This window comes from Roseateles sp. L2-2, from assembly GCF_050613215.1.
Lineage (GTDB): Bacteria > Pseudomonadota > Gammaproteobacteria > Burkholderiales > Burkholderiaceae_C > Roseateles > Roseateles noduli.
The window spans coordinates 4,845,007-5,296,539 of record NZ_CP192509.1 but is presented as its reverse complement, the minus strand read 5'-3'; the positions used below and the strand labels follow the sequence as shown (position 1 = coordinate 5,296,539).

Annotated in this window: 398 protein-coding genes, 14 tRNA genes, 6 rRNA genes and 4 pseudogenes (2 of these 422 cut by a window edge); 251 read left to right on the top strand and 171 right to left on the bottom strand. The window is 68.5% G+C overall.

Translation table 11 applies throughout. The annotated features are described in order from the left end of the window. The 11 genes from ACQZ13_RS23680 to tatC form a co-directional block, all read left to right on the top strand. Positions 1–12: the end of a response regulator gene (locus ACQZ13_RS23680; protein ID WP_067276757.1), read on the top strand. It extends 678 nt beyond the left edge of the window; only the last 12 of its 690 coding nucleotides appear in the window; its start codon lies beyond the left edge, outside the window; the stop codon is at positions 10–12. Between the two features lie 101 nt (positions 13–113). After that, positions 114–752 carry a nucleoid occlusion factor SlmA gene (gene slmA / locus ACQZ13_RS23675; RefSeq protein ID WP_088406075.1) on the top strand — a complete coding sequence of 213 codons (639 nt, stop codon included), beginning with the start codon at positions 114–116 and terminating at the stop codon, positions 750–752. A gap of 56 nt (positions 753–808) precedes the next feature. After that, positions 809–1,693, top strand: a complete 885-nt coding sequence (locus ACQZ13_RS23670; protein WP_431048337.1) for an ATP-binding protein — start codon at positions 809–811, stop codon at positions 1,691–1,693. Beyond that, positions 1,686–2,171, top strand: a complete 486-nt coding sequence (locus ACQZ13_RS23665; protein WP_431048336.1) for an NUDIX domain-containing protein — start codon at positions 1,686–1,688, stop codon at positions 2,169–2,171. The genes ACQZ13_RS23670 and ACQZ13_RS23665 overlap by 8 nt, the downstream gene beginning before the upstream one ends. Positions 2,172–2,229: 58 nt before the next feature. After that, positions 2,230–2,622, top strand: a complete 393-nt coding sequence (hisI, locus tag ACQZ13_RS23660) for a phosphoribosyl-AMP cyclohydrolase (RefSeq protein ID WP_331618164.1) — start codon at positions 2,230–2,232, stop codon at positions 2,620–2,622. A 110-nt stretch (positions 2,623–2,732) separates the two neighbouring features. After that, the gene (locus tag ACQZ13_RS23655; protein WP_431053370.1) at positions 2,733–3,098 is read left to right on the top strand and encodes a phosphoribosyl-ATP diphosphatase; all 366 of its coding nucleotides are present in this window, start codon (positions 2,733–2,735) and stop codon (positions 3,096–3,098) included. Positions 3,099–3,108: 10 nt separating this feature from the next. Further along, positions 3,109–3,513 carry a DUF4870 family protein gene (locus ACQZ13_RS23650; RefSeq protein WP_088406071.1) on the top strand — a complete coding sequence of 135 codons (405 nt, stop codon included), beginning with the start codon at positions 3,109–3,111 and terminating at the stop codon, positions 3,511–3,513. A 42-nt stretch (positions 3,514–3,555) separates the two neighbouring features. Next, positions 3,556–3,903, top strand: a complete 348-nt coding sequence (locus ACQZ13_RS23645; protein ID WP_431048335.1) for a histidine triad nucleotide-binding protein — start codon at positions 3,556–3,558, stop codon at positions 3,901–3,903. Between the two features lie 205 nt (positions 3,904–4,108). Continuing rightward, positions 4,109–4,339, top strand: a complete 231-nt coding sequence (gene tatA, locus ACQZ13_RS23640) for a Sec-independent protein translocase subunit TatA (RefSeq protein ID WP_431048334.1) — start codon at positions 4,109–4,111, stop codon at positions 4,337–4,339. Positions 4,340–4,350: 11 nt separating this feature from the next. Further along, on the top strand, positions 4,351–4,836 hold the full coding sequence (gene tatB, locus ACQZ13_RS23635) for a Sec-independent protein translocase protein TatB (protein ID WP_088406068.1): 486 nt from the start codon (positions 4,351–4,353) through the stop codon (positions 4,834–4,836). Beyond that, positions 4,833–5,627: a twin-arginine translocase subunit TatC gene (tatC, locus tag ACQZ13_RS23630; RefSeq protein WP_088406067.1), complete on the top strand. Its 795-nt coding sequence runs from the start codon at positions 4,833–4,835 to the stop codon at positions 5,625–5,627. Before tatB ends, tatC begins: the two co-directional genes overlap by 4 nt. A gap of 82 nt (positions 5,628–5,709) precedes the next feature. Here the strand turns inward: tatC and ACQZ13_RS23625 are convergent, their stop codons facing one another. After that, the gene (locus ACQZ13_RS23625; RefSeq protein WP_088406066.1) at positions 5,710–7,155 is read right to left on the bottom strand and encodes a S41 family peptidase; all 1,446 of its coding nucleotides are present in this window, start codon (positions 7,153–7,155) and stop codon (positions 5,710–5,712) included. A gap of 346 nt (positions 7,156–7,501) precedes the next feature. Here ACQZ13_RS23625 and ACQZ13_RS23620 point away from each other — a divergent pair, with 346 nt between their 5' ends. Next, a complete protein-coding gene (locus tag ACQZ13_RS23620; RefSeq protein ID WP_431048333.1) occupies positions 7,502–7,843 on the top strand; it encodes a cupin domain-containing protein in 342 nt (113 codons plus the stop codon). Between the two features lie 62 nt (positions 7,844–7,905). On the opposite strand, the gene ACQZ13_RS23615 is transcribed toward ACQZ13_RS23620, so the two are convergent. From ACQZ13_RS23615 to ACQZ13_RS23600, 4 genes are all read right to left on the bottom strand, one after another. Then, positions 7,906–7,980 (bottom strand) — tRNA-Arg (locus tag ACQZ13_RS23615). 115 nt (positions 7,981–8,095) lie between these two features. After that, positions 8,096–12,325: a translocation/assembly module TamB domain-containing protein gene (locus ACQZ13_RS23610; RefSeq protein ID WP_431048332.1), complete on the bottom strand. Its 4,230-nt coding sequence runs from the start codon at positions 12,323–12,325 to the stop codon at positions 8,096–8,098. Positions 12,326–12,329: 4 nt separating this feature from the next. Continuing rightward, a complete protein-coding gene (locus tag ACQZ13_RS23605) occupies positions 12,330–14,237 on the bottom strand; it encodes an autotransporter assembly complex protein TamA (RefSeq protein WP_431048331.1) in 1,908 nt (635 codons plus the stop codon). A 26-nt stretch (positions 14,238–14,263) separates the two neighbouring features. Beyond that, on the bottom strand, positions 14,264–15,457 hold the full coding sequence (locus ACQZ13_RS23600; protein WP_431048330.1) for a vWA domain-containing protein: 1,194 nt from the start codon (positions 15,455–15,457) through the stop codon (positions 14,264–14,266). Positions 15,458–15,588: 131 nt separating this feature from the next. Between ACQZ13_RS23600 and ACQZ13_RS23595 the strand changes: the two genes are divergently transcribed. Both ACQZ13_RS23595 and ACQZ13_RS23590 read left to right on the top strand, forming a co-directional pair. After that, a complete protein-coding gene (locus ACQZ13_RS23595; protein ID WP_088406061.1) occupies positions 15,589–16,881 on the top strand; it encodes an EAL domain-containing protein in 1,293 nt (430 codons plus the stop codon). Between the two features lie 243 nt (positions 16,882–17,124). Next, positions 17,125–17,931, top strand: a complete 807-nt coding sequence (locus ACQZ13_RS23590; RefSeq protein ID WP_431048329.1) for an MHFG family PEP-CTERM protein — start codon at positions 17,125–17,127, stop codon at positions 17,929–17,931. Here ACQZ13_RS23590 and ACQZ13_RS23585 read toward each other — a convergent pair. The 4 genes from ACQZ13_RS23585 to ACQZ13_RS23570 all read right to left on the bottom strand — a co-directional run bounded on the left by ACQZ13_RS23585 (position 17,897) and on the right by ACQZ13_RS23570 (position 21,816). Continuing rightward, positions 17,897–20,047 carry a S9 family peptidase gene (locus ACQZ13_RS23585; RefSeq protein ID WP_431048328.1) on the bottom strand — a complete coding sequence of 717 codons (2,151 nt, stop codon included), beginning with the start codon at positions 20,045–20,047 and terminating at the stop codon, positions 17,897–17,899. The two genes, ACQZ13_RS23590 and ACQZ13_RS23585, sit on opposite strands and share 35 nt — an antisense overlap. Continuing rightward, positions 20,047–20,655 carry a GNAT family N-acetyltransferase gene (locus ACQZ13_RS23580; protein ID WP_431048327.1) on the bottom strand — a complete coding sequence of 203 codons (609 nt, stop codon included), beginning with the start codon at positions 20,653–20,655 and terminating at the stop codon, positions 20,047–20,049. Before ACQZ13_RS23580 ends, ACQZ13_RS23585 begins: the two co-directional genes overlap by 1 nt. 71 nt (positions 20,656–20,726) lie before the next feature. Next, complete coding sequence (locus tag ACQZ13_RS23575; RefSeq protein WP_431048326.1) at positions 20,727–20,951, bottom strand: hypothetical protein; 225 nt, start codon at positions 20,949–20,951, stop codon at positions 20,727–20,729. A 22-nt stretch (positions 20,952–20,973) separates the two neighbouring features. Then, positions 20,974–21,816 (bottom strand): AAA family ATPase, encoded by an 843-nt coding sequence (locus tag ACQZ13_RS23570; RefSeq protein ID WP_088406056.1) that lies wholly within the window; start codon positions 21,814–21,816, stop codon positions 20,974–20,976. A gap of 87 nt (positions 21,817–21,903) precedes the next feature. On the opposite strand from ACQZ13_RS23570, the gene ACQZ13_RS23565 reads away from it, so the two are divergent. The 6 genes from ACQZ13_RS23565 to ACQZ13_RS23540 all read left to right on the top strand — a co-directional run bounded on the left by ACQZ13_RS23565 (position 21,904) and on the right by ACQZ13_RS23540 (position 28,507). Then, a complete protein-coding gene (locus ACQZ13_RS23565; RefSeq protein WP_431048325.1) occupies positions 21,904–22,656 on the top strand; it encodes a c-type cytochrome in 753 nt (250 codons plus the stop codon). A gap of 146 nt (positions 22,657–22,802) precedes the next feature. Beyond that, positions 22,803–24,071 carry an HD-GYP domain-containing protein gene (locus tag ACQZ13_RS23560; RefSeq protein WP_431048324.1) on the top strand — a complete coding sequence of 423 codons (1,269 nt, stop codon included), beginning with the start codon at positions 22,803–22,805 and terminating at the stop codon, positions 24,069–24,071. A gap of 197 nt (positions 24,072–24,268) precedes the next feature. Beyond that, positions 24,269–25,201 carry an SDH family Clp fold serine proteinase gene (locus ACQZ13_RS23555; protein ID WP_431048323.1) on the top strand — a complete coding sequence of 311 codons (933 nt, stop codon included), beginning with the start codon at positions 24,269–24,271 and terminating at the stop codon, positions 25,199–25,201. 262 nt (positions 25,202–25,463) lie between these two features. After that, positions 25,464–27,074: an ABC transporter substrate-binding protein gene (locus ACQZ13_RS23550; RefSeq protein ID WP_431048322.1), complete on the top strand. Its 1,611-nt coding sequence runs from the start codon at positions 25,464–25,466 to the stop codon at positions 27,072–27,074. Beyond that, positions 27,071–27,922, top strand: a complete 852-nt coding sequence (locus tag ACQZ13_RS23545; protein ID WP_431048321.1) for an urease accessory protein UreD — start codon at positions 27,071–27,073, stop codon at positions 27,920–27,922. The genes ACQZ13_RS23550 and ACQZ13_RS23545 overlap by 4 nt, the downstream gene beginning before the upstream one ends. 180 nt (positions 27,923–28,102) lie before the next feature. After that, entirely contained in the window at positions 28,103–28,507 is a 405-nt protein-coding gene (locus ACQZ13_RS23540; RefSeq protein WP_431048320.1) for a GFA family protein, read from the top strand. A gap of 432 nt (positions 28,508–28,939) precedes the next feature. On the opposite strand, the gene mdoH is transcribed toward ACQZ13_RS23540, so the two are convergent. The 5 genes from mdoH to ACQZ13_RS23515 form a co-directional block, all read right to left on the bottom strand. Beyond that, the gene (mdoH, locus tag ACQZ13_RS23535) at positions 28,940–31,117 is read right to left on the bottom strand and encodes a glucans biosynthesis glucosyltransferase MdoH (protein ID WP_431048319.1); all 2,178 of its coding nucleotides are present in this window, start codon (positions 31,115–31,117) and stop codon (positions 28,940–28,942) included. Between the two features lie 11 nt (positions 31,118–31,128). Next, on the bottom strand, positions 31,129–32,637 hold the full coding sequence (locus ACQZ13_RS23530; RefSeq protein WP_431053368.1) for a glucan biosynthesis protein G: 1,509 nt from the start codon (positions 32,635–32,637) through the stop codon (positions 31,129–31,131). Between the two features lie 244 nt (positions 32,638–32,881). Continuing rightward, positions 32,882–34,243: a sigma 54-interacting transcriptional regulator gene (locus tag ACQZ13_RS23525; RefSeq protein ID WP_431048318.1), complete on the bottom strand. Its 1,362-nt coding sequence runs from the start codon at positions 34,241–34,243 to the stop codon at positions 32,882–32,884. Positions 34,244–34,265: 22 nt separating this feature from the next. Next, the gene (locus ACQZ13_RS23520) at positions 34,266–34,829 is read right to left on the bottom strand and encodes a hypothetical protein (protein ID WP_431048317.1); all 564 of its coding nucleotides are present in this window, start codon (positions 34,827–34,829) and stop codon (positions 34,266–34,268) included. Beyond that, a complete protein-coding gene (locus ACQZ13_RS23515; protein WP_431048316.1) occupies positions 34,826–36,274 on the bottom strand; it encodes an ATP-binding protein in 1,449 nt (482 codons plus the stop codon). The genes ACQZ13_RS23520 and ACQZ13_RS23515 overlap by 4 nt, the downstream gene beginning before the upstream one ends. 57 nt (positions 36,275–36,331) lie before the next feature. On the opposite strand from ACQZ13_RS23515, the gene ACQZ13_RS23510 reads away from it, so the two are divergent. The 4 genes from ACQZ13_RS23510 to ACQZ13_RS23495 all read left to right on the top strand — a co-directional run bounded on the left by ACQZ13_RS23510 (position 36,332) and on the right by ACQZ13_RS23495 (position 40,842). Next, a complete protein-coding gene (locus ACQZ13_RS23510) occupies positions 36,332–37,222 on the top strand; it encodes a LysR substrate-binding domain-containing protein (RefSeq protein ID WP_431048315.1) in 891 nt (296 codons plus the stop codon). 314 nt (positions 37,223–37,536) lie between these two features. Further along, positions 37,537–38,733 (top strand): CaiB/BaiF CoA transferase family protein, encoded by a 1,197-nt coding sequence (locus ACQZ13_RS23505; RefSeq protein ID WP_431048314.1) that lies wholly within the window; start codon positions 37,537–37,539, stop codon positions 38,731–38,733. A gap of 109 nt (positions 38,734–38,842) precedes the next feature. After that, positions 38,843–39,784: a hydroxymethylglutaryl-CoA lyase gene (locus ACQZ13_RS23500; RefSeq protein WP_431053366.1), complete on the top strand. Its 942-nt coding sequence runs from the start codon at positions 38,843–38,845 to the stop codon at positions 39,782–39,784. Between the two features lie 62 nt (positions 39,785–39,846). Continuing rightward, positions 39,847–40,842, top strand: a complete 996-nt coding sequence (locus ACQZ13_RS23495) for a Bug family tripartite tricarboxylate transporter substrate binding protein (RefSeq protein WP_431048313.1) — start codon at positions 39,847–39,849, stop codon at positions 40,840–40,842. Positions 40,843–40,919: 77 nt separating this feature from the next. Here ACQZ13_RS23495 and ACQZ13_RS23490 read toward each other — a convergent pair whose 3' ends face one another. From ACQZ13_RS23490 to urtA, 6 genes are all read right to left on the bottom strand, one after another. Next, complete coding sequence (locus ACQZ13_RS23490) at positions 40,920–46,466, bottom strand: TcdA/TcdB pore-forming domain-containing protein (RefSeq protein WP_431048312.1); 5,547 nt, start codon at positions 46,464–46,466, stop codon at positions 40,920–40,922. 113 nt (positions 46,467–46,579) lie between these two features. After that, positions 46,580–47,284 carry an urea ABC transporter ATP-binding subunit UrtE gene (gene urtE / locus ACQZ13_RS23485; RefSeq protein WP_431048311.1) on the bottom strand — a complete coding sequence of 235 codons (705 nt, stop codon included), beginning with the start codon at positions 47,282–47,284 and terminating at the stop codon, positions 46,580–46,582. Between the two features lie 111 nt (positions 47,285–47,395). Further along, positions 47,396–48,232 (bottom strand): urea ABC transporter ATP-binding protein UrtD, encoded by an 837-nt coding sequence (urtD, locus tag ACQZ13_RS23480; protein WP_431048310.1) that lies wholly within the window; start codon positions 48,230–48,232, stop codon positions 47,396–47,398. Next, positions 48,229–49,392: an urea ABC transporter permease subunit UrtC gene (urtC, locus tag ACQZ13_RS23475; RefSeq protein ID WP_431048309.1), complete on the bottom strand. Its 1,164-nt coding sequence runs from the start codon at positions 49,390–49,392 to the stop codon at positions 48,229–48,231. The genes urtD and urtC overlap by 4 nt, the downstream gene beginning before the upstream one ends. Before the next feature lie 18 nt (positions 49,393–49,410). Further along, positions 49,411–51,009, bottom strand: a complete 1,599-nt coding sequence (gene urtB, locus ACQZ13_RS23470; protein ID WP_431048308.1) for an urea ABC transporter permease subunit UrtB — start codon at positions 51,007–51,009, stop codon at positions 49,411–49,413. Beyond that, a complete protein-coding gene (urtA, locus tag ACQZ13_RS23465; RefSeq protein WP_431048307.1) occupies positions 51,009–52,304 on the bottom strand; it encodes an urea ABC transporter substrate-binding protein in 1,296 nt (431 codons plus the stop codon). The genes urtB and urtA overlap by 1 nt, the downstream gene beginning before the upstream one ends. A 127-nt stretch (positions 52,305–52,431) precedes the next feature. On the opposite strand from urtA, the gene ACQZ13_RS23460 reads away from it, so the two are divergent. Both ACQZ13_RS23460 and ACQZ13_RS23455 read left to right on the top strand, forming a co-directional pair. After that, positions 52,432–53,100, top strand: a complete 669-nt coding sequence (locus ACQZ13_RS23460; RefSeq protein ID WP_431048306.1) for a prolyl hydroxylase family protein — start codon at positions 52,432–52,434, stop codon at positions 53,098–53,100. Between the two features lie 145 nt (positions 53,101–53,245). Next, complete coding sequence (locus tag ACQZ13_RS23455) at positions 53,246–54,280, top strand: hypothetical protein (protein WP_431048305.1); 1,035 nt, start codon at positions 53,246–53,248, stop codon at positions 54,278–54,280. 75 nt (positions 54,281–54,355) lie between these two features. On the opposite strand, the gene ACQZ13_RS23450 is transcribed toward ACQZ13_RS23455, so the two are convergent. Both ACQZ13_RS23450 and ACQZ13_RS23445 read right to left on the bottom strand, forming a co-directional pair. Then, positions 54,356–55,249 carry an NAD(P)/FAD-dependent oxidoreductase gene (locus ACQZ13_RS23450; protein ID WP_431048304.1) on the bottom strand — a complete coding sequence of 298 codons (894 nt, stop codon included), beginning with the start codon at positions 55,247–55,249 and terminating at the stop codon, positions 54,356–54,358. Continuing rightward, positions 55,239–55,709 carry an Rrf2 family transcriptional regulator gene (locus tag ACQZ13_RS23445; RefSeq protein WP_431048303.1) on the bottom strand — a complete coding sequence of 157 codons (471 nt, stop codon included), beginning with the start codon at positions 55,707–55,709 and terminating at the stop codon, positions 55,239–55,241. Before ACQZ13_RS23445 ends, ACQZ13_RS23450 begins: the two co-directional genes overlap by 11 nt. A gap of 148 nt (positions 55,710–55,857) precedes the next feature. Between ACQZ13_RS23445 and ACQZ13_RS23440 the strand changes: the two genes are divergently transcribed. Further along, a complete protein-coding gene (locus tag ACQZ13_RS23440; RefSeq protein ID WP_431048302.1) occupies positions 55,858–56,079 on the top strand; it encodes a hypothetical protein in 222 nt (73 codons plus the stop codon). Between the two features lie 28 nt (positions 56,080–56,107). Here ACQZ13_RS23440 and ACQZ13_RS23435 read toward each other — a convergent pair whose 3' ends face one another. The 4 genes from ACQZ13_RS23435 to ACQZ13_RS23420 form a co-directional block, all read right to left on the bottom strand. After that, positions 56,108–57,115, bottom strand: coding sequence for an AraC family transcriptional regulator (locus tag ACQZ13_RS23435; protein ID WP_431048301.1), 1,008 nt, complete (start codon positions 57,113–57,115; stop codon positions 56,108–56,110). 52 nt (positions 57,116–57,167) lie between these two features. Continuing rightward, the gene (locus ACQZ13_RS23430; RefSeq protein ID WP_431048300.1) at positions 57,168–57,989 is read right to left on the bottom strand and encodes an oxidoreductase; all 822 of its coding nucleotides are present in this window, start codon (positions 57,987–57,989) and stop codon (positions 57,168–57,170) included. A 128-nt stretch (positions 57,990–58,117) separates the two neighbouring features. Further along, positions 58,118–59,203 (bottom strand): response regulator transcription factor, encoded by a 1,086-nt coding sequence (locus tag ACQZ13_RS23425; protein ID WP_431048299.1) that lies wholly within the window; start codon positions 59,201–59,203, stop codon positions 58,118–58,120. 65 nt (positions 59,204–59,268) lie between these two features. Beyond that, positions 59,269–62,754 (bottom strand): hybrid sensor histidine kinase/response regulator, encoded by a 3,486-nt coding sequence (locus ACQZ13_RS23420; RefSeq protein ID WP_431048298.1) that lies wholly within the window; start codon positions 62,752–62,754, stop codon positions 59,269–59,271. 64 nt (positions 62,755–62,818) lie between these two features. On the opposite strand from ACQZ13_RS23420, the gene ACQZ13_RS23415 reads away from it, so the two are divergent. Genes ACQZ13_RS23415 through ureC form a run of 4 tightly spaced genes read left to right on the top strand, consistent with a single transcriptional unit; the run spans position 62,819 to position 65,867 of the window. Beyond that, complete coding sequence (locus tag ACQZ13_RS23415; RefSeq protein WP_067283776.1) at positions 62,819–63,121, top strand: urease subunit gamma; 303 nt, start codon at positions 62,819–62,821, stop codon at positions 63,119–63,121. A 54-nt stretch (positions 63,122–63,175) separates the two neighbouring features. Beyond that, positions 63,176–63,835: a HupE/UreJ family protein gene (locus ACQZ13_RS23410; protein WP_431048297.1), complete on the top strand. Its 660-nt coding sequence runs from the start codon at positions 63,176–63,178 to the stop codon at positions 63,833–63,835. An 8-nt stretch (positions 63,836–63,843) separates the two neighbouring features. After that, on the top strand, positions 63,844–64,149 hold the full coding sequence (locus ACQZ13_RS23405; RefSeq protein WP_431048296.1) for an urease subunit beta: 306 nt from the start codon (positions 63,844–63,846) through the stop codon (positions 64,147–64,149). Continuing rightward, entirely contained in the window at positions 64,149–65,867 is a 1,719-nt protein-coding gene (gene ureC, locus ACQZ13_RS23400; protein WP_431048295.1) for an urease subunit alpha, read from the top strand. The genes ACQZ13_RS23405 and ureC overlap by 1 nt, the downstream gene beginning before the upstream one ends. Here ureC and ACQZ13_RS23395 read toward each other — a convergent pair. Then, a complete protein-coding gene (locus tag ACQZ13_RS23395) occupies positions 65,852–66,748 on the bottom strand; it encodes a LysR family transcriptional regulator (RefSeq protein WP_431048294.1) in 897 nt (298 codons plus the stop codon). The genes ureC and ACQZ13_RS23395 overlap by 16 nt on opposite strands. A 136-nt stretch (positions 66,749–66,884) precedes the next feature. Between ACQZ13_RS23395 and ACQZ13_RS23390 the strand changes: the two genes are divergently transcribed. From ACQZ13_RS23390 to ACQZ13_RS23375, 4 genes and pseudogenes are all read left to right on the top strand, one after another. Next, entirely contained in the window at positions 66,885–67,280 is a 396-nt protein-coding gene (locus ACQZ13_RS23390; RefSeq protein ID WP_431048293.1) for a tautomerase family protein, read from the top strand. Positions 67,281–67,380: 100 nt separating this feature from the next. Then, a complete protein-coding gene (locus tag ACQZ13_RS23385; protein WP_431048292.1) occupies positions 67,381–68,241 on the top strand; it encodes an NAD(P)-dependent oxidoreductase in 861 nt (286 codons plus the stop codon). A 16-nt stretch (positions 68,242–68,257) separates the two neighbouring features. Beyond that, a pseudogene (locus ACQZ13_RS23380) lies at positions 68,258–69,006 on the top strand (SDR family NAD(P)-dependent oxidoreductase). A 15-nt stretch (positions 69,007–69,021) separates the two neighbouring features. Beyond that, positions 69,022–69,417 (top strand): tautomerase family protein, encoded by a 396-nt coding sequence (locus ACQZ13_RS23375; protein WP_431048291.1) that lies wholly within the window; start codon positions 69,022–69,024, stop codon positions 69,415–69,417. Between the two features lie 74 nt (positions 69,418–69,491). Here the strand turns inward: ACQZ13_RS23375 and ACQZ13_RS23370 are convergent, their stop codons facing one another. Further along, the gene (locus ACQZ13_RS23370) at positions 69,492–70,439 is read right to left on the bottom strand and encodes a GlxA family transcriptional regulator (RefSeq protein ID WP_431048290.1); all 948 of its coding nucleotides are present in this window, start codon (positions 70,437–70,439) and stop codon (positions 69,492–69,494) included. 214 nt (positions 70,440–70,653) lie between these two features. Here ACQZ13_RS23370 and ACQZ13_RS23365 point away from each other — a divergent pair, with 214 nt between their 5' ends. The 6 genes from ACQZ13_RS23365 to ACQZ13_RS23340 all read left to right on the top strand — a co-directional run bounded on the left by ACQZ13_RS23365 (position 70,654) and on the right by ACQZ13_RS23340 (position 76,099). Continuing rightward, the gene (locus ACQZ13_RS23365) at positions 70,654–71,451 is read left to right on the top strand and encodes an SDR family NAD(P)-dependent oxidoreductase (protein ID WP_431048289.1); all 798 of its coding nucleotides are present in this window, start codon (positions 70,654–70,656) and stop codon (positions 71,449–71,451) included. 89 nt (positions 71,452–71,540) lie between these two features. Further along, entirely contained in the window at positions 71,541–72,416 is an 876-nt protein-coding gene (locus ACQZ13_RS23360) for a type 1 glutamine amidotransferase domain-containing protein (protein ID WP_431048288.1), read from the top strand. Between the two features lie 72 nt (positions 72,417–72,488). Beyond that, on the top strand, positions 72,489–73,148 hold the full coding sequence (gene ureE, locus ACQZ13_RS23355; RefSeq protein WP_431048287.1) for an urease accessory protein UreE: 660 nt from the start codon (positions 72,489–72,491) through the stop codon (positions 73,146–73,148). Next, entirely contained in the window at positions 73,114–73,845 is a 732-nt protein-coding gene (locus ACQZ13_RS23350) for an urease accessory protein UreF (RefSeq protein ID WP_431048286.1), read from the top strand. The genes ureE and ACQZ13_RS23350 overlap by 35 nt, the downstream gene beginning before the upstream one ends. Further along, entirely contained in the window at positions 73,842–74,531 is a 690-nt protein-coding gene (gene ureG / locus ACQZ13_RS23345; protein WP_431048285.1) for an urease accessory protein UreG, read from the top strand. The genes ACQZ13_RS23350 and ureG overlap by 4 nt, the downstream gene beginning before the upstream one ends. Before the next feature lie 89 nt (positions 74,532–74,620). Then, on the top strand, positions 74,621–76,099 hold the full coding sequence (locus ACQZ13_RS23340; protein ID WP_431048284.1) for a hypothetical protein: 1,479 nt from the start codon (positions 74,621–74,623) through the stop codon (positions 76,097–76,099). Positions 76,100–76,196: 97 nt separating this feature from the next. On the opposite strand, the gene ACQZ13_RS23335 is transcribed toward ACQZ13_RS23340, so the two are convergent. The 3 genes from ACQZ13_RS23335 to ACQZ13_RS23325 form a co-directional block, all read right to left on the bottom strand. Continuing rightward, on the bottom strand, positions 76,197–77,753 hold the full coding sequence (locus tag ACQZ13_RS23335; protein WP_088408791.1) for a tripartite tricarboxylate transporter permease: 1,557 nt from the start codon (positions 77,751–77,753) through the stop codon (positions 76,197–76,199). A gap of 13 nt (positions 77,754–77,766) precedes the next feature. After that, positions 77,767–78,192 carry a tripartite tricarboxylate transporter TctB family protein gene (locus ACQZ13_RS23330; RefSeq protein WP_431048283.1) on the bottom strand — a complete coding sequence of 142 codons (426 nt, stop codon included), beginning with the start codon at positions 78,190–78,192 and terminating at the stop codon, positions 77,767–77,769. Positions 78,193–78,373: 181 nt separating this feature from the next. Continuing rightward, positions 78,374–79,318: a LysR family transcriptional regulator gene (locus ACQZ13_RS23325; RefSeq protein ID WP_431048282.1), complete on the bottom strand. Its 945-nt coding sequence runs from the start codon at positions 79,316–79,318 to the stop codon at positions 78,374–78,376. A 100-nt stretch (positions 79,319–79,418) separates the two neighbouring features. Here ACQZ13_RS23325 and ACQZ13_RS23320 point away from each other — a divergent pair, with 100 nt between their 5' ends. After that, entirely contained in the window at positions 79,419–80,255 is an 837-nt protein-coding gene (locus tag ACQZ13_RS23320; protein WP_431048281.1) for an NAD(P)H-dependent oxidoreductase, read from the top strand. Positions 80,256–80,262: 7 nt separating this feature from the next. Here the strand turns inward: ACQZ13_RS23320 and ACQZ13_RS23315 are convergent, their stop codons facing one another. From ACQZ13_RS23315 to ACQZ13_RS23295, 5 genes are all read right to left on the bottom strand, one after another. After that, positions 80,263–81,129, bottom strand: coding sequence for a cyanophycinase (locus ACQZ13_RS23315; RefSeq protein WP_431048280.1), 867 nt, complete (start codon positions 81,127–81,129; stop codon positions 80,263–80,265). Positions 81,130–81,134: 5 nt separating this feature from the next. Beyond that, entirely contained in the window at positions 81,135–81,737 is a 603-nt protein-coding gene (locus ACQZ13_RS23310; protein ID WP_431048279.1) for a hypothetical protein, read from the bottom strand. A 15-nt stretch (positions 81,738–81,752) separates the two neighbouring features. After that, entirely contained in the window at positions 81,753–82,187 is a 435-nt protein-coding gene (locus ACQZ13_RS23305) for a Panacea domain-containing protein (protein ID WP_431048278.1), read from the bottom strand. A gap of 52 nt (positions 82,188–82,239) precedes the next feature. Then, positions 82,240–82,327: transfer RNA gene (locus tag ACQZ13_RS23300), tRNA-Ser, on the bottom strand. A 95-nt stretch (positions 82,328–82,422) separates the two neighbouring features. After that, the gene (locus tag ACQZ13_RS23295; protein ID WP_431048277.1) at positions 82,423–83,253 is read right to left on the bottom strand and encodes a symmetrical bis(5'-nucleosyl)-tetraphosphatase; all 831 of its coding nucleotides are present in this window, start codon (positions 83,251–83,253) and stop codon (positions 82,423–82,425) included. A 99-nt stretch (positions 83,254–83,352) separates the two neighbouring features. Here ACQZ13_RS23295 and ACQZ13_RS23290 point away from each other — a divergent pair, with 99 nt between their 5' ends. The 5 genes from ACQZ13_RS23290 (at position 83,353) to ACQZ13_RS23270 (ending at position 90,331) form a co-directional block, all read left to right on the top strand. After that, complete coding sequence (locus ACQZ13_RS23290; RefSeq protein ID WP_088408785.1) at positions 83,353–84,654, top strand: hemolysin family protein; 1,302 nt, start codon at positions 83,353–83,355, stop codon at positions 84,652–84,654. Further along, a complete protein-coding gene (locus ACQZ13_RS23285) occupies positions 84,651–85,394 on the top strand; it encodes a SapC family protein (protein ID WP_431048276.1) in 744 nt (247 codons plus the stop codon). The genes ACQZ13_RS23290 and ACQZ13_RS23285 overlap by 4 nt, the downstream gene beginning before the upstream one ends. A gap of 141 nt (positions 85,395–85,535) precedes the next feature. After that, positions 85,536–86,915, top strand: coding sequence for a lyase family protein (locus ACQZ13_RS23280; protein WP_431048275.1), 1,380 nt, complete (start codon positions 85,536–85,538; stop codon positions 86,913–86,915). Positions 86,916–87,398: 483 nt separating this feature from the next. Next, positions 87,399–88,133, top strand: a complete 735-nt coding sequence (locus ACQZ13_RS23275) for an N-acyl amino acid synthase FeeM domain-containing protein (RefSeq protein WP_431048274.1) — start codon at positions 87,399–87,401, stop codon at positions 88,131–88,133. Between the two features lie 179 nt (positions 88,134–88,312). Continuing rightward, the gene (locus tag ACQZ13_RS23270; protein WP_431048273.1) at positions 88,313–90,331 is read left to right on the top strand and encodes a hypothetical protein; all 2,019 of its coding nucleotides are present in this window, start codon (positions 88,313–88,315) and stop codon (positions 90,329–90,331) included. Here ACQZ13_RS23270 and egtD read toward each other — a convergent pair. Both egtD and egtB read right to left on the bottom strand, forming a co-directional pair. Beyond that, positions 90,275–91,189 carry an L-histidine N(alpha)-methyltransferase gene (gene egtD, locus ACQZ13_RS23265; RefSeq protein WP_431048272.1) on the bottom strand — a complete coding sequence of 305 codons (915 nt, stop codon included), beginning with the start codon at positions 91,187–91,189 and terminating at the stop codon, positions 90,275–90,277. The genes ACQZ13_RS23270 and egtD overlap by 57 nt on opposite strands. Further along, positions 91,186–92,457, bottom strand: coding sequence for an ergothioneine biosynthesis protein EgtB (gene egtB, locus ACQZ13_RS23260; protein WP_431048271.1), 1,272 nt, complete (start codon positions 92,455–92,457; stop codon positions 91,186–91,188). The genes egtD and egtB overlap by 4 nt, the downstream gene beginning before the upstream one ends. Before the next feature lie 292 nt (positions 92,458–92,749). On the opposite strand from egtB, the gene ACQZ13_RS23255 reads away from it, so the two are divergent. After that, positions 92,750–93,649, top strand: coding sequence for a helix-turn-helix domain-containing protein (locus tag ACQZ13_RS23255; RefSeq protein ID WP_431048270.1), 900 nt, complete (start codon positions 92,750–92,752; stop codon positions 93,647–93,649). Here ACQZ13_RS23255 and ACQZ13_RS23250 read toward each other — a convergent pair. Then, positions 93,621–94,010: a VanZ family protein gene (locus tag ACQZ13_RS23250; protein WP_088408775.1), complete on the bottom strand. Its 390-nt coding sequence runs from the start codon at positions 94,008–94,010 to the stop codon at positions 93,621–93,623. The two genes, ACQZ13_RS23255 and ACQZ13_RS23250, sit on opposite strands and share 29 nt — an antisense overlap. Before the next feature lie 63 nt (positions 94,011–94,073). After that, positions 94,074–94,859, bottom strand: a complete 786-nt coding sequence (locus ACQZ13_RS23245; protein WP_431048269.1) for a siderophore-interacting protein — start codon at positions 94,857–94,859, stop codon at positions 94,074–94,076. Between the two features lie 58 nt (positions 94,860–94,917). Here ACQZ13_RS23245 and ACQZ13_RS23240 point away from each other — a divergent pair, with 58 nt between their 5' ends. The 6 genes from ACQZ13_RS23240 (at position 94,918) to ACQZ13_RS23215 (ending at position 100,065) form a co-directional block, all read left to right on the top strand. Beyond that, positions 94,918–95,373 (top strand): MarR family winged helix-turn-helix transcriptional regulator, encoded by a 456-nt coding sequence (locus ACQZ13_RS23240; RefSeq protein ID WP_431048268.1) that lies wholly within the window; start codon positions 94,918–94,920, stop codon positions 95,371–95,373. 95 nt (positions 95,374–95,468) lie between these two features. Further along, positions 95,469–95,544, top strand: a tRNA-Thr gene (locus tag ACQZ13_RS23235). A gap of 195 nt (positions 95,545–95,739) precedes the next feature. Beyond that, complete coding sequence (locus ACQZ13_RS23230; protein WP_431048267.1) at positions 95,740–96,477, top strand: PEP-CTERM sorting domain-containing protein; 738 nt, start codon at positions 95,740–95,742, stop codon at positions 96,475–96,477. A 61-nt stretch (positions 96,478–96,538) separates the two neighbouring features. Then, a complete protein-coding gene (locus ACQZ13_RS23225) occupies positions 96,539–97,954 on the top strand; it encodes an alanine racemase (protein WP_431048266.1) in 1,416 nt (471 codons plus the stop codon). A 37-nt stretch (positions 97,955–97,991) separates the two neighbouring features. Next, the gene (locus tag ACQZ13_RS23220; RefSeq protein ID WP_431048265.1) at positions 97,992–98,699 is read left to right on the top strand and encodes an alpha/beta fold hydrolase; all 708 of its coding nucleotides are present in this window, start codon (positions 97,992–97,994) and stop codon (positions 98,697–98,699) included. Next, positions 98,692–100,065, top strand: coding sequence for a DUF2130 domain-containing protein (locus tag ACQZ13_RS23215; protein WP_431048264.1), 1,374 nt, complete (start codon positions 98,692–98,694; stop codon positions 100,063–100,065). Before ACQZ13_RS23220 ends, ACQZ13_RS23215 begins: the two co-directional genes overlap by 8 nt. Positions 100,066–100,169: 104 nt before the next feature. On the opposite strand, the gene ACQZ13_RS23210 is transcribed toward ACQZ13_RS23215, so the two are convergent. The 3 genes from ACQZ13_RS23210 to prfB all read right to left on the bottom strand — a co-directional run bounded on the left by ACQZ13_RS23210 (position 100,170) and on the right by prfB (position 105,190). Beyond that, a complete protein-coding gene (locus ACQZ13_RS23210) occupies positions 100,170–101,189 on the bottom strand; it encodes a class 1 fructose-bisphosphatase (RefSeq protein ID WP_088408768.1) in 1,020 nt (339 codons plus the stop codon). A 73-nt stretch (positions 101,190–101,262) separates the two neighbouring features. Then, positions 101,263–104,010 (bottom strand): aminopeptidase N, encoded by a 2,748-nt coding sequence (pepN, locus tag ACQZ13_RS23205; protein ID WP_431048263.1) that lies wholly within the window; start codon positions 104,008–104,010, stop codon positions 101,263–101,265. Positions 104,011–104,085: 75 nt separating this feature from the next. Continuing rightward, positions 104,086–105,190 (bottom strand): peptide chain release factor 2 gene (prfB, locus tag ACQZ13_RS23200; protein ID WP_431048262.1). Its coding sequence is split into 2 segments (ribosomal slippage): positions 104,086–105,108 and positions 105,110–105,190, totalling 1,104 coding nucleotides; the frame shifts between segments, so codons are not numbered across the junction. Positions 105,191–105,287: 97 nt separating this feature from the next. Between prfB and ACQZ13_RS23195 the strand changes: the two genes are divergently transcribed. Then, the gene (locus ACQZ13_RS23195) at positions 105,288–105,689 is read left to right on the top strand and encodes a DUF4212 domain-containing protein (protein ID WP_431048261.1); all 402 of its coding nucleotides are present in this window, start codon (positions 105,288–105,290) and stop codon (positions 105,687–105,689) included. Between the two features lie 134 nt (positions 105,690–105,823). Here the strand turns inward: ACQZ13_RS23195 and ACQZ13_RS23190 are convergent, their stop codons facing one another. Then, positions 105,824–106,684 (bottom strand): plasmid replication/partition related protein, encoded by an 861-nt coding sequence (locus ACQZ13_RS23190; protein ID WP_431048260.1) that lies wholly within the window; start codon positions 106,682–106,684, stop codon positions 105,824–105,826. A 224-nt stretch (positions 106,685–106,908) separates the two neighbouring features. Here ACQZ13_RS23190 and ACQZ13_RS23185 point away from each other — a divergent pair, with 224 nt between their 5' ends. Continuing rightward, positions 106,909–107,403 carry an acyl-CoA thioesterase gene (locus ACQZ13_RS23185; RefSeq protein WP_431048259.1) on the top strand — a complete coding sequence of 165 codons (495 nt, stop codon included), beginning with the start codon at positions 106,909–106,911 and terminating at the stop codon, positions 107,401–107,403. Positions 107,404–107,585: 182 nt separating this feature from the next. Here ACQZ13_RS23185 and ACQZ13_RS23180 read toward each other — a convergent pair whose 3' ends face one another. The 3 genes from ACQZ13_RS23180 to ACQZ13_RS23170 all read right to left on the bottom strand — a co-directional run bounded on the left by ACQZ13_RS23180 (position 107,586) and on the right by ACQZ13_RS23170 (position 109,535). Further along, positions 107,586–108,512 (bottom strand): alpha/beta fold hydrolase, encoded by a 927-nt coding sequence (locus ACQZ13_RS23180; protein ID WP_431048258.1) that lies wholly within the window; start codon positions 108,510–108,512, stop codon positions 107,586–107,588. 87 nt (positions 108,513–108,599) lie between these two features. Further along, complete coding sequence (locus ACQZ13_RS23175) at positions 108,600–109,085, bottom strand: hypothetical protein (protein ID WP_431048257.1); 486 nt, start codon at positions 109,083–109,085, stop codon at positions 108,600–108,602. Between the two features lie 45 nt (positions 109,086–109,130). Continuing rightward, positions 109,131–109,535, bottom strand: a complete 405-nt coding sequence (locus ACQZ13_RS23170; RefSeq protein ID WP_431048256.1) for a hypothetical protein — start codon at positions 109,533–109,535, stop codon at positions 109,131–109,133. Positions 109,536–109,601: 66 nt separating this feature from the next. On the opposite strand from ACQZ13_RS23170, the gene ACQZ13_RS23165 reads away from it, so the two are divergent. Continuing rightward, on the top strand, positions 109,602–110,144 hold the full coding sequence (locus tag ACQZ13_RS23165; protein ID WP_431048255.1) for a hypothetical protein: 543 nt from the start codon (positions 109,602–109,604) through the stop codon (positions 110,142–110,144). Between the two features lie 14 nt (positions 110,145–110,158). Here ACQZ13_RS23165 and ACQZ13_RS23160 read toward each other — a convergent pair whose 3' ends face one another. Beyond that, the gene (locus ACQZ13_RS23160) at positions 110,159–110,731 is read right to left on the bottom strand and encodes a GNAT family N-acetyltransferase (protein WP_431048254.1); all 573 of its coding nucleotides are present in this window, start codon (positions 110,729–110,731) and stop codon (positions 110,159–110,161) included. Positions 110,732–110,792: 61 nt separating this feature from the next. On the opposite strand from ACQZ13_RS23160, the gene ACQZ13_RS23155 reads away from it, so the two are divergent. Next, a complete protein-coding gene (locus tag ACQZ13_RS23155; protein ID WP_088408762.1) occupies positions 110,793–111,287 on the top strand; it encodes a GNAT family N-acetyltransferase in 495 nt (164 codons plus the stop codon). Between the two features lie 28 nt (positions 111,288–111,315). Here the strand turns inward: ACQZ13_RS23155 and arsC are convergent, their stop codons facing one another. Then, positions 111,316–111,666 (bottom strand): arsenate reductase (glutaredoxin), encoded by a 351-nt coding sequence (arsC, locus tag ACQZ13_RS23150; RefSeq protein WP_431048253.1) that lies wholly within the window; start codon positions 111,664–111,666, stop codon positions 111,316–111,318. A 188-nt stretch (positions 111,667–111,854) separates the two neighbouring features. On the opposite strand from arsC, the gene ACQZ13_RS23145 reads away from it, so the two are divergent. Then, complete coding sequence (locus tag ACQZ13_RS23145; RefSeq protein ID WP_431048252.1) at positions 111,855–113,621, top strand: acyl-CoA synthetase; 1,767 nt, start codon at positions 111,855–111,857, stop codon at positions 113,619–113,621. A 187-nt stretch (positions 113,622–113,808) separates the two neighbouring features. Here the strand turns inward: ACQZ13_RS23145 and ACQZ13_RS23140 are convergent, their stop codons facing one another. The 4 genes from ACQZ13_RS23140 to ACQZ13_RS23125 form a co-directional block, all read right to left on the bottom strand. Then, the gene (locus tag ACQZ13_RS23140; RefSeq protein ID WP_431048251.1) at positions 113,809–114,651 is read right to left on the bottom strand and encodes a hypothetical protein; all 843 of its coding nucleotides are present in this window, start codon (positions 114,649–114,651) and stop codon (positions 113,809–113,811) included. A gap of 112 nt (positions 114,652–114,763) precedes the next feature. Further along, a complete protein-coding gene (locus tag ACQZ13_RS23135; RefSeq protein ID WP_431048250.1) occupies positions 114,764–115,453 on the bottom strand; it encodes a hypothetical protein in 690 nt (229 codons plus the stop codon). Then, positions 115,440–115,682 (bottom strand): helix-turn-helix domain-containing protein, encoded by a 243-nt coding sequence (locus ACQZ13_RS23130; RefSeq protein ID WP_088408757.1) that lies wholly within the window; start codon positions 115,680–115,682, stop codon positions 115,440–115,442. The genes ACQZ13_RS23135 and ACQZ13_RS23130 overlap by 14 nt, the downstream gene beginning before the upstream one ends. A 38-nt stretch (positions 115,683–115,720) precedes the next feature. Beyond that, on the bottom strand, positions 115,721–116,272 hold the full coding sequence (locus ACQZ13_RS23125; RefSeq protein WP_431048249.1) for a DUF2975 domain-containing protein: 552 nt from the start codon (positions 116,270–116,272) through the stop codon (positions 115,721–115,723). Positions 116,273–116,488: 216 nt separating this feature from the next. On the opposite strand from ACQZ13_RS23125, the gene ACQZ13_RS23120 reads away from it, so the two are divergent. After that, positions 116,489–117,547 carry an aldo/keto reductase gene (locus ACQZ13_RS23120; RefSeq protein WP_431048248.1) on the top strand — a complete coding sequence of 353 codons (1,059 nt, stop codon included), beginning with the start codon at positions 116,489–116,491 and terminating at the stop codon, positions 117,545–117,547. A 220-nt stretch (positions 117,548–117,767) separates the two neighbouring features. On the opposite strand, the gene ACQZ13_RS23115 is transcribed toward ACQZ13_RS23120, so the two are convergent. Next, positions 117,768–118,877 carry a DNA alkylation repair protein gene (locus ACQZ13_RS23115; RefSeq protein ID WP_431048247.1) on the bottom strand — a complete coding sequence of 370 codons (1,110 nt, stop codon included), beginning with the start codon at positions 118,875–118,877 and terminating at the stop codon, positions 117,768–117,770. A gap of 146 nt (positions 118,878–119,023) precedes the next feature. Here ACQZ13_RS23115 and ACQZ13_RS23110 point away from each other — a divergent pair, with 146 nt between their 5' ends. From ACQZ13_RS23110 to ACQZ13_RS23100, 3 genes are read left to right on the top strand one after another with little or no spacing between them, the layout of a single operon-like run. Beyond that, on the top strand, positions 119,024–119,527 hold the full coding sequence (locus tag ACQZ13_RS23110; protein ID WP_431048246.1) for an aminoacyl-tRNA deacylase: 504 nt from the start codon (positions 119,024–119,026) through the stop codon (positions 119,525–119,527). A gap of 6 nt (positions 119,528–119,533) precedes the next feature. Then, positions 119,534–120,262 carry a glycerol-3-phosphate 1-O-acyltransferase PlsY gene (gene plsY / locus ACQZ13_RS23105; protein WP_431048245.1) on the top strand — a complete coding sequence of 243 codons (729 nt, stop codon included), beginning with the start codon at positions 119,534–119,536 and terminating at the stop codon, positions 120,260–120,262. Next, complete coding sequence (locus ACQZ13_RS23100) at positions 120,259–120,609, top strand: RidA family protein (protein ID WP_431048244.1); 351 nt, start codon at positions 120,259–120,261, stop codon at positions 120,607–120,609. The genes plsY and ACQZ13_RS23100 overlap by 4 nt, the downstream gene beginning before the upstream one ends. A 120-nt stretch (positions 120,610–120,729) precedes the next feature. On the opposite strand, the gene ACQZ13_RS23095 is transcribed toward ACQZ13_RS23100, so the two are convergent. The 4 genes from ACQZ13_RS23095 to ACQZ13_RS23080 all read right to left on the bottom strand — a co-directional run bounded on the left by ACQZ13_RS23095 (position 120,730) and on the right by ACQZ13_RS23080 (position 124,886). Continuing rightward, positions 120,730–121,380, bottom strand: a complete 651-nt coding sequence (locus ACQZ13_RS23095; RefSeq protein WP_431048243.1) for an L-threonylcarbamoyladenylate synthase — start codon at positions 121,378–121,380, stop codon at positions 120,730–120,732. A gap of 120 nt (positions 121,381–121,500) precedes the next feature. Further along, complete coding sequence (locus tag ACQZ13_RS23090; RefSeq protein WP_431053364.1) at positions 121,501–122,370, bottom strand: 3',5'-nucleoside bisphosphate phosphatase; 870 nt, start codon at positions 122,368–122,370, stop codon at positions 121,501–121,503. Positions 122,371–122,471: 101 nt separating this feature from the next. Continuing rightward, positions 122,472–124,310: a bifunctional diguanylate cyclase/phosphodiesterase gene (locus ACQZ13_RS23085; protein WP_431048242.1), complete on the bottom strand. Its 1,839-nt coding sequence runs from the start codon at positions 124,308–124,310 to the stop codon at positions 122,472–122,474. Between the two features lie 114 nt (positions 124,311–124,424). Continuing rightward, a complete protein-coding gene (locus ACQZ13_RS23080; protein WP_431048241.1) occupies positions 124,425–124,886 on the bottom strand; it encodes a host attachment protein in 462 nt (153 codons plus the stop codon). Positions 124,887–125,037: 151 nt separating this feature from the next. On the opposite strand from ACQZ13_RS23080, the gene ACQZ13_RS23075 reads away from it, so the two are divergent. Both ACQZ13_RS23075 and trxC read left to right on the top strand, forming a co-directional pair. Beyond that, positions 125,038–125,721, top strand: a complete 684-nt coding sequence (locus ACQZ13_RS23075) for a hypothetical protein (RefSeq protein WP_431048240.1) — start codon at positions 125,038–125,040, stop codon at positions 125,719–125,721. Between the two features lie 111 nt (positions 125,722–125,832). Beyond that, positions 125,833–126,291: a thioredoxin TrxC gene (gene trxC / locus ACQZ13_RS23070; RefSeq protein ID WP_088408746.1), complete on the top strand. Its 459-nt coding sequence runs from the start codon at positions 125,833–125,835 to the stop codon at positions 126,289–126,291. Between the two features lie 13 nt (positions 126,292–126,304). Here trxC and recJ read toward each other — a convergent pair whose 3' ends face one another. Next, positions 126,305–128,053, bottom strand: coding sequence for a single-stranded-DNA-specific exonuclease RecJ (gene recJ, locus ACQZ13_RS23065; protein WP_431048239.1), 1,749 nt, complete (start codon positions 128,051–128,053; stop codon positions 126,305–126,307). Further along, on the bottom strand, positions 128,050–128,982 hold the full coding sequence (locus ACQZ13_RS23060) for a hypothetical protein (RefSeq protein ID WP_431048238.1): 933 nt from the start codon (positions 128,980–128,982) through the stop codon (positions 128,050–128,052). Before ACQZ13_RS23060 ends, recJ begins: the two co-directional genes overlap by 4 nt. Positions 128,983–129,045: 63 nt before the next feature. On the opposite strand from ACQZ13_RS23060, the gene ACQZ13_RS23055 reads away from it, so the two are divergent. Further along, positions 129,046–129,924 (top strand): UDP-2,3-diacylglucosamine diphosphatase, encoded by an 879-nt coding sequence (locus ACQZ13_RS23055; RefSeq protein ID WP_431048237.1) that lies wholly within the window; start codon positions 129,046–129,048, stop codon positions 129,922–129,924. 134 nt (positions 129,925–130,058) lie between these two features. Beyond that, positions 130,059–132,119 (top strand): polyphosphate kinase 1, encoded by a 2,061-nt coding sequence (gene ppk1, locus ACQZ13_RS23050; protein WP_431048236.1) that lies wholly within the window; start codon positions 130,059–130,061, stop codon positions 132,117–132,119. A 15-nt stretch (positions 132,120–132,134) separates the two neighbouring features. Here the strand turns inward: ppk1 and ACQZ13_RS23045 are convergent, their stop codons facing one another. After that, entirely contained in the window at positions 132,135–133,649 is a 1,515-nt protein-coding gene (locus ACQZ13_RS23045) for an exopolyphosphatase (protein WP_431048235.1), read from the bottom strand. A 138-nt stretch (positions 133,650–133,787) separates the two neighbouring features. On the opposite strand from ACQZ13_RS23045, the gene ACQZ13_RS23040 reads away from it, so the two are divergent. After that, positions 133,788–134,717, top strand: a complete 930-nt coding sequence (locus tag ACQZ13_RS23040) for a dienelactone hydrolase family protein (RefSeq protein ID WP_431048234.1) — start codon at positions 133,788–133,790, stop codon at positions 134,715–134,717. Positions 134,718–134,802: 85 nt separating this feature from the next. Then, the gene (locus ACQZ13_RS23035) at positions 134,803–135,579 is read left to right on the top strand and encodes a ZIP family metal transporter (protein WP_331617335.1); all 777 of its coding nucleotides are present in this window, start codon (positions 134,803–134,805) and stop codon (positions 135,577–135,579) included. Between the two features lie 50 nt (positions 135,580–135,629). Here ACQZ13_RS23035 and ACQZ13_RS23030 read toward each other — a convergent pair whose 3' ends face one another. The 4 genes from ACQZ13_RS23030 to ACQZ13_RS23015 form a co-directional block, all read right to left on the bottom strand. Continuing rightward, positions 135,630–136,082, bottom strand: coding sequence for a universal stress protein (locus tag ACQZ13_RS23030; RefSeq protein ID WP_431048233.1), 453 nt, complete (start codon positions 136,080–136,082; stop codon positions 135,630–135,632). 195 nt (positions 136,083–136,277) lie between these two features. Next, the gene (locus ACQZ13_RS23025) at positions 136,278–137,141 is read right to left on the bottom strand and encodes a sulfurtransferase (RefSeq protein WP_431048232.1); all 864 of its coding nucleotides are present in this window, start codon (positions 137,139–137,141) and stop codon (positions 136,278–136,280) included. An 87-nt stretch (positions 137,142–137,228) separates the two neighbouring features. Then, the gene (locus ACQZ13_RS23020) at positions 137,229–138,125 is read right to left on the bottom strand and encodes a DMT family transporter (RefSeq protein ID WP_431048231.1); all 897 of its coding nucleotides are present in this window, start codon (positions 138,123–138,125) and stop codon (positions 137,229–137,231) included. A 129-nt stretch (positions 138,126–138,254) separates the two neighbouring features. Continuing rightward, positions 138,255–139,385, bottom strand: coding sequence for an aromatic ring-hydroxylating oxygenase subunit alpha (locus ACQZ13_RS23015; RefSeq protein WP_431048230.1), 1,131 nt, complete (start codon positions 139,383–139,385; stop codon positions 138,255–138,257). Positions 139,386–139,642: 257 nt separating this feature from the next. On the opposite strand from ACQZ13_RS23015, the gene xseB reads away from it, so the two are divergent. From xseB to dxs, 3 genes are read left to right on the top strand one after another with little or no spacing between them, the layout of a single operon-like run. Continuing rightward, on the top strand, positions 139,643–139,900 hold the full coding sequence (xseB, locus tag ACQZ13_RS23010) for an exodeoxyribonuclease VII small subunit (protein WP_421034480.1): 258 nt from the start codon (positions 139,643–139,645) through the stop codon (positions 139,898–139,900). 27 nt (positions 139,901–139,927) lie between these two features. Further along, the gene (locus ACQZ13_RS23005; RefSeq protein ID WP_431048229.1) at positions 139,928–140,788 is read left to right on the top strand and encodes a polyprenyl synthetase family protein; all 861 of its coding nucleotides are present in this window, start codon (positions 139,928–139,930) and stop codon (positions 140,786–140,788) included. 58 nt (positions 140,789–140,846) lie between these two features. Next, a complete protein-coding gene (gene dxs, locus ACQZ13_RS23000) occupies positions 140,847–142,811 on the top strand; it encodes a 1-deoxy-D-xylulose-5-phosphate synthase (RefSeq protein ID WP_088408733.1) in 1,965 nt (654 codons plus the stop codon). Positions 142,812–142,885: 74 nt separating this feature from the next. Here dxs and ACQZ13_RS22995 read toward each other — a convergent pair whose 3' ends face one another. Further along, a complete protein-coding gene (locus ACQZ13_RS22995) occupies positions 142,886–143,821 on the bottom strand; it encodes a LysR family transcriptional regulator (protein ID WP_431048228.1) in 936 nt (311 codons plus the stop codon). A gap of 121 nt (positions 143,822–143,942) precedes the next feature. On the opposite strand from ACQZ13_RS22995, the gene lysA reads away from it, so the two are divergent. The 3 genes from lysA (at position 143,943) to ahpF (ending at position 147,753) form a co-directional block, all read left to right on the top strand. Beyond that, positions 143,943–145,205: a diaminopimelate decarboxylase gene (gene lysA / locus ACQZ13_RS22990; protein ID WP_431048227.1), complete on the top strand. Its 1,263-nt coding sequence runs from the start codon at positions 143,943–143,945 to the stop codon at positions 145,203–145,205. 220 nt (positions 145,206–145,425) lie between these two features. After that, the gene (gene ahpC / locus ACQZ13_RS22985) at positions 145,426–145,989 is read left to right on the top strand and encodes an alkyl hydroperoxide reductase subunit C (RefSeq protein ID WP_067283909.1); all 564 of its coding nucleotides are present in this window, start codon (positions 145,426–145,428) and stop codon (positions 145,987–145,989) included. Between the two features lie 210 nt (positions 145,990–146,199). Continuing rightward, on the top strand, positions 146,200–147,753 hold the full coding sequence (ahpF, locus tag ACQZ13_RS22980) for an alkyl hydroperoxide reductase subunit F (protein ID WP_431048226.1): 1,554 nt from the start codon (positions 146,200–146,202) through the stop codon (positions 147,751–147,753). A 239-nt stretch (positions 147,754–147,992) separates the two neighbouring features. On the opposite strand, the gene rarD is transcribed toward ahpF, so the two are convergent. After that, the gene (gene rarD, locus ACQZ13_RS22975) at positions 147,993–148,847 is read right to left on the bottom strand and encodes an EamA family transporter RarD (protein WP_431053362.1); all 855 of its coding nucleotides are present in this window, start codon (positions 148,845–148,847) and stop codon (positions 147,993–147,995) included. Positions 148,848–149,064: 217 nt separating this feature from the next. On the opposite strand from rarD, the gene ACQZ13_RS22970 reads away from it, so the two are divergent. Together ACQZ13_RS22970 and ACQZ13_RS22965 are read left to right on the top strand one after the other, a co-directional pair. Next, complete coding sequence (locus ACQZ13_RS22970) at positions 149,065–149,334, top strand: MoaD/ThiS family protein (RefSeq protein ID WP_431048225.1); 270 nt, start codon at positions 149,065–149,067, stop codon at positions 149,332–149,334. A 98-nt stretch (positions 149,335–149,432) separates the two neighbouring features. Next, positions 149,433–150,515: a WD40/YVTN/BNR-like repeat-containing protein gene (locus tag ACQZ13_RS22965; RefSeq protein ID WP_431048224.1), complete on the top strand. Its 1,083-nt coding sequence runs from the start codon at positions 149,433–149,435 to the stop codon at positions 150,513–150,515. A 10-nt stretch (positions 150,516–150,525) separates the two neighbouring features. Here ACQZ13_RS22965 and ACQZ13_RS22960 read toward each other — a convergent pair whose 3' ends face one another. Continuing rightward, complete coding sequence (locus tag ACQZ13_RS22960) at positions 150,526–151,230, bottom strand: pseudouridine synthase (RefSeq protein ID WP_431048223.1); 705 nt, start codon at positions 151,228–151,230, stop codon at positions 150,526–150,528. Between the two features lie 300 nt (positions 151,231–151,530). Beyond that, entirely contained in the window at positions 151,531–151,989 is a 459-nt protein-coding gene (locus ACQZ13_RS22955) for a YchJ family protein (RefSeq protein WP_431048222.1), read from the bottom strand. A gap of 37 nt (positions 151,990–152,026) precedes the next feature. Between ACQZ13_RS22955 and ACQZ13_RS22950 the strand changes: the two genes are divergently transcribed. The 3 genes from ACQZ13_RS22950 to ACQZ13_RS22940 all read left to right on the top strand — a co-directional run bounded on the left by ACQZ13_RS22950 (position 152,027) and on the right by ACQZ13_RS22940 (position 156,205). Continuing rightward, positions 152,027–154,459, top strand: a complete 2,433-nt coding sequence (locus ACQZ13_RS22950; protein ID WP_431048221.1) for a UvrD-helicase domain-containing protein — start codon at positions 152,027–152,029, stop codon at positions 154,457–154,459. Between the two features lie 139 nt (positions 154,460–154,598). Then, the gene (locus tag ACQZ13_RS22945; RefSeq protein ID WP_088408724.1) at positions 154,599–154,916 is read left to right on the top strand and encodes a helix-turn-helix transcriptional regulator; all 318 of its coding nucleotides are present in this window, start codon (positions 154,599–154,601) and stop codon (positions 154,914–154,916) included. Then, complete coding sequence (locus tag ACQZ13_RS22940) at positions 154,913–156,205, top strand: HipA domain-containing protein (protein WP_431048220.1); 1,293 nt, start codon at positions 154,913–154,915, stop codon at positions 156,203–156,205. The genes ACQZ13_RS22945 and ACQZ13_RS22940 overlap by 4 nt, the downstream gene beginning before the upstream one ends. A 123-nt stretch (positions 156,206–156,328) precedes the next feature. Here ACQZ13_RS22940 and ACQZ13_RS22935 read toward each other — a convergent pair whose 3' ends face one another. The 4 genes from ACQZ13_RS22935 to ACQZ13_RS22920 all read right to left on the bottom strand — a co-directional run bounded on the left by ACQZ13_RS22935 (position 156,329) and on the right by ACQZ13_RS22920 (position 160,978). Beyond that, positions 156,329–158,554: a PhoX family protein gene (locus ACQZ13_RS22935; protein ID WP_431048219.1), complete on the bottom strand. Its 2,226-nt coding sequence runs from the start codon at positions 158,552–158,554 to the stop codon at positions 156,329–156,331. 205 nt (positions 158,555–158,759) lie between these two features. Next, positions 158,760–159,587 carry a BPSS1780 family membrane protein gene (locus tag ACQZ13_RS22930; RefSeq protein ID WP_431048218.1) on the bottom strand — a complete coding sequence of 276 codons (828 nt, stop codon included), beginning with the start codon at positions 159,585–159,587 and terminating at the stop codon, positions 158,760–158,762. Beyond that, a complete protein-coding gene (locus ACQZ13_RS22925; RefSeq protein ID WP_431048217.1) occupies positions 159,584–160,567 on the bottom strand; it encodes a homoserine kinase in 984 nt (327 codons plus the stop codon). Before ACQZ13_RS22925 ends, ACQZ13_RS22930 begins: the two co-directional genes overlap by 4 nt. Positions 160,568–160,621: 54 nt before the next feature. Continuing rightward, a complete protein-coding gene (locus tag ACQZ13_RS22920; protein ID WP_431048216.1) occupies positions 160,622–160,978 on the bottom strand; it encodes a hypothetical protein in 357 nt (118 codons plus the stop codon). 123 nt (positions 160,979–161,101) lie between these two features. On the opposite strand from ACQZ13_RS22920, the gene polA reads away from it, so the two are divergent. The 24 genes from polA to ACQZ13_RS22800 all read left to right on the top strand — a co-directional run bounded on the left by polA (position 161,102) and on the right by ACQZ13_RS22800 (position 196,393). Continuing rightward, positions 161,102–163,879, top strand: a complete 2,778-nt coding sequence (gene polA / locus ACQZ13_RS22915; RefSeq protein ID WP_431048215.1) for a DNA polymerase I — start codon at positions 161,102–161,104, stop codon at positions 163,877–163,879. A gap of 122 nt (positions 163,880–164,001) precedes the next feature. Next, a complete protein-coding gene (locus ACQZ13_RS22910) occupies positions 164,002–165,261 on the top strand; it encodes a lipoprotein-releasing ABC transporter permease subunit (protein WP_431048214.1) in 1,260 nt (419 codons plus the stop codon). After that, positions 165,254–165,973, top strand: coding sequence for an ABC transporter ATP-binding protein (locus tag ACQZ13_RS22905; protein WP_431048213.1), 720 nt, complete (start codon positions 165,254–165,256; stop codon positions 165,971–165,973). Before ACQZ13_RS22910 ends, ACQZ13_RS22905 begins: the two co-directional genes overlap by 8 nt. A 47-nt stretch (positions 165,974–166,020) precedes the next feature. Beyond that, complete coding sequence (gene purU, locus ACQZ13_RS22900) at positions 166,021–166,911, top strand: formyltetrahydrofolate deformylase (protein WP_431048212.1); 891 nt, start codon at positions 166,021–166,023, stop codon at positions 166,909–166,911. Positions 166,912–166,950: 39 nt separating this feature from the next. After that, on the top strand, positions 166,951–167,784 hold the full coding sequence (locus ACQZ13_RS22895; RefSeq protein WP_431048211.1) for a TatD family hydrolase: 834 nt from the start codon (positions 166,951–166,953) through the stop codon (positions 167,782–167,784). Continuing rightward, the gene (locus ACQZ13_RS22890; RefSeq protein WP_431048210.1) at positions 167,777–168,313 is read left to right on the top strand and encodes a DNA-deoxyinosine glycosylase; all 537 of its coding nucleotides are present in this window, start codon (positions 167,777–167,779) and stop codon (positions 168,311–168,313) included. Before ACQZ13_RS22895 ends, ACQZ13_RS22890 begins: the two co-directional genes overlap by 8 nt. Positions 168,314–168,353: 40 nt before the next feature. Next, entirely contained in the window at positions 168,354–169,187 is an 834-nt protein-coding gene (locus tag ACQZ13_RS22885) for a spermidine synthase (RefSeq protein ID WP_431048209.1), read from the top strand. A 179-nt stretch (positions 169,188–169,366) separates the two neighbouring features. Further along, positions 169,367–171,091 carry a GspE/PulE family protein gene (locus tag ACQZ13_RS22880; protein WP_431053360.1) on the top strand — a complete coding sequence of 575 codons (1,725 nt, stop codon included), beginning with the start codon at positions 169,367–169,369 and terminating at the stop codon, positions 171,089–171,091. Positions 171,092–171,314: 223 nt separating this feature from the next. Further along, the gene (locus tag ACQZ13_RS22875; protein WP_431048208.1) at positions 171,315–171,782 is read left to right on the top strand and encodes a tripartite tricarboxylate transporter TctB family protein; all 468 of its coding nucleotides are present in this window, start codon (positions 171,315–171,317) and stop codon (positions 171,780–171,782) included. A gap of 10 nt (positions 171,783–171,792) precedes the next feature. Next, positions 171,793–173,301 (top strand): tripartite tricarboxylate transporter permease, encoded by a 1,509-nt coding sequence (locus tag ACQZ13_RS22870; RefSeq protein ID WP_088408712.1) that lies wholly within the window; start codon positions 171,793–171,795, stop codon positions 173,299–173,301. 579 nt (positions 173,302–173,880) lie between these two features. Further along, positions 173,881–175,409: ribosomal RNA gene (locus ACQZ13_RS22865) — 16S ribosomal RNA — on the top strand. Positions 175,410–175,589: 180 nt separating this feature from the next. After that, positions 175,590–175,666 (top strand) — tRNA-Ile (locus tag ACQZ13_RS22860). A gap of 18 nt (positions 175,667–175,684) precedes the next feature. Then, positions 175,685–175,760: transfer RNA gene (locus tag ACQZ13_RS22855), tRNA-Ala, on the top strand. Between the two features lie 305 nt (positions 175,761–176,065). Further along, positions 176,066–178,946: ribosomal RNA gene (locus ACQZ13_RS22850) — 23S ribosomal RNA — on the top strand. Between the two features lie 168 nt (positions 178,947–179,114). Beyond that, positions 179,115–179,227 (top strand): 5S ribosomal RNA (rrf, locus tag ACQZ13_RS22845). Positions 179,228–179,617: 390 nt separating this feature from the next. Beyond that, positions 179,618–181,146, top strand: a 16S ribosomal RNA gene (locus ACQZ13_RS22840). A gap of 180 nt (positions 181,147–181,326) precedes the next feature. Further along, positions 181,327–181,403, top strand: a tRNA-Ile gene (locus ACQZ13_RS22835). Between the two features lie 18 nt (positions 181,404–181,421). Further along, positions 181,422–181,497, top strand: a tRNA-Ala gene (locus ACQZ13_RS22830). Positions 181,498–181,802: 305 nt separating this feature from the next. Then, a 23S ribosomal RNA gene (locus ACQZ13_RS22825) occupies positions 181,803–184,683 on the top strand. 168 nt (positions 184,684–184,851) lie between these two features. Beyond that, positions 184,852–184,964 (top strand): 5S ribosomal RNA (gene rrf, locus ACQZ13_RS22820). Together the 16S, 23S and 5S rRNA genes with 4 tRNA genes alongside form the textbook arrangement of a ribosomal RNA operon. A 586-nt stretch (positions 184,965–185,550) precedes the next feature. Next, complete coding sequence (locus ACQZ13_RS22815) at positions 185,551–190,932, top strand: alpha-2-macroglobulin family protein (protein WP_431048207.1); 5,382 nt, start codon at positions 185,551–185,553, stop codon at positions 190,930–190,932. 2 nt (positions 190,933–190,934) lie between these two features. Then, a complete protein-coding gene (gene pbpC, locus ACQZ13_RS22810) occupies positions 190,935–193,211 on the top strand; it encodes a penicillin-binding protein 1C (RefSeq protein WP_431053358.1) in 2,277 nt (758 codons plus the stop codon). A 52-nt stretch (positions 193,212–193,263) separates the two neighbouring features. After that, a complete protein-coding gene (locus ACQZ13_RS22805) occupies positions 193,264–193,569 on the top strand; it encodes a hypothetical protein (RefSeq protein ID WP_431048206.1) in 306 nt (101 codons plus the stop codon). Between the two features lie 205 nt (positions 193,570–193,774). Further along, the gene (locus tag ACQZ13_RS22800) at positions 193,775–196,393 is read left to right on the top strand and encodes a chemotaxis protein CheW (RefSeq protein ID WP_431048205.1); all 2,619 of its coding nucleotides are present in this window, start codon (positions 193,775–193,777) and stop codon (positions 196,391–196,393) included. A gap of 9 nt (positions 196,394–196,402) precedes the next feature. Here ACQZ13_RS22800 and ACQZ13_RS22795 read toward each other — a convergent pair whose 3' ends face one another. Further along, complete coding sequence (locus ACQZ13_RS22795; protein WP_431048204.1) at positions 196,403–197,008, bottom strand: GNAT family N-acetyltransferase; 606 nt, start codon at positions 197,006–197,008, stop codon at positions 196,403–196,405. Positions 197,009–197,361: 353 nt separating this feature from the next. Here ACQZ13_RS22795 and ACQZ13_RS22790 point away from each other — a divergent pair, with 353 nt between their 5' ends. Beyond that, entirely contained in the window at positions 197,362–197,859 is a 498-nt protein-coding gene (locus tag ACQZ13_RS22790; protein WP_431048203.1) for an SET domain-containing protein, read from the top strand. Between the two features lie 113 nt (positions 197,860–197,972). On the opposite strand, the gene ACQZ13_RS22785 is transcribed toward ACQZ13_RS22790, so the two are convergent. Both ACQZ13_RS22785 and alaS read right to left on the bottom strand, forming a co-directional pair. Then, positions 197,973–198,725, bottom strand: a complete 753-nt coding sequence (locus ACQZ13_RS22785) for a UPF0149 family protein (protein WP_431048202.1) — start codon at positions 198,723–198,725, stop codon at positions 197,973–197,975. A gap of 145 nt (positions 198,726–198,870) precedes the next feature. After that, positions 198,871–201,504 (bottom strand): alanine--tRNA ligase, encoded by a 2,634-nt coding sequence (gene alaS / locus ACQZ13_RS22780; RefSeq protein ID WP_431048201.1) that lies wholly within the window; start codon positions 201,502–201,504, stop codon positions 198,871–198,873. 255 nt (positions 201,505–201,759) lie between these two features. Between alaS and ACQZ13_RS22775 the strand changes: the two genes are divergently transcribed. Further along, positions 201,760–203,238 carry an NAD-dependent succinate-semialdehyde dehydrogenase gene (locus ACQZ13_RS22775; protein WP_431053356.1) on the top strand — a complete coding sequence of 493 codons (1,479 nt, stop codon included), beginning with the start codon at positions 201,760–201,762 and terminating at the stop codon, positions 203,236–203,238. A gap of 72 nt (positions 203,239–203,310) precedes the next feature. Here the strand turns inward: ACQZ13_RS22775 and ACQZ13_RS22770 are convergent, their stop codons facing one another. Continuing rightward, a complete protein-coding gene (locus ACQZ13_RS22770) occupies positions 203,311–204,207 on the bottom strand; it encodes a LysR substrate-binding domain-containing protein (RefSeq protein WP_431048200.1) in 897 nt (298 codons plus the stop codon). A 222-nt stretch (positions 204,208–204,429) separates the two neighbouring features. Between ACQZ13_RS22770 and ACQZ13_RS22765 the strand changes: the two are divergent. From ACQZ13_RS22765 to ACQZ13_RS22720, 10 genes and pseudogenes are all read left to right on the top strand, one after another. After that, positions 204,430–204,741: pseudogene (locus ACQZ13_RS22765) on the top strand (type II toxin-antitoxin system RelE/ParE family toxin); the annotation flags it as partial. Between the two features lie 64 nt (positions 204,742–204,805). Further along, a complete protein-coding gene (locus tag ACQZ13_RS22760; protein WP_431048199.1) occupies positions 204,806–205,048 on the top strand; it encodes a helix-turn-helix domain-containing protein in 243 nt (80 codons plus the stop codon). Between the two features lie 110 nt (positions 205,049–205,158). Next, a complete protein-coding gene (locus ACQZ13_RS22755; protein ID WP_431048198.1) occupies positions 205,159–206,367 on the top strand; it encodes an MFS transporter in 1,209 nt (402 codons plus the stop codon). A gap of 96 nt (positions 206,368–206,463) precedes the next feature. After that, a complete protein-coding gene (gene dkgB / locus ACQZ13_RS22750) occupies positions 206,464–207,297 on the top strand; it encodes a 2,5-didehydrogluconate reductase DkgB (RefSeq protein WP_431048197.1) in 834 nt (277 codons plus the stop codon). A gap of 150 nt (positions 207,298–207,447) precedes the next feature. Further along, positions 207,448–207,957 carry a hypothetical protein gene (locus ACQZ13_RS22745; protein ID WP_431048196.1) on the top strand — a complete coding sequence of 170 codons (510 nt, stop codon included), beginning with the start codon at positions 207,448–207,450 and terminating at the stop codon, positions 207,955–207,957. 48 nt (positions 207,958–208,005) lie between these two features. Further along, positions 208,006–208,080: transfer RNA gene (locus ACQZ13_RS22740), tRNA-Gly, on the top strand. 34 nt (positions 208,081–208,114) lie between these two features. Next, the gene (locus ACQZ13_RS22735; RefSeq protein ID WP_431048195.1) at positions 208,115–208,540 is read left to right on the top strand and encodes an HD domain-containing protein; all 426 of its coding nucleotides are present in this window, start codon (positions 208,115–208,117) and stop codon (positions 208,538–208,540) included. Positions 208,541–208,571: 31 nt separating this feature from the next. Further along, positions 208,572–209,390, top strand: a complete 819-nt coding sequence (locus ACQZ13_RS22730) for a hypothetical protein (protein ID WP_431048194.1) — start codon at positions 208,572–208,574, stop codon at positions 209,388–209,390. A gap of 115 nt (positions 209,391–209,505) precedes the next feature. After that, positions 209,506–210,708: an MFS transporter gene (locus ACQZ13_RS22725; protein WP_431048193.1), complete on the top strand. Its 1,203-nt coding sequence runs from the start codon at positions 209,506–209,508 to the stop codon at positions 210,706–210,708. Positions 210,709–210,738: 30 nt separating this feature from the next. Beyond that, on the top strand, positions 210,739–211,656 hold the full coding sequence (locus ACQZ13_RS22720) for an aspartyl/asparaginyl beta-hydroxylase domain-containing protein (RefSeq protein WP_431048192.1): 918 nt from the start codon (positions 210,739–210,741) through the stop codon (positions 211,654–211,656). A 15-nt stretch (positions 211,657–211,671) separates the two neighbouring features. Here ACQZ13_RS22720 and ACQZ13_RS22715 read toward each other — a convergent pair whose 3' ends face one another. Next, positions 211,672–212,493 (bottom strand): dioxygenase family protein, encoded by an 822-nt coding sequence (locus ACQZ13_RS22715; RefSeq protein ID WP_331613054.1) that lies wholly within the window; start codon positions 212,491–212,493, stop codon positions 211,672–211,674. Between the two features lie 232 nt (positions 212,494–212,725). Here ACQZ13_RS22715 and ACQZ13_RS22710 point away from each other — a divergent pair, with 232 nt between their 5' ends. Next, complete coding sequence (locus ACQZ13_RS22710) at positions 212,726–215,218, top strand: ABC transporter permease (protein ID WP_431048191.1); 2,493 nt, start codon at positions 212,726–212,728, stop codon at positions 215,216–215,218. A gap of 216 nt (positions 215,219–215,434) precedes the next feature. Here ACQZ13_RS22710 and folD read toward each other — a convergent pair whose 3' ends face one another. The 3 genes from folD to ACQZ13_RS22695 all read right to left on the bottom strand — a co-directional run bounded on the left by folD (position 215,435) and on the right by ACQZ13_RS22695 (position 219,713). Further along, on the bottom strand, positions 215,435–216,292 hold the full coding sequence (gene folD / locus ACQZ13_RS22705; RefSeq protein ID WP_331616065.1) for a bifunctional methylenetetrahydrofolate dehydrogenase/methenyltetrahydrofolate cyclohydrolase FolD: 858 nt from the start codon (positions 216,290–216,292) through the stop codon (positions 215,435–215,437). A gap of 122 nt (positions 216,293–216,414) precedes the next feature. Beyond that, the gene (locus ACQZ13_RS22700; RefSeq protein ID WP_067268997.1) at positions 216,415–217,047 is read right to left on the bottom strand and encodes a response regulator transcription factor; all 633 of its coding nucleotides are present in this window, start codon (positions 217,045–217,047) and stop codon (positions 216,415–216,417) included. Then, positions 217,044–219,713 carry a PAS domain-containing sensor histidine kinase gene (locus ACQZ13_RS22695; protein WP_431048190.1) on the bottom strand — a complete coding sequence of 890 codons (2,670 nt, stop codon included), beginning with the start codon at positions 219,711–219,713 and terminating at the stop codon, positions 217,044–217,046. Before ACQZ13_RS22695 ends, ACQZ13_RS22700 begins: the two co-directional genes overlap by 4 nt. 335 nt (positions 219,714–220,048) lie before the next feature. On the opposite strand from ACQZ13_RS22695, the gene aceE reads away from it, so the two are divergent. Genes aceE through ACQZ13_RS22675 form a run of 4 tightly spaced genes read left to right on the top strand, consistent with a single transcriptional unit; the run spans position 220,049 to position 227,223 of the window. Continuing rightward, positions 220,049–222,778, top strand: a complete 2,730-nt coding sequence (gene aceE, locus ACQZ13_RS22690) for a pyruvate dehydrogenase (acetyl-transferring), homodimeric type (protein WP_431048189.1) — start codon at positions 220,049–220,051, stop codon at positions 222,776–222,778. A gap of 24 nt (positions 222,779–222,802) precedes the next feature. After that, positions 222,803–224,452 carry a dihydrolipoyllysine-residue acetyltransferase gene (gene aceF / locus ACQZ13_RS22685; protein ID WP_431048188.1) on the top strand — a complete coding sequence of 550 codons (1,650 nt, stop codon included), beginning with the start codon at positions 222,803–222,805 and terminating at the stop codon, positions 224,450–224,452. Between the two features lie 15 nt (positions 224,453–224,467). Further along, on the top strand, positions 224,468–226,303 hold the full coding sequence (gene lpdA / locus ACQZ13_RS22680) for a dihydrolipoyl dehydrogenase (RefSeq protein ID WP_431048187.1): 1,836 nt from the start codon (positions 224,468–224,470) through the stop codon (positions 226,301–226,303). Between the two features lie 35 nt (positions 226,304–226,338). Then, positions 226,339–227,223 (top strand): delta(1)-pyrroline-2-carboxylate reductase family protein, encoded by an 885-nt coding sequence (locus tag ACQZ13_RS22675; protein ID WP_331615940.1) that lies wholly within the window; start codon positions 226,339–226,341, stop codon positions 227,221–227,223. Positions 227,224–227,343: 120 nt separating this feature from the next. Here the strand turns inward: ACQZ13_RS22675 and ACQZ13_RS22670 are convergent, their stop codons facing one another. Further along, positions 227,344–228,210, bottom strand: coding sequence for an HDOD domain-containing protein (locus ACQZ13_RS22670; protein ID WP_431048186.1), 867 nt, complete (start codon positions 228,208–228,210; stop codon positions 227,344–227,346). Between the two features lie 220 nt (positions 228,211–228,430). On the opposite strand from ACQZ13_RS22670, the gene ACQZ13_RS22665 reads away from it, so the two are divergent. The 4 genes from ACQZ13_RS22665 to ACQZ13_RS22650 all read left to right on the top strand — a co-directional run bounded on the left by ACQZ13_RS22665 (position 228,431) and on the right by ACQZ13_RS22650 (position 231,671). Then, complete coding sequence (locus ACQZ13_RS22665) at positions 228,431–229,054, top strand: transglutaminase-like cysteine peptidase (RefSeq protein ID WP_431053354.1); 624 nt, start codon at positions 228,431–228,433, stop codon at positions 229,052–229,054. Between the two features lie 22 nt (positions 229,055–229,076). Next, complete coding sequence (locus ACQZ13_RS22660) at positions 229,077–231,005, top strand: bifunctional diguanylate cyclase/phosphodiesterase (protein ID WP_431048185.1); 1,929 nt, start codon at positions 229,077–229,079, stop codon at positions 231,003–231,005. A 109-nt stretch (positions 231,006–231,114) separates the two neighbouring features. After that, positions 231,115–231,384, top strand: a complete 270-nt coding sequence (locus ACQZ13_RS22655) for a hypothetical protein (RefSeq protein WP_431048184.1) — start codon at positions 231,115–231,117, stop codon at positions 231,382–231,384. Next, the gene (locus ACQZ13_RS22650; protein ID WP_331613914.1) at positions 231,381–231,671 is read left to right on the top strand and encodes a type II toxin-antitoxin system RelE/ParE family toxin; all 291 of its coding nucleotides are present in this window, start codon (positions 231,381–231,383) and stop codon (positions 231,669–231,671) included. Before ACQZ13_RS22655 ends, ACQZ13_RS22650 begins: the two co-directional genes overlap by 4 nt. Here ACQZ13_RS22650 and ACQZ13_RS22645 read toward each other — a convergent pair whose 3' ends face one another. Further along, positions 231,672–232,220 carry an NUDIX hydrolase gene (locus tag ACQZ13_RS22645; protein WP_088409023.1) on the bottom strand — a complete coding sequence of 183 codons (549 nt, stop codon included), beginning with the start codon at positions 232,218–232,220 and terminating at the stop codon, positions 231,672–231,674. A 52-nt stretch (positions 232,221–232,272) separates the two neighbouring features. On the opposite strand from ACQZ13_RS22645, the gene maiA reads away from it, so the two are divergent. Then, a complete protein-coding gene (maiA, locus tag ACQZ13_RS22640; RefSeq protein ID WP_431053352.1) occupies positions 232,273–232,911 on the top strand; it encodes a maleylacetoacetate isomerase in 639 nt (212 codons plus the stop codon). Continuing rightward, complete coding sequence (pgeF, locus tag ACQZ13_RS22635) at positions 232,901–233,701, top strand: peptidoglycan editing factor PgeF (RefSeq protein WP_431048183.1); 801 nt, start codon at positions 232,901–232,903, stop codon at positions 233,699–233,701. Before maiA ends, pgeF begins: the two co-directional genes overlap by 11 nt. Here the strand turns inward: pgeF and ACQZ13_RS22630 are convergent. Further along, the gene (locus tag ACQZ13_RS22630) at positions 233,621–233,995 is read right to left on the bottom strand and encodes a hypothetical protein (RefSeq protein WP_431048182.1); all 375 of its coding nucleotides are present in this window, start codon (positions 233,993–233,995) and stop codon (positions 233,621–233,623) included. The two genes, pgeF and ACQZ13_RS22630, sit on opposite strands and share 81 nt — an antisense overlap. A gap of 158 nt (positions 233,996–234,153) precedes the next feature. Between ACQZ13_RS22630 and phaC the strand changes: the two genes are divergently transcribed. From phaC to ACQZ13_RS22610, 4 genes are all read left to right on the top strand, one after another. Next, positions 234,154–235,911 carry a class I poly(R)-hydroxyalkanoic acid synthase gene (gene phaC / locus ACQZ13_RS22625; protein WP_431048181.1) on the top strand — a complete coding sequence of 586 codons (1,758 nt, stop codon included), beginning with the start codon at positions 234,154–234,156 and terminating at the stop codon, positions 235,909–235,911. A 113-nt stretch (positions 235,912–236,024) separates the two neighbouring features. Then, a complete protein-coding gene (locus tag ACQZ13_RS22620) occupies positions 236,025–237,212 on the top strand; it encodes an acetyl-CoA C-acetyltransferase (protein ID WP_088408985.1) in 1,188 nt (395 codons plus the stop codon). A gap of 130 nt (positions 237,213–237,342) precedes the next feature. Continuing rightward, entirely contained in the window at positions 237,343–238,080 is a 738-nt protein-coding gene (gene phbB, locus ACQZ13_RS22615; protein WP_431048180.1) for an acetoacetyl-CoA reductase, read from the top strand. A gap of 102 nt (positions 238,081–238,182) precedes the next feature. Further along, positions 238,183–239,130, top strand: a complete 948-nt coding sequence (locus ACQZ13_RS22610) for a glycine betaine ABC transporter substrate-binding protein (RefSeq protein ID WP_431048179.1) — start codon at positions 238,183–238,185, stop codon at positions 239,128–239,130. 79 nt (positions 239,131–239,209) lie between these two features. On the opposite strand, the gene ACQZ13_RS22605 is transcribed toward ACQZ13_RS22610, so the two are convergent. Then, on the bottom strand, positions 239,210–240,016 hold the full coding sequence (locus tag ACQZ13_RS22605; RefSeq protein ID WP_088409025.1) for an IclR family transcriptional regulator domain-containing protein: 807 nt from the start codon (positions 240,014–240,016) through the stop codon (positions 239,210–239,212). Positions 240,017–240,099: 83 nt separating this feature from the next. Here ACQZ13_RS22605 and ACQZ13_RS22600 point away from each other — a divergent pair, with 83 nt between their 5' ends. The 10 genes from ACQZ13_RS22600 (at position 240,100) to ntrC (ending at position 251,230) form a co-directional block, all read left to right on the top strand. Then, positions 240,100–240,912, top strand: coding sequence for a TIGR00266 family protein (locus ACQZ13_RS22600; RefSeq protein ID WP_088409026.1), 813 nt, complete (start codon positions 240,100–240,102; stop codon positions 240,910–240,912). 340 nt (positions 240,913–241,252) lie between these two features. Continuing rightward, positions 241,253–242,281 carry a YncE family protein gene (locus tag ACQZ13_RS22595; RefSeq protein WP_431048178.1) on the top strand — a complete coding sequence of 343 codons (1,029 nt, stop codon included), beginning with the start codon at positions 241,253–241,255 and terminating at the stop codon, positions 242,279–242,281. Between the two features lie 110 nt (positions 242,282–242,391). Beyond that, entirely contained in the window at positions 242,392–243,261 is an 870-nt protein-coding gene (locus tag ACQZ13_RS22590; RefSeq protein ID WP_431053350.1) for a polysaccharide deacetylase family protein, read from the top strand. 31 nt (positions 243,262–243,292) lie between these two features. Continuing rightward, a complete protein-coding gene (locus ACQZ13_RS22585) occupies positions 243,293–244,345 on the top strand; it encodes a sterol desaturase family protein (RefSeq protein ID WP_431048177.1) in 1,053 nt (350 codons plus the stop codon). An 11-nt stretch (positions 244,346–244,356) separates the two neighbouring features. Further along, the gene (locus ACQZ13_RS22580; RefSeq protein ID WP_431053348.1) at positions 244,357–245,283 is read left to right on the top strand and encodes an EI24 domain-containing protein; all 927 of its coding nucleotides are present in this window, start codon (positions 244,357–244,359) and stop codon (positions 245,281–245,283) included. Continuing rightward, positions 245,280–246,074, top strand: coding sequence for a competence/damage-inducible protein A (locus ACQZ13_RS22575; RefSeq protein ID WP_431048176.1), 795 nt, complete (start codon positions 245,280–245,282; stop codon positions 246,072–246,074). The genes ACQZ13_RS22580 and ACQZ13_RS22575 overlap by 4 nt, the downstream gene beginning before the upstream one ends. 242 nt (positions 246,075–246,316) lie before the next feature. Beyond that, positions 246,317–247,735 (top strand): type I glutamate--ammonia ligase, encoded by a 1,419-nt coding sequence (gene glnA / locus ACQZ13_RS22570; protein ID WP_088408990.1) that lies wholly within the window; start codon positions 246,317–246,319, stop codon positions 247,733–247,735. A 228-nt stretch (positions 247,736–247,963) separates the two neighbouring features. Continuing rightward, entirely contained in the window at positions 247,964–248,506 is a 543-nt protein-coding gene (locus ACQZ13_RS22565; RefSeq protein WP_431048175.1) for a hypothetical protein, read from the top strand. A gap of 69 nt (positions 248,507–248,575) precedes the next feature. After that, positions 248,576–249,691, top strand: a complete 1,116-nt coding sequence (gene glnL / locus ACQZ13_RS22560) for a nitrogen regulation protein NR(II) (protein ID WP_431048174.1) — start codon at positions 248,576–248,578, stop codon at positions 249,689–249,691. A 42-nt stretch (positions 249,692–249,733) separates the two neighbouring features. Continuing rightward, positions 249,734–251,230: a nitrogen regulation protein NR(I) gene (gene ntrC / locus ACQZ13_RS22555; protein WP_088408992.1), complete on the top strand. Its 1,497-nt coding sequence runs from the start codon at positions 249,734–249,736 to the stop codon at positions 251,228–251,230. A gap of 378 nt (positions 251,231–251,608) precedes the next feature. Here ntrC and ACQZ13_RS22550 read toward each other — a convergent pair whose 3' ends face one another. After that, positions 251,609–252,622 (bottom strand): MBL fold metallo-hydrolase, encoded by a 1,014-nt coding sequence (locus ACQZ13_RS22550; protein WP_431048173.1) that lies wholly within the window; start codon positions 252,620–252,622, stop codon positions 251,609–251,611. A gap of 55 nt (positions 252,623–252,677) precedes the next feature. On the opposite strand from ACQZ13_RS22550, the gene def reads away from it, so the two are divergent. Further along, entirely contained in the window at positions 252,678–253,214 is a 537-nt protein-coding gene (def, locus tag ACQZ13_RS22545; protein ID WP_431048172.1) for a peptide deformylase, read from the top strand. A 210-nt stretch (positions 253,215–253,424) separates the two neighbouring features. Further along, a complete protein-coding gene (locus tag ACQZ13_RS22540) occupies positions 253,425–255,491 on the top strand; it encodes a DUF6600 domain-containing protein (RefSeq protein WP_431048171.1) in 2,067 nt (688 codons plus the stop codon). Between the two features lie 70 nt (positions 255,492–255,561). On the opposite strand, the gene ACQZ13_RS22535 is transcribed toward ACQZ13_RS22540, so the two are convergent. From ACQZ13_RS22535 to ACQZ13_RS22510, 6 genes are all read right to left on the bottom strand, one after another. Then, complete coding sequence (locus ACQZ13_RS22535) at positions 255,562–256,320, bottom strand: DUF481 domain-containing protein (protein ID WP_431048170.1); 759 nt, start codon at positions 256,318–256,320, stop codon at positions 255,562–255,564. A gap of 188 nt (positions 256,321–256,508) precedes the next feature. Next, positions 256,509–257,831: a fumarylacetoacetase gene (fahA, locus tag ACQZ13_RS22530; protein ID WP_431048169.1), complete on the bottom strand. Its 1,323-nt coding sequence runs from the start codon at positions 257,829–257,831 to the stop codon at positions 256,509–256,511. A 55-nt stretch (positions 257,832–257,886) separates the two neighbouring features. Continuing rightward, positions 257,887–259,251, bottom strand: coding sequence for a homogentisate 1,2-dioxygenase (gene hmgA / locus ACQZ13_RS22525; RefSeq protein WP_431048168.1), 1,365 nt, complete (start codon positions 259,249–259,251; stop codon positions 257,887–257,889). Continuing rightward, a complete protein-coding gene (locus ACQZ13_RS22520) occupies positions 259,248–259,511 on the bottom strand; it encodes a DUF2783 domain-containing protein (protein ID WP_431048167.1) in 264 nt (87 codons plus the stop codon). Before ACQZ13_RS22520 ends, hmgA begins: the two co-directional genes overlap by 4 nt. Continuing rightward, complete coding sequence (locus ACQZ13_RS22515; protein WP_431048166.1) at positions 259,502–261,280, bottom strand: FAD-dependent oxidoreductase; 1,779 nt, start codon at positions 261,278–261,280, stop codon at positions 259,502–259,504. Before ACQZ13_RS22515 ends, ACQZ13_RS22520 begins: the two co-directional genes overlap by 10 nt. An 87-nt stretch (positions 261,281–261,367) precedes the next feature. Next, positions 261,368–262,321 carry an MBL fold metallo-hydrolase gene (locus ACQZ13_RS22510; RefSeq protein ID WP_431048165.1) on the bottom strand — a complete coding sequence of 318 codons (954 nt, stop codon included), beginning with the start codon at positions 262,319–262,321 and terminating at the stop codon, positions 261,368–261,370. A 117-nt stretch (positions 262,322–262,438) separates the two neighbouring features. Between ACQZ13_RS22510 and ACQZ13_RS22505 the strand changes: the two genes are divergently transcribed. Next, positions 262,439–263,323, top strand: coding sequence for an IclR family transcriptional regulator (locus ACQZ13_RS22505; protein WP_431048164.1), 885 nt, complete (start codon positions 262,439–262,441; stop codon positions 263,321–263,323). A gap of 27 nt (positions 263,324–263,350) precedes the next feature. Here the strand turns inward: ACQZ13_RS22505 and ACQZ13_RS22500 are convergent, their stop codons facing one another. Beyond that, positions 263,351–263,749 carry a GFA family protein gene (locus ACQZ13_RS22500; protein ID WP_431048163.1) on the bottom strand — a complete coding sequence of 133 codons (399 nt, stop codon included), beginning with the start codon at positions 263,747–263,749 and terminating at the stop codon, positions 263,351–263,353. Between the two features lie 132 nt (positions 263,750–263,881). Between ACQZ13_RS22500 and ACQZ13_RS22495 the strand changes: the two genes are divergently transcribed. Further along, positions 263,882–264,355, top strand: coding sequence for a DUF4275 family protein (locus tag ACQZ13_RS22495; protein WP_431048162.1), 474 nt, complete (start codon positions 263,882–263,884; stop codon positions 264,353–264,355). Positions 264,356–264,391: 36 nt separating this feature from the next. Here the strand turns inward: ACQZ13_RS22495 and ACQZ13_RS22490 are convergent, their stop codons facing one another. The 5 genes from ACQZ13_RS22490 to ACQZ13_RS22470 are packed head-to-tail and all read right to left on the bottom strand — an operon-like array spanning position 264,392 to position 268,290. Further along, positions 264,392–264,697 carry a hypothetical protein gene (locus ACQZ13_RS22490; protein ID WP_431048161.1) on the bottom strand — a complete coding sequence of 102 codons (306 nt, stop codon included), beginning with the start codon at positions 264,695–264,697 and terminating at the stop codon, positions 264,392–264,394. Positions 264,698–264,727: 30 nt separating this feature from the next. Next, positions 264,728–265,429 carry a hypothetical protein gene (locus ACQZ13_RS22485; RefSeq protein WP_431048160.1) on the bottom strand — a complete coding sequence of 234 codons (702 nt, stop codon included), beginning with the start codon at positions 265,427–265,429 and terminating at the stop codon, positions 264,728–264,730. Positions 265,430–265,449: 20 nt separating this feature from the next. Further along, the gene (locus tag ACQZ13_RS22480; protein ID WP_431048159.1) at positions 265,450–266,055 is read right to left on the bottom strand and encodes a hypothetical protein; all 606 of its coding nucleotides are present in this window, start codon (positions 266,053–266,055) and stop codon (positions 265,450–265,452) included. Between the two features lie 23 nt (positions 266,056–266,078). Further along, complete coding sequence (locus tag ACQZ13_RS22475) at positions 266,079–268,055, bottom strand: AAA family ATPase (protein ID WP_431048158.1); 1,977 nt, start codon at positions 268,053–268,055, stop codon at positions 266,079–266,081. After that, positions 268,048–268,290, bottom strand: coding sequence for a hypothetical protein (locus ACQZ13_RS22470; protein WP_088409008.1), 243 nt, complete (start codon positions 268,288–268,290; stop codon positions 268,048–268,050). Before ACQZ13_RS22470 ends, ACQZ13_RS22475 begins: the two co-directional genes overlap by 8 nt. Positions 268,291–268,664: 374 nt before the next feature. Here ACQZ13_RS22470 and ACQZ13_RS22465 point away from each other — a divergent pair, with 374 nt between their 5' ends. Together ACQZ13_RS22465 and ACQZ13_RS22460 are read left to right on the top strand one after the other, a co-directional pair. Further along, a complete protein-coding gene (locus tag ACQZ13_RS22465; protein WP_431048157.1) occupies positions 268,665–268,847 on the top strand; it encodes a hypothetical protein in 183 nt (60 codons plus the stop codon). A 10-nt stretch (positions 268,848–268,857) separates the two neighbouring features. After that, positions 268,858–269,703, top strand: a complete 846-nt coding sequence (locus tag ACQZ13_RS22460; protein WP_431048156.1) for an SPFH domain-containing protein — start codon at positions 268,858–268,860, stop codon at positions 269,701–269,703. An 18-nt stretch (positions 269,704–269,721) separates the two neighbouring features. On the opposite strand, the pseudogene ACQZ13_RS22455 reads toward ACQZ13_RS22460, so the two are convergent. Both ACQZ13_RS22455 and ACQZ13_RS22450 read right to left on the bottom strand, forming a co-directional pair. After that, a pseudogene (locus ACQZ13_RS22455) lies at positions 269,722–270,543 on the bottom strand (tellurite resistance TerB family protein). Positions 270,544–270,675: 132 nt separating this feature from the next. Beyond that, the gene (locus ACQZ13_RS22450) at positions 270,676–271,260 is read right to left on the bottom strand and encodes a lactonase family protein (RefSeq protein WP_431048155.1); all 585 of its coding nucleotides are present in this window, start codon (positions 271,258–271,260) and stop codon (positions 270,676–270,678) included. 755 nt (positions 271,261–272,015) lie between these two features. Between ACQZ13_RS22450 and ACQZ13_RS22445 the strand changes: the two genes are divergently transcribed. Then, positions 272,016–272,267, top strand: a complete 252-nt coding sequence (locus tag ACQZ13_RS22445; protein ID WP_431048154.1) for a hypothetical protein — start codon at positions 272,016–272,018, stop codon at positions 272,265–272,267. 21 nt (positions 272,268–272,288) lie between these two features. Next, positions 272,289–272,543 carry a hypothetical protein gene (locus tag ACQZ13_RS22440; protein WP_431048153.1) on the top strand — a complete coding sequence of 85 codons (255 nt, stop codon included), beginning with the start codon at positions 272,289–272,291 and terminating at the stop codon, positions 272,541–272,543. Positions 272,544–273,361: 818 nt separating this feature from the next. Here the strand turns inward: ACQZ13_RS22440 and ACQZ13_RS22435 are convergent. Genes ACQZ13_RS22435 through ACQZ13_RS22420 form a run of 4 tightly spaced genes read right to left on the bottom strand, consistent with a single transcriptional unit; the run spans position 273,362 to position 278,249 of the window. Beyond that, positions 273,362–274,465, bottom strand: coding sequence for a tetratricopeptide repeat protein (locus ACQZ13_RS22435; protein ID WP_431048152.1), 1,104 nt, complete (start codon positions 274,463–274,465; stop codon positions 273,362–273,364). Between the two features lie 9 nt (positions 274,466–274,474). Next, positions 274,475–275,833, bottom strand: coding sequence for an NRAMP family divalent metal transporter (locus ACQZ13_RS22430; protein ID WP_431048151.1), 1,359 nt, complete (start codon positions 275,831–275,833; stop codon positions 274,475–274,477). Positions 275,834–275,881: 48 nt separating this feature from the next. Next, a complete protein-coding gene (locus tag ACQZ13_RS22425) occupies positions 275,882–277,525 on the bottom strand; it encodes a phosphoethanolamine transferase (RefSeq protein ID WP_431048150.1) in 1,644 nt (547 codons plus the stop codon). Between the two features lie 43 nt (positions 277,526–277,568). After that, positions 277,569–278,249, bottom strand: a complete 681-nt coding sequence (locus ACQZ13_RS22420; protein ID WP_431053346.1) for an arylesterase — start codon at positions 278,247–278,249, stop codon at positions 277,569–277,571. Between the two features lie 13 nt (positions 278,250–278,262). Between ACQZ13_RS22420 and ACQZ13_RS22415 the strand changes: the two genes are divergently transcribed. After that, positions 278,263–278,958, top strand: coding sequence for an ABC transporter ATP-binding protein (locus ACQZ13_RS22415; protein WP_088409016.1), 696 nt, complete (start codon positions 278,263–278,265; stop codon positions 278,956–278,958). A 12-nt stretch (positions 278,959–278,970) separates the two neighbouring features. Here the strand turns inward: ACQZ13_RS22415 and ACQZ13_RS22410 are convergent, their stop codons facing one another. From ACQZ13_RS22410 to ACQZ13_RS22375, 8 genes are all read right to left on the bottom strand, one after another. Then, complete coding sequence (locus tag ACQZ13_RS22410) at positions 278,971–279,531, bottom strand: DUF2062 domain-containing protein (RefSeq protein WP_431048149.1); 561 nt, start codon at positions 279,529–279,531, stop codon at positions 278,971–278,973. Between the two features lie 98 nt (positions 279,532–279,629). Then, entirely contained in the window at positions 279,630–280,427 is a 798-nt protein-coding gene (locus ACQZ13_RS22405; protein ID WP_431048148.1) for a peptidylprolyl isomerase, read from the bottom strand. A 72-nt stretch (positions 280,428–280,499) separates the two neighbouring features. Next, positions 280,500–280,850, bottom strand: coding sequence for a BolA family protein (locus tag ACQZ13_RS22400; protein WP_431048147.1), 351 nt, complete (start codon positions 280,848–280,850; stop codon positions 280,500–280,502). Then, the gene (locus ACQZ13_RS22395) at positions 280,847–281,494 is read right to left on the bottom strand and encodes a septation protein A (RefSeq protein ID WP_431048146.1); all 648 of its coding nucleotides are present in this window, start codon (positions 281,492–281,494) and stop codon (positions 280,847–280,849) included. Before ACQZ13_RS22395 ends, ACQZ13_RS22400 begins: the two co-directional genes overlap by 4 nt. Positions 281,495–281,529: 35 nt before the next feature. Next, positions 281,530–281,985 (bottom strand): peptide-methionine (R)-S-oxide reductase MsrB, encoded by a 456-nt coding sequence (gene msrB, locus ACQZ13_RS22390; protein ID WP_431048145.1) that lies wholly within the window; start codon positions 281,983–281,985, stop codon positions 281,530–281,532. Further along, positions 281,982–283,529: a protein adenylyltransferase SelO gene (locus tag ACQZ13_RS22385; protein ID WP_431048144.1), complete on the bottom strand. Its 1,548-nt coding sequence runs from the start codon at positions 283,527–283,529 to the stop codon at positions 281,982–281,984. Before ACQZ13_RS22385 ends, msrB begins: the two co-directional genes overlap by 4 nt. 337 nt (positions 283,530–283,866) lie before the next feature. Then, positions 283,867–285,411 carry a methyl-accepting chemotaxis protein gene (locus ACQZ13_RS22380; protein ID WP_431048143.1) on the bottom strand — a complete coding sequence of 515 codons (1,545 nt, stop codon included), beginning with the start codon at positions 285,409–285,411 and terminating at the stop codon, positions 283,867–283,869. Between the two features lie 257 nt (positions 285,412–285,668). Further along, complete coding sequence (locus tag ACQZ13_RS22375; RefSeq protein WP_431048142.1) at positions 285,669–286,064, bottom strand: 2Fe-2S iron-sulfur cluster-binding protein; 396 nt, start codon at positions 286,062–286,064, stop codon at positions 285,669–285,671. A 33-nt stretch (positions 286,065–286,097) separates the two neighbouring features. Between ACQZ13_RS22375 and ACQZ13_RS22370 the strand changes: the two genes are divergently transcribed. From ACQZ13_RS22370 to ACQZ13_RS22350, 5 genes are all read left to right on the top strand, one after another. Beyond that, positions 286,098–288,104, top strand: a complete 2,007-nt coding sequence (locus ACQZ13_RS22370; RefSeq protein ID WP_431048141.1) for a M3 family metallopeptidase — start codon at positions 286,098–286,100, stop codon at positions 288,102–288,104. A 7-nt stretch (positions 288,105–288,111) separates the two neighbouring features. Continuing rightward, on the top strand, positions 288,112–288,645 hold the full coding sequence (locus ACQZ13_RS22365; RefSeq protein WP_431048140.1) for a YgjP-like metallopeptidase domain-containing protein: 534 nt from the start codon (positions 288,112–288,114) through the stop codon (positions 288,643–288,645). Positions 288,646–288,721: 76 nt separating this feature from the next. Next, on the top strand, positions 288,722–289,807 hold the full coding sequence (locus tag ACQZ13_RS22360; RefSeq protein WP_431053344.1) for a tRNA dihydrouridine synthase: 1,086 nt from the start codon (positions 288,722–288,724) through the stop codon (positions 289,805–289,807). Next, positions 289,804–292,101 (top strand): alpha/beta fold hydrolase, encoded by a 2,298-nt coding sequence (locus ACQZ13_RS22355; RefSeq protein WP_431048139.1) that lies wholly within the window; start codon positions 289,804–289,806, stop codon positions 292,099–292,101. The genes ACQZ13_RS22360 and ACQZ13_RS22355 overlap by 4 nt, the downstream gene beginning before the upstream one ends. After that, entirely contained in the window at positions 292,098–292,478 is a 381-nt protein-coding gene (locus ACQZ13_RS22350) for a translation initiation factor Sui1 (protein WP_431053342.1), read from the top strand. The genes ACQZ13_RS22355 and ACQZ13_RS22350 overlap by 4 nt, the downstream gene beginning before the upstream one ends. Before the next feature lie 73 nt (positions 292,479–292,551). On the opposite strand, the gene ACQZ13_RS22345 is transcribed toward ACQZ13_RS22350, so the two are convergent. Next, on the bottom strand, positions 292,552–293,208 hold the full coding sequence (locus ACQZ13_RS22345; RefSeq protein WP_431048138.1) for a class I SAM-dependent methyltransferase: 657 nt from the start codon (positions 293,206–293,208) through the stop codon (positions 292,552–292,554). A gap of 176 nt (positions 293,209–293,384) precedes the next feature. Between ACQZ13_RS22345 and ACQZ13_RS22340 the strand changes: the two genes are divergently transcribed. Beyond that, positions 293,385–293,651: a hypothetical protein gene (locus ACQZ13_RS22340; protein ID WP_431048137.1), complete on the top strand. Its 267-nt coding sequence runs from the start codon at positions 293,385–293,387 to the stop codon at positions 293,649–293,651. Positions 293,652–293,666: 15 nt separating this feature from the next. On the opposite strand, the gene ACQZ13_RS22335 is transcribed toward ACQZ13_RS22340, so the two are convergent. Then, on the bottom strand, positions 293,667–294,233 hold the full coding sequence (locus tag ACQZ13_RS22335) for a DinB family protein (protein WP_431048136.1): 567 nt from the start codon (positions 294,231–294,233) through the stop codon (positions 293,667–293,669). A gap of 69 nt (positions 294,234–294,302) precedes the next feature. Here ACQZ13_RS22335 and ACQZ13_RS22330 point away from each other — a divergent pair, with 69 nt between their 5' ends. Beyond that, positions 294,303–294,548, top strand: a complete 246-nt coding sequence (locus ACQZ13_RS22330) for a DUF3297 family protein (RefSeq protein WP_088409104.1) — start codon at positions 294,303–294,305, stop codon at positions 294,546–294,548. A gap of 3 nt (positions 294,549–294,551) precedes the next feature. Here the strand turns inward: ACQZ13_RS22330 and ACQZ13_RS22325 are convergent, their stop codons facing one another. The 7 genes from ACQZ13_RS22325 to ACQZ13_RS22295 all read right to left on the bottom strand — a co-directional run bounded on the left by ACQZ13_RS22325 (position 294,552) and on the right by ACQZ13_RS22295 (position 303,564). Then, positions 294,552–295,964 carry a sensor histidine kinase gene (locus tag ACQZ13_RS22325; RefSeq protein WP_431048135.1) on the bottom strand — a complete coding sequence of 471 codons (1,413 nt, stop codon included), beginning with the start codon at positions 295,962–295,964 and terminating at the stop codon, positions 294,552–294,554. Next, complete coding sequence (locus ACQZ13_RS22320; RefSeq protein WP_431048134.1) at positions 295,961–297,310, bottom strand: sigma-54-dependent transcriptional regulator; 1,350 nt, start codon at positions 297,308–297,310, stop codon at positions 295,961–295,963. Before ACQZ13_RS22320 ends, ACQZ13_RS22325 begins: the two co-directional genes overlap by 4 nt. Positions 297,311–297,415: 105 nt before the next feature. Next, positions 297,416–298,648, bottom strand: a complete 1,233-nt coding sequence (locus ACQZ13_RS22315) for an ABC transporter permease (RefSeq protein ID WP_431048133.1) — start codon at positions 298,646–298,648, stop codon at positions 297,416–297,418. A 20-nt stretch (positions 298,649–298,668) separates the two neighbouring features. Beyond that, complete coding sequence (locus tag ACQZ13_RS22310; RefSeq protein ID WP_431048132.1) at positions 298,669–299,982, bottom strand: ABC transporter permease; 1,314 nt, start codon at positions 299,980–299,982, stop codon at positions 298,669–298,671. Positions 299,983–299,999: 17 nt separating this feature from the next. Beyond that, positions 300,000–301,454, bottom strand: coding sequence for a TolC family outer membrane protein (locus tag ACQZ13_RS22305; protein ID WP_431048131.1), 1,455 nt, complete (start codon positions 301,452–301,454; stop codon positions 300,000–300,002). A 23-nt stretch (positions 301,455–301,477) separates the two neighbouring features. Continuing rightward, on the bottom strand, positions 301,478–302,209 hold the full coding sequence (locus ACQZ13_RS22300) for an ABC transporter ATP-binding protein (RefSeq protein WP_431048130.1): 732 nt from the start codon (positions 302,207–302,209) through the stop codon (positions 301,478–301,480). 86 nt (positions 302,210–302,295) lie between these two features. Continuing rightward, positions 302,296–303,564 carry an efflux RND transporter periplasmic adaptor subunit gene (locus ACQZ13_RS22295; protein WP_431048129.1) on the bottom strand — a complete coding sequence of 423 codons (1,269 nt, stop codon included), beginning with the start codon at positions 303,562–303,564 and terminating at the stop codon, positions 302,296–302,298. Between the two features lie 334 nt (positions 303,565–303,898). Between ACQZ13_RS22295 and ACQZ13_RS22290 the strand changes: the two genes are divergently transcribed. Further along, positions 303,899–304,405, top strand: a complete 507-nt coding sequence (locus ACQZ13_RS22290; RefSeq protein WP_431048128.1) for a hypothetical protein — start codon at positions 303,899–303,901, stop codon at positions 304,403–304,405. Positions 304,406–304,426: 21 nt separating this feature from the next. On the opposite strand, the gene ACQZ13_RS22285 is transcribed toward ACQZ13_RS22290, so the two are convergent. After that, complete coding sequence (locus tag ACQZ13_RS22285) at positions 304,427–306,256, bottom strand: glutamine--tRNA ligase/YqeY domain fusion protein (protein ID WP_431048127.1); 1,830 nt, start codon at positions 306,254–306,256, stop codon at positions 304,427–304,429. Positions 306,257–306,515: 259 nt separating this feature from the next. On the opposite strand from ACQZ13_RS22285, the gene ACQZ13_RS22280 reads away from it, so the two are divergent. After that, entirely contained in the window at positions 306,516–308,459 is a 1,944-nt protein-coding gene (locus tag ACQZ13_RS22280; protein ID WP_431048126.1) for a hypothetical protein, read from the top strand. Positions 308,460–308,501: 42 nt separating this feature from the next. Here the strand turns inward: ACQZ13_RS22280 and ACQZ13_RS22275 are convergent, their stop codons facing one another. From ACQZ13_RS22275 to ACQZ13_RS22250, 6 genes are all read right to left on the bottom strand, one after another. Continuing rightward, positions 308,502–309,377, bottom strand: coding sequence for a LytR/AlgR family response regulator transcription factor (locus tag ACQZ13_RS22275; protein WP_431048125.1), 876 nt, complete (start codon positions 309,375–309,377; stop codon positions 308,502–308,504). A gap of 30 nt (positions 309,378–309,407) precedes the next feature. Further along, entirely contained in the window at positions 309,408–310,568 is a 1,161-nt protein-coding gene (locus tag ACQZ13_RS22270) for a sensor histidine kinase (protein ID WP_431048124.1), read from the bottom strand. Positions 310,569–310,590: 22 nt separating this feature from the next. Then, the gene (locus ACQZ13_RS22265; RefSeq protein WP_431048123.1) at positions 310,591–311,109 is read right to left on the bottom strand and encodes a DUF6622 family protein; all 519 of its coding nucleotides are present in this window, start codon (positions 311,107–311,109) and stop codon (positions 310,591–310,593) included. A gap of 127 nt (positions 311,110–311,236) precedes the next feature. Beyond that, positions 311,237–313,615 carry a hypothetical protein gene (locus ACQZ13_RS22260; protein ID WP_431048122.1) on the bottom strand — a complete coding sequence of 793 codons (2,379 nt, stop codon included), beginning with the start codon at positions 313,613–313,615 and terminating at the stop codon, positions 311,237–311,239. A 76-nt stretch (positions 313,616–313,691) separates the two neighbouring features. Next, on the bottom strand, positions 313,692–314,429 hold the full coding sequence (locus ACQZ13_RS22255; RefSeq protein WP_431048121.1) for a hypothetical protein: 738 nt from the start codon (positions 314,427–314,429) through the stop codon (positions 313,692–313,694). Between the two features lie 82 nt (positions 314,430–314,511). Next, positions 314,512–316,137 (bottom strand): helicase HerA-like C-terminal domain-containing protein, encoded by a 1,626-nt coding sequence (locus tag ACQZ13_RS22250; protein ID WP_431048120.1) that lies wholly within the window; start codon positions 316,135–316,137, stop codon positions 314,512–314,514. Positions 316,138–316,242: 105 nt separating this feature from the next. On the opposite strand from ACQZ13_RS22250, the gene ACQZ13_RS22245 reads away from it, so the two are divergent. The 9 genes from ACQZ13_RS22245 to rng all read left to right on the top strand — a co-directional run bounded on the left by ACQZ13_RS22245 (position 316,243) and on the right by rng (position 324,231). Further along, positions 316,243–316,968 (top strand): YebC/PmpR family DNA-binding transcriptional regulator, encoded by a 726-nt coding sequence (locus ACQZ13_RS22245; protein WP_431048119.1) that lies wholly within the window; start codon positions 316,243–316,245, stop codon positions 316,966–316,968. After that, positions 316,965–318,248 (top strand): phosphoribosylamine--glycine ligase, encoded by a 1,284-nt coding sequence (gene purD / locus ACQZ13_RS22240; protein ID WP_431048118.1) that lies wholly within the window; start codon positions 316,965–316,967, stop codon positions 318,246–318,248. Before ACQZ13_RS22245 ends, purD begins: the two co-directional genes overlap by 4 nt. Positions 318,249–318,298: 50 nt before the next feature. After that, on the top strand, positions 318,299–318,997 hold the full coding sequence (locus tag ACQZ13_RS22235) for a 1-acyl-sn-glycerol-3-phosphate acyltransferase (protein ID WP_431048117.1): 699 nt from the start codon (positions 318,299–318,301) through the stop codon (positions 318,995–318,997). After that, entirely contained in the window at positions 318,994–319,929 is a 936-nt protein-coding gene (gene hemF / locus ACQZ13_RS22230; RefSeq protein ID WP_431048116.1) for an oxygen-dependent coproporphyrinogen oxidase, read from the top strand. The genes ACQZ13_RS22235 and hemF overlap by 4 nt, the downstream gene beginning before the upstream one ends. Positions 319,930–319,957: 28 nt before the next feature. Then, positions 319,958–320,614, top strand: a complete 657-nt coding sequence (gene nadD, locus ACQZ13_RS22225; RefSeq protein ID WP_431048115.1) for a nicotinate (nicotinamide) nucleotide adenylyltransferase — start codon at positions 319,958–319,960, stop codon at positions 320,612–320,614. Then, positions 320,615–321,532 (top strand): ribosome silencing factor, encoded by a 918-nt coding sequence (gene rsfS, locus ACQZ13_RS22220; RefSeq protein WP_431048114.1) that lies wholly within the window; start codon positions 320,615–320,617, stop codon positions 321,530–321,532. A 4-nt stretch (positions 321,533–321,536) separates the two neighbouring features. Beyond that, a complete protein-coding gene (gene rlmH, locus ACQZ13_RS22215) occupies positions 321,537–322,007 on the top strand; it encodes a 23S rRNA (pseudouridine(1915)-N(3))-methyltransferase RlmH (protein WP_431048113.1) in 471 nt (156 codons plus the stop codon). A gap of 7 nt (positions 322,008–322,014) precedes the next feature. After that, the gene (locus ACQZ13_RS22210; RefSeq protein WP_431048112.1) at positions 322,015–322,623 is read left to right on the top strand and encodes a Maf family protein; all 609 of its coding nucleotides are present in this window, start codon (positions 322,015–322,017) and stop codon (positions 322,621–322,623) included. 114 nt (positions 322,624–322,737) lie between these two features. Continuing rightward, on the top strand, positions 322,738–324,231 hold the full coding sequence (rng, locus tag ACQZ13_RS22205) for a ribonuclease G (protein WP_088408925.1): 1,494 nt from the start codon (positions 322,738–322,740) through the stop codon (positions 324,229–324,231). Here rng and ACQZ13_RS22200 read toward each other — a convergent pair. Both ACQZ13_RS22200 and ACQZ13_RS22195 read right to left on the bottom strand, forming a co-directional pair. Next, positions 324,210–324,809 carry a hypothetical protein gene (locus tag ACQZ13_RS22200; RefSeq protein ID WP_431048111.1) on the bottom strand — a complete coding sequence of 200 codons (600 nt, stop codon included), beginning with the start codon at positions 324,807–324,809 and terminating at the stop codon, positions 324,210–324,212. The genes rng and ACQZ13_RS22200 overlap by 22 nt on opposite strands. Then, the gene (locus ACQZ13_RS22195) at positions 324,806–325,693 is read right to left on the bottom strand and encodes a tripartite tricarboxylate transporter substrate-binding protein (RefSeq protein ID WP_431048110.1); all 888 of its coding nucleotides are present in this window, start codon (positions 325,691–325,693) and stop codon (positions 324,806–324,808) included. The genes ACQZ13_RS22200 and ACQZ13_RS22195 overlap by 4 nt, the downstream gene beginning before the upstream one ends. A gap of 317 nt (positions 325,694–326,010) precedes the next feature. Between ACQZ13_RS22195 and tolB the strand changes: the two genes are divergently transcribed. From tolB to ACQZ13_RS22110, 17 genes are all read left to right on the top strand, one after another. Continuing rightward, positions 326,011–327,336 carry a Tol-Pal system beta propeller repeat protein TolB gene (gene tolB / locus ACQZ13_RS22190; RefSeq protein ID WP_431048109.1) on the top strand — a complete coding sequence of 442 codons (1,326 nt, stop codon included), beginning with the start codon at positions 326,011–326,013 and terminating at the stop codon, positions 327,334–327,336. A gap of 279 nt (positions 327,337–327,615) precedes the next feature. Continuing rightward, the gene (pal, locus tag ACQZ13_RS22185; RefSeq protein WP_431048108.1) at positions 327,616–328,149 is read left to right on the top strand and encodes a peptidoglycan-associated lipoprotein Pal; all 534 of its coding nucleotides are present in this window, start codon (positions 327,616–327,618) and stop codon (positions 328,147–328,149) included. Between the two features lie 15 nt (positions 328,150–328,164). After that, positions 328,165–328,968 (top strand): tol-pal system protein YbgF, encoded by an 804-nt coding sequence (gene ybgF / locus ACQZ13_RS22180; protein WP_431053340.1) that lies wholly within the window; start codon positions 328,165–328,167, stop codon positions 328,966–328,968. A 55-nt stretch (positions 328,969–329,023) separates the two neighbouring features. Next, positions 329,024–329,836, top strand: coding sequence for a tRNA threonylcarbamoyladenosine dehydratase (locus ACQZ13_RS22175; RefSeq protein ID WP_431048107.1), 813 nt, complete (start codon positions 329,024–329,026; stop codon positions 329,834–329,836). 96 nt (positions 329,837–329,932) lie between these two features. Next, positions 329,933–330,008: transfer RNA gene (locus ACQZ13_RS22170), tRNA-Lys, on the top strand. Positions 330,009–330,056: 48 nt separating this feature from the next. Further along, positions 330,057–330,132: transfer RNA gene (locus tag ACQZ13_RS22165), tRNA-Lys, on the top strand. Between the two features lie 164 nt (positions 330,133–330,296). Next, positions 330,297–330,372, top strand: a tRNA-Lys gene (locus ACQZ13_RS22160). 188 nt (positions 330,373–330,560) lie between these two features. Then, positions 330,561–331,655 (top strand): iron-sulfur cluster carrier protein ApbC, encoded by a 1,095-nt coding sequence (apbC, locus tag ACQZ13_RS22155; RefSeq protein WP_431048106.1) that lies wholly within the window; start codon positions 330,561–330,563, stop codon positions 331,653–331,655. 389 nt (positions 331,656–332,044) lie between these two features. Beyond that, on the top strand, positions 332,045–335,113 hold the full coding sequence (fdnG, locus tag ACQZ13_RS22150; protein WP_431048105.1) for a formate dehydrogenase-N subunit alpha: 3,069 nt from the start codon (positions 332,045–332,047) through the stop codon (positions 335,111–335,113). 9 nt (positions 335,114–335,122) lie between these two features. Continuing rightward, the gene (gene fdxH / locus ACQZ13_RS22145; protein ID WP_331617409.1) at positions 335,123–336,103 is read left to right on the top strand and encodes a formate dehydrogenase subunit beta; all 981 of its coding nucleotides are present in this window, start codon (positions 335,123–335,125) and stop codon (positions 336,101–336,103) included. A gap of 17 nt (positions 336,104–336,120) precedes the next feature. Continuing rightward, complete coding sequence (locus tag ACQZ13_RS22140) at positions 336,121–336,741, top strand: formate dehydrogenase subunit gamma (RefSeq protein ID WP_431048104.1); 621 nt, start codon at positions 336,121–336,123, stop codon at positions 336,739–336,741. Further along, positions 336,738–337,745 carry a formate dehydrogenase accessory protein FdhE gene (gene fdhE / locus ACQZ13_RS22135; protein WP_431048103.1) on the top strand — a complete coding sequence of 336 codons (1,008 nt, stop codon included), beginning with the start codon at positions 336,738–336,740 and terminating at the stop codon, positions 337,743–337,745. The genes ACQZ13_RS22140 and fdhE overlap by 4 nt, the downstream gene beginning before the upstream one ends. 2 nt (positions 337,746–337,747) lie before the next feature. Then, complete coding sequence (gene selA / locus ACQZ13_RS22130) at positions 337,748–339,229, top strand: L-seryl-tRNA(Sec) selenium transferase (protein ID WP_431048102.1); 1,482 nt, start codon at positions 337,748–337,750, stop codon at positions 339,227–339,229. After that, positions 339,226–341,337, top strand: coding sequence for a selenocysteine-specific translation elongation factor (selB, locus tag ACQZ13_RS22125; RefSeq protein ID WP_431048101.1), 2,112 nt, complete (start codon positions 339,226–339,228; stop codon positions 341,335–341,337). Before selA ends, selB begins: the two co-directional genes overlap by 4 nt. A 37-nt stretch (positions 341,338–341,374) precedes the next feature. Next, positions 341,375–341,470, top strand: a tRNA-Sec gene (locus ACQZ13_RS22120). A 41-nt stretch (positions 341,471–341,511) separates the two neighbouring features. Then, positions 341,512–342,399: a putative selenate ABC transporter substrate-binding protein gene (locus tag ACQZ13_RS22115; RefSeq protein ID WP_431048100.1), complete on the top strand. Its 888-nt coding sequence runs from the start codon at positions 341,512–341,514 to the stop codon at positions 342,397–342,399. A gap of 50 nt (positions 342,400–342,449) precedes the next feature. Beyond that, positions 342,450–343,352 (top strand): putative selenate ABC transporter substrate-binding protein, encoded by a 903-nt coding sequence (locus ACQZ13_RS22110; protein ID WP_431053338.1) that lies wholly within the window; start codon positions 342,450–342,452, stop codon positions 343,350–343,352. Here the strand turns inward: ACQZ13_RS22110 and ACQZ13_RS22105 are convergent. After that, positions 343,345–343,509 carry a hypothetical protein gene (locus tag ACQZ13_RS22105; RefSeq protein WP_431053444.1) on the bottom strand — a complete coding sequence of 55 codons (165 nt, stop codon included), beginning with the start codon at positions 343,507–343,509 and terminating at the stop codon, positions 343,345–343,347. The two genes, ACQZ13_RS22110 and ACQZ13_RS22105, sit on opposite strands and share 8 nt — an antisense overlap. Here ACQZ13_RS22105 and ACQZ13_RS22100 point away from each other — a divergent pair. Genes ACQZ13_RS22100 through ACQZ13_RS22085 form a run of 4 tightly spaced genes read left to right on the top strand, consistent with a single transcriptional unit; the run spans position 343,448 to position 347,396 of the window. Continuing rightward, positions 343,448–344,278 carry a putative selenate ABC transporter substrate-binding protein gene (locus ACQZ13_RS22100; protein WP_431053336.1) on the top strand — a complete coding sequence of 277 codons (831 nt, stop codon included), beginning with the start codon at positions 343,448–343,450 and terminating at the stop codon, positions 344,276–344,278. The two genes, ACQZ13_RS22105 and ACQZ13_RS22100, sit on opposite strands and share 62 nt — an antisense overlap. A 15-nt stretch (positions 344,279–344,293) precedes the next feature. Continuing rightward, positions 344,294–345,106, top strand: a complete 813-nt coding sequence (locus tag ACQZ13_RS22095; RefSeq protein ID WP_431048099.1) for a phosphonate ABC transporter ATP-binding protein — start codon at positions 344,294–344,296, stop codon at positions 345,104–345,106. Further along, the gene (gene phnE, locus ACQZ13_RS22090) at positions 345,103–346,806 is read left to right on the top strand and encodes a phosphonate ABC transporter, permease protein PhnE (RefSeq protein ID WP_431048098.1); all 1,704 of its coding nucleotides are present in this window, start codon (positions 345,103–345,105) and stop codon (positions 346,804–346,806) included. Before ACQZ13_RS22095 ends, phnE begins: the two co-directional genes overlap by 4 nt. Positions 346,807–346,817: 11 nt before the next feature. Continuing rightward, positions 346,818–347,396, top strand: coding sequence for a nitroreductase family protein (locus tag ACQZ13_RS22085; protein WP_431048097.1), 579 nt, complete (start codon positions 346,818–346,820; stop codon positions 347,394–347,396). Between the two features lie 12 nt (positions 347,397–347,408). Here the strand turns inward: ACQZ13_RS22085 and ACQZ13_RS22080 are convergent, their stop codons facing one another. Together ACQZ13_RS22080 and ACQZ13_RS22075 are read right to left on the bottom strand one after the other, a co-directional pair. Next, on the bottom strand, positions 347,409–347,837 hold the full coding sequence (locus tag ACQZ13_RS22080; protein ID WP_431048096.1) for a CBS domain-containing protein: 429 nt from the start codon (positions 347,835–347,837) through the stop codon (positions 347,409–347,411). Between the two features lie 173 nt (positions 347,838–348,010). Beyond that, positions 348,011–348,541 (bottom strand): DUF962 domain-containing protein, encoded by a 531-nt coding sequence (locus ACQZ13_RS22075; RefSeq protein ID WP_431048095.1) that lies wholly within the window; start codon positions 348,539–348,541, stop codon positions 348,011–348,013. Between the two features lie 137 nt (positions 348,542–348,678). Here ACQZ13_RS22075 and ACQZ13_RS22070 point away from each other — a divergent pair, with 137 nt between their 5' ends. Next, a complete protein-coding gene (locus tag ACQZ13_RS22070) occupies positions 348,679–349,443 on the top strand; it encodes a YceI family protein (protein WP_431048094.1) in 765 nt (254 codons plus the stop codon). Here the strand turns inward: ACQZ13_RS22070 and ACQZ13_RS22065 are convergent. From ACQZ13_RS22065 to moaA, 3 genes are read right to left on the bottom strand one after another with little or no spacing between them, the layout of a single operon-like run. Then, positions 349,440–350,015: a GNAT family N-acetyltransferase gene (locus tag ACQZ13_RS22065; RefSeq protein WP_431048093.1), complete on the bottom strand. Its 576-nt coding sequence runs from the start codon at positions 350,013–350,015 to the stop codon at positions 349,440–349,442. The genes ACQZ13_RS22070 and ACQZ13_RS22065 overlap by 4 nt on opposite strands. Then, entirely contained in the window at positions 349,990–350,631 is a 642-nt protein-coding gene (gene mobA / locus ACQZ13_RS22060; protein WP_431048092.1) for a molybdenum cofactor guanylyltransferase MobA, read from the bottom strand. Before mobA ends, ACQZ13_RS22065 begins: the two co-directional genes overlap by 26 nt. Then, positions 350,631–351,779, bottom strand: coding sequence for a GTP 3',8-cyclase MoaA (moaA, locus tag ACQZ13_RS22055; protein ID WP_431048091.1), 1,149 nt, complete (start codon positions 351,777–351,779; stop codon positions 350,631–350,633). Before moaA ends, mobA begins: the two co-directional genes overlap by 1 nt. A gap of 171 nt (positions 351,780–351,950) precedes the next feature. Here moaA and ACQZ13_RS22050 point away from each other — a divergent pair, with 171 nt between their 5' ends. Then, entirely contained in the window at positions 351,951–352,913 is a 963-nt protein-coding gene (locus ACQZ13_RS22050; protein ID WP_431048090.1) for a carbohydrate kinase family protein, read from the top strand. Between the two features lie 57 nt (positions 352,914–352,970). On the opposite strand, the gene ACQZ13_RS22045 is transcribed toward ACQZ13_RS22050, so the two are convergent. The 3 genes from ACQZ13_RS22045 to ACQZ13_RS22035 form a co-directional block, all read right to left on the bottom strand. Continuing rightward, positions 352,971–354,173, bottom strand: a complete 1,203-nt coding sequence (locus tag ACQZ13_RS22045) for a multidrug effflux MFS transporter (RefSeq protein WP_431048089.1) — start codon at positions 354,171–354,173, stop codon at positions 352,971–352,973. A gap of 167 nt (positions 354,174–354,340) precedes the next feature. Continuing rightward, the gene (locus tag ACQZ13_RS22040; RefSeq protein ID WP_431048088.1) at positions 354,341–355,231 is read right to left on the bottom strand and encodes a hypothetical protein; all 891 of its coding nucleotides are present in this window, start codon (positions 355,229–355,231) and stop codon (positions 354,341–354,343) included. Positions 355,232–355,355: 124 nt separating this feature from the next. Continuing rightward, positions 355,356–355,967, bottom strand: coding sequence for a phenylacetic acid degradation protein PaaY (locus ACQZ13_RS22035; protein ID WP_431048087.1), 612 nt, complete (start codon positions 355,965–355,967; stop codon positions 355,356–355,358). 151 nt (positions 355,968–356,118) lie between these two features. On the opposite strand from ACQZ13_RS22035, the gene ACQZ13_RS22030 reads away from it, so the two are divergent. The 11 genes from ACQZ13_RS22030 to paaZ all read left to right on the top strand — a co-directional run bounded on the left by ACQZ13_RS22030 (position 356,119) and on the right by paaZ (position 366,753). Next, complete coding sequence (locus tag ACQZ13_RS22030; protein ID WP_431048086.1) at positions 356,119–356,991, top strand: enoyl-CoA hydratase-related protein; 873 nt, start codon at positions 356,119–356,121, stop codon at positions 356,989–356,991. After that, positions 356,991–357,458, top strand: a complete 468-nt coding sequence (paaI, locus tag ACQZ13_RS22025; protein ID WP_431048085.1) for a hydroxyphenylacetyl-CoA thioesterase PaaI — start codon at positions 356,991–356,993, stop codon at positions 357,456–357,458. The genes ACQZ13_RS22030 and paaI overlap by 1 nt, the downstream gene beginning before the upstream one ends. A 58-nt stretch (positions 357,459–357,516) precedes the next feature. Beyond that, positions 357,517–358,827: a phenylacetate--CoA ligase PaaK gene (gene paaK, locus ACQZ13_RS22020; protein ID WP_431048084.1), complete on the top strand. Its 1,311-nt coding sequence runs from the start codon at positions 357,517–357,519 to the stop codon at positions 358,825–358,827. Positions 358,828–358,838: 11 nt separating this feature from the next. Beyond that, positions 358,839–359,840 carry a 1,2-phenylacetyl-CoA epoxidase subunit PaaA gene (gene paaA, locus ACQZ13_RS22015; RefSeq protein WP_067269204.1) on the top strand — a complete coding sequence of 334 codons (1,002 nt, stop codon included), beginning with the start codon at positions 358,839–358,841 and terminating at the stop codon, positions 359,838–359,840. Positions 359,841–359,901: 61 nt separating this feature from the next. Further along, positions 359,902–360,207 (top strand): 1,2-phenylacetyl-CoA epoxidase subunit PaaB, encoded by a 306-nt coding sequence (paaB, locus tag ACQZ13_RS22010; RefSeq protein ID WP_088408956.1) that lies wholly within the window; start codon positions 359,902–359,904, stop codon positions 360,205–360,207. Positions 360,208–360,217: 10 nt separating this feature from the next. Then, entirely contained in the window at positions 360,218–360,991 is a 774-nt protein-coding gene (paaC, locus tag ACQZ13_RS22005; RefSeq protein WP_431048083.1) for a 1,2-phenylacetyl-CoA epoxidase subunit PaaC, read from the top strand. Then, on the top strand, positions 360,988–361,590 hold the full coding sequence (gene paaD / locus ACQZ13_RS22000) for a 1,2-phenylacetyl-CoA epoxidase subunit PaaD (RefSeq protein ID WP_431048082.1): 603 nt from the start codon (positions 360,988–360,990) through the stop codon (positions 361,588–361,590). The genes paaC and paaD overlap by 4 nt, the downstream gene beginning before the upstream one ends. 9 nt (positions 361,591–361,599) lie before the next feature. Continuing rightward, positions 361,600–362,679, top strand: a complete 1,080-nt coding sequence (gene paaE / locus ACQZ13_RS21995) for a 1,2-phenylacetyl-CoA epoxidase subunit PaaE (protein WP_431048081.1) — start codon at positions 361,600–361,602, stop codon at positions 362,677–362,679. Positions 362,680–362,700: 21 nt separating this feature from the next. Next, a complete protein-coding gene (locus ACQZ13_RS21990) occupies positions 362,701–363,363 on the top strand; it encodes a TetR/AcrR family transcriptional regulator (protein WP_431048080.1) in 663 nt (220 codons plus the stop codon). 144 nt (positions 363,364–363,507) lie between these two features. After that, complete coding sequence (locus ACQZ13_RS21985) at positions 363,508–364,635, top strand: ABC transporter substrate-binding protein (protein WP_431053334.1); 1,128 nt, start codon at positions 363,508–363,510, stop codon at positions 364,633–364,635. A gap of 69 nt (positions 364,636–364,704) precedes the next feature. Next, complete coding sequence (gene paaZ, locus ACQZ13_RS21980; protein ID WP_431048079.1) at positions 364,705–366,753, top strand: phenylacetic acid degradation bifunctional protein PaaZ; 2,049 nt, start codon at positions 364,705–364,707, stop codon at positions 366,751–366,753. Positions 366,754–367,001: 248 nt separating this feature from the next. Here the strand turns inward: paaZ and ACQZ13_RS21975 are convergent, their stop codons facing one another. Then, positions 367,002–367,913 (bottom strand): LysR family transcriptional regulator, encoded by a 912-nt coding sequence (locus ACQZ13_RS21975; protein ID WP_431048078.1) that lies wholly within the window; start codon positions 367,911–367,913, stop codon positions 367,002–367,004. 127 nt (positions 367,914–368,040) lie between these two features. On the opposite strand from ACQZ13_RS21975, the gene ACQZ13_RS21970 reads away from it, so the two are divergent. The 5 genes from ACQZ13_RS21970 to nadB all read left to right on the top strand — a co-directional run bounded on the left by ACQZ13_RS21970 (position 368,041) and on the right by nadB (position 372,726). Then, the gene (locus ACQZ13_RS21970; protein WP_431048077.1) at positions 368,041–369,459 is read left to right on the top strand and encodes an aldehyde dehydrogenase family protein; all 1,419 of its coding nucleotides are present in this window, start codon (positions 368,041–368,043) and stop codon (positions 369,457–369,459) included. 100 nt (positions 369,460–369,559) lie between these two features. After that, positions 369,560–369,727 carry a hypothetical protein gene (locus ACQZ13_RS21965; protein WP_377156579.1) on the top strand — a complete coding sequence of 56 codons (168 nt, stop codon included), beginning with the start codon at positions 369,560–369,562 and terminating at the stop codon, positions 369,725–369,727. 133 nt (positions 369,728–369,860) lie between these two features. Then, positions 369,861–370,235 carry a response regulator gene (locus ACQZ13_RS21960; protein WP_088408962.1) on the top strand — a complete coding sequence of 125 codons (375 nt, stop codon included), beginning with the start codon at positions 369,861–369,863 and terminating at the stop codon, positions 370,233–370,235. Between the two features lie 56 nt (positions 370,236–370,291). Beyond that, on the top strand, positions 370,292–371,065 hold the full coding sequence (locus ACQZ13_RS21955) for a YkgJ family cysteine cluster protein (protein ID WP_431048076.1): 774 nt from the start codon (positions 370,292–370,294) through the stop codon (positions 371,063–371,065). Between the two features lie 47 nt (positions 371,066–371,112). After that, positions 371,113–372,726, top strand: coding sequence for an L-aspartate oxidase (gene nadB / locus ACQZ13_RS21950; RefSeq protein WP_431048075.1), 1,614 nt, complete (start codon positions 371,113–371,115; stop codon positions 372,724–372,726). A gap of 115 nt (positions 372,727–372,841) precedes the next feature. Here the strand turns inward: nadB and ACQZ13_RS21945 are convergent, their stop codons facing one another. From ACQZ13_RS21945 to ACQZ13_RS21935, 3 genes are all read right to left on the bottom strand, one after another. Continuing rightward, the gene (locus ACQZ13_RS21945) at positions 372,842–373,129 is read right to left on the bottom strand and encodes a late competence development ComFB family protein (RefSeq protein WP_067269232.1); all 288 of its coding nucleotides are present in this window, start codon (positions 373,127–373,129) and stop codon (positions 372,842–372,844) included. 463 nt (positions 373,130–373,592) lie between these two features. Then, the gene (gene nadA / locus ACQZ13_RS21940; protein WP_431048074.1) at positions 373,593–374,705 is read right to left on the bottom strand and encodes a quinolinate synthase NadA; all 1,113 of its coding nucleotides are present in this window, start codon (positions 374,703–374,705) and stop codon (positions 373,593–373,595) included. A 12-nt stretch (positions 374,706–374,717) separates the two neighbouring features. Continuing rightward, positions 374,718–375,563, bottom strand: coding sequence for an AraC family transcriptional regulator (locus ACQZ13_RS21935; RefSeq protein WP_431048073.1), 846 nt, complete (start codon positions 375,561–375,563; stop codon positions 374,718–374,720). Positions 375,564–375,632: 69 nt separating this feature from the next. Between ACQZ13_RS21935 and ACQZ13_RS21930 the strand changes: the two genes are divergently transcribed. The 6 genes from ACQZ13_RS21930 (at position 375,633) to rraA (ending at position 380,668) form a co-directional block, all read left to right on the top strand. Next, positions 375,633–376,898, top strand: a complete 1,266-nt coding sequence (locus ACQZ13_RS21930) for an MFS transporter (RefSeq protein WP_431048072.1) — start codon at positions 375,633–375,635, stop codon at positions 376,896–376,898. Between the two features lie 184 nt (positions 376,899–377,082). Continuing rightward, positions 377,083–377,556 (top strand): Panacea domain-containing protein, encoded by a 474-nt coding sequence (locus tag ACQZ13_RS21925; protein ID WP_431048071.1) that lies wholly within the window; start codon positions 377,083–377,085, stop codon positions 377,554–377,556. Next, positions 377,553–378,023: a hypothetical protein gene (locus ACQZ13_RS21920; RefSeq protein ID WP_431048070.1), complete on the top strand. Its 471-nt coding sequence runs from the start codon at positions 377,553–377,555 to the stop codon at positions 378,021–378,023. The genes ACQZ13_RS21925 and ACQZ13_RS21920 overlap by 4 nt, the downstream gene beginning before the upstream one ends. A gap of 112 nt (positions 378,024–378,135) precedes the next feature. Then, positions 378,136–379,860: a thiamine pyrophosphate-binding protein gene (locus tag ACQZ13_RS21915; protein ID WP_431048069.1), complete on the top strand. Its 1,725-nt coding sequence runs from the start codon at positions 378,136–378,138 to the stop codon at positions 379,858–379,860. 36 nt (positions 379,861–379,896) lie between these two features. Further along, positions 379,897–380,127, top strand: a complete 231-nt coding sequence (locus tag ACQZ13_RS21910) for an RNA-binding S4 domain-containing protein (protein ID WP_431048068.1) — start codon at positions 379,897–379,899, stop codon at positions 380,125–380,127. A 4-nt stretch (positions 380,128–380,131) separates the two neighbouring features. Continuing rightward, entirely contained in the window at positions 380,132–380,668 is a 537-nt protein-coding gene (gene rraA / locus ACQZ13_RS21905) for a ribonuclease E activity regulator RraA (protein WP_431048067.1), read from the top strand. A 33-nt stretch (positions 380,669–380,701) separates the two neighbouring features. Here the strand turns inward: rraA and ACQZ13_RS21900 are convergent, their stop codons facing one another. The 6 genes from ACQZ13_RS21900 to mfd all read right to left on the bottom strand — a co-directional run bounded on the left by ACQZ13_RS21900 (position 380,702) and on the right by mfd (position 389,026). After that, positions 380,702–381,541, bottom strand: a complete 840-nt coding sequence (locus ACQZ13_RS21900) for a hypothetical protein (protein ID WP_431048066.1) — start codon at positions 381,539–381,541, stop codon at positions 380,702–380,704. A gap of 102 nt (positions 381,542–381,643) precedes the next feature. Beyond that, positions 381,644–383,482 carry a putative bifunctional diguanylate cyclase/phosphodiesterase gene (locus ACQZ13_RS21895; RefSeq protein WP_431048065.1) on the bottom strand — a complete coding sequence of 613 codons (1,839 nt, stop codon included), beginning with the start codon at positions 383,480–383,482 and terminating at the stop codon, positions 381,644–381,646. A gap of 55 nt (positions 383,483–383,537) precedes the next feature. Continuing rightward, the gene (gene serB, locus ACQZ13_RS21890) at positions 383,538–384,260 is read right to left on the bottom strand and encodes a phosphoserine phosphatase SerB (RefSeq protein ID WP_431048064.1); all 723 of its coding nucleotides are present in this window, start codon (positions 384,258–384,260) and stop codon (positions 383,538–383,540) included. Between the two features lie 127 nt (positions 384,261–384,387). Continuing rightward, positions 384,388–384,969, bottom strand: coding sequence for a PIN domain-containing protein (locus tag ACQZ13_RS21885; protein ID WP_431048063.1), 582 nt, complete (start codon positions 384,967–384,969; stop codon positions 384,388–384,390). Beyond that, positions 384,956–385,375, bottom strand: a complete 420-nt coding sequence (locus ACQZ13_RS21880; RefSeq protein ID WP_431048062.1) for a hypothetical protein — start codon at positions 385,373–385,375, stop codon at positions 384,956–384,958. Before ACQZ13_RS21880 ends, ACQZ13_RS21885 begins: the two co-directional genes overlap by 14 nt. A 183-nt stretch (positions 385,376–385,558) precedes the next feature. Beyond that, a complete protein-coding gene (gene mfd, locus ACQZ13_RS21875) occupies positions 385,559–389,026 on the bottom strand; it encodes a transcription-repair coupling factor (RefSeq protein ID WP_431048061.1) in 3,468 nt (1,155 codons plus the stop codon). Positions 389,027–389,303: 277 nt separating this feature from the next. Here mfd and ACQZ13_RS21870 point away from each other — a divergent pair, with 277 nt between their 5' ends. Then, positions 389,304–392,198 (top strand): filamentous hemagglutinin N-terminal domain-containing protein, encoded by a 2,895-nt coding sequence (locus tag ACQZ13_RS21870; RefSeq protein WP_431048060.1) that lies wholly within the window; start codon positions 389,304–389,306, stop codon positions 392,196–392,198. Between the two features lie 311 nt (positions 392,199–392,509). Further along, a complete protein-coding gene (locus ACQZ13_RS21865) occupies positions 392,510–393,979 on the top strand; it encodes a ShlB/FhaC/HecB family hemolysin secretion/activation protein (protein ID WP_431048059.1) in 1,470 nt (489 codons plus the stop codon). Between the two features lie 30 nt (positions 393,980–394,009). Here ACQZ13_RS21865 and ACQZ13_RS21860 read toward each other — a convergent pair whose 3' ends face one another. Next, positions 394,010–395,068, bottom strand: coding sequence for an RNA methyltransferase (locus ACQZ13_RS21860; protein WP_431048058.1), 1,059 nt, complete (start codon positions 395,066–395,068; stop codon positions 394,010–394,012). 175 nt (positions 395,069–395,243) lie between these two features. Between ACQZ13_RS21860 and ispD the strand changes: the two genes are divergently transcribed. The 3 genes from ispD (at position 395,244) to ispF (ending at position 397,308) form a co-directional block, all read left to right on the top strand. Then, positions 395,244–395,993, top strand: a complete 750-nt coding sequence (gene ispD / locus ACQZ13_RS21855; RefSeq protein WP_431048057.1) for a 2-C-methyl-D-erythritol 4-phosphate cytidylyltransferase — start codon at positions 395,244–395,246, stop codon at positions 395,991–395,993. Continuing rightward, positions 395,990–396,745: a type I methionyl aminopeptidase gene (gene map, locus ACQZ13_RS21850; RefSeq protein ID WP_431048056.1), complete on the top strand. Its 756-nt coding sequence runs from the start codon at positions 395,990–395,992 to the stop codon at positions 396,743–396,745. The genes ispD and map overlap by 4 nt, the downstream gene beginning before the upstream one ends. A gap of 71 nt (positions 396,746–396,816) precedes the next feature. After that, positions 396,817–397,308, top strand: a complete 492-nt coding sequence (ispF, locus tag ACQZ13_RS21845; RefSeq protein ID WP_431048055.1) for a 2-C-methyl-D-erythritol 2,4-cyclodiphosphate synthase — start codon at positions 396,817–396,819, stop codon at positions 397,306–397,308. 78 nt (positions 397,309–397,386) lie between these two features. Here ispF and ACQZ13_RS21840 read toward each other — a convergent pair whose 3' ends face one another. Both ACQZ13_RS21840 and ompR read right to left on the bottom strand, forming a co-directional pair. Next, positions 397,387–398,712, bottom strand: a complete 1,326-nt coding sequence (locus ACQZ13_RS21840) for an ATP-binding protein (RefSeq protein WP_088405158.1) — start codon at positions 398,710–398,712, stop codon at positions 397,387–397,389. Between the two features lie 4 nt (positions 398,713–398,716). Further along, positions 398,717–399,445 carry an osmolarity response regulator transcription factor OmpR gene (gene ompR, locus ACQZ13_RS21835; protein ID WP_088405159.1) on the bottom strand — a complete coding sequence of 243 codons (729 nt, stop codon included), beginning with the start codon at positions 399,443–399,445 and terminating at the stop codon, positions 398,717–398,719. Positions 399,446–399,681: 236 nt separating this feature from the next. Here ompR and ACQZ13_RS21830 point away from each other — a divergent pair, with 236 nt between their 5' ends. Further along, positions 399,682–400,422 carry an SIMPL domain-containing protein gene (locus ACQZ13_RS21830; protein ID WP_431048054.1) on the top strand — a complete coding sequence of 247 codons (741 nt, stop codon included), beginning with the start codon at positions 399,682–399,684 and terminating at the stop codon, positions 400,420–400,422. Positions 400,423–400,425: 3 nt separating this feature from the next. Here ACQZ13_RS21830 and ACQZ13_RS21825 read toward each other — a convergent pair whose 3' ends face one another. Next, the gene (locus ACQZ13_RS21825; RefSeq protein ID WP_431048053.1) at positions 400,426–401,196 is read right to left on the bottom strand and encodes a 3-hydroxybutyrate dehydrogenase; all 771 of its coding nucleotides are present in this window, start codon (positions 401,194–401,196) and stop codon (positions 400,426–400,428) included. A gap of 48 nt (positions 401,197–401,244) precedes the next feature. Here ACQZ13_RS21825 and ACQZ13_RS21820 point away from each other — a divergent pair, with 48 nt between their 5' ends. The 4 genes from ACQZ13_RS21820 to ACQZ13_RS21805 all read left to right on the top strand — a co-directional run bounded on the left by ACQZ13_RS21820 (position 401,245) and on the right by ACQZ13_RS21805 (position 404,848). Continuing rightward, positions 401,245–402,111 carry an alpha/beta fold hydrolase gene (locus ACQZ13_RS21820; RefSeq protein ID WP_431048052.1) on the top strand — a complete coding sequence of 289 codons (867 nt, stop codon included), beginning with the start codon at positions 401,245–401,247 and terminating at the stop codon, positions 402,109–402,111. A gap of 45 nt (positions 402,112–402,156) precedes the next feature. Next, positions 402,157–404,430: a RelA/SpoT family protein gene (locus tag ACQZ13_RS21815; RefSeq protein ID WP_431048051.1), complete on the top strand. Its 2,274-nt coding sequence runs from the start codon at positions 402,157–402,159 to the stop codon at positions 404,428–404,430. A 128-nt stretch (positions 404,431–404,558) separates the two neighbouring features. After that, positions 404,559–404,635: transfer RNA gene (locus tag ACQZ13_RS21810), tRNA-Val, on the top strand. Between the two features lie 136 nt (positions 404,636–404,771). Beyond that, positions 404,772–404,848, top strand: a tRNA-Val gene (locus ACQZ13_RS21805). Positions 404,849–404,875: 27 nt separating this feature from the next. On the opposite strand, the gene ACQZ13_RS21800 is transcribed toward ACQZ13_RS21805, so the two are convergent. Further along, positions 404,876–405,721 carry a glycosyltransferase family 25 protein gene (locus ACQZ13_RS21800; protein WP_431053332.1) on the bottom strand — a complete coding sequence of 282 codons (846 nt, stop codon included), beginning with the start codon at positions 405,719–405,721 and terminating at the stop codon, positions 404,876–404,878. Positions 405,722–405,903: 182 nt separating this feature from the next. Here ACQZ13_RS21800 and ACQZ13_RS21795 point away from each other — a divergent pair, with 182 nt between their 5' ends. After that, complete coding sequence (locus ACQZ13_RS21795; protein WP_431048050.1) at positions 405,904–407,058, top strand: diguanylate cyclase domain-containing protein; 1,155 nt, start codon at positions 405,904–405,906, stop codon at positions 407,056–407,058. 5 nt (positions 407,059–407,063) lie between these two features. On the opposite strand, the gene ACQZ13_RS21790 is transcribed toward ACQZ13_RS21795, so the two are convergent. Continuing rightward, entirely contained in the window at positions 407,064–407,591 is a 528-nt protein-coding gene (locus ACQZ13_RS21790) for a Csu type fimbrial protein (protein WP_431048049.1), read from the bottom strand. Between the two features lie 210 nt (positions 407,592–407,801). Here ACQZ13_RS21790 and ACQZ13_RS21785 point away from each other — a divergent pair, with 210 nt between their 5' ends. From ACQZ13_RS21785 to phaR, 3 genes are all read left to right on the top strand, one after another. After that, positions 407,802–408,833, top strand: coding sequence for a LacI family DNA-binding transcriptional regulator (locus ACQZ13_RS21785; protein ID WP_431048048.1), 1,032 nt, complete (start codon positions 407,802–407,804; stop codon positions 408,831–408,833). A gap of 214 nt (positions 408,834–409,047) precedes the next feature. Beyond that, positions 409,048–410,049, top strand: a complete 1,002-nt coding sequence (locus ACQZ13_RS21780) for a tripartite tricarboxylate transporter substrate binding protein (protein ID WP_431048047.1) — start codon at positions 409,048–409,050, stop codon at positions 410,047–410,049. Between the two features lie 152 nt (positions 410,050–410,201). After that, a complete protein-coding gene (gene phaR / locus ACQZ13_RS21775; protein ID WP_431048046.1) occupies positions 410,202–410,795 on the top strand; it encodes a polyhydroxyalkanoate synthesis repressor PhaR in 594 nt (197 codons plus the stop codon). Between the two features lie 29 nt (positions 410,796–410,824). Here phaR and ACQZ13_RS21770 read toward each other — a convergent pair whose 3' ends face one another. After that, a complete protein-coding gene (locus ACQZ13_RS21770) occupies positions 410,825–411,292 on the bottom strand; it encodes a GFA family protein (protein WP_431048045.1) in 468 nt (155 codons plus the stop codon). Between the two features lie 60 nt (positions 411,293–411,352). Then, complete coding sequence (locus ACQZ13_RS21765) at positions 411,353–413,140, bottom strand: ATP-binding protein (RefSeq protein WP_431048044.1); 1,788 nt, start codon at positions 413,138–413,140, stop codon at positions 411,353–411,355. 254 nt (positions 413,141–413,394) lie between these two features. Between ACQZ13_RS21765 and rimO the strand changes: the two genes are divergently transcribed. After that, the gene (gene rimO / locus ACQZ13_RS21760) at positions 413,395–414,819 is read left to right on the top strand and encodes a 30S ribosomal protein S12 methylthiotransferase RimO (protein WP_431048043.1); all 1,425 of its coding nucleotides are present in this window, start codon (positions 413,395–413,397) and stop codon (positions 414,817–414,819) included. A gap of 75 nt (positions 414,820–414,894) precedes the next feature. On the opposite strand, the gene ACQZ13_RS21755 is transcribed toward rimO, so the two are convergent. Continuing rightward, positions 414,895–416,040 carry a hypothetical protein gene (locus ACQZ13_RS21755; protein ID WP_431048042.1) on the bottom strand — a complete coding sequence of 382 codons (1,146 nt, stop codon included), beginning with the start codon at positions 416,038–416,040 and terminating at the stop codon, positions 414,895–414,897. Positions 416,041–416,123: 83 nt separating this feature from the next. Between ACQZ13_RS21755 and ACQZ13_RS21750 the strand changes: the two genes are divergently transcribed. Further along, on the top strand, positions 416,124–417,335 hold the full coding sequence (locus tag ACQZ13_RS21750; RefSeq protein WP_431048041.1) for a PLP-dependent transferase: 1,212 nt from the start codon (positions 416,124–416,126) through the stop codon (positions 417,333–417,335). Here the strand turns inward: ACQZ13_RS21750 and smpB are convergent. Further along, positions 417,332–417,853 (bottom strand): SsrA-binding protein SmpB, encoded by a 522-nt coding sequence (gene smpB / locus ACQZ13_RS21745; protein WP_431053330.1) that lies wholly within the window; start codon positions 417,851–417,853, stop codon positions 417,332–417,334. The two genes, ACQZ13_RS21750 and smpB, sit on opposite strands and share 4 nt — an antisense overlap. A 67-nt stretch (positions 417,854–417,920) precedes the next feature. Between smpB and ACQZ13_RS21740 the strand changes: the two genes are divergently transcribed. Both ACQZ13_RS21740 and ACQZ13_RS21735 read left to right on the top strand, forming a co-directional pair. Beyond that, on the top strand, positions 417,921–418,385 hold the full coding sequence (locus tag ACQZ13_RS21740; protein ID WP_431048040.1) for a type II toxin-antitoxin system RatA family toxin: 465 nt from the start codon (positions 417,921–417,923) through the stop codon (positions 418,383–418,385). After that, positions 418,372–418,695, top strand: a complete 324-nt coding sequence (locus ACQZ13_RS21735; protein WP_431048039.1) for an RnfH family protein — start codon at positions 418,372–418,374, stop codon at positions 418,693–418,695. The genes ACQZ13_RS21740 and ACQZ13_RS21735 overlap by 14 nt, the downstream gene beginning before the upstream one ends. Before the next feature lie 164 nt (positions 418,696–418,859). Here ACQZ13_RS21735 and ACQZ13_RS21730 read toward each other — a convergent pair whose 3' ends face one another. Further along, positions 418,860–419,387 carry a DUF4124 domain-containing protein gene (locus ACQZ13_RS21730; protein ID WP_431048038.1) on the bottom strand — a complete coding sequence of 176 codons (528 nt, stop codon included), beginning with the start codon at positions 419,385–419,387 and terminating at the stop codon, positions 418,860–418,862. A gap of 63 nt (positions 419,388–419,450) precedes the next feature. Here ACQZ13_RS21730 and guaB point away from each other — a divergent pair, with 63 nt between their 5' ends. The 3 genes from guaB (at position 419,451) to guaA (ending at position 423,867) form a co-directional block, all read left to right on the top strand. Further along, entirely contained in the window at positions 419,451–420,923 is a 1,473-nt protein-coding gene (gene guaB, locus ACQZ13_RS21725) for an IMP dehydrogenase (RefSeq protein ID WP_331613582.1), read from the top strand. Positions 420,924–420,929: 6 nt separating this feature from the next. Further along, positions 420,930–422,201, top strand: a complete 1,272-nt coding sequence (locus ACQZ13_RS21720; RefSeq protein WP_431048037.1) for an MFS transporter — start codon at positions 420,930–420,932, stop codon at positions 422,199–422,201. A gap of 61 nt (positions 422,202–422,262) precedes the next feature. Continuing rightward, positions 422,263–423,867: a glutamine-hydrolyzing GMP synthase gene (gene guaA, locus ACQZ13_RS21715; RefSeq protein WP_431048036.1), complete on the top strand. Its 1,605-nt coding sequence runs from the start codon at positions 422,263–422,265 to the stop codon at positions 423,865–423,867. 67 nt (positions 423,868–423,934) lie between these two features. Here the strand turns inward: guaA and ACQZ13_RS21710 are convergent, their stop codons facing one another. The 3 genes from ACQZ13_RS21710 to ACQZ13_RS21700 are packed head-to-tail and all read right to left on the bottom strand — an operon-like array spanning position 423,935 to position 424,949. Then, positions 423,935–424,435: a type II toxin-antitoxin system VapC family toxin gene (locus ACQZ13_RS21710; RefSeq protein WP_431048035.1), complete on the bottom strand. Its 501-nt coding sequence runs from the start codon at positions 424,433–424,435 to the stop codon at positions 423,935–423,937. After that, positions 424,422–424,640, bottom strand: a complete 219-nt coding sequence (locus ACQZ13_RS21705) for an AbrB/MazE/SpoVT family DNA-binding domain-containing protein (protein ID WP_431048034.1) — start codon at positions 424,638–424,640, stop codon at positions 424,422–424,424. Before ACQZ13_RS21705 ends, ACQZ13_RS21710 begins: the two co-directional genes overlap by 14 nt. A 24-nt stretch (positions 424,641–424,664) precedes the next feature. Next, positions 424,665–424,949 (bottom strand): hypothetical protein, encoded by a 285-nt coding sequence (locus tag ACQZ13_RS21700; protein WP_431048033.1) that lies wholly within the window; start codon positions 424,947–424,949, stop codon positions 424,665–424,667. A gap of 177 nt (positions 424,950–425,126) precedes the next feature. Here ACQZ13_RS21700 and ACQZ13_RS21695 point away from each other — a divergent pair, with 177 nt between their 5' ends. From ACQZ13_RS21695 to ACQZ13_RS21685, 3 genes are all read left to right on the top strand, one after another. Next, entirely contained in the window at positions 425,127–425,867 is a 741-nt protein-coding gene (locus tag ACQZ13_RS21695) for an NIPSNAP family protein (protein ID WP_431048032.1), read from the top strand. A gap of 75 nt (positions 425,868–425,942) precedes the next feature. Next, on the top strand, positions 425,943–426,155 hold the full coding sequence (locus ACQZ13_RS21690; protein WP_431048031.1) for a hypothetical protein: 213 nt from the start codon (positions 425,943–425,945) through the stop codon (positions 426,153–426,155). Positions 426,156–426,195: 40 nt separating this feature from the next. After that, positions 426,196–426,750 (top strand): 2'-5' RNA ligase family protein, encoded by a 555-nt coding sequence (locus tag ACQZ13_RS21685; RefSeq protein WP_431048030.1) that lies wholly within the window; start codon positions 426,196–426,198, stop codon positions 426,748–426,750. A gap of 21 nt (positions 426,751–426,771) precedes the next feature. On the opposite strand, the gene ACQZ13_RS21680 is transcribed toward ACQZ13_RS21685, so the two are convergent. Then, entirely contained in the window at positions 426,772–427,953 is a 1,182-nt protein-coding gene (locus ACQZ13_RS21680; RefSeq protein WP_431048029.1) for a DUF72 domain-containing protein, read from the bottom strand. 48 nt (positions 427,954–428,001) lie between these two features. Between ACQZ13_RS21680 and tadA the strand changes: the two are divergent. From tadA to ACQZ13_RS21615, 13 genes and pseudogenes are all read left to right on the top strand, one after another. Next, positions 428,002–428,529, top strand: a pseudogene (gene tadA / locus ACQZ13_RS21675) (tRNA adenosine(34) deaminase TadA); the annotation flags it as partial. 212 nt (positions 428,530–428,741) lie between these two features. Beyond that, positions 428,742–429,740: an LD-carboxypeptidase gene (locus ACQZ13_RS21670; RefSeq protein ID WP_431048028.1), complete on the top strand. Its 999-nt coding sequence runs from the start codon at positions 428,742–428,744 to the stop codon at positions 429,738–429,740. A gap of 231 nt (positions 429,741–429,971) precedes the next feature. Then, entirely contained in the window at positions 429,972–432,224 is a 2,253-nt protein-coding gene (locus ACQZ13_RS21665; RefSeq protein ID WP_431053328.1) for an ABC transporter substrate-binding protein, read from the top strand. Then, the gene (locus tag ACQZ13_RS21660; RefSeq protein WP_431048027.1) at positions 432,224–433,207 is read left to right on the top strand and encodes an ABC transporter permease; all 984 of its coding nucleotides are present in this window, start codon (positions 432,224–432,226) and stop codon (positions 433,205–433,207) included. The genes ACQZ13_RS21665 and ACQZ13_RS21660 overlap by 1 nt, the downstream gene beginning before the upstream one ends. A gap of 43 nt (positions 433,208–433,250) precedes the next feature. Continuing rightward, positions 433,251–434,723: an ABC transporter permease gene (locus tag ACQZ13_RS21655; protein WP_431048026.1), complete on the top strand. Its 1,473-nt coding sequence runs from the start codon at positions 433,251–433,253 to the stop codon at positions 434,721–434,723. Between the two features lie 13 nt (positions 434,724–434,736). Continuing rightward, the gene (locus ACQZ13_RS21650) at positions 434,737–436,662 is read left to right on the top strand and encodes an ABC transporter ATP-binding protein (protein WP_431048025.1); all 1,926 of its coding nucleotides are present in this window, start codon (positions 434,737–434,739) and stop codon (positions 436,660–436,662) included. 530 nt (positions 436,663–437,192) lie between these two features. Then, the gene (locus ACQZ13_RS21645) at positions 437,193–439,904 is read left to right on the top strand and encodes a TonB-dependent receptor (RefSeq protein ID WP_431048024.1); all 2,712 of its coding nucleotides are present in this window, start codon (positions 437,193–437,195) and stop codon (positions 439,902–439,904) included. A gap of 93 nt (positions 439,905–439,997) precedes the next feature. Beyond that, complete coding sequence (locus ACQZ13_RS21640; protein ID WP_431048023.1) at positions 439,998–440,723, top strand: 2OG-Fe(II) oxygenase; 726 nt, start codon at positions 439,998–440,000, stop codon at positions 440,721–440,723. Positions 440,724–441,309: 586 nt separating this feature from the next. Beyond that, on the top strand, positions 441,310–441,948 hold the full coding sequence (locus tag ACQZ13_RS21635) for a hypothetical protein (protein WP_431048022.1): 639 nt from the start codon (positions 441,310–441,312) through the stop codon (positions 441,946–441,948). A 101-nt stretch (positions 441,949–442,049) separates the two neighbouring features. Next, on the top strand, positions 442,050–442,901 hold the full coding sequence (locus tag ACQZ13_RS21630; protein ID WP_088405197.1) for a MotA/TolQ/ExbB proton channel family protein: 852 nt from the start codon (positions 442,050–442,052) through the stop codon (positions 442,899–442,901). A gap of 28 nt (positions 442,902–442,929) precedes the next feature. Next, positions 442,930–443,358 (top strand): ExbD/TolR family protein, encoded by a 429-nt coding sequence (locus ACQZ13_RS21625; RefSeq protein WP_067269350.1) that lies wholly within the window; start codon positions 442,930–442,932, stop codon positions 443,356–443,358. Between the two features lie 12 nt (positions 443,359–443,370). After that, positions 443,371–443,802 carry an ExbD/TolR family protein gene (locus ACQZ13_RS21620; protein ID WP_197507166.1) on the top strand — a complete coding sequence of 144 codons (432 nt, stop codon included), beginning with the start codon at positions 443,371–443,373 and terminating at the stop codon, positions 443,800–443,802. Positions 443,803–443,886: 84 nt separating this feature from the next. Next, positions 443,887–445,137, top strand: a complete 1,251-nt coding sequence (locus ACQZ13_RS21615) for a hypothetical protein (RefSeq protein WP_431048021.1) — start codon at positions 443,887–443,889, stop codon at positions 445,135–445,137. Between the two features lie 126 nt (positions 445,138–445,263). Here the strand turns inward: ACQZ13_RS21615 and ACQZ13_RS21610 are convergent, their stop codons facing one another. The 7 genes from ACQZ13_RS21610 to ACQZ13_RS21580 all read right to left on the bottom strand — a co-directional run bounded on the left by ACQZ13_RS21610 (position 445,264) and on the right by ACQZ13_RS21580 (position 450,082). After that, positions 445,264–446,022 (bottom strand): 3-hydroxyacyl-CoA dehydrogenase, encoded by a 759-nt coding sequence (locus tag ACQZ13_RS21610; RefSeq protein ID WP_431048020.1) that lies wholly within the window; start codon positions 446,020–446,022, stop codon positions 445,264–445,266. Positions 446,023–446,125: 103 nt separating this feature from the next. Continuing rightward, positions 446,126–446,779: an adenylate kinase gene (adk, locus tag ACQZ13_RS21605; protein ID WP_088405200.1), complete on the bottom strand. Its 654-nt coding sequence runs from the start codon at positions 446,777–446,779 to the stop codon at positions 446,126–446,128. 147 nt (positions 446,780–446,926) lie between these two features. Further along, positions 446,927–447,685, bottom strand: a complete 759-nt coding sequence (kdsB, locus tag ACQZ13_RS21600) for a 3-deoxy-manno-octulosonate cytidylyltransferase (protein WP_431048018.1) — start codon at positions 447,683–447,685, stop codon at positions 446,927–446,929. Further along, a complete protein-coding gene (locus tag ACQZ13_RS21595; protein WP_431048016.1) occupies positions 447,682–447,885 on the bottom strand; it encodes a Trm112 family protein in 204 nt (67 codons plus the stop codon). The genes kdsB and ACQZ13_RS21595 overlap by 4 nt, the downstream gene beginning before the upstream one ends. Then, on the bottom strand, positions 447,866–448,924 hold the full coding sequence (gene lpxK, locus ACQZ13_RS21590) for a tetraacyldisaccharide 4'-kinase (RefSeq protein ID WP_431048014.1): 1,059 nt from the start codon (positions 448,922–448,924) through the stop codon (positions 447,866–447,868). Before lpxK ends, ACQZ13_RS21595 begins: the two co-directional genes overlap by 20 nt. A 49-nt stretch (positions 448,925–448,973) precedes the next feature. Beyond that, positions 448,974–449,387, bottom strand: coding sequence for an ExbD/TolR family protein (locus ACQZ13_RS21585; RefSeq protein ID WP_088405204.1), 414 nt, complete (start codon positions 449,385–449,387; stop codon positions 448,974–448,976). Then, positions 449,384–450,082 (bottom strand): MotA/TolQ/ExbB proton channel family protein, encoded by a 699-nt coding sequence (locus tag ACQZ13_RS21580; protein ID WP_088405205.1) that lies wholly within the window; start codon positions 450,080–450,082, stop codon positions 449,384–449,386. Before ACQZ13_RS21580 ends, ACQZ13_RS21585 begins: the two co-directional genes overlap by 4 nt. A 328-nt stretch (positions 450,083–450,410) precedes the next feature. Between ACQZ13_RS21580 and xseA the strand changes: the two genes are divergently transcribed. Continuing rightward, positions 450,411–451,533: the 5' portion of an exodeoxyribonuclease VII large subunit gene (gene xseA / locus ACQZ13_RS21575; RefSeq protein WP_431048011.1), read on the top strand. 242 nt of this gene lie beyond the right edge of the window; 1,123 of the gene's 1,365 nt are visible here — the first part of the coding sequence; the start codon lies at positions 450,411–450,413; its stop codon lies beyond the right edge, outside the window.

Sequence of the window (451,533 nt, the reverse complement as noted above, 5' to 3'; positions counted from 1 at the left end):
CTCAGGGACTGAGCAACCGGGAGCCAGGGGGCAGGGCGCCGTACGGCGTCCGGCATCGCCGTCAAGACGGTGTTCCGGCTGTGCCAGAATCGCCGCACACTTCGGCCCCCTCCATGCACCCCAGCTCCTCGGACACCCCGGACTCCGCCGCCGCCAAGCCGGCGGAGCTGCCTCGCAAGCGGCTCAAGCCGGGCGAGCGCCGGGTGCAGATCCTGCAGACGCTGGCCAGCATGCTGGAACAGCCCGGCGCGGAGCGGGTCACCACCGCGGCGCTGGCGGCGCGGCTGGAGGTCAGCGAAGCGGCGCTCTACCGCCATTTCGCCAGCAAGGCCCAGATGTTCGAGGGCCTCATCGAATTCATCGAGACCAGCATCTTCTCGCTGCTCAACCAGATCGCCGAGCGCGAGACGGACGGGCTGGCGCAGGCGCAGCGCATCGTCGCGGTGCTGCTGCAGTTCGGCGAGCGCAACCCGGGCATGACCCGCGTGATGGTGGGCGACGCGCTGGTCTACGAGAACGAGCGCCTGGTCGCGCGCATGAACCAGTTCTTCGACAAGGTCGAGTCCTCGCTGCGGCAGGGGCTCAGAACCGCCGCCGAAGCCTCGGGGTCGACCACGCCGACCGTCGAGGCGCAGGCGCAGGCCTCGGTGCTGGTGAGCTTCATCATCGGCCGGCTGCAGCGTTATGCGCGCTCCGGCTTCAAGCGCCTTCCGACTGAACAGCTGGATGCCGCGATGCGAATGCTCGCCTGAGCTTTCGCGATGCCAGCCGCCCGGAACGCCTCGGGCCTCGACCTACACTCGGCGTCATGTCCGACGCCCTTGATGCCCTGCTGCGGCGCGCCGACGCGCTGCTGACCCGCCTGGAGGCCGTGCTGCCCCAGCCCCTGACGTCGCCCGACTGGGACGCCGCCGTCGCCTTCCGCTACCGCAAGCGCGGTGCGAGCGCCCGGCTGGAGCCGGTGAAGCACCTCTCCGCGATCCGCCTGGCCGACCTCAAGGAGGTCGAGCCGCAGAAGGAGCGTCTGCTGCGCAACACGCGCCAGTTCGTGCAGGGCCAGCCCGCCAACAACGTGCTGCTGACCGGCGCGCGCGGCACCGGCAAGAGCTCGCTGATCAAGGCCTGCCTCAACGAGTTCGCCGGACAGGGGCTGCGTCTCATCGAAGTCGACAAGGGCGACCTGGTCGACCTGCCGGACCTGGCCGACCTGATCGCCGACCGGCCGGAACGCTTCGTGATCTTCTGCGACGACCTCAGCTTCGACGAAGGCGAGGCCGGCTACAAGGCGCTGAAGTCGATGCTGGACGGCTCCGTCGCCGCGGCCACCGACAACCTGCTGATCTACGCGACCAGCAACCGCCGTCACCTGCTGCCCGAGCAGATGAAGGACAACCTGGCCACGACCTATTCGGAGCGCGACGGCAACGTCGAGGTGCATCCGGGCGAGGCCGTGGAGGAGAAGATCTCGCTGTCCGAGCGCTTCGGGATGTGGATCAGCTTCTACAGCTTCAGCCAGCAGGAATACCTGGCCATCGTGGCGCAGTGGCTGACGCATTTCGGCCTGGACGCGGCCCGCATCGAGGCCGCCCGCCAGCCCGCCCTGGTCTGGGCGCTGGAGCGCGGATCGCGCTCGGGCCGTGTCGCCTACCAGTTCGCCCGCGATCTGGCGGGGCAGGGGCAAGTTCATGACTGACAAGAACGAATCCGCGAATCCGCACAGCCCTTCCGCCGCGAGCGATCGCGTCCCCGTGGACGTGGCCGTCGGCGTGCTGGTGCGTCGCGAACCCAACGGCCGCGAGACCGAATTCCTGCTGACCTCGCGCCCCGAAGGCAAGGTCTATGCCGGCTACTGGGAGTTCCCGGGCGGCAAGCTCGAAGCGGGCGAGACCGTCGAACAGGCGCTGCGCCGCGAGCTGCACGAGGAACTCGGCATCACCATCGGCGCGGCGACGCCCTGGAAGATCGAGCTGATGGAGTACCCGCATGCCAAGGTGCGCCTGCACTTCTGCAAGGTGTACGAGTGGCAGGGCGAGTTCGAGATGCGCGAGGGTCAGGCCATGAGCTGGCAGCACCTGCCGGTGCAGGTGCAGCCGGTGCTGCCGGGCACGATCCCGGTGCTGCAGTGGTTCGCCGCCGAGCGTTTCCATGTCGGGGCGACCCATGTCGTCTGAAGGCACGACCGATGGCGTGACCGATGTCGCCGCGGCGACCGCGGACTACACTGCCGCGATGGACTGGCTGGATCAGATCAAGTGGGACCGCGACGGGCTGGTGCCCGTCATCGCCCAGGAGCAGGGCTCGAACGACATCCTGATGTTCGCGTGGATGAATCGCGAGGCGCTGGCCCGCACCGCCGAGGTCGGCGAGGCGGTCTACTGGAGCCGCTCGCGACAGCGCCTGTGGCACAAGGGCGAGGAGTCCGGCCATGTGCAGCAGGTCCACGGCATCCGGCTGGACTGCGACAACGACGTGGTGCTGCTGAGCGTCACGCAGCACGGCCATGAGCCGGGCATCGCCTGCCACACCGGCCGCCACAGCTGCTTCTTCCAGAAGCTGGAGAACGGGCAGTGGACGGCGGTCGAGCCGGTCCTCAAGGACCCGGCGAGCATCTACAAGGCGTGAGCGACATGGCTTCCTCAGACACTTCCGCCACTGCAGGTTCGTCCGACTCGTCTGACTCGCCCGACTCGGTCTTCCCGCCCGACAGCCCGTCCCCCGCCGTGACGGCGCCGCTGACCGATCCGGCCAAGGCGCCGCTGAACGGCACGGACGTCCTGGCGCATCTGGGCGATGTCGTCGCCCAGCGCCGCGCCGAGGGCGATCCCGACAAGAGCTACGTCGCCAAGCTGTTCGCCAAGGGGCTGGACCAGATCCTGAAGAAGGTCGGCGAGGAAGCGACCGAGGTCGTGATCGCGGCCAAGGACGGCGCGCCGGACAAGCTGGTCTACGAGGTTGCCGACCTCTGGTTCCATTCGATCGTCGCGCTGGCGGCGCTGGACCTGCGACCCGAGCAGGTGCTGGCCGAGCTGGCCCGTCGCGAAGGCCTGTCCGGTCTCGAGGAATTCGCCCGCCGTAGCCCCTCCCCGGGCGCCGCATGAAGGAGCACGCATGACCCAATCGTTCGATCCGCCGCGCCCGCCCGACGTCGTGCTCGATCCCGAGCGCGAAGCCAGCCTGCGCACCATCGGCATCATCAGCTACGCGCTGCACGCGGTCGTGGCTATCGGCGCGCTGCTGCCCGGCGTGCAGGCCAGCATCGTGCTGCTGATCGTCGCGGTGATCGTCGACCTGGTGAAGCGCGACGAGGCCGCCGGCACCTGGCAGGCCACGCACTTCTCCTGGCGGCTGCGCAGCGTGCTGTGGTGCGGCATCCTGTACGTCGTCACGATCCCGCTGTGGTTCCTGCTGTTCGTTCCCGGATGGATCGCCTGGTGCCTGATCTCGATCTGGTTCCTCTACCGCATCGTGCGCGGCTGGCTGGCCATGAACGACCGCCGGCCCATGCCGCGCTGACCGATCCCGCGGATCTTCATCGACCCTTCAGCGTCTCCGACCATGAGCCACGACCCCAACTGCCTGTTCTGCAAGATCGTCCAGGGCCAGATTCCCGCGAAGAAGGTCTACGAGGACGACGATGTGGTCGGCTTCCACGACATCCATCCGTGGGCGCCGGTGCATTTCCTGCTGATTCCCAAGCAGCACATCGCCAGCATGGCCGACCTGCAGCCGGAGCACGCGCCGCTGCTGGGCAAGATGTCGGTGCTGGTGCCCCGGCTGATGAAGGAACTCGGTGTCACCAACGGTTTCCGGACCGTGATCAACACGGGTTCGGATGGCGGCCAGGAGGTGTTCCACCTCCACATGCACGCTGTCGGCGGCCCGCGTCCCTGGTTGAAAGGTTGAGCGCCGCCCTCATCTGGGGGCCTGACTGTGTGTTGCCGCTGCGGGCCGGGAGGGCCGGAGCGATCGGTTTTCCGATCCCGGACGTTCGTCCAGCGGTTGGTTACGGGCCCATAAGCCGCTGAAGCGGGGAGGGGCGGGCGTTGTTTGCCGACATGCCTGTCATGCGCGCACCGTAGAATTTCGGCTTCCGACTCTGGAGATTGTCATGGGTGGTTTGAGCATTTGGCACTGGCTGATCGTGCTGGTCGTCGTCATCGCCGTCTTCGGCACCAAGAAGCTGCGCAACGTGGGCGGCGACCTGGGCGCTGCCGTGAAGGGTTTCAAGGACGGCATGAAGGACGGCACCTCGTCCGACGCGCCGCCGCAGCAGGTGGCCAACGCCAACAAGGCGGCTGATCCGAACACCGTCGACGTCGACGCCAAGACGCGCAACTGAGCGCGGCCCGCATGGTCGATTTCGGCTTTGACAAGCTGGTGCTGATCGGCGCCGTGGCGCTGGTCGTGCTCGGCCCTGAACGCCTGCCGCGCGTCGCGCGGACGGTGGGCACGCTGCTGGGCAAGGCACAGCGTTACGTGTCCGACGTCAAGGCGGAGGTGAACCGGTCCATCGAGCTGGAGGAACTCCAGAAGATGAAGGGCCAGTTCCAGACTGCCGTCAACGACGTGCAGTCCAGCGTGCAGGAGCAGATGGACGCGGCCAACCAGTCGCTGCAGTCCACCTGGTCCGACCTGTCCGTGGACGGGACGAACGCGGACGGCAGCATCGGCGGCTACGCCAGCCCGGTGCCGGTCTACGAACGTCCCAAGAAGAACTGGCGCCTCAAGCGCGGCGCCACGCCGGTCTGGTTCAAGCAGCAGCAGGGCGTGCGTCGCCACGCCCAATCCGGCGCGGCCCGCGTGGCGCGCTTCCGTCCTTCCCGCCGAGCCCCATGAGCAGCCCCCAAGAAGACGAACTGGCCGGCACCGAACAGCCCTTTGTTTCCCATCTGATGGAGCTGCGCGACCGGTTGATCCGGGCGTTGCTCGCGGTCGCGGTGGCCTTCGGCGTCCTGTGCGCCTGGCCCGGTCCGGGCGGTCTCTTCGACCTGCTGGCGGTGCCGCTGGTCTCGCACCTGCCGCAGGGCAGCTCGATGATCGCGACCAACGTGCTGTCGCCGTTCCTCGTGCCCTTGAAGATCACCTTGCTGGCGGCCTTCCTGGTGGCCTTGCCGGTGGTGCTCTACCAGGTCTGGGCCTTCGTCGCGCCGGGCCTGTACTCGCACGAGAAGCGGCTGGTGATGCCGCTGGTGGTGTCGAGCACCTTGCTGTTCTTCGCGGGGGTGGCGTTCTGCTACTTCTTCGTCTTCGGCAAGGTCTTCACCTTCATCCAGAGCTTCGCGCCCAAGAGCATCACGGCGGCGCCGGACATCGAGGCCTACCTGGGCTTCGTGATGAACATGTTCATCGCCTTCGGCGCGGCCTTTGAAGTGCCGGTGGTCGTGGTCGTGCTGGCGCGCATGGGCATCGTCACGGTGGCGCAGCTCAAGCAGTTCCGCGGCTACTTCATCGTGCTGGCCTTCGTCATCGCGGCGGTGATCACGCCGCCGGACATCGTCTCCCAGCTCGCGCTGGCGATCCCGATGTGCATCCTCTACGAAGTCGGCCTCTGGGCCGCCAACGCCTTCGCGAGATACACCAAGGCCCCTGACGCTGAAGCTGAAGAGAGCAACGGCACCACCGGTTGATCTGAACGGCGCCTTCTAGCGAGGGCCAAGAAAAAACGCCCGATGCAAGCATCGGGCGTTTGTCCTTGGAGGCTGGGAAGACTTATTCGGTCTTCGCTTCCGCCTTGCGTTCCTGCGCGACCTTCGAGACCGCGACCGGCTTGCCTTGCAGCTGGTTCAGGGCCTGGCGCAGCGGGAAGTCCTCGGCGCTGCCGAACTCGGGCAGCGGCTTCGGCGCTTCGGCGCGCTTGGCGTAGTCGGCTTCCAGCTTCTGGCGGCGTTCCTCGCGGATCTTCTCCAGTTCCTTGGAGCGGGTCTCTTCCGTCTTCTCGTCCGAGCCGTGGAGATGCTTCTCCAGGTCGGCTTCGCGCATGCGCAGTTCGGCGAACACGTTGCCTTCGGCGGTCTCGTCCAGCGGGATGTCCGGCACGATGCCCTTGGCCTGGATGGAGCGGCCGCTCGGCGTGTAGTAGCGGGCGGTGGTCAGCTTGACCGCGGTGTCCGGGCCCAGCTGGCGCACGGTCTGCACCGAGCCCTTGCCGAAGGTCTGCAGGCCCATCACGGTCGCGCGCTTGTGATCCTGCAGCGCGCCGGCGACGATCTCGCTGGCCGAGGCCGAGCCTTCGTTCACCAGCACCACCATCGGCACGTTCTTGATCGCGTCCGGCAGGCGGCGCAGCGGATCGCCGGAACCGCGGCGGGCGTAGAAGTCCGGATCGGCGCGGTAGCTGGCCTTGGATTCGGCGAGCTGGCCGTTGGTCGACACCACCTCGACGCCCTTGGGCAGGAAGGCCGCGGAGATCGCCACCGCGCCTTCGAGCAGGCCGCCCGGGTCGTTGCGCAGGTCCAGCACGACGCCCTTGATCTTGGGGTCCTGCTTGTAGAGCTCGGCCAGCTTCTGGGTGAAGTCCTCGACGGTGCGGTCCTGGAACTGGCTCACGCGGACCCAGGCGTAGCCCGGTTCGACCAGCTTGGCGCGCACGCTCTGCACGCGGATTTCCTCGCGGGCGATGGTGACGGGGAAGGTGCGGCTTTCCGACTTGCGGTAGATCGACAGCGTGACCTTGGTGGCCGGTTCGCCGCGCATCTTCTTGACCGCCTGGTCGAGCGTCAGGCCGCGGACCGCGGTGTCGTCGATCTTGCTGATCAGGTCGCCGCTCTTGAGGCCGGCGCGGAAGGCGGGGCTGCCTTCGATCGGGGAGACGATCTTGACCAGGCCGTCTTCCATGCCGATCTCGATGCCCACGCCGACGAACTTGCCGGAGGTGCTTTCGCGGAATTCCTTGAAGCTCTTCTTGTCGAAGAACTGGGAGTGGGGATCCAGGCCGCTGACCATGCCGGAGATGGCATCGTTGATCAGTTTCTTCTCGTCGACGGATTCGACGTAGTCGGACTTCACGATCCCGAAGACGGCGGCGAGCTGCTGCAGTTCCTCGAGCGGAAGGGGGCTGGTGGTGCTGCGGGCATTGGCCTGCAGCTGCATTGTCGTCATGACACCGGCCATCGCACCCAATGCGACCCAGCCCGCGACTTTCAGTTTGGCGCCCATGATGAAAAACCTTGAATCAGTACAGCCTGGCTGCTTGGCGCCGCATGGTCCGTCCCCGTTGCGCGGGACGGAACAAAGGCGTTCCCAGTATATGTGTCCGGCAAAAATCCGGCCCGGCATCAACAACCGGTTTACCCCGCATTTACGCGTATCGCGGGCATCTTGCGCCCATTCGACAAGCGCCGACACGCGCGATGGCAACGGCTCGTGACCGTGGGAATGACTTCCGGCAGGGTGGTGCCGGGTCGGGGGTGCGATCGGGCACGGTCGGTGCCATGATCGATGCAACGCCAGCCGCGGCGCGACCCTGTCGTGCCGCAGTCGCCCGCCCACCAGGAGGAGTTCCATGGCCCTGCCGCATGCCGCCCCCGCCCAGCCTGTCGACGTCGCGCCGCTGGGCGCCGCGTTGAGTACCACGCCGTCCTCGGCGCTGTTCAAGTCGGAGGGCCTGGAAGTGATGCGCATCGTCCTGCCCAAGGGCAAGTCGCTGCCGGCGCACAAGGTCGACGGCGAGATCACGCTGCACTGCCTGGAAGGCGAACTCGAACTCAGCGTGCAGCGCGACGGCGCGGAGCAGCGCCATGCGCTGCGCGCGGGGCAGCTGTGTTATCTCGAAGGGGGCGTCGTGCACGCGGTGACCGGCGTGGTGGACGCGTCGGCGCTGGTGACGATCGTGCTGAAGCGATAGCTCTGAAGCGATAGCCCTGAAGCGGCAGCGCTGAGAAGCGCGCCGGAACCAACGCGAGGCGTTGGTCCCTCCGACAGGAATCGAACCTGTATTTGCCGCTTAGGAGGCGGCCGTTCTATCCATTGAACTACGGAGAGCCCGCGTGAACCGGCCTCAGAAAGGCCGGTCCGCGAAAGCGGCGGATTCTCGCATGGAAGCCGCGACCGTCAGTGGCGCGAACGGCGACAACGCGCAGGCGCATGGCTCGCGTCGCTACTCCCACTTCCACTGCCAGATCACGTCCAGGCCCTGCTGGTACTCGTTGGCCTGCGCCCGCAGCGTGAACCGCTGCGCCAGCTTGTAGATCACCTGCCAGGAGCCGGTGGTCGCGTTCAGCCCGCGCTCGTAGGCGACGAAGACGTTGCGGCTGACCTGCTTGCCCAGCCGCACCACGGTGCCGCGCGCGTCGTCGCCTTCGCCGCTGAAGGACAGCTCGTCCAGGCCGATGTTGTGGATCAGCTTGTCGCTGGCGCTCTCGCCGTCGCCGCTGATCAGCGCCATCGCGGCGCGCTGCATCAGCGCGGTGTCGCTGCGGCCCAGGTTGTCCGGCGAGCGTCCCAGCACCAGCCAGGACAGCTTGTTGGTCTCGCTCATGTCGGGCTCGGAGTAGAGCTTGATCCTCGGGCTGCTGGCCGTGCCGGTGACCGTCACGCCGACCCGCACCGCTTCGTTCTCCATGTCCGGCCGGATCGCGAGCACGTCCAGCCGCGGGTTGTCCAGCGGCCCGACGAAGCTGAAGATGCCGCGCTCCACGACCAGCTTCTGGCCGTAGGCGTTGAAGGTACCGCCTTCGCTGCGGACCTCGCCGGTCATCTGAGGCCGCGGCTGGCCGTCCTGCGCCAGGTGCAGCAGGCCGCGCAGCTTCGTATCGATGCCGTAGCCCTTGAGCTGCAGGCGTCGACCGAGGTCGAGATCCAGGTCGAGCTTGAGCCGCATCGGCTTGCCGCTGCCGTCCACGGCCTTGGGCGGCGCGTTCTGGCGCACCACCTGAACGTCGCTGTCGAGCTGCGGCGCGTCGCCGCGCGAGAAGTCGAACAGGCCTTCGACAACGACGAACTGTCCCTTCAGGTCCAGCAGCTGCGCGCTGGCCTTGAGCTGCGCGGCGCCGGTCGCGACGACGCGCCGGTCCACCCGCTGCAGCAGCGCGAAGGTGTCCGCCTTGAGCGACAGCTCCGCGCTCGGCTGCGCGCCGAAGCGCAGCGTGCCGTCCATGTTGACCGTGCCGTTGCCGGCGCGGGCAGTGAACTTCTCCAGCTTGGCTTCGCGGCCGCTCATCGTGAGCGCCAGTTCGCCCTGCTGCATGTCCACGCCCATCAGCGGATTGCGCAGCGACAGCTTCTGCGCGCCGGCCTGGCCGCGGACTTCCGGCGCGCCCAGCGTGCCGCCGAAGTTCAGCGTCGCGGCGAGGCTGCCGCCCAGGCGCCAGCCCGCCGGCAGCCACGGGCCCCAGTTGCCCATGTTGTCCACCTTGGCCTCGATGCCGCCTTCGAGCTTGGCGCCTGGCGTCGGCAACGCATGCGCGTTGGCCGTACGGAAGGTCACCGCGCCGCCGATGGCGCCCATGTTCTCGCCGGCCACGCCCTGCACCAGATGCCACACGCCCTGGTCCGCGAGCACGCCCAGGCGCAGGTCGGTCAGCGCGAGCCGCTGCGTGCTCACTTCGTCGGTGACGGTCAGGTCGCCCTTGGTGCGCTCGATCATCGCGTCCACCGTCAGCCCGCGCGCGTCGCGGCGCGACTTGAACCGGCCTTCGATCTGCAGGTCGCCGCCCCAGCCGAAGTCAGGCTGCAGCTTGTTCAGCACCGGTGCGGCGGCGATCGGCTCCAGCGCGGCCTGCACGTCCCACTCGCCGGACGGCAGGTGGGGCAGGGTCGAGCTCTGCCACACCATCCGGTCCCAGCGCAGGCCGGCGCCGAGCAGCTCCATCCGTCCCGGCGCCAGCGTCGCCTGACGTGGAGCGAGTCCCGGATCCAGTCGCAATGCGAGCGCCAGCGGACCGGCCTTCAGCAGCGGCGTGGGCTGCTGGCTGGCCTCCAGCGCGAGGGTCAGTCCGCGCGCCTGCCAGGCCGCGCCTTGGCGCCAGGCCTGCAGCGGATCGGTTTCCAGCGCGCCGTCCAGCGCGAGCCGTGCCCGCGCGCCCTGCGGATCCAGCGGCACCGTCTGCGCGAGGGCGGAGCCGTTCGCGCTCGCCGCCTGGGCCCGCGCCATCACCTTGGTCGGCGCCGGCTGCGTCAGCACCGGTGGCAGCGGCACCTGGCCCTGCATCGTCAGCGTCAGGCGGTGCTGGGCCCAACTGCCGGAAAGCTCCAGCTGCAGCTCGTCGAGCCGCGTGCTCTGCTGCGGCAGCCGCAGGTTGCGCAGTTGCGTGGTCCACGCCAGCTTTGCGTCCTTGAGGCTGGACAGCGTCCATTGGCCTGAGGCGTTGTCCAGCTGCAGCGCCGGCCGGCTGCCGGAGTTCGCCGGCAAGCCCGGCACGCCGGAGAGCCCGAAACCCTGGAGTTGCCACTTGCCGTCGCTGCCGTACTGCGCCTGACGCGCGCCGGGCTGGATCAGCACGACGGTCGCCTGCGCCTGAGCGCTGCCGACGATGGTGGCCTGCGGGAACTGCGCGCGCAGCATCGGCTGCAGGCTGGCGAGCTTGGGCGCGTTCACGTTGATCGACAGGTCGACCTGCTCGCGTCGCGCCGCGGCGTTGATGCGGCTGCGCGCCTGCAGCGTCGCGTCGGCCAGGCGCAGGTCGGCGAGCAGGTCCGGTGCCGCGGTGCCGTTGCGGCTGTAGCGGATCTGGCCGCTGAGCGGCAGGCCTTGCCATTCGCTGGGCTGCAGGTCGACGTCGGCCTTGCCTTGCGGCCACAGGCTGCCGCGCACCGACTGTAGCGCGGCCTTCAACCGACCGTTGAGCGCCTGCGGTGCCGCACCAGCGGGCAGCGGATCGGGGCTGAGCCGGCGCGGGTCCAGGCCCTGCACCGACGCTTCCACGCGGGTCTTCCAGCCCGACGCGAAGTCGAGCGCCTCGTTCAAGGTGAACTCGCCCTCGGCGTTCAGCGTGGCGGGGCCGGAGCGCGCCTGCAGGCGCTGCAGGTCGATCGACCGGGTGCGCAACTCGGCGGCCAGGGTGACGGACAACGGCGCTTGCAGCTTCCCTTGTCCGAGCTGGCCGGCGAGGTCGCCTTCCACCTGCAGGGACTGGTCCTTGGAGGCCGCCGCGATGCTCGCCTTCGTGCTGAGCTTGAGTTCGCCGCGCGCCTGGACCAACGGCCAGCGCGCGTCGATCTGGCGGCTGTCGAGGCCGGTCAGCTTCAACGTCAGCACGCTGCCGTCGGCCTGGCTGGTCTGGCCGACCGCCTGCAGTCGGCCACCGCCGGCGACCAGCGCGTCCAGACGCGGCAGGCGCAGCCGGGTCCAGTTCGACGGATCCAGCAGCAGGTCCAGTTGCAGCTGACGCAGCGGCAGCCGATCCTGATCGAGGCGACCGGCGGCGCTGTTGTCCAGGTCCGCCTTCACGCTGAGCGACTTGTCCGCGTTCGGCGTCATCGTGACCTTGCCGGTCAGCCCGGTGTGCGGCACGCCCTCGGTGCCGGGCAGCAGCGCGGCGAGGTCCAGGTCCTTCGCCTGCGTCTCCAGCTGCGCGACGGGGAAGGGCGCGAACGCCTGCAGGCGCGCCTGCACCTGCAGCCGCTGCTTCGCGGCTTCGAGCGAGCCCTTCAGCGTCAGGCCCGCGATCGGACCGTCGAGCCGGAACGGCGCGGTCCAGGGCAACTCGCCGCTCGGCTGGCTCAGCGTCCAGCGGCTGGTGAGCTTCAGGTCTTCCTGCGTCGCGATCGTCGCTTCGCCGGCGAGGGTCAGCTGTTGCCAGCCCAGCGACTTCACGGTCAGCGCATGCAGCTTGCCGCCGTCGGTGCCCAGCGACGCGCTGCCGCGCAGGCCGCGCAGCGGCTGCGCCAGGCCGGGCGCGAAGACTTCGCCGATCTCCAGGTCCGCGATGGTGATCGCGACCGGCGACAGCAGGCTCAGCGGCGGCTTGGCCGGTTCGGTCGACGTGCTGGGCGCGACCTGCACCCGCAGGCGCGCGACGGCCAGCCGGTCCGCCCGGACCTCGCCCCACAGCAGCGGCGATCGGTTCCAGACCAGCCGGACGTTCCGCCACTGCAGCTGTTCGAGGACGATGCGGTCCTCGGTCCCGGGCAGGACGAGCTCGGCGCGATCGACGTCGAAGTCGCCCAGCAGGCGGCCGCGCGCGTTCTGCAGCGACAGGCCCGGCACCTTGGCCAGCACGTAGGCGGTGCCGCCTTCGGTCTTCAGCGCCCAGGTCAGCGCGAGCGCGACCAGGCCGATCAGCACCGGCACCGCGAGCAGTACCCACAGCAGCCCGCGGCCGCGACGACGACGGCGCGGCGGCGCGTCAGCCGGAGGTGAAGAGGAATCGTCGCGCGGGTCGCTCATCGGATTACAGGTTGATGCCGACGCTGAAATGCAGGCGCCACTTGTCGACCAGGTTGCCCTTGGCGAAGTCGAAGCGCAGCACGCCGACCGGGCTGCGATAGCGCAGGCCGGTGCCGTAGGCCCAGGCGGGGTGGTAGTCGCCCCAGTTCTGCGCGGCCTGGCCGGCGTCGATGAACACCGCGCCCATCAGCTGCGGGATGCGCGGGGTGAGCGGATGCGAGACCTCGACGCTGCCGTTGAGCATCACGCGGCCGCCGGTCTGCGCGCCGGTGGAGTTCACCGGTCCCAGGTCGTTGTAGCCGTAGCCGCGCACGCTGTCGTCGCCGCCGGTGCGGAAGCGCAGCGCCTCGGGCAGGCCCAGCTTGCCCTTGGCCAGGATCTGTCCGCCTTCGAGCCGTGTCGAGAACAGCCAGCGTCCCGACAGCGGCGTGTACCAGTACACCTTGCCGGTCGCCCGCGCGAACGGGCCGTTCTTCTCCGACGAGCTGTCCGCCCAGCCGCCGCCGACCGTGGCGGTGGCGCTCCAGCCCTTGGTCGGCAGCACGCGCGAATCCAGGCGCCGCCAGGTCATCTGCTGGTTCAGCGACACCGCGCCTGCCACCGTCGTCGGCGTCTCGGGCTTGTGTTCCCAGGCGCGTATCACCTCGATGTAGGTGAGCCGGTCCTCGGGATCCGTCTCCTTCGCGTAACCGAAGCGCGTGCTGAGGTTGAGGTTGACCTGGTCGTTGTCGTCGATGCGCTCGACCTTCACCAGCGCCAGGCTGCGCTGCATGTTGGGCTGCGGGTGCGAGCTGATTTCCGTGTCCAGCGCCTGGCGCACGCGCGACAGCTCCAGCTTGCTACGCTCGCGGATGTTCAGGCCGAAGGGCTTGCGGTGCGTGTATTCGATGTTGGCGCTCGGGCCGTCGACGGTCCGGTAGCCGACGCCCAGCACCACCTGCTGGCGTGCGGCCTCGCGGATCTTCACGGTCACCGGCACCTCCACGGTCTCGGCGCCGGGCGGCGGCGTGACGCTCTCGGGCTGGATCTCGACGCTGGCGCTGTCGAACAGCTGCGTGCCCACCAGCCGCTCCTGGAAGTCCAGCAGCAGCCGCTCGTTGTAGGGCTGGTGCAGCTGATACCCGGCCAGCCGGCGCACGCTTTCCTCGGGCTGGTGGTTCAGGCCTTCGACGGTCAGTTCGCCGAGCGTGAACAGCGGCCCGCTCTCCAGCGTCACGGCGATGTCGACCTGGTTGTCGTCGGCCTGCACGACGGCCTCGCTGTGCGTCATCCGGGCCAGCGGATACCCCTGCGCCCGTGCCCGCGTCAGCAGCGCGTTCTTCGCCGCGGCCCAGTCGCCCTGGCTGAAGCCCGTCTGCGGCGGCAGCAGCCAGCTCTGCGTCAGCGTGCGGTCCAGCGCCGTCGCCAGCTTGTCGCCGCGCTCGGCGGCGGTCTTCAGCGGGCCTTCGACGCGCAGGTCCATCTGCCGGACCAGCGCGCGCGGGCCGGTCTCGACGATCAGCCGCAGGTTGCGCACGCCGTCGGACAGGTCGCCCACTTCCTCGGTCCGGACCTTGGCGTTGAAGTAGCCGGCGGTCTCCAGCAGCTTGGTCGCCTGCTCGGGCGCGACGGCGGCCAGCCGGCGCAGCTCGCCGGCGGTCAGGCGCATGTCTTCCGGCGTGTCGCGGAAGCGCGCCAGGTCCAGGTGTTCCATCAGCAGCGAGCGCAGCTCGGGCGGGGCCTCGATGGTCAGCTCATAGGCCGAGATCTTGCGCGTGCTGGTCACGTACGGGTTGTTCGCGTCGGCCTCTTCCGTCACGGCGACCTTCACCTGCGCCTTGCGGTCGGTGGGCAGCAGCGAGCAGCCGCTGAGCAGCGCGAGCGCCGCGACTGCCGCCAGGATCGGCCGCCCGCATCGCGACCATCGACTCACCAGGAGGGGCCTCGGGGTCGTCGCCGTCATCGATTGAGCACGCGCATCGCCTGTTCGAGGCCGCCCATGGTGAGCGGCATCATGCGTTGCTGCATCAACTGCTGGATCAGGGAGATGCTCTGGCGGTACTGCCAGACCCCGGCCGGTTCCGGATTGATCCAGACGTGCTTGTTGAAATGGGCGGTCAGCCGCTGCAGCCATTCGGCACCGGCTTCCTCGTTGTTGTACTCGACGCTGCCGCCGGGCTGGAGGATCTCGTAGGGGCTCATGGTGGCGTCGCCGACGAAGATCAGCTTGTAGTCCCGGTTGTACTTGTGGATCAGGTCCCAGGTCGAGGTCTTCTCGCTGAAGCGGCGCCGGTTGTTCTTCCACACGAAGTCGTAGACACAGTTGTGGAAGTAGAAGAACTCCAGGTGCTTGAACTCGCTCTTGACCGCGGAGAACAGCTCCTCGACCCGATGCACGTGTTCGTCCATCGTGCCGCCGACGTCCATCAGCAGCAGCAGCTTCACCTTGTTGTGCCGCTCCGGGATCATCCGGATGTCCAGCATCCCGGCGTTGGCCGCCGTCTTGTGGATGGTGTCGTCCAGGTCGAGTTCCAGCTCCGAACCTTCGCGCGCGAAGCGGCGCAGCCGGCGCAGGGCCACCTTGATGTTGCGGGTACCCAGCTCGATGTTGTCGTCGTAGTCCTTGTAGGCGCGCTGGTCCCAGACCTTGACCGCGCTGCGCTGGCCGCCGGGGCCGCCGATGCGTACGCCGCGGGGATTGGCCCCGCCGTTGCCGAACGGACTCGTGCCGCCGGTGCCGATCCAGCGGCTGCCGCCTTCATGGCGTTCCTGCTGTTCCTCGAGCCGCTGGCGCAGCGTGTCCATCAGCTCGTCCCAGTCCAGCGCCTTCAGCTGTGCGAGCTGCTCGGGCGTCAGTTCGCGTTCGAGCTGCTTGGTCAGCCATTCCTGCGGCAAGGCCTTGAACAGGTCGCCCATCAGCTCGACGCCCTTGAAATAGGCGGCGAAGGCGCGGTCGAACTTGTCGAACAACGCTTCGTCCTTGACCAGCGAGGTCCGGGCGAGCGCATAGAACTTGTCCACCGTCGGGCCGCTGCCGCCGACGTCGGTGTCGTCGAGCACCCCGGCCTTCATCGCTTCGAGCAGGGTCAGGTACTCCTTGACGGAGACGGGCAGCTTGGCGGCGCGCAGCGTGTAGAAGAACTGGATCAGCATGGGCCTCCCCCTAGACTCCGGGGCATCAGGGCATTATCCATGCCGACCGGCGGGCCGCAGGCGTAGCATCGGCACCAAATACGGGCCCGCGGTCGCGGGACCGCGGAGCCTCCAACGTTGGGGTCGGGCGAATGGATCACGGGCAGGGCAGCGGCGACGACAACGCCGAGGTCGAAGGCATGCTGGAGGCGCTGTACGGCGCCATCGGCGAGGAACGCGGCCGTTGGGTCGGCAGCTTCCAGAATTACCGGCTGACCAGCGCGTTCCAGCCGGTCTACAGCTATCCGCACCGGCGGCCGGTGGGTTATGAGGGCTTGATCCGCGTCGAGGACGAACGCGGCCGCCCCATCGCCCCCGTCACCGCCTTCGAGGGTGTCGGCAACTTCGAGCAGCAGATCTGGCTGGACCGCCTGTGCCGGCTGCTGCACGTGCACAACTTCGTTGCGCAGCGGCAGCCCGACTGCTGGCTCTTCCTGAACATCCACCCTGCCGTCTTCATGCATGCGGCGCTGCAGGTACGCATGCTCGCGCGCGCCGTCGAGGTCGTGCATCAGCTCGGCCTGCCCACGCACCGCCTCGTCTTCGAGGTCACCGAGGCCGTCATGGCGCGCGACGACAGCTTCGAGGAGGCGGTCGAGGCTGCGCGCGCCACCGGCTGCCTGCTGGCGCTGGACGACTTCGGCGTGGGGCATTCCAACTTCGACCGCATCTGGCGGATCCGTCCCGAGATCGTCAAGCTGGACCGTTCCCTGCTGATGCGGTCGCGCGGATCGCGGCGCATGGCGCGGGTGCTCTCGCAGATGGTGGCGCTGCTGCACGAGTGCGGCTCGCTGGTCCTGCTGGAGGGCATCGAGACCGTCGAGGATGCGCAGCTCGCCATGGATGCCGACGTGGATCTGGTGCAGGGTTTCGCCTTCGGGCATCCGGCGCCGTTCCTGCGCGACGGGGAGGGCGTCTCCGCGCTCGAGGACGTCTGGAGCCTCTTCAACGAGCGCCAGGCGCAGCTGCGCCGCGATCACCTGGACCGGCTCACGCCGTTCCGCACGGCGTTGGCGCTGTCGCTGCAGGCGGTGCAGCAGGGCCGGCCACTGGCCGAGGCCTGCCAGCCTTTCCTTCAGCTGGACGGCGCGCAGATGTGCTACCTGCTTGACGACGATGGGCGTGAGATCGGCGCGCGTGCGGTGCCGGCCTCGGGTCCGGCGGCGATCGATCCGCGTTTCCTGCCGATGGAGCGTGCGGGCGATGCGCGCTGGGCGCGTCGGCCCTACTTCCGCCGTGCCGTCGAGACGGTCGGCGAGATCCAGACCACGCGTCCCTACCTGAGCCTGCATGGGGCCAGGATGTGCGTGACGGTGTCTGTCGCCTACTGGCAGGACGGACGCCTTCGCGTCCTGTGCGGTGATCTGGACTGGGACGAGGTCTAGCCCCGCAAGTCACTCGCACTCCCCAGGCCCGCAGTCAGCGGGTGAGTGTGGGGCCGGAATGGGGCTGGGGGTTCGCGGACGCGATGCCCCCTGCCCCGTGGAGTGCCCGCGCTTGGCGACGCGCAGTCGAGCGTCCCCGACGGTACGCAGTACGGCTGAGGCAAGGCCTGTCCCCGGGTCCGGGACTTGCCAAAGTAGGGCGGGTCCAACTTCGGCGAGGTCCTGCGGGGCCGCTGTCCTCCCATGTCACGACTGCAGTACCTGCTGGCCGCGCTCGCGGCTGGGGCGCTCCTCGCCCATGTGCCCGCGAGGGCTGCGGCGCCTGCCGCCTGTTCATGGGACCGGCCGGGGCACGACAGCTTCATGGGGGACGTGCCGTCGGCGGTCGATCGCTACAAGGACATCGCGCCGGAGGTGCGTGAGCGTTTGAAGGCGCGCATGCGGGCGCACGACTACGACGACATTGTCGAGATCTCGCGCGATCGCATCGCGGGCAACGCCGGCTACGAGCCGGAGATTCGCGACATGCATTTCGGCCAGGGCCGTGTCTGCGCGAGTGTGAGTCGTGATCGCTGGTCCGACGAGCAACGCGAGCGTGCGCTGGTCTATTGCGAGGGCACGGCCTGCGTGATGGTGCCGACGGTGTGCCGCAACGTGAGCCGCATCGCGCGGGTGCCGGGCGGCGGGGGAGGTCCTGTGCCGCCGCCGGGGGAAGGCGAACTGCCGTTCGATCCGCCGGGTGCTGGCGCACCCACGCCGGTGCCGGAGGCTGTGCCGCCGCTCACGACCTTGCCCCCGTCGCTGTTGACCGGCGTCCCCGCCGTGCCGCCGGGGGCGTTCGCGAGTCCGCCGGTCTCGTTCGCGCCGCCGTCCGCAGGACCGCCGCCTCCGTTCATGCCCGCGCCGCCGCTGTTCACGCTGCCGCCGCGCGTCACGGAGGTCCCGCCCCCGGCGGTGCCGGAGCCCTCGACGTTCGCGATGGCGGCGGCGGGTCTCGCGTTGCTGGCGTGGCTCGTCAGGCGCGCTTCTTCTTCGCGACGGTCTTTGTGACCGCCTTCGTGACCGCCTTGGATTTCGCCTTGACGCGCGTCTTGCTGCCTGCCGTGTCGTGGCGCTTGAGCCAATCGAAGAACTCGCCGTACCAGAGCTTGGAGTTGCGCGGCTTCATGACCCAATGGTTCTCGTCCGGGAACCAGACCAGCCGGGCATCGACACCCTGCGCCTTCAGCGTGTTGTAGTAGGCCAGGCCCTGCGCGTCGGGCACCCGGTAGTCGAGCTGGCCGTGGATGACCAGCGTCGGCGTGTTGAAGTGCTGCGCGTAGCCGATCGGGCTCTGCGCCGAGACCTTCGCCGGATCCTTCCAGTACGCCGTGCCCAGTTCCTTGGCGTGCCACAGGTAGGCGTCGTTCGCGAACATCGCCGTCCAGTCGAAGCAGCCCGCGTGGCAGATGTAGGCCTGGTAGCGGCCGGCCGGCACGTGGCCGTTCATCCACGCGACCATGTAGCCGCCGTAGCTGCCGCCGGTGGCGAAGACCCGCGCCGGATCGGCCCAGGGCTGCTTGAGCAGCAGATCGGTCGCGATCTCCACGTCCTGCAGTTCCAGCTCGCCCCAGCGTCCGGTGATCGAGTCGGCGAAACGGTTCCCGAAGCTCGACGAGCCGTGGTAGTTCACGCAGGCGACGACGTAGCCCTGCGCGGCCATCGCCTGATGGTTCCAGCGCCAGTGCCAGCTGTCGCCCATCGCCGTGTGCGGACCGCCGTGGATCAGCTGCATCAGCGGGACCTTGGTCTTCTGCTTCGGATCGAAGCCCGGCGGGTGGTAGAGCCACATCTGGACCAGCTCGCCGAGCGCGCCTTCGTACCAGAGCTCCTCGACCTCGCCGAAGCGCACGCCGGCCAGCGCCGCGTCGTTGAAGGACTCGATGCGGTGCAGCACCTGCTCTTGCGCGTCGCCTTCGCGATCGACGACGGACACCTGCGGCGGGAAGGACGCGCTGTCGTGCAGCACGACCAGCGTGCCGGCTTCCAGCGCGAACGCGCCGACATGGCCGCCTTCGCACAGCGGGAAGGCGTGCAGCGTCTTCACGTCGAAGCGGTAGAGGTGGCGGCGGCCCTGCTCCTCGGCGCAGAAGAGCACGCCCAGGTCGTCTTCATCCCAGCGCAGCGGCGCGGCCACGTCCTGGTCCCATTCTTCCGACAGCACGGCCCAGTTGCCGTGCGTGTCCAGCACCGCCAGCTGCTGCGGCATCGTGTGCTTCAGGCCCTGGTGGGTCGCGATGAAGGCGATGTGCTGGCCCGCGTGGCTGTAGACCGGTGCGACCAGGTCCCAGCCCGGCTCGTGCAGCAGCACCTGCGTGCGGCCGGAGCGCACGTCGATCTCGGCCAGCGCGTTGCGGTGTTCCAGCGTCTTGGGCGTGATCGGATCGAAGCTGAACACGATGCGACGGCCGTCGGGCGAGATGTCGAAGGTGTCGGCGTCGGGCTCGGCACGGCTGAGTTCGAAGTCGGTGCCTTCGAACAGGTCGCGGACCTCGCCGCTGGCGATGTCGAGCACGTGCAGGTGCGGCACGCGGTTCATCGGCAGCGAGTGGTCCCAGAAGCGGTAGAAGCCCTCTTCGGTCACATACGCGCTGTCCTTGCGGTCCTTGTCCGCCTTGCGGCGCTCTGCCTGCGCGGCCTGGCCCTTCAGGCCCGGGTCGACCCAGGACACGAAGGCCAGACGCTGGCCGTCCGGGAACCACTTGAAGGATTCCACGCCGAAGGGCAGCTGCGTGACGCGGCGCGCTTCGCCGCCGTCCGGCGGGATCACGTAGAGCTGCGGCGCCTCGTCCTTGTCGCCTTCCTGCTCGCGGCGCGCGATGAAGGCGACGGCGTCGCCGGTCGGGCTCCAGCGCGGCTGGCCGTCCTTCTCGCCGGCGGAGGTCAGCGGACGCGGCTCGCCGCCCAGCGTCGACAGCAGCCACAGCGAGGTCGCGCCCTTGTTCTTCTCCATGTCGTGGCGCGTGACCGGCACCACCGCCTGCGCGCCGTCCGGCGACAGGCTGGGCGCACCGATGCGCGCCAGCGCCCACAGCGCGTCGACGTCGAAGGTCTTCAGTCCAGTGGATTGCCTTCTCGCGAGCGCCTTGGCGGGCGCTTTCGCGGGAGTCTTCTTCGAGGTGGCCATCAAGCGCTCCGGGGTTTGTCGAGTTGCCATTGCAGGTGGGTCTGGATGGTCGGCCATTCGGCCGCGGTGATGCTGTAGACGGCGGTGTCGCGCGGCAGCCCGTTGGGCATGAGCACGTGCGAGCGCAGGACGCCGTCGAGTTGCGCGCCCAGGCGCTCGATCGCGCGGCGGCTCTGCGTGTTCAGGCGGTTGGTGCGGAACTCCACCGCGATGCAGTCCAGCGTCTCGAACGCATGCCGCAACAGCAGCAGCTTGCACTGCGTGTTCAGGCCGCTGCGCTGGTTGGACGCGCGGGTCCAGGTGGAGCCGATCTCGACGCGGCGGTTGGTCGCGTCGATGTTCATGAAGGTGGTCATGCCGGCGACGCGGCCGTCGGCGTCGAAGACGGTGAACGGGTTCATCGAGCCCGCGTCGCGCAGGCCCAGCCGGCGGTCGATCTCGGCGCCCATGCGGTCCGGGGCGGGCACGGTGGTGTACCAGAGCTTCCAGAGTTCGCCGTCGGCGACCGCGTCGACCAGCGCCTCGCGGTGGTCCTGCGACAGCGGCTCTAGCCGCGCATGCGGGCCGGTCAGCGAAGCCGGCGCGGTGAAGGGGTTGGGTGCGGTCATGGATGGCGCCGACCCTCGGCCGGCAGTGCGAGGAAGAAGGTGCGGTGCAGGGAAGGACGGGGAGGAAATCCTCAGCCCTTGTTGCCGAGCAGCAGCCGGCGCAGCGCCCAGCGGCAGCCGCCCATCCCGACGAGGATCGTCAGCAGGCCCAGGATCTGCGTCGGTCCCCAGCCGGGTTCGCCGATGAATTCCCAGCCCAGCGCGCGACCGGCCAGCAGGCCGATCACGCCGCCCCCGACGAACCCGAGCGCATCGGCCAGCGCGGCGCGCCAGGCGGTGTTGAAGTCTTGACTCATGCGCGGATCGTACGGGCGGCGGTCAACGGTTGCGGCTCTGCATGTAGACGAGTTTCTCGAACAGGGTCAGGTCCTGCTCGTTCTTCAGCAGCGCGCCCACCAGCGGCGGGATCGCGACCTTGTCGTCCTGCGTCTGCAGGGCTTCCAGCGGGATGTCCTCGGCCAGCAGCAGCTTGAGCCAGTCGATCAGTTCCGAGGTCGAGGGCTTCTTTTTCAGCCCCGGCAGCTTGCGCACGTCGTAGAAGGTCTTCAGCGCGGCGGCCAGCAGGTCCTTCTTCAGCCCGGGGAAGTGGACGTCGACGATGGCCTGCATCGTGTCCGCCTCGGGGAACTTGATGTAGTGGAAGAAGCAGCGGCGCAGGAAGGCGTCCGGCAGCTCCTTCTCGTTGTTGGAGGTGATGAACACCAGCGGCCGGTGCTTCGCCCGGACCCATTCGCGGGTCTCGTAGACGTAGAACTCCATCCGGTCGAGCTCGCGCAGCAGGTCGTTGGGGAACTCGATGTCGGCCTTGTCGATCTCGTCGATCAGCAGCGCCACCGGGGTGTCCGACGCGAACGCTTCCCACAGCGTGCCCTTGACGATGTAGTTGGCGATGTCGCGCACCTTGTCGTCGCCCAGCTGACTGTCGCGCAGCCGGCTCACCGCGTCGTACTCGTACAGGCCCTGCTGGGCCTTGGTCGTGCTCTTCACGTGCCACTGCAGCAGCGGCAGCCCCAGGGCCTTCGCGACCTCCTCGGCCAGCAGCGTCTTGCCGGTGCCCGGTTCGCCCTTGACCAGCAGCGGCCGCGTCAGCGTGATGGCCGCGTTCACCGCCAGCATCAGGTCGGGCGTGGCGACGTAGTCCTGGGAACCTTGGAATTTCATGAGGGGCTTCTCTAGCGCAGGGGTGAAAACCAGTATATAGGGCCCCCCCTATAATCGCGCCGCCCCAAATCCTAGAAGATCGGGACCATGAGAAGACAACTGCAGATCTCCCTCGCGTTGATGCTGGCCGGTAGTGCGTTTGTTGTAGCCGCTCAGTCCAACGCTTCTTCGTCGCCCGCGCCGGGACAAGCGCCGTCGACGACCAACCCTGGCGCTTCAGCCGCCGCAACACCTGCCGCAACACCTGGCCCTCAAGCCGCACCTGGCCCCCAGGCCAACGTGCAGGCCAAGGTGGCCATGTGCATCGGCTGCCACGGCATTCCCGGGTATCAGGCGACCTTCCCCGAGGTCCACAAGGTACCGATGATCGCGGGCCAGAACGCCCAGTACATCGCCAATGCGCTGGCGGCTTACGCCAAGGGCGACCGCAAGCACCCGACGATGCGGGGCATCGCCCTGCCGCTGGGCGAGAGGGACATCTCCGAGATCTCCAACTACTACGCCGGCCTGGCCAAGGTCGATCCGGTGCCCGCGACGGTCGAGGCGCCGGCCGACATCAAGAAGCTGCTGGACAAGGGCGCCTGCGCGAGCTGTCACGGCGCCAACTTCAGCAAGCCCATCGACGGGACCTATCCGAAGATCGCCGGCCAGCACGCCGACTATCTTTACGTGGCCTTGAAGTCCTACCAGATCGAGGGCAAGCCGTATCACGGACGCAGCAACGCGGTGATGGCAGGCCAGGTCAAGCAATTCAGTCACGCGGAACTGAAGCTTCTGTCACAGTATCTGGCGGGTTTGCCGTCCGAACTACGTACAGTCCCGCAATCGCGGTTCCGCTGAAACGTGGCAGGCTGTCAGCCGGCCCCGGGTTCCAGCGAAAAGTAGTAGCCAAACCGCCCACCGGGGCGGTTTTTTCATGGTTGATCTGACTGTGCGTGCGCCAAGGAGGGCGCCATACTGTGTTGTCCTGGACGAAAACGCCAGTCATGCTGAAGAAGATCCCCACGGCCCAGGTGAAGCTGGGCATGTATCTGCAAGGGATGGAAGGGTCGTGGCTGTCGCACCCTTTCTGGAAGACGAAATTCGTCCTCACCGATCCCGAGGATCTGAAGGCGCTGAAAGCGAGCGGCGTGCCGTTCTGCTGGATCGATGCGTCCAAGGGTCTGGATGTCGATGCGCCCGAGGTGCCGAAGGCGACCCTGGCGCCGCCGGCGGCCGCGCCTGCGCCCGTGGCGCCCGCCGCACCGGAGCCGGTCGCCGCGCCGGCGGTCGTTGCCGCCGCCCCCCGACTTGAATTGAGCACCGCGCCCGCCTCGATGGGCGAGGAGCTGGAGCGCGCCACGCAGGTGATGCAGCGCTCCAAGCGCGCGGTGATGCACCTGTTCGGCGAGGCCCGGCTGGGCAAGGCGATCGACGCGGAGCAATGCCTGCCCCTGGTGGAGGAGGTGGCGAGCTCGGTGGTCCGCAACCCGTCGGCGCTGATCAGCCTGGCGCGGCTCAAGACCAAGGACGACTACACCTACATGCACTCGGTGGCGGTGTGCGCGTTGATGGTGTCGCTGGCCCGGCAGATGGGCCTGGACGAGCCGCAGACGCGCGAGGCCGGCCTGGCGGGGCTGCTGCACGACGTCGGCAAGATGATGATGCCGCTGAACGTGCTGAACAAGCCGGGCGCGCTGACCGACGACGAGTTCGCGATCATGCGCGACCACCCGACGCGCGGCTTCGAGATGCTCAAGGAAGGCACGTCGGTGCCGGAGGCGGCGCTGGACGTGGCGCTGCGGCACCACGAGAAGATGGACGGCTCGGGCTACCCCGGCAAGCTGGCGGGCGAGCAGATCAGCCTGCTGTCGCGCATGGGCGCGGTGTGCGACGTGTACGACGCGATCACCTCGAACCGGCCCTACAAGAACGCGTGGGATCCGGCGTCGTCGCTGGCGCGCATGGCGCAGTGGACGGGGCATTTCGATCCGCGGGTGTTCCAGGCCTTCGTGAAGTGCGTGGGCATCTATCCGGTGGGGACGCTGGTGAAGCTGCAGTCGGGCCGCCTGGGCGTGGTGCTGGAGCAGAACGCCACGGCGCTGACGGCGCCGCGGGTGCGGGTGTTCTATTCGACCAAGTCGCAGATGCCGATCCCGACGCTGGTGCTGGACCTGTCCGCGCAGAATGCCGGCGACCGCATCGTCGGCCGCGAGGACCCGGCGACCTGGGGCTTCCAGCGGCTCGACGAGCTCTGGCAGGCGCCGGCGAAGTGACGCCACACGGACGCCGCGCAGCCTCGGGAGAGGCTGCGTGCGCAGTCCCCGCAAGTCTCGGTAGTCATCGATGACTCAGAGCGGTAGCGCTCCTCAATGTCTGAGGCGAAAGTCTCCTAGTTCAGGCAATGGTTCGCCTGAACCGTCCGCAGGAAGATGCAGACCTCGCGCTGATGAATGGCGCTGGAGGTCACTTGATGGCAGTCCTGTTGAAAGAGGCGAGCCCCGCCGACGAAGTGCCGGCACGTCCGCGGAAATCCGAGCCGCTGCAACCACCGTTTGATGTCGTGACTTATGCGGGTCCGGTCACCGTCGAGGGCTATGAGCGACTGAGCACAGTCCTCGAACAGCAACGCACGAACGACCAAGTCCTTGTCGTGCTTGAGACGCCTGGCGGTGATCCGCATGCGGCATTCCGCATCGCCAGGGCCCTGGGGTTCCACTACCAACGTGTCGAGGCCCTTGTGCCGCGTTACTGCAAGAGTGCGGGAACGCTGATCGTGCTCGGCGCGTCGGTGTTGCATATGGGCGATCGTGGCGAGTTGGGCCCCATCGATATGCAGATTCCGAGGGTGGGTGAATTTTCGATTCGCGGCTCCGGACTCGAGTTCGGCGGCGTTCTGGATCAGTTGCTGCCGCATCAGATTCAAAGCTTCGCCATTGCGGTGCGCGCCATCTCGGCCCAGGGCCTGTCCAACGAAGCGGCAGTCAATGCAGCTTCACTGATGACTGCGCGCATGTTCCGACCGGTGCTCGAAAAGGTCGATCCTCGTCGACTCGTCGAGGTGACGCGCGCGATGGCCATTGCCGCCGCGTATGGCGAGCGTCTGGCGCAGAAGGGCGGCAACATCGATGCAGATGGCATCAATGAACTGATGCGGCGATATCCATCGCACGCGTTCGCGATCGATCGCAAGGAGGCGCGGCGCCTGTTCTTCGACGTCCGGGAGCCGATCGGTGCAGTCGCCGAGATTGCCACACGGCTCGGGCATTCGATGGCTTCGCTCAACACGCTTGCTGCGCCGACGGTCCAGCTGTTTCGTTTTCCTTTCATTGACAAGGAGGATTCACATGTACTCGAAGGAACCCATGCACGAGGTTTTTGCCCGCTCGCGCCAGCTGATGTTTGAAGCCATGTTGAGGATGTATCCCGGTCTGTTTGACATGCACCGAACCCGGCCGCCCATGCCGGCGCCGTCGCCGACGCCGTGGGAAGCTCGATCGTGGTCGGAGGAGGAGGCCGCGCGCAGGGCCTGGCACTACGCCCAAAATTTCGCTGTCCCCTCTCGCGTGCTGCCCGATGAGCAGTGACCCGTCCGGAAAGACCCCGACCTCCCGCTGAGCCTGCGCTCCCTACACTCCCCGACATCACACGACGTCGGGGAGCGCGGGATGACACGAAGGCTCATGCTGCTGGCGCTGTGCGCCGGCGTGGTCGGCGGCACCCTCGTGGGCGCGCTCGGCGGGGCATCGGCGGCCCACGCGCAGACGCTGCGCTGGGCCAGCCAGGGCGACGCCCAGACGATGGATCCGCACTCGCAGAACGAGAGCCTCACCAACGGCATGAACTCGCAGGTCTACGAGCGGCTCACCGCCCGCGACCGCCAGCTCGCCATCGTGCCGGGTCTTGCCACCGAATGGACCCAGGTCAGTCCGCTCGTCTGGCGCTTCAAGCTGCGCCCCAACGTCAAGTTCCACGACGGCTCCCCGTTCACCGCCGACGACGTCGTGTTCTCGCTGCAGCGCGCCAAGGCGCCGACCTCGCAGGTCGCCGTCTACGCCAATGCCGTCGGCACCGCGCGCAAGATCGACGATCTGACCGTCGAGATCACCCAGCCGCGCTTCAATCCGATCTTCCTGCAGCACCTGGACCTGCTCTTCATCATGAGCAAGTCCTGGAGCGAACAGCACAAGGTGACGAAGCCCCTCAGCTTCAAGGACAACGAGGAGAGCTTCGCCGGCTTCAACATGAACGGCACCGGCCCTTTCATGCTGGTGCGCCGCCAGCCCGGCATCCGCACCGTCTACAAGCGCAATCCGAACTGGTGGGGCCGTTTCGAGGGCAACGTGCAGGAGGTGCAGTTCACGCCGATCTCCAACGACGCGACGCGGCTCGCCGCGCTGGTATCGGGCGAGGTCGACCTGCTGCTCGATCCGGCGCCGCGCGACGTGCCGCGGCTGCGCGCCACGCCCGGCGTGCAGGTGATCGAGGGACTGGAGAACCGGCTGATCTTCGTCGGCATGGACCAGGCGCGCGACACGCTGGTCTACGGCCGCTCGCCCAACGGCAAGAACCCGTTCCAGGACCTGCGCGTGCGGCGCGCGATGTACCAGGCCATCGACATCGAGGCCATCCACAAGCGCCTGATGAACGGCCTGTCGCAGCCCACGGGCGGCTTGACGCCGTCGCCGCTGGGCGCCTTCAACGATCCGGCGCTGGAGACGCGCCTGCCCTTCGACCTCGCCGCCGCGCGCAAGGCGATGGCCGATGCCGGATATCCCGAAGGCTTCGAGGTGACGCTGGACTGTCCCAACAACCGCTACGTCAACGACGAGGCGATCTGCCTCGCGCTCGCGTCGATGTGGGCGCAGATCAAGGTGAAAGTGAAGGTCAACGCGATGCCGCGCGTCCTCTACTTCCCCAAGCTGGAGCGCTACGAGACCAGCCTCTACCTGATGGGCTGGGGCGGCGCGATCACCGACGCGGAGACCATCCTGACGCCGGTCTACCGCAGCGACGACAAGCCTTCCGGGGCGGGCTACTACAACTACGGTCGGTCGAAGAATCCGAAGTTCGATCAACTCGCGGGCGCGTCGTCGGTGGAGGCGGATCCCGTCAAGCGCGAGCAACTGATCCGTGCCGCCCTGCAGGAATACCGCGAGCAGATCCATGTGATCCCCCTCCATCGGCAGGCTGCGCCGTGGGCGGTGCGACAAGGCGTGAAGGCCGTGCACCGCGCCGACAACTGGCTGGACTACGCCTGGGTGACACTGCCGAAATGACAGGGACCCTTGAGAAGCAATGGCTGGCGCGTCTGCGCGCCGATTACCGGACCGAACGAGGCCGCTGCGTCGTCAGTCACGAGCATGAAGGGCCGCTGCGGCTGTTGAAGAGCCTCTATCCCGAAGGCGACGCGATCTGCCACAGCGTGCTGGTGCATCCGCCCAGCGGGTTGGTCGGCGGCGACACCTTGGACATCGCGGTGACGGTGGGCGAGGGCGCCCACGCGCTGGTGACCACGCCGGGTGCGACGCGTTTCTATCGAAGTCCGACGAGGACGTTGGCCACCCAGCGCGTGCAGGCGTCGTTGGGCGACCGCGCCCGCCTGGAGTGGCTGCCGCTCGAGGCCATCGCCTATCCAGGCTGCGAGGCGCTCAACGAGGCGCGCTTCACCCTCGCGCCGACGGCGGAGCTGTTCGCCTGGGACATCACCGCGCTCGGGCTGCCCGGCGCGGGTCAGCCGTATTCGGCGGGACGTTTCCAGCAACATCTGGAGATTCCGGACGTCTGGCTCGAACGCGGACTGCTCGACGCGGGCGACGCGCTGCTGATGGACGGCGCACTGGGCCTGGCCGGCCATCGATGCCTCGGGACGCTGGTGTTCGCGGCCGGCGCCGCGATCGAACGCGGCCGCCGCGAAGAGGCGCTCGACGCCGTCCGTGCGTTGATCGACGCCGATCCGTTGCGACTCACGGCCGGAGCGACGGCGGCCCAGGACGGCGTGCTGGTCGTGCGCGCGCTGGGACCGGTCGTCGAGCCGGTGTCGCTGCTGCTGCGCCGCTGCTGGGCGGCCTGGCGTCAGGTCTTGTGGGGTCTGGACGGCACCTCGCCGCGCCTCTGGGCGATGTAGGCCGCGCGCCCGGCGCGACCGCTTCACCATGCCAGGGCAATTGCCCGGCCCGCACGCATCCCCCACTCTGGGGACGCCCCTCGATGTCGATGTGGCAACGATGTCTCAGAGTTGTAGCCAGCGCACCAGGGCAGCGCTTAGCATGGCCTCTCCACAGACGGTCTCCAGGGAGGTGATCGCATGGCTTCACGTACCGCTTCGTGCAGTTGCGGCCAATTGAAGATCGTGGTGCAGGGAGAGCCGCTGGGAACCGGCCTCTGCCATTGCCTGGCGTGCCAGCGTCGCACGGGCAGTGTCTTCGCGACGCTGGCGGCCTTCGCCGAACCTTATGAGGTCGTCGGCATCGCCACCGAGTTCGTGCGCGCCGGCGACCAGGGCGCACGCTTCCGCTTCCACTTCTGCCCCGTCTGCGGGAGCAACGTCTTCCACACGGAAGAAGGCGTGGAAGGCTCCGTCGGCGTCGCCGTCGGCGGGTTCGGAGATCCTTCGTTCCCGCCGCCCCAGGACTCGGTCTACACCTGCCGCATGCACGGCTGGGTCCGGTTGCCGGAGGAGGTCAGAACCTATGACAAGGACACGATGTAGCGGGGAGAGTCAGGCGAAGAGCGCCGCATGACTGCCTAGAGCCCGCGCGCTTTGCGCGCCCCTCACCCCAACCCCTCTCCCGCAGTGCGGGAGAGGGGCCAACGGGCACCGAGCCTCCATCGACTACTCCTGAGCGGTGGAGGCTCCCTCTCCCGCACTGCGGGAGAGGGCTGGGGTGAGGGCCAGCGGCCGTGGCAGTACTGAGGCCTTCTTGCTCCCTCTCCCGCTTGCGGGAGAGGGCTGGGGTGAGGGCCAGCGGCCGTGGCAGTACTGAGGCCTTCTTGCTCCCTCTCCCGCTTGCGGGAGAGGGCTGGGGTGAGGGCCAGCGGCGGAGGCAGTACGCATCCACCGGTCCCGGGCGCCGCGCTTCCGCCATGACTCGTCGGCGGGGCGCCCGGGCCGATGGGGCGTTCCTGTGTTCCTCGTTTCCGATCAGGCGGCCAGACGCAGGTCCGGCCGGACTTCGGTGAACGTGGCCGGGCGCAGCGGCTGGGCCAGGCGCAGCAGGTGGTGCGGCTCGCTCAGGAAGCGCATGCGGTCGGCGTTGCTCATCGCGTCGACGACGCCCGGCTGCGCCGTCAGCTCGCCCAGGCGACGGGCGCGCACTTCGGCGCGCTTGCCCAGACCGACGTCGCGGCGACCCATCGCCTCGGCCGCCAGAGCGGTCAGGCGGCGGCTTGCCAGCAGGTCGGCGAAGCCGGGGAGGCGGCGCTCCTGGCGACCATAGGCCCAGGCGTTGCGCAGCACCGTCGGCGTGCGGCTTTCTTCCGGGATCACCAGCAGGCCGGCGCGGCGCATGCGCTCGCCCAGGCTGGCACGGCTCGACAGCACCGTGATCGGCGCGGCCAGCAGCAGCGGCAGGGCGATAGGCGCGATCCAGATCAGCGTCGACGGGCTCAGCGCGCCGATCAGCGCGGTGATGGCCAGCGTCACCAGGCTGATGCGGCCGTAGGCGGCGAAGGCCTCGCGCCAGGACACGTCCTCGGCGGCCCGCGGGGGCGACTTCCAGTCCAGCGAGATGCCCGTCAGCGCGACCACGCAGAAGATCGAATGCGCGACCATCCGCAGCGGCGCCTGCAGCAGCGACATGCCGGCTTCGGTGGCGCAGGAGGCCACCAGCTTCAGCGAGCCGCCGTACTGCGACTGCTCGCCGCGCAGGATCAGCGCGGCCACCGACAGCAGGCGCGGCAGGACCAGCATGCCGATCGTGCCCAGCCACAGCGCGGCCACGCCCGGGGCCAGCGAGCCGTCTTCCAGGAAGGGCTGGAAGGCCTCGTTGCCGCCGACGTTCCAGAGCAGCACGCCCAGGCCGACGTAGAGCAGCCACAGCGGCGCGGCCAGGTAGGACAGCGCGCCCGTCACCAGCATCGCGCGGTGGACGCCGTGCAGACCCGGTTCGGCGATCAGGCCGGCGTTCTGGATGTTGCCCTGGCACCAGCGGCGGTCGCGCTGCAGCTCGGCCAGCAGGTGCGGCGGCTGTTGCTCATAGCTGCCCGGCAGGTCGGCCACCAGCCACACCTGGTAGCCGGCGCGGCGCATCAGCGCGGCTTCGACGAAGTCATGGGACATGATGTCCTTGCCGCGCAGCGGCGCCAGCGCGCAATGCTTCATGAAGGGCTTGACGCGGATGATCGCGTTGTGGCCCCAGTAGTGGGCCTCGCCCAGCTGCCAGAACTGCATGCCGGCGGCGAACAGGCGACCGGTCACGCGGCTCGCGAACTGCTGTGCGCGGGCGTGCGGCGTGTCGTGGCCGCAGACCTGGTTGGCGGCTTGCAGGATGCCGGCGCGCGGATGCTTCTCCATCAGGCGCACCAGGCCCAGCAGGCAGTCGCCGCTCATCACGCTGTCGGCGTCCAGCACCACCATGTAGCGGTAGTTGCGGCCCCAGCGGCGGCAGAAGTCGGCGACGTTGCCGGCCTTCTTCTTCACCCGGCGCTGGCGCCAGCGGTAGTGGATCCGGCCGCGGCCGGCGAACTGCGCGCGCAGTTCGGCCCAGGCGGCCAGCTCCTGCGTGCGACGCTCGGGGTCGGAGCTGTCGGAGAGGATGTACACGTCGAACAGGCGCAGCGCGCCGGCCGCCGCGAGCGACTCGCAGCTGGCGCGCAGGCCGGCGAAGACGGTGGTGACGTCCTCGTTGCAGATCGGCATGACGAGCGCGGTGCGCGCGTCGGCGCCCAGCGCGTCATTGCCGGCGTCCTTGATGCTGATGGCGTGCCTGTCGCCGCGCAGCATGACCCAGAAGCCCATGACCGCGGTGACGCAGCCGGCGCTGACCCAGGCGAACAGCAGCGCGAACAGCCCCAGGTGCACGCACTGCAGTGCGAAGGCCCACGGATCGGACGCCCAGCCGCGATGCGTCTGCCAGAGCACCGCGGTCGCGAGCGCGGTGGCGCCGACGATCGACAGCTTCAGCGCGTTGCGGCGGTTCCTGGCGGCGGTCTCCCAGGCCTCGGGCGGCTCGGCGCCGGGCAGGGCGTCGACCGGCGGATTGCGCTGGCCCCAGGGACGGGGCACCATCGCGCCGCGCTTGATCGCCGGGGCGCTCGGACCGACCGGCCCGGGGGCGGCGGCGGCGGGGTGCACGGTGGCGGTGTGCGTGGATTCGATCATGTCGTGCTCCTTCACTGGGGAGGAAGAATCAGGCTCCAGGTCTCGGTGAGGACCTGTTGCTTCGTCTGGAGGAAGCCGCGCAGCTCGGTCGACTGACCGGGGCGGAGCTGCTTGATGCGGACGGCCATGCGCCAGCCGCCGGTGACCGGGTTCGGATAGGCGTTGACCTCGGTGACCTCGCCGTTGCCGTTGGTGCTGGCGACAGCCTTGACCTCGGCGCCGGCCGGCAGCGCGGCCAGCGACGGACCTTCGAAGTCGACGATGAACTGCTGCTCGTTCTTGTCGAGCTTGGCGTAGCTGTAGCCGGTGCGGGACTGCACGGCCCAGGCGCCGGGCGGGCGCTGCTGCTGCTCGCCCTGCAGGTGCAGGCGGTACGAGTAGTCCAGCGGCTGGCCCGGGGCCGGCTGCTTGGCGGGCACCCAGTAGGCGACGATGTTGTCGTGCGTCTCGTCGGGCGTGTGCAGCGACATCAGCTCCACGCGGCCCGGACCCCAGTCGCTGGTCGGCTCGACCCAGGCGGAGGGGCGCATCTCGTAGCGCGCCTCGGTGTCCTCGTAGTTGGCGAACTTGCGGTCGCGCTGCATCAGGCCGAAGCCCTTCACGCCGGGCAGGGTGAACGAGGTGGTCAGCGTGCCGTTCGGGTTGATCAGCGGACGCCAGATCCATTCGCCGGTCGAGCTCGCGACCATCAGGCCGTCGCTGTCGTGGACTTCGGGTCGGAAGTCGCCCTTCTGCGGCTGGTTCTCGCCGAACAGGTACATGCTGGTCAGCGGGGCCATCGCCAGCGTGGCGACCGGCGAGCGCATGAACAGGCGTACGCGGGTCTCGACCACGGTCTCGGCGCCGGGCTTGATCACGAAGGTGTAGACGCCGCTGGCGCGCTGCGAGTCCAGCAGCGCATGCACGGTCAGCGACTTGGCATCGGCGGCGGGGCGCTCGATCCAGAACTCGGTGAAGCGCGGGAATTCCTCGCCCTTGCCGCCGACGGTGTCGATGGCCAGGCCGCGGGCCGACAGGCCGTAATGCTGGTTGGCGCCCAGGACGCGGAAGTAGCTCGCGCCCAGGAAGACGGCCAGTTCGTCCTTGTACTTGTCGTTGTTCAACGCGTAGTGCGCGCGGAACCCGGCGTAGCCGACGTCGCCCCACTTCTGCGGCGACAGCTGGCTGTTCTTGCCGTAGTCGAAATCCTCGCGCTTGAAGGGGACAGGTCTTGCCTGGCCGCCGACGATCTCGTTGATGCGCACGGCCTGGGTCTGGTAGTGGCCCAGGTGGAAGAACATCAGCTCGAAGGGCAGCTTCTCCTCGCGCCACAGCGCGCGCGCCGGCTTGAACCGGATGTCGCGCATCTGGTCGTAGTTCAGGTTCTTGAGCTCGGTCGGGAGCGTGTCCGGCGGCGCGACGTAGGGCTTGGCCGCGAGCGCCTTGGCGCGCTCGGCCACCTCGTCGAAGCCGAAGGCGTGCGCCGCGGCGGTGGCCGCCAGCAGCGCGGCGCCGACCGCGAGTCCGAAGAACGACCCCATCCACCGACGCTGGCCGGCCTGAAGGCGGGCACTGGCCGCCTGGATGAGGATCCGAGAGGAGGGGGTGTGAATATTTCTCATGTGACACACCTACTGCAAGGCCTGTGCCACATGGGAAATCTGTTTTAAATCAACAACTTACGTCGTTGGTGCGGTGCCGCACACGGGAATTTCTGTCGCCGGAGGGCGACGCGATTGCCGCCGGTTCTTCCAAGTGCTTGATTTGAAAGGGATTTTCTTGTCGCTATTCAGCGACAGGCCCGTCGGCGCGGAACATGGAGGGGTCCAGCCCGTTGCGCTGCAGCAAGCGGTAGAACTCGGTCCGGTTGCGGTCGGCGAGCCGCGCGGCATCGGCCACGTTGCCGTCGGTGAGCTTGAGCAGACCCACCAGGTACTCGCGCTCGAAGCGCTGTCGCGCCTCGGCGTAAGGAAGTACTTCGATGCTGGGCGAGCGCAGCGCGCGCTGCACCAGTGAGAGCGGGATCAGCGGTGAGGTGGCCAGCGCGCTGACCTGCTCCACGACGTTGTGGAGCTGGCGCACGTTGCCCGGCCAGGCGGCCATGGTGAGCGCCTTCAGCGCATCGGGCGCGAAGCCGTTGAGGCGCTTGTCGTACTTGGTCGCGAGCTTCTGCAGGAAGTGCTGCGCCAGCAGCGGGATGTCCTCGCGGCGCTCGTCCAGCGTGGGCAGCGTCAGGCTGACGACGTTGAGGCGGTAGTAGAGGTCCTCGCGGAACTGGCCCTCGGCCAGGGCGGCTTCGAGGTCGCGGTGGGTCGCGGACAGGATGCGGACGTCGATGGGCACCGCGGCGCTGGCGCCGACCGGGCGCACCTGGTGCTCTTGCAGCACGCGCAGCAGCTTGACCTGCAGCGGCAGTGGCATGTCGCCGATCTCGTCGAGCAGCAGCGTGCCGCCGTCGGCGGCCTGGAACAGGCCGCGATGGTTGGCCAGCGCACCGGTGAAGGCGCCCTTGACGTGGCCGAAGAGCTCGGACTCCAGCAGCGGCTCCGGGATCGCGCCGCAGTTGACGGCGACGAAGGGCCGCTTGGCGCGCGGGCTGGCCGCGTGGATCGCGCGGGCGAGCAGCTCCTTGCCGCTGCCGCTCTCGCCGCGGATCAGCACCGGCGCCTGCGAGGCGGACACCAGCCGCGCCTCGGCCAGCACCTCGGCCATCACGTTGGAGCGGCTGACGATGGACTCGCGCCAGAGTTGGTCGGGGCTGTCGTCCTGGTGGACGGCGGTGAGGGTCAGGGCTTGCGCGATGGTGTCGAGCAGCGCGCGGCCGTCGAAGGGCTTGGTCAGGTAGGTGTAGACGCCCTGCGCGGTGGCGGCGACGGCGTCGGGAATGGTGCCGTGGGCGGTCAGCAGGATCACGGGCAGGGCGGGGTGGCGCTCGCGGATCGTGTTGAACAGCGCCAGGCCGTCCATGCCGGGCAGTTGCACGTCGCTGAGCACCAGCGCGGGCCGCTGCACGTCGAGCTTGGCGAGCGCCGCCTCGGCGCTGCCGACGGCGGTGACGTCGTAGCCGGCGGCTTCCAGCCGCATCTGCAGCAGCTTCAGCAGGTCGGCGTCGTCGTCGACGATGAGGAGTTTCGCCCCGCCGCTCATGCGCAGTCCTTGTCCGGGACGCTCATGGCTTGTCCAACGCCGAACGCGGGCCGCCCAGGCTGCGTTCGATCGCCTTCAGCGCTTCCAGCTTGCGGTTCGCGTCGTCCAGGCGGCGCTGCAGGTCCTCGCGGGCCAGGCGGCCCTTGTCGAGCTCGCCTTCCATCCGGCGCTGCTCGGCGACGCGGTCGACGAGGAACTGGGCCATCGGGCGCCATTCGTCGGCTTCGGGGCGCGCGTCGCGCAGGACCTGGTCGAGCAACGTCTGGGCGCGGAAAGTCTCGCCGTTGGCGTGGCTGAACATCAGCGCGAGCGCGAGCTGCACGGCGGTGCCGGGCGGCAGCGAGGCGTCGTCGCGCGGGGCGACTTCCTGCGCGAGCTCCAGCGGGCTCATCTGGCGCAGCCGGTCGTTGAGGTTGAGCACGATGCGCGCGGCGTTGTCGGTCGGCGCGACGACAGGCACCTGCACCGGCACCTGGACGCGCACTTCCTTGATGACGGTCTTGGGCGGCTGCTGGGCGCAGCCGGTGGCCAGCAGCGCGATGATCGTGGCGGCGGCGAACGGGAGGGCCCGGGCGGCGGACGTCATGCGTTCGAGGACTTCAGGAACCGGGGCGTGTGGGCGCATGGCAGCGTGATTCTGAAATGGGCGCCTTGGTCGGCGGGCAGCAGGTCGATGTGACCGCCGTGGGCGGCGATGTATTCGGTGACGATGGACAGGCCGATGCCGGTGCCCTTGAGCGCGTCGTCGGGTTGGCGTTCGCCGCGGTAGAAGGGTTCGAAGATGCGGGCCTGGTCCGTCGGCGCGACGCCGGGGCCGTTGTCGCGCAGGTCGATGGTGAGCTGGCCGCCCTGGCGCGCGAGGGCGATGTCCACGCGCCCCCCGGGCGGGGCGAAGCGTATCGCATTGGAGAGGAGGTTGCCGACGGCGGCCGCGATCTTGGCCGGGTCGACCTCCGCCTCGAGCGGTCCGCCGGAGAGGCTCACTTGCAATCCGCGTGCCTGCCATTGCAGCCGCTGGTGGTCGATCGTGCCCTGGATCAGGGACATGAGCTCGGTGCGCTGCGGCTTGAGGTCGCGCGCCTCGAAGGCGGCGGCGTTGAAGCGCAGCAGGTCCTCGATCTGGCGCTGCAGCACGGCGGTGTTGTCGCGCAGGATGCGGGTCACCTCCTTCTGCTTCTCGTTGAGCGGGCCGGCGACCTCGTCCTCCAGCAGTGCGGTGCCTTCGCGCAGGGCGGCCAGCGGGGTCTTGAGCTCGTGCGAGACGTGCCGCAGGAAACGCGCCTTGTCGGCATCGAGCTCGGCCAGCCGCAGCCGCAGCCAGTCCAGGCGCTGGCCGATGACGCGCAGGTCGGCGGGGCCGCGGATCTCGATGCGGTCGTCCAGGCGGTTCTCGCCCAGTCCCTTGATGGCGCGGGCGAGGTGGCGCAGCGGCCGGGTCAGGAAGATGCCGAACACCAGCGACAGCAGCGCGGCGATGCCGATGGCGCCCAGCACCTGCTGGCCGAGCAGCACGCGGCCGTTCTCCAGCTTGTCCTGCAGCACGCGGTTGCTGGTCTCGGCGTGCTTGCGCACGTCGTCGGCGAGGCCGCCGGTCAGGCCGCCCAGTTCGCGGAAGCGCGTCATCAGGTCGGTCTCGCGCTTGCGGGGGTTGGCGCCGCGGGGCGTGTCCATCAGCGCGCGGATCTCGTCGAGCTTGGTTTTCCACGCGTCCAGCGGCGCGGGGGCCAGGCCTTGCGTGCGCAGCAGGCCGAGCAGGCGTTCGGCGTCGTCGGCGTCCTCCGCAAAGCGCTGGCGGAGCACGTGGTCCTCCAGGACGGCGTACTGCCGGGCGGCGCGTTCCATGCTGACGCCGCGGTCGCCGAGCTGCTGGACCTCGGCGCTCATGCGCGCGGCGCGCACGACGGCCTCGCGGCTCTGCACGGTCAGGCGTTCGAGCGTCAGCAGGCCGCCCAGCGACGCGGCGGCGAGCAGGCCGGCGATCGACAGGAAGCCGATCAGCAGCATCTGGCGGAAGGAAATGCGGTTCAGCATCGGGCGGCATGTTAGCCGTCGCCCCGGGACGCCCGCCGGACGGATACTTCGCCGGCCATGAATCTGCATCGTGTCGATCTCGTCTCGCTGTCGCTCTTCAGCCTGGTGGCCCGCACGGGCAGCATCAGCAAGGGGGCGGCACTGGCTGCGCTGGCGGTGGGCGCCGCGAGCAAGCGCCTGAGCGACCTGGAGCATTCGCTGGGCACGACGCTGCTGGAGCGCCATTCGCGCGGCGTCACGCTGACGGCGGCGGGCCTTGCGCTGCAGCAGCATGCACAGCGCATCCTGAGCGACGTGGACCAGATGACGGCCGACCTGTCCGACTACGCGTCCGGCCTGACCGGCGTCGTGCGCCTGTGGGCCAACACCTCGGCGGTGACGCAGTTCCTGCCGGAGCAGGTGTCGGCCTTCGTGCGCGACAACCCGCGCATCCGGATCGAGCTCGAAGAGGCGGACAGCCATGAGATCGTCGTGGCGGTGCTGGACGGACGCGCGGACCTGGGCATCTTCGCGGACCGCACGCCGGCGCTGGGCCTGCACGTCCTGAACTACCGGCACGACCGGCTGGTGCTGGTGGCGCCGGTCGGACATCCGCTGACGAAACGCAGGACGGTGCGCTGGGAGCAGGCCGTCGAACACGACTTCGTGACGCTGGCGAAGGCGACCTCGCTGCAGAAGCGCCTGGAGATGGAGACCGAGAAGCTCGGCCGACGCCTGAAGAACCGCATCCAGGTCCGCAGCTTCGACGCGATGTGCCGCATGGTGGCTGCAGGCATGGGCATCGCCGTGCTGCCGGACGTGGCGGTCGAACCGCTGCTCAAGCCGCTGAACCTGCGACGCGTGGGGCTCGACGAGACCTGGTCCGACCGCACGCTGCTCATCGGGGTGCGCGACCTGGATGCGCTCCCGAGGCATGTGCGGGTGTTCATCGATCACCTGTGCTTGTAGTCACCGCTCGGCGTTTCCCTTACTCCCTCTCCCGCTTGCGGGAGAGGGCAGGGGTGAGGGCCAGCGGCGGTGGAAGTACCAAAGCCTTCTTGCTGACTGCCCAGACCGCGCGCGCTGCGCGCGCCCCTCACCCCCACCCTCTCCCGCAAGCGGGAGAGGGAGCAAGAACAGACGCGAGTAGGTTCGCCCAGCTGACCTAGGTGGCAACCCCAGCCCGCTTTCGCGATCCGTGAAAGCTGGCGCCGTCACTCCGGCATTCCCACCGGAGGCGGTCCTTCCCAGAATCCGTCTCCATTACAAGGAGACATTGAGCCATGGAAGGTCTGCAGGCCCTGCACGGGTTGCGCATCGTCGAGATGGGGCAACTCATCGCCGGTCCGTTCGCCGGGAAGACGCTCGGCGACTTCGGCGCCGACGTCGTGAAGATCGAAGCCCCCGGCAGCGGCGACCCGCTGCGCAACTGGCGCATGATCCAGGACGGCACCTCCGTCTGGTGGCAGGTCCAGTCGCGCAACAAGCGCTCCATCGCCCTCGACCTCCGCCAGAAGGACGGCCAGGACGTCGCCCGCGCGTTGATCGCCGAGGCCGACGTCCTGATCGAGAACTTCAGACCTGGCACCCTCGAAGGCTGGGGCATGTCCTACGAGGAACTCGCGAAGACCAACCCCGGCCTGATCATGCTGCGCATCAGCGGCTACGGACAGACGGGACCCTATCGCGACCTGCCCGGCTTCGGCGTGATCGGCGAAGCGATGGGCGGCCTGCGCCATCTGACCGGCGAACCCGGCCGCGTGCCCGTGCGCTGCGGCATCTCCATCGGCGACACGCTCGCCGCACTGCACGGCACCATCGGCGTGCTGACTGCCCTCTATCACCGCAAGGTCAACGGCGGCCGCGGCCAAGTCATCGACGTGGCGCTCACCGAAGCCGTGCTCAACGTCATGGAGAGCCTGGTCCCCGAGTACAGCGCCTTCGGCGCCGTGCGCGGCCCGGCCGGCTCCGCGCTGCCCGGCATCGCGCCGTCGAACGCGTATCCCTGCGCGGACGGCGTGGTGCTGATCGCGGGCAACGGCGATTCGATCTTCAAGCGGCTGATGCAGGTCATCGGCCGCGAGGACCTCGCCAACGACGAGGCGCTCGCCAACAACGCCGGCCGTGTCGCCCGCGTCGAGGAGATCGACGCCGCCATCGGCGCCTGGGCCGCGACGCGCACCGTCGAGGAAGTCCTCGCGCCGCTGGGCGAAGCCAGCGTGCCCGCCGGCCGCGTCTATACCGCCAAGGACATCGTCGAGGACCCGCACTTCCGCGCCCGCGACATGATCATCAAGCAGCAGACGCGCGACGGCCACGAGCTCGACGTGCCCGGCATCGTGCCCAAGCTGATGGGCACCCCCGGCGCCGTGCGCCGCCCCGCGCCGCGACTGGGCGGCGACACCGACGAGGTGTTGCGCGAGATCGGCCTCACCGACGAGCAGATCGCCGCGCTCCGCGACCGCAAGATCGTTTCCTGAAGGCTCCGTGATGACCGCTTCCTCTTCTTCCTCCGCATCCGGCGCCATCGCGGGCGCCACTGCCCGCGTGCCTTCCGACGTCTGGACCGGCGCCGGCCGGCGCATCTTCATGCAGGACGTCGGCACCCGCGACGGCCTGCAGGCCGAGACCACCTTCGTGCCGACCGCCGACAAGATCGCGCTGGTCGACGCGTTGTCCGAGGCGGGCCTGGCCAAGGTCGAAGTCACGGCCTTCGTCTCGCCGAAGGCCATCCCCGTGCTGGCCGACGCCTCCGAGGTGATGGCCGGCATCGTCCGCAAGCCGGGCGTGATCTACACGGTGCTGGTGCCCAACGTCCGCGGCGCGGAGCGCGCCATCGAGGCCCGCGCCGACGAGCTCAACCTGGTGATGTCCGCCAGCGAGAGCCACAACCTGTCCAACCTGCGGATGACGCGCGAGCAGTCCTTCGCCGGGCTGGCCGAGGTTGCCGCGATGGCGCACCAGGCCGGCATCGCGGTGAACGTGTCGCTGTCGTGCTCCTTCGGCTGCCCGATGGAGGGCGACGTCCCGTTCGAGACGGTGCTGGGCTGGTGCGGCCACTTCCTCGAGGACCTGGGCGCCCGCGGCGTGACGCTGTGCGACACGACCGGCATGGCCTACCCGACGCAGGTCGTCGCGCTGGTGCGCGCCTTCCGCGAGCGCTGGCCCGAGGCCCAGCTCACGCTGCACTTCCACAACACGCGCGGCATGGGCCTGGCCAACGTGATCGCGGCGATCGACGCCGGTGCGGACCGTTTCGACGCATCGCTGGGCGGCATCGGCGGCTGTCCGTACGCGCCGGGCGCGACGGGCAACGTCTGCACCGAGGAGATCGTCCATGCGCTGCAGTGCATGGGCTGCGACACCGGCGTGGACCTGGAGCGCCTGATCGCCGCGGCCAAGCGTCTGCCCCCGCTCATCGGCCATCCGGTGCCCAGCCAGATCGTCAGCGCCGGCCGCCGGCTGGACCTGCACCCGCGGCCGCGCGATTTCGACGCGATCCGCGAACGCGCGCTCGCCCGCGACGCCTGAACCCTTTCCCGCCTCACCCCAACGACAACGCCGCCACGAGCGGCTTCCCCGGAGACAAGACCATGAACCGAATCCGCCGCCGCCTCGCCGTGGCCGCTCCCGCCGTAGCGCTGATCGCCACGGCCGCCGCCGCGCTGGCCCCGATGACCGCCGCGCACGCGCAGTCCTATCCGAACAAGCCGATCACGATGCTGGTGGGCGCCGCGCCCGGCGGCACCACCGACATCGCCGCGCGCATGCTGGCCGAGCCGTTGGGCAAGGCGCTGGGACAGACGGTGGTGGTGGACAACCGCTCCGGCGCCAGCGGCGCGCTGGCCGCCGTCGCGACCAAGCGCGCGGAGCCCGACGGCTACACCATCCTGATGCAGTACTCCGGCTACCACGTGATCACGCCGCACATCCAGAAGGGCGCGTGGGAGCTGAAGGACCTGCGCCCGGTCGCCAACGTGCTGACCGCGCCGCAGCTGATCGTCCTGCGTGAGGGCGTGCCCGCGAAGACCACCGCCGAGTTGATCGCCTACGCCAAGAAGAACCCCGGCAAGCTGTCGTTCGCGTCCTCGGGCAACGGCTCGCTGCAGCACGTCACCGGCGTGATGCTGGAGCAGCAGGCCGGCATCCAGATGATCCACGTGCCGTACAAGGGCACGGGCCCGGCGCTGCAGGATCTGCTGGGCGGCCAGGTCGACCTGACCTTCGGCACGCCGCCGCCGTTCATGCCCTTCATCGCGGCGGGCAAGCTGCGCGCGGTCGCGGTGACGGGCAAGGAGCGTCTGTCCTCGCTGCCCGACGTGCCGACCGCCACGCAGGCCGGCCTGCCCAACCTGGACGCGGGCTCGTGGTTCGCCGTGTTCGCGCCGGCCAAGACGCCGCAGGCAGTCGTCGACAAGCTGACCAGCGAGATCCAGAAGATCATGGCCACGCCCGAGTTCAAGAAGAAGGCGGCGGAGCTGGGCGCCACCGCGGACTACATGAACCCGCAGCAGCTGCAGGCGCATTCGGACGCGGAGTTCCAGCGCTGGGGCAAGGTGATCTCGTCGGCGAAGATCCAGGCGGATTGAGGCGGCGTGACGCGGCTTGATCCAGCCTGAGTCCAGCCTGAGGGGAGGGCGTCGCCCAGCACTCCCCCCATGAGGGTTCATGAGGCGGTGAAGCTGTGCCGGTTCGTTGACGGGAAGTCCGGACCGGCGCCCGCCCAGGACGGAAGTTCCTGCTCCGGCAGGAAGCGCAAGACCGTATCCGTCGATGCGGCGGGCGGCATGGCGGCGACGTAGTCGCTCAGCAGGGCGGCCTGCAGCTTGAACGTCCCCGCCGTGACGCGCCCCTGCGCGTCCGTCGTCAGGTTCGGGACGCGGAGACGACTGTCCGCGCGCTCGTCGATCGACCAGTCGAACGATGATGGCGTGCCGAAGGCGTCCTGCGCGGCCATCATGTCCAGCAGATTGTTGTTGTTGAGCCTGCCGAACGCCCAGCCTCCCGCATCGCCACGCAGGCGGACCATCAGCGCCGCGTCCTGCGGCGCCTTGGCGGCGTCGTTGCCCGGGGCGTCCGGATCGAAGAACCCGGACAGCCGTTCCTCGTCCCAGCCGTCGCTGCTGCGGGCGACCAGATCGCCGCCGTCGCGCTGCAGGGCCATCCTGCCCGCGTGCAGCGTCAGGATCGGCGTGTCCAGCCACTGGTGTGTCGTGGGCAGCGGCTGTCCGCTGCCGGAACGGTGCAGGAGGACCGTCAGTCGCGGATCCGCGATGAGGGCGTGCCCCGACGCGTGATCGCCGACCCGCAAGGCGTCGCGGACGCGGATCAACGGTGAGGACGGGCGAGCCGCGTCGAACAGCAGCAGGTCGCGGCCGTTGAACGCGGAACGGAGGTCGGCGTCCGTCCCTTCGTCCACATGCAGACGGCGACGCGCGTCATCGCCTTCCGGCAGGATGACGACCTCATCGACCCCCTGCATCCCGAGGGCCGCCGAGAGGTCGACGTCTCGACCGTTGCCCTGGAGCAGGATGCGGCGGGGCGATGTCGAGAGGAAGTTCAGCGACTGCACGTCGCCGGCATCGATGCCGTGGCGCCGGCCCAGATGGAACATCGTGTTCAGATGTTCCTTCAATGAGACGAGCAGCATGCGTCCCCGCTGCTCGAAGCGGTTGCCCTCGAGATCGACGAGGGTCTGCGCCTCTCCGGCGATGCTGAACGATGCGTAGGGGCGGCGGGCGACCGGGCCGTCCGCGGTACTGACGTCGGACGGGTCCGGCGCGACATGGAAGACCGACAGGGGATCCTCCGGCGAGCGGGAACCGCCTGGCCCCTGCAGATCAAGACCGTCCAGCAGGCCCTGCGCGCGGAGATCGCCGATCAGCTGCGCCGGCGTCCAGGCGTCGCGGTGCGCCATCCATCGGCTGACCCAGTCAGCCCCTGCATCGGTCAGCTGCAGCGCATTGCGCTCGAACACGCCGGTGTCCCAGTTCAAGGTGAAACTGACGGCCTTCACATGGTGGTTGCCCGCCCCCTGGACGACGGGTCGGCCCCACGGATCGATCGTCGCCGGGTCGGTCATCCGCAGCCAGCGATCCGCCCCGATCGGACTCATGGGATCGGGATCGTGGATCCACAGGTTCTGTTCTCCCCGCAGGACGGCACGGCCGCTGCCGAGGTCCACATAGCCGTCCAGCGGCACGTAGCGGCCTTGCGTATCCGGCGGCAGGTCCGTCGGCGTGATCTTCGCTTCGCCGGGACCCGGAGGTCCCCAGGCGAAGCCCCGTGCCGCCAACAGCACCATGCCCTCGGGCTGCTGCGGCAATGCCAGCGACGTCAATCCGCCTTCGCGTGCCGTCTTGCGCAGCGCGTGAAGGTGGGTGGCCGCTTCGACGAACGGGTCCTGGGGCGACGGGTTGCGCCCCACGTCGACGACCAGCGCGGCGCTCTGGCGACGCAAGTCCACGCGCACGCTCAGTGTCGGGAACCGGGTGTCGACGATCGCCACGGGCGCGTCGGGCATCGACTCGAACCGGAACGTCTGGCCGTCCAGGCGCAAGCCCGCCCCGGTGCCGGCCGCGTCGCCGTCGAGGAACTCGAAAGGCTTGCCGCCGTCGCTCAGCGCGCCGTCGAGGACGAAGGTCCATTGTTCGCCGGGGCGCCCGGAAGGGATGAGGGTGATCGGGGGACGGGCGAGGCCGTCGCCGGGCAGCGCCAGCACGGTCGCTCCGCCGCCGCCGACGATGCGGTAGTCGACCAGGGACGGATCCATCGGATGGATCGTCCGATCCGCCACGCCGTCGTTGTTCTTGAAGGTGAAGGTCATGGCGTCGAGCTGCGTCCGCGATGGCAGCGCGAGCGTGCGCGTCGCGTCGTCCAGCACGACCGTGACCGTGTGGCGCCGATAGGCGTAGTGCCAGACATCGGCTGACCTGGCCATGCTCATCGAGGCGACGTAGTCGCCGATGAACCGGTCGCCGCTGCGCTGACGGAGGCGGTCCAGCAGGGCGTCGTCGAGCGTCGCGGCGCCCGGACGGCCATTGGAATAGGCTTCGAAGTCGATGTCGACCACGGGGGGCGCCGCCAGCAGCAGGATGTTCGCCGGGTCGCGTTGCGCCTGGGTGAGCGTCGCGACCGGGTCGGCCTGACGGCCGGGTTTCCACAGCATGGTCCACAGGTCCAGGTTCTCGCCGTGGCGCCAGAACGAGCCTTGCTTGTCGGCGTCGTCGTCGGAGAAGACGCTGAGTACCCGCCTGGCCGAGGACTGGCCGATGGTGGCGTTGGCGAAGCCGACCTCGCCACGGACGAAATCGATGCGATCGACGGGGGCCCACGGCGCGACGTGGAGCAGGCGGGACGGCGTCGACGAGCCCGGCGACCGGATCGGCTGCAAGGGCGTGTCGTAGCCGGCGTCGATCCTGTGCAGCGGCTGCAGGTTGTGCCTCAGGCGATCCTTCTCGGTGCCGACGGCATGCACGAGGCCCGTGACGCCGATGGCGATCCCCGCGACCGGCGTGGCGAGGTCGGAGAGCACCGCGCCCAGGGCGCCGACGCCCGCCAGACCGGCCACCGTACCGCCTCCCATCAGGAGCAGGCCGGCGCCGTCGAATCCGAGCTGGACGCCGGCGGCGGTGACGGCGGAAGCGTCCGTCGAATCGACGGCGTCGATCAGGGTGGCGACGTCCATCCCCACCATGGCGCCCTGAGCCAGGGCGCCCAGGCCGCGCAGTCCCCGCGCCAGCGCGCGTCCGGCCTGAGCCACGCCGGAGGCGACGGCCGGATCGGCGCTTCGCATCGCCGCATGGACCATCTCCGCCAGCGTCGTGACGTCCGCCGTCAGGAAGGCGCCGCCCTGGGACAGGCCGATGTACATCAAGGCGGCCTGATGGGCCGTGCCGCCGCGCGATTGCCGCGACAGTTGACTGAACGCCAGGGCGAGCAGACCGATGTTGAGACCGTCGGGCGCCTCGGCGCCCAAGGGGTCGACGTACGCCGTCGCGCCGGCGCCCGAGGCCCCCTCGACCAGCCCGGACAGGCCCGTCATGTAGGCCGCCATGAGACGGGCGTCATCCGCGACGTCCAGGGCGCGCGTGGTCATCGCGCCGGAGCGTTCATCGAAGAAGCTCAGGTACGGGCGGCCGAGGTCGATGCGCGAGGGCATCAGATGGTGTCGGGCCGAGGGACGCAGGCGATCGGCGATGCGACCCGCGCGGCCGAGGATCGCGCATCCCTCGTTGCCGCCGGCGAAGTACTCCAGCACGGTCGTGTCCGCCTCGGTCTGGCCGGGTGCGGCGGGATACTTGTCGCGGCGTGCGACGCGGCCGGTCGCGGGATCGATGCTGTAGATCCAGGTCGTCTCGGGCGCATGCCGCTTCAACGGCGCGCCGTCGAAGCGAAAGGTCTTCCGCGCGAGCCTGGGGCGGATGAACACCCTCGGCGCCAGCAGCAGGAATCTGGTGCTCAAGCTGAGGATGTCCGAGTACGCCGTCACCTGCGCGCGCGGTGTCAAGACGCCCTGTTCGATGCCGGCATTGAGCAGCAGCTCCGCATAGGAGTCGCGGACGGCGGGCGTCTCCAGCGCGCAGGAGATCAGGGTGACCGCGCCGGCCGGTCGGGAGAGGCCCAGCGCGTCCAGCGCGTTCTTCACGCGCCCGACGAGTTCGGACGGGGCATAGTGGGACAGTTCCCGGGCGCCTGACTCTCCCAGATGGCCGTGACCGGCAATCTCGAGCTTCACCTGGTGGTCAGGCGCCAGTCGCGCGAGCACGGCCTCGCCGGCCACGATGCGCTGACCGCCCTGCCGGTCGATCTGGATCCAGACGGCCTCGTCGGGATAGCGGTATCGGGTCAGCCAGGACTCGGCGCCGTCCGCTTCCATCTGCAGGTAAAGGCGCAACGTGCGGACCGTCGCCGCGCGCACGCGAGGCTCAAGGAATCGGTAGGCGCTGGCGTCCCACCACTGATCGACGGGTGTTTTATCGGGAGAACGGCTGACGACCGTCGCCGACAGCACCTCCTGGATGGCCGGGCGATCGGCGAGCCAGGCCCCCGTGGTCGATTTCCGGGCGACGACCAGGCGGCCGACCCGGATCGCGTCGCCGTCCAGGCTGACATCGAGCCGGTGGACGGGCCGCCGGGCGAGGAAGAATCGACCCAGGACGAAGTCGCGCAGCAGTTGGAACTGCTTGTCCTGGGCGGCGAGTTCCCCTGTCGAGTGGGTCGCGGGCAAGGGGGCGACGTGAAGGTCGGCCGTGGACTCGCGGGGCCCGGATGCGAACGACCAACGTCCGGCCTCCCGCTCCGCGGGCGTCGGGTCGATCGGCTTCAGCGATTGCTCGAGCAGTTCCGAGGCGGCGATGGGTGTCTTGTTCCCGCCTGTCGCACCCAAGGCGGAGCGCAAGGCCGGCCCATCCGGCGCCTGTGGTGATCCCGGGACCGAGTCCGAATCGATCAGTCGAGGAAGCGGGACCACGCCGAGACCTGCCAGGCGCCGCTGTGCCCGGTACGCGGCCCGGAGCGACTCGAACTCCGCAGCCTGCGCCGGCGACCTGGACTGCCAAAGGGGGCGTGCACGCGCGACATCGATGGTGAACGGTTGCTCGCAGAGCGTTGCCTTGAGCGCCTGGAGGCGCTCGCCCATGCCCGCGGTCGCCGAAGCGGGACTGGCCCGGATGGCGGAGGCCGTGGCCGCGCTGACCAGTTTCAGCAGCATGCCTTCGGACAGCGGCAGGATCACCTGGGTGGGTTGGGCCCGGGACAGGGACAGGGACAGTGTGTTGTCCGATGTGAATCGACACACCCGCGGCTTCTTGTCGCCGCTCTCGCGCAGCCGCAGCATGCTGTCGAGCATTCGCGCCGCGATTGCGACGTGGGAGAAATCGCCGCTGCGGACGGCGGTCATGATCGAGTCGACCACGGGTGTCAACAGCGCCGTCCACATGTCGCGGAAGTTTTCCGATGGCAAGCCGGCGACCGGCGGCATTTCGCGCATCGTGAAGTCGATGGCCCAGCTCACGAGCGCGTCCTTCGTGCCGTCGGCGAAGCTGATCCCGTCGGGCGGCGTGCCGTCGCCGCGGGGCAGGTGTTCGCGCGCGAACAGCAGCAGCAGTCCGCCGTGCGGATCGAGTGCGGTATCAGGCAGGGACCGCTTGACAGGCTCCACCCGGGGCAGGGCATCGAGCAGACGTGACAGGATCGGGGAGCTGGCGGGCATGGCGGGCTCGGTCGTTGTGGAGCCCCTTCAGTGCCCTCGAGGGCGTCAGGTCTTGCCCGATGTCCTTGCGACGCTCAAAAGAAATCCTGTCTCGATCGTCGATCCGATGGACCTCAGATCGCCACCAAGCCCCGGATCTCCGCCGTCTGCATGTCCGCGTTGTTCCCCCGGGCAATGACGCTGCCGCGTTCGAGCACGAGGAACTCGTCGGCCAGTTCCGCCGCGAAGTCGTAGTACTGCTCGCACAGCAGGATCGCGACCGGATGGCCGTCGAGGCCCTCGTCGGCCAGGCGTCGGATGACGCGGCCGATGTCCTTGATGATGCTGGGCTGGATGCCTTCGGTGGGCTCGTCGAGGATCAGCAGCTTCGGCGACGCCGCCATCGCCCGCGCGATCGCGAGCTGCTGCTGCTGACCGCCGGAGAGGTCGCCGCCGCGTCGCCTGAGCATCTGCTTCAGCACCGGGAACAGCGTGTACAGGTGCTCCGGGACGGGCGTGCCGCCCGGCTTGCCCGCCAGGCCCATGCGCAGGTTCTCCTCGACGGTCAGGCGGGCGAAGATCTCGCGCCCCTGCGGCACGTAGCCGATGCCCGCCCGCGCGCGCTGGTACGGCGTCGCGCGCGTGATGTCCGCACCGGCCAGCATGACGCTGCCCGCGCGGATGGGCACCAGGCCCATCAGGCTCTTCAGCAGGCTGGTCTTGCCGACGCCGTTGCGGCCGAGCAGCACCGTGATGCGGCCCGGCGACGCGCTCACCGACACGTCGCGCAGGATGTGCGAACCGCCGTAGTACTGTTGAATGGACTCAGCGATGAGCATGGAAAGGCATCTCGTCGTTATCAAACCAAGCGGACCCCATGGAGCCGGCTCTGCCGGGCCATCGGGGGCGCCCCCTTGAGGGGGCCGGCGAAGCCGGTAGGGGGGTGGGCCCTATCTCCCAAGGTACACCTCGATCACACGTTCATCGGCTTGCACTTGAGCGAGCGTGCCCTCGGCCAGCACCGAGCCCTCGGCCAGCACCGTCACCTTCTCCGCGATCCGGTCGACGAAGCCCATGTCGTGCTCGACGACGATGATGCTGTGCTTGCCCTTCAGCGTCAGGATCAGCTCCGCGGTGCGTTCGGTCTCCTGGTCGGTCATGCCGGCCACCGGCTCGTCCAGCAGCAGCAGCTTCGGGTCCTGCACCAGCAGCATGCCGATCTCCAGCCACTGCTTCTGTCCGTGGCTCAGCAGGCCGGCCGGGCGCGTCATCTGGTCGTCGAGGCGGATCAGCGTCAGCACCTCCGCCAGCCGGTCCCGCTGCGCGCCGCTGAGCACGCCCCACAGCGACGCCCGCAGCGCGCGCGAGCCCTGCAGCGCGAGTTCGAGGTTCTCGTAGACGCTGAGCGCCTCGAACACCGTCGGGCGCTGGAACTTGCGGCCGATGCCGAGCTGCGCGATCTCGGCCTCGCTGTGGCGCAGCAGGTCGATCGTTCCGCCGAAGAACACCGTGCCGGAGTCGGGCCGGGTCTTGCCGGTGATGATGTCCATCATCGTGGTCTTGCCCGCGCCGTTCGGTCCGATGATGCAGCGCAGCTCGCCGGGCGCGATGTCGATGGACAGGCCGTTGATCGCGCGGAAACCGTCGAAGCTGACGGACACGTCCTCCAGGTACAGGATGCGGCCGTGCGCCAGGTCCAGCTGGCCCGGCAGCACGACGCGGCCGTAGCCGGGACCGCTGGCGGCGCGCAAGCGCTCCTGGCCTTGTTCGAGCAGGTCGGGGCTCATGCCTTCGTCTCCACGGTCTTCTTGCCGAACTTGCGCCTGACCAGTCCCGCGATGCCGTCCGGCATGAACAGCGTGACCGCGACGAACAGCGCGCCCAGCAGGTACAGCCAGTACTCGGGCGCGAACTGGGTCAGCCAGCTCTTCGCGCCGTTGACGGCGAAGGCGCCGACGATCGGACCGACCAGCGTGCCGCGTCCGCCGACCGCGGCCCAGACGGCGATCTCGATCGAGTTGGCGACGCTCATCTCGCCGGGGTTGATGATGCCGACCTGCGGCACGTACAGCGCGCCGGCCAGGCCGCAGATCAGCGCCGACAGCACCCACGCGGCCAGCTTGTAGGGCAGCGGCGAGTAGCCGCAGAACATCAGCCGCGACTCCGCGTCGCGCACCGCGCTCAGCACGCGACCGAACTTCGCGCGCGTCAGCCAGCGCAGGCCGAGATAGCAAGCGACCAGCGCGACCGCGCTCAGCACGAACAGCGTCATGCGCATGCCGGGCGTGGTGATCGACAAGCCCAGCAGGCGCTTGAAGTCGGTGAAGCCGTTGTTGCCGCCGAAGCCGCTCTCGTTGCGGAAGAAGAACAGCATCGCGGCGTAGGTCATCGCCTGCGTGATGATCGAGAAGTACACGCCCTTGATGCGCGAGCGGAACGCGAAGAAGCCGAAGACGAAGGCGATGCCGCCGGGGACGAGCAGCACCAGCAGCATCGTCGCGAGGAAGCTGTCGCTGAAGGCCCAGTGCCAGGGCAGTTCCTTCCAGTCGAGGAACACCATGAAGTCCGGCAGCGTGCTGCGGTACTGGCCGTCGGTGCCGATCTGGCGCATCAGGTACATGCCCATCGCGTAGCCGCCCAGCGCGAAGTACAGCCCGTGGCCCAGCGAGAGGATGCCCGCGAAGCCCCAGATCAGGTCCATCGCCAGCGCGCACATCGCGTAGCAGCAGAACTTGCCGAGCAGGCTGATCCAGTAGCCGTCGACATGCAGCGCATGGCCCGCGGGCACCAGCAGGTTCAGCGACGGAAGCAGCACGCAGGCGACGGTCAGCGCGGCCAGCACGGCGATCCAGCCGGTGCGGCCGAGCAGGGCGGGACGTTGCGGCAGCAGCAGCGTCACGGGGGGCGCCGCATGCGATGTGGCGGAAGCGGAAGACGTCGCGGTCATGAGGGGATCCCTGCGCATTCAGGACTCCTGCGCGCGGCCCTTGACCGCGAACAGGCCCTGCGGCCGCTTCTGGATGAAGACGATGATGAAGAGCAGCACGGCGATCTTGGCGAGCACGGCGCCCACGACACCTTCCAGCGCCTTGTTGGCCAGGCCCAGTCCGAGCGCCGCGAGCACCGTGCCGGCGAGCTGTCCGACGCCGCCCAGCACGACGACCATGAAGGCGTCGACGATGTAGCTCTGGCCGAGGTCCGGGCCGACGTTGCCGACCTGGCTGAGCGCGCAGCCGGCCAGGCCCGCGAGTCCGGAGCCGAGCGCGAAGGCGTAGGTGTCGACGCGCGCGGTGGGCACGCCCATGCAGGAAGCGATCGGGCGGTTCTGCGTGACGGCGCGGACGAACAGGCCCAGCCGCGTGCGCGCGATCAGCAGCGACATGCCGCCCAGCACGACGAGCGCGAAGACGATGATGACGAGCCGGTTCGCCGGCAGGGCCAGTCCCGGCAGAAGCGCGAGTGAACCGCCCATCCACGACGGGCTTTCCACCGCGACGTTCTGCGCGCCGAAGAGCGAGCGGACCGCCTGCATCAGCACGAGGCTCAGCCCCCAGGTGGCGAGCAGCGTCTCCAGCGGCCGGCCGTAGAGCCAGCGGATGACGGTGCGCTCCAGCGCCGCGCCGACCAGCGCGGAGGCGAGGAAAGCGGCGGGCATGGCGACGATCAGGTAGGCGTCGAACCAGCCCGGCAGCCATTGGCGGAAGGCGACCTGCACCAGGTAGGTGGCGTAGGCGCCGATCATCATCAGCTCGCCGTGCGCCATGTTGATGACGCCCATCAGGCCGTAGGTGATGGCCAGGCCGAGCGCGACCAGCAGCAGGATGCTGGCCAGGCTGATGCCGGTGAACAGCGCGCCCAGACGTTCGCCCCAGGCGAGGGTGTCCTCGACGTCGCGCAGCGAGCGCTGCAGCGCGCGCTTGACGTCGGGGTCCTGCTCGTCGGACAGGCGTTGATTGAGCAGCAGCCGCGTCTCGGGGCTGTGCGATTCGCCGAGCAGCTTCGCGGCGGCCAGGCGCTTGGCGGCATCCGGGCTCGCGGCGAGCGCGGCGGCGCGGGCGAGCTTGAGCGCGTCGAGGACGGCGGCGTCCTGCTCCTTCGCGATCGCGGTCTCCAGCAGTGCGACGCGGGCGTCGTCGCCGCCGGCGTCCATCAGCGCCTTCGCGGCGGCGAGGCGTTCGGTCTTGTCGGCGCTCGACAGATGGAGCGCGGCGAGCGCGCCGTCGAGTTCGCCGCGCAGGCGGTTGTTGAGCATCACGTCCTCGAGCGAGGACTGGGCATCCGGCGTCAGCGTCACCGCCGCGCCGGTCGCGGCGTCGACGACGCCGTTGTCGGTCGCGATCAGCACGCGCTGATCGGGACCGAGCTTCACGCGTTCGTCCGCCAGCGCCTGCAGCAGCACGGCGGTGCGCGCGTCCGGCGCCGCGACGAGCTTGCCGAGCGCGGCGATGCGGTCATCGGTCTCGCCCTGCGCGACGGACAGCGCCTGCGGCTGCGTGAGCGCCTGCGCGAGCGGCGCGAGGCCGCTCAGCGCCAGGATCCATCCGAGGAGCAGGGCGCGCCGCATCACTTCTTCGCCGGCTCGTCGGGCTTGCCTTCATTCCCGGCGATGTACGGGCTCCACGGCTTGGCCTTGACCGGCGCGGGGGTCTTCCACACCACGTTGAACTGCCCGTCCGCGCGGATCTCGCCGATGAACACCGACTTGTGCAGGTGATGGTTCTTCTCGTCCATCTTGGACGTGATGCCCGACGGCGCGCTGAAGGTCTGGCCGGCCATCGCGGCGATCACCTTGTCGGTGTCGGTCGACTTGGCCTTCTCCACCGCCTGCTTCCACATGTTGATCCCGATGTAGGTGGCCTCCATCGGATCGTTGGTCAGCGGCTTGTCCTTGTGACCCGGCAGGTTCTTGGCCTTCGCATAGGTCGACCACTTCTTGATGAACGCGTCGTTGGTCGGATTCTTGATCGACATGAAGTAGTTCCACGCCGCCAGATGGCCGACCAGCGGCTTGGTGTCGACGCCGCGCAGCTCTTCCTCGCCGACGGAGAACGCCACCACCGGCACGTCCTTGGCCTTCAGCCCGGCGTTGCCCAGCTCCTTGTAGAACGGCACGTTGGAGTCGCCGTTGATCGTCGACACCACCGCCGTCTTCCCGCCGGCCGAGAACTTCTTGATGTCGGCGACGATGGTCTGGTAGTCGCTGTGGCCGAACGGGGTGTACTTCTCGTCGATGTCGGAGTCCTTCACGCCCTTGCTCTTCAGGTAGGCGCGCAGGATCTTGTTGGTGGTGCGGGGGTAGACGTAGTCGGTGCCCAGCAGCACCCAGCGCTTGGCGCCGCCGCCGTCCTTGCTCATCAGGTAGTCGACCGCGGGGATCGCCTGCTGGTTGGGCGCGGCGCCGGTGTAGAAGACGTTCTTGCTGAGTTCCTCGCCCTCGTACTGCACGGGGTAGAAGAGCAGGCCGTTGAGTTCCTCGACCACCGGCAGCACCGACTTGCGGGACACCGAGGTCCAGCAGCCGAAGATCACCGCGACCTTGTCCTGGGTCAGCAGCTGGCGGGTCTTCTCCGCGAACAGCGGCCAGTTGGAGGCCGGGTCGACGATCACCGGCTCCAGCTTCTTGCCCAGCACGCCGCCCTTGGCGTTGATCTCGTCGATGGCCATCAGGACGGTGTCCTTGAGCACCGTCTCCGAGATCGCCATGGTGCCCGACAGGCTGTGCAGCACGCCGACCTTGATGGTGTCGGCGGCGAAGGCGGGCAGGGCGGCGAGGTTCAGGCCGGTCAGCGCGCCGGCCACGGCCAGGGTCTTCAGGGCAAGGCGGCGCTGCGGGCGCGGGGATTTCGGGTGCGAGGACATGGGGAGCTCCGGTGGATGAAGGAAGACTTCGACGGACTTCGCAGGACTTCAGGAAGTGACCGGATGCTAGGAAGGAGGGGACGCGGGGCATATACGGCACATGGCGTACATGCGGTCAGAATGGGTCATGCACATCCAGACCCACAACGATCGCGTGTTCACCGTTCCGGGTTTCCTCTCCCCGGAGGAATGCACCGAGGTGATCGCGCTGGCGGAGCAGAGCGGCTTCGACGCCGCGACGGTCCGGCTCGAGGCGGGGCAGCAGCTGCTGGCCCACATCCGCAACAACGAGCGGACGACGGTGGCCAGCGCCGCCTGGGTCGACCGGCTGTGGGCCCGGCTGCGGCAGCTGCCGCTGCCCGAGCTCGACGGCGCGCGCGCGGTGGGGCTGCCGCGGGCGTTGCGCTTCTACAAGTACACGGCGGGTCAGCGCTTCCGGATGCACAAGGACGGGCCGTGGCGCGAGGACGGGCTGGTGAGCCGGCTCAGCTTCCTGGTCTATCTGAACGAAGGCTTCGAAGGCGGCGAGACGGGTTTCCGGGACTTCGCGGTGCGGCCGAAGACCGGCGGCGCGCTGGTCTTCGTCCACGACACCTGGCATGAGGGCGCGCCGGTCACCTCGGGCACCAAGTACGTGCTTCGCTCGGACGTGATGTACGCGCCCAAGGTCGATGCCGCGGAGTCGAGGTTCGATTCGAAGTACGACTCCGGGTATGACTCCCGGTTCGATTCGACCTTCGGCGGGAGCGATCGCGGGGATGTCGGCGGGAGTGTCGGCGGTGGTGACCGCTCGTAACACCTCTAAGAAGTGTGCGTGCACCGCCGGACACGTCATGTCGTTGATGCAACATGCTGCCCCTTCCCGGGACGAGGTCGAGACCTCGGGGAACGAAGGCTGAAGAACAACTCCGAACAACAGGAAAGAACCAGGAGGTACCGCAATGACGATGACTGCGATGACTGGAACAACAACGACCCGTGCGATCGCGCGGATGGCCCAGGTGGTGCTGGCGGCGCTGACGCTGCTGGTGGCGATGCTGACGGGCACCTCGGCCTGGGCGGCGCGCGACGACGGCCAGTGGCAGATCCTGAACGCGCGCTACGGCACGTCGCAGCGCAACATGGACGTGACCGGCACGCTCCGGGAACTGGCGCGGCGCGACGACCGGGTCCGCGTGACCAACGAGCTGTTCGGCAACGATCCGGCCTACGGCCAGACGAAGACGCTGCGCATCTACGCGCGCAACCGCAACGGCGACAACCGCACCTTCGAGTTCCGCGAGGGCAGCGTCATCGACGGCAACGACTTCACCGGCTGGCGCGGCGGCGACTGGGGCCAGGGCGGCGGCGGCAACTGGGAAGGCGGCGGCGGTCGTGACGACGGCGCGTACGCGATCCTGGGTGCGCGTTACGGCGCGGCGGAAGGCAGCATCGACGTGACCGGCCGCCTGCGCGAGCTCGCGCGTCGCGACGCCAAGGTGCGCGTGACCAACGACCTGTTCCGCGACGACCCGGCGGTGGGCCGCACGAAGACGCTGCGCATCTATGCCCGCGACCGCAGCGGCCAGGTGCGGACCTTCGACTACCGGGAAGGCTCGTGGATCGACGGCGGCCAGTTCACCGGCTGGGGCCGCGGCGACTGGGGCCAGGGCGGTTGGAACGGCGGCTGGGACGGCCGTCCGGGCAGCCCGACCAACCCCGGCGGCTACAACCCCGGCGGTCAGGGTCCCGCACAGGATCAGCGGCTGAACATCGTGCGCGCCACCTACGGCGCCGGCGGGCGCTCGGTCGACGTGACGGACCGCCTGCGCAACATCAGCCGCGGCGGCGTGCTCGACGTCCGCGTCGACAACGACCTGGTGGGTCGCGATCCGGCCTACGGCGAGCAGAAGACGTTGCGCGTGACCTTCACGGTCGGTCGCAGCCGGGAGCAGACCCGGGAAGTGCGCGAGGGCGATCGGATCCGGTTGCCGTGAGCGTCTGTTGAGCGCCTGTTGAGCGCCATGGATCGCGAATGAGTGACGAGGGCCCCGGAAGGGGCCCTCGGCGTTTCAGAACATCGTCGAGCGGTGCGCGCCGAAGCCGGCCATCGCGCCGTCGGACACGGCGAGGGTCACGCTGCCAGCCGCGCGGGCGGCGTCGCCGCAGGCGAAGACGTGGGGCACGCTGGTGTCCTGCATCGGGCCGACCTTGATGAACGGGCCCATCGGGCCGTCCTCCATCACGCAGCCGAGCTGCGCGGCGATCGTGCTCGACGGCGTCGTGCGCGGCTGGGTGAAGAGGCCGTCCATGGTCAGCGTCCGGCCGTCCCGCAGCACCACATCGGCGAAGCCGTCGATGCGGACGATCGGCGTGGGCTCGACACGCGTGCCGCGGCGGGCGAACTCGTCGAGGTCGTCGGCGCTGGGCTCGTAATTGCCGTTCAGGAACAGCGTGGGCACGCCCCAGTCCGGCAGCATCATCGCGTGGTGCTGCGCCAGCGGCGATGCGGCGACGATGCCGATCCGGCCCTGGTCCAGCTCGTAGCCGTGGCAGTAGGGGCAATGGAAGACGCTGCGCCCCCAGCGCTCGGCGAGTCCAGGCACGGGAGGCAGCTCGTCGCGCACGCCGGTGGCGAGGATCAGCCGGCCCGCGCTGACGGCGACGTCGCCGACACGGAATTCGATCCGGCCATCCGGTGCCACGCGACCGTCGTCGGCGAGCCCGGACATCCACTGCACGGTCGGATAGAGCCGCAACTGACGGCGAGCCTCCTCGGCGATCGCGCCGGGCGCGCGGCCATCCTGTGTCAGAAAACCGTGCGCCTGTCCGTCGTGATCGTCGACGCATTGGTTGCGTCGCTGCCCCGCGTCGACGACGAGCACCTGCCGGCGCGCCCGCGCCAGTTGAAGCGCGGCGGCCATGCCGGCGTAGCTGCCGCCGATGACGGCGAAATCAATCTTCATGGTGGTGCTCCTCTAGGCGATGAGGCGCATGGCCGAGTTCGACCATGCGCTGGTGGAAGTCGCGGGACAGCGTGGCGAGGGTCACCGCGCCCAGCCGCTTCAGCAGCAGGGCTTCGGCTTCCTGCACGGCGGTGCCGAGCGCGTCGTTGACGGCGCGGGCGACGAGGCACTCCGGGTGTTCCTCTCGGAAGCCGAGGGACACCAACGACGGGCCGCCGAGCGCTTCATGCACGTCGCGCAGGGTGATGCGCTCCAGCGGGCAGGACAGCACCCAGCCGCCGCCGTGGCCTTTCGCGGAGGCGACGAAACCCGCCTCGCGCAGGCCGCCCATCAGGCGGCGCAGCACGACGGGGTTGGTCTGCATCGCGGCGGCGAGCGCCTCGGACGTCGACGGCCCGTCGCCCTCGGCCATGTGCAGCAGCACGTGGAGGACGTCGGACAGCTGGCTGTTGGATTTCATGCAACATTATGAGTTGCATGATGAAGTCATAGTCGTCAGTGGGGACTAAACGCGAGCGCTGCAGTTCCCAAAAATCTGCTATTTCTTTCCGAGTGTGCGCATGAGGCAATCGACGACTTCTTTGATCCGAATCTTGAGGAACCAGGGTATGAAGCGCAATCAACGAAAGAAAGAAGCAAAGGGAACGGAAGAGCCGCAACTCCGTTGCAGGGTCACCATCGTCAGTGAAGAGGAGATGTGGGCTTACAAGCGTGCCAAGCAAGCGAAGGACTACGCCAACGTCAGGTCCGGCAGGATTGACGGGATGGCCATGGGTTGGTTCTCCGAGGAACGCATGAAGACGGTGGAGATTCCCAACTCGCCCTATTGATCGGAGGTGCGCCGGGGAGGCGCGTCCTTCACTCCTGCTGCTGAGTCTGCTCCCGCCACTGCGCCGGCGTCCTTCCCTCCCACCGTCGGAACGCGCGCTGGAACGAATTGGCTTCTTCGAAGCCGAGGAAGAACGCGATCTCGCCGGGCGTGAACGCGGTGTCCGCAAGCAGGCGTCGCGCGGTTTCGAGGCGGACGTGATCCAGCACCGTCTGATAGCTGGTGCCGGCCTCGCCGAGGCGGCGCTGCAGCGAGCGGGCGCTCATGTTGAGTTCGCGCGCGAGGGTGTCGATGGTGGGGCGATCGCCTCGCATCATCCTCATCAGCACGGAGCGGGCCTGCGTCTCGATGTCGGGTTCGCCCATCGCGTCGAGCTGCGCGTCGAGCGCCGGTACGAGCACCGCGAGCAGGTCCTCGTTGCGCGTGACGAAGGGGAGATCCAGCGCCGCCGTGTCGTAGACCAGCGCGTCGCCCACGCAGCCGGTCCGCACCTCGCAACCGAAGTACGCGGCGTAGGCCCCGATATCCGGCGGCGTCCGGACCAGCTCCAAGCGGCGAGGCGCGACCGTCCGGCCGGTGCCCACACGCGCCAGCGCGTGCGCCGCCGCGAAGGCCGCATCGCTGATGATCTGGGGGCAGGGCTCTTTCGCCAGGATCCAGTGGAAGCTCAGGCGGGCCAGATCGTTGTCGCCATCGCGCTCGACGCGCACTTCCTCAGGACAGCACAGGCCCTTGTAGCGCGCGAGCCGAGCGAGTGCGTCGCCGAAGGTCGCCGAATGCAGCGCCGCCACCGAAACGGCCTCCAGCTGCGACGGACCGACCTCGCCGCCGATCTTCAATCCGATGAGCGGGTCGCCCGAGAGCTCCGCGACCGCGCGCCAGAAGGCGAAGAACTGCCGCGTGTCCAGGCTGGTGCCAGGTCGCCGGTTGAATCCCGCCGGGATGCCCGCCCGCGCCGCGACGACGTCCACGTCGAGGCCGAGCGCCGCCAGCCGCGCCGACACGGACGCCACCATCGGAATGTGGGTCGCTCTCATCGCACCTGCCTCATCGCATCTGCCTCATCGGATCTCTCCTATCGGATCTCTCTCATCGCATCGCCATCCTGATCATGCGGTCGAAGAGCCGGTCGGACAGGACATAGCGCAGGAAGAGCATCGGTGCGGCAAGGAAGCCGCCGTGGTATCGCGCCTTCGGGCGTTTCGCCTTGAGCGCCTTGATCACCAGGTCGCTGATCACCTTCGGTCCGGGGTTGTTGGTGATCTGCTTCTGCAGGTCGTTGAACTTGTTGGCGAGCCCGGCGTACGCGCCGGTGCCGGAGTGCCGCAGCGCTTCTTCCGAAGCGATGCCGGCCCATTCCGAAGCCACGCCGCCCGGTTCGATGACGACCACGTCGATGCCGAACTGTGCCACCTCGTTGCGCAGCGCGTCGGAGTAGCCTTCCAGCGCGAACTTCGAGGCGTGGTACCAGCCGCCCATCGGCGAGGCGAGCTTGCCGCCTATCGACGAGATGTTGATGATCTTCCCGCGACCCTGCGCCCGCATGGCGGGCAGGCAGAGCTGCACCAGCCGCGCCGCGCCGAACAGGTTGGTCTCCATCTGACGGCGTCCCTCCGCCAGGGGCACGTCTTCGAGCGCGCCGTACTGGCCGTAGCCGGCGTTGTTGATGAGGACGTCGATGCGCCCCTGCTCCGCGAGGATCCGTTCGACCGCGGACGACATCGAGTCGTCGTCGGTCACGTCCATGGTCAGCGTCCTGCCGCCGGCCGCGCGGACCGCTTCAAGCCGGTCGAACCGGCGGGCGGTGGCGTAGACGAGGTAGCCCTCGGCGATCAGGCGCAGGGCGAAATCCTTGCCCATGCCGGAGGAAGCGCCGGTGACGAGGGCGACGGGTTGTTGTTGGGGACGCATGTCGAGGGACGGGAGGTTGACGTGCCGCCATGGTCCGCGAGCGACGACCCGCGCGCCAATCCGATCCCGCCAGCCTGTCATCCGATCGCGCCAGCCGATCGCGCCGACCGATCACCCCACGACCTTCGTCACACCTCCCACTGCGGATGCATCTCCCTCACCCGTGTGAGCGCCATCGAGGCGGCCGCCGTGCGGGTCTCCACGCCCAGCTTCGCATGGATGCGCTCCAGGTGCTTCTTCACCGTCGCCGGGCTGGCGCCCAGGATCTCGCCGATGTCGCGGTTGATCTTGCCCTTCACGACCCAGTAGAGGACCTCGGCCTCGCGCGCCGTCAGGCTGAAGGCCAGCCCCAGCGAGCGGATCACCGCGACGTCCGACACCTCGCGCATCACGATCAGCCAGTCGCCGCCGGCAGCCGCGCCGACCGCGGGACCCGCCGGACCAGCCGGACTTGCTGGACTTGCTGGACTTGCCGCAGTCCCTCCGCCGGAGGTCTCCTCGCCGATGCAGTGGTGCAGCCGGAAGCTCAACCGCCGCGCGCCGAGCTCGGCGCACAGGCGGGCCGGCTCCTGCGGCGGCATGCCGTCCGCGGGGGAATGGGCCGCCATCTCGTCGAGCGTCCTGCGCAGCCACGCCAGCACCGGCGCCGGCGTCTGCGGCGCGATCGTGCCGTAGTAGAGCTGCAGCAGCTCGCGCGCCAGCGGCGTCTGCCACAGCAGCCGGCCCGAGGACGCGCGCACCGCGATGCTCGCGTAGCCGAAGGCGTCCAGCGCCTGGCGCGTCTGCCGCGCCTGCCGCGCGCCCTGCAGGTGGACCTGCATGCGCGCCAGCACCGCGCGCGGATCCAGCGGCTTGGTCACGTAGTCGACGCCGCCGGCCTGCAGCGCGGCGACCAGGTGCTCCGTCTCGGTCAGCCCCGTCATGAAGATGATGGGGATGTGCGCCGTCGAGGGATCCGCCTTCAGCCGCCGTGCGACCTCGAAACCGTCCATGCCCGGCATCATCGCGTCCAGCAGCACGATGTCGGGACGCCCCTGCTGCACGCAGGCCAGCGCGGCCTCGCCGCTGGTCGCCGCCAGCACGATGTAGCCGTGCTCGTCGAGCGCATCGTGCAGCAGCGACAGGTTGTCGGGCACGTCGTCCACCATCAGGACGCGATCGCCTTGCTGCTGGTCCAGCAGCGCGGCCACGGCGGAGGGGAGGGGAGGATTCATCGCAGATCGTCCAACATCGGTCGCGGTCGGGTCCGCGGGCATGGCGCGCGTCGTCATGCCCGTGCTCACGCGGGGTTCTCGCTGCGCGCGAGGGCGCGCAGCATCGCTTCAAACTGGAACTGCCGCGCCAGCGCGCGTTGGGCCTCGCAGAAGGGTGTCCACACGGCGTCGGCCGCCTCGATCGCGTCGAGCTGCTGCAGCACGCCGCGGTAGTAGCCGAGCTGCAACGCTTCCCGCAGTCCGGTCAGACGGTCGGCCGGCGGCGTCTCGACCGGTGCGGCCGGCTGCGGATCGGGCGCCGCGCGTTCGGGGCCGACGCGCCAGGACAGCGACAGTTGCTCGGTCAGCCAGTCCAGCAGCAGCTCGTGCCGCACCGGCTTGAGGATGAAGTCGCGCGCGGCGATGCCGGCATCGTTGTCCTGACCGCGTTCGAAGGCGTTCGCCGAGACCACCGCCACCGCCGGCGCGTTCACGCCGAGATCGCCCAGCATGCGCCGCAGCCGCCGGATCGTTTCCCAGCCGTCGATGCCGGGCATCGCCAGGTCCATCAGCACCGCGTCCGGCACCCATCCCGCCGCGACGAGGTCCAGCGCGTCGTGGCCGCTCGACGCGTCGCGCACGGTGAAGCCGAGCGGCTCCAGCAGCTCGATCAGCAGCTGGCGGTCGTCCGATTCGTTGTCGACGATCAGCACCCGAGGCGAGACGCCGTCCAGGCCGAGGCGTTCCTTCGCCGCGCGACGCATGCGCGGCGTGTCCCAGATGCGGCCGTGCAACTCCGGCAGGAACAGCCGCACACGGAAGGTCGAGCCGCGTCCGGGCTCGCTGGTCGCCGACATCTCGCCGCCCATCAGGGCCGTCAGCATCTTGGAGATCGTCAACCCCAGCCCCGCGCCCGGCGCGCCGCCGGCGCCGCTCGAGCCGCGGGCGAAGGGCTCGAAGATGCGCTCCAGTTCCGCCGCGTCCATGCCGGGGCCGGTGTCGGCGATCTCCAGCGTCGCCATCTCGCGGCCGTGCCGCACGCGCAGCGTGACCTCGCCCTCGGTGGTGAACTTGATCGCGTTGCCCAGCAGGTTGATGAGGATCTGGCGCAGGCGCTGTTCGTCCGCGCGCACCCACTCGGGCAAGGTGCCTTGCGGCTCGAAGCGGAAGCTTAGGCCCTTCGCCGCGGCCTGCGGCTCGAACATGTCGGCCAGCTCGCGCAGCAGCTCGTCGAAACGCACCGGCGCCGGTTCGAGACTCAGCCGGCCGGCCTCGATGCGGGCGATGTCCAGCGTGCCGTCGATCAGCTGCATCAGGTGCTCGCCGCCGCGCTTGATGACCTGCACCGCCTGGCGCCGCTGCGGCGGCAGCGAGGCGTCCGCCGCCATCAGCTGTGCATAGCCGAGGATGCTGTTCAGCGGCGTGCGCAGCTCGTGGCTGATGGTGCTGATGTAGCGGCTCTTGGCCTGGTTGGCGGCCTCTGCCGCGGCCTGCGCGCGCTCGGCTTGCAGGCGGGCGCCCTGCAGCGCCTCGTCGGTGCGGCGGTGGGAGGCGATCTCGCGCATCAGCGCCTGCGTCTGGCGCTTGGATTCCTCCTGCGCGACCTCGCGGCTCTGGTGCGCCAGCACCAGCCACCACGCGACCGTGCCCGCCACCAGCAGCAGCGCGAAGAACGCCTTCAGCATCCCTGCCTTGAGGCTGGCGCGCAGCGCGTCCTGGGCGGCGATGTCGATCAGCGGCAGTTGCGGCAGCTGCTGCAGCTGCTGGTGGTAGAGCAGCCCGAAGAGCGTCGCCAGCAGCGGCGTGAGCACGAGCATCAGCAGCAGGTAGTGACCGAGGCCGGTGTCGATGTAGCGCCAGCTGCGCTGCGGCAGCACGCGGCGCAGCGCGGCGGTCCACTGCGCGGACAGGCTCGCATGCGGCTTGCACAGGTCGCCGCAGCGCGCGTCCAGCGTGCAGCACAGCGAGCAGATCGGACCGCGGTAGGCCGGGCAGTGCGCCATGTCCGGGCCTTCGTAGTCGCGCTCGCAGATGACGCAGCGCCGCACGGCGCCAGCGCCCTCGGTCTGGAATCCGGCGGCCTGGATCTCCGACAGCGGGCGCGCGAGGTAGTAGCGTCCTTTCGTCGCCCAGGCGATCAGGGGCGCGGTGACCAGCGCGGTCACCATCGCGATCGCCGCGGACCACGCCTGCGCCAGCGTGCCCATCAGCCCGAGGTGCGCCGCCACCGACAGCACCGACGCCAGCGCCATCGCGCCGACGCCGACCGGGTTGACGTCGTACAGGTGGGCGCGCTTGAACTCGATGCCCGGCGGCGAGAGCCCGAGCGGCTTGTTGATCACCAGGTCGGCGACGACGGCCATGATCCAGGCGATGGCGATGTTGGCGTAGAGGCCGAGCACGTGCCCGAGCGCCTCGAACACGTTCATCGACATCAGCATGAAGGCGATCAGCGTGTTGAACACCACCCAGACGACGCGGCCCGGGTGGCTGTGCGTCAGCCGGGAGAAGAAGTTGCTCCACGCCAGCGAGCCCGCGTAGGCGTTGGTGACGTTGATCTTGAGCTGCGAGACGACGACGAACAGCGCCGTCACCGCGACCGCCCAGCCGTACTGCGGGAACACGTACTCGTAGGCGGCGAGGTACATCTGGTTGGGGTCGACGGCGCGCTCGGCGGGCACCGCGTGGCTGACGGCGAGGTAGGCCAGCAGCGCGCCGCCGAGCATCTTGAGCACGCCCAGCACGATCCAGCCCGGCCCGCCGGCCAGCACGGCGGCCCACCAGCGGAACCGGTTCTCCTTCGTCTGGCGGGGCATGAAGCGCAGGTAGTCGGCCTGCTCGCCCATCTGGGTGATGAGCGCCACGCCGACGGTCAGCGCCGCACCGAAGGCGTGCAGGTCGAAGGCCGCCGTGCCCGACTGCGACCCAATCTGGGTCGTGATGCCGTCGAATGCACCAGGATGAAGCCAGCCCACCCAGGCGAAAGGCAGCACCAGCAGCGCCAGCCACAGCGGCTGGGTCCACAGCTGCAGCCGGCTGATGGCCGAGATGCCGTGCGTCACCAGCGGGATGACGACCAGCGCGCAGATCAGGTAGCCCCACTGCGGCGGGATGTCGAGCGCCAGCTCCAGCGCATAGGCCATCACCGCCGCTTCGAGGGCGAAGAAGATGAAGGTGAAGCTCGCGTAGATCAGCGAGGTCAGCGTCGAGCCGATGTAGCCGAAGCCCGCGCCGCGCGTCAGCAGGTCCATGTCCACGCCGTGGCGCGCCGCGTAGACGCTGATCGGCAGACCGGCCAGGAAGATGATCAGCCCCGTGGCCATGATCGCCAGCGCCGCGTTGGTCCAGCCGTACTGCAGCAGCAGCGTCGCGCCGACCGCCTCCAGGATCAGGAAGGACGCCGCCCCGAAAGCGGTGTTGGCCACCCGCCAGGTCGACCAGCGCCGGAACCGGTGCGGCGTGTAGCGCAGCGCGTAGTCCTCCAGCGTCTCCCTCGCCACCCAGGCGTTGTAGTCCCGCCGCAGCTTGATGATGTGCTGCGGGGCGTCTTGGGAGGGAAGCGGCGCGTCCATGGGCCACCAGGAAACGCATGAAGCGTGCCCGCACCGGCATGGGGCTTGCTAGAGCAGCAGGACCATGGAACTGACGCCTCGCGAAAAAGACAAGCTGCTGATCTTCACCGCCGCGCTGCTCGCTGAGCGGCGCAAGGCGCGGGGTCTGAAGCTCAACTATCCGGAAGCCGTCGCCTTCCTCAGCGCCGCCGTCATGGAAGGCGCCCGCGACGGCAAGACCGTCGCGCAGATGATGAAGGAAGGCCGCGAGCTCCTCACCCGCGACGACGTCATGGACGGCGTGCCGGAAATGATCCCCGACATCCAGGTCGAGGCGACCTTCCCCGACGGCACCAAGCTCGTCACCGTCCACCAGCCGATCCCCTGATCCCGGATCTCCGATCTCCGAGCCTCTGACCCACCGACTCCCCTGAGGACAGCGATGACCGCACGATTCCTTCCCGTGTCCTTCACCGACGCCGCCGTGACCGCCGTCCAGGCGCTCGCCCTGACCGTCGCCGCCGTGCTGCCCGTCTTCGTCTTCGCCCACACCGGCGAAGGCGTCCCGCACGACCACGGCACGCTGAGCACCGGTGCCGCGTTCGGCGCCGGCTTCTCCCATCCGTTCACCGGCCTCGACCACCTCGCCGCGATGCTCGCCGTCGGCCTGTGGAGCGCGCTGACGCAGACCGGCCGCCGCATGCTGGCGGCCCCGTTCGCCTTCGCCGGGCTGCTGCTGGCGGGCGCGCTGGTCGGATTCGCGCTCGCGGACGAAGGCTTCCAGGTGCCAGGTGTTGAGCCCATGGTCGCCGCCTCGGTCCTCGTGCTGGGCCTGGTCGCCGCCGCGCGCTGGCGTCTGGGCGCGACGATGTCCGCCGCGCTGGTCGGCGCCTTCGCCGTCTTCCACGGCCTGGCGCATGGCGCCGAGCTGCAAGGCGGCGCCGCGCTCGCCGGCATGGTCCTGGCGACCGCGCTGCTGCATGCGGGCGGTCTCGCCCTGGGCTTGAAGCTGCGTTCGCTCGCGCCGGTCTGGTCGCGCGCCGCGGGCGGCGCGATCGCGCTGCTTGGCCTGGGGCTGCTCGCCCGCATGGTGGTCGCATGATGCCCGGCATGACCCCTGGCGAGCTGCTGGTCGACGACGGCGAGCTGATGCTCAACCCAGGCCGCCGCACGCTGACGCTGACCGTGGTCAACGGCGCGGACCGGCCCATCCAGGTCGGTTCCCACTACCACTTCGCCGAAACCAACGGCGCGCTGGTCTTCGACCGCGAAGCCGCGCGCGGCATGCGCCTGAACATCGCGTCCGGCACCGCCGTGCGCTTCGAGCCCGGCCAGCAACGCACCGTGGAGCTGGTCGACTACGCCGGCAGCCGCGAGGTCTGGGGTTTCCGCGGCCTGATCCAGGGAGCGCTCTGATGGCCCGCATCGGCAGACGCGCCTACGCCGAGATGTTCGGCCCCACGGTCGGCGACCGTGTCCGGCTGGCCGACACCGCGCTCGTGATCGAGGTCGAGCAGGACCTGACGCTGCGCGCCGGTGGTTACGGCGAGGAGGTGAAGTTCGGCGGCGGCAAGACCATCCGCGACGGCATGGCGCAGTCGCAGCGCACGCGCGCGCAGGGCGCCGTCGACACGGTGATGACGAACGCGCTGATCCTCGACCACTGGGGCATCGTCAAGGCCGACATCGGCCTGAAGGACCACCGCATCGTCGCGATCGGCAAGGCCGGCAACCCGGACACGCAGCCGGGCGTGGACATCGTCATCGGCCCCGGTACCGAGGTCATCGCCTGCGAGGGGGCGATCGTCACGGCGGGCGCCATCGATTCGCACATCCACTTCATCTGCCCGCAGCAGATCGAGGAAGCGCTGGCCAGCGGCGTGACGACCATGCTGGGCGGCGGCACCGGTCCCGCGACCGGCACCTTCGCCACCACCTGCACGCCGGGACCGTGGCACATCGAGCGCATGCTGCAGGCCGCCGACGCGTTCCCGATGAACCTGGGCTTCCTCGGCAAGGGCAACGCCAGCCGGCCCGAAGGCCTGGTCGAGCAGATCGAGGCCGGCGCGATCGGCCTGAAGCTGCACGAGGACTGGGGCACGACGCCGGCGGCGATCTCCAACTGCCTGGACGTGGCCGAGGTCACCGACACGCAGGTGGCGATCCACACCGACACGCTCAACGAGAGCGGCTTCGTCGAGGACACGGTGGCCGCCTTCAAGGGGCGCACCATCCACACCTTCCATACGGAGGGCGCCGGCGGCGGCCATGCGCCGGACATCCTGAAGGTCGTCGGCGAGGCCAACGTGCTGCCCAGCTCGACCAACCCGACGCGGCCCTACACGATCAACACGCTCGACGAGCACGTCGACATGCTGATGGTTTGCCACCACCTGGACCCCGCGATCGCCGAGGACCTGGCTTTCGCCGAGAGCCGCATCCGCAAGGAGACCATCGCGGCCGAGGACATCCTGCACGACCTCGGCGCGATCAGCATGTTCAGCTCGGACTCGCAGGCGATGGGCCGCGTGGGCGAGGTGGTGCTGCGCTGCTGGCAGACCGCGCACAAGATGAAGCAGCAGCGCGGCCAGCTGCCCGGCGACAGCGATCGCCACGACAACGGCCGCGTGAAACGCTACGTCGCCAAGCTGGCGATCAATCCGGCAATCGCGCACGGCGTCAGCCACGAGGTCGGCAGCATCGAGGTCGGCAAGTGGGCCGACCTGGTGATCTGGAAGCCGGCATTCTTCGGCGTCAAGCCCTCGCTGATCCTCAAGGGCGGCGTGATCGCGATGGCGGCGATGGGCGATCCCAACGCGTCCATCCCGACGCCGCAGCCGGTGCACTACCGGCCGATGTTCGGCAGCTTCGGGGGATCGCTGGCGCGCGCCTCGCTGAGCTTCGTGTCGCAGGCGGCGATCGCGGCCGGCGCGCCGCAGCGCTACGGTCTGGCCAAGACCGCGGTCGCGGTGAAGGGCATCCGCGGCGTGGGCAAGAAGGACATGGTCCGCAACGACTACGCCCCGCGGATGGAGGTCGATCCCCAGACCTACGCGGTGCGCGCCGACGGCCTGCTGCTGCACTGCGAGCCCGCCTCGGTGCTGCCGATGGCGCAGCGCTACTTCCTGTTCTGAGGCGGCTCCACCAGCGCCCGGTGGAAGACTTCGAGCGCCTGGCCGAGATTGCCGAGCGCCTGCGCATGGACCAGCCACAGGTCCAGCGTCAACGAGAAGTCGGCCGCCTCCACGACGGAGAGCCCCGGCAGGTGGCTGCTGGCGGCCAGCAGGCTGCGCGGCGCCAGTCCCAGCCCCATCCCCGCGGCGACGAGGCGCAGCTGCGTTTCGGTGCCGTGCACGTCGACCCCCAGGCGCAGGGGCTTTCCGACGCCCTCCATCGCGCGCTGCAGCGCGGCGCGATAGCCGCAGCCCTGCGGATTGAGGATCCATTCGGCGTCGGCCAACCGGCCGATGCTTGAGCGGTCCGGAACGACCGGCGCGTCCTTGCTCTGCACGATCAGCACGTCGAAGGTGGCGATGTGTTGCGCGGCCATGCCCGCCGGCGGCACGCTCCCCGCCGGCAGCATGAGGACCGCCGCGTCGAGCTCGCCCTGTGCGACCGACTTCTGGAGCGTCGTGCTCCAGTCCGTGCGGCACCTCAGATCCAGGGCCGGGAAGCTGGTCCTCAGGCGCATGGCGATCTCGAACAGCGCGACGTCCGCGATGACCTGAGGCAGACCGATCCTGAAGGTGCCGGTGGGCGCCTCGCCGTCCCGGGCGATCCGCTTCAGGCGATCGATGTCGCGCAGGATGGCCCCGCCCGATTGATGGATGCGCCGCCCCACGGCCGTGGCCGTCGGCGGTCGCGTCGACCGGTCGAGCAGCGGCGTGCCCAGCATGTCCTCCAGCTGCTGGACGCGGCGCGACACCGCCGACTGCGTGAGGGACAGCCGGTCCGCCGCCTTCGTCAGCGAACTCGTGTCCACGACGGCGATGAAGGCTTTGAGTTCGTCGAGCATGGCGGTTCCCGGTGTCGCTGCAGTATGCGTGCGACGCATTCTATGCATGAGAACTATTCGATTGATCGATGCTAAGCGGCTGCGTATGGTTCAGCCATCGACCCGCCACGCGGTCTTCAGCAGCATCGAGTCCACCATGCCCCTCGTCCGAATCAACATCGCCAGGACGGCCTCCGTCGACACCGTCCGTGCGATCAGCACCGTCGTCTACGACGCGATGACCCGCGTCGCGGGCGTCCCCGCCAACGACAAGTTCCAGATCGTCACCCGGCACGCGGAGGACGAGCTGATCTATCCGGCGCAGGGCTACCTCGGCATCACCTACACGCCGGACATCGTCTTCATCCAGGTCACCTGGAACGCCGGCCGGACGGTCGAGGTGAAGCAGGCCTTCTACAAGGCGGTCGCCGAAGGCATCGCCGGGAAGACCGGGCTGCGCATCCAGGACGTCGTCATCAACCTGGTCGACGTGGCCCGCGAGGACTGGTCCTTCGGCAACGGCGAGATGCAGTACGCGCCCAAGACGGCCTGAGCCGGCATGGCCGGAAAACCATGTCGATGCGACATGGTCCGGAAGGATCGGGTCCGATAAGTTCGACCGCATCCAATCGTCATTGCCAAGGAACCGTTTCATGTCACAGATCGCCTTGCTCGGCGTGGGCGCGATGGGATCGCGCATGGCCCTCAATCTCCTGAGAGCCGGCCATCGCGTGACCGTGTGGAACCGCCGCCCCGCCGCGGCGAAGGCGCTCGTCGAGGCCGGCGCGCGCTGGGCGGGAACCCCGAAGGACGCCGCTGCCGGCGCCGAATTCGTCATCGCGATGGTGCGCGACAACGAGGCCTCCCGGCAGGTCTGGATCGAGCCGGAGACCGGTGCCGCGGTGGGCATGCAGGCGGGAAGCATCGCCATCGAGAGCTCGACGCTGACCCCGGCATGGACACGGGAACTGGGCGCGACGCTGGCCGCGCGCGGGATTCCGCTGCTCGACGCGCCTGTCGTCGGGAGCACGCCCCAGGCAGAGCTGGCGCAGCTGATCTATCTCGTCGGCGGGGACGCCGCGATCTATGCGCGCTCGCAGGACGTCCTGACGGCGATGGGATCCAGCCTCCACCACGTCGGCCCCCTGGGCTCGGGCGCCATGGCGAAGCTCGTCACCAACGCCCTGCTGGGCGTGCAGGTGACGACCATCGCCGAATTGATCGGGCTGCTGAAGTGGTCCGGCATCGACGCGTCGCGCGTGCTGGCGGCCGTGTCCAGGACGCCCGCCTGGAGCGCCGTGGCGGGCCGCGTATCCGACCTCATGCTGGGCGAGAACCACGCCCCGCAGTTCCCCATCGAACTCATCGACAAGGACTTCGGCTATGTGCTGTCGGCCGCCGCCGACACCTCGGACGTGCCGACGATCGCGGCAGCGGGCGAGGTGTTCCGCACCGCGATGGCCAGGGGCCTCGGCCGCGACAACATGACCGGTGTCATCAAGCTGTTCACGTAGACCAATGGAAGCAACCATGAAGCTGGAAGGAAAGATCGCCCTCGTCACCGGAGCGAACTCCGGGATCGGACTGGCCACGGCCAGGACCTTGATCGCGCAGGGCGCCGCACGCGTCTATCTGACGGGACGGCGGGCGCAGGAACTCGAAGCGGCGGCCGCGTCCCTGGGCGAGCGCGCCGTCGCCGTCGTCGGCGACGTCACCCGGCCCGCCGACCTGGACCGGCTCTACGAGCGGGTGAAGGCGGAGTCGGGCCGTCTCGACATCGTCTGCGCCAACGCCGGCTTCGCCGCGTGGCGCCGCTGGGCGGCCTGACCGAGGAGCACGTGGACGGGCTGCTGGACACCAACGTCAAGGGCGTGGTCTGGACCGTGCAGAAGGCGCTGCCGCTGATGGGTCCGGGCGGATCCATCATTCTTCTGGCCTCGATCGTCGCCAGCAAGGGCTTCGCCAACTGGAGCATCTACAGCGCGACGAAAGCCGCGGTGCGGTCCTTCGCCCGGACCTGGGCCTCCGACCTGAAGGGGCGCGACATCCGCGTCAACGCCGTCAGTCCAGGCGTCATCAAGACGCCGGGCCATGAAAAGACGGGCCTGGCGCCTGAGCAGTTCGACGGCTTCTTCGACTACGCTGCATCCATCACGCCGCTGTCGCGCACCGGGCGTGACGACGAGGTCGCGCAGGTCATCGCCTTCCTGGCCTCCGACGAGAGCAGTTTCGTGACCGGCAGCGAGTTCTTCGTCGACGGCGGCGTCGCGCAGGTCTGAACTCTGGAGACACCCATGCCCTATCTGCAGCTCGATGTGAACGACCATTACCCGGCCGAGACCAAGCGTCTGCTGGCCAGGAAGATGAGCGAAACCTACGCGGAGATGATGTCCGTCGACATCCGGCGGATCAGCGTCGCCATCCGTGAACTCGGCGAGGGCGGGGTCTGGCGCATCCCCGAGATCGGCGAGGAGCCGACGCCCGTGGCGCTGATGATGCTGGACATCCGCAAGGGGCGGCCGCCCGAACTGCGGATGCAGGTCGCCAAGGCGCTGTGCGCCCATTGCATCGAGGTCCTCGGGCTGCGGGAAGATCGGCTCAACGTCGAGTTCACGCAGCACACCGGCGATGAGATGTACCACCCGACACTGGGCGGCTACAGCCCGGACTGGACGCCGGACGAGGCCTGATCGGTCCGTCGCATCGGATCGCGACGACCGTCGCTTCAGACCGCCGCTTCAGACCACCGCTTCAGACCACCGCTTCAGACGGTCATCTCCGGCGGGAGCGACAGGCGCTGGATCGCCTGGGGCGGCTGCCCGAAGGCGCGCAGGAACGCCTGGCGCATGCGCTCGCGATCGCCGAAACCCGTCTCGCGCGCGATCACCTCGATCGGATGGCGGGTCGTCTCCATCATGAGGCGCGCGGCTTCCACGCGCAGCCGCTCGACCGCCTTCGCCGGCGATTGGCCTGTCTCCTCGCGGAACACGCGGCTGAACTGACGCGGACTCAGACGGGCCGCCTCGGCCAGCGCCTCGACCGACAGATCGCCGGCCAGGTTCTCCTTGACGAAGTTCAGCGCGAGCTGGACGCGGTCCGACTTCGCATCCAGCTCCAGCAGGGCTGAGAACTGCGACTGGCCGCCGCCGCGGCGTTGATACACGACCAGCTTGCGCGCGACGGAGCGCGCGATCTCCGATCCCAGATCCTTCTCGACGATGGCGAGCGCCAGGTCGACGCCGGCGCTCATGCCGGCCGAGGTCCAGATCGGTCCGTCCACGATGAAGATCCGATCCTCCTCCAGCCGCACGTCGGGGTACTGCTGACGGAAGGCCTGGGCGTGGTACCAGTGCGTCGTGGCGCGTCTGCCTTCGAGCAGGCCCGCCGCCGCGAGCACGAAGGCGCCCGTGCACACCGAGGTCACGCGCCGCGACTGCTCCGGCGCCGTGGCCAGGAAGTCCAGCAGGCTCTGCGGCGGCAGCCGGCACTCGTTGTCGCCGGTCACGATGAGCGTGTCGTAGGTGCGCGCGCGCAGCTTCTCGGTGTGCACCGAGAAGCCTTGCGAGCAGGTCGTGAGACCGCCGCGTTCCGACACCAGCGTGAATTCATACGCCGGCGTTTCGCTCATCAGGTTGGCGTACTCGAACACCGTGAGCACCGCCAGGCCGAGCGCCTGGAAGTTGGGATAGACGAGCAGTCCGATGGAATGCATGAGCCATCAATCGCGATGAAAGCAGCCACTGTATTTCACCGCTGAGCCCTCAGGGAACGCCTGCAGAGATCGCCCCCGTCCCGCCTGGGGGTGATGCCGGTGGCATGGCCGGATTCATTGCATCAATGACATTGAGGAAATGAGCCCCGGTCACCAGAATTCTTCCCAGGGCCAGACAAACCGTCGCCTCCAACCCACCTGAAAGAGCACTGACATGAGCACCACTTCCAAGGGCACCGCCGTCATCACGGGCGCCTCCGCCGGCATCGGCGCGATCTACGCGGACCGCCTCGCGCGCCGCGGCTTCGACCTGATCCTGGTCGCCCGCAACGAAGCCCGCCTGAACGCGCTGGCCTCGCGGCTGAGCGCCGAGACCGGCCGCTCGGTGAAGGCCGTCGCGGCCGACCTGAACGACAAGTCCGACCTCGCCCGGATCGAGACGCTGCTGAAGCAGGACGGCAGCATCTCGCTGCTGGTCAACAACGCCGGCGTCGGCTCGGTCGCCTCGCTGCAGACCGCCGACGTGGACGCGATGGAATCGATGATCGACCTGAACATCACGGCCCTCACGCGTCTCACGTATGCCATCGGCCCCGTCTTCTCCGAGAAGGGCAGCGGCACGATCGTCAACATCTCGTCGGTCGTCGGCATCGCGGCCGAAGTGCTGAACGGCGTCTACAGCGCGTCCAAGGCCTATGTGCTGGCCTTCGGACACTCGCTGCAGAAGGACCTCGGCAGCAAGGGCGTGCGCATCCAGACGGTGCTGCCGGCCGCGACCGCGACCGAGTTCTGGGACGTCGCCGGCTACGCGGCTCAGAAGGCCTCGCCCACCACGATGACAGCTGAAGACCTGGTCGACGCCGCACTCGCCGGCCTGGACCAGGGCGAGCTGGTGACCATCCCGACGCTGCATGAGGGCGAGGAATGGGCGCGCTGGGAAGCGCACCGCCGCACCTTCAAGTTCTCCAACGCCAAGCCCGCGCCGCGCTACGTCGACGGCGGACAGGCCTGACCCCGCAGTCCCCGGAAGTTCCCGGAAGTTCCCGGAAGTTCCCGCAGTTCCTCCCGTCCATTCGCCATCCACCCATAGAGAGACCCATCATGAAACTGTTCAAACTCGGTGCCGCGCTGCTGGCCGCCTTCACCACCTTCGCCGTTCCCCATGCCGCCAGCGCCGCCACCGCGGCGTCCAAGGGCAAGGTCCTCGTCGTCATGTCCAGCGCGAACTCGCTGGACCTGAAGGACGGCAGGAAGTACTCGACCGGCTACTACCTGAACGAGTTCGTCGTGCCTTATCGCAAGCTCGTGGAAGCGGGCTACGAGCCGGTCATCGCCAACCCCAAGGGCGACGTGCCGGTGATGGATCCCAACTCCAACAACAAGATGTTCTTCGGCGGCGACGAAGCGGCCCGCTCGGACGCCTTCAAGTACGCGCAGGGCGTCGACCTGCTGAAGAAGACGAAGACGCTGGCCTCCGTCGTGGCCGAAGGCACCTCGGGCTACGTCGGCGTTTTCGTGCCGGGCGGCCACGCGCCGATGGCGGACCTGCTGACCGACAAGAACCTCGGCAAGATCCTCACCAGCTTCCACGACACCGGACGTCCCACCGGCATCATCTGCCACGGCCCCATCGTGCTGCTGTCCGCGCTGGGCGACGCCGAGGGCTTCGTGAAGTCGATGATCGCCAACGACGGCAAGGCCAACTCGTTCGCCAAGGGCTGGCCGTATGCCGGCTATCGCGTCACGGTCTTCTCGACCGGTGAAGAGCAGGCGCTCGAAGGCCCCGGCGGACTGGGCGGCAACGTGCAGTTCTATCCGGTCAACGCCTTGGCCGAAGCCGGCGCGCACGTGGACTCGGTCGCGAACTGGCATTCGAACGTCATCGTCGACCGCGAGCTGATCACGGCCCAGCAGCCGTTCTCCGCCGCCGAGTTCGGCGACGTGTTCGTGGCCCGGCTGAAGGCCGCCAAGCGCTGAGCATCGGCGGATCGGCGCATCGAAGCGGACAGGTCGCGCGAGCGGCCTGTCGCTTCTGCATAATCCGTCCGGATGATCCAAGTCTCCAAACTGCTCGCCCAGGGCGCCGGCCTGGCCCCCGTGCTGCTCAAGCGCGCCGCCGCCGTCACGCTCGATTGGGACACGCGCCAGAAGAGCCGCTTCCAGGCCACGGACAGCCAGGGCCGCGCGCTCGGCGTCTTCCTCCCGCGCGGCACCACGGTGCGCGGCGGCGACGTGCTGGTGGCCGAGGACGGCTCGCTGGTGCGCGTCGTGGCGGCGCCGCAGGCGCTGCTGCGCATCACGGCCTGCACGGCGCACGGCTCGCCGTTCGACCTGATCCGCGCGGCGTATCACCTCGGCAATCGCCACGTGCAGATCGAGTTGAAGCCGGACCACCTGAAGATCGAGCCCGACCACGTGCTCGCCGACATGCTCCGCGCGATGCACCTGATCGTGAACGAGGTCGAGGAGGGTTTCGAGCCCGAAGCCGGTGCCTACGCGGCTGGCGGCCATGGCCACGCCCATGCGCACGACCACGGGCATTCGCACGACCGTGGGCACTCACACGACCACGTTCATGCGCACGAGAAGGGCCATGGCCACTCGCAGGATCACTCGCACGATCACAAGCCCGCGGCCAGGAAGACCATCGCGATCCAGGCCGCTCCGGCGCCCCATGTGCACGGGCCGGGCTGTGGTCACGACCACTGAACCGGTCGTCGATCCCGTTCCGCCGCTGCTGCGGCTGACGTGGCTCGCGTCCCCGGCGCTGCCGATCGGGGCGTTCTCGTATTCGGAAGTGCTGGAAGCGGCGGTCGAGCAGGGCCTCGTCCATGACGACGCCAGCGCCGGCGCGTGGCTGAGCCAGCAGCTGCGGCTGCTGGCGCGCGGCGACCTCGCGGCGATCGCTCAAGGCATCAACGCCTGGCGTGCCGGTGACGAGCCCGCGCTGCGCGAGCTCGCCCGCTGGCTGCGCATGACGCGCGACGGCGCCGAAGCGCGTCTGCAGAGCGAGCAGATGGGCCAGTCGCTGCTGGTCTGGCTGCGCGGCCAGCCGATGGCGACGCCCGCGCAGCTTGCGTTGCTGACGGCCTGCGGCGAGGGACATCCGATGCCCTATGCCTTCGTGATGTCGCTGGCGCTGGCCACGATCGACGTCCCCGTCGACCAGGCCCTCCACACCCAGGCCTTCGGCTGGGCCGAGAACCAGGTCCAGGCCGCGCTCAAGGCCGTGCCGCTGGGCCAGACGGCCGGCCAACGCGTGCTGACGCGGCTGGCCTCCGAGATCCCTGCCGCGGTGGCCGAGGCCATCGCCACGCCGCCCGCGCGGCGGCAGCTGTTCGCGCCCATGCTCTCCGTCCTCGCGGCGCGCCACGAAACCCAGTACTCCCGATTGTTCCGATCATGAGCACGACCTCCGCCACCACCTCCGCCGCCACGTCCAGCGCTTCCGCGCTCCATCACATCCCTGGCCGCACGAAGCGGCTGCCCCCGTTGCGCGTGGGCATCGGCGGCCCGGTCGGGTCGGGCAAGACGACCCTGCTGGAGATGCTCTGCAAGGCGATGCGCGAGAAGTGGGACCTGGTCGCGATCACCAACGACATCTACACGAAGGAAGACCAGCGCCTGCTGACCATCAGCGGCGCGCTGCCCGCCGAGCGCATCCTGGGCGTGGAGACCGGCGGCTGCCCGCACACGGCGATCCGCGAGGACGCATCGATCAACCTCGAGGCGATCGACCGCATGCTGGCGCAGTTCCCCGAGGCGGACGTCGTGTTCATCGAGTCCGGCGGCGACAACCTCGCCGCGACCTTCAGCCCGGAGCTGAGCGACCTGACGATCTACGTCATCGACGTCGCCGCCGGCGAGAAGATCCCGCGCAAGGGCGGCCCCGGCATCACGAAGAGCGACCTGTTCGTGATCAACAAGACCGACCTGGCGCCGCACGTGGGCGCCAACCTCGACGTCATGCGTGCCGACACCCAGCGCATGCGGCCGACGCGGCCCTTCGTGATGACCAACCTCAAGACGCTGAGCGGCCTGGACGAGGTGGTCGCCTTCATCGAGCACAAGGGCATGCTGGGCACGACCTGACCCCCGCGGCGTCGGTCCGGCGGCGCCCGTCGCCCGACCACGCCCGAAGGAGGGAAGAACCCGTCCGGTGACCGCCGGACTGAACGGCGATGCATCCTTCCGCATCGTTCGCATCGTTCGCGTCGACGCTGTCGTCGAGTTCCTCATGGGGCGACGACACCCGCCCGATCCTGCCGTCGACGCCCGGCCGCGCGACATCCGGTGTCGAGGCCGGCAGCCCGCCGCTGTCGCCCGTGTCCACGCTATCCGCGTTATCCACGGTGTCCGACGCCGCCCTGATCGATGTCGCGCTCGACGCCCTCGGTCCGCGCGACGCGGGGGCGGCCGTGGTGATCGTGCGTCAACTGGTCGACGGCCTGGACCTGCGCGTCGGACGCGGCACCGCGGACGAGGGCGTGGATCGCTTCATCCTCGACGGCGACGGCCGCGGTCTCCCGGCCGCCCTGCGCGAGGCCGCGGCGCAGGCGCTCGACCAGGAGCGCGACGGCTGCCGCCCGAGCGGCCGGCTGCGGGCCTTCATCGCGGCGATCGGCCGGGCAGCCTGCAACCTGGCGCACTGCGGCGCGCGCAACTTCGCCTCGGTCGCGCTGCCGACGATGGTGCGCCAGGCCATCGGCCGGGCGCTGGATGTCGCGCTGACCCACGGCGCGTCCGAGACGGCGCGCACCTGGCTGTCCTGTGGCGCGCTGGCCGTGCCGGTCGTCGGGCAGGCGCTGCTGCTGATCCGCGACGAGGCGCGCGGCGAGGCGACGCGCTACTCCCGCGCCACGCGCGTGGCGATGATGGCGGTGCCGGCGGGCGCCTGCGTGCTCGGCGCGACGACGGGCACGCTGCTCTACGCCGGCACGCGCTTCGCGGAAGCGGTGCTGTATCCGCTCATGCGCGACAGCATCCAGGCGCGCTGGCCCATGGCCGCCGAGCCCGACAGCGGGCCGACGCGCGGCTCGCTCGCCTTGGCGGGGCTCGCCTACGCGGTCAACCAGCTGCTGGTGAGCCGGGTGTTCTCCGCGGCGCCTGACGTGGATCTGGCGGCGCGGACGCTGCTGCCGGGCGGCATCGCGCTGCGCGGCCTGTCCAACTGGGGCGGCGAGGCGCTCGATCTGTGGACCCTGCTGATGATGCACCACGTCTGCCGCCACGGCACCGCGACGCAGGTCCGCATGCGCGCCGGCCGGGGCAGCCTGCCCGAGGCGATGCGCACCACCCTCCACTGGGACACGATGGCCGCACGGGGATGCTTCGTCGCGTCCCTCAACCAGCTCTACGACTCCCTGCTGGACGACAGGACGCTGGCGCGCTGGATCCGGGGCTATTTCGGTGCCGATGCCGCGGTCGCGGCGGACTGGTTGACCGAGCTGATCGTCGGCGCCCTCACGGCGCTCAGCTACCTGTTCTGGACCGATCCGCTGAACTCCCACGGCGTGGAGCTGCAGACGCTGGACGAGCACCGCCGCGGCCTGCGGCCGCCCCTCCAGTACGCGGGCAACAACGCCGAACCGGCGCTCGCGACGGACGAGCACGCCGGCGCGGTCGCCCTCACGGGCTTCCGCCGTCCGACACCGCCGTAAAAAAGCCGCCGGGCGCGATCGCGGCCGGCGGCTGAAGGTGGCTGGTGCGCCCGAATGCGCACGAACGCGGCGCGGGCGCCGCGTCGATGGGGATGAATCAGGCCACCTGCGGCGTCACCCCGCCGCCGTCCTTGCCCTTGGTGTCGTCGTCGTCGCGACCGCCCGCGGACTTCGCGCCCTTGCGGTTGGCCAGGATGAAGGCGATGAACTGCCACGCGATGAAGAAGGCGATGATCGCCAGCAGCGTCGCGCTGATCGGGCGCTGCACGAAGACGTCGAAGTGTCCCCGGCTGATCAGCATCGCGCGGCGGAAGTTCTCTTCCAGCATCGGGCCCAGGATGAAGCCCAGCATCAGCGGCGCGGGGTCCATGTCCAGCCGCATGAAGATGTAGCCGGCCAGGCCGAAGGCCGCGGTGACGAAGATGTCGTCCAGGTTGTTGTTGACGCTGAAGGTGCCGATGCAGCAGAAGAACAGGATCGACGGGAACAGCACGTTGTACGGGATCTTGAAGACCGACAGCCAGTAGCGCACCAGCGGCACGTTCAGCACGACCAGGAACACGTTGCCCACCCACATCGAGGCGACCAGGCCCCAGAAGATGTCGGGGTGTCCGCCGATCATGTTGGGACCCGGCTGGATGCCCTTGATGATGAACGCGGCCATCATCAGCGCCATCACCGGGTTCTCCGGGATGCCGATGGACATCAGCGGGATGAAGCTGGTGCGGGCGGCGGCCTCGTCGGCCGCGGCCTGGCCGGCCACGCCTTCGATGGCGCCGTCGCCGATCTCGTCGCGGTACTTGCTGACCTTCTTGTCCACGGCGTAGGCCGCGAACTGGGCGATCGTCGGGCCGCCGCCGGGCAGGATGCCCAGCACCGAGCCGATCACGCTGCCGCGCAGGGCGCTCGGGATGATGCGCTTGAACTCGGGCCAGGTCGGCATCAGGTGGATCTTGCCGTTGAAGGGCGTGCGCTCGTTCTTGGCGTCCAGGTTCTTGGAGATCTCCGCGATGCCGAAGCAGCCCAGCGCGATGCTCACCAGCCCCACGCCTTCCGCGAGGAAGGGCATGTCGAAGGTGTAGCGCTCCATGCCGGAGTTGACGTCGGTGCCGATCTGGCCGAACAGCACGCCGATCAGGCACATCGCCAGGCCGTTGAGCAGGCTGCCGGTGGTCACGAAGCTGACGCAGAGGAAGCCCAGCAGCATCAGCGAGCAGTAGTCGGCCGGGCCGAACAGGAAGGCCACCTCACCCAGCGTCGGCGCCAGGCAGGCCAGCACGACGATGGCGACGGTGCCGCCGATGAAGCTCGAGATGCCCGCGGTGAAGAGGGCCAGGCCCGTCTTCCCTTTCAAGGTCATCTGGTATCCGTCGATGCAGGCCACGATGGAGCTCGCATGCGGGATCTTCATCGTGATGGCGCTGACGCTGTCGCCGTACTGCGCGCCGTAGTAGATGCCGGCGAGCATGATCAGCGCGCCGTTGACGGGGATGGAGTAGGTCAGCGGCAGCAGCACGCTGATGGTGGCGAGCGGGCCCAGGCCGGGCAGCAGGCCGACGAGGGTGCCGACCACGCAGCCGATCGCGCAGAACATCAGGTTCTGCCAGGTCAGCGCGTGCTCGAAGCCGAAGGCGAGGTTGTGGAGGATTTCCATGGTCGTCGGTGCCTTACAGCAGCGGCAGGTTGAGGCCGAGGAACTTCTGGAAGGCGAAGGCGATGGCCAGCAGGCCGATCGAGATCACCACGTTGCGTTTCCAGGAGTAGTTGCTGCCGGCGGCGGTCGCGATGAAGACCATCACGACGATGCCGGCGGACATGTTGACGAAGCGCGAGGTCAGCGAGAACGCGGTCAGCGCGGCCAGGATCAGGCCGATGTTCTTGACCTGGAATTCCAGGCCGGGGCCGCCGGCGACGATGCCGCGCACGATGGTGGAGATGGCCACCAGGCCCAGCAGGATGCTGATCATCAGCGGGAACATGCCGGCGCCGGCATGGTCCATGCGGCCGATGGGATAACGCAGCGCGCCCAGTCCGAAGAACAGGGCCACCGCGGCGAGGAACAAGCCTCGGGCAAGCGAACGGTTGAGGGTCATGGCACACCGGGGAGGTATCGAGATGTGCCCATGGTTCCGGCGCGGCTCCCGCGTGTCGTACGCATTTCTGCGCAGCGCAGGGCTGTCGACGGGGGCTCGACAGCTTTCAGACAGCTTCAAGTTAAGAATCTGTTTGGCATACGTTGTATGAGTGTTTTGACGACGTCGAAGCGTCGTTGATTCACGACGTCGTCACGTCCTTGCGAGGGCCGACGACCGCCAGCACCTGCTCGCGCAGCCAGCGTTGGGCGGCGTGACCCTGGTTGCGTTCGTGCCAGACCATGGCGATGTCGAAGCCCTCGATCGGCAGCGGCGGGGGCAGGACTTGCAGGCCGGCGGCGCGTCCCTTGACGAGACGTTCAGGCACCAGCGCCACGAGGTCGGAGCGGCTGACGATGTCGGGCACGAAGAGGAAGGACGCGGCGGACAGCACGACCTGGCGCTTCAGGCGGAGTCCGGCCAGCGCCTGGTCGACGGGCGTCGAGAACGCGCCGCCCGCGGGCGAGACGATCACCTGTTCCAGCTTGGCGAAGGCCTTGGCGCTGAGCTTGGCCGTCGCCTTCCCGTCCGCCTTGCCCTCCAGCGCCGGATGGCCGCGGCGGGCGATGAGCACGTAGCGCTCGTGGAACAGCGCGCGCATGCGCAGGCTGGGCGCGGCCTCGATCGGCTGCATCAGGCCGAGGTCGACGTCGCCGCGCGCCATCTGCGCGGCGTGCTGGGCCGGGTCCATGTGGCGCACGGCGATACGCACGCCGGGTGCTTCCCGACGCAGCCGCAGCACCAGCGGCTGCAGCACGCTGGTCTGCAGGTAGTCCGAGGCTGCGATCGTGACCGTGAGGTCGGCGGTGGCCGGGTCGAAGTTCAGATGCGAGCTCGCCACGCCGCGCACCTGGTCCAGCGCCTGGCGCAGCGGCTCCAGCAGCGACAGCGCCTTGGCCGTCGGCGTCATGCCGCGCTGCGCGGGCAGCAGCAACGGATCCTCGAAGACGTCGCGCAGCCGCGCGAGCTGCGCGCTCACGGCCGGCTGGCTGAGGTTCAGCCGCGCGGCGGCGCGCGTGACGTTGCGCTCGTTGAGCAGCGTTTCGAGCGTCACGAGCAGGTTCAGGTCGAGGCGGCTGGTATCCATGCGATCGATAGTAGGACAGAGAAGACGTGATTTCACGGATGAGTCGCGGATCGTCAGACTGCGTTCATTCCCGATCCACTTCGACTGCCTGGAGCCTTCCATGACCCGTTCCGCCGATACCGACTTCGCCGATGCCGACACCTCCGATCGCAAGAGCGTGCGCAAGACCGTGCTGATCGTCCACGCCCAACCGGAGCGGACTTCGTTGACGCGCACGCTGGTCGACGTCGCCGAGCAGACGCTGCGCGCCGCCGGTCACGAGGTGCTTCAGTCCGACCTCTACGCGATGGGCTGGAAGGCCGTCTACGACGAGCAGGACTTCCCGGTGCGCACCGACGCCGACCGCCTGGACTTCGTGCGGGAGTCGGGTCACGCCTTCGAGCAGGGGCACCAGCCGGCCGACGTCGTGGAGGAACAGCGCAAGCTGCTCGCCGCGGACCTGGTGATCCTGCAGTTCCCGCTGTGGTGGTTCGGCATGCCCGCGATCATGAAGGGCTGGATCGATCGGGTCTGGGCGCGCGGCCTGGCCTACGGCCGCAACGGCCAGGGCAACCGGGTGCGTTACGGCGAAGGCGGTTTCGAGGGCCGGCGCGCGATGGTGTCGGTCACGACCGGCGGTCCGGCGGCGGACTACGGTCCGCGCGGCATCAACGGGCCCATCGATCAGCTGCTGTTCCCGATCACGCACGGCACCTTGTTCTATCCCGGCATGTCGGTGCTGAAGACGCACGCGGTGCACGGCGCGGGGCGGATGACGCCGGAGGCGGTCGAGGCGGTCTCAACCGCCTGGCGCGAGCGACTGGCCCATGTCTTCGATGAAGCGCCGGTGGCCTTCCGCGCGCAGAACGGCGGGGACTATCCCGACGGGCACGAACTGGGGGTCGAGGTGGCACCGGGTGTCACCGGCTTCGCGGCGCACGTGGCCGCTGTCGCATGAGCGCTCGTCAGTCGCGCAGCGACGCCGAGGCGGCGATCGCGTGCAGCACACGCAGCAGATGCGGCGGCACGGCCGGATCGTCGAAGCGCAGCGAGCTGCCTGCGGCGAGCAGATAGAAGCCGAGGTTCTCCAGCGCGATGACGCCGGCGGGCTCGCGTCGATCGCTGGCGCGGCCGACGTCGATGACGGTCGCCGCGCCGCTGCCGACGAGTTGCAGGCCGACATCCGGGCGGACGAGCAGGGCGGTGTCCTCGTCGATGCCGACGCCGAGCCGGCGCGGATCGAGCGACACCAGACGCAGGAGCCGCGCATGGCGCTTGCGCTGGGCGAAGTGCTGATCGATGACGAGCGCGGGCATCAGCCCGAGCGCGCGATGCAGCGGTTGCGGCGGTCCGGCGAACTGCTCGTCGAGATCGCCGACCGGCATGTGCGCGCCCAGCGCCGACGCGCCGGCGCTGGTGCCGGCGATGGCGAGTTCGCCGGCGCGATGGCGTTCGCGGATGAGCGCATGCAGCGGCGTGTCGGCGATCACGTCGACCAGACGTTCCTGGTCGCCGCCGGTCATGAACAGCAGATTGGCTGACCGCACGGCGTCGAGCGTATCGGCGGCACCAGCTGCTTCGCGATCGCGCGGATCGACCCAGCGCGGCGTCGCACCGAGCGTTCGGAAGGCGGGTTCGTACTGGGACCAGAGCAGATCGGGCTCGCCGCTGGCGGTGCTGAGGACGACGACCTGCAGCGGCTCGGCCGCAGAACGCCCGTCATGACACGCCGCGATCAGTTCGCGCAGCACCGTCCCCGGCGTCAGCCGGTCCTCGTTGCCGCCGATGAGGGCGAGCAGGGCAGGGGCGTGGAGCGTGGGACGGGTCGACATGACTCTCAATGGGGCTCGGTGGGATACAGGGAATGTTCGCGGTCCCACCACACGAAGTGGAAGTGCGCGTCGACGATGAATCCCCACGCGCGACGCTTCTGGCCGCTGAGACGGAACCGGAAGACCGAGTCGAATTGATCCAGGTCCAGGCTCACCCAGCGTTGCTGGGCTTCTTCAATCAGGTCACCCACTTCGTGCAGGTGATGCATCTTGTGACCGGAGCCTGAAGCGAGCTTGTCGATCTCGCCCCACGTGAGTCCTGCGAGGTCGCGCATCGGAGGGTGGATCGTCTCGTCCCACTCTTCCTCCGACCAGGCGCGGGGTTCACCCCAGGACCAGTGATCGTCCTTGTCCGCGCGCGTGGTGCACCACGTCATCCGGGCATGGAAGCGACTGCCGTCCTCGCGCGTCTTCGGCGCGCGCGCAGCGACCGTCGCAGCGCGGGCAAGATGAGGCGCCAAGCGGGGCGCGGCATTGGGCGCCGGCGCCACCGCATGACGGGGAGAGTCTGCCGTCGGCACCCGGGCGAGCATCGCCGGTTTGCCTGCCTCGAACCTGGCTTGGGCGGCGGCCTTCCTGCGGGCGCGTTCCTCGCTTTTCTTGCCCATCGAGCCATCAACCCATCAAAGGGACGAGTAGTACTCGTGCATCGCGCCTTGGCTGATCACCGTGGTGGACGCCTCTCCGACCGGCGTGTCGCCGCGGGCGTTCTTCCAGGGATCTTCCTGGTGCGTCAGATTGCTGAGCCACTGCGCGGTCTTGTCGCCGTAGAAGGCGAGGACCCGATCGATGTTGCCGCGCTCCTCCGGCGACAGCCGTGCGCTGTCGGCCGTCTGGAACAGGGTGGCATCGACCTTGAACATGCCGCGGTGCTTCTGATAGAGGCTCGGCAGGACGGGGCCGTTGGCCCAGGCCTGGAAATCCTCGTCGAGCAACGGCGCTTCTTCCCACACCAGGTTCCAGGCCTGCGCGTAGAACATCAGCTTCTGCAGCTTCATGGCCGAGACCTCACCCGTTTGCTCGGTGATGTACTTGGCAACGTCGAATGTGGAGGCCATCGATGAGCTCCTCAACTGCGGGCTGGAAGGCGGGACGCGTTCGAAAAGTGAGTGGCGGAAGCGGTGAGATTCGAACTCACGGACGGTTGCCCGTCGCTGGTTTTCAAGACCAGTGCCTTAAACCACTCGGCCACGCTTCCTTCAGTGCGGCCGACAGACACATCGAGCCACGTCTCCTGTCACAGGAGAAGTCGACATTCTAAGCGTGCCCGGAGAGGCCGCCGACGAGTGCCGCTCAGTCCGCGCCCGGCTTCTTCGCCTGCACACATTCCACCTGGATGATCTCCTGCGCCTGGCCGTCCGCCACGCGCGCGGCCGTCAACTGGCCGCCCCAGACGCAGCCGGTGTCCAGCGCCAGCAGGTCCGGCCGCTGCACCAGCCCCAGCGTCGACCAGTGCCCGAACGCGATCGGATGCCCCGCCGTGCGCCGCTCCGGCACTTCGAACCACGGCATGAAGCCTTCCGGCGCCGTGCCCAGGCCCTCCTTGGTCTTGAAGTCCAGCTTGCCCTTCGCGTTGCAGAAGCGCAGCCGCGTCAGCACGTTGATGATGAAGCGCAGTCGCGGCACGCCCGTCAGCTCGTCCTTCCAGCGATCCGGCTCGTTGCCGTACATCTGCGGCAGGAACTCCGCCAGCTCCGGCCCGCGCAGCAGCGCGTGGACCTCTTCCGCCAACGCCAGCGTCTGGTCCGCGTCCCACTGCGGCACCACGCCCGCGTGCACCATCAGCCAGCCCTGCGAGCGCATCGCCAGCCGCTGCCGGCGCATCCACTCCAGCAGCGCCTCGCGGTCCGGCGCCTGCAGGATCGCGTCCAGGGTGTCCCCTTTGTGCGGGGCTCGCACCGCCGCCGCCGTCGCCAGCAGGTGCAGGTCGTGGTTGCCGAGCAGGCATTGCGCCGCGTCGCCCAGCGACTGCAGCCGACGCAGGGTCGTCAGGGAATCGGGGCCGCGGTTCACCAGATCCCCCAGGAGGTAGAGCCGGTCGCGGGACGGGGAGAAATCGATCTTTTCCAGGAGACGCGCCAGCGCGTCGCAACAGCCTTGGAGATCGCCGATGAGGTAATGCATAGCGGGATTTTGCGGTGCCGATGTCACACAGGCTCTGCTAACCTTGCCGACCTTGTGTTTTGGGCGCGACTCGGGGTTAGTACCCGGTCCGCGCTGTCAATGGATACCGCCCTAGTTCTCTTCCTGATCCTGCTCAACGGTCTGTTCGCCATGTCGGAGATGGCCCTCACGGCGTCCCGCAAGGCACGCTTGCAAGTGATGGTGGAAAGCGGGGAGGGCGGCGCGCAGGCCGCCATGGACCTGCACGAGAACCCCACCAAGTTCCTCTCCACCGTCCAGATCGGCATCACCTCCATCGGCGTGCTCAACGGCATCGTCGGCGAGGCCGCTTTCTCCGGACCGCTGGCCGACGTGCTGCGCGCCAGCACGCCGCTGAGTTCCCGCGCCGCCGACATCACCGCCACCGGCCTGGTCGTGCTGGTGCTGACCTTCGTGACCATCATCTTCGGCGAACTCGTGCCCAAACGCCTGGGCCAGATGTACCCGGAGAACGTCGCCCGCCTGGTCGCGCCGCCGATGGAGATCATGTCGCTGGTGACGCGGCCCTTCGTCAAGCTGCTGAGCTTCTGCACCGAGTTCACGCTGAAGCTGCTCGGCATGGGCGGCCGCGCCAACCGCGCGGTGACGGAAGAGGAGATCGCCGCCAGCCTCGAGGAAGGCCTGGACGCCGGCGTGATCGAGGAACACGAGCACCAGATGGTGCGCAACGTGTTCCGCCTGGACGAGCGCCAGATCGGCTCCATGATGATCCCGCGCGCCGAGATCGCATGGCTGGACATCACCGACCGTCCCGACCAGATGCTGCAGATCCTGCGCGCGCACGGCTACAGCCGCTACCCGGTCTGCCGCGGCGGCCTGCACGACGTGGTCGGCACGGTCAGCGCCCAGAACCTGCTGGCGCGCTCGCTGGCCGGCGAATCGCTGGACCTGTCGACCGGCCTGGAGCCGCCGGTCTTCGTGCCCGAGACGCTGTCCGGCATGGAACTGCTCGCGCACATGCGCGGCGCGGAAACGCCGCTGGTGTTCGTCGTCGACGAGTACGGCGAAGTGCAGGGCGTCGTCGCGATGCGCGACGTCCTGGAAGCGATTGCGGGCGAGTTCAACTCGTCCGACGGCGAGGACGCCTGGGCGGTCCAGCGCGAGGACGGCAGCTGGCTGATGGACGGCCTGATCCCCGTCACCGAACTGAAGGACCGCCTCGATTTGAAGGAACTGCCCGAAGAGGACCGTGGACGCTACAACACCCTGGCCGGCATGGTGATGCTGCTGCTGGGGCGCTTGCCGCGCACGGCCGATGTGGCGGAGTGGGACGCGTGGAGATTCGAGGTGGTCGACCTCGACGGCAAGCGTGTGGACAAGGTGCTGGTCTCGCGACTGGCGGACGATGGAGTGAATCAATGAGCAACCCCCCGATGTATGAAAACCTGGTCCCCGTGGACCGGGTGCAGCACAAGAACACGCGCATGAAGGTCGGCGCGCCGGTGCTGGACCGCGTGACGCAGCTGAACTCGCTGTTCGTCGCCGTGGCCGAATTCGCCGACGCGAGCCTCGAGTACCCGGTGGTGTTCGTGCGCGTCGGCCAGGCCGTCGACGGCCAGCGCCCGGCGGTCGCGCCGCTGGCCGTGTTCGGCCTGCGCCAGGGCAGCAACCTGTTCATCAAGGACGGCCAGTGGACCGGCCGCTACGTGCCCGCGTACATCCGCCGCTGGCCCTTCGCGATGGCCCGCATCGAGGAGAGCACCTCCGACATGGCGCTGTGCCTGGACATGGGCTCGGGCGCGTTCTCCGAGACCGACGGCGAGCCGCTGTTCAAGGAAGACGGCGAAGCCACCGAACTGCTGCTCAACGCCAAGCAGTTCTGCGAGGACTTCGAGCGCGAGGCCGAGCGTACCCGTCAGGCCTGCGAGCTGCTGCAGGACCTGGACCTGCTGCAGGACATGCGCTTCGAGGCGCAGCTGCCCAGCGGCGAGAAGCTGGACGTGGACGGCTTCCTGACCATCAATGAGAAGGCCCTGGCCGAGCTGCCCGACGCCAAGATCGTCGAGCTGCACCGCAACGGCCTGCTGGAGGTCATCACGATGCATCGCCTGTCGCTGCGTCTGATGAGCCGTCTGGCCCAGATGTACGTGCCGGCCAACTGAGCCTGGACGGCTTGCCGGAGCGCCTCTGATCGAGGGGCTTGCGGCGGGCGATCACCGGCTGAGACAAACCCCAAGCGGGTTTGCTTGAGTACGGCGTACGAGCGAGCCTCGATAGCATCCGAAGTCCTTAAAGGACGTTGGATGCTGTTCGAGGCTTTTTTGTCGTCCACTGCGATGGAATCGGTGTTCTCGCCGACCGCGGTGGTCCAGTCGATGATGGATGTGGAGGCCGCGCTCGCCCGCGCCGCGGCCCGCACGGGGCTGATCCCCGCGCCCGCGGCCCAGGCCATCGCGAGCCTGTGCCGCGCCGAGCTCTACGACGTGCCGGCCCTGATCGCCGCCGCGCCGCACAGCGGCAATCTGGCGCAGCCGGTCGTGCAGCGCCTGCGCGAGACGGTCGCGCTGTTCGATCCCGCCGCCGCGGTCTATGTGCATCGCGGCGCGTCCGCGCAGGACCTCATCGACACCGCCATGGTGCTGCGCACCCGCGAGGCGCTGCGGCTGATCGACGACGACCTGCAGCAGCTCTGCGGGAAGCTGCTGGACCTGGCCGAGCGCCACGCCGCGGTGCCGATGCTGGGCCGCACGATGATGCAGCCGGCGCAGGTGATCAGCCTGCGCTTCAAGCTGATGAACTGGCTGATGCCGCTGCTGCGCAGCGCCGAGCGCCTGCGCGAGCAGGGCGAGGCCTCGCTGCTGCTGCAGTTGGGCGGCGCGGTCGGCACGCTGGACGCGATGGGCGATCGCGCCGACGACATGCTCGCCGCCGTCGCGGCCGAGCTGTCGCTGCCGCGCCCCGACATGTGCTGGCACACGCAGCGCGACCGCTGGCTTCGTCTCGGGCTGGAGGTCGGCCTGCTCTGCGGCAACCTCGGCAAGCTGGCGCAGGACTTCGCCCTGATGGCGCAGGCCGAGGTCGACGAGCTCAACGAGCCGCCGGGCGAGGGCTTCGGCGCCTGCCTGTCGATGCCGCACAAGAAGAACCCCGTCGCGGCCCTGCAGGCGATGGCGGCGGTGCAGCGCGCCCCGCAGCGGGTCGCCGGGCTGATGGGCTGCATGACGCCGGAACACGAACGCGGCCTCGGCCAGCACCAGGCCGAACTGGCCGAATGGAGCGGCCTGCTGGGCGGCGCGCACGCCGCGGTGCAGGCGCTCAACCGCGCGCTGGCCCAGCCCGTCATCCGCGCCGACCGGATGCGGGCGCATGTGCTCGAACGTCAGGGGCTGGTGGCCAGCGAGCGCCTGGAGCACCTGCTGATGCCGCGCTTGGGCCGCCAACGGACCGGGGCGATGATCCGCGACCTGATCCATCGGGTGCGCCAGGGCGAGGGGTCGCTGGAACAGCTCCTGCGAACCGCTTTGGACGTCGGCGACCTGCCGGCGACATCCATTTCGCCCGTCGAACTCTCTGCCATGTTCGACCTGGATGCCATCGCCGCGCAGGCGGATGGCCGCGTCGACACGCTCATGACCGAGGCGCGCGAGCGCATCGACGGGCTGGCTGCCCGACCCTGTGCCTGAGCCTGGCGTGATGCTTTTCACGCGCCTCGCCTGACGCATCGCGATACGAACTCGTTGATCGTGCTACGTACATCCGGCCCGGGAAACGACAAATATCCCCAGATCGCGTATGGATTTCAGCAAAAAAGTGGGCAAACGTGTCCCATGAATTCGGCATTTGAACCCAATGCATCTGGTTACACCTGCAACAAGTATGGCGCCGGGAGGCGTGCCGCGGTGGGGCGGGGAATCCGGGAAATGCACGTGGTGGCGAGGGACTGCGTCGCGGACCTCAAGCAGGCTCTTTATGTAACGGAATTCCCTCAAATGCGGGGTTTGGACTCCGCAAGGGATTGACCCCTGTTCGAACCCGGGACAGACCCGTAAGACGAAGGTCGCATTTGTTAACTATCGTAGCGGCCTGCAGTAATTACTTTGAGTGGGCCATAGACTCGCCCTTGATAACCAAGCAGTCTGGAGTTGGGAATGAGCGACGAATCTCGCATGTCGAACATTGAAATGGAAGCGCCCGCAAGCCCCTTGCAGGCGCTGCAGTCCATTGGTTCGGAGATGTCGTTTCTCCGCTCCGACTCCGTGGAGCTCGTTTCCCGCGACACCGAGTTCGGACGCATCGAGATCCGTGCCCTGATGGACGGCACCGGCCACGCCCTGCTGGAGCGCCGGTACGCGTCACGGGGTTACAGGCTGAGCCGCTCGGCGGACGTGACGCTGGGCGCCTATTTCGAGGGCCGTCTCGTGTCCACGCTGGGGTTGCGGCGTGACGGCGGCAACCTGGCCGCGGACCAGAGCTTCCCGGCTGAGATGGCCGGCATGCGCCGCCAAGGCTGGCAGCTGTGCGAATTCACCCGGCTGGCCGCCGATCCGGACGGCCCGTCCAAGCTGGTCCTGGCCAGCCTGTTCCATCTGGCCTACCTGCACGCGGCGCACCACTGGGGTGCCGAGTTCCTGGTGATCGAGGTCAACCCGCGTCACAAGGCCTTCTACCGCCGCATGCTGGACTTCCAGCCGCACGGCGAGGAACGGCTGCACCGCAGCGTCGGCGCCCCGGCGGTGCTGATGAGCCTGTCGCTGGCCTACGGCGCCACGCAGGTCAGGAAGTACGGCGGCTCGCTGAACGAGGACAACCGCTCGCGCACGCTGTTCCCCTACTTCTTCGCGACGAAGGACGAACCCGCGCTGCTGGAAAAGCTCGCGGACGTGTACGGCTACGACGCCTGATCGCGAACGGACAAGGACGCCATGCGGACCTGCATGACACATGCAGGGGGGGGCGTGATGTTGTCTGAGTCTTCCCGGGCCGTGAGGCTGTCGGTCTGAGGGCTCCCCTCCCGCCTGTCATCGGCTGACACTTTGTCGCATGACATCGCCGCCGGCGGTGCGTGCGGAGGTGTGTGGAGATGATCGGTCAGACGGGTGCTCTTTCCTCGCGCGGCGAATGCCGCGGCATGCTTCCCGAAGAACGGTTGGCGACACCGGCCGCTGGCGATGCGCTGGACGAAGGCAGGCGCGTGGATCTTGCGTGGGTCGCCGCGGGATTGCGGCAACTCGGCCCCTTCGTGCCCGAGGCGACCCGTGAAGCCGGCCTGGCCTGGCTGACCTCGCTGTCCAGGCGCCTGAACGCGCCGGCGGCGCCTCGATGGCGCGCGGCCCAGGGCGCTGAACTCCAGATGATGTGCGCGCACATCCAGCAAGGACGGGCGGCGGCCGGTCTGGTCGAGGCGGACCCGGACGCGCTGCGGACCGCACGCGAGCGGTTCGCCGAGGTCCTGATCGAGGCCGTGGGGCACGACGGGCCTCCGGCGGCGTCGTGGCCGCCCACGCTGGGCCGCTGGATGGCGGACGATCCACCCGCGCTGACGGCGGCGCTGAACGCGCTCGATGCGGCGCGGCATCTTCCGAGCAGGAGGCTCCGCGACAGCGCCTCCGTCGCCTGCGCGATGCTCGCGGATATCGCCATGGATGGCCAGCGGTCGACCCGGTGCGCGGACATGGCGGGCGACCTGCCGCGCACCGCGATGGATCTCCTCGTGCATCTGTCCGCGCTGATCGAGCGGGTGCGGCGCGTGCAGCTGGCCGATGTCCGGCTGGCGGCGCTCAGTCAGCGGGCGGCGCGCCTGTTCCTGAACCATCGGATGTCGATGGCGCGTGTGGCAGGGCTGCTTCGCGATGCCTTGCAAGGGATGGTGGCGATGCGACCGACCCTGCCCGCCGAGGAGCGAGCGCTGGCGGCGGCGATCACCGAAACCATGCGACTGCTGACGGACATGTCCGGCTGGCTGGGCGATGCGGGTGTCGAGCGCGGGCGGCTGCACGACAACCCTCACGGACGTGTCTTCGACAGCCTCGTGGCACTGGCGTTGATCCGCAAGCCGCCGGAGCCCGTGATGGCGGCGGTCGCGACGATGTGCGCCGGCTTCGGACGCGAGCTGATCGAGGATCCGCTCGCCGGCGAGGCCTGTCTGGAACTGTGCCGGGACTGGCGGCACGACCCTCGAGGCTGGATGCCTGCTGCCCCGGGATTGCCGTCGCTGCTCGGCGGCCAGGACGGCGCCCTTGCCGCGTTGCGCAGGGTGCTCGCCTACCTGGATCGTCCGATGGACCGGGGTGCGGACCGCGGCCTGGAGGTGGTCGCCCGGGTCTACCTGCTCGTGTACCTGTCGGTGGCGCGGGGGCGGGTGGCGACGCGGCTGAAACTTCCCGGAGCTCTACCGGCCTACCTGGGCGCCAGCGCCGACCGGATGGTCGACCTGATCCTTCCGCTGCGCACGCGCGAGCCCGACAGCGGCCCGCAGGGCAAGGGGCACGGCATCGGCATCACCTTGGCGCACCAGCCGCCTGCCGCGCAAGATCCCCGGTACCGGGCGGTCGAACGTGCCGCATGGACCTGTCGACCGGGCGAGCCTCAGGCCGACGGCGGGCGCAGGTTCTCGCCGGTGGTCGATGTCCAGCACCGGCACGGTCAGCCCTTCGCCAGCGGGTTGTCCGGATGCACGTCGGTGCTGCTGCACCTGTTCGCGCATCTGCGCGACGAAGGTCTGCTGGCGCGCGATGTCCATGCCGCCGATGTGCTCCTCGCCGCGGCGATGACCTTGATCCACGACGGCGGTCATTCGCTGTTCGAGGTGTTCTGGGTCGGCGATCGGCTCAGCGGGCGTCTCGCGCCGACGCTGGGCATCCCCCGGGTCGACCCGAGAGAGGACCGCAGTGTGGCCGTCGCGGATCTGAACCGGGTCGCGGGCCTGTTCCAACGGGAGACCGCAAGCGCCGTGCGGGGCGCGATGGCGACCGCCTGGCGGGGAACGCTCGATCACTTCGAGCGGCATCATCCCCGGGGCGAGGACGCTTCCCGCGAGCGGGCGTCAAGCCTCCAGCCAATGAAGGCTGAACCAGCGCTGTTCGTCCGTCCAGTGCGCTGAGGGCTTGAAGCCGGCCTCCCGCGCCAGCGCCTGGAAGCTTTCCACGCTGTACTTGTAGGAGTTCTCCGTGTGCAGGCTCTCGCCCGGCACCAGGGTGTAGCGGCGGCCCTGCAGCTGCAGGTGCTGCTCGCCGCGCGGCAGCAGGTGCATCTCGATGCGGTGCTTGCGCGGGTCGTAGAACGCGTAATGGTCGAAGCCGGTCGGGTCGCACTCCAGCTTCAGCTCGCGTTGCGCGTGGCGCAGCAGGTTGAGGTTGAAGCGCGCCGTCACGCCTTGCGCGTCGTTGTAGGCCGCGTGCAGCCGCGCCGGATCCTTGATGAGGTCCACGCCGATCAGCAACGCGCCGCCGTCCAGTTCCTCGCGCAGCAGGCGCAGGAACTCCAGCGCTTCGTCGGGGTTGAAATTGCCGATGCTGGAGCCCGGGAAGAAGCCCACGCGACGGCCGTCCGCCGGCGCGTCGGGCAACACATGCATGCGGGTGAAGTCCGCCACCACCGGCAGGATGCGCAGCGCGGGCTGTTCGCGCTGCAACGATTCGCAGGCGGCCAGCAGATGCGGGCCGGAGATGTCCACCGGCACGAAGCTGTGCAGCTGCTGCGCGCGTTCCAGCAGCAGGCGCACCTTCACCAGCGCGCCGGCGCCGTACTCGATCAGCTGCGCGCCCGGGCCCATGCGCGTCGCGAACTCGGCGGCGTGCCGTTTCAGCAGCGCGAGCTCGGTGCGGGTCGGGTAGTACTCGGGCAGTTCGCAGATCTGTTCGAAGAGCGTTGAGCCCTGGGCATCGTAGAAATACTTGGGCGAGATCTCGTGGTCGGGGCCGGCGAGCGCGGCGTGAAGGTCCTCGGCGAAACTGCTCATGCGTGGGTCTCCGCGCGCGGTCGCGCATCGCGGGCCAGTCGCAGCCCGGTGAACTGCCAGCGCGCGGCCGGCGGGAAGAAGTTGCGGTAGGTGCGGCGCGTGTGGCCGGGCGGCGTCGCCAGACTGCCGCCGCGCAGCACCAGCTGGCCGACCATGAACTTGCCGTTGTATTCGGAGGCCGCGCCTTCCATCGGACGGAAGCCCGGATACGGGTGGTAGGCCGAGCGGGTCCACTGCCAGGCCTGGTCGTCAAGTTGGGCGATGCCGGGCAACGCCGAGGCCGCTTCCCATTCGGGCTCGCTCGGCAGGCGCGCGCCGGCCCATTCGGCGTAGGCGGTCGCTTCGTAGAAGCTGAGCTGCATCACCGGCGCGGCGGGATCCATCGGACGCAGGCCATGCAGGCCGAACACCGACCAGCGGGAGCCGGCGCCGTCGCTGTCGTCGACGCCGTCCTCGACCCAGTACAGCGGTGCTTTCCAGCCCTGCTGCTGCACGGTGGCCCAGCCGTCCGACAGCCACCAGCGCGGCTCGCGATAACCGCCGTCGTCGATGAAGCGCTGGAAGTCGCCGCAGGTCACCAGGCGGCTGGCGATCTCGAAGGGCTCGAGCCAGACGCGATGCCGCGGGCCTTCGTTGTCGAAGGCGAAACCTGTCTCCGCCTCGTCCTGTCTGTCGACGTCCCGGCCGATCTCGACGAGACCGCCGTCATGGCGCAGCCATTCGCTCGTGCCGTGCGCGATCGGCGCAGGCGGCGCGTCGATCAGCGCCGGCCGCCACGGGTGGCAGGACAGCAGATGCAGTGCGTCGGTCAACAGCAGCTCCTGATGCTGCTGCTCGTGATGCAGGCCGAGCTCCAGCGTCGGGGCGATCTCTTCCCACGCCGTGTCGCTGCAGCGCGCGATCAGCTGCTGGATGTGCGTGTCGACATGGCGCCGGTAGGCGCGCACCTCGTCCAGCGACGGGCGCGTCAGCAGGCCGCGCTGGGGGCGCGGATGACGCGGCCCGAGGCCCTCGTAATACGAGTTGAAGAGGAAGTGGAAGGACTCGTCCAGGGGTTGGTATCCGGACAGATGCGGGCGCAGCAGCAGCGCCTCGAAGAACCAGCTGGTGTGGGCCTGGTGCCATTTGGCCGGACTGGCGTCCGGCATCGACTGCGCGGCCTGGTCCTCGGCGGACAGCGGCTCGGCCAGCGTCAGCGTGTGGCGCCGGACCGCTTCGAAACGGCGCGCGAGATCGCGCCGCGGCAGCGGCAGATCGTGATCCGACATGCAAGCAACTCCTGCGGCCCCGGGGGGAGGAAGGGCCGGACGACAACGGTAGCCGATTTGCCGTGTCCACGCCCGGCGCGGGCCGCCTGGCGGGCCCGGACGGGACGGCTCAACTGCCACCCGATGTCAGGTAGGGCAAGGCGGGTACCCGCGCCGTGTGCGACAGGCGCCGTCACGAGTGGCGAGAAGCGGCGAGGTGCCAGGGGGCGCGCCAGCTCGCCGCGGGAGCGATTCATCGCGGCGTCACGCCGCGCGGGCAGGCTCACGGCGACACGGCTCACAGCCCCCTCCCATGACCATGACGCCGCCCTCGATGTCTTCATCGCTGCCTCCCTTGCCGCATCCGGCCTCCGCATCTCCGGTGTCGCCGGCCGTGCTGCCTGCTGCCGGCCTTCCGCTGCACGCAGGACTGGGCGACGTCGACGGTCTGCCGTTGTCCTGGCTGCAGGACCGCGTGCTCGCCGAGCGGCTGCTGGAAGCGCTCTGGAGCGCCCGGCAGCCCGCCACCCCGGCGCAGTTCTTCGTCTGGAGCCAGAGCCGCCTGCAGCCGCTGCTGCCGCATCGCCTGATGGTCTGCGTCGGCGATCAGCCACCGTCGCCGCGGCTGGCGGCGCAACTCTTCCACCTGAAGCCGATCGGCGAGGTGCTGCAGACGCAGCTCGAATCGGCGGACCACGGCCTGTGGCTGCACCTGATCCGCCGCTGGGGCGACGGACGGCGGCCGCTGCACGTCGACCTGGCGCGGGAATCGGAAACGGCGCTGTTCCAGCCGCTGCTGGAGGCGGGCCTGCGGGAACTGGCGTTGCACGGCGTCGCCGCCGACGGCGAGCGGCCGCAGAGCCTGTTCCTGTTCGCGGTGGAGGGATGGAGCGACGACCACCTGCGTCGCCTGGAGCTGCTGACGCCGGCGCTGCATGCGGCGTGGCGGCGGGCGCGGCTGCAGCCGCGGGGGCAGGCCTTGCCGCGTCGCGCGGGTTCGCTGGTGACGCCGCGCGAGCAGCAGATCGTGGAGGGCCTGCGCGCCGGCCTGAGCAACGAGGGGATCGCGATCCAGCTGGGCATCAGCATGTTCACGGTCAAGAACCACGTGCGCAAGATCCTGCGCAAGCTGGGCGCGAACAACCGCGCCCAGGCGGTCGCGATCGCGATGTCGCGCCGCGAGCTCAGCGAGCCGGAGTCGCCCGCGGCGTGAACAGCCGCAGCACCAGCGCGTGCGCCGCGACGCCGATGACGGCGCCGATCATGTCGGCGAGCACGTCCTGCGCGTCGGCATCGCGGCCGGGGATCTGCGACTGGACCAGTTCGATGCCCACGCCGTAGGCCAGCAGCATCGCCAGCACGATCCAGCGGCGGCGCGGGCCGGCGGCCAGGCACTGCATGCCGATGAAGGCCAGCGTGCCGAAGGCGGTGAAGTGGTTCGCCTTGTCCCAGCCGAGGTCGGCCGCGGGCGGCGGGTGGGGCGAGAACGCCAGCCAGCTGGCGCCGACGACCACCGCGACGAAGAGCAGGCGCCAGGCGTTGCGCCAGCGCGGGTCATGCAGGACTTCAGACATGCGGGGCAGTGTGCCACGCACGTGTGAAGCGAAAGTGAGGCGACGGCCGCCTCACGGGCCGCCTCACTCCAGATGCTCGTGATGGTGGCTCGCGCCGCGCTTCCAGTAGGCCGACGCGCGGATCGCGTGGCGGTCGTGGCCCTTCTCCTCGACGAGGATGCGCCGCACCGCGGCCATCGCCGCGGCCTCGCCGGCGCACCAGGCGTAGCCCTCGCCGGACGGCAGGCTCAGCGCACGGGCGGCGGCCAGCAGCGCGTCGTCGCCGTCGACCCAGCGCAGGTCGAGCGCGGCGGGCGTGCTGAACGCGCGGCGGTCGCTCTCCGGCACGTTCAGCAGCGCGATGACGCGTGTGCCGGCGGGCAGTTCCTCCAGGCGGCGCGCGACGGCGGGCAGGGCGGTCTCGTCGCCGACCAGCAGGTGCCAGGCGAAGTCGGTCGGGATGATGAAGGACCCGCGCGGCCCGCCGACGGTCAGCGTGTGGCCCGGCTGCGCCTGCGCGGCCCAGGCGGCGGCGGGGCCGTCGCCGTGCTGGGCGAACTCGATCACCAGCTCGCGCGCGGCGTTGTCGAAGCGGCGCGGCGTGTAGTCGCGCATCACCGGCGCGCCGTCGGCGTCGGGCGCGAAGATCAGCTTCACGTGGTCGTCGAAGGAGGCGCTGACGAAGTCGACCAGCGATTCGCCGGTCAGCGTGACGCGGCGGAAGTTGGGCGTCACGTCGTCGACGCCGGTCACCGTCAGCTCGCGGCGCTTGAGTTCGTGGCGCACGCGCTGGACGCGACTCGCGGCGGGCTCGGCGGCCGGAGTGTTCGTGGCGATCGTGGCGGGGGTGTTCAGGGGATCGGGCTTCATTGCGGTGAGGTTTGATATCGTTGACAATGTCATCCATCTTGCGACGGAACGATTGACAATGTCAACCAACACCACTGGCCGAAGGGGCAAGGACGAGGACGTGCTGGAGCTGGTGCATTCGGTGATGCACCGCTACCGCTCGCTGCAGTACCGCTTCCTGCGCGACGGTCCGCAGGACATCACGCACATGGAAGGCAAGGTGCTGTTCTTCTTCGACCGGCACCCGGACGCCACGCAGAGCGACCTGGCCCAGCACAGCGGTCGGGACAAGGCGCAGCTGGCGCGGCTGATCAAGACGCTGCGGGACAAGGGACTGCTGGACGCGAAGACCGACGAGGCGGATCGCCGGCAGGTGCGGCTGAGCGTCAGCGAAGCGGGCATGACGGTGCAGCGCGAACTCAAGCGCCAGGCGAAGCAGGTGTCGGTGCAGGCGCTGGCCGGACTGAGCGCCGAGGAACAGGCGCAGCTCGCCGCGCTGCTCAAGCGCGTGCAGGCGAATCTGGGCGAGGAGTGAATCGACGGCGGCGTTGTCTGCGTGCGACGTCGGCGCGGAAATTGTCGACGTCGAAAATCTGCGCTATAGTCGCAGACTCTGTTGTTCGCGACAGCGCCGATGTAGCTCAGTTGGTAGAGCAGCGCATTCGTAATGCGAAGGTCGGGAGTTCGACTCTCTTCATCGGCACCAATCTGAAAAGCCGCTTGGGATTTCCCAAGCGGCTTTTTCTTTGGCCTTCCCATTTTTGGCCTTCTCTCTGGCCTCTTCCTTTGCGTTCTCATTTCCGGGGACAGGTCTCATCACTTTTGTGGATGCCTGGCCGCCGGCCCGCTTCCTAGCATCCGCCGTCGCGCATGTCGCGCGTTGCGATCAAGGGGGAGTGGCATGAAACGAGCATTGGGCGTCGCGCTGGTGAGCGCGGCCGCGGCCCTGTCGGCACACGGCGCCGCCGTGGTGAACGGCAACTTCGAAGGCGGCACGCTGAACGGGTGGTACGCCACCGGGGCCAACGTCAACGGGTCCTCGACCGCCATCGTCAACGCCGGCAACGGCTATCCGGCGCTGGCCGGCAGCAACTCGGCGCTGATCGTCGCGATGTCGACCTGGCCCCTGAGCCAGAACGTGACCTGCGCGTCCGACATCTGGAACGTCGCCTGTCCGCTGCCAGTGCCGTTCAGCCCGTCGGGCGCGGGCGCGCCGACCTTCTTCTCGCAGAACGTCGCCGGACGTTTCCTGCGCGGCGGCTTCATCGCGCAGGACGTCAACGTCGCCGCGGGCGACACGCTGGACTGGCTGTCGCAGCGGCTCGGCGAAGTGGCCTCGGGCACGGTGGGCAATCCCGGCAACGTCGACAACGCCTTCTTCGTGGCCTACAACGGCAGCACCGAGGCCGTGGTCGACCTGCGCGGCAACGTCTCGTCCTACACCTTCGCGCAGGGCGGGCTGTGGTCGATCTTCTTCGGCGTGCAGCAGACGGAGGACCCGTATGTCTGGAGCGCGCTGAAGGTCGATTCGATCGCGTTCCGCGCGGCCGAGGTGCCGGAGCCCGGCTCGCTCGCACTGGCTTTTGCCGCGGGCGGGGCGCTGTTCTGGCAGCGACGCCGGCAGCGTTCGGCGCGCTGAGCTGCGATCGGCGGGCGCGTCGCGCCACCGTGGCGCGCCGACGGTGGCAACATGGCGCGCCATGAGCCCACACGACCACGACCCTGACGATAGTCCCGGCGCCGCGCCGGTGATGCTTGCGCTCGCCGCCCTGGAGGCTGAGCCGCTGCCGGGCACGCTCAAGGGCCTGCCCGCGATCGCCGAGGGCATGCCGCTGGGCGGCCTGGGCGCGCTGGGGCTCTCGCTGCTGGCCGGCGACCTGCCGCTGCCGGCGGCGATCCTGAAGGACTCGGCGCTGACCCACAACGCGCGCTGGATGCGCGAGTTCACCGCGCGCGCCGGCGTCAGCCTGGCGCCGCACGGCAAGACGACGATGGCACCGCAGTTGTTCCAGCGCCAGTTCGACGAAGGCGCCTGGGGCATGACGGCGGCGACCGCGGCGCATGTGCGCACCTACCGGCGCTTCGGCGTGCCGCGCGTGCTGCTCGCGAATCAGCTCATCGGCAAGGCGGACCTGGAGCTGGTCTTCCGCGAGCTGGAGGCGTCGCCCGAATTCGATTTCTACCTGCTGGTCGACTCCGCCGCGGGGCTGGACGTGCTCCGCCGCGCCGCCGCCGAACGCGGGTTGGCGCGGCCGCTCCAGGTGCTGCTGGAAGTCGGCACGCCCGGCGGGCGCACCGGCGTGCGCACGCTGGAGGACGGGGTCGCGCTGGGGCGCCTCATCCGCGACGCCGCGCCGGCGATCGTGCTGCGCGGCGTGGAGGCCTTCGAAGGCGTCTACAGCGGGGACGACACGGCGCGCGTGGAACTGGGCGCGCTGACGATGATCGAGACGGTGGCGGAGCTGACGCGCCTGGGCTGCGCCGAGGGCTGGTTCGCCGCGGGCGAGGTGCTGCTGACGGCGGGCGGCTCGGCGTTCTTCGACATGGCGGCGAAGACGCTGGCGTCGGTCGAGGCCGCCGGCACCGGCCACGCGCTGCGCGTGGTGCTGCGCAGCGGCTGCTACCTCAGCCACGACAGCCTGCAGTACGAGCGCATGCAGGGCCGCATGCGCCAACGTGCCGGCGCGCTGTGGGGCGAGGGCTCCGGCCTGCGCAACGCCATCGAGGTCTGGGCGTACGTGCAGTCGGTGCCCGAGCCCGGCCGCGCGATCTGCACGGCGGGGCGCCGCGACCTCAGCTACGACGCCTGCCTGCCGCAGCCGCTGTGGTGGTACCGGCCGAGCCTGCATGATGCACCGCGGGCGACGCCGGCTCATTGGGCGGTCACGAAGCTCAACGACCAGCATGCCTATGTCGATGCGAAGGTCGACGGCGCGAATGGCGCGAATGGCGCGAATGGTGGGGACGGCGCTGACAGCGGGGCGCTGCTGTTGCAGGTCGGCGACCTGATCGCCTTCGGTGTCGGCCACCCGTGCACGACCTTCGACAAGTGGCCGCTGCTCTACACGGTCGACGACAGCTACCGCGTCATCGGCGGCGTGCGGACGTTCTTCTGAAGTCGTCCTGGCGTGCGCCTGAAGTGGTCCTGAATCGATGACCGCGCTCGTGATGCTGCCCGGCATGGACGGGACCGGGGAATTGTTCGAGCCGTTCCTGCATGCGCTGCCGTCGACCTTGCGACCGGTGGTCGTGCGCTATCCCGCGGACCGCTGGCTCGATGACGACGCGCTTCTGGCGCACGTGCGCAACGCGCTGCCTGACGACGAACCGTTCATCCTGCTCGGAGAATCGTTCTCCGGACCGGTCGCGCTGAAGCTGGCGGCCGAGCACCCGCCCGGCCTTCGCGGCGTCGTGTTGGCCGCGTCGTTCGCGCGATATCCGAATCGAGCGCTGGCGCTGTTCAGGCCGATGACAAGCTGGATGCCGATGCACCTGCTCCCGAGAGGCGCGATGAGCGTGCCGCTGCTGGGCGGCTTCGCGACCGCCGCGCGGCAGGAGGCGCTGCATCGTGCGGTGAGCCGCGTGGCGCCCGCCGTGATGGCGCGTCGAGCGCGGCAGGTGCTGTCCTTCGACGCGACGGCGGCGGTCGAACAGATCGACGTGCCAATCCTCTGCCTGCGGGCATCGCGCGATCGCGTCGTCGCCGCCAGCGCGGCCACTGAAGTCGCCCGCCGCAACCGCCGTTGCGCCGTCGTCGATATCGAAGCGCCGCATATGCTGTTGCAATGCGCGCCTGCCGCTGCGGCGCAAGCCATTGGCGACGTCTTTGAAGAACAAGAGAAGGGGAGTCCCCATGCATGACATCATCTGCCCGCACTGCCACAAGGCCTTCAAGATCGACGAGGCGGGTTACGCCGACATCCTCAAGCAGGTGCGCGACACCGACTTCGAGAAGCAGCTGCGCGAGCGCCTCGCGCTGGCCGAGCAGGACAAGCGCAACGCCGTGGAACTCGCGCAGGCGAAGACCGCCGGCGAGCTGCAGAAGGCCACAGCGCTCAAGGACGGCGAGATCCAGGAACTGAAGGCCAGACTCGACGCCGGCGAGGTGCAGCGCAAGCTGGCGGTGAGCGAGGCGCTCGCGGCACTGGAGAAGCAGGCGCAGCAGTCCGCCGCGGCCAAGGACGCCGAGATCCAGAGCCTGAAGGCCAGGCTCGACGCGGCCGGCGTGACGCAGCAGCTGGCGATGTCGCAGGCGGTCGGCGCGGTGGAGAAGGAACGCGATCAGTTGCGCAGCGGTCTCGAACGCGCGGCGTTGGAGAAGCAGCTCGCCGAGAAGTCGCTCAAGGACAAGTACGAGACGCAGATCAAGGACCGCGACGACGCCATCGAGCGCCTGCGCGACATGAAGGCGCGGCTGTCGACCAAGATGGTCGGCGAGACGCTCGAGCAGCATTGCGAGACCGAGTTCAACCGCATCCGCGCCACCGCATTCCCGCGCGCCTACTTCGAGAAGGACAACGACGCGCGCTCGGGCAGCAAGGGCGACTACATCTTCCGCGACACCGACGAGGCGGGCACCGAGATCGTCTCGATCATGTTCGAGATGAAGAACGAGAACGACCGCACCGCCACGAAGAACCGCAACGAGGATTTCCTCAAGGAGCTCGACAAGGACCGCGTCGAGAAGGGCTGCGAGTACGCGGTGCTGATCTCGCTGCTGGAGCCCGAGAGCGAGCTCTACAACACCGGCATCGTCGACGTGTTCCACCGTTATCCGAAGATGTATGTCGTGCGGCCGCAGTTCTTCCTGCCGATGATCACGCTGCTGCGCAACGCGGCGATGAACTCGCTGAAGTACAAGACCGAGCTGGCGCTGGTGAAGGCGCAGAACATCGACATCACCAATTTCGAGACCCAGCTCGAAACCTTCAAGTCGGCGTTCGGGAAGAACTACGAGCTGGCCTCGCGGCGCTTCCAGACCGCGATCGACGAGATCGACAAGTCCATCGACCACCTGCAGAAGACCAAGGAAGCGCTGCTCGGCACCGATCGCAACCTGCGCCTGGCCAACGACAAGGCGCAGGACGTCACGATCAAGAAGCTGACCAAGGGCAATCCGACGATGGCCGGGAAGTTTGCCGAACTCAGGAATGACGACAGGCCCGCGGCCGCCGAGCGCGGCAACGACAGCAGCGACGACAAACGCGGCGACGGCAGTCTGTTCTGAGGGCTGAGCGCCGACGGCGACCAGAAACACGAAGGCCGCTCATCGAGCGGCCTTCTGCAGGGTGGACATGAGGGACCCGGCCCAGGCCGGATCACCGCGTCACATCACTTGGCTTTGTCGGCCTCCAGGTGGTACTGCGTCACCCGCTCGACCTCGTTCTTCGAGCCCAGCACGACCGAGACGCGCTCGTGCAGCTTGCCCGGCTGCAGGTCCATGATGCGCTGGCGGCCGTTGGTCGCCGCGCCGCCGGCCTGCTCGACCAGGAAGGCCATCGGGTTGGCCTCGTACATCAGGCGCAGCTTGCCGGCCTTGTTCGGCTCGCGCTTGTCCCACGGATACAGGAACACGCCGCCGCGCGTCAGGATGCGATGCACGTCCGCCACCATCGACGCGATCCAGCGCATGTTGAAGTCCTTGCCGCGCGGACCCGTCGTGCCGGCCAGGCACTCGTCGATGTAGCGCTTCACCGGCTCGTCCCAGTGACGCATGTTGGACATGTTGATCGCGAACTCCTTGGTGTCCGCGGGGATCTTCACGTCGTCGGCGGTCAGCACCCACGAGCCCTGCTCGCGGTCCAGCGTGAACATGGCCACGCCGTCGCCCACCGTCAGCACCAGCGTCGTCTGCGGTCCGTAGACGCAGTAGCCGGCCGCCGCCTGCGCGGTGCCGGGCTGGTGGAAGTCCTCTTCGCTGATGCCCTTGGCGCCCTCGGGCTTCTTCAGCACCGAGAAGATGGTGCCGATCGACACGTTCACGTCGATGTTGCTCGATCCGTCCAGCGGATCGAACATCAGCAGGTACTCGCCCTGCGGGAAACGGTTGGGCACCAGGTGGATGCTCTCCATCTCCTCCGAGGCCATCGCGGCGAGGTGGCCGCCCCACTCGTTGGCTTCGATCAGCACCTCGTTGGCGATGATGTCCAGCTTCTTCTGGACCTCGCCCTGCACGTTCTCGGACCCGGCCGTGCCCAGCACGTCGCCCAGCGCGCCCTTGTTGACGCTGATGGCGATGCGCTTGCAGGCCCGCGCGACCACCTCGATCAGCAGCCGCAGCTGCTGGGGGATGTGGCCGTGCAGACGCTGCTGCTCGACGAGGTATTGGGTCAGGCTGACGCGTTGACTCATGAAACGACTCCGATGGTTGCAAATCTCGTGCGCCGCGGAACGGCCCGGCGCGCGGACCGCTCCGGGCGCGGAATCAGGGCTGCGCCGCCGGCTCGCCGGTCGCCGCTTCGGACGCTGGCGCCGGAGCGGCCGCCTGCGTGTCCGACGCCAACGCGCGCTGGATGATCTCGCGCACGTCGTTGGACAGGTCCGGCTTGGCGGCGACGCGGGCGATGGCTTCGCGGGCGGCGCTGCGGTACGGCTGGGCCAGCGCGGTCCAGCGGTCCATCACGCGTGCCAGTCGGCCGGCGACCTGCGGATTGATCGCGTCCAGCGCCAGCACCTGCTCCGCCCAGAAGACGTAGCCCGCCGCGTCGGCGCGGTGGAAGGCGGCCGGGTTGAACATCGCCAGCGAGAAGATCAGGCTGCGCGCGCGGTTCGGATTCTTCAGCGTGAAGTCGGCGTGCTTCATCAGCTGCTTGACCTTGGCGAAGGTCTTGCCGTCGCGCTCGGCCGCGCGGCCTTGCAGCGCGAACCACTTGTCGATGACCAGCGCCTCGCCCTTGAACTGGGCGTGGAAGCGCGCGAGCGCGCTGTCGGCCAGTTCCGCATGCGCGTTCACGAGCGCGGACAGCGCGCCCATGCGGTCCGTCATGTTGGTCGCGTCCTTGAAGCGCTGGTACGCACGCCCCGGCCACACGCCGTCGCCGCCGCGGGTGGCATTCAGGACCAGCATCGCCAGCGACAGGTTCACCAGCGCGCGCTTGCCGCTCTGCACCGGATCCGGGTTGTAGCCCGTGGTCACCTGATGCGCGTCGAAGGCCCAGGCCCAGTCGGCCTGCAGCGCCGAGGCCAGCTGCGTCTGCGCCGCCTCGACCGCGGCGTGGACGGCCTGCGGATCGACGACGTCGAGCTGCTCGGCGATGTAGGCCTCGTCGGGCAGCTGCAGCGCCAGCGTCTTGAAGGCGGGATCCAGTTCCGGATGACGCAGCACGGCGCGCATCGCGTCGATGTAGGCGGCGTCCAGCACCAGCGGCTGGCCCGAGCGCACGGCGCCCAGGATGCGGTTCAGCGCCAGGCGCTGGCTGGCTTCCCAGCGGTTGAAGGCGTCGCTGTCGTGCTTGAGCAGGACCAGCAGCTCGGCGTCGCCGAGGCCGTCGTCCAGCACCACCGGGGCGGAGAAGCCGCGCAGCAGCGACGGCACCGGCTCGGACGGAACGTTGACGAAGACGAAGGACTGCTCAGCCTGGTCCAGCACCAGCACGCGCTCGGTGTCGGTGGCGCCGGCGGCGCCGTCTTCACCTTGCTGCATCAGCGGCAGCGCCTGGCCGTCGCGCGACAGCAGGCCCAGCGAGACCGGGATCACCTGCGGCAGCTTGGCGGCCTGACCGGCAGCCGCAGCGCTCGATTGCGTCAGCGTCAGCGTCCAGGTCTGGGCGGCGGCGTCGTACACGCCGCGGGCCTGCAGGCGCGGCGTGCCGGCCTGCGCGTACCAGCGCTTGAACGCGTCCAGGCGCGTCGTCAGCGGCGAGCCCGGGTTCGCGTCCGCGATCGCCTGCGCGAAGTCGTCGCAGGTCACGGCCTGGCCGTCATGGCGCTCGAAGTACAGCGCCATGCCCTTGGCGAAGCCGTCGCGGCCGACCAGCGTCTGGTACATCCGGACGACTTCCGCGCCCTTCTCGTAGACGGTGGCGGTGTAGAAGTTGTTGATCTCGACGTACTCGTCGGGACGGACCGAGTGGGCCATCGCGCCGGCGTCCTCGGGGAACTGGCGGGCGCGCAGCGCGCGCACGTCCTCGATGCGGCAGACCGCGCGCGCGCTGGGCGTGGCGGCCATGTCCTGGCTGAACTCCTGGTCGCGGAAGACGGTCAGGCCCTCCTTGAGCGAGAGCTGGAACCAGTCGCGGCAGGTGACGCGGTTGCCGGTCCAGTTGTGGAAATACTCGTGCGCGACGATGGACTCGATGCGGGCGAAGTCCGCGTCGGTCGCGGTGGCGGGGGAGGCCAGCAGCGCGGAGGTGTTGAAGATGTTCAACCCCTTGTTCTCCATCGCGCCCATGTTGAAATCGGACACGCCGACGACCATGAAGCGCTCCAGATCCAGCGGCAGGTTGAAGCGCGCCTCGTCCCACACGACGGAGGCGATCAGCGAGTTCATCGCGTGTTCCGTCTTCTCCAGATCGCCCTGGCGGACGTACACCTGCAGCAGATGGTCCTTGCCGCCGCGGGTGCGGATGCGCTGCTCGCGCGCGACCAGGTCGCCGGCCACCATCGCGAAGAGGTAGCTGGGCTTGGGGAAGGGGTCGTGCCACTTCGCCAGGTGACGGCCGTTGTCGAGTTCGGCCGACTCGACCAGGTTGCCGTTGGACAGCAGCACCGGGAATCTGGCCTTGTCGGCGCGCATCGTCACCGTGTAGACCGCCATCACGTCGGGGCGGTCCAGGAAGTAGGTGATGCGGCGGAAGCCTTCGGCCTCGCACTGCGTGAAGAAGCTGCCGCCGGAGGTGTAGAGGCCCGACAGCGTCGTGTTCTTCTCGGGGCAGCAGGTGTTGCGGATCTCGAGCGTGAAGTCCGCGTCGGGCACGTTGTCGATGATCAGCTCATGGCCTTCCTGGCGGAAGGACACGCTCTCGCCGTCGATCAGGACGCGCAGCAGGTTGAGCTCTTCGCCATGCAGGCGCAGAGGGCCGTGAGGCACCGCGGCGTTGCGTTCCAGGCGCATCTTGCTGGCGACCAGCGTCTTGACCGGATCGAGGTCGAAGCACAGGTCGACGGTGCGGATCCAGAAGATCGGCGCGACGTAGTCGGCGCGGCGGATCAGGGTGGCAGTGCCTTCACGCATGGCGGGCTTCCTTGTAGGAATGAAGAAGCCCCGGGCCGGGGATGGCGCGCCGGGGCGTTTGTCTCAATGTTTTTCTCAGACGCCTTGCTTCAAGGACGCCGTGATGAATGCGTCGAGGTCGCCGTCCAGCACCTTCTGGGTGTTGGAGATCTCGACGTTGGTGCGCAGGTCCTTGATGCGGCTCTGGTCCAGCACATACGAGCGGATCTGGTGGCCCCAGCCCACGTCGGTCTTGCTGTCCTCGAGCTTCTGCTGTTCGGCCATGCGCTTCTTCATCTCATGGTCGTACAGGCGCGAGCGCAGGCGCTTCCAGGCGACGTCGCGGTTGCTGTGCTGGCTGCGGCCGTCCTGGCACTGGACGACGATGCCGGTCGGGATGTGGGTCAGGCGCACCGCCGAGTCGGTCTTGTTGATGTGCTGACCGCCCGCGCCTGACGCGCGGTAGGTGTCGGTGCGCACGTCCGACGGGTTGATGTCGATCTCGATCGAATCGTCCACTTCGGGATACACGAACAGCGAGGCGAAGCTGGTGTGGCGGCCGCCCGAGGAGTCGAACGGGCTCTTGCGCACCAGGCGGTGCACGCCGGACTCGGAACGCAGCAGGCCGAAGGCGTACTCGCCTTCCACCTTGATGGTGGCGCTCTTGATGCCGGCGATCTCGTCGTCGGTCTGCTCTTCGACGTCGGCCTTGAAGCCCTTGCGCTCGCAGTACTTCAGATACTGGCGCAGCAGCATGCCGGCCCAGTCGCAGGCTTCGGTGCCGCCGGCGCCGGCCTGGATGTCGATGAAGCAGTTGAGCGGGTCGGCCGGGTTGCTGAACATCCGGCGGAACTCGAGTTCCTCGACCTTCTCGGCCAGCTTGACGGACTCGGCCTCGATGGTCTGGATGCCGGCGACGTCGTTGTCGTCCTTGGACATCTCGAACAGTTCGAGGTTGTCGGTGATGTTGGACGTCAGGTGGTTGATCGTCTCGACGACCTGTTCCAGCGTGCGCTTTTCCTTGCCGAGCTCCTGGGCCCGCTTGGGGTCGTTCCAGACGTTGGGGTTCTCCAGGGCGGCGTTGACTTCATTCAACCGCAGCGCTTTGCGGTCGTAGTCAAAGGTACCCCCTTAGCGCGTCGGTACGCGCTTGCAGATCGGTCAGCGTGTTGCCGATCGCATTGATGTGTTCGATTTCCATGATTCGCTCGAAGCGTTCGAAGGTGGAGCCCCCGGCAGGGGGCCCGAAGCCGGGTATTTTCTCATGCTGGGACGGAGGGGCTCCCTAAGATGGCGGGATGCGCCAGAAACCGCCTGTCCCCGATGCGGGTTACCCGTCCGGCACCCCTCCCGGTACCCCCGTCGGCACCCCCTCCGGCATGTTCCGCGCCCGGCGCCGCTGGGTGCGGCGCGGGAACTGGCGGCTGACGCTGATGCTGCTCGTCGTCTGGGCGCTGGTGACGTTCGCGGTGGCGTATTTCGCACGCGCGCTCAGCTTCGACTTCTTCGGCTGGCCGTTCAGCTTCTGGGTGGGATCCCAGGGCGCGCTGATGGTCTACGTCGCAATCGTCGTCATCTACGCGATCGTCATGAACCGCCGGGAGGCGGACGCCGGGGTGCAAGACCCGGCACCGTATTTCGATGAGATGGAGGCGAAGCGCCCGGAGAAGGAGCGCTCGGGACCGATCACGGGGTTCTGAGGGACCGCCTACCTGCCTGGGCCTGGGCGTTGGCCGCCGAGGTATGAGGCCCCGGAGTCAAGCTCCGAAACCTCACACCTCACCGTCCCCAACCACCGCCGTCCTTCCCCGGTTTTGCTACCGAGGACTGCGGGTCAGAAGGGGGAGCCTTCCTGCTTGGCGGCGGCAAGTTGCGCCTGCAGCTCCGCGACTTGCGCGCGCAGCTTGATGTTCTCGTCCTGCAGCGCGCCGACCTGCGCGCGCAGGAGGGCGACCGCCGGATCGGCTTCGAGTTCACCATCCTCGTTGGTCGGCACGTCCAGCAGCGCGACCGCAACCTCGGCCACCGCATCGCCCGCGGCCTTCTTGCCGACCTTGGACTCGCGCACGCGCTTGGCAGCCTGACGCAGTTCCTTCTTGCCGCCGGCGGCGGCCGCGGCCTGTTCCTCGGCGGGCAGGTCGGCGATCACGGCGGCCGCGCTGATCGAGACTTCGCCCGACTTCACGGCGGCGACGAGTTCCGGCGCGGCGGCCTTCTGGATCTTCTCGATCTGCGTGACGGTGGCGCTGCTGATGCGCGCGGCGCGCGCGATGGCTTCGCGGCTCTTCAGCGGCGGAGCGTCGGGCACGGGCGTGGCGGACGCATCGGCGGCGGGCGCCTCGGGCGCGGGGTCGTTGAGGACGGCCAGCCGGCGCGCTTCCATGATCTCCTTCTTGCGAAGGGCGAGCACGCCGCGCTGGAAGTCGGAGACGCTGCGGCGGCCCAGATGCTGGTCGATCATCCACAGGTGGACGTCTTCCATGGACTTGAAGCGGGTGTTCTGGACCGTCTGGAAGGGGATGCCGTGCTTGGTGCAGATGCCGTGGCGGTTGTGACCGTCGACCAGGATGTCGCCCCAGAGCACGAGCGCGTCGCGGCAGCCTTCGGCGAGGATGCTGCGCTCCAGCGCGGCGTGTTCGTCCTCGGTGAGGGGATCGATGTAGGCCTTGAGTTCTTCGGTGACGATGATGTTCATGGGGACGGGCAGCGGGACGGCGGGGAGGCGGAGCCGACCGGGCGGGACCCGGTCGACGAGGTGTTCAGGAGGGGCGGTTTGTGCGAAATGCGCGCAGGTCGCGCGGGCGACGGACGACGCCGGAAAAGGGCGGCATTCTGCCTAACTCGCGACGCTAACCTGTCGCACCCCGAGCACGAGCGTCGGATATCCCACGGAACCCACCCCCAGATGAGCGCCCCCCGATGAGCGAGATGACCGAGATGAGCGAAGCGATCCCTGCGCCGTCCGATCCGCTGTCCAGCGGCTGGGACTACGCGTCCCCCCATCGGCTGACGGTGAGCCCCCAGGCGGCGGACATCGACGGTCTGAATCACACCAACAACGCGGTCTACGTGAAGTGGTGCGAGCAGGTGGCGTGGTCGCACTCGGTGGCGCTGGGGCTGGACATCGAGGACTACCGGCGGCTCGACCGCGCGATGGCGATCCGGCACGGCGGCTACGACTACCTGCTGCCGTCCTTCGAAGGCGAGGCACTGGTGCTGGGCACCTGGCTGACGTCCGGGGACGGGAAGCTGGCGATGGAACGCCGCTTCCAGCTGCGCCGCGCGAGCGACGGCCAGACGCTGATGCGCGGCCGCTGGGAGCTGGTCTGCATCGACATCAGCGGCGGCCGCCCGAAACGCATGCCGCCGGAATTCATCGCGGCGTATCAGGCAGCGGTGGTGTCGCAAGACTAGGCGCAAACCTCGCTCTTGCCCCCTCTCCCGCTTGCGGGAGAGGGTAGGGGTGAGGGCCAGCGGCCGTGGCACTGCACCGACCCCGCCCCTTGCGGGGCCCCTCACCCCCGCCCTCTCCCGCAAGCGGGAGAGGGAGTGAGAATGCACCGCGCTGACCTGGAGACCCGGTCGCCTTCCCTCGGCTAGCCGAGAAACTCCTGCACCGCCTGGGCGAGCGTCTCAGGCTGGTCGTGATGCATCATGTGCGCCGCCTGCTGGAGCGTGACGCGCTGCAGGTCCTTCACGACGCCGAGCCGGCTCTCGAAATCCTCGCGCGGATAGCGATCTCCCCACCACTGCGAGAGCTTGGTCTCGCTACCCTCGACCCACAGCGTGGGCGCCTCGATGCGCGACCAGCAGGCGAGGGCCTCGGCCTTCTTGTAGAGCACGGGATTGGTCCGCTTGTGCGCGGGGTCGCCGAGGATGTGCCAGCGGCCGTCCTCGCCCAGCTTCGACCAATGCGGCGCGAGCCACGCGGCCTTGTCGGAGGAGAGCCGCGGATTCGTCTTCATCAGCCGCTGCGCGACGCCCTGGACGCTGTCGTAGGTCTTGAGGCTCTGCGGCTCCTTGAGCTCGTCGAGCCAGCTCGCGAGCCGCGTCGGCGCCATCTCGGGCGTCGTCTCCGGCAGCCCGAATCCTTCGAGATTCACGAGCTTGCGCAGCCGCTGCGGCCGCACGCCCGCATAGGTCATCGCGATGTTGCCGCCCATGCTGTGACCGAGCAGGTCCACGGGCGCGTCCGGACTGACGGCATCGAGCAGCGCATCCAGATCGCCGAGGTAGTCCGGGAACCAGTACGCGTCGCTGCCATTGGAGTCGGTGAGCCCGAAGCCGCGCCAGTCGATGGCGACGACGCTGCGGTCGTCCCGGAACGCGTCGACCATGAACTGGAACGACGCACCGACGTCCATCCAGCCGTGGACCATCACGAGCAGCGGCCGTTGCCCGTCCGGCTCGGGACCCCAGCGCAGCACGTGGTGGCGCAGGCCGCGCAGCTGCATGGACCCGCTGCGATGCGGACGGCGGACGGTGTACTCGGAAGCGGGCGCGGAACTCGTCTCGGTGCTCATGGGGCGACTTTAGTGCGACGCGGGTCGGCGCGCTTTCGCCATGGAGACAATGGCGAGCCTTGAGCCCAGCCAGGGTGCCGCAGCGCTCTACTCAAACGTGTCGCACTCTGGGGAAGATTCATTCGCCCCGGCGGCTCGGCGTTGAAATTTGGCAAAGCATCCCGGCGGCAATGTGGGAATCAGCGATGGAAGGCTCCCGGGGCAAACTGGATCCGAGCCTGCACGCAGCTCGTCGTTGCTGTATGTGCATCGGGTTCGTTTGGCGCCGTCATGGACAGCAACGAATGCCCCTCGCGAATACTCGAACCGCCCGATCAGTTGAGAGCCGGTCTTTGTGCGCCCCCAGATGGACTGGCAGCCGGAGAAACGGTCCCCGGCGTCCTTCGCTCGCGGATAGACAAGCAGTAGCTCGCCCATGTGCGCCTCCTCGCCTGCCGTCGGCGGAGGCTCCGACATCTTGCACGTGTCGGGCGCAGCGTTGGCCGAATGCGCAACAGCGACGATGACTGAAGCGGTCAAGGTGCGTGAGAACATCGGGCCGAGGGGCATGACGAGCTTCAGGATCTTCTTCATGGAGCGATTCTAGAAATCCCTTCGAGCACTTCCCTCACTGAACTGTCACGTGGGAAAGCCCTCACCCCAGGTGATGTCCGGCACGAACGCCAGGAACCTGTCTCGATCGGCCCGTTGGGCGAAGAGCCACTCGTTGAAGCCGAAGTCGTAGTCGGTCTTTTCAATCCAGTGGGATCGCCATCCCCCTTCATGGCTGTGATCGCCGGTCTGGCGGCACACGGGATAGTAGGACTGGTACTGGTAGCACGGGCCACGAGCCGGCCCGAACTGCTCCCAGCACCAGCGGTTCGCGAAGTCCATTTCCGGGTACGCCACCTGGAGCACAACGCTGTACGGAAACTCTGCCAAGCGAAGACGGCGTTCCTCGGTCTCCGCATCGCGCGCCGCCTGGGCGTCGGCTGTGCCCACGGGGTAGACCTCGTCGAGGAATTCTTCGAATGTGGAGAGCATGGAGTCGGCAGTTTAGGCAAACTCGGCCGACCTATGAAGCATTCAAGTAGAACGATCGGACTCGCGATGGTGCTGCTCGCGCCGTTCTCCGCAATGGCATCGACGGATGCGCTCTGCGGCGCCGACGAGACCACCAAGTACAACTGCCTGATGGGAGAAAACGTGGCCTCTTTGTGCGCCGCACCGGATAGCGGCGAGACGCAGATGTTGACCTATCGATTCGGGACCAAGGAGAAGGTGGAGCTCGAATACTCCGCTACACCGGACAACGGCAAGACGTTCTTCGCGTTCTCGCAGCAGATCGATCCGCGAGCTCGGATCAACCAGGTCTGGTTTGATCGCGGTTCTGTCCGCTATCTGATGACCGAATGTTCAGGCGGAAACTGCGTCAGCGATGGACGTCTGTCGGTGCTGCGTGGCGACAAGGTCGTGATGAATGCGGAATGCCGCAATCCTCTCTCTGCCCCGCCGTCCTTCTCGCGAGATCTCGTGCAGTTCGGACCGCGTCGCGAGGACGCGCGATCCCTCAGTCGACTGCTGAAGTGGGAAGAGGCTGCAAACCCGGTCGAAGAGCTCTATCAGACCGAGTCGAAGAAGCGCGGCGACTGAAAGCTCTCAGCACGTCATGCGCGCACCGACGCATACACGCTGGTGCTTCGAGACACGCCGTCCGGCGTGATTCGATCGTTGCGCAACGTCCCTTCGAACTGCATGCCGATCGCTTCGCAGACCGCTCGGCTTCCCACATTGGCCTCATCAGGAAATGCCTCGACGCGTCGTGCGCCGAGCCGGTCGAACGCGTAGCGCTTCAGCTCGGAAGCGGCCTCCGCCATCAGACCTTGGCGCTGCCGACTGGTGCGGCACCAGAAGCCGAGTTCGAACTTGGGAATGGTCCAGTCGATCGAGTGCAGGCTGAGACTGGCCACCAGCGCGTCCTCCGCATCGAACGCCAGGTACACCAGCGACGAGCGTTTGACGAACGCCGCAGCGCTTTCCCTGCAGTACATCTCGGAGGCCTCGACCGACGGCTCGAACACCGCCCAGGGCAGCGACGCCGGCCAGGCGCGCAGCGCGGCCAGCGTTTCGACGACGGCCTCGTGGACCAGCGCGCCGTCGCCGGCTCTGGGCGTGCGAAGCAGCATCCGGTCGGTCTTCAGTTCTGAAGCGACTTCGCGCAGGAGGGGATCGAGAGGCATGGGCGGCGGTCGAAGCTGGCGAAAATGAGTCCCGTATCTTCACCGAGTCCGGAACGTTTCAATGACCGCCACGCCTGACGCCTACCTCCTCCGCCCCGCGCGCCCCGACGACCTGACCGCGATCGTCGGCCTGATCGGCGAACTCGCCGATTTCGAGCACCTCACGCACCTGATGGACGTGACGCCGGAAAAGCTGCTCCCGCATCTCTTCGGCGAGCGCCCCGTCTGCGAGGCCATGGTCGCCGAACACGAGAGCGGCACGGTCGTCGCCTTCGCGTTGACCTTCACCAACTTCTCGACCTTCCTCGGCAAGCCGGGGATGTACCTCGAAGACCTGTACGTGCAGCCCGCGCATCGCGGCGCGGGCCTGGGCAAGCGCATGCTGACGCGCCTGGCGCAGATCGCGATCGAGCGCGACTACGGCCGCTTCGAATGGTGCGTGCTCGACTGGAACGAGAACGCCATCCGCTTCTACGAGAAGATGGGCGCGACCATCATGCCGGACTGGCGGCTGTGCCGTCTGGCGGGCGACGCGCTGGCGCGCTTCAAGGGCTGATCGGATCAGCCGGCCGCGCGCCGGCCGGTCACTTCAACCAGTCGTTCAGCAGCTCCGGCGGGCGCGCGATCAACGCGCGGTCGTCCTGGACGACGATCGCCCGCTGCAGCAGCTTCGGGCGGTCCGCGACGGCCTGAAGCAGCTGCGTGTCGGTCAGCGAGGCGTCCGCGAGATTGAGCTCGCGATAGTCGTCCTCGTTGTCGCGGACCATCGCGCGCACCGGCGTGCCGAGCTGCCGATGCAGCGTCTGCAGCTCGGGCAGCGTCAGCGGCGTCTCCAGGTACTCGACGACCTCGGGCGTGAGGCCGCGGGACTCCAGCAGTGCGAGCGCCTCGCGCGACTTGGAGCAGCGGGGGTTGTGCAGGATCTTGAGCGTCATGCGGACCAGTGTAGGAGCCACGATCCGGATATCGATATGCGGATCGCCCACCGCCCGTCCCATGCACCTCTGACGGGCGGCGCCGTCCACGCCAGGCACCGACTTGGCGCTACGGGCTTTCCATGACGACCGGCCAGGACCCGCTCGCTAGCATCCACGCTCTTGTTCCAGACCAGGATGGAGACACGATGACCGGCAAGACCGCCAAGGACGCCGGCCCGGCCGACGGCATCACCGTGCCCCCCGCGGCGACGCGTGCCGCGCCCGACGCCTACGCGCTGATCCACGGCGCCTTCCGCTGGCAGGTGCCCGAGCGGCTGGCCATCGCCGAGTTGTGCTGCGGCCGATGGGCCCGCGAGACGCCCGATGCGCCCGCCGTCTTCTTCGACAGCGACAGCGGCTGCCGCGCCCAGTACTCCTTCGGCCAGTTGCAGCGCGCGGCGAACCGGCTCTCCAACGCGCTCAAGCGACTGGGCGTCGAAGCCGGCGACCGCGTCGCGCTCGTGCTGCCGCAACGCTTCGAGACCGCCGTCGCGCACATCGCCATCAACCAGCTCGGCGCGGTCGCGATGCCGCTGTCGATGCTCTTCGGTCCCGACGCGCTGGAGTACCGTCTCAAGGACAGCGAGGCCAAGGTCGCGATCGTCGAGGGCGGCGCGCTCGACGCGCTGCGCACGGCGCGCGCCGCCTGCCCGTCGCTGCGTCACGTGCTGGTCGTCGGCGAGTCCGATGCCCACGAGGGCGAAGCCGGCTGGATGGCGGCGCTGCAGGCCGAGGATGCGCGCTTCGCCGCGCGCGACAACGCCGCTGAAGACCCCGCGATCCTGATCTACACGAGTGGAACCACCGGCGCGCCCAAGGGCGCCTTGCTGCCGCAGCGCGCGCTGCTCGGCAACCTCACCGGCTTCATTGCGAGCCAGAACTGGTTCGGCTTCGATCCTCACGATCCGTCCGTGCGCAGCGAGGCCGTGTTCTGGAGCCCCGCCGACTGGGCCTGGACCGGCGGCCTGATGGACGCGCTGCTGCCGTCGCTGTGCTTCGGCCGGCCCATCCTCGGCTACCAGGGCCGCTTCTCGCCGGAGAAGGCCTTCGAGCTGATGCAGCACTACCGCGTCAGCCACACCTTCCTGTTCCCGACCGCGCTCAAGGCAATGATGAAGGCCGTGCCGCATCCTGCCGAGCGCTACACGCTGCATCTGCAGGCGGTGATGAGCGCCGGGGAAGCCGTCGGGGACGCCGTGTTCGACTGGGGGCAGCGCGAGCTGGGCGTGACGATCAACGAGATGTTCGGGCAGACGGAGATCAACTACGTGGTCGGCAATTGCGCGCGGCTGTGGCCGGCGAAGCCGGGCAGCATGGGACGCGCCTATCCCGGTCACCGCGTGGCCGTCATCGACGACGAGGGTCAGGTCTGTCCGCCCGGGCAGATTGGCGAAGTGGCCGTGCATCGTCGCGACGCGCAGGGCGCGCCGGATCCGATCTTCTTCCTCGGCTATTGGCGCAACGAAGCGGCCACGGCCGCGAAGTTCACCGGTGATCCGATGGACAGCTGGTGCCGCACCGGCGACCTCGCGAGCGCCGATGAGGACGGGTATCTCTGGTATCAGGGTCGCGCCGACGATCAGTTCAAGGTCGCGGGTTATCGCATCGGACCCGGCGAGATCGAGAACTGCCTCGTGCGCCACGAGGCCGTCGCCAACGCCGCCGTCGTGCCCAAGCCCGATGCCGAGCGCGGCGCGCTGGTGAAAGCCTTCGTCGTGCTGGCGCCGGGCCGGCAGCCGTCGGCCGCGTTGACCGCGGAGCTGCAGGACTTCGTCAAGCAGCGGCTCGCGCCCTACGAGTACCCGAAGGAGATCGAGTTCCTCGACGCGCTGCCGATGACGACCACGGGCAAGGTGCAGCGGCGCGTGCTGCGGCAACTCGAAGTTGATCGCGCTTCAGGACTCGCCGTCTGATCCGTTGACTGCCCAGGCCGCTGGCCCTCACCCCCGCCCTCTCCCGCAAGCGGGAGAGGGAGTGAGAATGCACCGAGCCATTCGAAGCAGGAGCACTGGGGTGGCCCCCTCTCCCGCACTGCGGGAGAGGGTTGGGGGTGAGGGCCAGCAGCCTCACGCACGAACCAGCAGTCAGGCCCCCGGCCGCTCAACTCGCGCGCGAGTTGCGCAGCTTCACGTAGAGCTTGGTGTTGCCGCCCGGCTGCGGCTGCAGCAGCGCCGCGTCGGGCCATTGCTCCTGGCCGGTCAGCACCGTGCAGGCGCGCGAGGGCTTGCCCTTGGGCGTCTCCGGCTCGCGCTGCTGCGCCTCGGAAGGCAAGGGCAGACGCAGGCGCTGGCCGCCCTCCGTCCAGTCGAGGTTCCACTGCGCCTGGTCGCTGCACACGATGACGCCGTCGATCTGCGGGAACATCCAGCGCACATACCAGGGCAGCAGCTCCGTGCGCAGCCGCTGCCCGACCGACACGATGCGGCGCACCGTGGCCATGTCCAGCATCTCCGGCGGCGTCGCGAGGTCGATGCTCAGCCGCACGCCCAGGTCGCCCTTGGGCACGTTGGTGCCGAAGTCCATGTCCTTCACCCTCTGCTCGGAGAAGGTCGGCAGGTCGAAGCGGCCCTTGTCGTCGACGGGGATCGGGATGTAGTCGTCGTCGCTCATCAGCGCGAGCTTGGTCCCGGCCGGCGGCGGCTTGGACGAGTCCTTCGCGTCGGTCAGCACGAAGCGGCTCACGAACAGGCCTTCGCCCTCGGTGCGCAGCTTCGACAGCAGATCGTTCAGCCGCTTGTAGGGGAAGGAGGCGCCGCGCTTCATGTCGCTCTGGACCGAGGGCAGGGCGATCGCTTCGGAGGCCGGCGGGGCCGCGGCGGCCGGCGCCGGATCGGCCGTCGCCGCAGCGACCGGGTCGCAGGCGGCCAAGGCGCCGATCAAGGCCAAGGCGAGCACGGCGACCGGAAAGCGGCGCGCCGCACGGGTGAACTGCTGGGGTTTCACTTCGACTCTCTCCCTCTGTCGCGAAACGGATGTCGCGGATGTCGCGAATGCGATCTGCGCTGAACGGTGCGCGGCCGGTGTGGGTTGACGACGCGTGTCCCGCGTCGAGGCGTCATCGACGGCACTTGCCCCGCGCTTCGGCCAGCACCCAGAACGGCAGGCTGAGCAGGCCCGCCCCGGCGCCGGCGAATTCGCCCTTCAGGCAGTCCCCGCCGGCGCCCTTCATCATCTCGTTGCCCAGCTTGGTCGACGCGTCGATCTTGTCGGGCGCGAGGCTGGCGGTGTCCGCGCGCTCGGCAAGCAAGGGCTGGCCCTGCGTCGACTGCCGGACCGCGCGCTGCGTCGCCGAGCCGTACATCAGGTCGCGACCCGTCGGACCTGTCGAACCGGATGCGGCGGACGCCGGCGTGGGCGCGGCCACGATCACGGTAGAGCGCGGCTCGTCCTCATGACGATCGACGTCGGGCCGGGGCGCTTGAACACGCGCGGAAGCACGTGTCGACGGCGCGACCTCGCGCGGCGACGCCTTGGGGTCAGGATTTGCCGGGCGATCCGGAATTCGGGCGACTGACGTCTTCGTCGTCGGCGCCGGCTTGGGCAACGGCGGCAGCTGGATCGTCACCATCCGGACCGACGAGCGGCGCTGCTCGCGGTGCGACTCCGCCCGGTGCCACGCGTGCTGCAGCCAGCCGATCAGCGCGACGTGCAGCAGCAGGACCGCGCCGATCGCGAGCGCGCGGGGGCCGAAGCGACGCTTCGATCCGCGGCGTTCGTGAGGACCAGGAACATCAAGCGCCGCCATCGGATCCTCCGTCCTCGGGCTCGTCGCCCGGCTCCCAGGCGAGCAGGTCGCCGGGTTGGCACTGCAGCACCGCGCAGATGCGCGACAGGGTGTCGAAGCGCACGCCGCGCACCTTGCCGGACTTGAGCAGCGAGAGGTTGGCCTCGGTGATGCCGATGGCTTCGGCGAGCTCCTTGGAGCGCATCTTGCGCTGCGCGAGCATCACGTCGAGTCGGACGACGATGGGCATGGGGGCGGGGTCCTCGGCGGGTTCCTGGGCCGGTCCGTTCAGACGAACTCGGCGTTCTCCTGCGCCATGCGCTGGGCCTCGCGCATCACCATCGCCATCGCGATCAGCACCAGGCCCAGCAGCAGCACGACGTAGTGCTGGCTGCCCAGGTGCACCGACAGCATCCGCTGACCGGGCGGGTTGCCCAGGGTCAGCGCGAGGATGGAGGCCGTGTCCGTCAGCGGCATCACCAGCGCCATCGCCGTCACCGACTGGCCCAGGCGCCGCAGGTGGCGCGTCGCGCCGTCGGTGAAGACCTCGCCGCGCAGGTAGGCGCCGAAGAGCCGGAACAGGCACAGCAGCGCGAACAGCGTCAGCAGCGCCTGCGGCAGGTTGACCGCCAGGCCCCAGGCGCGCGAGACGGCGTCGAATTGCATGGGGCAGTCCAGGCACCAGTCCTTGCGCGCGGTGCGCTCGACCAGGCCGCGGTCGGTCCAGAAGATCGCGTGGAAACCCACCACCACCGCCATCGCGAACAGCGCCATCGCACGCACGCAGTGGGCGATCCAGCGGATGCGCCGCAGGCCGGCGGGGAAAGTCGTGTCGCTCATGGTCTTACCGTGGGGTGGCAAGAAATTACTGTAAAACAATAATTTCATGGCGGCAATGGCGGCGCGTGTAAAGGCGGTGCGAGACACCCGTCAGGTCACCGCGCGACGATCGCCCGGCCATCGCGCCCGGCGGCGGCGACGGCGCATCCGCTCATGCACACTGGTCTGTTGCGGCGCGCCGTCCCCGACCGAGCCGCGCACGATATGGAGAACAAGATGGAACGCGTCACCCTCGGACAGTCCGACCTCTCGGTCAGCCGCATCGGCCTGGGCACGATGACCTTCGGCGAGCAGGTCGACGAGGCCGGCAGCCAGGCGCTGCTCGATCGCGCGGTGGCCGCCGGCATCAACCTGCTCGACATCGCCGAGATGTACCCGGTGCCCGCGCGCGCCGACAGCTTCGGCCGGACCGAGGAGATCATCGGCCGCTGGCTGAAGGCGCGGCCCGGGATGCGCGAACGCGTCGTCGTCGCGACCAAGGTCGCCGGGCCGTCGCGCGGCTACGACTGGATCCGCGACGGCAGCATGGACCTCACCGGCGCGCAGATCGTGCAGGCCTGCGAGGACAGCCTGAAGCGGCTGCAGCTCGACACCATCGACCTGTTCCAGATCCACTGGCCGGCGCGGCATGTGCCGATGTTCGGCGGCGTCTACTTCGAGCCGGCGAAGGACAAGCCGGTCGCGTCCATTCACGAGCAGCTGGAAGCGCTCGCGCAGTTGCAGCGCGCGGGGAAGGTCCGCCACATCGGGCTGTCCAACGAGACGCCCTATGGCGTCGGCGAGTTCGTCCACCTGGCGGCTCAGCACGGCCTGCCGCGCATCGCCAGCGTGCAGAACGCCTACAGTCTCGTGAACCGGATCGTGGAGAACGGGCTGGACGAGGCGCTGTACCGGCATCAGGTCGGGTTGCTGGCGTATTCGCCGCTGGGCTTCGGCTCGTTGACGGGGAAGTACGACCAGCACGGATTGGCTGATCCCGCCAAGCCGGGCCGGCTGGCGATCTTCGAGAGCATGAAGAAGCAGCGTTGGGCTCGACCGGAGACGCTGGCCGCGGCGCGGCGCTACAACGCGCTGGCGGCGGAGCTGGGCATGACGCCATCGACGCTGGCGATCGCATGGGTGAGCTCGCGTTGGCAGACGGCGAGCACGCTGATCGGCGTCACCACGGCGGCGCAGCTCGACGAGAACATCGCAGCGTTCGGCCGCACCCTCGACGCCGAGACGCTCGCCCGCATCGACCGCATCCGCTGGGAAATCCGCGACCCGGCGCAATGAGCTTCCGTACTGCCGCCGCCGCTGGCCCTCACCCCCACCCTCTCCCGCAAGCGGGAGAGGGAGTCCGACCGGCTCCCCTCGCAGCGGCGGCGCTTCTTGCACCTACTCTCGCTCGCGAGCAATAGAACCATCCGGTCAGCTCGGTGCATTCTCGCTCCCTCTCCCGCTTGCGGGAGAGGGCGGGGGTGAGGGGCGCGCGCAGCGCGCGGGGTCTAGGCAGTCAACGGGCCAGCAACTCGAACGTCCCGTCAGCAAGCCGCTGACCATTGACCATCACCTCGATCGCATGCGTGCCCGCGTAGTGCGTGCGCGTCGTGAAGTTGCGCAGCGCGCGGCGGATGCGGATGGGCGTCGACGCGCCGGCTTCCAGCTCCACCGTCTTCAGCTTGAACACCTTCGGCGACGCGCGGCCGTTCTTCTTCACGTAGTGCACGGCATAGTCGACCACCAGTCGCTGCGTGATCTCCGCGGTCGATCGCAGCTCGAAGGCGATCTCGATCTCGCCGCCGATCGCCACGCGCGACGGCTCGATCGCCAGGCGCTCCACGACGGCCAGCGCGCCGTCGCTCGCCCCGATCAGCTTCAGCGCCCGGGCGTCGCCCTGCTTGATCCGTGATCGCAGCGCGTGCTTGACGATCCACGCGCTGCGCTCGTCGGCGAGGTCCCAATCCCCCACGTGCGCGAAGACCCAGTCCGCATGGTCCTTGGTGATGTCGTTCAGGTTGTTGGCGACGGAGCGCCGCACGTAGAGGCTGTCGTCGGCGCGCAGCGCCTGGAGGATCTCCGCCAGCGGCGCCGGATCCGCGACCAGCGCATCGAGCCGGAATGACCACGGCAACCTCGGTCGGCTGCCTTCACTGGCGAGGCGTCTCACGTGTTCGTCGCGATCCGTTGTCCAGCGCGTCATCGTCTTCAGCGTGCCGGCCAGGTCCTGACGCAGGAAGGGGCGGATCGCGAATTCCGCGGTGCCATGCGCGGTCATCCGCTTGAGCGCCTTCAGCGACGCCGCCGGATCGTGCAGCCCGTAGCTCGCGACGAAGTCGCACAACCCCATGTTGACGAACGCCCCACCGGTCTTCGGCGCCGCCGCGACGACGGCGTCGAGCTTGTCCGCGAAGCTGCCGGGCAAGGCCGCATCGAGCGCCTCGGCCACGCGATGGACGCGTTGCATGATCGACAGCGGCGACAGCCCGTCGGTCGCGACGGCCATGAAGCGCTTGCGCTGGAAGCCCGGCGTCGATTCGGCGAACACGGACGCCAGCGATCGCAGCGCGGTCTCGCCGATCAGGTCCTTGAGGTTGTAGCTGGAGGTCGAAGCGGCGTCCGTCATGGGGGCTCGGTGAACACGAAGTGCGCCGCAGCGTAGCGCGGTCGCCGCCATGGGGTGTCAGGAGGCGGGAGGCCGCGCGGCGCTCGTGCGGCGCGCGCAGCAAGCTCGTACAAGCCGCCGCCGCGGCCAGCGCGGACAATCGCGGCATGAGCAAGAAATCCGCCCATGTCAGCGAGACGCTGGCCACGCAGATGCTGCGCCAGCACAAGATCGCGTTCGGCGAGCACGTCTACGACTACGTCGATCACGGCGGCACCGGCGAGTCCTCCAAGCAGCTCGGCGTGCCCGAGCACGAGGTCGTCAAGACCCTGGTGATGCAGGACGAGAAGGCGCAGCCGCTGATCGTGCTGATGCACGGCGACTGCACGGTCAGCCTGAAGGAGCTCGCCCGCCAGATCCCCTGCAAGAAGGTCGAGCCCTGCAAGCCCGACGTGGCCCAGCGCCACAGCGGCTACCTCGTCGGAGGCACGTCGCCGTTCGGGACGCGCAAGACGATGCCGGTCTTCGTCGAGTCCAGCGTGCTCGCGCTGCCCCGCATCCTGATCAACGGCGGGCGCCGCGGTTACCTGATCAGCCTCGAACCCCGGGTTTTGACGGAGCTGCTCGAGGCCCGCCCGGTCGAGTGCGCGCTGAAGTCCGGGGCAGAATAGCGCCCCATGCAAAGTGTCCTGTTCCCCTTGTTGGCTGTCGCGGCCGGGTATCTGATCGGCTCGCTGTCCTTCGCGGTGATCGTCAGCCGGCTGATGGGCCTGTCCGATCCGCGCAGCTACGGCAGCGGCAACCCGGGCGCCACCAACGTGCTGCGCTCCGGCAACAAGGCCGCCGCCATCCTCACGCTGGTCTTCGACGCCCTCAAGGGCTACGTCCCCGTGCTGCTGGTGCTGAAGTTCGGCGGCCCGTACGGCATGGAGGAAGGCACCGCCGCGCTGGTCGGCCTGGCGGCCTTCATCGGCCACCTGTGGCCGGTGTTCTTCAAGTTCGTCGGCGGCAAGGGCGTGGCCACCGCGGCCGGCGTGCTGCTCGCGATCAATCCGTGGCTGGGCCTGTCCGTGCTCGGCGTATGGATCCTGATGGCGGTCGTCTTCCGCTACTCGTCGCTCGCGTCGCTGTCCGCCGCCGTCGCCGCGCCGCTGCTGCAGATGCTGGTCTGGGACGTCGGTCCCGAGCTGCCGGCCATCGCGCTGATGAGTCTGCTGCTGATCTGGCGCCACGCCGCCAACATCAAGAAACTGATGGCGGGCACGGAAAGCAAGCTCGGCCAGAAGTCGGCGCCGGCCCCCGCCGTCCCGGCCGCCAAGTCGCATCGCCATGAGCAGTCGCGCGAGAAGCGCGAGCACAAGCATTCCCCCAAGCCTTCCCACAAACCCAAGCACCCCAGCAAATGAGCAACATCGAACGCTTCGACGTCGGCCCGCGTCTGTCCGAGATGGCCATCCACAACGGCGTGGTCTACCTGGCCGGCCAGGTCCCCGAGGACGCCACCGCCGACGTCAAGGGCCAGACCGAACAGGTGCTGGCGATGATCGACAAGCTGCTGGCCCGCGCCGGCAGCGACAAGACCAGGATCCTGCGCGCGCAGCTCTACATCGCCGACGTGAAGGACCTGGCGGGCATGAACGCCGCCTGGGACGCCTGGGTGCCGGCCGGCCACACGCCGCCGCGCGCGACGGTCGAAGCCAAGCTGGCCAAGCCGGAGTGGAAGATCGAGATCGTGATCACCGCGGCCGTCTGAGCCTGGTCGAGGTCAGAGGCCTGAGGCCTCTTCATGAAAACGCCGGCTTCGTGCCGGCGTTTTGCATGGGGCCTCGAATGGGCGACGGGCGTCGATCCCGCTCGCGATGCCGGGCTCCAGTCACTCGTCGGCTTGCGCCTCTTCGAGTTCCAGGCCCAGACAGGCCGGATCGCCGCAGCCGCGCCGCACGAGCACCGGCGGTTCCGCGGTGAGGTCGACGACCGTGGTCGGCTTCATCGGGCAGGCGCCGGCGTCGATGATCAGCTGGATCAGCTTGTCGTAGCGGGCGGTGATCTCTTCGGGGTCGTTGATCGGCTCGTGCTCGCCGGGCGGGATCAGCGTGGTGGCCAGCAGCGGACCGCCGATCAGCGCCAGCAGGTCCTGCGTGACGCGGTGGTCCGGCACGCGCAGGCCGATGGTGCGGCGCGACGGGTGCGACAGGCGCCGCGGCACTTCCTTGGTCGCTTCCAGGATGAAGGTGAACGGCCCCGGCGTGGCCGTCTTGATCATCCGGTACTGCTTGTTGTCGACGCGTGCGTAGCTGCCGAGCTCGCTGAGGTCGCGGCACAGCAGGGTCATGTGGTGCTTGTCGTCGACGCCGCGGATGCGGCGCAGGGCTTCGGCGGCGGCCTTGTCGTCGAGCTGGCAGACCAGCGCGTAGCTGGAGTCGGTCGGGATCGCGCCGATGCCGCCCTGGCTCAGGATCTGCGCCGCCTGGCGCAGGAAACGGGCCTGCGGGTTGTCGGGATGGACTTCGAAGATCTGGGCCATGGTCCTCACCTGTGGCAATCGGCGTGCGAGCCGATCAGTGAGCCGGTCTGCGCCGGCGGAGGGTTCCCGAGAGAGTTGCCGCCCGCTGCGTGGCGGACGGTCGTTCGCGGCGGCGTGCGCCTATCGGTCCGGCCAGTGGATGCGGTGTCCGAGCGCGCCCCACACCGGTTTCAACCGGCCGGAGAGGTGTTGCTCGAGTTTGCCGACGTCCACGCGGCTTTCCTCCGGGCTGTGGAAGTCCGAGCCGCGCGACGCGAGCAGGTCGAATTCCAGCGCCGTGTCGGTGTACTGGACCATGTCGCCGCTGGTGTGGCTGCCGGTGACGACCTCGATGCCGCGCCCGCCGTGGGCGATGAACTCGGTGATGAGCGCGTATTCCTCGGTCGGCGTGAAGCCGTAGCGGCCCGGATGCGCGATGACGGCCAGCCCGCCGGCATCGACGATCCAGCCCACCGCATCGCGCAGCGCCGCCCAGCGGTGCGGCACGTAGCCCGGCTTGCCTTCGGTGAGGAAGCGGCGGAAGACCTCGGGCACGTCCGAGCAGTGGCCGGTCTCGACCAGGAAGCGCGCGAAGTGGGTGCGGGAGATCAGCTCCGGATTGCCGGCGAACTTGAGCGCGCCTTCGTAGGCGCCGGGAATGCCGGCCTTGGCCAGATCGTCGGACATCTCCTTCGCCCGCGCGCCGCGACCGCCGCGCGTGGCGCGCAGGCCGGCGACGATGCGTGGGTCCTCGTGGTCGAAGCCCAGGCCGACGATGTGCACCACCTTGCCGGCGAAGGTCACGGAGATCTCGACCCCGGTCAGGTAGGGCAGCCCCGCCGCCTTCGCCGCCGCCATCGCGCGCGTCTGGCCGCCGACCTCGTCGTGGTCCGTCAGCGCCCAGAGCTCGACGCCGTTGGCCTTGGCGCGCGCGGCCAGGGCCTCGGGCGCCAGCGTGCCGTCGGAGACGGTCGAGTGGCAGTGCAGGTCCGCGTTCGTCTGCGCGTGCAGCGCGATCCGGCTGATGCCGTCGGACGCGGCGGCGCGAGCCGGCGGCGTGTCGGTGGGGGCGGAGGAGTCCGGCAGGGCCGGTGGAACGGCGAGAGGGGTGTTCACCCCACCGATTCTAGGAGCGGCGCCATGTCCGTGACGCCAGCACCGGATCGACGGCGGTCGACGAAGTAGCGGCTGGGGCCGGTGCCGCACTTGGCGACGTGCTTGGGCTCGGCCAGCGCGGCGGACAGGGCGCGCACGCTCTCGAAGGCGCCGGGCTGCACCTGGATCACGCCGGCGCTCAAGGTCGGCAGCGGATTGAAGGATTCCTGGTTCTGCCGGTTCAGCGTCACATAGCCGCCCAGCGCCTGGTGTTCGGCGGAGAAGAAGGGGCGGATCTGGCGGTCGAACTCGCGGCACACGCGGGTGACGCGGGCGGTCCAGTCCGGCGAGCCCAGCACCATCACGAAGTCGTCGCCGCCGATGTGGCCGACGAAGTCCACCGCCGGGTCGGCCGCGTCCTGCAGGATCTGCGCGCAGAGCTTGATGATGTCGTCGCCGGCGGCGTAGCCGTAGACGTCGTTGAAAGGCTTGAAGTGGTCGATGTCCCAGGCGACGACGACGAACTCGCGCGCCTCGTGCAGCAGCGCGTCCAGGTGCTGGTCGGTGGGCACGTTGCCGGGCATCAGCGTCAGCGGGTTGGCGTAGCGGGCGCTGTGGACCTGCAGGTCGGACACGGCCTTGAGCAGGTCGGTGCTGCGGCCGGTGCCGAAGTACTCGCCGTTGCGGGTGACGATGAAGCCGTCGACCATCAGCCGGTCGTCCAGGCTGGAGATCGCGTCGCTCATCTCACGCAGCGAGGTGCTCGCGTCGAAGATCAGCGGCTGGGGATCCATCAGCGCGGTGCAGGAGCGCTTCTCGTGGATGTCCATGAAGTAGCGCTCGGCGCTGCGCTTGAGCACCTGCAGCGAACGCAGGATGCCGATGGGCCGGTTCGAATCGTCCAGCACCGGCATCGAGAACAGCTGTTCGTCGCGCTGGAACATGTCGGCGACGGTCTGGCAGTTGAGCTTGGGCGTGACGGTGTGGCTGCGGCGGGCCAGTTGCGCGGCGGTGGTGATCGCGTCGGGCGGCAGCCGCATCCAGTCGGCGTTGCGGCGGCGGTGCTCGGGCGCGAGCAGCGCGTCCACCTCGGCCCGCAGCGCGGCGCGCGGGGCGGCGCTCGGGCGGGCGAGCAGGTAACCCTGGCAGACCGGCACGCCCAGCCGGCGCAGCACGGTCAGGTCGCTCAGTTGCTCCAGGCCTTCGGCGACCACGGTGCAGCCGGAGCTGGCGGCCATCTCGAGGATGGAGCGCACGAACTGCTGCTTGAGCGGTTCCTGCGCGATGCCGTCGATGAAGTGGCGGTCGATCTTGACGAAGTCCGGGCGGATGTCCATCCAGCGCTTGAGGCTGGCGAAGCCTTCGCCGAGGTCGTCCAGCGCGACGACGAAGCCCAGTTCGCGCAGGCTGCGCATGCTGTCCTGCAGCCGTTCGGGTTCGAGGATGGGACGCGTCTCGGTGAGCTCGATGACCACGCGCGAGGCGGGGAGGTCGAGCTGCGCGAACTCGCGCGCGATCAGCGCGCCGCGGTCGCTGGTGGCCAGCAGCGTATCGGCGGTGAGGTTCAGGAAGAGCTGGCCGGGGAGGTTGAGCTCCTTGAATCGGCGCAGCGCGCGGCGCACGACGATCCGTTCCAGCTCCACGAGCCGGCCCAGCCGCGCGGCGGTCTCGAACAGCACCAGCGGCGAATGCAGCGGCGTATCCGCCGGCCCGCGCGTCAGCGCTTCGTAGCCCAGGATGTGCGCGCGCTCGACCTCGACCAGGGGCTGGAAGTGGATGTCCAGCGCGCCGTCGCGAATGATGGCGGACAGGGCGATGCTCAGCGGGTCGGGCGGTAGCAGATGGGTGGTCGGCATGGGGAGACACCACGACGGACGGTGCGCCGTGTGGTGTCCCCATTCTGGGTGGCCTCTATGTCATAGCTTTGACAAACTGTTACAGCAGGGGTCAGGTGTGAAGTCTGGCGCGCTTCACGGCTTCTGCTTGCTGAAGTCCCGCTCCGGGAACAGGCGGGTCGTGAGCGCGCCCAGGCTTTCGTGGACGACGTCGACGTTGGTCTCGTCGATGACCAGCTTGGCGATTTGCGGGCTCAGCGCCTTGCGCAGCAGGCCCAGGAAACGCGGCGCGGCGACGATGCGCAGTTGCGTGACCTCGCCGTTGTTGTAGCCGTCGTCCAGCGTCTTGGCCACGCGCGCCGCGAAGCTGATCGCTTCCTGATGCGACGCGTCGACGCTGGCCGACGAAGTCACGCTGTTGCCGCGACGGCCCTCCGCGTCGCGGCGCAGGTCGGCGTTGTTCGCATGGGCGGCGGCGTCGCTCAGCGTCGTGACGTCCTCCAGGTCGCCGCCTTCCTCCGGCAGCTTCAGCAGACGCGCCACGCCTTCGTCGGCCACCAGCACCCACAGCTTCCCATCGTCCTTGTATGCGGTCATCTTGATTCCTTCGATTGAGTTCTCGTCGAGACCAGGGCGGCAATCGCCGTACCCATCACCGGCGTCGCTGGGGAAATACCGGTGGAAAGGGTCTTCCCGGTCATGGTCCACTCCCCGTTCAAAGAACAGGCAACGGGAAATCGGGAGGAACATGACGAACAAGAACGATCGACGCCGCGCGCTGGGACGGCTCGCAGCGCTCGCACTGCCGGTCGCCACGGCCCTGCTGACCGGCTGTGCGGCCAGCAACGTCGCGCCGACCTATGCGCCCAAGGTGGAGTCGGGCAAGGGCGTGCTCGTGGGGTCCATCACCTACACGGGCCCGATGGGCAGCTATGGCTTCACCATGCGGCCGGTCGAGGGCAACGGCCCCTCGACCAAGATCGCCCACGGCAAGTCGATGATCATCAATCCGTTCGAGATCCGCGAGCTGAACCGGATCGACCCCGACTTCAAGTCCCGCGGTTCGCTGTTCGCCGTCGAGATGCCGGCGGGGCGCTATGTGCTGGAGGAATGGGCCATCGACGTGGGCGCCGTCCACGTCCGCTCGACGGGGATCATCAACGACGTCGTGATCGACCTCGAACCCGGCAAGGCCGTGTACCTGGGCAACTACCACTTCGTGGCGGACCGGCAGTTCATGAACCTGATCTCCGGCGGACGGGTCACGCTGACGGAGAAGTTCGAGCGCGATGAAGTCGCCTTCCGCAAGCGCTATCCCGGCATGGCCGACACGCCATTCAGCTCCGCGATCCAGCCAGGCACGAAGATCGACAATTTCGGCGGAACGACCCAGACGCGCATGGACCCCATCTACGTGCCGGTCATGCGTTGACCGAGGGGCACGCTGTGGGCGGCCAGGCGGGCGGACCGTCCGGCATGCGGTTTGCCCGACGGCCCCACCTGCGCGTCTCGGGCGCGAGCCTTTCCGCGAGTGAGCAAGCCCATGGACACCGACCCCTCCACAGCCGCCGTCAGCCTCCACATCGTCTGCCCCTCCTGCGGCGCGAAGAACCGCGTGCCGCGCGAGCGCTTGAGCGAATCGCCGGACTGCGGCCGCTGCAGCACGCCGCTGATGCAGGCGCAGGCCGTGGACCTCACGCCGGAGGTGTTCGACAAGTTCATCGCCGGCACCGAACTGCCGGTCGTCGTCGATTGCTGGGCCGAGTGGTGCGGCCCCTGCCGGATGATGACGCCGCAGTTCGAGAAGGCCGCCGCGATGCTGCCCGAGGTGCGCTTCGTCAAGCTCGACACCGAAGCCGCGCCTCAGCAGAGCGCGCGCTACGGCATCCGCAGCATTCCCACGATGCTGCTGTTCCTCGACGGGCAGGAGATCGCCCGCGAGTCCGGCGCGATGCCGGCCCAGGCGATCGTGGAATGGGTGCGCCAGCAACTGCTCGGCTGAGCGCCCCGGCGATCTACTCCGCCATCGCTTCCACGACCATCTGCACGCGCTGCTGACCCTGGAACTCGTCCAGGCTGAGCCGGTAGGCCAGCGTGACCTGCTCGGGCAGCTGTTCGGTGTGGCCGAACCAGATGGCGTCACGGATCCAGGCGCCCTGGCGCAGGCGCAGCTTGAGGTGGCGCTCGCCGACGATGCGCTGGTTCACGACCTGCACGCGGTCGCAGAAGAGCGGCGCCTCGAAGGCCTGACCCCAGACCTGCGCTTCCAGTTCCTGGACCGTCTCGGCGCAGAAGGCCTCCGGCGGCAGCGGACCGTCGGTGCGCAGCGTGCGGGTGAGCGAGGCCTCGTCCAGCCACTCGCGGGCGACGTCCTCGAACGCGGCGCGGAAGGCGTCGACACCGCCGGGCCCCAGCGTGCAGCCCGCCGCCATCGCGTGGCCGCCGAACTTCTTCAGCAGCTCGGGATGACGCTTGGACACCAGGTCGAGCGCATCGCGTAGGTGGAACCCGGGAATCGAGCGGCCCGAGCCCTTGAGCTGGCCGTCCGCGCCCTCGGCGAAGACGAAGACCGGGCGATGCAGTCTGTCCTTGATCCGCGAGGCCACGATGCCGACCACGCCTTCATGGAAGTCGGCGTCGAACAGCGCCAGCGCGGGCGGCGGCGCGCCGTTCAGGCGCGGGTCCGTCATCAGGCGTTCGAGCAGCGCGAGCGCCTGCTCCTGCATGCCGGCTTCGATCTCGCGACGCTCGCGGTTGATGCGGTCGAGCTCGCGTGCGAGCGCCAGCGCCTGCTCGGAATCGTCCGTCGTCAGGCAGGTGATGCCCAGCGTCATGTCGTCGAGGCGACCGGCCGCGTTGATGCGCGGTCCCAAGGCGAAACCGAGGTCGAAGCTGTTGGCGCGCGACGAGTCGCGGCTCGCCGCGGTGAAGAGCGCCTGCACGCCCGGCTGCATCCGGCCGGCGCGCATCCGGCGCAGGCCCTGCGCCACGAGGCGGCGGTTGTTGGCGTCGAGTCTCACCACGTCGGCGACGGTGCCCAGCGCCACGAGGTCGAGGAGCCCGTCCAGCCGAGGCGGCGCGTCCTCACCGAAAGCGCCGCGCCGGCGCAGTTCGACGCGCAGCACCGTCAGCACGTAGAACGCCACGCCGACACCCGCGAGGCTCTTGCCGGGGAAGGGGCAGCCCGGCTGGTTGGGATTCACCAGCGCATCGGCGTCGGGGACCGTCGGCTGGCCGTCGGCGGTGACCGCGGGGAGGTGATGGTCGGTGACCAGGACCTTCAGGCCGAGTGCGCGCGCGAAGGCCACGCCGGCGTGGCTGGCGATGCCGTTGTCGACGGTGACCAGCAGCGTCGGTTCGTGCTTCAGCGCCAGCTCGACGATGGTGGGCGTCAGCCCATAGCCGTGCACTGCGCGGTCGGGCACCACGTAGCTGACCGTGCCCGGCTTCGCGCCCAGCAGCGCCAGTCCGCGCAGCATCACCGCGCAGGCCGTCGCGCCGTCGCAGTCGTAGTCCGCGACGATGCAGATGCGATCGCCCGCGGTGATCGCGTCGGCCAGCAGCACCGCCGCCTTGTCGATGCCGAGCATGCCCAGCGGCCCTTCGGGCGGCAGCAGGTGCTTCAGGTCGGGATCGAGCTCGTCGCGCGACAGCACGCCGCGGGCCGCGAAGAGGCGCGACAGCAGCGGCGAGAAGCCGGCTTCCTGCAGCGCGTGGGCGGAGTCCGGCGGGACGTCGCGGGTCAGGAGGCGGGGGCTGCTCACAGGGGCTCCACGGCGGTGGCGACGGACGCGCTTGTCGACGCGAACTTGTCCTTCAGCCGCTGCCAGGCGCCGGCCGGCTGCCGTCTCCAGGTGCGGGCCAGGCGCTCGCCGCTCAGCGTCAGCGAGACCGGTTCGCCCGAGCGCGCCGCGGTCAGCGCCTGCGCGATCGGGCCCTGGTCCAGCGCTTTCCAGCCCTCGCTCCACGCGTAGAGGTCGCCGGTCAGCATCGGCGTGCGCAAGCGGTCGTCGACGATCAGGTCGGCCGGCAGCGCGTCGCCGCGCTCGCGCGCGCCGCCGCCTATCCAGACGGCGTTCAGCGGACGCAGGCCGCGCTGTTCGCGCGCCTGGTTGAGCGGGTGGTCGTGCAGCAGCATCTGCGCCTCGTTGAGCAGCGTGCGCAGGCGGCGGGCGCGCGGGTACCAGGTCTCGACGCCGCGGTTGAGCACGCGATCCGCGCTGGCCGCTTCCAGGCCGTCGAGTTCGTCGTGTGCGATCGCCCATTCGCCGCTCGCCAGCCAGGCGGTCCGCCAGCCTTCGGCGGCGGGGAACAGCGCGGTCGTCAGCGCATCGAGAAAGGCGCGCGACTCGGCGTCGTCCAGGCCCAGCGTCTCGGGACCGAGCGCGGTGACTCCCTCGGTGCCGATGGCGAAGTGGGCCGGCGTCAGCAGCGCCCAGGCGGCGCCGGCGGGGTCCTGTCCGGCGGCGCGCACGCGCCAGGCGGCGACCGGCGGATGGTCGTCGGCGACGCCGCGGCGGCGCGCCAGGAAGTGGTCGTGGGGGGGCAGGGGGGAGGTCTCGTCGGCATCGCCGACGTCCTCCACCGGCGCCAGCAGCCCGAGCAGGCGGCTCAGGTTGGGCAGCTCCAGCTCGCGCAGGGCGGCCTCGAAATGAGGGTCCAGCGAACCGGCGAAGGGGATCATCAGGTGCATGGCGGGGGATTATCGGCGGTCCGGTCATCAAGCTTTCATCCAGGGTCGGCAACCTGTGGGGCCATGCTGACCGACACCTTCATGGCCGCCGCTCTGTCGAACGAACCGCCGAAGGCCGATCCGGCCGAGGCGGACGACGGGGGCTCGATCCGAGTGCGTACGGTGTGGATCTCCGATCTGCATCTGGGCACGCCGGGCTGTCAGGCGCGGGCGCTGCTCGACTTCCTCCGGGAGGTCGAGTGCGAGCAGCTCTTTCTCGTCGGCGACATCGTCGACGGCTGGCAACTGCGCCGCAGCTGGTACTGGCCGCAGGAGCACAACGACGTCGTCCAGAAGCTGCTGCGCAAGGCGCGCAAGGGCACGCGCGTCATCTACGTGCCGGGCAACCACGACGAATTCGCCCGCAAGTACCTGCAGCACAGCTTCGGCGGCATCGAGGTCGCGCACGAGTGGATCCATGAGACCGCCGACGGCCGCAAGTTCTGGGTCACCCACGGCGACCTCTTCGACGGCGTCATCCAGCACGCCAAGTGGTTGGCCCATCTGGGCGACACGCTCTACGAGTTCACCCTCAAGCTGAACCGCCACCTCAACTCGCTGCGGGCCCGGATGGGCCTGCCGTACTGGAGCCTGAGCAAGTACCTCAAGCTCAAGGTCAAGCGCGCGGTCTCGTTCATCGGCGAGTTCGAGCAGGCGCTCGCCCGCGAGGCGCGCAAGCGCGGCGTGCAGGGCGTCGTCTGCGGCCACATCCACCACGCCGAACTGCGCGACATCGACGGCATCACCTACGCCAACGACGGCGACTGGGTGGAGAGCCTCACCGCCCTGGTCGAGCATCCGGACGGCCACCTCGAGATCCTGGACTGGGCCGAACGCCAGCGCCTGCTCGCCGAGCAGGGCACGGCCGAGGCGCTGGCCGCGGCGATGCGGCAGCCGGCGTGATCCACCCTGTCGGCCTGATCGGCTGAAGCGGGGCAACGCCAGTCCGGCACGGGCGAGCGCCCACCCGGAAACCGGGCGACACCCGCCCGAAAGAGGGTCATGGGGCTGTCACACCAGCTTCATAGAATGAGTTCATGACTCTGCCCGACGTCCCGCTGCTCAACCGCGAAAACGCCATCCTTGAGTTCAACCGGCGCGTCCTGGCCCAGGCCCAGCGCGTCGACGTGCCGCTGCTGGAGCGGCTGCGCTACATCTGCATCGTGTCCAGCAACCTCGACGAGTTCTTCGAGGTGCGCTTCGCCGACATGCTGGACGTCCAGCGCGACGGCAGCGGACTGGTGACGCCGCGCGACGTCGAGCGCGTCGGCCGCGCCGCCCACGACCTGATCGACGAGCAGTACGCGATCTTCAACGACCAGGTCATGCCCGCGCTGCGCGAGCACAACATCCAGATCCTGAACCACGCCGACCGCACCGACGAGATGCGCGCGTGGGTCGCCAAGTTCTTCGAGCGCGAAGTGCGTCCGCTGCTGGTCCCGGTCGGCCTGGACCCGGCGCATCCCTTCCCGCAGGTCGGCAACAAGGCGCTGCACTTCATCGCGCGGCTGTCCGGCAAGGACGCGCTGGGCCGCGACAACCGCATCGCCATCGTCAAGGTGCCGCGCGTGCTGCCGCGCGTGATCAAGGTGCCGAGCATGATCAGCGGCGGCAAGCAGAGCTTCGTGCTGCTGACCAGCGTCATCCGCGCGCATCTGGAGGAGCTGTTCCCGGGCCGGCACGTCGAGGCCTTCTCGCAGTTCCGCGTCACGCGCGATTCGGACCTGGAGGTCGATGAGGAAGAGATCGCCAACCTGCGCCATGCGCTGCGTTCGGGCCTGACGACGCGTCACTTCGGGCGCGCGGTGCGTCTGGAAGTGGTCAACACCTGCCCCGAGGAGCTGTCGCGCTTCCTGCTGGAGCAGTTCGACCTGCCGGAGGCGGCGCTGTACCGCGTCAACGGTCCGGTCAACCTGGTGCGCCTGAACGAGCTGATCGATCAGACCGACGCCGACGACCTGCGCTTCCAGCCCTACGAGCCGAGCTGGCCCAAGGGCCGGCTGCCGCGCGGCAAGTCCATCTTCGACAAGCTGCGGACCAAGGGCGACGTGATGCTGCATCACCCGTTCGAGAGCTTCGATCCGGTGGTGCAACTGCTGCGCGAGGCGGTCGAGGATCCGGACGTGCTCGCGATCAAGCAGACGATCTACCGGACCGGCAGCCAGTCGGTGCTGGCGGACCTGCTGATCGAGGCGGCGCGCCGCGGCAAGGAAGTGCTGGCGGTGGTCGAGCTGAAGGCGCGTTTCGACGAGGAAGCCAACATCAACTGGGCGGAGCGGCTGGAGGCCGTCGGCGCGCAGGTGGTGTACGGCATCGTCGGCCTGAAGACGCACGCGAAGCTGATGCTGATCACGCGCCGCGAGGGCGGCAAGCTGCGCCGCTACGGCCATCTCTCGACCGGCAACTACAACCCGAAGACGGCGCGGTTCTACACCGATCTGGGCTACCTGACGGCGGACTCCGAGATCACCGCGGACATGGACCTGGTGTTCAGCCAGCTGGCGTCGCTGTCAAAGTTCAAGGCCCCGAAGAAGCTGCTGCTGGCGCCGTTCAACCTGCACCGCACGATGTGCGAGCTGCTGACGCAGGTCGAGGAAGCGGCCAAGCGCGGCGAGACCGCGCGCGTGGTGCTGAAGATCAATGCGTTGACCGATGCCGAGCTGATCAACGGCCTGATCCGTGCGGGCAAGGCCGGCGCGAAGATCGACCTGATCGTGCGCGGCGCCTGCATGTTGCCGCCGGGTCTGCCGGGCGAGACGGACAACATCCTGGTGCGCTCGGTGGTGGGGCGTTTCCTGGAGCACTCGCGGATCTTCTACTTCCGCTGGGGCAAGGACGAGCAGGAGGCGCTCTACCTGTCGAGCGCCGACTGGATGGCGCGCAACATGCTCAGACGCATCGAGGTCGCGTGGCCGATCACCGATGCGAAGCTGCGTCAGCGTGTGATCGACGAGGGCCTGACGCCCTACCTGTACGACAGCCTGGACGCGTGGCAACTCGGGCCGGACGGCACCTCGCAGCGCATCGGCACCGAAGACAACCCGAACGGCGTCTGCGCCCAGCAGGCGCTGATGCGCCTGTACCGCGAAGAGCTCTGACGCTCTCCGAAGTCCTCAGGCGTCCAGCGCCAGCTGGACCTTCCCGATCTTGGCCCAGGCGTCCAGCTCTTCGCGGAGCAGGAAGTGCGCGCGCGGATGCGAGTCCGCCCAACCTTTGCGCATCTCGATGGTCACGTCCATCCCATCGCGGCGGATCTTGATGTCGGCCGGATCGACGTTGCTGCGCGCGTGGCATTTGATCGCTGCGAGGCGGAGCGCCAGCAGCTGCCAGATCATGGGCTCTTCCTGCAGCTGTTCTTCCAGCTTGCGCAGCCCGCCGCGCTGACCGAGCGCGAGGTCGCCGAGCCGGCGCAGCTGGTTCTGCGAGAAGCCCGGGGCGTCGACGTGCGACAGCAGGTAGGCGCTGTGGCGATGGTGATCGTGGTGCGACACCATCATGCCGATCTCGTGCAGGGCGGCGGCCCAGGAGAGCTCGCGGCGGTGTTCTTCCTCGGCCTTGGGCGACAGCTGCGCGTGCAGGCGCTGGGCGAGCGACTGGACGCGGACGGCCTGGTCGCGGTCCACGGCGAAGCGGCGCTGCAGTTCTGAGACCGATTGCTCGCGCATGTCGCGACCGGCGGCGAGCAGGCGGGGATCGAGGCGCTCCGCCAGGTCGAAGATGACGCCCTGACGGAGGGCGCCCTTCGCGGGGTACAGGCGGTCGATGTCGAAGTGCGTGAGCAGCGTGTAGAGGATGCACAGCCCGCCGCCCACGACCGCGCGGCGGTCCTCCTTCAGGCCGGCGAGCTTGAGCGCGTCGACGCGGCCCGCGAGCAGGCACTGCTCGATGCACCAGCGCAGGCCGTCGAGCGTGATGGAGCCGTCCGGGCTCACGCCGCTGGCGGCCAGGATCTGCGACACGGCGCCGACCGTGCCCGACGAGCCCAGCGCCTGCTTCCAGCGCGGCTGCGCCGACTGGCGGGAGAACTGGGTGATGGCTTCCTCCAGCTCGGCGCCGGCGGCGACCTGCGCCGCGCGGAAGGCCTCGGGCGTGAAGCGGCCGTCGGGGAAGAAACGCATCGACAGGCTGACGCTGCCGATCTGGAAGGATTCGGTGCTCACCGGCTGCGGGCCGCGGCCCAGGATCATCTCGGTGGAGCGGCCGCCGATGTCGATCACCAGACGAGGATCTTCGGCCGTCTGCAGGCGGGCCACGCCGGCATAGATCAGACGGGCCTCTTCACGGCCGGAGATCACCTCGATCGGATGGCCCAGCACCTCCTGCGCGCGTGCGAGGAAGGCGTTGCGGTTGCGCGCCTCGCGCAGCGTCTGCGTGGCCACCGCGCGCACCTGGCGGCCGGGCAGGCCCGACAGGCGTTCGGCGAAACGGCGCAGACAGGCCAGGCCGCGTTCGGTGGCTTCCTCGGTCAGCATGCTCATCGCATCCAGCCCGGCGCCCAGACGGACCGTTTCCTTCAGGTAGTCCAGACGGCGGTACTGCCCGTGCTGCAACTGGGCGATTTCCAGACGGAAGCTGTTGGAGCCCATGTCGATGGCGGCCAGGATCAGGGGGGCTTGCGCTTGCGTCATAGCGCGCGATTGTCGCGGTGTTTGGGGTCGCCCCCGGGAACGAAGTGCTTTCATCTCGCGCGTCATCACGCTGTCGCACGGCACCCGCGCTAGCATCCGGCGTTCCGTCCACCCCGCATCCCAACCGAGGAGCCGCAGATGACGAATTCCGATTCCCGCGACGAAGGCGCCGCCGGCGTGTCCCCTGAACTGGTCGACGCGATTCGCGAAGACATCGACAGCCTCGCCCCGGGCCGCGCCTTCAGCCGGCGCGCCTTCGTCGGCACCGCGGTGGGCAGCGGCTTCGCCGCCGCCGTGCTGCCGGTCTCCGCGCAGACGATCACCACCGACACGCAGGGTCTGGACGCGGGGCCGGTGTCCATCCCCGTCGGCGACTTCAAGATGCCGGCGTACGTCGCACAGCCTGCGGGCAAGAAGAATGCGCACGTCGTGCTGGTGATCAGCGAGATCTTCGGCGTGCACGAGCACATTGCCGACGTCGCGCGCCGCTTCGCGAAGCTCGGCTATCTGGCCATCGCCCCCGACCTCTTCGCGCGCCAGGGCAATGCGACCGTGTATTCGGACATCGCCAAGCTGCAGAGCGAGATCATCCAGCGCACGCCCGATGCGCAGGTCATGAACGACCTGGACGCGGCCGTCGCCTGGGCGAAGCAGCAGGGCGGCGACACCTCCAAGCTGGCGATCACCGGCTTCTGCTGGGGCGGTCGCATCGTGTGGCTGTACACCGCGCACAGCAAGGCGGTGAAGGCTGGGGTGGCCTGGTACGGCCGCCTGCAGGGCCAGACCAACGCGATGACCCCGAAGCATCCGATCGACGTCGTCGGTCAACTGAACGCCCCGGTGCTGGGCCTGTACGGCGCCCAGGACAACGGCATTCCCGTGTCCACGGTCGCCGCGATGCAGGAAGCGCTCAAGCAGGGCAGTGCCGCCGCCAAGGCGAGCGAGTTCGTCGTCTACCCCGACACCGGCCATGCCTTCCACGCCGATTACCGCCCCAGCTACAAGCCTGAGCCTGCCAAGGATGGTTGGGCCCGCTGCCAGGCCTGGTTCAAGCAACACGGGGTTTGACGCCTTCAAAGGCGGGGGCTTGACGAGTCTGAGACAATTTTGGGAACCCAACCGGCGCACCCTCAGTGGTGCGCCTTTTTTATCCATGACCCTGACCTACATCCTGCTGGTGACATTCGCCGGCGGTCTCGCCTCTGTGACGATCGCGGCGATGCTGACGGTCGGCTTGCTGAGCCGCATCGTCAAGCACCTGGTGAGTCTGTCGACGGGTGTGCTGCTGTCGACGGCGCTGCTGCATGTGCTGCCGGAGGCGTTCGAGAGCGGGGCGGATCCGCACAACCTGTTCCTGGCGCTGCTGGGCGGCTTGATGTTCTTCTTCCTGCTGGAGAAGGCCGAGCTCTACCGTCACACCCACCATCATGAGGGGGACGGGCATCACCATCACCACCACTTCGACCAGGAGCAGGCGGGCCGGGGCGGGTTGTCGGTGCTGGTGGGGGATTCGATCCACAACTTCTGCGACGGGATCATCATCGCCGCGGCGTTCCTGGCGGATCACCATCTGGGCTGGGTCACCGCGATGGCGATCGTGGCCCATGAAATCCCGCAGGAAGTCGGCGACTACATCGTGCTGCTGAATGCCGGCTTCACGCGCAAGAAGGCCTTGTTCTTCAACGCCGTGTCCGGGATGGCGGCGGTGATCGGCGGGCTGGTCGGCTACTACGTGGTGGGGCCGTGGCAGCAGCTGTTTCCCTACCTGCTGGTGGCGGCCTCGAGCAGTTTCGTCTATGTCTCGGTCGCCGACCTGATCCCGCAGCTGCAACGCCGGCTGCCGTGGAAGGACACCGCGCTGCAGCTGCTGTGGCTGGGCGTGGGCATCGTGTTCGTGCTCATCGTCGTGGGCGGCAAGCACGCCCATTGACGTGCGTCGGAGGCGCCCGGGAGGGCGCTCCGGTCAACCTGCCTGACGGCTTACTGAGGCGCGCCTTCTCCGTGCACCACCAGCACCGGGAAGGCGCAGTGCGACAGCACCTTCTGCGTCTCGCTGCCCAGCAGCAGCGCCTGCAGTCCGCGCCGGCCGTGCGTGGCCATCACCAGCAGGTCCGCGTTGACGCGCTTGGCGTGTTCGATGATGGCTTCCCAGGGGTGGAGCGCCTCCACGCTGTGGGCCTCGATCTCCAGGCCTTCGGCTCTGGCCAGCGACAGCACGTGCGCCAGACGCTCCTGCGCGATGCGCTCCTGGGCGTCGAAGAACTCCTGCGGCGGCGTCGGCTGCATCTCCGACACGGCGCTGTAGGGGAAGGGCTCCTTCACGCTGATCGCGAACAGCCGGGCGTTGTGGAACTTGGCCAGCTGGATGGCGGTGGAGATCGCCTTGGCGGTGATGTCGGAACCGTCGGTGGGAATCAGGATGCGCTGGAACATGGCGAGCCTCCTTCGAGCGAACGGGGTTGGGCTGGGTGGACCCGATCCCCACCACGGCGGGTAGGGTCAGGGCTTGCCTTCGCAGTCTGACCCTCTCATGGTGCTCGCGCCTTGCGCAATGTCAATTGGGGCCGGCGTCAGCCTTTGTCAGCCGACGGTTCAGCCTTTTGCGCACCCTCCCGCCCGGCTTCTTGCTCAGCCTTTCGCGAGCGGCAGGCGCGGATTCGCGCTCCATTCGCTCCAGGAGCCAGGGTAGAGCCGGCTCCCCGTCAGCCCGGCGTGGTGCATCGCCAGCAGGTTGTGGCAGGCGGTCACGCCCGATCCGCATTGGTGCACCGTGCCGTCCGCGCCCTGCGGACCGAGCAGCGCGCTGAATTCCTCGCGCAGCTGGGCGGCCGGCTTGAAGCGGCCCTCGGGCGTCAGGTTGATCTTGAAGAAGCGGTTCGTCGCGCCCGGGATGTGGCCGGCCTGGGCGTCCAGCGGTTCGACTTCGCCCCGGAAGCGCTCGCCGGCGCGGGCGTCGATCAGGCGCACCCGCCCGAGGCCGGCGAGCAGTTCCTGGGCGGACCAGGGTGTCTCCAGCGGCTCGGCGGGTTCGAAGGAGGGGCCGGCGCCGGAGATCGTCGTCGCCGAGCCGGCAGAAGGCGCGTCCGAGGACACCGCGCCGCCGGCCTGTTGCCAGGCGGCGAATCCGCCGTCCAGCACCGCGACCTGCGCATGACCCAGCCAGCGCAGCATCCACCACACACGCGCCGCGTACATGCCGTCGGCGGCGTCGTAGGCGACGAGTTGTCGGCCCGGCGTCATGCCGAGCTCACGAAGGCGTGCGGCGAAGGCGTCGCGCTCGGGCAGCGGATGGCGGCCGCGGAACGCGCCGAACGCGTCCTGCTTGGCACCGCTGAGGTCGCGGTCCAGGTGGAGATAGAACGCGCCGGGAACATGGCCGGCCGCGTAGGCGCGTTCGCCGGCCGCCGTGTCGGCCAGGTCGAAGCGCACGTCGACGATCAGCGGCGGCTCGGACGAGCCCATCAACGCCTGCAACTGCCCGACCGTGATCAAACCGTCAAGACCTGCCCCGGCGGGGGCGGTCTGGGCGGATGTCGAGGGAGAAACCGGTTGGGGCGTCGCTGAAGTCGTCATGGCCGTTCAAGATTCCTGGACAGAATGCTGGGCGTCCTTGGGCGTGTTCCGGGCGCGCAGCAGCGTCGCCCCCAGCCCTGCCACGACGATCAGCAGGATGCCGATCCAGGACAGCAGACCCAGCAGGTCACCGAAGATCAGCACACCATACAACGCCGAGAACACGATGCCCAGGTACTGCAGCGACGCGTTCACCAGCGGCTTGCCGGTGCCGTAGGCGCGGGTCATCAGCAGCTGGGCGGCGGTGGCCAGCACGCCGACGGCCAGCAGCAGCGCCGCGCCGGTCCAGGTGTGGCCGTGCCAGCCGCCGTGCGACACGATCGTCGTCAGCGCGCCCGCGACCACGCCGCCCATCGAGAAGTAGAAGACGATGCGGAACTCCGGCTCCCCCGCGCGCCCCAGCGAGGTCACCTGCAGGTAGGCCATCGCCGACAGCATCCCGGAGGCCAGTCCGGCCAGCGCGTGCCAGACCTGCTGGTCCTCCATCGCCGGCTGCAGCACCAGCCCGACGCCGACGAAGCCCAGCAGCACCGTGATGATCAGCCGCGGATCCACCTTGGCCGCGCCCATCAGCACCGCTCCGCCGATCAGGAACAGCGCCATCCAGACCGAGGACATGTAGTTCAGCGTCATCGCCGTGGCCAGCGGCAGCTTGCTGATCGCGAAGAACCACAGCGACAGCGCGATCACCCCCGACAGGCTGCGCCAGAAGTGCATGGCCGGCACGGCGGTCTTCAGCGACAGCCCCTTCGCCCGCGAGAGCGCGAACAGGAACAGCGTGCCGACCAGGCCGCGGTACATGACGATTTCGCCGGCGCCGTAGTAGGCCGAAGCCAGCTTGACGCAGACACCCATGGTGGCGAACAGCAGGGTCGCCAGGACCATCAACAGGGGGGCAGACATATGCGGCGGATTCTCGCGCCGAAGGTCGGTCCGGCCTGTTGCGGGGAGCCGCAAAAACGAACGCCCCGCAAGAGCGGGGCGTTGTGCGCACCCGGGTGGGTGCTCGGTCGGCGCAGCGTCGGCGCGGTGTCAGCGCTTCATCAACCCGCGGTACCACTCGTGGAAGTGCTTCATGCCGTCTTCCATCGGCGTCTGGTACGGACCGACCTCGTTGTCGCCCCGCTCCATCAGCGCCTTGCGGCCCGCGTCCATGCGCAGCGCGATCTCGTCGTCCTCCACGCAGGTCTCCATGTAGGCGGCCTGCTGGGCGTCGATGAGGTCGCGCTCGAAGGCGACGACTTCTTCCGGATAGTAGAACTCGACGATGTTGGTCGTCTTCTGCGGTCCCTTGGGGAACAGCGTCGACACCACCAGCACGTTGGGGTACCACTCCACCATGATGTTGGGGTAGTAGGTCATCCAGATCGCGCCCTGGTCCGGGGCCTGGCCGCCGGAGAAACCCAGCACCTGGTCGTGCCACTTGGCGTAGGTCTCGGAGCCCGGCTTCTCGAGCGCCTTGTTCACGCCCACCGTCTGCACCGAGTAGTCCCGCCCGAACTCCCACGCCAGGTCGTCGCAGGTGACGAAGTGGCCCAGGCCCGGGTGGAACGGACCGACGTGGTAGTCCTCCAGATAGACCTCGATGAAGGTCTTCCAGTTGTAGTCGCACTCGTGGACGTGGACCTTGTCGAGCTGGTAGCCGCTGAAGTCCAGCGCGCCGCGCGGACCCAGACCCGCCAGGTCGGCCGCGATGTCGCGGCCGTTGTCCTCGAACAGCAGGCCGTTCCACTCGCGGATCTTGTAGCGGTTCAGGTGCAGGCAGGGGTCCTGCTTGAAATGCGGCGCGCCGACCAGTTCGCCCTGGAGGTCGTAGGTCCAGCGGTGCAGCGGGCAGACGATGTTGCTCCGCGTGTTGCCGCGCCCGCGCAGCATCACCGCCTGCCGGTGGCGGCAGACGTTGGAGATCAGTTCCAGGCCTTGCGCGCTGCGCACGAGGGCGCGGCCCTCGCCTTCCTGCGGCAGGGCGTAATAGTCGCCGACCTCGGGCACGGCAAGCGCGTGGCCGAGGTAGCGGGGGCCGTGCTGGAAGATCAGTTCCTGTTCGCGGCGGAACAGGTCCTCGTCGAAGTAGGAGGTGACCGGTAGCTGGGGGTGGCTGGGCGCTGTGCCGCCCGTGCCGCTGCGTTCAAGCGCGCTGAGAGGGATGCTCAGGTCGGACATGATCCAAGAGGGTCTCCAAGACTCCAATGTCAACCGTGAATGAAAAACCCGCCGGACCCCTTTTAGGGCATGGCGGCGGGCAAAGGAACCGGTGATTGTACCCGGCCCTTCTCCGGAGGGGAAATCGGTGGGTGTCAAGCTTTACCGAACGACCGAAACACCCGCTGACGCCTGTGGCGGCGCGCTCACATCCCCCGACGGTCGGAGGACGGACGGGGTAGTGACGGTGCTTACAATCAGCCTTTTCGCGTTTTGAAATGAGCAAGCCTTCCGCCAGCGCCAAGTCGGCGCCATCCACGATCCAGGAGGAGCCCGCGAGCTATGAGCTGGCGGTCGAGGAACTGGAACGTCTGGTTCAGGCCATGGAGGCCGGCCAACTGCCGCTGGACCAGCTGCTCGCCAGCTACCAGCGCGGGGCCGCCTTGCTCAAATACTGCCGTGCGCGACTTCAGGCCGTCGAACAACAAGTACAGGTCATTGAAGGTGGCGGCGCGCAGGCTTGGGGAGATGAATAAGTGGATGCAGGGATTTTCGAACGTTGGGTGAAGCAGTCCCTCGACGACGTCGAGCGCTCGCTGGAGACCTGGGTGCCCGAAGGGGCCCCGGCGGGTCTGGGCGAGGCCATGCGGTATGCCGTCCTCGGGGCGGGCAAGCGCCTGCGCCCGCTGCTGGTGCTGGCCGCGGCCGACGCCGCGGCGGGGCAGCGCGAAGCCGCGATGCGCGCGGCCTGCGCGGTGGAGCTGATCCACGCCTACTCGCTGGCGCATGACGACATGCCGTGCATGGACAACGACGTGCTGCGCCGCGGCAAGCCGACGCTGCACGTGCAGTACGGCGAAGCCCAGGCGATGCTGGCCGGCGACGCGATGCAGGCGCTGGCCTTCGACGTGCTGACGCCGGACGAGGGCGTCGAGCCCGCGCTGCAGGCCAGGCTGTGCCGGCTGCTGGCGCGCGCCAGCGGCTACGACGGCATGGCGGGCGGTCAGGCGATCGACCTGGCCAGCATCGGCAAGCCGCTGGACGAGGCGTCGCTGCGCGACATGCACCGCCGCAAGACCGGCGTGCTGCTGCAGGCCAGCGTCCTGATGGGCGCGGCCTGCGGCGAGCTGTCGCCGGTGGCCTGGGAATCGCTGAGCCGCTACGGCGCCGCGATCGGCCTGGCCTTCCAGGTCGTCGACGACATCCTGGACGTGACCCAGGACAGCGACGTGCTGGGCAAGACCGCCGGCAAGGATCAGGACAACAACAAGCCGACCTACGTCAGCGTGCTGGGCCTGGAGCCCGCCCGCGCGTACGCGCTCCGCCTGCGGGACGAGGCGCATCAGGCGCTGGCCGGCAGCGGCCTGGCCGACACCGCCTGGCTCAGCCTGCTGGCTGACAAGGTCGTCGAGCGAGACAACTGAGATCCGGCCGGATCCGCGAGGATCCGTGCCGGGCCTGACGACAAGGAGAGGCGACGCCATGAGCGAGAACCCATCGAACGCGACGACGGCGACGACCGCGCAGACGCTGCTGTCGACCATCGAGAGCCCCGCGGACGTGCGCCGGCTGTCGCGTGGCCAGCTGCCGCAGCTGGCGGACGAGGTCCGCGCGCACATCCTCAACAGCGTGTCCAAGACCGGCGGCCATCTGTCGTCGAACCTGGGGACCGTGGAGATGACGGTCGCGCTGCACTACGTCTACGACACGCCGCGTGACCGCCTGGTGTGGGACGTGGGCCACCAGACCTACCCGCACAAGATCCTGACCGGCCGCCGCGACGCGATGGCGACGCTGCGCCAGCAGGGCGGCATCTCGGGCTTCCCGCGCCGCGACGAGAGCGAGTACGACACCTTCGGCACCGCGCATTCGAGCACCTCGATCTCCGCCGCGCACGGCATGGCGATGGCGGCCCGGATCAAGGGCGAGGCGCGCCGCGTGGTCGCCATCATCGGCGACGGCGCGATGACCGCCGGCATGGCCTTCGAGGCGTTGAACAACGCCGGCGTGGCGCACGGCGGCCTGCTCGGCGACGTGCTGGTGATCCTGAACGACAACGACATGTCGATCAGCCCGCCGGTGGGCGCGCTGAACAAGTATTTCACCCGGCTGATGAGCGGCAAGTTCTACGCCGCGGCGCGCGAAGGCGCGAAGTCGGTGCTCAAGCACACGCCGCTGTACGAGTTCGCCCGTCGCTTCGAGGAACACACCAAGGGCATGTTCGTGCCCGGGACCATCTTCGAGGAATTCGGCTTCAACTATGTCGGCCCGATCGACGGGCATGACCTGGACGCGCTGATCCCGACGCTGGAGAACCTGCGCGACAAGAAGGGCCCGCAGTTCCTGCACCTGGTCACGCGCAAGGGCCAGGGCTACAAGCTGGCCGAGGCCGATCCGGTGAAGTACCACGGCCCGACGCCGTTCAACCCGGCCGAAGGCATCAAGCCGTCGACCGCGCCGGCGAAGAAGACCTTCACGACGGTGTTCGGCGACTGGCTCTGCGACATGGCCGAGGCCGATCCGACGCTGGTCGGCATCACGCCGGCGATGCGCGAGGGCTCGGGCATGGTGGAGTTCCACAAGCGCTTCCCGACGCGCTACTACGACGTCGGCATCGCCGAGCAGCACGCGGTGACCTTCGCCGGCGGCCTGGCCTGTGAAGGCCTGCGCCCGGTGGTCGCGATCTATTCGACCTTCCTGCAGCGCGGCTATGACCAGATGGTCCACGACGTGGCGCTGCAGAACCTGCCGGTGCTGTTCGCGCTGGACCGCGCGGGCCTGGTCGGCGCCGACGGCGCGACGCACGCCGGCAACTACGACATCGCCTTCACGCGCTGCATCCCGAACATGAGCGTGATCACGCCGTCGGACGAGAACGAGTGCCGCCAGGCGCTGTACACCGGCCACGTGCACAACGGCCCGGTGACGGTCCGTTATCCGCGCGGCGCGGGCATCGGCGCGGAGATCCAGAAGGAGATGGTCGCGCTGCCCTGGGGCAAGGGCGAGATGCGCCGGACCTCGTCGCTGCCGTCGACCGGCGGCCGCGCGGGCGTCCATGCGCCTCGCGTCGCGATCCTGGCCTTCGGCACGCTGCTGCATCCGGCGCTGAAGGCCGCGGAGGCGCTGGACGCCAGCGTCGCCAACATGCGTTTCGTGAAGCCGCTGGACGTGGAGCTGGTCAAGGAACTGGCCCGCACGCACGACGCGCTGGTGACCGTCGAGGACGGCTGCATCATGGGCGGCGCCGGCAGCGCGGTGCTGGAAGCGCTGCAGGCCGAAGGCCTGTCGCTGCCGGTGCTGCAGCTGGGCCTGCCTGACGAGTACGTCGAGCACGGCGAGCCGGGCAAACTCATGGCGCAGTGCGGCCTGGACGCCGCCGGCATCGAGCGCTCGATCCGCGAGCGCTTCCTGTCGACCCTGGCGCCGGTGGCGATCAAGGTCGCCTGAGCGGCGGGCGCTCTTTCACGAGCGCCCCACGAGCGTCCCCACGCGCTTTCCTTCGAACGGCGCTGGCCTTGCGGTCAGCGCCGTTTTGCCTTTCCAGGCGCCTGTTGACCGGCCATCGCGGGCGCAAGCGCGCGCTTCACCGCATCGATGAAGTCCTGCGTCAGCGCATGCGCGGCGCGGTGCAGCGGCCACAGCGCCTGGATGCGGAAAGGCACCGACACCGAGAAAGGTCGCAGGTGCAGATCCGGTCCGGCGCAGGCTCGCGCGGTCAGCGGATTCACGAGCGCAATGCCCAGGTTTTTCTGAACCAGCGCGCAGACGGCGATCGCGCTGTGTGTCTCCATTTGCAGACGACGACGCACGCCGGCACTTGCAAAGATGGCGTCGAACTGGCGACGGTAGGGGTCCTCGGCGGACAGGCTGACGAAGCGCTCGCCTTCGAAGTCCGCCGGGGTCAGGACTTGTCGTTCCAGCAGGCGATGGCCTGCGGGCAGCACGCAGACCTCGTCGAGCTCGGCCAGCATCTCGCTCCGCGTGCCGGGTACGGTGGTGGGGACCTCGCTCAGGCCGATGTCGAAACGCTGCGCGGCCATCCATTCCTCCAGCAGCGGAGATTCCTGCGGCGTCAGCGTCAGTTCCGCCTGCGGGTGCCGGGCCAGCCAGTCGGCGCTCGCGTCGGGCAGCAGCGCGTGCGCCAGTGCCGGCAGGGTCAGGACGCGCAGGCGTTCGTCCTCGGCGCGGCCCAGCGACTGGGCGCGGGCGACGACCTGGTCCAGACCCTGATAGGCGCGCTGGACTTCGTCGAACAGCGCCAGCGCGCGCGCCGTCGGGCGCAGCCGCCCCGCCGTGCGCTCGAACAACGCGTAGCCGAGCAGCGATTCCATCCGCGCCAGCTCGCGGCTGATCGTCGGTTGCGACGTGAACAGCAGCTGCGCGGCGCCGGTCACGCTGCCGGCGGTCATGACGGCGCGGAAGACCTCGATGTGGCGGTGCGTGATCGGCAGGGACATCCCGGCAGGATATCAGTGCATATCAGGAATGAAATCCATCTGCAAAACAAAGCATTTGATTGAATACATCGTCCGATGGATGCTTGCGGTAGTTCCAGCATCTGCCCGAAGGATTTCTGACATGCCGCAAGCCCTGACCCCCGCCCGCGAACAGCAGCTCCAGGCGCTCGCCGCCAAGTACGGCACCCCGCTGTGGGTGTATGACGCCACCGTCATCCGCGAGCGCATCACCGCGCTGGGCGGGTTCGACACGATCCGGTTCGCCCAGAAGGCGTGTTCCAACACCCACATCCTGCGGCTGATGCGGGAGCAGGGGGTGAAGGTCGACTCCGTGTCGCGCGGCGAGCTGCTGCGCGCCTTCGCCGCCGGATTCACCGTCGGCACCGGCGCGGATGCGGTCCATTCGGACATCGTGTTCACCGCCGACCTGCTGGACCGCGAGACGCTCAAGACGGTCGTCGAGCACCGCGTCCCGGTGAACGCCGGCTCGATCGACATGCTGGAGCAGCTCGGCGAAGTCTCGCCCGGCCATCCGGTGTGGCTGCGCCTGAATCCCGGCTTCGGCCACGGCCACAGCAACAAGACCAACACCGGCGGCGAACACAGCAAGCACGGCATCTGGCACGAGCAACTGAAGGACGCGCTGGCCGTCATCGCGCGCCGCGGGCTGACGCTGATCGGGCTGCACATGCACATCGGCTCCGGCGTCGACTACGAGCATCTGGGCCGCGTCGGCAGCGCCATGGTCGAGCTCGTCCGGACCGTCAAGGCCAGCGGCCTGGATCTGCTGGCGATCTCGGCCGGTGGCGGCCTGTCGATTCCCTATCAGGAGGGCGGCGAGCGCATCGATACCGCCCACTACTTCAGCCTGTGGGATGCCGCGCGCAAGGAGGCCGAGAACGTCGTCGGCCATCCGCTGGACCTGGAGATCGAACCGGGTCGCTACCTGGTGGCGGAATCTGGCGTGCTGCTGGCGGAGGTCCGCGCGGTCAAGTCTCAGGGACGCCAGCATTTCCTGCTGGTCGATGCCGGCTTCAACGAGCTGATGCGGCCGGCGATGTACGGCAGCTTCCACGCGATGAGCCTGATCCCTGCGGATGGCGAGCGCCGCCCGATCCAGGAGACCGTGGTCGCCGGTCCGCTGTGCGAATCCGGCGATGTCTTCACCCAGGCCGAAGGCGGCGTCGTGCTGGCGCGGGAATTGCCGCAAGCGCAGGTCGGCGATCTGCTGGTCATCCACGATACCGGTGCGTACGGCGCCTCCATGTCCAGCAACTACAACAGCCGGCCGCTGATCGCCGAGGTGCTGGTCGACGGCGCTTCGGACCGACTCATCCGCCGTCGCCAGACCGTCGAGGAACTGCTGGCGCTGGAAGCGGTCTGATCGCCGTTCGTCCGGTTTGAACGCGGGGAAGGGGCGATCGGGCGGTTTTGACAGCGGTTTGTCGCCGATATGACGTTTTTGCTATCGCACAAATGATTTTTGATAGCTTGGCTCAATAGGGATTGGCAATAGGCCGCATTGGGGAATTCAAACCCACCGATAGCCTTCGCCCCCTATCATTCTTTCTATCCCATCAACCCCAGACAGCGAGAACGAAGCAATGTCCCTGATCAACACCCAAGTCCAACCCTTCAAGGCCCAAGCGTTCCACAACGGCAAGTTCATCGAGGTCACTGAAGAGTCGCTCAAGGGCAAGTGGTCCGTGCTGATCTTCATGCCGGCCGCCTTCACCTTCAACTGCCCGACGGAAGTCGAAGACGCGGCGGACAACTACGGCGAGTTCCAGAAGCTGGGCGCCGAGGTCTACATCGTCACGACCGACACGCACTTCTCGCACAAGGTGTGGCACGAAACCTCGCCGGCCGTCGGCAAGGCCAAGTTCCCGCTGGTCGGCGACCCGACGCACGCCCTGACGAACGCCTTCGGCGTGCACATCCCGGAAGAAGGCCTGGCCCTGCGCGGCACCTTCGTGATCAATCCGGACGGCGTCATCAAGACCCTGGAAGTGCATGACAACGCGATCGCCCGCGACGTCAAGGAAACGCTGCGCAAGCTGAAGGCTGCCCAGTACGTCGCCAAGAACCCGGGCCAGGTCTGCCCGGCCAAGTGGAACGAAGGCGACAAGACCATCGCCCCGTCGCTGGACCTGGTCGGCAAGATCTGAGGATCTCGCCCTCACGGGGGTGGAGGCGGTCCGTCCGGATCGTCTCTCTCCCCCGGACCGGTGATCCGGATGAGGACGTTCCTCTCCCCCTCACTGCAAAAGCGCCGCGCGTGGACCGATCCGGTCCGCGGGCGTGTGCTCGGCCGTCCCTCTGATCTGACAGGGAGGCCGGTTCTCGAAGTCGCTTAAGAAAATTGGAAGGAAGCAACGATGTTGGACGACAACCTGAAGGCGCAGCTCAAGGCCTACCTGGAGCGGGTCACGCTGCCGTTCGAGATCGAAGCCTCGTTGAACGACTCCGAGAGCGCCGCAGAGCTCAAGCAGCTGCTGCAGGACATCGCCGCGATGTCCGAGAAGATCACGCTGAACCTGGACGGCAACGACGCGCGCAAGCCGTCGTTCAGCCTGAAGCGAACGGGCACGGAACAGAGCCTGCGCTTCGCCGCCATTCCCCTGGGCCATGAGTTCACCTCGCTGGTGCTGGCCCTGCTGTGGACGGGCGGCCATCCCCCCAAGGTGGAGCAAGCCACCATCGACCAGATCAAGGGCCTGGACGGGGACTACCTCTTCGAGGTCTACATGTCCCTGACCTGCCACAACTGCCCGGACGTCGTGCAGGCGCTGTCGCTGATGTCGGTGCTGAATCCGCGCGTCAAGACGGTGGTCGTGGACGGCGCGCTGTTCCAGGACGAGGTCAACGCCCGCGAGATCATGGCGGTGCCGACGATCTACCTGAACGGCCAGGAATTCGGCTCGGGCCGCATGACCGTGGAAGAGATCGCCGCCAAGCTGGACACCGGCGCGGCGCAGAAGGACGCGGCCAAGCTGTCGGCCAAGGAGCCGTACGACGTGCTGATCGTCGGCGGCGGTCCTGCCGGCGCGGCGGCGGCGGTGTACGCGGCCCGCAAGGGCATCCGCACCGGCATCGCGGCCGAGCGCTTCGGCGGCCAGGTCAACGACACGCTGGCGATCGAGAACTACATCTCCGTGCTGTCGACCGACGGTCCGAAGTTCTCGATGGCGCTGGAGTCGCACGTCAAGGATTACGGCGTCGACGTCATGAACCTGCAGCGCGGTGAAGCGCTGATCCCGGCGACCACGCCGGGCGGCCTGATCGAGCTGAAGCTGGCCAACGGCGGCTCGCTCAAGAGCAAGACGGTGATCCTCTCGACCGGCGCGCGCTGGAGGAACGTCAACGTCCCCGGCGAGCAGGAATACAAGAACAAGGGCGTGGCCTACTGCCCGCACTGCGACGGTCCGCTGTTCAAGGGCAAGCGCGTGGCGGTGATCGGCGGCGGGAACTCCGGCGTCGAGGCGGCGATCGACCTGGCCGGCATCGTGTCGCATGTGACGCTGCTGGAATTCGGCGATCAGCTGCGCGCGGATGCGGTGCTGGTGAGGAAGCTGGAAAGCCTGCCGAACGTCGTGATCCTGAAGCAGGCGCAGACCAGCGAGTTCACGGGCACGTCGGGCAAGCTCGACGGCTTGAACTACATCGACCGCGCCACCGGCGAGAGCAAGCGCGTCGAGGTCGAAGGCTGCTTCGTGCAGATCGGCCTGGTGCCCAACACCGAGTGGCTGCGCGGGACGGTCGAGCTGTCCAAGCACGGCGAGATCATCGTCGACGCGAAGGGCCAGACCTCGGTGCCGGGCGTGTTCGCCGCGGGCGATGCGACGACCGTGCCGTTCAAGCAGATCATCATCGCGGCCGGCGACGGCGCGAAGGCGGCGTTGAGCGCCTTCGACCACATCATCCGCAACTGATCGCAGTTCAACCCACCTGATTGACGCCCCGAAAGGGGCGTCAGTCGTTTGGGGCTGGCTTCCTGCATTGGCCGCTGGCCCTCACCCCCGCCCTCTCCCGCAAGCGGGAGAGGGAGTGAGAATGCACCGAGCCATTCGACTCAGGAGCACTGGGGTGGCCCCTCTCCCGCACTGCGGGAGAGGGCGGGGGTGAGGGCCAGCGGCGGTGGAAGTAAGTACTGAGGGCCAGCGGCCGTTGATCACCGCCGACTGCGCCAGAGGCTCTCCGCGCTGTAGACCGCGAGCGCCGACCAGATCAGCACGAAGCCGGCGAGTCGCGCGCCGGCGAGCGGCTCGTGATACAGCCACACCCCGAGCAGGAACTGGATCGTCGGGGACAGGTATTGCACAAGGCCGAGCGTCGTCAGCGTGATGCGGCGCGCGCCGGCGGCGAACAGCAGCAGCGGCACGGCCGTCAGCGGCCCGGCGAGCAGCAGCCACGCGATGTGGCCGGCGTCGCCGGTCGCGAACGCGCTGGTGCCCTGGCTGGTCCACCAGAACAGGGCGACCGCGGCGAAGGGCGAGAGGATCAGCGTCTCCAGCGTCAGCCCTTCGAGCGCACCCAGATGCGCCGTCTTGCGCATCAGCCCGTAGATCCCGAAGCTCAGCGCGAGCACCAGCGCGATCCATGGCAGCCGTCCGGCGGTCACCGTCAGCCAGATCACGCCGGCCGCGGCGAGCGCGATCGCCAGCCACTGCACCGGCCGCAGCCGCTCGCGCAGGAACACGAAGCCCAGCATCACGTTGACCAGCGGGTTGATGAAGTAGCCCAGGCTGGCCTCGACCACGTGCCCCTGCTGCACCGCCCACACGTAGACCAGCCAGTTGGTCGACAGCAGCAGCGCCGACACCGCGCAGGTCCCGAGCAGCTTCGGCGAGCGCAGCACCGGACCGAGCCACGCCCAGCGGCGCAGCGCCGTCAGCACGATCGCGACGAAGACCATGGACCACAGCGTCCGATGCGCGATGACCTCGAACGCGCTGACGTCGCTCAGGCGCTTGAAGTACAGCGGGAACAGGCCCCACGCGATGTAGGCGAGCGCGGCGTAGCACATGCCGGTGCGGGCCTGCGCGGAGGCGCCCTCGTTGCGGGTGTCGTGGGGGAGGGCGGTGCGGGTGTCGTTGGTCATGGTCCGGTGGGCGCGGCAGGCGCGTGAGGCCAGCGATTCTGCCCAAGACGGTCCGATGCTTCTGTCGAATCGGCGTCTCGTCGATCGTCGTGTCCGGACGGCCCCTCTTTTCACGCGGCCCGCTTGGCCGCAGGATCGCCCCATGGTTCATCTCGAATTCACGTCGCAGTTGCACCGCTACGTCGACACGCCCCGGCTCGCGTGCGACGCGAGCACCCTGGGCGAGGCGCTGATCCAGGCCTTCGACCAGAACCCGCGGCTGCGCGCCTACATCCTCGATGACCAGGGGCATCTGCGCACGCATGTCGCCGTCTTCATCGACGGCCAGCGGGCGCGCGACCGGTCCGGGCTCAGCGACCCGCTCACCGCGCAATCGAAGGTGTACGTGCTGCAGGCGCTGAGCGGCGGATAGACCGCCCGCGAAGCGAACCCGCCAGCGCGCGGGACTGTCGAAAGACGCGGCGTCCGATCGTCGTGTCAGTGGATTCCAGCCATCGCAAGGAGACACCGATGACCACCACCGCCTGGGCCGCGACCCGCAAGGGTCTGTTCGAACTTCGCAGCGATCCCGCCGGCGGCGGCTGGACGATCGGCCGCCACAGCTTCGTGGGCGACCCCGTCAGCATGGTGCTGCCCGCGCCGGCGGGCGGCGGCCGGATGTTCGCGGCGCTCAACCTGGGGCACTTCGGCGCGAAGCTGCAGGCGTCCGACGACGGCGGCGCCACGTGGCGCGAGCTCGCCGCGCCCGCGTTCCCCGAGCAGCCGGAAGGCGCCGAAGGCCCGCCCTGGAAGCTCCAGCTGATCTGGGCGCTGGAGCGCGGCGGCGACGGGCGGCTCTGGGCCGGCACCATCCCCGGCGGCCTCTTCGTCAGCGACGACCAGGGCGAGACCTGGCAGCTCGTCGACACGCTCTGGGACAAGCCCGAGCGGCTGGGCTGGTTCGGCGGCGGCTACGACGCGCCGGGCATCCATTCGATCAACGTCGATCCACGCGATCCGAAGCGGCTGCTGCTCGGCATCTCCTGCGGCGGTGCCTGGCGCAGCGAGGACGGCGGGGCGAACTGGCACATCAGCGCCAAGGGCATGCGCGCCGACTTCCTTCCGCCGGAGCAGCAGGGCGAGGAGAACACCCAGGATCCGCATCGCATCGTCGCCAGCGCGGCCGATCCGGACGTGCTCTGGTGCCAGCACCACAACGGCGTCTGGCGCTCGGTCGACGGCGGCGCGCACTGGAGCGAGATCAAGCCGCCGTTGTCGGGCTTCGGCTTCGCGGTGGCCGCGCATGCGGGCGATCCCGACACCGCGTGGTTCGTGCCCGGCGTCAAGGACGAGAAGCGCTTGCCGGTGGACGGCGCGCTGGTGGTGAACCGCACGCGCGACGGCGGCAAGACCTTCGAGACGCTGCGGACCGGACTGCCGCAGGCGAACTGCTACGACCTCGTCTATCGCCACGGCCTGGCCGCGCACGACGACGGCCGGCGTCTGCTGATGGGCAGCACCACCGGGAACCTGTGGGCGACCGGCGATGCCGGCGACCGCTGGTCGCTCGTGTCCGGACACCTGCCGCCGATCTACGCGCTGCGTTTCGGCTGAGGCTCCCGACTCAGAGAAACGGAGCCCACTCCGGACCGGGCGCCGCTTCGAGTTCAAGCGCCGCTCCGGTCATCGGATGCGTCAGCGACAGCCGCTGCGCATGCAGCCACAGCCGCTGCAGGCCGAAGTGCGCCGCGAGCGCGCGGTTGAGCGGCCCTTTGCCGTGGTTGGCGTCGCCGACGATCGGATGCGCGAGGTGTTTCAGATGCCGACGGATCTGGTGCCGTCGCCCCTGCACCGGCTCGCACGCGAGCAGCGCGAGGCGCGTCGTCGGGAAGCGCGGATCGGTGCTGACCGGCCGTTCATGCCGACGCAGGCAGGTCCACTCCGTCTGCGCGTCCAGATGCGGCTGCCCGGCGGACGGCAGCTCCGGATCGCGGGCGAGCGGATGGTCGATGACGCCGGCATCGCCAGCCGGCCACCCTCGCACCAGCGCCAGATAGCGCTTGTGCGTGCGGCGCTCGGCGAGGGCCACGCCGAGCAGGCTCGCCACCTCGGCGCTCAACGCGAAGACGAGCACGCCCGATGTGCCGCGATCCAGGCGATGCGCCGGCCAGACCGGCCGGCCGAGCTGGTCGCGCAGACGCTGCAGCGCGGCGTCTTCTTCATGCGCGTCGATGGCGGTGCGATGGACCAGGAGCCCGGCGGGCTTGTCGATCACCGCGAGGTGGTCGTCCAGATGCAGGAGAGGAAGGAGCGGAAGGGGATCTGTCATCGCTGAAGGGGACGGTCTGCGCACGCCTGGAGCGCTTTTTGCCCTCTTTTCCCCGTTTGGGGGGAGAGGACAGTCACAGGGTAGTTCGCCAAAATCCTGTCATGCGGCCTGCTCATCATCGCAGCAGGCAAGAGCGCCATCGATGTCGGTGGCGGGATCCCCCGGTCCGCACCCGCAGTCGTCGTCGCCAGCAGGAGTTCGCCATGCCTCAGGAGTTTCACATCGGTCACCGGTCCTTCCTGGACCGGCTCGTCATGGCCTTGGGCGGCGTCGTGCGGCGCACGCCGGCCGTGCGGCTGGTCAGTCGATCTGGCCGTCCACGTAGAGCCACGCCCCGCGCTCCCGCACGAACCGGCTGATCTCGTGCATGCGGTGCGCGCGCCCGCCGACCTTGCTGCGCGCGATGAACTCCACCGTCTCGTGGTCGGCGTCCTCGCGCGTGTGGCGGCGCACCTCCAGGCCCAGCCACTTCAGGTCCTGCTCCCCCCGGTCGAGCGACGCCGGACGGGTGCTCGGATACCAGGTCGCGAGCAGGTACTCGATCAGGTCCATCGTGTAGGCCGTGTACCGCGATCGCATCAGCGCCTGCGCGTCCGCCGCGATGAGCGCGCCGCTTTCGGCGAAGGCCTGATGCAGGGCGCCGCAGCACGCGGCGTACGGGCGACCGCTGCCGCAGGCGCACAAGCCCGCTTCTGATCCCACGCGATTCAACTGGCCGGCCGCGCTGTTCGCCGCAGTCTTGGATTTTTCTGTCTTCATGGAGGCGGCATCATGCCAGCGTCTCTAGAATGGCTGGATGAATTCCCAGGATTTTGGCGACGAGCGCCCGACCCCGCCGCAAGAGGACCTGTTCACGCCGCGCGCGCCGCGCGGCCTGCTGGACAACCTCAACCCCGAGCAGTACGCCGCGGTGACGCTGGGGCAGGAGCCCGCGCTGATCCTGGCCGGCGCCGGCTCGGGCAAGACCCGCGTGCTGACGACGCGCATCGCCTGGCTGATGAGCCAGGGCCACGCGACGCCCGCGTCGGTGCTGGCGGTGACCTTCACCAACAAGGCCGCCAAGGAGATGGTCACCCGCCTGTCCGCGATGCTGCCGGTGAACGTGCGCGGCATGTGGATCGGCACCTTCCACGGCCTGTGCAACCGCTTCCTGCGCGCGCACTGGAAACTGGCCGGCTTGCCGCAAGGTTTCCAGATCCTGGACTCGGGCGACACCGTCTCCGCCGTCAAGCGCGTCATCAAGGCGATGAAGCTCGACGAGGAGCGCTTCGTTCCCAAGCAGGTCTCCTGGTACATCGCCGGCGCGAAAGAGGACGGCATGCGTCCCAAGGACATCGACCTGCGCGACGAGCAGACCCGCAAGCTGGTCGAGATCTACCAGGCCTACCAGGACCAGTGCGAGCGTGAAGGCGTGGTCGACTTCGCCGAGCTGATGCTGCGCTCGTTCGAGCTGATGCGCGACAACCAGGCCGTGCGCGAGCATTACCAGCGCCGCTTCCAGTACGTGCTGGTGGACGAGTTCCAGGACACCAACAAGCTGCAGTACGCCTGGCTGAAGATGTTCGCGCCGCCGGGGCGCGGGCAGGGCGTGTTCGCGGTCGGCGACGACGACCAGAGCATCTACGCCTTCCGCGGCGCGCGCGTGGGCAACATGGCCGACTTCGAGCGCGAGTACCGCGTGCGCCAGGTCGTGAAGCTGGAACAGAACTACCGCAGCTTCGGCAACATCCTGGACGCGGCCAACGCGCTGATCAGCAACAACAGCCACCGCCTGGGCAAGAACCTGCGCACCGAGGCCGGTCCCGGCGAGCCGGTGCGGGTGCACGAGGCCAGCAGCGACTTCGCCGAGGCGCAATGGCTGCTGGAGGAAGCGCAGGCGCTGCACCGTCAGGGCCTGGCCCGCAAGGAGATCGCGGTGCTCTACCGGAGCAATGCGCAATCGCGGGTGATCGAGTCGGCGCTGTTCAACGCCGGCATTCCGTACCGCGTGTACGGCGGCCTGCGCTTCTTCGAGCGCGCCGAGGTGAAGCACGCGCTGGCCTACCTCCGCCTGATCGAGAACCCCAACGACGACACCAGCTTCCTGCGCGTCGTCAACTTCCCGGCGCGCGGCATCGGCGCGCGCACCATCGAGCAACTGCAGGACGCGGCGCGGCCGAGCGGGCGTTCGCTGGTCCAGAGCATCGGCGCGGTCGGCGGCCGCGGCGGTGCGAGCCTGGCGGGCTTCGTCGGTCTGATCGACGCGATGCGCGAGGCCACGGCCGGACTCACGCTGCGCGAGATCATCGAACACATCATCGAGCACTCCGGCCTGACGACCTTCTATCGCGCCGAGAAGGAAGGCGAGGACCGGCTGGAGAACCTGAGCGAACTGGTCAACGCCGCCGAGGCCTTCGTGACGCAGGAGGGCTTCGGCAAGGACGCGGTGGCGCTGCCGGTGGACGAGCACTCGCCCGGCGCGATCGCGGAGGGACTGCCGACGGCCGTCGCCCCGGCCGCGCCCGCGACGCCGGACGCCGAGACCGGCGAGATCATGTCGCCGCTGGCGGCCTTCCTGACGCACGCCTCGCTGGAAGCCGGCGACAACCAGGCGCAGGCAGGCCAGGACGCGATCCAGCTGATGACGGTGCACTCGGCCAAGGGCCTGGAGTTCGACGCGGTGTTCATCACCGGCCTGGAAGAGGGCCTGTTCCCGCATGAGAACTCGATGTCCGACTCGGACGGGCTGGAGGAAGAGCGCCGGCTGATGTACGTCGCGATCACGCGTGCGCGCCAGCGGCTGTACATCAGCTTCTGCCAGACGCGGATGCTGCACGGCCAGACCCGCTACAACATCAAGAGCCGCTTCATGGAGGAGCTCCCCGAGGAGACGCTGAAGTGGCTGACGCCGCGCAACCAGGGCTTCGGCTCGGGCTTCGCGAAGGACTACCAGCAGGCGTGGCAGCGCGGCTCGGGGCTGAAGTCGATGGTGGGCGCGGGTCGCGTCGATCCGTCCGCGTTCCCGCAGGCGCCGGTGCCCCAGGCGATGAAGCAGTCCGCCGCCGAGAAGACCGGCGCCGAACACGGCGGCCTGCGCGTCGGCAAGGGCGTGTTCCACAACAAGTTCGGTGAGGGCGTGCTGCTCACGCTCGAAGGCAGCGGACCGGATGCGCGCGCGCAGGTGAACTTCGGCCGGCACGGCACGAAGTGGCTGGCGCTCAGCGTGGCCAAGCTGACCCCGATCGACTGAGCGGATATCGTACGGAGCACGCGTCCAGGCGTGTCTCCGGGCGCAGAATGGGCGGTGAGCGATAAAGATTCCAGCAAACAGGAATCACGATTGCCCGGGAGGGAGATCCGGCGAATACGTCTTTGATTCTGGAATCTCCATGCGCACTGTTGTACCGATCGATCCGCCCGACGACCCGATGGTCGAGGACGCCCTGGCGCTGGGCGCCGCCGTCCGCGCCGCCCGGACCACCGCCCGCCTGCCGCTCGTGGAAGCGGCCGAGGCGCTGGGCATGTCGCGCCAGACGTTGATCAACATCGAGACGGGGCAGGGCGGCGTCAGCCTGTCCACCGTGCTCAAGGCGGCGAGGGCGCTCGGCGTCAGCCTCTTCGCCGTGCCGTCGCAGCAGCGGGAGGTCGTCAGACGCGCGATCCGCACCGCGCGCGATTCGAAGTTCTCCGACCTGGACGACGCATGAACGGTGTGGAGGTCTGGCTCGACGAGCATGAGGTCGGCTGGCTGAAGCCGGCGGACGCGCTCTCCGCGGCAACGGACTCACCGCGCCGGTTGTCGTTGGCCTATCTCGAACGATGGACCTCGGAGGTGCTGGCGTTTCCGCTGACCCCGTCGCTGCCGATGCCGCCGCGCGGCGGGCCCGGCAGCGAGTCCATGACCGACGCGGTGCAAGCCTTCTTCGACCACTTGCTGCCGTCCGGCCAGGCGCGATCGCGGACCTTTGCGGCGCTGGGCCTGCGGGAGGACGACCGCTACGGCGCCTTGCGCCTGATGGGGCGCGACCTGCCAGGCGCCGTGCGCCTGATCGCGGACGGACTTCAACGTCCGGCCGGTCCGGTCCAAAGGTCGATCGACCGGGCCGAGTTGTCGGAACGCCTCCGCCATCGCGACGCGTTGCCCTTCGCTGTGTGGGACGGCCAGGTACGAGGTGCACTCGGCGGCGACCGGGACCAGCTCGCGGTCTATGTGGAGCGCGACGGTGGGTGGCATCTCGCCGACGGACCGCAGATGGCCTCGACGCATGTGCTCCACCCCGCGCCATTCGCGCAAGACGTGGCAGGGGTGGAAGGGGCGGACGACCAGGCCTTCAACGACTACTTCTGCATGCGGCTCGCCGCGCGCGTGGGCCTGGACGTGGCGCCGGTGCAGCTGCATCGCGTGCCGGAGCCGGTGCTGCTGGTCGAGCGCGTCGATCGGCAACGACTCGACGACGGTCGCGTTCGACGCTTGCATGTGATCAACGCCTGCCAGGCGCTCGGCGTACCGCCAGCCGATCAGGACGGCGTGTCGCTCGCGCAGCTCTTCTCGCTGCTGGCGCACAGCCCCGCGCCGCTCGTCGACAGCCGCGCACTGCTGCGCTGGACGATCTTCCGCCAGCTCATCGGCAGCCAAGGCACGGGAGCGGCGGACCTGTCCTTCTTCGTCGATCACGGCGGGCTGCGCGTGGCGCCGGCGCAGGGCTTCGTCGGCGATGGCACGGACGACAACGCCGATGATGGCGCCGATGACGGCGCGAACTCACGCGCGTTCGATGCGCAGGCGTGGGCCGACCTGGCCCGCGACGGCGACATCGCGCCGCGCAGCCTGACGCTGGAATTGAAACGCCTGTGCGAGCTGGTGCGCGCACAGGCGGAAGCGGTGGCTCGTGAGCTCGCGGGCGAGGCGCCGCAGCCCGTGATCGAGCGTCTGCTCGGACGCCTCCTCAGCGAGAGCGACCGTCAGGCCGCCCTCGCGTCGGACATCTCCAAGTAGCGGCGTTCGAAGAACCCTGCCATCGCCTGGCGCGGGCTCTCCACGACTCGGGGGGCGTCCCGTCCGGGAACCCCCCGAATCATTCCGGCCCCAGTGAGACCGGAGCCGTCGGGCCTTGGCGAATCAGATGCCGATCTCGCCGCCGTCCTTGCGGGTGATCACGACGGTCGCGGAACGCGGACGCTTCTTCACCGTCGGGTCGGCCTGGTTGGCCGGCCAGTAGCTGCCGAAAGTCTTGGCGTTCCAGTCCGGCGTCGATTCCTCGCCCGGGTGCTGGACGTTGAAGAACAACGTCTTGTAGTCCGGCGTCATCGCGATGCCGGTGATCTCGCATTCCTTCGGGCCGACCAGGAAACGACGCAGCGTGTCCGAGGTCGCCTTGGCGCCCGCGATGGTCTGCGTGCCGCCCGCAGCGTTCGCCACCCCACCGTCGCCGACCTTGCCCGGCAGGGCCGCCAGCATCATGCAGTTCGTGATGTCGGTGTAGGCGCCGTCATCGGTCTGGATCCACAACATGCCGCGCTTGTCGAAATACAAGCCGTCCGGGCTGGAGAAGTCGTTGCTGTCGGCCAGGCCGGACAGGTTCACGTCCGCCGCCGCATCGGCCTGCGCGCCGAACAGGTACACGTCCCAGGTCAGCTTGGTGACGTCGGCCGCGTCTTCCTTCCAGCGGATGATGTGGCCGTTGGGGTTGCCGGTCTGCGAGGCCGCGCCCTTCATGTCCACGTAGTAGCGCGGGTTCGCGGCGTCCGGCTTGAGCTGGCTGCCGGTCGGCGTCGCGGTGTTGGCCACGCGGTTGCTGTTGTTGGTCAAGGTCATGTAGACCTCGCCGTTGGTCGGGTGCACGGCGCCCCATTCCGGACGATCCATCTTGGTGGCGCCCAGGATGTCGCCGGCGATGCGCGCGTTGATCACGACGTCGGCCTGGTCGGCGAAGGCATAGGTCGTGTTGGCGGCGGTGAGGCCGTTGGCGCCGAAGGTCAGCGCCATCCAGTTGCCGGAGCCGTCGGCGTTGAACTTGGCCACGTACAGCGTGCCTTCGTCCAGGTACTTGGCGCCGGCGGCCATGCCCTTGCCGACATCGGCCGCATCCCAGTTCGCCTTGGAGACGAACTTGTAGATGTACTCGTTGCGCGAGTCGTCGCCCATGTAGATGACGATGGGCTTGCCGGCGACCGCCTCGGCGGGCCAGGCGCCTTCATGGTTGAAGCGGCCCAGCGCGGTGCGCTTGGCGGGGACGGAGTCCGGCGCGAACGGATCGATCTCGACCACCCAGCCGAAGGTGTTGATCGTGTTGCGGTAGTCGGCGGTCGCGGCGGCGCCGGTGACCGACGAGTTCCAGCGGGCGAACAGGTCGGCGGTGCCGGCCGTCTCCCACAGGTAGGGGCTCTTGCGGTTCTGCGGCAGGCCGTAGCGGTTCAGGCCGGCCACTTCCTTGGCGCCGCTGCGCAGGGCGTCGTCGCCGGCGGCACGGCTGATCACGTTGAGGTAGTTCTCCTCGCAGGTCAGGTAGGTGCCCCACGGGGTGTAGCCGTTGGCGCAGTTGTTGTTGGTGCCGCGGGTCTGCACGCCCGTCGGGCTGAACAGCGTCTGCAGCTGGGCGCTGCCCTTGGCCGGGCCGGTGAAGTCCATCGTCGTGGCCGAGGTCACGCGACGGTTGTACTTCGAACCGCGCACCATGCTCATGGCGGTGCCGGTGGCGTCGCGCTTGACCTCGCAGACGGAGATGCCGTGGGCGTAGATCTCCTTCTCGACTTCGGTCGCGTTGCGGGCGGCGCCGGTGGCGCGGCCGGCCGGGTGCAGGCCGTAGGGGGCGACGACGTACTCGTGGTTCACCGCGAGCAGGCCGCGGTCCGAGCGCTTGACGTCGAACGCGCCGGCATCGCTCATGCCGAAGTAGTACATGCCGTCATGGCCGTCGCCGACGCGGCGGTTGTAGGACTCGGCCGATTCGGAGCCGTCGTCCTTCCAGGACTCGTCGCCGAAGTGCAGCGGATCGCCCAGTGCGTGCAGGATGCTGACGTTGTAGCCGTCGGCCACCGTCACCAGGTCGTTCTTGTTCTTGGCGACGGCGTTGAAGCCGATCTTCAGCGGCGCCGGCTGTGGCGCCGGTGCCGGGGCGGGCGCCGGCGCGGGGGCGTCGTCGCTGCTGCCGCAGGCGCTCAGGATCGAGCCGCCCAGCAGCGCGGAGGCCGCCGTGGTGATGCCGCCCTTGAGGGCGACGCGCCGCGACAGGCGCGCGGCGAGGATGTCTTCGAAATGCGGGTTGGCGGACGGGTTGACGATGACGTCTTCGTCGTACTCGTTGGCGTTGTCTTGGCTGGCAACGATGTCGTGCTGCTTGCTCATTCGGGAAGGCTCCGCTGCGATGTAAAGGCGGGCGGATTCTGCGAAGGACAAGTGACGCTGACGTGAAAAAGCCGTTAGCAAAACCTTCGAGAAATGCCGGTGCGAATGGCGAAGCGTTTTGCGGGCAGGCGCAGCCGCAAGACCTGGCACCTGCTTTCAGGTGACGCGGTGCGACCTGCGCGCAGGAGCGCGCTCGGAGCTGCGCTCAGGCGGGCGTGACCGGCGTCTCGGGCAGGTCCTTCGGCGCACCGAACATGAAGCAGTCGATAAAGGTGAAGTACAGCGAGCAGTAGAACGCCGTGAGCAGCGCCATCATCGTGGGCAGCAGGATGAAGGGCAGCAGGTTCACGAGGCCAAGCAGCATGCCCAGGATGGAGAACACCATCAGCACGCCGGTGCTCAGGCCCATCCAGACCAGCGCGGAGATGGTGAACGCGCCCTTGTTGCGCCACACGCCCAGCGTGCTGGAGAACAGCGCCTGCAGCACGCCCTGGCCGCCCCAGTGGATCAGCGCCGGCGCATGCCAGAACGGGATCGAGAGCAGGCCCAGCAGCGCGAAGCGCAGCGCCATGGCGGGCATCAGGTTGCCTTCGGCGACGATGGCCTCGATGACCTTCGGATCGCCCTTGGCGGCTGCCAACTGGTCCATGCCCTGTACGAGCGCGCCGCCGTCCAGCAGATGGGCCAGCAGCATCGCCAGGATGGTGGAGCCGGTGTAGAGCAGGCCCAGCCCGATCTGGGCGCGGCGGCGTTCCTTGGTCAGCTGCAGCGGCTGCAGGAAGACGGCGGCCGTCGGCGTGTGGGACTGCAGCACCTGGTGCGCGGCCAGCATGAAGGCCAGCGAGATCAGCGGCAGCGCGCTCATCACGACCAGCTGCCCGAGGAAGGGCACCAGCTGGAGGACCGCCGACACCAGCATCGCCGTCGCGAACAGGCCGATCAGCGCGATCGGCTTGCGCCGCAGCACCTTCAGCCCGTGGCGCACCCAGAGCAGGCCGTTGCGCGGCGGGACCGTTTGCAGGTGCAGGATCATGGCAGGGACTCCAGCGCATGCCAGGGCCTGGCGATGCGCTCGCGCAGGACGCGCTCGAAATGGGTCGGATCGTGGGGTTTGAGCAGGCTGGCCTCGCGGGGCAGGTGGAAGTCCCACAGCCGCGAGATCCAGAAACGCAGCGCCGCCGCGCGCAGCAGGCCGGGCAGCAGGCGGTGCTCGGCGCCGGTGAGCGGGCGCACCGACTCGTAGGCCTTGACGAAGGCACCGGCGCGCTGCTCGTCGAGGCGGCCGCTGTCCAGGTCGATGCACCAGTCGTTCAGGCAGACGCAGAGGTCGAACAGGAAACTGTCGACGCCGGCGAAATAGAAATCGAAGAAGCCGCTCAGGCGCTCGCGACCGGGCAGGCCGTCGAACATGACGTTGTCGCGGAACAAGTCGGCGTGCACCGGCCCGCGCGGGAGCGCCGCGGCGCCGGGCGCGAGCTGTTCCTGGAACGCCAGTTCGGCCGTCAGTAGTTCGGCCTGCGCCGGCGTGACGTGCGGCAGCACGACCGGCACGGTCTCACGCCACCAGGGCAGGCCGCGCAGGTTGTCCTGGTGCAGCGGGAAGTCCTGGCCGGCCAGATGCATGCGGGCGAGGCCGGCGCCGACCTGCTCGCAATGGAACACGTCGGGCGCCAGCTGATGGCCCCCCAGCAGCTTGTCCACCACCGCCGCCGGCTTGCCGGCCACGGTGTGCAGGATGCGGTCCTGCGCGTCGGGCTGCGGCGCGGGCACGGGGATGCCCTTGCGCGCGAGGTGGCGCATCAGCTCCAGATAGAAGGGCAGCTGTTCGAAGCTCAGGCGTTCGAAGATCGTCAGCACATAGTCGTGCTGCTGGCCGTCGCGCGTCGTGGTGACGAAGTAGTTGGTGTTCTCGATGCCGGCGGTGATCCCCTTGAGCGACTGCAGGTCGCCCAGGGCCAGGGTGTCCAGCAGCGCTTGCGCCTGCCCGGTCGAGACGTCGGTGAATACGGCCATGAAAAGGAAGGGGAACGGACCGGGGGCCGACCGGAGCGGGTCAGCCGCGACGGGTCAGAAATTGAAGAGGCGCCAGACGCGCGCGCCGGCATTGCCGCGGTCGTCGCCCTGGCGGGTGGGAAGGTCGCGGCCGGTGTCGCCGAGCAGGATCTCGTACTCGGGCGCCTTGCTGTTCTTGTTCTTGACCACGACCTTTTGGGTCAGGCCCCTCACCCGGGTTTCCTCGATGCGGACCTTGTCGTCTTCGTTGACGATCTGTTCGACCTTCACCTCGGGCACGTCGCGGAACTTCGCGGACTCGGCCGGGGCCGGGGTCGCGGAGGGCGCGTCGGCCGCGTGCGCCTGGAACGCGACAGCGGCCAGGAGGGCGAACAGAGGGGCGAGGCGGATGGTTTTCATGGTGATGCCCATTCTAGTCTTGACCCCGGGAAAGCCCGTCCCCCCGGGCAGGCGTCTGGCGAACGCCGGACGAGCGCCTGGTTGAGGCTCCGCCTGCTGACAGCCGGAGTGCCGCGCGCCTGCAACAATGTCGGGATGAGCAAACCTCTGATGCTGCTGGTCGACGGGTCCAGCTACCTCTATCGCGCCTTCCACGCCATGCCGGACCTGCGCGGTCCCGGCGGGCAGCCCACCGGCGCCATCCACGGCATGGTGGCCATGCTGAAGAAGCTGCGCGACGACTACGGCGCCGAGCACGCCGCCTGCGTCTTCGACGCCTCCGGCCCGACCTTCCGCGACGAGTGGTACCCCGAGTACAAGGCCCAGCGCGCCCCGATGCCCGACGCGCTGCGCGAGCAGATCGATCCGATCCACGAGGTCGTGAAGCTGCTGGGCTGGCCCGTGCTGACGGTGCCCGGCGTCGAGGCCGACGACTGCATCGGGACGTTGTCGCGGGTGGCGGCGCAGGCGGGGCACCAGGTGGTGATCTCGACCGGGGACAAGGACCTGGCGCAGCTGGTGACGCCGGACGTCTCCCTGATCAACACGATGAGCAACGAGAAGCTGGACGAGGCCGGCGTGCTGGCCAAGTTCGGCGTGCCGCCGGACCGGATCATCGACTACCTGACCCTGATGGGCGACACCGTGGACAACGTGCCCGGCGTCGAGAAGGTCGGTCCCAAGACCGCGGCCAAGTGGATCGGCGAGCACGGCTCGCTGGACGGCGTGATCGCCAACGCGGACCAGATCAAGGGCGTCGCCGGCGAGAACCTGCGCAAGGCGCTGGACTGGCTGCCGATGGGCCGCAAGCTGGTGACCGTCAAGGTCGACTGCGACCTGTGCACCCATGTCGCGGGCTGGCCCGCGCTGGAGGCGCTGGCCTTCAATCCGGTGGACGAGGCGGGGCTGCTCGACTTCTACACGCGCAACGGCTTCAAGACCTGGAAGCGCGACCTGGAAGGCAAGCTCGGCGGCGACGCGCCCAAGCGCGCCAAGCCGGAAGCCGACGTCGGCGCGACCAGTCCGACCGATCCTTACGCGGAAACCCAGCACCCGGCGATCCCCGTCGACAAGCGCTACGAGACCATCCTGGACATGTCCCGGCTGGACGCCTGGGTCGAGCAGCTCAACGCCGCGGAACTGGCCGCCTTCGACACCGAGACCGATTCGCTGGATCCGATGCAGGCGCGCATCGTCGGCATCAGCTTCAGCGTCAAGCCGGGCGAGGCCGCCTACATCCCGATCCGTCACGACGGTCCGGACGCGCCCGAGCAGTTGCCGATGGACGAGGTGCTCGCGAAGCTCAAGCCCTGGCTCGAGGATCCGCTGAAGAAGAAGGTCGCGCAGAACGTCAAGTACGACACCCACGTGCTGGCCAACCACGGCATCGCGGTCCAGGGCACGGCCTTCGACACCATGCTGGAGAGCTACGTGCTGGAGGCCCATCGCAGCCACGGCCTGGAGGCGCTGGCCGACCGTGTGCTCGGCCGCAAGGGCCTGAGTTACGAGGACCTGTGTGGCAAGGGCGCGCACCAGATCCCTTTCGCGCAGGTGGAAGTGGCCAAGGCGTCGGAGTACTCCTGCGAGGACTCCGAGATGTGCCTGCACGTGCACCAGACGCTGATGCCGCGCCTGGAGGCGGACGCCGGCCTGAAGTTCATCTACGAGCAGATCGAGATCCCGGTGTCGGCGCTGCTGGCGCGCATCGAGCGCACCGGCGTGCTGATCGACGCAGGCCGGCTGCAGGCGCAGAGCGCCGACCTCGGCCAGCGCATGGTGGCGGCGGAGCAGGCGGCCTACGAGATCGCGGGTCAGCCGTTCAACATCGGCTCGCCCAAGCAGATCGGCGAGATCCTCTTCAACCGGCTGGGCCTGCCGGTGGTCAAGCGCACCGCGACCGGCGCGCCGTCGACCGACGAAGAGGTGCTGGAGAAGCTGTCGGCGGACTTCCCGCTGCCGGCCAAGATCCTGGAATACCGCTCGCTGGCCAAGCTCAAGAGCACCTACACGGACAAGCTGCCCTTGATGGTCAATGCGACGACAGGGCGTGTGCACACGACCTACTCGCAGGCGGTGGCGGTGACGGGACGGCTGTCCAGCAATGAGCCCAACCTGCAGAACATCCCCATCCGCACGGCCGAGGGGCGTCGCGTGCGCGAGGCCTTCATCGCGCCGGCGGGGCATCACATCGTGTCGGCGGACTATTCGCAGATCGAGCTGCGGATCATGGCGCACATGAGCGAGGACCCGGGCCTGCTGAAGGCGTTCCAGGAAGGGCAGGACGTTCACCGCGCGACAGCGGCGGAGGTTTTCGGTGCCGCGCTGGACGCGGTCACGCCGGAGCAGCGTCGCTACGCCAAGACGATCAACTTCGGATTGATCTACGGCATGGGCGCGTTCGGGCTGGCGCAGTCGCTGGGCATCGAGCAGAAGGCGGCGAAGGACTACATCGATCGCTACTTCACGCGCTTTGCCGGTGTGCGCAGCTACATGGACGACACGAAGCAGTTCGCCAAGGACAAGGGCTACGTCGAGACCGTCTTCGGTCGGCGTCTGTGGCTGCCGGAGATCAATTCGGGCAATGGACCGCGTCGCAGCGGTGCGGAGCGTCAGGCGATCAATGCGCCTATGCAGGGCACGGCGGCTGATCTGATCAAGCTGGCGATGATTGCGGTGCAGCAGGCGCTGGATGAGCAGGGCAAGAAGACGAAGATCGTGATGCAGGTGCATGACGAACTGGTCTTCGAGGTGCCGGATGAGGAACTGGATTGGGTGAAGGCCGAGATCCCGACCTTGATGGCCGGCGTTGCCGCGCTGAAGGTGCCGCTCCTGGCGGAAGTCGGCGTTGGCGCCAACTGGGACGAGGCGCACTGACTGCCACGGCCGCTGGCCCTCACCCCAGCCCTCTCCCGCAAGCGGGAGAGGGAGTAAGAAGGGTGCCTCATCAGCCAGCCCTAAGCGGCGACCCCAAGGTGAGCGGTTAGCATCCACCCCCTATGAATTGGCCCTATGAGTTGCAGATCGGCTGGCGTTACACGCGAGCCGGGCGTGGAGGGCGCCGCAACCGCTTCATCTCCTTCATCTCCGGCGTGTCGATGTTCGGCATTGCGCTGGGTGTTGCTGCGTTGATCATTGTGTTGTCGGTGATGAACGGCTTCCAGAAGGAGGTGCGGGCGCGGATGTTGTCGGTGATCGCGCATGTGGAGCTGCTGAGTCCGACGGGCGATGGACTGCCGGATTGGCAGGCTGTGGCGGCGAAGGCGCAGGGGCAGCCGCATGTGGTGGCGGCGGCGCCGTTCGTGTCGGGTCAGGCCTTGATCGCGCGCGGTTCGGACATGCGCGGGACGATCGTGCGGGGCATCGATCCGGCATTCGAGCCGAAGGTGACGCCGATTGCGGCCGAGCTGGCGAAGCAGGGCTTGCTGGAGCGGTTGCAGCCCGGGCAATGGAACGTGATTCTGGGCGTCGAGCTGGCGCGCCAGCTGGGCGTGCAGAAGGGCGACAAGATCACGCTGGCGATTCCGTCTGGGCAGGTGACGCCGCTGGGCGTGCAGCCGACGCTGCGCCAGTTCACGCTGGTGGGTGTGTTCGAGGCGGGGCACTACGAGTACGACAGCGGCCTGGCGCTGATCCATGTCGGCGATGCGGCGAAGGTGTTCAGGACCGGCACGCCGAGCGGCGTGCAGCTCAAGCTGGACGACGTGCAGCTGGCCCGGGAGGTCGGCGCCCAGCTGCAGCGCGCACTGGGCCCCGAGGTCTACGTCCGCGACTGGACCCGCACCAATGCCAACTGGTACGACGCGGTGCAGGTCGAGAAGCGCATGATGGGCATCATCCTGACGCTGATCGTCGCGGTCGCGGCCTTCAACCTGGTCTCGACGCTGGTCATGACCGTCACGGACAAGCAGGCCGACATCGCGATCCTGCGCACGCTCGGCGCGAGCCCGCGCTCCATCATGGGCGTGTTCCTGGTGCAGGGCGCGCTGGTCGGCATCATCGGCACCTTCGGGGGTCTGGTGCTCGGACTGGCCGTCGCCCACAACCTGGACGTCATCGTCCCGGCCATCGAGAAGCTGCTGCACACCACCTTCCTGCCGGCCAGCATCTACGTCATCAGCCACATGCCCAGCGATCCGCAATGGGGCGACATCCTGCCGATCACCGTGACCTCGCTGGCGCTGTCCTTCGTCATGACCCTGTATCCGAGCTGGAATGCCAGCCGTGTCCAACCGGCGGAGGCGCTGCGTTATGAATGACCGCAACGGCGACCGCCGCGCCGCGCCCGGCCAGGTCGTGCTGCAAGGCCTGGGACTGGGCAAGCGTTTCGTCGAGGGACCGCTCGACGTGCAGGTCTTCCATGACCTGGACCTGATCGTGAAGGCCGGCGAGACGCTGGCGATCCTGGGCGCTTCCGGCTCGGGCAAGAGCACGCTGCTGCATCTGCTCGGCGGTCTGGACACGCCGTCCGCCGGCCGCGTCGAGCTGATGGGCCGCCACCTCGGCGAGCTCGGCGAGAAGGCCCGCGGCGACTGGCGCAACCAGCACCTCGGGTTCATCTACCAGTTCCACCATCTGCTGCCGGAATTCAGCGCGCTGGACAACGTCGCGATGCCGCTGCGCATCCGTCGTGTGCCGCAGGAACAGGCGCGCGAGCAGGCCCAGAAGGTGCTGGCGCGCGTGGGCCTCGGTCCGCGCGTGCTGCATCGTCCGGGCGAGCTGTCCGGCGGCGAGCGCCAGCGCGTGGCGATCGCCCGCGCGCTGGTCACCGGCCCGGCCTGCGTGCTGGCGGACGAGCCGACCGGCAACCTCGACCGCACGACGGCCGCAACGGTCTTCGAGCTGATGCTGGAGATGGCCCGCGAACTGGGCACCGCCTTCGTCATGGTCACGCACGACCAGGACCTGGCGTCGCGCTGCGAGCATCAGCGCCGGCTGGTCGGCGGCGCGCTGCAGCCGCTCTCGGCCTGAGCGGTCGCTGAGGGCTCGCTGAGCGCTCGATTACGATGCGGGTCATCATGACCGCATCGAAGCCTTCCTCGGAATCCCCGTCCACCCGCTTCATCCTGAAGCTCAGCTGTCCCGATCAGGCCGGCATCGTCCATGCCGTGACCGGCATCCTACTGGAGCAGGGCGCCAACATCCTGACCTCGGCCCAGCATGGCGACGCCGATCACCGCCGCTTCTTCATGCGCATCGAGTTCGAATGCGCCGAAGCCCGTCCGGCGGCTGCGTTGCGCGATGCGTTCGCGCCGCTGGCGGCGCGGCTGTCCATGGATTGGGAACTGGTCGATGCGCAGCGCAAGACGCGCGTGCTGCTGCTGGTGTCCAAGCTCGGGCACTGCCTGAACGACCTGCTGTTCCGCGTGCAGACCGGGCATCTGGCGATCGAGATCCCCGCGATCGTGTCCAACCATCGCGACTTCTATCAGCTGGCCGCGTCGCATGACATCCCGTTCCATCACCTGCCGCTGCTGCAGGCGGGCGACGAGCAGAAGCAGGCGCAGGAACGCAAGATCCGCGAGCTGATCGAGGAACAGCAGATCGACCTCGTCGTGCTGGCGCGCTACATGCAGATCCTGTCGCCGGAGCTGTGCCGCTTCCTGGAAGGGCGCGCGATCAACATCCACCACAGCTTCCTGCCCAGCTTCAAGGGCGCGCGGCCGTATCACCAGGCCCATGAGCGCGGCGTCAAGCTGATCGGCGCGACCGCGCACTACGTGACCTCGGATCTGGACGAGGGGCCGATCGTCGAGCAGGACGTCGCCCGCATCGACCATTCGATGACGCCGGACCAACTGGTGGCCATTGGCCGCGACGTGGAATGCGTGACGCTGGCTCGCGCGATCCAGTGGCATGCCGAGCACCGTGTGCTGCTCAACGGCCATCGCACGGTGGTCTTCCGCTGAGCGGCGCGAACGCCAGCTGTTTCACCGCCCGGTGTCGCCATGTGGACTGACACGCATTGCCACCTCGACGCTTCGGAGTTCGAACCCGACCGCGATGCCGTCGTGGCGCGCGCTGTGGCGGCGGGCGTGTCGCAGGTCGTGATCCCGGCGGTCGTCGCCGGGAACTTCGAGCAGGTGAGGGCGCTCGCGCATGCGCATGGCTTCAGCTATGCGCTGGGCATCCATCCCCTGTACGTCATGCATGCACGGGACGAGGACCTGGGGCGCCTGGACCGGATGCTGGCCGAGTGCCGCGACGATCCGCGCCTGGTTGGCATCGGCGAGATCGGCCTGGACTTCTTCGTCAAGGACCTCGACGCGGCGACGCAGCAGCACTTCTATCTGGAGCAGCTCAAGCTCGCGAAGCGGCATGGGCTGCCGGTGATCCTCCATGTGCGCCGCAGCGCGGACCAGTTGCTCGGCGGGCTGCGCCGCATCGGGCTGCAGACCGGCGGCATCGGTCATGCCTTCAACGGCAGCCGGCAGCAGGCCGATGCCTTCATCGATCTCGGATTCAAACTGGGCTTCGGCGGCACGCTGACCTTCGACCGGTCGCTGCAGATCCGCAGACTCGCCGCGGAGCTGCCGGCCGAGGCGCTGGTCCTGGAGACGGACGCGCCGGACATTCCCCCGCATTGGCTGTACCGCACCGCCGAGGAGCGCGCGGCGGGCGCCACCTCGCGCAACGAGCCGGGCGAGCTGCCGCGCATCGGCGAGGTGCTCGCCGGACTGCGCGGCTGGACGGTCCAGGAGACGGCCGCGATCACCGGGCGCAATGCGCGCGCCGCGCTGCCGCGGCTGGATGCCCTGGAAGCCGCCCGCGCGCATGGCTGACCCGATCGACCTGTCCGCATCGGACGAGCCCGCCCGCTGGCGGGGCCTTGCGCCCGTCCACGCGCCGGACGCCGAATGGCTGCTGCTGGGCAGTTTCCCCGGCGTGGCATCGCTGCGTGCGCAGCAGTACTACGGCCATCCGCGCAACCAGTTCTGGCGGCTGGTCGGCGAGGTCTTCGGCGTGGATCTGGTCGGGATGGCGTATCCCGAGCGCCTCGCCGCGCTGGGCGCCCACCGCGTCGCCGTGTGGGACGTCATCACCGAGACCGAGCGCGAAGGCAGCCTCGACAGCGCGATCCGCAATCCCTTCGCCAGCGACCTGGGCCGGCTGCTCCAGCACCTGCCCGCGCTGCACACGATCGGTTTCAACGGCGGCACGGCCCTGCGCTTCGGCTTGAAGCAGCTCGGACCTCTTGCAGCCCGTTACCGTGTCCTGGGGCTGCCCAGCTCCAGCCCCGCGTACACGATGCCCTACGATGACAAGCTTCGCGCCTGGCGGGAGCTCGCCGGGCCTTCGAACGACAGATGACGAGACCGGGCCTTGCGGACCCGGCATGGGAACGACAGCCGTGAGCAAGCACCGGGACTCGAAGGACAACAAGGGCGGCAGAACGACCGAGTGGGTCGGCGCCACGCTGAGCGAATTCGACGGGGTGCGCTTCCTCCACCTCGACTCGATCTGGGTCCAGGGCGCCATGCGGATGAAGAAGCCCGAGAAGCTGGAGCTGGAATACGTCCAGCGCATGATGGCCTGGCTGCTGTGGCGCGACGTCCGCGAGATGACGCAGGGCCAGGCGGTGCAGCTCGGGCTGGGCGCGGGCGCGCTGACGCGCTTCTGCCGCAAGCAGCTGAAGATGAAGACCACGGCGGTCGAGATCAACCCGACCGTCATCAGCGCCAACCGGCACTGGTTCCACCTGCCCGACGACGATGAACGCCTGCGCGTGCTCAACGAGGATGCCGGCGTCTGGGTCGCCGACGCGGCGAACTGGGGCAGCGCGCAGGTCCTCAACGTCGACCTCTACGACCACGAGGCGGCGGTGCCGGTCCTCGACGACGAAGCCTTCTATGCCGACTGCCATCGCGTACTCGCCGACGGCGGACTGATGACGGTCAACCTGTTCGGCCGCAGCGCCAGCTTCACCCGCAGCGCCGCGCGGATCGCGAAGGTGTTCGGCTCCGACCAGGTCTGGCACCTGACGCCGACCCGCGAGGGCAATACCATCGTCGTCGCCGGGCGCGGGGTCGCGGTGCCGGAGCGCGAGGTGCTCGAGCAGCGCGCCGCCCACATCGAGGCCCGCCACGACCTGCCCGCCACGAAGTGGCTGAAGCTGGTCCGGCCGCTGCCGATGAACGTGATCCAACAGCTCCACGCGGCCGCGGCCGGCGACTCCGACGAGTGACCATGAAACACAACACGTCGACCCCTCCCAAGGACAAGAGCGGCTCGCCCGCGACGGCTGCCACGTCGGTTCCGGCGCCTGCCGCCAAGGCGGCTACGCCGGCACAGGCGTCGGCTCCGGGGGGCGCAGCGGGGCAGGCCAAGACCGCAGGCGGTGGCACGCGCCTCGAATGGCGTCAGATGCTGCATTGGCTTGCTGAAGACGGTGTGATCGACCAGGCGCAGGTCCGGAGTATCGAGGCCCGCTTCGGCGCGAGCCACAGCGCCCAGCATCCGTTGACCCGACTCGGCTCGGCGGGACTGGTGCGCGTCGCCAACGGCAAGCCGCTCGATGCCGAGGCGCTCACCGAATGGCTCGCCGGACGCCTGAAGCTGCCGTACGTCCGCATCGATCCGCTGAAGGTCGACGTGGGTCGCGTCGCCGACGTGATGTCCGCCAGCTACGCCGAGTCGCGCCGCTGTCTGCCGATCCAGGTGGGCCTGACCGACGTGACCATCGCGGTCGCCGAGCCGCAGGATGTCGGCTGGATTCCGCAAATCGAATCGCACACCCGCAAGCGCGTGAAGCTGGCCCTGGCCAATCCGCAGGAGATCGCGCGCTTCACCACCGAGTTCTTCACGCTGGCCCGTTCGGTGCGCGCCGCGACGAAGTCCGGCGAGTCCAGCCAGCAGGCCAGTTTCGAGCAGCTCGTCGAGCTCGGCCGCAGCAGCCGCCAGCTCGACGCCAACGACCAGGGCGTCGTGCAGGTCGTGGACTGGCTCTGGCAGTACGCCTTCGACCAGCGGGCCAGCGACATCCATCTGGAACCGCGCCGCGAGATGGGCGTGATCCGCTTCCGCATCGACGGCGTGCTGCACACGGTCTACCAGTTGCCGCCCACGGTGATGGGCGCGATGACCGCGCGCATCAAGCTGCTGGGGCGCATGGACGTGGTCGAGAAGCGCCGTCCGCTCGATGGCCGCATCAAGACGCGCAACCCGGCCGGGGAAGAAGTGGAAATGCGGCTGTCGACGCTGCCGACCGCCTTCGGCGAAAAGATGGTGATGCGGATCTTCGACCCGGACACGGCGGTCAAGGACCTGTCGCAGCTGGGTTTCTCCACCCACGACGCGGAGCGCTGGAACCGCCTGACCGCACGGCCGCACGGGATCATCCTCGTGACCGGTCCGACCGGCAGCGGCAAGACCTCGACGCTCTATTCGACGCTCAAGCGCCTGGCGACGGAGGAGGTCAACGTCTGCACGGTCGAGGACCCGATCGAGATGATCGAGCCTTCGTTCAACCAGTCCCAGGTGCAGTCGGCGATCGACTTCAACTTCGCCGAAGGCCTGCGTGCGCTGATGCGCCAGGACCCGGACATCATCATGGTCGGCGAGATCCGCGACCTGGAGACCGCGGAGATGGCGATCCAGGCCTCGTTGACCGGCCACCTGGTGTTCTCGACGCTGCACACGAACGACTCGGCCTCCGCGATCACTCGGATGGTGGACCTGGGCGTGCCCAACTACCTGATCGACGCGACGGTGATCGGCGTGCTGGCCCAGCGCCTCGTGCGCACGCTGTGCCCGAACTGCAAGGAGCCCGATCCGGATGTCACGCGGGACTCGCTCAACGAGATGCTCAAGCCGTGGCGCCTGAACGGGGGCGTCAAACCCTACCGCCCGGTGGGCTGCCTCGATTGCCGCAACACCGGCTTCCGTGGTCGCGCCGGGCTGTATGAACTGCTGCTGCTGACCGACAGCGTCCGCAAGCATCTGCACCCGAACACCGACATGACCGCCCTGCGTCGCCAAGCGGTGCAGGAAGGCCTGCGTCCGCTGCGTCTGGGCGGCGCGATGAAGGTCGCCGAAGGGCTCACGACGATGGACGAGGTGCTGCGCAGCACGCCGACCTGGGAAACCTGAGCGTCACTGGTCGCCGGTTCCGTCGTCCGTCTGCCGCCCCCCAGGCTCGAGGGGGCGGGTAAGCCCGCGCAGACAAGCCCTGAGGCCCGTGCCCGCCGGGCCTGTGAAGATCGCCATACGCCCTGTGCGATGCGCGGCGTCTCCCCTTACGTGATAACCACAGACACCGAGGGGGACCCGATTCCTAGAATCGCGGCCATTCAAGCCGATAGAGGGTCCCTCCATGAAGATCAAGAGTCAACGATACTTCTGGTCAGGGCTGATGTTCTTGGTCGTTGGCGCCGCGTTCGCGGCTGGCTCGATCATCAACTACAGCTTTGGCACGTCCGCCCGTCCCGGGCCTGGTTACTTCCCGTTCGGGCTGGGCGTCCTGCTCGCCCTCATGGGGGCGGTGGTGGTGTTCAAGGCGCTCACCATTGAATCGGAAGGCGGTCAGCCCGTCGGCGCTTTCGCCTGGAAGCCGCTGCTGATCGTCGTCGGCGCGATCGTGATGTTCGGCTTCGCGCTGCCGCGCCTGGGCATGATCATCACGCTGCCGCTGCTGATCACGATGTGCTCCTTTGCCAGCGACGAATTCCGGTGGCGCGACGCGCTGCTCAGCAGCGTGGTCCTGACCGCAGGCAGCTACGCCATCTTCATCTGGGGTCTGAATCTCGTGATCCCCATCTGGCCGACCTTCCTGGGCGGCTGAGGAGTCACGCATGGATCTGATCAACAACCTGATGTTGGGGTTCGGCACGGCGTTCACGCCGGAGAACCTCCTGTACGCCTTCGGCGGCGCGGTGCTCGGCACCCTGATCGGCGTGCTGCCGGGTCTGGGCCCGGTCGCGACGATCGCGATGCTGCTGCCGTCCATCTACTCGCTGGACGCGACGCCGGCGCTGATCATGCTCGCCGGCATCTATTACGGCGCGCAGTACGGCGGCTCCACCACCGCGATCCTGATCAACGTGCCGGGAGAGTCCTCCTCGGTCGTGACCGCGATCGACGGCTACCAGATGGCCCGTCAGGGTCGCGCCGGTCCGGCACTGGCGGCCGCAGGGCTGGGTTCGTTCTTCGCGGGCTGCGTCGGTACGGTCATCATCGCGGCCTTCGCGCCGCCGCTGACTGAGCTGGCCTTCAAGTTCGGTCCCGCCGAGTACTTCTCGCTGATGGTGCTGGGCCTGATCGGCGCGGTGGTGCTGGCCTCGGGCTCGCTCATCAAGGCGATCTCGATGATCGTGCTGGGCCTGCTGCTCGGGCAGATCAACACGGACGTGATCTCAGGGACGCCCCGCTTCTCCTTCGACGTGCCAGAGCTGACGGACGGCATCAACTTCGTCGTGATCGCCATGGGTGTCTTCGGCTTCGGCGAGATCATCGCGAACCTCGGCCAGCCGGCCGAGCACCGCGAGGTCTTCACCAAGAGCGTGAAGGGTCTGTGGCCGACCAAGCAGGACTTCCACGACGCGTGGCCGGCGGTGCTTCGCGGCACGGCGCTGGGTTCCGTGCTGGGCGTGCTGCCTGGCGGCGGTGCGCTGCTGGCCTCGTTCGCTGCCTACACGCTGGAGAAGAAGGTCTCCAAGACGCCGGAGAAGTTCGGCAAGGGCGCCATCCAAGGCGTGGCAGGTCCGGAGTCGGCCAACAACGCCGGCGCGCAGACTTCCTTCATCCCGATGCTCACGCTGGGCATCCCGCCCAACGCGGTGATGGCGCTGATGGTCGGTGCGATGACGATCAAGGGCATCCAGCCCGGTCCGCAGGTCATGACCAGCAATCCGGAACTGTTCTGGGGCCTGATCGCGTCGATGTGGGTCGGCAACCTGATGCTGGTGATCCTGAACCTGCCGATGATCGGCATCTGGATCAAGCTGCTCACGGTGCCCTACCGCTTCCTGTTCCCGGCGATCGCGGTCTTCTGCTGCATCGGTACCTACACGCTGAACAACAACAACTTCGACGTCTACATGACGGCGGCGTTCGCGGTGATCGGTTATCTCTTCTACAAGCTGAGCTGCGAAGCGGCTCCGCTGCTGCTGGGCTTCATCCTCGGCCCGATGATGGAAGAGAACCTGCGTCGCGCGTTGTTGCTGTCCCGCGGCGACTGGACGACCTTCATGTCGCGGCCGCTGTCGGCGGGCCTGCTCATCGCCGCGGCGTTGATGGTGGTGGTGGTGATGCTGCCGTCCATCAAGAACAAGCGCGAGGAAGCGTTCCAGGACGCGGACTGACCAGATTTCTGGCTTTAGCCTCATCGAAGACCCGCCTCGGCGGGTCTTTTTTCTTGGTGAGCCGCCGGTATGCCTCCAAAAGAATCAAAGGCTTAAGGTGGCTCCGTGCGAGACGCGGCCAGCTGTCAACAACTTTCCCTTGTAGTTCTTGCGAGCCGCTCGAAGACCGTGCTACAGTCGCTGTCTTCGCTGCACAGACACCTGTCTTGCAGCGGTCCCCGAAGGAACTGTCGGGGATGTCAATTGAAGGGCGGGTTTGATCCGGTTTTCAATTGACGGCGAGATTCTCGCAGTCGACGATGAAAATAATTTCTCTGACTGCTTGACGGATTCGAAAGAAATCGTTCATAATCTCGCTTCTGCGCTGCTGACGACAAGTCAGCGACGCGACGAAGAAAGCAAGCGACGGGCTGAGGCCTTGAGCGAAAGCTGCTTCGATGTTCTTTAAGAATTTACAGCCGATAAGCGTGGGCGTCTGGACGAGCGACCTGAGAAGGTTAAATCGCTAGATGCTCACGGAAGAAAGAATGAAGCTATGAAAATAGTCTTTGTTCGATTCCGTTGAGTTTATTCAAGATCGAACTGTAGAGTTTGATCCTGGCTCAGATTGAACGCTGGCGGCATGCCTTACACATGCAAGTCGAACGGTAACGCGGGGCAACCTGGCGACGAGTGGCGAACGGGTGAGTAATATATCGGAACGTGCCCAGTTGTGGGGGATAACTGCTCGAAAGAGCAGCTAATACCGCATACGACCTGAGGGTGAAAGCGGGGGATCGCAAGACCTCGCGCAATTGGAGCGGCCGATATCAGATTAGGTAGTTGGTGGGGTAAAGGCCTACCAAGCCGACGATCTGTAGCTGGTCTGAGAGGACGACCAGCCACACTGGGACTGAGACACGGCCCAGACTCCTACGGGAGGCAGCAGTGGGGAATTTTGGACAATGGGGGCAACCCTGATCCAGCCATGCCGCGTGCGGGAAGAAGGCCTTCGGGTTGTAAACCGCTTTTGTCAGGGAAGAAAAGACTCCTACTAATACTGGGGGTTCATGACGGTACCTGAAGAATAAGCACCGGCTAACTACGTGCCAGCAGCCGCGGTAATACGTAGGGTGCAAGCGTTAATCGGAATTACTGGGCGTAAAGCGTGCGCAGGCGGTTATGCAAGACAGATGTGAAATCCCCGGGCTCAACCTGGGAACTGCATTTGTGACTGCATGGCTAGAGTACGGTAGAGGGGGATGGAATTCCGCGTGTAGCAGTGAAATGCGTAGATATGCGGAGGAACACCGATGGCGAAGGCAATCCCCTGGACCTGTACTGACGCTCATGCACGAAAGCGTGGGGAGCAAACAGGATTAGATACCCTGGTAGTCCACGCCCTAAACGATGTCAACTGGTTGTTGGGAGGGTTTCTTCTCAGTAACGTAGCTAACGCGTGAAGTTGACCGCCTGGGGAGTACGGCCGCAAGGTTGAAACTCAAAGGAATTGACGGGGACCCGCACAAGCGGTGGATGATGTGGTTTAATTCGATGCAACGCGAAAAACCTTACCTACCCTTGACATGCCAGGAATCCTGCAGAGATGTGGGAGTGCTCGAAAGAGAACCTGGACACAGGTGCTGCATGGCCGTCGTCAGCTCGTGTCGTGAGATGTTGGGTTAAGTCCCGCAACGAGCGCAACCCTTGTCATTAGTTGCTACGAAAGGGCACTCTAATGAGACTGCCGGTGACAAACCGGAGGAAGGTGGGGATGACGTCAGGTCATCATGGCCCTTATGGGTAGGGCTACACACGTCATACAATGGCCGGGACAGAGGGCTGCCAACCCGCGAGGGGGAGCTAATCCCAGAAACCCGGTCGTAGTCCGGATCGCAGTCTGCAACTCGACTGCGTGAAGTCGGAATCGCTAGTAATCGCGGATCAGCTTGCCGCGGTGAATACGTTCCCGGGTCTTGTACACACCGCCCGTCACACCATGGGAGCGGGTTCTGCCAGAAGTAGTTAGCCTAACCGCAAGGGGGGCGATTACCACGGCAGGGTTCGTGACTGGGGTGAAGTCGTAACAAGGTAGCCGTATCGGAAGGTGCGGCTGGATCACCTCCTTTCTAGAGATGACGAGACCGTTGTCTGGCTTAGGTCAGAGAATTGAGTCGAGTCCACATAAGCGAGTTCAGCGCGCCCACACTTATCGGCTGTAGACACACAACAGTGAGTGAGAAAACGCGTGAGCCTGGCGAGCTGGCCTTGCCGGTTGGCGCGATTGCAGGAGCACGCAAGAAACGCGTGGGTCTGTAGCTCAGTCGGTTAGAGCACCGTCTTGATAAGGCGGGGGTCGCTGGTTCGAATCCAGCCAGACCCACCACGATGATCGTCAAGATCTGGGGGATTAGCTCAGCTGGGAGAGCACCTGCTTTGCAAGCAGGGGGTCGTCGGTTCGATCCCGTCATCCTCCACCAATCACTTCACAGGGTGGCAAACCACAGCAGCGGACAAGCGCTGTTGTGGTTTGCCAGTCTCGACTTTTTAAGTCGGCTGTTGTTCTTTAACAATTCGTAGAGTCGAATCAGCGTTGCTGGCGGAAAGCCTGGGCACTCGTAAAGGGGTGACCGGCACCGTGCCGCCAGCGACATTTGATTGCGTCAACAAACTTCAACTCTGAAAAGAGTAGAAATTGAAGAACGGCGAACGCGTGATACTCAAATAAATGCTCAAGTTGTTGAGCATCTGTCCTTGACGACATCTGCGGATGTCAAAGTTATAGGGTCAAGTGACTAAGTGCATGTGGTGGATGCCTTGGCGATTACAGGCGACGAAGGACGTGATAGCCTGCGATAAGCTTCGGGGAGCTGGCAAATAAGCTTTGATCCGGAGATTTCCGAATGGGGAAACCCACCTCGTTTAGAGGTATCGCACACTGAATACATAGGTGTGCGAGGCGAACCGGGTGAACTGAAACATCTCAGTAGCTCGAGGAAAAGACATCAACCGAGATTCCGAAAGTAGTGGCGAGCGAAATCGGAGTAGCCCTCGTGTTTTAGCAGTTGGCATATCAGAACGGAATGGAAAGTCCGGCCATAGCGGGTGATAGCCCCGTATGAGAAATGTCGATTGTGGAACTAGGCACGAATAGAGTAGGGCGGGACACGTGAAATCCTGTCTGAATATGGGGGGACCATCCTCCAAGGCTAAATACTCGTAATCGACCGATAGTGAACAAGTACCGTGAGGGAAAGGCGAAAAGAACCCCGGGAGGGGAGTGAAATAGATCCTGAAACCGCATGCATACAAAAAGTAGGAGCCCGCAAGGGTGACTGCGTACCTTTTGTATAATGGGTCAGCGACTTACATTCAGTGGCGAGGTTAACCGAATAGGGTAGCCGTAGAGAAATCGAGTCCGAATAGGGCGATTCAGTCGCTGGGTGTAGACCCGAAACCAGGTGATCTATCCATGGCCAGGATGAAGGTACCGTAACAGGTGCTGGAGGTCCGAACCGACTAGTGTTGCAAAACTAGCGGATGAGCTGTGGATAGGGGTGAAAGGCTAAACAAACCTGGAGATAGCTGGTTCTCTCCGAAAACTATTTAGGTAGTGCCTCAAGTATTACCTTCGGGGGTAGAGCACTGTTTAGGCTAGGGGGTCATGGCGACTTACCAAACCTATGCAAACTCCGAATACCGAAGAGTACAGCTTGGGAGACAGAGCACCGGGTGCTAACGTCCGGACTCAAGAGGGAAACAACCCAGACCGCCAGCTAAGGTCCCTAAAATTGGCTAAGTGGGAAACGAAGTGGGAAGGCTAAAACAGTCAGGATGTTGGCTTAGAAGCAGCCATCATTTAAAGAAAGCGTAATAGCTCACTGATCGAGTCGTCCTGCGCGGAAGATGTAACGGGGCTAAGCCAGTTACCGAAGCTGCGGATGCACAGTTTACTGTGCGTGGTAGGAGAGCGTTCTGTACGCCTGTGAAGGTGGGTCGTGAGGCCTGCTGGAGGTATCAGAAGTGCGAATGCTGACATGAGTAGCGTTAAAGGGGGTGAAAAGCCCCCTCGCCGAAAGCGCAAGGTTTCCTACGCAACGTTCATCGGCGTAGGGTGAGTCGGCCCCTAAGGCGAGGCAGAGATGCGTAGCTGATGGGAAACAGGTCAATATTCCTGTACCGATCAATAGTGCGATGTGGGGACGGAGAAGGTTAGCTCAGCCGGGTGTTGGATGTCCCGGTTCAAGCCTGTAGTCGTGCCTGGTAGGCAAATCCGCCGGGCTTAGATGAGGGGTGATAACGAGTCTGCTTGCAGACGAAGTGAGTGATACCCTGCTTCCAGGAAAAGCCACTAAGCTTCAGCTATTGACGACCGTACCGCAAACCGACACTGGTGCGCGAGATGAGTATTCTAAGGCGCTTGAGAGAACTCTGGAGAAGGAACTCGGCAAATTGACACCGTAACTTCGGAAGAAGGTGTGCCTTTAGTAGGTGATCCATTTACTTGGTTAGCCCAATGAGGCCGCAGAGAATCGGTGGCTGCAACTGTTTATTAAAAACACAGCACTCTGCAAAGACGAAAGTCGACGTATAGGGTGTGACTCCTGCCCGGTGCTGGAAGATTAAATGATGGGGTGCAAGCTCTTGACTGAAGTCCCAGTAAACGGCGGCCGTAACTATAACGGTCCTAAGGTAGCGAAATTCCTTGTCGGGTAAGTTCCGACCTGCACGAATGGAGTAATGATGGCCACACTGTCTCCTCCAGAGACTCAGCGAAGTTGAAATGTTTGTGATGATGCAATCTCCCCGCGGAAAGACGGAAAGACCCCATGAACCTTTACTGTAGCTTTACATTGGACTTTGAACAGATCTGTGTAGGATAGGTGGGAGGCTTTGAAACCTGGTCGCTAGATCAGGTGGAGCCAACGTTGAAATACCACCCTGGTGTGTTTGAGGTTCTAACCTTGGCCCGTTATCCGGGTTGGGGACAGTGTATGGTGGGCAGTTTGACTGGGGCGGTCTCCTCCCAAAGTGTAACGGAGGAGTTCGAAGGTACGCTAAATACGGTCGGAAATCGTGTTGATAGTGCATTGGCATAAGCGTGCTTGACTGCGAGACTGACAAGTCGAGCAGGTACGAAAGTAGGACAAAGTGATCCGGTGGTTCTGTATGGAAGGGCCATCGCTCAACGGATAAAAGGTACTCTGGGGATAACAGGCTGATACCGCCCAAGAGTTCATATCGACGGCGGTGTTTGGCACCTCGATGTCGGCTCATCTCATCCTGGGGCTGTAGCCGGTCCCAAGGGTATGGCTGTTCGCCATTTAAAGAGGTACGTGAGCTGGGTTTAAAACGTCGTGAGACAGTTTGGTCCCTATCTTCCGTGGGCGCTGCAAGATTGAGAGAGCCTGCTCCTAGTACGAGAGGACCGGAGTGGACGCACCTCTGGTGTATCGGTTGTCACGCCAGTGGCATCGCCGAGTAGCTAAGTGCGGAAGAGATAACCGCTGAAAGCATCTAAGCGGGAAACTCGTCTCAAGATGAGTCTTGCCGGGGCCTAGAGCCCCCTGAAGGGTCGTTCAAGACCAGGACGTTGATAGGCTGGGTGTGGAAGCGCAGTAATGCGTTAAGCTAACCAGTACTAATTGCCCGTGCGGCTTGACCCTATAACTTTGACACTCAAAACGTCAAGGTGAGTGGTCACGCAGATCAACTCCCATCCCGGGATGTCTGATCGAAACCGTTCTTCAAACCTGAAGACGCAATCAAACCAAAGCTGATTTGACTCTACCGAATTGGGCCTGCTGAGCTCCTCAGCAAGCCAACCAGTCAAGCCTGATGACCATAGCGAGTCGGTCCCACCCCTTCCCATCCCGAACAGGACCGTGAAACGACTCAGCGCCGATGATAGTGCGGATTCCCGTGTGAAAGTAGGTCATCGTCAGGCTAATATCCGGAGACGCCCGGTCGGATGACCGGGCGTTCCTTTCTCTGCTTGCAGAGATCAGCGCTTCGCGGAGCGTTGATCTCTGAGGCTGAGACGGTGTCGATCTGATCATGAGAATGATTGTGAAAGACGCTTGACAAGTTCAAACGAACTCGTTTATAGTCTCATCTCTTCGCTGCTGACGACAAGTCAGCGACGCGACGAAGAAAGCAAGCGACGGGCTGAGGCCTTGAGCGAAAGCTGCTTCGATGTTCTTTAAGAATTTACAGCCGATAAGCGTGGGCGTCTGGACGAGCGACCTGAGAAGGTTAAATCGCTAGATGCTCACGGAAGAAAGAATGAAGCTATGAAAATAGTCTTTGTTCGATTCCGTTGAGTTTATTCAAGATCGAACTGTAGAGTTTGATCCTGGCTCAGATTGAACGCTGGCGGCATGCCTTACACATGCAAGTCGAACGGTAACGCGGGGCAACCTGGCGACGAGTGGCGAACGGGTGAGTAATATATCGGAACGTGCCCAGTTGTGGGGGATAACTGCTCGAAAGAGCAGCTAATACCGCATACGACCTGAGGGTGAAAGCGGGGGATCGCAAGACCTCGCGCAATTGGAGCGGCCGATATCAGATTAGGTAGTTGGTGGGGTAAAGGCCTACCAAGCCGACGATCTGTAGCTGGTCTGAGAGGACGACCAGCCACACTGGGACTGAGACACGGCCCAGACTCCTACGGGAGGCAGCAGTGGGGAATTTTGGACAATGGGGGCAACCCTGATCCAGCCATGCCGCGTGCGGGAAGAAGGCCTTCGGGTTGTAAACCGCTTTTGTCAGGGAAGAAAAGACTCCTACTAATACTGGGGGTTCATGACGGTACCTGAAGAATAAGCACCGGCTAACTACGTGCCAGCAGCCGCGGTAATACGTAGGGTGCAAGCGTTAATCGGAATTACTGGGCGTAAAGCGTGCGCAGGCGGTTATGCAAGACAGATGTGAAATCCCCGGGCTCAACCTGGGAACTGCATTTGTGACTGCATGGCTAGAGTACGGTAGAGGGGGATGGAATTCCGCGTGTAGCAGTGAAATGCGTAGATATGCGGAGGAACACCGATGGCGAAGGCAATCCCCTGGACCTGTACTGACGCTCATGCACGAAAGCGTGGGGAGCAAACAGGATTAGATACCCTGGTAGTCCACGCCCTAAACGATGTCAACTGGTTGTTGGGAGGGTTTCTTCTCAGTAACGTAGCTAACGCGTGAAGTTGACCGCCTGGGGAGTACGGCCGCAAGGTTGAAACTCAAAGGAATTGACGGGGACCCGCACAAGCGGTGGATGATGTGGTTTAATTCGATGCAACGCGAAAAACCTTACCTACCCTTGACATGCCAGGAATCCTGCAGAGATGTGGGAGTGCTCGAAAGAGAACCTGGACACAGGTGCTGCATGGCCGTCGTCAGCTCGTGTCGTGAGATGTTGGGTTAAGTCCCGCAACGAGCGCAACCCTTGTCATTAGTTGCTACGAAAGGGCACTCTAATGAGACTGCCGGTGACAAACCGGAGGAAGGTGGGGATGACGTCAGGTCATCATGGCCCTTATGGGTAGGGCTACACACGTCATACAATGGCCGGGACAGAGGGCTGCCAACCCGCGAGGGGGAGCTAATCCCAGAAACCCGGTCGTAGTCCGGATCGCAGTCTGCAACTCGACTGCGTGAAGTCGGAATCGCTAGTAATCGCGGATCAGCTTGCCGCGGTGAATACGTTCCCGGGTCTTGTACACACCGCCCGTCACACCATGGGAGCGGGTTCTGCCAGAAGTAGTTAGCCTAACCGCAAGGGGGGCGATTACCACGGCAGGGTTCGTGACTGGGGTGAAGTCGTAACAAGGTAGCCGTATCGGAAGGTGCGGCTGGATCACCTCCTTTCTAGAGATGACGAGACCGTTGTCTGGCTTAGGTCAGAGAATTGAGTCGAGTCCACATAAGCGAGTTCAGCGCGCCCACACTTATCGGCTGTAGACACACAACAGTGAGTGAGAAAACGCGTGAGCCTGGCGAGCTGGCCTTGCCGGTTGGCGCGATTGCAGGAGCACGCAAGAAACGCGTGGGTCTGTAGCTCAGTCGGTTAGAGCACCGTCTTGATAAGGCGGGGGTCGCTGGTTCGAATCCAGCCAGACCCACCACGATGATCGTCAAGATCTGGGGGATTAGCTCAGCTGGGAGAGCACCTGCTTTGCAAGCAGGGGGTCGTCGGTTCGATCCCGTCATCCTCCACCAATCACTTCACAGGGTGGCAAACCACAGCAGCGGACAAGCGCTGTTGTGGTTTGCCAGTCTCGACTTTTTAAGTCGGCTGTTGTTCTTTAACAATTCGTAGAGTCGAATCAGCGTTGCTGGCGGAAAGCCTGGGCACTCGTAAAGGGGTGACCGGCACCGTGCCGCCAGCGACATTTGATTGCGTCAACAAACTTCAACTCTGAAAAGAGTAGAAATTGAAGAACGGCGAACGCGTGATACTCAAATAAATGCTCAAGTTGTTGAGCATCTGTCCTTGACGACATCTGCGGATGTCAAAGTTATAGGGTCAAGTGACTAAGTGCATGTGGTGGATGCCTTGGCGATTACAGGCGACGAAGGACGTGATAGCCTGCGATAAGCTTCGGGGAGCTGGCAAATAAGCTTTGATCCGGAGATTTCCGAATGGGGAAACCCACCTCGTTTAGAGGTATCGCACACTGAATACATAGGTGTGCGAGGCGAACCGGGTGAACTGAAACATCTCAGTAGCTCGAGGAAAAGACATCAACCGAGATTCCGAAAGTAGTGGCGAGCGAAATCGGAGTAGCCCTCGTGTTTTAGCAGTTGGCATATCAGAACGGAATGGAAAGTCCGGCCATAGCGGGTGATAGCCCCGTATGAGAAATGTCGATTGTGGAACTAGGCACGAATAGAGTAGGGCGGGACACGTGAAATCCTGTCTGAATATGGGGGGACCATCCTCCAAGGCTAAATACTCGTAATCGACCGATAGTGAACAAGTACCGTGAGGGAAAGGCGAAAAGAACCCCGGGAGGGGAGTGAAATAGATCCTGAAACCGCATGCATACAAAAAGTAGGAGCCCGCAAGGGTGACTGCGTACCTTTTGTATAATGGGTCAGCGACTTACATTCAGTGGCGAGGTTAACCGAATAGGGTAGCCGTAGAGAAATCGAGTCCGAATAGGGCGATTCAGTCGCTGGGTGTAGACCCGAAACCAGGTGATCTATCCATGGCCAGGATGAAGGTACCGTAACAGGTGCTGGAGGTCCGAACCGACTAGTGTTGCAAAACTAGCGGATGAGCTGTGGATAGGGGTGAAAGGCTAAACAAACCTGGAGATAGCTGGTTCTCTCCGAAAACTATTTAGGTAGTGCCTCAAGTATTACCTTCGGGGGTAGAGCACTGTTTAGGCTAGGGGGTCATGGCGACTTACCAAACCTATGCAAACTCCGAATACCGAAGAGTACAGCTTGGGAGACAGAGCACCGGGTGCTAACGTCCGGACTCAAGAGGGAAACAACCCAGACCGCCAGCTAAGGTCCCTAAAATTGGCTAAGTGGGAAACGAAGTGGGAAGGCTAAAACAGTCAGGATGTTGGCTTAGAAGCAGCCATCATTTAAAGAAAGCGTAATAGCTCACTGATCGAGTCGTCCTGCGCGGAAGATGTAACGGGGCTAAGCCAGTTACCGAAGCTGCGGATGCACAGTTTACTGTGCGTGGTAGGAGAGCGTTCTGTACGCCTGTGAAGGTGGGTCGTGAGGCCTGCTGGAGGTATCAGAAGTGCGAATGCTGACATGAGTAGCGTTAAAGGGGGTGAAAAGCCCCCTCGCCGAAAGCGCAAGGTTTCCTACGCAACGTTCATCGGCGTAGGGTGAGTCGGCCCCTAAGGCGAGGCAGAGATGCGTAGCTGATGGGAAACAGGTCAATATTCCTGTACCGATCAATAGTGCGATGTGGGGACGGAGAAGGTTAGCTCAGCCGGGTGTTGGATGTCCCGGTTCAAGCCTGTAGTCGTGCCTGGTAGGCAAATCCGCCGGGCTTAGATGAGGGGTGATAACGAGTCTGCTTGCAGACGAAGTGAGTGATACCCTGCTTCCAGGAAAAGCCACTAAGCTTCAGCTATTGACGACCGTACCGCAAACCGACACTGGTGCGCGAGATGAGTATTCTAAGGCGCTTGAGAGAACTCTGGAGAAGGAACTCGGCAAATTGACACCGTAACTTCGGAAGAAGGTGTGCCTTTAGTAGGTGATCCATTTACTTGGTTAGCCCAATGAGGCCGCAGAGAATCGGTGGCTGCAACTGTTTATTAAAAACACAGCACTCTGCAAAGACGAAAGTCGACGTATAGGGTGTGACTCCTGCCCGGTGCTGGAAGATTAAATGATGGGGTGCAAGCTCTTGACTGAAGTCCCAGTAAACGGCGGCCGTAACTATAACGGTCCTAAGGTAGCGAAATTCCTTGTCGGGTAAGTTCCGACCTGCACGAATGGAGTAATGATGGCCACACTGTCTCCTCCAGAGACTCAGCGAAGTTGAAATGTTTGTGATGATGCAATCTCCCCGCGGAAAGACGGAAAGACCCCATGAACCTTTACTGTAGCTTTACATTGGACTTTGAACAGATCTGTGTAGGATAGGTGGGAGGCTTTGAAACCTGGTCGCTAGATCAGGTGGAGCCAACGTTGAAATACCACCCTGGTGTGTTTGAGGTTCTAACCTTGGCCCGTTATCCGGGTTGGGGACAGTGTATGGTGGGCAGTTTGACTGGGGCGGTCTCCTCCCAAAGTGTAACGGAGGAGTTCGAAGGTACGCTAAATACGGTCGGAAATCGTGTTGATAGTGCATTGGCATAAGCGTGCTTGACTGCGAGACTGACAAGTCGAGCAGGTACGAAAGTAGGACAAAGTGATCCGGTGGTTCTGTATGGAAGGGCCATCGCTCAACGGATAAAAGGTACTCTGGGGATAACAGGCTGATACCGCCCAAGAGTTCATATCGACGGCGGTGTTTGGCACCTCGATGTCGGCTCATCTCATCCTGGGGCTGTAGCCGGTCCCAAGGGTATGGCTGTTCGCCATTTAAAGAGGTACGTGAGCTGGGTTTAAAACGTCGTGAGACAGTTTGGTCCCTATCTTCCGTGGGCGCTGCAAGATTGAGAGAGCCTGCTCCTAGTACGAGAGGACCGGAGTGGACGCACCTCTGGTGTATCGGTTGTCACGCCAGTGGCATCGCCGAGTAGCTAAGTGCGGAAGAGATAACCGCTGAAAGCATCTAAGCGGGAAACTCGTCTCAAGATGAGTCTTGCCGGGGCCTAGAGCCCCCTGAAGGGTCGTTCAAGACCAGGACGTTGATAGGCTGGGTGTGGAAGCGCAGTAATGCGTTAAGCTAACCAGTACTAATTGCCCGTGCGGCTTGACCCTATAACTTTGACACTCAAAACGTCAAGGTGAGTGGTCACGCAGATCAACTCCCATCCCGGGATGTCTGATCGAAACCGTTCTTCAAACCTGAAGACGCAATCAAACCAAAGCTGATTTGACTCTACCGAATTGGGCCTGCTGAGCTCCTCAGCAAGCCAACCAGTCAAGCCTGATGACCATAGCGAGTCGGTCCCACCCCTTCCCATCCCGAACAGGACCGTGAAACGACTCAGCGCCGATGATAGTGCGGATTCCCGTGTGAAAGTAGGTCATCGTCAGGTTAATACACCGCCAAACCCCTCGATCAGCAATGATCGAGGGGTTTTGTCTTTTCTGAATCGTTTCCGATTGGCAGTAGCTGATCCAAGTAGCGTCGATTCCCTGCACTGCGAGAACCTCGCCCCTTTTGTGGGACTGTGTTTCGGCGGAGCTCCGAATAGACTGCCTCGATCATTGATTCGGGACGGGGAGCGTATGCAGCGGTTCTGGAATGGCGCAAGGTTTTCTTCGTTTTCGACCCAAGCGGCGCTTGTCGTGCTGTTGACGAGTCCAGCGGCACATGCTGTAGAGATCGGATCGGTCGCGCCGCAGGGAGAGGTTGAGCAGGCTCAGAACGTCGTTGTTCGCTTCAAAGAACCTACCTCGCGCTTCGGAGATCCTCGTGTTCCTGATCCCGTTGCCTTGCGTTGCGGGAGCGTGGCTCTACAAGGCAAGGGCCGTTGGACGAGCGATCGAGAGTGGATTTACGACTTCGCCACTCCGCTGCCAGCGGGGGCAAAGTGCACGGTAGTCGCCAGCGATGGTTTCCAGCCCACAGCGCCTGGAGCAGCCGTAGGTTGGCGCGGTCCGCGAGAGTTTTCATTCCAATTGAGCGCGCCAACGGTTCGTCGTGTCAGCCCGTGGGAGGGCAGCCGGATCGAGGAGAACCAGCGTTTCCTTCTGCAGCTTTCCGGTGATGCGAAGGTCGAGACGATCGCACCTCACATGTGGTGTGAATCGAAGGCGCTTGGGGAGAGGATTCCTGTTGAACTTCGCAGCGCTGCGGAGCGCGACGTCCTGCTGCGTGGGATCAAGGCCGAGGGGGCGAAGCGACAGAGCTGGGTCCTGGTTGGGTGCACCCGTCCTCTGCCCGCCGGCGCTGACGCCACATTGGTGTGGGGCGCTGGCATCGCGGCCGCCGCCAACGATTCGGTGCAGACGCGTGGGGACCGGCGATTCCGCTTCACGGTCCGAGCGCCACTGACTGCCGAGCTCTCCTGCGAACGTGAGCGGGCAAATGCGCCATGCCTCTCCATTCGTCCAATTTCGGTGAGCTTCTCAGAGCCGATTTCGCGGGAGCTCGCCTTGGCGGTGCGCCTGAAGGGGCCGCATGGTGCCAGCGTGTCGCCGTTGGCGGCGTCGGAACAGGAGTCCCAGTCTGCCGGCTGGCTGTCGGCGGTGCGTTTCCCCACACCGTTGGCTGAGCAGCAGGACTATCTGCTGGAGCTTCCCAATGGGATCAAGGACGAGAGCGGGAGGCCGCTGTCCAATGCAGCCAGCTTCCCGATGAAGGTCCGCACCTCGGAGTCGCCGCCGCTGGCGAAGTTCGCAGCAGCGCCCTTCGGGATTGTGGAGTGGGAGGCCGCAGGCCCCAGCCTGATTCCTCTGAGCTTGCGCCACGTGCAATCGGATCTGCAGCCACGGGCGAGCGGGCATTTGCGGATCAGGCGCTTGACGGACGACGCCGAGATCCTGCGGTGGTATGGACGTCTCTACCGTCAGAACGAGTGGGAAGACCGGAAGGCCGAGTGGCTGAAGAATGCGCCGGATCTCCAGTCCATGACGGTCCCTCCGGCAAATCCGGACAAGGTGATCGACGTGATCGGCGTCCCCTTGGCCCAGCCGGGATATCACGTGCTGGAGCTGAAGTCGCCGCGCCTGGGGCAGTCGCTGCTCGATCCCGTCCAGCCGATGTTTGTGCGGACCGGGGCCCTGGTCACCAATCTCGGGGTCCATTTCAAGTTGGGGAAGGATGACAGCCTGGTGTGGGTGACGTCGCTCGACAAGGGGCAACCCGTCGAGGGCGCTCAGATCGCGGTCTACGATTGCCGAGGCAAGTCGCTGTGGAACGGGCGAACTGACGCACGCGGCTTGGCACGCATTGATCGACCCAATCTGGATCGAGAGAGCGGGACGGGGGAGTGCATCGCCGAGTCGGGCCTCTTCATCACGGCGCGGTTCGCGCAGCCAGGCAAGGCTTTGGATCAATCGTTCATGTTCAGCGGCTGGAGCCGCGGCATTGAGCCCTGGCGTTTCAATGTGCCGGTCGCCTGGGGCGCCGAGCGCTCTGCCCGAGCCCACACCGTCACCGATCGGCCGCTGCTTCGCGCTGGCGAAACCCTGTCGATGAAGCACTTCTTCCGCCTGGAGACGGTCCAGGGGCTGGCGGATGCGACACCGGACCAGTTGCCCGACAAGATGCGTGTCGTGTTCGAAGGGACTGGCGAGGAAGTCGCGACGCTGGACCTGAAATGGCAAGGCGGTCGTTACGCCTTGAGCATCTGGAAGGTCCCCTCGGAAGCGAAGCTCGGGCGTTACCGCTTTGTGATGGAGCGCGCCGACGGGCGCGGCGGGCGAAGGACCTGGGACAGCGGAAGCGTGCGCGTCGAGGAGTTCCGGGTGCCGCTTGTCGACGCACGTCTCCTTCCGCCGAAGGCGCCCTCTCCGGGCGCGCAGGAGCAGTCCTGGTCGGCGCAACTGAATTACATGGCGGGTGGGCCGATGGCGAAGTCGCCGGTAGTGCTGAGCGCCATGCTGCAACCGCGCACGACCAGCTTCCCTGGGCTCGACGACTTTGCCTTTGAGCCGCCCTCGCCTGAAGGGCCGACGGACACAGGGCCGGATGGCGAGATGGACGGGGGCGACGGCGAGTCCTCAGGTAGTTCGCCCGGCGCGGCCCGATTGGTGCTGGACAAGCTGGCGCTGCAGACCGACGCCAAGGGGGGCGTCTCGTTCAAGGTGCCCTTGAAAGTCGGCGTCGATCGTCCCACGGAGTTGCGCGTGGAGTTGAACTATCGCGATCCCGATGGACAGACGCATACGCGATCCGCCTCCCAGGTTGTCTGGCCCGCGGGCGTGGTCATCGGATTGCGTGCACCCACCTGGGTGGCCAACGGCCAACCCTTGTCGGTGCAGGCGGTTGCGCTGGACCTCCAGGGCAAGCCGGTGGCCAACCAGAAGGTCAGCGTCGGCGCGCGCCAGATCCAGACGCTCAGTACTCGCAAGCGGTTGGTCGGAGGCTTTTATGCCTACGAGCATCAACGAAACCTGAAGGATCTGGGCGAGCTGTGCAGCGGCACCACCGATGCGCTGGGGCTCATGCGCTGCGAGATCAAGGTGAGCCAGGGCGGGCAGATCGAATTGATCGGCTCAGCCAAGGATGACGGCGGTCGCACCGCGCGCGCTGCCAGTTCCTTGTGGGTAACGAAGGCCGGCGAATCCTGGTTTGCGCAGGACAACGACGACCGCATCGATGTGGTCCCGGAGCGCAGGCGCTATGAACCGGGCGAGATCGCAAGGTTCCAGGTGCGCATGCCCTATCGCGATGCGACGGCGCTGGTCACCGTCGAGCGGGAAGGCGTGTTGTACAGCGAGGTCCGACGTCTCTCGGGGCGCGACCCGTGGCTGGAGTTGAAGATCGACCGCGACTGGACGCCGAACGCCTTCGTCAGCGTGATGGTGCTGCGAGGTCGATTGCGCGACGTGCCCTGGTACTCGTTCTTCTCCTGGGGCTGGCGCGAGCCGTCGAACTGGTGGCGGGAGTGGCGCGCCTCGGGTGACTACCAGGCGCCCACCGCGATGGTCGATCTGTCCAAGCCGTCTTTCAAGCTGGGCATGGCGTCGATCGAGATCGGACAGGCCAAGCACCGCTTGCAGGTCGAGGTCGTGCCGCAGCAGGCGCAGTACGGCGTCCGGCAGAGCGCGCAAGTGAAGCTGCGGGTCACGCAGGATGGCAAGCCCGTGCCGGATGCGCAGGTCGCCTTCGCCGCGGTGGACGAAGGTCTGCTGGCGCTGGCGCCCAACCCGAGCTGGAAGCTCCTGGACGGCATGATCCAGACCCGGCCGTGGGGCGTGACGACGGCGACAGGACACAGCGAGATCATCGGCCGGCGGCACTACGGGCGCAAGGCCGTGGCGGCAGGCGGCGGAGGCGGGTTTGCAACACGTGAGCTGTTCGACACGCTGCTGACCTGGCAACCGCTGGTGACGGTCAACGCGCAGGGGGAGGCCCTCGTGCGCGTGCCCTTGAACGATTCGCTCACGCGCTTCCGGCTGGTGGCGGTGGCCGATGCCCCGGGGCAGCGTTTCGGCACGGGTGAGGGCAGCATCAACGTGAGCCAGGACCTGCAGCTGCTGTCCGGCCTCCCGCCGCTGGTCCGCGAGGGCGATCGCGTGCAGGCCATGCTCACGCTGCGCAATGCCACGAACCGTGTCATGGACCTGCGGGTGTCGCTGACCGGCAAGGCGAGCCTGGAGACGGGTGAACAGGCCGTACCGACCGATGTGAAAGCGCTGAGGCTGGCCGCCGGTCAGGCCCAGGAGCTGACCTGGGACGTCACGGTGCCGGAGGGTGCTCAGCGCATCGTCTGGGAAGCCCAGGCCCAGGAGCAGGGCGGCAGTGCCAAGGACGCGATGCGGACGACGCAGGCGGTGCAGCCGGCGGTGCCGGTGCGGGTGCTGCAGGCGACGCTGCGGCAGCTCGACGCGCCGATCAGCATGCCGGTTGCCGTTCCCGCCGACGCCTTGCCCGCGCAAGGTGTGAAGCGCGGAGGCCTCCAGATCGGGTTGCAACCGAAGTTGTCGACGGCATTGCCTGGCATTCGACGCTACTTCGAGCAGTATCCGTACACCTGCCTCGAACAGCAGAGCTCCAAGTTCATCGCGCTGCACGACAGTGCGGCGTGGGAGGGGCTGATGGGGCAGTTGTCGACGTATCAGGATGCCGATGGGCTGTTCGCCTACTTCCCGCTCTCGAATCATCTGACGCAGGGCAGCGACGTGCTGACGGCCCATCTGCTGTCGGTGGCGCAGGAGGCCGGCCGGCCGTTGCCGACAGCGCAACTGGGCAAGGCGCTCGACGGTCTGGCGGCTTTTGTCGAAGGACGGCTGGAGCGTCGCTACTGGTCGCCACGCCCCGACGACGAGCCGCGGCGCATCGCCGCGCTGGCCGCCTTGGCGCGCTATGGAAAGGCGACGCCGCGACAGTTGGGGACGGTCGATGGCCGCAACCTGACCACCTGGCCGACTTCCGTCGTCATCGATTGGCTGGTGTTGCATCAGCGGATGGCCGACGCACCGGACCGCGCCGCGCAGATCGTCGCGGCACAGAACCAGTTGCGTAGCCGCTTGAGCTTCGCAGGCACCACCTTGCGCTTCGTCAACGAGGAGTCGGACGCCTGGTGGTGGCTGATGGGGAGCGGCGACGCGACGGCCGCACGCGCGATCCTGGCCCTGGTCGACGACGCGGGATGGAAGGAGGACCTGCCCCGGCTGGTTGTCGGCACCCTGGCCCGGCAGGAGCGGGGCGCCTGGTTCAACACCACCGCGAACCTGTGGGGCGCGCTGGCGCTGGAGAAGTTCTCGGCCCGTTTCGAAACGCAGCCGGTGAAGGGAAAGACCGAGGCCAAGCTGGCCAACGCAGGCGTCGCGCTGGACTGGGCGGTCAAGCCGGACGGCGGCGAATTGCGTCTGCCCTGGCCTGCCGCCGGCAACGGCACGTTGACGGTGACGCAGGCCGGCGAGGGACGGCCCTGGGCCACCGTGCAGGCTTTGTCCGCGATCCCGCTGAAGGCGCCGCTCACGTCGGGCTATGCGATCAAGCGGACGATCACCGCCGTGACGCAGAAGGCCGCGCCGCGATGGTCGCGGGGCGACGTGATGCGGGTGCGGCTCGAGATCGACGCGGCGGCCGACATGACCTGGGTGGTGCTCAGTGACCCGCTGCCTACGGGCGCCGCGGTCGTCGAGGGCACGATCGACACCCAGGGCGAGCGCGCCGAGGGTCAGGCCTGGCCCAGCTTCATCGAGCGCAGCTTCTCGGCGTGGCGCGCCTATTTCGACCATCTGCCGCGCGGCAAGCATGTCCTCGAATACACGGTCCGGCTGAACAACGCGGGGCGCTTCCAGATGCCGACCACGCGCGCCGAGGCGATGTATTCGCCGGACCGTTTCGGTGAGGTGCCGAACGCGGTGCTGGAGGTGCAGCCTTGACCTTGCCCAGGTCGACGACCCGCCACGCCTTCGCGCAATGGGCGAGGGCGTCGGTCCTGGCGCTCGTCGCGGTCGGTTCGGTGGGTTCGGTCATTTCGGCTCGCGCGGATGATTTGCCGTCGTTTGCGCAGACGCGCGCGACGCATCCGCTGTCGGATGTCCAACTGCTCGACCGACGAGGCGAGCCGCTGCAGACCTTGCGCGTGGATCCCAGCCGGCGGGTGCTGGCGTGGGTGCCGCTGGATCAGATGTCCCCGTCGCTGCTGCGGGCGATGCTGCTGTCGGAGGACCAGCACTTCTACGAGCACAGCGGCGTCGACTGGTCGGCGGTCGCGGCCAGCGCGTGGGCCAACCTGTGGAATACGCGCACGCGCGGCGCGTCCACGGTGACGATGCAGCTCGCCGGCCTGCTCGACAAGGACCTGGCCCGGCGCGGCGGTCGCAGCGTGACGCAGAAGCTCGGGCAGGCCTGGGTGGCGGGGCGGCTGGAGAAGCGGTGGACCAAGGCCCAGATCCTGGAGGCCTATCTGAACCGTGTGCCGCTGCGCGGCGAGCTCGTCGGCGTGCCCGCGGCGGCGCAGGCGTTTTTCGGCAAGCGGCCGAGCGGGCTGGATGCGCGCGAATCCGCGCTGCTTGCCGCGATGCTGCGGGGGCCCAACGCATCGGCTGAGACGCTCTCGACGCGCGCCTGCGGGGTGCTGCGGGCGATGGGGCAAGCCTGCGACGGCCTGGTCGACGAGGTGGGGGCCGTGTTGCGGCGAAAATCCTTGTCGGTCGGCGATGCGCCGCAGTGGGCGCCTCACTACGCGCGCCTGGCGCTCCGTGCGGACGGCCCGGCGGCACAACGCAGCACGCTCGATGCCACCTGGCAGCGCGTCGCCGTGCAGGCGCTACGGCGGCATCTGGCGGAGCTGTCCGGTCGGCAGGTCGAGGACGGCGCGGTGCTTGTGCTCGACAACGCCAGCGGCGAGGTTCGCGTCTGGGTCGGATCGAGCGGCAGCCAGCTGTCCGAAGCGGCGCAGGTGGACCACGTGCTCGCCCGGCGGCAGCCGGGATCGACGCTGAAGCCTTTCCTGTACGAGCTGGCGATCGAACGACGCCTGATCACCGCAGCGAGCCTGCTGGACGACTCGCCGGCGCAGGTGGCGACCGCGGCGGGGCTGTACCTTCCTCAGAACTACGACAAGCAGTACCGGGGCTGGATCAGCGCCCGGGCGTCGCTCGGCAACAGTCTCAACGTGCCGGCGGTGCGACTGTCGCTGATGCTCACGCCGGAGGCGGTCTTCGAGCGCCTCAATGCCCTGGGCCTGCAACTGCCGGAGACGGGCGGCTTCTACGGACCGCCGCTCGCCTTGGGCAGCGCCGACGTGACCCTGCTGGCGCTGACCAACGCGTATCGTGCCCTGGCCAACGGCGGGCGATATGCCGCGGCCGCGACGCCACGGCGTGATCTGAATCGGGACGCGGGGCCACGGCGGGTGGACTTCCGTCAAGTGGCGGATCCCAGAGCCAGTTTCATCGTCGGCGACATCCTGGCCGACAACAACGCGCGCGCGCTGACCTTCGGGCTGTCGAGCGCACTGGCGTTGCCGTTCCCGGCCTCGGTGAAGACGGGCACGAGCAAGGACATGCGCGACAACTGGTGCATCGGCTGGACCAGCCGGTACACGGTCGGCGTCTGGGTCGGCAACTCCAGCGGTGAGGCCATGCATCAGGTGTCGGGCGTGAGCGGTGCGGCCCCGGTCTGGCGCGAGGTCATGCTGGCGCTGCACGCGGGCGGCGTTCCACCGGTCGCCCGTCCGCCCGCAGGCGTCGTCGCGCAGGAGACGCGTTTCGAGCCTGGCCAGGAGCCCTCGCGTCGGGAGTGGTTCGTGGCGGGGACCGAACAGGCAGTCATCCGCGCCGCGGGCACGTCCGTCTCGCTCAGCAATCCGGTCGACGGCGCGATCTATGCGCTCGACCCCGACATCCCGCCGATGGCGCAGCGCCTGCGCTTCGCGCACGAGGGCCGGCTTGATCGAGGCGGCGTGGCGGCCTGGCGCCTCGACGGCCGCGTCATCGGGCGCGGGGCCACGCTGGATTGGCTGCCGATGCCCGGGCGCCACGAGCTGGCGCTGCTGGACGCGAGTGGACGAGTGCTCCAGCAGGTGCGCTTCGAGGTCCGGGGCGCCGGCCTGAAGCAGCCGCCGTCACCCAGCGCCGAGTCCCGTCCCCCCAATCCGCAAGTCAAGCGCTCCAAGGCGCAGTTCGTCGCCACCCCCTGGCGGCCGGAGGGCTGACTTTCGATACTCCTCCCATCGTCGCTAAGATGCAGATTCGCGCGGGGAGACCATGCAGAGCCGACAACAACAAGCGCTGAACGCCGACCGGCCCCTTTGGAAGGTGCTGGGCGTCGCCATGCTCGGCGCCGCCTTGTGGCTGCCGGCCGCGCCGGCGCAGGCCAGCGAGGTCGTCAAGCTGGCGCGCCTGCTGATCACCGGCAAGCGCCAGCCGAGCCGTCCGCCCGCGCCGCAACCAGCCGCCCCGGAACGCGGCACCGACGCGAGCGCCCAGCCCCAGAGCCGTGCATCCGACGTCGAACTCCACGCCCAGACGCAGCGCCGCACCGCCGACGGCGCGGCCGTCTCGATGGACTGAGTGCACCAATCTGCTGCATGGCCGGCAGATTCCTCCCCAACTCGCAGCGTCGCCGCACCAGCCCGGCACTTCGTGCCTGATCGCCGTGCGATCAACGAAGTTAGTCTCGGAAACCGTGCGTTTCTCCCCCTGACAACGTCGTCAACGCGCGCCACACTGCCGCGCGTCGCCTCACGAGGGCGTGTGATCGTTGGGAGGGAAGAAGATGACTCAGGGTTCGAACAAGGTCTACCGGAAAGGCCTGCCGTTCAGCGCCGAAGTGGCCCCGTTGCTGGCCGCCATGCCGCTGCTGGAGGAGTACCGCGAGCCGCTGCTGCGGCTGCAGGGCGCCTGGGACAGCCTCGCGCTGCTGGGCCAGATGAGCGGCGCGGCCACCGACATGGCCGATACCCGCACCGCGTTCGAGGCGCTCACCGGTCGCCTGCTGGACAGCTTGGCGCGCCGACAGTTGCGGCATGCCGTCGGACATCTGCAGGGGCGCTCGCAGGTGGCGATCGACATCCTGGTGCGCAACCTCTTTGAACGGACCGCCGACGTCGGTTTCCTGGCCAGTGACGGTCCGCTCCGGGCCTTGCTGCAGGCGGATGCGGCCGGCGAGGTCGAACCCGGCGAGGTCGAGGCGCTACGTCGCCGCTTTGCCGCCTACGTCGCCAAGTATTCGGTCTATGACCAGGTCGTGCTGCTCGCCGCCGACGGGCGCCGGCTCGCAGCCTTGGATGAATCGAGCTGTGCACCTGTCGTCGACGACCCGCGCCTGCGAGAGGCTTTCGAGCCCGGACGCGCCTTCGTCGAAGTGCACGGTCCCACCGGCCTGCTTGGCGGTCGCGGTGGCCTGATCTACGCGGCGGCGGTGAGCGGTCAGGACGGCGCCGACGGCGGCGTTCGCGGTCTGCTGTGTCTGTCCTTCAAGCTCGAAGACGAGATGCTGGGGCTCTTCCGCGCGTTGTGTGCCGGTGTGCCCCGCTCGGTGCTGGTGCTCAAGGATGCGCAGGGACGCGTGCTGCTGACCTCGGATCCCTGGCAGATCCCGCTCGGCGCGCCGCTGGCGGATGCCGGTGAAGCGCAGGGCTGGCGGCTGGATTTCGCCGGTCGCGATTACTTGGCCTGTGAGAGCGCGGCCAGTGGCTACGAAGGCTATTTCGGACCGGGCTGGCGCGCGCAGATGCTGCAGCCGCTGCAACACGCCTTCGCGGACGCGCCGCCGGAACGCCAGGGCGATCGCGCCCGCGACCTCGACACGCGCGAGCTGTTCGACGAAGAGCTCCGCAGCATTCCCGTCGAGGCGCGCCGCATCCAGCGCGAGCTGTCGCGGTCCTTGTGGAACGGCAAGCTCAAGAGCCGCGCGCACGCCCAGCCGGGCGTCCGCACCGGAGAAGGCGCGGCAACGGCGGCAGCGGCCGGTCCAGGCGGCGGCAACGCCTTCGCCGTGACCCTGCTCAACGAAGTCGAACGCACCGGCGATCAACTGCGGCAGGTGTTCGAACGCGCGATCGCGCAGCTCGAGGACGGCGCACTGGACGCGGTGTTCGACGGCGCCGGCTTCCGCGCGGAACTGGCGATCTCCATCGTCAACCGCAATCTCTACGAACGCGCCAACGACTGCCGCTGGTGGGCGCTCGATGCGCGCCTGCAGCGGGCGCTCGCGCTCGGCGACGCCGCCTCGGCGGAAGCGGTGCTGGCGAGCATCCATGCGCTCTACACCGTCTATTCGCTGCTGCTGGTCTTCGACAACGCGGGCCGCGTGGTCGCGGTGTCGGACCCGGCCCAGGCCCATCATGTCGGGCGTTCGCTGCAGGGCGACTGGGTGTCCGGTGCGCTCGGATTGCGCGACGCCGGCCAGTACGTGGTGTCGTCGCATGCACCCAGCGGTCTGTACGGCGAGGACGGTCACGCGCCTTGTCTCGTCTACGCGGCCGGCGTGCCGCATCCGGACGGTGCTGCGATGGTTGGCGGGATCGCGATCGTGTTCGACGGCGCACCGCAGTTCCGCGCGATGCTCCGTGCCGCCTTGCCCGACCATGCCGGCGCGGCCGCCTTGCTTGTGACGCGTGCGGGCGAGGTCGTGGCCAGCAGCGACGCGCGCTGGTCGTCGGGCGATCGCCTGCCGATGCCGCTGCCTGCGCTCCCGGCGTTGGCCGCGGACCAGCACGTGACCGGCGAGCTCGAGTTCGACGGCCGCGTCCATGCCTATGGGCTGGCGATGTCGGGCGGCTACCGGGAGTACCGCCGCCTCACGCCGCCCGATGCGACCGATCTCGCGGCGCTCGTGGTGCTGCCGCTCGGTGAACGTCTGGCGGCTGGCGAATCGGCAGGCGCCGGCGCCATGCCCGTCGCCTTCTCGCCGATGCCGCCGGCGGGCGTCAAGACTGTCGACGTGGCCAGCTTCCTCGTCGATCACCAGTGGCTTGGCCTGCCCGCGCTGCAGGTCGTCGCAGCGCTGGAGCGGCAGCGCATCACTGCCTGGCCCACGGCGCCGGCCGCGGTGCGCGGCATGCTGGGATTCGAAGGCCGCATGCTGCCGGTACTCGATCTGGGCCAACTGCTGTTCCACCGCCCCTGCGGCGACGAAGCCGCGTTGATGGTCTGCCAGACCGGCGCGGGCCAGCGCCTGGTGCTGGCGGTGCAGCAACTGGGTCAGGTCTTCGTCGCGGGCGCGGAGCAACTGCAGCCGAGCCCGACACGTCCGGGCTGGGCCGCACAGGCGCAGGTGCATCTGCTCAAGGGCCATGGACCGCAGATGCTCACGCTGCTGGATGGCGACGACCTGTGGCGCCTGGTCAACGGCGTGGTCGAAGCACAGACGCCTGCGCTGACCGTCGATTGATCCCCAGGTTCAGGCTGCGGTCCGCTCGATCATGGGCGGTCGCGGGTGCAGCCGCGCCATCGTGAGCGCATCGACATAGCGACCGTCGCGCAACGCATACCCGCGCAGTCGACCTTCGTGCTCAAAGCCGAAACGCTCGTAGAGCCGGATCGCGCGCGTGTTGTCGGCGAACACGGTGAGTTCGATACGCAGCACGCCGAGCCAGTCGTCCGCCTGACGCATCAGCGCGTCCATCAGCGCCGAGCCGACGCCCCGCCCATGGGCCTCCGGATGCACGCCGATGCCCAGCATCATGGCGTGCCGGCGCCGCACCTGCGGTCCGACCGGGTGCAGGCCCGCGGACCCCACCAGACGCTCGCCGTCGAAGGCGAGCAGCTGCAGTTCGCCGCTGTTCGTGTCGGGCACCTTCGCGAAACGTTCCTGCCAGAGCAGCTCGGAGGTGTAGGGCAATTGCAGCAGCGACGGCTGCACGCCGGGATGCCCCATCAGCTCGGCGTGCGCGCGGGCGTCCTCGGGCCGAGGACGGCGCAGCGTGAGGCCGTCGGCGACGCGCACGGTGCGCGGGCCGCGGTCGCGATCGTCGGGGAAGCGGGGCGGATTCGTTGAGGTCTGCATCGGGGTTCTCCTGGTGGGATGGAAGGACCGAGGGCGGAAATGAACAAGGCCCGCGGGTTGCGCGGGCCTTGTCGGGGGGGAGTTCGGGGATCGCTTCGGGACCGTGGGTCCTGGATCCTTGGGGGCGTCTACCGCGCTCGACGCCGTCCCTGGCCGCATGCGCACAGGTGCGCCTGCAGCGGATGCATGCAGCACATCTGGACGTGGCCGGAAGAGCGGATCGCGGAGGACATGCGGACCAGTATCTTGGCGACGCGTTGAAGGCGTCAAGCCCGCCGTCCGCCACACCAGTGGCAAGGGCGCGACAATGTGCGTTTCCCCATTCCGTCGCGGCCGACGCCGCGCGCCGCTTCATGCCTCGACTGAGTTCCGTCGCTGCCGTCGCCGACCTCGCTACCGCGGCTCCCGCCGCCGGAGCGCCCTCGCGCCCGAAGGGCGAGCCGCAGCCCGCCGAGCGCTTCGCGCTGGCCGTGGACAAGAGTCCGATCGACGGACTCGGGGTGTTCGCCGCCGAATCGATTCCGGCGCGGCGCAAGATCGGCGAGATGCGCGGCGAGATCGTGCCGGTGCGCGAAGCGCGTCGTCGCATCGAGGGTCGACGCCGCATCCACGTGGTCGAGGTGACGGACAAGACCGCGATCGATGCGACCAAGTCCGATTGCGCGCTGCGCCATGTGAACCACAGCTGCGCGCCGAACGCGGTGCTGCGCATCCGCCAGGGTCGGGCCGAGTTCTATGCGATCCGCGACATCGATCCCGGCGAGGAGATCTGCGCCGACTACGGCGAGAGCCACCACGAGGGCCGTTTGCGCTGCCGCTGCGGCGCGCCGAACTGCAAGGGTCGGCTCTGAATGAGAAACGCCGGCGCAAGGCCGGCGTTCAGGTGAGGCGGAAGAGGCGACTTGAGGCGGCTTGAGGCGGCTTGATGCCGCCGTCGATCCGCGTGATCCGCGTGATCCGCGGATCAGTGCGTCGCGTCCGGATCCGAGGTCAGGCCGGAGATCGCCTCCTTCAGCACGCGCTGCTGCATCCAGAACAGGCGCAGGTCCTGCACGGTGAACAGCATGTCGTCGATCAGCGCGTTCTGGTCGATGCCTTCCGGCTCTTCGTAGGCGCGCTGGATGTACTCGGTGCGGGGCGTCGAGTCCTCGACCAGCGTCACGGCCTCGATCGCTTCCAGCATCGCCTGCAGGTCGTCGGCGCCGTCGCCGGCGGGCAGCGTCCAGGCGTTCGAGTCGTCGACCGCCTGCAGGAAGCCTTGCGCCCACATCGCGCCCGGAGCGGGCATGCGCTCCAGCAGTTCCGCGGTGATCGAGCCCTGCGCGACCAGCTCGGCCTTGGTCTCCTCGTCGAACTCGGAGATCAGCGGCGTCAGGTGCATCTGCTCGGGGGCTTCGAGCAGCGGCTGCGGCTCCAGGCTGTCGCCGATCTCGTTCCAGCGCACATGCAGCGCTTCCATGAACGCATCGGTCAGGTCCTGCTCGTCGAGGCCGGCGGGCCAGTCCTCGCCGAACAGTGCGTCCATCGCCTGGATGGGCGCGGCGTCCGTGGGGCCGACGCGCAGGGCGGTCAGGTAGCCGTCCATCGTGTCCAGCGTGATCGCCGGCGCATCCGGATCGGCCTGCCCGGCCAGCACGGCCAGCAGCTCGCCGAGGCGCTGCGCGTTCTCGACGTCGATCGCGTCGCCGAAGTCGTCGTCCATCGGGGTGTCAGTCATGTTTGCTCCAGTTGCTTGAAACGACAAGGGCCCGACCGGGGCCCTTGAAGAGGTGGTTCGTCGAGACTCCGGGGCGGGCGGTTCGATCGCCGCCCGACGGCGGCGCAGCGGCCGCCGGGTTCCCGGAGTCTGTCCTGGTTCTGTGTCAGACGCGTTCGCCGACCCAGGCCTGCACGCTCGCCAGCGCGGCGGGCAGGGCCTTGGCGTCGGTGCCGCCGGCCATGGCCAGGTCCGGCTTGCCGCCGCCCTTGCCGCCGACCTGCTGCGCGACGAAGTTGACCAGCTCGCCGGCCTTCACTTTGCCGATGCTGTCCGCGGTGACGCCCGCGGCCAGCTGGACCTTGTCGCCGTCGACCGCGGCCAGCACGATGGCGGCGGTCTTGAGCTTGTCCTTGAGCTTGTCCATGGTCTCGCGCAGCGTCTTGGCGTCGGCGCCGACCAGCGTCGCCGCCAGCACCTTCAGTCCCTTGACGTCCACGGCCTGCGCCATCAGTTCGTCGCCTTGCGCGGAGGCCAGCTTGCTCTTGGCGGCGGTGAGTTCCTTCTCCAGCGCGCGCAACTGTTCCAGCACCGCCTGCACGCGCGGTTCCAGTTCGGCGGGCGCGGCCTTGAGCGTGCCGGCGACCGCCTGCACGGTGGACTCCAGCGACTGCAGGTAATGCAGCGCGTTGTCGCCGGTGACGGCCTCGACACGGCGGATGCCGGCCGCGACGCCGCTCTCGGCGACGATCTTGAACAGGCCGATGTCGCCGGTGCGGCGCACGTGCGTGCCGCCACAGAGTTCCTTAGACGAACCGATGCTCAGCACGCGCACGGTCTCGCCGTACTTCTCGCCGAACAGCATCATCGCGCCGCTCTTCTGCGCGTCGTCCAGCGCCATGACGGCGGCCTGCGTGTCGGCGTTGGCGAGGATCTCGGCGTTGACGATGGCCTCGACCTTGCGGATCTCCTCGGCCGTCATCGGCGCGGTGTGCGCGAAGTCGAAGCGGGTGCGCTCGGCGTTGACCAGCGAGCCCTTCTGCTGGACGTGCGCGCCCAGCACCTCGCGCAGCGCCTTGTGCATCAGGTGGGTGGCGCTGTGGTTGCGGATGGTCTTGGCGCGGCGTTCGGCGTCGACCTTGGCGGCGAAGACGTCGCCGACCTTGACCGTGCCTTCGACGACCTGCGCGTGGTGGCCGAACACGTCGGCCTGGATCTTCAGCGTGTCGTCGACGACCAGGCGGGTCGTCGCGTTGCGCAGCTCGCCGGCGTCGCCGACCTGGCCGCCGCTTTCCGCGTAGAACGGCGTGTGGTCGAGCACCACCACGACGTCGTCGCCCGCATCGGCGCTCTGCACCGCGCTGCCGTCGACGTACAGCGCGACGACCTTCGCGTCTTCACGCGTGAGGTGGTCGTAGCCATGGAAGGTGGTCGCGGCGCCGGCGTACGCCAGGCCCTGCGCCATCTTGAATTTGCCGGCCTGACGGCCGCGGTTCTTCTGCTCTTCCAGCAGGCGGTTGAATTCAGCCTCGTCGACGGTCACGCCGCGCTCGCGGCAGACGTCGGCGGTCAGGTCGACCGGGAAGCCGTAGGTGTCGTGCAGCTTGAAGGCGGTGTCGCCGTCGATCTGCGTCGCGCCGCCGGCCAGGGCCGACTCCAGCAGTTCCATGCCGGTGGCGATGGTCTTGAAGAAGCGTTCCTCTTCCTGCTTCAGCACCTCGGTGACGCGGGCCTCGTCGCGGCGCAGCTCGGGATAGGCCTCGCCCATCTCCTTGGCCAGCGCGGCCACGAGCTTGTGGAAGAAGGGCGCGCGGGCGCCCAGCTTGTAGCCGTGGCGGATCGCGCGGCGCGCGATGCGGCGCAGCACGTAGCCGCGGCCGGCGTTGCCCGGGATCACGCCGTCGACGACGGTGAACGAGCAGGCGCGGATGTGGTCGGCGATGACCTTCAGCGACGGCGACTCCGTGTCGCAGTCGCCGCCGTTCGGCGTGGCCGCGTCGACGCTCTGCTTGGCCGCGGCCAGCAGGTTCACGAACAGGTCGATCTCGTAGTTCGAGTGCACGTGCTGCAGCACGGCCGCCAGGCGCTCCAGACCCATGCCGGTGTCGACGCTGGGCTTGGGCAGCTTGTGCATCACGCCGTCTTCAGTCCGGTTGAACTGCATGAAGACGTTGTTCCAGATCTCGATGTAGCGGTCGCCGTCTTCGTTGGGCGAGCCCGGAGGGCCGCCGGCCACGTCCGGACCGTGGTCGTAGAAGATCTCGGTGCAGGGGCCGCAGGGACCCGTGTCGCCCATCATCCAGAAGTTGTCGGACATGTAGCGGCCGCCCTTGTTGTCGCCGATGCGCACGATGCGCTCGGCGGGCACGCCCACCTGCTTGTTCCAGATCTCGTAGGCCTCGTCGTCCTCCGAGTAGACGGTGACCCACAGCTTCTCGGCCGGCAGCTTGAAGTGCTCGGTCAGCAGTTCCCAGGCGAAGCCGATGGCGTCCTTCTTGAAGTAGTCGCCGAAGCTGAAGTTGCCCAGCATCTCGAAGAAGGTGTGGTGGCGCGCCGTGTAGCCGACGTTGTCCAGGTCGTTGTGCTTGCCGCCGGCGCGGATGCACTTCTGCGCCGTGGTGGCGCGCGAGTAGGCGCGCTTGTCGAAGCCCAGGAACACGTCCTTGAACTGGTTCATGCCCGCGTTGGTGAACAGCAGCGTCGGGTCGTCGCCGGGCACGACCGGGCTGGACGCGACGATCTGGTGGCCCTTGGACTCGAAGAACTTCAGGAAGGTGTGGCGGATCTCTGCGGCTTTCATGCCTGTCCTTTGCTTGATGGGCCTGGCGGGTCGGGTCTGTCGCAGCCGGGGCTCCGACATGAATCAGTTTGTGTCTTCGCGGGTGCGCGGTTTGCCGCTCTTCCTCCGCTGTGGCTGGAGGAATGGCGGGGCCTGGCGCCCGATTTCGCGAAGCTTTCGATTATAGGAGCCGAGCCCGTTGACACGGTGTTGACATGGCGGTCACGCCGGCGCCGCTAGGATGCCGGCCTTCCACGGAGAAACGACATGGCGACGATGGACCCCAAGACCTCCCCGCTGGCGCAGCTCAAGGACCCGAGCCTGCTCAAGACCGACGCGCTCATCAACGGCGAGTGGGTCGGCGGATCAAGTCGTTTCGACGTGGCCGACCCGGCGACCGGCGTGCTGCTGACGCACGTGGCGAACCTGGGCGCATCCGAGGCCGATGCGGCCGTGACCGCCGCGAACGCCGCCTGGCCGGCGTGGCGGGCCAAGACGGCGAAGGAGCGAGCCTCGATCCTGATGCGCTGGTTCCACCTGCTGACCCAGCATGCGGACGACCTGGCGCGCATCCTGACGGCGGAGCAGGGCAAGCCGCTGGCCGAGGCGCGCGGCGAGATCGCCTACGGCGCCAGCTTCGTCGAGTGGTTCGCCGAGGAATCCAAGCGGGTGCGCGGCGAGATCGTGCCGAGCACCGACGCGACCAAGCGCTACATGGTGATCAAGCAGCCGGTGGGGGTGTGCGCGGCCATCACGCCGTGGAACTTCCCGCTGGCGATGATCACGCGCAAGGTGGCGCCGGCGCTGGCGGCGGGATGCCCGGTCGTGATCAAGCCGGCGGAGCAGACGCCGCTGACCGCGCTGGCCGCGGCGGAGCTGGCGCAGCGCGCCGGCATGCCGGCCGGCGTGCTGAACGTGATCACCGGCGACGGGGAGCACTCCATCGCCATCGGCAAGGTGCTGTGCGAGAGCGACGTGGTGCGCCACCTGTCGTTCACCGGCTCGACGGAGGTCGGCCGGATCCTGATGGCGCAATGCGCGCCGACGATCAAGAAGCTGTCGCTGGAGCTGGGCGGCAATGCGCCGTTCCTGGTCTTCGACGACGCCGACATCGACAGCGCCGTCGAGGGCGCGATCGCCAGCAAGTACCGCAACGCGGGCCAGACCTGCGTGTGCGCGAACCGCCTGTACGTGCAGGCGGGGGTGTACGACGCGTTCGTGGCGAAGCTGGCCGAGAAGGTCGGCGGCCTGAAGGTCGGCAACGGTTTCGAGCCCGGCGTGACGCAGGGCCCGCTGATCGAGGATGCGGCGATCGAGAAGGTCGAACGTCACGTCGCCGACGCGGTGGAGAAGGGCGCGAAGGTGCTGGTCGGCGGTGCGCGGCTGCACGATCGCTTCTTCCAGCCGACGGTGCTGTCGGAGGCGACCGCCGACATGCTGTGCGCGCGCGAAGAGACCTTCGGCCCGGTGGCGCCGGTGTTCCGCTTCGGCACGGAGGCCGACGGCGTCGCGCTGGCCAATGCCACCGAGTTCGGTCTGGCGAGCTACTTCTACGCCCGCGACATCGGCCGGATCACGCGCGTGTCCGAGGGCCTGGAGTACGGCATGGTCGGCATCAACACGGGCCTGATCTCGACGGCGGAGGTGCCGTTCGGCGGCGTCAAGCAGTCCGGCCTGGGCCGCGAGGGCGGCCACCAGGGCATCGACGAGTACGTCGAGACGAAGTACCTGTGCGTGGGCGACGTGAACAAGTGATCGGCTCGTGAGGCGACTCGGCGGCGATGGGGCCGGCCGGACGGGCTGGTCGCCCCGGCCGCGTCGGACGCCTCAGGCCGTAAGCGTCGCCATCTCGACGGCGAGGTAGTCGAGGAAGCAGGTGATGCGCGAGGCCAGCGCGGTGTTGCGGTAGTAGACCGCATGTACCGGCTGGCGCGTATCGACGGTGTGCGTCGCGAGGACCTGCACCAGGGTCCCGTCGGCGCGGTCGCGCGCGGTCATGAAATCGGACAGCGCCACGATGCCCTGGCCGGCCAGCGCCAGCTGGCGCAGCGTCTCGCCCGAGGACGCGCTCACCGCGGCCTCGATCGGATAACCCTCGCCGCCGGACCAGCGCAGGGGCCAGGTGTTGAGGCTCTCGGGCGCGGTGAAGCCGAGCAGCGAATGGTTCGCGAGCGCCTCGACCTTCGTCGGGCGTCCGCGCGCGGCGAGGTAGGCGGGACTCGCGAGCACCCGCAGCCGGAAGCTGCCGAGCGGCCGCGCATGCAGCGTGGAATCGGCGAGCGCGCCGATGCGCAGCGCCACGTCGGTGCGCTGCTCCAGCAGGTCGATGATCTGGTCGCTGCTGTTGAGTTCGAGCTCGATCTGCGGATAGCGCTCGCGGAAGCCGCCGATCAGCGGCACCAGCACATGCAGCATGAACGGCGAGGCCGCGTTCACGCGCAGCCGCCCGGCCGGCTGGTCGCGGCGCAGCGCGAGTTGCTCCTCGGCGTCCTCGACCGCGGCGAGCACGCTGCGGGCGCGGGCGAGGAAGAACTGGCCTTCCTCGGTGAGTTCGAGTCGTCTGGTGGAGCGCCGCATCAAGGTCGTGCCGAGCTTGTGCTCGAGCCGGCTCAACGACCGGCTGACGGCGGAGACCGTCTGCCCCAGATGCTCCGCCGCCGCGCTGATGGATCCCGCGTCGACGATGGCGGCGAGGACGGCGAGTTCATCGAGGGAGCTTTTCATGAGCGCAATGGGCGGCCGAGATTGATGCGAATGATAGGAGTCTGACGGAGGATCCCCACCCCTCCGTGTATCCCCCAAGGGTGGGCCGACTTCAGGGTGACGCACAACCACGCAAGGCCTGGCACTGATGGTCATCGCAGCAAGGCGTGGAGGTCCGCATGGCGGTGTTCGTGATCGAAGGGTTTCGTCGTTGGATGCGCAAGCAGGCGTTGGACAGAAGGTGATCTGTGCAGGGCTGTGGACGAAATGAAACGAGGACTGATTGATGCAGATCTTGGTCATGGACTGAGGAAGAAGCGGATTGCACGATCCGGCTCCGGAAAGCGCGGCGGCTATCGCGCCATCGTCGCGAACCGGCATGCGGGCCCCTGGTTCTTTGTCCATGGCTATGCCAAGAACCGTCGGGCCAGCCTGGACCCCAACGAAATCGCCATGTGCCGCGCCGCTGCGATGCACTGGTTGATTCAGGATGCGATGGGCCTGAAGGTAGCGGTGGATCGCGGAGACATTTCGGAGGTTGCTTGTGATGCGTAAACGTAAATCACGTCTGTTGGCAGAGCTTCTGGCGTCGTCGCGACGCCTTCATGAGCATGGGTTGATGACCGACGAACAGTGGCGCGAGTTCGAGCGGGGTTGCAGTCCGCTGCCCGATCCGATGACGCCGTCGCAGATACGTCAACTGGTGGCGCAGTCGAATCTTCATTACTTCACCTTCGCGCGGTTGCTGAACACGCCGCCACGCCTGGTGCTGCGCTGGCAACAAGGTCTGGCGCGGCCCCGGGGGCCGGAGCTGAAAATGCTTCACCTGATCCGGGAGCGCGGAATGGATGCGCTCGTTTAATTTGCGTCTGGTTCAATAATCATTTGGCCAATCGAGGCTTTATCTGCAAGCGGCGGGTGCGCACACTGGCGGCCATTCCTTCACCTCCCCCGCTTCGCAGGAGCCTCCTCATGCCGATCGCCTTGTGGGCGCTGACCGTCAGCGCCTTTGCCATCGGGACCACGGAATTCGTCATCGTGGGCCTGATCCCGACCATGGCCGCCGACCTCGGCGTCAGCCTTCCGTCTGCGGGCCTCCTGGTCTCGCTGTACGCGCTGGGCGTCGCCATCGGCGCGCCCGTCCTCACCGCGCTCTCCGGCCGCTGGCCGCGCAAGCAGCTGCTGCTCGCGCTGATGCTGCTGTTCACCGCAGGCAACCTGCTCGCGTGGCTCGCCCCTGGCTACGGCGCGCTCGTCCTGGCGCGTGTGCTGACCGGCCTGGCGCACGGCGTGTTCTTCTCGATCGGCTCGACGATCGCGACCAGCCTCGTCCCGCGCGAGAAGGCCGCCAGCGCCATCGCGACGATGTTCTCCGGACTCACCGTTGCGCTGGTCACCGGCGTGCCGCTGGGCACCTTCATCGGCCAGCACTTCGGCTGGCGCGCGACGTTCCTCGCCGTCGCCGCGCTCGGTCTCATCGCCTTCGTCGCCAGCCTGGCCTTCGTGCCGCGCAAGCTCGCCCAGCCCGCGCCGGCCAGCCTGCTGCATCAGCTGGAGCCGCTGCGTCAACCGCGCCTGCTGCTCGTCTACGCCATGACGGCCGTCGGCTACGGCGGTTCCTTCATCGCCTTCACCTACCTCGCGCCCATCCTCCAGCAGATCAGCGGCATCTCCGCCAACGGCGTCAGTCTTGTGCTGCTCGTGTACGGCATCTCCGTCGCGGTCGGCAACGTCTGGGGCGGCAAGCTTGCGGACAAGCGTGGCCCGATCGGCGCGCTCAAGCTGATCTTCCTCGGACTCGCCGCCGTGCTGTTCGTGCTGAGCGTCACCGCCCAGTCGCCGATCGCCGCCGTGCTGACCGTGCTCGCGTGGGGCGCCTTCGCCTTCGGCAATGTGCCGGGACTGCAGGTCTACGTCGTGCAGCAGGCGGAGGCGCATGCGCCCAAGGCCGTCGATGTCGCCTCGGGCCTGAACATCGCCGCCTTCAACCTCGGCATCGCCGGCGGCGCCTGGGGCGGCGGCCTGATCGTCGAGCGCCTAGGGCTGATCCACACGCCCTGGATCGGCGCCATCGTCGTGCTCGGCGCCTTCGCGCTCACCGTGCTGGCGGGACGCCTCGACCGACGCTTCCCCCTGCCGGCGCGCGCCGCCGGCGCCGCCCCGATCGCCGTGGGCCATTGATCGCGCACGACCGCGAACCACCCCGCAAGAGCGCGCAAGCGCGCGCACGATCCCGATTTCCCTCCGGTTTCCTCCGACCACTTCCAGGAGTTCCTCATGAGCACCACCGCCTCCAACGCCACCGCCTTCATTCCGATGCCCGTGCTGGGTCTGGGCACCTTCCGCCTGAAGGGCCAGACCGTCATCGACGCCGTCAAGAGCGGCCTGTCGCTGGGCTACCGGCACATCGACACCGCCCAGATCTACGGCAACGAAGCCGAGGTCGGCCAGGCGATCGCCGAGAGCGGCGTGCCGCGCGCCGAGCTGTTCGTCACGACCAAGATCTGGACCGAACAACTGGCCGGCGACCGGGTGATCCCCAGCCTGCGCGAGAGCCTGGCGAAGTTGCGCATGGACGCGGTCGACCTGACGCTGATCCACTGGCCGTCGCCCGGCAATGCGGTACCGCTGAAGGAAACGCTCGATGCGCTGATCGAGGCGAAGCGCCTGGGCCTGACGCGCGCGATCGGCCTCTCCAACTTCACCGTCGCGCAGATGCGTGAAGCGATCGAGCTCGTGGGTGTCGGCGAACTCGCGACCAACCAGGTGGAGATCCATCCGTTCCTGCAGAACCGCCGCGTCGTCGACTTCGCGAAGGCGCAAGGTCTGCACCTGACCGCCTACATGCCGCTGGCCTACGGCAAGGTCATGACCGAGCCGGTGCTGATCGACATCGCCACGCGCCACGGCACCACGCCGGCGCAGGTCGCCCTGGCGTGGCTGCTGCAGCAGGGTCTTGCGGTGATCCCGTCGTCGACCAAGCCGTCGAACCAGGCGGCCAATCTGACGGCCACGACGCTTCGTCTCAGCGACGAGGACATGACGCGCATCGCCACGTTGGATCGCGGAGAACGGCTGGCGAATCCGGACTTCGCACCTGCCTGGGATTGAAGGTGACCGCGAGCCCGCCGCCAACGGCGGCGGGCCCTGTAAGCGGATGTTCATCGGCGTGAAATCGGTCACGCTTTACGGACTGCCAGACATGAAGGCGTTCACCCGGAGCGCATACAACCCGGGTGCCTGCGCTTTCCGACCTTGCCCATGTTCCGTCTCCGTTTCCGATCCAAGCCGACTGCAGCCGATCAGGCGCCCGCCGCTGGCGCCGCTGACGCTGCCGCCGTGGTGGACGCGGATAGCGTCGCCGATGCGGCTGCCGCGCTGGCGGCGGACGAGGCCGATGGCGATGAGCGCCGCATCACACCGCGCCGCGACGTGCCGCTTGGGCCGGCGGTGCGGGTCGAGTTCATGCTGTTGGGCCGCGCCCGCAGCCTGAACGTCGACGACGTGTCGCTGGGCGGGCTCGGCCTGCGCGGTTCGGTGGAAGAAGGGCGGGGCCTGTTCCTCGGCCAGAAGGTCCAGCAGGCGAGGGTGATGGTGGGCGATCAGCTCGTGCTGGTGGCCGACCTCGAGGTGCGTATCCGGCGCAGTTTCCGATCGTTCCTCGCCGGCGAGCAGGTCCACATCGGCTGCCGTTTCCTGGGCCTGAACCCGCTGGCGGAGGCGGAACTCCAGCGCCTGCTGGCTCAGTTGATCGGTCAGCGCGGCCGCTGATCGGACCGGCCAGCCTGCGCCGGGCTTGGGTCATAATCCGCCTCCTCCGCGGGCGTCGTATAACGGCTATTACCTTGGCTTCCCAAGCCAATGACGAGGGTTCGACTCCCTTCGCCCGCTCCAGGTTTCAATGTGACGCCGCCTCTATCATCAGAGGATGTCGACTCTTGAACGCGCCATCCAGATTGCCGCTCAGGCGCACGCCGGGCAATTGGACAAAGGTGGCCAGCCCTACATCCTCCACCCCTTGCGCGTGATGCTCCGCGTGCAGAGTGAGGAGGCACGCATTGCAGGGGTTCTTCACGACGTCGTCGAAGACACGGACGTCACGTTGGCAAACCTTCAAGCCGAAGGCTTCTCCGAAGCGGTCTTGAGCGCCGTGGATGCGTTGACCAAGCGCCCTGGCGAATCGCGGCTCCAGGCCGCCGAGCGTGCGGCCGCGGATCCAGTCGCCCGTGAGGTGAAACTCGCGGACAACGCCGAGAACATGGACCTTTCCAGGCTTCCGAGCCCTCTGAGCGAACGCGATCTGGCCCGGCTGGAGGAGTACCGCGCCGTTCGTGCGCTGTTGCTGTCCAGATGACCTTGGTGATCAGTGCCGTCGGAGAGCCTCGGTGAGGCCGCCTGACAATCTGGACTCCCTGAAGGGCACACCCATCGCCATGTTCGGCGCGGGCGTGCTGGTCATTCCCGCGATGTGGGCGTTTCTGCTGGCGCCGGGCGTCGTCCTGACGATGGCGCCGATCACGGGCCTCCTGTTCTTGCTGGCGGGTCTCCACATGACCTACCGCAGCCGATTTTCACCGGGGGAGGCGCTGTGGAGTTTCCTTCTGGCCTTGATCTTCTTCGGCAGCCTGCTGGTGGCGTCCACGACGTCGCTGGCGTGGCGGATGGCGCGGCCCGATCTGCAAGGCCTCGCGGTCGGCCTGGCCGCATTCATCGGAGGCGGCGCATTGCTGCTGGGCTTCCTCGCGGAGCGGCGACGCCTGCTGCCGAAGAAGGATGGCGTGCCAGTGGCGCTGCTGTCCACGGTGGATCTGCAGCGGCATCAATTGCATCCGTCGCCCGCCTCGGGCACTCAACCCACCATGGGCCGGATCGCGTTCCTTTCCGCGCTCGCATTGAACGTGCCGTTGCTGCTTCAGATGAACGGGTTGCGAGGCGACGACATCGTGTGGCTGGCCATGCCCGTGCTCGGCGCTACCGTCACCTATGTCCTGGCGACAGGATTTGGTCCGTCCCTGGCCCGCATACTCGCGCTCCGAGCCTTGGAGCGCCGTGACGGCCTGCGGTTCACAACGAGTCGGTTCGAGGAATTGACGCAGATGCGCCGTCAACTCTGGCTGGCGAGATGGCTGTGTCGCGAGGAGGATCTGGCTGCGCCCTCCGTGGCCGATATCGGCCGGAACGACAGGCGATCGCGGCGCCGTTGAGCGGATCCGCGCGGGCGCTTTCCATCTCCCTCGTCGGGGCTGGACACTTTGATCCGTGTTGCAATGCTGAACGTTTCCTGAACGCTCACTGAGCGTTTGCTTTCAGCAGTCCGACATGTCCGCCGCCTCTCCGATCGCCTCTCCCCAGCTCTCCGACGACCCGACGCCCGTCGCGCACACCGGCTGGGCATTGCTCGCGCTGGCCATCGGCGGTTTCGCCATCGGCACGACCGAGTTCGCGGCGATGAGCCTGGTCCCGTTCTTCGCGCCCGATCTCGGCATCGACGCCCCGACCGCCGGTCACGTGATCAGCGCCTATGCGCTCGGCGTCGTGGTCGGCGCGCCTTTGCTGGCCGTCCTCGGCGCCAAGGTCCCGCGACGCACGCTGCTGATCTTCCTGATGCTGGCCTTCGCCGTCGGCAACGGCCTGAGCGCGCTCGCGCCCAGCTATCACGCGATGCTGCTGTTCCGCTTCCTCAGCGGTCTGCCGCATGGCGCCTACTTCGGCGTGGGCGCGTTGGTCGCAGCCTCACTGGTTGCACCGGCGCGGCGCGCCCAAGCCGTCAGTCTCATGATGCTGGGCCTGACCGTCGCGACCATCATCGGCGTGCCGCTGGCGAACTCGCTGGGGCAGTGGGCCGGCTGGCGCTGGGGCTTCGGCGTCGTGACGCTGCTGGCGCTGCTGACCGCCGTGCTGGTCGCCCTGCACGCACCGCGCGACCGCGTCCAGCCAGGCGCCAGCGCCATGCGCGAACTCGGCGCGCTCGGCCGGCGCCAGGTCTGGCTGACGCTGGGCATCGCGACCATCGGCTTCGGCGGCATGTTCGCCGTCTACACCTACCTCGGCTCCACGCTGCTCGAAGTCACCCGCACCGGCCCCGGCATGCTGCCGGTCGTGCTCAGCGTGTTCGGCATGGGCATGACCGCGGGGACGCTGGTCTCCGCCTGGGCCGCCGACCGCGCGCTGATGCCCACCATCGGCGGCCTGCTGCTGTGGAGCGCCGCCTCGCTGGCGCTGTACCCCTTCGCCGCCGGCAGCCTGTGGACCCTGCTGCCGGTGGTCTTCCTGATCGGCTGCGGCGGCGGGCTCGGCGCCGTGCTGCAGACCCGGCTGATGGACGTCGCCGGCGAGGCTCAGACCCTCGCCGCCGCGCTCAACCACTCGGCCTTCAACGCGGCGAATGCCCTCGGCCCCTGGCTGGGCGGGCTGGCGATCGCCGCCGGACACGGCTGGACGTCCACCGGATGGGTGGGTGTCGCCCTGGCGTTCGGGGGCTTGATCTTCTGGGGCGTGTCGCTCGCCCTCGATCGCCGATAATCCCGCGCTTCTCTTGCAGGAGTCCCGCACATGGCCGAATGGCTGCCGCCCACGCGTTACTGGGTGCTGGCGATCTTCATCGTCTCCGCGCTGTATGCCCACTTCCGCGGCCGCGTCCGCTTCAAGCTGGCCCGCGCGCTGACCGACTTCACCGTGCTGATCTCGCCGATCAACGCGGTCATGTACCTGTTCTCGCGCGCCCCGGCGACGCCCTACCTGAAGACCTCGGAGTTCCCCGAACTCAGCCTGCTGCGCAACAACTGGCAGGTGATCCGCGAGGAAGCGCTCAAGCTCAACGACGAGGGCTACATCAAGGCCGCGTCGGGCTACAACGACATCGGCTTCAACTCGTTCTTCCGCACCGGCTGGAAGCGCTTCTACCTGAAGTGGTACGACCGGGACATGGCCTCGGCCAACGCGCTCTGCCCGAAGACCGTCGAGCTGCTCAAGCAGATCCCCGGCGTGAAGGCGGCGATGTTCGCGTCGCTGCCGCCCGGCGCGAAGCTGGTGCGCCACCGCGACCCGTATGCGGGGTCGCTGCGCTATCACCTCGGCCTGACCACGCCCAACGACCCCGGCTGCTACATCGACGTCGATGGCGAGAAGTACCACTGGAAGGACGGCGAGGACGTGATGTTCGACGAGACCTTCATCCACTACGCCGAGAACACGACCACGCATCAGCGCGTGATCCTGTTCTGCGACGTGGAGCGTCCGGTCCACTTCGCGCCGATCCGCTGGCTGAACCGCGCCTTCGGCAAGCTGGTGATGACCTCCGCCGCGACGCAGAACCTGGAGAGCGAGCCCATCGGCGGCCTCAACAAGTTCTTCTATCACGCCTACAAGGTGCGCCTGTTCTTCAAGGCGTTCAAGGCGAAGTCGCGCACCGGCTACTACGTCGTCAAGTGGGCGCTGATCCTCGGCATCCTGGCCGCGATCTTCATCTGAACGCCCGCTGAGGATTCAACCCGCCAGCGCCTGGGACAGGCGCTGCGCCTGCGGGCCGAACGCGTAGGCATCCATCCCCAGCGCACCGAAGGTGACACCGTCGTGGATGCGGATAGGCGCGTCGTCGCGACCGCCGGCGCCCGCGGCGACGTACCAGGGCAGCAGGTGCTCGTCCGTCGGATGCATCAGCGCCGCGCTCGGCGCCTGCGTGCGGTAGGCCGCGAGGGCCTCCCAATCCCGAGCCGCGGAACGTTCCGCGAACCAGGTCCGGAAGGCGGCCGATTCGGCCATCTCCGGTGCGTCGTCCGACGCCGCGCGCATCAGCAGCCGCAGGTTGTGCGTGATGCTGCCCGTGCCCAGGATGAGCACGCCTTCGCGCGAGAGCGCCTGCAGTTTTTCGCCCAGTTCGATCAGTTGCGCGGGTGAGGCGTGCGCCGTCAGCGTGAGCGGGATGACCGGCACGTCGGCGTCCGGGTAGAGGAATCGCAGCGAGGTCCAGATCCCGTGATCCAGCCCGGCGTGGTCGAAGACGGGCAGGGCGAGCGTCTCGCCGATCTGCGCGGTCAGCGCCCGGTCGCCGGGGGCGTCGTAGCGCAGCTGGTAGAGCGCCGGCGGGAAGCCGCCGAAGTCGTACACCGCCTCATGGCGATCGGTGCCGAGCAGCACCGCTTCGCGCGCGGTCGTGTGCGCGGAGATCGCCAGCACCGCTTTCGGACGGCCCCAGACGGCGTCCAGCGTACGGCCCAGGCGTTGCATGAAGGCACCGGCCTCGCCCGGCTCCAGCGCGATCATCGGCGAGCCATGCGAGACGAACAGGGGAGGGAAGTGGGTGTTCATGACGTCCATTGAACGCCTCCGGGCGCGGCGCATCGTCAAAACCGGTTGCACGGACTGTTCAAGCCGATTGCATGACCGCACCCCCGTACCAGCGCGCGGGCATGCGGTTCGCTACAGTCCGCGCATGAGCGCGCATCCGTCTTCCCCGTCCGCCACCCCCGCAGGGGCCCCCGCGGCCCGACCGGCCTCCGGTTCCTCCACGGGCCGCCGACCCCCGTCGCTGTGGCGTCAGATGGGTTTGCAGACCTGGCGCGACTTCCGCGCGGGCGAGCTCTATCTGCTGGTCCTGGCCCTGATGCTGGCGGTCGCGGCCGTGTGCGCGGTGGCCTTCCTGTCGGACCGCCTCGACCAGGGTCTGCGCCGGGACGCGGCGCAACTGCTGGGCGGCGATGCAGTCGTCGCGAGCGATCAGCCGACGCCCGCGCCGGTCCGCGAACTCGCCGAACGTCTGAATCTGCGCAGCGTCGAGACCTTGAACTTCCCCAGCATGGCCCGCGCCAACGAGGACCAGGGCGGCGGCAGCCGGCTGGTGGCGGTGAAGTCGGTGAGCCCGCGCTATCCGCTGCGCGGCGCGTTGTCGCTGAAGGACGGCCGCCAGGTCGGCGCGCCGGCGGCCGGCACCGTGTGGGTCGATACGGGCGTGCTGAGCGCGCTGGGTCTGAAGGTCGGCGATCCGCTGCTGCTCGGCGATTCGACGCTGAAGATCGCCGGCGAGATCTCGAACGAGCCCGATCGGGGCGCCGGTTTCATGAACTTCGCGCCGCGCGTGATGCTGGCGCAGTCCGACATCGCCGCCACCGCGCTGATCCAGCCCGCGAGCCGCATCACCTACCGCTACGCCGTGATCGGTGAGGTGGCCGCCGTGCAGCAGTTCAACACGCAGACCCGCCAGCAGCTGAAGGACGGCAACTGGCGCGGGGTGCGTCTGGAGTCGCTGGAGACCGGCCGCCCCGAGATGCGCCAGACGCTGGACCGCGCGACCAAGTTCCTGAACCTCGTCGCGCTGCTGGCGGCGTTGCTGGCGGCCATCGCGGTCGCGCTGGCGGCGCGCGAATTCGCCAACCGCCACCTCGACGACTGCGCGATGCTGCGCGTGCTCGGCCAGCCGCAGCGCCGCCTCACCTGGGTGTTCACGCTGGAGTTCGCCACCGTCGGCTTCATCGGCAGCGCGATCGGCGTGCTGCTCGGCTTCCTGCTGCATTACGGCTTCATCGCGATGCTGGCGGGACTCATCGAAGTGAACCTGCCGTCGCCCGGTATCTGGCCGGTGCTGCTGGGCCTGGGCATGGGCATGAGCCTGCTGCTCGGCTTCGGCCTGCCGCCGGTGCTGCAACTGGCCGCCGTGCCGCCGCTGCGCGTGATCCGGCGCGAGCTGGGCCGCCCGAAGATGGGCTCCATCGCCGTGCTGCTGGCGGGCGTCATCGGCTTCTCCGCGGTGCTGACGGCGCTGTCGGCGGACTGGCGCCTGGGACTGTTCGCCACCGGCGGCTTCGCCGTCGCGCTGGGGCTCTTCGCGCTGCTTGCCTACGGCGCGGTGCTGGCGTTGAGGCGCCTCGTGCCGCAGGCCGGCGCGCCGCGCTGGCTGCTGCTGGCGACGCGCCAGGTCGCCGCGCGGCCGGCCTTCGCGGTGCTGCAGGTCGGCTCGCTGTCGCTGGGGCTGCTCGCGCTGGCGCTGCTGGTGCTGATGCGCACCGACCTGATCGAGAGCTGGCGCGCCGCGACCCCGGTGAACGCGCCGGATCGCTTCGTCATCAACATCCAGCCGGAACAGGGCCCGGGCTTCCGATCCGATCTCGACAAGTCCGGCGTCAAGGACTACGACTGGTACCCGATGATCCGCGGCCGGCTGGTTGCCATCAACGGCGAGGCGATCAAGGCCAGCCGCTTCACCGAGGAGCGCGCCCAGCGCCTGGTGGAGCGTGAGTTCAACCTCAGCCACAGCGCGGAGCTGCCCTCGCACAACCTGATCGCCGGCGGCAAGTGGACGCCGGAGGACAAGGAGGGCGTCAGCGTCGAGCAGGGCCTGGCGGAACAGCTCGGGCTGAAGCTCGGCGACAGGATGCGCTTCGACATCGCGGGCGTGCTGGTCGACTCGAAGATCACCTCGCTGCGCAAGGTCGACTGGGGCTCGATGCGGGTCAACTTCTTCGTGCTGTACCCGCGCGCGCAGATGCCGGAACTGCCGGTGAGCTACATCTCCGCGTACCGCTCGCCGGAAGGGCAGGGCGCCGCCGCGGCGCTCGACCGCAAGCTGGTCAACGAGTTCCCCAACCTCACGCTGATCGACGTCTCCGCCGAGCTCAAGCAGGTGCAGCAGGTGCTGGAGCAGGTGATCATGGCCGTGCAACTGCTGTTCGCGGTCGCGCTGGCGCTGGGCGTGGTGGTGTTGCTGGTGGCCGCAGTGGGGTCACGTGATGCGCGCACGCGGGAGTTCGCGTTGATGCGCGCCTTCGGTGCGTCGAGCGCGTTGCTCGCGGCCGTGCAGCGCGCTGAGTTGCTCGGCCTGGGCGCGCTGGCCGGTTTCCTCGCGGGGATCGCCGCGCAGGCGCTGGGTTGGGCGCTGACGCACTACGCCTTCGAGTTCGAATGGCAGTTCAAGCCTTGGGTGCTGATCGGCACCACCATCGGCGGCGCCGTGCTGGCGCAACTTGCCGGCTGGTGGGCACTGCGCGGCGTGCTGCAGCGGCCAGTGGTTCAAACGCTGCGAGAGGCGGACACGAACTGAAGGGCCGCTGGGCCTGGCTGACTGCCAAGTCTGCTGGCCCTCACCCCCGCCCTCTCCCGCGGTGCGGGAGAGGGAGTCCGACCGGCTTACTTCTTACCCCCTCTCCCGCTTGCGGGAGAGGGCAGGGGTGAGGGCCAGCGGCGGTGGAAGTACGCAAGCGCTCTTCAACGACAACGGGCGGCCACTGGCCGCCCGTTTGTCATGGTGCGATCAGGATCAGCGAGCTGCCGCAGCGCGCTCCGCCGATTCCATCGTGTTGACCAGCAGCATCGTGATCGTCATCGGACCGACGCCGCCCGGCACCGGCGTGATCCAGCCGGCGACTTCCTTGACGCCGTCGAAGTCGACGTCGCCGCAGAGCTTGCCTTCCTCGGTGCGGTTCATGCCGACGTCCAGGACGACGGCGCCCGGTTTGACCATGTCGGCGGTCAGCACGTTGCGCTTGCCCACGGCGGCCACGACGATGTCGGCCTGGCGCGTGAAGTGGGCCAGGTCCGGCGTGGCGCTATGGCACACGGTCACCGTCGCGTTGGCCTGCAGCAGCAGCATCGCCATCGGCTTGCCGACGATGTTGCTGCGGCCGATCACGACGGCATGCTTGCCCTTCGTGTCATAGCCGATGAACTCCAGCATCTTCATGCAGCCGTACGGCGTGCAGGGCTTGAAGCCCTCCTGGCCGACCATCAGCGCGCCGGCGCTGGCGACGTGGAAGCCGTCGACGTCCTTCTCCGGCGCGATCGCCTCGATGACCTTGTGCGCGTCGATGCCCTTGGGCAGCGGGAGCTGCACCAGGATGCCGTGGATGGCCGGATCGTTGTTCAGCGCCTCGACACGCGCGAGCAGCTCCGCCTCGGTCATCGTGTCGGCGTACTTCTCCAGCACCGAGTGCAGCCCGGCGTCCTCGCAGGCCTTGACCTTGTTGCGCACGTAGACCTGGCTCGCGGGGTTGTCGCCGACCAGCACCACGGCCAGTCCCGGCTTCACGCCCTGGGCGGTCAGCGCGGCGGCGCGCGTCGCCACTTCGGCGCGCAGTTGCTTGGACAGGGCGTTGCCGTCGATCAGTTGTGCGGTCATGTCGATGCTCCGGATTCAGTGACTCAAAAACAGGGAATGCAGAAAAGCGCAAGGGCAGAGGATCACTCTGCCCGGAATGCAAAGAGGCCGCTTCGCAGCGGCCTCTCGGTGTCGTCGTCGGATCAGCCGGCCTTGGCCTGCGTGTTCGCGCCGAGCGCGATCTTCAGCAGGTCGGCGACGGTGTTGGCGTTGAGCTTCTCCATGATGTTGGCGCGATGCGCTTCCACCGTCTTGATGCTGATGCCCAGGTCGTCGGCGATCTGCTTGTTCAGGCGGCCGGCGACGATGCGTTCCAGCACCTGCGCTTCACGCGTGGTCAGGCGCGACAGCAGCGCGTCGCGGCTGGCCGCTTCCTGCTGCGTGGCGAAGGCGCCGCGGGCCTGGTCCAGCATGCGCTCGACCAGCGACAGCAGTTCCTCTTCCTTGAACGGCTTCTCGATGAAGTCGACCGCGCCCTTCTTCATCGTCTGCACCGCCATCGGCACGTCGCCGTGGCCGGTGATGAAGACGATGGGCAGCGGGCTCTTGCGTTCGATCAGCTTGTCCTGGAGCTCCAGGCCGCTCATGCCTTCCATGCGGATGTCGGCGATGAGGCAGGCGACTTCGCGCGGGTCGTAGCGGCTCAGGAAACTCTCGGCGGAGTCGTAGCACTTGACCCGGTAGTCCTTGCCTTCCAGCAACCATTGCAGGGAATCTCGGACGGCCTCGTCGTCATCGACGACGTAGACATTACCCTTCTTCGGAATCAAGCTCATGGTGTTGCGGCAGTGTTGTGTGCTGTGCCCGTCCCCGCGTCGCCGCTCTGCTCCAGAGGGGCCGGAGTGGCGAGAGGGGCGAGTGATGACTCCGGACGCGGAATGTCCACGGGGATCGTGAACGCGAACCGGCACCCGACGATGGACGGGCCATTGTAGAGGTTCTCGGCGCGGATCCGACCCTGGTGGGACTCGATGATGGACCGGCATAACCCTAGGCCGATCCCCAATCCATCGGCCTTCGTGGAGAAGAAGGCCTCGTACATGCGCTCGATGACCTCGACCGGCAGGCCCGGCCCCATGTCGGTCACCGAGAACTCGATGTTGGCGCCCAGCTCGGCGGTGTGCTTGGGCACCACGCGCAGTTCGATGTGCCGGCGCGAGGGCGGCAGCGCCGCGTTGTCGATCGCCTCGGCGGCGTTCTTGAGCAGGTTCAGCAGCACCTGCTCGATCAGGATCGGATCGACGCGCATCACCGGCAGCCGCTGCGCGACGTAGGTGTGGATCTGCACGTTGCGCCGGCGCAGTTCGATGCCGGCCAGCTCGACCGAGTCCTCCACGATCGAGGCCGCGAACGCGGGCTGGCGCTGGGGCTCGCTCTTCTTCACGAAGGCGCGGATGCGATGGATGATCTGCCCCGCACGCTGCGCCTGCTTGGCGGTCTTCTCCAGCGCGACGATCAGGTCGTCTTTCTGGATGTTGTCGCCGCGCACCCGCGACACCATGCCGTTGCAGTAGTTGGTGATCGCGGTCAGCGGCTGATTGAGCTCGTGCGCGACGCTCGACGCCATCTCGCCCATCGTGATCAGGCGGCTGGTGACCTGCGCCTTCTCGGTCTGCTGCTGCTGTTGCGCCTCGGCATGGCGACGCGCGGTGATGTCGGTCGCGATCAGCATCTGCGCCAGCCGGCCGTCGGTCCACTGCAGATAACGCGCGCGGACGTCGAACCACATGTCGAGCTGCGCGATGAACACCTCGCGCGAATCGCCGCCGACCTCGGTCAGGTGCTGGGCGGGCAGGCCGCCGTAGCCATCGACGTCTTCCTCGTCACCGTGATCACCGTGATCACCGTGTCCCGTGGCGCTGCCGCCGTCCGTGTAGCTCGCGTCCTGCGTGCTCGTCGCGCCGGCCAGGCTGGTCGGCTGCGAACCCGCCAGCATCGCGTGCCCCTTCGGATCCGCGCCGAACCACAGCCGGTAGCTGCGGTTGGCGAAGAGCAGTTCGCCCTGCTGCACCGACAGCACCGACACCGCGGCGTCCAGGCCTTCCAGCACCGTCGTGAAGCGCTCATGCGAGGCCGACAACTGGTCGCGCACGCGCTTGGCCTCGGTGATGTTGGTCATCGAGGTCATCCAGCCGTTCTGCTTGCCCTTGGGGTCGATCAGCGGCGAGACGTACATGCGGGCGTCGAAGATGCTGCCGTCCTTGCGCATCACCTTCACCTCGGAACCGCCGGCCGGGCTGCGGCCCTGCATCTCCTGCTGCAGCAGGCGCAGGTTCTCCTCGTAGCGGTCGGGCGGCCAGTAGGGGAAGGGCGGCTTGCGGCCGATCAGCTCGGACTCGGCGAAGCCCGTCATCGCGCAGAAGGCCGGGTTGACGTAGCTGATGCGCGTCTCCAGGTCCATCGCCCGCATGCCGGTCAGCATGGAGTTCTCCATCGCGCGCCGGAAGTTGGTCTCCGCGGCCAGCGCGTTCTGCACCTGCGCGCGCCGGCGCATGTGCTTCCAGGTGCCCAGCAGCATCCAGACGGTCAGCACCGACAGCGCCATCACCATCCAGAACAGCGTGTTGGAGATCAGGCCGATGGAGGTGCGATAGCCCTGACCCCGCAGCACCAGACCGGGCGCGGGCGTCATCGGCACCTCGTGATAGATCGGGGCGCGCGTGATGCGCTTGCCCGGCATCGGCGTCACCGTGCTGGCGACGACCTGCTCGCGCGGGTCCAGCACCGCGACCGCGTGGCGCGAGGTCAGCTCGTTCGGGACCGAGTAGCGCAGCAGGCCCTCGACCGCGTACTCGACGATCAGCACGCCGGCGAAACCGGCGCGGTCGCTCAGCGGCAGCTGCAGCTGGAAAACGGTCGAGTTGTTGGCGTCGGCGAAGGAGGCCGAGTAGGTCCGCGTGCGACGGTCGCGCGCCGCCTGGAAGGCGCGCTCGGGTTCGCTGTTGGCGTGGCCGTTGGGCATGGACGGGTCGCTGCCCTCCAGCGTCATCAGCGACTCGGCCTGCTCGCCGATGGCCGCGACGCTGACGCGTTTCTCGCGGCGCGCGTTCAGCCAGGTGATGTGGGTGATCTCGGGCCGGTTGCGGGCGATCGCCATCGCGCGCTGCGTGAACTCGAGGTTGTCGATCGAGCGGTTGGCCAGGTCGCGCTGCAGCGGGATCAGGAAATCCTCGTTGTCGACCAGCCGCGAGCGGATCTGCTGCTGCGCCATCTCGGTGTCGCGCTTGACGGCCTCGGCCTCGCGTTCGATTTCCTCGTTGCGCAGGTACCAGAAGGCCGAAACGATCGCCGCCAGGAACAGCACCACCGACAGCAGCGGCCCCAGCGTCGCGAAGCGGTCCTGACGGGACGGAGACTGCCGGCGCCACCACGCCGACACCAGGCGTTTGACGGGATTCAGGGCACGGCGCGCAAAGCCTTGGACATCGAGGCGGGACAACATGGGCGCGATTATCCCGGCCCGCTCAAGCCCTCCCGGCCCGGGCGGCCCCGGGGCATTCCCGATCCGGGCATTCCCGGATCGCATCGTGAAAGACATCGGTCACGAAACGAGGCCTCCAGAGCCCATTGCTTTTCATTATGTGGAAACGCATCGCGCTATTTGGAAAATGAAAGGCTTGTGCGACACTCCGCCGCCATAGCCCTTCCGGAGGGGCAGTCGCGTGCGCACGCATGACGGTTTTCACGAGTTCGGGCACAGTGGCCCGTTCCGCAGAGAGCCCCGCGCGCGGCGATTGCCCCGCAGGAAGGCCGTGATTGAACACAGGAGACAAAGACATGTCCGCGCAGCCCCAGTCGTTCCTCGGCGCAGCAGCCAATGACACCGACGCCCTCGAAACCAAGGAATGGCTGGACGCGTTGTCCGCCGTCATCGGTGAAGAAGGCGGCGATCGCGCCCACTTCCTGCTCGAGACCCTGATCGACCACGCGCGTCAGGCCGGCATCGACGTGCCCTTCTCGGCCACCACGGCCTACGTCAACACCATCCCGGCCGACAAGGAAGAGCGCTTCCCCGGCAACATCGAGATGGAAGAGCGCCTGCGCGCCTTCATGCGCTGGAACGCCATGGCCATGGTCGTGCGCGCGAACCGCCTGCATCCGGAAGACGGCGGCGACCTGGGCGGTCACATCTCCAGCTTCGCCTCGCTGGCGACCATGCTGGGCTGCGGCTTCAACCACTTCTGGCACGGCGACGACACCGGCGAAGGCGGCGTGCACGGCGGCGACCTGCTCTACATCCAGGGCCACAGCGCGCCCGGCATCTACGCCCGCGCCTTCCTGGAAGGCCGCATCACCGAAGACCAGCTGAACAACTTCCGCCAGGAAGTCGACGGCCAGGGCCTGTCGAGCTACCCGCATCCGAAGCTGATGCCCGAGTTCTGGCAGTTCCCGACGGTGTCCATGGGCCTGGGCCCGCTGATGGCCATCTACCAGGCGCGTTTCCTGAAGTACCTGCACGCCCGCGGCATCGCCGACACGTCCAAGCGCAAGGTCTGGGTCTTCCTGGGCGACGGCGAGATGGACGAGCCGGAAAGCCTGGGCGCGATCGGCCTGGCCGCGCGCGAGAAGCTGGACAACCTGATCTTCGTCGTCAACTGCAACCTGCAGCGCCTGGATGGCCCGGTGCGCGGCAACGGCAAGATCATCCAGGAGCTGGAAGGCGAGTTCCGCGGTTCCGGTTGGAACGTCATCAAGCTGATCTGGGGCTCCTACTGGGATCCGCTGCTGGCCCGCGACAAGCAGGAACTGCTGCGCAAGGTCATGATGGAGACGCTGGACGGCGACTACCAGGCCTACAAGGCCAACGACGGCGCGTTCGTGCGCAAGCATTTCTTCGGCAAGCACCCCGAGCTGCTGAAGATGGTCGAGAACATGTCCGACGAGGACATCTGGCGCCTGAACCGCGGCGGCCACGACCCGCAGAAGGTCTACGCGGCGTATCACAAGGCGGTGAACACCGTCGGCCAGCCGACCGTCATGCTGATCAAGACCGTCAAGGGTTACGGCATGGGCAAGATCGGTGAAGGCAAGAACACCGCGCACCAGACCAAGAAGCTGCAGGACGAGGACATCAAGGCCTTCCGCGACCGCTTCAACATCCCCATCCCGGACAGCGAGCTGTCCAAGATCCCGTTCTACAAGCCGGCCGACGACACGCCGGAGATGCAGTACCTGCACGAACGCCGCAAGACGCTGGGCGGCTACCTGCCCAAGCGCCGTCCGCAGGCCGAGGAAGGCCTGAAGGTGCCCGACCTGGCCACGTTCCAGGCCGTGCTGGACCCGACCGCGGAAGGCCGCGAGATCTCCACGACGCAGGCCTACGTCCGCTTCCTGACGACGCTGCTGCGCGACAAGGAACTGGGCCCGCGCACCGTGCCCATCCTGGTCGACGAGGCGCGCACCTTCGGCATGGAAGGCCTGTTCCGCCAGATCGGCATCTACAACCCCGCGGGTCAGAACTACACGCCGGTCGACAAGGACCAGGTCATGTACTACCGCGAGGACAAGGCCGGCCAGATCCTGCAGGAAGGCATCAACGAAGCGGGCGGCATGGCCAGCTGGATCGCCGCGGCGACGTCGTACTCGACGAACAACCGCGTGATGATCCCGTTCTACGTCTACTACTCGATGTTCGGCTTCCAGCGCATCGGCGACCTGGCCTGGGCGGCGGGCGACATGCAGGCGCGCGGCTTCCTGCTGGGCGGCACCTCGGGACGCACGACGCTGAACGGCGAAGGCCTGCAGCACGAGGACGGCCACAGCCACATCCTGGCCGGCACCATCCCCAACTGCATCAGCTACGACCCGACCTTCGCGCATGAAGTCGCCGTCATCCTGCACTCGGGCCTGAAGCGCATGGTCGAGAACCAGGAGAACGTGTACTTCTACCTGACGCTGCTCAACGAGAACTACCCGATGCCGGGCCTGAAGGCCGGCACCGAGGAGCAGATCCTCAAGGGCATGTACCTGCTCGAAGAGGCCGTGCAGCCGCAAGGCGCGCAGCCGCTGACGGTGAACCTGCTGGGCTCGGGCACCATCCTGCGCGAGAGCCAGGCCGCCAAGAAGCTGCTGGAGGAAGAGTGGGGCGTCGGCGCCAACGTCTGGTCCTGCCCCAGCTTCAACGAGCTGGCCCGCGACGGCCAGAACGCCGAGCGCTGGAACCTGCTGCACCCGACCGAACTGGCCTGCGTGCCCTACGTGACGCAGCAGCTGAGCAAGGTGCAGGGCCCGGTGATCGCGTCGACCGACTACATGAAGAACTATGCGGAACAGATCCGTGCCTTCATCCCGGCCGGCCGTTCGTACAAGGTGCTGGGCACCGACGGCTTCGGACGCAGCGACTTCCGCTCCAAGCTGCGCGAGCACTTCGAGATCAACCGCCACTACATCGTCGTCGCCGCGCTGAAGAGCCTGGCCGACGAAGGCAAGATCCCGCAGGCCAAGGTGGCCGAAGCGCTGAAGAAGTACGGCATCAACGTCGACAAGATCAACCCCCTGTACGCCTAAGCAGCGGACCCGGAGACAACACAAATGGCATTGGTGGAAGTCAAGGTTCCCGACATCGGGGACTTCAAGGACGTCGCGATCATCGAGCTGCTGGTCAAGCCCGGCGACACGGTGAAGGTGGAGCAGAGCCTGCTGACGGTCGAGTCCGACAAGGCCTCGATGGAGATCCCGTCCTCCGTGGCGGGCGTCGTCAAGGAAGTGAAGGTCAAGCTCGGCGACACGATCAACCAGGGTGACCTGATCGTCGTGCTCGAGAGCGACGCTGCTGGTGCCCCGGCGCCGGCCGCCGCTGCGCCCGCTCCGGCGCCCGCGCCGCAGGCTGCGCCCGTAGCGGCTCCGGCCGCCGCGCCGGCCGCTGCCGCCGCACCGGCAGGTGCCGTGGACATCGTCGTGCCCGACATCGGCGACTTCGACGAAGTCGCGGTGATCGAGGTGCTGGTCAAGGTCGGCGACACGGTCAAGCAGGAACAGAGCCTGATCACGGTCGAGAGCGACAAGGCCTCGATGGAGATCCCGTCGTCGCACGGCGGCGTGATCAAGGAACTGCTGGTCAAGCTCGGCGACAAGGTCGCCAAGGGCTCGAAGATCGCCGTGATCGAAGCCGCGGGCGGCGCTGCCGCGCCGGCTCCGGCCGCTGCCAGCGCACCGGCGTCCGCTCCGGCTGCCGCGCCGGCGGATCGCCAGATCCCGACCGCCGCACTGCCGCCGCATGAGCCGACCAAGCCGTCGGGCAAGCTGCCGCACGCGTCGCCGAGCATCCGCAAGATCGCCCGCGAACTGGGCGTGCCGCTCGACGAGGTCAAGGGCTCCGGCGCCAAGGGCCGCATCACCGAATCCGACGTGCAGGGCTTCGTCAAGGCCGTCATGGCCGGCACGGCGCAGACCGTCGCGCAGAAGGCTGCGGCGCCTGCCGGCGGCGCGGCCGGCGGCGGCGCCTTCCCGGGCCTGCTGCCCTGGCCCAAGGTCGACTTCGAGAAGTTCGGTCCGGTCGAGCGCAAGGAGATGTCGCGGATCAAGAAGATCAGCGGCGCCAACCTGCATCGCAACTGGGTCACGATCCCGCACGTCACCAACCACGACGACGCGGACATCACCGAGCTGGAAGCCTTCCGCGTCCAGCTGAACAAGGAGAACGAGAAGTCCGGCATCAAGGTCACGATGCTGGCCTTCATGATCAAGGCGACCGTCGCGGCGCTGAAGAAGTTCCCCGAGTTCAACGCGTCCCTGGACGGCGACGGCACGCTGGTGCTGAAGAACTACTTCCACATCGGCTTCGCCGCGGACACGCCGAACGGCCTGGTCGTGCCGGTGATCCGCGACTGCGACAAGAAGGGCATCTTCCAGATCAGCCAGGAGATGTCGGAGCTGGCCAAGAAGGCCCGCGACGGCAAGCTCGGCCCGGCCGACATGACCGGCGGCTGCTTCTCGATCTCGTCCCTGGGCGGCATCGGCGGCACCTACTTCACGCCCATCATCAACGCGCCGGAAGTCGCGATCATGGGCGTGTGCAAGTCCTCGACGCAGCCCGTGTGGGACGGCAAGCAGTTCCAGCCGCGCCTCATCCTGCCGCTGTCGCTGAGCTGGGACCATCGCGTCATCGACGGCGCCGCGGCCGCGCGCTTCAACGTGTACTTCGCGTCCTTGCTGGCGGACTTCCGCCGCATCGCTCTCTGATCGGAAAGACCGGACATGGCACAAGTTGAAGTCAAGGTTCCCGACATCGGGGACTTCAAGGACGTCGCGATCATCGAAGTCCTGGTCAAGGTCGGCGACACGATCAAGCAGGAGCAGAGCCTGGTCACCGTGGAGTCCGACAAGGCCTCGATGGAGATCCCGTCCTCCGCCGCCGGCGTGGTCAAGGAACTCAAGGTCAAGCTGGGCGACAAGCTCAACCAGGGCGACCTGCTGGTCGTGCTGGAGAGCGACGCGGCGGCCGCACCGGCGCCTGCCGCCGCAGCGCCGGCTCCTGCCGCAGCGGCGTCTGCGCCTGCTCCGGCTGCATCGGCTCCCGCGCCCGCCGCGGCTCCCGCTGCGCCGGCTCCGCAGGCCGCGACCTACACCGGCCCGGCCGAAGGCGAGTACGACGTGATCGTGCTCGGCAGCGGCCCCGGCGGCTACTCGGCCGCGTTCCGCGCAGCGGACCTGGGCCTGAAGGTCGCGATCGTCGAACGCTACGCCACGCTGGGCGGTGTCTGCCTGAACGTCGGCTGCATCCCGTCCAAGGCGCTGCTGCACGTCGCGGCGGTGATGGACGAGGTCAAGCACTTCGCCGACCTGGGCGTCGAGTTCGCCGCCCCCAAGGTCGAGCTGCCCAAGCTGGCCGCGCACAAGTCCAAGGTCGTCGGCAAGCTCACGGGCGGCCTGACGATGATGGCCAAGATGCGCAAGGTCACCGTCGTGCGCGGCTACGGCACGCTGCTGGACGCCAACCACCTGTCGGTCGAGGAGACCAGCGGCGAGGCCCAGGAGCGCACCGGCAAGACCCAGACGCTGAAGTTCCGCAAGATCATCATCGCCGCGGGCTCGCAGGCGGTGCGTCTGCCCTTCATGCCGAACGACCCGCGCGTGATCGACTCGACCGGCGCGCTCGAACTGACCAGCCAGCCCAAGCGCATGCTGATCGTCGGCGGCGGCATCATCGGCCTGGAAATGGGCACGGTGTACTCGACGCTGGGCGCACGCCTGGACGTCGTGGAAATGCTGCCCACGCTGATGACAGGCGCGGACCGCGACCTGGTCAAGGTCTGGCAGAAGATGAACGCGCCGCGCTTCGACAACATCATGTTGAACACGAAGACGGTCGCCGCCGAAGCCACGCCCGAAGGCATCAAGGTGACCTTCGAGGGCGAGGGCGCCCCCAAGGAGCCGCAGGTCTACGACCTGGTGCTGCAGGCGGTGGGCCGCTCGCCCAACGGCAAGAAGATCGGCGCCGACAAGGCCGGCGTGGTCGTGAGCGATCGCGGCTTCATCCCGGTCGACGTGCAGATGCGCACCAACGTGCCCAACATCTTCGCCATCGGCGACATCGTCGGCCAGCCGATGCTGGCGCACAAGGCGGTGCATGAAGGCCACGTGGCCGCGGAAGTCATCGCCGGCGAACTGCAGGGCGACGAGTCGCTGGCCAAGTCGCGCTTCGATGCGCGCGTGATCCCGAGCGTCGCCTACACCGATCCGGAAGTGGCCTGGGTCGGCGTGACCGAGGACGACGCCAAGGCGCGCGGCCTCAAGATCAAGAAGGGGCTGTTCCCGTGGACGGCGTCGGGGCGCGCGATCGCCAACGGCCGCGACGAGGGCTTCACCAAGCTGATCTTCGACGAGGAGACCCATCGCATCATCGGCGGCGGCATCGTCGGCACGCATGCGGGCGACATGATCGGCGAGATCGCCCTGGCGATCGAGATGGGCGCGGACGCCGTCGACATCGGCAAGACGATCCATCCGCATCCGACGCTGGGCGAGTCGATCGGCATGGCTGCGGAAGTCGCGCACGGCTCGTGCACCGACCTGCCGCCGCCGCGCAAGTAAGCGCGGAGCCGGCCACCCACGGAGCACGCGACCGGATGCTGGTTCTCGACGCCGCCGCCACTTCTCGCGCGCTGCCGTGGTCTCCGCTGATGGAGGAGATCGCGCTGGTGTGCCGCGAGCACCGCGACGGCCGGCTCACCTGCCCGCCGCGGCAGGTGCTGCCGTTGCGCCAGGACGGCGTGCTGCTGGTGATGCCTTGCCTGAGCGACACGCTGTCGATCACCAAGCTCGTCAGCGTGCATCCGCTCAACGCGGCGCTCGGCCTGCCGACGATCGCGGGCGAAGTGGTCGTGCTGGACAGTCGCACCGGTCAACGTCTCGCCGTGCTCGATGGGCCCGCGCTGACGGCGCGCCGCACGGCTGCCGTCAGCATGCTGGCGCTGCAGCACCTGATCCGCAAGGCGCCTCGCCGCGCGTTGGTCGTTGGTGGCGGCGTGCAGGCGCGAGCCCACGTGGAGGCGCTCCAGGCGCTGCATCCGCAGGCGACCATCCATGTGCAGGGGCATCAGACGGTGCCGGGTTTTGTCGAGGAGCTTGGCGTCGAGCCGCTCCCGGCCGAATCCCAGACGCGTCATGACTGGGACGTCATCGTGTGCGCGACGACCAGTCGTGTGCCGGTGCTGCGTCCTGGCGTTGGTGAAGGTGCGGTGGTGATCGGTGTCGGCGCGTTCCGCGACGACATGGTGGAGCTGCCGCAGGAGCTGGTCCGTGGCGCGCAGATCTGGGTTGACGACCCGGTCGGCGCGCAGGCCGAAGCGGGTGACCTGATGGCGGCCGGCCGTTTCGAGCCTCAGGATGCGATCGACGATCTCGTACTGGGTCAGCGCCCTGTCGACGACGGTCGCACGAGGCTCTTCAAGAGTGTCGGTTGCGCGCGTTGGGATCTGGCTGCTGCTCGTGTGGCTGTCCGCGCCGCCTGACCGTCGCAGTCCACCTCGACGCCCACCACGAGTTGGAGGCTTGCGGGGCCAGGGGGCCGGCCCGATTTGTGGAACATGTGACACGTATGAGGGCCGGCCCCCTGGCCCCGCAAGCCGAGCTCAAGCCTCGTCCAGCAACAGCCGCAACGCGTCGTCCCACTGTTCGAGTTCGTCTTCGGACAGGTGCAGCCAAGCCAGTGCGGCTTCGCAGTTGGCGGCCCAGTCGGCGTCCTCATCCAGCCCCTCATGCTGGCGCATCAGGTGCTCGGCGATCAGTCCGGCCGCGATCAGAGAGCGGATTTCCGGCTCGATGCTGTCGTCTTTCAGTGCTTCGAAGTCGTGATGCAGCCGGATGGCCGTCATGAGTTCGGGCGCCAGGTGCCAGACCTTGATCACCAGCGCGCCGACGACGGCGTGGTCGGTGCGGTGGTTGGCGTTCTCCGTCGCGATGAACGGGCGGTCGATGCGGGCGCCGGCTTCGACCATGGTGGCGCCGTAGCCGCGCACGCTCTGCAGCAGCACCGGCATGCCGACGTGGCAGAACAGGCCGTAGCTTTGCGCCAGGTCCACGCGCATGCCGGGCAACTGGCCGGCGATGAAGCCCATCGCGACCGCGCGCTTGGTCGAGCGTTGCCAGAAGCGCAGCAGATGCGGGCTGTTGACCGGGATCGCGTGACGGACCAGGAAGGCCTGCATCAGCGCGACACTCTCGTCCAGACCGAGGCGATACATCGCCTGGCCGACGGTGGTGCAGGGCACGTGGCCTGCCACGAGATGCAACGGACTGTTGGCCACGCGCAGCAGCGTCGCGGACATCGCGACGTCGGCGGCGGCGACGCGACCGACTTCGTTCAGGTCGGGTTGAGGCAGTGCCATCGCCGCGCGCAGGCGCTGCAGCAGCTCGGGGCAGGGCGGAATCTGGATCTGGCGCAGCGGGCCGTTGGCGCGGGCCTGATCGAGTTCCTGGCGGATGGCTTGGGTCTTCATGTGAGCGCCGGATTATCCCGGTGGTCTCTCACCCGGGTCATGAAGGGGGTGCGGCAAATTGCCGCTTGTCCGCGGGCGCGTTCCGGGTCGCGTCCCGCATGTCGCACTTCGCCCTCGGCGGAGCGCCGGGGCAGATACATTGCAGCGCATGCCACGTTTCGTCACTCGTACAGCGTCAAGCGCAGGCCGGACAATCCGGCCGGCGCAACGGGCGTTGGCGGTGCTGGTGTGCGTGGCGAGCCTGTGGTCCGCGCTGGCCTTCGCCTGGGACAAGGACAAGCTGACCGAGTCTGCGGCGAAGCTCTCGCCGAAGACGCAGGCCGCGGTGAAGGCCATGATCCAGATGGCCGACCGCGCTGCGGCGATGCCCGAGGAGCGCGACCGGCTGACGACGGTCAACAGCTTCTTCAACCAGCGGGTGGCGTTCAAGGACGACATCGAGGTGTGGGGCCAGATCGACTACTGGGCCACGCCGCTGGAGCTGCTGGACAAGGGCGCGGGCGACTGCGAGGACTACGCGATCGCCAAGTACATGAGTCTGCTCAGCGCCGGCGTGCCGCAGGCCAAGCTGCGGATGGTGTACGTGCGGGCGCAGTTCCAGGGCCGGCCTCAGGCGCACATGGTCCTGGCCTACTATGCGCAGCCGGAGGCGGAGCCCTTGATTCTGGACAATATCAACCCGGAGATCCGGCCCGCCTCGCTGAGGCCCGACCTGACCCCCGTGTTCAGCTTCAACGGGGAAGGCCTGTGGAGCGGCGTCGGCGGCACGACGGCGGGGAATCCGCTGGTGCGGCTGTCGTTGTGGCGCGACCTGCTGGCGAAGGCGAAGGCGGAGGGCTTCTGATGGGCGACGGAGAATTCACGACATGTCCCTGATAAGACAAATCTGGTGGCTGGTCCTGGGCGCGGTGCTGGCCTCGGCGCTGGGCGGCGTCGCGGTGAGCACCTGGTCGCTGCGGGAGCTGCTGCAGACGCAGGCGCAGTTGAAGAACGCGGACAACGCGAACGCGCTGGCGCTGGCGCTGTCGCAGCAGAAGGGCGACGCGGAGTTGATGTCGCTGCTGATCTCGGCGCAGTTCGACGCAGGCGCGTACGAGAGCGTGCGCTGGCGCGACGGCAGCGGCAAGCCGGTGTTCGAGCGGCATCTGGAGACGCCGCAGACCTCGCATGCGCCGCGCTGGTTCGTGGCGCTGCTGCCGCTGGACGTGGCGCCGGGCGTGGCCAAGGTGTCGGACGGCTGGAAGGCCGCCGGCGAGATCGAGCTGCGCGGCCAGACCGGCTACGTGCACGAGGCGCTGTGGCGGGCGACCGTCAGCACGGCCCTGTGGCTGCTGGCGGTGGGCCTGGCGACGGGAGTGGCCGCGGCGGCGGTGCTGGCGCGACTGCGCCGGCCGCTGGACACGGCGGTGCGGCAGGCCGAGGGCGTCTCGCAAGGTCGCTTCGAGACCGTGCTGGAGCCGCGCGTGCCGGAGATGCGCAAGCTGACGAGCGCGATGAACACGATGGTGCTGCGTACGCGGCAGATGTTCGAGGCCCAGGCCGAGCAGCTGCGCACGCTGCATCACCAGCTGCTGTGCGATGAACTGACCGGGCTGTCGCATCGGCGGCAATTCGTGGCGGAGTTGAATTCAGCGCTGGAGCGCGACGACGGCCCGCTGCGCGCGGGCCTGGTGCTGCTGCGCCTGCGGGACCTGCAGGGCCTGAACCAGCGCCTCGGGCACGGCGCGACGGACCAGGCCCTGATGGCGATCGCGCAGGCGTTGCGGGTCTATCCGGAGCAGGTGCGTGGCTGCCTCGCGGGGCGGCTCAACGGCTCGGACTTCGCGCTGTGGCTGCCGGCGCCGAACGTCGTGGGCGACACCGCGCAGGCGCTCGCCGACGCGTTGCGGGCCGGTTTGCAGAACCTGGGACCGGGCGTCGGCGTCGCGCTGGGCGCGGTCGAGCTGATGCGCGACCAGCCGATGAGTGCCTGGTTCGCCGCGGCGGATGCGGCGCTGGCCAAGGCCGAGCAGGGCGAAGGCGTCGTGCTGGAGCTGCGCGAGGCGCCGCCGTCGGACGAGGTCGCACAGGGCGAGCGCGCCTGGCGCGCGCTGATCTCCGACGCGCTGGCGCATCAACGCAGCCGGCTGCTGGAGTTCCCGCTGATCGGGCGCGAGCGTCAGGTCTTGCATCTGGAATGCCCGCTGCAGCTGAAGCTGAACCCGGTCGGTGAATTCGAGCCGGCCGCGCGCTGGCTGCCGCTGGCGCTGCGTCATCGACTGAGCGCCGAGGCGGACCTGCAAGCGCTCGCGCTGGCGCTGCAGGCCACGCAACGGGACTCGCGGATGCGCTGCGTCAACGTGGCGCCGGCATCGCTCAACGACGGCAGCTTCATCGCTCGCGCTCGCGAGCTGGTGCAGGCGGCCCCGGCGGCGGTGCGACGCCAGATCGGTCTGGAACTGGCCGAGCCCGCGGCGGCGCAGCACTTCGAAGCGCTGCAGGAACTCGGCCGTCAATTGCGGCCTTTCGGCGTCCAACTTGGCCTCGAACACGCGGGCGCCGGACTGGCTCAAATTGATCGTCTTTTCCAGGCCGGACTGGACTACGTGAAGCTCGACAGCTCGGTGGTCAGCGGCGTGTCGGCGGACGTCGGCCGCGCGGCGTTCGTGCGCAGCCTGGTGGTCATGCTGCGCAGTCTCTCTCTGAAGGTCTATGCGGAAGGCGTCACCGATGCGCTCGACGCACAGGCGCTGTGGGACTGCGAACTCGACGGCATCACCGGCCCGTGGGCATCGGCACAGGAAATCAAGCCCTGACTCATCCAAGTCGGTGAATCGCTTGACCTCCGTCAAGCACTCTTGCAAAGCGTTTTGAAGCTCTGAGAATCCGCGCCTTTCCCCTTGATGTTTGATGGAGAGGTACCCGATGAAGCGCTCGCCAGATCCCCTGAACACGAGCCTCGAAACTTCCGCGTCGGTGTCTTCGGCGCAGGTTCGATGCCCAGCTTTCCCCGACTTTCGTTTGCCTGCCGTCGATGTGGCGGCGCTCACGCCCTACGAGCAGGAATTGCGCGAAGCCATCGGCGAGGCTTACGACGACATTCGCGAGGGGCGCGTGCTGACCGAGGCACAAATGGACGATGTCTTCGACGAACTGATTGAAGATGCTCGTCAGCGTGTGGGAGGCGGCCAGTGATCACACATTGGAGCGAACGCGCCGGTGACGATGTACGGCGGATCTATGGATACATCGCGGCGCGCAATCCATCGGCGGCGTTGGAGATGGTCAAGCGGTTCAAGAAGGACGCCCGACTGCTCAGCAAGCATCCTCAAATCGCCCGGGAAGGGGTCTTGAGGGGGACGCGTGAGTGGGTCACTCATCCGAACTACGTGATGATCTACCGCGTCGAAGATGAAGACGTCTACATGCTGCGTCTGTGGCACGCCGCACGCGACGAGCCACACCAACACGATCTGCAGTGACTAGTCGATATCCGCCGTATGCAACGGATACCCGTTGCCGCTGCGGCGGTCTTCGAAGAAGCGCTGCAGCGCTTCGCGGATCGTGTGGAAGGCGATCTCGTCCCACGGCACTTCGTGTTCGAGGAACAGCTTGGCTTCGAGGGTTTCCGGGCCCGGATCGAACTCCGGGCTCAGCAGCTTCGCGCGGTAGAAGGTGTGGACCTGCCCGACGCGGACCACGTTCATCACGCAGTACAGGTTCTGCAGCTCGATCTGCGCGCCGGCCTCTTCCACCGTCTCGCGTGCCGCGCCTTCGGCCAGCGTCTCGCCGAGTTCCATGAAGCCCGCCGGCAGCGTCCACTTGCCCAGCCGGGGTTCGATCGCGCGCTTGCACAGCAGCACCTGATCGCCCCACACCGGCAGGGTGCCGACGACGTTCAGGGGGTTCTCGTAATGGATCGCGCCGCACGCCGTGCAAGTCGCGCGCTCCCGGTTGTCATCGGCCGGGATGCGGTATTCGATCTGGCCGCCGCAGGTGGGGCAATGCTGGAAGCGCCGCGCTTGGAACATGGCCCGCAGTGTACCGGCCTCCATCGCCGACCCCGTGGCATCATCGACGGCCATGGAGCTCTACAACTACTTCCGTTCGTCCGCCTCCTACCGCGTCCGCATCGCGATGGCGCTCAAGGGCCTGGACTTCGACTACAAGCCGGTCCACCTCGCGAAGAACGAGCAGTTCAACGAGTCCTACGCCGCCGTGTCCGCGTCGCGTCTGGTGCCGTTGCTGAAGGACGGCGACGCGCTCGTCACGCAGTCGATGGCGATCATCGAGTACCTCGACGAGACGCACCCCGAGCCGCCGCTGCTGCCCGGCGACGCGCTGAGCCGCGCCTACATCCGCGCGCTGTCGCAGGACATCGCCTGCGAGATCCATCCGCTGAACAATCTGCGCGTGCTGCGCTATCTGGTGAAGGACCTCGGCGTCGGCGACGACAACAAGACCCGCTGGATCCATCACTGGGTCGAGAGCGGGCTGGCGGTCGTCGAGCAACGCCTGAAGGCCGACGGACGATCGGGCCGCTTCTGCTTCGGCGACACGCCGACGATGGCCGATTGCGTGCTGGTGCCGCAGATCTTCAACGCGCAGCGCTTCGACAGCCGGCTCGATCACGTGCCGACGGTCATGAAGATCTTCGAGCGGTGCATGGCGCTCGACGCCTTCAGCAAGACGCAGCCGAGCGCGTGTCCCGATGCTGAATGAGGATTGGCTGAGACCGGCGTGGTCCGCGTCGCACGTCGACGCCTTCATGACCACGCGTGCCGGCGGCGTCAGCGGAGGCCCGCAAGCGTCGGAAGAGCAGCGCGGATTGGCGAGCCTCAACCTCGGGCGCTCGGTCGGTGACGAGCCCGCGAACGTGGTCGAGAACCGTCGACGCGTCGAAGCCGCGGTCGGCGGTCATCCCGTTTTCCTGAAGCAGGTGCATGGGACAACCGTGTTGCGCCTGCGCGCCGAGCACGCGCTCCCCGACGCCGCTCCCGAGGCGGCGGATGCGTCGATCAGCACCGACCCGGCGCTCGCCTGCGCGGTGATGGTCGCGGACTGCCTGCCGGTGTTGTTCGCCGGTCCGGGCGTGGTGGGCGCCGCGCATGCAGGCTGGCGAGGACTCGCCGGCGGCGTGCTTGAAAACACCGTCGCCGCGATGTGCGACGCGGCGCACTGCGTGCCTCGCGACATCAGCGCCTGGATGGGCGCATGCATCGGACCGGATCAGTTCGAAGTCGGTGCCGACGTGCTCGCGGCCTTCGGCGCCGAGCCTCTTCATCAGGATCAACCGATGTTCCGCTTCCAACGGAACGAACAGGGCGAGGCGCGTTGGCGCGCCGATCTCTACGGCCTCGCGCGACGCCGGCTCGAAGCGCTCGGTATCGGTGCCGTCAGCGGCGGCGGATGGTGCACGCTCAGCGAGCCGTCACGATTCTTTTCGTTCCGCCACGAACGCGTCGACGGACTGCGCAGCGGACGCATGGCCGCCGTCATCCGACTGCGCTGATGCGCTGATCGAGGGCGATGTCGGCGTCAACGTCGGCGCTGATGCGGGCATCGATGTCGGCATAGTCGCAACAGCGTCCGCCCCGTCGTCATGCGGACTTCCGGACGCCTCGGCCTTGCGGCGTGCGGCGCGCCGCCCGGGCGTGCCCATCAGGTACATGACGATCGATAGCGGTACCACCCCGTAGAACACGAAGGTGATGAGCGCGCCCAGCACCGAGCCCTGCGAGCTGAAGGCCTCGACGATCGCCATCATCAGCACCACATACATCCATGCGATGGCCACCAGATACATCAACGATTTCCTCGGGTCTTCGCGACAGCAGCGTCACGCGGGGGTAAGCTGGTCGAGCTACAAAGCGCCTGAGCATATGCGAAGCCTCCCCGTCGATCCGCCTCTGGCGCGTGGTCGGCTGTGGCAAGCTTCTTGCTCAGGTCGGCATGAGGAGACACATGAGCGCGAACAACGCCGCCGCCGGATTCCCCGGCACATCGGTCCACGGTTTCGAACACTGGGCTCAGCAGGCCCAGCAGGCGGCCAGCAGCCTGTCGCACGGCTTCGGCGACGCCTTCAAGCAATTGCAGGCGATGCAGATCCCGCCCGACGCGTGGTCGCAGCTGCAGTCCGAGTACATCAGCCAGGCCAGCGCGCTGTGGAACACCGCGCTCGGTGACTCCCAGGCGCTCGCCTCGACCGCGACCGCGACCGCGACCGCGCCGCCGATCAAGGACCGCCGTTTCGCCGACGCGTCCTGGAACGACAACCGCCTCGCGCACTTCACCTCGCAGCTCTACCTGCTCAACGCGAAGACGCTGCAGCGGATGGCCGATCAGGTGCAGGCCGACGACAAGACCCGCGCCCGCGTCCGCTTCGCGGTGCAGCAGTTCGTCGACGCCGCGTCGCCGAGCAACTTCCTTGCGCTGAATCCCGAAGCGCAGCAGCGCGCGCTGAACACGCAGGGCGAGAGCCTCTCGCGCGGCCTGCAACTGCTGATGGCCGACGTGCAGCGCGGTCACGTCTCGCAGACCGACGAGTCCGCCTTCGAGGTCGGCCGCAACGTCGCGACCACCGAAGGCCACGTCGTCTTCGAGAACGCGTTCTTCCAGCTGCTCGAGTACAAGCCGCTCACCGCGAAGGTGCATGCGCGCCCGCTGCTGATGGTGCCGCCCTGCATCAACAAGTACTACATCCTCGACCTGCAGCCGGAGAACTCGCTGATCCGCTACGCCGTGGCGCAGGGCCACCGCACCTTCGTGGTGAGCTGGCGCAACCCCGACGCCGACTGCGTGCACTGGACCTGGGACGACTACATCGGCCAGGCCGCGATCAAGGCGATCGAGGTCACGCGCGAGATCGCCGGCACCGACACGATCAACACGCTGGGCTTCTGCGTCGGCGGCACCATCCTGGCGACCGCGCTGGCCGTGCTGGCCGCGCGCGGCGAGCAGCCGGCGGAAAGCGTCACCCTGCTGACCACGCTGATCGATTTCAGCAGCAACGGCATCCTGGACCTGTTCATCGACGAGCAGGCGGTGCAGCTGCGCGAGATGACGCTGGGCGACCAGGCCGTGAGCGGTCCCGGCCTGCTCAAGGGGCAGGAACTAGCGACCACCTTCAGCTTCCTGCGTCCGAACGACCTCGTCTGGAACTACGTCGTCGGCAACTACCTGAAGGGCGACGCGCCGCCCGCCTTCGACCTGCTGTACTGGAACGGCGACGCGACCAACCTGCCGGGCCCGATGTACTGCTGGTACCTGCGCCACACCTACCTGCAGAACGAGCTGCGCATCCCGGGCCAGCTGACCGTCTGCGGCGAGAAGATCGACCTCGGCGCGATCCAGGCGCCGGTCTACATCTACGGCTCGCGCGAGGACCACATCGTCCCGTGGGACGCCGCCTACCGCAGCACGCAGGTGTTCAAGGGCAAGAAGCGTTTCGTGCTCGGCGCGTCCGGGCACATCGCCGGCGTCATCAATCCGCCGGAGAAGAAGAAGCGCAGCCACTGGCTGGGGAAGGGCGCGGCGCTGCCGGCCGACCACCAGCAGTGGCTGCAGTCCGCCACCGAGCATCCCGGCAGCTGGTGGACCGACTGGTCGCAGTGGCTGGCCGGCCACGCGGGGCCGCAGAAGGCGGCGCCGCGCAAGCCGGGCGGCCGCGGCCACGAGGCCATCGAACCGGCGCCAGGCCGCTATGTGAAGCAGCGCGCGTGAAACCCACTCCCGCGCAGTGAGAACCCAACCGGTTCAGAGTCGATTCCGCAGAGTTGATCCCGCATTCACCCGCTGACGTCCGTCGTTCAGCAGTTTCGAAAGAGGAGCGAGTCATGAGTTCACCGCAAGACATCGTCATCGTCGCCGCGGCGCGCACGCCGATCGGCAAGTTCGGAGGGACGCTGTCCAAGACGCCGGCCAGCGAGCTGGGCGCGATCGTCATCCAGGAGCTGCTGCGCAGAAGCGGCCTGCAGCCCGACCAGATCAACGAGGTCATCCTCGGCCAGGTGCTGACCGCGGGCGTCGGGCAGAACCCGGCGCGCCAGGCCGTCATCAAGGCGGGCCTGCCGGTGACCGTGCCGGCGATGACGATCAACAAGGTCTGCGGCTCCGGCCTGAAGGCCGTGATGCTGGCCGCCCAGGCGATCCGCGACGGCGATTCGGACATCATCATCGCCGGCGGCCAGGAGAGCATGAGCCTGGCCCCGCACGTGCTGCCGGGCTCGCGCGAAGGCCAGCGCATGGGCGACTGGAAGCTGGTCGACACCATGATCACCGACGGCCTGTGGGACGTGTACAACCAGTACCACATGGGCATCACCGCCGAGAACGTGGCCAAGGAGTACCACGTCAGCCGCGCGCAGCAGGACGAGCTCGCGCTCGCCAGCCAGCAGAAGGCCGCGGCGGCGCAGGACGCGGGCCGCTTCACCGCCGAGATCGTGCCCGTGACGATCCCGCAGAAGAAGGGCGACCCGGTGGTGTTCGCCGCCGACGAGTTCATCAACCGCAAGTCCAACGCCGAGGCGCTGGCCGGTCTGAAGCCTGCCTTCGACAAGGCCGGTTCGGTGACCGCCGGCAACGCCTCGGGCCTGAACGACGGCGCCGCCGGCCTGGTGCTGATGACGGACGCCAAGGCCAAGGCGCTGGGCCTGACGCCGCTGGCGCGCCTGGCGTCGTACGCCAGCGCCGGCGTCGATCCCAAGACCATGGGCATGGGCCCGGTGCCCGCGTCGCGCAAGGCGCTGCAGCGCGCCGGCTGGCAGCCCAAGGACCTGGACCTGCTGGAGATCAACGAGGCCTTCGCCGCGCAGGCCTGCGCGGTGCATCAGGAAATGGGCTGGGACGTCAGCAAGGTCAACGTCAACGGCGGCGCGATCGCGCTGGGCCATCCGATCGGTGCGTCGGGCGCCCGCATCCTGGTCACGCTGCTGCACGAGATGATCAAGCGCGATGCGAAGAAGGGCATCGCCAGCCTGTGCATCGGCGGCGGCATGGGCGTCGCGCTCTGCGTCGAGCGCTGACACCCGGATCCTGAAACGCCGACGGCTTTCCGGCGTCGGCCTCTCCACGTTCTCGCGTCTTTCCCGTTTCGACATTCCAGACGCCCTGGCCGCGGACGCGGCGCCCCGGGGCGTCATACAGGAGGCAAACATGATCCAGAAAGTTGCATACGTCACCGGCGGGATGGGCGGCATCGGCACCGCCATCTGCCAGCGCCTCCACAAGGACGGCTTCAAGGTCATCGCCGGCTGCGGCCCCACCCGCGATCGCGGCAAGTGGCTGGCCGAGCAGGCCGAGCAGGGCTACAGCTTCTTCTGCTCCGCCGGCAACGTGGCCGACTGGGACTCGACCGTCGCCGCGTTCGAGGTGGCGATCGCCGAGCACGGCCCCATCGACGTGCTGGTCAACAACGCGGGCGTCACCAAGGACCGCATGTTCCTGAAGATGACCCGCGACGAGTGGGACACCGTCATCGACACCAACCTCAACAGCATGTTCAACGTCACCAAGCAGGTGGTGCCGGGCATGATCGACAAGGGCTGGGGCCGCATCATCAACATCTCCTCGGTCAACGGCGAGAAGGGCCAGGTCGGTCAGACCAACTACTCGGCGGCCAAGGCCGGCATGCACGGCTTCACGATGGCGCTGGCGCAGGAACTGGCGTCCAAGGGCGTCACGGTGAACACCGTCAGCCCGGGCTACATCGGCACCGACATGGTCAAGGCGGTGCGTCCCGACGTGCTCGAAAAGATCGTGGCGGGCATCCCGGTGAAGCGCCTCGGCGAGCCCGAGGAGATCGCCTCCATCGTCGGCTGGCTGGCGGGTGAGACCTCCGGCTTCACCACGGGTGCGGACTTCAGCTGCAACGGCGGCTTGCACATGGGGTGAACGAGGTCGAGGAGAAAGCGAACCCTTTCCCTCAGAACTCCGACGCAACGCCGGCAACTCCCTCGGGTTGCCGGCGTTGCCGTTTCTGTCGGAGAACTCCAGATGGCCCATACCCCGCGATCTTCTGTCGGTCGCCGTTCCGTGCTGCTCGCAGCCGCCGCCTCGGCGCTGCCCGCGATGTCCGTCCGCGCCGTGACGCCCGTCCGCGCCCCGGTGGCCAAGTCCCGACCCCTGCGCGTCGGCGTGATTGATCTCAGCTTCCACCGCGCCAGCGCCGGCGTCGTCGCTCAGGTGCTGGAGGCGGGCGATGTCGACCACCAATTCACCTTCGCACCGCATGAGCGCCTCTACGAGCGGCTGGGTCGCGGCGAACTGGACATGGCGGTGTCCGCCTGGATGCCAGGCAGCCACGGCGACTACGTGCGCACCTACGAGCACGAGTTGATCCGCCTGGGCGTGCTCTACCAGCCCTACGCGTTGTGGGGCGTGCCGGACTACGTGCCGGCAGTGGAACTCGCGACGGTGGGGGACCTGCGCCGCCCCGAGGTCGCCGGCCGGATGATCAAGCGCATCCAAGGGATCGCGCCAGGGGCGGGCATCAGCCGCTTCTCGCAGGAGATCATGCGGATGTACGACCTCGGCGCCCATGGCTACGAATTCGCCAACGGGTCGCTGGAGGCGTGCGTCGGCGCATTCGAATCCGCCATGGCGCAACAGCGCTGGGTGGTGGTGCCGCTCTGGCGCCCGCAGTACCTCCACGCGCGCTACAGGATCCGTGAACTGCGCGAGCCGCAGGGCCTGCTGCGAGGTGTGGACGACGCGACGCTGGTCCTGCGGCGCGACGCGCGCACGAAGATTCCCGATCGGACGCTCGCGATCCTGGCCGGCATGTCGCTGGGCAACGAGACCGTCGCGATGCTGGACGAGCGCGTCGGCCGGGAAGGGCAGCCGGCGGCAGCGGCCGCCGCCGAGTGGCTGCGGCGCGATCCCGATCGACTGGATCGTTGGGCGCTCGCCGGCCGACGCGTGCTGGAGGAGGCTCGCGCCTGAACCGCAGGTCGTCGGTCCGCAAGCGCCCAGGCCGCCTTGCGGCGGCCCGGGCCGTCGGGGCCGTCGGTCAAGCCGCGCTTCAGTCCTTCTTCATCAGCACCAGCAGCTGAGACAGGTTCTGCGCTGCCGCCTGCAGCTTGGGCAGCGACTGCTCCAGCAGCATCTGCGGCGGGGTGCGCGACGCATGCGTGCTGACGTTCATCGCCGCCACCACGCGGCCGTCGCGCCCGGTGAGGGGAACGGCCACGCTCAGCACGCCATCCTCCAGCTCCTGGTCCACCAGGCACCAGTGCTGGCGCCGCGCCTGTTCGATCGCGGCGCGCAGCTCCTCGTGCGAGCGCACTGTGTTGCTCGCGCGTCGCGCCAGCTGCACCTGCGCCACGCGGGTCTCGCGTTCCTCGACCGGCAGCGAGGCCAGCAGCACCCGGCCGGTCGCGGTCGCCCAGGCGGGCAGGCGGCTGCCGATGCCCATCGGGTCGGACAGGATCTTGCGCAGCGGCGCACGCAGCACGAAGACCACGTCGTCGCCGTCGAGCACCGCGATGGAGACGGACTCCCGCAGGTCGTTGGCCAGCTGGATGGCCACCGGCTCGGCGAAGCGCCACAGCGGCTGCGAAGACAGGTAGGCGAAGCCCAGGTCGAGGATCTTCGGCGTCAGCTCGAACAGCCGCCCCTCCGATCTCACGTAGCCCAGCGTCTGCAGCGTCAGCAGGATGCGACGCGCGCCGGCGCGCGTCAGCCCGCAGCGCTTGGCGACTTCCGTCAGCGTCTGCCGGGCGTGGTGGGTGTCGAAGGTCCGGATCACCGACAGGCCGCGCGCGAAGGATTGCACGTAGCTGTCGCCGGGCTTCAGGGGGGCGTTGATTGCGCTTTCGTCAGGAGACATGGACGTCATGACCGCAGTGAAGGATGGCCGCGAAACGTTAATATCGCGCCCGTTTCCAAGTGATGAGACAAGAGGTGAAGACCATGGCCATGGATGTTGTCGACTACGAAATCAAGGGTGCCGAGATGCAGTTCGTCGAGGTCGAACTCGACCCCGGCGAGGCAGCGATCGGCGAAGCCGGCAGCATGATGTTCATGGATGCCGGTATCGGCATGGACACGGTGTTCGGCGACGGGTCCGCCAACCAGGGCGGTTTCTTCGGAAAGTTGCTGGGCGCCGGCAAGCGGCTGGTGACCGGGGAATCGCTGTTCACCACGGTCTACACGAACCAGAGTCATGGGAAGTTGCGGGTCGCTTTCGCGGCGCCGTATCCCGGCAAGATCCTGCCGATGGACCTCGGCAAGCTCGGGGGCACGCTCATCTGCCAGAAGGACGCGTTCCTTTGCGCGGCCCGGGGCGTGTCGCTGGGGATTGCTCTCCAGCAGCGCCTGTCGACTGGCTTCTTCGGTGGCGAAGGGTTCATCATGCAGAAGCTCGATGGTGATGGGCTGGCCTTCGTGCATGCGGGGGGTACCGTGGTTCGACGTACGCTCCAACCCGGTCAGACGCTGCTGGTGGATACCGGCTGCGTCGTCGCCTACACGCCCAGCGTGAGTTTTGAGATCCAGTACGTAGGCAAGATCAAGACCGCCCTCTTCGGCGGCGAAGGTCTGTTCCTGGCCAAGATGACCGGACCGGGGGAAGTCTGGCTGCAGAGCCTGCCGTTCTCGCGCCTGGCCTCGCGCGTTTTCGCCGCAGCCCCGCAGCGCGGCGGCTCCCGGGAGGAGGGCGGCCTGTTGACCGGCCTGGCCGGCGGCGGATTGCTGGGCGGACTGCTGGGTGGCGACGACGAATAAGGCGTCTCCAGGCGTCAGAAAAACGCCAGGAAAGTTGCCCGAAAAAGTTCGCCATGCGCAGACTTGCTGCAACGCTGGCGGCAAGTCTGGCGCAACTGAATGCAACCGGCGCCTGCGCCGGCTCGCCTCGCGCCCGCACTTGCGGTCCGTCCGCGGGTCGACGTGAAGCCGGCGCCTCGAAACGCTCAAGAACGGCTCACGGAGCGGCCCCGTCAGGCGCCCAAGCCCGCATCAGCAGGGGCAGCGCGGCCCTGTTCCGGCCGGCGCCCAGGGGGAACCCGCCTACACTTGAGGGCTGCGTGGCGCTGGGCGCGTCGCGCATCTCCTGTTGAGGATCTCCATGCTGTCTTCCCTCGTGCGGCCCGTGCGGGCCGCCCTGGTCGTCACCGCCCTGGTCGCTGCCGGCCTGGGCGCGCTGACCGCGGCCCCGGCCGCCTACGCCTCCGTCGGCAGTCCCATCTTCGTGCTGAACTCGCTGGACGCCGACATCAGCGTCATCGACCCGAAGGGCTTCCGCGAGATCAAGCGCATCCCGACCGGCAAGGAGCCGCATCACCTCTACCTGACGCCCGACCGCAAGACCATGGTCGTGGCCAACGCACTGGGGGATTCGCTGACCTTCCTCGATCCGGTGACGGCCGAGGTGCAGCGCACCGTGCGCGGCATCCCCGATCCCTACCACCTGCGCTTCTCGCCCGACATGAAGTGGCTGGTGCTGGCCGGCAACCGCCTGGACCACGTCGACATCTACAAGTGGCAGCCGCAGAACGCGGCGCAGCCGCTGGCGCTGTTCAAGCGCTTCTCCGCGCCGAAGACGCCCAGCCACCTGTCCATCGACAGCCGGAGCAGCGTCGTCTACGCGAGCCTGCAGGACAGCAGCGAGCTGCTCTCCATCGACCTCAACACCATGGCCGTGCGCTGGAAGATCCCCGTCGGGAAGCTGCCCGCCGACCTGTACCTGACGCCGGACGACAAGTACCTGCTGGTCGCGCTGACCGGCGAGCGCAGCGTCGAGGTCTACGACGTCAGCGGCGCTCAGCCCAGGCTGGCCAAGCGCATCGAGACCGGCGACGGCGCGCACTCGTTCCGCGCGCTCGGCGACAGGAAGCACGTGCTGGTGAGCAACCGCGCGGCCAACACGATCAGCAAGATCGCGCTGGCGGATTTCAGCGTCGTCGACACCTTCAAGGCGCCCGGCGGTCCGGACGACATGGAGATCCTGACCGACGGCCGCACGCTGATGTTCACCTCGCGCTGGGCCCGCAAGCTGACGGTGATGGACCTGCAGACCAAGCAGATCCTGCAGCAGGTCAAGGTCGGCAAGTCGCCGCACGGCGTCTGGACGCTCGACCAGATGCCGCGCCAGTGAGTGCGACCGCACCCAGGCTGCTTCCCGTGAAGACTTCGCCCGTTCCGCGCTCCGCGCGCCGTCATCTGCTGCGCGGCGCCTTGCGTCATGGCGCGGCGCTGTTCGTCGGCCTGACCGCGGTCGTGCAGGCGCAGCCGCAGTCCGCGTCGGCACCGACCGGCGCGCCCTGCGACAAGCCCGTCTACCTGACCTTCGACACCGGCCACATGGGCGTCGCGCCGCTGATCGTCGACACGCTCAAGCGCTTCGACGCGAAGGCCACGTTCTTCCTGGCCCAGGAACCGACGATGGACGGCGGGCAGACGCTGGACGACAAGTGGGCGCCGTGGTGGAAGCAACTGGCCGAGCAGGGCCACGATTTCGGCTCGCACACCTGGTACCACGACGCCTGGTCGGCGGACCTGCCCGACGGGAGGTTCCGCTTCAAGCGCGCCGCGGGCGAGCAGGTGCCGCAGAACGTCGTGCTGAGCGCGTCGGAGTACTGCGAGGAACTCAAGCGCCCCGCGCGGCGCTTCCTCGAGATGACCGGCCGGCCGATGTCCATGATCTTCCGCGCGCCGGCCGGGCGCACGTCGCCGGCGCTGCTCGCGGCGGCGCAGGCCTGCGGCTTCCGCCATGTGGGCTGGAACCCGTCGGGTTTCCTCGGCGACGAACTGCCGAGCGACAAGTTCCCCAATCAGGCGCTGCTGGAGCAGGCGCTGCGACGCGTCAAGCCGGGCGACATCCTGATGGCCCACCTGGGCATCTGGTCGCGCCAGGATCCGTGGGCGCCGACGGTGCTGGAGCCGCTGCTGCAGGGATTGAAAAACCGGGGCATGTGCTTCGCGCCGTTGCGCGATCATCCGGAGTACGTCGCGTGGATGCGCAAGCCTCAGGAGGCGGTCGCGCTGAAGGCGACGTCGGCATCGACATCGACGCCCACGGCGGCATCCGGCGGCGGCACCGCGGTGCCGGGCACCAAGGACGCGCTGAGGCGCTGATGCATCGCTTTCCAGGAGGACCGACGGCGTGATGGACTGGTTCACCGATCTGTTCGGACAGGCGCAGCAGGCGCTGTTCGAGAGCGTCATTCAACCGATCGTGTTCAACCTCGGCTACGGCAACCTGCTCGAGGACGCGTTCGACGCGACCGGCTGGCTGCTGGTCGGCCTGATCCAGATCGTCGTGATGCTGGCCGTGATCGGTTCGCTGCAGCGCTGGCGTCCGGCCGAAGCCGTCACCGACCGCCACGCGATCCGCATCGACATCGTCTACACGCTGATCCAGCGGCTGGGGCTGTTCCGGCTGGTCATGTTCTTCTCGCTGGAGCCGCTGTTCGACGGCGCCGTCGGCGAGATGCGCATGCACGGCATCCCGACCTTCCAGCTCGACGCACTGTGGCCCGGCGTCACCGACGTGGCCTGGGTCAGCTTCGTGATCTACCTCGTCGCCTTCGACCTGCTGATGTACTGGCTACATCGCGCGCAGCACTCGTGGAACTGGTGGTGGGCGCTGCACTCGCTGCACCACAGCCAGCGCCAGATGACGATGTGGAGCGACAGCCGCAACCACCTGCTCGACGACCTGATCATCGACAGCGCCGTGGCGATCACGGCGCGGCTGATCGGGGTCGGTCCCGGACAGTTCGTCGCGCTGATCGCGATCTCGCAATTGCTGGAGAACCTGCAGCACGCCAACCTGCGGCTGACCTTCGGCCTGATCGGCGAGCGGCTGCTGGTGAGCCCGCGCTTCCACCGGCTGCACCACTCGATCGGCATCGGCCACGAGAACTTCGGCCGCGGCACCCTGGGCGGCCACAACTTCGCGGTGATGTTCCCGATCTGGGACGTGCTGTTCCGCACCGCCAACTTCGAGGACCGCTGGGACCCGACCGGCGTGCGCGACCAGTTGCCCGAAGAGGGCGGCCGCGACTACGGACGCGGCTTCTGGGCGCAGCAGTGGCTGGGTCTCAAGCGGCTCGCCGGACGTGACAAGATCGCGGCCGCGCCCGGCGATGGCTCCAGCCCGTCCGGCGGCGCGCCCATGGACATCGCCGGCCGCGCGCCGGCCGGAGGGAACGACTGATGATCAAGCCGATGAGCCGCCTCGCGGACTCGTTCTGGCGTGCCGCCGCGTACTGCCTGCATCCGCGGGTGATCGGCCTGTCGCTGCTGCCGCTGATCGTCTCGGCGGCGCTGGCCTTCGGCCTGGGCTACTTCTTCTGGGAAGCGGCGGTCGCCGGCGTGCGCGCGACGATGGAGTCGTGGAGCCTCATCGACGGCATGCTGAAGTGGCTGGACAGCCTGGGCGCCGCGTCCTTTCGCACCGTGCTCGCGCCCATTGTCGTGCTGGCGATGGCCGTGCCGGCGCTGGTCGTGCTCAGCCTGCTGCTGGTGGCGCTGCTGATGACGCCGTCCATGGTGGACCTGGTGGCGCAGCGACGCTTCGCCAGCCTGGAGCGCAAGCGCGGCGCGGGCTTCGTCGCCAGCCTGAGCTGGTCGCTGGGCCACACGGTGCTGTGCGTCGTGCTGCTGATCGCCTCGCTGCCGTTCTGGCTGATCCCGCCGCTGGCACTGATCCTGCCGCCGCTGATCTGGGGCTGGCTGGGCTACCGCGTCTTCACCTTCGACGTGCTCGCCGAACATGCGTCCGGCCCCGAGCGCCGGCGTCTCATCAGCGAGCACCGGATGCCGCTGCTCGTGCTCGGTCTGGCGACGGGCTACCTCGGCGCGGCCCCCGCCGCGATCTGGGCGCTGGGCGCGCTGACCATCGCCTTCGCGCCGGTGCTGATCCTGGTCTCGGTGTGGCTGTACACGCTGGTCTTCGCGTTCAGCTCGCTGTGGTTCGCGCATTACGCGCTGGCCGCGCTGCAGGAAATGCGCCGCGCCGACACCGTGTCCGACCGCGCGCCCGATCCGGTGATGGACGCGCTGCCGGCGAACTACGCGACCGTGCCGCCGCTCATCACGAACGACGCCGACGATGGCGTCGACGATCCGGAACCCCGCAGGAATCCCGCATGAACATCGGCCTCTTCATCATCGGCGACGAGATCCTGTCCGGGAAGCGGCAGGACAAGCATCTGTCCAAGGTGATCGAGTTCCTGAGCGCGCGCGGTCTGTCGCTCGCCTGGGCGAAGTACCTCGGCGATGACCGCGAACAGCTGATCCGCGAGTACCGCGCCGCCTTCGACAGCGGCGACCTGTTCTTCAGCTGCGGCGGCATCGGCGCGACGCCGGACGACCACACGCGGCAGGCCGCGGCGGCGGCGCTGGACCGGCCGCTCGAACTGCATCCCGAGGCCGCGGAGCTGATCTGGCAACGTGTCCAGCAGATGGCGGCGGAGCAGGGCACCACGCCCGAGCGCGACCACCCCGACACGCAGCGCCGCATGGAGATGGGCGTGTTCCCGCAAGGGGCCGCGATCATCCCGAACCCGTACAACAAGATCCCCGGCTTCTCGATCGGCCGCGCCTACTTCGTCCCGGGCTTCCCGGTGATGGCGCATCCGATGATCGAGTGGGTCCTGGACCACCTGCACGCCGACCTGCACCGCGAGGTCGGCACGCGCGAGCGCTCGCTCATCGTGCAGGGCGCGATGGAAGCCAGCCTGACGCCGCTGATGGAACGCGTCGAGGCCGACTTCCCCGGCATCAAGGTCTTCTCGCTGCCCAGCGTCGACCACCCGCAGTGGGGGCGCCACATCGAGCTGGGCGTCAAGGGCGACGCGGCCGCCATGGACGCCGCCTACGCCGCCCTGCGAGCGGGCGTCGTCCAGTTTGGTGCCTCCATCAGCACTGAATTGGTGCGATGATGCACCGATTCGGACAGGTGTCCGGACGATGTCACGGACGGTCCGACGGCGGTCCTCTCTGATCGACGACCGCCGCCCCCGTCTGGCGCGTTGGGCATCAAGGGCTTGCGCGTCATGCACCGCTCTGGCGCCTGACTGTCACCGTGCCGCCATCTGTTGGCATGCAAACTGCTAAATCGTCCCCGCTGGGCCGTTGCCCCACGACTCTTTCTTTCTCATCCAGCCCCCTCTAGGAGTGATTGATGGCCACCAAGACCGTCGCCGACGTGATGAACCTGGTCAAGGAGCACGAAGTCAAGTTCGTTGACTTCCGCTTCACCGACACGCGCGGCAAGGAGCAGCACGTGACCGTGCCCGTCTCCCATTTCGACGAAGACAAGTTCTCGGAAGGCCATGCCTTCGACGGCTCCTCGATCGCCGGCTGGAAGGGCATCGAAGCCTCCGACATGCTGCTGATGCCGGACCCGAACACGGCCAACATCGACCCGTTCTTCGAAGAGCCGACGCTGATCCTGAGCTGCGACGTCATCGACCCGACCGACGGCAAGGCCTATGAGCGCGACCCGCGTTCGCTGGCCCGTCGCGCCGAGGCCTACCTGAAGTCCTCCGGCCTGGGCGACACCGCCTACTTCGGTCCGGAGCCCGAGTTCTTCATCTTCGACAGCGTCCGCTGGAACGTCGACATGTCCGGCTCGTTCGTCAAGATCGAATCGGAAGAAGCCGCCTGGAACACCGGCAAGGACTACGAGCACGGCAACAGCGGCTACCGTCCGACCGTCAAGGGCGGCTACTTCCCGGTGCCCCCGGTCGACAGCGGCCAGGACATGCGCTCGGAGATGTGCCTGATCCTGGAACAGATGGGCATCCCCGTCGAAGTCCACCACCACGAGGTCGCGAACGCCGGCCAGATGGAGATCGGCACCAAGTTCAGCTCGCTGGTCCAGCGCGCCGACTGGCTGCAGCTGCAGAAGTACATCATCCAGAACGTCGCGCACGCCTACGGCAAGACCGCCACGTTCATGCCGAAGCCCATCGTCGGCGACAACGGCTCGGGCATGCACGTGCACCAGTCGGTCTGGAAGGACGGCAAGAACCTGTTCGCCGGTGACGGCTACGCCGGCCTGAGCGACTTCGCGCTGTACTACATCGGCGGCATCATCAAGCACGCCCGCGCGCTGAACGCCATCACCAACCCGGGTACCAACTCGTACAAGCGTCTGGTGCCCGGCTTCGAAGCGCCGGTGAAGCTGGCCTACTCGGCCAAGAACCGCTCGGCCTCGATCCGCATCCCGTACGTGGCCAACCCCAAGGGCCGCCGCATCGAGGCGCGTTTCCCGGATCCCTCGGCCAACCCGTACCTGGCCTTCGCCGCGCTGCTGATGGCCGGTCTGGACGGCGTGGAAAACAAGATCCATCCGGGCGAAGCCGCCACGAAGGACCTGTACCACCTGCCGCCGGAAGAAGACGCGAAGATCCCGACCGTCTGCCACTCGCTGGACCAGGCGCTGGAGTATCTGGACAAGGACCGCGCGTTCCTGACCAAGGGCGGCGTGTTCACCGACAGCTTCATCGATGCCTACATCGAACTGAAGATGCAGGAAGTCCAGCGCTTCCGCATGACCACCCACCCGGTCGAGTTCGACATGTACTACTCGCTGTGATCGTCCGCGCGGAGAGCGCCATGACCGCTTCGGCACGGCCCGCTCCGCACGTTCGTCGCACCGCACAGGGACGGCTTCGGCCGTCCCTTTTCTTTTGGCGTACGTGGCCCGGCGTCTCGGACCTCCCACATGCGAACACCTGGCAACAGCGCGTGAGTGCCCGCTCTCGCCCAGGGGTGACTGATTGCGTCACAATGCCCGACGACTCTGGTCAGTTAGAAGCAGGGAATGCAGATGACGCTGCAGCACACGCGGGTGGGACGTACTTGGTTGGCGACGATGCTGACCGCCATGATGGGCATGGCGGCCGGGCAGGCGTCGGCGCAGGGCGTGGTGTATCGCTGCCCCGGCCCGCCGGTGCTGTACACCGACGCCATCTCGGCCAAGGAAGCCGCCGACAAGGGCTGTCGCAGCATCGAGGGCACGCCGATCTCCGTGATCGCGCCCAGCAAGCCGCGCCCGGTGACGACGCCGGCGCCCACCTCCGGTTCGGGAGGGCAGGGTGACCTCAAGGTCGACGGCAAGGACCAGCGCGTGCGCGACGACGACCGCCGCCGCATCCTGGAGCAGGAGCTGCGCGACGCGGAAGGCAAGCTCGCCAAGGTCCAGGCGGAATACAACGGCGGCCAGCCCGAGCGCCGCGGCGACGAACGCAACTACCAGAAGTACCTGGACCGCACGACCGAGCTCAAGGCTTCGGTCACGCGCCAGGAGGCCGACGTCCAGGCCATCAAGCGCGAGCTCGCCAAGCTGCCGCCGCCCAACCTCTGATCGAGGGACGGCGGGTCTGGCCGCAGGGGTCGGGGTGTCGCGCGACGATGGCGACACGAGCGACACCGCATGAAGACGCCCGCCCCCGTTTCACACCCCACGCACGACGCCTACAACGCGCAGTACGCCTGCTTCGACCTGCTCGCGACCCTGGTCGCCGTGGTCCAGGCCGACGGCACCTGCGAGTTCGCCAACACCGCCGTCGAGACGCTGTTCAACCTGCCGCGCCGCGCGGTCCAGGGCAGCAACCTGCTCGAATGGTTCGTCGACACCGGCCGAGTGGTCGAGGCGCTCGAAGAGGTGAGCCGCAACGCGTTCTCCAGTTCGCGCTTCGACGCGATCATCCGCCGCGGTCCGCGCACGCATGACGATCTGCTGCCGGTGCACGTGATCGTCAGCCAGACCGACGATCCGCAGCGGCTGGTGATCGAGCTGATCGAGAACGCGCAGCAGACGCGCCAGGACCGCGAGGAGCGCAACCTCGACCAGGTCCACGCGACCAAGGAACTGACGCGCAACCTCGCACACGAAATCAAGAACCCCCTGGGCGGCATCCGCGGCGCGGCGCAGCTGCTGGCGCTGGAGCTGCAGCCCACCGACCTGTGGCCGGAGCTCGAGGAATACACCGAGGTCATCATCCACGAGGCCGACCGGCTGCAGTCGCTGGTGGACCGGCTGCTGGCGCCGCACCGGCGCGCGCAGGTGGTGGGCGATGTCAACATCCATGAGGTCTGCGAGCGTGTGCGCTCGCTGGTGCTGGCGCAGTACCCGCGCGGGCTGACGATGGTCCGGGACTACGACATCTCGCTGCCCGATTTCCGCGGCGACCGCGAGCAGCTGATCCAGGCGGTGCTCAACATCGTCCAGAACGCGGCGCAGGCGCTGCATGAACACATCCACGCGGGCGACGCCGTCATCGCGCTGCGCACGCGCGTGGCCCGGCAGGTGACGATAGGCAAGCAGCGGTGGCGCTTGGCATTGGAATTGCATATCGAAGACAACGGCCCGGGCGTGCCCGAAGAGATCAAGGACCGCATCTTCTTTCCGCTGGTATCAGGGAGGGATGGCGGCTCCGGTCTCGGGCTGACGCTGGCGCAGACGATCGCCCAACAGCACCAGGGCATGATCGATTGCGACAGCCAGCCGGGTCGGACCGATTTCCGAATCACCCTGCCTTTGCCTTGAGCCGCGGCCACAAGCCGACAACGAGGGAAAGGGGAGCCATAGATGAAGTCGATCTGGATTGTTGACGACGACCATTCCATCCGTTTTGTTCTCGAGAAGGCGTTGACGCGCGAAGGGCTGCCGGTGCGCAGCTTCAGCCAGACCCGCGAGGTGCTGGCCGCGCTGGAGGAGGACACGCCGCAGGTGCTGGTGTCGGACATCCGCATGCCGGGCGGCTCGGGCCTGGAGCTGCTGAGCACGATCAAGAAGCAGCTGCCGGGGCTGCCGGTGATCATCATGACGGCGTACTCGGACCTGGACAGCGCGGTGAGCGCGTTCCAGGGCGGGGCCTTCGAATACCTGCCCAAGCCCTTCGACCTGCCGCGCGCGGTGGAGCTGATCCGGCGCGCGCAGGAGGAGAGCCAGCGCGAGGCCGTCGGCGCCGCCGAGACGGTGCAGATGCCCGAGATGCTGGGCCAGGCGCCGGCGATGCAGGACGTGTTCCGCGCGATCGGCCGCTTGAGCCAGAGCCACGTGACGGTGCTGATCACCGGCGAGTCGGGCTCGGGCAAGGAGCTGGTGGCGCGCGCGCTGCACAAGCACAGCCCGCGTGCGGAAGGACCGTTCGTCGCGATCAACACGGCGGCGATCCCGAAGGACCTGCTGGAGTCGGAACTCTTCGGCCACGAGCGCGGCGCCTTCACCGGCGCGCAGGCGACGCGGCGCGGCCGCTTCGAGCAGGCCGAGGGCGGCACGCTGTTCCTGGACGAGATCGGCGACATGCCGCTGGACCTGCAGACGCGGCTGCTGCGCGTGCTGTCGGACGGCCAGTTCTATCGTGTCGGCGGACACAGCCCGCAGAAGGCGAACGTGCGCGTGGTCGCGGCGACGCATCAGAACCTGGAGACGCTGGTCAAGGAAGGGCGCTTCCGCGAGGACCTGTTCCACCGGCTGAACGTGATCCGCCTGAGATTGCCGCCGCTGCGCGAGCGCCGCGAGGACGTGCCGCTGTTGGCGCGCTACTTCCTCCAGCGCAGCGCGGGCGAACTGGGCGTCGAGCCCAAGCGCCTGGCGGAAGCGGCATTGCAGCGTTTGGTGAACTTCGATTTCCCGGGCAACGTGCGGCAGCTGGAGAACATCTGCCATTGGCTGAGCGTGATGGCGCCCAGCTTGGTGGTCGAGGCCAAGGACCTGCCGCAGGAGCTGCTCGCGACGCCGGGTGCGCCTGGATCGGCGATCTCCGCGACGATGTCGTCGGACGTGATGCCGCTGGCGAGCGGGCTGACGAGTTCGGCTGCGGCGACGTCCATGCCGCTGCCTGCGGTGGCGATTCCGCCGTCGCCGGATGCGTGGGTGGCGGAGATGGCGCGCGAGGCCAGACGCCTGCTCGCGGCCGGCGAGCCCAACGTGTGGGATGTGCTGACGCGCCGCTTCGAGGCCAGCCTGATCCTGACCGCGCTGGACCTCACGCGCGGCCGCCGCATCGAAGCCGCGCAGAAGCTGGGCATCGGGCGCAACACGATCACGCGCAAGATTCAGGAACTGAATCTCGACGCCTGAGTGTCGTTGCGCTCACGCGCAACGATGAGTGTGGAACGGCGGCCTGACGGCCGCCGTTTTCTTTGAGCGTCCGCAGCGCAGAGCGGCTCTCGGGCCTTCGCCAGCAAGCGGGCTTGGCCACGCAATGGCTTCAGTACTGCCACCGCCGCTGGCCCTCACCCCCACCCTCTCCCGCAAGCGGGAGAGGGAGCGAGAATGCACCGAGCTGCCCCCCGATGGCGCCACCCGTCTTGCTCCCTCTCCCGCTTGCGGGAGAGGGCAGGGGTGAGGGGCGCGCGCAGCGCGCGGGGTCTGGGCAGTCATGTGGCCTCTTGCTCCCGGTCGCGGGAGCGAGCGGGGGTGAGTGCCAGCGATCTCACACAGGAATGCGGCTCAGCATCAAGGGGCGGAACGGCCCTTCTTGTCGAGCCACACCCCCAGCCCCTGCGCATTGAGTTCCACATCCATCGCGAGCAATGCCGCCACGCGTGTCGGCGGCATGCGCTCGCCGCAGTGTTCGATCGCGCGGCGCTGGTACAGCGCGAGCAGCTCGCGCTTGAGCGCGACGTGCCGATCCGGCGCGTCCTTCAGCCGCAGCGCGATCGCTTCCATCTCGTCGATCTGCGCCACCAGCAGACCCGCGAGGCGCTCGACGTCCGCCTCGTCACGACCCACGACGCTGTAGTGCGTCAGGTACATGCACGACGGATGCGTCGCCATCATCCGTGCGATGGAGGCGCGCAGCGCGTCCGGCTCGAACTGCACCGGCGTGCTCGTCGGCATGATCCACGCGCCGCGCTCGGGATCGTCGAACTCCCGGTATGACAGTCCGAAGGTATCGCCGGTAAACCAGCCCGCGCTCGCCTCGTCCCACACGCAGTGGTGATGGCGCGCATGCCCCGGCGTGTCGATCAGGCGCAGCGTGCGACTGCCGACGGTGACGCGCTGCTCGTCGCTGCTCACCTGCGCGCGCGACTCCGGCACGCCCATCAACTCGCCGTAGGAGCGACGCATCTCCGCCTCGCCGTACACCGCGAGCGCACCGGCCCACAGCGCCGACGGATCGACCATGTGCCGCAGTCCGCGCGGATGCACCAGCATCGTCGCCGAGGGCAGTTCCGCCATCAGCGGGCCGACGCCGCCGGCATGGTCCAGGTGCACGTGCGTCGGGATCACCCAGTCCACCGCGTCGCGCGGCACGCCGAGCGCCTCCAGCGCGCCAAGCAGCCGCGGCAGCGCCAGCCGCGTGCCGGTGTCGATGAAGGCCGCGCGCCCGCTGTCGACGATCAGGTAGCACGCATCGAAATGATCGCGCTGGAACGCCGTGTCGATGGCGTAGACGCCGGGGACCAGCGGTTCCAGATACGACGGCAGCGATGCCGGGGCCGAGGGCAGGGCGGTGGTGGCGCTCACGGGCGGTCTCCGGGTCGGGTTCTTAGAATGGTGTTTAGATTACAAGGACCCTGACATGGCCGTTCGAGAAATCCTGAAGATGGGCGATCCGCGCCTGCTGCGCCACGCCAAGCCGGTGGAAGACTTCGACACGCCCGAGCTGAAGCAGCTGCTCGAAGACATGTTCGACACCATGAAGGCCGCCAACGGCGCCGGCCTGGCCGCGCCGCAGATCGGCGTGGACCTGCAGGTCGTCGTCTTCGGTTTCCAGCGCAACGAGCGCTACCCGGAGGCGCCGCCGGTGCCGATGACGGTGCTGATCAACCCGACCATCGAATCGCTCTCCGACGAGACGGAAGAGGGCTGGGAAGGCTGTCTGTCGGTACCGGGACTGCGCGGCGTCGTGCCGCGGCTGAGCCGCATCCGCTATCGCGGTTTCGATGCCTTCGGCGCGCTGATCGACCGCGAGGCCGAAGGCTTCCACGCCCGCGTCGTCCAGCACGAGTGCGACCACCTGGTCGGCACGCTGTATCCGATGCGGATCAAGGACTTCAGCCGCTTCGGCTTCACAGAGATCCTGTTCCCGGGCCTGGACCCGAACACAGACGATTGACGCGTGCTGATCCGGGCGCGCCAGGTGCCAGGTGTTTGGGAGGGGAATGCCGATCCCCATACGGCGTCCGCTTGACCTCCGCGCAACAGGGCGTCAAGTTGTAAGCAGGCGTGCACCAAGACGTCGCTGAGGCGTTAAGAAACGATCGCGGAACTCCGCGTCCCGCATTCCTCCGGATGCCGGTGGAGGCAAAAGGCCATGACTGACTCGATGACCCGTTCGAAGACGCTTTCGTTGGACCCGGCGCCGGGGCGCGGGTCGCTGTCCCGCTGGTGGATGGCGACCTCCCTGGTGCTCATCGCGCTGGTGGCGCTGCTGGCCCACGGCCCGGCGCACGCCGATGCGCCCGCGCGCGCGGGGCGGCTGGCCGAGCTCGCCGGTTCTGTCTGGCTGTACGACGCCGATGAGCGCGAATGGGTGCAGATGCACCGCAACCAGAGCGTCGGCGAAGGCGACCGCCTGCGCGCCGACGACGGCAGCGGCGCGACGATCACCATCGGCTCCTCGACGCTGTGGATCGACCAGCGCAGCGAGATCGAATTCAACGCGCTGGCGGACAACCGCATCGCCGTGCAGATCGTGAAGGGCGCGGTCGGGCTGCGGCTGCGCGGCCAGGAAGCCGCCGACGAATGGACGGTGCGCACGCTGGAAGGCCGTTTCGGCTTCGAGCGCGAAGGCCTGTACCGCATGACGCAGCTGGACCGCGGCAGCGAGGCGCAGGCCTGGCAGGGCAAGCTGCGCTTCGACTCGCGGGCGACGGACGCGCAGCCGGTCTGGCTGGGCACCAATGAGCAGGCCGAGTTCTGGTGGGAGAACGGCCCGCGCACCGAACGCCAGTCGCTGCAGCAGGACGGCTTCGCCCGCCTGATCCTGGAAGACAGCCGCGACGCGGTGCAGCCGCTGGTCGGCAGCGGCACAAGCGTGCCGTACGTGTCGCCCGAGATGACCGGCGCTGAAGATCTGGCGCGTTACGGCGCCTGGGAACAGAGCTCGGAATACGGTGCCGTGTGGATCCCGCAGGTGGTGGTCGCCGACTGGGCGCCGTACCGCTATGGCCGCTGGATGTGGAGCGCCCGCTGGGGCTACACCTGGGTGGACGACATGCCCTGGGGCTTCGCGCCGTTCCATTACGGCCGCTGGGCCTACTACCGCGACCGCTGGTGCTGGGTGCCGGGGGCGTATGTGCGCCGTCCGGCGTACGCGCCGGCGCTGGTCGGCGGCGTGGGGCCGGGGATCTCGATCGGCGTCGTCGTGAACGGCGGCCGTCGTCCGCCGCCGCCGCGCTACGGCAGCTGGGTGCCGCTGGCGCCGCGCGAAGCCTGGACGCCCGGCTTCCGCTACAGCCAGGCCTATCACCGCCGCGTGAATCCGGATGTGAATCCGGTGACGGTGGTGCGACCCGGGCAGCGCCCGCCGAGCTACCGGAACGAACGCGATCACGGCGCGCTGTACACGCAGAAGCCGGTGTCGGCGCCGCTGCCGGCGACCGCGCTGCAGCCGCAGCGCTCGTGGCCGCCGCGCCCGATCGGGCAGACGGAAGGCCGTCCCGATGGACGCCCGGACGGACGCCCGGATGCGGGTCGCCCGTTCGTCGATCGCAACCACGACGGTCGACCTGACGGCCCCAACGACGGACGCAATGGCGGACGGAACGATGGCCGCAACGATGGGCGCAACGACGGCCGGAATGAAGGTCGTCCCTTCCTCGACCGCAACGGCGACGGCCGTCCGGATGCCCCCGGCGAAGCACGACCCGGCGAGAGCCGTCCGGTCCGCGGCGTGATCCGCCCGGAGCCTGACATCGCCACCGTGCGACCGCAGGTGCCGCAACCGCAGCAGACCTCGCCGGCGCCGTCGACGCAGCCGGTGGTGCCGCAGCGCGGCCCGGAGGTGCAACGTCCGTCGGACCGCCGCGAGGGCGATCGCAACGAGTGGCGCCACCGCGGGCCTGATCGCGTGGAGCAACCGCGCGTCGAGCAGCCGCGTGTCGAGCAACCCCGCGTTGAACGGCCGAACTTCGAGCAGCCGCGCACAGAGCAGCCGCGCTTCGAGCGCCCGCAACAACCTCGGGCTGAACAACCGCGCGTGGAGCAGCCTCGTGTGGAACAGCCGCGCGTGGAACAGCCGCGCGTGGAAGCGCCGCGTCCGATGCCGCAGCCGCGCGTCGAGGCGCCGCGCCCTGCACCGCGCGCCGAGCCGCCTCGCGCGGCCGAGCCGCCGCGGGCGGTGGAACCGCCGCGCCGCAACGACGGCCCCGGCCGTCAGATGGAGCGCTGAACGACAACGAGGGGCGAGAGCCCCTCGATTCGTTTCCGGCCTGCGATCAACCGGTCAATCGATCAATCGATCAATCGATCCTGTAGGACACGCCGGTGATGAACAGCGTGTCGTTCTTCTTCAGGCCGTCGCCGGGGTTGCTGTCGTAGCGATGCTGGACAGTGGCGGTGAGGCTGAAGCGCTTGGTCATCGCGACCGAGATGCCGCCGTCGAAGGTGGCGCGGTACTCGCCGCTGTTGCGCAGGTCGGGCAGGTAGGCCAGGCGTTGCTTGAGCGTCGTGTTGTCCGAGATCTTGTGATTGGACTCTTCGGCGAACAGCAGTTCGAGGTTGCTGTACTTGCTGCGCAGCACGCCGTCCTGCAGGGCCGGCTCCACGTAGCGTTCCTGGGTGAAGCCCAGACCGGTGGACACGTCCCAGGTGACGTTGTCCTGCTTGATGACGTGATAACCGCCGCCGGCGCCGACGGAGTAGCGCGAGGACAGGTTGGCGGGCTCGTCCTTGAGCGCGTCGAACTGCCCGAAGCCGAACACGCGGTCGGTGACGTCGCGCTGGTAGTGGGTGCCGAAGGCGTAGCGCTGCTCGGATTCCGAGTCGTCGTTCTTCAGGTAGAGCGCGCGGGCGTTCGCGGTGAACTTGTCGGTCTTGGTGGCCTTGACGACTTCGCCGCTGAGGTTGACGGTGGTCGAGTCGCTGTTGCCCGACGAGACGCTGGCGCCCGCGGTGAACAGCGCCCGCCATTCGCCGTCGTCCTTGACGGTGACCTGGGCGAAGGAAAGCAGGGGCGTGGCAGCGAGGCAGGCGGCGGCAAGGAGGCGCGTCGGCGGCATGTCGATTCCTTTGGGGAGAGAGAACATGCGGGAGCTTCGGCAACCTCCGATCCCGTGCGTCTGCAATGCGCACGGACGGGATGCAATCCGACGTCATCCGTCGGCTTCCGCTGACAACCCGCCGGCATGACGGGGTGAGAGCGGGCGCTTGACGGTGTGTCGGTGTGTGACGCGCCTGATCCGGCGGATCAGGCGACTGTGGGCACGACCGTGCCCACGCACGGTCCGAAGCCGATCGCACGACGTCCCGCCGCCTCGCAGCGACCCACCAGCGCGACGCTGTCGCCGTCCTGAAGGAAGGTGCGCTGCTCGCCGTTGGGCAGGGTGATGGCCTGCTTGCCGCCGTTCGTCAGTTCCAGCAGCGAGCCGCCCTGACCCGCTTCCGGTCCCGACATCGTGCCCGACCCGAACAGGTCGCCTGGCTGCAGGTTGCAGCCGTTGCTCGCATGGTGCGTGAGCATCTGCGCGACGGTCCAGTAGGCGTCCGCGAAGTCCGAGGCCATCAGCTTGGCCGGCGCGTCGCCGGCATCGCGCATCGCGCGCGTCTGCAGATGGACTTCCAACCGGATGGAGATCGCGCCGCGATCGCGATTGGCCGCGCCGTCGAGATACGGCAGCGGCTGAGGATCGCCCTCAGGCCGCGCGAACGCGCGGCGGAACGGCGCCAGCGCTTCCATCGTGATCACCCACGGCGACAGCGTCGTCGCGAAGCTCTTCGACAGGAACGGGCCCAGCGGCTGGTACTCCCAGGCCTGGATGTCGCGCGCGGACCAGTCGTTCAGCAGCACGAGGCCGAACAGGTGCTGCTCCGCATCGCCGATCGCGATCGGATGGCCCTGCTCATTGCCGGTGCCGACGAGCGCGCCGACTTCCAGCTCGTAGTCGAGCCGCTTGATCGGGCCGACGCTCGGCACCTCGGCATCCGGGGCCTTGGTCTGGCCGACGGGGCGGCGGAAGGTCTGCCCGCTGACGCCGATCGACGACACGCGCCCGTGGTACCCGATGGGCACCCACTTGTAGTTGGGCAGCAGCGGGTTGTCCGGACGGAACAGCTTGCCCACCGTCGTCGCATGATGGATGCCGGCGTAGAAGTCGGTGTAGTCGCCGATGCGGCAAGGCAGCGTCATCTCGACATCGGTCATCGCCTTGAGCGCCGGAGCGAGCTGCTCAGAAGTCGCCGATCCCGCGTCCGCATTCAACGCGGCGACGAGCTCATGACGCAGTTGCCGACGCAGGTCCGGGCCCATTGCCATCAACGGATTCAGTCCGAGGCCCTCACAGGTGCGCAGCACCGCGCCGAGGCCGTCGGACAGCGCGCCCAGATCGGCGGCGGCGATCAGGTCCAGCACCTGGTCGCCGACGGCCGTGCCGGGCCGGAATGAGCCGGTCGCGCCGGCCATGCGGAACATGCCCAGCGGCAGGTTCTGGATCGGGAAGTCGGTATCGGTCGTGTTGGCGGAGGAGATCCAGCTGCGCAGCGCGGGATCGTGGGTGTGGTCGATGTCGGTCATGGGAAAGCCTTTCGAATTCTGTTGAGAGGAGGCGTCGCTACGGAGCGCCTCGTCGTCATGCGGGTTTGAACTTGTCCTTGAGGCCGCCCCAGCAGGCCGCATAGTGGCTGTCGAGCGCGCCGCCGTTGAGCGCCCAGTCCGACGGCCGGAAGCGCCAGCGGCTCTCGAACATGAAGGCCAGCGTGTGGTCCAGCTTCTGCGGCGCCAGCGTCCGCGTGCTGGCGGCCTCGAAGGCGTCGGCATCGGGGCCGTGCGGCACGAGGCAGTTGTGCAGGCTCGCGCCGCCGGGCCGGAAGCCCTCAGGCTTGGCATCGTACTGGCCGTAGATCAGGCCCATGAATTCGCTCATCACGTTGCGGTGGTACCAGGGTGGACGGAAAGTGTCCTCCTGCACCAGCCAGCGCGGCGGAAAAATCACGAAGTCGCAGTTGGCCGTCCCGGGCGTGTCGCTCGGCGAAGTCAGCACGGTGAAGATCGACGGATCGGGATGGTCGAAACTGATCGAGCCGATCGTCATGAAGTCCTTGGTGTCGTACTTCAGCGGCGTGAGGTTGCCGTGCCACGCGACGACGTTGAACGGCGTCACCGCCTGGGCGTTGCGCCACAGCGCGCCGCCGGTCTTGCGGATGACTTCGTAGGGTGCGCCGTCGGGCTCGTGCGCGGCGACGGGGGCGAGGAAATCGCGCGGATTCGCCAGGCCGTTGGAGCCGATGGGACCGAGCTCCGGCAGGCGGAAGGCGGCGCCGTAGTTCTCGCAGATGTAGCCACGGGCGCTGCCCTGCGGGCCGCCCAGCGCGTCGACGCGGAAGGTCACCCCGCGCGGGATCAGCGCGATCTCGCCGGGCACGACGTCGAGCAGGCCCATCTCGGTCGTGAGGCGCAGTCCGCCTTCCTGAGGAACGATCAGCATCTCGCCGTCGGCGTTCATCAGCGCGCGGCGGGTCATTGGCCGATTGAAGGCGTAGATCAGCGAGGCCATGCCGACCTGCGCGTCGGGGTCGCCGTTGCTGACGATGGTCTTGATGCTGTCGACGAAGTCGACGCCCGGTGCATCCGCCTGGGCATCAGGCATCGGGAACGGATGCCAGCGCAACGGATCCGGCGGAGCGGCAACACCGCCCGCGGCGCCGCTCGTCCAGAACGGCTGCTCATACGCATGGAACGCACCTGTCACCACCGACGGCTGCCGGCGATACAGCCAGGTGCGGCGGTTCTCGACGCGCGGCGCGGTGAAGGCGCTGCCCGAGAGCAACTCCGGATACAGATCCATCGGCGCGCGCTGCGGGCTGTTGCGGCCCTTCGGCAGCGCGCCGGAGACGGACTCGGTCTCGAATTGATTGCCGAAGCCGCTCTGGTAGCTCAGCGCATCCGGCGTCGTGCCGGGCGCCTCGGAGGAACGAAGGGTCTCTGGTGCGTTCATGCTTGTCCTCGTGGGGAAGCGTCGCCCGTGGTCGGGGCATCGATGGAAACTGGGGAAACCGCAGAAACTGGATTGGCGCGAGCCGCGGCGGCCAGCGCTTCAAGCAGCACGTCCTGACGGCCGATGTGATTCGCGAGCAGCAGGATCAGCCGCGCGTTGAAGGCATGGCTCGCGTCGACGTCGAGACCATGATGCGCGCTCAGCAGCGCTTCGTAGAAGTCGTCGCCAGCGTCGAGGTTGGGCGAGGTGATCAGAGGCATGCGGCGGGCTCCTCCAGAGCTGCCCCATGGCCGAGCGCTTGGCGCATCGCCGCCTGGATCGCATCCCCAGTCGGCATCGTGCGCCAACGCGCGCAGACATGCTGATCAGGTCGAAGCAACACCACGGAGCCCGGGGTGGCGCCATAACGCTGCCGCACGAGCCCGCGTGCGTCGAACGCATCGTCGATGTGGAGTCGGAGCAGGACGTCGATCCCAGACTCCGCGTCGCCAAGCGCGGGCTCTCCACGGGGCATGGGGGATCCCTCCTGGACCCCCAAGCCCCATTCCGGCCCCACCGGCACTCGCTGACGCCGACTTCCTTCGCCAGCCTCGTCGAACACCATCAAGGTGAAACGCCCCGGCTGCATCTGGCGCAGGAGCCAGTCATCGCCGATGCCGTCGCCGGCGCCGGCGCCGGCGCTGACGCGGATCGGCGCGTCCGCCGCAGGCATGCCGTACTGCACCGTCGGCACGGAGAGCCGTCCGCTGTTGACCAGCCGGCGCGCGAAGTCGAAATCCTTGGCGAGCGTCAACGTGGCATCGCGGAACATCCTGCTGACTTCGCTCTTGGGCGTGATGAAGTCGGTGGAACGCGTCGAGTTCAAGATGTTCTCGTCCGCAGCAATCTCGCGCTCACGCGCATAGGTGTCGAGCAGCGCATCCGGCGCTCGCCCGTGCACGACCGCCGCCAGCTTCCACGCGAGGTTGTCGGCATCCTGGATGCCCGAGTTGGCCCCGCGCGCGCCGAAGGGCGAGACGCCATGCGCCGCGTCGCCCGCAAAGACGATGCGCCCATGCCGGAAACGATCCATGCGCATGCAGGCGAAGGTGTAGACGCTGGCCCACACGAGCTCGATCTGCGGGACCGCGCCGTCGCCGCCCGCGGCGATCGAGGCCTCGCGCATCAGCGTGCGCACGCGCGGCAGGATGCGTTCGGGCTGCTTCTCCAACTCGGGATCGGCCTCCCAGCCGAGCTGGAAATCGATGCGCCACACGCCGTCAGGCTGCCGATGCAGCAGCACGCTCTGCCCCGGATGGAACGGCGGATCGAACCAGAACCAGCGCTCGGCGGGGAAGGGCGCGTTCATGCGCACGTCGGCGATGAGGAAGCGATCCTTGAAGGTCCGACCGTGGCTCTCCTCGCCGATCAGCTTGCGCAAGGTCGAGCGCGAACCGTCGCACGCGACGACGTGATCGGCCAGCAGCGTGTACGGGCCATCGGGCGTCTCGATCTCCAAGTCGACATGGTCGTCGTGCTGCACCAGACCGGTCACGCCGTGATGCCAGCGCAGATCGACCAACGGGAGTTCGAGCGCTCGCTCGACGAGGAAACCCTCGACGTAGTACTGCTGCAGGTTGACGAAGGCCGGACGCTGGTGGCCGTCCTCGGCGAGCAGGTTGAACTGGTAGACCTGCTCATTGCGGAAGAACACGCGCCCCACGTTCCAAGACACGCCCTTGTCGACGAGCCGCTGACCGCAGCCGAGGCGGTCGAGGATCTCCAGCGTCCGCTTCGCGAAGCACAACGCGCGCGAGCCGACGGAGAGCCTCCCGTCGTTGTTGAGCAGCACGACGGGCACGCCCTGCAGCGCGAGATCGATCGCTGCCGTCAGCCCGACCGGCCCCGCACCGACGACGACGACGGGATGGCGCGCGGGCTGGCCGCGCTCATGCGCGTCCTGGTCCGCGCTGCGGCGATAGGGATAGACGACGCGCTGATAGTCGACATCGGACGGCGCGGTCGAGGTGGCATGCACGGCGTTCTCCATCGCTGCAGTCAGCCAATCAGGCTCCCTCTCCCGCTTGCGGGAGAGGGCAGGGGTGAGGGCCAGCGGCCGGGGCAGTGCGCAAACCCATCAGCCTTCGAGCGTCTGCCACATCTCCTGATCGCGCTGTGCGGTCCAGATGCGCGGATCGCGGAACTGCGTGACCTCGTCGTAGCAGCGCGTGACGTCGAACGGCATGCAGTGGTCGAAGATGACCCAGTGGCCGTACTTCTGCTTCATGACGGCGTAGGTGTCCTTGTAGACGGCGTTGAGCTCCTTGCCCGCGGCGACGCCGGCCTTCACCGAGTCATGCAGATCGGCGATGAAGCTGCGCGTGCCGGCGAGTCCCTGCGCGACGGACTCGGGCGTGGTCAGCGCCGCGCCGCGCCCGGGGACGAGCGCGCGCGGCTTGAGCGCGGCGAGGTTGTCGAGCGTCTGCGGCCAGTCGCTGAAGTACGCATCGCCGGCATAGGGCGTGGCGTCGAACTCCACCAGGTCGCCGGAGAAGAGGATCTTCTGCTCCGGCAGCCACGCGACGGTGTCGCCCTTCGTGTGCCCGCGTCCGAGCTGCAGCAGCTGCACTTCGAGCTTGCCAAGCCAGAGGCTCATCGCGCCCTGGAAGGTGATGGTCGGCCAGGTCAGCCCGGCGGGCACGGATTCGACATTGCGGAACAGCCGCGGGAAGCGGCCGATCTCGCTGGCCTTGTCCTGCTCGCCGCGTTCGACGATGAGGTCGTAGGTATCGCGGCTGGCGATGATGTGCTCGGGCTCGTACGCCGAGGCGCCCAGCACGCGCACCGCGTGGTAGTGGCTCATCACGACGTACTTGATGGGCTTGTCGGTGACCTCGCGGATGCGGCGGATGACGTCCTGCGCCATCACCGGAGTGGCCTGCGTGTCGATGACCATCACCGCGTTGTCGCCAATGATGATGCCGGTGTTCGGGTCGCCCTCGGCCGTGTAGGCATAGGCGTTGTCGCTGAGCTTGACGAAGGAGACCTGCTTCTCCTCGACGTCGGCGTGGCTGGCGAACTGCTTGGTCATGGCGTATCCCGGGCGTTGGCTGAGGGGGATCGTCCTGCCGAAGAAATTCAGCAAAACGGAATTCGTTTGTTGGATGCAAATATAGCTGTGTCGCTGAATTCGTTCAACAATAGCGAAATGACCATGCCAGACATCGCCGACGACGCGCCGGATGCCAACGACCGCGAGGACGCCAGTGAACGGGAAGAGCGGGAAGACCGCGAGGATCGACGCGGCATCCAGAGCATCGAGGTGGGCGGCCGCCTGCTGAAGGCGGCAGCGGCACGCGGCCAGCCGCTGCCGCTCAAGGCGCTGTCGCAGGCGGCGGAGATGAGCCCGGCGAAGGCGCATCCCTACCTGGTGAGTTTCTGCAAGCTCGGGTTGATGCGTCAGGACCCGGCGACGGGCTACTACGGCCTGGGGCCGTTGGCGATGGAGATGGGCCTGATCGGCATGCGGCAGATCGATCCGATCCGGCTGGCGACGGCGCGGCTGGAGGGCCTGGCCGAGGAGATCGGTCACACGGTGGCGATCGCGGTGTGGGGCTCTCAGGGCGCGACGATCGTGCGCACGGCGGCGTCGCCGGCGGCGGTGCACGTGACGATGCGGCACGGGACGGTGGTGTCGCTGTCGGACACCGCGTCGGGTCCGCTGTTCGCGGCCTACCGGCCGGAGGCGGAGATCAAGGCGATGCTCGTGGAAGCGCGTCGCAAGGGCCCTACGGATCTGGCCCGCGTCGGCCCGCACGATCGACCGCGCGAGCTGCCGACGTGGGCGGCGTTCTCGACGACGCTGGATGAGATCCGTGGGCGTGTGATGCACCGCTCGGTGGGTGGCATCGTCGAAGGCGTGAGCGCGCTGGCCGTGCCCGTCTTCGACAGCGACGCGCAGATGGCGCTGGCGCTGACGGCGATCGGACCGTCAGGGGCGTTCGATGCGGCGTGGGAGGGTGCGGTGGCGCGCGGGCTCACCGGGACGGCGACGGCGTTGATGCGGGAGATCGGCGGGCGCTTCCCTGCTTGAGGCTTTGCTCAGGGCGGCCCCGCGCTTTCACTGCCCCGGCGAAGCCGGCACCTCGCCAAGCGCCGCCGTCCATCCGGCCGCCGAGTGCGTCCAGATCTGCCTTGATGGGCGCAACTGATCCCGCTCCTCCAGGCAGCCGAGCCGCATCACCGCGTGAGTCGGGTTCTCCGCCGCGGCGCCGTACAGCGCCGTGCCGCAATCGGGGCAGAACACCTGCGCGCGGCGGTTTCCGCTCTGCGCGACCTTCACATAGGTCTTGGGCGAACCGGAGATCTCGAACGTCTCCATCGGCGCCGAGATGACCGCGCGGTAGGGCGCGCCGGAGAGGATCTGGCAGTCGTCGCAATGGCAGACGACGACTTGGGCCGGATCCACTTCACCGGTGAACTTGATGGCGCCGCAATGGCAGGAACCGTGGACTTTCATGACAGCTCGATCTCGTGATTCAGGCACGGGGCAGTCTAAGTCGCCCATCGGCGGAACGCGTGAAGGCGGCGTCGAGCCGCTGCTGGAATGGCCGCAGCAAGCACTGTCCCCACGGATGGCATGATGAGCCGCATGGCCAAGCAAGAGACCCCGTTGATCCGACCCGGTCGCATCGTGCGCGAGCTGTCCGAGGCGCAAGCCGCCGCCTTTGCGACGGCATGGCTGGAGGTGTTCGCCCGTGGCGTCCACGGGATGAAGTTGAAGGCCTACATGTGGCACGTGTTCAGCGGTGGCGCCTACGAAAACCTCTCCGGCAAGGAGGCGCTCGCCGCCTACGCGACGCGGGAGGCGCCGGAGTACATCGTTCTGTCGAACGACCGGAACGCGGCCTACGTGACCGACAGGCGCCCCGAATGGACCTTCATGGGCGACTACTACGTCTTTCCGCCCAACTTGGCATGGACCATGGCGTTCACCCATGAGGACGGATGGCTCGGGCCTTACTTCGCGACGCACCCTGATGTGGAGCGCCTGGAGGCGGAGAGCCTTGCGCAGATCCGCAAGCAGCGGGAGATCGAGGCGGCCCGCGCCAAGGGGTGGGCCTGAACACGTCGACGACCGGCGCGCGCCGCGCTCGGCGGCTCAGTCGCTCGACGTCCGGATCTCCAGGCCCGCGCGACTTGCCGCGCTGAAGAAGGCGGCCAGCCGCAGACCTCGTCGCAACTGGGCGGGGTTGAGCGAAGCTTCCGCGCTAGTCATGAGCATCAGGAGCTCATGCGCGAGCTCGCCGGCCTGTCGCGCAGACAGGCGAGGGCTGTCATAGAAGGCCGCGAGCAAGGCGCTGAGCTGCGGATGGCGAGGGCCTTCCGCTTCAGCCAACTGAAGCAGCACCTCGTCCTGCGGCGCGATGCGCTCGCGATGCTCGCCGGCGTAGAGGTCCAGGGCCATCGTGCTTCTCCTCGCGCTTTCCCTGCGCCGTTACTCGGCCGGACGCACGGCCTTCTCGCCGCTCAGCTTGACGACGCCTTGCCTGGCCAGCACGGTGAGCGCGCCGGTGATGCGGTCGTCGACCCACTCCGCGTTGACCCGATTCGTCTTCGCGATGCCCCAGATGGGATCGAAACCGAAACCGCCGGCGACCTCGACGCGGCATTTCATCCGTGGCGCTTCGGCGCCGGCGTTCTTCAGTTCGACGACATACGACAGCGCCCCCGCCTTCGCGAAGAACCTCGGACTCCACTTGGAATACTTGGCCGGCACGAACACCAGCGCCGGGCGGGCCGGGTCCAGCGTGCTGAAGTCGGGCTCATCGCCGATGGCCACCGGCGGCAGCACGGTCACCTGACCCTCCAGGCCGTTGACGCGCAGCAGCTTGGGCGCACGTTCGGTCACGAGACGGCTGATGTCGTAGATCTTCCAGTCGGCCCACTCCTCGTCCGCCTCCTGTTGCGCGAGGCCGGGCTTCTTGAATTGCGCGGTGACGAACACCACGTCGATCGTCGTCAGCGGTGGCTTGACATCGGCATCCGCCGGCGCTGCGCTCGCCGCGCCGGCGGGAGGCCTGGCACAGGTTTCCGTGATGCTGCCTTCGCTGCTCGCCAGGACCGGCAGGGCGGCCGCCAGGGCCAGGCTCAGGATCGATGCGCGCAGCGCGAGAACGGGAAGGGTCGGGCAAGTCATGGTCGTCGGAGTCGTCAGGATCAGCGGATGTCGATCGGAAGAAGTGTCGGTGGAATCTCTCTGCCCTTGGCGTCGCGAGGCGTCTTGCCGCTCAGCGCGAAGAGGCTGTCGCGGTCCAGGCCGCGCAGCAGGTCGCCGGCGAGGCGCTCCGCGCGTCGGTCGGCGTCGGTGATCAGGACCTGCCCCGTGCGCAGCGGATCGAAGGACGCGGCGGACGCGAGCGTGCCCAGCCACACGAGCTTGCGGGTGCTCGGGTCCCAGAGCACCGCCTCGTAGCGCACGTAGCGCGTGCCCTGGCTGCTCTGCTCGTACTGGCGCGTCAGCACCAGCGCGTGCGTGGCGATCGTGGCGGCCGGTGCCTGGTCCCACGCGGCGTCCAGCGCCTGCAGCGACGCCAGCGGCCGCGGCAACGCATCGGCCTGCCGGACCTCGAGGCCGTTGCCGCGCAAGGTCCCGATGAACCGGTCCAACCCCGATCCCGTCAGCGCGGGATCATGGTTAAACCAGGTGTAGAGACGCACGGACTTCAGCGGCTGCGTGGTCGGGGCGAGGCGCTGGGTCGGCGCCTGCGCGCAGGCGGTCAAGGCCAGGGCGAAGGCGCCCAGAAGGAGGCGGCGGTGGAGCATGGCGCGCGAGTCTAGAGGGCGCATCACGCGCCGATCGTGATGGATACCGCGAGTGGCGCCGAAGGCACGCGGCCGTCCCCCGGATCGCGGGGAGGGCGCGCTCGCGCCCGGGCCGACGCCCGGAACGCCGCGAGCCGTTCCGCATACGGATCCAGCGCGTCCTCCGGCCTGTCCAGCGGCAGTCCGACCACCGCGGCGAACCGCTCGGGCGTGACCTGGCCGTGTGCCATCAGCTCGTCGATGAGCGCCAGCAGCGCGCCGCGATGCGTCTCGATCAACCCCGTCGCCCGCGCATGCTCGGCCTGCAGCAGCGCCTCGATCGGGGCATTGCTCGCGTCCACGTCGGTGCAGAGGTTGTCGTCGCTCGATGTGGAGACATCGCTGCGCCCGATGCGCGACCCGTGGCCGAGGTGGCGCAGCATGCGCGCCGCCGTGCCGGTGGCCTTGCGCAGATCGCTCTCGGCGCCGCTGGAACTCATGTCCGATCCGAACACCAGCAGTTCGGCCGCGCGGCCGGCCAGGCTGGTGCACATGGCGTCGAGCAGGTTGCCCCGCGACCAGACCTTGCGCGAGGTGTAGCTGTTGTAGCCGCCCTCGAAGCTCGCGACATGGATCTTGATCTCGCGCGGCGCGCGGCCGAACAGCAGCGCATGCACCAGTCCGTGGCCGGCCTCGTGCACCGCCAGCAGCGCGCGGAAATCCGCGTTGCTGCGCTGGCGCAGGCGGCTGATCTCGAAGGGCGCGGCGATCGCCTGCGACTCGTCGCGCCAGTGCGCGATCAGGCCGCGGCCGTCCGCGGTGATTCGCACGTCGGCGCCAGCTTCGGCACCGGTTCCGGCGCCGCGTTCGATCGCCCACAGCGCCGCCTTGGAAAGCCCTGCGCCCAGGATCGCGTGCAGCGACGAGAACAGCGGCCGCGTGCCCTGTGCGGGGAACACCGCGTTGGCGTAGATCTGCTCGCGCACGCTCACCGTGATGTCGAAACGCAGACCGCAGCGCGCCTCCGTCTCGCGGGCGTAGCGGTCGCAGCCCTGTTCGATCAGCTGCTCGTACGCGCGCCGCGACAGCGAGGGATAGACCACGTGCTCGTTGCCCAGTCGCGCGACCTGCTCCGGCTTGAAGCGCTTGTTGAGCGCCTGCTTGACGTCGATGACGCTGAGCTTGCCGGTCACTGCGTGGAAGGTGTCGGCGTCGCTGTCGCAGTCGTCCACGCTGGTGGCGAGGTCCTCGTACATCTCGTCGAGGTTGCCGCAGACGAAGACGAGCAGCCGGCTGTAGTCGGTCTCCCATTGCTGCTGACCGTCGCGGAACGCGCGCAGGCGGGCCTGCACTTCGTCCGGCGTCCAGGCCATGATCTCCATCAGCGGCATGTCGAGCTTGAGGGTGCGCTGCAGTTCCTGCGCCTCCCAACTGCGCAGCTTGAAGCGCAGCTTGGCCTCGTCGGCATCGGCATCGACGCGCTCGGCGTCGAAAGCCGCCTCGGCGATGGACGATTCGAGGTCGTTCAGCAGCGAGAGCGCCGGCGGCAGCTTGCCGTCGGAGAGCAGCGCCCACACGTCCTGGTAGCGCTCGACGCGCACCTCGTCGCGCTTGGCGTTGATCGTGCGGAAGCGCTGGAACTCGTCGAGCGCCAGGATGCCCGGCTCGCCCTCGCGGATGCCGGAGCGCCCCAGCATTCCGGAGATGCTCTGCGCGCCGCGCATGCCCGCGCCGTTGGAGAAGCCGTCCATCTGCACTTCCACGAAGCGGTCGTAGAAGCCCAGCAGCTGCGTCAGGCGGCGCACGAGCTGCGTCTTGCCGGTGCCGGTCAGGCCCCAGAGACAGACGATGACAGGCCGCGAGACGAGCTCGGGCAGCACGTACCACGCGCGCACCGAATCGATGACGCGGTCGATGATGGCGTCGATGCCGAACAGCTCGGTCTTGAGCTGGGCGGCGACGTCTTGCAGCTGCTGGTTTCTCTGCGCCAGCTGCGCGCGCAGGTCGGTGGATTCATTCATCCCATTCCTCTCGTCGCAGCAGCGCCTGCAGCGCCACGCGGTCGGCACGGCGCTGTGCGCCGCGGCTCTGGATGTGTTGGCCCGCGCCTCGCAATCCACGTTGGGCCATCGCGCGCGCCACGGGGTCGCGCGCACCGGGGCTCGTCTCGAGCACCAGCGTCATGGCTTGTTTCATGCGGCGCAGGGCCTTGACCCGCCCCTCCTGGAGGGCGCGGGAACGGAGTTGTGCACTCATTCGGTTTCCGAAAAGCAAAAGCCCCGGCTCGATGGCGGCGGGGCTTTGCGCAAGCCGCGCGGTCTGAGGCCGTATCTGTGAACAGACACGGTTCAGCCGGGGCTCGGGAACCGTGTTCAGTCGATGGTCGAGATGAACAAGGAGGACATAAGAGGGATCTCCGTCATGCGGGCGCTGTCGTCGGCGCCTTCAGCAGTGGACGCGGATGATGCTGAGCACCGGCGCGGCGCGCAAGTGCGAATCGTCTGCGAGGCGACGACGCGTTGCGGCGCGCCAACGTTGCGTGGTCACTCTCCCCCTGAGGGGTGTCCCCCGTCGGCATTGATCGCGGCCGACATGCAGCGCCCCACAATCCAGGCCGAGGAGAAAAAAGCATGGCTCTCATTCGCGCCTGGTTGGTGCTCATCGTCTTGTGGCTGGCCTGTCTGGGCCTGGTGATCTGGGTGCGTTCATTGACGCGAAGACAGGCGCTGGCCTGGTTCCAGGTCGCACGTTGGGCCGTCGCCGGCGCGGTGCTCGCGCTGGGGCTCGCGGCGCTCACCATCTATCTGTTCTGAGGAGAAAAACATGAACACCAACATCGCTGCGCGTTCTTCGCGTTCATCACGTTCGTCGGCCCTGTCGCTGGGCGTGCTCGCCGTGGCGGCCCTGCTCGGCGGCTGCACCCGCATCGAGACCGGCGAAGTCGGCCTGCGTGTCGGTGTCGACAAGCAGATCAGCGGCGCCGAGTTGCTGCCCGGCAGCTTCAATCAGACGCTGTTCGGCGACGTGCTGACCTTCCCGGTGCGCGACATCGCGGTCCTGTTGGAGAACAAGCAGCCGCTGACGTCCGACAACAGCACGCTGAAGGACTTCGACATGACGCTGGTCTATTCGATCAATCCCGCGGCGGTATCGGATCTGTGGACCACGAAGAGCCGCACCTTCCACGCGTTCAGCCGGGACGACCGCGACTGGATCCTGATGCACGGCTACATGACCACGGTGACCAACAACGCGGCCTACAAGGCGGTGCGCGAGTACAAGGCCCTGGCCGTCGCCGACAACCGCCAGAAGATCGAGGCCGAGATCAAGCGCATCGTGACCGAGACGCTGGCCTCGGAAGGGCTGGCGACGGCGCTGTCGGTGTCGCTGGTGCAGGTCCGCACGGTGATGCCGGCGGACGACATCATTGCGTCCGCGAACGCCGTGGTGACGGCGCAGAACGCGCTGCGCGCCAAGGAGATCGAGGTCGAGACTGCCAAGAAGGAAGCCGAACGGATCGCCGCGCTGAACACCAACAGCAAGGCGATCGAGTACATGAACGCGCAGGCCCAGCTGAAGATCGCCGAAGGCGTCGCGGCCGGGAAGGTACAGACGATCGTGGTGCCCTACGACTTCAAGGGCATCGTCAACGCCAACCCGGCGCGCTGACGGGTCGGCGCGAGTCCGTCAGGCCTGCGCAAGCGCCTGCGCCTCGAGCTGCGCCTTCAGGCCGTCCGGCAGCTTCAGTTGCCGGGCCAGTTCGTCGAGGTAGGCGCGCTCCATGAAGCTGGTCTCGTCGACCATCAGCAGGCTCGCGAGGTACATCTCGGAAGCGATCTCCGGCGTGGTGGCGGCCTGCGCGACGGCGGCCGGATCGAGCGGGCGGCGCAGGACGTCCTCCTGCCAGCGGCGCAGTTCGGGATCGTCCTCGACGCGGCTGAGCGCCTGCTCGATCAGTTCGCGCTCGCGATCGTCCAGATGACCGTCGGCCTTGGCCGCGGCGATCATCGCCAGCAGCACGGCGCGGCTGTGCTCCTCGGCCTCGTCCTGCGGCACCCGGTCCAGCGTGCGGGGCTCGGCCGCCAGATGCGACGGCGATGCCGGAGTCGCGCCCGGCGTCCACGCCGTTCCTGGCGCCTGTCCTTGCTGCCCGGGTTGCCCTTGCGACTGCTGCTGCGCCTGCCAGGCCGTGTAGGCCTTGTACGCCATCAAACCGAGCGCGGCGATGCTGCCGTACTTCAGCGCCTTCCCGCCGTAGCTGCGGCCGCGCTTGCTACCCAGCAGGGCACCCAGCACGCCGGCTACGCCGGCACCCGCGCCCATCTTGCCGAGTCCGCCCAGGTTGCCGAGATTCCCGAGGTTGCCTAGATTGCCCAGTCCGCCGAGGCCGCCGAGTCCACCCAGCCCACCCAGCCCACCCGAGCCGGTCCGGCCCGGTACGCCGCCGCTGCCCTAAAGCAGATCCCGACCCGATCTCAGCAGTTGATCCAGAAGTCCATGCGCACTCATCGCCAGCCCCTTTCAACACGATGGAAGAGTCTGTCAGTTGAGGGCGTCGGGCGATATCCCCAGTCCGATCGACCTGTCGGCAGGGCAGGTCCGACCGTCTTGCCCGACGCGGGCCGTGGTGCTAACGACGCATCAGCCGGACTCCCGGTACCTCGGGCACTGCAGTCGCTCACCGAGGTCGCGCACCCAGGTCAATCGGCCGGTTGTCGCATCGATCCGGAACTGACGCATCGTGGCGCCTGCATTCCCTGTCAGCGTGGCGTCGGCATAGAGGTAGGTGCCGGTGGGATCCACGCTGGCGCAGTAGGCGCCGAGGTGGGGGTTGTCGAAATCGGGCAGCAGGCGTGAGGGCAGGCCGCTCACCGGATCGATGACCATGGTGGTCACCGATCCCCAGACCTTGGGGGAAATGGACGAGGTGTTGTAGTGGCCGCTGTTGTTGACATAGAGGAAGCGGCCGGAGGGATGCAGGGCGAACGCCTGCGAATTGAAGCCCATGTCGTCGGTGACCCCCACCTTCGTGAGTTGGCCGGTCTGCGCATCCACCGCCAGGGTCATGATGGCGCCGGTCCAGAAGTCCCGTCCAGGCTCGCCACCCATCAGGACGTACATGAACCGGCCGGACGGATGCAGCGCCACGCGCATGCGGGGCGGGTTCGTGTACGCCGCGAACGTCTGCACCAGGGTCAACTGGCCGTCCGCCGGGTTGATGCGCATCACGTCGATGTTGCCCTCGTAGCCCCGTGAGGTAGAGGAACCGGCCGGCCGCGTCGACGATGCCGCCGTCGCTCTCCCAGAGCGACGACTGGACCTCTCCGACCTTCGTGAAGGTCGCCGCCGCCAGGTCGGTCTTGTAGACCAGGACCTTGCTCGATTTGGTCGGGGTGTAGACGTACTGTCCGGACGGATGGGCGACGACGGCCAACGGACCGTCCAGGCCGACGGCATCGATCGCGACGCGTGTGACACGACCGGTCTGAGGGTCCATGCGGAACATGTCCACCGAGCCGGGGTACGGCCACGCGGCGGAGCCGCCGGCGATGAAGGCCGCTAGTCCGTTCGCCGACAGGGAGGGCCCCTTCAGGTTGCTCATCGCGCTGGCGCCCGCATAGGAGCCCGGGCCTGTGGCGGGCGCGTACGCACCGGTCGCCGGATCGATGTCGTACAGGCCCAACCCGCCGCTGTAGTTGGCGTAACCATCCATGTAGTACGCGACGGTGCCGCTCACCGGCGCGCAGCGCACGACCGGCGCCAGGACGTCCCCGGCGGTCACCACGCCGGTGCCGTCGACCACGTCGCACTTCATCATCGGGCGGCGCGGCTGCGCTTTCACCGTGACGCGGTAGCTCGACCCGCTGGCCAGCGCACGGCTGAACGCGAAGGCGCCGTCGGCGCGGACTTCGAGGTCCTCCGCCCCGTTGAGCTGGAGCGCCAGCGAGGCCGACCAGAGGCCTTGCACCTGCCCGCCGACCTTGTACGCATTCGTCGCGCAGGACACGCTGACGCTGCCGATGTCGGCGTCCAGCACCGCGCCGCCTTCCGTCCCGGCGTTCACGGTGCAGGTCTGCGACGGGTTGGCCGGCTGCGTCCGCACCGTGATCGCATACCGTCCGCCGCTGGCCACCGGCGTGCGGAACTGGAAACGTCCTGCGGCGTCGGGGACCGCGTCGTCGCCGCCGTTGTTGCGCAGCACCAGGCCGCCGCCCAGCAGGCCGGCGACCTGACCGCCCACGGAGAAGCTGCGGGTGGCGCAGACCACGCGGACGGTGTCGACGTTGGCCGAGGAGGGGCCCGTGGTGCCGACGCCGTTGACCACGCTGCAGGTCTGGCTCGGCGACGACGGCTGTTTCTGGACCGTCACCGCGTATCCCGCGTCCGCGGAGACCGCCGCGGCGAACGTGGCGGGGCCGTTGGCGGCGACAGTCAGGTCATCCGCCGCGTTGTTGCGCAGCACCAGGCCCGTCCCGGCCAGCCCTTCGACCTGCGCCGTCACAGCATAGGTGTTCGTCGAGCACTGGACCTTCAGGTCGCCGATGTCCTGGGCGACCACCGTCCCGGTCGCGGCGCCGCCGCCGAGCGAACAGGTCTGCGCGGGCGACTGCGGCTGGGTCTTCACCTGGACCCGATAGCTCGATCCGCTGGCCAGCGTGTCCGGAAAGCGGAATGTGCCGTCGGCGGCCAGCGGGAGCGGCGTGGTGTCGTCGAGCTGCAGCGTCAAGCCCTGACCCTTCAGACCCGACACCGTGCCGCCGAGACCGTACCGGTTCGTGCTGCACTGGACGGCGGCCCGACGCATGTCGGCGCCGCTCAGTTGGCCTTGCGCGGCCTCCGGTGCCACGACGCAGGTCTGCGCGGGCATGGCCGGATGGGCCTGCACGGCGATCGTGTAGCGCTGGCCGTCGGCCAGACTTTGCGGGAAGGCGAAGCTGCCGTCCGCGCGCACGGTCAGCGGCTGGGCCCCGTTGAGTGTCAGGACCAGATCGCCGCCGGCCAGGCCGGACACCGTGCCGCCGACGACGTAGGAGGTGGTTGGCGCGGAGGGCGTCGTGACCGGGGGCGGGGTCGTGCTTCCGTTGTTCGAACTGCCCCCGCCGTCACCGCCGCCTCCGCCGCAGGCGGTGAGCAGCGCGAGCAAAGGCCAGGCGCAGCGACGCAGCGCACCAGGTGCAGACATGGGGACTCCCTCGTTCCGGCGGGTGTGGACGCGGACCGCGGGATCTCGCGCCGTCGCCGTGCCTGCCGATGGCACGGAAACAGCGCGGAAGTTTAGGACCCCGCGCTACCTCGGGTATCGCGGGAACTCCCTCGTTCGGGGTGTTCAGTCGGCGACGCCGGGCACCATCGAAAACAGGTGCGCATCCCACGGCTTGCCGTCCACGCCCCGGATGCGGTTGCGCAGCAAGCCCTCGTAGTGCGCGCCGCTCTTGCGGGCCACGGCGAGGCTGGGTTCATTGCCGTTCGCGACCACGATCTCCACGCGCATCAGCTGGAGCTTTCCGAAAGCATGCCGGCTGAGCGCCCGCACCGCCGACGAAGCCGCGCCCTGGCCCTGCCAGGACGAACGCACCCAGTAGCCGAGGTTGCAGAACGGATGCACCGCGTGCAGCGAGTTGAGCCCGCCCCCGCCGACAAACTCGCCGGTCTCGCGATCGAAGATGCCGAACTCGTAGCTCGTGCCGCTCTGCCAGCCGCGCGCGCAATGGTCCAGCCACTCCGCGCCTTCGGCCACGGAGAACGCCGCATGCGCCCATTTCATCCAGCGTCCGATGGACGCATGCGACTCGCGGACCGCGGCGACGAAGTCCGGCAGATCGGCGGGCCGGTAGGGCCGCAGCACGAAGCGGCCTTCGATCAGTTCGACGCTCGGCGTACCGGGCGCGACGACGGCGCCGTCGTCCCAGACCTCGCCGGCCAATTGCTTCGCGCAGGCCAGCGTCGAGCGGTTGTAGCGCGACAGCCGCGGCGCGAGCACGGCCAGCGCCAGTCCGGCGGCCTCATTGCCGCGCCCCTGCGCGGCGTAGGTGAGCGCCAGGATCGAACGCGCCTCGTCATGCAGCGGCCGGTCATGGCCGGGCTGCATGTGATGCGCGAGCTCGCCGACAAGCAGCGCCTCGCTCTCGTCCAGACGCTTCAGCCAGCGCAGCGTGCTGCCGAGTTGAATGACGGCGCGCGTGCGGCGATAGGGATCGAGCCGGCCGGTCTCCAGCGCGGCGCGATAGAGCTGTTCAGCCTCGGCTTCGAGGCCTGCCGTGTCGCGCGCGCAGGCGCGTTCAAACAAGGCACGCGCGTCGCCGTCGGGCCGTTCGGCGGCGAGGGCGTCGACCTCGTCGACCAACTGCGAGCCGGTGAGATCCGGTGCACGTCGCCACAGGTCGTCGATGCGCAGGGTCCAGTCGTCGTGGAGAGGAGCAGGAGCGGTCATCGGCGCAGTCTAGCGACTGCCCCAGAACGTGCTGGAAGTCTGCAGCACGATCATCGCGATCGTGGCCGCGGCCATCGCCGCGGTCGCCAGCCAGCCCAGCACACGCCACAGTGGCGGCAGTCGCAGCTCGCCGACGATCTTGCGGTGAGACGCCGCCACCATGACCGCGATCATGATGGGCACGGAGATCACGGCGTTCACGACCGCCGACCACACCAGCGCCTTGATCGGATTGAATCCCGACAGGCTGATCGCCAGGCCGATCAGCATCGCGCCGCTGAGGATCGCGTAGAACACCTTGGCGGAATGCGCAGGACGGTCCAGCCCGCGCCGTACACCGGCGAGCGTGGCGACGGCATAGGCCGCCGATCCCGCGAGCACCGGCAGCGCGAGGAAGCCCGTGCCCACGATGCCGGCGGCGAAGAGCACGAACGCGAAGTTGCCGGCGATCGGCTTGAGCGCCTGCGCGGCCTGCGCGGTGGTCTCGATGTCGCGCACGCCGTGGGCATGGAGCGCCGCGGCGGTGGCGACGATCATGAAGAACGCGATCGTGTTGGAGAACCCCATGCCGACCATGGTGTCCGTGCGCAGGCGGCGGAACTGCGCCGTCGCCTGCTCGGGCGCGACGGCGAGCGGACGGTCCGCATCGATGCGGCGGATCTCCTCGGCTTCCTGGCTGGCCTGCCAGAAAAACAGGTAGGGACTGATCGTCGTGCCGAGGATGGCGACGACGGTGGTCGTGTAGTCGCGGTCCCAGTGCATGGTGGGCATCACCAGCGACTTCAGCGCGAGCAGCCAGTCCGCCTGCGCCGCGAAACCGACGCCGACGTAGGCCAGCAGCGTCAGCGTGAGCCACTTCAGCAGCATCACGTAGCGCGCGTAGGGCAGCCAGATCTGCAGCAGCAGCGAGAGCAGCGCCATGGCCACGACGAACGCGCCCGGCGGTCCGCCGACGGCCAGGTGCATCGCGTCGCCCATCGCGCTGAGGTCGGCGCCGAGGTTGATGACGTTGGCGACGACCAGCAGCGAGACGAGCGCGACGACCAGCCAGCGCGGGCAGAGCTTGGAGAAGTTCTCGGTCAAGCCCTTGCCGGTGATGCGACCGATGCGCGCGCTGGCGAGCTGGATGCCGACCATCAGCGGGAAGGTCACGAGGATGGTCCAGCCGACCGCGTAGCCGTACTGCGCGCCGGCCTGCGAGTAGGTGGCGATGCCGCTCGGATCGTCGTCCGCGGCGCCGGTGATCAGGCCGGGGCCGAGCTTGCTCCACCAGGGCGTGCTGAGGGGCTGGGCGCTGCCCTGTCCGGGAGCCGCTTCGCGCGGCTGTTTCCCGGCGCGAGCCGCGGCCTCACTGTCGATGCGATCCATGCCGGGCTCCTGGGTTGCAGGAGCACAGGCAAGCGCAGTGCCCGCGGCCTAGCGCTCGAAAACCACGTCCTTCACCGGCAGCGCCGGCGCCTGCCACGCATACGTGGCGTGGAGCACGTTGCGCTCGTCATGCATGCCGGACCAGCGCAGCTGCATCAGCTCGGCCAGCGTCCATCCGGCCCAGTCGGCGCGGAAGGGCCGCGAGGCCGTCGACGTGTCGAAGCCCGCGTCGCTGCGCCACAGGAGCGCCGGGATCCGATAGCCCGCAGCGGTCCCGGGGCTGTGACCCGCATGATCCCCGCTGTGCCCGACCTCCTGGCCGTGGTCCGACACGAACATCCATGCGCCGCGCTCGCCGGCCGCGAGGTGGCTGCGCGTGAGTCGGAGCGTCTGCGCCACGATGCGGTCGTGGTAGTGGATCGCCGAGTCGTAGTCCTGCCGGAACTCCCGCACCCACGCGGCGCGGCCGTCGCGCGCCATCGCGCTGTCCACGGCGTCGCCGTCGTCGTCATCGAAGGGATGCTCGTTCGGCGGCATGCGCAGCCGGTAATGCGGATGCGCCCCCAGCAGATGCACCACCACCAGCTTGCGCGGCGCCGGATCGGCCAGCGCCTGCTCGACCTCGTCCAGCAGTTCGCCGTCCAGCGAGCCCGACGAGCGTCCCGGCTGCCGGTTGATCATCTCCACCACGTCGGCCAGTCGCGCGTGCTGCTGGTCGACGGCGACGTCGTCATGGTTGCTCACCCACCAGACCTTGTAGCCCGCGCGCTTGGCCAGCGCGATCACGTGCTGAGTGCTGCCGGCGGGATCGTCCTCGTCGCGCTCGCCGAAGCTGAACAGGCCGCTCAGCGACGCGACCGTCGTCGCCTGCGTCGACCAGGCGTGGCGCAGCGTCAGCAGCCGCGACCGCTCCTCGTCGCGCAGCGCGATCAATTCCGGCGTCGTGGCCCGCGCGTAGCCGTAGAGACTCATGTTGTCGCGGTTCACGCTTTCGCCCAGCACCAGCACGACCGTCGCCGGCGTGTCCGTCGTCATCGCGGGCGCTGCCGCGACGGCGTTGCGCATCAGCTGCTCGCGCTGGACCTGCTGGTCGGCCCAGTTGGCGCGCAGGTCCGCGACCTGCTGCGTCCACGCGGGCCAGAACAGCAGCGGATGATGCCGGCGCCAGGGCTTGCTCAGGTGGGCGAGGGCGCAGACGGCCAGCACGACGAGCAGCGCGATGCGCGCGCGACGCGAGAGCGCCGCCTCTGCGCCGGCCATGCGCGTGGCGAGCGTGATCGCCACGCCGGCGAGCGCGAGCATCCCGACCAGCGCGGCGACGGCCAGGGCCATCGCGGGCAGCTGCGAGCTCAGGTATTCGATGGATTCGCGCGGTGTCGTGTTGGCCGCTGCGGCGAGCACCAGCGAGCTGTCCGGCGCGGCCTGGTACTCGCGCTGCAGGAAGCCTCGTACCGCGCCGTCGACGAGGAACGCCGAGATCACGACGAAGGCTGCGGTCCAACGCACGCGACGCCAGGCCGGGCGCTCGACGGGCCACAGCAGCCAGAGCAGGACGGGGAGGGCGAGCAGCCCGACCTGCGCCGCGCGGCGGCTCTCGTGGCCCGCCAGCACCGCGCCGGCACAGGCGAGCGCGAGCAGGCCCAGCGCGCCCCAGCGCAGCAGCGCGGGGCGATTCAGAATGGAATCGGACATCAGACCGGAGAAGGGAGCGAAGGCGCGGAGTCTACGCACCCGCTCACAGCATCGGTCTCAGGACCTTCCAGACGTTGTCCAGCATCACCGGATGCGCCTTGGCCAGCGGATGGATGCGGTCGCCCTGGAACCAGTCGGCCATGTCCGGCCGATCGGCCACGCCGGCCAGCAGGAAGGGCTGCAGCGGCACCTTCTCCTCCTGCGCGACGGTCTTGAAGCTGCCCTCGAAGTCGCGCGCGTAGCTCGCGCCCATGTTCGGCGGGATCTGCATGCCGACCAGCAGCACCTTGGCGCCGGCGTCCTTGCCGGCCTGCACCATGGCCTTCAGGTTCTCGCGCGTCATCTTCAGCGGCAGGCCGCGCAGCGCGTCGTTGCCGCCGAGTTCGATGATCAGATGCGTCGGCTGATGCTGCTTGAGCAGCGCCGGCAGCCGCGACCGTCCACCGGACGTCGTGTCCCCGCTGATGCTGGCGTTGATCACCTCGGCGGGCAGCTTCTGCGCCTTCAGCCGCTGGTCCAGCAGCGCGACCCAGCCGCTGCCGCGGGCCAGGCCGTATTCGGCCGACAAACTGTCGCCCAGCACGACGATGCGCCGCGCCGCGCCGCCCGCCGCCGCACCCGCTTCGGTGCGGCCTTGCGCCGCGACAGGTCCGGCCAGGACCCCCGCCGCGACGAAGGTCGCGACACAGGCGCTACAGTGCAACATCCATTCACGGCGGCGCATCTGCGGTTGATTCATGGTTCAGAACATCCTCGAAGTCGATCACGTCAGCAAGTCGGTCCAGGATGCCGACGGCGTGCTGACCATTCTGCATGACATCAATTTCCAGCTGCAGGCACGGGAATCCGTCGCCATCGTCGGCGCCTCGGGCTCCGGCAAGAGCACGCTGCTGTCCATCCTCGCGGGCCTGGACACGCCCACGCAAGGCACCGTGCGGCTGCGGGGCCAGGACATGTTCGCGCTCGACGAGGACGGCCGCGCCGCGCTGCGCGGGGAACACCTGGGCTTCGTGTTCCAGAGCTTCCAGCTGCTGGCGCACCTGACGGCGCTGGAGAACGTCATGCTGCCGCTGGAATTGCGCGGCGAACGCGACGCCCGGGCGCAAGCCAAGCTGATGCTGGAACGCGTGGGACTGGGGCAGCGGCTGTCGCACTATCCGCGCGTGCTGTCGGGCGGGGAGCAGCAGCGCGTCGCGCTCGCCCGCGCCTTCGTGCAGCAGCCGGCACTGCTGCTGGCCGATGAACCCACCGGCAGCCTCGACTACGCCACGGGGGAGCAGGTCATGGCGCTGATGTTCGAACTCAACCGGGAGCTGGGGACGACGCTCGTGATGGTCACCCACGATCAAAGCATCGCGGCACGCTGCGAGCGGCAGTTGAAGATCTCCGCAGGCCACCTGCAGGACATCACGATGGCGGATCTGCCCGCCTGAACCTCAGGCGCTTCAGGCCCGCGCTGCGCGCTCGCGCAGGCGGCGTCTGCGCTCGAAACGGATGACCGCCCACCAGCCGATGTAGACGATCAGGTAGAGGGCCAGTCCCAGCACGACGCCTGCGCAGGGCAGACCGACCAGCAGCGGCGCGCCCAGTTCGGAGAGCCATTGGCTCAGCGCATGCCACCAACTGCTCGGATCGCCCCAGTCGAGCGCCAGCTCCTTGGGCGCCGAGATCGGGCCGTGGATGCCCAGCACCTGACGCCCCAGGAAGATCGCCAGCGTCCAGATCGGCACCAGCGTCAACGGATTGGTCAGCCAGGTGGCGGCAATCGCGGCCGCCACGTTCGCCCGGCAGGCGATCGCCACCACCGCCGCCAGCAGCATCTGCGTCGGCAGCGGGATCACGCCGACCGCCAGTCCCAGCCCCGCGCCCAATGCCACGCGCCGACGGTGCGCCACCCACAACCAGGGGCGCTCCTTCAGGTAGTGGCCCAGCCACTTCAGTCCCCTGGTCTGTTCCAGGGACTCGGGCGAGGGCAGCAGTCGGCGGGCAAGGCGGGAAGCCGTCATGGGGTCGTCAAACGATCATCAGATGTGAAAAGCCCGCGCGGCTGACCTGCAGCGGCGCGGGCTCTGAACAGTACAGCAAAGACTGTTCGGATCGGCGATCAGTTCTGGGAGAACTTGAAGTCGGTCTTGGCCTTGGTCTTCAGTTCTTCCTGGAAGTCCCCGACCTTCTGCTGCTGCATGCGCTGGATGATCTGGGCCTTGACGTCGTCGAAGGCCGGGAACTGCGCCTGGCGCGTCTCTTCCAGCTTGATGATGTGGTAGCCGAACTGCGACTTCACCGGCTCCTGCGTCATCTCGCCGGCCTTCAGCTTGCCCAGGGCGGCGCTGAATTCAGGCACGTAGGCGTCCGGCGCGGACCAGCCCAGGTCGCCGCCGTTCTGGGCGGAACCGGTGTCCTTGGAGTTCTTGGTGGCGAGGTCCTCGAACTTCGCGCCGCCGTTGAGCTGCTTGACCAGCGCCTTGGCGTCTTCTTCCTTCTCCACCAGGATGTGGCGGGCGTGGAATTCGGTGCCCGAGGCCTGCGCCTTGAACTTGTCGTACTCGACCTTGGCGTCGGCGTCGGTGATCGGGTTCTTCTTCGCGTAGTCGGCGAAGAGCTCACGGATCAGCAGCGACTGGCGCGCCAGTTCCATCTGGTTCTTGTAGTCGTCGGTCTTGTTCAGGCCGCGCTTCTCGGCTTCCTGCAGGAAGATCTCGCGCAGCACGACCTCTTCCTTGACCTTGGCTTCCATCTCGGGGCTGCGCGGCTGGCCACCCTTGGTGATCTGGCTGATCAGCACGTCGGCGCGGGCCTTGGGCACGGGCTTGCCGTTCACGATCGCGATGTTCTGGGCAAGGGCCGGCAGGGCGACGGCGCCGATGACCGCCACGGTGGCGGCGAGCACAAACTTCTTCATGATGGGTAAAAAGCCTTTCGACTCTCGGATGAGCGTGAGCGCTCCAAAACAAAGCGCCGACTGGCGGCGCTGCTAGAGACCTGGTTTCTGCTGTTCGTCGGGCGCGCGCGCGTCGATAGAGAGCGCGTGGATGCCCTTCTGCATCAGATCGGCGAGGGCATCATATACGAGCCGATGCCGATGGACCCTGGGTAAACCGGCAAAGCGCGCGCTCACGATTTCGAGGTAGTAATGGCCTCCCTCGCGCGCGCCGGCATGCCCCGCGTGGTGCGCGCTGTCGTCGCGCAGACGCAGCGACACGGGCGCCAGCGCGGCCCGCAGACGGGCCTCGATCTCGACCGACGGCGTCGCCGCCGTCACCGTCGTGTCGGGCGCGGACCCCGATGCCGACGGGAGATTCCCGCTTCCGCCGGCGGCGCTCATGGCTTGGGCTCCTCGGCGGACGGCTCGGTCTCGTGCGGCATGTGACGGCCCATGTACAGGCCCGTGCCCAGCGTGAACAGCACGATCAGGCCGGTCACCCCGAACACCTTGAAGTTGGCCCAGGCCTCGGTGCTGAAGGAGTAAGCGACGTAAAGATTGGCAAAACCGAGGGCCGCGAAGAAGACGATCCACGCCAGCGTGAGTCGCGTCCAGGCCATGTCGGGCAGTTCGACCTGCGGGCCCAGCATCTTGCGCAGCAGGTCGCGTCCCAGGACGAAACGGCTGACCAGGAACACCGTCGAGAACGCCCAATAGAGCATCGTCGGCTTCCACTTGATGAAGGTCTCGTTATGGAAGTAGACGGTGGCCGCACCGAGCGTGGCCACCAGCCCGAGGCTGATCCACAGCATCAGGTCGACCTTGCGGCCGCGCAGCTTCAGGAAGATCACCTGCAGGATGGTCGCCAGCATCACGACGATGGTGGCCAGCAGCACCGGCGCCTCGGTCGGGCCGACCTTGCCGCCGGAGACCAGGAACCCCAGGTGCTCGGTGGCGAAGGCTGCCGCCCAGTCGGGCTGTCCGTCGGCGTACTTGAACGTGACGAAGAACAGCAGGAGCGGCAGGAAATCGAGCAGGAGCTTCATTCGGTCGGGATCGCGTCGGGATCAGTGGTCGGCGCTCAGCGCTGGGGCTCGAAGTCTATCGCGGCGGAATTGATGCAGAACCGCTCGCCCGTCGGGTCCGGACCATCGGGAAAGACGTGGCCCAGATGGGTGCCGCAGTTGTTGCAGCGCACCTCGACGCGGACCATCCCGTGCGTCGAGTCGACGACGCGCTCGACCACCTCGGCGTTGATGGGCTCGTAGTAGCTGGGCCAGCCGCAGCCGGCGTCGAACTTGGTGTCGGCCTTGAACAGCGGCGTGCCGCAGCCGACGCAGTTGTAGTTGCCGGCTTCCCAGTGGTCCCAGTACTTGCCGGTGAAGGCGCGCTCGGTCGCGGCGTGGCGGGCGACCTGGTACTGCGTCGGGTCCAGCTGCTCGCGCCACTCGGCGTCCGTCTTCTTGACGGGGTAGGCGGTGTCGCGGTCGCGGTCCTGATCGGTGGCGTCTTGGATGAACTTGTCGTAGCGGCTCATGATGAACAGGAAACCTCCAGCGTTTGCGCCCAGTCGGGCGGGAAACCGGCGTCGGACGCCAGCGCGGGCTCGTCGAACGGACGTCGCAGCACGTCGAGCAGCCGGCGCACTTCGCTGAAGTCGCCGGCCTCCGCCCGTTGGATGGCCGTCTCGGCCAGGTGGTTCCGCAGAACCACCGCCGGATTGACCGCGTTCATCCGCCGGGCACGGGTCTCAAGTGCGTCCACCGTCTCGATCTTCAAGCGCGCGGCGTACCGCGTCGCCCAGGCGTCGAAACCGGCGCGGTCCAGGAACAGGTCCCGCAGCGCCGCGTTCGCCGGCGCTTCCAGCGTCTGCGTCGGATCGAAACCGGCCAGCCGGCGATGCGCGATCGTGTAGTCGGTGTGATGCGCGGCCAGCAGTCGCAGCCAGTCGTCGATCAGCGGTCCGTCCTCGCCGCGCTCGTCGACCTCGGCGGTCAGGCCCAGCTTCGCGCGCATCGCCCCGAGCAGCGCGGCGCCGAAGCGTTCGCGGTAGATCTCAAGCGCTTCGATCAACTCGTCGCCGGCGGCTTCGGCGTCGGTCTCGATGCCGGGCATCAGCGGCAGCAGCGCTTGCGCGAGCGCATGCAGGTTCCAGAACGCCACCTGCGGCTGCCGCGCGAAGGCGTAGCGGCCCTGATGGTCCGAGTGGTTGCAGATGTGGCCCGGATCGAAGCCGTCCATGAAGCCGAACGGGCCGTAGTCGATGGTCAGGCCGAGCATCGACATGTTGTCGGTGTTCATCACGCCGTGCATGAAGCCGACGGCCTGCCATTGCGCGACGAGCTCGGCCGTCTGCGCGGCGACCTTGGACAGCGCGGCGGTCACCGGATTCGGTGCGTCGGCGCATTCGGGCGCGTGGTGGCGGATGAAGAAATCGAACAGCTCGCGCGTGCGGCCTTCCATCCCGTGATGGGTGAAGTGCTCGAAGTGGCCGAAGCGCAGGAAGCTGGGCGCGACGCGCGTCACGATGGCGCCGGTCTCGACGCGCTCGCGCTGCACCTTCAGCGAGGTCGAGCCCGTGATCGCGAGCGCACGGGTCGTCGGGATGCCCAGCGCCGCCATGGCTTCGGAGCATAGGAATTCCCGGATCGACGAGCGCAGCACCGCGCGGCCGTCGCCGCGACGTGAGTAGGGCGTCAGGCCAGCGCCCTTGAGCTGGAGTTCGAAGTGGCCGTTGGGGCCGTCGACGCCGCCGAGCAGCAGGGCGCGTCCGTCGCCGAGCTGGCCGGCCCAGACGCCGAACTGATGGCCGCTGTACACGGTGGCGAGCGGCTTCATGCCGGCGAGGCGGGTGTTGCCGCTGAAGGCGTCGAGCGCGCCGGGGCGGTTCCACCAGTCTTCGGGCCAGCCGAGCAGCGCGGCGCAGTCCGGGCTGGTCGCGACCCAATGGGGGTCGGGCAGTCCGGTGCCGGGGAGTTCGGTGAAGAAGTCGGGCCCGAGGGTGGCGAAGCGATGGCTCCAGCGATCAGGCTCGGCGCCTGGGAAGTCCGCGTGGAGGCCCGCGTTGAGAGGCGCATTCATCGGCTCAGTTTACCGACGCCTTCATGGCCCTGTGACGCCCGGGGTGGGCCGCATGAACAAACGCCCCCAGCGAGGCAGTCTCACTGGGGGCGGAATGGTGCTTGGCGACGGCCGCTGGCCCTCACCCCCCCCCCCTCTCCCGCGAGCGGGAGAGGGAGTCCGACCGGCTCACTTCCTACTCTTTTTCCGCTTGCGGCGGGAGGGTCCGACCGGCTCACTTCCTACCCCCTCTCCCGCTTGCGGGAGAGCGCAACACTCGGTGCAACGACTCCCTCTCCCGCTTGCGGGAGAGGGCAGGGGTGAGGGCCAGCGGCCGTGGCAGGCCGCCGTTCGGGGATTAGCCGAGCTTGAAGCTCGAGACCGTATCGACCAACTGGGCCGACTGATCCTTCAGCGACTCCGCCGCTGCCGCCGACTGCTCGACGAGCGCCGCGTTCTGCTGCGTCATCTGGTCGAGTTGCCGCACGGCCTGACCGATTTCCCCGAGGGTGAGCGACTGCGCCGCGCTGGACGCGGAGATCTCGCCGATGACGCGGGTGACGCGTTCGACGCTGGTGACGATCTCGCGCATGGTGGCGCCGGTGTCGGCGACCAGACGGGAGCCGCCGTCCACGCGTTCGACGGACGCCGAGATCAGCGACTTGATCTCCTTGGCGGCTTCCGCGCTGCGCTGCGCCAGCGAGCGGACTTCGCTCGCGACGACGGCGAAGCCGCGGCCCTGTTCGCCGGCGCGGGCTGCTTCGACGGCGGCGTTCAGCGCCAGGATGTTGGTCTGGAACGCGATGCCGTCGATGACGCCGATGATGTCGGCGATCTTGTTGGACGACTGCTGGATCTCGTTCATGGTCGCGACGACCTGCTCGACCATCGCGCCGCCGCGGCCGGCGACCTGCGAGGCGGTCTGCGCCAGACCGTCGGCTTCACGCGCCGATTCGGCATTCAGCTTCACGCCTTCGCCGAGCTGCGCCATCGCGGCGCCGGTCTCTTCGAGGCTGCTGGCGGCCTGCTCCGTGCGGTTGGAGAGGTCGGCGTTGCCGGTGGCGATCTCCGACGACGCATGGCGGACCTGGTCGGCCGACGAGCGCACGCTGGCGATGGTGCTCGCCAGGCGCTGCTGCATCTCCTGCAGCGAGCGGCGCAGCGCGGCGACCTCGTCGGTGCCGTCCACGTCGGTGCCGCGGCGGCTCAGGTCGCCGTCGGCGATGGCCTGGCTCAGCGACTGCGCCTCGGCCAGCGGCTCGGTCACCGAGCGCGTGATCACCAGCGCGATGCCCACGCCCAGCACGATCGCCACCGTCATCAGCGCGATGACCAGGTTGCGGGTGCTCTCGGCCTCGGCCTGGGCTTCCTTGCGCGCGGCCTGCAGCAGGTCGCGGGTGTGTTCGGCGAACTTGTCGATCGCCACCAGGTAGTCGTTCATCGCCGGGATCAGCTGCGACGCGGCGATCGGCTTGATGTCGCCGCCGCCTTCCTTGACCTTGATGGCCGCCTCGCGGGCGTCCTGATACTTCTTGCGGGCCGCGCCGATCTCGTCGATCAGCTTGTTGCCCACCGGCTCGGTGACGCTCTCGTCGAGTTCCTTCTGGATCTTGTCGATCCGCGCCGACAGCTCCTTCGAGCGCGAGGTGAAGGCCTTGACGAAGTTCTCGTCCTCCACGACCAGTTGCACGATGCGGCGCTGGATGTTGCCTTCGGTCAGGCCCGACCACTGGCGGGAGATCTCCAGCGTGTGCATGTCGACCTCGACCAGACGCTCGATGCGCTGGTGCAGCATCGACACGCGGATGACGCCCACGGCCGAGGCCACGGCCATCAGCACGATCACCAGCGCAAAGCCGGCCAGCACACGGCTGCGAAGCCGCCAACGATTCAGATTCAGCATGTCGAGAGTCCTTCTTCTTCGCGGCAGACCGGGCCCGGAAGGCCTCAAGCCGTGAGGCCGGTCATGTCAGCATTGAAATGTTTGATACGCGGACGGGATGCTGCCTGTCGAAGGTGAAGACTGATCGGTCGATATGCAGGGTGTGCCGTGAACAAAAGCGCGGAAGGTGTTTTCGCGAACCCGGGTGTGGGCTTATCGCCTCAGGCTGGCGGCGACTTGTGCGAGATGCGTCCAGCTTTGGGGGCGGAGAGCCGGTCTCAGCCCGACTTCACACCCGACCCCGGCGGCGGCGGAACGTCGAAGAGATTGATCGTCTGCGGCTGGTCCAGCACCAGGTCCGAGCGCGCGCACGCCACGCAGGGGAGGATCCAGCCCTCGTCCTTCTCCTCCCGCGACAGGCCGGGCCACTCGATGCGGTAGTCGATGCGGCCGGAGACCAGCTTCGCGATGCACGCCCGGCAGGTGCCGTTGCGGCAGGAATGCGGCAGGCGCAGGCCGTGGTCAAGCGCGGCCAGCAGCAGCGTCTCGTTCTCGGGCGCGTCGAAGCGCCAGCCCTGGGGGTGGAGTTCGACGGCGTGGACCGCAGGGGCGGCGGGGGAGGCTGGGGAAGAGGGCGCGCCGGAGTCCTCGGCGGCGTCATGGGCGTGATCCATGGTCGCCATCATGCCGTGCGCTAAGCTTCCCCGATGCCTCACGTCACCACTGCCACCCCGGGGAACGGCGCGTCCGCCGATCATGCCGCGCACGCCATCCAGGCCGCCCAGACCTTCTTCGACCAGCTCAACCGCGATTACGTCGCGGTCCACAAGCGCAAGGAAGACCTGTTCTGGGCCACCTACATGGCCACCAGCGACGACCACGAGGGCTTCGGCCGCGCCGAGACCGACTACAAGGCCTTCATCTCCGATCCGGAGAAGCTGAGCGCCACGCGGGCGCACCTGGCCGCGGTGGACGGTGCGCCGGGCACTTCCGGCACAGGAACCGGCGCCACCGGCGGCGCCGATGCCGACGCCCGCCAGGCGCTGGCCCATGGACTGCGCGGCTGGCTGGGCGTCTTCGAAGCCAACATCGTCGACAACGACGAGGGCCGCCGCCTGATGGCCGAGCTGATCGAGGCCGAGCGCGTGCTCTTCGCCAAGCGCAAGGACTTCGCCCCGACGCATGTCAACGACCGCGGCGAGACCGAAGCCGCCACGCTGACGATGCTCTCGACCAACCTCGCCACCAACCCGGACGAGTCGCGCCGCCGCAGTTCCTACGAGGCGCTGCACGGCCTGGAGCGCTGGGTGCTGGAGAACGGCTTCCTGGAGGTCGTCGCGCTGCGCAACCGGCTGGCGCGGGCGCTGGGCTTCCCCGACTACTTCGAGATGAAGCTGCGCAAGAACGAGCGCATGACGAAGGCGGAGCTCTTCGGCGTGCTGGACGACTTCGTCGCCCGCACCGAGGCGGCGCAGAAGCGCGCGCATGACGCGCTCGCCGCGAAGCACGGCGCCGATGCGCTGGAGCCCTGGAACCTGCGCTTCCACAGCGCCGGCGACGTGACGCGCCGCATGGACCCGTACATGCCCTTCGGCCCCGCGCTGCGGCGCTGGGTGCGGAGCTTCCGCCGGCTCGGCATCCAGTACCGCGGCGCGACGATGCGGCTGGACCTGCTGCAGCGTCCGGGCAAGTACCAGAACGGCTTCTGCCACGGCCCGCTGCCCACGTGGTTCGACGAGCAGGGCCGCTGGCACGCCGGCGAGATCAACTTCACCGCCGAAGCCAAGCCCGACCAGGTCGGCAGCGGCGCGCGGGCGATCATGACGTTGTTCCACGAAGGCGGCCACGCGGCCCACTTCGCCAACGTGACGCAGAACTCGCCGTGCTTCTCGCAGGAGTTCGCGCCGACCTCGATGGCCTACGCGGAGACGCAGTCGATGTTCTGCGACAGCCTGCTGGGCGACGCGGACTGGCTCAAGCGCTACGCCCGCACCGTCGACGGGCAGGCGATCCCCGACGAGCTGATCCACGACCGCATCGCCTCGGCGCAGCCGATGCGCGCCTTCGACGAACGCGCGATCGCCGTGGTGCCGTACTTCGAGGCCGCGCTGTACGCGATGGCCGACGAGGAACGCACGCCCGAGGCCGTGCTCGCGCTGGCCCGGACGATGGAGCGCCGCATCCAGGGCGTGGACCGCGCACCGCGGCCCATCCTGGCGATCCCGCATCTGCTGAACCAGGAGTCGGCGGCCTCGTACCAGGGCTACCTGCTGGCCCACATGGCGGTCTACCAGACGCGGGCGTTCTTCCTGCGGCGCGACGGCTACCTCACGGACAACCCGGCGATCGGACCGGCGCTGGCGCAGGCCTACTGGGCGCCGGGCAACAGCCTGTCGCACGATGCAACGCTGCGCCGTCTGACCGGCGAGGGCTTCTCGGCGCGTTACCTCGCCGAAGCCTGCGACGAGACCGTCGAGCAGGCCTGGGCGAAGGCGCAGGACCTGCTGGAGGCGTCCGAGCGCCGCGGCGAGCGCGCGGACGACGGTCCGCCGCTGGATGCGCATGTCCGCGTGGTCCATGGCGCGGAGCTGCTGGCCGACAACGGCGATGGCGGGGCGACTGCGGAGCAGGCGATGTTCGACCGCTTCGAGCAGTGGATCGTCGCGCACTACGCGGCGCCGCCGGCCGCGACGGCTGCAGCGGCCGCGCACTGACCGCGTCGTGAAGTACCTGCAAGGTTACGCGCCGTCGCTGGTCGCGCAGGCGCAGCAGTTGCTGGACGCGGGCGAACTCGGCCCGCTGCTGGCGCGCAAGTATCCGGAGCCGCACGAGGTCCGCAGCGACAAGGCGCTGTTCGACTACACCCAGGACCTGAAGCAGCGCTTCATGCGCAACGCGGGGCCGTTGGCGCTGGTGGCCTACGACGCCAAGCTCAAGGTCATCCAGCATGCGCTGGGCACGCACACGCGGCAGGCGGTGGTGCACGGCAACCGGCTCAAGACGCGGCGCGAGATCCGCGTTGCGACGCTGTTCCGCGAGGCGCCGGCGGAGTTCCTGAAGATGATCGTCGTGCACGAGCTCGCGCATCTGAAGGAGCTGGAGCACGACAAGGCGTTCTATGCGCTGTGCCATCACATGACGTCGGACTACTCGCAGCTGGAATTCGACGTGCGGCTGTGGCTGAGCGTGCGGGACCGCGAGGAGAAGCTGGCGAAGGCCGGGAAGGCCGAGAAGGTCCAGAAGGTCGAGGAATAGGCGCTTCCGCTATGCTCCCGGTCTTTCCAGACCGCCGACCCGCGGCGCCACGAGCGCGGCGGGTACCTTGCCTCCAATGATTCTGCTGGCGCCCATGGAGGGCCTGCTGGACCACATGCTGCGCGACACGTTGACCCGTGTCGGCGGTGTGGACCGCTGTGTCTCCGAGTTCATCCGCATCACCGACCGGCTGCTGCCGCGTCGCGTGTTCACGCGCATCGTGCCGGAGCTGCTCCACGGCGGCCGGACGCACGCCGGCGTGCCGGTGCGGGCGCAACTGCTCGGCTCCGACCCCCAGTGCCTGGCGGAAAACGCCGCGCGATTGGCGGAGCTCAATCCCGAAGGCATCGACCTCAACTTCGGCTGCCCGGCCAAGACGGTGAACCGGCATCGCGGCGGCGCCGTGCTGCTCGACGAGCCGGAGCTGGTCGGCGAGATCGTCGCCGCCGTGCGGCGCGCGGTGCCGGCGCATCTCCCGGTGTCGGCCAAGATGCGGCTGGGCAACGAGGACCGCGGACGCATGCTCGATTGCGCCCGCGCCATCGAGGCCGCGGGCGCGTCGGAGCTGGTCGTGCACGGCCGCACCAAGCGCGACGGCTACAAGCCGCCCGCCTACTGGGACCAGATCGGCGTGCTGCGCGAGGCCATCGGCATCCACGTCGTCGCCAACGGCGAAGTGTGGACCGTCGAGGACGCGCTGCGCTGTCTGCAGGAATCCGGCTGCACCTCGCTGATGCTGGGGCGCGGCATGGTGGCCGATCCCGGACTGGCGCTGGCGGTGCGCGCGGCGCTGGGGCACTCGCAGGGCGCCGCCGCGCTGCCCTGGTCGGACGTGATCCCGCTGATGGAGAGCTTCTTCGCCCAGGTGCGCCGCAACGTCGCGACGCGCCATCAGGCCGGCCGTCTCAAGCAATGGCTGCACTACCTGCGCCGCCACTATCCGGAAGCCGAGGACACCTACCAGCGCGTGCGCACGATCAATGCGCCGGACGTGCTGGCGATGACGCTGTTCGGCCGCCCGCTCGATCCGACAGCGCCGCCGCCCGACATGGAGGATGACGACATCGTCGACGCCTTCAGCGCCTGCGAGGCGGACGAGACCGCCGTCGATCCTTCCGATCCCGATCAACAACAAGACAGCGACTCGCTGATCGCCGCATGACTGCTTACCGTCTGACCTCGCGCCTGCTGGCGCTCGCCGCCGCATTGGCGCCGGTGTTCGCTGGCGCTGCAACCACCGCGCCGACGGCGACCACCGGCAAGGACGTCGTCCCGTTGACGCTGGAGCGCGTCCTCGGCGATCCACCGCTGCAGGGCCGCCTGGTGCGCCAGGCCGAGATCTCGCCCGACGGCGCGTGGGTCAGCTACCTGCGCCCCTCTGAGACCGACAGCGAGCAGCTCGAGCTGTGGGCCCAGCCCGCCGCCGGCGGCGCGCCGCGGAAGCTGGTGTCGGCGGCGGACGTGCTCGGCGGGCGCAGCCAGCAGCTGACCGAGGCGGAACGCATGGCGCTGGAGCGCAAGCGCATCTCGCAGGGCGGCATCACCGGCTACCAGTGGTGCGGCCCGACGGGCAAGACGCTGCTGTTCCCGCTGTCGGGCGACCTGTACCTGGTGCGCCTCGGCGACCAGGGGCCGAAGGCGCAGCGCCTCACGAACGACGAGCAGGTGCCGGAGCAGGATCCGACCTGCTCCCCCGACGGCCGCCGCATCGCCTACGTGAAGGGCGGCGAGCTGTGGGTGCAGTCGCTCGACGGCGACGGTGCCGCGCGCGCGCTGACGCAGGGCGCGACGGAGACCCGCTTCTGGGGTCTCGCCGAATTCATTGCAGCGGAAGAGCTGAGCCGGCAGCGCGGCTACTGGTGGTCGCCGGACGGCAAGCAGCTGCTGGCGCTGAACGTCGACGAACGCGACGTGCCGGTGAAGACGCGTGCGCAGATCTTCTCCGACCGCACGACGATGACGCAGCAGCGCTACCCGGGCGCCGGCGAGAACAACGCTCGCGTCACCGCATGGACGCTGCAGGTGGCGGACGGCCGCATGACGCCGCTGCCGTTGCCGTCGGACGCGGAATACATCGCCCGCGCCGGCTGGTTCGGCGACGGCACGCCGTGGCTGCAGACGTTGACGCGCGACCAGCACAAGCTGGCGTTGACCGAATACGCCCACGGCGCCGGCCCGGGCCGCACGGTGATCGACGAACGCGATCCGGCGTGGGTCGAGGTGCACGACGACCTGCAGGAGATCGACGGCCTGACGCTGTCGGGCCAGCCGGCGCTGCTGTGGTCGAGCGAAGCCTCCGGCCGCCGCCAACTGGTGCTGGTGGACCGCCGCACCGGCGAACGCCGACCGCTGACGAACGAGCCCGAGCCGGTCGCGCACCGCGTGTGCAGCGACGGCAAGACGGTGGTCTATGCGGCGGCGCGCGAGCGCGGCCGTTCGCGCGAGCTGTTCGCGATCGACCTGAACGGCACGAGCCGCCCGCTCGACGGCGCGCAGCCGCGCCAATGGCGCGACGCCCGCGGCGACGGCGACTGCTCGCGGGTCCTGGTCACGCGCGGCGCGTGGGGCGAGCCGCCGACGCTGTCGCTGCAGGCGGTGAGCGCGGCGAAGGCCGGCGCCAAGCCTGTGGCGTTGCCGGGCGACGCTCCGGACGCGCTGCTCGCGCGCATCGTGCCGAAGCCGCAGGTCGTCGATATCACCGCCGCCGACGGCCGCACGCCGCTGAACGCGCTGTACTTCGCGCCGCTGGACGGCAAGGCCGGTCCGCATCCGGTGATCACGATGGCCTACGGCGGTCCGGGCACCTCGACGACCAACTGGAACTGGAGCCGCGACACGGCGCTGATCGCCTACTGGCAGCGACGCGGCTACGGCGTGTTCACGCTGGACACCCGCGGCATGCAGAACCGCGACCGCGAATTCACGCGCGCGCATCGGCTGGCCTTCGGCGCGGTCGACGTGAACGACCTCTTTGCCGCGGTGCGCCAACTGCCGAAGCAAGTGGCGGGCGTGGATGCGAAGCGGATCGGTTTCTTCGGCTGGTCCTACGGCGGCTTCCTGGCGGAGCGCGCGATGCTGGACGCGGACACGCCGCTGGCTTCCGCCGTCGCGGTGGCGCCGCCGACGGACTGGACGCTCTACGACACGGCCTACACGGAGCGCTACCTCGGCATGCCGCAGGACGGCAAGGGCGGACAGACCGACGCGTACCGCCAGGCCAACCTGGTGATGCGTGCGAAGCTGCTGACCAAGCCGCTGCTGATCGTGCACGGCACGGCGGACGACAACGTGCTGTTCGAGCACACGCTGCGCCTGACCGAGGCGCTGCAGAACGAGGCGCGTCCGTTCGAGCTGATGATCTATCCGGGCAAGGCGCACGGCATCGCAGGGCGCAGCGCCAAGCTGCACCTGTACCGCACGATCGACGCCTTCTTCGCCCGCACGCTGGCGCGCTGAGCGCCGGCTTCAAGAGACAGAGGAGCGCAGCGATGGCGCTGGTGTATTCGACGAACGGCGGGCGCGTGTGCCCGGACTGCCGGCAGGCGCAGGCCGACTGCCGCTGCAAGGCGCAGGCGGCGAACGCCGTGCTGGGCGACGGCAAGGTGCGGGTGCGCCGCGAGACGGCGGGCCGCAAGGGCAAGGGCGTGACGGTCATCCTGGGGCTGCCGATGACGGCGGCGGACCTGACCGAGACGGCCAAGAAGCTCAAGGCCGCCTGCGGCAGCGGCGGCACCGTCAAGGACGGCACGATCGAGATCCAGGGCGATCACCTGGAGAAGGTGATGGCCTGGCTGACGACGGCGGGGTTCGCGCCGAAGAAGGCGGGCGGCTGAGGGCGCCATATTTCGTGTTCGCGCGATATTTCCTCGGCAGGAAATATGAGCGAAAGGCGAAATATCGGGGCGCTCACGCTCGTAGGGTGAGCAGGTGCCAACGCGTCCCCGTCGCGCTGAGCACCGCATCGCTCACCGCGTGAGCGGCGAGCGAGAACCCCATCGTCGCCAGCAGAGCCGCCACGCGATCCGGCGCGTGATTCACGAATCGACGACCGTCGACGTCGCGGCCTTCGGCCAGCGAACCGTCGCGCTGCTCCGGCAGCGACAGCAGCATCATCGTGCCCGGTGCGGCGCGCCGACCGTCGGCAGAGCGCCGCAGCGTGCCGGCCAACGCGGCCAGAGCGTCCACGAGCGCCTCCTCGCCGACATGCATCAGCACCGCGCTGCACACCACGCCGTCGAAGCCCTCCGGAGCCGCGTCGGCGAATGGACGGCCCAGGTCGGGCAGGGCGCCTTCGCGTAGCCGCCCCCGGAGTGCCGGGAACTGCACCAGCGCCCGCCCGCGCATCTCCTCGCTCGGTTCGACGCCGTACGCGTCAAGACCTGCCACGAGCATCCCGGCGATGTCGCGACCCGCGCCCGCACCGACGTCGAGCACCCGGCTGCCGCGCGGCAACGCCGCCTCGATGGCGGGCAGCATCGCGCTGCGCGTCGACTCGGGGTGCGTCGACAGGCGTTCGGCGTAGCGCCGGTAGAAATCGTCGGTGCCGGGGTCGGTGCGTTCCATGCGTTCCATGATGCCGCAAGCATTCGAACGGACCCCGGGCGAATACCGTCACTTGAGTGAGGGGTCCGGTTGCAAACAGTGACGCGAGTTGCGACGTTTGCACGTGCGGTCGACGGGGCGCCGTCCTAAGGTTGCCTCGTCCGGCCCCACCTCCCCGTGGGCCGCGGAGACCGTCCATGAGTTCTTCCCAGTTCGGTGCGCTCCACAGCGAGACAGGCTCGCACGGCAGCCTCGGCCATTCATTCGGGCACAGCCAGGACCGCTACCTCCTGCGCTTCGAATCGCTCTTCCATTCCGGGCGCGGCCTGTCCTTCCCCTGCGACGCGCGGGGCCAGGTCGTGCTGGACCAGCTCAGCGAGCAGGCCCGCGAGAACTACCTCTTCGCCCGCGCCGTCGTCGGCCACGAATACGCGACGCCGGTGGTCCAGCGCTGCGACGAGTGAACCGCCGGCTCGGGCTCAGCGCGTCGCGAGCTGCGCGGCGTCGTACTGCCCCAGCACCCACTGCAGGCCCGCCAGATGCTGCTGGTCGTGGCTGCACAGGTAGTGGATCAGGGACTTGAAGGTCAGCGGGCCGTAGCCCTCGAAACGCGCCCGGCGCACGAGCTGCTCCGGCGTGATCGCCGCCAGCAGCGCCAGCGTCTCCCGCCGGGCCGCGGCGAACGCCGCCAAGGCGGCCGCCGGATCGTCCTCGCCGTAGCGGCGCTCGCGCGCCAGCGCCTCGGTGTCCAGCGACGCCAGCAGCGGATCGTCCTCGGCCAGCGTGCGCCGGATGCGCAGCTGATAGCCGTCGATCTCGATGTCGCGCACATGGCAGACCTGCTCGATGGCGGTCAGCGGTTCGCTCGGGACGCCCTCCCAGGCCGCGGGCGCCCAATGCCGGGCTTCCACCGGGAACAGCGCGAAATGCGCGGCCAGTTGCGCGGGGAAGGCCGCCAGCGCGTCCAGCGTGACGGCGTCGATGGCGGAGGCGGACGAAGCGCCTGGCGAGGCGCTCAAGGAGGAAGTCTTGGCGTTGGCGGTCATGTCGCCGATGTTAGGTCCCGGACTGCGGGACAATCACGCGTTTTCCGATTCCCCACGCACGATCCTGTCATGAGCGACACCACCCGCCCCGAACTGCCCGACCACCTGTCCATCGACCCGCGCAGCCCGCATCACGTCGCCGCCGTGTTCGAACACGACATCGGCATCCTCTTCAACGGCAAGGAACGCAAGGACGTCGAGGAATACTGCGTCTCCGAAGGCTGGATCCGCGTCCCCGCCGGCAAGACGGTGGACCGCAAGGGCAACCCGATGATGATCAAGCTCAAGGGCAAGGTCGAAGCCTTCTACAAGTGACGCTCAGCGCCTCGGCCAGCTGATCGCCACCCACAGGCCGCCGCCTTCGCGGTGGCCCATCGCGATGCGGCCGCCGTGCGCCTCGGCGATCTCGCGCGCGAGCGCCAGCCCCAGCCCGCTGCCGCCGCGCTTGGTCGAGTAGAACGGCATCAGCGCCTGCGACAGCTGCGCCTCGGTCATGCCGGGGCCGCGGTCGCCGACCTCGATGCGCCAGTCCTCGCGCGCCACTCCGCCGACACCCACGCTCAGGCTCACGCCGTCCGGCGCGCTGCCGGACTCGTGCGCGTTCTTCAGCAGGTTGATCAGCGCCTGCTCCATCTGCGCCGCGTCGAAACGCCCCGCCACCGCAGGCAGTTCGCCCGCCAGCGTAAACGCGTAGTGCGCGCCCAGCGATTCGACGAAGGGGCGCCACTCGACCGGCGCCAGCACCGGCGCCGGCAGCTTGGCGAAGGTCGCGTAGCCCGCCAGGAACTGGTGCAGGTGCTTCGCGCGGTCGCCGATGCTGGCGAAGACGCCGGGCACGCGCTCGTTCATGCCGCGTCGAGACAGCTCCGCGCCGCTGTGCGCCAGCGACGAGATCGGCGCCAGCGAGTTGTTCAGCTCATGGCTGATCACGCGGATCACGCGCTTCCAGCTGGCGACCTCCTGTCGCGAGAGCTCCCTGGTCATGCGGCGCAGCAGCCGCAGCCGGTGCGGCTGGCCTTGCAGCCGGAAGTCGCGCATCGACAGGTGGTAGCGCTCCTCCTGCCCGTCCTGCATCACGCTGAACAGCCCGTCCTGCGCGCCCGCGAAGGCCAGGCGCAGGTCCTCCGGCGCGTCGGCCAGCAGCTCCTCCAGTCCGCGCCCCGCCAGGCTGCGGCCCTGGTCCATCAGCTGCCGCGCGGCGATGTTGGCGTAGGCGATGCGTTCGTTCGCATCGGTCAGCAGCAGCGCCACCGGCGTGTTCTGCACCACCGTGTCCAGCAGCAGCTCGCGCTGCGCGAGGTGGCGACGCTGCTCGCGCAGCGCCAGCCCCAGCTCGCTGTGCAGGCGCGTGAGCGTGGACAGCTCGGCCAGGCCGCCGGGCGGCTCGGCGGCGATGCCGCTGCCGAACTCGCCGTCGCGGTAGCTGAGCACCGTGCTCTCCAGCGCGCGCAGCAGCCGCGTGAGCGGCATCAGCAGCAGGCTCGCCAGGCCCCACACGATGGGTAGCATCAGCAGGAAGGTCAGGCCCACCGCGGCGGCGCTCCAGGTGCCCGGCGGTTCGTGGCCCATGGACCGGAGCACCTGCGGCAGCGGCCACAGCGTCAGGGTCAGGTGGATCAGGACGGCGGCGACGGCCGCGGCGATGAGGCACAGCGCCAGCCGCATGTGCAGCGAGCGGTGCCAGCCCGCGCGCCGGGACGCCGGGCGCGGCCGCGGCGGCGCCTCGCTCATCCGACGTCCAACCCGTAGCGTTCCATGCGGCGGTACAGCGCCTGGCGCGACAAGCCCAGCGACTGCGCCGCCCGGCTGATCACGCCCGACGCGGACTCCAGCGCGGCGACCACGGCCTCGCGGCTGGGCTCGTCGAGGTTGCGCGAGGCCAGCGGCGTGGCCAGTGTCGAGAGCGCCGGCAGTGCCAGGTCCTGCTCGCCGATGACGCGGCCCGGCGCGAGCAGCGCGGCGCGCTCGATGACGTTCTTCAGCTCGCGGACGTTGCCCGGCCATGGATGCGCCATCAGCGCCTCGCGGGCGCCGTCGCTCAGGGTCGCGCGGCCGGCGAGGAAGAACTCGGCCAGCGGCAGGATGTCGGCCACGCGCTCGGCCAGTCCCGGCAGCGCGACCTCGATCACGTTGAGCCGGTAGAACAGGTCCTCGCGGAAGGTGCCGGCGCGCACCATCGCGCGCAGGTCCGAGTTGGTGGCGGAGATCACCCGCACCGTCGTCTGCCGCGAGCGGCTGGAGCCCAGGCGCTCGAAGCGGCCCGTCTCCAGCACGCGCAGCAGCTTGACCTGGCCGGCCAGCGGCAGGTTGCCGATCTCGTCGAGGAAAAGCGTGCCGCCGTCGGCGGTCTCGAAGCGGCCTTCCCGCGCGCGCGCCGCGCCGGTGAAGGCGCCGCTCTCGGCGCCGAAGAGCTCGGCTTCGATCAGGTCGCCCGGCAGCGCGCCGCAGTTGATCGCGACGAAGGGACCGTCGGCCACGGCGGAGTTGGCATGCACGATCGCCGCGACGCGTTCCTTGCCGCTGCCGTTCGGGCCGGTGACCAGCACCGGCACCGGCGAACGTGCCACCTGGCAGGCGAGCTCCAGGCAGCGCAGCAGCGCCGGGGATTCGAAGACCAGGCCGTCGAGCTGGTAACGCAGCCGCAGTTCATTGCTGCGCTGGCGTTGCTCGTTCCGGGTCTCGCGCAGCGCGCGGCTGTTCTCGGACAGCTCCAGCAGGTTCTCGACGGTCGCCAGCAGCTTGGCGTCGTCCCAGGGCTTGGCGAGGTAGTCCGCCGCGCCGGCCTTCACCAGCGCCACCGCCTGCTCCAGCTGCGTCCAGGCGGTCAGCAGGATGATGGGCAGGTCGGGGTGGCGCTCGCGCAGTTGCTGGAAGAGCTCGCGGCCTTCCTCGCCGGAGGTCGTGTCGGCGCTGAAGTTCATGTCCTGGATCACCAGGTCGACGCGGCGCTGCGCCAGCAACGCCAGGCCTTCCGTCGGCGAGGCCGCGTACAGCGCCTCGATGTCGTGCAGCGAGAGCAGCAGCGACAGCGCCTCGCCGACGCCGGCGTGGTCATCGATGATCAGGACGGTTCTCATTGGAGGCGCAGCATATCAAGTGGAAACCGGCGCGAGGGGCCTCGCGCCGGTGGGTGCCCGCGCTGAGCGGGGGAAGCGGAACGGCCACGCGTGGGCCGTCGGTCGTCAGCCTCCGCGCAGCGCGGCCACCGGGGGCAGCGCCGCGGCCCGACGTGCCGGCGCGAACACCGCGATCTGGCCCAGCGCCCACAGCACCACCGCCCCGATCGGCAGATAGACGAGCGGCAGTCGCGGCAGCTCATAGCTGCGCATCAGCAGCAGGCTGATGCCGTACGCGCCGACCATGCCCAGCACGATGCCGGCGGTGGACAGCAGCAGGTTCTCGGTCTGGAAGTAGCGCAGGATCTGGCCGCGCGTGGCGCCCAGCGCGCGCCGTGTGCCGATCATCCGTGTGCGCTGCTGCACCCAGAAGCTGGCCAGGCCGACGATGCCGAAGGCGGTCACTACCAGCAGCCCTACGCAGACGCCGGCCAGCAGCTGGATCATGGAGCGATCCTGGCGGTAGTAGCCGTTGCGCAGCTTGAGGAGGCTGTCCTGGTCGCGCAGCACGCGGCGCAGGCCGGGGCTGTTGGCCAGCAGCTTCTCGCCCGCCGCCTTCAGCACGGTCTCGGGGTTGGCGCCCGGCGCGAGGCGGATCATGAAGTTGCCGCCGCGGAAGCTCGGCTGCACCGGGAACATCATGGTGTGCAGCGCGTTTTCGTCCTGCGAGCCGGGGTTGGGCGAGGGCAGCTCCTTCACCACGCCGACGACGCGCTGCGGCTCGGTGCCGTAGACGTAGATGGCCTTGCCGACGGCGGATTCGCCGGGCCACAGGCGGTCCGCCATCTTCTTGTTGATGATGACCGACGGCACGCGCGGATCGGGATTGGCGTCCAGCGAGGACCCGGCGACGAACTCGTTGGCTTCGAAGTCGCGGCCCTCGATCAGCTGCAGCCCCATGGTCTTGATGAAGTCCGGACCGATCGTGTAGTGGCCGCCGACGACGCGGCTGGATTGCTTGGGATCGGCGACCAGCCGCACGCCGGAGTTGTTGGAGCTGCGGCCGTACGGGAACTGGTTGGTCAGCGTGACCGAGGCAATGCCCGGCACCTGCCGCAGCGCGGCCAGGTCGGCCTGGGTCTGCGGCTCCGGGTTCTCGACGCGCGCCATGCTCGACAGCGAGATCGTCACCAGCTCGGATTCGGCGACGCCGGTCTCCGCGGTGATGCGCTCGACGCGCTGGAAGATCAGGAACAGCGCGTTGCAGACGATCGCGCAGGTCAGCGCGATCTGCAGCACGATGAGGCCGGCGGCGGTCTTGTGACGCTTGAGCGTCGACAGGATGGGCAGGATGTCCATGTTCGAATCTCCTCAGGGCCTCATTGAGTCTTCAGCTGGATGGCGGGCGTGATCTGGCACGCGCGCCACGCGGGCAGCAGGCCGGCCAGCAGGCTGGCCGCGAGCGACACGCCCAGCGTGGTCGCCAGCATCTGCCAGTCCAGCTGCGCGAGCTGCGCGTAGTCCGACGGGTTCTGCCGCACCACCCACAGGCCGACCCAGGTCAGCGCCAGGCCGAGCAGGCCGCCCACCAGGCCGAGCGTGCCGGCCTCGACCAGGAACTGCAGGAAGATCTGGCGCCGCGGCGCGCCCAGGGCGCGACGCACGCCGATCTCGCCGCTGCGGCGCAGGCACTTGGCCAGCAGCAGGCCGACGGTGTTGGTCAGGCACACGGCCAGGAAGCCGAAGGCCAGCAGCACCTGCAGCTTGATGTCGCTGGGCACGACCTTGCGGATCGCGAGCCACTCGTTGACGGCGCTGAGCTTGGGATTGGACGGGCGCTCGAAGCGGCCGGCCTCGCGCTGCTGGTCGGAATACTGCGTCAGGTAGGTCTTGTAGTCGGCGACCTGCTGGGGCGTGTCGAGCTGCACCCAGTACTGCAGCCACGAGCAGGGCGCGTTGGCCGAGCGCGGATCGATGCCGTCGGAGCGGCCCCAGCAGTTCATGTTGCCCGCGGCGCCGAAGCGCAGCGACATCGAGGTCGACAGCGGGATGTAGACGTCGGCGGCCTTCGCATAGGCGCCCAGGGTCAGGTCGTAATAGTGCGGCGCGGGGCGGAAGGGCTTGAGCACGCCGACGACGGTGAAGTCCTTGTCGCGCAGGCGCACCGTCTTGCCGCGGCTGTCCTGGCCGCCGAAGAGCTTGTCGTTGAGGTCGGCGGAGATCACCGCGACGCGCGCCTCCGCGGTGTCGTCGGCCGCGCTCCAGCCGTTGCCGTAGCGGAACGGGGCGTCGAACATGCCGAAGAAGTCCGCCGTCGTCCAGCGCCCGCCGGTGAAGAAGGGCGGTTGCGCGGCGTCGCCCGAGCCCGCCGGATCGATCGCGATGAAGGCGCCGGTCATGATGACCTGCTGCACGCCGCGCTTGGCGCGCAGCAGCTGCTCGGCGTCGAAGCGGGTGAGCTGGAGCTCGGGCTCGTCGCCCGGCTTCCAGTCGCGCTTGGGCTCGGCGTCGAGCTGCACGTTGAAGAGCCGGCCGCTCTTGTGCGGGATCGGGTCGCCGGACATGACGTGGAACACCGTCAGCGTCGTCATGCAGGCGGCCACGCCCATCGCGATCGACAGCAGCATCAGCGCCGTCAGGCCGCGGTGGCTGCGCATGGCGCGCAGGGCGAGTTCGAGGTAGTAGGTCAGCATGGGAGTCCTCTCTCAGCTCACGACTTGGCGGGCGGAACGGTCTTGACCGGTGGCGTGGGCGATGACGTCGAAGTTGGCGTCGAACTTGGCGTCGGCGTCGGCACGGGATTCAGCAGCGTGTTGACGGAGGCCAGCTCGGGTTCGCCGAGCGAGCCGGCCGCCTGCTGCAGCAGCAGCTTGGACAGCACGTAGCGGTGGCGGGCCTGCTCCCAGGCGTTGCGGGCGTTGCTCTGCGTCTGGATGGCCAGCAGCAGGTCGGTCATGGTGCGCAGGCCCAGGTCCAGGCCGCTGCGCGTGGAGGCCAGCGCCTTTTCCGCCGCCTGCACCGCGGCGCCGGCCGTGCGCATCTGGCTCAGCGCGGACAGCACCGCCTGGTACTGCGCCTGGGTCTCGCGCGTCATGGACCGGCGCGCGCTTTCGAGGTCGTCGCGCAGCTGTTCGCGCTGGTAGATCGCCTGGCGCTTCTGCGACTCGGTGGCGCCGCCGGCGAAGATCGGGATCGTCAGCTTCAGGCCGACCGTCGTCGTGTAGCGGCCCGAATCCTGCGGCGCGACGGCCGGGCCGGACAGCCGCTGGCCGTCCAGGCCGGCGCTCAGCGTCGGCAGGTGCGCGGCGCGCGCGGCGGCCACGCGCTGGTCGCCGGCGCTGACCGCCAGCGCGGCGGCCTGCAGCGAGGGGTTGTCGCGCAGCGCCTGCGTCACCCAGGCCTCGGGATCGGCCGGATCGGGCATCAGCATGGCGAGGTCGGGCGCCAGCGGCTTGAGCTCGCCCGGCATGCGGCCGGTGATCTGCGCCAGCGCCTGGCGCGCGTCGAGCAGATCCTCCCGCACCGAGGCGGTGTTGCCGCGCGCCAGCTCGTAGTAGGCGCGGCCCTGCTCGACGTCCAGCGAGGCCGACAGCTGCGCATCGAAGCGCGATTGCGCCTGCGCGACCTGCTGGCCGTAGACGTCCTCGATCGCCTGCGCGGTCTGCAGCGTGGCCTGGGCGTTGAGCACGCCGAAGTAGGCGCGGGCGACGCGGGCGCAGAGGTCGGCCTCGGCGGCGCGCACGCGCGCGTCCTCGGCGGTGACCAGCGTTTTCGCCGCATCCCAGCTGCGCAGCCGGCTCAGGTCGACGAGGACCTGGTTCAGGCTGTGCGTCAGCTGGTGCTGGCGGCCGTCGTCACGGGTGTGCGATTCGCTCAGCTGCGCGGTCCATTGCGGCAGCAGCTGCGCGCGGGCCTGGACGGCGAGTTCCTGCTGCTCGCCGCGCACCGCGCGCGCGCCGGCCAGCACGGGGTCGGCGGCGCGGGCCTGCGCGTAGATCTCCAGCAGGTCCTCGGCGGCGGCCGGCAGGCAGCAGCCGGCGCACAGCACGGCCACGGCGATCGCCGGCAGCCGCGCCATCGTCGACAGCAGCGGGCGTGCCGGACGGGCGGGCCGGACCGGGCGACCCGGTTCCGCCGCGCGCCTCGAAGGGAAGGGCAGTTTCATGGTCAGGACGGAGCGGGCCGGGATCAGGCGGACGTCGGCGTGAAGGACTTGGCCGCGCGCAGCAGCTCGGGGTCCATGTGGAGCTCGGCGGCGATGTCGACGACCTGGCCGTCGATCACGTGCACGTTGCGCTGCGCGCGCGCGGCGAGCTGCGGGTCGTGGGTGACCATGACGATGGTGGCGCCGTCGCGGTGCAGCTCTTCGAGCAGGTCCATGACGCTGCGCGCCATCGCGCTGTCGAGGTTGCCGGTCGGTTCGTCGGCGAGCAGCAGGCGCGGCGAGCCGGCCAGCGCGCGCGCGATGGCCACGCGCTGCTGCTGGCCGCCGGAGAGTTCGGCGGGGTAGTGGCGCTCGCGCGCCGACAGTCCCACGCGGGCCAGCGCATCGCGGGCGCGCTGCTGGCGTTCGGCGGCCTTCATGCCGCGGTAGCGCAGCGGGACCTCGATGTTGTCCAGCACGTTGAGGTCGGGGATCAGGTTGAAGGCCTGGAAGATGAAGCCGATCTTCTCGTTGCGCATGCGCGAGCGCTGCGTGTCGTCCATGCCGCTGACGTCGACGCCGTCGAGCTGGTAGCGGCCGCCGGTGAAGGCTTCGAGCAGGCCGGCGATGGTCAGGAAGGTCGTCTTGCCCGAGCCCGACGGCCCGGTCACCGCGACGAACTCGCCTTCGCGCACGTCCAGGTTGAACTCGCGCAGGGCGTAGGTCTCGATCATTTCGGTGCGGTAGACCTTGGAGAGCGATTGCATCTTCAGCATGAGGTTCCTCGCGGGCGTTGAATGGGGGGAATCGTTGAAGGGGGTCAGGGGCTTGGCGGCACGGGCTCAGCGGCTCGGGCTCGACGTCATGGGCTGAGGGTCACGCGCTCGGCGCCCTCGAAGGCCTGGGTGCCGGAGATGACGACCTGCTCGCCGGGCTTGAGGCCTTCCAGGATCTCGACCTTGGACAGGCTCTGCGCGCCCAGTCGGATGGGGCGCTTGACCGCCTGGCCGTCCTGCACGACGTAGACGAAGCGGCCGCCGCCGTCCTCGACGAAGCTGCCGCGCGCGACGATCAGCACCTTCTCGCGGCGGTCCAGCAGCACGCGCACCGACAGTCGCTGGTTCTGGCGCAGCTGGTCGGGCGTGGCGCCGTCGAAGCGGATGCGCGCGGCGACCTCGTTGTTGACGACTTCCGGCGACACCGTGCTGACCAGACCCTTCCACTGCCGGCCGTTGCCGGAGATCTCGCCGGGCATGCCGATGGCGAGGTCGCGGGCGAAGCTCTCGGGCACCTGCATCTGCACCTCCAGCGCGGTCAGGTCGACGACGGTGAGCAGGCCCGCGCCGGCGGCGACGTTGGCGCGTTCGGCGACCAGCAGCTGGCCGACCTGGCCGTCCACCGGCGAGTGCAGCTCGAGTTCCGCGACCTGGCGCTCCAGGTCCTTCACCAGCAGCTGCTGGCGTTGCAGCGCCTGCTGCTTGGACTGGAGCTCGAACTTCAGGCTGTCGTCCTTGAGGCCGAGTCCGGCCTGCGCATGGGCGGCGGTGATGCGCGCCTTCTCCATCGCGTCGCGGGCCTTCTCGACCTGCATGCCGGCGACGGCGCCGGCGTCGAAGGCTTTGGTCTGGCGGTCGAGGTCGTTGCGGGCCGTCTGCAGGTCGATGGCGGCGTTCTCATAGGTCGAGCGCAGGGCGGCGCGCTGTTCGCGGCCGTCGACCTCGGCGCGCAGCGCCTCGGTGCGCAGCGCGTCGGCGTTGCTCTGCTCCTGCGCGAGCTTGGCGCGCAGGTCGGGGCTGTCGATGACGCCCAGCAACTGGTCCTTGGCGACCTTGTCGCCGGCCTTGACCTTGAGGACGAGGTTGCCGCCGTGCAGCGCGTAGACGGTGGGGCTCATCGCGGCGACGACCTTGCCCTCGCCGGCGACGTCGCGCACCAGCGGGCCGATCTCGACCGGGGCGACGGACAGGCGCTGCAGGCTGACCGAGTTGCCGCTGCCCAGCATCCGCTGCACGGCGGGCGCGGCGGCGAACGCGGCGATCAGCAGTCCCGCGCCGGCCAGTGCCAGCCACAGGCGGCGGCGTCCCTGGGGGCGGGCGAGAGGAACGTCCTGTCCGGAGGTGTCGCGAATCATTGAGGTGTCCGAGTGCGGTGTCGTGTGATCGATGCCACACTCGTTTGCAAGCGGCGTGCCACCCGGAGTCAGTCGGGAATTCCTTTCTGAATCAACGGGTTGCCGCTCGATGTCGGTGTCGGATGAGTGTCCGCGGACACTCGGCGGACGCTGGGTGGACAGCGCCGGACATATCGGACAGCGAGGGAGTCCTCGCGAACGACCCGGGCCCGGACAGGGCGCCGGGTGGCTTGTCGGAGGCGGACGGCACCGCAGGCGCCGCACGCCCGCGCCATGGCGGCGCGGCGGACCCCTGAGGACACTGGCGGCTTGTCCCACTTCATGGAGCTTCGCCATGTTCTTCCCGGTCTACGCCAGTCCGGTCGTCCCGTACGCGGTCTACACGCCCTACAAACTCGCCTACGGCTGCGGCTTTAACGGTTTCAACGGTTTCAACGGTTTCAACGGACCTGTCGGCCCTGGCAGCTTCGGCAGGTCCAGCGGCTACGAGCCGTGGGACCCTTCCAGGCCCGCGGCCTGCGGCTTCGGTTCCTCTCAGGGATCGACCTCGCGACCCGGGCCCAACCCGGAGGTCGCTGTCGACAGCGGTTTCACTTTGGATCAGGTCCTGTCGAAGGGGACACTGCTGATGAGCCAACTTGAGCAACTGCTCATCAAACTGACCGCCAAGGCGGATTGCGGGACTCGCAAGGCAGAACCGCCGTCGCTTCCGCCGACCAAGGTAGTGGAAAGTCCTGACATGTTCACGCGCGATGCCGACGCGAACTTCGCCGAGGCGTTCTGCAAAGTGCCGGCCAACGCGGACTCGTGGATGTGTACCGGCAGGGGCGTGGTGCTCTGAACCGCCCCCCCGGCACGGGAATCACTTCCCGAAGCTGTCCCGCAACCCGGTGATCTTGTTGAACACCGGCGCTCCCGCGCGGTGGTCGACCCGGTCGGCGACGAAGTAGCCGTGGCGTTCGAACTGGACCTTGGTGTCCGGCGCCACGTCCTTCAGCGACGGCTCCAGGTAGCCCTGCGTCACGCGCTTGGAGTCCGGATTCAGCAGCTCCAGGAAGTTGCGGTCGCCGGCGTCGGGCTGGGCTTCGGTGAACAGGCGCTCGTACAGGCGCAGCTCGGTGGGCACGGCTTCATGCGCGCCGACCCAGGTGATGACGCCCTTGACCTTGACCGCGTCCGCGCCGGGCGTGCCGCTCTTGGTGTCCGGCACCAGCTTGGCCAGCACCGCGGTGATGGTGCCGTCGGCGGTCTTCTCGCAGCCGGTGCACTCGATGACGTAGCCGTACTTCAGCCGCGCCTTGTTGCCGGGGAACAGGCGGTGGTAGCCCTTGGACGGAACTTCCATGAAGTCCTCGCGCTCGATCCACAGCTCGGGGCCGAGGCTGAACGCGCGCGTGCCGAGCTCGGGCACGTGCGGGTGGGCGGGCGCCGAGCAGGGCTCGCGGTGCTCGGCCGAGCCGAAGATCTCCGCGTAGTTCTCGAGCTTGAGCTTGACCGGATCCAGCACCGCCATCGCGCGGGCGGCCTGGCCTTCGAGGTCGGCGCGCAGGTAGCCGTCCAGCACCGAGTACTCGATCCAGGCGTTGGTCTTGGACGCGCCGGTGCTCTCGACCATCGCGCGGATGGAGGCGGGCGTGTAGCCGCGGCGGCGCATGCCGACCAGCGTGGGCATGCGCGGATCGTCCCAGCCGTCGACGTGGCCCTCGTCGACCAGCTGGCGCAGCTTGCGCTTGCTGGTGACGACGTAGGTCAGGTTGAGGCGGCCGAACTCGTACTGATGCGGCAGCGGGCGCGCCAGCAGGCCGCCTTCGGCCAGATGCTCGACCAGCCAGTCGTAGAACGGGCGCTGGTCCTCGAACTCCAGCGTGCAGACGCTGTGCGTGATGCACTCCAGCGCGTCCTCGATCGGATGCGCGTAGGTGTACATCGGGTAGATGCACCACTGGTCGCCGGTGTTGTGGTGCGTCGCGCGGCGGATGCGGTACAGCGCCGGGTCGCGCAGGTTGATGTTGGGCGACGCCATGTCGATCTTGGCGCGCAGCACCATGGCACCGTCCGGGTGCTTGCCGTCGCGCATCTCGCGCAGGCGGGTCAGGTGTTGCTCGGGCGTGCGGTCGCGGAACGGGCTGTTGGTGCCCGGCGTGCCGAAGTCGCCGCGGTTGGCGCGCATGTCCTCGGGGGACTGCTCGTCGACGTAGGCCAGGCCCTGCGACACCAGGTACTCGGCGCCCCGGTACATCAGGTCGAAGTAGTTGCTGGCGTAGTAGAGGTGGGGCGTCTCCTTGCCGTCGGCGTCGGGGGCGTCCCAGCGCCAGCCCAGCCACGCGACCATTTCCTTGATCGCGTCGACGTATTCCTGCTCTTCTTTCTCCGGATTGGTGTCGTCGAAACGCAGGTGGCAGATGCCGCCGTAGTCGCGCGCCAGGCCGAAATTCAGGCAGATGGCCTTGGCGTGGCCGATGTGCAGGTAGCCGTTGGGCTCGGGCGGGAAGCGGGTGCGGATCTTCGCCGGGTCCAGCGGACCGGCGGCGTGGTGCGCCGCGTCGCCCGGGCTGCCGCCGAAGTGGCGCGCCGGCTGGAAGCCCTGTTCCAGGTCGCGCTCGATGATCGCGCGCAGGAAGTTGCTGGGCTTGACGGCGGCGTCCGTCTTGTCGGGCGCGTGCGCGCCGGCGGTCTTGTCAGGGCTGGACATCGGTGGGTGAAGTCTCAAGAGAGGCCGTGGATTCTACGTGGGCCGGGGCGGCCTTCCCCGGGGCGTGGATGTTGCGCGGCGCCCGTCCGGCAACGTGTCCGGCAACGCGTCTGGCAAGGCCTGGCTAGCTTGTTTGTAGCAATGGCCCGCCCGGATGGGCCGTAGCGGCTCCGAACATCGCGGACATCGGAGTCATGGCCGCCGACCGTCGCAACTTCCAGACTGCGGGTTTTCAGATCGACAACCGAAGCCTACGCCGATGCGACACCCTGACTCCGACATTCCGCCGCTCTCCACGTCCGCCGCCGCCAGACCCACGCAGGGCACCCGACGACGCCTCGTCGACGAGGGCGACCCGACGACGCCCGACCCGGACGAAGGCCGCGATCCCGGCACCGACGTACCGGCCACCGCGCCGGAGACGTCGACGTGCGACCCGGCGACTGCCGGCGTAGCCTCGCAGGAGGACGGGTGCGGTGCTGCTGCGGCGTTGCCCGGCGGTGCCGACGGCTCGACGGGGAAGGTCGTGGCCGCCCTGGCCACGTGGCTGGCTGGTGCCGCACTGATGGCCGGTTCGCCGCATGCGGGATCGGACGTCACCCCCTTGCCCAAGCCGATGCCGATGCCCGAGCCGAAGCCCGACCCGCTGCCCGGCCCGAAACCCGAGCCCAAGCCTGATCCCGTGCCGGACCCGAAGCCCGAGCCGACACCCGATCCCGTGCCGGATCCGAAACCCGAGCCGAAGCCTGACCCCGTGCCGGATCCGCAGCCCGAGCCGAAACCTGATCCCGTGCCGGATCCGCAGCCCGAGCCGAAACCTGATCCCGTGCCGGATCCGCAGCCCGAGCCGAAGCCCGATCCCATGCCGGACCCGCAGCCCGAGCCGAAACCTGATCCCGTGCCGGATCCGCAGCCCGAGCCGAAACCTGATCCCGTGCCGGATCCGCAGCCCGAGCCGAAGCCTGATCCCGTGCCGGATCCGCAGCCCGAGCCGAAACCTGATCCCGTGCCGGATCCGCAGCCCGAGCCGAAACCTGATCCCGTGCCGGACCCGAAGCCCGAGCCAAAGCCCGATCCCGTGCCGGACCCACAGCCCGAGCCGCCCACGGCGGCCGTGCACAGCGCGGCCCGCGACAACTTTCCGGCCCATGACGCGAGCGGCGCGGACTTCTACGGCGCCAACCTCGTCAACGCGCACACCTGGCTCGAGCTGGGGCTGGAGCCCGGGGCGACCTGGACCTACCGCATCGACGGCAGCCAGGACGAACGGGCCGGCCAGGGGACTCGCCTCGATCTGGCGGGTTTGAGCGACGGCCCGCATGAGATCCGGGTCCATCAGGTGGACGTCGCCGGCAACACCAGCGTCGACAGCGTGCTCGAACTCACGATGGAGAACACCGCGCCGGTGGCCGAGGGTCACTTCGGGGACGTCGACACGGTGCCGTCGTCCGCCGCCCCGAACTGGGTGAACGGCCTGACGATGCAGACCGACGAGGTCGCGCAGATCGTCCTGGTGCCGGTCGGGATCGCCAACGACGGGACGGCCCAGAGCTACCTCGAGAACGGGCGCGCCAGCGCCACCTGGGTCAAACCCTACGGCGCGAGCAACTTCGACTGGTCCAGGGACACCGAGGGCATGTCCGTGGTGCTGGCGATCGACAAGGCCGGCAATGCGTCCTTCGCGTCGCTGAGCACGTCGACGACGCCGGACGGGCTCGCCGTCCACGCGGTCGAGACCCGGGCCCGGATGTCGACGCCCCCCGTCAACATGGTCTCCGCGTCCGACGATGGATCCGGAACCTGGAAGGCGATGGCGACGGTGATCGAGAGCAGGACGGACCATCTGTTCGGCACCTCGCACGCCGATCACTTCGTCTGGGACGTGGTCTCCAACAGCCTGTACTCGAACAGCCAGGTCGACTGGATCCATGGCTACGACCAGCAACAGGGGGACGTCATCGACATCAACGACCGCGCGTTCCAGACGCTGAACACCAGCGTGGCCACGGACGTCGCCAGGTACTTCCGCAAGGAGATCCTGGCGGACGGCACGGTCTCGCTCTGGATCGACAAGGACGGATCGGGGCAGACCTATCGGACCGGGGACCCCGCCACCAACTTCGATCAGCAGATCCTGGTCACCGCCACACACGGCACCGACCTGACGATCCATCTGGCGAATGGCGGGACTGTCGTCCTCTGACGCCGGCGGCGCGCCCGCGCCGGACCGATCGCCCGTCGGGCGTCACATCGCCCGGAACAGGTGCCCGTACATGCGGCTCACCGCCAGCTTCTCCGGCCGGCGGCGCAGCCGCAGGGTGAGCTTGCCGGTGTCGTCGCGCTGGACGCGCTCGATCGCGTCCACGTGCACGATGTGCCCGCGGTGCACCTGCCAGAAACGGTCCGCGTCGAGCTGCGGAAGCAGCTCGCGCAGCGAGATGCGCACGAGGTACTCCTGCTCGGCGGTCATCACGCGGACGTACTTGTCCGCGGCCTCCAGGTAGACGACGTCGTCCACCGGCACCAGCACGATGGACTCGCCCACGCCGACCTGCAGATGGCGCAGCGGTCCGGCCGCTCCGGCGGCTGATGCGGCGGGCGCGCCGCCCGCGCCGGTCGCGGCAGTCGCGGCAGTCGTGCCGACGCCCAGCAGGCCGCGCAGTTGCTCGATCGCCGATTCCAGGGCCGCCGGCGGCTGCTGCCGCTGCGCCAGCGCGGCCTTCAGGCGCGAGACCGTCTGCGCGAGCCGTTCGCGCTGCACGGGCTTGAGGACGTAGTCCACTGCCGCGCGGTCGAAGGCCTGCAGCGCGAACTGGTCGTAGGCGGTCACGAAGACCAGCAACGGGAACGGCGAGCCGCCGGCGGCCCCGCCATCCCCGTCGCTGTCCCCGTCGGCGTCCCAGTCGTCGGCCAGTTGGGCCGCCGCTTCCAGCCCGGTCATGCCTGGCATGCGGATGTCGAAGAAGCAGACCTCGGGTCGGTGTCGCAGGGCCAGGGACACGGCCTCCTCGCCGTGCGCGGCCATGGCGACCACGTCGAGCTCAGGCCAGAGCGCCTTCAATTCCTGGCGCAGGTGCGCGGCCAGCAGTTCTTCGTCTTCGGCGATCAGGGCGGTAGGCATGGATGACTCCTCCAAGGGGTTCGGATCGATTCAGCGCGTGGCGCAGGACACGGGGCCAGGTGCTGCCGCCGACGCGGCCGACGCGGTCGACGGCAACGGCATGCGGATCCTCGCCCGCGTGCCGCCGCCCGCCGGGCGGGACAGGTCCAGGCGCGACAGCTCCAGCCGCGCCTGCGGGCCGCAGGCGACGGCCAGCCGGTCGCGGACCTGCACTGTGCCGAAGCCGCTGTCGGGCGAGCGCGCCGCCTCGGGGTCGAAGCCGGCGCCGTCGTCCTCGACGTCGAGCAACAGCTGACCCTCGACCTCCGCCGCCCGCACCCGCAGCGTGCCGCCACCGACGTGCGGTTCCAGGCCGTGCTTGATGGCGTTCTCCACCAGCGGCTGCAGCAGCAGCGGCGGCACCGGCAGCTCGCGCAGGGCTTCGGGCAGGTCGAATTCGAAGCGCAGCCGCGATCCCATCCGCACCTGCATCAACGCCAGGTAGTCGGCGATGCGGGCGAACTCATCTTTCAGCGGATGGCGCTCGGCGCGGGATGCCGACAGCGTCGCGCGCAGGAAGGCGATCAGGTGGTCCAGCATGGCCTGCGCGCGGTCCGCGTCCATGCCGATCAGCACCCGCAGGTTGGCCAGCGTGTTGAACAGCATGTGCGGTTCGAGCTGCGATTCGAGCAGCCGCAGCTGCGTCTCGGCGGCCTGGCGGCGCAGCGTCTCGGCGCGGGCTTCGGCGGCGGCGATGCGGTGGCGCGACAGGAAGAACAGCGTCGCGCCGAAGCCGGGGATCAGCGCGATCACCATCACGCTGAGCACGCGGCGCAACGGGCTGGAGAGCAGGCTCTTCTCCTGCAGGCCGGTCACCATGTTGGCGACCTCCACGCCCAGGCTGTAGCCGACCAGGGTGCCCAGCAGCAGGCACAGCACCATCAGCGGCCAGCCCGGCCAGTCGAAGGGCTCGGCCGGGGCGCGGCCGAGGCGGTCCAGCAGCCGCCAGCGGATCCAGCCCAGGCCGTAGCGGAGCAGGTTGATGCTGGCGGCGCAGCACAGCGAGATGAAGAAGCAGTAGATCAGCGTCGGCCCCAGCGGCTGGCTGAAGACGGCCACCAACGCCAGGGAGATGACCAGGGTCAGCGTCAGGACGATGAGCACGTGCCGGACGATCCAGCGCACGGGCGGGGAGAGGGGCAGGGGGCTCATGGGGGAGGAGTGTCGCGCAGGCTCAGGCGACGACGGCGGCGGAAGTCTGCGGACGATGGGAGAGGATGTTGAGCGCCCGGCCCAGGAAGGCGCCGCTGAACAGGCCGAAGACGGCGCTGAAGGCGAGTGCGTAGGCGGTGTTGTGGGCGTAGTCGGGGTGCAGGGCCAGGCTCATGCCCGAGGCGAACTTCAGGACGAAGATGCCGGCCATCAGCGCCATCGGCACCCAGCTGCCGGGGACGATGAAGCGGCGGGTGTCGGCGTCGTAGCGCACGTTGCCGGGCCAGCGCAGGGCGCGCAGCGCCAGCACGCCGGCGACGAGGCCCGCCAGCCAGGCCAGGCCCGCCAGGCCGTCCAGGCCGAAGCTCTTCTCGACGCCCCAGGCGCCGAACACCAGCCACAGCACGGGCAGCACGATCAGGCGCCTGGCGCGCATGGCGGTGGTGCGGGTCTGGCGGAGGCCGAAGTACAGGATCATCGCCAGGATCGCCCAGACGAAGCCGGGGATGTGGGACAGGATCTGGATCGGGGTGGGGTGCATGGCGGGCTCCGAGAGGCGGTGCGTTGTCGATGGGCTCGACTGTCGCGGCGCCCGCCGGGGCCGGCCATGGGATTGCGATGAGACGCACGGTTCCGGCGCGAACGGCGGCCGGAAGGCGTGAAGTGCTTCAGTAGAAGTACGGCGAGCGCTTGGCCCATTCCGACTTCGGATACAGGCGGTGCAACGTCTGGAACATGGCCTTGGACTGCGCGCTCTTGTCCTTGTCCACGCAGCCGCCCTTGGTCGACTGGATGCCGACGTACAGCAGCCAGGGCAGATCCGCCGGGCGGTCCGGGCGCTTGCTCTCGGCCAGCACCCACCTGGCGTAGGCCCCGGTGGCCGTTCCGATCGCCGCCAGCGCGGCGCGCTCCTTCGCCACGACGTCCGCGGCGGGCCATCCCGTCGCCGGACCGGGAATCGGATGCAGCCGCTCCCAATCCTTCTGCTCGCTGTTGGCCCCCTGGTCCAGCCGGCACCAGGTCCCCGCCACCGCTTCCTTCGGATCTCCCGGTTTCTGACCGACCAGCATCATGTTGGGCCCCAGTCCCCGGTCGACCTGGGCGGACAGCCCGTTCCTCGTGATCGAGGCCCGCCACAGCGCCGCGCGACGCTCCGCCGGGGTCGTCGCCTTGAAGTACGCGCCCGTCAGCGCCTCGCCTTCGGTCTTCGGCAGCAGGCCGGCCAGCGTCGTCGCCGCGGCGCGCGCCAGCTCCGGCTGGTCGAGCACGTCCGCGCGCCACCAGAGCCCGAACGCCAGTGCCGCCCGGATCTTGTCCGGCACCGCCTTCGAGCCGATCACCGCCGGCCATTCGGACACGGTGAAGCGCGTCACCAGCAAGGAGGCGCCGTCGTCGTCCAGCGCCCGGGTCGTCGACCCGGGATAGTCGTACGGATACACGGCGTCCGTCTGCGAGTAACGCGACCAGGCACCGCTCTCGCGGGCCAGCCAGGGGATGGCCTCCGCCGGCGTGCGCGCCAGGCGCAGCGCTTCCTCGGCCGCCAGGTTGCGCGCGGTCGACGTCGGGCCGGTCGGCGAGGTCAACGCCGCCAGCTGCGTCCGCGCCCGGTCGAACTCGCCCGCCTCGCGCAGCAGACGCACCTGCTGCATCCGCACGGTGCGCCAGCCCGGATGCGTCGCCGGCACCTTGTCCGCCGCCGCCTGGATCGCCTTCCAGGTCGACGCGTCCTTCGCCAGCGTCTTCCCGTCGGCGCAGACCATCGTCGGGATCAGCCACAGCACGCTGTCCGGTTGCGCCTTCCAGCGCGACAGCGGCGCCGCGCCGGTGCTCTCCGGCGACTTCACCGCTCCGGTATAGCCGGCCATGCAGCCGCGCAGCGCGAAGATCCAGTCGAACACCGGCAGCGCGCGGACGACCGTCTCCCGCGCCGCGAGGTCCTTGGGCGTGCCCTCATCCAGCCAGTGGTCCGAGATCCGCGCCCAGTCCGCCAGCGCCTGCGCCGGCGGCGCCTTGTCCAGCACCGCCAGCTCGCGGGTGAGCTGGCTCAGCCGCTTCTCCGGCTCGCTGCGCGCCCGCACCAGGTTCAGCAGGTCGTCCGCGGCGCGCTGCTGCACGGTCCAGTCCGCATGCGTGCCGATGAAAGCCGCCATGGGCTGGAGCTTGCCCAGCAGCGTCGGCGGCAGCTTCTGCGGGCCGTAGTCGCCCTCGTCGCGCGGCGTCAGCGTGGCCTGCCGCAGCACCGTGCGCATCCGCGCCAGCGCGGCCCAGGCCTGCCAGGGGTTCCCCTCGTCGGCGGCGATCCTGGCGAAGCCGGTCTCCGCCGGGATCCAGTCGCTCGCATAGAAGGCCGAGGCCGCGCGCTGGTAGTCGCGCGCCTGGCGCCAATGCAGCGGCTCGCTCGCCGGCAGCGCCTCGATCGACGGCCGCGGTTCCGGCGTCTGCTTCGCGGTCGCGGCGGTCCGGCCGGGCGGTTCCGCGGTGCATTGCGCGAAGACCCGGTCCTGGCCGTCGATCCAGGCCTTCAGCCGTACCGGCGTCGCGTCGGGCCGCCGGCGCAGCGCGGCCAGCGTCTCCACTGCAAAGGCGTAGGCGCCGTCGGGGCAGTTCAGGAACTCCTCGTAGGACTTCTCGTCCGCCGCCCGCATCGACCCGGGGCGCCACTGCGGCGCGTCCGCGACAACTTCCTTGCGCGCGCTCAGCCAGGCACCGATCGGCGGATGTTTCTCCGACTCGTAGTTGGAGGGGCTGTAGATCGCCGTGCAGCAGGCCTTGTCCAGCCACTCGCCGGCGATCGGCACCAGCGGGCGCTTCGCGTCCGCGCTGGCGATCGCGCGCCAGGCCGTGTAGAGCATCGGCCGCGAGTAGCTCGGCAGCACCGTGCCCAGTTCGCCCTGCACGTAGCGGTCCAGCCGCACCTCGGTCCGGCTGAACGATACGAAATCGTCCCCGCCGTCGTAGCCGCTGGCCCAGACGGGAAGCACGCCACCGCCCGCCAGCAGCAGCGCGAGCGCCGTCGCGCGGAGCTTGAAACCTGTCGCCGTGTTCATCGTCGTCCTCTTCGTCGTTGTTGCCATCGCCATCGCCATCCCTGTTGCCGTCGAAGTCGTCGTCGCCTGCCCGTCGTCATCGTGGCGAGGCCGCGCCGCCCCAGATGTCCGCTTCGAGCGCTTGCGGCCACGCGGTGGCCCGGCCGCGCGCCAGGTTGAACCAGTACCGCTTCGGCCAGCGTCGCTGCCAGTCGGCCGGCGGCGTGTCCTGCGGCGAAAACCCGGCGGCCTCGTTGCGGCAGCGCGGGTGGAGTTCCGTCGCGCCGGCGGCCAGTTCGCGCTCCCAGCGCGCCCGGTCGACGCCGAGCCGGAAGAACATCGGCACGACTTCGTCCGCGACGATCGGATCCATCCACGCGCTGCTGCGGCATTGCCAGGCGAGCAGCGTCACCGAGAGCCGCGTCGACGCCGGCAGCGCCGCGCGCAGCCGCTTCACCAGCGCGTGGTAGCTGTCGCGCTGCGAGGGCACGGCCTCGAAATCGAGCTGCACCCAGCCGCTGGTGGAGCGCCGAGCTGCGGCGACCATGCGCTGTTCGATCGCGGCCTGCTGACGTTCATTGAGCGCCCGACCTGGCGAGGCGTCGGCGCCGCGGCCGTCGTAGAGCTCGCCGGCGGGCACCTGACGGCGCAGCTGCGGCAGCGGATCCACATGGACGACCGGCGTCACCGGGCGGCCGCCCGGCGGGGGCAGGCCTTGCCGTCGCGGCTGCTCCTCGATGCCGTCCGGCGTCAGGCGCATCTGCGTCACGGTCACCGCCCAGGCGGTGGCGCGCGGCGGCGGGGCGTGGTGGTCCCAGACCCAGGCGATGTCCACAGGCCCGGGGTCAGGCCTTGCGGACGTGCCCGCCGCAGCCGGGATGGCTGACGGGGCGACGGTGGCGCCCGGCGCCGCCAGCTCAGCGGCGGCGCTTAGTACCGCCGCCGCCCAGCAGGCTGCCCAGCACGCCACGGACGATCTCCCGACCCACCGACGATCCGATGCTGCGCAGCGCCGACTTGGCCGCCGTCTCCGCCAGCCCCTCGTGACGCCCGCCGCGCGGGCCGGTGCTGCCGAACAGCACGTCCTTCAGCCCGCCGAGCAGTCCGCCGCCGTCGTCCTGCGCGGGCGCGGGGGCGGGCGCGCCGCCGCGACCCGTGGTCGGCGCGCGGCGGAACGCCCGGTCCGCCTCGTCGGCGATCGAGCCGGAGCCGGCGCCGCCGCGCGGCGATCCGGCCTGCGAGGGCTGCGGTGCCGCGTCGGCCGTCGTGGACGCCCGACCGGTCAGCTTCTCGTACGCCGACTCGCGGTCGATCTGCTTCTCATACACCCCGGCGACCAGAGAGCCGCTGATCAGCGCCTTGCGCTGCTCCGGCGTGATCGGCCCGATCTGGCTGCCCGGCGGGAGCACGAACACGCGCTCCGTGATGGCAGGCCGGCCCTTCTCGTCGAGCAGGCTGATCAGCGCCTCGCCCACGCCCAACTCGGTGATCGCCATCGCGATGTCCAGCCCCGGCTTCGGGCGCATCGTGTCCGCCGCGGCCTTGACGGCCTTCTGGTCCCGAGGTGTGAACGCGCGCAACGCATGTTGCACCCGGTTGCCGAGCTGCCCCAGCACCGTGTCCGGGATGTCCAGCGGGTTCTGCGTCACGAAGTAGACGCCCACGCCCTTGGAGCGGACCAGCCGCACCACGAGCTCGATCCGTTCCACCAGCGCCGCCGGCGCGTCCTTGAACAGCAGATGCGCCTCGTCGAAGAAGAACACCAGCTTGGGCTTGTCCAGGTCGCCGACCTCGGGCAGCGCCTCGAACAGCTCCGACAGCATCCACAGCAGGAAGGTCGCGTACAGCCGCGGCGCGGCCATCAGCTTGTCCGCCGCCAGGATGTTGATCACCCCGAGTCCATCCGACGTCTGCATGAAGTCGTGGATGTCGAGCATCGGCTCGCCGAAGAACTTGTCGCCGCCTTGCGCCTCGATCTGCAGCAGCCCGCGCTGGATCGCGCCGACGCTGGCCGCCGAGACATTGCCGTACTGGGTGGTGAACTCGCTGGCGTTGTCGCCCACGTGCTGCAGCATCGCGCGCAGGTCCTTCAGGTCCAGCAGCGCCAGGCCGTGGTCGTCGGCGATCTTGAAGACCATCTGCAGCACGCCGCCCTGGGTCTCGTTGAGCCCCAGCATCCGCGACAGCAGCAGCGGCCCCATGTCGGAGACCGTCGCGCGCACCGGATGGCCCTGTTCGCCGAACACGTCCCAGAGCGTCGTCGGGCAGGCGATGGGCACCGGCGGCTCGAAGCCGCGTTCCTTCAGCACCGCCAGCAGCTTGGTCGACGGCGCGCCGGCCTGCGAGATGCCGGTCAGGTCGCCCTTGACGTCCGCCATGAACACCGGCACGCCCATCTGGCTGAACGATTCGGCCAGTTTCTGCAGACTGATGGTCTTGCCCGTGCCGGTGGCGCCGGTGATCAGTCCGTGGCGGTTGGCCAGTGCCGGCAACAGCTGGCACTCGATGTCGCCGTGGCGGGCCAGCAGGATCGGGTCGGCCATGCGGAAGTCTCCAGAGGCAAAAAAGCTAAAATCGCAGTCTAACGAAGCAACCACCGCGCCGCCCCGGAGAATTTCTTCCGGGCCGCGTCACAGGAGAACGAGGACATGGCAGGGCATTCCAAATGGGCGAACATCCAGCACCGCAAGGGTCGCCAGGACGAGAAGCGCGGCAAGGTCTGGACCCGTCTGACGCGTGAAATCATCGTCGCGGCCCGTGCCGGCGGTGCCGACATCAACATGAACCCCCGCCTGCGTCTGGCGATCGAGAAGGCCAAGGGCGCGAACATGCCGGCCGACAACATCAAGCGCAACGTCGACAAGGCCACCGGCAACCTCGACGGCGTGACCTACGAGGAAATCCGCTACGAAGGCTACGGCATCGGCGGCGCCGCGATCATCGTGGACTGCATGACCGACAACCGCGTCCGCACCGTCGCCGAAGTCCGCCACGCGTTCAGCAAGTACGGCGGCAACCTGGGCACCGAAGGCTCGGTCGCCTTCCAGTTCAAGCACTGCGGCCAGCTGGTGTTCGCGCCGGGCACGTCCGAGGACAAGGTCATGGAAGTCGCGCTGGAAGCCGGCGCCGAGGACGTCCTGACCGACGACGAGGGCGCCATCGAGGTGCTGACCTCGCCCGCCGACTACGAAGCCGTCAAGAACGCGCTCGAAGCCGCCGGTCTGAAGCCCGAAATCGCCGAAGTCACGATGCGCGCCGAGAACACCATCGAGCTGACCGGCGAAGATGCCGCCCGCATGCAGAAGCTGCTGGATGTGATCGAAGACCTGGACGACGTCCAGGACGTCTACAACAACGCGAGCCTGTCCGAATGAAGGTCCTGGTCCTGGGCAATGGTGGCCGTGAACACGCGCTGGCCTGGCGGCTGGCGCAGGGTGAACGCGTCACGCAGGTCTTCTTGGCCCCCGGCAACGGCGGCACCGCGCGCGACCCGCTGCTGAAGAACGTCCCGATCACCGACGTGAAGGCGCTGGCCGACTTCGCGATCGAACAGAAGATCGCCCTGACGGTCGTCGGACCGGAAGCCTTCCTGGCCGCCGGCGTCGTCGACGAGTTCCGCGCCCGCGGCCTGCGCATCTTCGGACCCACCAAGGCCGCCGCGCAGCTGGAGAGCTCCAAGGCCTTCGCCAAGGAGTTCATGAAGCGCCACGGCATCCCGACCGCCGCCTACGAGACCTTCAGCGACGCGACCCAGGCGCATGCCTACGTCGACGCGCAGGGCGCGCCCATCGTCATCAAGGCCGACGGCCTGGCGGCCGGCAAGGGCGTGGTCGTCGCGATGACGCTGGCCGAGGCGCACGAGGCGATCGACTGGATCCTCGCGGACAACAAGCTCGGTGTCGTCCACAACGAGGGCGGCGCCCGCGTCGTCATCGAGCAGTTCCTCGAAGGCGAGGAAGCCAGCTTCATCGTGCTGTGCGACGGCAGGAACGTCCTGCCGCTGGCCACCAGCCAGGACCACAAGCGCCTGCTCGACGGCGACCAGGGCCCGAACACGGGCGGCATGGGGGCGTACTCGCCCGCGCCGGTCGTGACGCCCAACGTCCACGCCAAGGCGATGCACGAGATCATCATGCCGACGATCCAGGGCATGGCCCGCGACGGCGCGCCGTTCACCGGCTTCCTGTACGCCGGCCTGATGATCGACGCGCACGGCCAGCCGCGCACCGTCGAGTTCAACACCCGCATGGGCGACCCCGAGACGCAGCCGATCATGATGCGTCTGAAGAGCGACCTGTTCGAGGTGCTGATGCACGCCACCGACGGCACGCTCGACCAGGTCGAGCTGCAGTGGGACCGCCGCGCCGCGCTGGGTGTCGTGATGGCCGCCGGCGGTTATCCGCTGTCGCCGCGCAAGGGCGACGCGATCTCCGGTCTGCCGGAGGACGGCGAGGAGGCGATGGTCTTCCACGCCGGCACCGCGATGCAGGCCGACGGCCAGCTCGTGACCAGCGGCGGCCGCGTGCTGTGCGTGACCGCGCTGGGCGAGGCCGTGCGCCATGCCCAGCAGCTGGCCTACCAGACCGCGCAATCGATCCAGTTCGACGGCAAGCAGTACCGCCAGGACATCGGATACCGCGCGATCAAGCGCTGATCCGCGCCGCGACGAGCGCCCACGCGAACCGACCCGGACCCCGACCTGCCGTGGCCCCTTCCGCCCCTCGCCGCTGGACCGGCGCGCTGACGCCGATGCCCGGCGGCAGCGCGTTCGCGCGCGCCGTGCTGCGTGCCTTCGGCTGGCGCATCCTCAACGACGGCCTGCCGGGCAAGCAGGGCGTCGTGATGGTGTATCCGCACACCTCGAACTGGGATTTCCCGGTCGGCGTGCTGACGAAGTGGAGCCTGGGCTTCCAGCTGAAGTTCTGGGCCAAGGACAGCCTGTTCAAGCCCGCCGTCGTCGGTCGCTGGATGCGATCCATCGGCGGCGTGGCGGTGAACCGCCGCTCGGCCAACGGCATGGTCGCCGACACGGTCCAGCAGATGCGCGAGGCCAAGGCGCGCGACGAGTCCTTCTGGCTCATCGTCGCGCCCGAAGGCACGCGCAGCTACGTCGACCACTGGAAGTCCGGCGCGTACCACGTCGCCGTCCAGGCCGGCGTGCCGGTCGGGCTGGCCTCCTTCGACTTCGCGACGAAGCGCGTGCTGTTCACCGACTTCGTCGAGGTCAGCGGCGATCCGGCGCAGGACTTCGCGCTGTTCGCCGAGGTCCTCGGCGGTCGCCAGGGCAAGCATCCCGAGAACGCCGGACCCATCCGGCTGAAACCCGATTCCCTCGGGGAATCCCACAAGGATTCCTCCCCGGAATCCCACAAAGAACCCGCCAAGGACGGAGATCCCCGATGAATACGCAGTTGGTGCGCGATTACCTGCTCGGCCTGCAGCAGCGGATCGTCACGACGCTTGAGCGTCTGGACGGCCAGGCATTCATCACCGACGCCTGGCAGCGAGAGCCCGGCGGCCGCCTCGAAGGCGACGGCCTGGTGCGCCTGATCGAGAACGGCGCCGTGTTCGAACGCGGCGGCGTCAACTTCTCGCACGTGCGGGGTCGGGTGTTGCCGCCCTCGGCGACGGCGCACCGCCCGGAGCTGGCCGGCGCGCCTTTCGAGGCGATGGGCGTCTCGCTGGTGATGCATCCGCACAACCCGTTCGTGCCCACGGTCCACATGAACGTGCGCATGTTCGCGGCGCTGCCGCCCGATCGCGAGCCGGTCGTGTGGTTCGGCGGCGGCATGGACCTGACGCCGTACTACGGCTTCGAACGCGACGCGCAACACTTCCACCGCACCTGCCGCGCGGCGCTGGAGCCCCACGGCGAGGCGCTCTATCCGCGCTTCAAGCAGTGGTGCGACGAGTACTTCCACCTCAAGCACCGCAACGAGCCGCGCGGCGTCGGCGGCATCTTCTTCGACGATTTCGCCGAGGGCGGCGTCGAGAAGGCGTTCGGCATGGTCCAATCCGTCGGCGACGCGTTCCTGCCCGCCTACGAGCCGATCGTCGATCGTCGGCACGGCCTGGCCTACGGCGAACGCGAGCGCGACTTCCAGGAATACCGGCGCGGACGTTACGTCGAGTTCAACCTGGTCTTCGACCGCGGCACGCTGTTCGGGCTGCAGTCGGGCGGTCGCACCGAATCCATCCTGATGTCGATGCCGCCCGTTGCGCGCTGGCGCTACGACTGGCAGCCGGAGGAAGGTTCGCCCGAAGCGAAGCTCTACAGCGACTTCCTCCGCCCCCGCGACTGGGCGGACGAGGTGCCGACGCACCTGTGGTTCTGAAGGCGCTTGTGAGCCGGAAGGATCCGCAGTGAGCGACGGCGCTTCCGGGAAACCGAACGATCTGGCGAAGGGGTCGGGTCGTGTCCGTCAGGTCGGGTGGTTCGGCGGATCCTTCGATCCGGTGCATCGCGCGCATCTGGCGCTGGCGCATGCGGCACTCGACCAGCTGGCGCTGGACGAGGTGCGATGGATCGTCGCCGGGCGGCCGTGGCAGAAGGCGGGCCGCCGGATGGCGGCGGCCGCGGACCGTGCCGAGATGGTGCGGTTGACGATCGAGGGGCAGGGCGGGGATCCCCGCTTCGTCCTCGACGATCGCGAGATGAAACGCGCCGGACCGAGCTACACGCTCGACTCGGTGCGCGAGTATCAGCAGGAGCGTCCCGACGACGCGCTGTGGCTGATCCTCGGGCAGGACCAGTTGGCCGGCTTCCCGGGCTGGAACGGCTGGGAGGAACTGGTCGAGCGCATGGGGCTGGCGGTCGCGGCCCGCGCGCAGGACAAGGTACAGGCGCCGGCGGCGCTGCTGGAGCGGCCGCATCGGCTGGTCCGGCTGACGATGCCGGCGCTGGAATGGTCATCCACCGAGGCCCGCCGACTGGCGGCCGAGGGCGCTGACGTAGGGCCCGTGGTGGGCGAAGAGGTGGCGGGTTATATTTCCCGGCACCGTCTCTACAGTGAGAACTGAATGGACATCAAGAAACTGGAACGTGCCATCGTCGATGGTCTTGAGGATGTGAAGGGCCAGGACATCCTGGTCTTCGACACCGAGCGCCTGTCGCCGCTGTTCGAGCGCGTGATCATCGCCTCGGGCACGAGCAACCGGCAGACCAAGGCGCTGGCCTCCAGCGTGCGCGAGACGGTCAAGAAGCGCGGCATGCAGGTCATGCGCACCGAGGGCGAGGACAACGGCGAATGGATCATCGTCGACTGCGGCGCCGCCGTGGTCCACCTGATGCAGCCGGCGATCCGCCAGTACTACCACCTCGAAGAGATCTGGGGCGGCAAGCCGGTGAAGCTCAAGCTGGGCGACAGCGGCACCAAGCTGGTCAAGGCCTCCGAGCCGATGGACGACGAGGACGCGCCCAAGGCGAAGAAGTCCTCCGCCAAGAAGGCTGCAAAGTCCGACAAGGCCGAAAAGGCCGAAAAGGCCGAGAAGTCTGACAAGGCCGCCAAGAAGGCGACCAAGCTCAAGTCCGTCGACGGCGAGGCCATAGTCGCCGCGTCGAAGAAGGCGCCGACCCGCGCGACCGGCACGAAGTCCGCCGCCGCCAAGTCGGCAACGAAGGCTGCTCCGGTGAAGACCGCGGCAACCAAGTCCGCCAAGCCGGCCGGCAAGCCTGCTGCGAAGAAGGCGAGCATCAAGACGACCGCCGCCACGGCCAAGCCTGCTGCCAAGACCACCCGCAAGCCCGCCGCCACCCAGGCGCCGGTCGAGACGGTGAAGGTCGGCAGCAAGAAGCCGGTGACGAAGAAGGTCTCTCCGAAGGTCGCCGCCGCCAAGCCGGCAGCCGCCCCGAGAAAGCCGGCGGCCAAGTCGGTCTCCAAGCCGGCCGCCAAGAAGACCACGGTGAAGACCGGCACGAAGTCCAAGGCCAAGGCCTGACCCCGTGCGGCTGGTGTTGTGCGCGGTCGGGCAGAAGATGCCGGCCTGGGCCGATGAGGCCTATGAGGATTTCGCCAAGCGCTTCCCGCCCGAGATGCGGCTGGAGCTCAAGGCGGTGAAGGCGGAACCGCGCACCACCGGCAAGTCGACCGAGCAGCTGATGGCGGCCGAGGCGGTGCGCCTCGACGCCGCCTGCCCCAAGGGCGCCCGGCGGGTCATCCTCGACGAGCGCGGCGAGCGCGTCACCTCGAAGCAGCTCGCGCAGCGGCTCGAGTTCTGGCGCGGCGACGGGCGCGACGTCGCGATCTTCATCGGCGGCCCGGACGGGCTGGACGACAGCATCAAGTCGAGCGCCGACGAGAAGCTGCGCCTGTCCGACCTGACCCTGCCGCATGCCTTCGTGCGCGTGCTGCTGGCCGAAGGCCTCTACCGGGCCTGGTCCGTCATGGAAGGCCATCCCTACCACCGCGAATGAACTGACGATGTCCGCAGATTTCCTGTACCTCGCGTCGCAGAGCCCGCGTCGGCGCCAGTTGCTGGAGCAGATCGGCGTTCGTCATGAACTCCTGCTGCCCGGCGCCGACGAGGACGCCGAGGCGCTGGAGGCCGTGGTGGCCGGCGAGTCGCCCGACGACTACGTGCGCCGCGTCACCGTCGCCAAGCTCGATGCTGCGCTGCAGCGTCGCGCGCGTCGCGGCCTGCCGCCCGCGCCCGTGCTGTGTTCCGACACCACGGTGGCCCTGGGCGATCGCATCCTCGGCAAACCCGACGATGCGGCGCATGCGTCGGAGATCCTCTCCCGGCTGTCCGGTCGCGAACACCGCGTGCTGACCGCCGTGGCCGTCGGCACGCCGGACGGCCGGCGGCTGAGCGCGGTCAACGTGTCGCTGGTGCGCTTCGCCGTGATCGGCGACGAACGCCTGCGCGCCTATGTGGCTTCGGGCGAACCCATGGGCAAGGCCGGCGCTTACGCGATACAAAGTCAGGCGGCCGCCTGGATCGAACACATCACCGGCAGTTATTCGGGCATCATGGGCCTGCCGTTGTTTGAAACGGCGGAGCTGTTGCGGGAGGCCGGTTTCCCCGTCTGAACACGGACGGGAAAGCGGAGCGGCAGCGGACCCTGGACCGACAAAGCTTTCCGGAAGGCGACTCGAGCGTTGCCGCCAGCCCCGAGGCTGACGAGAACGCTGGAGTACAAGAACATGGAAGACATCCTGATCAACTGGACCCCGCAGGAGACGCGGGTGGCTGTGGTCGAGAACGGGTCCGTGCAGGAACTGCACATCGAACGGACGCTGGAGCGGGGCCTCGTCGGCAACGTCTATCTCGGCAAGGTCGCCCGGGTGCTGCCGGGCATGCAATCGGCGTTCATCGACATCGGGCTGGAGCGCGCGGCCTTCCTGCATGTCGCCGACCTGCACCTGAATGGCGTGAATCCCCGCGGCCATCACGGCGCGCACGGGGAGGCCGCCCAGGCCGTGCCCATCGAGCGCCAGGTCTACGAGGGCCAGGCCTTGACCGTGCAGGTCATCAAGGACCCGATCGGCACCAAGGGCGCGAGACTGTCGACGCAGATCTCCATCGCCGGCCGGCTGCTGGTGCACCTGCCGCAGGACAACCACATCGGCATCTCGCAGAAGATCGGCTCGCCCGAGGCGCGCGACGCGCTGCGCACGCGCATGCAGACGCTGGTCTCCACCGGCGTGTCCGACGGCAACACCGGCGGCTTCATCCTGCGGACCAACGCGGAGGAGGCGAGCGACGAGGAACTCGGCGCCGACATCGGTTATCTGCGCAAGACCTGGAACTCGATCCGCGAGAAGTCGCTGACCCTGCCGCCCGGCAGCCTGCTGTTCCAGGACCTGAGCCTGGTCGAGCGCGTGCTGCGCGACCTGGCCAGCGAGCGCACCAACTCCATCCGCATCGACGCCAAGCTGCAGTACGACGTGGTGCGCGCCTTCGGCGAGACCTACATGCCGGCCGCGACCGCGAAGCTGGAGCTGTACCGCGGCGAGCGGCCGATCTTCGACCTGAACAACATCGACGCCGAGATCGCCCGCGCGCTGGCGCGGCGCGTGGACCTGAAGTCCGGCGGCTACCTGATCATCGACCAGACCGAGGCGATGACGACCATCGACGTGAACACCGGCGGATTCGTCGGGGCGCGCAACTTCGACGACACCATCTTCAAGACCAACCTCGAAGCGGCCGGCGCCATCGCGCGCCAGCTGCGGCTGCGCAACCTGGGCGGCATCATCATCGTCGACTTCATCGACATGACCCGCGAGGAGCACAAGACCGCCGTGCTGCAGGAGTTCCGCAAGCAGCTGAGCCGCGACCGCACCAAGGTGACGATAGGCGGCTTCACGCAGCTGGGACTGGTCGAACTGACGCGCAAGCGCACCCGGGAATCACTGGCGCGCATGCTCTGCGAGCCCTGTCCGACCTGCGAAGCCCGCGGTCAGGTCAAGACCGCGCGCAGCGTCTGCTACGAGATCCTGCGCGAGATCCTGCGCGAGTCGCGGCAGTTCAATCCCAAGGAATTCCGCGTGGTGGCGGCGGCCAACGTCGTCGAGATGCTGCTCGACGAGGAGAACCAGCATCTGGCCGGTCTCTCCGACTTCATCGGCAAGCCGATCTCGCTGACCGCCGAACCGACCAACCAGACCGAGCACTACGACATCGTCCTGATGTAGCCCAGGGACGGCTGGCCGAAGACGGCGGCGCAGGTCGACGCCAGCGGCCACGGCACCGTCGTCAGGCCTTCCTCGAAGCCGTGCAGCGCCAACGCGCCCGCCTGGTGTGCCGGCATGGCGGGCGCATGGTCGTGGATCAGCCCGGCGGTGGCGCTGGCGGCGGCGACCGCGGCATCGCGTATCCCCATCGGCGACTGCTCCAGGTAGGCCAGCACCGGCAGCGTGAGGCGCTCGTGCACCTCGATGAAGGCCAGGCGCGACAGGGCCGCGGTCTTGCAACGGGGATCGACGTCGTCGAGGTGCAGCGCATGACCGAGCTGCTGCAGCGTGGCGATCAGCACCTCCTTCAAGCGTGCGCCGTGGATCTCGGCTTCCGCCGACGGCACCTGCATGCCGGGCGAGAGCGAGCCGGTGTCGATGCGGAAGCTGCGGAACATCAGCAGACCGGCCAGTCGCGCCGCGCCGAGGATCTGCGTCTGCGCGTGGGCCAGGCCGTCGCCGGTGATCAACTGGGCGCGCACCAGGCGATGGAAGTGCGCGGTCGCTGCGACAAGGTGCTTGAAGGAGCTGCCGGTCATCGCACGCCTCCTGCGGGGATCCGTTCCCACAGCTCGGTGCCCGTCTGGGCCAGTGCCATGCGCACGCGGGGATCGGACACGACCTGACCCCAGGTCGCCCGCAACTGGTCCGCGAGCTTGCCGGGCAGATGCGGCGGCGCGAGCAGCGCATTCCACGCCGGAGCGTCGCGCGAGGTGAGGGCGTCGAAGTCCTCCCAGTCCGGCGGCGCGGCGAGCGGCGAGCGGTCGGCGGGCGTGGCGGGCAGCACGCCCGACAGGGCTGCTGCAGACGTCGCCGGCGTTGACGCAGCTGCGGACGTCGCCCCGAACGCCGGTGGCGTCGACAGGGGCGTCAGCCACCGACCGAACATGCCCGGCGGGAAGACGGTGACGAACGGGAGCTGGCCCACACGCGAGATCGGGGTGAAGTCCTCGGCGGACGCGGCCGGCGGCTGGAACGGATCGTCCGGCAGGCGCGCGGGACGCTCCAGCAAGGTGCTGCAGGTCATCAATACCGTGCGCCCGTCGGGAGGCGCCGTCGACACCTCGCGCGCGGCGAGGTAGCCCTGGCGGTCCGGCAGGTTGCGGACCACGACCCGCTGGCCCGAGCGCTCGGTCCAGACCCGCGCCATCGTGTGGGCGACGTGGTCAGGGCCGCTCCCGGCGCTGAAAGGGATCACCAGCGTCAGCGGCGGCGGGTCGCCCTCCGCCGACGCGTCGATCGACGTGAGCGAAGTAGCGCCGGCGGACACTGAGGTCTGTGCCAGCGCGGCCTTGAACAGCCCGGCGAACAGCAGCCACCCGATGGCGATCAGCCACGGCCGCAGGGCGTCGACGACGCGCAGGCGGTGGCCGGAGGCGGTCGGGGAGGGCGGGCGGCCAGGGGAATGCTTCGGATCGGGCATGGTGTCCTTTCGGTTTCTGCTGCTGGCGTGGCGCGACGGGCGCGACGGGCGCGGCAAGCGCGGCGTGCGCGGGCGAAGGGAACCATTCTGGGAATCGGGTCCATGACGCGCCATGACCCGAACTCACCGAAGATGCAGCCGTCACCGACTGGTTCGAGCCATCGACTGACTTGTTGGTGGAGGGCACCCCGGGCAGGAGCCGGGGCTCGAGGGCTGGAGCGCCGCTTGCCGATGGGCTTGCCCTTTGTAACCTCGCCGTGTCGCGCCCCCTGTCCAGGCCTCGGGCACAATCAGGCCTCCATTCGTTCCGCAAGCCGATGAGCACCAAGACGATTGCCACCCCTTCCGCTCTTCTTCCCGCCGGCATCAGTGCGTTGACGCGCCGTGGACTGCTCGGGGGCCTGGCCGCCGGACTGGCGATGCCCTCGCTGGCGCAGTTCCGGGTCGAGATCGCCGGCGTCGGCGCCACGCGGCTGCCGATCGCGATCAGCGACTTCAACAACGAATCGGCCACCGGCCAGCCCCTGGCGGCGATCATCCGCGCCGACCTGGAGCGCAGCGGCCAGTTCAGCATCGTGCCCGGCCAGGCCGGCATGAGCGAGACCTCCCAGCCGCAGTTCGTCGACTGGCGCGCGCGCGCCGCGGACGCCCTGGCGGCAGGCTCGGCGACGCGTCTGGCCGACGGCCGCTTCGACGTCCGCTACCGGCTCTGGGACGTGGTCAAGGGCTCGGACGTGGGCAGCGAGAGCCTCCCCGTCGTCGCCGGCGACCTGCGCCTGTCGGCGCACAAGATCGCCGACACGATCTACCAGAAGCTCACCGGCGAGCGCGGCGTCTTCGCCACCCGGCTGGCCTACGTGAACAAGGCCGGTCCGCGCTACTCGCTGATCGTCGCCGACGCCGACGGCCTGGGCGCGCAGTCCGTGCTCAACAGCCCCGAGGCGATCATCTCGCCGGCCTGGTCGCCGGACGGCAACGAGCTCGCGTACGTGAGCTTCGAGTCGCGCAAGGCCGTGGTCTGGATCCAGGACCTGCGCACCGGCAAGCGCCGCAAGGTCGCGGACTTCCGCGGCAGCAACAGCGCGCCCTCGTACTCGCCCAACGGGCAGCAGCTGGTCGTGACCCTGTCGCGCGAAGGCGGCTCGCAGCTCTACCTGATCAACAAGGACGGCTCCGGCGCGAAGCGCCTGACGCAGACCTCGGCGATCGACACCGAGGCGACCTTCTCGCCCGACGGCTCGCAGATCTACTTCGTCAGCGACCGCGGCGGCGCGCCGCAGATCTACCGCACGCCGGCCGGCGGCGGCGGCGCCGAACGCGTCACCTTCAGCGGCAACTACAACATCAGCCCGGCCATCAGTCCCGACGGCCGCACGATGGCCTACATCACCCGCGTCGGCGGCGGCACCTTCAAGCTGTGCGTGATGGACCTCGGCAGCGGCCAGGTCCAGCAGATCACCGACACCAGCGATGACGAGAGCCCCAGCTTCGCGCCCAACGGCAAGCTCATCGTCTATGCGACCCGCACCGGCGGCCGCGACACGCTGGTGACGACGACGCTGGACGGCAAGGTCAAGGCCAGGCTGGACACGCCGGGGGCCTCCGACATCCGGGAACCCGCCTGGGGCCCCTTTGGCAACTGAGCGGTCCTGATGCCGAGCCTGTCTCCGTTCGAGAAACTGAAGGCTTTCGCAACGTCGGGCACATGGATTGCCTACGTTGGCGTCGCGCCTCGCCCGTCCCGTGCGAGGCGTGATCGCGACGATTCGGCCGACACCCCGCGCAGGCACGCCTGCCTCGCGGATGTGTTAGCCGATGATTCACAATTGCTGTTCCCCCGCGGCTTCACCGGCGGCGCTGTCCACCGCCATGTCCTGACCGTAACTTCCTCGCCCGCTTTGACCTCCTAGGAGCGTATGCCCATGAAATTCGAAAAACTGATGCTTGGCCTGGTGGCCGCGGCCGCCCTGTCCGCTTGCAGCTCGACCAAGCTGGATGAACCGGCTCCGGTTGAAAACAAGGCGCCGGTCGTGACGACCCCGAGCGGCCCGGCCGTGGATCCGAACGCCAACGCGCAACGCAAGGTCGAGACCGTCGACCTGGGCGCCCAGCTGGACGCCGCCGTGTCCAACCAGCGCGTCGTGTTCTTCGACTTCGACAGCTTCGTCGTCAAGGACGAGTACCGAAGCCTGATCGAGAACCACGCCAAGCGTCTGAACAACAAGAAGACGCTGCAGCTGAGCCTGGAAGGCCACGCCGACGAACGCGGCGGCCGCGAGTACAACCTGGCCCTGGGCCAGAAGCGCGCGGAAGCCGTCGCCAAGTCGCTGACGCTGCTGGGCGTGACGTCGACCCAGGTCGAGGCGGTGAGCTTCGGCAAGGAACGTCCGACCGACACCGGCCACAACGAAGAGGCCTGGGCCAAGAACCGTCGCGTCGAACTGCGCGACAAGTGATCCGGTGACATGAGCATGCTGCGTATGGATCGTTTCCTCCCGTTCGCGTCGACCCCGACGGCCAAGGCCGTGCTGGTCGGCGTGCTGATGGCGCTGAGCGCCGCCGGCCCCGCACGGGCGGCGCTGTTCGAGGACGACGAGGCCCGCAAGGCCATCCTCGACCTGCGGACCAAGATGGCGCAGAACGACGACGCGCAGCGTGCCCGTGTCACGGAACTGCAGAGCCAGCTCGAGACCGCGCGACGCGGTCTGCTGGATCTGTCCGGACAGATCGAGGCGCTGAAATCGGACCTGGCCAAGATGCGCGGCCAGAACGAACAGCTGGCCCGCGACCTGTCCGACACCCAACGCAAGGTGGCCGACCAGTCGGCCACCCTCGACAACCGGCTGCGCCCGCTGGAGCCGCAGAAGGTGTCGCTGGACGGCAAGGAATTCCAGGCCGATCCGGAAGAGAAGCGCCAGTTCGATGCCGCGATGGGCCTGATCCGCCGCGGCGACTTCAATGAGGCGACCTCCGCCTTCACGACCTTCCTGACGCGTTTCCCGGCGAGCGGCTTCTCCGACTCGGTGCGCTTCTGGCTGGGCAACGCGCAGTACGGCAAGCGCGATTACAAGGGCGCCATCGCGACCTTCAAGGCCTTCGTCGCCGCGAACCCGGACCACCCGCGCGCGGCCGAGAGCCTGCTGGCCATCGCGAACTGCCAGATCGAGCTCAAGGACACCAAGAGCGCCCGCAAGACCCTGGAAGACCTGCAGAAGGCCTATCCCGGCAGCGAGGCCGCGAAGGCCGCCAAGGAACGCGCGGCCGGCCTGCGCTGATTCGTCCGCTGTGACCTGCTGACCTGCTGAGGACGCGCTCCGGCGCGCAACGATCTTGAGTCTGGAGACCGGGCACGGCCCCCTCGATCTGGAAGCGGACGCGGAGCGCCGCTTCGGCGGTCTGCGCCGTCTGCACGGCGACCGGGACTACGCGCGGCTGCGCGCGGCGCGTTTCTGCGTCGTGGGCCTGGGCGGCGTGGGCTCCTGGGTCGTCGAGGCGCTGGCGCGCATGGGCGTCGCCCGGCTGGTGCTGGTCGATCTCGACCACGTGGCCGAATCCAACATCAACCGCCAGGTGCAGGCGCTCGGCAGCACGCTGGGCATGGCCAAGGCGGAAGCGCTCAAGCAGCGCATCGCCGACATCCACCCGGGCTGCGAGGTCGTCACCATCGAGGACTTCGTCGACGAGCAGAACTGGCCGTCATTGCTGGGTGACGTGCAGGTCGACGGCATCGTTGACGCCTGCGACCAGGTCCGCGCGAAGGCGCAGATCGCCGCGTGGGCGAGGGCGCTGAAGCTGCCGCAGATCTGCATCGGCGCCGCGGGCGGCAAGCACCGTCCGCAAGCCGTGGAAATCCTGGACCTGTCCGAGACCACGCACGATCCGCTGCTCGCGAGCCTGCGTCAGCGGCTGCGCAAGTTCCACGCGGCGCCGCGCGACGGCAAGATGGGCGTGACCTGCGTGTTCTCGCGCGAACCGGTGACGCGGCCCGAGGGCGTCGAGGCCTGCGACATCGACGGCAACCTCAATTGCCACGGCTATGGCTCAAGCGTGGCGGTCACTGCCGGCTTCGGCATGACGGCGGCCGCCGAACTGGTGACGCGATATTTGAAGGCGCTTGCGCGGTCGCAAAAAACCGTCCTATAATGTGAGGCTCTGCTGAGGGGCAAACACCTCGAAGCGATGCAGAGGAGGTCAAGGCAACTTGGTCTTCATTGCAGTTCACTGCTTGAAGCAGGCTTCGGGTCGTTAGCTCAGTCGGTAGAGCAGCGGACTTTTAATCCGTTGGTCGCAGGTTCGAATCCTGCACGACCCACCATCGCTTCAGATGGCTGTCAGTGGAATGACTGGCAGTTGATTTTCTCGGGGGCTCTTAGCTCAGTTGGTAGAGCAGCGGACTCTTAATCCGTTGGTCGAAGGTTCGAATCCTTCAGGGCCCACCACCGATCCTTGTCGGATCGTCAGAGTGAAACGGCGCGAGGTGTTGCGTGCGATTCACGGACGGCGAAACGATGTCAGAGAGGATCTGGTGTGACGAGATCAAAATATCTGACATAATCTCGGCTTCGCAAGTTTCAGCAGAAACTTGAGGAACGAAAAGAATTTCGGGCTCTTAGCTCAGTTGGTAGAGCAGCGGACTCTTAATCCGTTGGTCGAAGGTTCGAATCCTTCAGGGCCCACCAAATAAAAGGGGTTGCAGCAGTGCTGCAACCCCTTTTGTCATTGGCGCGCCGAAACTCGACGGCGCCTTATCGGACGCCCATCGGGTTCTTTCCGGGCCGGTGCGGTCAAACGCCCGCAGATATCGGGTCTTGTCCGCTCGGCTAGACTGCCCGCCAGATTCCTCAGACTGCCACCTGCCTTCCCCGACATGTCCCAGATCCAAGAAACCACGCTGCTGCAGGCCCTGCAACAGGTCGTCGACCCCAACACCGGCCGCGACTTCGTCTCCACGAAGCAACTGCGCCAGCTGAAGGTGCAGGGCGATGCGGTCAGCTTCGAGGTCGAACTGGGCTACCCGGCCGCGAGCCAGATCGACGCGCTGCGCGCGGCGCTGGTCGAGGCCGCGCGCTCGGTACCGGGCGTGGGCAACGTCAGTGTCGGCGTGACCACGAAGATCACCGCACATGCCGTCCAGCGCGGCGTGCAACTGCTGCCCGGGGTGAAGAACATCATCGCGGTGGCGTCCGGCAAGGGCGGCGTCGGCAAGAGCACGACCGCGGCCAACCTGGCGCTGGCGCTGTCGGCCGAAGGCGCGACGGTCGGGCTGCTCGATGCCGACATCTACGGTCCCAGCCTGCCGCTGATGCTGGGCATCAGCGGTCGTCCCGAGAGCACCGATGGCCAGACGATGGAGCCGCTGGAATCGCACGGCCTGCAGCTGATGTCGATCGGTTTCCTGGTCGAGGACGACCAGGCGATGGTCTGGCGCGGCCCGATGGCCACGCAGGCGCTGGAGCAGTTGCTGCGCCAGACGCGTTGGCGCGATCTGGACTACCTGGTGATCGACATGCCCCCGGGCACCGGCGACATCCAGCTGACCTTGTCGCAGCGCGTGCCGGTGAGTGGTTCCATCATCGTGACGACGCCGCAGGACATCGCGCTGATCGATGCGAAGAAGGGTCTGAAGATGTTCGAGAAGGTCGGCGTGCCGATCCTGGGCATCGTCGAGAACATGGCCATCCACATCTGCAGCCACTGCGGTCACGCCGAGCACATCTTCGGCAGTGGCGGCGGTCAGCGCATGGCGGACCAGTACAGCCAGGAGCTGCTCGGCTCGCTGCCGCTGGCCCTGTCGATCCGCGAGCAGGCTGACAGCGGCAAGCCCACGGTCGTGGCCGAGCCTGACGGCCCGCACGCGCAGGCTTACAAGCAGATCGCGCGCAAGGTCGCCGTGAAGCTGGCCGGCCAGGCGAAGGATTACTCGTCGAAATTCCCGACGATCACCATCTCGAAAAACACCTGACCCCCTCCGACCCGCCTCCATCGTCTTCGTCGCAGTGCTGCACTGCAACGAGAGCCGGGCAGGCCGGTGCCCCTCGGAGCGAATTCCGAGCGGCGAGGAGGAGATTGAGCGGAGAGGGGCACCGGCCTGCCCGGCGGATCGCTCGCTCACCCGCATGCGGGCCACCAGCCGCCAGCGCTCCGTTCGTTGCACCGCACAACAACGCGGCCCAGGGAAAGCCATCGTCAAGTCCGGTGCGCGCTGCGGTTCTTCCTCTCGTGAGAGGGTGACTCCTCATTGGACAAAGCGGGAGCTTTGTGCCGAAATGCTCGAACGGGCCGCGTGACGGTCGTGCGTTTCACCCAGGTCGGTCCCTGCTTTGCCGGGAGCCGAACCCAGGAGGCACAAAGATGGACATGAACCGGAGGCACTTCTTCCGGGTGAGCGGGGCGGCCGTGATGGGTTCCAGCCTCGTGGCGTTGGGGTTCTCTCCGACTGCCGCACTGGCCGAGACGCGCCAGTTCAAGCTTGCCCGGGCGACCGAGACCCGCAACACCTGCCCCTATTGCTCGGTGGGTTGCGGGATCATCATGTACTCGCTCGGGGACAAGGCGAAGAACGTCACCGCTGAGATCATCCACATCGAGGGCGACCCCGATCATCCGGTCAATCGCGGCACCTTGTGCCCGAAGGGTGCGGGCCTGCTGGACTTCGTGCACAGCCCCAACCGGCTGAAGTATCCGGAGATCCGCGAGGCGGGCGCCAAGGAGTGGAAGCGTGTCAGCTGGGACGAGGCGATGGACCGCTTCGTCAAGCTGCTCAAGGCTGACCGCGACGCCAACTTCATCGCGACCAACGCCGACGGCAAGCCTGTCAACCGCTGGCTCTCGACCGGCATGATCTGCGCTTCCGCGTCCTCGAACGAATCGGGCTACATCACCCACAAGGCGATGCGCTCGACGGGGATGCTGGCGTTCGACAACCAGGCGCGCGTTTGACACGGACCGACGGTGGCCAGTCTGGCCCCGACGTTCGGACGCGGCGCGATGACCAACCACTGGGTGGACATCAAGAACGCCGATCTCGTGCTGATCATGGGCGGCAATGCCGCCGAGGCGCATCCCTGCGGCTTCAAGTGGGTGATCGAGGCCAAGCACCACAACAAGGCGCGGCTGATCGTCGTCGATCCGCGCTTCACGCGCTCGGCCGCGATGAGCGACTACTACGCGCCGATCCGCGCGGGGTCCGACATCGCCTTCCTGGGCGGGGTGATCAACTACCTGTTGAGCAACAACAAGATCCAGACCGAGTACGTCCGGCACTACACGAACGCGCCCTTCATCGTCGGTGAGGGCTACAAGTTCGAGGACGGGATCTTCTCCGGCTACGACGAGGCCAAGCGTGCCTACAGCAACGCGTCGTGGGCCTACGAGATGGACGAGAAGGGCTTCGCGAAGGTCGACATGACGATGCAGCATCCGCGCTGCGTGCTCAACGTCATGAAGACCCATTACTCGCGCTATACGCCGGAGAAGGTCAGCGAGATCACCGGCACGCCCAAGGACAAGTTCGTCGAGATCTGCCGGCAGATCGCCGAGACCTCGGTCCCCGGCAAGGTGATGACGATCATGTACGCGCTGGGCTGGACGCAGCACAGCCAGGGCTCGCAGATCATCCGCACCGGCGCGCTGGTCCAGCTGCTGCTGGGCAACATCGGACAGCCCGGCGGCGGCATGAACGCGCTGCGCGGCCACAGCAACATCCAGGGCCTCACCGACCTGGGCCTGCTGTCGACCTCGCTGACGGGTTACATGACGCTGCCCAGGGACTCGGAGCAGGACCTCGAGACGTACTACAAGACCAAGGCGCTCAAGCCGCTGCGTCCCAACCAGATGAGCTTCTGGCAGAACTATCCGAAGTTCTTCGTCAGCCAGCAGAAGGCGTGGTGGGGCAAGGCCGCGACCAAGGAGAACGACTGGGCCTACCACTACCTGCCGAAGTGGGACAAGGGCTACGACGTGCTGCAGGCCTTCGACCTGATGCACCAGGGCAAGGTCAACGGCTACGTCTGCCAGGGCTTCAACCCGGTGGGCTCCTTCCCCAACAAGAAGAAGGTGGTCGAGAGCCTGTCCAAGCTGAAGTTCCTCGCCATCATCGATCCGCTCAACACGGAGACCGCCGAGTTCTGGAAGAACTACGGCGAGCACAACGACGTGAAGACGGAGGAGATCCAGACGGTGGTGTTCCGCTTCCCGAGCACCTGCTTCGCGGAGGAGGACGGCTCGCTGACCAACTCCGGGCGCTGGCTGCAGTGGCACTGGAAGGGCGCCGAGCCTCCGGGCGAGGCCAAGGGCGACGCGGAGATCATCGCGGAGATCTTCCTGAGACTGCGCGCGCTCTACCAGAAGGACGGCGGCGCGTTCCCCGATCCGATCGTTAACCTGACCTGGCCCTACAAGATTCCGCGCAGCCCCTCCGCCGAGGAGCTGGCCATGGAATACAACGGCAAGGCGCTCGCCGACGTGACCGATCCGAAGGATCCGACCAAGGTGCTGCAGAAGGCCGGCGAGCAGTTGTCGGGCTTCGGCCTGCTGCGCGATGACGGCAGCACGTCCAGCGGCTGCTGGATCTATGCGGGTGCGTGGACGCAGGCGGGCAACCAGATGGCGCGGCGCGACAACAGCGATCCGTGGGGCATCGGCCAGACGCTGAACTGGGCCTGGGCCTGGCCGGCGAACCGGCGCGTGCTCTACAACGCCGCGTCCTGCGACCCGAGCGGCAAGCCGTGGAATCCGAAGCGGCGCCTGATCAGCTACACCGACAAGTGGGGCGGCTCCGACGTGCCGGACATCCGGCCCGACGCCAATCCCAACGACGAGGATGCGGTGCGGCCCTTCATCATGACCGCCGAGGGCGTGGCGCGGCTGTTCGCGCCCAGCGGCATGGTCGACGGCCCGCTGCCCGAGCATTACGAGCCCTTCGAGTCGCCGCTGACGGTCAACCCGATGCACCCGAACAATCCCAAGGCCATGAACAACCCGGCCGGCCGGGTGTTCAAGGCCGACCGGGAGGCCTTCGGCAAGCCGGACAAGTTCCCCTACGTGGCCACGAGCTATCGGCTCACCGAGCACTTCCACTACTGGACCAAGAACGTCCGCACCAGCGCCATCATCCAGCCGCAGCAGTTCGTGGAGATCGGCGAGGAACTCGCGAAGGACAAGGGGATCGCCAACGGCGACCAGGTGAAGGTCAGCTCCAACCGCGGCTTCATCAAGGCCGTGGCGGTGGTGACCAAGCGCGTGGCGTCGCTCGATGTCGGCGGCAAGCGGGTCCACACCGTGGGCCTGCCGAACCACTGGGGCTTCGTCGGTGTGGCCAAGCCCGGGTACCTGGTGAACACGCTCACCCCGTTCGTCGGGGACGCGAACACCCAGACGCCCGAGTTCAAGAGCTTCACCGTCAACATCGAGAAGGCTTGAGGAAACGCCATGTCTTCATTGCAATCCCTCGACATCGCCAAGCGCTCCGCGACGACGCTGCCCAGCCCCGACGCGCGGCGCACGACGACGGAAGTCGCGAAGCTGATCGACGTCTCCTCGTGCATCGGCTGCAAGGCCTGCCAGGTCGCCTGCATGCAGTGGAACGACCTGCGCGACGACGTCGGCGAGACCCATGGCACCTACGACAACCCGCGCGACCTGACCCCGCAGTCGTGGACGGTGATGCGTTTCTCCGAAGTGGAGGTCGTCGAGAACAAGCTCGAATGGCTGATCCGCAAGGACGGCTGCATGCACTGCGACGACCCGGGCTGCCTGAAGGCCTGTCCCGCGCCCGGCGCGATCGTGAAGTACCAGAACGGCATCGTCGACTTCATCTCGGAGCACTGCGTGGGCTGCGGCAACTGCGTGACGGGCTGTCCGTTCGACGTGCCGCGCATCAGCAAGGCCGACAACAAGGCCTACAAGTGCAGCCTGTGCTCGGACCGCGTGGGCGTCGGCCTGGAGCCCGCGTGCGTGAAGGCTTGCCCGACCGGCGCGATCCGTTTCGGTTCGAAGGAGGACATGCATGAGTTCGCGTCCGAGCGCATCGTCGACCTGAAGGAGCGCGGCTACACGAATGCCGGCGTCTACGACCCGCAGGGCGTCGGCGGCACGCACGTGATGTACGTGCTGCAGCATGCGGACCAGCCGGGGCTCTATCACGGGCTGCCCAAGGACCCGCAGATCAGTCCGTTCGTGTCGTTGTGGAAGGGGGCGGCCAAGCCGCTGGCGGTGGCCGCGATGGTTGGCGCGGCGGTGGCCGGCTTCTTCCACTACATGAAGGTCGGTCCGCAGAAGACGGAGCACGACGAGCCCGATCCCGAGGAGGAGCTCGCCTACGAGCGCGCCAAGCGGGGCGAGGGCCCCGACGGCCCGCCGGGTGACGCACCGAGGCGTTCGAGCTACACCCCGCCCAGCGGCGGCCTCTGACCCACCGGGAGATCCTCATGTTGCTGCAACGCTATCGCGACAGCCAGCGGCTCAACCACTGGCTCATCGTGCTGCTGTTCCTGTGCGCCGGGCTCTCGGGCCTGGCCTTCTTCCACCCCAGTCTCTTCTTCCTCAGCAACCTCTTCGGCGGCGGACCGTGGACGCGCGTGCTGCATCCTTACATGGGACTGGGCATGGTCATCGCCTTCGCGTTCCTCGCGGTGCGGATGTGGCGGGACAACCTCTGGATAGACGCCGATTCGCAGTGGATGCGCCAGAGCCCCGACATGATCACCGGCGCCGGCAAGGCTGGCGTCCAGCCCGCGGCCAAGTACAACGCCGGGCAGAAGATCGTCTTCTGGGTGATGGTGGTGACGCTGACCATCCTGCTGGTCACCGGCTTCATGTTCTGGCACGCCTGGTTCCCCGAGGGCAACATCCTGATGCGCCGCATCGCGGTGCTGCTGCATGCGGCCTCGGCGGCCATCCTGATCCTGACGATCATCATCCACGTTTACGCGGCCATCTGGGTCAAGGGCTCGTTCCGGGCGATGACCCGTGGTACGGTCACCGATACCTGGGCCGCACACCATCATCCGCTGTGGCACAAGGAAGTGAAGGAGCGGCCTCGCGCATGACGTCTTCCAGCCCCATCCGGGTCATGACCCCGGAAGAGATCGCGGTCAACGCCGGCGCGCGCGCCGCGCCGGTGAAGGTGCCGGAACCCGGCCTCTTCGCCGAGCGCGCCGTGCGCCTGAGGCAGCTGGCCCAGGGGCATGCGATGCGGGACTACCTGCTGTTCGTGGCCGAGCTGGCGCAGGCGCAGCATGAGCGTTTCAAGCGGACCGACGCGATGCGCCTGCCCGACGAGGTGCTGATCAACGGCGCGATGGTGGGCGGGCTGCCGCCGCTGGATGTGGCGACCTTCCCGCGCGATGCGGTGTGGCGCGAGGAACTCCGCGCGCTGTTGGGCGCGATGGGCAAGGCCGCCATTCCCGATCCGGCGAAGCAGCTGGTGACGCAGCTCGGCGAGGCGGACGACGCCTGGCTGGAACAGCAGGCGGGCGCGCTGCTCGCCGGCGGCGCGCCGGGCCTGGACCCGGCGGCGGCGCCGCTGATCGCCGCGGCGCTGCAGGTGTACTGGGCGCGGCTGGTGGTGCGGCTGCAGGCGCGCTACGACGAGAGCGACCAGGGCGAGCACGTCGCGCCCTTCGGCATGATCGACGACCCCACCGTCTGCCCGTGCTGCGGCTCGCGGCCGGTGGCCTCGATCACGCGCATCGCGGCGGAGCAGTCGGGGCAGCGCTTCCTGGCCTGCTCGCTGTGCGGTTCGCAGTGGCACTACGTGCGCATCAAGTGCACGCACTGCCAGGGCACCAAGGGCATCACCTTCCAGAGCCTCGTCGACGCCGACGGCAAGAAGTCCGAAGCCGTCGCCGCCGAGTGCTGCGAGACCTGCGGGCACTACCTCAAGCAGGTCCACATGGAAAAGGACCTCCAGGTCGAGCCGCTGGCCGACGATCTGGCAAGCCTGACGCTGGACCTGCTCGTCGGTGAACTGGGGCTGGTGCGGCAGGGCTTCAATCCGCTGCTGATCCTCGGCGAGGCGGACGCCTCTCCACCGGATCCCGGAGGACACTGAGCATGAAGCCCGAGGCATCCATGGTTCATGGTCCGACGGCAGGCTCCCCGGTCAGAAGTTCCGATCCGGTCGCGGCCCCGAAGGACCTCCCCTCCGTCGATCGCCTGTTGCGCGATCCGGCGGTGACGCACCTGATGGCGCGGCACGGTCACGCCTTCGTCGCGGCGCAGGCCCGACACCTGCTGGAAACCTCGCGCGAGCGCGCGTTGGCCGGCACGCTGACGGTGGATAACCTCCATCACCTGCCGGCCGAACTCGAACGCCAGTGCGTCGAGCGCCTCGCGCCGCGCATGCGCCGCGTGATCAACCTCACCGGCACGGTGCTGCACACCAACCTGGGTCGCGCGCTGCTCGCCGACGAGGCCTTGCGTCATGTGCTCACCTGCATGAGCTCGCCCAACAACCTGGAATTCGACCTCGCGCGCGGTGAGCGCGGCGACCGCGACAGCCTCGTCGAATCGCTGTTGTGCGAGATCACCGGCGCCGAGGCGGCGACGGTCGTCAACAACAACGCCGCCGCGGTGCTGCTGGGCATCGCCGCGCTGGCGGGCGGGAAGGAGGCCGTGGTCTCGCGCGGCGAGCTGGTCGAGATCGGCGGCGCGTTCCGCATGCCCGACGTGATGGCGGCGGCGGGCGCGCGGCTGGTGGAAGTCGGCACGACCAACCGCACGCACCTGCGGGACTACCAGGCCGCGATCGGTCCGGACACCGCGCTGCTGATGAAGGTGCACACCAGCAACTACGCGATCCAGGGGTTCACGTCGTCGGTGAGCGAGGCCGAACTCGCCCCAGTCGCGAAAGCTGCGGGCGTGCCGCTGATGACGGACCTCGGCAGCGGATCGCTGGTCGATCTGGCGCAGTGGGGACTGCCGGCCGAGCCGCTCCCGCAGGCGATGCTGGCCGACGGTTGCGACGTCGTGACCTTCAGCGGCGACAAGCTGCTGGGCGGGCCGCAAGCCGGGCTCATCGTCGGCCGCAAGGACCTGGTGCAGAAGATCCGCAAGTTCCCGATGAAGCGCGCGTTGCGGCTGTCCAAGCTGCCGCTGGCGGCGCTGGAGGCGACGCTGCGGCTCTACCTCCAGCCGGACCGGCTGACGCAGGATCTGCCGACGCTGCGCCTGCTGACGCGACCGGTCGGTCAGATCGAGGCGCAGGCGGAACGGCTGCTGGCGCGCGTGGAAGACGCCGTGGCGCCGCGCTTCGACGCGCGGGTGAGCGCGATGCTGGGACAGATCGGCTCGGGCTCGCTCCCGGTGGAGACGCTGCCGTCGGCGGGGCTGGTGCTGACGCCGCGGCTGCCGGGCAAGCGCGGCATCGGCCGCGCGCTCGACGAGCTGCTCACGGCGCTGCGCGCGCTGCCGCTGCCGGTGATCGCGCGGGTGCAGGCCGACGAGCTGTGGATGGATCTCCGCTGCCTGGACGAGGCGCGCGAGGAGCCTGACTTCGTCGAGCAGCTCGCGCTGCTGAAGGAGCAGCTCGCGTGATCGTCGGAACCGCCGGACACATCGACCACGGCAAGACGACGCTGGTGAAGGCGCTCACCGGCGTCGACACCGACCGGCTGCCCGAGGAGAAGCGGCGCGGCATCAGCATCGCGCTCGGGTATGCGTTCATGGATGCAGGAGCGGGTGCCAATGAAGGCGGGCGGATCGGCTTCGTCGACGTGCCGGGTCACGAGCGCCTCGTGCACACGATGCTGTCGGGGGCGACCGGCATCGATCACGCGCTGCTGCTGGTCGCCGCCGACGACGGCGTGATGCCGCAGACGCGCGAGCACCTGGCGCTGCTGACGCTGCTCGGGATCGCGCGCGGGACGATCGCGCTGACCAAGTGCGACCGCGTCGAGGCGGCATTGCGCGCGCAGCGGCGCGAGGAGGTCCGAGCGCTGGTGGCCGGCACGCCGTTGGCGGACGCGGCGGTGTTCGAGGTCGCCGCGACGACGGGCGAGGGCGTGCGCGAGTTGCGCGAGCACCTGATCGCCGAAGCGAAGGCGTTGCCGCCGCGCGGGGTCGGCGGACGCGGGTTCCGGCTGGCGGTGGATCGCGTGTTCAGCCTCGCCGGCGTCGGCACCGTCTGCACCGGCACCGCGCACGCGGGCGAGGTGGCGATCGGCGACGAGCTTCTGCTGTTGCCGCCGGCGCCCGGCCAGTCGCCGCGGCGCGGACGGGTGCGTAGCCTGCATGCGCAGAATGAGCCGGCGGAACGCGCCCGCGCCGGACAACGCGTCGCCATCGGCCTGGCCGGGCTGGAGAAGGACGAGGTCGAGCGCGGCCAGTGGCTGGCCGCACCGGAGATCGCGCAGTGGACGGATCGGATCGACGCGCGTTTGCGGTGGTCGGCCGAGGAGAGCAGGGCGCTGCGCAGCGGCCTGCCGGTGCATGTGCATGTCGGCGCCGAAGCGGTCACCGGGTCGGTGGCGGTGCTCGGACGCTTCGGTACGGCGCAGGCCGCTGGCCCTCACCCCTGCCCTCTCCCGCAAGCGGGAGAGGGAGTAAGTCTTGTGGCGGGGGCTGAAGCGGAGCGGTCCGGGGGAACGAGTCTTGCGGTAGCGGCTGAAGCGCTGCAACCGGGCGAGGAGGGCTTGGTGCAGCTCGTGCTGCATCGACCGGTCGGCGCGTGGGCCGGCGATCGCGTGGTGCTGCGCGATGCCGCCGCGACGCGCGCGCTGGCCGGCGGCGTGGTGCTTGATCCACAAGCGCCGGCGCGCTATCGCCGCACGCCGCAGCGGCTGGCGGAGCTCGTCGCGCTGACGGCCGATGCGCCGGCCACGCGGCTCGCAGGCCTGCTCGCGCAGGCGCCGATGGGCGTGGACCTGGCGCGCTTCGCTGCCGGGCAGGGCGTGGCCCGCGACGCGCGTGAGGCGCTCCTCGCGGCGGCCGGGGCTTCGACCGTCGTGCCCGGCGCCGACGGTCCGGCCTGGGCGCTCGGCGCTTCGCAGACAACGCTGTGGGAGGGCGTCGCGCTCGCCCGTCTGGCGCGGTACCACGAGGACCAGGCCGAGGAACTCGGTCCCGACCTCGCGCGCTGGCGGCGGCTCGCCGCGCCGCGCATGGCGGAGCCGCTCTGGCACGCGCTCGTGCGCCGGATGGCCGCCGGCGGGCAGGTCGCGATCAGCGGCGCGTCCGCGCATCTCCCGGCGCACGGCGTCCAGCTGTCGGCGCTGGACGAACGCCTCGCGCAGAAGGTGATGCCGCGGCTGCTGGCCGCTGGATTCGAAGGCGCCTGGGCGCGCGATCTGGCCAAGGACGCGCACGAGCCCGAGGCGCTGGTGCGCACGACGCTGGCACGGCTGTCGCAGCGGGGCGAACTGTTCCAGGTCGTCAAGGATCTCTACTATGCGCCCGCGGCCGTCCAGGAGCTGGCGCGCATCGCGCGGGCCTCGGCCGTCGGCGGCGATGTGACGGCCGGGACCTTCCGCGACCGCAGCGGCCTCGGCCGCAAGCGCGCGATCCAGGTGCTGGAATTCTTCGACAAGCTCGGCGTGTTGCGGCGCGTCGGCGACGCGCACCGGCTGCGGACCGACAGCCGGCTGTTCATCGACGATCATGAGGGCGGCGGCGCGATCCTCGGCCATGCCGCCGAGACTGCATGAATGCGCGGCGATCGACAATCGACGCGCAACGATCACTGGAGAGACAACGATCCTGGTGGATCGGCCGGACTTCAAATCCGGTGGACGGCGCCACGCGCCGTCGGGTGGGTTCGACTCCCATGTCTCTCCGCCAATTTTCCAGAGTTCCTTCCCCACCCTTCACCGGAGCCCCCGATGCCTAGCCTCTTCCGACAAGTCAGCCGTGCGCTGCAGGGAATCGTCGCCGCCTCGTTGATCGCCTCGGGCCTCTCGGCACCCGCGACGGCGCAGCCGCTGCCCGTGCTGCGCGTGACCGCCATCCCCGACGAATCGCCGACCGAACTCGCCCGCAAGTTCGCCCCGCTGGGCAAATACCTGGAGAAGGAACTCGGCGTGAAGGTCGAGTGGACGCCCGTCACCGACTACGCCGCCGCCGTCGAGGCGGTCGTCAACAAGAAGATCGACCTGGCCTGGTTCGGCGGCTTCACCTTCGTGCAGGCCAACGTGCGCTCGGGCGGCAAGATCGTCCCACTGGTCCAGCGCGAGGAGGACGAGAAGTTCCGCTCCGTCTTCATCACCGACGCGAAGTCGGGCATCACCAAGCTCGAGGACCTCAAGGGCAAGACGCTCAGCTTCGGCTCCGCCTCGTCGACCTCGGGCCACCTGATGCCGCGCTCGTTCCTGCTGGCCGCGAAGATCAACCCCGACGCGGACCTCAAGCGCATCTCCTTCTCCGGCGCGCACGACGCGACCGTCGCCGCCGTGGCCTCGGGCAAGGTCGACGCGGGCGCGCTCAACATCTCCGTCTGGGAAAAGTTGATCGCCGAGAAGAAGGTCGATACCTCGGCCGTCAAGGTCTTCTTCACGACCCCGCCGTACTACGACTACAACTGGAGCGTCCATGCCGACATGCCGGCGGCGACGAAGGAAAAGCTCAAGACCGCGTTCCTGAAGCTCAACGCGTCCTCGCCGGAAGGCAAGGAGATCCTGGACCTGCAACGCGCGACACGTTTCGTGCCCACGCAGCCGGAAAACTATGCCGGCATCAAGGCCGCGGCGGAAAATGCGGGTCTGCTGAAGTGAGTTGAACGGAGGCTGCCATGCCCGACTCCTGGCGACGAATCGGACGTGCGATGCGGGCGCGGGTCGCTGCGTCGCTCTTCGCGACGGCCATTGCAACGAGCATCGCGACGGGCATCGCGACGGGTCTTGCGATCGTCATGCCGGAACCGGTGCGGGCGCAGACCCGGGAAGTGCTGCGCGTGACCGCGATTCCCGCCGGTTCGCCCGCCGAGCTCGCCAGGCGGTTCGCGCCGCTCGGCCGGTACCTGGAGCGGGAACTCGACATGAAGGTCGAGTGGGTGCCCACCGTCGACTACGAAGCCGTCGTCGACGGCGTGGCCCACAGGAAGATCGATCTCGCGCTGCTCGGCGGCTTCACCTTCGTCCTGGCCAATGCGCGCACGGGCGGGAAGATCGTCCCGCTGGTCCAGCGCGACGGGGACGCCAACTACCGCTCCGTCTTCATCACGCAACCGCACAGCGGCATCCGGCGCCTGGAGCAGCTGCGGGGGCGGACGTTCATCTTCGGTCCCGTCTCGTCGACGTCCGGGCACCTGATGCCGCGGGCGTCGCTGCTGGCCGCGAAGATCGATCCCGAGCGGGATCTCCGGCAGGTGAGCTATTCCGGTGGGCATGACGCCACGGCCGCGGCGGTGATCTCGGGCAAGGTGGACGCCGGCGTGCTGCATCTCTACGCGTGGGAGAGGCTGATCGAAGACAGGAAGGTGGACGCGAAGTCCGTCAGGATCTTCTTCACCACGCCGCCTTTCTACGACACCAACTGGAGCGTGCACGCCGCCATGCCGGCCGAGACCCGGGACGCGATCAGGACCGCGTTCCTGAAGCTCGACGCGTCGAGGCCGGAGGACAAGGACATCCTCGATCTGCAGCGCGCGACGAAGTTCGTGCCGACGCGGGTCGAGAACTACAACGGCATCAAGGCCGCGGCCGAGAGCGCGGGCCTGCTCAAGTGAGGGGACGGGAGAGCGCCATGTCGAGCTTCAGGACCGGAATCACCCGCAGTGTCCGGCGCGCGTGGTCGGGCGCGGTCGGCGTCGTCGCGGCGACGCTGATCGCGACGGGCAGCGCCGGGCCCGCGATCGCGCAGCCCTTGAAGGTGCTGCGCGTCACCGCCATTCCCGGCGAGTCACCCGCCGAGGTGACTCGCCGCTTCGGACCGCTGGGTCGGTACCTGGAGACGAAGCTCGACATGCGGGTCGAATGGGTGCCCGTGCTCGACTACGACGCGGTCGTCGACGGACTCGTCCACAAGAAAATCGACCTCGCGCTGGTCGGCGGGTTCACCTTCGTGCTGGCCAACGCCCGGACCGGCGGCAGGATCGTCCCGCTGGTCCAGCGCGAGTCGGATGGGGAGTACCGCTCCGTCTTCATCACCCGGGCGGGCTCCGGCATCAAACGGCTCGAGGACCTGAAGGGCCGCTCCATCAGCTTCGGGCCCGGGTCGTCGACATCGGGTCACCTGATGCCGCGCGCGGCGCTGCTCAACGCCCGGATCAGGCCGGAGGCCGACCTGACGCGCGTGCTCTACGCCAGCGGGCACGACGCGGTGGTGTCCGCCGTGCTCGGCGGCAGGGCCGACGCCGGCGCCTTGAACATCTACATCTGGGAGCGGCTCGTGACCGAGAAGAAGGTCGACACCGCCGTCGTCACAGAGTTCTTCACGACGCCGCCGTACTACGACACCAGCTGGAGCGTCCACGCCGACATGCCCGCGGCGACCCGCGAGCGGATCAAGACCGCTTTCCTGAAGCTCGATGCGACGAAGCCGGACGAGAAGGAGATCCTCGATCTGCAGCGCTCGACGAAATTCGTGCCGACGCGGGTGGAAAACTATCAGCGCATCAAGGCCGCAGCCGAAAATGCCGGTCTGTTGAAATGAACTGAGGCGATCGGGATGCGTCTGCTGGAACTGGACGGTCTGCATCTGAGGGCCGGGACGCGCACGCTGATCGAGCCGCTGTCGCTGCGCATCGAGACCGGCGAACAGGTCGCGCTGATCGGCGCGTCGGGCGCGGGCAAGACCTCGCTGCTGCATGCGCTGGCGTTGGCGCTGGCGCCGGTCGCGGGCACGCTGCGGCTGGCGGGCGAGGACGCCTGGGGGCTGTCGTCGCGCGACCGTCACCGGTTGCGGCGCGAGCTGATGCTGGCGCCGCAGCATCCGCCGCTGCCGCCGCGCCAGCGCGTGGTCACCGCGGTGCTGGCCGGGCAGTTGCCCGGCGCCTCGATGGGACAGACGCTGCGCATGCTGTTCAGCCCGACCGAGGCGCAGGCGCGGCTCGCGTTCGAGGCGCTGGACCGGCTGGAACTCGGCGACCGGCTCTGGTCGCGCGTCGACCAGTTGTCCGGCGGCGAGCGCCAGCGTGTCGCGGTCGCACGGCTGCTGGTGTCGAAGGCGCGACTGTGGCTCGCCGACGAGCCGCTGTCGGCGCTGGATCCGCAGCGCGCGCAACGGGTGCTGGAGGTGCTGAAGGACAGCGCCCGCGCACAGGACCGGACGCTGGTGTGCAGCCTGCACCAGGTCGAGCTGGCGTGCCGGCTGTTCCCGCGCGTGATCGCGCTGCGCGAGGGCCGCCTCGTCTACGACGGCCCGCCGCGGGGACTGGGTGCCCGGCAACTCGACGAGATCTACGCGGACCTGCTCGACGAGCCGCCGATGGTCGACGAATTGCCGCTGCCGGCGACGCCTCCTCAGGCGATGTGCCGATGAGCGCGGGCGGACCGCAGGGCACGCGCGGCGTCGCCTTGGCCAACGGCGCGTCGGCGTCGTCGGCGGCCTCGGCGACCGCCGGCGCGCCCTGGCGGCGGGATCCGGCCGCTTCGCGACGTCTGGCGCTGGCCGTCGCGCTGCTCGTGCTGCTCTGGCCGCTGCTGGTCTGGTGTGAGTTCCGGCCCTGGGAACTGCTCGACGAGCGCAGCCTGCGCGCCACGATGCGCTTCGGCGCGCAATTCCTGACGCCGCGCGTCGATGCCGAGTTCCTGACGATGCTGGCCGCCGACACCTGGCGCACGGTGGCGATGGCGACGGTGGGCCTGGCGCTCGCGTGGGTGATCGCCGTGCCGCTGGCGCTGCTGGCGACGGCGCGGCTGTCCGTGTCCGCGGTGGCGGGCCGCATGGGTCCGGTGCCGGCGGCGCTGCGCGGCATCGTGCGCCTGGTGCTGATCGTGCTGCGCTCGGTGCCGGAACTGGTCTGGGCGCTGATGCTGGTGCGGGTGATCGGCCTGGGGCCAGGCGCGGGCGTGCTGGCGATCGCGCTGTCCTACGGCGGCATGCTCGGAAAAGTCTACGCCGAGATCCTGGAGAGCGCCGACGCCGCGCCCACGCAGGCGCTGCTGCGCGGCGGCGCCGGACGCCTGCAGGCGCTGCTCTTCGGCACGCTGCCCGGCTGCGCCGACGAACTGGTGAGCTACACGGTGTACCGCTGGGAATGCGCGATCCGGTCCTCGGTGGTGCTGGGGTTCGTCGGCGCCGGCGGACTCGGCCAGCAACTGGACAACGCGACCAAGATGTTCGCGGGCTCGGAGGTCGCGACCATCCTGCTGGTGTTCGTTGTGCTCGTGGCGATGGCGGACCGGATCAGCGCCTGGCTGCGTCCGGCGCGCGAGGCGGGGCAGGGCGCGGAGTCGTCCCGGCCTGCGGGTCGACCGCCGGCGAGGTGGGGCGTGCGCGGGCTGCTGGTCGGCCTGCTCGCGCTGCTGGTCGCGAGCTTCGCGACCCTGCCGCTGCGCTGGGGGGAACTGCTCGGCGCGGGGGCGCTGGCGCAGATGGGCCGCTTCATCGCGGAGTTCTTCCCGCCGCAGCTGGCGCCGGCGTTTCTCTCGCGCGTCGGACAAGGGGCGCTGGAAACCTTGGCGATGTCGGCGCTGGGCAGCGGGCTGGCGGCGGTGGCGGGCCTTGCGATCGCGCTGCTGGCCAGCCGGCCGCCGGGGCTGTTGCGGGCGGCCTCGCGCCTGCTGCTGAATGTGCTGCGCAGCGTCCCCGAACTGGTCTGGGCGGCGATCCTGCTGGTCGCGGCGGGCCTGGGGCCCATGCCGGGCACGCTGGCGCTGGCGCTGCACACGACGGGCGTGCTGGGCCGCCTGATGGCCGAGGCGCTGGAGAACGCGCCGCCGCAGACCGCCCAGGCCCTGCGCTGGGCCGGCGCGTCGCGCTGGCAGGTGTTCGCGTTCGCCACGCTGCCGCAGGCGGCGCCGCAACTGCTCAGCTACACGCTCTACCGCTGGGAGAACAACATCCGCGCCGCGACGGTGCTGGGCGTGGTCGGGGCCGGGGGGCTCGGCCAGATGCTGAGCCTGCACCTCAGCCTGTTCCAGATGCGCGAGACTTGCACCGTGCTGCTGGCGATGCTGGCGCTGGTGATGCTGGTCGACGCCTGTTCCTACGCGGCGCGCCGGAAGTTGAATCGATGAAGAGAACCGCCATGAACGACGACGCCCTGAAGCTGCTGCTCGCACGCGCTTCGGTCGGACCGAAATACCTGATCGAACCCGGTCCCGATGACGAGCAATTGCGTCTGATGGTCGAGGCGGCGCTGCACGCGCCGGACCACGCGGGGTTGGTGCCGTTCCGTTTCAAGGTCGTGCGCGGCGAGGCGAAACGTTCGATGGCGGCGCTCTTCGCCGAGGCCGCGCGCCGTGCGGGCAAGGACGCGGACGGGCTCGCCATGGACGAGGAGCGCGCGTTGCGTCCGCCGGTGACGGTGGCGGTCGTGGCGCGGCTGGACATGGGGCATCCGCAGGTGCCCGCACACGAGCAGTGGGCCTGCGTGGGCGGGGCGCTGACGAACTTCCTGAACGCCGCGCAGGCGCTCGGCTTCGGCGGCAAGATGCTGAGCGGAGCGAAGGCGCGCGATCCGGGATTGATCGCCGCGTTCTGCGAGCCGGGCGAGACGCTGCTCGGTTGGATCGCGATGGGCACGCCGGCGCCGACGGACAAGCCGTCCAAGCAACGCGGTGCCAAGGCAGGCGCCGACCGCGCCTTGCAGTTCTGGGGTGGTTAGGGCGATCCGCCCTCAGCCGTAGATGTAGCTCTGGAGTTGGGCGATCGTCAGTTCATCGTCCGCAATGATGTTGTCCATCAGGTCTCTGATCGACAGCATGCCCACGACGGTGGACCCTTCGACCACCGGCAGGTGGCGGATCTTGCGCTGGCTCATCAGGCTCATGCACTCGCGGCATTCGGTGTTGGGCTTCACGACGAACACGTTGGCCGTCATGACCTCCTTGACCTGCGTGTTGCGCGAATCTCTGCCCTGCAGCGCGATCTTGCGGGTGTAGTCGCGCTCCGAGAAGATGCCGAGCAGCCGCTCGCCCTCCATCACCAGCAGCGCGCCGACGTCGTGCTGCGCCAGCAGGTGCAGCGCATCGAACACCGTCGCTTCCGGCGTGATGCGCCAGACGCTGGGGCCGCGGTTCTTCAAGAGTTCGGACACCGGTTTCATGGGGCCTCCTGGCGAAATGCTGGCGAAGTCCTGACGAGATCCTGGCCAGATCGTCGCGAGGTCGCTGCCCATCGCCGACGGATCCGGAGGTCCAAGATAAGCGCCTTGGCGGCGCACCGCAAGCCCCATCAAGACCCGACCCCCAAAAGAGCGAGGTCGTGATGCTGCGAGGCTCAGGCGGGGTGGGTCAGATCGCGCAGATGGGTGGGACCGGCGCGGCGTTCGATCTCTGCGAGCAGGTCGCGGCCCCAGCCCATGGCGAAGAGCGCTTCGCCGACGACGAACATCGGACCCACGAGCAATCCGATCAGATCGTCGACGAAGGCGGGTTTGCGACCCTCGTAGTAGTGGCCGACGAACTGGATGATCCAGCCGACGATGAAGCTGCCCAGGCCCCAGGCGAGCCAGCCGCCGACGGAGCCTTCGGCAAGCGGATGCGCCAGGGCCATCAGCACCGCGTTGACGACGGCGGTGGCCAGGCCCAGGACCAGGTTGCCGCGTGTCAGGTACCAGATCGTCGCGGCGCCCCAGACCACCCAGGCGGCGGAGACGGTCCAGTCGGCGATGTGGAATTGCGCGCGCGCCAGCAGGACGCCGATCGCGAAGACGATCAGCGGGATGCCGACGAAGTGCGTGGCGATGTTGCGGCGGTCGCGGTGGTAGGCGGCGTACTGCGCCATCAGGTCAGTGGCTTGACGTGCCATGGCAGTCTCCGTGCGAGGTGTCGTCGTGATGTCGCAATGCTAGTGCGACCAGCTTGTTTGTGCCGTTCAGAATGCGGGTCTGACCACTTTGGTTTACCCCTATGCGAGTGTTGACGCGGGCAAGCGAGGTTCCCCAGGTGCTGCGGCGCCGGTGGCGGCGCGGGGCGGGCGGTGCCGCGATCCTGGTGGCGGCGCTGACCGTCGCGGGATGCGGCAGTGCACCAATTGCGGCAAGCGCCGGGCCATCCCCCGCAGGCGGTGACGCGCCGCCGTCGTCCTGTCCCGTCTGGCTCGCGGCACAGCAGCGCGGCGAAGGACGGCTCTACCGCGTCGACGCCGCCGCCTCGCAGGTGCGCATCCACGTGTTCCGCGGCGGGCGGCTCGCCAAGGTCGGGCACAACCATGTGCTGGGCGTGGAGCGGCTGGCCGGCCAGGTCTTCCTGCCCGCCGACGGCATCGCCGGCGCCGGCGTCGAACTCGGCTTCCGACTCGACGAGGTCGGCATCGACAAGCCCGAATGGCGCGCCGGCCTCGGCCCCGATTTCGCCAGCGTGCCCACGGCGTCCGACGTCGCCGGCACCCGCACCAACATGCTCCGCGCCGTCGACGGGGAACGCTTCCCGACGATCTCGATGCGCAGCACCACCGTCGCAGGTGCGTTCCCGGTCCTCGCGGTCAAACTCGCGGTGCAATGGCACGGTCAGGTCCGCGAGATCGACGTGCCCGTGCGGGTGGTCCGGCCTTCGGACGACGCGCCGTTGCGCGCTCAAGGCGCGCTCGTCCTGCGCCAGAGCGAGTTCGGCATCACACCGTTCTCCGTGCTCAACGGGCTGCTCGCCATCCAGGATGAGCTGACGGTCGAGGTCGATGTGGCAGCCCGGGCGGCGACCGCCTGTCCCTAGTCACGCAGGTCCAGGCTCATGAGGTCCTTGGCGTAGTAACGGCCGTCGGACAGGCGGATGGCGCGGGGAAGGTGGCCATAACGCGTGAAGCCGGCCTGCCGGTACACCGCAATCGCCGCCTGGTTGCCGGCGGTGACGCTCAGCGTCACCGACTCCAGACGCGGCTCGCGACGCAGCAGCACCAGGGCCTGCTGCAGCAGACGCTTGCCGATGCCGCGTCCGCGGTAATCGTCGTCCACCATCATCCCGATCAGGTGCGCGATGTGCATCACCTTCTTGCGGTTCTCATGCTCGCAGGTCAGCGCCCCCACCAGTCGCGCCTGCGCGTAGGCGCCGAGCGTGAACAGCGACTTGCCGCCCGCCTGCGGATGCAGCCGCACGCGGTAGCTCGCCGCCTCGCGCGCACGCTCGGTCTCCGCGTCGGAGGTGAAGGCCTGTTCATGCCGGGCCAGCATCGCGTCGCGCAGGGCCTTGTAAGCGGGGAGATCGCCCTCGGTCAGCAGGCGCAAGGTGATCGGAGCGCCGCCGCCGCCGTCGCGTCCGGCGTCATCGAAGTCGTTCAAGTCGCTCAAGCTCGCTCCTGTCGTTGATATTGGCGAAGGCCCGCTCGTCGATCGGGCGGTCGAACGAGACGCGTGCCAGCGGCAGGCTGGACAGCCAGCCCTCGACGCGTCGTTCACCCGCGCGCAGTGCGGCGTCCAGCGAGGCGCGATGCGTCGAATGGATCAAGCTCGCCAGCGGCTGGCTTCGCAGGGGCTCACCAGGCGCCTCGCGGCCCAGCGCCATCGCGGCGGTCTGGTCGGTGCCGAGGCCGTCGGCCAGTCGCGCGAGGAGGTCCTCAGGCAACCACGGGCTGTCGCCGCTGACGACGAGCAGCCAGCTGCCGCCGCCTGAGGCGTCTTGGCCGTCCTCAAGGCCGGAGGCGGCCATCGCGTCGAGTCCTGCAAGGATGCCGGCGAGCGGACCGGGAAAGTCCGGCAGCGTGTCTTCGAGGACCGGATGTCCGAGGCGGCGGTACTCGTCGAGGTGGCGGTTGGCGCTGATGAGCACGCGACCGTCGGTCTGTGGCGCGATGCGGGCGAGCACGTGCTCGACGAGCGGGCGGCCCTGGAAGGGCTGGAGCGGCTTGTCGACGCCGCCCATGCGCGTGGCGCGCCCGCCGCAGAGGAGCAGCGCGGTGGCGCGCATCAGCCGCCGATGTAGTGCATCTCGACGCGTCGCGCCGGGCCGGCGTCCGCGGAGGCCGGCAGGCTGGCGCGGAGTTCGGAGTAGCGGTCGTTGCGCCGCGTCCAGAGCGCGCCTAGCGCGGCGGCGATCTCGTCGTCGGTGCGCGCGTCGTGGGCGGCGTCGCCGCGCAGCAGGGCGCGCAGGTCGTGGCCGTCGCCGGCGAAGAGGCAGGTGTAGAGGCGCCCCTCGGTGGAAAGCCGGGCGCGGTTGCAGTCGCCGCAGAAGGCCTGGGTGACGCTGGAGATGAGGCCGATCTCGCCGCTGCCGTCGGCGTAGCCCCAGCGGGTGGCGGTCTCGCCGTCGGAGGAGGGTGCGAGCGGGACCAGGTCGGCGCCTGGTCCAGCGTCTTCGCGCAACCGGGCGAGGACGTCGGCGGAGGGCAGGACTTCGTCCATGCGCCAGCCGTTGCTCATGCCGACGTCCATGTACTCGATGAAGCGCAGCACGACGCCGGTGCCGCGGAAGTGGCGCGCCATGGGGACGATCTGGTCGTCGTTGGTGCCGCGCTTGACGACCATGTTGACCTTGATGGGCGCCAGGCCGACGGCCTGCGCGGTCTCGATGCCGTGCAGGACGTCGGCGACGGGGAAGTCCACGTCGTTCATGCGCCGGAAGATGGCGTCGTCGAGCGCATCCAGGCTGACGGTGACGCGCTTCAGCCCGGCGTCCTTGAGCGCCTGCGCCTTGCGGGCGAGCAGCGAGCCGTTGGTGGTGAGCGTGAGGTCGAGCGGCAGGCCTTCAGGCGTGCGCAGTGCGGCCAACTGGGCGATGAGCGCTTCGAGGTTGCGGCGCAGCAGCGGTTCGCCGCCGGTCAGGCGCAGCTTCTGGACGCCGAGCTGGGCGAAGACGCGGGCGAGTCGGGTGATTTCCTCGAAGGAGAGCAGGTCGCGATGGGGGAGGAAGGCGTAGTCCTTGTCGAACACGTCCTTGGGCATGCAGTAGCTGCAGCGGAAGTTGCAGCGGTCGGTGACGGAGATGCGCAGGTCGCGCAGCGGCCGGCCGCGCGCATCCAGCCACGGGCCGCTGCGGGGCGGCGGCAGCGGATGCGGCACGGGAGGCGTCCGCCCGATCTGTCTCAGATCGAGCAGCGGAATCACACCATCGGTCATGGACCGGATTGTGCCGCCGCCGGCCCGCCCGCGCCCGCGCAAGCCCTTCCCGGAGCAACTGTGCTCCTGCGACAGGGGTGGCGTTGTGCGCTTCGGCACCGAATCCCGCCCCTCGTCACCCTGTAGGACTTGTCACTTGCACGACAGGGCCGGCGGCGTTCGAATCGCGGCATGAGCTTGACCCCCACGACCGTGGTCCATGCGGACCTGGCAAGCTTCGTCTCCTTCGGCGAAGCCCTCACCGACATGATCCGCGTCGGCCCCGACGACTGGCGCAGCCGAAGCGGCGGCTCGCCCTGGAACGTGGCCATCGCGATGTCGCGTCTGGGCCAGCTCAGCGCCTTCGCCGGCGGCATCGGCAAGGACCCGTTCGGCCAGGCGATCTGGCAGGCCAGCGCCGACGCCAGCCTGGACCTGCGCTTCCTCCAGCAGTTCGCCAAGTCGCCGCTGGTGGCCTACGTCCACCAGCTCGATCCGCCCGAATATGCCTTCGTCGGCGACGACAGCGCGGACCTGCACTTCCGCCCCCACGCGCTGCCCGCCGGCTGGCGCCGCGCGCTGCGCTGGGCCCACTTCGGCTCGATCAGCCTGACGCGCGAACCGCTCGCCGCCCGCCTGATCGCGCTGGCGGAGTCCCTCAAGGACGAGGGCGTGCGCATCAGCTACGACCCCAACTACCGCATGTCCATGGACTCGCGCTACGACCGCACGCTGGAACGCATGTGCCGGCTGGCGGATGTCATCAAGGTCTCCGATGAAGACCTCCGCGGCCTGTTCCGCAGCCGCGATCACCATCTCGGACTGGCGCAGATCTCGGCCTGGAATCCGCGTGCGATCGTGATGCTGACGCTCGGCGAACGCGGCGCGCAGCTGTTCCATCCGAAGGCGGACCTGAGCGCCGCACCGCCGCCGCTGGAGCACGTCGTCGACACCATAGGCGCCGGCGACGCCGCAATGGCCGGGCTGCTCTACAGCCTGATGAACGGCGGCACGCAGGATCCCGAGGACCACCTGCGCTGGGCCGTGGCCGCCGGGGCAGCTTCGTGCGCTGGAGCCGGCGTGGACGGCTTGTCGGCCGGACTCGTCACCTCGCTCATCGACCAGGTGCAGGTCCGACGCGCCGAGATGGCGTAGCGATCGGGGCCGCAGCGCGGGCGCGGACGCGCGCGCATGCCGATCCCTTGGCCCGCTTCATGACCTCGAACGATCGCGCCCCGCGATCCAGAACCCGAACTGCCCCACCAGTCCCGCGCCGCTGAGCGTCAGCGCCGCCGCCAGCGCCGGATCGCCGCCCAGGCCGACCAGCGACGAGCACACCGCCCCCACCGCCATCTGCATGCAGCCGTAAAGGCCCGAGGCCGAGCCCGTGACCGTCGGATCGACGCTGATCGCCTGCGTCAGCGCGGCCGGCGACGACAGCCCCGCGCCGAGCGTGAACAGGAACATCGTGCCCACCGTCCCGGCGACGGTGAGCCGGTCCAGCAGCACGAGCGCGAGCAGCCCGAGCGCCGCGGCCACGCTGACCGCGTTCGCGCCTATCAGCAGCGGCCGCAGCGGGAAGCGCCGCAACAACCGCGTCGCCAGCATGCTGCCCAGCCAGATGCCCGACACCAGCATCGCCAGGCACCAGCCGACCTCGTGCGCCGGACGGTGCAGCCGGTCGACGAAGATGAAGGGCGCGGCGGCGATGAAGGCGTACATCGCCGTCGTCGCGCAGCCGCCGCCCACGCTGTAGCCGAGGAAGGCCGGCGAGCGCAGCAGGCCGGCGTAGGCGCGCGCGAGGCTGCGCAGGTCCTGCGCCTGCGCATGGCGTCCGGTCTCCGGCAGCTGGCGCCAGGCCACCAGCATGGCCGCCACGCCCAGCACGGTGAGCGCGATCAGGATGCTGCGCCAGCCGAGCGTCGGCGCCATGGCCGCGCCGATGATGGGCGCGATGCCCGGTGCGATCGTCACGATCAGGTTGACCGAGGCCATGCGGCTGGCCGCGTCCGCGGTCGTGGAGGTGTCGCGCACGATCGCCCGCGCCAGCACCATGCCCGAGCAGCCGCCCAGCGCCTGCAGCAGCCGCGCGGCGATCAGCATCCCGGCGGTCGGCGCCAGCGACGCGGCCAGCCCCGCCACCGTGTAGAGCCCGAGTCCGGCCAGCAGCACGGGCCGGCGACCGTATCGATCCGCGAGCGGGCCGTAGACGAGTTGACCCGCCGCGAGTCCCGCGATGTAGAGGCTGATGCTGAGCTGCAGCGCATGCGGACTCGCACCGAGATCGGCCGCCGCCAGCGGCAGCGCCGGCACGAAGACGTGCATCGCCAGCGTGCTGCAGACGATGAACAGGGCCGGCAGCCACAGCGGCACCTCCGGGCGGGGCAGAGGCAGCGGAGCGGCGGCGGACGTCATGACGACCGATTCTTCCAGCCGGGCGCCTGCCGCGGGGTACCAGCGAGGTACGCCGCGTGCGAGCGACGATCGCGTACTGCGTGCGCGGGCGCGGGGCGGCTTGAAGACCGCTGCCTGCGGGGCCGGCCTGGCGGGATTCCCACCACCCGCCGCCGGTGGGCTGCTTGTCAGGCCACTTCGCGGGTCGGCGACTGATCTGTGCTCAACGCCAGCCTGAAGGCTTGCGCCATGGCGTCCAGCGCGGCCCGGCGCTGCAACTGTCGATGGATCGCGATCTCGTCCTCCCGCCCTGAGCGCGACGCTTTCTGCGCGGCGTCGATCAGCGCCTGATGCACCGCCGACCGTGCCTTGGCCCAGGGGCCGCGGCGCGAGTCCAGGCGCGACCTCAGTCGCTTGAGTTCGCTGTCGGGCGAAGAGGCCAGGCAGGTCGTGAGGTAGGCCGCCAGGGTCCGTTGCACGAAGTCCCGCTCATCGGCGGAATCGCCTCGATGGTCGCGGGCGATCCGGAAGTCCAGTCGCATCTTGGCGATCGACGGGAGCAGCGACTCGTGAAGTTCGAGAACACCGTCGACCGCATCCCCCCGGCGCCATTGCCGCCACAGTTCCAGCAGGCTGTTCGGTTTGCCGTGGGCCCAGACCAGCTTGCGCAAGGCCACGGTGATGCTGCGCGCTTCCGGCTGGCCGCTGCCCCACAGCGGATCCCGCTTGAGCTGGGAGGGCTCCGGCGCAGAGACGGCGGGCGCGACCGGCCGCCGCACGGCCGGCGCGGGCGCCGGCAGCTCGGGCGCGAAGTCGCTGTCGACCGGAAACTCCATGGGCGCGGTGGGCAGGTCGTCCAGCGGGCCGACGGGGCCGCCTTCCAGCCTCGAAGAGATGTAGACCACTTCGCCGCGATCGAGCCGGGAGGCGAAGCGCGCGCGATGGAGGGTCGTCGACAGCGCGCTCCTGGCCCTGTCGATGGAGTCGGGCGGCGGCGCGCGTTTCGGCGCATCGCGTCGCGTGGCGTCCGATGGCGCGGCGCCTGGCGCAAGGCTTGGCAGGCGGGTGGTCTGATGCACGGGAGAACTCCGCGATTGAGGGAGTTCGATGGTCCTGGTTTGTCCGTCTGTCGACCATGGCGAGGATCGACGGACATGCAGGCGGGCGACTGGCTTCAAGCCATCAGCCGATGCCTTCCACGTGTCAGGCCTCGCCGCCGCGCTTCGTCGCCACCAGCGTCTTCGGCCCACCGACCTGCAGGCGAGGGCGGTCCGCTTCCTCCGCGGTCAGCGGCTGCACCTCGACCAGGCTCGCATGGCAGCGCTTCGCCAGGTCCCGGTAGGTCTCGGTGCCGACGCGCTTCCAGCGGATCTCATCGTCGGTGAGCGGGCGCATCACCTTCGCGGGCAGGCCCGCGATGAGCGACTTCTCCGGCAGCTTCAGTCCCGCACGCACGAACGCGCAGGCGGCGACGATGCTGTACGCGCCGACCTCCGCCTCGTCCATCACCACCGCGTTCATGCCGACCAGCGCGTCGTGCCGCACCACGCAGCCGTGCAGCACCGCGCCATGCCCGATGTGCCCGTTGGTCTCCACCACCGTGTCCGAATCCGGGAACCCATGGATCACGCAGGTGTCCTGCACGTTGGATCCGTCCATCAGCCGGATGCGGCCGAAGTCCCCCCGCAGCGAGGCGCACGGCCCCACATAACAACCCGGACCCACGATCACGTCCCCGATCAGCACCGCCGTCGGGTGGACGTAGGCGCTCGGATGGACGACCGGCGAAAGACCGTCGATGGCGTAGCAGGGCATGGAATGCGCTCCTCTTAGGTGGTAACCCTAGGTTTCCGACCTTGTCTTGCGATGCGATGGCTCGTAGTATCTACCGACCGGTCGGTAAATAGAAGCCGACCCACAAAAGCTGAAAAAGCTGAATCCATCGACGGCCGAGGAGACAAGCCGAATGAGCACCGCCACCACGATCCCATCCACCGCTGCCGAAGACAGTCCGCTGCTGATCAGCACCGAGGGCGCCGTCCGCGTCCTCACGCTGAACCGGCCGCAGGCGCTGAACGCGTTCACCACCGGCCTGCTCGGCCAGTTGCGTGTCGCGCTCGACGAGGCGGCGCACGACGGGGCCGTGCGCGCGGTGCTCATCACCGGCTCCGGGCGCGCGTTCTGCGCGGGCCAGGACCTGTCGGATCCCCACATCAAGCCGGAGTTCGACGAGCACGCGGATCCGGCGGCGTCTGCCGACGTCCACAAGAAGCCCAAGGCCAAGGACATCGGCAACCTGCTCGACCACTACTACATCCCGCTGGCGCTGCGCCTGCGCAGCATGCCGGTGCCCACCGTCTGCGCGGTCAACGGCGTGGCCGCCGGCGCGGGCGCGAACTTCGCGCTCGGCTGCGACCTCGTGCTGGCGGGCCAGTCGGCCTCCTTCATCCAGGCCTTCTCCAAGATCGGGCTGGTGCCCGACTGCGGCGGCACCTGGCTGCTGACGCGCCTGGTGGGCCGCGCCCGCGCGATGCAGCTGGCGCTGCTCGGCGACAAGCTGCCCGCCGCGGAGGCGCAGTCCTGGGGCCTGATCGCCCGCTGCGTCGCCGACGCCGAGCTGCAGAGCGAAGCCATGGCCACCGCGCAGAAGCTCGCGAAGATGCCGACCCGGGCGCTGGTGCAGACGCGCGAGGCGCTCGACGCCTCGATGGACCTGGAGTTCGAGGACGCCCTCAAGCTCGAGGCCCGGCTGCAGAGCCAGCTCGGCTACGCGCACGACTACCTCGAAGGCGCCGCCGCCTTCCTGACCAAGCGCGCCCCGACCTTCAAGGACCGCTGATGAGCGCGCCCCTGGATCCCCGCGCGGACGCGCAACGCGTGGCCGAAGCGGTCCGCGACACCATGTTCGCCAACGACCGCGCCTCGAAGGGCCTGGGCATGCGCATCGAGGCCATCGGCCCCGGCACCGCGACGCTGTCGATGGCGGTGCGCGAGGACATGCTCAACGGCTTCGACATCTGCCACGGCGGCTTCGTCACGACCCTGGCCGATTCCTGCTTTGCCTTCGCGTGCAACTCGCACAACGAGGTGACGGTGGCCTCGGGCTTCGCGATCGACATCGTCGCGCCGTCCCGTTTGGGCGACGTGCTGACGGCGAGCGCCGTCGAGACCGCGCTGGCCGGCCGCACCGGCGTCTACGACATCCGCATCACCAATCAACGCGACGAACTGATCGCGGTCTTCCGGGGCCGTTCCTATCGCATCAAGGGCAAGCCCGTGGTGCCGGAACTGGCGGCCGCGCGCTGAAGCGCCGGCGCCCCGGAACGAGCAGACAGCTCAGAAGACAGGTCAGGAGACAGACCCCATGACGGTGAAGACCTTCCAGCCCGAGCACCTCGAGCCGATCGAGCGCGCCAGCCAGGACGAGCTGCGCGCGCTGCAGCTGCAGCGCCTGAAGTGGTCGCTCAAGCACGCCTACGAGAACGTGCCGCACTACAAGGCCGCGTTCGATGCGAAGGGCGTGCATCCGGACGATCTGAAGGACCTGAGCGATCTGCGCCTGTTCCCGTTCACGACCAAGAAGGACCTGCGCGACAACTACCCGTTCGGCCTGTTCGCCGTGCCGCGCGAGCAGGTGGTGCGGGTGCACGCGTCGTCCGGCACGACCGGCAAGCCGACCGTCGTCGGCTACACGCAGCAGGACATCGACACCTGGGCCGACCTGGTCGCGCGCTCGCTGCGCGCCGCCGGCACGCGCAAGGGCGACATCGTCCATATCGCCTACGGCTACGGTCTGTTCACCGGCGGCCTGGGCGCGCATTACGGCGCCGAGCGGCTGGGCTGCACCGTCATCCCGATGTCGGGCGGGCAGACCGAGAAGCAGGTCCAGCTGATCCAGGACTTCAAGCCCGACGTCATCATGGTCACGCCGAGCTACATGCAGGTGATCGTCGAGGAGTTCGTGCGCCAGGGCCTGGACCCGCGCGCGTCCTCGCTCAAGACCGGGGTGTTCGGCGCCGAGCCCTGGACCGAGGCGATGCGCCGCGAGATCGAGCACAAGGCCGGCATCGACGCGGTCGACATCTACGGCCTGTCCGAAGTGATGGGGCCGGGTGTTGCCAGCGAATGCATCGAGACCAAGGATGGTCCGGTGATCTGGGAAGACCACTTCTATCCCGAGATCATCGACCCCGAGACCGGCGAGGTCCTGCCCGAAGGCTCGGAAGGGGAGCTGGTGTTCACCTCGCTGAGCAAGGAGGCGCTGCCGGTGATCCGCTATCGCACGCGCGACCTGACGCGCCTGCTGCCGCCCACCGCGCGCAGCATGCGCCGCATGGGCAAGATCGTCGGCCGCAGCGACGACATGCTGATCATCCGCGGCGTCAACCTGTTCCCGACGCAGATCGAGGAACTGGTGCTCGCCGAGCCCGGCCTGTCGGGCCAGTACCAGATCGTCGTCAGCCGCGACGGTCACCTCGACGAGGTCGAGGTGCGCTGCGAGCTGTCCGCCGCAGGCGGCGGCGACGCGCAGGCGATGTCGAAGTCGCTGCAGCACCGCATCAAGACGCTGATCGGCGTGTCGACCCGGGTGACCGTCGGCGCGCCGGATTCCATTGAACGGACGCTGGTCGGCAAGGCCCGCCGCGTCGTGGACCAACGTCCGAAGAATTCGTAAGGAGCGCATCCATGTACACGCAAGCCATGAGCGTCGGTCCGCAGGACCAGGCGACCAAGCTGCAGACCGCCGAGGAGCAGCAGCGCAACGAGGCCTTCGAGGCCCGCATCGACGCGGGCGACTTCATCGAGGCCAAGGACTGGATGCCGGAGCACTACCGCAAGACGCTGGTGCGCCAGATCAGCCAGCACGCGCATTCGGAGATCGTGGGCATGCTGCCCGAAGGCAACTGGATCACGCGCGCGCCCACGCTCAAGCGCAAGGCGATCCTGCTGGCCAAGGTGCAGGACGAGGGCGGCCACGGGCTCTACCTGTACTCCGCCGCCGAGACGCTCGGCACCAGCCGCGACCAGATGCTGGACGCGCTGCACACGGGCAAGGCCAAGTACAGCTCGATCTTCAACTACCCGACGCTGACCTGGGCCGACATCGGCGTGGTCGGCTGGCTGGTGGACGGCGCGGCGATCATGAACCAGGTGCCGCTGTGCCGCTGCTCCTACGGCCCGTACGCCCGCGCGATGATCCGCATCTGCCGCGAGGAATCCTTCCATCAGCGCCAGGGCTACGAGAGCCTGCTCGTGATGATGCGCGAGGGCACGGACGCGCAGAAGGCGATGGTCCAGGACGCGGTGAACCGCTGGTGGTGGCCGTCGCTGATGATGTTCGGACCGGCGGACAAGGATTCGCCGAACTCCGAGCAGTCGATGCGCTGGGGCATCAAGCGCCTGACCAACGACGAGCTGCGTCAGAAGTTCGTCGACGCGACCGTGCCGCAGGCCGAGCTGCTCGGCATCACGCTGCCCGATCCCGACCTGAAGTGGAACGCCGAACGCGACCACCACGACTTCGGCGCGATCGACTGGGCCGAGTTCTGGCGCGTCGTCGGCGGCAACGGCCCCTGCAACACCGAACGCCTGGGCACCCGCGTGAAGGCCTGGGACGACGGCGCCTGGGTCCGCGACGCCGCGCTCGCCCACGCGAAGAAGCGCGCCACCGAAGCCAAGGCGGCTTGATCCCGACGATCACCGATCGCGATCGCCGTCTCCGCCACGAACCGTTCAGAGCACTCGAATCATGAGCATCAACCAAACGACCGGCGCCAACGAATGGCCCCTGTGGGAAGTCTTCGTCCGCAACAAGGCGGGCCTGGACCACAAGCATTGCGGCAGCCTGCACGCGCCCGATTCGAAGATGGCGCTGCAGATGGCCCGCGACGTCTACACCCGCCGCCAGGAAGGCGTAAGCATCTGGGTCGTGCCGTCGTCGGCGATCGTCGCGTCGGACCCGGGCGAGAAGTCGATGTACTTCGACCCGATGGAGGACAAGGTGTATCGCCACCCGACCTTCTATGACCTGCCCGAGTCGCTCGATCACATGTGAGGACCGGACGATGAACGCTTCCGTCCAACCCGGCCAGCGCGCCGACGTCCAGTACCTGCTGCGCCTCGGCGACGCGTGCCTGGTGCTGTCGCACCGCATCTCCGAATGGATCGGCCACGCGCCCATCCTGGAAGAGGAACTCGCGCTGGGCAACATCGCGCTGGACCTGCTGGGCCAGTCGCGCGCGCTGCTGACGCGCGCCGGCCAGCTCAACGAGCAGCCGCTCGACGAGGACCAGCTCGCCTACCTGCGTGAGGAACGCCACTACCTCAACCCCGTGATGATGGAGCTGCCGCGCGGCGACTTCGCCTTCACGCAGGCCCGCAACCTGATCGCCGCCTGCTGGCTGATGCCGATGTGGACGCGACTGCAGGCGTCCACCGACGCCGAGGTCGCCGCCATCGCCGCCAAGGCGGTGAAGGAAGTCCGTTATCACCAGCAGCACGCGGCCGAGTGGGTCGTGCGCCTGGGCGACGGCACGGAGGAATCGGCCCAGCGGATGAAGGCCGCGCTCGCGCAGCTGTGGCCCTACGTCAACGAGCTGTTCGCGTCCGACGAGATCGACGCCGCCGCCGAGGCCAGCGGCCTGGGACCGGCCTGGTCGTCGCTGAAGTCCGACTGGGACGCGGCGATGGACGAGGTCCTGGCCGAAGCGCAGCTCGCCCGGCCGAAGGACACGCCGCACGTCTACACCGGCGTGCGCGGCGTCCACAGCGAACACATGGGCCACATGCTGGCGACCCTGCAATCGCTGCAGCGCAGCTACCCCGGCGGGGTGTGGTGAACGGCATCGAGATGAACACGCCGACACCGTCGCATCTCGATTGGCTGTCGTCCTTGACGCCGGTCGGACCGCGTGCGTCGACGTCCGACGTCGGCGCCACGGACCTCGGCTGCGGACGCCTGTCCGCCGCGTGGGAGGTGCTGTCGCAGGTGCTCGATCCCGAGGTGCCGGCGGTGTCGCTGGTGGAGCTCGGCATCGTGCGCGATCTGGTCGAGACCGCCGACGGCGTCGAGGTCGTGCTGACGCCGACCTACTCCGGCTGCCCGGCGACCGAGGCGATCGAGCAGAGCGTCCGCGACGCGCTGTCGCGCTTCGGCACCGTGACCGTGACGATGCGACGCGCGCCGGCCTGGACCACCGACTGGATCACCGACGAGGGCCGCGAGAAGCTGCGCCGCTACGGCATCGCGCCGCCGGGACCGGTGGACGCGGGGCAGGGCGTGCCCATCCGCATCGTCCGCCGACGCGACGCCATCGCCTGCCCGCGCTGCGGCAGCACGCACACCGAGCAGTTGTCGGCCTTCGGCTCGACCGCGTGCAAGTCGCTGTACCGCTGCGTCGCCTGCCGCGAGCCCTTTGAACATTTCAAGCCGATCTGAGCCATCGCCATGAGCCTGCACTTCCACCCGCTGCGCCTGAGCGCCAAGCACCAGGACACCGACGACGCCGTCGTGCTGTGCTTCGACGTGCCCGAGGCGTTGCGCGAGACCTTCCGCTTCACGCAAGGCCAGTACCTGACGCTGCGCGGTGACGTCGACGGCCAGGACCTGCGCCGTTCGTATTCCATCTGCGCGGGCGTCGACGACGGCGAGCTGCGCGTCGGCGTGCGCCAGGTCGACGGCGGGGCCTTCTCCACCTGGGTCCACCGGCACCTGAAGGCCGGCGACGAGGTCCAGGTCTTCCCGCCGCAGGGCCGCTTCCACGTGCCGCTGGAGCCCGCGACGGGCCGGCACTTCGTCGGCATCGCCGCGGGATCGGGCATCACGCCCATCCTGTCGATCATGAAGAGCGTGCTCGCCCGCGAGCCGATGAGCCGTTTCACGCTGATCTACGGCAACCGTCGTCCGGCGACGACGATGTTCAAGGAAGAGCTCGAGGACCTGAAGAACCGCTACATGACGCGGCTGACGCTGCATCACGTGTTCTCGCGCGAGCATGTCGACTCGCCGCTGATGGCGGGCCGGCTGGACCAGGCCAAGCTGAGCGATTTCCTCAGCGGCCCCGTGCCGGCGGCCGGCATCGACCAGGTCTTCGTCTGCGGCCCGTTCGAGATGAACGAGCAGGCGGAAGCCGCGCTGCGCGCGGCCGGCGTGCCCGAGGAACGCATCCACATCGAGCGCTTCGGCACGCCGGAGATGCAGACGGGCCGCCCGGCGCCGCACGAGGTCCACGAAGAGGACGCGGAGGCCGCCAAGGTCGTCGTGATCCGCGACGGCGTCTCGCGCGAGATCGAGTTCCGCAAGAGCGATCCCAGCCTGCTGGACGCCGCGGCGCGGGCCGGCATGGACGTCCCGTTCTCCTGCAAATCCGGCGTGTGTTCCACCTGCCGCTGCAAGTTGATCGAAGGCGAGGTCCGGATGGATAAGAATTTCGCCCTTGAGAAGCACGAAGTGGCGGCGGGATTCATCCTGAGTTGTCAGGCGCATGCCCTGACCCCGCGCGTCGTGATCTCGTTCGACGAACGCTGATTCACAAGGAAAAGACATTTCATGGCCCGAGGTCGAGCTCCCGGATTCGATGCCACCCGCGAGGAGATCCTCGCGCAGGCCGCCCGACTTTTCGCCAACCAGGGTTACCCCGCGACCTCGATGAACCAGGTCGCCGAGGCCTGCGCGGTCAGCAAGCCCACGCTGTACCACTACGTCCGCGACAAGCATGAGCTGCTCGCGCAGATCTGCCAGAACCACCTGCAGCACCTGGTCGACCTGGTCGACGAGGTCACGGCGCAGCAGCTGCCGCCGCCGGAGCATCTGCGCGGGCTGATCCACCGCTTCGTGCGGGCCTACGGCGAGGCGCAGAACGAGCACCGCGTGCTGACCGAGGACCTGAAGTTCCTCGACGACGAGCATCGCGAGCGCATGGTCGCGGTCGAGCGCCAGGTCGTGGGCCGCTTCGCCGACGCGGTGGCCGCGGTGCGGCCGGAGCTGCGCGGCGCGCATCTGCACAAGCCGCTGACCATGCTGCTGTTCGGCATGATCAACTGGACCTTCACCTGGCTGCGGCCCGACGGCGCACTGACCTACGAGGCGGTCGCGCCCATGGTGGCGGACCTGTTCTTCGGCGGACTCGGCGCGGTGCGGACCGAACTCACCGATCCTTCGGCGCGCCACGAGCGCAACGAACTCGACCCGGCGGCGCCGCAAGTCTCATGAAGGCTTGGCGGAGGACCATCGCTCCCGACATGCATTCCGTGCAGTCATCGCAGTAGCAGTACCTCATTGACCTTGCGTTCCTGAAAAACATATTCCGAAGGAGACGACATGAAACGCATCGAGAAGACCCTGTCGGCCGTGGCCATGACGGGGGCCGCGCTGATGGGCGCGGGCGGCAGCGCGTGGGCGGACATCAACGTCGGCGTGACCGTGTCGGCCACGGGGCCGGCGGCGTCGCTGGGCATCCCGGAGAAGAACACCTTCTCGCTGATGCCCAAGACCATCGCCGGACAGAAGGTCAACTACATCATCCTGGACGACGCGTCGGACACGACCACCGCCGTCGCCAACACGCGCAAGCTGATCACCGAGCACAAGGTCGACGTGGTCGTCGGCTCCACGGTCACGCCGAACTCGCTGGCGATGATCGACGCGGTGTCGGAGGCGCAGGTGCCGATGATCTCGATGGCGGCCTCGGCCCGCATCGTCGAACCGATGGACGCCAAGAAGAAGTGGGTCTTCAAGACGCCGCAGAACGACATCATGATGGCGCTGGCCATCGCCGGTCACATGCAGGCGCAGGGTGTGAAGACGGTGGCCTACATCGGCTTCGCGGACGCCTACGGCGAAGGCTGGTACGGCGAGTTCAACAAGGTCGCCGCCAGCAAGGGCCTGAGCATCGTCGCCAACGAGCGCTACAACCGCACCGACACCTCGGTGACCGGCCAGGTGCTGAAGATCATGGCGGCCAAGCCCGACGCGGTGCTGGTCGGCGGCAGCGGCACGCCGGCGGCGCTGCCGCAGAAGACGCTCAAGGAGCGCGGCTACCAGGGCAAGTACTACCAGACCCACGGCGTGGCCAACAACGACTTCCTGCGCGTCGGCGGCAAGGACGTCGAGGGCACCTTCCTGCCCTCGGGCCCGGTGCTGGTCGTGGATCAGCTGCCCGCGGACCATCCGGCCAAGAGGAGCGCCAAGACCTACGTGACGGCCTATGAGGGCGCGTACGGCAAGGGCAGCGTGTCGACCTTCGGCGGTCACGCCTGGGACGCAGGCCTGCTGTTGCAGGCCGCGATTCCGGAGGCCATCAAGAAGGCCCAGCCGGGCACGCCGCAGTTCCGCGCGGCGCTGCGCGATGCGCTCGAAGGCGTGAAGGAACTGCCGGCCGCGCATGGTGTCTTCACGATGTCGCCCAATGACCATCTGGGTCTGGACCAACGTGCCCGCGTGATGGTGAAGATCGAAAACGGGACCTGGAAGTACCAGCCCTGATACGTTGACCTGAGGGCGGGACGCACAACGTCCCGCCCTCGTTCGTTTCTGACGTTCGAAAGAGTTGCCATGAGCGCTACCCCCGTCCTCCAAAGCCTGATCGCCGGTCGCTGGATCGGCTCGACCGCCGCGCGCGGCCTGCACAGCGCCGTCAACGGACGGTTGGTGACGCAGACCCATGCCGAGGAGATCGACTTCGGCGAGAGCCTGCATTTCGCGCGCACGAAGACGCTGCCCGCGCTGCTGGCGCTCGATTTCCAGCAGCGCGCCGCGATCCTGAAGGCGATCGCGACCTATCTGCAGGAACACAAGGAATCGCTCTACGCGATCTCCGCGCACACCGGCGCGACGCGGCCCGATTCGTGGATCGACATCGAAGGCGGCTTCGGCACGCTCTTCGCCTACGCGTCCATGGGCCGCCGCGAACTGCCGTCGAGCAACATCGTCCATGAAGGTCCGGCGCAGGCGCTGGGCAAGCTCGGGCAGTTCATGGGCACCCACGTGCTGGTGCCCAAGCGCGGCGTCGCCGTGCACATCAACGCGTTCAATTTCCCGATGTGGGGGATGCTGGAGAAGTTCGCGCCCAGCTTCCTCGCCGGCATGCCCTGCATCGTCAAGCCGGCCACGGCGACCAGCTACGTCGCCGAGGCCTGCGTCCGCCTGATCGAGCAGTCCGGCCTGCTGCCGGCCGGCGCGTTGCAGCTGATCATCGGCGGTTCCGGCGATCTGCTCGACCGACTGGAGGAGACGGACGTCGTCACCTTCACGGGCTCGGCGGACACGGCAGCGCAATTGCGCGTGAATCCGAATCTCATCCGCCGCTCGGTGCCGTTCAACGCGGAGGCGGACAGCCTCAACTGCGCGATCCTGGCGCCGGACGTCGTGCCTGGCGATCCCGAATTCGATCTCTTCGTCAAGGAAGTGATGCGGGAGATGAGCGCCAAGGCCGGCCAGAAGTGCACGGCTATCCGCCGCGCGATCGTGCCGGCGGCGCAGATCGACGCGGTGGCCGCGGCGCTGCGCGAGCGGCTCGCGAAGATCAGGATCGGCGATCCGTCCGTCGAAGGCGTGCGCATGGGCGCGCTGTCGTCCAAGGCGCAGCAGGCCGACGTGGCCGAGCGCCTGGCGCAGCTCGCGCAGGGCAACGAGATCGTCTACGGCGAGCGTGACGGCTTCGCACCGGTGGGCGAGGGCGTGGGCGACGGCGCCTTCTTCGCGCCGACGCTGCTGCTGTGCCGCGACGCGATGACCAACGAGGCGGTGCACAACGTCGAGGCCTTCGGTCCGGTGTCGACGCTGATGAGCTACGGTGACTTCGACGAAGCGCTGGCGCTCGCCGCCAAGGGGCGCGGCAGCCTGGTGGGCTCGGTGGTCACGAAGACGCCGGCGCTGGCCGCGCAGGCCGTCTATCACGCGGCGGCCTTCCACGGCCGGCTGCTGGTGCTGGACCGCGACGCGGCGGGCGAATCGACGGGACACGGCTCCCCGCTGCCGATGCTCAAGCACGGCGGTCCGGGCCGCGCGGGCGGCGGCGAGGAGCTCGGCGGCATCCGCGCCGTCAAGCACTACCTGCAGCGCTGCGCGGTGCAGGCCTCGCCGACGATGCTCACGGCCATCACCGGCGAGTACGTGCGCGGCGGCAAGGTCACCGAGGATGCCATCCATCCGTTCCGCAAGCACTTCGAGGAGATCCAGGTCGGCGACTCGCTGCTGACGCATCGCCGCACCGTGTCCGAGGCGGACATCGTCAACTTCGGCGGCATCAGCGGCGACTACTTCTACATGCACTTCGACGAGGTCGCGGCCAAGGACACGCAATTCGGCCAGCGCATCGCGCACGGCTACTTCGTGCTGTCGGCGGCGGCGGGGCTGTTCGTGTCGCCGGCGCCGGGGCCGGTCCTTGCCAACTACGGGCTGGACACGCTGCGCTTCGTGAATCCCGTGGCCATCGGCGACACCATCCAGGCGCGGCTCACCTGCAAGCGCCGCATCGACCGCGGCAATCGCCCGGACCAGCCGCCGCAAGGGGTGGTCGCCTGGGACGTGCAGGTCACCAACCAGCGCGGCGAGCTCGTGGCGAGCTACGACATCCTGACGTTGGTGGCGAAGAAGGGCTGAGACCGGCGTCGGCGGACACCGTCGCCTCCGCCTTCTGCAGCTGGCGGGCTTCAGTACTGCCACCGCCGCTGGCCCTCACCCCCGCCCTCTCCCGCAAGCGGGAGAGGGAGTCCGACCGGCCCTGGTCGTAACGCCTGCTCCTCTTGCTCCCTCTCCCGCTTGCGGGAGAGGGCAGGGGTGAGGGGCGCGCGCAGCGCGCGGGGTCCAAGCAGTCATGCGGCGCTTCTTGCTCCCTCTCTCCGCAGGCTTCAGCGATTGATCTCGTGGATGAGGTCGATCAGCGCGCGCAGCGTTGCCGGGATGTGGCGGTGGCCTGAGTAGTACAGGCAGAGCGCCGCCAGCGGCGCGGCCCAGTCGTCCAGCACGCGGCGGAGTCGACCGCTGGCGAGGTCTTCAGCGACGTACCACTCGGCGATCTGCGCAAGTCCCAGTCCCGCGCGCGCCGCTTCCAGCATCAGCAGCGGCGAGTCCAGCACCATCGGGCCGGGCACGTCGAGCGCTTCGCGCGTCGCCGCCGCCTTGCCGCGCTTCGCCTGCGCGAACTCCCAGGGCGACGGCAGGCCGCTCGGCATCCGCGCGCGGATACACGCATGGCGGGCGAGGTCGGCGGGCGTCGACGGCGTGCCGTGGCGCTCGAAGTAATCGGGCGAAGCGACCACCGCCATCCGCAGCGGCAGGCCGATCGGCACGCGGATCATGTCGCGCGGCACCTGCGGCGCGAGTCGCAGCCCGGCGTCGAAGCCTTCAGCGACGATGTCGACCAGCCGGCCCTCGGTGACGACGTCGAGCGTGACGTCGGGGTACCGGCGCAGGAACTCCGCCAGGACCGGCCGGAACACCATCTGCGCCGCGCCCAGCGAGCTGTTGAGGCGCAAGGTGCCGGCAGGCGCGCCCGCGCGGTCGTCCGCCGCCGCGACGGCCTCCTGGATCTGCGCGACCGCCGGTCCGACCCGCTCGACGAATCGACGTCCCGCCTCCGTGAGCGACACGCTGCGCGTCGTGCGGTGGAAGAGCCGCACGCCCATGCGCGCCTCCAGGCCCGCGACCGCATTGCTGACGGCGGAGGTCGACATCTCGAGCTCCGTCGCCGCCGGTCGGAAACCCTGCCGGCGCGCGACGGCGAGCACGACCTCGAATTCGGTCAGGCTGTCTTTCTGCATGAGGCATTGTTCCTGGAACTGGGACGATGCGTCCAGCATTGACTGGCTTATCGAAACGGCTCTGGATTTCTACAGTCGTTCCATCGAGTCGCGGCATCCGCCGAGACCGACGCCGAAAGGACGGGTCATGCGGACCTTCGACCAGAACTACATCGATGGCGCCTTCGTGCCGGTGACGGGCGAGGAGCTCGTCGATATCGTGGATCCCGCCACCGAAGAGGTGGTCGGCCAGGCCCGGCTCGCGAATCGCGACGATGCCCGGCGCGCGGTCGAGGCCGCGATGCACGCCCAGCCGGCGTTCGGAGGGAGCGTCGTCGCGGAACGGATCGGGTTGCTGGAGCGTCTCCGGGCATCGATGCTGGCGCACGCCGACGAGATCCTCGAGGCGACGATCACCGAATACGGCGGCCTCGTCGCCCGCGCGCAATGGGTCGCGAACTACGCCTCGCAGTGTTTCGGCGATGCGGCGCGGGTGTTGTCGACCTACGCCTTCGAACGGCCCGTCGGCGGCTCGACGGTCGTGATGGCGCCGGTCGGCGTGTCGGCGCTCTTCGCGCCGTGGAACAGCACCGCCGGCACGATGGCGAGCAAGCTCGCGTCGGCGATCGCCGCCGGCTGTGCCACGGTGATCAAGCCCAGCGAGCTGAGTCCGTGGCAGGCGCACGTCGTGGCCCGCGCGATTCATGAAGCGGGGCTGCCACCCGGCGTCGTCAACATCGTGACCGGTCGCGGCCTGGACGTCGGCGCCGAGATCGGCACCCATCCCGGCGTGACCAAGCTGTCGTTCACCGGATCGACGCCGACCGGCAAGCTGATCGCGCGCGGCGCCGTCGACACGATGAAGCGCGTGAGCCTGGCGCTGACCGGCAAGTCGGCGTCGCTGCTGCTGAACGATGCGGACCTGAACGCAGCGATTCCGCTCGCGCTGGGCGCGGCCTTCATGAACAGCGGGCAGGCCTGCGTGGCGGGGACGCGCCTGCTGGTGCCGCGAGCGCGGACGGCGGAGGTGGTCGAGCGGATCCGCTCCGCCGTCGCCGCGCTGCGCGTCGGCGATCCGCGCGATCCGGCGACGACGATCGGTCCCATGGTCAGCCGCGCGCAGTACGAGCGCGTCCAGCACTTCATCCGCCGCGGCATCGACCAGGGCGCGACGCTGATCGCCGGCGGGGAAGGGCGTCCCGATGGACTCGATCGCGGCTGGTTCGTCCGTCCCACCGTCTTCGCCGACGTCCGCAACGACATGGACATCGCCCGCGAGGAGATCTTCGGCCCGGTGCTGTCCGTCCTGCCGGTGGACTCGGAGGACGAGGCCATCGCGGTCGCCAACGACTCGCCGTACGGGCTCCAGGCCTACGTGTTCTCGACCGACGCGGACCGTGCGCGACGCGTGGCCGCGCGACTGCAGGCGGGGACGGTGCTGATCAACCGCGTCGCGCCGGATCTGTTGGCGCCGTTCGGCGGCGTCAAGCAATCGGGCGTGGGTCGCGAGTTCGGCGTGAGGGGCATGGAGGCCTTCCTCGAACCGAAGACGATCAGCGCCGCCTGAGATCGGCAAAGCCGAATCGCCGGCAAGGAAGTTCGACCTTGAGCGGAGTGCGCGGGCCGCCCACACTGCGGCCTTCCCTCCACCCGACTTCCGAACGACCTTGGACTTCCTCACCACCCCCGTCATCGCCGGTCTGCTCTTCACCGGCACGCTGGCCCTCGTCGCGCTGATGGCCTGGAAAGGCGGCAGCGAGCGCCGCGACGTCACCTTCCTCGCCTCGGCGGCCGGCCTGGGCGGCGTGTGCACGGCGATCGCCGCCGTGGTCTGAATCCGGCGCGCACAGCGCACGCCGCAGGCGCCCGATTTACGCTCCGTTGCGAAGTCGACGTCCCTGACGGCTGCGCGTGATTCGGCGCCGCGCCAGAATGCGGCGAACGATTCAGTGAGAGGAAGGGGAGGGCATGCGCGTCTTGCTCGTCGAGGATTCCGAGTTTGTTCGCGAGCAGTTCCTGCGATTGTTCGAGGGACTCGATTTCGTGGAAGTGGTGGGTTACGCGGACAGCGAGGAAGACGCGGTCCAGGCGATCTCGGTGCTCAAGCCCGAGGTCGTGCTGCTCGACCTGAACCTGCAGGTCGGCTCCGGCATGCACGTGCTGCGACGCGCCCGGGCGGGCGGCTACACCGGCAAGCTGTGGGTGCTCAGCAGCCGCGATCCCGACTTCTACCGCTCGCTGTGCGAGAAGCACGGCGCCGACGGCTTCTACGACAAGGCCCATGAGCAGCTGCAGCTGCTCGACGACCTGCGCGTGCTGGCGGGCGAGAAGCCGCTGTTCTAGTCCCGCCGGGCTTGTCAGAATCCGGCGATCGTCGACTTCGAAAGGCGGGCGCCGGCATGACCCGACCCCCCATCCGGTTCCACTGCGTCGGTTGCGGCGAATGCTGCCGGGGCCGGCACGGCTTCATGACCCTGACGCTGGCCGAGACCGCAGCCTGGTTGCGCCGCGGCCATCGCGTGGCCGTGCTGCTGGAAGCCTTTCCGGTCGACGGCGAGCAGTCGGGGTTTCACGGCCTTCAACTGCCGGTCGACTACGGCGTCGAGCTGCGCTCGGGCGCGATGTCCATGCGCGTGGCCCCCGTCTTCGGGGCCGACCTGCAGGCCGGCTGCCCGAACCTGGCCGACGACAACGCCTGCCGGATCTACGACGGACGCCCCGCGGTCTGCCGTCTCTATCCCGCGCCGACGCACCCGCTGAGCGTGTTCCGCACGGATACCCGGGCCTGTCCGCCCGAGGCCTGGCAGTCGCCCGCCGGTGTGATCCTGGTGGAGGAGGACGGCCGGATGCCGCAGGACGTCCAGGCGAGGGTCCGGAGCTTCCAGGGCGAACTCGGCCGCGAAGCCGCGGCCAAGGTCGCGATCTGCGAGGCCCTCGGCGTCCACCTCGCGGGATGGCGGGGCAACGGCATCGTCATCCACACGCCGGCGGTGCAGGACTTCCTGGCGGCGATCGAGCGAAGCGCCTTGCAGGTCGAAGGAGCGGCGGCCACGTCGAACTCCTGGACCCTGCGCGTCGCCGGGAGCGCGCTCGCCGCCGAATTGCTCGACGCGAACGCTGCGCTCTTCGCCGGAGAAGGCAGCGGCGAGCATGTGTTCGTCCCGGTTGCTTAGAATCCCCGACTCCCTAGCGATGACGCCCCGATGACCGGGCGATGACGATGACAGCAGCTGTTCGGACCGACGCCGCGCTGGCGCCGGTGGTGATCGTGGGTGCCGGCCTGGCCGGATTGACCGTGGCGCTTCACCTCGCCGACCGCGTGCCGGTGATCGTGCTGGCCAAGCGCGAGCTCAACGAGGCCGCCACGGCCTGGGCCCAGGGCGGGATCGTCGGGGTGCTCGGCTCGGACGACAGCATCGAGAGCCACGTCCGCGACACGCAGGAGGCCGGCGCCGGCCTCGTCGACGAAGCCACCGCGCGCTTCATCGCCGAACGCAGCGCCGACGCCGTCGGCTGGCTGGTGGAGCAGGGCGTGCCGTTCACGCTCGACGAACAGGGACCGCTCGGGCTGCACCTGACCCGCGAGGGCGGCCACGCGGTGCGCCGCATTGCCCACGCCGCCGACGCGACCGGCAAGGCCATCCACGACGCGCTGCTGGCCAAGGCGCACGCGCATCCCAACATCCAGCTGCGCCAGCGCTGGATGGCGCTGGACCTGATCACCTCGCGCCATGTGCAGCGGGAGGAACCGTCGCGCTGCTACGGCATCTACGCGCTGGACATGGACGCCCAGCGCGTCGACGCGATCGCGGCGCGGGCCGTCGTGATGGCCACCGGCGGCGCCGGCAAGGTCTACCGCTACACGACCAATCCGGACACCTCCACCGGCGACGGCATCGCCATGGCGTGGCGCGCAGGCTGCCGCATCGCCAACATGGAGTTCATCCAGTTCCACCCGACCTGCCTGTACCACCCGCAGGAACGCAGCTTCCTGATCACGGAGGCGCTGCGCGGCGAGGGCGGTCACCTGAAGCTGCCGGACGGCACGCGCTTCATGGCGGCGCACGATGAGCGGCTCGAACTCGCGCCGCGCGACGTGGTCGCCCGGGCCATCGACTTCGAGATGAAAAAGCACGGCCTCGACCACGTGTGGCTGGACGCCACGCACCTGGGCGAAGCCTTCCTGAAGGAACACTTCCCGACGGTGCACGCGCGTTGCCTCGCGCTGGGCATCGACATCGCGCGCCAGCCGATCCCGGTCGTGCCGGCCGTGCACTTCACCTGCGGCGGCGTGGTGTCGGACCTGCAGGGCCGCGCCGATCTGCCGGGACTCTACGCGGTCGGCGAAACCGCCCACACCGGGCTGCACGGCGCCAACCGGCTGGCGAGCAACTCGCTGCTGGAATGCGTGGTGCTCGGCCGCGGCTGCGCGTCGGACATCCTCGCGCAGGAAGTGCTCCCGCCCGCACCGCTGCCGGCCTGGGACGAAAGCCAGGTCGAGGACGCGGACGAGCAGGTGGTCATCGCCCACAACTGGGACGAGTTGCGCCTGCTGATGTGGAACTACGTCGGGATCGTGCGTACCACCAAGCGGCTGGAACGCGCCCTGCACCGCATCGACCTGCTGCGCGCGGAGATCGACGACTACTACGCCAACTTCCGCGTCAGCCGCGATCTGCTGGAGTTGCGCAACCTGGTCGATTGCGCGGAACTGATCGTGAGATCGGCGCTGCTGCGGCATGAAAGCCGCGGGCTGCACTACAGCCGCGACTACCCGCGCACGCTGCCGGCAAGTCTGCCCACGGTGCTGGTGCGGAACGGGAATACGCGCTGACTTCCAAGAGGCCTGCCGTCGCCAAGCGCGGGCTCTCCACGGGGCATGGGGCCTCGCGTCCGCGAACCCCAAGCCCCATTCCGGCCCCAGTGAGCCCTTTGGACTGCGCCTTCGGTTATCGCTGTTTCGTGCGAAGCACGCTGCGCGCTTGCACGAAGTTGTAGGCGTAGCTGACCGCTTCCTTGATCGCGGCGTCGACGTCCAGCCGCTCCTGCTCGGTCAGGTAGAACGAGTAGTCGACGGCATGACGGATGTAGCGCGGCGGGAGCCGGTTCAGCGCGACGCAGGCGACGTCGGCCAGCAGCTCTGCCTCGCGATGGATCTCGGGGAACTGCGGCGCGGTCTCCATCACCGCGGCAAACACTTCGCGTTCGTGATGGTTGTAGAGCGAGGTGAAGTCCATGAGCGGGTCCTGCAACGGGCAGCTGGAATGGCCACAGCATAGGCCGACGCTCACACAAATGGAAAGCCCCGCGGACACTCGTTCGCGCGGGGCGTACTGCCACGGCCGCTGGCCCTCACCCCCACCCTCTCCCGCAAGCGGGAGAGGGAGCGAGAATGCACCGAGCCATTCGTGGCAGGAGCACTGGGGTGGCCCCCTCTCCCGCAAGCGGGAGAGGGAGCGAGAATGCACCGAGCCATTCGTGGCAGGAGCACTGGGGTGGCCCCCTCTCCCGCAAGCGGGAGAGGGAGCGAGAATGCACCGAGCCATTCGTGGCAGGAGCACTGGGGTGGCCCCCTCTCCCGCACTGCGGGAGAGGGAGCGAGAATGCACCGAGCCATTCGTGGCAGGAGCACTGGGGTGGCCCCCTCTCCCGCACTGCGGGAGAGGGTGGGGGTGAGGGCCAGCGGCCGTCGAAGTGCGGTCAGGCCGCGCCGATGCCCGGCACCATCGCGCCCGCTTCCGCGGCCTTCTTCGCCTTGAGCTTGGCGGTGAAGTCCAGCATGCGGTCAATGCACGACTTCGCTTCGACCCGGATCGCCTCCTCGACGAAGATCTCGCCGGTGCCGCGTTCCAGGCAGTCGACCAGCCCCTGCAGGCCGTTCATCGCCATCCACGGGCAGTGCGCGCAGCTCTTGCAGGTCGCGCTGTTGCCCGCCGTCGGCGCCTCGATCAGCACCTTGCCCGGCGCCATCTGCCGCATCGCATGCAGGATGCCGTTGTCGGTGGCGACCACGTACTCGCGCGCCTTGCCTTCGACCACGGCCTTGATCAGCGCCGAGGTCGAGCCCACCACGTCCGCCTGCGCGACGACCGAGGCCGGCGACTCCGGGTGGACGAGGATCATCGCGTCCGGATGCTGCTCGCGCAGCAGCTCCAGCTCCAGGCCCTTGAACTCGTCATGGACGATGCAGGCGCCGTTCCACATCAGCATGTCGGCGCCGGTCTGCTCCTGGATGTAGCGGCCCAGGTGGCGGTCGGGGGCCCACAGGATCTTCTCGCCGCGGGCCTTGAGCTCGCTGACGATCTCCAGCGCGCAGGAACTGGTGACCATCCAGTCCGCACGCGCCTTCACTGCGGCGCTCGTGTTGGCGTACACGACGACGGTGCGGTCCGGATGCGCGTCGCAGAACGCGGCGAAGTCGTCGGCCGGGCAGCCCAGGTCCAGCGAGCAGGTCGCGTCCAGGTCGGGCATCAGCACGCGTTTCTCGGGGCTGAGGATCTTGGCGCTTTCGCCCATGAACTTCACCCCGGCGACGACCAGCGTCTGCGCCGCGTGGTCACGCCCGAAGCGCGCCATTTCCAGCGAGTCGGAAACGATGCCGCCGCTTTCCTGCGCGAGGTCCTGCAGGTCGCCGTCGACGTAGTAATGGGCGACGAGCACCGCCCCCTTGGCCTTGAGCAGTTCGGCGGCACGCGCCTTGAGTTGCGAGCGCTGGCTGGGCGTCAACGGTGCCGGCACCTTGGCCCACGCATGGGCGGTGCAGGTGGCGCCGTCCGCATCCTGGCGGGCGAAGTCGTAGAGAACCTGTTCCATAGGGTCGGAATTCTAGGTCTGGCCGAAAAACCGGCTCGGCGGCATGCCGACTGTCCGGGTGACCATCGCGGTGAAGGCGCTGGCGCTGGCATAACCGAGCTCCGCGGCGATGACCTGCATCGGCTTGCGGTGCGCGGCCAGCCGCAACGCCTCGGCCAGCAGCGCCTGCTGGCGCCACTGGGCGTAGCTGCTGCCCAGTTCCTGGCGGAACAGCCGCGAGACGGTGCGCGCGCTCGCGCCCACTTCCGCCGCCCAGTCGTCCAGGCTGGCATGGCGCATGGGCTCGGCGAGCACGGCCTCGCAGAGCCGGCGCAGGCGCTTGTCGGTCGGCAGCGCGACGCCGAGCTGCAGGCGCGGCGCGCGGCGGATCTCGTCGAGGATGAGCTTGCCGATCCAGCCTTCGCGGTCGGCCACGGCGTCGCCAGGTTCGATCTCGTCGCGCGCGAGCTGCACGGCCAGCTCGCGCAGCAGCGGGGAAACCTCGAGGACCCGGTTCTCCGCCCAGACCTCGCCGTCGTCGGGCGGCTCCAGCAGATAGAGCGTGCGCAGCTCGCAGCGCTCGACGGCGGTCACCGCGTGGACCACGCCAGCGGGGATCCAGACGCCGCGTGAGGGCGGGACCAGGAAAGTGGCGCGGTCGGTGCTCACGCGCACGACACCGGTCACCGAAAACACGAACTGACCCCAGGTGTGGAGGTGCGCCTGGATGTCCATGAATCCGTCCAGGCTGCGCGACTTGGCGCGCACCGGGCGTTCGGCGCTGGGTGCGTAGCGGCGCGGATCCAGCGGCGGCAGGCTGGTGCGGCGCGTGAGGGTCGGCGTCGGGTGGGGTGTCAGGTGCTGGGCGGGGAGGTTCATGGCGGAAACTCGACAGAACTTGTCTGGCTATCGTAATCCCGACGTGAAGGCCCTGTCACCATTCCGTCCATGAACACCGCCACCACCACCGTCGACGCGGCCGGCCTGTCGCCGAACCCCGAACAGAGCGCCGCACAGAGCCGGACACGGGACATCCAGACCATCAGCCTGATCGGTCTGGCGCACGGCACCTCGCATTTCTTCCACATGCTGCTGCCGCCGCTGTTCCCGGTGTTCATGCGGGAGTTCGGGCTGAGCTATTCGGAGCTGGGCCTGCTGGTGACGATCTTCTTCGTGATCTCGGGCGTGGGGCAGGCGCTGTCGGGTTTCCTGGTCGACAAGACGGGCGCGCGGCCGGTGCTGTTCGCAGCGTTGAGCTGCTTCGTGCTGGCGTCGCTGGCGGCGGGCACGGCGCAGGGCTTCGCGGGGCTGGCGCTGGCCGCGGCGCTGGCGGGCCTGGGCAACTCGCCCTTCCACCCGGTGGACTTCACGATCCTGAACAAGCGCGTGTCGCAGCAGCGGCTGGGCCATGCGTTCTCGGTGCACGGCATCACCGGCAATCTGGGCTGGGCCGCGGCGCCGGTGCTGCTGATCTGGATGCACCAGGCGACCGGTGAATGGCGCCTGGGCTACGTGGCGACGGCGGCGTGGGCGCTGTTCGTGATCGCGCTGCTCGTCTTCAAGCGCGACGCGATCGACGACACGCAGGGGTCCTGGGGCCATGAGAAGGCCGGCGCGGCCAAGGCGCCGGTCGACGAGCATCCGATGGCCTTCCTGAAGCTGCCGTCGGTGTGGCTGTGCTTCTCGTTCTTCTTCTTCACGACCTCGGCGCTGAGCGCGATCCAGAGCTTCGCGTCGCCGGCGCTGTCGGCGATGTACGGCGTGAGCCTGGCGAGCACCGCCTTCGTCGTGACCGGCTACATGCTGGCGGGCGCGGCGGGGATGATCGTGGGCGGCTTCCTGGTGGCGAAGTCGCAGAACCTGGAGCGCAACATCGCCGGCGCGATGTTCGTCGCCGCGGCGCTGCTGGCGCTGACGGCCACGGGCTGGCTGCCGGCGACGGCGGCGCTGATCGCCGCGGCGACGGCGGGCTTCGGCACCGGCCTGGCCGGCCCGTCGCGCGACATGCTGATCAAGCGCGCCGCGCCGCCCGGGGCGACCGGTCGCGTCTACGGCACGGTGTACTCGGGACTGGACACAGGCTTCGCGGTGGCGGCGCCGATCTTCGGCGCGCTGATGGACCGCCACTGGAACAACGCCGTGTTCTTCGGCGCGTCGTTCGCGCTGCTGCTCGGTATCGGCGCGGCGAGCCTGGTGCGGCAGGGGAAGCGCTGACACCCCTCAGGGGGAAGTCAATCCGAGGTGTCGGATGACTGAAATCTGTGGTCACCCGACGCCGTCATAACGATCGAGGTGGGTCCCGGAACTTGCATCGCATCGCCCGCGCAACAGTGCGGCGACCTTCGTTTGCAGCGGCATGCAGCGGATCTAGAGTCATTCGCTCTGGAGGTTGCCGACCATGCCGTATTCCCCTGCGATCGTTGCCAATGCCGTGCTCCACCTCGCCAAGCAGCGGGGGCTTTCCGTGAGCCATCTGAAACTTCAGAAGCTGGTTTTCTTCACGCATGCGTGGAGTCTGGCCATCCAAGGCCTTCCTGCCGTCGACGAGCGTCCGGAGGCGTGGGAGTACGGGCCGGTCTTCAATTCGTTGTACTACCGGCTCAAAGGGAGTGGCCACGATGCGATCACGTCGCTCATCGAAACCGTCGATGCTCAGACCAATGCTTTCGCTGCCCTGATTCCATCGCCTGTCGATGCGACCTTCTGGCGCATTCTGGATCAGGTCATGGACCGGTACGGATCGTTCACCCCTTCCCAACTTTCCACGCTGAGTCACGAGCCAGGCGGTCCTTGGGAGCAGGCGAGGAGCTCAAAGCAGGCGATCATTTCCGACGAGTCCGTGCGGCAGTTCTACAGGGGGATGCTGCAATGATCGACCTCCTCCAGCAGGGAATGCCCCCGGTGCCCCCGATCGTCGCACCCTCGACCGATGCTCCGGTGTCGACCGAAGTCCAGAAATTCGACCCCACGGTCCTCGACTACAAGATCAAGCGGGCCGGAACTTTCGGCGGTCTGAGCATTGCGTGCGTGCTGTACTTGGTCGGTGTCCTCGTCATCTTGAAGCTCATGGGAATCTGGCCTTTCAACTGCACCCCGGTGGCCGAGGTGACATCCACCTTGTCTCGTGTGGTCGAGTGCACCAATGTTGCGATTGGCGAAGGCGCCTGGCATGGCGTCGCCGGCGTCATGCTTGCGCTCTTTTCAGTGCCGACGGTGCTCCTGATCGCGATCCTGCGGACCGCGTCGGCGAAGAGGGACCCGTTGCCGGACAGCGTTTATTCGACCGCGGCCAACAAGCTGGCTTCGGCGCTGGAACGAGTGCTCGAGCCGAAGAAGTAGCCCTGGCAACACTTGACCCCGCCAGCCCCTGCAGCGCAAGTCGCATCCGCGCCGCAACAGGGGACATCCCGCCCGCTTGCAATGGCGGAGCCGCTCGCTACAGTCGTCCGTCATGGATCAGCACCGCACCGTCAGCCGCCCCGCCGGGCACGTCCTCGTCGAGGCCCTGATCGAGCAAGGCATCAGCGAGGTCTTCGGAGTGCCAGGGGAGAGCTACCTCGCGGTCCTCGACGGCTTCCATGAGCACCGCGAGCGCATCCGCTTCATCGGCTGCCGGCAGGAAGGCGGCGCCGCCTTCATGGCCGATGCGCAGGGCAAGCTGACCGGCCGCCCCGGCGTGTGCTTCGTGACGCGCGGTCCCGGCGCCACCAACGCCAGCATCGGCCTGCACACGGCCTTCCAGGATTCGACGCCGATGATCCTGTTCATCGGGCAGGTGGCGTCCGACCAGCGCGATCGCGAAGCCTTCCAGGAAGTCGATTACCGCCAGATGTTCGGCCCGGGCACGCTGGGCATGGCCAAGTGGGTCGGCGAGGTGCACGACCCGCATCGCCTGCCCGAATACGTCGCGCGCGCGTTCCACACCGCGATGCAGGGACGACCCGGCCCGGTCGTGCTGGTGCTGCCCGAGGACATGCTCACGCAGCTCACCGACGCGCCGGTGCTGCCGCGCGCCAAGCCCGCCGTGGCCTGGCCGGCGCCGGCGGATCTCGTCGAGCTGCAGGCCCGGCTCGAAGGCGCGCAGCGGCCCTTCGTCATCGCCGGCGGCGGCGGCTGGACCGCCGAAGCCTGCGCCGCGCTGCAGGACTTCGCCCATGCCTGGCAGGTGCCGGTCGGCTGCGCCTTCCGCTTCCAGGACCTCTACGACAACCGCGACCCGCTGTACGCGGGCGACGTCGGCATCGGCATCAACCCGGCGCTCGCCAAACGCATCGTCGAAGCCGACCTCGTCATCGCGATCGGCCCGCGCCTGGGCGAGATGACCACCGGCGGCTACACGCTGCTCAAGGCACCGCGTCCCGCGCAGCAGCTGGTGCACATCCACGCCGGCGCCGAGGAACTGGGCCGCGTCTATGCGGCGGACCAGATGATCCAGGCCAGCATGAGCGGCGCCGCGCTGGCACTGCAGCAGTTGCGCCCGCCGGTCGACCTCGAGGAACTGCCGTGGTTGCAGTGGTCGCGCGACGCGCATGCCGACTACCAACGCAACCAGCAGGCGCTGCCCGTCGGACCGATGGATCTGGCCGAGGTCATCCATCTGCTGGACCGGCTGCTGCCGGCGGAAACCATCTTCACCAACGGCGCCGGCAACTACAGCGGCTGGCTGCATCGCTTCCACCGCTACACGGCGCTGCATCAGGGCGGCCGCACCCAGCTCGCGCCGACCAGCGGCGCGATGGGCTACGGCTTCCCGGCCGCCGTCGCCGCGGCGCTGCTGCAGCGCGAGCGCTGGGTCGTCAACATCGCCGGGGACGGCGACTTCCTGATGACCGGCCAGGAGATGTCCACCGCGATGGCGCACGGCGCGCGCCGGCTGATCTGCCTGGTGGTCGACAACGGCAGCTACGGCACCATCCGCATGCACCAGGAGCGCGAGTACCCCGGCCGCGTCAGCGGCAGCGATCTGCACAACCCCGACTTCGCCGCCCTCGCGGGCGCCTATGGCTGGCTGGCCTTCACCGCGGCCCGCACCGAGGATGTCGAGCCCGCGCTCCGTCAGGCGCTCTCGTCCCAGGTCCCCACGCTGATCCACCTGAAGCTGCCGGTGGAGATCTCCACCTCGCGGGCGACGCTCAGCAGCATCCGCGAAGCCGCGTTGAAGCGGAAGTCCCCGTGACATCGACGGCTGCCGCCTCTGACGGAGAATGGCACCATGTCTGAAGCCATTCCCTTCGCCCTGCGCGGCGAGTACATCGAACTCGACAAGCTGCTCAAGGCCACCTCGCTGGCCAGCAGCGGCGGCGAGGCCCGGCACTTCATCTCCGAGGGCCAGGTGCGCGTCGACGGTCAGGTCGATCTGCGCAAGACCGCCAAGATCCGCGCCGGTCAGGTGGTGGAGTTCAACGGTGAACGCATCGAGATCCTGAACGACCCGGAGGAGTGACCCGATGACCAGTCCCAGCGCCTCGACCCGCGCCGCGATCCGTTTCTCGACCTGCGATCTCTGCGATTCGCTGAAGGCCGATACCAGCGGCGATACGCGCTGGCTGCCGGGCAGCCGGTATCGCAGCTACGGCGGCCATGCACGTTTCGCCGGCCCCGTGGCGACGGTGCGCTGCCTGGACGACAACTCGCAGGTCAAGGCCGCGGTCGAAAGCTTCGGCGCTGGCCGCGTGCTGGTCGTCGATGGCGGCGGCTCGCTGCGGCGCTCGCTGGTCGGCGGCAACCTCGCCGTCAGCGCGGCGAAGAACGGCTGGGCCGGCGTGCTGGTCCACGGTGCCGTGCGCGATCTGGAAGAGCTGCGCGCGGCCCAGGTCGGCCTCTTCGCGCTGGGCCATGTGCCGATGCCGACCGAACGCCGCGAGCAGGGTCTCTCGGACGTGCCCGTTCAGATCGACGGCGTCTGGATCCGCCCCGGTGACTGGCTGTATGCCGACGAGGACGGCGTCGTCGTCACGCCCAAGCCCGTGCACGCGGCCGGCTGACCGGAAGCGGTCGCCGGGACGGCGTCGCGCGGGTCAGATCGAACGCGAGCGCCTGGGCGCCAGCGACGGCAGCGACGGCAGGCGCCGGATGAGCGCTTCGCAGGACGACTGGATCCTCTGCAGGGTGCGCTGGCGGAGCTGCTTCGACGATGGGGCTGTCGAGCCGCGCGCGGCCTCATGGGCGAACGCGGCAGGCTCCCTCCGCGGAACCAGCGCTTCAGGGGACGACGGTCGGGAGTTGTCCGTGCCGCTCGCCGTCCAGTTGGCGAGCCGGTAGGCGACCGCGTCGTTGCGTGTGCACGCGTGCAGCGAGGCTTCAACCATCGACAAGGTCCGCGCGGCCCTGTCTTCAGGCCACTGGGGGCGCCCCGGCGGCCAAGTCCGCCTTGGCCGCGTATTGCATGCGGCTTGCCATGCGAGCGCATTGGCAGGCAGGTCCTCCGTGCCGCAGGCGACCAGCTTCACACCGGCGGGACTCATCACCCGGGACAGCGTGGGCAGGTCCGCGATGACGGTTCTCAGATGACGACCGAGGGCGGCGTTGATCGGTGCCGTCCCGCCCGGGGACCAGAGGAGGAGTCCCTCCAGGGCGGGCAGGCCCAGCATCAGCGTATGGATCGCGGAGACCGGGCAGTGCGACGGCAAGGCCACGAAGCGCGCCTCCTCGCAGTGTGTCAACCAGAATGAAGGAATCTCCTCGAAGGCGGCGGGCGCGAAGCGCCGCAGGTCGACATGAGGATGGGCGCAATCCCAGAGCTCGCTCACGATGTCCGCAGCGACGGCACTGAGGTCGTCGAATCGGGTGGGCGGCCGGTTTCTCGCCGCGGTAGGCTCAGAAGTCGGGAGGAGGGGCGACGATGCGATCGGATGCATGAAGGTTCGAGAGAAGAGGACGCGCATCAGTCGTCGAGACATACCGGCCGTTCGGTCGGCACCGACCCTCGTGTCCGGTCGCCCTTCAGATCCGGCCGACCCTCAGACCCGAGCGGCCATCCATCCGGCCAGCGCCTCGGCCGCCATCGGCCGCCCGAACAGCCAACCCTGCGCCGCGTCGCAGCCCATGGCCACGAGGATGTCGCGCTGTCCCTCGGTCTCGACGCCTTCCGCGACCACCGTGAGCCCCAGCGAACGTCCGATGCCGATCACTGCGCTGGCCAGCGCGCGATCGTCGGCGTCCTGCTCAAGGTCGCGCACGAAACTCTTGTCCAGCTTGAGCTCGGTCACCGGCAGGCGCTTGAGGTAGCTCAGGCTCGAGTAGCCGGTGCCGAAGTCGTCCACCGACACCCCCACGCCCATCTCGTGCAACTGCTGCAGCTGTTCGCGGGGGCGGCTGGTGTCGTCGAGCATCAGGCGTTCGGTGACTTCCAGCGTCAGGTCGCTCGCCGCCAACCCGTGCTTCGCGAGCAGGGCTCGCGCGTGCGCGGCGACGTCGTCCTGGTGGAAGCGTTGCGGCGAGACGTTGACCGACAGGCCCGGCACCGCCGTCCCGTCGGCGCGCCAGCGCGCCAGTTGCGCGCAGGACTGCGCCAGCACCCAGGCGTCCAGCGCATTGATCAGGCCGCTCTCCTCGGCGACCGGGATGAAACGGTCCGGCGGCACCCAGCCGCGTTCGGCGTCGTGCCAGCGCAGCAGCGCCTCGACGCCCACCAGCGCGCGGTCGGTCAGCCGGACCTTGGGCTGGTAGTGCAGCTGCAGCAGCTGGTTGGACAGCGCATGGCGCAAGGCCGCCTCGATGTCGAGCCGCTCGTCCAGCGCCTGGTTCATCGCGTGCAGGAAGAAGCGGGCGCAGTCGCGGCCGGCACGTTTGGCCTCGTACATCGCGATGTCGGCGTTCTTCAGCAATTGGTCGAGGTCGAGGCCGTCCCGCGGATAGGCGCACACGCCGATGCTGGCGGTCATCTGCACCCGGGCGTGGCTGCCGTCCAGCGGGATGGGGGCCTCCAGCGCCGTGCGCAGTTTGCCGGCGACATGCATCGCGTCTTCCGCCGAACAGCCCGGCAGCAGCACGACGAACTCGTCGCCGCCCAGTCGCGCCAGCGTGTCGCTGTCGCGCAGCGAGGCCAGCAGGCGCGCGGAGATGTGCTTGAGCACCTGGTCGCCGACCGCGTGCCCCAGCGAATCGTTGACGGTCTTGAAGCGGTCGATGTCCAGCAGCAGCAGCGCCGCCGGTGCCTCGGTGCGCGCGGCCTGCATCAGCGTCTGCCGGGCGCGGTCGGCCAGCAGCGTGCGGTTGGGCAGGCCGGTGACGCCGTCGAAGTAGGCCAGGCGCTCGATCTCGCGCTGGTGGCGGTCGTGCATGAAGGCGATCTGGCACAGCTGCGTGCAGGCCTGCACCATGCGGCGGTGGAAGGGCGCCGCGGCGCGCGGTTCGCGGTAGTACAGCGCAAAGGTCGCCACGACCAGGTCGCTGCCGAGCAGGATGGGCGTCGACCAGCACGCGTGCAGGCCGTGCGGCAGCGCCAGGTCGCGGAAGTCGGCCCACAGCGGATCGGTGGCGATGTCGGTCACCTCGACCGGCTGGCGGCGCCAGGCGGCGGTGCCGCAGGAGCCGGCCGCCGGACCGATCTGGAAGCCCTCCAGCGCGCCGCTGAACGAGGCCGGCAGGCTGGGCGCGGCCAGCGGATGCACGCGGCCGTCCTCGTCCACCGTCAGCACGGAGCAGATTACCTCCGGCGCCAACGCCTCCACGGCGCGGCACAGCAAGTCCATGACCGCCGCCAGCGGGCGGCCGAGCGCGACGGCTTCCAGCACGTCGCGCTGCAGGTGGTCGATGTCGGCCTGCTCGTCCGTTCTTGTCGCGTGCTGTTCTCGCATCGCTGCTCCCTGTATCCCGGAAGCATCGCAGGCCCGACGCCTGTCGGCAAGGTCCTCAGCGCAACACGGTCAGCAGCCGTTCCAGGCCGCCGTCGTTGATGGCGACCATCGCCTGCTCGCGGACCTTGGGCTTGGCGTGGTATGCGACCGAGAGGCCGGCAGCGCCCATCATCGGCAGGTCGTTGGCGCCGTCGCCGACGGCGATGCACTGCGCGGGCGAGGCACCGATGCGTTCGGCGCAGGTCAGCATCATGCGGCGCTTCTCTTCGCCGTCGCAGATGTCGCCCCAGTCCTGCATCACGAGGCCGCCGGTCAGGCGGCCGTCGACGATCTCCAGCTCGTTGCTGCGGACGAAGTCCATGCCGAGCTCGGCGGCGACGAAACGCGTGAAGTAGGTGAAGCCGCCGGAGACCAGCACCAGCTTCAGGCCGGCGGTCTTGAGCGCGGCGCAGAGTTCGCGCGCACCGGGGTTGAAGGTGAGCCGCTCGCGCAGCACCTGCGCCAGCGCGTCCTCACCGACGCCCTTCAGCAGCGCGAGGCGGCGGCGCAAGCTGTCCTTGAAGTCGGTGATCTCACCGCGCATGGCGGCCTCGGTGATCGCGGCGACCTCGGCCTTGCGGCCGGCGGCGGCGGCGATCTCGTCGATGCACTCGATAGCGATCAGCGTCGAGTCCATGTCGAACGCGGCGAGCTTGAAGTCGCTCAGCGCCAGCGGCGGCGTGAAGCCTTGCAGGACGAGCGGGGAAAGCGGGGCCGGGGAGGTCGACGAGGAGGTCATGCGGACGGTGCGGGCAGGTGAGGCAGGGTCTTGAATGTGGAAGGCCCCGCCGATGATCACCTTGATCAGTCTCGGCGATCAGTCGGCGGGGACGGGCGGGAGCTTAGCGCACTCGCCCAGGCACGCCTCAGCGCGCATGAGAGGAGGCGTAACCGACGGCCGGTGAACGAGACATCCACACCGCTGATGCCGGAGCCGGGGCTGAGCGCGTCGCGCCCCAACGCGATGCGTATGCCGCGATCGGCTCGGCGACTCCGAGCGTCGGGCGCTTGCCAGCTTCTTCCGGTGCCAGCCAGTTCTCCAGCTTGAGCCCTTCTACGCGCTCGAAGCCCCGATCGTTGCTGATCAGGGTCGCGCCCAGCGCCATGGCGTGCGCGGCGATGGCGACGTCGAACTGCTGGAGCGGTTCGCCACAGCGCTCGAGCCGCGCCAGGATGCAGGCATAGAGATCAGAGAACCACAGATCCGGCCTCAGATATTCGACATGGATGCCACGCATCAGTTCGTGCAATTGCCGCTCCTTGCGCGGAGAAGGGTTCTTCTCAAGACCGGCGAAGATCTCCGCCTGGACGATCACACTGATGGCGACTCGCCCCCGCAGCGCGTCGAAGCGCTCTTGGCAGCAAAGGCGGCGCGCCTTCTCCGGCGGCTCCATCAGGCAGCTCACGATGTTGGTGTCAAGCATGTACAGCGGTTCAGCAAGCGGCATGATGCGTCTCCCAGGCTTCGTAGCGCGCGCGGCGAATGAGATCCTCTTCAGGACCGTCCCCCCAATCGTCGAGGCCACCCACTCGGCCCCGCACCGGCTTGCCGTAGTTCTCCGGCAGATAGGGGCAGGTCTCGCAACCCTCACGGGCATGCACCATGACGCGCTGGTACCGCTTGCTCTCGCAGAGCGTGCGGACGAACGGGTCCGGATCATTGACGCGGTCGTCCGGCGGCAGGTGCGGGCAGGCGAGGCAGGTCCTCGCGTACTCGCGCCCCCGGTACTTGCCCGCGATCTCGGCATCGCGCGCGGCCTCCCAGGCGTCGTCTTCCGCTTGTTCTCGCGCGAGGCGGGCGGCCAGCGATTCGATGGGTTGGCCCGTCGTTGAGAGGGGCAGGTGTTGATGCATCGGCATCTCCAGAAGTTGAGAAGCCATCAGTCTAGGAAGCGGTTCCTCCGCCGTCATTGACTCGAACTGGTGGACGTGCCGGTCGTCTTCCAGCAATTCAAGTGAGGGCCAGTCACTTCTCCGGATTGCCATGGAAAACGGCGGCCGGAGCCGCCGTTTCAACACTGCCAGGCGGACCTTCGATCAGGCCTGCGCCACCGGCGCGCCGAGCAGCCTCAGCACCTCGCGCACGGCCTGTGCGCGATCCTTCGGATCGGTGAGCGCCTTGTCGATGCGCAGCTTCTCGTTGCCCACCAGCTTGATGTTGCGGTTCTTCTGCACCAGCTCGATGACCCGCATCGGATCGATCGGCGGATTGGGGCGGAAGTTGATGTTGATGACACTGGGCGCCGCGTCGATCTTCATCACGCCGTAGGGCTTGGCCAGCACGCGCAGCCGGTGCGTGTCGAACAGCGTCTGCCCCTGCGCGGGCAGCTTGCCGAAGCGGTCGGTGATCTCCTCGAGCATCGCGTCGATCTGCTCGGCACGGTCCGCCGTCGCCAGCCGCTTGTACAGCGACAGCCGCTGGTGCACGTCGCCGCAGTAGGCGTCGGGCAGCAGCGCGGGCGCGTGCAGGTTGATCTCGGTGGTCGCCGACAGGGGGCTGAGCAGGTCCGGCTCGCGGCCGGCCTTGAGCGAACGCACGGCCTCCGACAGCATCTCGTTGTAGAGCTGGAAACCGACCTCCATCATGTTGCCGCTCTGGTGCTCGCCGAGCACCTCGCCGGCGCCGCGGATCTCCAGGTCGTGCATGGCGAGGTAGAAGCCCGAGCCCAGTTCCTCCATCGCCTGGATCGCCTCCAGCCGCTGCGCCGCCTGCTTGGTCAGGCCCTCGACGTCCGGGACCATCAGGTAGGCGTAGGCCTGGTGATGGGAGCGGCCGACGCGTCCGCGCAGCTGGTGCAGCTGCGCCAGGCCGAACTTGTCGGCGCGGCTGATGACGATGGTGTTGGCGCTGGGCACGTCGATGCCGGTCTCGATGATGGTCGAGCACAGCAGCACGTTGTGCTTGCCGCCGACGAACTCGCGCATCACGCGTTCCAGCTCGCGCTCGGGCATCTGGCCGTGGGCGACGACGATGCGCGCCTCCGGCAGCAGCTCCTCGAGCTTCATGCGCCGGTTCTCGATGGTCTCGACCTCGTTGTGCAGGAAGTAGACCTGGCCGCCGCGCTTGAGCTCGCGCAGGATGGCCTCGCGGATGGTGCCGCTGGTCTCGCTGCGCACGAAGGTCTTGATCGCCAGGCGCCGCTGCGGCGCGGTGGCGATGACGCTCAGGTCGCGCAGGCCCTCCAGCGCCATGCCCAGCGTGCGCGGGATCGGCGTGGCGGTCAGCGTCAGCACGTCGACCTCCGCGCGCATCGCCTTCATCGCCTCCTTGTGGCGCACGCCGAAGCGGTGCTCCTCGTCGATCACCAGCAACCCCAGGCGCTTGAACTTGACGTCGGCCGACAGCAGCTTGTGGGTGCCGATGACGATGTCGATCGAGCCGTCGGCCAGGCCTTCCATCGCCGCCTTGATCTCCTTGGCGGAACGGAAGCGGCTCATCTCGGCGACCTTCACCGGCCAGCGGCCGAAGCGGTCGGCGATGTTCTGGTAATGCTGCTCAGCCAGCAGCGTGGTCGGTGCCAGCAGCGCGACCTGCTTGCCGCCCATCACCGCGACGAAGGCGGCGCGTAGCGCCACCTCGGTCTTGCCGAAGCCCACGTCGCCGCACACCAGCCGGTCCATCGGCTTGGGGCTGATCATGTCCTGGATGACGGCGTGGATCGCGGCGCGCTGGTCGGGCGTCTCCTCGAAGCCGAAGCTCGCGGCGAAGGCCTCGTAGTCGTGCGGCGAGTAGCGGAAGGCATGGCCCTCGCGCGCGGCGCGGCGGGCGTAGAGGTTGAGCAGCTCGGCCGCGGTGTCGCGGACCTGCTCCGCCGCCTTGCGCTTGGCCTTGTCCCACTGGCCCGAGCCGAGGCGGTGCAGCGGCGCTTCCTCGGCGCTGACGCCGGTGTAGCGGCTGATCAGGTGCAGCTGCGCGACCGGCACGTACAGCGTGGCCTTGTCGGCGTACTCCAGGTGCAGGAATTCGCTGGGGCCGTCGCCCAGGTCGATGTTGATCAGGCCCAGGTAGCGGCCGATGCCGTGGTTGGTGTGCACCACCGGATCGCCGACCTTGAGTTCGGACAGGTCCTTGATCAGCGCGTTGACGTCGCTGACCTGCTCCTGCTTGCGGCGCCGGCGCGTGGTGGGCGTGGTCGCGAAGAGCTCGGTCTCGGTGAAGAGCTGGATCTGGCGGCCTTCGTCCGGTTCGAACCAGAAGAAGCCCGCGGCCAGCGGCGCGGCGGTGATCGCGAAGCGCTCGTCCTTGTTCGCCTCGAACTCGGCGAGGTCCTTCACCGACGGCGGATCGATCTTGTTGTCCCGCAGCAGTTCGAGCAGGCTCTCGCGGCGGCCTTCGCTCTCCGCGAGCAGCAGCACGCGGAAGTCGGTGGACTTCAGGTGCGCGGCCAGCCGCGCGAGCGGTTCCTGCGCGCCGCGCTCGACGCTGACGTCGGGCAGCGGACGCGCGTAGTCGACGGCCTCGTGGCCGCGCACGGCCAGCACCGCGTGGCGGTGCGTCGCGGTGAAGAACTCCTCGGGCCGCAGGAAGATCTCCTCGGGCGCGAGGATGGGCCGGTCGGGATCGTGCTGCAGGAAGCGGTGGCGCTCGCGCGTGTCGGTCCAGTAGCGCTGCAGCGCCTCGTCGACCTCGCCGTGCAGCACCAGGCCCGCCTCGGCGCTCACGTAGTCGAACACGCTGGCGACCTCGTCGAAGAACAGCGGCAGGTAGTACTCGATGCCGCCGGTGGCCAGACCCGTGTCGATGTCCTTGTAGATGCGCGACTTGGTCGGGTCGCCGTCCATCTTCTCGCGCCAGCGCGCGCGGAAGGCCTTGCGCGAGGCCTCGTCCATCGGGAATTCGCGCCCGGGCAGCAGGCGGACTTCCGGCACCGGGTACAGCGAGCGCTGCGAGTCCGGATCGAACACGCGGATCGAGTCCACCTCGTCGCCGAACAGGTCCACGCGGTAGGGCACCAGCGAGCCCATCGGGTAGAGGTCGATCAGGCCGCCGCGCACGGCGTACTCGCCGGGCGAGACCACCTGGCTGACGTGCTGGTAGCCGCCCAGCGTCAGCTGGCGCTTGAGGCCGGCCTCGTCCAGGCGCTGCTTCTGGCGGAAGTTGAAGGTGGTCGCGGCGAGGAAGGACGGCGGCGCCAGCCGCGTCAGCGCGGTGGTGGCGGGCAGCAGCACGACGTCGAGGTCGCGCTCGGCCACCGGCTTCCCGTTCGCCTGCAGCAGCCGCCACAGCGTGGCCAGCCGTTCGGAGATCAGGTCCTGGTGCGGGCTGAAGCTGTCATACGGCAGCGTCTCCCAGTCGGGGAAGACGGCCACGCGCAGCTCGGGCGCGAAGAACTTGAGCTCGTCCTCCAGGCGCTGCGTGTCGCCGGGCTCGGCGGTGACGACCAGCGTGAGGCGGCCGGCCGCCTGCTGCTGCCGGGCGAAGCGGGCGAGCAGCAGCGCGTCGGCGGAGCCGGTGGGGCGGGGCAGGGTGAAGCGTTTGCCGGGAGAGATCGTGGACAGCTGCATGGCGCACAAATGAGAACAGCCCCGGGAAGGGGCGCGGGGGAATTGTAGGGAGCCCGGCGCGACACGGCGTGACAGCAGCGGCAAGGGCATCGGACTAGGGCCGCATCGCGACGCTGCCCGGGAGCAGTCGGCGTACCCGGCGCCCGGTTCCTGATGCATTCCAGGAGAGACGCCGCGCGTCGAGGTCGGTGGCGGCGCCGCGGGGGCGAAGCGAGGCGATAGGCGGGAAGACCGGCGCTTTGAAGAATGACGGTTTTCCATCGAGCACCTTCCAGACATGCGCAGTGCATTCATCGCCGCAGCGGCGACGACCGGCCGGTCGTCGCGCCGGGTCGCGGCCTCTCCCTTCCCTCCCGGCCTCCCCGGCCGCCGGCGGTGTGCCCTGGCCGGCGCGGCATGGCTGGCCTGCCTGGCGTTCCAGCCGCACGCGCAGGGACAGTCCCCCGCAGCACCGCTGACGCCGCCGGACCCGAAGGCGGTGCCGTTGTGGCAAGAGCTCACATCCGGCCAGGCCAGACTGGAGCCGCCCACGGAAGCGCGTCTGGTGATCGTCCAGGGCAGCGAGCGCGCCGCGATCACGTGGAAGTCGTTCGACATCGGCAAGGACGCCTCCGTCGAGTTCGTGCAACCCGGCGCGTCGTCCGTCGTCGTCAACCGGATCCTGAGCGGGTCGCCCACCTGGGTGGACGGGCGTCTGACGGCCAACGGGAAGGTCTTCCTGCTCAACGAGCACGGCATGACGATAGGCTTCGGTGCGCACGTCAACGTGGCCGGGTTGGCCGTGTCGACGGCCAGGCAGGCGGAGGGCCTCTGGCAAGACCTGAACGACACTGACCTGCGGCAGCAGGAACGCGACGGCGCCGACCTGCGTGTCGACGGCTTGTTGAGGATGAAGGAAGGCGGGATCGCCATCCTGCAGGGCGGGCGGATCGACCTTGATGGCAGCATCCAGTCGCCGGGCGGGCGCGTCTGGATACGCGGGCAGGACGTCGCTATCGGCAACGGCGCTGAGATCAATCTCGGCGCTTCCGGTGCGACTGCGCCGGGAAGCATCGATGTCGAGGCCTCCGGAGCGCTCCAGGTCGTCTCGCCGCTGCAGGTCGGCGCTGAAAAGGCCGGCGGCGGCAGCGTCAGGCTGCGCGGAGAGACGGTCGACGTCGGCAAAATCATCGTGGACAGCGCGGAGCGGGACGGTGGAACGATTGAAGTCACCGGCCGCAAGGGGGTGAGCACGAGCTCGACATTGACCGCAGCCGGCGATCGCGACGGGGGGCGCATCACGGTGTCGGCCTCCGACGGGGTGATCGCGGTCGGGGCGGAGGCCGGCTTCGTAGTGAAAGGCGGGCATCAGGGCGGAACCGTGACCTTGTCCGGCCAGGCGATCGACTGGCCGGACATGGGCGTCCGGGGAGCGATCGACGCGGACGGCGTGACCCGGGGCGGGCAGGTCACGCTGGACGCCAGGGACGCGACGACTCCCCTGCCCTTGCGGGTCCCAGGACGGGCCGAGATCACCGCGCGCGCGGTCTCAGGCGCTGGCGGACGCGTGACGATGAGGTCGGCCGCAGGCATGGCGCTCGGGGATCGGGTCAATCTGAGGGTCGGTTCACGTGTCGCGGGCGCGGCGGGCGCCATCGAACTGTCGACGCAGTCCGGCCCCCTGCCAACGCCGTACCTCGATTTCGGTGTGATGCGGGGCGGGCAGCTTCATCTCGGCGCCCAGGCGTGGGAAGTCGGGGAGGGTGAACCGTCCCGGCGCGGCGGTCTGCTTCCCGACCTCGGGGACGGGCCCGTGCACCTGAAGGCGACGCAGCTGTCGACCTGGCTCGATGACGGGCGCGCCGTTCAACTGACGGCAGTCGGGAAGATCGACGTGACGCGTCCCGTCGTCACCCGGGACGAGGATGCCGGCGGCCTCTCGCTGATCGCCCGCGACATCCGGTTGGCTGCGTCCATCGAACGCGCGTCGGGCGACCTCGTGCTGACGGGGGCCGGTCGCGCGGGCATCGTCGGTAACGTCGAGATGTCGCCGGGTGCGGCGATCCACGCGCCCAAGTCCCAGGTGTCCTTCGTCCTGCCGGCGCCCAGCGAGTTCCAGCACGAGTCGGGGGGCCGTCTGACCCTGGGCGTGGTGAAGGCCGACAGGCTCGACATCGATGTCGGGGGCGCGTCGCTCGACTTCCGGGTGGCCGACAAGGACTATGACGGCGGTACGCGGGCAGTCATCGAGCGCCAGACCCTTCGTGACATCGTGCTGCTGCCGGAGAGCAACCTGAGAGCGATCGTCGAAGCGGCGTTCGTCGACAAGCACGCGGGCGAGAACAAGCTGGCGACGGCCAAGATCTGGCTCACCGGCTACGACGGCGATGAGCGGGCGCAAGTGCCGCAGCATGAGATCGTCCAGAACTTCGGCGATACCGAGCAGCGCCGTCGTCGGGGGTGGGAGACGGTGGCCGCGATCAAGCCGCTGCCGCTGACGGTGGCGGGCCGGTCCACGCCGAAGGCGTACGACGGCACGCGCGTGGCCGCCGTGACCCTGTCCCTGTCGCCACCGCTGCCCGGCGACGAGGTCGGGGTCGAGCACGGTGATGCGTTGTTCGACGACGCGAATCCCGGGAGCGACAAGGCGATCACGGTGAACGATGTGCGCCTGACCGGGGTGGATGGTCGCAACTATGCGGTCCCCGCCACCGTGATTGCGCGCGACGGGCACATCGACGCCGAGATGCCGAGACCGCCCGAGCCGAAGGAACCGACGGAGCCGACGACACCGACGACACCGACGACACCGACGACACCGACGACACCGTCCGAGCCGAAGGAACCGTCGCGGCCAACGACCCCGACAGAGCCAACGCCAACGCCAACGCCAACGCCAACGCCAACGCCAACGCCGAAGCAACCTTCGACACCGACGGAGCGGCTGCAATCCCGCATCCCCATGCAGCGGCTCACACCGGCGCAGACCGCGTTGCCGGCCAGGGCCGCTGTGACTGTCGCCGGTTGCGGACCGACGTCGATCTGCACGCATGTGCTGCGCGAGTTCCGTCCGCCGGGCCGTCCTTGCGAGGAACGAGCGCTCGAGTCGCTGCTGAAGCCGCCGGCGTCGCCGCTGACGGTGCATGGCGGCACCTGTCCGGCCAAGGACGCCATGGGCGACGTCGCGCCGTGACGCGACGCCGTCATCCGCCGCGCGCCCTCTCTTTCCGCTCCTCTTTCCGCTTCTCTTTCCCGTTCTTGTCCATGCATCCATCGCATCTCCCGTGGCCGCTGGTGCCCCGACCGCTCCGACGTGCGCGGAGGGTCCGCCCGCGTGCCGCCGGTGCACTCGCCGCCGTCGGCATGGCGTTCTGCGCCGCCGCGCCCTGGAGCGTCGGGGCCCACGCGGCCGACGCGTCGTCGGCGGCACCGATGTCACCCATGGCGCCGACGGCCCGGGAGGTCATGCGCCTCACCAGGGAGAACGACCGCAGTCGAGCCTCCGTGTCGAACCCGCCGCGCCTGCGCATCGAAGGCCTGCGCGTGCTGGATGCCGACACCGTGGCTCAGCACTGGCAGGCGGCGCTGGACCGCCGGTCGGATGCCGCCGCGGTCGAGGCCGTGGTGCGCGGCGTGGAGCGGCAGGTCCGCGCAGCCGGGCGGCCGTTCGCACGGGCCTATGTCCCGGCGGACGGAAGAACGGCCAGCGAGCTTCGCGTGGTGGTCGTGGAGGGGCGCTACGGTCGCGTGGACCTGCGCGGCGGTGCGGCGCGCGAGGCGGCGGCGTGGTTCGACGCCGTCCGGCCGGGGCGGCCCATCGGCGATGAACTCGAGCAGCAGGTGCAGGCCTTGTCGCGGCTGCCCGGCGTCTCGATCGACGCGGGCCTGGGACCGGGCGACGAGGTCGGCGAGGGCGACGTGGACCTGCGCGTGGAGCAGGCGCAACGCTGGAGCCTGGACCTGCGGGCCGACAACCATGGCAACCGTTACGCCGGCCGCGAGCGCGGCAGCGTGGCGGGTCACGTGAACGGGCTGCTGCTCTTCGGCGACCGGCTGACGGCCAGTGCCGGCGCCAACAGCGGCAAGGGCTGGGACGGCGCCGCGGCCTACCAGGTGCCGCTGGGCGTGCGCGGCACGCGGGTCGCGATGACGGCCAGCCGGCATCACTACGAACTCGGCGGCGAGTTCGCGGCGCTCGGTGCGCAGGGCCTGGTCGATGCGGTAGGGGTGATGGCCGTCGTCCCCCTGACGACGAAGGGCCCGGGGCGGCTGACCTGGCAGATCGGCGTGGAAGGGCGCCGCATGCTCAATGAGCAGAAGGCGGTGTCGCTGGGGGATTCGCGCCGCGCGATCGCGTTGACGACGGGCCTGCAGGCGGTGCTTTACCCCTGGGCGGGCGCGGCGGCCTGGGGCGGCGCGTGGATGGAGATGGGCGACATGCGCCTGCGCGATGCCGACGCGGCGGCCTTCGATGCCGCGGGCGCGCGTTCGGCGGGGGAGTACCTCGTGCTGTCCGCTGACGCGGCGCTGCTCCGGCAGTGGGGCGCCTGGGGACTGCTGCTGCGCGCCAGCGGGCAGATCGCGGACAGGAACCTGGACCCCTCGAAGAAGTTCTCGCTGGGTGGCGCGCGCAGCGTGCGCGCATGGCCGCTGGGGGAGACCTCCGGCGATCACGGCGTGCTGGCGCAGATGGAGTGGCGCTACCGGTGGAAGGCTCTGGAGCCGTTCGGCTTCGTCGACGCGGGACGGGTGAAGTTCAGCCACACGCCGCGGACCATCCCCGCCGGCGCGAAGGCGTTGCCGCAGGGGCGGATGCTCGCGGGCGCGGGCCTCGGCCTGCGCTGGCGGCACGGTCCGTGGAGCGCCGAAGGCACGGCGGGATGGCGCCTCGGGTCGATGCTGCAGCGGACCTCGGTGTCGGATCCGAAGGCGCGCGCGCCGCAGGTGTGGGTGAGCGTGACGTATGCGCTGTGAGTGCCGCGAGGCGCGGGTCGGCCTCGGCGCTCAGCCCGCCGGTGCGATGGGAATCGAGCGGCGGGCCTCCCGCATCGACAGCGGCGGCGTCTCCCGGCTGCGCGCACGCAACTGCCCGCAGCCGCCTTCCACGTCCTGTCCGGCCGAGTCCCGCAGCTTCGTCAGCACGCCGCGCTGGTGCAGCCGGCGGGCGATGTCGCGGGCCTTGTCCCAGCCGGGGCGCACGTAGGGCAGTGCCGGCACGCTGTTGTACGGGATCATGTTCAGCACGCCGTAGCGGCCCTTGAGCAGCTCGACGATGCCGTCGAGCTCGTCCTCGCCGTCGTTCACGCCGTCGATCAGCGTCCACTGGTACTGGATCGGGTAGCCGGTCTCGCGGGCGTAGCGCTCGCCAGCCTCGACGAGCTCGCGCGGGGTGAGGCGCGGCGCGCGTGGCAGCAGTTCGCGGCGCAGTTCGGGTTTGGTCGTGTGCAGCGAGAGCGCCAGCGCCGGCTTCACCGGCCCGGCAGCCAGGCGCTCGAACGCGCGCAGGTCGCCGACCGTCGAGAACACCAGGTTCTTGTGGCCGAGGTTGCCTTCGAGCCCCAGCAGCTCGATCGCCTCCATCACCGCTTCCAGGTTGTGCGAGGGCTCGCCCATGCCCATGAAGACGACCTTCTTCACCGCCCGCTCGCGCCGCGCGAGCGCCACCTGCGCGACGATCTCGGCGCTGGTGACCTGGCGCAGCAGCCCGTCCTTGCCGGTCATGCAGAAGCGGCAGCCCACCGCGCAGCCGACCTGGCTGGACACGCACAGGCCGTCGCGCGGCAGCAGCACGCTCTCGACGGTCTGGCCGTCCTGCAGGCCCACGAGCAGACGGGCAGAGCCGTCTTCGCCGGGGTGCCGCTCGATGAGCCTGGCCAGGCCGTGCAGCTCGTCCATGAGCGCGGGCAGCGCCTCGCGCACGGCCTGCGGCAGGTAGTGCTCCAGCTTGCGCCGGCCTTCGGTCAGCGGCCGGGCCTGGACCCAGTGGCGCAGCACGCGCCCCGCGTGCGCCTCGTTGGCGCCTAGCGCGCTCAGGCGGCGGTGGATGTCGGCGATGGCGAACACGGCATTCGGAGCAGGGAGGTTGAAGGGGGGGAGTTTCGCCGATCGGGTCGGAGCCCCTGCGTCTCGATACTTCCACCGCCGCTGGCCCTCACCCCCCGCCCTCTCCCGCGGTGCGGGAGAGGGAGTTCATGCCGGGACCGGCGCGCTTCTGCAAGGCGCTCCCTACAATCGCGCCATGAGTTCCTTTCCCATCGGTCTCACGCCGCGCTGCTTCGCGCTGGTGCCGGCCGCGGGCGTCGGCAGCCGTTCCGGCGCCGACCGCCCCAAGCAATATGTCCCGCTCGCCGGCCGCGCCATGATCGCGCACACGCTCGCGGCGCTAGGCGCCGTGCCGCGCATCGAGGCGACGCTGGTCGTGCTCTCGCCCGAGGACGACCAGTTCGAGTCCGCCGTCCCCAGCTTCGAGGGCGAGCGCGGCTGGATCGCGCGCACCGGCGGCGCGACGCGCGCCGACACGGTCGCCGCCGGACTGCAGGACCTCCGCGAGCGCGGCGCCCAGCCGCACGACTGGGTGCTGGTGCACGACGCCGCGCGCTGCCTGCTCCGCCCCGAATGGGTCGAGGCGCTGATCGCGGCCTGCGACGACGACGAGGTCGGCGGCCTGCTCGCCCTGCCCGTGGCCGACACGCTCAAGGACGCCGCGGCCGCGAGCCCGGGCACCGACCCCGGCGCGGCGCCGTCCCTGCGCGTCGCCGCCACCGTCGACCGCCGCGGCAAGTGGGCCGCGCAGACGCCGCAGATGTTCCGCCTCGGCTTGCTGATGCCCGCACTGGCCGGCCCGCTGGACGGCATCACCGACGAGGCCAGCGCGATCGAGGCCCTCGGCCACGCGCCGCGTCTGGTCGAGGCGTCCATGGAAAACTTCAAGGTCACCTATCCCGCCGACTTCGCGTTGGCCGAACGCCTGCTGAGGAGCCGCGCATGACTGTCGAATCCGATGACGATATCCAGGGCCTGAAGGCCGCCGGCGAGGCCGTCGCCACCGTGCTGCGCCGCATGCTGGACGCGATCCGCCCCGGCATGACCACGCTGGAGCTCGACCAGATGGGCGAGCGCTGGCTGACGGAATTCGGCGCCAAGTCCGCGCCGCGCGTGATGTACAACTTCCCCGGCGCCACCTGCATCTCGATCAACGAGCAGGCCGCGCACGGCATCCCCGGCGACCGCGTGATCCAGAAGGGCGACGTCGTCAACGTCGACGTCTCGGCCGAGCTCAACGGCTACTTCGGCGACACCGGCGGCACGCGCATCGTCCCGCCGACGACGCCCACCAAGACGCAGCTGGTCTTCGCCGCGCAGTACGCGCTCGAACAGGCGATGAAGGAAGTGAAGACCGGTGCGCGGCTCAACCGCATCGGCCACGCGATCGAACGCGTCGCCAGGGGCCACAAGTTCAAGATCATCGAGAACCTCTGCAGCCACGGCGTGGGCCGCTCGCTGCACGAGGAGCCCAAGAGCATCCCCGGCTACTACGACGCCAACGACACCCGCGTGCTCTCCGAGGGCATGGTGATCACCATCGAGCCCTTCCTCTCGACCAAGAGCCGCTGGGTCGACGAGGAGGCCGACGGCTGGACCCTCTCCGGCGTCAAGGGCAACCTGTCCGCGCAGTTCGAGCACACGATGATCGTCACCCGCAACGGGCCGATCGTCGTGACGAACGCGCTGCCGCACTGAGCGCCGGTGCTTCCTGAAGGCTGCCTGATCTCCTCGACCCGCCGGCTTCACGGCCTCACATCGACATCCTCATGGTTCTGAATTTCCGCATCGGCGAGGGGTGGGACACCCACCAGCTCGTCACCGGCCGCCCGCTGATCCTGGGCGGCATCACGGTCCCGCACACGCACGGCCTGCTGGGCCACTCGGACGCGGACGCGCTCGCGCATGCGATCACCGATGCGCTGCTCGGCGCCGCCGCGCTGGGCGACATCGGCAAGCTGTTCCCCGACACCGCCGCCGAGTTCAAGGGCGCCGATTCGATGGTGCTGCTCGCCGAGGCCTACCGGCGCGTGAAGGACCTGGGCTGGGTGATCGGCAACCTCGACAGCACCATCATTGCGCAGCAGCCCAAGATGGCGCCGCACATCCCGCTGATGCGCCAGCGCCTGGCGGAGGTACTCGGCATCGCCGCCGAGCAGATCAACGTCAAGGCGAAGACGGCCGAGAAGATGGGACCGGTCGGGGAGCTCAAGGCGATCGAGGCGCGCGCGGTGTGCCTGCTGGTGCGCTCCTCCGACTGAGCTGCTCGGTCGTACTCCCTCTCCCGCTTGCGGGAGAGGGTGGGGGTGAGGGCCAGCGGCGGTGGAAGTGCCGAAGCGTCAAACGCTGGCGCGCTTGAGCCGCAGCTGCGCGACGAACCCGCTGTCGTCGGCATTCGCGAGCCGCAGCTGCGCGCCCAGGCGCTGCACCGACTTCTCGACGATCGCCAGGCCCAGGCCCGCGCCGGTCGCCGCCGTGCGCGCCGTGTCGCCGCGGTAGAACGGCGTCGTGAGCTTCGCGAGCTTGTCCGGCGGCACGCCGGGCCCGTGATCGCGCACCGTCAGCAGCACCCAGGCGCTGTCGGCCTCGGCGGTGACTTCCACGCGGGTCGGCTCGTCGCCGTGGTGGCCGTAGCGGCGCGCGTTCTCGAACAGGTTCAGCAGGATGCGGCCCAGCTCGGTCGGATCCGTCCAGATGCGCAGCGCCGCGGACAGCCGCACGCTGATCTGGATCTGCTGCGGATCGCGGAAGCCCTGCGCCTCGCGCTCCACCAGCTCGCGCAGGTTGAGCGCCTGCAGCTGCAGCTCGCTCGGACGCGCGTAGTCCATGAACTTGTTGATGATGGCGTCGAGCTGATCGATGTCCTGCGCGATGTAGGTCCGCGCCTGCTCGTCGTTGACGCTCATCTCCGCTTCCAGCCGCAGCCGCGCCAGCGGCGTGCGCAGGTCGTGCGAGATGCCGGCCAGCATCACGCTGCGGTCCTCTTCCATCTTGGCGAGCTCGCGCGCCATCCGGTTGAAGCCCATGTTGACCTCGCGGATCTCGCTGGTCAGCGTGCTCTCGTCCAGGCGCGAGTCGTACTCGCCCTCGCGGATGCGGCTGGCGGCGATCGACAGCTCGCGCAGCGGCTGGTTGATCAGGCGTGCGATGGCCGCCGCGCCCAGCAGCGACGCGCCCAGCGCGATCGCGATCCACCACCAGTTGCTGGACATGTTGGCCTGCAGCGGCGCCGCGTTGGTCTGCAGCCAGAACTGGTCCGGACCGACGTCGAATCTCACCCACAGCCCCGGCACGCCGTTCAGGCCGCTCGCCAGCACCGTCTGCGGCCCGAGCCGCGAGACCAGCTCCTTGCGCAGCCGCTGCGCAAAGGGCGAGTTCTCGTAGGGCAGCCAGCGGTCGGTCGCCTCGGCGACCTCCACGGACACGGCCTCGCTGCGCGCCAACGACTTCACCACCGCCACGCGGTTGATCGCGTCGGTGCTGGTCAGCGCCACGCGCGACAGGTTCACCAGGCCGGCCAGCTGCTGCGCCGCCTCCAGGGCCTTGGGTTCGGCCTCCAGGGCCTTGAAGGTCTGCTGCCACGCCAGCACGCCGGCCGCCAGCAACAGCGCCAGCAGCGCGAACGTGCGCCAGAACAGGTTCAGCGCCAGACGCGGGGGAGCCACGGGATCAGGCCGCCTCGTCCGGAACGAACACGTAGCCCACGCCCCATACGGTCTGGATGAAGCGCGGTTGCGCCGGATCCTCTTCCAGCAGCTTGCGCAGGCGCGAGACCTGCACGTCCAGGCTGCGGTCGAAGGGCTCGAACTCGCGGCCGCGGGCCAGCATCGCCAGCTTGTCGCGCGACAGCGGCTGGCGCGGATGGCGCACCAGGGCCTTCAGCATCGAGAACTCGCCGGTGGTCAGCGGCACCGGATCGCCGTTCTTGGCCAGGCGGCGCAGCGCCAGGTCGAACTCGAACGGGCCGAACTGGACCGTCATCGGTTCCTTGGACGGCGCGCCCGGGGCTTCCGGCGGCGGACGGCGGCGCAGCACCGCGTTGATGCGGGCCAGCAGTTCGCGCGGGTTGAAGGGCTTGGCCAGGTAGTCGTCGGCGCCGACTTCGAGGCCGACGATCCGGTCCACTTCCTCGACCTTGGCGGTCAGCATGATGATCGGCGTGTTGTCGCCCGCGGCGCGCAGCCGTCGGCAGATCGACAGGCCGTCCTCGCCGGGCAGCATGAGGTCCAGGACGATCAGGTCCACGGTCTCGCGCGTCAGCTGCTTGTTGAGCGCCTTGCTGTCTTCGGCCAGGAGGACTTCGAATCCCTCCTGGGCAAGATAGCGGCGCAGGAGGTCGCGGATGCGGGCATCGTCATCCACGACCAGGACACGGTTGGGGCGGGTTGTGGTTTGCATGGCGGCCACTCCGGAATTTGTAACAGCGGGACTGTAAGGGCAGTTTTTCGACCTGCTTGCGGGATGAATCAGTCCTTACCGGATAGTTACATCTTTTGTAACAGGGCTGTCTATGTCCCTACTGGAGGCCGATGAATGACACAAAAAGGCGGATGGACGGCGCCGCCTGCCGGTCAACCGTGACGCTTTCCTCACACGTTATGCTGGTTCCCACCTGGACTCCCGTAGGAACCCGAATGATCCGAAGCTCCAAGATGCTCGCCCGCACCCTGATCGCCGCCGGCGCGGTGGCGGTCCTGCCCGCGATGGCGCAAGCCCAGGCGGCGCGTACCGACGTGCTGTCGCTGAGCGCCTCCGCCACGACCGAGGTGACCCGCGACCTGCTGCAACTGCGTTTCTCCACCACCCGCGAGGGCAAGGAAGCCGCCGCAGTCCAGAACGAACTCAAGCAGGCGCTGGATGCCGCGCTCGCCGAGGCGCGCAAGGTCGCCAAGCCGGGGCAGGTCGACCTGCAGGCAGGCAACCTGTCGGTCTATCCGCGCTACGGTCAGCCGAAGGGCGTGAGTTCGAGCGCCGCGCCGCAGATCACCGGCTGGCAGGGCAGCGTCGAGCTGCTGGTGCAGGGCCGCGACATCGAGGCCATTTCCAAGCTGAGCGGCCGCATCACTTCGCTGGCCATCGCCAACGTCAGCTACGGGCTGTCGCGCGAGGCGCGCGAGAAGGCCGAGGACGAGGTCGTCGGCCAGGCGATCGCCAGCTACAAGGCCAAGGCCGCCGTGTATGCCAAGCAGTTCGGCTACTCCGGCTACCGGATCGGCGAAGTCAGCGTGAACGCCGACCAGCCGGTGGCGATGATGGCGGCGCCCATGGCCCGTATGAAGGTCATGAGCGCCTCCGCCGACGAGGCCCTGCCGACCGAATCCGGCAAGGCCACCGTCACGGTGAACGTCAACGGCAACGTCGTGATGACGAAGTGATCCTCACTGCGCGGTCCAGCCGCCGTCCATGGCCCAGGCCTGGCCGCGCACGTTGATGGCGGCGTCCGAGCACAGGAACACGGTCAGCGCGCCGAGTTCCTCGGGCGTCGTGAACTGCAGCGAGGGCTGCTTCTCGGCCAGCAGCTGGCGCTTCGCTTCGGCGGGGTCCAGCTTTTCCCTGGCCGAGCGGTCGTCGATCTGCTTCTGCACCAGCGGGGTCAGCACCCAGCCGGGGCAGATCGCATTGACGGTGACGGGGAGCAGGGCGGTCTCCAGCGCCGCCGACTTCGTCAGGCCGACCAGGCCGTGCTTGGCCGCGACGTAGGCCGACTTGCCCGCCGACGCCACCAGCCCGTGCGTGGAGGCGATGTTGACGACGCGTCCCCAGTTCTTCTGCTTCATGCCGGGCAGCGCCAGCCGCATCGTGTGGAAGGCGGAGCTGAGGTTGATCGCGATGATCGCGTCCCACTTCTCCGGCGGGAACTCGTCGACGTTGGCCACGTGCTGGATGCCGGCGTTGTTCACCAGGATGTCGCAGCCGCCGAACTCCTGGTCGATGTAGGCCATCATGGCCTCGATCTCGGCGGGCTTGCTCATGTCGGCGCCGTGGTACCCGACCTTCACGCCCAGCGCCTCGACCTGCGCCTTCGGGCCGGCGTGGTCGCCGAAGCCGTTCAGCACGATGTTCGCGCCTTCCCTGGCCAGGGTCAGGGCGATCCCCAATCCGATGCCGCTCGTGGAGCCGGTGACCAGCGCCGTCTTGCCTTTCAACATGCCGCGTCCTCTTCAGGGTTGTTAGGATGGGGACAAAGGATACGAGCGATGTCTGAACCCTTGTTGAAAAAAGTCCAGGCGCTGAGCCCTTGCGGCCTTCACCGGGTGGCGTATTGGGAGTGGGGGCAGTCCGACAACCCGCGGGTGCTGGTCTGCGTGCACGGGCTGTCGCGGCAGGGCCGCGACTTCGACGTCATCGCGCAGCGCCTGAGCGACCGCTTCCGCGTGATCTGCCCGGACGTGGTCGGACGGGGGGAGTCGGAATGGCTGGGCGATCCTCGGAACTATCAGCTGCCGCAGTACGTCTCGGACATGGTCACGCTGCTGGCGCGCCTGGGCGTGGGGCAGGTGGACTGGCTGGGCACCTCGATGGGCGGCCTGATCGGCCTGGCGCTGGCGGCGATGCCGGCCAGCCCGATCAAGCGCCTGATCCTCAACGACGTGGGACCGACGATCGAGTTCGTCGCGCTGCAGCGCATCGCGAGCTACCTGGGCCGCGCGCCGCAGTTCGAGAACTGCCAGCAGGGCGCCGACTACCTGCGCGGCATCTCGCAGAGTTTCGGACCGCACAGCGACGACCAGTGGCTGGCGCTGTCGCGGGCGATGTTCAAGCCGGACGGCGACCGCTGCCGGCTGCATTACGACCCGCGCATCGGCCAGGGCCTTGCCGGGCTGACGCCGGAGCTGGCCAAGGCCGGCGAGGCGCAGCTCTGGGCGGCCTACGACGCGGTGCGATGCCCGACGCTGCTGCTGCGCGGCGGCGAATCGGACCTGCTGACGCGCCACACGGCCGAATTGATGACGCAGCGCGGCCCGTGCGCCGAGCTGCACGAGTTCGCCGGGGTCGGCCACGCGCCGACGCTGGTGCATGAGGAACAGATCCGCGTGGTGGAGCAATTCCTGGCGCGCGGGTGAGGTCCCGGCGGCCCTCGCGGCCCCGACGACACGGATGAACGACGAATGAAGACGGAATTGGGGCTGCGGCAGGACCAGGCGGCGCCCATCGTGGCCCTGCTGGACGGGGACCTGCCTCACCGGCTGCCGACGGCGCAGCCGCGCGCCGAAGAGACGACGGATCCGGTGCGACGCGCCCGCGCGTTCGCGGAGCCCTTGCTCGCCGACCACCTGCTCGGGACCGGCGAGCCGGCGCTGGCGCACGCCGACGGCGTGGCCGCGATCCTGGCCGGCGTCGGCGCGGCGCCGTCCATGCAGGCGGCGTCCTATCTGGTGTACGCCGGCGACTACCTGAACAAGCCGGAAGAGATCGTCGCCAAGGCCTTCGGCGAGAGCGACGCGAGCCTGGTCGCGCACACGCGCCGGTTGGTGCAGATCCAGCGCGCGGCGCGCGAGGCGCGCGTCGAGGAACAGCGCCGGCAGGAGCAGACCGAGCTGGTGCGCAAGATGCTGCTGGCGTTCTCGCGCGACCTGCGCGTGGTGCTGCTGCGGCTGGCGTCGCGGCTGCAGTCGCTGCGCTGGTTCGCGGCGAGCAAGACGCCGTGCCCGCGCGAGCTGGCGGCGGAATCGCTGCAGGTCTTCGCGCCGCTGGCCAACCGGCTCGGCATCTGGCAGATCAAGTGGGAGCTGGAGGACCTCGCCTTCCGTTTCCTGGAGCCGGAGCACTACCACCAGCTCGCCAAGGGCCTGCACGAGAAGCGCGTCGAGCGCGAGCAGTCGGTGGAATCGGTGCGGGCCGCGCTGGAGCGCGAGCTGCAGGGCCACGGCATCGAGGCGCAGGTCCAGGGCAGGCCCAAGCACCTGTACAGCATCTGGAAGAAGATGCGCGGCAAGGGCCTCACGCTGGAACGCGTCTTCGACCTGCGCGCGCTGCGCGTGGTCGTGCCGGAGGTGGCGGACTGCTACGCCGTGCTCGCGCAGTTGCACGAGCGCTACCTGCCGGTGGACGGCGAGTTCGACGACTACATCGCGCGTCCCAAGCCCAACGGCTACCAGTCGCTGCACACGGTGGTGATCGCCGCGGACGGGCGTCCGATGGAAGTGCAGATCCGCACCCGCGCGATGCACGAGCATGCCGAGCACGGCGTCGCCGCGCACTGGGCCTACAAGGAAGCGGGCACCAAGGGCTACGCCGGCGTGAGCGCGGCGGGCGAGTTCGAGGAACAGGTGGCGCAGGCCCGCAAGGCGGTGCTGCGGCAACTGCTGGCGTGGGAACGCGACTACGTCGCCGAGACCGATTCGAACTTCGACGACCGCATCTACGTGTTCACGCCGCAGGCCAACGTGGTCGAGCTGTGCGCGGGCGCGACGGCGGTGGACTTTGCTTACGCGGTGCACACCGACCTGGGCCACCGCTGCCGCGGCGCGAAGGTCGACGGCCAGATGGTGCCGCTGAACACGCCGCTGCAGAGCGGCCAGACGGTGGAGATCATCGCGCTGAAGGAGGGCGGTCCCTCGCTGGACTGGCTGAACGCGGAACTCGGTTATCTGCAGAGCCAGCGCAGCAAGGCCAAGGTGCGGGCCTGGTTCAACGCGCAGGTGCAGACGCACACGATCTCCAAGGGCCGCGAGCTCGTCGAGAAGCTGCTGCAGCGCGAAGGCAAGACGGCGATCAAGCTCGACGACCTGGCGGGGCGGCTCGGCTTCAAGAGCGCGGAAGCGCTGTTCGAGGTCGTCGGCAAGGACGAGTACTCGCTGCGCAACATCGAGACGCTGCTGCGTCCGCCGGTGCCGGAGGCGGACGAGGAAGAGCTGCTCGTCCAGCGGCACACGAAGGGCGCGGTCGGGGAAGGGCGCACGCCCAAGGGCGGCGTGCTGGTGGTCGGCGTGGACTCCTTGCTGACCAGCCTGGCGCGCTGCTGCCGGCCGGCGCCGCCGGATGTGATCACCGGCTACGTGACGCGTGGCAAGGGCGTGGCCATCCATCGCTGCGACTGCGCCAACCTGCGCCAGATGGCGCAGTCGGCGCCGGAGCGCGTGATCGCGGTCGCGTGGGGCGAGCCCGCGCCGGACCGCGCAGGCAAGGGGGCGATGTACCCGGTGGACCTGGTCGTCGAGGCCACGGACCGGCCGGGCCTGCTGCGCGACGTGCTGGAGCTGTTCGCGAAGGACAAGCTCAACGTGATCTCGGTGAACCAGCAGAGCGGCAAGGGCAAGCCCTTGCGCAACGACCAGTCGCGGATGAATTTCACCGTCGAGGTGAGCGACGCGCAGCGCCTGCAGCAGACGCTGGTGGCGCTGTCGCAGGTGTCGGGCATCCGCAGCGCGCGGCGTCGCTGAGCTCGCCTCAGGAAAGTCTCAGGGTCTGCCGCTGGCGGTCTTGTCGAAGACGGCGTGCGACTTCTGTTCTTTTTGTCCCGGCTTCCTGGACGGACCTCAAAATCCGGCTTATACTGCGAGGCTTCTCCAGGCGCGTAGCTCAGTTGGTTAGAGCACCACCTTGACATGGTGGGGGTCGTTGGTTCGAATCCAATCGCGCCTACCAGAATTGGTAGGCAGTCCTCCGGGACACCTCAGACGGGTCGCCCGCTTCACGGCGGGCGATTTGTTTTTAGATCGCCCCTTCAAGGGTCGATTTGTTTTTCCGACCAGTGGACTGACCACCGCTGGCGGCGTATTTCAGGCGCGTAGCTCAGTTGGTTAGAGCACCACCTTGACATGGTGGGGGTCGTTGGTTCGAATCCAATCGCGCCTACCAGAAACACACCCCGGTGAGTCGACAGGCTCACCGGGGTTTCTGCTTTCTGGCCGTCCCCAGGCGCAAACGGACATAGCGGCTCAAGCGCAGCGCGAAGCGCGCAATTTCGAGGCCGGTTCGAACAGGCATCACCGTGAGGTAGCGCCAGCGCGAGTACTTGTAGGCCGCCAGGTCGATCTGGATCTGGGAGACCGGTTCTTCCGATTGCCGCAGCGGCACCGGCGTCACGAAGGCGCTGCGCAGGCCGCTCAGGTACTCGAGGTCGAACGCGAGGTCGAAGGGGAGTCGCATGGGGATCAGATCGGAGATCCAGGCGGCTGCGCGGCGGTTGATGACATAGGCGCCGGCCCCTTTTTCGCGCAGGAGCGCGATCGCCAGCGACCGTCCCGAATTCAATCGGCGATAGGCGAGCTTGGGGCCCGTGTTCACCGTGGTCAACCGGAGCAGATCCCAGGAATCGGCGTGCCGGATGATCTCGTTGAGCAGATCGAGGAAGTCGGCGGGAAAGGCCACGTCGTCCTCCAGCACCAGGGCGAAGCGATGGGGGCTGTCGAGCAATCTGCGCGCGCAGGCGACGTGGCTCAGGTAGCAGCCGACCTCGGCGGCGTTGCGTCGGCGACCGTGCATGACACGCAGGGAGCGCTCGCAGAGGTCCTCGCGCGGGAAAGCGAGCGCCGACCCGTCGACGGCCGGCACGCGCTCGAAGGGGAGGCCGATCCGGGCGAGCCGGTCCTCCATGTGTCGACGCCGCAGCGAGGCGCGGTCCAGGTTGATCAGGTAGCAGGCGATGGGCGGGGCGTCGGCGTTCGCGGAAGGCGCGAGGGCGGGATCGCAGGGCGGGGAGAGGGGGAGGGATCCTGGGCGGGTCGTCATGCCGGTCGCGGTCGCTGGGAGGGGAGACCGACATCGCGCCTGTCGCGCGCACTCGGCGGGAAGCGTGGGTGCCTGCAAACGCCGGAGTCGTTCGGAAGCGCAGGAAAGGACTGTCTTTTCGCGCCTGCGACTTCCCGGGCCCGGCGTTAGGATGCTGCGGATCCCGATCTCCGCGCACGCTCTTGGCGACCGTCTCCAACCCCCTGCTCCGGCGCATCGCGCGCGTCCTCCAGTTGTCCCAGGCGGTGGCGCTGGTACTCGTGATCGGCGCCGCCGGCGTGCTGGTCGACAGCGCCCGCCGCTACGGCGATGCGAACGACCTGGTCGCCCATACCCACGAGGTCCTCGATCAGCTGAACCAGCTGCGCTCCGGTCTGCTGCGCGGCGGCGTCGCGCTGCGCAACTTCGTGCTGGTGCCGCATTCGGACGCGCTTCAGCGCCTGCGCGCCGCCGCGGGCGACGCCCGGGACACGGCCGACCGGTTGGAAACGCTGGTCCGGGACAACCCGGCGCAGTTGAGCGTGGCCGCGGAGGTGCGGTCCGAGACCCTCGAAATCACCGGCTGGTACCTGTCCTCCGCCGTGATCGGCGAACGCGACGGTGTCGAGTCCTTGCGGCAAGGCTTGGACGCGCGCATCACCAGCGATTCGTCGAAGCGGCTGCGCCAGTTGCTCGACACGATGGAACGCGTCGAGCGTTCCCTGCTCGCGGCCCGTCAGGCCGAGCAGGAGCGCGGACTCCAGTCGGTCAAGCGATCGGCCCTCGCGCTCGCGGCGCTGTTCATCGCCTTCACGCTGTGGACCATCGGCTACGCCAGCCGCCTGGTCCGCGCGAGCGACCGCGACATGACGCAACTGGCCACGACGGCGGACACCGATCTGCTCACCGGCCTGGCCAACCGGCGCTCGCTGGAGCGGCGGGCGCGGGAGCTTGCCGGTCAGCCGTTCAGCGTGATCGTCTTCGACCTGGACGACTTCAAGCCGGTCAACGACCGCCACGGCCACGCGGCCGGCGACGCCGTCCTGCGCGCCGTCGGCCAGCGCCTGCGCGCGCAGTGCCGCGACGGGGATGTGGCGGCGCGGGTGGGCGGCGACGAATTCGTGCTGCTGCTCGCCGGCGCGCCGGACGAGTTCCGTCTGGCGCAGATCCGGCAGCGTCTGCTGCAGGCCTTGACCGAGCCCATCGCGATCGAGGGCGGCATGGTCAGTATCGGCGCGTCCATCGGCTACGCCGTCGGCGACGGCGAGACCCGCTACGAACGCCTGCTCGAAGCCGCGGACGACATGTCCTATGAAGAGAAGAAAAGAAGAAAGCTCCGGACGCCCCGGAGGGCGTGAGGCGCTCAGTAGGTGATCGTGACGGTCACGGTGTCGGTGTACGCGCCCGGCACCACGCCGGCCAGCGACGGCACGCGGCCGTAGACGCTGATGGACTGCGCGCTGCCGCTGCCGGTGCCGCTCTTGGTGCTGGAGCTGGCGGTGCCGTCGCCGAAGACGGTCGTGCGGCCGGAGTCCAGGTAGAGCTGGTAGCCCAGGGTGTTGGCGCCGCTCTTCATCGTGCGGGACGTGAAGTTGGAGGCGCCGCCCGCGTTCGAGCCGGCGTTCAGCGACACGGCGTACGGCGTCGTGTTGGAGCAGGTGACCGTCAGCGTGGACGAGGCGTCCAGCGGCACGCCGGCGGCCAGCGGGTCGATGGCGCTGCCGAAGTTCAGGGCCGAGCCGGACACGGTGCAGGAGCTGGTGATCGTCGCGGTCACCTGGAAGGTGTTCTGCGCGGTGACCGCGTTGGCCGCCGTCGCGGCGGACACCATCAGGCCCAGGCCGATGGCGATGTGCTTGAACTTGCCGGCTTGCTTCGAGATCGTGTTCATGTTGGCCCCCTGTTGTCGATGGATGAATCTTCGTTCTCACGACTGGTTACCAACAGGAGGAGATAGCGGTACCACGGGTCGGGCGGGTCCCGTGGCGCCGTGTAGGGAAACCGCCGACGGCTGTCGGGCGCGCCGCCCGGGGACTACCCCGTCCGGGACGCCAGATTCGGGCGGTTTTCCCTGTGATCGCGCCCCATAATCGACCGCCATATGTCTGACACCGAGACCTTCCCCCGACCCCGCCGCCGCAAGGGCAGCGGCGCCGTCACGCTGCGCGACGTGGCGCAACTCGCGGGCGTGGCGCCTATTACCGCCTCCCGGGCGATCAACAACCCCGCGCAGGTGTCGCCCGAGGTCCGCGAACGCGTGACCGAGGCAGTCCGCAAGACCGGCTACGTGCCCAACCTGCTCGCCGGCGCGCTGTCCTCGATGAAGAGCCGCATGGTGGGCGTGGCCGTGCCGACGATCGCCGGGCCGGTGTTCCTGGACACCGTGCAGAGCCTGACCGAGGCGCTGTTCGAGGCCGGCTACCAGGTGCTGCTCGGCCAGACCGGCTACGACAACGCCCGCGAGGACGCCTGGCTGGACGCGATGATCGGCCGGCGGCCCGACGGTCTGGTGCTCACCGGCACCAGCCATTCCGAACAGGCCCGCACGCGGCTGCGTGCGTCCGGCGTCCCGGTCGTCGAGACCTGGGACCAGAGCGACGATCCGATCGACATGCTGGTGGGCTTCTCCCACGTGGAGGTCGGTCGCAAGGTCGCGTCCTACCTGCACGAGCGCGGCTACCGCCGGCTGGCCGGCGTGGGCGGCAGCGACGAACGCGCGATGCGGCGCTTCCGCGCCTTCCAGGAACAGGCCGGCGTGCTCGGCATCGCCGAGGTGCCGGTGGCCACGGTTGCCACGCCGACCACGCTGGGCAGCGGGCGCCGCGGCCTGGCCGAACTGCTCGCCCATCCGGACGGCGTCGACGCGGTGTTCTGCAGCTCCGATTCGCTGGCACTGGGTGTCGTGATCGAGGCGCAGGCGCGCGGACTGCGCATCCCGGAGGACCTCGCCATCGTCGGCTTCGGTGACCTGGCGCTGGCCCGGGACCTGGAACCGGCGCTGACCACGGTCCGCATCGACGGCTTCGCCATCGGGCGTCAGGCCGCGCGGTTCATCCTGGACCGCGCCGGCGGCAGTGCCGACAGACGAGCCGTCGACATCGGTTTCGAGCTGGTCCAGCGCGCCAGCGCTTGACAGCGAGGCGATGCGGAGACTGCTGGCCCTCACCCCCGCCCTCTCCCGCGGTGCGGGAGAGGGAGCCACAGTGGGCGCACCCGGTGGAATCCCTCATGGACGCAATCTTGACGTGCTCGATGGTACCGATACCATTTGACTCATCAGAAGAGGGCATCGGACCTTCGTCGATGCCGACGAAGGCTGCGTGCCGTCATGGATGGAGACAAGCGACATGAATTCGGTGAAGCGGGGTCGCGTGCGCGCCCTGGCCGCTGCGGCGGCGACGATGGTGCTGGGTCTGACGGCGGTGACGGCGCAGGCCGCGGATGCGGCCAACTGGCCGACCCAGCCGGTGAAACTGATCGTCCCGTTCGCGCCGGGCGGCACGTCCGACGTGCTGGCGCGCGAGATCGCGGCGCGGCTGCAGGTCTCGCTCAAGCAGACCATCGTGGTCGACAACAAGGCCGGCGCCGGCGGCGTGCTGGGCGCGGACAGCGTGGCCAAGGCCGCACCGGACGGCTACACCATGCTGCTGGGCACGATCGCGACGCACGCGATCAACCCGTCGCTGCTGCCCAAGATGCCCTACAAGGCCGACCGCGACTTCGCGCCGGTGATCCTGCTGGGCAAGATCTCCAACGTGCTGCTGATCGGGCCGGGCTCGCAGGCCAAGACGGTCAAGGACATCATCGCCGCCGCCAAGGCCAAGCCCGGCGACCTCACCTTCGCCTCGGCGGGGCAGGGCACCTCGCAGCATCTGTCCGGTGAAGTGTTCCGCCTGATGACGGGCGCGGACCTGACGCACGTGCCCTACAAGGGCAGCGCGCCGGCCATCCAGGACGTGATGGGCGGCCAGGTGCCGATGAGCTTCGAGACCGTGACCGTCGCGCTGCCGCAGATCAAGGGCGGCAAGGTGAAGGCGCTGGCGGTGACCTCGGCCAAGCGCAGCGCGCAGCTGCCCGACGTGCCGACGCTGGCCGAGTCCGGCGTGCCCGGCTTCGACGTGTCGAGCTGGCAGGCGCTGTACTTCCCGGCCGGCACGCCCGCGCCCATCGTGGCCAAGCTCAACGCCGAAGTGCAGAAGATCGTCGCGCTGCCCGAGGTGAAGGCGAAGATGGAATCGCTGGGCCTGGAGTACACGCCAAACTCGCCGGCGCAGTTCGCCGAGTTCCAGAAGGCCGAGCAGGCCAAGTGGGCGAAGGTGATCAAGGACGGCAACGTCAAGCCGGACTGAGCGCTGACAGCGCCGACAGGCCTGGCGTCGTCATCCGCTGCCGCCTCCCGGGCGGCAGCCCGGTCCGCCTCCCGCACAGCAAGGGAAATCACCCGGCGGGCCGCTCGTCGGGCGCCTCCTAGAATGGGTCGAAGACCCTCAGAGGAGACAGCATGGCGACGGCCCGACGCGGCAAGACCGCAACCGGCAGCGAGGACCCCGCGCACCCGAAGGGGACGCGGGTGCTCAAGAAGTACCCCAACCGGCGGCTGTACGACACGCAGACCAGCAGCTACATCACCTTGGCGGACGTCAAGAAGATGGTGCTGGGCGGCGAGGACTTCGAGGTCCGCGACGCCAAGTCCGGCGACGAGTTGACCCGGTCCATCCTGCTGCAGATCATCCTCGAGGAGGAGATGGGCGGCATGCCGATGTTCTCGACGCCGCTGCTGGCGCAGATCATCCGCTTCTACGGCCATGCGATGCAGGGCCTGATGGGCGATTACCTCGAGAAGAACCTGCAGGCCATGACCGAGCTGCAGAGCCGTTTCGCGGACCCGACCAAGGGCGCGGCGGGCTTCGATCCGCAGCTGTGGTCGCAGTTCATGAGCGGTCAGGCGCCGATGATGCAGGGCCTGATGGGCAACTACCTCGAACAGTCCAAGAACCTGTTCCTGCAGATGCAGGAGCAGTTCCAGAGCGCCGGAAACATCTTCCCCGGCGTGCCCGGGATGCCGGGCTTCCCGCCAACACCGCCGAAGAAGTAGGCCGCGCGTCCGCGCCGCGACCCCGGGACCTAGAGCCCGTGCCGGCGATGCCAGTCGGCCAGTGATTCGTCGGGATAGTGGCCGAAGCGCGCGTCGCCCGGCTTCCCTTCCACCTGGACCCAGGGCGCCTTCGAGTCGAGCAGGCCGTGGACGTTCTCCGGCGGTTCCGGCAGCGGCGTGTCGATCGCGCTGGCGTGCGGATGGATCAGTTCGGGGTAACTCTCGTCGTACATCCAGAGCGCGGTGCCGCAATGGCCGCAAAAATGGCGCTGGCCGCTGCTCTCCTTGCCGTCGATGACGGCCCGGTAGACCTTCAGGTCGCGCTTGCCCTTGAGCAGCTGGAAGGTGGTGTTGTCCGCGCCGATGTTGATCGCGTAGCCGCCGGTGCCCGCCGTCTTGCGGCAGATCGTGCAGTAGCAGCGCATGAACGGGTAGGGCTCGGTCGAATCGACCGAGAAGCGGATGCGACCGCAGTGGCAGGAGCCTTCGAGGTGCATGGGAGTCCCAGGGCGTGGCCGATGCGTCCGGGCAGCAAGCGACGTACCTGCGGCGGGGCCCTAGGAAGCCCTGACGACCGGGGCGTCCAGGGTCGTGCCGGTGACTCTGGCGACCGTCGGCGCCAGCATCGATCGCAGCACCGCATGCAGCGCGTCCGGTTGCACCGGCTTGCGCAGCACGAGGTAGCCGTCGGCTTCCGCACGGCGCAGGTCGGGCAGGTCGAACTCGCCGGTGACCACCAGGCCGCGCGCGAGCGGCAGGCGGTCCAGCAGGTCCAGCAGCAGCGTGTAGCCGCCGTCGTCGTGGCGCAGGCGCAGGTCGCTCATCACGACGTCGGGTTCGAAATCGGCGTCCAGGACCGCATGGGCCTGCGCGGCGTCGCCGGCGACGCGGCAGTCGACGCCCCATTCGCCCAGCAGATGCGACAGGCCGCGGGTCACGCCGAGGTCGTCGTCGACCACGAGCACGCGCCCGCCGAGCCGATCGAAGACGTGCGACGACGCGGGCGCGCGCTGCGCCGGCGTCGCCGGTGTCGAGGCGCCGCGCAGGGTGATGCGGAAGCAGGAGCCCCGGCCCGGCACCGAGTGCCAGTCGATCGCCGCGTCCATCCGGCGCACGCAGTCGCGCACCACCGACAGGCCCAGCCCCTGGCCGTCGCCGGTGACGCGCGCGGCGTCGTCGCCGCGGTGGAACTCGGAGAAGAGCGCATCGCGCTTGGGCGCGGCCATGCCGACGCCGGTGTCCCAGACCTCGATGGCCCAGTCGTCGCCGCGTCGCCGCACGGCGAGCAGCACGCCGCCCGCGGGCGTGTAGCGCAGCGCGTTGTGCAGCAGGTTGGCGAGCGCGCGTCGCAGCAGCATCGGCTCGGCGACCACCCAGGCGGGCGCTTCCGGCCCGCGGATGCGCCAGTCCAGACCGCGTGCCTGCGCTTCCGGCTGGAAGCGCTCATGCAGTTCCGACAGCAGCGGCGCCAGCGCCAGCGGCTGCAGGTCGAGCTCGGCGCTGCGGCTGTCCAGCGCGGAGACGTCGAGCAGCGAATTGAGCAGATCGTTGACGTGGCCGGCGGCCTGCGAGATGTCGACCAGCAGCGGCCTCAACGCCGCGTCCTGGTTGCGCTGCAGCGCGGCCTGCGCGGTCAGCGTCAGCGCGTAGAGCGGCTGGCGCAGGTCGTGCGAGGCGGTCGCCAGGAACAGGCTCTTCTCGCGCGACGCGGCCTTGGCGATGTCGCGAGCTTCCTTGTGCGCGAGCGCGAGGGCCTCGCTCTGCCGCTTCAATCGCGATTGCTGGACGAGGAAGTTGTTGGACGTGCGCGCATGCCGCCAGACCAGCCACGGGAAGAGCAGGCACAGCGGCAGGACGATGGGCCATTGCGTCGGGAAGGCGAAGGGCACCGCCACCGTCGCCATCGTCCACGCCGGGACGAGGAAGCGGGCGAAGAACGGGAGATCCGCGGCGGCGAAGGCGGCCGTCGAGACCGTGGTGCCGGCGAGCACGAGGTACAGGAAGATCGCGTGCTCGAACACGCCGCTGGCGGCGGCGACCCCGGGCAGCAGGCCCCACAGGACGCCGAAGGCGATCGCGATGCGCTCCACCGGCGGCGCCCAGCGCGCCACGAAGTCGGCGGGGCTCATGACCGCCGCCTCGCGCCGGAAGCGGCGGCGCGCGACGGCGACGCCGATGGAGCTCAGCGCATAGGCCGTCGCCCAGACCCACGCCAGGACGATGGCCGTGCCGCCCGCGGGCGTGCTCGCGACCACGACCGGCGGCAGCACCAGCGCGGCGATTTCCACCGAGGCACGGTCGCCGATCAGGGGCAGGAGCTCGGAGCGCGGGGAAGGATCGGACATCGAGACGGGGTGAAGCGTGATGTGGCGTGACGGGCGTGACGTGAAATGACGCGGCGGCCAAGGCCGGAGGGGCGAGTATCCACGGAGTGGCCCGAGAGGGTCGGCAGGCGGCCGCCCAGCCCGTTACCGGTCGTGCGAGCGGCATCCCTCCACGATGCCGGGCGCGGCGCAATGCACCCGCCCCTGTCTGAAAAATGCCGGGTCGCTTACAATGCCCGCCCCAGCCCTCAGCCAGATCGCCCGGCGGAACCCAAATGGAATCAACGACTTACGACCCCACCGCCGCCAAGCTCAACGGACCGGCGGGAGGCTCCGCGCCGAAGATCGGCTTTGTCTCGCTCGGATGCCCGAAGGCGCTGACCGACTCCGAGCTGATCCTCACGCAGCTGCGCGCCGAGGGCTACGAGACCTCGAAGACCTTCGCCGGCGCGGACCTGGTGATCGTCAACACCTGCGGCTTCATCGACGACGCGGTCAAGGAGTCGCTGGACACCATCGGCGAGGCGCTGGCCGAGAACGGCAAGGTCATCGTGACCGGGTGCCTGGGCGCGAAGGCCGGCGCGAGCTCGGACAACATGGTCCGCGAGATCCACCCCAGCGTGCTCGCCGTGACCGGCCCGCATGCGACGCAGGAGGTGATGGACGCCGTCCACACCCACGTGCCCAAGCCGCACGACCCCTTCATCGACCTGGTGCCAGAAGCCCGCGGCATCGCCGGCATCAAGCTGACGCCCAAGCACTACGCCTACCTGAAGATCTCCGAAGGCTGCAACCACCGCTGCAGCTTCTGCATCATCCCGAGCATGCGCGGCGACCTGGTCTCGCGCCCGATCGGCGACGTGCTGTCCGAAGCCAAGGCGCTGTTCGAGTCCGGCGTCAAGGAACTGCTGGTCATCAGCCAGGACACCAGCGCCTACGGCGTCGACATCAAGTACCGCACCGGCTTCTGGGACGGCAAGCCGGTCAAGACGCGCATGTTCGACCTGGTCGCGCAGCTCGGCGAGATCGCCAAGCCCTACGGCGCGTGGGTCCGCCTGCACTACGTCTATCCGTACCCGCACGTCGACGAGATCGTGCCGATGATGGCCGAAGGCCTGATCCTTCCGTATCTGGACGTGCCGTTCCAGCACGCCCACCCCGACGTGCAGAAGCGCATGAAGCGCCCCGCCAACGGCGAGAAGAACCTGGAGCGCATCCTGCGCTGGCGCGAGATGTGCCCCGAGCTGGTGATCCGCTCGACCTTCATCGCCGGCTTCCCCGGCGAGACCGAGGCGGAGTTCCAGTACCTGCTGGACTTCATGCGCGAAGCGCAGATCGACCGCGCCGGCTGCTTCGCCTACTCGCCCATCGAGGGCGCACCGGCGAACGCGCTCGACGGCGCGCTGCCGGACGAAGTCCGCGAAGAGCGCCGCGCCCGCTTCATGGCCGTGGCCGAGGAAGTGTCCATCGCCAAGCTGCAGCGCCGCGTCGGCGCGACCATGCAGGTGCTGGTCGACTCGGCCCCGGCGCTCGGCCGCAAGGGCGGCGTGGGCCGCTCGTACGCGGACGCGCCGGAGATCGACGGCACCGTGCGCCTGCTGCCGCCCGAGAAGGCCAGCAAGCAGCTGCGCGTCGGCGAGTTCACCCGCGCCCGCATCGTCGGCGTCGAGGGCCACGACCTGATCGCCTTGCCGATCTGAGGCCGTGCACGGCCCGCCGCTCGGTGAGCGCGCGGGCGCCCGACTGCCCGCCGAGCCTGGCAGGACGACCCGGCATCACCGGGCGGCCGCGTAGGCACGAAGATCGTCCGACGGACCGCCCGGGACGTTGATCTGGCGTTCAAGCTCGTCCGCCACCTGGCGACGCATGGCGCGGATCAGGTCGGACATGCCGGCGCCTTTGGGAAAGCGGATTCCCTTGAAGAGCGCGCGCTGGTCTTCCACAGGCATCGACCGAAGGACTGATTCGTAGAAGCAGTCCCCCTTCGCCGGCACCTCGCGCAGTCGCCCATCGACGATCGGCGAATAGTGCTGGCGCACAGGGTCGAACTGGACCGTCGCGGGCCTGCGTTCTGGCCCCGACTGACCGAACACCTGCTCCCATTTCCCCTCCTTGTCCGCGATGCGCAGGGACAGGTCCTTTGGCCATGCGGGCATGCTCGTGATCAGGTGCGGCGCCAGGTCGGCGCCCAATCCGAACCAGTGTCCGGAGGTGCGGATCTCGTCCGCTGCCTTCTGGAGCACCTGATTCACGTCTCCCGAATCGTCGATCCTCGCTGCGCTTGCGGAGGTGCTGGCCTGGCGACGGGGGAGGGGGGTGTTCAGGGCCTCTCGTACCGACTGCAGCAGGCGTTGCGCATCGGTCTCGGCCAGAACACCGAGCTTGCGCCTGGGCCTGGCGTGCTCATCGGGGCGCGACAACTGCGATCGCGACCAGGCGAGCCATCCCTTGGGCTCCTCAAGATGGCGCCGCAGCGCGCTGCGCTCGTCCTGCGTCAGCGCGGAGGTGGCCTGGGCAATGGCGGGGCCGAGATCAGGTGTGGGTGAACCGGGCTCGCTCCCGGACTGTCGCAGTCTCGCCTGCAGCGACAGATGAAGACACATCGCATGGAGCACCTGTCGAGTCGCCTTCGGCGTGGCCCTGCTCAGCCCCAGTGCCTCTATCCTGCTGCTGGCAGCCCTGCCGGCCTCGGGGCATTGCGTCGCCAATGCGGCGATCCGTTCGCCCATCGTCAGTCGGTCTTCGGTGCGCGACCCCGACGGTTTGGCGGTCGATGACGACGAATGCTTGAAGCAAGGAAGAATGTGGGAGAACAGGCTTGAAATCGACGGCATCGCGCGTCCTTGGGAAGTCGAGGGGGTCGACGTGAGTGCGCGTTGTCGTTGGACCACTCCTTCGGGAAAGGCGAAAAGGCTGTTCACGTTTCGATCGTTTGACGCTTTCGACCTCGTGAAGACGCGTGCATGAGAATCTCCTCCTGATTCCTCTACCCCAAGGACATCTCGTGACCCGACGCGGCCCGTCCACCGAACAGATCCACCATTCCTACCGCGCACCCGACGGCTGGGACGCCGTCCCCGTGCCGGTGGCCAAGGCCTCGACGGTGCTGTTCAAGAACACCGCCGAGCTGCACCGCCCGCGCGCGAAGGACGGCGTCAGCTACCGCTACGGTCTGCCGGGCACGCCGACGACCTACACGCTGGCCGCGCGCATCGCGACGCTCGAACACGCCGAGCACTGCGTGCTGACGCCCAGCGGCGTCTCCGCCGTCACGCTCACCAGTCTGAGCTTCCTCAAACCCGGCGACGAGGTGCTGCTGCCCGACAACGTCTACGGGCAGAACCGCCATCTCACCAGCGGCTTGCTGGCACGGCTGGGCATCACGCATCGCTTCTACGATCCGCTCGACGTGACAGCCTTCGAGGCGATGCTGTCCGAACGCACGAAGCTGGTCTGGCTGGAGGCTGCCGGATCGATCACGCTGGAGTTCCCCGATCTGATCGGGCTGCTCCGGGCCTGCCGCGCGCGTGGGGTGCTCACCGCGATGGACAACACCTGGGGCGTGGGGCTGGCCTTCAATGCCTTCGAAGTGGCGCCGGACGTCGCGCCGGGCCTGGGCGCCGACATCAGCATGCAGGCGCTGACCAAGTTCCCGTCCGGCGGTGCGGACCTGCTGATGGGCTCGGTCTGCACACGCGACATCGCGCTCAACCGCCAACTGGTGGCCATGCACGAATATCTCGGCTACGGCGTCGGTCAGAACGACGTCGAGGCCGTGCTGCGCGGCCTTCCGAGCATCGCCCTGCGCTACCGCGCGCAAGGCGCCGCGGCGCTCGAGCTCGCGACCTGGATGGCCGCACGGCCGGAGGTGGCGCGGGTGCTGTATCCAGCGCTGCCGGATTCCCCTGGTCACGCGTTCTGGCGCGGCGTCAGTCCGCAGGCCGGCGGTTGCCTGTTCTCGGCGGTGTTCCGCCCCGAGTTCGACGCGCGGCGCGTCGATGCTTTCGTCGATGCGTTGAGCTGTTTCGGGATCGGCTATTCCTGGGCCGGCCCGATGAGCCTGGCCGTGCCCTACGACCTGAGCCGCAGCCGCTCGCTGGGGCTGCCCTGGACGGCGGAGGAGGGCGGCACGCTGGTGCGTTTCGCGATCGGGCTGGAGGAGGTCGAGGACCTGCGCGCGGATCTGGCGCAGGCGCTCGAGGGGCTCAGTCCTTAGTCCTTGGCCGGTCCCGAGACCTTGTGCCGCATGATCCGGCCCTTCTCGCGTTCCCAGTCGCGCTTCTTCTCGGTCTCGCGCTTGTCGTGCTGGGCCTTGCCCTTGGCCAGCGCGATCTGCACCTTCACGCGGCCGTTCTTGTAGTGCAGGTCCAGCGGGATCAACGTGAAGCCGCGCTGCTCCACCTTGCCGATCAGCCGGCGGATGTCGGCGCGGCTCATCAGCAGCTTCTTGGTCCGGTCGGCCAGCGGGTTGACGTGGGTGGACGCGGTACGCAGCGGATTGATGCGGCAGCCGATCAGGAACAGCTCGCCCTCGCGGATCACCACGTAGCCGTCCGGCAGCTGGACCTGGCCGGCGCGGATGGCCTTGACCTCCCAGCCTTCGAGGACGAGGCCGGCTTCGTACTGCTCCTCGATGTGGTACTCGAATCGGGCGCGACGGTTTTCTGCAATGGACATGGGGTTCTTCTTGTTCGGGCGCGGGCGGACCGGAGGACGGCGGAAGGGTGTCCGGATGGCGCTCGGGTGACGCCCAGATGGGGTCGATCGGGCCGCCTACAATCCCGCCATTCTAAGAACCGCCATGAAGCACGTCCGGAAGACAGTCCTCCTTTGGTACTCGCCGCGCGAGATGTACGACCTCGTCACCCAGGTCGAGCGCTATCCGGAGTTCCTGCCCTGGTGCTCCTCCGCCGAGGTGCTGGAGCGCCATGACGATGGGGTGACCGCGAAGCTGTCCCTGCAGTACGCCGGCCTGCGTCATGCGTTCACCACCCGCAACACGAACGAGACCAATCAGCGCGTGCGCATGGCACTCGTCGACGGGCCGTTCTCGATGCTGGACGGCGACTGGCAGTTCCTGCCGCTGAATCGTCCCGGCGCGCCAGCGGACGGCGAGCCGCGCGCCTGCAAGATCGAGTTCGAGCTGCGCTACGCGTTCTCGAGCTTCGCGCTCGAGGCGGTCGTCAGCCCGGTGTTCGACCGCATCGCCAATACCTTCGTCGACAGCTTCGTGAAGCGCGCCGAGCAGGTCTATGGCGCCCGCTGAGCTGGCGATCGAGCTCTTCTGGAGCCCGGCGCAGGGCGAACTGCGCGAACAACGACTGACCCTGCCCGACGGCAGCACCGTGCGCGACGCGCTGACGGCGAGCGCCTGGTTCGAGCCGGCACGGATCGCCACGCTGACGGCCGGCATCTGGGGCCGGAGCGCGTCGCTGGACACGCCGCTGCGCGAGCAGGACCGGGTCGAGGTCTACCGGCCGTTGACGGTCGACCCCAAAGAGGCTCGCCGCCAGCGCTTCCAGGCGGCGGGCAGCCGCATCGTCACGCGCCACCGGCCGTTGGGGCGCAAGGCCTGACACCGGCGCGCGGCGCGCCGCGCACGAAGCGCCAAGAACGCCAGAAAAGGAAAGGGCCGCGTGAGCGGCCCTTCGTCCTTCCTCGTCTTACCAGCGGTCACCAGACTTACGTCCGTCTTGCCCGCGGAGGTCGGCGAGTGTTGTTTCCGGAACTCGTTTACGGCTTATTTGCAGGAGGCGGTGATCACCGCCTGGGCCTGACGGATCTGGTCCTGGCGCATCTGCTCGGTCATCGGCTGGGTGTCGCCGTTCTCGCCGCGGGTGCGCACGCGCACGCCGGATTCGAGGATGCGCATGGAGTTCTGCGCCTGGCGGCAGTTCTCGGCGTTCGTTTCGGCGCGGGCCTTGTCTTCCTGCGCCTTGCGCTCCTTCTCGAGCTTGTCGCGCGACGAGGGTTCGCTCGCCGGGCGGCCCGGCGCGGCCGGGGCCGACGAGGCGGAAGCCGCTGCCGATGCGCCCTGTGCCGCAGCCTGCGCCGAGGAAGGGGCCACACGCACCGCATTGCTGTTCGGGCGTTGCAGGATGTCCTTCTCGGCCACGCTAGGCGGCGGCGGACGGTCGCTGTATTGCGTGCGGCCGTCGGCGTCGCGCCACTTCCATTGGGCATGCGCGATCGAGGTCAGCGCCATCAGCGCCAGTGCGCAGATCATGCCCAACGGGCGTCGCGGGCGTCGCAGGAGTGGGGGATTCATCATGGTCGTGGAGTGTACCGCCGGGCTTCTCTATAATGCGCCTTTGCGTCTGGAGCTTCCCTCATGCGCCTACTCGGAAAGGCCCTCACCTTCGACGATGTGTTGCTGGTGCCGGCGTTCTCCCAGGTGTTGCCGCGCGACACCAGTCTGGCCACGCAGTTCACGCGTGGCATCCGCCTGAACCTACCGCTCGTGTCCGCCGCCATGGACACCGTGACCGAAGCCCGCCTCGCGATCGCCATCGCGCAGGAAGGCGGCATCGGCATCGTGCACAAGAACCTGACCCCGCAGCAGCAGGCCGCGGAAGTGGCCCGGGTCAAGCGCTACGAATCCGGCGTGCTCCGCGACCCCATCACGATCACCCCCGAGACGACGGTCCGCCAGGTCAAGCAGCTCAGCGAGCACCACGGCGTCTCCGGGTTCCCGGTGCTGGTGGGACAGAAGGTCGTCGGCATCGTCACCAACCGGGACCTGCGCTTCGAGACGCGCATGGACATCCCGGTCAGCGAGATCATGACCCCGGCCGAGCGTCTGATCACGGTGCCGGAAGGCGCCTCGCTGAACGACGGCAAGGCGCTCATGCACAAGCACAAGCTGGAGCGCGTGCTGGTCCTGAACGACGCCTTCGAACTGCGCGGCCTGATGACCGTCAAGGACATCACCAAGCAGACCAACTTCCCGAACGCCGCGCGTGACGCGCACGGCAAGCTGCGCGTCGGCGCGGCGGTCGGCGTGGGCGAGGGCACCGAGGAACGTGTCGAGCTGCTGGTCAAGGCCGGCGTCGACGCGATCGTCGTCGACACGGCGCACGGCCACAGCAGCGGCGTCATCGAGCGCGTGCGCTGGGTCAAGAAGAACTACCCGCAGGTCGAGGTCATCGGCGGCAACATCGCCACCGGCGCCGCGGCGCTGGCGCTGGTGGAAGCCGGCGCGGACGCGGTCAAGGTCGGCATCGGCCCGGGCTCGATCTGCACCACCCGCATCGTCGCGGGCGTCGGCGTGCCGCAGATCGCGGCGATCGATTTCGTCGCCACGGCGCTGAAGGGCACGGGCGTCCCGGCGATCGCCGACGGTGGCATCCGCTACTCGGGCGACATCGCCAAGGCCATCGCCGCCGGCGCGAGCACGGTGATGATGGGCGGCATGTTCGCCGGCACCGAGGAAGCCCCGGGCGAGGTGATCCTGTACCAGGGCCGCAGCTACAAGAGCTACCGCGGCATGGGCTCGATCGGTGCGATGAAGGCCGGCTCCGCGGACCGCTACTTCCAGGAGAACGACGAGACCACCAACCCCAACGCGGACAAGCTGGTGCCCGAGGGCATCGAAGGGCGCGTCCCGTACAAGGGCTCGATGGTCGCGATCGTGCACCAGATGGCCGGGGGCGTGCGCGCCTCGATGGGCTACTGCGGCTGCGGCAGCATCGCCGACATGCACGACAAGGCCGAGTTCGTCGAGATCACCTCGGCGGGCATCCGTGAGAGCCACGTCCACGACGTGCAGATCACGAAGGAAGCGCCCAACTACCGCCTGGAGTGACGCCCCTTGTCCAATAAGGTCGATGCCGTCGCGGCGACGACGACCAATGGCGGCCGCAAGGCCGCCATGTCGTTCATCCTGATCGCCGTGCTGATCGACATGGTGTCGATCGGCCTGATCATTCCGGTGTTGCCGCCGCTGGTCGGAACCTTCACGCAGAGCGAGACCCAGCACACGCTGGCGCAGCTGGCCGTGGCGTTCGCCTTCGGTCTCGCGAATTTCTTCGGCTCGCCCATCCTGGGCGGGCTGTCCGACCGCTTCGGCCGCCGCAAGGTGATGCTGATCGGTTTCAGCGGCCTGGCGCTCAGCTTCTTCGTGACGGCGCTGGCCGACGCGTTGTGGATGCTGGTCGTGGTGCGGCTGTTCTCCGGCGCGATGCAGGCCAACGCCGCCGTCGCCAACGCCTACGTCGCCGACATCACGCCACCGGCGGACCGCGCCAAGCGCTTCGGCATGCTGGGCGCGGCCTTCGGGATGGGCTTCATCCTCGGCCCGGTGATGGGTGGGCTGCTCGGCAGCATCGACCTGCACCTGCCGTTCTACGTCGCCGGCACGCTGGCGTTGCTGAACTGGCTCTACGGCTTCTTCGTGCTGCCCGAATCGCTGCCGCCGGAGCACCGCAGACCCTTCGAGTGGCGCAAGGCCAACCCGGTCGCCGCGCTGGGCCGGCTGCGCAAGCTGAGCGGCGTGGGCCCGCTGATCTACGTGATCGCGTGCTCGGGCCTGGCGCAGCTGGTGATCCAGACCAGCTGGGTCCTCTACAACCAGCACAAGTTCGGCTGGGGCCCGCGCGAGAACGGCCTGTCGCTGTTCGTCGTGGGCCTGGTCGCGGTGGTCGTGCAGGGCGTGCTGCTGCAGCCGCTGATGCGCTGGCTCGGCGCACGTCGTCTGGTGCTGATCGGCCTGTCGACCTCCATCCTCACCAACGTGATCTGGGGGATGTCGACCGAGGCCTGGATGATGATCGCCGCGATCTTCCTGAACATCGCCGGCGTGGCCGCGGCCCCGGCGATGCAGAGCGTGATCTCCAACGCCGCCGACGCCCGCACGCAGGGCGAGACCATGGGCGCGGTGGCGGCGATCAACAGCCTGATGGCGGTGATCTCGCCGATCGCCGGGCTGGGGCTGATGGCGCTGGTCGCCGAGCTCCCCAAGACCGACTGGCGCATCGGCGCGCCGTTCTACCTCTGCGCGCTGCTGCAGCTGGCCTCGCTGGGCTTTGCGTGGCGCCACTTCAACATGGGCCCGCCGGCGCAGGCCGCCGCGGCCAAGGCCTGAGCCCGAGCGTGCGCTTGAACTTGAGCCTCCCAGAATCCCCAAGCATCTTCAGAAGCTGACCATGCACGACAAAGTCCTCATCCTCGACTTCGGCTCCCAGGTGACGCAGCTGATCGCGCGTCGCGTGCGCGAGGCCCAGGTCTACTGCGAGATCCACCCCAACGACGTCAGCGACGACTTCATCCGCGCGTTCGCGCCGAAGGCGATCATCCTGTCGGGCAGCCACGCGTCGACCTACGAGGACCATGAGTTGCGCGCGCCGCAGGCGGTGTGGGACCTGGGCGTGCCGGTGCTGGGCATCTGCTACGGCATGCAGACGATGGCGGTGCAGCTGGGCGGCAAGGTCGAATGGAGCGATCACCGCGAGTTCGGCTACGCCGAAGCCCGCGCCCACGGCCACACGAAGCTGCTGGACGGCCTCCAGGACTTCGCGACGCCGGAAGGCCACGGCATGCTGAAGGTGTGGATGAGCCACGGCGACAAGGTCACGGCGCTGCCGCCGGGCTTCAAGCTGATGGCGTCCACGCCGACCTGCCCCATCGCCGGCATGGTCAACGAGGACAAGGGCTACTACGCGCTCCAGTTCCATCCCGAGGTCACGCACACGGTCCAGGGGGCGGCGATCTACAAGCGTTTCGTGCGCGAGATCGCCGGTTGCAAGGGCGACTGGATCATGGGCGACTACATCGAGGAAGCGGTCCAGAAGATCCGCGAGCAGGTCGGTGACGAGGAAGTCATCCTGGGCCTGTCCGGCGGTGTGGACTCCTCCGTGGCCGCGGCGCTGATCCACCGCGCCATCGGCGACCAGCTGACCTGCGTGTTCGTCGACCACGGTCTCCTGCGCCTGAACGAGGGCGACATGGTGATGGACATGTTCGAAGGCAAGCTGCACGCGAAGGTGATCCGCGTCGATGCGAGCGAGCTGTTCCTCGGCCAGTTGGCCGGCGTGACCGATCCGGAGCGCAAGCGCAAGATCATCGGCGGCCTGTTCGTCGACGTGTTCAAGGCCGAGGCCGAGAAGCTGAAGTCCGGCGACGGAGGTCACAAGGGCGCGACCTTCCTGGCGCAGGGCACGATCTACCCGGACGTGGTCGAGAGCGGCGGCACGAAGACCAAGAAGGCCGTGACGATCAAGAGCCACCACAACGTGGGCGGGCTGCCGGAACAGCTGGGTCTGAAGCTGCTGGAGCCGCTGCGCGAACTGTTCAAGGACGAGGTCCGCGAACTGGGCGTGGCGCTGGGGCTGCCGCCGGAGATGGTCTATCGCCATCCGTTCCCGGGGCCGGGTCTGGGCGTGCGCATCCTGGGCGAGGTGAAGAAGGAATACGCGGACCTGCTGCGTCGCGCCGACGCGATCTTCATCGAGGAACTGCGCAACACGCGCGACGAGGCGACGGGCAAGACCTGGTACGAGCTGACCAGCCAGGCCTTCACGGTGTTCCTGCCGGTGAAGAGCGTGGGCGTGATGGGCGACGGCCGGACCTACGACTACGTGGTGGCGCTGCGCGCGGTGCAGACCAGCGACTTCATGACGGCGGACTGGGCGGAGCTGCCGTACAGCCTGCTCAAGCGCTGCTCGGGCCGCATCATCAACGAGGTGCGCGGCATCAACCGCGTCACCTACGACGTCTCCAGCAAGCCGCCGGCGACGATCGAATGGGAATGAGCGCTTCGCGCTGAGAGTGAACAGGGGCCCGGTCGGGCCCCTGTGCGTTTCCGGACTTGCAATGCCGTCATTGGATAAGCGGCGACATCTGAGCCGACGTCGGCCAGCCTTCCCACCGGCCGTCAGATCCGATACCGACGCCGCGAGGTTTTGCGTTCTTCGGATAGAACTGCACCAAAGGCAGGTCCTTGAAGTGCGCATCGCAGGTGATGACTTCGGCGCTGAACTTCTGAGCCGTCGCATAGATCAAGGCGTCGGCCGACGGGAGTTTGTATTTGGCGTTGATCTTGGCCGCCTCCTTCGCGGTGGCCGTGTCGAGCATGTCTACCGGGCAGTCTTCGAGTGTCCGTTCAATGAAGTCATGCTGGTTGATGTTCAGTGTCCGCAGTGCCCACTTGGCGAGCTCGTGCTGCACGATGGTCGGCACGATGCAATGCGTAAACGGCGGAAGTGTGCTCTTGATCTGTCGGCCCAGATCCGAGTTCGCGAGGAACTCGATCCAGGCGGAGGTGTCCACCACGACGGGACGCAAGGGAGGCGCGGAAGCCGGGTGCTCAAAAACGGTCATGGCGATCCCTGTAGTCGTAATCGGTGTTCGCTCCCTTGGCGACGCCACAGGCCGCCTCCAGAGTGATTCGCTTGTAGATGAAGATGCCGTCCTTGTGTCGGACGACCTTCAGTTCTTCTCCTGGCTTCCAATCGAGCGTGTCTCGAATCTCTTTCGGCAGCTCGACGCGATGTCGAGAGGAGAGGATGGCGACGGGTGCAGGCATGTTGTGTCCTTGGATCATGACGGTTCAAGACAGAGGAGCGAGTTCTGGATCGAAGTCCGTGTTCGCGCCGAACGCGATGCCATGAGCCTCTTCGACTGGCACGGGCGGGCAGATGAAGACGCCGGTTTCGCGGCAGACGACCATGAGGGACTGACCGGGCTTCCAGTCATAGCGTTGACGAAGCTCTTCCGGCAAATGGATGTGGCTCTCGGGGGACATCGTGATCACAGGTGCGGGCATGGGGGTTTCCAGTGCGTTCAGCGAAATGACAAGCCGTCGATTCTTCGCTTCAGGTTCTTCAAGAGCCACGGCCTCGAACGGTATGCGGCGCGCTCGAAATGCCTGAGATCGGTATGACCTCCACTCGCATGTGCGGTTGAAGTTCGACCCATTGCTGGTGTCCGTGAGGAACCCTGTCCTGACACGCGATGTCAGGGGCTCCGTCCAGAATCGTCGACTGCTTCGACACCCTCACGGAGACCTCCGATGGCCGACGATCACCCCGTCTACGAACTGCGCCAGTACAAGATCGTCAAGGGCGAGCGCGACCGCTTCATGCGGCTGTTCGACGCGGCATTCGTCGACTCGCAGGAAGCCGTCGGCATGCGGCTGTACGGACAGTTCGCCGACCTGGACGATCCGGACCGGTTCGTCTGGATCCGCGGCTTCGACGACATGGCCGCGCGCGAACGCACGCTCGGCGCGTTCTACTTCGGCCCCGTGTGGCAGGCCCATCGCGACGAGGCCAATCCGCTGCTGGTCGACAACGACAACGTGCTGCTCATGAGGAGCCCGGTCGAAGGACCGCATCCGGATCGCTTGGATGCGGCAAGGGAGGCGGGTACCTTCGCGCGAGGGGCCGCGCCCGGGCTCGTGGTGCTGCACGTCTGCACGCTCTGGAAGGACCCGGCCGATCCCGCGGACGGTTTCGCCCGCTTCTTCGAGCACGAGGTGGTCCCCGTTATCGAGGCCGCCGGCCTGCCGGTCATCGGCAGCTTCGTACCGGAACGGTCGCCCAACAACTTCCCCCGCCTGCCGGTGCGCGAAGGGGAGAAGCTCTTTGTCTGGATGGCCCGCGCCGCGGACGCCGACGATTGGGCCCTCCGCTGGAGCGCCTGCCGGCATTCGCCCGCCTGGCGCGCGCTCGAACCGCGCTGGCGCGATGCGCAGGAACGTTCGCCGCAGATCCTGCGATTGCGACCGGGCATCGCCTCGGCGACGCGCTGACCCGCCCGACGCGTCGGCGGCGGGCGGGTGTGGCTATGCTTCCCGCCATCCCCGCTTCCGTTCCGGAGTCCTTGCATGCGCAGCGCCTTGTCCATCCTCGCCCTCGTCATCGTGTTCGCCATCGTGATGCTGACCGCGAAGAAGCAGATGCAGTCGATGAAGCCGCCGGCTTCGGCGAATCCGGCGGCCTCCGCGCCGTCGGCGGGACGGCCTCAGCCGGAGGCGGTCGGCCGGCAGGTCGAGGGGCTCATGAAGCAGGGCGAGCAGCGCGCCTCCGATGCGCAGTGATAGCGTCTCGATCGCGCCTTGATGGCAGGGTGATTGAGCCGTGACTGTCCATGCGCTCTTCTTCTGCCTGCGGCCCGATCCGGCCACCGCGGCGAGGCTGGGCGCGGTCTCCGATGACCTCGTGCGTCGCTTCGGCCTGCGTGCGAAGGCTTCGCGCACGGAGCGTCTCCATGTGACGCTGCATCACCTCGGCTGGTATGACGACGACCAGATCGATCAGGCCGAGGCGATGACGGAAGTGCGGCAGCTCGCTGAGGTGGGGGCCGCTTCGCTGAGGCACGCTCCGGTGCGGGTGGACTTCGACCAGCTCCTGAGCTTCACCCGCAAGCGCCGGAACCTGCCGCTGGTGCTCGGCGGCGGCGCTTGCCTCGACGCCGTGCGGCGCTTGCGGTCGGCACTCGGCGAGTCCCTGCATCTCGGCGGACTGCGCACCGATCCGCACTTCACGCCGCACCTGACGCTGTTCTACGACGATCTCGCGGTCGAGCCGCAGCCGTTCATCGTCCCGGGTTGGACGGCCACGGATCTGGTGCTGATGGACAGCCTGCAGGGGCAGTCCCGGCATGTCGAACTCGCGCGCTGGCCGCTCGCCTGAACGGGTGGAGCCGCGCCGCGATCAAGCCTCGCCGGGGGCGACGATCTCCTGCGCCAGGGCGCGCAGCGTCAGCGGTGCGGATCCCTCCGCGTGGTTGGAGATCGTGACGTACGCGGGATGCCCCGCCTCGGCCGTGGCGCGGATCACCTTCGCGAGCACGGCCCGGGTCTCGGGATCGGGATCCATCAGCTCGGCGTACTCGCCGTACTTCTTCTCCGCGTCCTCGTAGCCGAACGGGCCGTGGATCCGGTGCAGGTTCCAGCGGCACACCAGCGGACCCGGCCACATCGCGCGCAGCAGCGGCAACTGTTCCTGGAGGGGCGGCAGCTTCGGATGCAGGCCCAGGCAGTAGCGCGCGCCGCAGTCCTTGAGCACGGCGACGAAGTCCGGCGTGAGCCATTCCGGGTCGCGGACCTCGACGGCCACGACCGCCCCCGGAGCCACATCGCGCAGCGAGGGCAGGGCGGCCAGCATCGCGTGCAGGCGGTCGAGCTGCTCCGGCATGCGGCCCAGCATCGCCAGCGGCAGCGGGCTCAGCTGGAACACCAGCGCGCCGATGCGCGCCCCCAGGCCTTCCATCGCCGGCGCCAGGAACTCCTGGACCGCCAGCCGCGGATCGAGGAACGCGGTGTTGGCCTGGCGGCCGCGACCGTCCTCGGCGCGCACCTGCGCATCAGTGATCACGCTCGGCGCCTTGACCGTGAAGCGGAAGTCCTCCGGCACCTGCTGGGCGTAGCGCTCGTACTGGCTGGCCGTCAGCGACTGGTAGAAGCCGCGGTCGATGCTCACCGCGCGGTGCAGCGGCTGCTGCGCGTACGCGGTCAGGCCGTTGCGCGAGAGATTGGACTCGCCGTGCCGGCCTTCCCAGACGATGCCTTGCCAGCCCGGATAGCTCCAGGACGAGGTGCCGAGCCGGATCCGCGGCGACAGCGCGGCCGCCAGCGCGACCTGGGCGTCGTCGGGCGGTTGCGGTTGAATGCCGGCGCGGCGGCGCTTCGGGGCGGCTGCGGCCAGCTTGTCGCCACCCTTGCCATCGACGTCGCCATCGCCGTTGCCACTGTCGTCGCCGGCGTCTTCGTCGGCATCGACGTGACCGATCTTGTCGACGTCCACGCGAGCCGTCCGCTGCGCCGGCGCGGCCGGGGCCGGCGGCAGCAGCTCGCCGAAGAGATCGTCCTGTTGACCGGGGAACTCCTGTTGCATGGGGCGGCAGCATAGCGGGCGCGGCTACACTGCCGCGCGAGCGCCGCCATGACCACCGAGTCCCCCCAGATCCCCCCTGCCGACCTTGCCGGCCCTGCCGACCCCGCGGATGAATACGCGATGCGGCTCGCCCTCGACCAGGCCCAGAACGCCTGGCTCGTCGGCGAGGTGCCGGTGGGCGCCGTGATCATGCGTGCGGGTCAGGTGATCGCGACCGGCTACAACCGCCCGATCACGACCCATGATCCGACCGCCCACGCCGAGATCGTCGCGCTGCGCCACGCCGCGCAGCTGCTCGGCAACTACCGGCTGCCGGAGTGCGAGCTCTACGTGACGCTCGAACCCTGCGCGATGTGCGCGATGGCGATGATGCATGCGCGGCTCAAGCGCGTCGTCTTCGCCGCGCCCGATCCGAAGACCGGCGTCGCCGGCTCGGTGCTGGACCTGTTCGGGCAGAAGCAGCTCAACCATCACACCGCGCTGCATGGCGGCGTGCTGGCGGACGCGTCCTCGCGCCTGCTGCGTGAGTTCTTCGCCGAACGCCGCGAGGCGGCGCGCCAGTTGCGCGAGGCCCGTCGCCGTGCCGCCGTGGATGGCGCCACCGGTGCCGCAATCGGTGCAGATGCGGCAGGTGACGGCCTCGACGTCGACGCCGTCGACACGCTGAGCGTGCTGCCCGAAGTCCAGGAGTTCCCCGAGATCCCGGTCGGCGACGCGCAGTACCTTTCCCTGAATTCCGATCCTTCGCAGGACAACATGCAGGACAACATGCAGGACGACACGCAGCGATGAGCTCTCTCACCCTCTACACCCCGTCCGGCGTCCTGGCGCAATCGCAACCGCTCAAGCGCGCGGCGAAACGGCTGACGGCGCTCGGCTTCGACGTGGAGATCGACGAGGCGGCGCTGTCGAAGCACCAGCGCTTCGCCGGCGACGACGACACCCGCCTGGCCGCGCTGCACCGCGTGGCCGAGGCCGCGCCGGCGGTGGCGCTGGCCACGCGCGGCGGCTACGGCTTGACTCGGCTGCTGGACCGCATCGATTGGCCGACCATCGCGCGCAGCGTCGAACGCGGCACGCGCTGGGTCGGCCTGAGCGACGTGACCGCGCTGCAGCTGGGGCTGCTCGCCCACACGAAGCAGACGAGCTGGGCGGGACCGATCGCCTGCGACGACTTCGGCCGCGCCGACGCCGACGGCGGCGTCGACGAGATCACCCGCGACTGCTTCCTGGAGGCGATGGACGGCTCGCTCGAAGCCATCGGCTTCCGTACCGAGACCGGCCTGGACGGCGTCGAGGCCCGCGGCACGCTGTGGGGCGGCAACCTGACGGTGCTGTGCTCGCTGCTGGGCACGCCGCACTTCCCGCGCATCAAGGGCGGCATCCTGTTCCTCGAAGACGTCAACGAGCACCCCTACCGCGTCGAGCGCATGCTGCTGCAGCTCTGGCAGGCGGGCGTGCTGGACGCGCAGAAGGCCGTGCTGCTGGGCAGCTTCAGCGGCTGGAAGAAGTCGCCGCTGGACCGCGGCTATTCGATGAAGGCCTGCATCCAGGCGCTGCGCGAGCGCGTCAAGGTGCCGATCCTGACCGGTCTGCCCTTCGGGCACGTGCCGACCAAGGTCTGCCTGCCGGTCGGCGCCAAGGCCGAGATGATGGTGGAGGGGCGCGACGTCATCGTCGCCTGGGGCCACGTGGATCACGGTCACGACCATCATGATCACCACGGGCACGATCATGCGCACGACCACGACGGTCATGACCACGGCCACGGCAAGCACGACCACTGACTGACGTCACGGGCGCGCCGCGAACCGGGCCGCTATGATCCGCCCCGGCGTCGGCCGGCCTCCACGAGAGGCGCGGTCATGGCAACAATCTGGCAATGCCGCATCCCCAGGATGCGGCGTTTGCGTTTTGGAAGGATGACGATGTCGTCGGGGCTGTGGAACGTGTCGCTGCGCGCGGCGGGTGGCGGGCGCGGGACGTGGAAGGCCCCGGTGGGCTCGGTGGCCGCCAGGATGGCGGGCCTGCTCGCCGCCGCACTGACGACCGCCGCGCTGCTGGCCGGCTGCAACAACAGCCCCTATCCCGCGGGCGCGGCCAAGGACAACACGCTGTACCTGTCCTTCGACGAGCGCTCCCCGCGCTACCTCGACCCCACCGCGTCCTACACCACGCCCGAGTCGGTCTACACCTACCAGATCGCCGAGCCGCTGTACGGATACCACTACCTGAAGCGGCCGTACGAACTGATCCCGCGCGCCGCGGCGTCCGTGATCAAGCCGTACTACCTCGATGCCGACGGCAAGCGCCTGCCCGACGACGCGCCCTCCGAGCGCATCGCCCAGAGCGTCTACGACGTGCCGATCCGTCCCGGCGTGATGTATGCGCCCAGTCCCGCGTTCGCGAAGGATGCGCAGGGCCACTACCGCTACCACCATCTGACGGCCAAGGACCTCGGCGACAAGCGCTCGCCGTGGCAGTTCGAGCATCAGGGGACGCGCGAGCTGGTCGCCGACGACTTCGTGTTCGCGCTCAAGCGCCACGCCACCACGCGCATCGAGGCGCCGATCTATGGCCTGTTCTCCGAGCACGTCCTCGGCCTGAAGGCCTACGGCGCGCTGATCCGCGAGGAGAACGCCAAGCTGCTGAAGGGCCTGCCCGAGAACTCGCCCGACAAGCCCTTCCTGGACTTCCGCAAGTGGCCGCTGGCCGGTGCCGAGGCGGTGAACGACCACCTGCTGCGCGTGCGCATCATCGGCAAGTACCCGCAGTGGACCTACTGGATGTCCACGACCTTCATGGCGCCAATCCCCTGGGAGGTCGACCTGTTCTATGCGCAGCCCGGCATGGCCGAGCACGGCATGTCCTGGAACCAGTGGCCCGTGGGTACCGGTCCATACATGATGACGGAGTACCAGCAGGACCGCCGCCATGTGATGTCGCGCAACCCGAACTACCGCAAGGACGATCTGTATCCCTGCGAAGGCATGCCCGACGACGGCCCCGCCGGCCGCCTGGCCGACTGCGGCAAGCCGATGCCCTTCATCGACAGGATCGTCGCCACGCTGATCAAGGAACGGGTGCCCCGCAAGGAGATGTTCAAGCAGGGCTACCTGGACATCCCGGACCTCGAGCGCGGCGACTGGGGCGTCGAGTTCTACGCCGACGCCAGCGACTCGGCCCAGACGGACGCCTTCTTCAAGCAGCGCGGATTCGCCTTCCCGCGCTCGACCGACCCGAACAACTGGTACCTCGGCTTCAACATGCTGGACCCGGTGATCGGCAAGGGCAAGACGCCGGAGGACGAGGCGCGCCATCGCAAGCTGCGCCAGGCGCTGTCGATCGCGATCGACTGGGAGGAAGGCTACGGCCGGATCTTCAAGAACCGCGGCGGCGTGGCGGCCTACGGCCCCGTGCCGCCCGGCGTGTTCGGGTCGCGCGAGGCGCAGCCGGGCTTCTTCAATCCGGTGACGCACAAGCGCGTCGACGGCAGGATCGAGCGCCGCTCCATCGAGGAGGCGAAGCAGCTCCTCGCGCAGGCCGGATACCCGGACGGCCGCGATGCGACGAGCGGCCAGCCGCTGGTGCTGAACTACGACTTCATGCGGACCGTCACGCCCGAGGTGAAGGCCGAGAACGACTGGCTGGTGAAGCAGTTCGCCAAGCTGGGTGTGCAGCTCGACGTCCGCGCCACCGACTACAACCAGTTCCAGGAGAAGCTGCACCAAGGCAAGCACCAGGTCTTCTGGTGGGGATGGTTCGCGGACTATCCGGACGCGGAGAACTTCCTGTTCCTGCTGTACGGTCCCAACAGCAAGTCGCTGCATGAAGGGGAAAACTCGGCCAACTACGAGAACGCCGAGTATGACCGCCTGTTCAAGCAGATCCAGGTGCTGGACGACGGCCCCGCGAAGCAGCAGGTCATCGACCGCATGGTGGAGATCGTCCAGCAGGATTCGCCGTGGGCCTTCGGCTACTGGGCCTGGACCGGCCAGGCCTTCCAGCAATGGGTGCACAACGGCAAGCCCAGCATCGTCATCCGCGATCCGGCCCGCTACTACCGCATCGATCCGCGGCAGCGCGCGCAACTGCAGGCCGACTGGAACCGGCCTGTCTGGTGGCCGCTGCTGGTGCTGGTCGTCGGCGGCCTCGCGATCGTGTGGATGACGCGCCAAAGCTTCCGCAAGCGCGAGACCGCCACCGCACGCGGCACCTCGGCGCCGACCGCGGCACCCGTCGCCACGAACGCTCCCCGGGGAGCCGACTGATGTTCAAGTACCTCACCCGCCGGCTGGCCTACGGCCTGGCCATCCTGGTCGGCGTCAACCTGCTGACCTTCTTCCTGTTCTTCACCGTGAACACGCCGGACGACATGGCCCGCCTGAACATCGGCGGCAAGCGCGTCTCGCAGGAGCAGATCGACAAGTGGAAGGCCGAGCGCGGCTACGACAAGCCGCTCTACTGGGACGCGTCGCGCGCCGGCGCGGAGCGCGTCACCCACACGGTGTTCTGGGAACGCTCGGTCTCGCTGATGCTGCTGGACTTCGGCCGCTCCGACGCGCGCCAGGCCGTCGACATCGGCCATGAGATCAAGACCCGCATGGGGGTGAGCCTGCAGCTCGCGGTGCCGATCTTCGTGCTGCAGCTGATCGTGAGCGTGGCCTTCGCGGTGCTGCTCACCTTCTTCCGCAACTCGCGCATCGACTTCTGGGGCGTCGTGCTGTGCGTGCTGATGCTGTCGATCTCCAGCCTGTTCTACATCATCGTGGGCCAGTTCTTCTTCTCGCGCATCCTGCGGCTGGTGCCGATCAACGGCTACGAGCCGGGCCTGGACGCCATCAAGTTCCTGGCGCTGCCCATCGCGCTGTCGCTGCTGTCGCGCCTGGGCGGCGAGGCGCGGCTGTACCGCGCCATGCTGCTGGAGGAAGTCGGCAAGGACTATGTGCGCACGGCCCGCGCCAAGGGGCTGTCCGAGCCGGTCGTGCTGATGCGCCACGTGCTGCGCAACGCGCTCATCCCCATCATCACCAGCGCCGGCGCCTACCTGCCGTACGTGTTCCTGGGCAGCCTGGTGTTCGAGAGCTTCTTCGGCATCCCCGGCCTGGGCGCCTTCGTCATCGAGGCGATCACCGGGCAGGACTTCGCCATCGTGCGCACCATGGTGTTCCTGGGCGCGCTGCTCTACATCGCCAGCAACGCGCTGATCGACCTGGTCTACACCTGGGTCGATCCGCGGGTGCGGCTGACCTGAGGCGCGGCGCGCTCAGACATCGAGACAGGACAAGAGACTCGACATGGGATTCAAGGTCGTTTTCCTCTGGACCGACGTGGCGCTGTGGGCGATGTTCGCGGCGCTGGTCTTCTACATCGTGCGGCTGATCCGCCGCCCGCACCTGCGCGCCAACTGGCAGCGCGTGCTGCGCGATCCCGCGGCGCTGAGCGCGGGCATGGTGCTGGTGCTGTTCCTCGGCGTGACGGCGCTGGACAGCTTGCACTTCCGCCGCGCGCTGGCCGACAGTCCCGCCGGCCAGCAGTTCTACGAGACCCGCACCGAGTCCGTGCTGGACCTGCTGCTGGCGCGCCAGATCGAGATGCGCGAGACCAGCTATTCGGCGCCGCTCGCGTACCAGGGCTTCACGCTGGACAGCGTCGCGCACGGCGACCAGGTGGTGCGTGAGTTCCCGCGCCTGGCCTTCGGCGGCGCGCATCTGCAGGATCCGGAGCGCGACTGGCACGGCGACCTGACGCGTCGCTCGTTGACCGGGCTCGCGCTGGGCGCCGCCGCGTCGGTGCTGATGGCGCTGCTGATGGCGGCGATCCTCGCGCCGCATCACGGCGGCTTCGGGCAGGGATTGAAGGATCTGCTGGGCGACCGCACGCATTACCCGTGGCGCGCGGCGCTCGGCACCCTCTCGGTGATCGCGCTGCTGGCCGGCCCGGTGATCGCGCTGATGGGCCACTATCACGTGTTCGGCACCGACCAGACCGGCAACGACGTGCTCTACCAGGCGCTCAAGAGCATCCGCACCGCCTTCGTCATCGGCGCGCTGTCGACGCTGGCGACGTTGCCCTTCGCGCTGGTGCTGGGCATCCTGGCCGGCTACCTCAAGGGCTGGGTCGACGAGCTCATCCAGTACTTCTACACGGTGCTGACCTCGGTGCCCAACGTGCTGCTGATCGCCGCCTGCGTGCTGATGGTGCAGGTGTTCCTGGACAAGCATCCCGAGGCCTTCGAGACCGGCGCCGAGCGCGCCGACCTGAAGATCTTCCTGCTGTGCGTGATCCTCGGCGTGACCGGCTGGGCGACGCTGTGCCGGCTGGTGCGCGGCGAGACGCTCAAGCTGCGCGAGGCCGACTTCGTCCAGGCCGCGACCGCCTTCGGCGTGCGCGACACGACGATCATGGTCCGCCACATCGTGCCCAACGTGATGCACCTGGTGCTGATCTCGCTGGTGCTCAACTTCTCCGACCTGATCCTCTACGAGGCGGTGCTGACCTACGTCGGCGTCGGCGTGGATCCGGGCATGAACAGCTTCGGCGGCATGATCAACCTGGCGCGCTCGGAGATGAGCCGCGATCCGGTCGTCTGGTGGAGCTTCGTCGCGGCCTTCGGCTTCATGGTGAGCCTGGTGCTGGCGGCCAACCTGTTCGCCGACGGCGTGCGCGACGCCTTCGACCCGCGGGCGCGCAAGCTGCGGCCGATGGTGCTGTCGCTGAAGAAGAACAAGAGCGCCGAGCCGACCGGTCCGGCCGCCAAGGCTTCGTGAGGGACGCCGCCACATGTTGAAGATCGACGACCTCCACGTCCACCTGGACGCCGACGCGGGCCTGGTGCGCGCCATCGACGGCATGCGCCTGACGCTCGCCCAGGGCCAGACCTTCGCGCTGGTGGGCGAGTCCGGCTGCGGCAAGAGCATGACGGCGCTGGCGCTGATGCGGCTGCTGCCCGACAACGGCCGCATCGCCGGCGGCCGGCTGGACCTCGACGGCCAGGACCTGTTCGACCTGAGCGAGGCCCGCATGCGCGACGTGCGCGGCGGCCGCATCGGGATGATCTTCCAGGAGCCGGGCACCAGCCTGAATCCGGTGATGAAGGTCGGCGCGCAGATCGTCGAGGCGATCGAGGCGCACACGCCGCTGCGCGGCGAGGCGGCGCGCAAGAAGGCCATCGACTGGCTGCGCCGCGTCGGCATCCCCGAGCCCGAGCGCCGCATCGACGAGTACCCGTTCCGGCTCTCCGGCGGCCAGAAGCAGCGGATCATGATCGCGATGACGCTGGCGGCGGAACCGGACTTCCTCATCGCCGACGAGCCGACCACCGCGCTCGACGTCACCATCCAGGCGCAGATCCTGGACCTGCTCAAGGACCTGCAGCGTGAGCGCGGTCTGGGCCTGCTGCTCATCACCCACGATCTGGGCGTGGTGTCCGGCATGGCGCACCAGGTGGCGCTGATGTACGCGGGACAGATCGTGGAGGTGGCCTCTGCCGCCGAGTTCTTCGCCGCGCCGAAACATCCGTATGCGCGACTGCTGCTGCAGGCGCTGCCGGACGCGCAGCGTCGCGGAGAACCGCTCGCCGCCATCCCCGGCACGGTACCGCCGCTGTGGCTGACCTTCGAGGGCTGCCGCTTCGCGCCGCGCTGCGACCGCGCCATGGTGCATTGCGCGTCCACACCGCCGGCGTTGGCCGCCGTGTCCGGCGGGGACGCGGCGCATGAGGTACGTTGCCTGCTCTACACCGATCCCAGGGAGTCGGTGGCCGGGACGGAGAGCGCTGGAGGCGCCGGTGCCCCTCTCCGCTCAATCGCCTCCTCACGCTCGGCATTCGCTCCAAGGGGCACCGGCGCCTCCAGCGCCGAGCAGTCGCCGTCGATGCTGCTCGAGGTCAAGGATCTGCACGTCCGGTATCCGATGGCGCGCGGGTTCTTCGGGGGCACGAAGCGCTGGTTCGACGCCGTCGGCGGCGTCTCGTTCTCCATCGAAGCCGGTCGCACCCTGGCCCTGGTCGGCGAATCCGGCTGCGGCAAGACCACCTCCGGCAAAGCCATCGTCCAGCTGCTGCGCCGCGTCGCGGTCATCGAGGGGCAGGCCTTGCTCCATCCGCCGACCGGGCAGGGCGGGGCAGCGACGGACCTCTTCCACCTCGACGGCGTGGCCCTGCGCGAGGCGCGGCGTCAGGTGCAGATCATCTTCCAGGACCCGTTCGCTTCCCTGAACCCGCGGCTGCGGGTGCAGGAGGTGCTCGAGGAAGGCCTGCTCGCGCTGCGGCCCGAGCTCGACGCACCGGCCCGTCTGGCGCTGCTGCACGATCTGCTCGACCAGGTCGGCCTGCGCCGCGACGCGCTGTCGCGCTTCCCGCACGAGTTCTCCGGCGGCCAGCGCCAGCGCATCGCCATCGCCCGCGCCCTGGCCGTGGAGCCGCGCCTGATCGTCTGCGACGAGCCGACCTCCGCGCTGGACGTCTCGGTCCAGGCGCAGATCCTGAACCTGCTGCGCGATCTCCAGCGCAGCCGCGGCCTGTCCTTCCTGTTCATCACCCACAACATCGGCGTCGTCGAGTACATCGCCGACCAGGTGGCCGTGATGCAGGCCGGGCGCATCGTCGAATCGGGCACCTGCGACGACGTGCTCGGCTCGCCGCGCGAGGACTACACCCGCACCCTGCTCGCGGCGGTGCCGCGGGTCGAGCGACGACTCCCGGTCTGAATGTGGCGGCCATCTGGCCTGCCTCCGACCCCACCTCAGGACCGCGACGCGGTCCTTTTTTCTGGCGGAAACATTCTTGAAATCATCAAGGCACCGGGTTGGTGCCTGCGTGTCCATTCCGGTGTCCGGAGAGGGGAATCGCCCCGACGAATGGCACGGGAAGGCCACGAGTCCTTGCCATGCATCGAGGCAAACGGGCGATTGGCGGTGACGCCGATGACGGAAATGCGCACTTGTGGTGCGTATTACGACCTTTTACACCTGTAAAACAGTTGCATAGGGCGGCATTCGCGCGTAGCGCGGCAGCAACGCCGGTCGGTATGCGCCCTTGGGTGTTTACCCGCGATTTCCGTCTGTAAAGCGGCTTGCGCCGTACGCCATAGGGTGAACACGGGGGATTGCTTTTCAAACCGGAAAAGAAACTGGCCCGGCCCAACGCCGGGAACACCGCTCGGAGGGTCCAGGCCGACATCACGGCCACCCGTGTTCCCGGCGACACAACAACCTGTGCTTCCGGTTAAGGAGTCTTCATGTTCAAACGCAAGAGCATCAATCTCGCCGCGCTGCTCGCGCTCGGCGCCGCGGCGCTGCCCGTCGCCGCGCAGAACACCCAGCTCGACCGCGTCGAGATCACCGGGTCGTCGATCAAGCGGATCGACGCCGAAACCTCGCTGCCCGTCAGCGTCATCAGCCGCGACTCCATCAACAAGTCGGGCGCCTCCAACGTCCAGGAACTGGTCGACCGCCTGAGCTACAACAACGGCGGCGGTCTGGCGCTGGGCCAGTCGATCGGCGACGGTTCCGCCAACGGTCAGGTCGGCGCCTCGCTGCGCGGCCTGGGCCGCGGCCGCACGCTGGTCCTGCTGAACGGCCGCCGCCTGCCGGTGTATCCGTTCTCCGGCCAGGGCGTGGACCTGAACGCGATCCCGCTGGCGGCGATCGAACGCATCGAAGTGCTGCGTGATGGCGCCTCGGCGACCTACGGCTCCGACGCCATCGGCGGCGTGATGAACTTCATCACCCGCAAGGACTTCCAGGGCTTCGACGTGTCGGTCGGCATGGAAATGCCCAAGAGCGTGGGCGACGTGTTCTCCGTGTCGGCGGGCGGCGGGGTCGGCGACCTGTCCAAGGACAAGTTCAACCTGCTGGGGACCTTCAACTACCAGAACTACGACGCGATCCGCGCGGCGGACCGCTCGTACGCTTCCACCGGCAACCGGCCCGATCTGGGGGTGGTGAAGGACTCCGGCAATACCTTCCCGGCCAATGCGTCCATCCCGCCGGGCAATCCCTTCAATCCTGGCCCCGGCTCGAAGTACGTGCCCGGTGCTGCGAACTTCCCGAACTGTCAGCCCCCGGATTCCTATGCCGGCGGAGCCAACTGCCGGTACGACTACACCCATTACATCGATCTGGTGCCGGCGTCCGACCGCTACGGCGCGCTGGTCAAGGGCACGTTCGCCCCCAGCCAGGACCACACGCTGTTCGCCGAAGTCTCCTACAGCCGCAACGAGATCGTGCTGGGTTCGTCGCAGACGCCGTCGACCACCACCGGCAAGCCCAGCTACGTGTACCCGGGCGGCGGCAAGTACTACCCGACCGCTGCCGTCGACGCGGTGGCTCCGGGCTACCGCGGCGACCTGATCCTGTCCTGGCGGATGGTGGACGGCGGCCAGCGCCGTACCAAGGTGACCAACCAGGTGACCCGCACGGTCCTGGGGGCCGAGGGCACGTTCGGCGGCTTCGACTACAAGGCGGCCTATGTCTACGCGGAGGGCAAGGCCAGCGACGACTTCTTGACCGGCAACTATTCGGATACCCGTCTGGTCCAGGCACTGCGCACGGGCCTGATCAACCCGTGGGGCCCGAACGACGCCGCCGGCCTGGCTGCGCTGAAGAGCGCCGAATTGACCGGCAACAACCGCAAGTCCAAGACCAGCAACAACGGCGTGGACTTCACGCTGTCGCGCGAGCTGTTCAACGTCGGTGCCGGCAACCTGGGCATCGCCTTCGGCGGCGAGGCGCGCAAGGAGAAGTACCTTGACGGCTACTCGGAGCTGGCAGGTTCGGGTGACGTGGTCGGCGGTTCCGGCACGGCGGGCAAGGTCTCGGCGCAACGCGACGTCGGCGGCATCTTTGCCGAAGCCAATCTCCCGGTGCTCAAGAGCGTGGAGATCAACGGCGCGGTCCGCTTCGACAAGTACGCCAAGACCAGCGGTGGTTCCCGCGACGGCACCTTCGACACCCGCTCGCTGTCGGCCACCAGCCCGAAGCTGTCGGTGAAGTTCACGCCGATGACCGGGCTGCTGTTCCGCGCCTCGGCGGGCAAGGGTTTCCGCGCCCCGGCGCTGGACAACCTGTTCGCGCCTTCCGCCTTCACGAACACGGGCGGCAACTTCAACGACCCGAACTACGACACCAAGGTCGGTTGCACGGGCTCCACCGCCAACACCGACTACTGCAACACGCAGCTGACGGTGCAGAACAACAGCAACCTGAACCTGGAGCCCGAGAAGTCCAAGACCTTCAACCTGGGTCTGGTGTTCGAGATGGTCAAGGACACCACGCTGAGCGTCGACTACTTCGACATGAAGATCACCAACGGGCTGCGTTTCCTGTCGGGCGACGACATCCTGCGTGACTGGTACAAGCACCGGACCTCGCCGACCAGCAACGACAGCACCTCGATCTTCAAGGATCGTCTGGTCCTGAACAGCCAGGGCTACCTCGACTACGTGCGCGCCTCGTGGGAGAACGTCGGCAAGATCCGCACGGCGGGCTTCGACTTCAGCGCCCGCGCCCGCCTGCGCACCGAGTTCGGCACGCTGACCCCGGGCTGGGAAGCCACGCTGCTGACCAAGAGCGAGGAAAGCATCGTCGGCACCGGCACGACCCGCGACAACCTGGGCAAGTACAACCTGGGCGGTCCGGTCGTCAAGCTGAAGCAGACCTTCACGCTGGACTGGGACAAGGACAAGTGGGGCGCGTCCCTGCGCTACTTCCGCCAGAACGGCTATGAGGACTACGACGAGGTCCGCAAGGTCAAGGCCTACGACCTGTTCGACGTGCAGGGTCAGTTCCGCGGCATCAAGGGCGTGACCATCACGGCCGGCATCCGCAACCTGTTCGACAAGAAGCCGCCGACCACCAACCAGGAAGACTACTTCCAGGTCGGTTTCGACCCGACCTACGCGGCGGTCCAGCAGCGCACCTTCTACCTGCGCGGCAACTATCGCTACTGATGATGGCGGGATCGCCGATCTGACTTAGATTGGCGATGCCCCTCACGGACTCACGCAGGCCCTTCGGGGCCTGCTTTCATTCCGGCCGACCTCATGAACTACCTGAATCCCGACCTGGACTTCGACGCGCTGGGCCGCACGCTGCGGACCGAGGGCAGGGTGCTGATCCGCGATTTCTTCGCGCCCGAGGTGGCCGAGGCGCTCGACCGGGCGCTGCAGGCGATCGACTGGGAACTTGTCTACCGCGACCTGAACGGCGATCGGCGCCTCACCGGGGAGCAACTGCGCGGCCTGACGCCGCAGCAGCGGATGCAGCTCAGCGAAGGCATCCATTCGGTCGCGCGCGAGGGCTTCCAGTTCTCGTTCTTCTCCGACTCGCTGGTCCAGGCCGTGCAGGCCGGCCGCGAGGACCTGCTCGCGCGATTCATGCGCTGGATGGCGGGGGAGGAGTACCTCTCGCGCATGCGGACCTTGAGCGGTGACCCTCAAATCAATGGCGTCTATGCGCAGGCGACCATGTACTCGCGCGGTAACTTCCTGACCACCCACGACGATCATGTGGACCGCGAGGACCGCCGGATCGCCTACGTGATCAACCTCACGCGACGCTGGCGTCCGGATTGGGGCGGGATGCTCCACTTCACGGCGGAGGACGGATCGGTACTGGATACCTATTTCCCGCACTTCAACTCATTGTCGCTGTTCACGGTGCCTCAGCGACATTTCGTCTCCTACGTGCCGCCATTTGCCATGGCGGAGCGCCAGGCGATCACCGGTTGGCTGATTGCCGCCCCGAAAACGGCGGGACAGGCCGGCTGAAGCACCGGGCTGGCACGAGGATTGCCTCGTTCGAAGAGCAGTTCGTCCGGTCACGTCTTCGCGGGTTACCCCTAGGACTCCTGGGGAGGGGTCGAGGGGGCATACCAGTAGAATACCAGGGTCGACAGGCTCGATCGTCGGATGGCGCACCGGCTGTAACCGCTGGTGCCTCGTGCGATGGGCGATGCGCGCATGCTCGGGCAAACCCCATGGCTTGCGGCTTGTGCATGTCGTTTATGATCAAGGTCGTGAAAGGTAGTCGAAATCTGTAGTTTTGCTACAGGATTTTGACCGATCCTCGAGACGCCCGCGGCCACAAGCTGACGGGCATTTTTGTTGAGTCGGGTTCGTATCGTGCCCTGGGTTTTCGAGTCTTCGTGTGTCCCTCCTGCCTTCGGCGGGGCGGCGGTCCGTGGCGCTTCGGCGATGTGGCACCGCTCGTCTCCGTCGCTCGCACAGCCGGCAAGACAGGCGCTGCTGACCCCAGGTTGCGGCGCGAACGCCTGATCCGACCAGACGCTGTGTTGAGTCGAACTCCCCTTGTAGATTCGATGAAAGAAATTCGCAGTTTGATGAAGGAGCGCGCATGAACTTTGCGCAGGATAAAGCTGGGTCATCGCGCGTGACTGGCATCGGCATCGTCATCGTCATCCACGTCCTGATCATCTGGGCGCTGGCGAGCGGTCTGGCGACCAAGATCAAGGAGGCCGTCAAGGGCCCGATCGACGTCAAGGTCGTGGAAGAGAAGGTGAAACCGCCGCCTCCGCCCGACAAGGTCGTGCCGCCGCCGCCCGACATCAAGGCACCGCCGCCGCCGTTCGTGCCGCCGCCGGAAGTGGTCGTGACCGCTCCCCCGCCGCCGACGCAGACGGTGGCCGTGCAGTCCACGACGCCGCCTCCGGCGCAGGAGTTCCGTCCGGCCCCGCCGGCCGTCGCTCCGGCACCGCCGGCACCGCCGTCGGACAAGCCCCGGTCGGCGATCGGCAACTGCTCCAAGATGGCCAAGCCCGAGATGCCGGCACTCAACTGGAGCGGCACCGCGAGCTACAAGGCGACCTTCACCGTCAAGGGCGGCAAGGTGGCTGACGTGACCTTCACCGCCTTGCGCGGCGCCAACGACCGCAAGGCCGAACGCGCGCTCAAGAACGCCATCCAGGCGGCGCTGACGGAATACCAGTGCACGGACGCGATCCTCGAACAGGAATTCGTGTTCAACATGGAATGATCCGCGGGACTGTCCCACCCGCGATCGATCGAACACGGGGCGCCTGACGCGCCCCGACCTCTCAACCTGAGTTCAAGACTTTTCTCGTAGGAGCACCCTCCATGATCTCTCGTCTGTCTGCCTTGTTTGCGGCCGTCGCGTGCGCCGCGACCCTGGCCGTCTCCCCCCTGGCCGCCCAAGCGCAGGACCAGGCTGCCTCGGCCGCCGCCTCCGCCGCTGACACCGCCCCCGCTCCTGCCGACATCGCTCCTGCCGCCGTGTCCGAACCGGCCGCCGCCAAGCCGGTCGACAACCCGTACAGCCTGGGCAACATCGTCGCCCACGGCAACGTGGTCGACCAGGCCGTGCTGGCCATCCTGGCCATCATGTCCATGGGCTCGTGGTACATCCTGTTCACGAAGCTGTGGGACACTTCGAAGATCTCCCGCGAAGCCAAGGACGTCCGCGCGTCGTTCTTCAAGAAGGCTTCCCTGCAGGAAGGCCTCAAGAGCCTGAGCGAAACCGGTGCCTTCCGCTTCATCGCCCAGACCGGCGTGGAAGCCTCGGAGCACCATGAAGGCGCCCTGACCGAGAACATCGACCACAACACGTGGGTCACGATGAACATCGACCGCGCCGTGAGCGAAGTCAACACCCGTCTGCAAGGCGGCCTGGGCTTCCTGGCGACCGTCGGCTCGACCAGCCCCTTCATCGGCCTGTTCGGTACCGTGTGGGGCATCCTGCAGGCGCTGACGCAGATCGGCGTGGCCGGTCAAGCCTCGATCGACAAGGTCGCCGGCCCCGTGGGTGCCGCGCTGATCATGACCGCCATCGGTCTGGCCGTCGCCGTTCCGGCCGTGCTGGGCTACAACTGGCTGGTCAACCGCAACAAGACGGTGATGGGCCAGGTCCGTGCCTTCGCTGCTGACCTGCACGGCGTCCTGATGGGCAGCCGCAAGGTCGCAGGCCGCTAATCCGCACCGCAGTTTCCGGAGACGCAATATGGGGATGAACGTAGGTTCGTCCGGTGGCGACGACGAAGTGGTCTCGACCATCAACACCACGCCCCTCGTGGACGTGATGCTGGTGCTCCTGATCATCTTCCTGATCACCGTGCCGGTGGTGACGCAATCGGTGGGGGTGACCCTGCCGAAGGAGACGAACGTCGTCCGCGTCACCAAGCCGGAGAACATCGAAATCGCGGTGACCAAGGATGGCGACATCTACTGGGGCGTGCAGCCGGTTCCCGACGTGGAAACGCTGGTGGCGCGCCTGAAGAAGGTGGCGGTTCTGAATCCTCAGCCGGAAGTTCACATCCGCGGCGACGACAAGTCCCGCTATGAGAACGTGGGCAAGGTCATGGTGGCGTGCCAGCGCGCTGGCATCATGTCCATCAAGTTCGTCACCGAGCCGCCGGCTCGTGGTGGCTGAAGGAGCTGAAACATGGGTATGAACGTTGGAAGCTCCAGCGGCAGTGACGAGCCGGAAACCATGCTGGACGTCAACACGACGCCGCTGATCGACGTGATGCTGGTGCTGCTGGTGATGCTGATCATCACCATCCCGATCCAGCTGCACTCGGTCAACCTGGACATGCCGCCGCCGAACAACAACCCGCCGCCCAACGAGCCGGTCGTCCACGAAGTGGCGATCGACTTCGACGGCACGGTGTTCTGGGACGGCGCCGCGGTGCCGAACCACGCGGCGCTGGAGGCCAAGATGACCGAGGTCGCCGCGATGCCGGACCAGCCGGAAGTGCACATCAAGCCGAACAAGCTGGCCGAGTACGGCTACGTGGCCAATGTGATGGCATCGGCGCAGCGCCTGGGCGTCAAGAAAATGGCGATGGTCGGGAACGAGCAGTTCCTGAACTGAGCCGGATGACCGCCTGATCGGTGTCTGACCAGAACGCGCCTGCCCGAAAGGGCGGCGCGTTTTTCTTCTTTGGAGAGCAAGCAAATGAAATTCAAACTGCTGGCAACCGCCGCTGTCGGCGCCGCCGCGCTGGTGCTGGGCTCCACGCCTGAAGGCAGCCTGAGCGTCCTGTCCCAGGCCGCCGCCCAGGTGCGTCCGCAAGTCGGCGGCGCCCTGAAGGCCGCCTCCGACCTGCTGAAGGCGGGCAAGGCGCAGGAAGCCATGGGCAAGATCCGCGAAGCCGAGGCCGTGCCCGGCCGCAACGCGGACGAGAACGCGACGCTGGAAGGCCTGCGCCTGTCCGCCGCCTCGCGCCTGGGCGATGCCGACGGCATGGTCAAGGCCTATGACGCGCTGACCGCCGCCGGCAAGCTGCCGGCCGCCAACAAGCTGCCGACGATGGAAGCCATCGCCGGCACCTACCTGCGCGCCGGCAACGGCGCCAAGGCGCTGGAGTGGGTCAACAAGTACAACGCCGCCGGCGGCAACAGCCCGGCGATGAAGCAGGTCCAGGCCGCGGCCCAGCTGCGTTCGGGCGACGTCACCACGATCCTCAAGGACACGCTGGCCGACATCTCCGCCGACGAGAAGGCCGGACGCACGCCGTCGCAGGACAAGCTGAACACGGCGCTGTGGGCGGCCAACAAGAAGGGCGACGGCGGTACCGAGTCGGTGCTGATCCAGAAGCTGCTGAACTACTACCCGACCAAGCAGCTGTGGGCGCAATCCCTGGGCACGCTGCAGGCCAAGAAGGGCTTCGCCGCCGGCCGTTACCAGGTCGACGTGCTGCGTCTGCGCCTGGTCACCGAGAACATGACCGGTGCCAACGACTACATGGAGCTGGCCCAGCTTGCCGGTGCCGCCGGTTATCCGGAAGAAGGCAAGAAGGTGCTGGACAAGGGCTTCGCCGCCGGCGTCCTGAAGCCGACCGACGACAACGCCCGTCCGAAGCGCCTGGCCGATCTGCTGGACAAGCGCATCGCCGAAGCCAAGGCCGGTGCGGCCGAGGCCGAGAAGGCCGCCCGCGGCGCCCGTGAAGGCGACGAGCTGGTGAAGGTCGGCTTCGCCCAGGTGCAGCGCGGCGAGGCCGCCGCCGGCATCAAGCTGATGGAAGAGGGCATCGCCAAGGGCAACCTGAAGCGCCCGGACGACGCCAAGCTCTACCTGGGTCTGGCGCAGTTCCTGGGCGGCGACAAGGCCAAGGCGCAAGCCACGTGGCGCACCGTCAAGGGCACCGACGGTTCGGCCGACCTGGCCGGCCTGTGGAGCGTGTACGCGCGCAGCGCGAAGCACTGAGCCCCTTCGTCACGACCCGGTCCGCCGGGTCGTGATCGGCGCGATCGACGAAAAGGCCTCCCGGCTCGCGCCGGGAGGCCTTTTCCTTGGTGCCGAGCGGCCGCGATGTCGCGGCCTCGTGTCGGCTTACTTCGGCGCCATGCGGATCGCGCCGTCCAGGCGGATCACCTCGCCATTGAGCATGTCGTTGGTGACGATCTGGTAGACCAGCTTGGCGTAGTCCTCCGGGCGGCCCAGACGCGAGGGGAAGGGCACGCTGGCGGCCAGCGCGTCCTGCACCTCCTGCGGCATGCCGAACAGCATCGGCGTGCCGAAGATGCCGGGGGCGATCGTCATGTTGCGGATGCCGTTGCGCGCCAGGTCTCGCGCAATGGGAAGCGTCATGCCGACGACGCCGCCCTTGGAGGCCGCATAGGCGGCCTGGCCCATCTGGCCGTCGTAGGCAGCCACCGAGGCCGTCGAGATCAGCACGCCGCGCTCGCCGGTGGCTTCCGGCTCGTTCTTGCTCATGGCCTCCGCGGCGAGGCGGATCATGTTGAAGCTGCCGACCAGATTCACCGTGATCACCTTCGAGAAGGTCGCCAACGCGTGCGCGCCGTCCTTGCCGACGGTCTTGGCGGCCGGCGCGATGCCGGCGCAGTTCACCAGACCCATCAGCTTGCCCAGCGAGACCGCCTTGGCGACGGCGGCCTGGGCATCGGCCTCCTGGCTGACGTCGCACTTCACGAAGGCGCCGTTCAGCTCCTTGGCGAGCGCCTCGCCGCGCTCGACCTGCAGGTCGGCGATGACGACCGTCGCGCCTTCGCGCGCCAGCATGCGGGCCGTGCCTTCGCCGAGGCCAGAGGCGCCGCCGGTGACGATGAAGACCTTGTTCGCGATGTCCATGGATGTCTCCTTCCGAGTTGTTGGTTGCCGTTGACGTAAACGTCAATTGTCGATGAAAAAATGGCGGCCACGCGGGCCGCCATTGTCCTGGGTCGGGGTGGGCTCAGCTCAGCGCGGCGAGGGCGCGGCCGGTGATCTCGTCGACCGTGCCGATGCCTTCGATGCGGCGGTACTGAGGCGCCTGTGCGTCGCCGCTGGCGGCCCAGCTGGAGTAGTAGTCCACCAGCGGACGCGTCTGCGCCTGATAGACCTCCAGGCGCTTCTTGACGGTCTCTTCCTTGTCGTCGTCGCGCAGGATCAGGTCCTCGCCGGTGACGTCGTCCTTGCCCTCGACCTTGGGCGGATTGAACTTGGTGTGGTACGTGCGGCCCGAGCCCGTGTGCACGCGACGACCGCTCATGCGTTCGACGATGGCGCTGTCCGGCACGTCGATCTCGAGCACGTAGTCCAGCTTCACGCCGGCGGCCTTCATGGCGTCGGCCTGCGGGATGGTGCGGGGGAAGCCGTCGAACAGGAAACCCTTGGCGCAATCGGGCTGCGCGATGCGTTCCTTGACCAGGTTGATGATGAGTTCATCGCTGACCAGGCCGCCCGCGTCCATCACCTTCTTGGCGGCGATGCCGAGTTCGGTGCCGGCCTTGACCGCGGCGCGCAGCATGTCGCCGGTCGAGATCTGCGGGATGCCGAACTTGTTGCAGATGAAAGAGGCCTGAGTGCCTTTGCCGGCGCCGGGGGCGCCCAGAAGAATCAGTCGCATGGGTCTCCTCGATATAGGGAGAGGGCGCGTCGCATGGGCCGACGCGCCCTCGAAAACTGCGGGCGAGAATAGCACGCGCTGGCCTACGGTCCGCTGACGCGGCAGGCGAATGAACTGCGGTGTAACCCTGCCGGGCCGGGCCGCGATTCAGCTTGTCATCAGCTTTCTGACGCGTTCGAGGTCCTCGGGCGTGTCCACGCCCGGGCCCGGTCGCTCGTCGCTGACATGCACCGCGATGCGTTCGCCGTGCCACAGCACGCGCAACTGCTCGAGCGCCTCGATCTGCTCCAGCGGCGAGACCGCCAGCGTCGGGAAACGACGCAGGAAGCCGGCGCGGTAGGCATACAGCCCGACGTGTCGCAGCACGGCCTCGGGCTTCACGCGGGCGCCGCCGCCGGGCGCGTCGCGCCACCACGGGATGGGGGCGCGGGAGAAGTACAGCGCCAGGCCCTGGGCGTCGGTGACGAGCTTGACGACGTTCGGATTCGCGAACTCGGCGTCGTCGTCGATGGCGTGCGCGACCGTGGCCATCGCGCATTGCGGCTTCGCGGCCAGCAGGCCGGCGCAGGCGCGGATCATCTCAGGCGCGATCAGCGGCTCGTCGCCCTGGACATTCACGATCAGCGCGTCGTCCGGCAGAGCGAGCTGTTCGACGGCCTCCGCCAGGCGATCGCTGCCGCTGGCGTGGTCGGCGCGCGTCATCAGGGCGCGGATGCCGTGGGCCTCGCAGGCCGCCTTCACCTCGACGGCATCGGTCGCCACGACGACCTGCGCCGCGCCGGCCAGCGCCGCGCGTCGCGCCACCTGCACGATCATGGGCGCGCCGGCGATGTCGGCCAGCGGCTTGTTGGGCAGGCGCGTCGACGCCAGCCGGGCCGGGATGACGATGTGGAAGGCGCTGCTCACGCGGTGTCGCCTTCGCCGTCGGTGGAGCGGGCCTCGTTGGCCAGCATGATCGGAATGCCGTCGCGGATCGGGAAGGCCAGCCGGTCCGCCGGGCACAGCAGTTCGCGGTCCGGCAGGCCGGAGTCCGGGGCATTGCGGCGGTCGTCCAGCGGGCCCTTGCAGACGGGGCACACCAGCATCTCAATCAGTCGATGGTCCATGGGGGAGCAGCCGCCGCAGCTCGCGCTGCAGCGCCTCTTCAAAAGCGGGTTCGGGGCGGAAGTCTAGCGCCACCACCCAGATGCGGCAGCCTTGCAGCGCCTCCGGACGCAACTTGACGGCGTCCTTCTCGGTGATGACGACCTCGTCGGTGCGGGCCCAGGGCAAGGGATCCAGCGTGGCGTGGTCGGGCAGTGCGAGCGCGCGGAAGTTCAATCCCTGCTCGCCGAGCATGTCGAAGAAGCGTTGCGGCCGCGCCAGCCCGGCCGCGGCCAGCAGCGGCTTGCCGCGCAGCGCATGCAGCCGCTCCAGTCGGCCGGGTTCGCCGCGCCACCAGTCGGCCAGCGCGACGGCGCCGGCCAGTTGCCGGGTGCCGACGTAGCCGGGCAGGGCGGTGCTCGGTCGACCGGTGCTGTAGAGCACCAGCGTGTCCGCCGAGGAGCCCGGCGGCGGCGGCAGGGCCCTCGCCTGGCGCAGCGGTCCTGCGGGCAGGAGCCGGCCATTGCCGAGGCCGCGTTCGTCGAACACGAGCACGCTGAGCTGCCGCGGCAGCCGCCAGTGCTGCAGGCCGTCGTCGGAGACCAGCACCTGGATCCCGGGGTGGGCCTCCAGCAGCGCGCGCGCCGCCGCGATCCGGTCGCGCCCGACCGCCACCGGCACGCCGGCGCGCAGCTTGATCAGGAGGGGTTCGTCGCCGACGTCCTCGGCGCGGTCGCCGTCGGCGATCACGCGGACCTGCGAGTCATCCGGGCGGCCGTAGCCGCGGGAGATCACGCCGGCGCGGATGTCCAGGCGCCGGAGCGTGTCCAGCAGGGCGAGCGTCGTGGGGGTCTTGCCGGCGCCGCCGACGACCCAGTTGCCGACGACGATCACCGGCACGGGCAGCGTCCCGGCCTTCTTCAGGCCGAAGCGGTACAGCGCCACGCGCAGCCGCAGCACCGCGCCGTGCAGCGCGGCCAGCGGCCGCAGCAGGTGGGCGAGGCGGTCGTCGTCGCGCCAGGCGCGTTGCAGCCGCTCTTCCAGGGCGGTGGACCGGCTCATGTCCGGACCCTTGACCAGGTCCGAGCCACCGCGGTGGGCTCGGCCCCGCTCATTGCGGCTTGTTGGCGGCGAAGGTCAGTCGCGTGAGGTTGGCGCGCCGCGCCGCGTCCATCGCGTTGACCACCGCCTGGTGCGGCGTGGCCGCGTCGGCGGAGATGATCACCACCGGTTCCTGCTTGCCCTGCGCCGACTGCTGCAGCGCGGCGGTCAGCAGGTCCACGCTGCGGCCCTCGACGGCGTTGCGGTCGATCGAGTAGCGGCCGTCCGCCGAGATCGCCACGATGATCTCCGCCGGCCGCTCCTTGAGCTGCTGGGCGTCGGCGGTGGGCAGCGTGAGCTGGAGCTCGGTGAACTTCGAGTACGTCGTCGACAGCATCAGGAAGATGAGCACGACGAGCAGCACGTCGATGAACGGGATCAGGTTGATCTCCGGTTCCTCGCCCTGGCGACGGCGGAACTTCATGCCTTGGCCTTCCCCTGGGCGGGCGACGCGACCGGCGGCGGCACGGTGGCCGGGCCGCCGTTCATGCCCGAGGGCATCGCGCGGTTCACGAGGTGCGTCAGCAGCCGTTCACTCGCCTGTTCCATGTCGACGACATAGGACTCGATGCGACCGCGGAAGTAGCGGTAGAACATCAGCGACGGGATGGCGACGACCAGGCCGAAGGCGGTGTTGTACAGCGCGATCGAGATGCCGTGCGCCAGCAGGGCGGGGTTGTTGCCGCCGGGGCCGGGGCTCTGGCTGCCGAAGATCTCGATCATGCCGACCACGGTGCCCAGCAGGCCCAGCAGCGGGGCGGCCGCGGCGATCGTGCCCAGCGTGTTGAGGTAGCGCTCCATCTGGTGGATCGCATGGCGGCCGGCCAGCTCGAAGGACTGGCGCAGACGGGTCTCCCCGGCGCGCGGATCGGACTGCGACGTGCGCAGGCCCGCGGCCAGGACCTGACCCAGCAGCGAGTTCTCGGCCAGCTTGCCGACGACTTCGCCGCTCGGGATCTGCAGCTGGGTCACGCCCAGCACTTCCTCGATCAGGCTGGGCGGCGCGACACGCGCGGCGCGCAGGCTGACCACGCGCTCGATGATCAGCGCCAGGGCCACGACGGAACACAGCAGCAAGGGCCAGATCGGCCAGCCGGCGGCTTGTATGATCGAAAACAAGGCTTTCCCTCCGTACGGGCATCTCCGGCCCGGCGGCGCATTATGGCGCCCCGCAGGGTCCCTGCCGACCACTCCGGACCCTCATCACAAGCCCTTACAAACATCCACCGTTCCTGTGGATAACTTTGTGGGCAACTGGTCTCGGAACCGCGCCAGGGCCCGTCGCCAGACGGCAAGGATTAGGCTGCTCCAAAAAAAGGCAGGAAAAAGCTTTTGAAAAACAAGCGCTTATCGATCTGTGACGCGGGCATGACGGCCAATATGGCCCGCGGAGCCAGCATTGACGCGGCTGTGGAGTTCCGGACCCGCGCCAGCGTTGGGTTTGCGCATGATTGACGCCTCCAAACCCGCATCGCCACGCATGGTCTGGGGGGTGGCGGCCCTGTTGACGGCCCTTTCCGACGCATTGCAGGCCAGATTCCCCGTCATCACGGTGCAGGGCGAGCTCTCCGGCTTCACGCGCGCGGCCAGCGGGCACTGCTACTTCAGCCTGAAGGACGCGGAAGGCCAGCCGGCGATGCTGCGATGCGCGATGTTCCGGCGCGCGGCGTCCCTGGTGGACTTCGCGCCCAGGGACGGCATGACAGTGGAGCTGCGCGGCCGGCTCGATCTCTATGGACCGCGCGGGGAGCTGCAGTTCATCGTCGAGGCGATGCGGCGCTCCGGCGAAGGGGCGCTTTACGAACAGTTCTTGCGTCTGAAGGCCAAGCTGGAGTCGCTCGGCTACTTCGACGCGGATCGCAAGCGCCAACCGCCGCCCTACGCGCGGCGGATCGGCGTGATCACCTCCACCGGCGCGGCGGCGCTCCAGGACGTGCTGACCGCGCTGAGACGAAGAGCGCCGCACGCGCGGGTCTTCATCTATCCGACCCTGGTCCAGGGCAACGAGGCACCGGCGGCGATCGTTCGCGCACTGGCCACGGCCAACGAACGGGCCGACGCGGAGGTGCTGCTGCTGGTGCGCGGCGGGGGCTCGCTGGAGGACCTGTGGGCCTTCAACGACGAACGCGTCGTCCAGGCGGTGGCCGAATCCCCGCTGCCGGTGATCTGCGGCGTCGGGCATGAGACCGACATCACCCTGGCCGACCTTGCCGCCGACCTGCGCGCCCCGACGCCGACGGCGGCGGCGGAGCTGGCCACGGTCTCCCGCCAGCAGTGCCTGGAGACGCTGGAGGCGCTGGAGCGCCAGCTGGTGCGCCGGGTGGAGCAGCGTCTGGATGCGTCCGCGCAGCGGCTCGACCGTCTGGCCTTGCGCCTCGCCAGACCGGGCGATGCCCTGGCGAGACAGAGGCGCCGGCTGGACCTGCTGTCGCAGCGGCTCGGCCAGGTGACGCCCAGAACGGTGGCCATGGAGTCGCAGCGGCTGCGGCATCTCGAACAGCGCCTGAATCAGATTCCCCCGCGCGCGGCGGCGATGGAAACCCAGCGGCTGAAACACCTGGCGCAGCGGC

Bases quoted from the DNA above. Each gene is read 5' to 3' on its own strand.
- slmA (WP_088406075.1), top strand. From the start codon at position 114: ATGCACCCCAGCTCCTCGGACACCCCGGACTCCGCCGCCGCCAAGCCG.
- ACQZ13_RS23670 (WP_431048337.1), top strand. From the start codon at position 809: ATGTCCGACGCCCTTGATGCCCTGCTGCGGCGCGCCGACGCGCTGCTG.
- ACQZ13_RS23665 (WP_431048336.1), top strand. From the start codon at position 1,686: ATGACTGACAAGAACGAATCCGCGAATCCGCACAGCCCTTCCGCCGCG.
- hisI (WP_331618164.1), top strand. From the start codon at position 2,230: ATGGACTGGCTGGATCAGATCAAGTGGGACCGCGACGGGCTGGTGCCC.
- ACQZ13_RS23650 (WP_088406071.1), top strand. From the start codon at position 3,109: ATGACCCAATCGTTCGATCCGCCGCGCCCGCCCGACGTCGTGCTCGAT.
- ACQZ13_RS23645 (WP_431048335.1), top strand. From the start codon at position 3,556: ATGAGCCACGACCCCAACTGCCTGTTCTGCAAGATCGTCCAGGGCCAG.
- tatA (WP_431048334.1), top strand. From the start codon at position 4,109: ATGGGTGGTTTGAGCATTTGGCACTGGCTGATCGTGCTGGTCGTCGTC.
- tatB (WP_088406068.1), top strand. From the start codon at position 4,351: ATGGTCGATTTCGGCTTTGACAAGCTGGTGCTGATCGGCGCCGTGGCG.
- tatC (WP_088406067.1), top strand. From the start codon at position 4,833: ATGAGCAGCCCCCAAGAAGACGAACTGGCCGGCACCGAACAGCCCTTT.
- ACQZ13_RS23625 (WP_088406066.1), bottom strand. From the start codon at position 7,155: ATGGGCGCCAAACTGAAAGTCGCGGGCTGGGTCGCATTGGGTGCGATG.
- ACQZ13_RS23620 (WP_431048333.1), top strand. From the start codon at position 7,502: ATGGCCCTGCCGCATGCCGCCCCCGCCCAGCCTGTCGACGTCGCGCCG.
- ACQZ13_RS23610 (WP_431048332.1), bottom strand. From the start codon at position 12,325: ATGAGCGACCCGCGCGACGATTCCTCTTCACCTCCGGCTGACGCGCCG.
- ACQZ13_RS23600 (WP_431048330.1), bottom strand. From the start codon at position 15,457: ATGCTGATCCAGTTCTTCTACACGCTGCGCGCCGCCAAGCTGCCCGTC.
- ACQZ13_RS23595 (WP_088406061.1), top strand. From the start codon at position 15,589: ATGGATCACGGGCAGGGCAGCGGCGACGACAACGCCGAGGTCGAAGGC.
- ACQZ13_RS23590 (WP_431048329.1), top strand. From the start codon at position 17,125: ATGTCACGACTGCAGTACCTGCTGGCCGCGCTCGCGGCTGGGGCGCTC.
- ACQZ13_RS23585 (WP_431048328.1), bottom strand. From the start codon at position 20,047: ATGGCCACCTCGAAGAAGACTCCCGCGAAAGCGCCCGCCAAGGCGCTC.
- ACQZ13_RS23580 (WP_431048327.1), bottom strand. From the start codon at position 20,655: ATGACCGCACCCAACCCCTTCACCGCGCCGGCTTCGCTGACCGGCCCG.
- ACQZ13_RS23575 (WP_431048326.1), bottom strand. From the start codon at position 20,951: ATGAGTCAAGACTTCAACACCGCCTGGCGCGCCGCGCTGGCCGATGCG.
- ACQZ13_RS23570 (WP_088406056.1), bottom strand. From the start codon at position 21,816: ATGAAATTCCAAGGTTCCCAGGACTACGTCGCCACGCCCGACCTGATG.
- ACQZ13_RS23565 (WP_431048325.1), top strand. From the start codon at position 21,904: ATGAGAAGACAACTGCAGATCTCCCTCGCGTTGATGCTGGCCGGTAGT.
- ACQZ13_RS23560 (WP_431048324.1), top strand. From the start codon at position 22,803: ATGCTGAAGAAGATCCCCACGGCCCAGGTGAAGCTGGGCATGTATCTG.
- ACQZ13_RS23555 (WP_431048323.1), top strand. From the start codon at position 24,269: ATGGCAGTCCTGTTGAAAGAGGCGAGCCCCGCCGACGAAGTGCCGGCA.
- ACQZ13_RS23550 (WP_431048322.1), top strand. From the start codon at position 25,464: ATGACACGAAGGCTCATGCTGCTGGCGCTGTGCGCCGGCGTGGTCGGC.
- ACQZ13_RS23545 (WP_431048321.1), top strand. From the start codon at position 27,071: ATGACAGGGACCCTTGAGAAGCAATGGCTGGCGCGTCTGCGCGCCGAT.
- ACQZ13_RS23540 (WP_431048320.1), top strand. From the start codon at position 28,103: ATGGCTTCACGTACCGCTTCGTGCAGTTGCGGCCAATTGAAGATCGTG.
- mdoH (WP_431048319.1), bottom strand. From the start codon at position 31,117: ATGATCGAATCCACGCACACCGCCACCGTGCACCCCGCCGCCGCCGCC.
- ACQZ13_RS23530 (WP_431053368.1), bottom strand. From the start codon at position 32,637: ATGGGGTCGTTCTTCGGACTCGCGGTCGGCGCCGCGCTGCTGGCGGCC.
- ACQZ13_RS23525 (WP_431048318.1), bottom strand. From the start codon at position 34,243: ATGAGCGGCGGGGCGAAACTCCTCATCGTCGACGACGACGCCGACCTG.
- ACQZ13_RS23520 (WP_431048317.1), bottom strand. From the start codon at position 34,829: ATGACGTCCGCCGCCCGGGCCCTCCCGTTCGCCGCCGCCACGATCATC.
- ACQZ13_RS23515 (WP_431048316.1), bottom strand. From the start codon at position 36,274: ATGCTGAACCGCATTTCCTTCCGCCAGATGCTGCTGATCGGCTTCCTG.
- ACQZ13_RS23510 (WP_431048315.1), top strand. From the start codon at position 36,332: ATGAATCTGCATCGTGTCGATCTCGTCTCGCTGTCGCTCTTCAGCCTG.
- ACQZ13_RS23505 (WP_431048314.1), top strand. From the start codon at position 37,537: ATGGAAGGTCTGCAGGCCCTGCACGGGTTGCGCATCGTCGAGATGGGG.
- ACQZ13_RS23500 (WP_431053366.1), top strand. From the start codon at position 38,843: ATGCAGGACGTCGGCACCCGCGACGGCCTGCAGGCCGAGACCACCTTC.
- ACQZ13_RS23495 (WP_431048313.1), top strand. From the start codon at position 39,847: ATGAACCGAATCCGCCGCCGCCTCGCCGTGGCCGCTCCCGCCGTAGCG.
- ACQZ13_RS23490 (WP_431048312.1), bottom strand. From the start codon at position 46,466: ATGCCCGCCAGCTCCCCGATCCTGTCACGTCTGCTCGATGCCCTGCCC.
- urtE (WP_431048311.1), bottom strand. From the start codon at position 47,284: ATGCTCATCGCTGAGTCCATTCAACAGTACTACGGCGGTTCGCACATC.
- urtD (WP_431048310.1), bottom strand. From the start codon at position 48,232: ATGAGCCCCGACCTGCTCGAACAAGGCCAGGAGCGCTTGCGCGCCGCC.
- urtC (WP_431048309.1), bottom strand. From the start codon at position 49,392: ATGACCGCGACGTCTTCCGCTTCCGCCACATCGCATGCGGCGCCCCCC.
- urtB (WP_431048308.1), bottom strand. From the start codon at position 51,009: ATGCGGCGCGCCCTGCTCCTCGGATGGATCCTGGCGCTGAGCGGCCTC.
- urtA (WP_431048307.1), bottom strand. From the start codon at position 52,304: ATGTCCTCGCACCCGAAATCCCCGCGCCCGCAGCGCCGCCTTGCCCTG.
- ACQZ13_RS23460 (WP_431048306.1), top strand. From the start codon at position 52,432: ATGCACATCCAGACCCACAACGATCGCGTGTTCACCGTTCCGGGTTTC.
- ACQZ13_RS23455 (WP_431048305.1), top strand. From the start codon at position 53,246: ATGACGATGACTGCGATGACTGGAACAACAACGACCCGTGCGATCGCG.
- ACQZ13_RS23450 (WP_431048304.1), bottom strand. From the start codon at position 55,249: ATGAAGATTGATTTCGCCGTCATCGGCGGCAGCTACGCCGGCATGGCC.
- ACQZ13_RS23445 (WP_431048303.1), bottom strand. From the start codon at position 55,709: ATGAAATCCAACAGCCAGCTGTCCGACGTCCTCCACGTGCTGCTGCAC.
- ACQZ13_RS23440 (WP_431048302.1), top strand. From the start codon at position 55,858: ATGAAGCGCAATCAACGAAAGAAAGAAGCAAAGGGAACGGAAGAGCCG.
- ACQZ13_RS23435 (WP_431048301.1), bottom strand. From the start codon at position 57,115: ATGAGAGCGACCCACATTCCGATGGTGGCGTCCGTGTCGGCGCGGCTG.
- ACQZ13_RS23430 (WP_431048300.1), bottom strand. From the start codon at position 57,989: ATGCGTCCCCAACAACAACCCGTCGCCCTCGTCACCGGCGCTTCCTCC.
- ACQZ13_RS23425 (WP_431048299.1), bottom strand. From the start codon at position 59,203: ATGAATCCTCCCCTCCCCTCCGCCGTGGCCGCGCTGCTGGACCAGCAG.
- ACQZ13_RS23420 (WP_431048298.1), bottom strand. From the start codon at position 62,754: ATGGACGCGCCGCTTCCCTCCCAAGACGCCCCGCAGCACATCATCAAG.
- ACQZ13_RS23415 (WP_067283776.1), top strand. From the start codon at position 62,819: ATGGAACTGACGCCTCGCGAAAAAGACAAGCTGCTGATCTTCACCGCC.
- ACQZ13_RS23410 (WP_431048297.1), top strand. From the start codon at position 63,176: ATGACCGCACGATTCCTTCCCGTGTCCTTCACCGACGCCGCCGTGACC.
- ACQZ13_RS23405 (WP_431048296.1), top strand. From the start codon at position 63,844: ATGACCCCTGGCGAGCTGCTGGTCGACGACGGCGAGCTGATGCTCAAC.
- ureC (WP_431048295.1), top strand. From the start codon at position 64,149: ATGGCCCGCATCGGCAGACGCGCCTACGCCGAGATGTTCGGCCCCACG.
- ACQZ13_RS23395 (WP_431048294.1), bottom strand. From the start codon at position 66,748: ATGCTCGACGAACTCAAAGCCTTCATCGCCGTCGTGGACACGAGTTCG.
- ACQZ13_RS23390 (WP_431048293.1), top strand. From the start codon at position 66,885: ATGCCCCTCGTCCGAATCAACATCGCCAGGACGGCCTCCGTCGACACC.
- ACQZ13_RS23385 (WP_431048292.1), top strand. From the start codon at position 67,381: ATGTCACAGATCGCCTTGCTCGGCGTGGGCGCGATGGGATCGCGCATG.
- ACQZ13_RS23375 (WP_431048291.1), top strand. From the start codon at position 69,022: ATGCCCTATCTGCAGCTCGATGTGAACGACCATTACCCGGCCGAGACC.
- ACQZ13_RS23370 (WP_431048290.1), bottom strand. From the start codon at position 70,439: ATGCATTCCATCGGACTGCTCGTCTATCCCAACTTCCAGGCGCTCGGC.
- ACQZ13_RS23365 (WP_431048289.1), top strand. From the start codon at position 70,654: ATGAGCACCACTTCCAAGGGCACCGCCGTCATCACGGGCGCCTCCGCC.
- ACQZ13_RS23360 (WP_431048288.1), top strand. From the start codon at position 71,541: ATGAAACTGTTCAAACTCGGTGCCGCGCTGCTGGCCGCCTTCACCACC.
- ureE (WP_431048287.1), top strand. From the start codon at position 72,489: ATGATCCAAGTCTCCAAACTGCTCGCCCAGGGCGCCGGCCTGGCCCCC.
- ACQZ13_RS23350 (WP_431048286.1), top strand. From the start codon at position 73,114: ATGTGCACGGGCCGGGCTGTGGTCACGACCACTGAACCGGTCGTCGAT.
- ureG (WP_431048285.1), top strand. From the start codon at position 73,842: ATGAGCACGACCTCCGCCACCACCTCCGCCGCCACGTCCAGCGCTTCC.
- ACQZ13_RS23340 (WP_431048284.1), top strand. From the start codon at position 74,621: ATGCATCCTTCCGCATCGTTCGCATCGTTCGCGTCGACGCTGTCGTCG.
- ACQZ13_RS23335 (WP_088408791.1), bottom strand. From the start codon at position 77,753: ATGGAAATCCTCCACAACCTCGCCTTCGGCTTCGAGCACGCGCTGACC.
- ACQZ13_RS23330 (WP_431048283.1), bottom strand. From the start codon at position 78,192: ATGACCCTCAACCGTTCGCTTGCCCGAGGCTTGTTCCTCGCCGCGGTG.
- ACQZ13_RS23325 (WP_431048282.1), bottom strand. From the start codon at position 79,318: ATGGATACCAGCCGCCTCGACCTGAACCTGCTCGTGACGCTCGAAACG.
- ACQZ13_RS23320 (WP_431048281.1), top strand. From the start codon at position 79,419: ATGACCCGTTCCGCCGATACCGACTTCGCCGATGCCGACACCTCCGAT.
- ACQZ13_RS23315 (WP_431048280.1), bottom strand. From the start codon at position 81,129: ATGTCGACCCGTCCCACGCTCCACGCCCCTGCCCTGCTCGCCCTCATC.
- ACQZ13_RS23310 (WP_431048279.1), bottom strand. From the start codon at position 81,737: ATGGGCAAGAAAAGCGAGGAACGCGCCCGCAGGAAGGCCGCCGCCCAA.
- ACQZ13_RS23305 (WP_431048278.1), bottom strand. From the start codon at position 82,187: ATGGCCTCCACATTCGACGTTGCCAAGTACATCACCGAGCAAACGGGT.
- ACQZ13_RS23295 (WP_431048277.1), bottom strand. From the start codon at position 83,253: ATGCATTACCTCATCGGCGATCTCCAAGGCTGTTGCGACGCGCTGGCG.
- ACQZ13_RS23290 (WP_088408785.1), top strand. From the start codon at position 83,353: ATGGATACCGCCCTAGTTCTCTTCCTGATCCTGCTCAACGGTCTGTTC.
- ACQZ13_RS23285 (WP_431048276.1), top strand. From the start codon at position 84,651: ATGAGCAACCCCCCGATGTATGAAAACCTGGTCCCCGTGGACCGGGTG.
- ACQZ13_RS23280 (WP_431048275.1), top strand. From the start codon at position 85,536: ATGCTGTTCGAGGCTTTTTTGTCGTCCACTGCGATGGAATCGGTGTTC.
- ACQZ13_RS23275 (WP_431048274.1), top strand. From the start codon at position 87,399: ATGTCGAACATTGAAATGGAAGCGCCCGCAAGCCCCTTGCAGGCGCTG.
- ACQZ13_RS23270 (WP_431048273.1), top strand. From the start codon at position 88,313: ATGATCGGTCAGACGGGTGCTCTTTCCTCGCGCGGCGAATGCCGCGGC.
- egtD (WP_431048272.1), bottom strand. From the start codon at position 91,189: ATGAGCAGTTTCGCCGAGGACCTTCACGCCGCGCTCGCCGGCCCCGAC.
- egtB (WP_431048271.1), bottom strand. From the start codon at position 92,457: ATGTCGGATCACGATCTGCCGCTGCCGCGGCGCGATCTCGCGCGCCGT.
- ACQZ13_RS23255 (WP_431048270.1), top strand. From the start codon at position 92,750: ATGACCATGACGCCGCCCTCGATGTCTTCATCGCTGCCTCCCTTGCCG.
- ACQZ13_RS23250 (WP_088408775.1), bottom strand. From the start codon at position 94,010: ATGTCTGAAGTCCTGCATGACCCGCGCTGGCGCAACGCCTGGCGCCTG.
- ACQZ13_RS23245 (WP_431048269.1), bottom strand. From the start codon at position 94,859: ATGAAGCCCGATCCCCTGAACACCCCCGCCACGATCGCCACGAACACT.
- ACQZ13_RS23240 (WP_431048268.1), top strand. From the start codon at position 94,918: ATGTCAACCAACACCACTGGCCGAAGGGGCAAGGACGAGGACGTGCTG.
- ACQZ13_RS23230 (WP_431048267.1), top strand. From the start codon at position 95,740: ATGAAACGAGCATTGGGCGTCGCGCTGGTGAGCGCGGCCGCGGCCCTG.
- ACQZ13_RS23225 (WP_431048266.1), top strand. From the start codon at position 96,539: ATGAGCCCACACGACCACGACCCTGACGATAGTCCCGGCGCCGCGCCG.
- ACQZ13_RS23220 (WP_431048265.1), top strand. From the start codon at position 97,992: ATGACCGCGCTCGTGATGCTGCCCGGCATGGACGGGACCGGGGAATTG.
- ACQZ13_RS23215 (WP_431048264.1), top strand. From the start codon at position 98,692: ATGCATGACATCATCTGCCCGCACTGCCACAAGGCCTTCAAGATCGAC.
- ACQZ13_RS23210 (WP_088408768.1), bottom strand. From the start codon at position 101,189: ATGAGTCAACGCGTCAGCCTGACCCAATACCTCGTCGAGCAGCAGCGT.
- pepN (WP_431048263.1), bottom strand. From the start codon at position 104,010: ATGCGTGAAGGCACTGCCACCCTGATCCGCCGCGCCGACTACGTCGCG.
- ACQZ13_RS23195 (WP_431048261.1), top strand. From the start codon at position 105,288: ATGCGCCAGAAACCGCCTGTCCCCGATGCGGGTTACCCGTCCGGCACC.
- ACQZ13_RS23190 (WP_431048260.1), bottom strand. From the start codon at position 106,684: ATGAACATCATCGTCACCGAAGAACTCAAGGCCTACATCGATCCCCTC.
- ACQZ13_RS23185 (WP_431048259.1), top strand. From the start codon at position 106,909: ATGAGCGAGATGACCGAGATGAGCGAAGCGATCCCTGCGCCGTCCGAT.
- ACQZ13_RS23180 (WP_431048258.1), bottom strand. From the start codon at position 108,512: ATGAGCACCGAGACGAGTTCCGCGCCCGCTTCCGAGTACACCGTCCGC.
- ACQZ13_RS23175 (WP_431048257.1), bottom strand. From the start codon at position 109,085: ATGAAGAAGATCCTGAAGCTCGTCATGCCCCTCGGCCCGATGTTCTCA.
- ACQZ13_RS23170 (WP_431048256.1), bottom strand. From the start codon at position 109,535: ATGCTCTCCACATTCGAAGAATTCCTCGACGAGGTCTACCCCGTGGGC.
- ACQZ13_RS23165 (WP_431048255.1), top strand. From the start codon at position 109,602: ATGGTGCTGCTCGCGCCGTTCTCCGCAATGGCATCGACGGATGCGCTC.
- ACQZ13_RS23160 (WP_431048254.1), bottom strand. From the start codon at position 110,731: ATGCCTCTCGATCCCCTCCTGCGCGAAGTCGCTTCAGAACTGAAGACC.
- ACQZ13_RS23155 (WP_088408762.1), top strand. From the start codon at position 110,793: ATGACCGCCACGCCTGACGCCTACCTCCTCCGCCCCGCGCGCCCCGAC.
- arsC (WP_431048253.1), bottom strand. From the start codon at position 111,666: ATGACGCTCAAGATCCTGCACAACCCCCGCTGCTCCAAGTCGCGCGAG.
- ACQZ13_RS23145 (WP_431048252.1), top strand. From the start codon at position 111,855: ATGACCGGCAAGACCGCCAAGGACGCCGGCCCGGCCGACGGCATCACC.
- ACQZ13_RS23135 (WP_431048250.1), bottom strand. From the start codon at position 115,453: ATGGCGGCGCTTGATGTTCCTGGTCCTCACGAACGCCGCGGATCGAAG.
- ACQZ13_RS23130 (WP_088408757.1), bottom strand. From the start codon at position 115,682: ATGCCCATCGTCGTCCGACTCGACGTGATGCTCGCGCAGCGCAAGATG.
- ACQZ13_RS23125 (WP_431048249.1), bottom strand. From the start codon at position 116,272: ATGAGCGACACGACTTTCCCCGCCGGCCTGCGGCGCATCCGCTGGATC.
- ACQZ13_RS23120 (WP_431048248.1), top strand. From the start codon at position 116,489: ATGGAACGCGTCACCCTCGGACAGTCCGACCTCTCGGTCAGCCGCATC.
- ACQZ13_RS23115 (WP_431048247.1), bottom strand. From the start codon at position 118,877: ATGACGGACGCCGCTTCGACCTCCAGCTACAACCTCAAGGACCTGATC.
- ACQZ13_RS23110 (WP_431048246.1), top strand. From the start codon at position 119,024: ATGAGCAAGAAATCCGCCCATGTCAGCGAGACGCTGGCCACGCAGATG.
- plsY (WP_431048245.1), top strand. From the start codon at position 119,534: ATGCAAAGTGTCCTGTTCCCCTTGTTGGCTGTCGCGGCCGGGTATCTG.
- ACQZ13_RS23100 (WP_431048244.1), top strand. From the start codon at position 120,259: ATGAGCAACATCGAACGCTTCGACGTCGGCCCGCGTCTGTCCGAGATG.
- ACQZ13_RS23095 (WP_431048243.1), bottom strand. From the start codon at position 121,380: ATGGCCCAGATCTTCGAAGTCCATCCCGACAACCCGCAGGCCCGTTTC.
- ACQZ13_RS23085 (WP_431048242.1), bottom strand. From the start codon at position 124,310: ATGCCGACCACCCATCTGCTACCGCCCGACCCGCTGAGCATCGCCCTG.
- ACQZ13_RS23080 (WP_431048241.1), bottom strand. From the start codon at position 124,886: ATGACCGCATACAAGGACGATGGGAAGCTGTGGGTGCTGGTGGCCGAC.
- ACQZ13_RS23075 (WP_431048240.1), top strand. From the start codon at position 125,038: ATGACGAACAAGAACGATCGACGCCGCGCGCTGGGACGGCTCGCAGCG.
- trxC (WP_088408746.1), top strand. From the start codon at position 125,833: ATGGACACCGACCCCTCCACAGCCGCCGTCAGCCTCCACATCGTCTGC.
- ACQZ13_RS23060 (WP_431048238.1), bottom strand. From the start codon at position 128,982: ATGCACCTGATGATCCCCTTCGCCGGTTCGCTGGACCCTCATTTCGAG.
- ACQZ13_RS23055 (WP_431048237.1), top strand. From the start codon at position 129,046: ATGCTGACCGACACCTTCATGGCCGCCGCTCTGTCGAACGAACCGCCG.
- ppk1 (WP_431048236.1), top strand. From the start codon at position 130,059: ATGACTCTGCCCGACGTCCCGCTGCTCAACCGCGAAAACGCCATCCTT.
- ACQZ13_RS23045 (WP_431048235.1), bottom strand. From the start codon at position 133,649: ATGACGCAAGCGCAAGCCCCCCTGATCCTGGCCGCCATCGACATGGGC.
- ACQZ13_RS23040 (WP_431048234.1), top strand. From the start codon at position 133,788: ATGACGAATTCCGATTCCCGCGACGAAGGCGCCGCCGGCGTGTCCCCT.
- ACQZ13_RS23035 (WP_331617335.1), top strand. From the start codon at position 134,803: ATGACCCTGACCTACATCCTGCTGGTGACATTCGCCGGCGGTCTCGCC.
- ACQZ13_RS23030 (WP_431048233.1), bottom strand. From the start codon at position 136,082: ATGTTCCAGCGCATCCTGATTCCCACCGACGGTTCCGACATCACCGCC.
- ACQZ13_RS23020 (WP_431048231.1), bottom strand. From the start codon at position 138,125: ATGTCTGCCCCCCTGTTGATGGTCCTGGCGACCCTGCTGTTCGCCACC.
- ACQZ13_RS23015 (WP_431048230.1), bottom strand. From the start codon at position 139,385: ATGTCCGACCTGAGCATCCCTCTCAGCGCGCTTGAACGCAGCGGCACG.
- xseB (WP_421034480.1), top strand. From the start codon at position 139,643: ATGAGCAAGCCTTCCGCCAGCGCCAAGTCGGCGCCATCCACGATCCAG.
- dxs (WP_088408733.1), top strand. From the start codon at position 140,847: ATGAGCGAGAACCCATCGAACGCGACGACGGCGACGACCGCGCAGACG.
- ACQZ13_RS22995 (WP_431048228.1), bottom strand. From the start codon at position 143,821: ATGTCCCTGCCGATCACGCACCGCCACATCGAGGTCTTCCGCGCCGTC.
- lysA (WP_431048227.1), top strand. From the start codon at position 143,943: ATGCCGCAAGCCCTGACCCCCGCCCGCGAACAGCAGCTCCAGGCGCTC.
- ahpC (WP_067283909.1), top strand. From the start codon at position 145,426: ATGTCCCTGATCAACACCCAAGTCCAACCCTTCAAGGCCCAAGCGTTC.
- ahpF (WP_431048226.1), top strand. From the start codon at position 146,200: ATGTTGGACGACAACCTGAAGGCGCAGCTCAAGGCCTACCTGGAGCGG.
- rarD (WP_431053362.1), bottom strand. From the start codon at position 148,847: ATGTGCTACGCCGCGCTCGCCTACATCGCGTGGGGCCTGTTCCCGCTG.
- ACQZ13_RS22970 (WP_431048225.1), top strand. From the start codon at position 149,065: ATGGTTCATCTCGAATTCACGTCGCAGTTGCACCGCTACGTCGACACG.
- ACQZ13_RS22965 (WP_431048224.1), top strand. From the start codon at position 149,433: ATGACCACCACCGCCTGGGCCGCGACCCGCAAGGGTCTGTTCGAACTT.
- ACQZ13_RS22960 (WP_431048223.1), bottom strand. From the start codon at position 151,230: ATGACAGATCCCCTTCCGCTCCTTCCTCTCCTGCATCTGGACGACCAC.
- ACQZ13_RS22955 (WP_431048222.1), bottom strand. From the start codon at position 151,989: ATGAAGACAGAAAAATCCAAGACTGCGGCGAACAGCGCGGCCGGCCAG.
- ACQZ13_RS22950 (WP_431048221.1), top strand. From the start codon at position 152,027: ATGAATTCCCAGGATTTTGGCGACGAGCGCCCGACCCCGCCGCAAGAG.
- ACQZ13_RS22945 (WP_088408724.1), top strand. From the start codon at position 154,599: ATGCGCACTGTTGTACCGATCGATCCGCCCGACGACCCGATGGTCGAG.
- ACQZ13_RS22940 (WP_431048220.1), top strand. From the start codon at position 154,913: ATGAACGGTGTGGAGGTCTGGCTCGACGAGCATGAGGTCGGCTGGCTG.
- ACQZ13_RS22935 (WP_431048219.1), bottom strand. From the start codon at position 158,554: ATGAGCAAGCAGCACGACATCGTTGCCAGCCAAGACAACGCCAACGAG.
- ACQZ13_RS22930 (WP_431048218.1), bottom strand. From the start codon at position 159,587: ATGATCCTGCACCTGCAAACGGTCCCGCCGCGCAACGGCCTGCTCTGG.
- ACQZ13_RS22925 (WP_431048217.1), bottom strand. From the start codon at position 160,567: ATGGCCGTATTCACCGACGTCTCGACCGGGCAGGCGCAAGCGCTGCTG.
- ACQZ13_RS22920 (WP_431048216.1), bottom strand. From the start codon at position 160,978: ATGGGCATCACCATGAAAACCATCCGCCTCGCCCCTCTGTTCGCCCTC.
- polA (WP_431048215.1), top strand. From the start codon at position 161,102: ATGAGCAAACCTCTGATGCTGCTGGTCGACGGGTCCAGCTACCTCTAT.
- ACQZ13_RS22910 (WP_431048214.1), top strand. From the start codon at position 164,002: ATGAATTGGCCCTATGAGTTGCAGATCGGCTGGCGTTACACGCGAGCC.
- ACQZ13_RS22905 (WP_431048213.1), top strand. From the start codon at position 165,254: ATGAATGACCGCAACGGCGACCGCCGCGCCGCGCCCGGCCAGGTCGTG.
- purU (WP_431048212.1), top strand. From the start codon at position 166,021: ATGACCGCATCGAAGCCTTCCTCGGAATCCCCGTCCACCCGCTTCATC.
- ACQZ13_RS22895 (WP_431048211.1), top strand. From the start codon at position 166,951: ATGTGGACTGACACGCATTGCCACCTCGACGCTTCGGAGTTCGAACCC.
- ACQZ13_RS22890 (WP_431048210.1), top strand. From the start codon at position 167,777: ATGGCTGACCCGATCGACCTGTCCGCATCGGACGAGCCCGCCCGCTGG.
- ACQZ13_RS22880 (WP_431053360.1), top strand. From the start codon at position 169,367: ATGCTGCATTGGCTTGCTGAAGACGGTGTGATCGACCAGGCGCAGGTC.
- ACQZ13_RS22875 (WP_431048208.1), top strand. From the start codon at position 171,315: ATGAAGATCAAGAGTCAACGATACTTCTGGTCAGGGCTGATGTTCTTG.
- ACQZ13_RS22870 (WP_088408712.1), top strand. From the start codon at position 171,793: ATGGATCTGATCAACAACCTGATGTTGGGGTTCGGCACGGCGTTCACG.
- ACQZ13_RS22805 (WP_431048206.1), top strand. From the start codon at position 193,264: ATGCAGAGCCGACAACAACAAGCGCTGAACGCCGACCGGCCCCTTTGG.
- ACQZ13_RS22800 (WP_431048205.1), top strand. From the start codon at position 193,775: ATGACTCAGGGTTCGAACAAGGTCTACCGGAAAGGCCTGCCGTTCAGC.
- ACQZ13_RS22795 (WP_431048204.1), bottom strand. From the start codon at position 197,008: ATGCAGACCTCAACGAATCCGCCCCGCTTCCCCGACGATCGCGACCGC.
- ACQZ13_RS22790 (WP_431048203.1), top strand. From the start codon at position 197,362: ATGCCTCGACTGAGTTCCGTCGCTGCCGTCGCCGACCTCGCTACCGCG.
- ACQZ13_RS22785 (WP_431048202.1), bottom strand. From the start codon at position 198,725: ATGACTGACACCCCGATGGACGACGACTTCGGCGACGCGATCGACGTC.
- alaS (WP_431048201.1), bottom strand. From the start codon at position 201,504: ATGAAAGCCGCAGAGATCCGCCACACCTTCCTGAAGTTCTTCGAGTCC.
- ACQZ13_RS22775 (WP_431053356.1), top strand. From the start codon at position 201,760: ATGGACCCCAAGACCTCCCCGCTGGCGCAGCTCAAGGACCCGAGCCTG.
- ACQZ13_RS22770 (WP_431048200.1), bottom strand. From the start codon at position 204,207: ATGAAAAGCTCCCTCGATGAACTCGCCGTCCTCGCCGCCATCGTCGAC.
- ACQZ13_RS22760 (WP_431048199.1), top strand. From the start codon at position 204,806: ATGACCGACGAACAGTGGCGCGAGTTCGAGCGGGGTTGCAGTCCGCTG.
- ACQZ13_RS22755 (WP_431048198.1), top strand. From the start codon at position 205,159: ATGCCGATCGCCTTGTGGGCGCTGACCGTCAGCGCCTTTGCCATCGGG.
- dkgB (WP_431048197.1), top strand. From the start codon at position 206,464: ATGAGCACCACCGCCTCCAACGCCACCGCCTTCATTCCGATGCCCGTG.
- ACQZ13_RS22745 (WP_431048196.1), top strand. From the start codon at position 207,448: ATGTTCCGTCTCCGTTTCCGATCCAAGCCGACTGCAGCCGATCAGGCG.
- ACQZ13_RS22735 (WP_431048195.1), top strand. From the start codon at position 208,115: ATGTCGACTCTTGAACGCGCCATCCAGATTGCCGCTCAGGCGCACGCC.
- ACQZ13_RS22725 (WP_431048193.1), top strand. From the start codon at position 209,506: ATGTCCGCCGCCTCTCCGATCGCCTCTCCCCAGCTCTCCGACGACCCG.
- ACQZ13_RS22720 (WP_431048192.1), top strand. From the start codon at position 210,739: ATGGCCGAATGGCTGCCGCCCACGCGTTACTGGGTGCTGGCGATCTTC.
- ACQZ13_RS22715 (WP_331613054.1), bottom strand. From the start codon at position 212,493: ATGAACACCCACTTCCCTCCCCTGTTCGTCTCGCATGGCTCGCCGATG.
- ACQZ13_RS22710 (WP_431048191.1), top strand. From the start codon at position 212,726: ATGGGTTTGCAGACCTGGCGCGACTTCCGCGCGGGCGAGCTCTATCTG.
- folD (WP_331616065.1), bottom strand. From the start codon at position 216,292: ATGACCGCACAACTGATCGACGGCAACGCCCTGTCCAAGCAACTGCGC.
- ACQZ13_RS22700 (WP_067268997.1), bottom strand. From the start codon at position 217,047: ATGAGCTTGATTCCGAAGAAGGGTAATGTCTACGTCGTCGATGACGAC.
- ACQZ13_RS22695 (WP_431048190.1), bottom strand. From the start codon at position 219,713: ATGTTGTCCCGCCTCGATGTCCAAGGCTTTGCGCGCCGTGCCCTGAAT.
- aceE (WP_431048189.1), top strand. From the start codon at position 220,049: ATGTCCGCGCAGCCCCAGTCGTTCCTCGGCGCAGCAGCCAATGACACC.
- aceF (WP_431048188.1), top strand. From the start codon at position 222,803: ATGGCATTGGTGGAAGTCAAGGTTCCCGACATCGGGGACTTCAAGGAC.
- lpdA (WP_431048187.1), top strand. From the start codon at position 224,468: ATGGCACAAGTTGAAGTCAAGGTTCCCGACATCGGGGACTTCAAGGAC.
- ACQZ13_RS22675 (WP_331615940.1), top strand. From the start codon at position 226,339: ATGCTGGTTCTCGACGCCGCCGCCACTTCTCGCGCGCTGCCGTGGTCT.
- ACQZ13_RS22670 (WP_431048186.1), bottom strand. From the start codon at position 228,210: ATGAAGACCCAAGCCATCCGCCAGGAACTCGATCAGGCCCGCGCCAAC.
- ACQZ13_RS22660 (WP_431048185.1), top strand. From the start codon at position 229,077: ATGTCCCTGATAAGACAAATCTGGTGGCTGGTCCTGGGCGCGGTGCTG.
- ACQZ13_RS22655 (WP_431048184.1), top strand. From the start codon at position 231,115: ATGAAGCGCTCGCCAGATCCCCTGAACACGAGCCTCGAAACTTCCGCG.
- ACQZ13_RS22645 (WP_088409023.1), bottom strand. From the start codon at position 232,220: ATGTTCCAAGCGCGGCGCTTCCAGCATTGCCCCACCTGCGGCGGCCAG.
- maiA (WP_431053352.1), top strand. From the start codon at position 232,273: ATGGAGCTCTACAACTACTTCCGTTCGTCCGCCTCCTACCGCGTCCGC.
- pgeF (WP_431048183.1), top strand. From the start codon at position 232,901: ATGCTGAATGAGGATTGGCTGAGACCGGCGTGGTCCGCGTCGCACGTC.
- ACQZ13_RS22630 (WP_431048182.1), bottom strand. From the start codon at position 233,995: ATGTATCTGGTGGCCATCGCATGGATGTATGTGGTGCTGATGATGGCG.
- phaC (WP_431048181.1), top strand. From the start codon at position 234,154: ATGAGCGCGAACAACGCCGCCGCCGGATTCCCCGGCACATCGGTCCAC.
- ACQZ13_RS22620 (WP_088408985.1), top strand. From the start codon at position 236,025: ATGAGTTCACCGCAAGACATCGTCATCGTCGCCGCGGCGCGCACGCCG.
- phbB (WP_431048180.1), top strand. From the start codon at position 237,343: ATGATCCAGAAAGTTGCATACGTCACCGGCGGGATGGGCGGCATCGGC.
- ACQZ13_RS22610 (WP_431048179.1), top strand. From the start codon at position 238,183: ATGGCCCATACCCCGCGATCTTCTGTCGGTCGCCGTTCCGTGCTGCTC.
- ACQZ13_RS22605 (WP_088409025.1), bottom strand. From the start codon at position 240,016: ATGTCTCCTGACGAAAGCGCAATCAACGCCCCCCTGAAGCCCGGCGAC.
- ACQZ13_RS22600 (WP_088409026.1), top strand. From the start codon at position 240,100: ATGGCCATGGATGTTGTCGACTACGAAATCAAGGGTGCCGAGATGCAG.
- ACQZ13_RS22595 (WP_431048178.1), top strand. From the start codon at position 241,253: ATGCTGTCTTCCCTCGTGCGGCCCGTGCGGGCCGCCCTGGTCGTCACC.
- ACQZ13_RS22585 (WP_431048177.1), top strand. From the start codon at position 243,293: ATGGACTGGTTCACCGATCTGTTCGGACAGGCGCAGCAGGCGCTGTTC.
- ACQZ13_RS22580 (WP_431053348.1), top strand. From the start codon at position 244,357: ATGAGCCGCCTCGCGGACTCGTTCTGGCGTGCCGCCGCGTACTGCCTG.
- ACQZ13_RS22575 (WP_431048176.1), top strand. From the start codon at position 245,280: ATGAACATCGGCCTCTTCATCATCGGCGACGAGATCCTGTCCGGGAAG.
- glnA (WP_088408990.1), top strand. From the start codon at position 246,317: ATGGCCACCAAGACCGTCGCCGACGTGATGAACCTGGTCAAGGAGCAC.
- ACQZ13_RS22565 (WP_431048175.1), top strand. From the start codon at position 247,964: ATGCAGATGACGCTGCAGCACACGCGGGTGGGACGTACTTGGTTGGCG.
- glnL (WP_431048174.1), top strand. From the start codon at position 248,576: ATGAAGACGCCCGCCCCCGTTTCACACCCCACGCACGACGCCTACAAC.
- ntrC (WP_088408992.1), top strand. From the start codon at position 249,734: ATGAAGTCGATCTGGATTGTTGACGACGACCATTCCATCCGTTTTGTT.
- def (WP_431048172.1), top strand. From the start codon at position 252,678: ATGGCCGTTCGAGAAATCCTGAAGATGGGCGATCCGCGCCTGCTGCGC.
- ACQZ13_RS22540 (WP_431048171.1), top strand. From the start codon at position 253,425: ATGACCCGTTCGAAGACGCTTTCGTTGGACCCGGCGCCGGGGCGCGGG.
- ACQZ13_RS22535 (WP_431048170.1), bottom strand. From the start codon at position 256,320: ATGCCGCCGACGCGCCTCCTTGCCGCCGCCTGCCTCGCTGCCACGCCC.
- fahA (WP_431048169.1), bottom strand. From the start codon at position 257,831: ATGACCGACATCGACCACACCCACGATCCCGCGCTGCGCAGCTGGATC.
- hmgA (WP_431048168.1), bottom strand. From the start codon at position 259,251: ATGAACGCACCAGAGACCCTTCGTTCCTCCGAGGCGCCCGGCACGACG.
- ACQZ13_RS22520 (WP_431048167.1), bottom strand. From the start codon at position 259,511: ATGCCTCTGATCACCTCGCCCAACCTCGACGCTGGCGACGACTTCTAC.
- ACQZ13_RS22515 (WP_431048166.1), bottom strand. From the start codon at position 261,280: ATGGAGAACGCCGTGCATGCCACCTCGACCGCGCCGTCCGATGTCGAC.
- ACQZ13_RS22510 (WP_431048165.1), bottom strand. From the start codon at position 262,321: ATGACCAAGCAGTTCGCCAGCCACGCCGACGTCGAGGAGAAGCAGGTC.
- ACQZ13_RS22505 (WP_431048164.1), top strand. From the start codon at position 262,439: ATGACCATGCCAGACATCGCCGACGACGCGCCGGATGCCAACGACCGC.
- ACQZ13_RS22500 (WP_431048163.1), bottom strand. From the start codon at position 263,749: ATGAAAGTCCACGGTTCCTGCCATTGCGGCGCCATCAAGTTCACCGGT.
- ACQZ13_RS22495 (WP_431048162.1), top strand. From the start codon at position 263,882: ATGGCCAAGCAAGAGACCCCGTTGATCCGACCCGGTCGCATCGTGCGC.
- ACQZ13_RS22490 (WP_431048161.1), bottom strand. From the start codon at position 264,697: ATGGCCCTGGACCTCTACGCCGGCGAGCATCGCGAGCGCATCGCGCCG.
- ACQZ13_RS22485 (WP_431048160.1), bottom strand. From the start codon at position 265,429: ATGACTTGCCCGACCCTTCCCGTTCTCGCGCTGCGCGCATCGATCCTG.
- ACQZ13_RS22480 (WP_431048159.1), bottom strand. From the start codon at position 266,055: ATGCTCCACCGCCGCCTCCTTCTGGGCGCCTTCGCCCTGGCCTTGACC.
- ACQZ13_RS22475 (WP_431048158.1), bottom strand. From the start codon at position 268,055: ATGAATGAATCCACCGACCTGCGCGCGCAGCTGGCGCAGAGAAACCAG.
- ACQZ13_RS22470 (WP_088409008.1), bottom strand. From the start codon at position 268,290: ATGAGTGCACAACTCCGTTCCCGCGCCCTCCAGGAGGGGCGGGTCAAG.
- ACQZ13_RS22465 (WP_431048157.1), top strand. From the start codon at position 268,665: ATGGCTCTCATTCGCGCCTGGTTGGTGCTCATCGTCTTGTGGCTGGCC.
- ACQZ13_RS22460 (WP_431048156.1), top strand. From the start codon at position 268,858: ATGAACACCAACATCGCTGCGCGTTCTTCGCGTTCATCACGTTCGTCG.
- ACQZ13_RS22450 (WP_431048155.1), bottom strand. From the start codon at position 271,260: ATGCGCATCAACCCGGCGGACGGCCAGTTGACCCTGGTGCAGACGTTC.
- ACQZ13_RS22435 (WP_431048152.1), bottom strand. From the start codon at position 274,465: ATGACCGCTCCTGCTCCTCTCCACGACGACTGGACCCTGCGCATCGAC.
- ACQZ13_RS22430 (WP_431048151.1), bottom strand. From the start codon at position 275,833: ATGGATCGCATCGACAGTGAGGCCGCGGCTCGCGCCGGGAAACAGCCG.
- ACQZ13_RS22425 (WP_431048150.1), bottom strand. From the start codon at position 277,525: ATGTCCGATTCCATTCTGAATCGCCCCGCGCTGCTGCGCTGGGGCGCG.
- ACQZ13_RS22420 (WP_431053346.1), bottom strand. From the start codon at position 278,249: ATGCGCCGCCGTGAATGGATGTTGCACTGTAGCGCCTGTGTCGCGACC.
- ACQZ13_RS22415 (WP_088409016.1), top strand. From the start codon at position 278,263: ATGGTTCAGAACATCCTCGAAGTCGATCACGTCAGCAAGTCGGTCCAG.
- ACQZ13_RS22410 (WP_431048149.1), bottom strand. From the start codon at position 279,531: ATGACGGCTTCCCGCCTTGCCCGCCGACTGCTGCCCTCGCCCGAGTCC.
- ACQZ13_RS22405 (WP_431048148.1), bottom strand. From the start codon at position 280,427: ATGAAGAAGTTTGTGCTCGCCGCCACCGTGGCGGTCATCGGCGCCGTC.
- ACQZ13_RS22400 (WP_431048147.1), bottom strand. From the start codon at position 280,850: ATGAGCGCCGCCGGCGGAAGCGGGAATCTCCCGTCGGCATCGGGGTCC.
- ACQZ13_RS22395 (WP_431048146.1), bottom strand. From the start codon at position 281,494: ATGAAGCTCCTGCTCGATTTCCTGCCGCTCCTGCTGTTCTTCGTCACG.
- msrB (WP_431048145.1), bottom strand. From the start codon at position 281,985: ATGAGCCGCTACGACAAGTTCATCCAAGACGCCACCGATCAGGACCGC.
- ACQZ13_RS22385 (WP_431048144.1), bottom strand. From the start codon at position 283,529: ATGAATGCGCCTCTCAACGCGGGCCTCCACGCGGACTTCCCAGGCGCC.
- ACQZ13_RS22380 (WP_431048143.1), bottom strand. From the start codon at position 285,411: ATGCTGAATCTGAATCGTTGGCGGCTTCGCAGCCGTGTGCTGGCCGGC.
- ACQZ13_RS22375 (WP_431048142.1), bottom strand. From the start codon at position 286,064: ATGGATCACGCCCATGACGCCGCCGAGGACTCCGGCGCGCCCTCTTCC.
- ACQZ13_RS22370 (WP_431048141.1), top strand. From the start codon at position 286,098: ATGCCTCACGTCACCACTGCCACCCCGGGGAACGGCGCGTCCGCCGAT.
- ACQZ13_RS22360 (WP_431053344.1), top strand. From the start codon at position 288,722: ATGATTCTGCTGGCGCCCATGGAGGGCCTGCTGGACCACATGCTGCGC.
- ACQZ13_RS22355 (WP_431048139.1), top strand. From the start codon at position 289,804: ATGACTGCTTACCGTCTGACCTCGCGCCTGCTGGCGCTCGCCGCCGCA.
- ACQZ13_RS22345 (WP_431048138.1), bottom strand. From the start codon at position 293,208: ATGGAACGCACCGACCCCGGCACCGACGATTTCTACCGGCGCTACGCC.
- ACQZ13_RS22340 (WP_431048137.1), top strand. From the start codon at position 293,385: ATGAGTTCTTCCCAGTTCGGTGCGCTCCACAGCGAGACAGGCTCGCAC.
- ACQZ13_RS22335 (WP_431048136.1), bottom strand. From the start codon at position 294,233: ATGACCGCCAACGCCAAGACTTCCTCCTTGAGCGCCTCGCCAGGCGCT.
- ACQZ13_RS22330 (WP_088409104.1), top strand. From the start codon at position 294,303: ATGAGCGACACCACCCGCCCCGAACTGCCCGACCACCTGTCCATCGAC.
- ACQZ13_RS22325 (WP_431048135.1), bottom strand. From the start codon at position 295,964: ATGAGCGAGGCGCCGCCGCGGCCGCGCCCGGCGTCCCGGCGCGCGGGC.
- ACQZ13_RS22320 (WP_431048134.1), bottom strand. From the start codon at position 297,310: ATGAGAACCGTCCTGATCATCGATGACCACGCCGGCGTCGGCGAGGCG.
- ACQZ13_RS22315 (WP_431048133.1), bottom strand. From the start codon at position 298,648: ATGGACATCCTGCCCATCCTGTCGACGCTCAAGCGTCACAAGACCGCC.
- ACQZ13_RS22310 (WP_431048132.1), bottom strand. From the start codon at position 299,982: ATGCTGACCTACTACCTCGAACTCGCCCTGCGCGCCATGCGCAGCCAC.
- ACQZ13_RS22305 (WP_431048131.1), bottom strand. From the start codon at position 301,454: ATGAAACTGCCCTTCCCTTCGAGGCGCGCGGCGGAACCGGGTCGCCCG.
- ACQZ13_RS22300 (WP_431048130.1), bottom strand. From the start codon at position 302,209: ATGCTGAAGATGCAATCGCTCTCCAAGGTCTACCGCACCGAAATGATC.
- ACQZ13_RS22295 (WP_431048129.1), bottom strand. From the start codon at position 303,564: ATGATTCGCGACACCTCCGGACAGGACGTTCCTCTCGCCCGCCCCCAG.
- ACQZ13_RS22290 (WP_431048128.1), top strand. From the start codon at position 303,899: ATGTTCTTCCCGGTCTACGCCAGTCCGGTCGTCCCGTACGCGGTCTAC.
- ACQZ13_RS22285 (WP_431048127.1), bottom strand. From the start codon at position 306,256: ATGTCCAGCCCTGACAAGACCGCCGGCGCGCACGCGCCCGACAAGACG.
- ACQZ13_RS22280 (WP_431048126.1), top strand. From the start codon at position 306,516: ATGCGACACCCTGACTCCGACATTCCGCCGCTCTCCACGTCCGCCGCC.
- ACQZ13_RS22275 (WP_431048125.1), bottom strand. From the start codon at position 309,377: ATGCCTACCGCCCTGATCGCCGAAGACGAAGAACTGCTGGCCGCGCAC.
- ACQZ13_RS22270 (WP_431048124.1), bottom strand. From the start codon at position 310,568: ATGAGCCCCCTGCCCCTCTCCCCGCCCGTGCGCTGGATCGTCCGGCAC.
- ACQZ13_RS22265 (WP_431048123.1), bottom strand. From the start codon at position 311,109: ATGCACCCCACCCCGATCCAGATCCTGTCCCACATCCCCGGCTTCGTC.
- ACQZ13_RS22260 (WP_431048122.1), bottom strand. From the start codon at position 313,615: ATGAACACGGCGACAGGTTTCAAGCTCCGCGCGACGGCGCTCGCGCTG.
- ACQZ13_RS22250 (WP_431048120.1), bottom strand. From the start codon at position 316,137: ATGGCCGACCCGATCCTGCTGGCCCGCCACGGCGACATCGAGTGCCAG.
- ACQZ13_RS22245 (WP_431048119.1), top strand. From the start codon at position 316,243: ATGGCAGGGCATTCCAAATGGGCGAACATCCAGCACCGCAAGGGTCGC.
- purD (WP_431048118.1), top strand. From the start codon at position 316,965: ATGAAGGTCCTGGTCCTGGGCAATGGTGGCCGTGAACACGCGCTGGCC.
- hemF (WP_431048116.1), top strand. From the start codon at position 318,994: ATGAATACGCAGTTGGTGCGCGATTACCTGCTCGGCCTGCAGCAGCGG.
- rsfS (WP_431048114.1), top strand. From the start codon at position 320,615: ATGGACATCAAGAAACTGGAACGTGCCATCGTCGATGGTCTTGAGGAT.
- ACQZ13_RS22210 (WP_431048112.1), top strand. From the start codon at position 322,015: ATGTCCGCAGATTTCCTGTACCTCGCGTCGCAGAGCCCGCGTCGGCGC.
- rng (WP_088408925.1), top strand. From the start codon at position 322,738: ATGGAAGACATCCTGATCAACTGGACCCCGCAGGAGACGCGGGTGGCT.
- ACQZ13_RS22200 (WP_431048111.1), bottom strand. From the start codon at position 324,809: ATGACCGGCAGCTCCTTCAAGCACCTTGTCGCAGCGACCGCGCACTTC.
- ACQZ13_RS22195 (WP_431048110.1), bottom strand. From the start codon at position 325,693: ATGCCCGATCCGAAGCATTCCCCTGGCCGCCCGCCCTCCCCGACCGCC.
- tolB (WP_431048109.1), top strand. From the start codon at position 326,011: ATGAGCACCAAGACGATTGCCACCCCTTCCGCTCTTCTTCCCGCCGGC.
- pal (WP_431048108.1), top strand. From the start codon at position 327,616: ATGAAATTCGAAAAACTGATGCTTGGCCTGGTGGCCGCGGCCGCCCTG.
- ybgF (WP_431053340.1), top strand. From the start codon at position 328,165: ATGCTGCGTATGGATCGTTTCCTCCCGTTCGCGTCGACCCCGACGGCC.
- apbC (WP_431048106.1), top strand. From the start codon at position 330,561: ATGTCCCAGATCCAAGAAACCACGCTGCTGCAGGCCCTGCAACAGGTC.
- fdxH (WP_331617409.1), top strand. From the start codon at position 335,123: ATGTCTTCATTGCAATCCCTCGACATCGCCAAGCGCTCCGCGACGACG.
- ACQZ13_RS22140 (WP_431048104.1), top strand. From the start codon at position 336,121: ATGTTGCTGCAACGCTATCGCGACAGCCAGCGGCTCAACCACTGGCTC.
- fdhE (WP_431048103.1), top strand. From the start codon at position 336,738: ATGACGTCTTCCAGCCCCATCCGGGTCATGACCCCGGAAGAGATCGCG.
- selA (WP_431048102.1), top strand. From the start codon at position 337,748: ATGAAGCCCGAGGCATCCATGGTTCATGGTCCGACGGCAGGCTCCCCG.
- ACQZ13_RS22115 (WP_431048100.1), top strand. From the start codon at position 341,512: ATGCCTAGCCTCTTCCGACAAGTCAGCCGTGCGCTGCAGGGAATCGTC.
- ACQZ13_RS22110 (WP_431053338.1), top strand. From the start codon at position 342,450: ATGCGGGCGCGGGTCGCTGCGTCGCTCTTCGCGACGGCCATTGCAACG.
- ACQZ13_RS22095 (WP_431048099.1), top strand. From the start codon at position 344,294: ATGCGTCTGCTGGAACTGGACGGTCTGCATCTGAGGGCCGGGACGCGC.
- phnE (WP_431048098.1), top strand. From the start codon at position 345,103: ATGAGCGCGGGCGGACCGCAGGGCACGCGCGGCGTCGCCTTGGCCAAC.
- ACQZ13_RS22085 (WP_431048097.1), top strand. From the start codon at position 346,818: ATGAACGACGACGCCCTGAAGCTGCTGCTCGCACGCGCTTCGGTCGGA.
- ACQZ13_RS22080 (WP_431048096.1), bottom strand. From the start codon at position 347,837: ATGAAACCGGTGTCCGAACTCTTGAAGAACCGCGGCCCCAGCGTCTGG.
- ACQZ13_RS22075 (WP_431048095.1), bottom strand. From the start codon at position 348,541: ATGGCACGTCAAGCCACTGACCTGATGGCGCAGTACGCCGCCTACCAC.
- mobA (WP_431048092.1), bottom strand. From the start codon at position 350,631: ATGCGCGCCACCGCGCTGCTCCTCTGCGGCGGGCGCGCCACGCGCATG.
- moaA (WP_431048091.1), bottom strand. From the start codon at position 351,779: ATGACCGATGGTGTGATTCCGCTGCTCGATCTGAGACAGATCGGGCGG.
- ACQZ13_RS22050 (WP_431048090.1), top strand. From the start codon at position 351,951: ATGAGCTTGACCCCCACGACCGTGGTCCATGCGGACCTGGCAAGCTTC.
- ACQZ13_RS22045 (WP_431048089.1), bottom strand. From the start codon at position 354,173: ATGACGTCCGCCGCCGCTCCGCTGCCTCTGCCCCGCCCGGAGGTGCCG.
- ACQZ13_RS22035 (WP_431048087.1), bottom strand. From the start codon at position 355,967: ATGCCCTGCTACGCCATCGACGGTCTTTCGCCGGTCGTCCATCCGAGC.
- ACQZ13_RS22030 (WP_431048086.1), top strand. From the start codon at position 356,119: ATGAGCACCGCCACCACGATCCCATCCACCGCTGCCGAAGACAGTCCG.
- paaI (WP_431048085.1), top strand. From the start codon at position 356,991: ATGAGCGCGCCCCTGGATCCCCGCGCGGACGCGCAACGCGTGGCCGAA.
- paaK (WP_431048084.1), top strand. From the start codon at position 357,517: ATGACGGTGAAGACCTTCCAGCCCGAGCACCTCGAGCCGATCGAGCGC.
- paaA (WP_067269204.1), top strand. From the start codon at position 358,839: ATGTACACGCAAGCCATGAGCGTCGGTCCGCAGGACCAGGCGACCAAG.
- paaB (WP_088408956.1), top strand. From the start codon at position 359,902: ATGAGCATCAACCAAACGACCGGCGCCAACGAATGGCCCCTGTGGGAA.
- paaC (WP_431048083.1), top strand. From the start codon at position 360,218: ATGAACGCTTCCGTCCAACCCGGCCAGCGCGCCGACGTCCAGTACCTG.
- paaE (WP_431048081.1), top strand. From the start codon at position 361,600: ATGAGCCTGCACTTCCACCCGCTGCGCCTGAGCGCCAAGCACCAGGAC.
- ACQZ13_RS21990 (WP_431048080.1), top strand. From the start codon at position 362,701: ATGGCCCGAGGTCGAGCTCCCGGATTCGATGCCACCCGCGAGGAGATC.
- ACQZ13_RS21985 (WP_431053334.1), top strand. From the start codon at position 363,508: ATGACGGGGGCCGCGCTGATGGGCGCGGGCGGCAGCGCGTGGGCGGAC.
- paaZ (WP_431048079.1), top strand. From the start codon at position 364,705: ATGAGCGCTACCCCCGTCCTCCAAAGCCTGATCGCCGGTCGCTGGATC.
- ACQZ13_RS21975 (WP_431048078.1), bottom strand. From the start codon at position 367,913: ATGCAGAAAGACAGCCTGACCGAATTCGAGGTCGTGCTCGCCGTCGCG.
- ACQZ13_RS21970 (WP_431048077.1), top strand. From the start codon at position 368,041: ATGCGGACCTTCGACCAGAACTACATCGATGGCGCCTTCGTGCCGGTG.
- ACQZ13_RS21960 (WP_088408962.1), top strand. From the start codon at position 369,861: ATGCGCGTCTTGCTCGTCGAGGATTCCGAGTTTGTTCGCGAGCAGTTC.
- ACQZ13_RS21955 (WP_431048076.1), top strand. From the start codon at position 370,292: ATGACCCGACCCCCCATCCGGTTCCACTGCGTCGGTTGCGGCGAATGC.
- nadB (WP_431048075.1), top strand. From the start codon at position 371,113: ATGACAGCAGCTGTTCGGACCGACGCCGCGCTGGCGCCGGTGGTGATC.
- ACQZ13_RS21945 (WP_067269232.1), bottom strand. From the start codon at position 373,129: ATGGACTTCACCTCGCTCTACAACCATCACGAACGCGAAGTGTTTGCC.
- nadA (WP_431048074.1), bottom strand. From the start codon at position 374,705: ATGGAACAGGTTCTCTACGACTTCGCCCGCCAGGATGCGGACGGCGCC.
- ACQZ13_RS21935 (WP_431048073.1), bottom strand. From the start codon at position 375,563: ATGAACCTCCCCGCCCAGCACCTGACACCCCACCCGACGCCGACCCTC.
- ACQZ13_RS21930 (WP_431048072.1), top strand. From the start codon at position 375,633: ATGAACACCGCCACCACCACCGTCGACGCGGCCGGCCTGTCGCCGAAC.
- ACQZ13_RS21925 (WP_431048071.1), top strand. From the start codon at position 377,083: ATGCCGTATTCCCCTGCGATCGTTGCCAATGCCGTGCTCCACCTCGCC.
- ACQZ13_RS21920 (WP_431048070.1), top strand. From the start codon at position 377,553: ATGATCGACCTCCTCCAGCAGGGAATGCCCCCGGTGCCCCCGATCGTC.
- ACQZ13_RS21915 (WP_431048069.1), top strand. From the start codon at position 378,136: ATGGATCAGCACCGCACCGTCAGCCGCCCCGCCGGGCACGTCCTCGTC.
- ACQZ13_RS21910 (WP_431048068.1), top strand. From the start codon at position 379,897: ATGTCTGAAGCCATTCCCTTCGCCCTGCGCGGCGAGTACATCGAACTC.
- rraA (WP_431048067.1), top strand. From the start codon at position 380,132: ATGACCAGTCCCAGCGCCTCGACCCGCGCCGCGATCCGTTTCTCGACC.
- ACQZ13_RS21900 (WP_431048066.1), bottom strand. From the start codon at position 381,541: ATGCATCCGATCGCATCGTCGCCCCTCCTCCCGACTTCTGAGCCTACC.
- ACQZ13_RS21895 (WP_431048065.1), bottom strand. From the start codon at position 383,482: ATGCGAGAACAGCACGCGACAAGAACGGACGAGCAGGCCGACATCGAC.
- serB (WP_431048064.1), bottom strand. From the start codon at position 384,260: ATGACCTCCTCGTCGACCTCCCCGGCCCCGCTTTCCCCGCTCGTCCTG.
- ACQZ13_RS21885 (WP_431048063.1), bottom strand. From the start codon at position 384,969: ATGCCGCTTGCTGAACCGCTGTACATGCTTGACACCAACATCGTGAGC.
- ACQZ13_RS21880 (WP_431048062.1), bottom strand. From the start codon at position 385,375: ATGCATCAACACCTGCCCCTCTCAACGACGGGCCAACCCATCGAATCG.
- mfd (WP_431048061.1), bottom strand. From the start codon at position 389,026: ATGCAGCTGTCCACGATCTCTCCCGGCAAACGCTTCACCCTGCCCCGC.
- ACQZ13_RS21870 (WP_431048060.1), top strand. From the start codon at position 389,304: ATGCGCAGTGCATTCATCGCCGCAGCGGCGACGACCGGCCGGTCGTCG.
- ispD (WP_431048057.1), top strand. From the start codon at position 395,244: ATGAGTTCCTTTCCCATCGGTCTCACGCCGCGCTGCTTCGCGCTGGTG.
- map (WP_431048056.1), top strand. From the start codon at position 395,990: ATGACTGTCGAATCCGATGACGATATCCAGGGCCTGAAGGCCGCCGGC.
- ispF (WP_431048055.1), top strand. From the start codon at position 396,817: ATGGTTCTGAATTTCCGCATCGGCGAGGGGTGGGACACCCACCAGCTC.
- ompR (WP_088405159.1), bottom strand. From the start codon at position 399,445: ATGCAAACCACAACCCGCCCCAACCGTGTCCTGGTCGTGGATGACGAT.
- ACQZ13_RS21830 (WP_431048054.1), top strand. From the start codon at position 399,682: ATGATCCGAAGCTCCAAGATGCTCGCCCGCACCCTGATCGCCGCCGGC.
- ACQZ13_RS21825 (WP_431048053.1), bottom strand. From the start codon at position 401,196: ATGTTGAAAGGCAAGACGGCGCTGGTCACCGGCTCCACGAGCGGCATC.
- ACQZ13_RS21820 (WP_431048052.1), top strand. From the start codon at position 401,245: ATGTCTGAACCCTTGTTGAAAAAAGTCCAGGCGCTGAGCCCTTGCGGC.
- ACQZ13_RS21815 (WP_431048051.1), top strand. From the start codon at position 402,157: ATGAAGACGGAATTGGGGCTGCGGCAGGACCAGGCGGCGCCCATCGTG.
- ACQZ13_RS21800 (WP_431053332.1), bottom strand. From the start codon at position 405,721: ATGACGACCCGCCCAGGATCCCTCCCCCTCTCCCCGCCCTGCGATCCC.
- ACQZ13_RS21790 (WP_431048049.1), bottom strand. From the start codon at position 407,591: ATGAACACGATCTCGAAGCAAGCCGGCAAGTTCAAGCACATCGCCATC.
- ACQZ13_RS21785 (WP_431048048.1), top strand. From the start codon at position 407,802: ATGTCTGACACCGAGACCTTCCCCCGACCCCGCCGCCGCAAGGGCAGC.
- ACQZ13_RS21780 (WP_431048047.1), top strand. From the start codon at position 409,048: ATGAATTCGGTGAAGCGGGGTCGCGTGCGCGCCCTGGCCGCTGCGGCG.
- phaR (WP_431048046.1), top strand. From the start codon at position 410,202: ATGGCGACGGCCCGACGCGGCAAGACCGCAACCGGCAGCGAGGACCCC.
- ACQZ13_RS21770 (WP_431048045.1), bottom strand. From the start codon at position 411,292: ATGCACCTCGAAGGCTCCTGCCACTGCGGTCGCATCCGCTTCTCGGTC.
- ACQZ13_RS21765 (WP_431048044.1), bottom strand. From the start codon at position 413,140: ATGTCCGATCCTTCCCCGCGCTCCGAGCTCCTGCCCCTGATCGGCGAC.
- rimO (WP_431048043.1), top strand. From the start codon at position 413,395: ATGGAATCAACGACTTACGACCCCACCGCCGCCAAGCTCAACGGACCG.
- ACQZ13_RS21740 (WP_431048040.1), top strand. From the start codon at position 417,921: ATGAAGCACGTCCGGAAGACAGTCCTCCTTTGGTACTCGCCGCGCGAG.
- ACQZ13_RS21735 (WP_431048039.1), top strand. From the start codon at position 418,372: ATGGCGCCCGCTGAGCTGGCGATCGAGCTCTTCTGGAGCCCGGCGCAG.
- ACQZ13_RS21730 (WP_431048038.1), bottom strand. From the start codon at position 419,387: ATGAATCCCCCACTCCTGCGACGCCCGCGACGCCCGTTGGGCATGATC.
- guaB (WP_331613582.1), top strand. From the start codon at position 419,451: ATGCGCCTACTCGGAAAGGCCCTCACCTTCGACGATGTGTTGCTGGTG.
- guaA (WP_431048036.1), top strand. From the start codon at position 422,263: ATGCACGACAAAGTCCTCATCCTCGACTTCGGCTCCCAGGTGACGCAG.
- ACQZ13_RS21710 (WP_431048035.1), bottom strand. From the start codon at position 424,435: ATGACCGTTTTTGAGCACCCGGCTTCCGCGCCTCCCTTGCGTCCCGTC.
- ACQZ13_RS21705 (WP_431048034.1), bottom strand. From the start codon at position 424,640: ATGCCTGCACCCGTCGCCATCCTCTCCTCTCGACATCGCGTCGAGCTG.
- ACQZ13_RS21695 (WP_431048032.1), top strand. From the start codon at position 425,127: ATGGCCGACGATCACCCCGTCTACGAACTGCGCCAGTACAAGATCGTC.
- ACQZ13_RS21690 (WP_431048031.1), top strand. From the start codon at position 425,943: ATGCGCAGCGCCTTGTCCATCCTCGCCCTCGTCATCGTGTTCGCCATC.
- ACQZ13_RS21680 (WP_431048029.1), bottom strand. From the start codon at position 427,953: ATGCAACAGGAGTTCCCCGGTCAACAGGACGATCTCTTCGGCGAGCTG.
- ACQZ13_RS21670 (WP_431048028.1), top strand. From the start codon at position 428,742: ATGAGCTCTCTCACCCTCTACACCCCGTCCGGCGTCCTGGCGCAATCG.
- ACQZ13_RS21665 (WP_431053328.1), top strand. From the start codon at position 429,972: ATGGCGGGCCTGCTCGCCGCCGCACTGACGACCGCCGCGCTGCTGGCC.
- ACQZ13_RS21660 (WP_431048027.1), top strand. From the start codon at position 432,224: ATGTTCAAGTACCTCACCCGCCGGCTGGCCTACGGCCTGGCCATCCTG.
- ACQZ13_RS21655 (WP_431048026.1), top strand. From the start codon at position 433,251: ATGGGATTCAAGGTCGTTTTCCTCTGGACCGACGTGGCGCTGTGGGCG.
- ACQZ13_RS21650 (WP_431048025.1), top strand. From the start codon at position 434,737: ATGTTGAAGATCGACGACCTCCACGTCCACCTGGACGCCGACGCGGGC.
- ACQZ13_RS21645 (WP_431048024.1), top strand. From the start codon at position 437,193: ATGTTCAAACGCAAGAGCATCAATCTCGCCGCGCTGCTCGCGCTCGGC.
- ACQZ13_RS21640 (WP_431048023.1), top strand. From the start codon at position 439,998: ATGAACTACCTGAATCCCGACCTGGACTTCGACGCGCTGGGCCGCACG.
- ACQZ13_RS21635 (WP_431048022.1), top strand. From the start codon at position 441,310: ATGAACTTTGCGCAGGATAAAGCTGGGTCATCGCGCGTGACTGGCATC.
- ACQZ13_RS21630 (WP_088405197.1), top strand. From the start codon at position 442,050: ATGATCTCTCGTCTGTCTGCCTTGTTTGCGGCCGTCGCGTGCGCCGCG.
- ACQZ13_RS21625 (WP_067269350.1), top strand. From the start codon at position 442,930: ATGGGGATGAACGTAGGTTCGTCCGGTGGCGACGACGAAGTGGTCTCG.
- ACQZ13_RS21620 (WP_197507166.1), top strand. From the start codon at position 443,371: ATGGGTATGAACGTTGGAAGCTCCAGCGGCAGTGACGAGCCGGAAACC.
- ACQZ13_RS21615 (WP_431048021.1), top strand. From the start codon at position 443,887: ATGAAATTCAAACTGCTGGCAACCGCCGCTGTCGGCGCCGCCGCGCTG.
- ACQZ13_RS21610 (WP_431048020.1), bottom strand. From the start codon at position 446,022: ATGGACATCGCGAACAAGGTCTTCATCGTCACCGGCGGCGCCTCTGGC.
- adk (WP_088405200.1), bottom strand. From the start codon at position 446,779: ATGCGACTGATTCTTCTGGGCGCCCCCGGCGCCGGCAAAGGCACTCAG.
- ACQZ13_RS21595 (WP_431048016.1), bottom strand. From the start codon at position 447,885: ATGGACCATCGACTGATTGAGATGCTGGTGTGCCCCGTCTGCAAGGGC.
- lpxK (WP_431048014.1), bottom strand. From the start codon at position 448,924: ATGAGCCGGTCCACCGCCCTGGAAGAGCGGCTGCAACGCGCCTGGCGC.
- ACQZ13_RS21585 (WP_088405204.1), bottom strand. From the start codon at position 449,387: ATGAAGTTCCGCCGTCGCCAGGGCGAGGAACCGGAGATCAACCTGATC.